The 461,373-nt window shown below is 73.6% G+C and carries 388 protein-coding genes, 1 tRNA gene, 7 pseudogenes and 3 riboswitches (2 of these 399 cut by a window edge); of the genes and pseudogenes, 170 read left to right on the forward strand and 226 right to left on the reverse strand.

Annotation, left to right across the window (positions count from 1 at the left end; translation table 11 throughout):
• Positions 1-495: the 5' portion of a DNA-3-methyladenine glycosylase gene (locus RLT57_RS04885; RefSeq protein WP_311296123.1), read on the reverse strand. It extends 141 nt beyond the left edge of the window; the window shows 495 of its 636 coding nt (coding positions 1-495); its start codon is at positions 493-495; the stop codon falls past the left edge of the window.
• Positions 496-595: 100 nt separating this feature from the next.
• Here RLT57_RS04885 and RLT57_RS04890 point away from each other — a divergent pair, with 100 nt between their 5' ends.
• On the forward strand, positions 596-1,393 hold the full coding sequence (locus RLT57_RS04890; RefSeq protein ID WP_311296124.1) for a sporulation protein: 798 nt from the start codon (positions 596-598) through the stop codon (positions 1,391-1,393).
• Positions 1,394-1,578: 185 nt separating this feature from the next.
• On the opposite strand, the gene RLT57_RS04895 is transcribed toward RLT57_RS04890, so the two are convergent.
• The gene (locus RLT57_RS04895) at positions 1,579-1,797 is read right to left on the reverse strand and encodes a hypothetical protein (RefSeq protein WP_311296125.1); all 219 of its coding nucleotides are present in this window, start codon (positions 1,795-1,797) and stop codon (positions 1,579-1,581) included.
• A gap of 8 nt (positions 1,798-1,805) precedes the next feature.
• Between RLT57_RS04895 and RLT57_RS04900 the strand changes: the two genes are divergently transcribed.
• Together RLT57_RS04900 and RLT57_RS04905 are read left to right on the forward strand one after the other, a co-directional pair.
• Positions 1,806-1,955 carry a helix-turn-helix domain-containing protein gene (locus RLT57_RS04900; protein ID WP_311300576.1) on the forward strand — a complete coding sequence of 50 codons (150 nt, stop codon included), beginning with the start codon at positions 1,806-1,808 and terminating at the stop codon, positions 1,953-1,955.
• A gap of 431 nt (positions 1,956-2,386) precedes the next feature.
• The gene (locus RLT57_RS04905; protein ID WP_311296126.1) at positions 2,387-2,890 is read left to right on the forward strand and encodes an HNH endonuclease; all 504 of its coding nucleotides are present in this window, start codon (positions 2,387-2,389) and stop codon (positions 2,888-2,890) included.
• Positions 2,891-2,936: 46 nt separating this feature from the next.
• On the opposite strand, the gene RLT57_RS04910 is transcribed toward RLT57_RS04905, so the two are convergent.
• The 4 genes from RLT57_RS04910 to RLT57_RS04925 form a co-directional block, all read right to left on the reverse strand.
• Positions 2,937-3,710 (reverse strand): sulfite exporter TauE/SafE family protein, encoded by a 774-nt coding sequence (locus RLT57_RS04910; protein ID WP_311296127.1) that lies wholly within the window; start codon positions 3,708-3,710, stop codon positions 2,937-2,939.
• Positions 3,711-3,875: 165 nt separating this feature from the next.
• A complete protein-coding gene (locus RLT57_RS04915) occupies positions 3,876-4,838 on the reverse strand; it encodes an SPFH domain-containing protein (RefSeq protein WP_311296128.1) in 963 nt (320 codons plus the stop codon).
• A gap of 139 nt (positions 4,839-4,977) precedes the next feature.
• Positions 4,978-5,409, reverse strand: coding sequence for an NfeD family protein (locus RLT57_RS04920; protein ID WP_311300577.1), 432 nt, complete (start codon positions 5,407-5,409; stop codon positions 4,978-4,980).
• A 120-nt stretch (positions 5,410-5,529) separates the two neighbouring features.
• Positions 5,530-6,339, reverse strand: coding sequence for an ABC transporter ATP-binding protein (locus RLT57_RS04925; protein ID WP_311300578.1), 810 nt, complete (start codon positions 6,337-6,339; stop codon positions 5,530-5,532).
• A gap of 105 nt (positions 6,340-6,444) precedes the next feature.
• Between RLT57_RS04925 and RLT57_RS04930 the strand changes: the two genes are divergently transcribed.
• Entirely contained in the window at positions 6,445-7,233 is a 789-nt protein-coding gene (locus tag RLT57_RS04930) for a hypothetical protein (RefSeq protein WP_311296129.1), read from the forward strand.
• Positions 7,234-7,620: 387 nt separating this feature from the next.
• Here the strand turns inward: RLT57_RS04930 and RLT57_RS04935 are convergent, their stop codons facing one another.
• From RLT57_RS04935 to RLT57_RS04945, 3 genes are all read right to left on the reverse strand, one after another.
• Positions 7,621-7,860 (reverse strand): chaplin, encoded by a 240-nt coding sequence (locus RLT57_RS04935; protein WP_311296130.1) that lies wholly within the window; start codon positions 7,858-7,860, stop codon positions 7,621-7,623.
• A 243-nt stretch (positions 7,861-8,103) separates the two neighbouring features.
• Positions 8,104-8,748 (reverse strand): response regulator transcription factor, encoded by a 645-nt coding sequence (locus tag RLT57_RS04940; RefSeq protein WP_311296131.1) that lies wholly within the window; start codon positions 8,746-8,748, stop codon positions 8,104-8,106.
• Positions 8,741-9,838: a GAF domain-containing sensor histidine kinase gene (locus RLT57_RS04945; protein WP_311300579.1), complete on the reverse strand. Its 1,098-nt coding sequence runs from the start codon at positions 9,836-9,838 to the stop codon at positions 8,741-8,743. Before RLT57_RS04945 ends, RLT57_RS04940 begins: the two co-directional genes overlap by 8 nt.
• Positions 9,839-10,342: 504 nt before the next feature.
• On the opposite strand from RLT57_RS04945, the gene RLT57_RS04950 reads away from it, so the two are divergent.
• A complete protein-coding gene (locus RLT57_RS04950) occupies positions 10,343-11,212 on the forward strand; it encodes a transglycosylase SLT domain-containing protein (RefSeq protein ID WP_311296132.1) in 870 nt (289 codons plus the stop codon).
• A gap of 113 nt (positions 11,213-11,325) precedes the next feature.
• Here RLT57_RS04950 and RLT57_RS04955 read toward each other — a convergent pair whose 3' ends face one another.
• On the reverse strand, positions 11,326-13,887 hold the full coding sequence (locus tag RLT57_RS04955) for an FHA domain-containing protein (RefSeq protein ID WP_311296133.1): 2,562 nt from the start codon (positions 13,885-13,887) through the stop codon (positions 11,326-11,328).
• Positions 13,888-14,089: 202 nt separating this feature from the next.
• On the opposite strand from RLT57_RS04955, the gene RLT57_RS04960 reads away from it, so the two are divergent.
• Positions 14,090-15,709 carry a streptophobe family protein gene (locus RLT57_RS04960; protein WP_311296134.1) on the forward strand — a complete coding sequence of 540 codons (1,620 nt, stop codon included), beginning with the start codon at positions 14,090-14,092 and terminating at the stop codon, positions 15,707-15,709.
• Positions 15,710-15,921: 212 nt separating this feature from the next.
• On the forward strand, positions 15,922-17,163 hold the full coding sequence (gene serB, locus RLT57_RS04965; RefSeq protein ID WP_311296135.1) for a phosphoserine phosphatase SerB: 1,242 nt from the start codon (positions 15,922-15,924) through the stop codon (positions 17,161-17,163).
• Positions 17,164-17,181: 18 nt separating this feature from the next.
• On the opposite strand, the gene RLT57_RS04970 is transcribed toward serB, so the two are convergent.
• From RLT57_RS04970 to RLT57_RS04980, 3 genes are all read right to left on the reverse strand, one after another.
• Positions 17,182-17,703 carry a SixA phosphatase family protein gene (locus RLT57_RS04970; RefSeq protein WP_311296136.1) on the reverse strand — a complete coding sequence of 174 codons (522 nt, stop codon included), beginning with the start codon at positions 17,701-17,703 and terminating at the stop codon, positions 17,182-17,184.
• Between the two features lie 98 nt (positions 17,704-17,801).
• The gene (locus RLT57_RS04975) at positions 17,802-18,056 is read right to left on the reverse strand and encodes a hypothetical protein (RefSeq protein WP_311300925.1); all 255 of its coding nucleotides are present in this window, start codon (positions 18,054-18,056) and stop codon (positions 17,802-17,804) included.
• A 179-nt stretch (positions 18,057-18,235) separates the two neighbouring features.
• Positions 18,236-18,358, reverse strand: coding sequence for an SGM_5486 family transporter-associated protein (locus RLT57_RS04980; protein WP_311296137.1), 123 nt, complete (start codon positions 18,356-18,358; stop codon positions 18,236-18,238).
• 187 nt (positions 18,359-18,545) lie between these two features.
• Between RLT57_RS04980 and RLT57_RS04985 the strand changes: the two genes are divergently transcribed.
• Positions 18,546-19,223: a FadR/GntR family transcriptional regulator gene (locus tag RLT57_RS04985; RefSeq protein ID WP_311296138.1), complete on the forward strand. Its 678-nt coding sequence runs from the start codon at positions 18,546-18,548 to the stop codon at positions 19,221-19,223.
• 198 nt (positions 19,224-19,421) lie between these two features.
• On the opposite strand, the gene fabI is transcribed toward RLT57_RS04985, so the two are convergent.
• From fabI to RLT57_RS05000, 3 genes are all read right to left on the reverse strand, one after another.
• Positions 19,422-20,189, reverse strand: a complete 768-nt coding sequence (gene fabI / locus RLT57_RS04990; protein WP_311296139.1) for an enoyl-ACP reductase FabI — start codon at positions 20,187-20,189, stop codon at positions 19,422-19,424.
• A gap of 5 nt (positions 20,190-20,194) precedes the next feature.
• Entirely contained in the window at positions 20,195-20,917 is a 723-nt protein-coding gene (gene fabG, locus RLT57_RS04995) for a 3-oxoacyl-[acyl-carrier-protein] reductase (RefSeq protein ID WP_311296140.1), read from the reverse strand.
• A 121-nt stretch (positions 20,918-21,038) separates the two neighbouring features.
• The gene (locus tag RLT57_RS05000; protein WP_311296141.1) at positions 21,039-21,935 is read right to left on the reverse strand and encodes a lytic polysaccharide monooxygenase auxiliary activity family 9 protein; all 897 of its coding nucleotides are present in this window, start codon (positions 21,933-21,935) and stop codon (positions 21,039-21,041) included.
• A 311-nt stretch (positions 21,936-22,246) separates the two neighbouring features.
• Here RLT57_RS05000 and RLT57_RS05005 point away from each other — a divergent pair, with 311 nt between their 5' ends.
• From RLT57_RS05005 to RLT57_RS05025, 5 genes are all read left to right on the forward strand, one after another.
• Positions 22,247-23,773 carry a TldD/PmbA family protein gene (locus RLT57_RS05005; RefSeq protein ID WP_311296142.1) on the forward strand — a complete coding sequence of 509 codons (1,527 nt, stop codon included), beginning with the start codon at positions 22,247-22,249 and terminating at the stop codon, positions 23,771-23,773.
• 91 nt (positions 23,774-23,864) lie between these two features.
• Complete coding sequence (locus RLT57_RS05010; RefSeq protein WP_311296143.1) at positions 23,865-25,256, forward strand: metallopeptidase TldD-related protein; 1,392 nt, start codon at positions 23,865-23,867, stop codon at positions 25,254-25,256.
• 6 nt (positions 25,257-25,262) lie between these two features.
• Positions 25,263-25,814: an RNA 2'-phosphotransferase gene (locus tag RLT57_RS05015; protein ID WP_311296144.1), complete on the forward strand. Its 552-nt coding sequence runs from the start codon at positions 25,263-25,265 to the stop codon at positions 25,812-25,814.
• 158 nt (positions 25,815-25,972) lie between these two features.
• Entirely contained in the window at positions 25,973-26,350 is a 378-nt protein-coding gene (locus RLT57_RS05020) for a DUF3099 domain-containing protein (protein ID WP_311296145.1), read from the forward strand.
• A gap of 249 nt (positions 26,351-26,599) precedes the next feature.
• Complete coding sequence (locus RLT57_RS05025) at positions 26,600-26,863, forward strand: hypothetical protein (protein WP_311296146.1); 264 nt, start codon at positions 26,600-26,602, stop codon at positions 26,861-26,863.
• Here RLT57_RS05025 and moaA read toward each other — a convergent pair.
• Complete coding sequence (gene moaA / locus RLT57_RS05030) at positions 26,846-27,835, reverse strand: GTP 3',8-cyclase MoaA (RefSeq protein WP_311296147.1); 990 nt, start codon at positions 27,833-27,835, stop codon at positions 26,846-26,848. The two genes, RLT57_RS05025 and moaA, sit on opposite strands and share 18 nt — an antisense overlap.
• Positions 27,836-28,323: 488 nt before the next feature.
• Between moaA and RLT57_RS05035 the strand changes: the two genes are divergently transcribed.
• The 4 genes from RLT57_RS05035 (at position 28,324) to RLT57_RS05050 (ending at position 33,756) form a co-directional block, all read left to right on the forward strand.
• The gene (locus RLT57_RS05035) at positions 28,324-29,850 is read left to right on the forward strand and encodes a S8 family serine peptidase (protein WP_311296148.1); all 1,527 of its coding nucleotides are present in this window, start codon (positions 28,324-28,326) and stop codon (positions 29,848-29,850) included.
• A 325-nt stretch (positions 29,851-30,175) separates the two neighbouring features.
• Positions 30,176-31,219 (forward strand): DEDDh family exonuclease, encoded by a 1,044-nt coding sequence (locus RLT57_RS05040; protein ID WP_311296149.1) that lies wholly within the window; start codon positions 30,176-30,178, stop codon positions 31,217-31,219.
• 78 nt (positions 31,220-31,297) lie between these two features.
• A complete protein-coding gene (locus RLT57_RS05045) occupies positions 31,298-31,549 on the forward strand; it encodes a hypothetical protein (protein ID WP_311296150.1) in 252 nt (83 codons plus the stop codon).
• A 410-nt stretch (positions 31,550-31,959) separates the two neighbouring features.
• Positions 31,960-33,756 carry a glycoside hydrolase family 15 protein gene (locus tag RLT57_RS05050; RefSeq protein WP_311296151.1) on the forward strand — a complete coding sequence of 599 codons (1,797 nt, stop codon included), beginning with the start codon at positions 31,960-31,962 and terminating at the stop codon, positions 33,754-33,756.
• A gap of 141 nt (positions 33,757-33,897) precedes the next feature.
• On the opposite strand, the gene amaP is transcribed toward RLT57_RS05050, so the two are convergent.
• The 5 genes from amaP to RLT57_RS05075 form a co-directional block, all read right to left on the reverse strand.
• Positions 33,898-34,494, reverse strand: a complete 597-nt coding sequence (amaP, locus tag RLT57_RS05055; protein WP_311296152.1) for an alkaline shock response membrane anchor protein AmaP — start codon at positions 34,492-34,494, stop codon at positions 33,898-33,900.
• A gap of 11 nt (positions 34,495-34,505) precedes the next feature.
• Positions 34,506-35,195 carry a DUF6286 domain-containing protein gene (locus RLT57_RS05060; RefSeq protein WP_311296153.1) on the reverse strand — a complete coding sequence of 230 codons (690 nt, stop codon included), beginning with the start codon at positions 35,193-35,195 and terminating at the stop codon, positions 34,506-34,508.
• Positions 35,192-35,566: an Asp23/Gls24 family envelope stress response protein gene (locus RLT57_RS05065; RefSeq protein WP_311296154.1), complete on the reverse strand. Its 375-nt coding sequence runs from the start codon at positions 35,564-35,566 to the stop codon at positions 35,192-35,194. The genes RLT57_RS05060 and RLT57_RS05065 overlap by 4 nt, the downstream gene beginning before the upstream one ends.
• Positions 35,566-35,760 carry a hypothetical protein gene (locus RLT57_RS05070; RefSeq protein WP_311296155.1) on the reverse strand — a complete coding sequence of 65 codons (195 nt, stop codon included), beginning with the start codon at positions 35,758-35,760 and terminating at the stop codon, positions 35,566-35,568. The genes RLT57_RS05065 and RLT57_RS05070 overlap by 1 nt, the downstream gene beginning before the upstream one ends.
• A 69-nt stretch (positions 35,761-35,829) precedes the next feature.
• On the reverse strand, positions 35,830-36,333 hold the full coding sequence (locus RLT57_RS05075) for an Asp23/Gls24 family envelope stress response protein (protein ID WP_311296156.1): 504 nt from the start codon (positions 36,331-36,333) through the stop codon (positions 35,830-35,832).
• A 139-nt stretch (positions 36,334-36,472) separates the two neighbouring features.
• On the opposite strand from RLT57_RS05075, the gene RLT57_RS05080 reads away from it, so the two are divergent.
• Complete coding sequence (locus tag RLT57_RS05080) at positions 36,473-37,216, forward strand: nucleopolyhedrovirus P10 family protein (protein WP_311300580.1); 744 nt, start codon at positions 36,473-36,475, stop codon at positions 37,214-37,216.
• Between the two features lie 27 nt (positions 37,217-37,243).
• Here RLT57_RS05080 and RLT57_RS05085 read toward each other — a convergent pair whose 3' ends face one another.
• From RLT57_RS05085 to RLT57_RS05110, 6 genes are all read right to left on the reverse strand, one after another.
• Positions 37,244-38,035: an enoyl-CoA hydratase/isomerase family protein gene (locus RLT57_RS05085; RefSeq protein WP_311296157.1), complete on the reverse strand. Its 792-nt coding sequence runs from the start codon at positions 38,033-38,035 to the stop codon at positions 37,244-37,246.
• An 83-nt stretch (positions 38,036-38,118) separates the two neighbouring features.
• Positions 38,119-38,340, reverse strand: a complete 222-nt coding sequence (locus RLT57_RS05090; protein WP_177246478.1) for a helix-turn-helix domain-containing protein — start codon at positions 38,338-38,340, stop codon at positions 38,119-38,121.
• A 390-nt stretch (positions 38,341-38,730) separates the two neighbouring features.
• The gene (locus RLT57_RS05095; RefSeq protein WP_311296158.1) at positions 38,731-40,329 is read right to left on the reverse strand and encodes an ABC-F family ATP-binding cassette domain-containing protein; all 1,599 of its coding nucleotides are present in this window, start codon (positions 40,327-40,329) and stop codon (positions 38,731-38,733) included.
• Positions 40,330-40,503: 174 nt separating this feature from the next.
• Complete coding sequence (locus RLT57_RS05100; RefSeq protein ID WP_311296159.1) at positions 40,504-41,883, reverse strand: hypothetical protein; 1,380 nt, start codon at positions 41,881-41,883, stop codon at positions 40,504-40,506.
• A gap of 65 nt (positions 41,884-41,948) precedes the next feature.
• Positions 41,949-43,064 carry an alpha/beta hydrolase gene (locus RLT57_RS05105; RefSeq protein ID WP_311296160.1) on the reverse strand — a complete coding sequence of 372 codons (1,116 nt, stop codon included), beginning with the start codon at positions 43,062-43,064 and terminating at the stop codon, positions 41,949-41,951.
• A gap of 237 nt (positions 43,065-43,301) precedes the next feature.
• Positions 43,302-43,949: a class II aldolase/adducin family protein gene (locus RLT57_RS05110; protein ID WP_399128064.1), complete on the reverse strand. Its 648-nt coding sequence runs from the start codon at positions 43,947-43,949 to the stop codon at positions 43,302-43,304.
• Between the two features lie 272 nt (positions 43,950-44,221).
• A riboswitch (cobalamin riboswitch) is annotated at positions 44,222-44,419 on the forward strand.
• Positions 44,420-44,528: 109 nt separating this feature from the next.
• On the opposite strand from RLT57_RS05110, the gene RLT57_RS05115 reads away from it, so the two are divergent.
• The 13 genes from RLT57_RS05115 to cobC all read left to right on the forward strand — a co-directional run bounded on the left by RLT57_RS05115 (position 44,529) and on the right by cobC (position 62,589).
• A complete protein-coding gene (locus tag RLT57_RS05115; RefSeq protein ID WP_311296162.1) occupies positions 44,529-45,611 on the forward strand; it encodes a cobalamin biosynthesis protein in 1,083 nt (360 codons plus the stop codon).
• The gene (locus tag RLT57_RS05120; RefSeq protein ID WP_311296163.1) at positions 45,608-47,113 is read left to right on the forward strand and encodes a cobyric acid synthase; all 1,506 of its coding nucleotides are present in this window, start codon (positions 45,608-45,610) and stop codon (positions 47,111-47,113) included. The genes RLT57_RS05115 and RLT57_RS05120 overlap by 4 nt, the downstream gene beginning before the upstream one ends.
• On the forward strand, positions 47,110-50,784 hold the full coding sequence (gene cobN / locus RLT57_RS05125; protein WP_311296164.1) for a cobaltochelatase subunit CobN: 3,675 nt from the start codon (positions 47,110-47,112) through the stop codon (positions 50,782-50,784). Before RLT57_RS05120 ends, cobN begins: the two co-directional genes overlap by 4 nt.
• Positions 50,785-50,938: 154 nt before the next feature.
• Positions 50,939-53,074, forward strand: coding sequence for a putative cobaltochelatase (locus RLT57_RS05130; protein ID WP_311296165.1), 2,136 nt, complete (start codon positions 50,939-50,941; stop codon positions 53,072-53,074).
• Positions 53,074-53,679: a cob(I)yrinic acid a,c-diamide adenosyltransferase gene (cobO, locus tag RLT57_RS05135; protein ID WP_311296166.1), complete on the forward strand. Its 606-nt coding sequence runs from the start codon at positions 53,074-53,076 to the stop codon at positions 53,677-53,679. The genes RLT57_RS05130 and cobO overlap by 1 nt, the downstream gene beginning before the upstream one ends.
• Before the next feature lie 7 nt (positions 53,680-53,686).
• Positions 53,687-55,168, forward strand: coding sequence for a cobyrinate a,c-diamide synthase (locus RLT57_RS05140; RefSeq protein ID WP_311296167.1), 1,482 nt, complete (start codon positions 53,687-53,689; stop codon positions 55,166-55,168).
• Positions 55,153-55,893, forward strand: a complete 741-nt coding sequence (cobI, locus tag RLT57_RS05145) for a precorrin-2 C(20)-methyltransferase (RefSeq protein ID WP_311296168.1) — start codon at positions 55,153-55,155, stop codon at positions 55,891-55,893. Before RLT57_RS05140 ends, cobI begins: the two co-directional genes overlap by 16 nt.
• Positions 55,890-56,690: a precorrin-4 C(11)-methyltransferase gene (gene cobM, locus RLT57_RS05150; RefSeq protein WP_311296169.1), complete on the forward strand. Its 801-nt coding sequence runs from the start codon at positions 55,890-55,892 to the stop codon at positions 56,688-56,690. Before cobI ends, cobM begins: the two co-directional genes overlap by 4 nt.
• A gap of 4 nt (positions 56,691-56,694) precedes the next feature.
• Positions 56,695-57,939 (forward strand): precorrin-6y C5,15-methyltransferase (decarboxylating) subunit CbiE, encoded by a 1,245-nt coding sequence (gene cbiE, locus RLT57_RS05155; RefSeq protein ID WP_311300581.1) that lies wholly within the window; start codon positions 56,695-56,697, stop codon positions 57,937-57,939.
• Positions 57,936-60,026, forward strand: coding sequence for a precorrin-3B C(17)-methyltransferase (gene cobJ, locus RLT57_RS05160; RefSeq protein ID WP_311296170.1), 2,091 nt, complete (start codon positions 57,936-57,938; stop codon positions 60,024-60,026). Before cbiE ends, cobJ begins: the two co-directional genes overlap by 4 nt.
• A gap of 25 nt (positions 60,027-60,051) precedes the next feature.
• The gene (locus tag RLT57_RS05165; RefSeq protein WP_311296171.1) at positions 60,052-60,645 is read left to right on the forward strand and encodes a precorrin-8X methylmutase; all 594 of its coding nucleotides are present in this window, start codon (positions 60,052-60,054) and stop codon (positions 60,643-60,645) included.
• The gene (locus tag RLT57_RS05170) at positions 60,642-61,532 is read left to right on the forward strand and encodes a sirohydrochlorin chelatase (RefSeq protein WP_311296172.1); all 891 of its coding nucleotides are present in this window, start codon (positions 60,642-60,644) and stop codon (positions 61,530-61,532) included. Before RLT57_RS05165 ends, RLT57_RS05170 begins: the two co-directional genes overlap by 4 nt.
• A complete protein-coding gene (gene cobC, locus RLT57_RS05175) occupies positions 61,516-62,589 on the forward strand; it encodes an Rv2231c family pyridoxal phosphate-dependent protein CobC (protein ID WP_311296173.1) in 1,074 nt (357 codons plus the stop codon). Before RLT57_RS05170 ends, cobC begins: the two co-directional genes overlap by 17 nt.
• Before the next feature lie 457 nt (positions 62,590-63,046).
• On the opposite strand, the gene RLT57_RS05180 is transcribed toward cobC, so the two are convergent.
• Entirely contained in the window at positions 63,047-64,138 is a 1,092-nt protein-coding gene (locus RLT57_RS05180; RefSeq protein ID WP_311296174.1) for an amidohydrolase family protein, read from the reverse strand.
• Between the two features lie 588 nt (positions 64,139-64,726).
• Positions 64,727-66,256 (reverse strand): aldehyde dehydrogenase (NADP(+)), encoded by a 1,530-nt coding sequence (locus tag RLT57_RS05185; protein ID WP_311296175.1) that lies wholly within the window; start codon positions 66,254-66,256, stop codon positions 64,727-64,729.
• 131 nt (positions 66,257-66,387) lie between these two features.
• Here RLT57_RS05185 and RLT57_RS05190 point away from each other — a divergent pair, with 131 nt between their 5' ends.
• The 4 genes from RLT57_RS05190 (at position 66,388) to RLT57_RS05205 (ending at position 69,836) form a co-directional block, all read left to right on the forward strand.
• On the forward strand, positions 66,388-67,158 hold the full coding sequence (locus RLT57_RS05190) for an IclR family transcriptional regulator (protein ID WP_311296176.1): 771 nt from the start codon (positions 66,388-66,390) through the stop codon (positions 67,156-67,158).
• 97 nt (positions 67,159-67,255) lie between these two features.
• A complete protein-coding gene (locus tag RLT57_RS05195; protein ID WP_311296177.1) occupies positions 67,256-68,059 on the forward strand; it encodes a class I SAM-dependent methyltransferase in 804 nt (267 codons plus the stop codon).
• Positions 68,060-68,238: 179 nt separating this feature from the next.
• Entirely contained in the window at positions 68,239-68,856 is a 618-nt protein-coding gene (locus tag RLT57_RS05200; RefSeq protein ID WP_311300582.1) for a SigE family RNA polymerase sigma factor, read from the forward strand.
• On the forward strand, positions 68,856-69,836 hold the full coding sequence (locus tag RLT57_RS05205) for a hypothetical protein (protein ID WP_311296178.1): 981 nt from the start codon (positions 68,856-68,858) through the stop codon (positions 69,834-69,836). The genes RLT57_RS05200 and RLT57_RS05205 overlap by 1 nt, the downstream gene beginning before the upstream one ends.
• A 286-nt stretch (positions 69,837-70,122) precedes the next feature.
• Here RLT57_RS05205 and RLT57_RS05210 read toward each other — a convergent pair whose 3' ends face one another.
• Together RLT57_RS05210 and RLT57_RS05215 are read right to left on the reverse strand one after the other, a co-directional pair.
• On the reverse strand, positions 70,123-71,325 hold the full coding sequence (locus RLT57_RS05210) for a hypothetical protein (protein ID WP_311296179.1): 1,203 nt from the start codon (positions 71,323-71,325) through the stop codon (positions 70,123-70,125).
• Positions 71,326-71,352: 27 nt separating this feature from the next.
• Entirely contained in the window at positions 71,353-72,303 is a 951-nt protein-coding gene (locus RLT57_RS05215) for a 5-dehydro-4-deoxyglucarate dehydratase (RefSeq protein ID WP_311300583.1), read from the reverse strand.
• A gap of 274 nt (positions 72,304-72,577) precedes the next feature.
• Between RLT57_RS05215 and RLT57_RS05220 the strand changes: the two genes are divergently transcribed.
• Positions 72,578-73,396: an NAD-dependent epimerase/dehydratase family protein gene (locus RLT57_RS05220; protein ID WP_311296180.1), complete on the forward strand. Its 819-nt coding sequence runs from the start codon at positions 72,578-72,580 to the stop codon at positions 73,394-73,396.
• Between the two features lie 24 nt (positions 73,397-73,420).
• Here the strand turns inward: RLT57_RS05220 and RLT57_RS05225 are convergent, their stop codons facing one another.
• From RLT57_RS05225 to RLT57_RS05235, 3 genes are read right to left on the reverse strand one after another with little or no spacing between them, the layout of a single operon-like run.
• Positions 73,421-73,861 (reverse strand): response regulator, encoded by a 441-nt coding sequence (locus RLT57_RS05225; RefSeq protein ID WP_311296181.1) that lies wholly within the window; start codon positions 73,859-73,861, stop codon positions 73,421-73,423.
• A complete protein-coding gene (locus RLT57_RS05230; protein WP_311296182.1) occupies positions 73,858-74,511 on the reverse strand; it encodes a sensor histidine kinase in 654 nt (217 codons plus the stop codon). The genes RLT57_RS05225 and RLT57_RS05230 overlap by 4 nt, the downstream gene beginning before the upstream one ends.
• A gap of 13 nt (positions 74,512-74,524) precedes the next feature.
• Entirely contained in the window at positions 74,525-75,118 is a 594-nt protein-coding gene (locus RLT57_RS05235; protein WP_311296183.1) for a response regulator, read from the reverse strand.
• 235 nt (positions 75,119-75,353) lie between these two features.
• On the opposite strand from RLT57_RS05235, the gene RLT57_RS05240 reads away from it, so the two are divergent.
• The gene (locus RLT57_RS05240; protein ID WP_311296184.1) at positions 75,354-76,568 is read left to right on the forward strand and encodes a TerD family protein; all 1,215 of its coding nucleotides are present in this window, start codon (positions 75,354-75,356) and stop codon (positions 76,566-76,568) included.
• Between the two features lie 315 nt (positions 76,569-76,883).
• A complete protein-coding gene (locus RLT57_RS05245) occupies positions 76,884-77,528 on the forward strand; it encodes an HNH endonuclease family protein (RefSeq protein WP_311296185.1) in 645 nt (214 codons plus the stop codon).
• Between the two features lie 860 nt (positions 77,529-78,388).
• Here the strand turns inward: RLT57_RS05245 and RLT57_RS05250 are convergent.
• From RLT57_RS05250 to RLT57_RS05265, 4 genes are all read right to left on the reverse strand, one after another.
• Positions 78,389-79,876 carry a hypothetical protein gene (locus tag RLT57_RS05250; protein ID WP_311296186.1) on the reverse strand — a complete coding sequence of 496 codons (1,488 nt, stop codon included), beginning with the start codon at positions 79,874-79,876 and terminating at the stop codon, positions 78,389-78,391.
• A gap of 276 nt (positions 79,877-80,152) precedes the next feature.
• Positions 80,153-81,130 (reverse strand): 2,3,4,5-tetrahydropyridine-2,6-dicarboxylate N-succinyltransferase, encoded by a 978-nt coding sequence (gene dapD, locus RLT57_RS05255; RefSeq protein ID WP_311296187.1) that lies wholly within the window; start codon positions 81,128-81,130, stop codon positions 80,153-80,155.
• 465 nt (positions 81,131-81,595) lie between these two features.
• Positions 81,596-83,422, reverse strand: coding sequence for a DUF2264 domain-containing protein (locus RLT57_RS05260; protein ID WP_311296188.1), 1,827 nt, complete (start codon positions 83,420-83,422; stop codon positions 81,596-81,598).
• Positions 83,423-83,636: 214 nt separating this feature from the next.
• Positions 83,637-84,920, reverse strand: coding sequence for an MFS transporter (locus RLT57_RS05265; RefSeq protein WP_311296189.1), 1,284 nt, complete (start codon positions 84,918-84,920; stop codon positions 83,637-83,639).
• 69 nt (positions 84,921-84,989) lie between these two features.
• On the opposite strand from RLT57_RS05265, the gene RLT57_RS05270 reads away from it, so the two are divergent.
• Positions 84,990-85,970 (forward strand): winged helix-turn-helix domain-containing protein, encoded by a 981-nt coding sequence (locus RLT57_RS05270; RefSeq protein WP_311296190.1) that lies wholly within the window; start codon positions 84,990-84,992, stop codon positions 85,968-85,970.
• Between the two features lie 116 nt (positions 85,971-86,086).
• Here RLT57_RS05270 and RLT57_RS05275 read toward each other — a convergent pair whose 3' ends face one another.
• From RLT57_RS05275 to RLT57_RS05315, 9 genes are all read right to left on the reverse strand, one after another.
• Complete coding sequence (locus RLT57_RS05275; RefSeq protein ID WP_311296191.1) at positions 86,087-86,965, reverse strand: FAH family protein; 879 nt, start codon at positions 86,963-86,965, stop codon at positions 86,087-86,089.
• The gene (locus RLT57_RS05280) at positions 86,962-88,137 is read right to left on the reverse strand and encodes an enolase C-terminal domain-like protein (protein ID WP_311296192.1); all 1,176 of its coding nucleotides are present in this window, start codon (positions 88,135-88,137) and stop codon (positions 86,962-86,964) included. The genes RLT57_RS05275 and RLT57_RS05280 overlap by 4 nt, the downstream gene beginning before the upstream one ends.
• Positions 88,130-89,014, reverse strand: coding sequence for an alpha/beta fold hydrolase (locus tag RLT57_RS05285; RefSeq protein ID WP_311296193.1), 885 nt, complete (start codon positions 89,012-89,014; stop codon positions 88,130-88,132). The genes RLT57_RS05280 and RLT57_RS05285 overlap by 8 nt, the downstream gene beginning before the upstream one ends.
• Positions 89,011-90,690 (reverse strand): GH3 family domain-containing protein, encoded by a 1,680-nt coding sequence (locus RLT57_RS05290; RefSeq protein WP_311296194.1) that lies wholly within the window; start codon positions 90,688-90,690, stop codon positions 89,011-89,013. The genes RLT57_RS05285 and RLT57_RS05290 overlap by 4 nt, the downstream gene beginning before the upstream one ends.
• A 184-nt stretch (positions 90,691-90,874) precedes the next feature.
• Positions 90,875-91,987 (reverse strand): LLM class flavin-dependent oxidoreductase, encoded by a 1,113-nt coding sequence (locus tag RLT57_RS05295; RefSeq protein WP_311296195.1) that lies wholly within the window; start codon positions 91,985-91,987, stop codon positions 90,875-90,877.
• A gap of 100 nt (positions 91,988-92,087) precedes the next feature.
• Complete coding sequence (locus RLT57_RS05300) at positions 92,088-93,344, reverse strand: ATP-grasp domain-containing protein (RefSeq protein WP_311296196.1); 1,257 nt, start codon at positions 93,342-93,344, stop codon at positions 92,088-92,090.
• Positions 93,341-94,651: a PLP-dependent aminotransferase family protein gene (locus RLT57_RS05305; protein ID WP_311296197.1), complete on the reverse strand. Its 1,311-nt coding sequence runs from the start codon at positions 94,649-94,651 to the stop codon at positions 93,341-93,343. Before RLT57_RS05305 ends, RLT57_RS05300 begins: the two co-directional genes overlap by 4 nt.
• Before the next feature lies 1 nt (position 94,652).
• Complete coding sequence (locus RLT57_RS05310) at positions 94,653-94,979, reverse strand: YciI family protein (protein WP_311296198.1); 327 nt, start codon at positions 94,977-94,979, stop codon at positions 94,653-94,655.
• Between the two features lie 105 nt (positions 94,980-95,084).
• Complete coding sequence (locus tag RLT57_RS05315; protein WP_311296199.1) at positions 95,085-95,843, reverse strand: SDR family NAD(P)-dependent oxidoreductase; 759 nt, start codon at positions 95,841-95,843, stop codon at positions 95,085-95,087.
• A 729-nt stretch (positions 95,844-96,572) separates the two neighbouring features.
• On the opposite strand from RLT57_RS05315, the gene RLT57_RS05320 reads away from it, so the two are divergent.
• The 6 genes from RLT57_RS05320 to RLT57_RS05345 all read left to right on the forward strand — a co-directional run bounded on the left by RLT57_RS05320 (position 96,573) and on the right by RLT57_RS05345 (position 103,660).
• Positions 96,573-97,859: an MFS transporter gene (locus tag RLT57_RS05320; protein WP_311296200.1), complete on the forward strand. Its 1,287-nt coding sequence runs from the start codon at positions 96,573-96,575 to the stop codon at positions 97,857-97,859.
• 279 nt (positions 97,860-98,138) lie between these two features.
• Entirely contained in the window at positions 98,139-99,353 is a 1,215-nt protein-coding gene (locus tag RLT57_RS05325; RefSeq protein WP_311296201.1) for a fatty acid desaturase, read from the forward strand.
• Positions 99,354-99,413: 60 nt separating this feature from the next.
• Positions 99,414-99,854 carry a cobalamin-dependent protein gene (locus RLT57_RS05330; RefSeq protein ID WP_311296202.1) on the forward strand — a complete coding sequence of 147 codons (441 nt, stop codon included), beginning with the start codon at positions 99,414-99,416 and terminating at the stop codon, positions 99,852-99,854.
• The gene (locus tag RLT57_RS05335) at positions 99,851-101,218 is read left to right on the forward strand and encodes a methylaspartate mutase (RefSeq protein ID WP_311296203.1); all 1,368 of its coding nucleotides are present in this window, start codon (positions 99,851-99,853) and stop codon (positions 101,216-101,218) included. The genes RLT57_RS05330 and RLT57_RS05335 overlap by 4 nt, the downstream gene beginning before the upstream one ends.
• Positions 101,215-102,246: a quinone oxidoreductase family protein gene (locus tag RLT57_RS05340; RefSeq protein ID WP_311296204.1), complete on the forward strand. Its 1,032-nt coding sequence runs from the start codon at positions 101,215-101,217 to the stop codon at positions 102,244-102,246. Before RLT57_RS05335 ends, RLT57_RS05340 begins: the two co-directional genes overlap by 4 nt.
• 166 nt (positions 102,247-102,412) lie before the next feature.
• Entirely contained in the window at positions 102,413-103,660 is a 1,248-nt protein-coding gene (locus RLT57_RS05345; RefSeq protein WP_311296205.1) for an ATP-grasp domain-containing protein, read from the forward strand.
• Positions 103,661-103,782: 122 nt separating this feature from the next.
• Here RLT57_RS05345 and RLT57_RS05350 read toward each other — a convergent pair whose 3' ends face one another.
• From RLT57_RS05350 to RLT57_RS05385, 8 genes are all read right to left on the reverse strand, one after another.
• Positions 103,783-104,121: a metal-sulfur cluster assembly factor gene (locus RLT57_RS05350; protein WP_311296206.1), complete on the reverse strand. Its 339-nt coding sequence runs from the start codon at positions 104,119-104,121 to the stop codon at positions 103,783-103,785.
• Positions 104,118-104,585, reverse strand: a complete 468-nt coding sequence (gene sufU / locus RLT57_RS05355; RefSeq protein WP_311296207.1) for a Fe-S cluster assembly sulfur transfer protein SufU — start codon at positions 104,583-104,585, stop codon at positions 104,118-104,120. Before sufU ends, RLT57_RS05350 begins: the two co-directional genes overlap by 4 nt.
• A gap of 13 nt (positions 104,586-104,598) precedes the next feature.
• Positions 104,599-105,846 (reverse strand): cysteine desulfurase, encoded by a 1,248-nt coding sequence (locus RLT57_RS05360; protein WP_311300584.1) that lies wholly within the window; start codon positions 105,844-105,846, stop codon positions 104,599-104,601.
• A gap of 26 nt (positions 105,847-105,872) precedes the next feature.
• Entirely contained in the window at positions 105,873-106,637 is a 765-nt protein-coding gene (sufC, locus tag RLT57_RS05365) for a Fe-S cluster assembly ATPase SufC (RefSeq protein WP_311296208.1), read from the reverse strand.
• 7 nt (positions 106,638-106,644) lie between these two features.
• Positions 106,645-106,989 carry a non-heme iron oxygenase ferredoxin subunit gene (locus tag RLT57_RS05370; RefSeq protein WP_311296209.1) on the reverse strand — a complete coding sequence of 115 codons (345 nt, stop codon included), beginning with the start codon at positions 106,987-106,989 and terminating at the stop codon, positions 106,645-106,647.
• Entirely contained in the window at positions 106,989-108,167 is a 1,179-nt protein-coding gene (gene sufD / locus RLT57_RS05375) for a Fe-S cluster assembly protein SufD (RefSeq protein ID WP_311296210.1), read from the reverse strand. The genes RLT57_RS05370 and sufD overlap by 1 nt, the downstream gene beginning before the upstream one ends.
• 92 nt (positions 108,168-108,259) lie before the next feature.
• Entirely contained in the window at positions 108,260-109,681 is a 1,422-nt protein-coding gene (gene sufB / locus RLT57_RS05380; RefSeq protein WP_311296211.1) for a Fe-S cluster assembly protein SufB, read from the reverse strand.
• The gene (locus tag RLT57_RS05385) at positions 109,678-110,550 is read right to left on the reverse strand and encodes a helix-turn-helix transcriptional regulator (protein ID WP_311296212.1); all 873 of its coding nucleotides are present in this window, start codon (positions 110,548-110,550) and stop codon (positions 109,678-109,680) included. The genes sufB and RLT57_RS05385 overlap by 4 nt, the downstream gene beginning before the upstream one ends.
• 145 nt (positions 110,551-110,695) lie before the next feature.
• Here RLT57_RS05385 and RLT57_RS05390 point away from each other — a divergent pair, with 145 nt between their 5' ends.
• From RLT57_RS05390 to RLT57_RS05400, 3 genes are all read left to right on the forward strand, one after another.
• On the forward strand, positions 110,696-111,622 hold the full coding sequence (locus tag RLT57_RS05390; RefSeq protein ID WP_311296213.1) for an ABC transporter ATP-binding protein: 927 nt from the start codon (positions 110,696-110,698) through the stop codon (positions 111,620-111,622).
• Positions 111,619-112,404, forward strand: coding sequence for an ABC transporter permease (locus RLT57_RS05395; protein WP_311296214.1), 786 nt, complete (start codon positions 111,619-111,621; stop codon positions 112,402-112,404). Before RLT57_RS05390 ends, RLT57_RS05395 begins: the two co-directional genes overlap by 4 nt.
• A 104-nt stretch (positions 112,405-112,508) precedes the next feature.
• Entirely contained in the window at positions 112,509-113,606 is a 1,098-nt protein-coding gene (locus RLT57_RS05400) for a COX15/CtaA family protein (protein WP_311296215.1), read from the forward strand.
• Between the two features lie 129 nt (positions 113,607-113,735).
• Here RLT57_RS05400 and RLT57_RS05405 read toward each other — a convergent pair whose 3' ends face one another.
• Together RLT57_RS05405 and RLT57_RS05410 are read right to left on the reverse strand one after the other, a co-directional pair.
• Positions 113,736-114,098, reverse strand: a complete 363-nt coding sequence (locus RLT57_RS05405; RefSeq protein WP_311296216.1) for a hypothetical protein — start codon at positions 114,096-114,098, stop codon at positions 113,736-113,738.
• A 219-nt stretch (positions 114,099-114,317) separates the two neighbouring features.
• Entirely contained in the window at positions 114,318-115,268 is a 951-nt protein-coding gene (locus tag RLT57_RS05410) for a heme o synthase (RefSeq protein ID WP_311296217.1), read from the reverse strand.
• Positions 115,269-115,589: 321 nt separating this feature from the next.
• On the opposite strand from RLT57_RS05410, the gene tkt reads away from it, so the two are divergent.
• Genes tkt through pgl form a run of 5 tightly spaced genes read left to right on the forward strand, consistent with a single transcriptional unit; the run spans position 115,590 to position 122,188 of the window.
• Positions 115,590-117,677 (forward strand): transketolase, encoded by a 2,088-nt coding sequence (tkt, locus tag RLT57_RS05415; RefSeq protein WP_311296218.1) that lies wholly within the window; start codon positions 115,590-115,592, stop codon positions 117,675-117,677.
• A 33-nt stretch (positions 117,678-117,710) separates the two neighbouring features.
• Complete coding sequence (gene tal, locus RLT57_RS05420; protein ID WP_311296219.1) at positions 117,711-118,832, forward strand: transaldolase; 1,122 nt, start codon at positions 117,711-117,713, stop codon at positions 118,830-118,832.
• 1 nt (position 118,833) lies between these two features.
• Positions 118,834-120,384 (forward strand): glucose-6-phosphate dehydrogenase, encoded by a 1,551-nt coding sequence (gene zwf, locus RLT57_RS05425; RefSeq protein WP_311296220.1) that lies wholly within the window; start codon positions 118,834-118,836, stop codon positions 120,382-120,384.
• Positions 120,381-121,409, forward strand: a complete 1,029-nt coding sequence (gene opcA, locus RLT57_RS05430) for a glucose-6-phosphate dehydrogenase assembly protein OpcA (protein WP_311296221.1) — start codon at positions 120,381-120,383, stop codon at positions 121,407-121,409. The genes zwf and opcA overlap by 4 nt, the downstream gene beginning before the upstream one ends.
• Before the next feature lie 38 nt (positions 121,410-121,447).
• Positions 121,448-122,188 (forward strand): 6-phosphogluconolactonase, encoded by a 741-nt coding sequence (gene pgl, locus RLT57_RS05435; RefSeq protein ID WP_311300585.1) that lies wholly within the window; start codon positions 121,448-121,450, stop codon positions 122,186-122,188.
• Between the two features lie 118 nt (positions 122,189-122,306).
• On the opposite strand, the gene pgi is transcribed toward pgl, so the two are convergent.
• From pgi to RLT57_RS05450, 3 genes are all read right to left on the reverse strand, one after another.
• On the reverse strand, positions 122,307-123,965 hold the full coding sequence (pgi, locus tag RLT57_RS05440) for a glucose-6-phosphate isomerase (protein WP_311296222.1): 1,659 nt from the start codon (positions 123,963-123,965) through the stop codon (positions 122,307-122,309).
• Positions 123,966-124,091: 126 nt separating this feature from the next.
• Positions 124,092-124,856, reverse strand: a complete 765-nt coding sequence (locus tag RLT57_RS05445; RefSeq protein WP_311296223.1) for an SIS domain-containing protein — start codon at positions 124,854-124,856, stop codon at positions 124,092-124,094.
• Positions 124,857-125,387: 531 nt separating this feature from the next.
• Positions 125,388-126,374, reverse strand: a complete 987-nt coding sequence (locus tag RLT57_RS05450) for an N-acetylglucosamine kinase (RefSeq protein WP_311296224.1) — start codon at positions 126,372-126,374, stop codon at positions 125,388-125,390.
• Between the two features lie 170 nt (positions 126,375-126,544).
• Here RLT57_RS05450 and RLT57_RS05455 point away from each other — a divergent pair, with 170 nt between their 5' ends.
• Positions 126,545-127,414, forward strand: coding sequence for a MurR/RpiR family transcriptional regulator (locus RLT57_RS05455; RefSeq protein WP_311296225.1), 870 nt, complete (start codon positions 126,545-126,547; stop codon positions 127,412-127,414).
• A gap of 142 nt (positions 127,415-127,556) precedes the next feature.
• On the opposite strand, the gene RLT57_RS05460 is transcribed toward RLT57_RS05455, so the two are convergent.
• The 11 genes from RLT57_RS05460 to uvrA all read right to left on the reverse strand — a co-directional run bounded on the left by RLT57_RS05460 (position 127,557) and on the right by uvrA (position 140,989).
• Positions 127,557-127,892, reverse strand: coding sequence for an RNA polymerase-binding protein RbpA (locus RLT57_RS05460; RefSeq protein WP_073497103.1), 336 nt, complete (start codon positions 127,890-127,892; stop codon positions 127,557-127,559).
• A gap of 232 nt (positions 127,893-128,124) precedes the next feature.
• Positions 128,125-128,361, reverse strand: a complete 237-nt coding sequence (gene secG, locus RLT57_RS05465; protein WP_311296226.1) for a preprotein translocase subunit SecG — start codon at positions 128,359-128,361, stop codon at positions 128,125-128,127.
• 113 nt (positions 128,362-128,474) lie between these two features.
• A complete protein-coding gene (tpiA, locus tag RLT57_RS05470; protein ID WP_311296227.1) occupies positions 128,475-129,278 on the reverse strand; it encodes a triose-phosphate isomerase in 804 nt (267 codons plus the stop codon).
• A 4-nt stretch (positions 129,279-129,282) separates the two neighbouring features.
• Positions 129,283-130,497, reverse strand: a complete 1,215-nt coding sequence (locus RLT57_RS05475) for a phosphoglycerate kinase (RefSeq protein WP_311296228.1) — start codon at positions 130,495-130,497, stop codon at positions 129,283-129,285.
• A 130-nt stretch (positions 130,498-130,627) separates the two neighbouring features.
• Positions 130,628-131,632: a type I glyceraldehyde-3-phosphate dehydrogenase gene (gene gap, locus RLT57_RS05480; protein WP_311296229.1), complete on the reverse strand. Its 1,005-nt coding sequence runs from the start codon at positions 131,630-131,632 to the stop codon at positions 130,628-130,630.
• Positions 131,633-131,834: 202 nt separating this feature from the next.
• Positions 131,835-132,812: a DNA-binding protein WhiA gene (gene whiA, locus RLT57_RS05485; protein WP_311296230.1), complete on the reverse strand. Its 978-nt coding sequence runs from the start codon at positions 132,810-132,812 to the stop codon at positions 131,835-131,837.
• Entirely contained in the window at positions 132,803-133,804 is a 1,002-nt protein-coding gene (locus tag RLT57_RS05490) for a gluconeogenesis factor YvcK family protein (protein ID WP_399129765.1), read from the reverse strand. The genes whiA and RLT57_RS05490 overlap by 10 nt, the downstream gene beginning before the upstream one ends.
• A gap of 2 nt (positions 133,805-133,806) precedes the next feature.
• Positions 133,807-134,817 (reverse strand): RNase adapter RapZ, encoded by a 1,011-nt coding sequence (gene rapZ / locus RLT57_RS05495; protein WP_311296232.1) that lies wholly within the window; start codon positions 134,815-134,817, stop codon positions 133,807-133,809.
• Positions 134,814-136,946, reverse strand: coding sequence for an excinuclease ABC subunit UvrC (gene uvrC / locus RLT57_RS05500; RefSeq protein ID WP_311296233.1), 2,133 nt, complete (start codon positions 136,944-136,946; stop codon positions 134,814-134,816). The genes rapZ and uvrC overlap by 4 nt, the downstream gene beginning before the upstream one ends.
• A 164-nt stretch (positions 136,947-137,110) precedes the next feature.
• Positions 137,111-137,539, reverse strand: coding sequence for a Rieske (2Fe-2S) protein (locus RLT57_RS05505; RefSeq protein WP_311300586.1), 429 nt, complete (start codon positions 137,537-137,539; stop codon positions 137,111-137,113).
• A gap of 510 nt (positions 137,540-138,049) precedes the next feature.
• Positions 138,050-140,989, reverse strand: a complete 2,940-nt coding sequence (uvrA, locus tag RLT57_RS05510; RefSeq protein ID WP_311296234.1) for an excinuclease ABC subunit UvrA — start codon at positions 140,987-140,989, stop codon at positions 138,050-138,052.
• Positions 140,990-141,252: 263 nt separating this feature from the next.
• Between uvrA and RLT57_RS05515 the strand changes: the two genes are divergently transcribed.
• Complete coding sequence (locus tag RLT57_RS05515) at positions 141,253-141,909, forward strand: MBL fold metallo-hydrolase (protein ID WP_311296235.1); 657 nt, start codon at positions 141,253-141,255, stop codon at positions 141,907-141,909.
• A gap of 270 nt (positions 141,910-142,179) precedes the next feature.
• Here the strand turns inward: RLT57_RS05515 and RLT57_RS05520 are convergent, their stop codons facing one another.
• From RLT57_RS05520 to uvrB, 5 genes are all read right to left on the reverse strand, one after another.
• Positions 142,180-143,196, reverse strand: a complete 1,017-nt coding sequence (locus RLT57_RS05520) for a cytochrome c oxidase assembly protein (protein WP_311300587.1) — start codon at positions 143,194-143,196, stop codon at positions 142,180-142,182.
• 108 nt (positions 143,197-143,304) lie between these two features.
• A complete protein-coding gene (locus tag RLT57_RS05525; protein WP_311296236.1) occupies positions 143,305-144,288 on the reverse strand; it encodes a TerC family protein in 984 nt (327 codons plus the stop codon).
• 317 nt (positions 144,289-144,605) lie between these two features.
• Positions 144,606-147,068 (reverse strand): TerD family protein, encoded by a 2,463-nt coding sequence (locus tag RLT57_RS05530; protein WP_399129768.1) that lies wholly within the window; start codon positions 147,066-147,068, stop codon positions 144,606-144,608.
• A 105-nt stretch (positions 147,069-147,173) separates the two neighbouring features.
• Positions 147,174-147,752: a TerD family protein gene (locus RLT57_RS05535; protein ID WP_311296238.1), complete on the reverse strand. Its 579-nt coding sequence runs from the start codon at positions 147,750-147,752 to the stop codon at positions 147,174-147,176.
• A gap of 168 nt (positions 147,753-147,920) precedes the next feature.
• Positions 147,921-150,017: an excinuclease ABC subunit UvrB gene (uvrB, locus tag RLT57_RS05540; protein WP_311296239.1), complete on the reverse strand. Its 2,097-nt coding sequence runs from the start codon at positions 150,015-150,017 to the stop codon at positions 147,921-147,923.
• 96 nt (positions 150,018-150,113) lie between these two features.
• Here uvrB and RLT57_RS05545 point away from each other — a divergent pair, with 96 nt between their 5' ends.
• Positions 150,114-150,641 carry a methylated-DNA--[protein]-cysteine S-methyltransferase gene (locus tag RLT57_RS05545; RefSeq protein WP_311296240.1) on the forward strand — a complete coding sequence of 176 codons (528 nt, stop codon included), beginning with the start codon at positions 150,114-150,116 and terminating at the stop codon, positions 150,639-150,641.
• Positions 150,642-150,879: 238 nt separating this feature from the next.
• Here RLT57_RS05545 and RLT57_RS05550 read toward each other — a convergent pair whose 3' ends face one another.
• The 4 genes from RLT57_RS05550 to rpsA form a co-directional block, all read right to left on the reverse strand.
• Positions 150,880-151,245, reverse strand: coding sequence for a tetratricopeptide repeat protein (locus tag RLT57_RS05550; protein ID WP_311296241.1), 366 nt, complete (start codon positions 151,243-151,245; stop codon positions 150,880-150,882).
• Positions 151,246-151,376: 131 nt separating this feature from the next.
• The gene (coaE, locus tag RLT57_RS05555) at positions 151,377-151,970 is read right to left on the reverse strand and encodes a dephospho-CoA kinase (RefSeq protein ID WP_311296242.1); all 594 of its coding nucleotides are present in this window, start codon (positions 151,968-151,970) and stop codon (positions 151,377-151,379) included.
• A gap of 43 nt (positions 151,971-152,013) precedes the next feature.
• Complete coding sequence (locus RLT57_RS05560) at positions 152,014-152,949, reverse strand: PAC2 family protein (protein ID WP_311296243.1); 936 nt, start codon at positions 152,947-152,949, stop codon at positions 152,014-152,016.
• A gap of 334 nt (positions 152,950-153,283) precedes the next feature.
• The gene (gene rpsA, locus RLT57_RS05565; RefSeq protein ID WP_311296244.1) at positions 153,284-154,777 is read right to left on the reverse strand and encodes a 30S ribosomal protein S1; all 1,494 of its coding nucleotides are present in this window, start codon (positions 154,775-154,777) and stop codon (positions 153,284-153,286) included.
• Positions 154,778-155,061: 284 nt separating this feature from the next.
• On the opposite strand from rpsA, the gene RLT57_RS05570 reads away from it, so the two are divergent.
• Complete coding sequence (locus RLT57_RS05570; RefSeq protein WP_311296245.1) at positions 155,062-155,886, forward strand: class I SAM-dependent methyltransferase; 825 nt, start codon at positions 155,062-155,064, stop codon at positions 155,884-155,886.
• Between the two features lie 217 nt (positions 155,887-156,103).
• On the forward strand, positions 156,104-159,001 hold the full coding sequence (locus RLT57_RS05575) for an ATP-dependent RNA helicase (protein WP_399129770.1): 2,898 nt from the start codon (positions 156,104-156,106) through the stop codon (positions 158,999-159,001).
• 40 nt (positions 159,002-159,041) lie between these two features.
• Here RLT57_RS05575 and RLT57_RS05580 read toward each other — a convergent pair whose 3' ends face one another.
• The gene (locus RLT57_RS05580) at positions 159,042-160,364 is read right to left on the reverse strand and encodes a lytic transglycosylase domain-containing protein (RefSeq protein WP_399128087.1); all 1,323 of its coding nucleotides are present in this window, start codon (positions 160,362-160,364) and stop codon (positions 159,042-159,044) included.
• Between the two features lie 339 nt (positions 160,365-160,703).
• On the reverse strand, positions 160,704-163,415 hold the full coding sequence (gene polA / locus RLT57_RS05585) for a DNA polymerase I (RefSeq protein WP_311296248.1): 2,712 nt from the start codon (positions 163,413-163,415) through the stop codon (positions 160,704-160,706).
• Positions 163,416-163,745: 330 nt separating this feature from the next.
• On the opposite strand from polA, the gene RLT57_RS05590 reads away from it, so the two are divergent.
• The 4 genes from RLT57_RS05590 to RLT57_RS05605 all read left to right on the forward strand — a co-directional run bounded on the left by RLT57_RS05590 (position 163,746) and on the right by RLT57_RS05605 (position 169,522).
• Positions 163,746-166,031 carry an FdhF/YdeP family oxidoreductase gene (locus RLT57_RS05590; protein WP_311296249.1) on the forward strand — a complete coding sequence of 762 codons (2,286 nt, stop codon included), beginning with the start codon at positions 163,746-163,748 and terminating at the stop codon, positions 166,029-166,031.
• Between the two features lie 56 nt (positions 166,032-166,087).
• Positions 166,088-166,570: a PaaI family thioesterase gene (locus tag RLT57_RS05595; protein WP_311296250.1), complete on the forward strand. Its 483-nt coding sequence runs from the start codon at positions 166,088-166,090 to the stop codon at positions 166,568-166,570.
• 200 nt (positions 166,571-166,770) lie between these two features.
• Positions 166,771-168,651 carry a serine/threonine-protein kinase gene (locus tag RLT57_RS05600; protein ID WP_311296251.1) on the forward strand — a complete coding sequence of 627 codons (1,881 nt, stop codon included), beginning with the start codon at positions 166,771-166,773 and terminating at the stop codon, positions 168,649-168,651.
• Between the two features lie 58 nt (positions 168,652-168,709).
• On the forward strand, positions 168,710-169,522 hold the full coding sequence (locus tag RLT57_RS05605; protein ID WP_311296252.1) for a hypothetical protein: 813 nt from the start codon (positions 168,710-168,712) through the stop codon (positions 169,520-169,522).
• An 8-nt stretch (positions 169,523-169,530) separates the two neighbouring features.
• Here the strand turns inward: RLT57_RS05605 and RLT57_RS33250 are convergent.
• Both RLT57_RS33250 and RLT57_RS05615 read right to left on the reverse strand, forming a co-directional pair.
• Positions 169,531-169,671: pseudogene (locus RLT57_RS33250) on the reverse strand (helix-turn-helix domain-containing protein); the annotation flags it as partial.
• Positions 169,672-170,143: 472 nt separating this feature from the next.
• Positions 170,144-170,218, reverse strand: a tRNA-Leu gene (locus RLT57_RS05615).
• Between the two features lie 187 nt (positions 170,219-170,405).
• Here RLT57_RS05615 and RLT57_RS05620 point away from each other — a divergent pair.
• Positions 170,406-170,990 (forward strand): ANTAR domain-containing response regulator, encoded by a 585-nt coding sequence (locus tag RLT57_RS05620; RefSeq protein WP_311300588.1) that lies wholly within the window; start codon positions 170,406-170,408, stop codon positions 170,988-170,990.
• Between the two features lie 98 nt (positions 170,991-171,088).
• On the opposite strand, the gene RLT57_RS05625 is transcribed toward RLT57_RS05620, so the two are convergent.
• From RLT57_RS05625 to pyk, 6 genes are all read right to left on the reverse strand, one after another.
• The gene (locus tag RLT57_RS05625) at positions 171,089-171,805 is read right to left on the reverse strand and encodes an ABC transporter ATP-binding protein (protein ID WP_311296253.1); all 717 of its coding nucleotides are present in this window, start codon (positions 171,803-171,805) and stop codon (positions 171,089-171,091) included.
• Positions 171,802-172,737, reverse strand: a complete 936-nt coding sequence (locus RLT57_RS05630; protein WP_311296254.1) for an ABC transporter ATP-binding protein — start codon at positions 172,735-172,737, stop codon at positions 171,802-171,804. Before RLT57_RS05630 ends, RLT57_RS05625 begins: the two co-directional genes overlap by 4 nt.
• Before the next feature lie 7 nt (positions 172,738-172,744).
• Positions 172,745-174,640 carry a branched-chain amino acid ABC transporter permease gene (locus RLT57_RS05635; RefSeq protein WP_311296255.1) on the reverse strand — a complete coding sequence of 632 codons (1,896 nt, stop codon included), beginning with the start codon at positions 174,638-174,640 and terminating at the stop codon, positions 172,745-172,747.
• 5 nt (positions 174,641-174,645) lie between these two features.
• Positions 174,646-175,575 carry a branched-chain amino acid ABC transporter permease gene (locus tag RLT57_RS05640; RefSeq protein WP_311296256.1) on the reverse strand — a complete coding sequence of 310 codons (930 nt, stop codon included), beginning with the start codon at positions 175,573-175,575 and terminating at the stop codon, positions 174,646-174,648.
• Between the two features lie 136 nt (positions 175,576-175,711).
• Positions 175,712-176,962 carry a branched-chain amino acid ABC transporter substrate-binding protein gene (locus tag RLT57_RS05645; protein ID WP_311296257.1) on the reverse strand — a complete coding sequence of 417 codons (1,251 nt, stop codon included), beginning with the start codon at positions 176,960-176,962 and terminating at the stop codon, positions 175,712-175,714.
• A gap of 531 nt (positions 176,963-177,493) precedes the next feature.
• A complete protein-coding gene (pyk, locus tag RLT57_RS05650) occupies positions 177,494-178,930 on the reverse strand; it encodes a pyruvate kinase (RefSeq protein WP_311296258.1) in 1,437 nt (478 codons plus the stop codon).
• 333 nt (positions 178,931-179,263) lie between these two features.
• Here pyk and RLT57_RS05655 point away from each other — a divergent pair, with 333 nt between their 5' ends.
• Positions 179,264-181,087 carry a bifunctional metallophosphatase/5'-nucleotidase gene (locus RLT57_RS05655; RefSeq protein WP_311296259.1) on the forward strand — a complete coding sequence of 608 codons (1,824 nt, stop codon included), beginning with the start codon at positions 179,264-179,266 and terminating at the stop codon, positions 181,085-181,087.
• Here RLT57_RS05655 and RLT57_RS05660 read toward each other — a convergent pair.
• The 3 genes from RLT57_RS05660 to RLT57_RS05670 all read right to left on the reverse strand — a co-directional run bounded on the left by RLT57_RS05660 (position 181,056) and on the right by RLT57_RS05670 (position 184,703).
• Positions 181,056-182,684 carry a lysine N(6)-hydroxylase/L-ornithine N(5)-oxygenase family protein gene (locus tag RLT57_RS05660; protein WP_311296260.1) on the reverse strand — a complete coding sequence of 543 codons (1,629 nt, stop codon included), beginning with the start codon at positions 182,682-182,684 and terminating at the stop codon, positions 181,056-181,058. The two genes, RLT57_RS05655 and RLT57_RS05660, sit on opposite strands and share 32 nt — an antisense overlap.
• The gene (locus RLT57_RS05665; protein ID WP_311296261.1) at positions 182,681-184,066 is read right to left on the reverse strand and encodes a pyridoxal phosphate-dependent decarboxylase family protein; all 1,386 of its coding nucleotides are present in this window, start codon (positions 184,064-184,066) and stop codon (positions 182,681-182,683) included. Before RLT57_RS05665 ends, RLT57_RS05660 begins: the two co-directional genes overlap by 4 nt.
• 145 nt (positions 184,067-184,211) lie before the next feature.
• Positions 184,212-184,703: a MarR family winged helix-turn-helix transcriptional regulator gene (locus tag RLT57_RS05670; RefSeq protein WP_311296262.1), complete on the reverse strand. Its 492-nt coding sequence runs from the start codon at positions 184,701-184,703 to the stop codon at positions 184,212-184,214.
• A gap of 134 nt (positions 184,704-184,837) precedes the next feature.
• On the opposite strand from RLT57_RS05670, the gene RLT57_RS05675 reads away from it, so the two are divergent.
• Positions 184,838-185,317: a nitroreductase family deazaflavin-dependent oxidoreductase gene (locus RLT57_RS05675; RefSeq protein ID WP_311296263.1), complete on the forward strand. Its 480-nt coding sequence runs from the start codon at positions 184,838-184,840 to the stop codon at positions 185,315-185,317.
• A gap of 42 nt (positions 185,318-185,359) precedes the next feature.
• On the opposite strand, the gene RLT57_RS05680 is transcribed toward RLT57_RS05675, so the two are convergent.
• The 17 genes from RLT57_RS05680 to RLT57_RS05755 all read right to left on the reverse strand — a co-directional run bounded on the left by RLT57_RS05680 (position 185,360) and on the right by RLT57_RS05755 (position 207,719).
• Positions 185,360-186,181, reverse strand: a complete 822-nt coding sequence (locus RLT57_RS05680; RefSeq protein ID WP_311296264.1) for an ATP/GTP-binding protein — start codon at positions 186,179-186,181, stop codon at positions 185,360-185,362.
• A gap of 143 nt (positions 186,182-186,324) precedes the next feature.
• Complete coding sequence (locus tag RLT57_RS05685; RefSeq protein ID WP_311296265.1) at positions 186,325-187,347, reverse strand: AvrD family protein; 1,023 nt, start codon at positions 187,345-187,347, stop codon at positions 186,325-186,327.
• 110 nt (positions 187,348-187,457) lie between these two features.
• Positions 187,458-188,054: a hypothetical protein gene (locus RLT57_RS05690; RefSeq protein ID WP_311296266.1), complete on the reverse strand. Its 597-nt coding sequence runs from the start codon at positions 188,052-188,054 to the stop codon at positions 187,458-187,460.
• Positions 188,055-188,515: 461 nt separating this feature from the next.
• Positions 188,516-189,292 (reverse strand): AfsR/SARP family transcriptional regulator, encoded by a 777-nt coding sequence (locus RLT57_RS05695; protein ID WP_311296267.1) that lies wholly within the window; start codon positions 189,290-189,292, stop codon positions 188,516-188,518.
• Positions 189,293-190,101: 809 nt separating this feature from the next.
• Positions 190,102-192,606: an aminopeptidase N gene (gene pepN, locus RLT57_RS05700; protein WP_399128097.1), complete on the reverse strand. Its 2,505-nt coding sequence runs from the start codon at positions 192,604-192,606 to the stop codon at positions 190,102-190,104.
• A gap of 214 nt (positions 192,607-192,820) precedes the next feature.
• Positions 192,821-194,284 carry a glutamate synthase subunit beta gene (locus tag RLT57_RS05705; RefSeq protein ID WP_311296269.1) on the reverse strand — a complete coding sequence of 488 codons (1,464 nt, stop codon included), beginning with the start codon at positions 194,282-194,284 and terminating at the stop codon, positions 192,821-192,823.
• A complete protein-coding gene (gene gltB, locus RLT57_RS05710) occupies positions 194,277-198,824 on the reverse strand; it encodes a glutamate synthase large subunit (RefSeq protein WP_311296270.1) in 4,548 nt (1,515 codons plus the stop codon). The genes RLT57_RS05705 and gltB overlap by 8 nt, the downstream gene beginning before the upstream one ends.
• 297 nt (positions 198,825-199,121) lie before the next feature.
• The gene (locus tag RLT57_RS05715; protein ID WP_311296271.1) at positions 199,122-199,859 is read right to left on the reverse strand and encodes a VIT1/CCC1 transporter family protein; all 738 of its coding nucleotides are present in this window, start codon (positions 199,857-199,859) and stop codon (positions 199,122-199,124) included.
• A gap of 191 nt (positions 199,860-200,050) precedes the next feature.
• A complete protein-coding gene (gene lgt / locus RLT57_RS05720; protein WP_311296272.1) occupies positions 200,051-201,070 on the reverse strand; it encodes a prolipoprotein diacylglyceryl transferase in 1,020 nt (339 codons plus the stop codon).
• 122 nt (positions 201,071-201,192) lie between these two features.
• Positions 201,193-202,008: a DsbA family protein gene (locus RLT57_RS05725; RefSeq protein WP_311296273.1), complete on the reverse strand. Its 816-nt coding sequence runs from the start codon at positions 202,006-202,008 to the stop codon at positions 201,193-201,195.
• A 99-nt stretch (positions 202,009-202,107) separates the two neighbouring features.
• Complete coding sequence (gene trpA / locus RLT57_RS05730; RefSeq protein WP_311296274.1) at positions 202,108-202,926, reverse strand: tryptophan synthase subunit alpha; 819 nt, start codon at positions 202,924-202,926, stop codon at positions 202,108-202,110.
• The gene (gene trpB, locus RLT57_RS05735; RefSeq protein WP_311296275.1) at positions 202,923-204,194 is read right to left on the reverse strand and encodes a tryptophan synthase subunit beta; all 1,272 of its coding nucleotides are present in this window, start codon (positions 204,192-204,194) and stop codon (positions 202,923-202,925) included. Before trpB ends, trpA begins: the two co-directional genes overlap by 4 nt.
• 113 nt (positions 204,195-204,307) lie before the next feature.
• A complete protein-coding gene (gene trpM, locus RLT57_RS33255; protein ID WP_399128101.1) occupies positions 204,308-204,451 on the reverse strand; it encodes a tryptophan biosynthesis modulator TrpM in 144 nt (47 codons plus the stop codon).
• Between the two features lie 389 nt (positions 204,452-204,840).
• Positions 204,841-205,653: an indole-3-glycerol phosphate synthase TrpC gene (gene trpC / locus RLT57_RS05740; RefSeq protein WP_311296276.1), complete on the reverse strand. Its 813-nt coding sequence runs from the start codon at positions 205,651-205,653 to the stop codon at positions 204,841-204,843.
• Between the two features lie 172 nt (positions 205,654-205,825).
• On the reverse strand, positions 205,826-206,332 hold the full coding sequence (locus RLT57_RS05745; protein ID WP_399128103.1) for a DUF2752 domain-containing protein: 507 nt from the start codon (positions 206,330-206,332) through the stop codon (positions 205,826-205,828).
• A 287-nt stretch (positions 206,333-206,619) separates the two neighbouring features.
• The gene (locus RLT57_RS05750) at positions 206,620-206,901 is read right to left on the reverse strand and encodes an HGxxPAAW family protein (protein WP_311296277.1); all 282 of its coding nucleotides are present in this window, start codon (positions 206,899-206,901) and stop codon (positions 206,620-206,622) included.
• 218 nt (positions 206,902-207,119) lie between these two features.
• Complete coding sequence (locus RLT57_RS05755; protein ID WP_311296278.1) at positions 207,120-207,719, reverse strand: TIGR02234 family membrane protein; 600 nt, start codon at positions 207,717-207,719, stop codon at positions 207,120-207,122.
• A 533-nt stretch (positions 207,720-208,252) separates the two neighbouring features.
• Between RLT57_RS05755 and RLT57_RS05760 the strand changes: the two genes are divergently transcribed.
• Positions 208,253-209,479 (forward strand): S53 family peptidase, encoded by a 1,227-nt coding sequence (locus RLT57_RS05760; protein WP_311300590.1) that lies wholly within the window; start codon positions 208,253-208,255, stop codon positions 209,477-209,479.
• Between the two features lie 55 nt (positions 209,480-209,534).
• Here RLT57_RS05760 and RLT57_RS05765 read toward each other — a convergent pair whose 3' ends face one another.
• Complete coding sequence (locus RLT57_RS05765; RefSeq protein ID WP_311296279.1) at positions 209,535-211,037, reverse strand: anthranilate synthase component I; 1,503 nt, start codon at positions 211,035-211,037, stop codon at positions 209,535-209,537.
• 11 nt (positions 211,038-211,048) lie between these two features.
• On the reverse strand, positions 211,049-211,420 hold the full coding sequence (gene hisI, locus RLT57_RS05770; protein WP_311296280.1) for a phosphoribosyl-AMP cyclohydrolase: 372 nt from the start codon (positions 211,418-211,420) through the stop codon (positions 211,049-211,051).
• 125 nt (positions 211,421-211,545) lie between these two features.
• Between hisI and RLT57_RS05775 the strand changes: the two genes are divergently transcribed.
• A complete protein-coding gene (locus RLT57_RS05775) occupies positions 211,546-212,544 on the forward strand; it encodes a hypothetical protein (RefSeq protein WP_311296281.1) in 999 nt (332 codons plus the stop codon).
• Between the two features lie 52 nt (positions 212,545-212,596).
• A complete protein-coding gene (locus RLT57_RS05780) occupies positions 212,597-213,229 on the forward strand; it encodes a TIGR03085 family metal-binding protein (RefSeq protein WP_311296282.1) in 633 nt (210 codons plus the stop codon).
• Between the two features lie 83 nt (positions 213,230-213,312).
• On the opposite strand, the gene hisF is transcribed toward RLT57_RS05780, so the two are convergent.
• The 8 genes and pseudogenes from hisF to hisD all read right to left on the reverse strand — a co-directional run bounded on the left by hisF (position 213,313) and on the right by hisD (position 219,350).
• Complete coding sequence (gene hisF, locus RLT57_RS05785; protein ID WP_311296283.1) at positions 213,313-214,068, reverse strand: imidazole glycerol phosphate synthase subunit HisF; 756 nt, start codon at positions 214,066-214,068, stop codon at positions 213,313-213,315.
• Between the two features lie 158 nt (positions 214,069-214,226).
• A pseudogene (locus tag RLT57_RS05790) lies at positions 214,227-214,625 on the reverse strand (Rid family hydrolase); the annotation flags it as partial.
• Positions 214,622-215,347 carry a bifunctional 1-(5-phosphoribosyl)-5-((5-phosphoribosylamino)methylideneamino)imidazole-4-carboxamide isomerase/phosphoribosylanthranilate isomerase PriA gene (priA, locus tag RLT57_RS05795; RefSeq protein WP_311296284.1) on the reverse strand — a complete coding sequence of 242 codons (726 nt, stop codon included), beginning with the start codon at positions 215,345-215,347 and terminating at the stop codon, positions 214,622-214,624. The pseudogene RLT57_RS05790 and the gene priA, both read right to left, overlap by 4 nt.
• Positions 215,348-215,512: 165 nt before the next feature.
• Complete coding sequence (gene hisH, locus RLT57_RS05800) at positions 215,513-216,148, reverse strand: imidazole glycerol phosphate synthase subunit HisH (RefSeq protein ID WP_311296285.1); 636 nt, start codon at positions 216,146-216,148, stop codon at positions 215,513-215,515.
• Positions 216,149-216,158: 10 nt separating this feature from the next.
• Entirely contained in the window at positions 216,159-216,311 is a 153-nt protein-coding gene (locus RLT57_RS05805) for a hypothetical protein (protein WP_311296286.1), read from the reverse strand.
• Positions 216,308-216,901, reverse strand: a complete 594-nt coding sequence (gene hisB / locus RLT57_RS05810) for an imidazoleglycerol-phosphate dehydratase HisB (protein WP_311296287.1) — start codon at positions 216,899-216,901, stop codon at positions 216,308-216,310. Before hisB ends, RLT57_RS05805 begins: the two co-directional genes overlap by 4 nt.
• Complete coding sequence (locus RLT57_RS05815; protein WP_311296288.1) at positions 216,898-218,043, reverse strand: histidinol-phosphate transaminase; 1,146 nt, start codon at positions 218,041-218,043, stop codon at positions 216,898-216,900. Before RLT57_RS05815 ends, hisB begins: the two co-directional genes overlap by 4 nt.
• Entirely contained in the window at positions 218,040-219,350 is a 1,311-nt protein-coding gene (gene hisD, locus RLT57_RS05820) for a histidinol dehydrogenase (RefSeq protein WP_311296289.1), read from the reverse strand. The genes RLT57_RS05815 and hisD overlap by 4 nt, the downstream gene beginning before the upstream one ends.
• A 299-nt stretch (positions 219,351-219,649) precedes the next feature.
• Between hisD and RLT57_RS05825 the strand changes: the two genes are divergently transcribed.
• From RLT57_RS05825 to ybaK, 3 genes are all read left to right on the forward strand, one after another.
• Positions 219,650-221,230, forward strand: coding sequence for an oxidoreductase (locus tag RLT57_RS05825; RefSeq protein WP_399128109.1), 1,581 nt, complete (start codon positions 219,650-219,652; stop codon positions 221,228-221,230).
• A 72-nt stretch (positions 221,231-221,302) separates the two neighbouring features.
• A complete protein-coding gene (locus tag RLT57_RS05830) occupies positions 221,303-222,019 on the forward strand; it encodes an LON peptidase substrate-binding domain-containing protein (protein ID WP_311296290.1) in 717 nt (238 codons plus the stop codon).
• 12 nt (positions 222,020-222,031) lie between these two features.
• A complete protein-coding gene (gene ybaK, locus RLT57_RS05835; RefSeq protein ID WP_311296291.1) occupies positions 222,032-222,541 on the forward strand; it encodes a Cys-tRNA(Pro) deacylase in 510 nt (169 codons plus the stop codon).
• Here ybaK and RLT57_RS05840 read toward each other — a convergent pair.
• The 4 genes from RLT57_RS05840 to RLT57_RS05855 form a co-directional block, all read right to left on the reverse strand.
• A complete protein-coding gene (locus RLT57_RS05840; protein ID WP_311296292.1) occupies positions 222,504-223,130 on the reverse strand; it encodes an ABC transporter permease in 627 nt (208 codons plus the stop codon). The genes ybaK and RLT57_RS05840 overlap by 38 nt on opposite strands.
• Positions 223,131-223,164: 34 nt before the next feature.
• A complete protein-coding gene (locus tag RLT57_RS05845; protein ID WP_399128112.1) occupies positions 223,165-223,992 on the reverse strand; it encodes an ABC transporter permease in 828 nt (275 codons plus the stop codon).
• 334 nt (positions 223,993-224,326) lie between these two features.
• The gene (locus tag RLT57_RS05850) at positions 224,327-225,367 is read right to left on the reverse strand and encodes an ABC transporter ATP-binding protein (RefSeq protein WP_311296293.1); all 1,041 of its coding nucleotides are present in this window, start codon (positions 225,365-225,367) and stop codon (positions 224,327-224,329) included.
• Positions 225,368-225,724: 357 nt separating this feature from the next.
• Entirely contained in the window at positions 225,725-226,975 is a 1,251-nt protein-coding gene (locus RLT57_RS05855; RefSeq protein ID WP_311296294.1) for an NYN domain-containing protein, read from the reverse strand.
• A 255-nt stretch (positions 226,976-227,230) separates the two neighbouring features.
• On the opposite strand from RLT57_RS05855, the gene RLT57_RS05860 reads away from it, so the two are divergent.
• Positions 227,231-227,404 (forward strand): hypothetical protein, encoded by a 174-nt coding sequence (locus RLT57_RS05860; protein WP_311296295.1) that lies wholly within the window; start codon positions 227,231-227,233, stop codon positions 227,402-227,404.
• Positions 227,405-227,502: 98 nt separating this feature from the next.
• On the opposite strand, the gene dnaE is transcribed toward RLT57_RS05860, so the two are convergent.
• Entirely contained in the window at positions 227,503-231,057 is a 3,555-nt protein-coding gene (dnaE, locus tag RLT57_RS05865; protein WP_311296296.1) for a DNA polymerase III subunit alpha, read from the reverse strand.
• A gap of 228 nt (positions 231,058-231,285) precedes the next feature.
• On the opposite strand from dnaE, the gene RLT57_RS05870 reads away from it, so the two are divergent.
• Together RLT57_RS05870 and RLT57_RS05875 are read left to right on the forward strand one after the other, a co-directional pair.
• On the forward strand, positions 231,286-231,960 hold the full coding sequence (locus tag RLT57_RS05870) for a hypothetical protein (RefSeq protein ID WP_311296297.1): 675 nt from the start codon (positions 231,286-231,288) through the stop codon (positions 231,958-231,960).
• A 52-nt stretch (positions 231,961-232,012) separates the two neighbouring features.
• Positions 232,013-232,807, forward strand: coding sequence for a thioredoxin domain-containing protein (locus tag RLT57_RS05875; RefSeq protein ID WP_311296298.1), 795 nt, complete (start codon positions 232,013-232,015; stop codon positions 232,805-232,807).
• A gap of 45 nt (positions 232,808-232,852) precedes the next feature.
• Here RLT57_RS05875 and RLT57_RS05880 read toward each other — a convergent pair whose 3' ends face one another.
• The gene (locus tag RLT57_RS05880; protein WP_311296299.1) at positions 232,853-233,419 is read right to left on the reverse strand and encodes a dienelactone hydrolase family protein; all 567 of its coding nucleotides are present in this window, start codon (positions 233,417-233,419) and stop codon (positions 232,853-232,855) included.
• A gap of 101 nt (positions 233,420-233,520) precedes the next feature.
• On the opposite strand from RLT57_RS05880, the gene RLT57_RS05885 reads away from it, so the two are divergent.
• The gene (locus RLT57_RS05885) at positions 233,521-234,630 is read left to right on the forward strand and encodes a mechanosensitive ion channel family protein (protein WP_311296300.1); all 1,110 of its coding nucleotides are present in this window, start codon (positions 233,521-233,523) and stop codon (positions 234,628-234,630) included.
• A 109-nt stretch (positions 234,631-234,739) separates the two neighbouring features.
• Here RLT57_RS05885 and RLT57_RS05890 read toward each other — a convergent pair whose 3' ends face one another.
• The 4 genes from RLT57_RS05890 to RLT57_RS05905 form a co-directional block, all read right to left on the reverse strand.
• A complete protein-coding gene (locus RLT57_RS05890) occupies positions 234,740-236,332 on the reverse strand; it encodes a Na+/H+ antiporter (protein WP_311296301.1) in 1,593 nt (530 codons plus the stop codon).
• A 117-nt stretch (positions 236,333-236,449) separates the two neighbouring features.
• Positions 236,450-237,391, reverse strand: coding sequence for an RluA family pseudouridine synthase (locus RLT57_RS05895; RefSeq protein ID WP_311296302.1), 942 nt, complete (start codon positions 237,389-237,391; stop codon positions 236,450-236,452).
• 18 nt (positions 237,392-237,409) lie between these two features.
• Entirely contained in the window at positions 237,410-238,081 is a 672-nt protein-coding gene (lspA, locus tag RLT57_RS05900; RefSeq protein ID WP_311296303.1) for a signal peptidase II, read from the reverse strand.
• Between the two features lie 119 nt (positions 238,082-238,200).
• Positions 238,201-238,671 (reverse strand): TraR/DksA family transcriptional regulator, encoded by a 471-nt coding sequence (locus RLT57_RS05905; protein ID WP_311296304.1) that lies wholly within the window; start codon positions 238,669-238,671, stop codon positions 238,201-238,203.
• Positions 238,672-239,495: 824 nt separating this feature from the next.
• Between RLT57_RS05905 and ileS the strand changes: the two genes are divergently transcribed.
• Positions 239,496-242,642 (forward strand): isoleucine--tRNA ligase, encoded by a 3,147-nt coding sequence (gene ileS, locus RLT57_RS05910; protein ID WP_311296305.1) that lies wholly within the window; start codon positions 239,496-239,498, stop codon positions 242,640-242,642.
• 150 nt (positions 242,643-242,792) lie between these two features.
• Here the strand turns inward: ileS and RLT57_RS05915 are convergent, their stop codons facing one another.
• The 17 genes from RLT57_RS05915 to mraZ form a co-directional block, all read right to left on the reverse strand.
• On the reverse strand, positions 242,793-244,031 hold the full coding sequence (locus RLT57_RS05915) for a DivIVA domain-containing protein (RefSeq protein ID WP_311296306.1): 1,239 nt from the start codon (positions 244,029-244,031) through the stop codon (positions 242,793-242,795).
• Between the two features lie 46 nt (positions 244,032-244,077).
• The gene (locus tag RLT57_RS05920) at positions 244,078-244,368 is read right to left on the reverse strand and encodes a YggT family protein (RefSeq protein ID WP_311296307.1); all 291 of its coding nucleotides are present in this window, start codon (positions 244,366-244,368) and stop codon (positions 244,078-244,080) included.
• A 59-nt stretch (positions 244,369-244,427) separates the two neighbouring features.
• Positions 244,428-245,042: a cell division protein SepF gene (locus RLT57_RS05925; protein ID WP_311300593.1), complete on the reverse strand. Its 615-nt coding sequence runs from the start codon at positions 245,040-245,042 to the stop codon at positions 244,428-244,430.
• A 94-nt stretch (positions 245,043-245,136) separates the two neighbouring features.
• Positions 245,137-245,859, reverse strand: coding sequence for a YggS family pyridoxal phosphate-dependent enzyme (locus RLT57_RS05930; protein ID WP_311296308.1), 723 nt, complete (start codon positions 245,857-245,859; stop codon positions 245,137-245,139).
• The gene (gene pgeF, locus RLT57_RS05935) at positions 245,856-246,593 is read right to left on the reverse strand and encodes a peptidoglycan editing factor PgeF (protein WP_311296309.1); all 738 of its coding nucleotides are present in this window, start codon (positions 246,591-246,593) and stop codon (positions 245,856-245,858) included. The genes RLT57_RS05930 and pgeF overlap by 4 nt, the downstream gene beginning before the upstream one ends.
• A 10-nt stretch (positions 246,594-246,603) precedes the next feature.
• Positions 246,604-247,827, reverse strand: coding sequence for a cell division protein FtsZ (gene ftsZ / locus RLT57_RS05940; protein ID WP_311296310.1), 1,224 nt, complete (start codon positions 247,825-247,827; stop codon positions 246,604-246,606).
• A gap of 260 nt (positions 247,828-248,087) precedes the next feature.
• Positions 248,088-248,909: a cell division protein FtsQ/DivIB gene (locus RLT57_RS05945; protein ID WP_311296311.1), complete on the reverse strand. Its 822-nt coding sequence runs from the start codon at positions 248,907-248,909 to the stop codon at positions 248,088-248,090.
• Between the two features lie 69 nt (positions 248,910-248,978).
• Complete coding sequence (murG, locus tag RLT57_RS05950; RefSeq protein ID WP_311296312.1) at positions 248,979-250,073, reverse strand: undecaprenyldiphospho-muramoylpentapeptide beta-N-acetylglucosaminyltransferase; 1,095 nt, start codon at positions 250,071-250,073, stop codon at positions 248,979-248,981.
• Between the two features lie 6 nt (positions 250,074-250,079).
• Complete coding sequence (gene ftsW / locus RLT57_RS05955; RefSeq protein WP_311296313.1) at positions 250,080-251,618, reverse strand: putative lipid II flippase FtsW; 1,539 nt, start codon at positions 251,616-251,618, stop codon at positions 250,080-250,082.
• A 50-nt stretch (positions 251,619-251,668) separates the two neighbouring features.
• A complete protein-coding gene (gene murD, locus RLT57_RS05960; protein WP_311296314.1) occupies positions 251,669-253,099 on the reverse strand; it encodes a UDP-N-acetylmuramoyl-L-alanine--D-glutamate ligase in 1,431 nt (476 codons plus the stop codon).
• On the reverse strand, positions 253,096-254,160 hold the full coding sequence (gene mraY / locus RLT57_RS05965) for a phospho-N-acetylmuramoyl-pentapeptide-transferase (RefSeq protein WP_311296315.1): 1,065 nt from the start codon (positions 254,158-254,160) through the stop codon (positions 253,096-253,098). Before mraY ends, murD begins: the two co-directional genes overlap by 4 nt.
• Entirely contained in the window at positions 254,157-255,608 is a 1,452-nt protein-coding gene (locus RLT57_RS05970) for a UDP-N-acetylmuramoyl-tripeptide--D-alanyl-D-alanine ligase (RefSeq protein ID WP_311296316.1), read from the reverse strand. The genes mraY and RLT57_RS05970 overlap by 4 nt, the downstream gene beginning before the upstream one ends.
• Positions 255,605-257,290, reverse strand: coding sequence for a UDP-N-acetylmuramoyl-L-alanyl-D-glutamate--2,6-diaminopimelate ligase (locus RLT57_RS05975; RefSeq protein WP_311296317.1), 1,686 nt, complete (start codon positions 257,288-257,290; stop codon positions 255,605-255,607). Before RLT57_RS05975 ends, RLT57_RS05970 begins: the two co-directional genes overlap by 4 nt.
• A gap of 2 nt (positions 257,291-257,292) precedes the next feature.
• Positions 257,293-259,278, reverse strand: a complete 1,986-nt coding sequence (locus tag RLT57_RS05980; protein WP_311296318.1) for a peptidoglycan D,D-transpeptidase FtsI family protein — start codon at positions 259,276-259,278, stop codon at positions 257,293-257,295.
• Positions 259,279-259,333: 55 nt separating this feature from the next.
• On the reverse strand, positions 259,334-260,029 hold the full coding sequence (locus RLT57_RS05985) for a hypothetical protein (protein WP_399128121.1): 696 nt from the start codon (positions 260,027-260,029) through the stop codon (positions 259,334-259,336).
• Entirely contained in the window at positions 260,026-260,994 is a 969-nt protein-coding gene (rsmH, locus tag RLT57_RS05990; protein WP_311296319.1) for a 16S rRNA (cytosine(1402)-N(4))-methyltransferase RsmH, read from the reverse strand. The genes RLT57_RS05985 and rsmH overlap by 4 nt, the downstream gene beginning before the upstream one ends.
• 266 nt (positions 260,995-261,260) lie before the next feature.
• Positions 261,261-261,692: a division/cell wall cluster transcriptional repressor MraZ gene (gene mraZ, locus RLT57_RS05995; protein ID WP_311296320.1), complete on the reverse strand. Its 432-nt coding sequence runs from the start codon at positions 261,690-261,692 to the stop codon at positions 261,261-261,263.
• A 130-nt stretch (positions 261,693-261,822) separates the two neighbouring features.
• Here mraZ and RLT57_RS06000 point away from each other — a divergent pair, with 130 nt between their 5' ends.
• The 4 genes from RLT57_RS06000 to RLT57_RS06015 all read left to right on the forward strand — a co-directional run bounded on the left by RLT57_RS06000 (position 261,823) and on the right by RLT57_RS06015 (position 267,510).
• A complete protein-coding gene (locus RLT57_RS06000; protein WP_311296321.1) occupies positions 261,823-262,389 on the forward strand; it encodes a beta-class carbonic anhydrase in 567 nt (188 codons plus the stop codon).
• A gap of 149 nt (positions 262,390-262,538) precedes the next feature.
• Positions 262,539-263,552: an AAA family ATPase gene (locus RLT57_RS06005; RefSeq protein ID WP_311296322.1), complete on the forward strand. Its 1,014-nt coding sequence runs from the start codon at positions 262,539-262,541 to the stop codon at positions 263,550-263,552.
• 20 nt (positions 263,553-263,572) lie between these two features.
• Positions 263,573-265,018 (forward strand): DUF58 domain-containing protein, encoded by a 1,446-nt coding sequence (locus tag RLT57_RS06010; RefSeq protein ID WP_311300595.1) that lies wholly within the window; start codon positions 263,573-263,575, stop codon positions 265,016-265,018.
• Complete coding sequence (locus RLT57_RS06015) at positions 265,015-267,510, forward strand: transglutaminase TgpA family protein (protein ID WP_311296323.1); 2,496 nt, start codon at positions 265,015-265,017, stop codon at positions 267,508-267,510. The genes RLT57_RS06010 and RLT57_RS06015 overlap by 4 nt, the downstream gene beginning before the upstream one ends.
• 475 nt (positions 267,511-267,985) lie before the next feature.
• On the opposite strand, the gene RLT57_RS06020 is transcribed toward RLT57_RS06015, so the two are convergent.
• The 3 genes from RLT57_RS06020 to RLT57_RS06030 all read right to left on the reverse strand — a co-directional run bounded on the left by RLT57_RS06020 (position 267,986) and on the right by RLT57_RS06030 (position 269,953).
• Positions 267,986-268,399 carry a DUF3040 domain-containing protein gene (locus RLT57_RS06020; RefSeq protein WP_311296324.1) on the reverse strand — a complete coding sequence of 138 codons (414 nt, stop codon included), beginning with the start codon at positions 268,397-268,399 and terminating at the stop codon, positions 267,986-267,988.
• 211 nt (positions 268,400-268,610) lie between these two features.
• The gene (locus tag RLT57_RS06025; protein WP_311296325.1) at positions 268,611-269,381 is read right to left on the reverse strand and encodes a methyltransferase; all 771 of its coding nucleotides are present in this window, start codon (positions 269,379-269,381) and stop codon (positions 268,611-268,613) included.
• An 89-nt stretch (positions 269,382-269,470) separates the two neighbouring features.
• Positions 269,471-269,953, reverse strand: coding sequence for an SAV_6107 family HEPN domain-containing protein (locus RLT57_RS06030; protein WP_399128125.1), 483 nt, complete (start codon positions 269,951-269,953; stop codon positions 269,471-269,473).
• A gap of 167 nt (positions 269,954-270,120) precedes the next feature.
• On the opposite strand from RLT57_RS06030, the gene RLT57_RS06035 reads away from it, so the two are divergent.
• The 4 genes from RLT57_RS06035 (at position 270,121) to RLT57_RS06050 (ending at position 276,028) form a co-directional block, all read left to right on the forward strand.
• Positions 270,121-270,735: a TetR/AcrR family transcriptional regulator gene (locus RLT57_RS06035; RefSeq protein ID WP_399128127.1), complete on the forward strand. Its 615-nt coding sequence runs from the start codon at positions 270,121-270,123 to the stop codon at positions 270,733-270,735.
• A 275-nt stretch (positions 270,736-271,010) separates the two neighbouring features.
• Entirely contained in the window at positions 271,011-271,625 is a 615-nt protein-coding gene (locus RLT57_RS06040; protein WP_311296326.1) for a DUF4126 domain-containing protein, read from the forward strand.
• 28 nt (positions 271,626-271,653) lie between these two features.
• Positions 271,654-273,180 (forward strand): phytoene desaturase family protein, encoded by a 1,527-nt coding sequence (locus tag RLT57_RS06045; RefSeq protein ID WP_311296327.1) that lies wholly within the window; start codon positions 271,654-271,656, stop codon positions 273,178-273,180.
• Between the two features lie 583 nt (positions 273,181-273,763).
• Positions 273,764-276,028, forward strand: a complete 2,265-nt coding sequence (locus RLT57_RS06050; protein ID WP_311296328.1) for a terpene synthase family protein — start codon at positions 273,764-273,766, stop codon at positions 276,026-276,028.
• A 16-nt stretch (positions 276,029-276,044) separates the two neighbouring features.
• On the opposite strand, the gene RLT57_RS06055 is transcribed toward RLT57_RS06050, so the two are convergent.
• The 4 genes and pseudogenes from RLT57_RS06055 to RLT57_RS33260 form a co-directional block, all read right to left on the reverse strand.
• Complete coding sequence (locus RLT57_RS06055) at positions 276,045-277,061, reverse strand: hypothetical protein (protein ID WP_311296329.1); 1,017 nt, start codon at positions 277,059-277,061, stop codon at positions 276,045-276,047.
• A gap of 27 nt (positions 277,062-277,088) precedes the next feature.
• The gene (gene metF / locus RLT57_RS06060) at positions 277,089-278,009 is read right to left on the reverse strand and encodes a methylenetetrahydrofolate reductase [NAD(P)H] (protein ID WP_311296330.1); all 921 of its coding nucleotides are present in this window, start codon (positions 278,007-278,009) and stop codon (positions 277,089-277,091) included.
• A gap of 263 nt (positions 278,010-278,272) precedes the next feature.
• Positions 278,273-278,908 (reverse strand): annotated as a pseudogene (locus RLT57_RS06065) (adenosylhomocysteinase); the annotation flags it as partial.
• Between the two features lie 259 nt (positions 278,909-279,167).
• The gene (locus RLT57_RS33260; RefSeq protein ID WP_399128131.1) at positions 279,168-279,398 is read right to left on the reverse strand and encodes a hypothetical protein; all 231 of its coding nucleotides are present in this window, start codon (positions 279,396-279,398) and stop codon (positions 279,168-279,170) included.
• A 195-nt stretch (positions 279,399-279,593) separates the two neighbouring features.
• On the opposite strand from RLT57_RS33260, the gene RLT57_RS06075 reads away from it, so the two are divergent.
• Together RLT57_RS06075 and RLT57_RS06080 are read left to right on the forward strand one after the other, a co-directional pair.
• Positions 279,594-280,793: a helix-turn-helix domain-containing protein gene (locus RLT57_RS06075; RefSeq protein WP_311296331.1), complete on the forward strand. Its 1,200-nt coding sequence runs from the start codon at positions 279,594-279,596 to the stop codon at positions 280,791-280,793.
• Positions 280,794-280,851: 58 nt separating this feature from the next.
• Positions 280,852-281,766, forward strand: coding sequence for an IS982 family transposase (locus RLT57_RS06080; protein WP_311296332.1), 915 nt, complete (start codon positions 280,852-280,854; stop codon positions 281,764-281,766).
• A 237-nt stretch (positions 281,767-282,003) separates the two neighbouring features.
• Here the strand turns inward: RLT57_RS06080 and thiE are convergent, their stop codons facing one another.
• From thiE to RLT57_RS06095, 3 genes are all read right to left on the reverse strand, one after another.
• Complete coding sequence (gene thiE, locus RLT57_RS06085) at positions 282,004-282,648, reverse strand: thiamine phosphate synthase (RefSeq protein WP_311296333.1); 645 nt, start codon at positions 282,646-282,648, stop codon at positions 282,004-282,006.
• Positions 282,649-282,704: 56 nt separating this feature from the next.
• Positions 282,705-283,079: an Rv2175c family DNA-binding protein gene (locus tag RLT57_RS06090; protein WP_311296334.1), complete on the reverse strand. Its 375-nt coding sequence runs from the start codon at positions 283,077-283,079 to the stop codon at positions 282,705-282,707.
• Positions 283,080-283,254: 175 nt separating this feature from the next.
• On the reverse strand, positions 283,255-284,463 hold the full coding sequence (locus RLT57_RS06095; RefSeq protein WP_311296335.1) for an NAD(P)/FAD-dependent oxidoreductase: 1,209 nt from the start codon (positions 284,461-284,463) through the stop codon (positions 283,255-283,257).
• Positions 284,464-284,937: 474 nt separating this feature from the next.
• Positions 284,938-285,050, forward strand: a riboswitch (TPP riboswitch).
• Between RLT57_RS06095 and thiO the strand changes: the two genes are divergently transcribed.
• The 5 genes from thiO (at position 285,039) to bfr (ending at position 290,181) form a co-directional block, all read left to right on the forward strand.
• Complete coding sequence (gene thiO / locus RLT57_RS06100) at positions 285,039-286,211, forward strand: glycine oxidase ThiO (RefSeq protein WP_311296336.1); 1,173 nt, start codon at positions 285,039-285,041, stop codon at positions 286,209-286,211. It overlaps the preceding riboswitch by 12 nt.
• Positions 286,208-286,414: a sulfur carrier protein ThiS gene (thiS, locus tag RLT57_RS06105; protein WP_311296337.1), complete on the forward strand. Its 207-nt coding sequence runs from the start codon at positions 286,208-286,210 to the stop codon at positions 286,412-286,414. The genes thiO and thiS overlap by 4 nt, the downstream gene beginning before the upstream one ends.
• A 3-nt stretch (positions 286,415-286,417) precedes the next feature.
• Complete coding sequence (locus RLT57_RS06110) at positions 286,418-287,341, forward strand: thiazole synthase (RefSeq protein ID WP_311296338.1); 924 nt, start codon at positions 286,418-286,420, stop codon at positions 287,339-287,341.
• Positions 287,342-287,514: 173 nt separating this feature from the next.
• Positions 287,515-289,491, forward strand: coding sequence for a Stk1 family PASTA domain-containing Ser/Thr kinase (gene pknB, locus RLT57_RS06115; protein WP_311296339.1), 1,977 nt, complete (start codon positions 287,515-287,517; stop codon positions 289,489-289,491).
• Between the two features lie 204 nt (positions 289,492-289,695).
• Positions 289,696-290,181: a bacterioferritin gene (bfr, locus tag RLT57_RS06120; RefSeq protein ID WP_311296340.1), complete on the forward strand. Its 486-nt coding sequence runs from the start codon at positions 289,696-289,698 to the stop codon at positions 290,179-290,181.
• A gap of 66 nt (positions 290,182-290,247) precedes the next feature.
• Here the strand turns inward: bfr and RLT57_RS06125 are convergent, their stop codons facing one another.
• Complete coding sequence (locus RLT57_RS06125) at positions 290,248-290,508, reverse strand: (2Fe-2S)-binding protein (RefSeq protein ID WP_311300599.1); 261 nt, start codon at positions 290,506-290,508, stop codon at positions 290,248-290,250.
• Positions 290,509-290,651: 143 nt separating this feature from the next.
• On the reverse strand, positions 290,652-292,001 hold the full coding sequence (locus RLT57_RS06130) for a class II 3-deoxy-7-phosphoheptulonate synthase (RefSeq protein ID WP_311296341.1): 1,350 nt from the start codon (positions 291,999-292,001) through the stop codon (positions 290,652-290,654).
• A gap of 222 nt (positions 292,002-292,223) precedes the next feature.
• On the opposite strand from RLT57_RS06130, the gene RLT57_RS06135 reads away from it, so the two are divergent.
• A complete protein-coding gene (locus RLT57_RS06135) occupies positions 292,224-295,070 on the forward strand; it encodes an N-acetylmuramoyl-L-alanine amidase (protein ID WP_311296342.1) in 2,847 nt (948 codons plus the stop codon).
• A gap of 196 nt (positions 295,071-295,266) precedes the next feature.
• Positions 295,267-297,189 (forward strand): anthranilate synthase family protein, encoded by a 1,923-nt coding sequence (locus tag RLT57_RS06140; RefSeq protein ID WP_311296343.1) that lies wholly within the window; start codon positions 295,267-295,269, stop codon positions 297,187-297,189.
• Here the strand turns inward: RLT57_RS06140 and RLT57_RS06145 are convergent.
• From RLT57_RS06145 to RLT57_RS06160, 4 genes and pseudogenes are all read right to left on the reverse strand, one after another.
• Entirely contained in the window at positions 297,173-297,868 is a 696-nt protein-coding gene (locus tag RLT57_RS06145) for a uridine kinase family protein (RefSeq protein WP_311296344.1), read from the reverse strand. The genes RLT57_RS06140 and RLT57_RS06145 overlap by 17 nt on opposite strands.
• Before the next feature lie 445 nt (positions 297,869-298,313).
• Positions 298,314-299,036 (reverse strand): response regulator transcription factor, encoded by a 723-nt coding sequence (locus tag RLT57_RS06150; protein WP_311296345.1) that lies wholly within the window; start codon positions 299,034-299,036, stop codon positions 298,314-298,316.
• A gap of 251 nt (positions 299,037-299,287) precedes the next feature.
• Positions 299,288-300,433, reverse strand: a pseudogene (gene macS, locus RLT57_RS06155) (MacS family sensor histidine kinase); the annotation flags it as partial.
• Positions 300,434-300,460: 27 nt separating this feature from the next.
• Entirely contained in the window at positions 300,461-301,240 is a 780-nt protein-coding gene (locus RLT57_RS06160; protein ID WP_311296346.1) for a lysophospholipid acyltransferase family protein, read from the reverse strand.
• Positions 301,241-301,447: 207 nt separating this feature from the next.
• On the opposite strand from RLT57_RS06160, the gene RLT57_RS06165 reads away from it, so the two are divergent.
• Positions 301,448-302,236 carry an alpha/beta hydrolase gene (locus RLT57_RS06165; RefSeq protein ID WP_311296347.1) on the forward strand — a complete coding sequence of 263 codons (789 nt, stop codon included), beginning with the start codon at positions 301,448-301,450 and terminating at the stop codon, positions 302,234-302,236.
• Entirely contained in the window at positions 302,229-302,756 is a 528-nt protein-coding gene (locus tag RLT57_RS06170) for a hypothetical protein (protein ID WP_311296348.1), read from the forward strand. Before RLT57_RS06165 ends, RLT57_RS06170 begins: the two co-directional genes overlap by 8 nt.
• Positions 302,757-303,045: 289 nt before the next feature.
• On the opposite strand, the gene RLT57_RS06175 is transcribed toward RLT57_RS06170, so the two are convergent.
• The 6 genes from RLT57_RS06175 to RLT57_RS06200 form a co-directional block, all read right to left on the reverse strand.
• Complete coding sequence (locus RLT57_RS06175) at positions 303,046-303,798, reverse strand: endonuclease/exonuclease/phosphatase family protein (RefSeq protein WP_311296349.1); 753 nt, start codon at positions 303,796-303,798, stop codon at positions 303,046-303,048.
• A gap of 21 nt (positions 303,799-303,819) precedes the next feature.
• On the reverse strand, positions 303,820-304,761 hold the full coding sequence (locus RLT57_RS06180) for an ROK family glucokinase (RefSeq protein ID WP_311296350.1): 942 nt from the start codon (positions 304,759-304,761) through the stop codon (positions 303,820-303,822).
• A gap of 54 nt (positions 304,762-304,815) precedes the next feature.
• Positions 304,816-305,220, reverse strand: coding sequence for a DUF5304 family protein (locus tag RLT57_RS06185; protein WP_311296351.1), 405 nt, complete (start codon positions 305,218-305,220; stop codon positions 304,816-304,818).
• 110 nt (positions 305,221-305,330) lie between these two features.
• Entirely contained in the window at positions 305,331-306,578 is a 1,248-nt protein-coding gene (locus tag RLT57_RS06190; protein ID WP_311296352.1) for an ArsA family ATPase, read from the reverse strand.
• A gap of 3 nt (positions 306,579-306,581) precedes the next feature.
• A complete protein-coding gene (locus RLT57_RS06195) occupies positions 306,582-307,115 on the reverse strand; it encodes an SRPBCC family protein (RefSeq protein WP_311296353.1) in 534 nt (177 codons plus the stop codon).
• 105 nt (positions 307,116-307,220) lie between these two features.
• Entirely contained in the window at positions 307,221-307,982 is a 762-nt protein-coding gene (locus RLT57_RS06200) for a metallophosphoesterase family protein (protein WP_311296354.1), read from the reverse strand.
• A gap of 253 nt (positions 307,983-308,235) precedes the next feature.
• On the opposite strand from RLT57_RS06200, the gene RLT57_RS06205 reads away from it, so the two are divergent.
• A complete protein-coding gene (locus RLT57_RS06205) occupies positions 308,236-310,032 on the forward strand; it encodes an AMP-dependent synthetase/ligase (RefSeq protein WP_311296355.1) in 1,797 nt (598 codons plus the stop codon).
• Between the two features lie 234 nt (positions 310,033-310,266).
• Here the strand turns inward: RLT57_RS06205 and RLT57_RS06210 are convergent, their stop codons facing one another.
• A complete protein-coding gene (locus tag RLT57_RS06210; protein WP_311296356.1) occupies positions 310,267-311,397 on the reverse strand; it encodes a glycosyltransferase family 4 protein in 1,131 nt (376 codons plus the stop codon).
• A 160-nt stretch (positions 311,398-311,557) separates the two neighbouring features.
• Between RLT57_RS06210 and RLT57_RS06215 the strand changes: the two genes are divergently transcribed.
• Positions 311,558-312,811 (forward strand): glycosyltransferase 87 family protein, encoded by a 1,254-nt coding sequence (locus RLT57_RS06215; protein ID WP_399128141.1) that lies wholly within the window; start codon positions 311,558-311,560, stop codon positions 312,809-312,811.
• On the opposite strand, the gene RLT57_RS06220 is transcribed toward RLT57_RS06215, so the two are convergent.
• The 5 genes from RLT57_RS06220 to RLT57_RS06240 form a co-directional block, all read right to left on the reverse strand.
• Positions 312,798-314,033 carry a M48 family metalloprotease gene (locus RLT57_RS06220; RefSeq protein WP_311296358.1) on the reverse strand — a complete coding sequence of 412 codons (1,236 nt, stop codon included), beginning with the start codon at positions 314,031-314,033 and terminating at the stop codon, positions 312,798-312,800. The genes RLT57_RS06215 and RLT57_RS06220 overlap by 14 nt on opposite strands.
• A 215-nt stretch (positions 314,034-314,248) precedes the next feature.
• On the reverse strand, positions 314,249-315,541 hold the full coding sequence (locus RLT57_RS06225) for a hypothetical protein (protein WP_311296359.1): 1,293 nt from the start codon (positions 315,539-315,541) through the stop codon (positions 314,249-314,251).
• A gap of 30 nt (positions 315,542-315,571) precedes the next feature.
• The gene (locus RLT57_RS06230; RefSeq protein WP_311296360.1) at positions 315,572-316,627 is read right to left on the reverse strand and encodes a C40 family peptidase; all 1,056 of its coding nucleotides are present in this window, start codon (positions 316,625-316,627) and stop codon (positions 315,572-315,574) included.
• 208 nt (positions 316,628-316,835) lie between these two features.
• Positions 316,836-317,867 (reverse strand): C40 family peptidase, encoded by a 1,032-nt coding sequence (locus RLT57_RS06235; RefSeq protein WP_311296361.1) that lies wholly within the window; start codon positions 317,865-317,867, stop codon positions 316,836-316,838.
• A gap of 304 nt (positions 317,868-318,171) precedes the next feature.
• Positions 318,172-319,548: an NYN domain-containing protein gene (locus RLT57_RS06240; protein WP_399129774.1), complete on the reverse strand. Its 1,377-nt coding sequence runs from the start codon at positions 319,546-319,548 to the stop codon at positions 318,172-318,174.
• A gap of 250 nt (positions 319,549-319,798) precedes the next feature.
• Between RLT57_RS06240 and RLT57_RS06245 the strand changes: the two genes are divergently transcribed.
• From RLT57_RS06245 to RLT57_RS06270, 6 genes are all read left to right on the forward strand, one after another.
• Positions 319,799-320,578 (forward strand): rhomboid family intramembrane serine protease, encoded by a 780-nt coding sequence (locus RLT57_RS06245; protein ID WP_311296363.1) that lies wholly within the window; start codon positions 319,799-319,801, stop codon positions 320,576-320,578.
• Positions 320,575-320,856, forward strand: coding sequence for an Lrp/AsnC family transcriptional regulator (locus RLT57_RS06250; protein WP_311296364.1), 282 nt, complete (start codon positions 320,575-320,577; stop codon positions 320,854-320,856). The genes RLT57_RS06245 and RLT57_RS06250 overlap by 4 nt, the downstream gene beginning before the upstream one ends.
• Before the next feature lie 115 nt (positions 320,857-320,971).
• Positions 320,972-321,463, forward strand: a complete 492-nt coding sequence (locus tag RLT57_RS06255) for a hypothetical protein (protein WP_311296365.1) — start codon at positions 320,972-320,974, stop codon at positions 321,461-321,463.
• On the forward strand, positions 321,460-321,855 hold the full coding sequence (locus RLT57_RS06260) for a hypothetical protein (protein WP_311296366.1): 396 nt from the start codon (positions 321,460-321,462) through the stop codon (positions 321,853-321,855). The genes RLT57_RS06255 and RLT57_RS06260 overlap by 4 nt, the downstream gene beginning before the upstream one ends.
• Before the next feature lie 4 nt (positions 321,856-321,859).
• Positions 321,860-322,912 carry an anthranilate phosphoribosyltransferase gene (gene trpD / locus RLT57_RS06265; RefSeq protein WP_311296367.1) on the forward strand — a complete coding sequence of 351 codons (1,053 nt, stop codon included), beginning with the start codon at positions 321,860-321,862 and terminating at the stop codon, positions 322,910-322,912.
• An 83-nt stretch (positions 322,913-322,995) separates the two neighbouring features.
• A riboswitch (SAM riboswitch) is annotated at positions 322,996-323,113 on the forward strand.
• Between the two features lie 13 nt (positions 323,114-323,126).
• Entirely contained in the window at positions 323,127-324,500 is a 1,374-nt protein-coding gene (locus RLT57_RS06270; protein WP_311296368.1) for an aminotransferase class V-fold PLP-dependent enzyme, read from the forward strand.
• Positions 324,501-324,749: 249 nt separating this feature from the next.
• Here the strand turns inward: RLT57_RS06270 and qcrB are convergent, their stop codons facing one another.
• The 4 genes from qcrB to ctaE form a co-directional block, all read right to left on the reverse strand.
• Positions 324,750-326,393: a cytochrome bc1 complex cytochrome b subunit gene (gene qcrB / locus RLT57_RS06275; protein WP_311296369.1), complete on the reverse strand. Its 1,644-nt coding sequence runs from the start codon at positions 326,391-326,393 to the stop codon at positions 324,750-324,752.
• Entirely contained in the window at positions 326,393-327,451 is a 1,059-nt protein-coding gene (qcrA, locus tag RLT57_RS06280; protein WP_311296370.1) for a cytochrome bc1 complex Rieske iron-sulfur subunit, read from the reverse strand. The genes qcrB and qcrA overlap by 1 nt, the downstream gene beginning before the upstream one ends.
• On the reverse strand, positions 327,448-328,257 hold the full coding sequence (qcrC, locus tag RLT57_RS06285; RefSeq protein ID WP_311296371.1) for a cytochrome bc1 complex diheme cytochrome c subunit: 810 nt from the start codon (positions 328,255-328,257) through the stop codon (positions 327,448-327,450). The genes qcrA and qcrC overlap by 4 nt, the downstream gene beginning before the upstream one ends.
• Before the next feature lie 92 nt (positions 328,258-328,349).
• Positions 328,350-328,970, reverse strand: coding sequence for an aa3-type cytochrome oxidase subunit III (ctaE, locus tag RLT57_RS06290; protein WP_311296372.1), 621 nt, complete (start codon positions 328,968-328,970; stop codon positions 328,350-328,352).
• A gap of 235 nt (positions 328,971-329,205) precedes the next feature.
• Here ctaE and RLT57_RS06295 point away from each other — a divergent pair, with 235 nt between their 5' ends.
• On the forward strand, positions 329,206-329,622 hold the full coding sequence (locus RLT57_RS06295; RefSeq protein ID WP_311296373.1) for a hypothetical protein: 417 nt from the start codon (positions 329,206-329,208) through the stop codon (positions 329,620-329,622).
• An 82-nt stretch (positions 329,623-329,704) separates the two neighbouring features.
• Here RLT57_RS06295 and RLT57_RS06300 read toward each other — a convergent pair whose 3' ends face one another.
• The 4 genes from RLT57_RS06300 to ctaC all read right to left on the reverse strand — a co-directional run bounded on the left by RLT57_RS06300 (position 329,705) and on the right by ctaC (position 334,254).
• Positions 329,705-330,997 carry a L,D-transpeptidase gene (locus RLT57_RS06300; protein ID WP_311296374.1) on the reverse strand — a complete coding sequence of 431 codons (1,293 nt, stop codon included), beginning with the start codon at positions 330,995-330,997 and terminating at the stop codon, positions 329,705-329,707.
• 145 nt (positions 330,998-331,142) lie between these two features.
• Complete coding sequence (locus RLT57_RS06305; RefSeq protein ID WP_311296375.1) at positions 331,143-331,541, reverse strand: cytochrome c oxidase subunit 4; 399 nt, start codon at positions 331,539-331,541, stop codon at positions 331,143-331,145.
• On the reverse strand, positions 331,538-333,298 hold the full coding sequence (gene ctaD / locus RLT57_RS06310; protein ID WP_311296376.1) for an aa3-type cytochrome oxidase subunit I: 1,761 nt from the start codon (positions 333,296-333,298) through the stop codon (positions 331,538-331,540). The genes RLT57_RS06305 and ctaD overlap by 4 nt, the downstream gene beginning before the upstream one ends.
• Positions 333,295-334,254 carry an aa3-type cytochrome oxidase subunit II gene (gene ctaC, locus RLT57_RS06315; protein ID WP_311296377.1) on the reverse strand — a complete coding sequence of 320 codons (960 nt, stop codon included), beginning with the start codon at positions 334,252-334,254 and terminating at the stop codon, positions 333,295-333,297. The genes ctaD and ctaC overlap by 4 nt, the downstream gene beginning before the upstream one ends.
• A 250-nt stretch (positions 334,255-334,504) precedes the next feature.
• Between ctaC and RLT57_RS06320 the strand changes: the two genes are divergently transcribed.
• A complete protein-coding gene (locus tag RLT57_RS06320) occupies positions 334,505-335,938 on the forward strand; it encodes a cysteine desulfurase/sulfurtransferase TusA family protein (RefSeq protein WP_311296378.1) in 1,434 nt (477 codons plus the stop codon).
• Positions 335,939-335,960: 22 nt separating this feature from the next.
• Here RLT57_RS06320 and RLT57_RS06325 read toward each other — a convergent pair whose 3' ends face one another.
• Complete coding sequence (locus RLT57_RS06325; RefSeq protein WP_311296379.1) at positions 335,961-336,938, reverse strand: carbohydrate kinase family protein; 978 nt, start codon at positions 336,936-336,938, stop codon at positions 335,961-335,963.
• Positions 336,939-337,100: 162 nt separating this feature from the next.
• On the opposite strand from RLT57_RS06325, the gene RLT57_RS06330 reads away from it, so the two are divergent.
• Both RLT57_RS06330 and RLT57_RS06335 read left to right on the forward strand, forming a co-directional pair.
• Positions 337,101-337,325 carry a hypothetical protein gene (locus RLT57_RS06330; RefSeq protein WP_311296380.1) on the forward strand — a complete coding sequence of 75 codons (225 nt, stop codon included), beginning with the start codon at positions 337,101-337,103 and terminating at the stop codon, positions 337,323-337,325.
• A 118-nt stretch (positions 337,326-337,443) separates the two neighbouring features.
• A complete protein-coding gene (locus tag RLT57_RS06335; RefSeq protein WP_311296381.1) occupies positions 337,444-339,216 on the forward strand; it encodes a hypothetical protein in 1,773 nt (590 codons plus the stop codon).
• 145 nt (positions 339,217-339,361) lie between these two features.
• Here RLT57_RS06335 and RLT57_RS06340 read toward each other — a convergent pair whose 3' ends face one another.
• Positions 339,362-339,718 carry a HesB/IscA family protein gene (locus RLT57_RS06340; RefSeq protein ID WP_311296382.1) on the reverse strand — a complete coding sequence of 119 codons (357 nt, stop codon included), beginning with the start codon at positions 339,716-339,718 and terminating at the stop codon, positions 339,362-339,364.
• 323 nt (positions 339,719-340,041) lie between these two features.
• Here RLT57_RS06340 and nadA point away from each other — a divergent pair, with 323 nt between their 5' ends.
• Positions 340,042-341,214 carry a quinolinate synthase NadA gene (nadA, locus tag RLT57_RS06345; protein ID WP_311296383.1) on the forward strand — a complete coding sequence of 391 codons (1,173 nt, stop codon included), beginning with the start codon at positions 340,042-340,044 and terminating at the stop codon, positions 341,212-341,214.
• A gap of 22 nt (positions 341,215-341,236) precedes the next feature.
• Complete coding sequence (locus RLT57_RS06350) at positions 341,237-342,166, forward strand: GNAT family N-acetyltransferase (RefSeq protein ID WP_311296384.1); 930 nt, start codon at positions 341,237-341,239, stop codon at positions 342,164-342,166.
• Here RLT57_RS06350 and RLT57_RS06355 read toward each other — a convergent pair.
• From RLT57_RS06355 to RLT57_RS06365, 3 genes and pseudogenes are all read right to left on the reverse strand, one after another.
• Positions 342,072-342,927: pseudogene (locus RLT57_RS06355) on the reverse strand (sensor histidine kinase); the annotation flags it as partial. The gene RLT57_RS06350 and the pseudogene RLT57_RS06355 sit on opposite strands and share 95 nt — an antisense overlap.
• 69 nt (positions 342,928-342,996) lie before the next feature.
• Positions 342,997-343,275 (reverse strand): PspA-associated protein PspAA, encoded by a 279-nt coding sequence (pspAA, locus tag RLT57_RS06360; protein ID WP_311296385.1) that lies wholly within the window; start codon positions 343,273-343,275, stop codon positions 342,997-342,999.
• Between the two features lie 29 nt (positions 343,276-343,304).
• Positions 343,305-344,096, reverse strand: coding sequence for a PspA/IM30 family protein (locus tag RLT57_RS06365; RefSeq protein WP_311296386.1), 792 nt, complete (start codon positions 344,094-344,096; stop codon positions 343,305-343,307).
• Positions 344,097-344,291: 195 nt separating this feature from the next.
• Between RLT57_RS06365 and RLT57_RS06370 the strand changes: the two genes are divergently transcribed.
• From RLT57_RS06370 to RLT57_RS06380, 3 genes are all read left to right on the forward strand, one after another.
• On the forward strand, positions 344,292-344,885 hold the full coding sequence (locus tag RLT57_RS06370; protein WP_399128152.1) for a DUF3043 domain-containing protein: 594 nt from the start codon (positions 344,292-344,294) through the stop codon (positions 344,883-344,885).
• Between the two features lie 206 nt (positions 344,886-345,091).
• A complete protein-coding gene (locus RLT57_RS06375; RefSeq protein ID WP_399129776.1) occupies positions 345,092-345,838 on the forward strand; it encodes a class I SAM-dependent methyltransferase in 747 nt (248 codons plus the stop codon).
• Positions 345,839-345,987: 149 nt separating this feature from the next.
• Positions 345,988-347,100: a S1C family serine protease gene (locus tag RLT57_RS06380; RefSeq protein ID WP_311296387.1), complete on the forward strand. Its 1,113-nt coding sequence runs from the start codon at positions 345,988-345,990 to the stop codon at positions 347,098-347,100.
• Between the two features lie 133 nt (positions 347,101-347,233).
• Here the strand turns inward: RLT57_RS06380 and RLT57_RS06385 are convergent, their stop codons facing one another.
• Entirely contained in the window at positions 347,234-347,458 is a 225-nt protein-coding gene (locus RLT57_RS06385) for a hypothetical protein (RefSeq protein ID WP_311296388.1), read from the reverse strand.
• Between the two features lie 477 nt (positions 347,459-347,935).
• Here RLT57_RS06385 and RLT57_RS06390 point away from each other — a divergent pair, with 477 nt between their 5' ends.
• The 13 genes from RLT57_RS06390 (at position 347,936) to RLT57_RS06450 (ending at position 368,117) form a co-directional block, all read left to right on the forward strand.
• A complete protein-coding gene (locus RLT57_RS06390; RefSeq protein WP_311296389.1) occupies positions 347,936-349,129 on the forward strand; it encodes a bifunctional adenosylcobinamide kinase/adenosylcobinamide-phosphate guanylyltransferase in 1,194 nt (397 codons plus the stop codon).
• 435 nt (positions 349,130-349,564) lie between these two features.
• Positions 349,565-350,722, forward strand: a complete 1,158-nt coding sequence (cobT, locus tag RLT57_RS06395) for a nicotinate-nucleotide--dimethylbenzimidazole phosphoribosyltransferase (protein ID WP_311296390.1) — start codon at positions 349,565-349,567, stop codon at positions 350,720-350,722.
• Positions 350,723-351,319: 597 nt separating this feature from the next.
• On the forward strand, positions 351,320-352,126 hold the full coding sequence (locus RLT57_RS06400; protein ID WP_311296391.1) for an adenosylcobinamide-GDP ribazoletransferase: 807 nt from the start codon (positions 351,320-351,322) through the stop codon (positions 352,124-352,126).
• A gap of 200 nt (positions 352,127-352,326) precedes the next feature.
• On the forward strand, positions 352,327-353,835 hold the full coding sequence (locus tag RLT57_RS06405; protein WP_311296392.1) for a leucyl aminopeptidase: 1,509 nt from the start codon (positions 352,327-352,329) through the stop codon (positions 353,833-353,835).
• Positions 353,836-354,061: 226 nt separating this feature from the next.
• Positions 354,062-355,450: a dihydrolipoyl dehydrogenase gene (gene lpdA / locus RLT57_RS06410; protein ID WP_311296393.1), complete on the forward strand. Its 1,389-nt coding sequence runs from the start codon at positions 354,062-354,064 to the stop codon at positions 355,448-355,450.
• A gap of 52 nt (positions 355,451-355,502) precedes the next feature.
• A complete protein-coding gene (gene sucB, locus RLT57_RS06415; protein WP_311296394.1) occupies positions 355,503-357,359 on the forward strand; it encodes a 2-oxoglutarate dehydrogenase, E2 component, dihydrolipoamide succinyltransferase in 1,857 nt (618 codons plus the stop codon).
• Between the two features lie 303 nt (positions 357,360-357,662).
• Positions 357,663-358,277, forward strand: a complete 615-nt coding sequence (locus RLT57_RS06420; protein ID WP_399129778.1) for a GntR family transcriptional regulator — start codon at positions 357,663-357,665, stop codon at positions 358,275-358,277.
• Between the two features lie 458 nt (positions 358,278-358,735).
• Positions 358,736-361,417 (forward strand): pyruvate dehydrogenase (acetyl-transferring), homodimeric type, encoded by a 2,682-nt coding sequence (gene aceE / locus RLT57_RS06425; RefSeq protein WP_311296396.1) that lies wholly within the window; start codon positions 358,736-358,738, stop codon positions 361,415-361,417.
• A gap of 281 nt (positions 361,418-361,698) precedes the next feature.
• A complete protein-coding gene (locus tag RLT57_RS06430) occupies positions 361,699-362,700 on the forward strand; it encodes a GNAT family N-acetyltransferase (RefSeq protein WP_311296397.1) in 1,002 nt (333 codons plus the stop codon).
• 117 nt (positions 362,701-362,817) lie between these two features.
• Positions 362,818-363,330: a DUF4240 domain-containing protein gene (locus RLT57_RS06435; protein ID WP_311300602.1), complete on the forward strand. Its 513-nt coding sequence runs from the start codon at positions 362,818-362,820 to the stop codon at positions 363,328-363,330.
• Positions 363,331-363,590: 260 nt separating this feature from the next.
• On the forward strand, positions 363,591-364,493 hold the full coding sequence (locus RLT57_RS06440) for a TIGR01777 family oxidoreductase (RefSeq protein ID WP_311296398.1): 903 nt from the start codon (positions 363,591-363,593) through the stop codon (positions 364,491-364,493).
• 421 nt (positions 364,494-364,914) lie between these two features.
• Positions 364,915-366,210, forward strand: a complete 1,296-nt coding sequence (locus RLT57_RS06445) for an NAD(P)/FAD-dependent oxidoreductase (protein WP_311296399.1) — start codon at positions 364,915-364,917, stop codon at positions 366,208-366,210.
• A 503-nt stretch (positions 366,211-366,713) separates the two neighbouring features.
• Positions 366,714-368,117: a pyridoxal phosphate-dependent decarboxylase family protein gene (locus RLT57_RS06450; protein ID WP_311296400.1), complete on the forward strand. Its 1,404-nt coding sequence runs from the start codon at positions 366,714-366,716 to the stop codon at positions 368,115-368,117.
• Positions 368,118-368,195: 78 nt separating this feature from the next.
• On the opposite strand, the gene RLT57_RS06455 is transcribed toward RLT57_RS06450, so the two are convergent.
• On the reverse strand, positions 368,196-369,863 hold the full coding sequence (locus tag RLT57_RS06455; protein WP_311296401.1) for a regulator: 1,668 nt from the start codon (positions 369,861-369,863) through the stop codon (positions 368,196-368,198).
• Between the two features lie 361 nt (positions 369,864-370,224).
• Between RLT57_RS06455 and lipB the strand changes: the two genes are divergently transcribed.
• The 4 genes from lipB (at position 370,225) to RLT57_RS06475 (ending at position 373,368) form a co-directional block, all read left to right on the forward strand.
• Entirely contained in the window at positions 370,225-370,998 is a 774-nt protein-coding gene (gene lipB, locus RLT57_RS06460) for a lipoyl(octanoyl) transferase LipB (protein WP_311296402.1), read from the forward strand.
• Between the two features lie 212 nt (positions 370,999-371,210).
• Positions 371,211-372,164, forward strand: a complete 954-nt coding sequence (gene lipA / locus RLT57_RS06465; RefSeq protein WP_311296403.1) for a lipoyl synthase — start codon at positions 371,211-371,213, stop codon at positions 372,162-372,164.
• A 212-nt stretch (positions 372,165-372,376) separates the two neighbouring features.
• Complete coding sequence (locus RLT57_RS06470) at positions 372,377-372,616, forward strand: hypothetical protein (RefSeq protein ID WP_311296404.1); 240 nt, start codon at positions 372,377-372,379, stop codon at positions 372,614-372,616.
• A gap of 74 nt (positions 372,617-372,690) precedes the next feature.
• Positions 372,691-373,368 (forward strand): DUF4191 domain-containing protein, encoded by a 678-nt coding sequence (locus RLT57_RS06475; protein ID WP_311296405.1) that lies wholly within the window; start codon positions 372,691-372,693, stop codon positions 373,366-373,368.
• 279 nt (positions 373,369-373,647) lie between these two features.
• Here RLT57_RS06475 and RLT57_RS06480 read toward each other — a convergent pair whose 3' ends face one another.
• Positions 373,648-374,115 (reverse strand): RDD family protein, encoded by a 468-nt coding sequence (locus RLT57_RS06480; protein WP_311296406.1) that lies wholly within the window; start codon positions 374,113-374,115, stop codon positions 373,648-373,650.
• A 195-nt stretch (positions 374,116-374,310) separates the two neighbouring features.
• Between RLT57_RS06480 and glnA the strand changes: the two genes are divergently transcribed.
• Complete coding sequence (gene glnA, locus RLT57_RS06485; protein WP_311296407.1) at positions 374,311-375,720, forward strand: type I glutamate--ammonia ligase; 1,410 nt, start codon at positions 374,311-374,313, stop codon at positions 375,718-375,720.
• Between the two features lie 30 nt (positions 375,721-375,750).
• On the opposite strand, the gene RLT57_RS06490 is transcribed toward glnA, so the two are convergent.
• Together RLT57_RS06490 and RLT57_RS06495 are read right to left on the reverse strand one after the other, a co-directional pair.
• A complete protein-coding gene (locus RLT57_RS06490) occupies positions 375,751-376,839 on the reverse strand; it encodes a tyrosine-type recombinase/integrase (RefSeq protein ID WP_311296408.1) in 1,089 nt (362 codons plus the stop codon).
• Complete coding sequence (locus tag RLT57_RS06495; protein ID WP_311296409.1) at positions 376,802-377,275, reverse strand: helix-turn-helix domain-containing protein; 474 nt, start codon at positions 377,273-377,275, stop codon at positions 376,802-376,804. Before RLT57_RS06495 ends, RLT57_RS06490 begins: the two co-directional genes overlap by 38 nt.
• Positions 377,276-377,365: 90 nt before the next feature.
• On the opposite strand from RLT57_RS06495, the gene RLT57_RS06500 reads away from it, so the two are divergent.
• From RLT57_RS06500 to RLT57_RS06535, 8 genes are all read left to right on the forward strand, one after another.
• A complete protein-coding gene (locus RLT57_RS06500; protein ID WP_311296410.1) occupies positions 377,366-377,572 on the forward strand; it encodes a helix-turn-helix transcriptional regulator in 207 nt (68 codons plus the stop codon).
• Positions 377,569-377,823 (forward strand): hypothetical protein, encoded by a 255-nt coding sequence (locus tag RLT57_RS06505; protein WP_311296411.1) that lies wholly within the window; start codon positions 377,569-377,571, stop codon positions 377,821-377,823. The genes RLT57_RS06500 and RLT57_RS06505 overlap by 4 nt, the downstream gene beginning before the upstream one ends.
• Positions 377,820-378,683: a bifunctional DNA primase/polymerase gene (locus RLT57_RS06510; protein ID WP_311296412.1), complete on the forward strand. Its 864-nt coding sequence runs from the start codon at positions 377,820-377,822 to the stop codon at positions 378,681-378,683. The genes RLT57_RS06505 and RLT57_RS06510 overlap by 4 nt, the downstream gene beginning before the upstream one ends.
• Positions 378,680-379,987 (forward strand): hypothetical protein, encoded by a 1,308-nt coding sequence (locus RLT57_RS06515; RefSeq protein ID WP_311296413.1) that lies wholly within the window; start codon positions 378,680-378,682, stop codon positions 379,985-379,987. Before RLT57_RS06510 ends, RLT57_RS06515 begins: the two co-directional genes overlap by 4 nt.
• A complete protein-coding gene (locus tag RLT57_RS06520; RefSeq protein WP_311296414.1) occupies positions 379,984-380,250 on the forward strand; it encodes a hypothetical protein in 267 nt (88 codons plus the stop codon). The genes RLT57_RS06515 and RLT57_RS06520 overlap by 4 nt, the downstream gene beginning before the upstream one ends.
• Before the next feature lie 5 nt (positions 380,251-380,255).
• Positions 380,256-380,981, forward strand: coding sequence for a hypothetical protein (locus RLT57_RS06525; protein WP_311296415.1), 726 nt, complete (start codon positions 380,256-380,258; stop codon positions 380,979-380,981).
• A complete protein-coding gene (locus tag RLT57_RS06530) occupies positions 380,978-381,841 on the forward strand; it encodes a hypothetical protein (protein ID WP_311296416.1) in 864 nt (287 codons plus the stop codon). The genes RLT57_RS06525 and RLT57_RS06530 overlap by 4 nt, the downstream gene beginning before the upstream one ends.
• Before the next feature lie 268 nt (positions 381,842-382,109).
• Positions 382,110-382,472: a hypothetical protein gene (locus tag RLT57_RS06535; RefSeq protein ID WP_311296417.1), complete on the forward strand. Its 363-nt coding sequence runs from the start codon at positions 382,110-382,112 to the stop codon at positions 382,470-382,472.
• Positions 382,473-382,791: 319 nt separating this feature from the next.
• Here RLT57_RS06535 and RLT57_RS06540 read toward each other — a convergent pair whose 3' ends face one another.
• Positions 382,792-382,992, reverse strand: coding sequence for a hypothetical protein (locus tag RLT57_RS06540; protein ID WP_311296418.1), 201 nt, complete (start codon positions 382,990-382,992; stop codon positions 382,792-382,794).
• Between the two features lie 154 nt (positions 382,993-383,146).
• Between RLT57_RS06540 and RLT57_RS06545 the strand changes: the two genes are divergently transcribed.
• Positions 383,147-386,677, forward strand: coding sequence for a hypothetical protein (locus tag RLT57_RS06545; protein WP_311296419.1), 3,531 nt, complete (start codon positions 383,147-383,149; stop codon positions 386,675-386,677).
• 14 nt (positions 386,678-386,691) lie between these two features.
• Here RLT57_RS06545 and RLT57_RS06550 read toward each other — a convergent pair whose 3' ends face one another.
• Entirely contained in the window at positions 386,692-386,931 is a 240-nt protein-coding gene (locus tag RLT57_RS06550) for a winged helix-turn-helix domain-containing protein (protein ID WP_311296420.1), read from the reverse strand.
• A gap of 151 nt (positions 386,932-387,082) precedes the next feature.
• Here RLT57_RS06550 and RLT57_RS06555 point away from each other — a divergent pair, with 151 nt between their 5' ends.
• Entirely contained in the window at positions 387,083-387,334 is a 252-nt protein-coding gene (locus RLT57_RS06555; RefSeq protein ID WP_311296421.1) for a hypothetical protein, read from the forward strand.
• Positions 387,335-387,663: 329 nt separating this feature from the next.
• Here RLT57_RS06555 and RLT57_RS06560 read toward each other — a convergent pair whose 3' ends face one another.
• From RLT57_RS06560 to RLT57_RS06585, 6 genes are read right to left on the reverse strand one after another with little or no spacing between them, the layout of a single operon-like run.
• Entirely contained in the window at positions 387,664-388,029 is a 366-nt protein-coding gene (locus tag RLT57_RS06560; protein WP_311296422.1) for a hypothetical protein, read from the reverse strand.
• Positions 388,026-388,481 carry a DUF6907 domain-containing protein gene (locus tag RLT57_RS06565; protein ID WP_311296423.1) on the reverse strand — a complete coding sequence of 152 codons (456 nt, stop codon included), beginning with the start codon at positions 388,479-388,481 and terminating at the stop codon, positions 388,026-388,028. Before RLT57_RS06565 ends, RLT57_RS06560 begins: the two co-directional genes overlap by 4 nt.
• Entirely contained in the window at positions 388,478-389,296 is an 819-nt protein-coding gene (locus RLT57_RS06570) for a hypothetical protein (RefSeq protein WP_311296424.1), read from the reverse strand. The genes RLT57_RS06565 and RLT57_RS06570 overlap by 4 nt, the downstream gene beginning before the upstream one ends.
• Positions 389,293-389,646: a hypothetical protein gene (locus tag RLT57_RS06575; protein ID WP_311296425.1), complete on the reverse strand. Its 354-nt coding sequence runs from the start codon at positions 389,644-389,646 to the stop codon at positions 389,293-389,295. Before RLT57_RS06575 ends, RLT57_RS06570 begins: the two co-directional genes overlap by 4 nt.
• Positions 389,643-389,825, reverse strand: a complete 183-nt coding sequence (locus RLT57_RS06580; protein WP_311296426.1) for a hypothetical protein — start codon at positions 389,823-389,825, stop codon at positions 389,643-389,645. The genes RLT57_RS06575 and RLT57_RS06580 overlap by 4 nt, the downstream gene beginning before the upstream one ends.
• Positions 389,822-390,538: a DUF6907 domain-containing protein gene (locus RLT57_RS06585; protein ID WP_311296427.1), complete on the reverse strand. Its 717-nt coding sequence runs from the start codon at positions 390,536-390,538 to the stop codon at positions 389,822-389,824. Before RLT57_RS06585 ends, RLT57_RS06580 begins: the two co-directional genes overlap by 4 nt.
• A gap of 189 nt (positions 390,539-390,727) precedes the next feature.
• Between RLT57_RS06585 and RLT57_RS06590 the strand changes: the two genes are divergently transcribed.
• Together RLT57_RS06590 and RLT57_RS06595 are read left to right on the forward strand one after the other, a co-directional pair.
• Positions 390,728-390,982, forward strand: a complete 255-nt coding sequence (locus RLT57_RS06590) for a hypothetical protein (RefSeq protein WP_311296428.1) — start codon at positions 390,728-390,730, stop codon at positions 390,980-390,982.
• Between the two features lie 405 nt (positions 390,983-391,387).
• Positions 391,388-392,254 carry an Fpg/Nei family DNA glycosylase gene (locus tag RLT57_RS06595; RefSeq protein ID WP_311296429.1) on the forward strand — a complete coding sequence of 289 codons (867 nt, stop codon included), beginning with the start codon at positions 391,388-391,390 and terminating at the stop codon, positions 392,252-392,254.
• A 283-nt stretch (positions 392,255-392,537) separates the two neighbouring features.
• Here RLT57_RS06595 and RLT57_RS06600 read toward each other — a convergent pair whose 3' ends face one another.
• From RLT57_RS06600 to RLT57_RS06620, 5 genes are all read right to left on the reverse strand, one after another.
• Positions 392,538-392,930, reverse strand: a complete 393-nt coding sequence (locus RLT57_RS06600; protein WP_311296430.1) for a TOBE domain-containing protein — start codon at positions 392,928-392,930, stop codon at positions 392,538-392,540.
• 9 nt (positions 392,931-392,939) lie between these two features.
• Positions 392,940-395,819, reverse strand: a complete 2,880-nt coding sequence (locus tag RLT57_RS06605; protein ID WP_311296431.1) for a molybdopterin-dependent oxidoreductase — start codon at positions 395,817-395,819, stop codon at positions 392,940-392,942.
• A complete protein-coding gene (locus tag RLT57_RS06610) occupies positions 395,816-396,769 on the reverse strand; it encodes an FAD binding domain-containing protein (protein ID WP_311296432.1) in 954 nt (317 codons plus the stop codon). Before RLT57_RS06610 ends, RLT57_RS06605 begins: the two co-directional genes overlap by 4 nt.
• A 285-nt stretch (positions 396,770-397,054) precedes the next feature.
• On the reverse strand, positions 397,055-397,918 hold the full coding sequence (locus RLT57_RS06615) for an NAD-dependent epimerase/dehydratase family protein (RefSeq protein WP_311296433.1): 864 nt from the start codon (positions 397,916-397,918) through the stop codon (positions 397,055-397,057).
• 369 nt (positions 397,919-398,287) lie between these two features.
• Entirely contained in the window at positions 398,288-400,282 is a 1,995-nt protein-coding gene (locus RLT57_RS06620; RefSeq protein ID WP_311296434.1) for a discoidin domain-containing protein, read from the reverse strand.
• A 248-nt stretch (positions 400,283-400,530) separates the two neighbouring features.
• Between RLT57_RS06620 and RLT57_RS06625 the strand changes: the two genes are divergently transcribed.
• On the forward strand, positions 400,531-401,640 hold the full coding sequence (locus tag RLT57_RS06625; RefSeq protein ID WP_311296435.1) for a serine hydrolase: 1,110 nt from the start codon (positions 400,531-400,533) through the stop codon (positions 401,638-401,640).
• Positions 401,641-401,780: 140 nt separating this feature from the next.
• Here RLT57_RS06625 and RLT57_RS06630 read toward each other — a convergent pair whose 3' ends face one another.
• The 3 genes from RLT57_RS06630 to RLT57_RS06640 form a co-directional block, all read right to left on the reverse strand.
• Positions 401,781-402,788 carry an NADPH:quinone reductase gene (locus RLT57_RS06630; RefSeq protein WP_311296436.1) on the reverse strand — a complete coding sequence of 336 codons (1,008 nt, stop codon included), beginning with the start codon at positions 402,786-402,788 and terminating at the stop codon, positions 401,781-401,783.
• Positions 402,789-403,143: 355 nt separating this feature from the next.
• Positions 403,144-404,034, reverse strand: coding sequence for a Gfo/Idh/MocA family protein (locus RLT57_RS06635; protein ID WP_311296437.1), 891 nt, complete (start codon positions 404,032-404,034; stop codon positions 403,144-403,146).
• Positions 404,031-404,405 (reverse strand): 5-carboxymethyl-2-hydroxymuconate Delta-isomerase, encoded by a 375-nt coding sequence (locus RLT57_RS06640; RefSeq protein WP_311296438.1) that lies wholly within the window; start codon positions 404,403-404,405, stop codon positions 404,031-404,033. Before RLT57_RS06640 ends, RLT57_RS06635 begins: the two co-directional genes overlap by 4 nt.
• A 431-nt stretch (positions 404,406-404,836) precedes the next feature.
• Between RLT57_RS06640 and glnII the strand changes: the two genes are divergently transcribed.
• A complete protein-coding gene (glnII, locus tag RLT57_RS06645) occupies positions 404,837-405,856 on the forward strand; it encodes a glutamine synthetase (protein ID WP_311296439.1) in 1,020 nt (339 codons plus the stop codon).
• A 304-nt stretch (positions 405,857-406,160) separates the two neighbouring features.
• Positions 406,161-408,149 (forward strand): hypothetical protein, encoded by a 1,989-nt coding sequence (locus RLT57_RS06650; protein WP_311296440.1) that lies wholly within the window; start codon positions 406,161-406,163, stop codon positions 408,147-408,149.
• 8 nt (positions 408,150-408,157) lie between these two features.
• On the opposite strand, the gene RLT57_RS06655 is transcribed toward RLT57_RS06650, so the two are convergent.
• On the reverse strand, positions 408,158-408,652 hold the full coding sequence (locus RLT57_RS06655; RefSeq protein WP_311296441.1) for a GNAT family N-acetyltransferase: 495 nt from the start codon (positions 408,650-408,652) through the stop codon (positions 408,158-408,160).
• Positions 408,653-408,858: 206 nt separating this feature from the next.
• On the opposite strand from RLT57_RS06655, the gene RLT57_RS06660 reads away from it, so the two are divergent.
• On the forward strand, positions 408,859-409,722 hold the full coding sequence (locus RLT57_RS06660) for a phosphatase PAP2 family protein (protein WP_399128171.1): 864 nt from the start codon (positions 408,859-408,861) through the stop codon (positions 409,720-409,722).
• A gap of 95 nt (positions 409,723-409,817) precedes the next feature.
• On the opposite strand, the gene RLT57_RS06665 is transcribed toward RLT57_RS06660, so the two are convergent.
• A complete protein-coding gene (locus RLT57_RS06665) occupies positions 409,818-413,036 on the reverse strand; it encodes a bifunctional [glutamine synthetase] adenylyltransferase/[glutamine synthetase]-adenylyl-L-tyrosine phosphorylase (protein ID WP_311296443.1) in 3,219 nt (1,072 codons plus the stop codon).
• Between the two features lie 464 nt (positions 413,037-413,500).
• On the opposite strand from RLT57_RS06665, the pseudogene RLT57_RS06670 reads away from it, so the two are divergent.
• A pseudogene (locus RLT57_RS06670) lies at positions 413,501-413,772 on the forward strand (acid phosphatase); the annotation flags it as partial.
• A gap of 368 nt (positions 413,773-414,140) precedes the next feature.
• Here RLT57_RS06670 and RLT57_RS06675 read toward each other — a convergent pair.
• Both RLT57_RS06675 and RLT57_RS06680 read right to left on the reverse strand, forming a co-directional pair.
• On the reverse strand, positions 414,141-415,502 hold the full coding sequence (locus RLT57_RS06675; RefSeq protein WP_311296444.1) for a glutamine synthetase family protein: 1,362 nt from the start codon (positions 415,500-415,502) through the stop codon (positions 414,141-414,143).
• A gap of 370 nt (positions 415,503-415,872) precedes the next feature.
• Positions 415,873-416,943, reverse strand: coding sequence for a hypothetical protein (locus RLT57_RS06680; protein ID WP_311296445.1), 1,071 nt, complete (start codon positions 416,941-416,943; stop codon positions 415,873-415,875).
• Between the two features lie 171 nt (positions 416,944-417,114).
• Here RLT57_RS06680 and RLT57_RS06685 point away from each other — a divergent pair, with 171 nt between their 5' ends.
• The 6 genes from RLT57_RS06685 to RLT57_RS06710 all read left to right on the forward strand — a co-directional run bounded on the left by RLT57_RS06685 (position 417,115) and on the right by RLT57_RS06710 (position 425,982).
• The gene (locus tag RLT57_RS06685) at positions 417,115-418,143 is read left to right on the forward strand and encodes a LacI family DNA-binding transcriptional regulator (RefSeq protein ID WP_311296446.1); all 1,029 of its coding nucleotides are present in this window, start codon (positions 417,115-417,117) and stop codon (positions 418,141-418,143) included.
• A 561-nt stretch (positions 418,144-418,704) separates the two neighbouring features.
• Positions 418,705-420,117: an ABC transporter substrate-binding protein gene (locus RLT57_RS06690; RefSeq protein WP_311296447.1), complete on the forward strand. Its 1,413-nt coding sequence runs from the start codon at positions 418,705-418,707 to the stop codon at positions 420,115-420,117.
• 99 nt (positions 420,118-420,216) lie between these two features.
• Positions 420,217-421,170 carry a carbohydrate ABC transporter permease gene (locus RLT57_RS06695; protein ID WP_311296448.1) on the forward strand — a complete coding sequence of 318 codons (954 nt, stop codon included), beginning with the start codon at positions 420,217-420,219 and terminating at the stop codon, positions 421,168-421,170.
• A 14-nt stretch (positions 421,171-421,184) separates the two neighbouring features.
• The gene (locus RLT57_RS06700; protein ID WP_311296449.1) at positions 421,185-422,078 is read left to right on the forward strand and encodes a carbohydrate ABC transporter permease; all 894 of its coding nucleotides are present in this window, start codon (positions 421,185-421,187) and stop codon (positions 422,076-422,078) included.
• A gap of 85 nt (positions 422,079-422,163) precedes the next feature.
• Complete coding sequence (locus RLT57_RS06705; protein WP_399128176.1) at positions 422,164-423,867, forward strand: glycoside hydrolase family 13 protein; 1,704 nt, start codon at positions 422,164-422,166, stop codon at positions 423,865-423,867.
• 354 nt (positions 423,868-424,221) lie between these two features.
• On the forward strand, positions 424,222-425,982 hold the full coding sequence (locus RLT57_RS06710; RefSeq protein ID WP_311296451.1) for an NAD+ synthase: 1,761 nt from the start codon (positions 424,222-424,224) through the stop codon (positions 425,980-425,982).
• 45 nt (positions 425,983-426,027) lie between these two features.
• Here the strand turns inward: RLT57_RS06710 and RLT57_RS06715 are convergent, their stop codons facing one another.
• From RLT57_RS06715 to RLT57_RS06725, 3 genes are all read right to left on the reverse strand, one after another.
• On the reverse strand, positions 426,028-427,071 hold the full coding sequence (locus RLT57_RS06715; protein ID WP_311296452.1) for an endonuclease/exonuclease/phosphatase family protein: 1,044 nt from the start codon (positions 427,069-427,071) through the stop codon (positions 426,028-426,030).
• Between the two features lie 171 nt (positions 427,072-427,242).
• Positions 427,243-427,884, reverse strand: coding sequence for a TetR/AcrR family transcriptional regulator (locus RLT57_RS06720; RefSeq protein ID WP_311296453.1), 642 nt, complete (start codon positions 427,882-427,884; stop codon positions 427,243-427,245).
• On the reverse strand, positions 427,881-429,473 hold the full coding sequence (locus RLT57_RS06725; protein ID WP_311296454.1) for an MFS transporter: 1,593 nt from the start codon (positions 429,471-429,473) through the stop codon (positions 427,881-427,883). Before RLT57_RS06725 ends, RLT57_RS06720 begins: the two co-directional genes overlap by 4 nt.
• A 162-nt stretch (positions 429,474-429,635) precedes the next feature.
• Here RLT57_RS06725 and panB point away from each other — a divergent pair, with 162 nt between their 5' ends.
• The 5 genes from panB to RLT57_RS06750 all read left to right on the forward strand — a co-directional run bounded on the left by panB (position 429,636) and on the right by RLT57_RS06750 (position 434,278).
• Complete coding sequence (gene panB / locus RLT57_RS06730; protein WP_311296455.1) at positions 429,636-430,514, forward strand: 3-methyl-2-oxobutanoate hydroxymethyltransferase; 879 nt, start codon at positions 429,636-429,638, stop codon at positions 430,512-430,514.
• Positions 430,515-431,029: 515 nt separating this feature from the next.
• Entirely contained in the window at positions 431,030-431,524 is a 495-nt protein-coding gene (locus RLT57_RS06735; RefSeq protein ID WP_399129780.1) for a sigma-70 family RNA polymerase sigma factor, read from the forward strand.
• Positions 431,521-432,255 (forward strand): zf-HC2 domain-containing protein, encoded by a 735-nt coding sequence (locus tag RLT57_RS06740; RefSeq protein ID WP_311296457.1) that lies wholly within the window; start codon positions 431,521-431,523, stop codon positions 432,253-432,255. Before RLT57_RS06735 ends, RLT57_RS06740 begins: the two co-directional genes overlap by 4 nt.
• Positions 432,256-432,347: 92 nt before the next feature.
• The gene (locus RLT57_RS06745) at positions 432,348-433,445 is read left to right on the forward strand and encodes an ATP-binding cassette domain-containing protein (RefSeq protein ID WP_311296458.1); all 1,098 of its coding nucleotides are present in this window, start codon (positions 432,348-432,350) and stop codon (positions 433,443-433,445) included.
• Entirely contained in the window at positions 433,442-434,278 is an 837-nt protein-coding gene (locus tag RLT57_RS06750) for an ABC transporter permease (RefSeq protein ID WP_311296459.1), read from the forward strand. Before RLT57_RS06745 ends, RLT57_RS06750 begins: the two co-directional genes overlap by 4 nt.
• A 58-nt stretch (positions 434,279-434,336) precedes the next feature.
• Here RLT57_RS06750 and RLT57_RS06755 read toward each other — a convergent pair whose 3' ends face one another.
• Positions 434,337-437,951 (reverse strand): AfsR/SARP family transcriptional regulator, encoded by a 3,615-nt coding sequence (locus RLT57_RS06755; RefSeq protein WP_311296460.1) that lies wholly within the window; start codon positions 437,949-437,951, stop codon positions 434,337-434,339.
• A 253-nt stretch (positions 437,952-438,204) separates the two neighbouring features.
• On the opposite strand from RLT57_RS06755, the gene RLT57_RS06760 reads away from it, so the two are divergent.
• Positions 438,205-438,990 carry a site-2 protease family protein gene (locus RLT57_RS06760; protein WP_311296461.1) on the forward strand — a complete coding sequence of 262 codons (786 nt, stop codon included), beginning with the start codon at positions 438,205-438,207 and terminating at the stop codon, positions 438,988-438,990.
• 177 nt (positions 438,991-439,167) lie between these two features.
• Here the strand turns inward: RLT57_RS06760 and RLT57_RS06765 are convergent, their stop codons facing one another.
• Positions 439,168-439,356 carry a hypothetical protein gene (locus tag RLT57_RS06765; RefSeq protein ID WP_311296462.1) on the reverse strand — a complete coding sequence of 63 codons (189 nt, stop codon included), beginning with the start codon at positions 439,354-439,356 and terminating at the stop codon, positions 439,168-439,170.
• Between the two features lie 190 nt (positions 439,357-439,546).
• Positions 439,547-440,284, reverse strand: coding sequence for an NADPH-dependent F420 reductase (gene npdG / locus RLT57_RS06770; RefSeq protein ID WP_311296463.1), 738 nt, complete (start codon positions 440,282-440,284; stop codon positions 439,547-439,549).
• Positions 440,285-440,391: 107 nt separating this feature from the next.
• On the opposite strand from npdG, the gene RLT57_RS06775 reads away from it, so the two are divergent.
• Positions 440,392-441,783 carry an MFS transporter gene (locus RLT57_RS06775; protein WP_311296464.1) on the forward strand — a complete coding sequence of 464 codons (1,392 nt, stop codon included), beginning with the start codon at positions 440,392-440,394 and terminating at the stop codon, positions 441,781-441,783.
• 151 nt (positions 441,784-441,934) lie between these two features.
• Here RLT57_RS06775 and RLT57_RS06780 read toward each other — a convergent pair whose 3' ends face one another.
• Positions 441,935-442,174 carry a hypothetical protein gene (locus RLT57_RS06780; protein WP_311296465.1) on the reverse strand — a complete coding sequence of 80 codons (240 nt, stop codon included), beginning with the start codon at positions 442,172-442,174 and terminating at the stop codon, positions 441,935-441,937.
• Positions 442,175-442,250: 76 nt separating this feature from the next.
• Between RLT57_RS06780 and map the strand changes: the two genes are divergently transcribed.
• Together map and RLT57_RS06790 are read left to right on the forward strand one after the other, a co-directional pair.
• Positions 442,251-443,108 (forward strand): type I methionyl aminopeptidase, encoded by an 858-nt coding sequence (gene map, locus RLT57_RS06785; protein ID WP_311296466.1) that lies wholly within the window; start codon positions 442,251-442,253, stop codon positions 443,106-443,108.
• Positions 443,109-443,194: 86 nt separating this feature from the next.
• Positions 443,195-444,160 carry a hypothetical protein gene (locus tag RLT57_RS06790; protein ID WP_311296467.1) on the forward strand — a complete coding sequence of 322 codons (966 nt, stop codon included), beginning with the start codon at positions 443,195-443,197 and terminating at the stop codon, positions 444,158-444,160.
• Positions 444,161-444,274: 114 nt separating this feature from the next.
• Here the strand turns inward: RLT57_RS06790 and RLT57_RS06795 are convergent, their stop codons facing one another.
• Positions 444,275-445,057 carry a bifunctional DNA primase/polymerase gene (locus RLT57_RS06795; RefSeq protein ID WP_311296468.1) on the reverse strand — a complete coding sequence of 261 codons (783 nt, stop codon included), beginning with the start codon at positions 445,055-445,057 and terminating at the stop codon, positions 444,275-444,277.
• A gap of 251 nt (positions 445,058-445,308) precedes the next feature.
• Here RLT57_RS06795 and RLT57_RS06800 point away from each other — a divergent pair, with 251 nt between their 5' ends.
• On the forward strand, positions 445,309-445,962 hold the full coding sequence (locus RLT57_RS06800; RefSeq protein ID WP_311296469.1) for a heme oxygenase (biliverdin-producing): 654 nt from the start codon (positions 445,309-445,311) through the stop codon (positions 445,960-445,962).
• Between the two features lie 173 nt (positions 445,963-446,135).
• Here the strand turns inward: RLT57_RS06800 and RLT57_RS06805 are convergent, their stop codons facing one another.
• Positions 446,136-447,689: an HtaA domain-containing protein gene (locus RLT57_RS06805; protein WP_311296470.1), complete on the reverse strand. Its 1,554-nt coding sequence runs from the start codon at positions 447,687-447,689 to the stop codon at positions 446,136-446,138.
• Between the two features lie 63 nt (positions 447,690-447,752).
• Positions 447,753-449,237, reverse strand: coding sequence for an HtaA domain-containing protein (locus RLT57_RS06810; RefSeq protein ID WP_311296471.1), 1,485 nt, complete (start codon positions 449,235-449,237; stop codon positions 447,753-447,755).
• Between the two features lie 303 nt (positions 449,238-449,540).
• Here RLT57_RS06810 and RLT57_RS06815 point away from each other — a divergent pair, with 303 nt between their 5' ends.
• The 6 genes from RLT57_RS06815 (at position 449,541) to corA (ending at position 457,508) form a co-directional block, all read left to right on the forward strand.
• A complete protein-coding gene (locus tag RLT57_RS06815) occupies positions 449,541-450,521 on the forward strand; it encodes a heme/hemin ABC transporter substrate-binding protein (protein WP_311300603.1) in 981 nt (326 codons plus the stop codon).
• A gap of 478 nt (positions 450,522-450,999) precedes the next feature.
• Positions 451,000-452,121: a FecCD family ABC transporter permease gene (locus tag RLT57_RS06820; RefSeq protein ID WP_311296472.1), complete on the forward strand. Its 1,122-nt coding sequence runs from the start codon at positions 451,000-451,002 to the stop codon at positions 452,119-452,121.
• A complete protein-coding gene (locus RLT57_RS06825) occupies positions 452,118-452,945 on the forward strand; it encodes a heme ABC transporter ATP-binding protein (protein ID WP_311296473.1) in 828 nt (275 codons plus the stop codon). The genes RLT57_RS06820 and RLT57_RS06825 overlap by 4 nt, the downstream gene beginning before the upstream one ends.
• A 166-nt stretch (positions 452,946-453,111) precedes the next feature.
• Positions 453,112-453,930 carry a dimethylargininase gene (ddaH, locus tag RLT57_RS06830; RefSeq protein WP_399128184.1) on the forward strand — a complete coding sequence of 273 codons (819 nt, stop codon included), beginning with the start codon at positions 453,112-453,114 and terminating at the stop codon, positions 453,928-453,930.
• A gap of 780 nt (positions 453,931-454,710) precedes the next feature.
• Positions 454,711-456,381 carry a phytoene desaturase family protein gene (locus RLT57_RS06835; RefSeq protein ID WP_311300605.1) on the forward strand — a complete coding sequence of 557 codons (1,671 nt, stop codon included), beginning with the start codon at positions 454,711-454,713 and terminating at the stop codon, positions 456,379-456,381.
• A complete protein-coding gene (gene corA / locus RLT57_RS06840; RefSeq protein WP_311296474.1) occupies positions 456,378-457,508 on the forward strand; it encodes a magnesium/cobalt transporter CorA in 1,131 nt (376 codons plus the stop codon). Before RLT57_RS06835 ends, corA begins: the two co-directional genes overlap by 4 nt.
• On the opposite strand, the gene RLT57_RS06845 is transcribed toward corA, so the two are convergent.
• Positions 457,493-458,551, reverse strand: coding sequence for a small ribosomal subunit Rsm22 family protein (locus RLT57_RS06845; protein ID WP_399128187.1), 1,059 nt, complete (start codon positions 458,549-458,551; stop codon positions 457,493-457,495). The two genes, corA and RLT57_RS06845, sit on opposite strands and share 16 nt — an antisense overlap.
• A gap of 358 nt (positions 458,552-458,909) precedes the next feature.
• On the opposite strand from RLT57_RS06845, the gene RLT57_RS06850 reads away from it, so the two are divergent.
• The gene (locus tag RLT57_RS06850; protein WP_311296475.1) at positions 458,910-460,385 is read left to right on the forward strand and encodes a sugar transferase; all 1,476 of its coding nucleotides are present in this window, start codon (positions 458,910-458,912) and stop codon (positions 460,383-460,385) included.
• 439 nt (positions 460,386-460,824) lie between these two features.
• On the opposite strand, the pseudogene RLT57_RS06855 reads toward RLT57_RS06850, so the two are convergent.
• Positions 460,825-461,373: pseudogene (locus RLT57_RS06855) on the reverse strand (glycosyltransferase family 4 protein) (its annotated part continues 699 nt past the right edge of the window); the annotation flags it as partial.

Genomic DNA, 461,373 nt, shown 5'->3' on the forward strand with positions numbered 1-461,373 from the left:
GGTGCCGGTGAGGATGCGGAAGGGGCCGCCGCCGGCGCAGGCGTCGGCGCCGTTGAGTGCGCGGTCCACGGACAGGGCGGTGGCGAGTCGGGCGGGGCCCTGGGCGAGGTCGCTGTCCTTGCGGGAGGTGGGCCGGTGGGCGCGGGCCAGGTCGGCGCCTGCGGTGACCGCCCCGGCCCGCAGCAGCACTCCGGAAGGCCGGCCTTCGGGGCCGCACACCAGGTTCAGGCAGTGCCACATGCCGTAGGTGAAGTAGACGTACGCGTGGCCGGGCGGGCCGAACATCACGGCGTTGCGGTCGGTGCGCCCCCGGTAGGCGTGCGAGCCGGGGTCGTTGGGGCCGTCGTACGCCTCGACCTCGGTCAGGCGCAGCTCGATCGGCCCGTCGGTGGTGGCGCGTACCAGGGTGCGGCCGAGCAGGTCGGGGGCGATCTCCAGGACCGGGCGGTCGAAGAAGGCACGGGCCAGCGGGGTCCTTTCGGGTGAGGTGGGCACGGAGCGGGAGCGTAGTGGAACCACTTAGCGGGCCCTTGCGTTCGTAGAGATCGCGGAGGCCCGGCAGGGCGGCCCGAGCGCGGACCGGAGAGGTGGACGGATGGGGTTCAGAAAGCTGCTGGCGAGCCTGGGGGCCGGCGGGGCGTCGGTGGAGACGGAGCTGGCGCAGGCCGACGCGGTGCCGGGCGGGGTGGTCCAGGGGGAGGTGCGGATCCAGGGCGGCGCGGTCGGGCAGCGGATCGAGGGCCTGGCGGTGGGGCTGCGGGCCCGGGTGGAGGCGGACCGGACGGACGCGGAGGGCAACACCACCGAGTACCACCAGGACATCGAGTTCCATCGGCAGCAGCTCGGCGGGGCGTTCGAACTGTCGGCGGGCGCGGTGCACGTCGTGCCGTTCACGCTGGAGGTGCCGTGGGAGACGCCGGTCACGACGTTCCTCGGCAGGCATCTGACCGGGATGAGCCTGGGGGTGACGACGGAGTTGGCGATCGACCGCGCGGTGGACGCGGGGGACCTGGATCCGCTGAGTGTGCATCCGCTCCCGGCGCAGCAGGCCCTGCTGGACGCGTTCGGGCGGCTGGGGTTCGGGTTCCGGAGCGCGGACCTGGAGAAGGGCGTGATCGTGGACACCCGGCAGCGGCTGCCGTTCTACCAGGAGATCGAGTTCCGTGTGCCGGATCAGTACCGCGGGCTGAGCCAGGTGGAGCTGTCGTTCGTCGCGGACGCCGCCGGGATGGACGTGGTGCTGGAGATGGACAAGAAGCCGGGGCTGTTCAGCGTCGGCAGCGACATGTACCGGTCGTTCACGATGGACCACCACTCGTACGAGCAGACGGACTGGGCGGGCTTTCTGCATCAGTGGCTCGCCGAGGTGGGCGGCAAGCGGAACTGGTTCTAGGGCGCCCTTCAGGAGCGCGGTCGGAGTGGCGGCGGTGCGGTCGGGGACGGGTCGGTGCGGGCGGGGCGCGCCACGCCGCTCCGGGCTCGCGTGCCGGCCGGGCGTACCTGTCCCGGCCGCCCGAACACCGCGTCGTCCGGGCGGCCCCGGGGGCGGGGTCGGTACCGCCCCCGGGGCCGGCGCCGTCAGACGGTGAAGGTGGGTTGTTCGGTGAGGCCCAGGAGGCTGCGGCCGTAGATCTCGCGTCTGAGGTCGGGGTTGACGACGCCGTGGCGGGTGGTGGTCGCCAGGTCGCGCCAGATCCGCTGGAGCGGGTTGGCGCGGGCGAAGGCCCCCGCTCCGTTGACGGACACCAGGCGGTCGACGGCCTCGCGGCTTCGGGTGGCGGCGACCGCGGTGTCCATGCCGGCGCCTGGAGCACGCCCGTAGCGAACTCTCCGCGCCCGGCGGCCCGGACACCGTCGCCGAGGTCGCCGCCCGCTGGCAGTTCGCCGACACCAGCCACTTCCGCCGCGCCTACCGCGCCGCCTACGGACACCCGCCGCGCCAGCCCCGGCGATGACCGCCGGATCCCCCGGCCCGGCCCGCAGAGCGCCGGCCGGCGATCCGCCGGTCCGCCCGCCGAGGACGGTGCGGGTGCCGGTACGCGACGGGCACCGGCCGCGCCGGAGCCGGCCCGCATCCGGCCGGTGCCGGTGCCGGTGCGGGGGCGTGCCGGTCGTGGTCGGCCGCAGGGCCGACCGGGTCGCGGGGCCGCTGATCCGGTGCCGGGCCCGGTCGGTCCGGTGCGCCGCCGGGGCCCCGGCGCGAGTTTCCTCCGGCGTTCGGATGCCGGCCGTCTTCTCCCGGGCCTTCCGCGGGCTTCGCCGGCGAGTCCTCCCCTGCTCATCCGCCGTCCTCCGGCGGGAAATTGCGTTGTCCACCGGGGTGCCCGCGGGCACAGTGGAGCCACGTCGCCCCGCGGGGGCGGATCGGGCCCGGGAGGTGGGCGGGATGCGTGAGACGCTGGTGCTGAACGCGAGCTTCGAGCCGCTGTCGACGGTGTCGCTGCGGCGTGCGGTCGTGCTGGTGATGCAGGACAAGGCGGTCGTGGAGCAGGCGCATCCCGGGCTGCGTGTCCGGGCCTCCGGTATGGAGGTGCCGGTGCCGCAGGTGATCCGGCTGTGCCGGTACGTGCGGGTGCCCTTCCGACAACGGGCGCCGTGGTCGCGGCGGGGTGTGCTGGTCCGTGACCGGCATCGTTGCGCGTACTGCGGGCGGCGGGCGACGACGGTGGACCACGTGCTGCCGAGGTCGCGCGGTGGCGGTGACACCTGGCTGAACACGGTGGCGGCGTGCTCGGAGGACAACCAGCGCAAGGCGGACCGTACGCCGGAGCAGGCGGGGATGCGGCTGCTGGTGCGGCCGTTCGAGCCGACCCCGGCGGCCGCGCTGCTGCTGGCGCTGGGGATCAGGGACCAGGAGGGTCTGCCGGAGTGGCTCGCGCTTCCGGCGTGAGGGCCGGCGGTGCCGGTCGGCCGGGCCCCACGGCCCGGCCCCCGGCTCAGCTGTTCCTGACGACCAGTTGGACGATGGCCGCGACGCCGACGGCGACGATCAGGGCGCGCAGCGCGGCGGGCGGCAGGCGGCGGCCGACGCGTGCGCCGATCAGGCCGCCGAGGGTGGCTCCGGCGGCGACCAGTGCGACGGCCGCCCAGTCCATGTGGGCGACGAAGACGAAGAACAGCGCGGCGACGCCGTTGACCACGGCGGCGAGCACGTTCTTCAGGCCGTTGAGGCGTTGCAGGGGCTCGTCGAGCAGCAGGCCCATCAAGGAGAGGTAGAGCACTCCCTGGGCGGCGCCGAAGTAGCCGCCGTAGGCGCTGGCGAGCAGCATGCCGAGCAGCAGTACGGGGCCGCCGTGGGTGGGGGCGGCGGTCCCGGCGCGGTCGCGGTGGGCCTGGACGGCGCGGGCGAGCCGGGGTTGCAGCACGACCAGCACGAGGGCGAGGGCGATCAGCACCGGCACGATCGCGTCGAAGGCCCCGGACGGCAGGGTGACCAGCAGCACCGCCCCGGTGACGCCGCCGACCAGGCAGACCGCGCCGAGGCGCAGCAGCCGGGAGCGCTGGCCGCCGAGTTCGCGCCGGTAGCCGATGGCTCCGGTGACGGAGCCGGGGACCAGGCCGAGGGCGTTGGAGACGTTGGCGGTGACGGGCGGCAGGCCGACGGCGAGCAGTACGGGGAAGGTGATCAGTGTCCCCGAGCCGACGATGGTGTTGATGGTGCCGGCGCCGATTCCGGCGGCGAACACGGCAAGGGCTTCTGCTGGCGACATCGGACCCTCCATGATCTTCGCGCGTCCGCCCCGCCCGGCCGGGGACCGGGAGGCGCGCGGCGATCATGCCATACGGGCCGCGGACGGGGCCGCGGGTGTCCCGGCCGGGAGCCGCCTGCGCGGGCCGGGCGGGCGGGCCGGGCGGGCCCGCCCGGCACGGGTGCGTCAGTCCTTGTCGAACGTCGGGGACTCGCGGCGCGGGGCGGGCGGGCCGCCGACCGGTCCGGCGGCCGGGCCGCCGGTGTCGCTGCCGGGGGCGCCGGGGATGTTGACTATGCCGCCGAGGCCCTTGAGGGCGTCGTTGAGCTCGCTGGGGATGATCCAGAGCTTGTTGGCGTCACCCGCGGCGATCTTCGGCAGCATCTGGAGGTACTGGTAGGCGAGCAGCTTCTGGTCCGGGTCGCCGGCGTGGATGGACTCGAAGACGGTGCGGATGGCCTGGGCCTCGCCCTCGGCGCGCAGCGCGGCGGCCCTGCTCTCACCTTCGGCGCGCAGGATGGAGGACTGCTTCTCGCCCTCGGCGGTGAGGATCTGGGACTGGCGGATGCCCTCGGCGGTGAGGATAGCGGCGCGCTTGTCGCGGTCGGCGCGCATCTGCTTCTCCATCGAGTCCTGGATGGAGGTGGGCGGCTCGATCGCCTTGAGCTCCACCCGGTTGACGCGGATGCCCCACTTGCCGGTGGCCTCGTCGAGCACTCCGCGCAGCGCCCCGTTGATCTCCTCGCGGGAGGTCAGGGTGCGCTCCAGGTCCATGCCGCCGATGATGTTGCGCAGCGTGGTGACGGTGAGCTGCTCGATCGCCTGGATGTAGCTGGCGACCTCGTAAGTGGCGGCGCGGGCGTCGGTGACCTGGTAGTAGATGACGGTGTCGATGTTGACCACCAGGTTGTCCTGGGTGATCACCGGCTGCGGCGGGAAGGGGACGACCTGCTCGCGCAGGTCGATCCGGTTGCGGATGGTGTCGATGAACGGCACCACGATGTTCAGCCCGGCGCTGAGGGTGCGGGTGTAGCGGCCGAAGCGTTCGACGATGGCGGCGCTGGCCTGCGGAATGACCTGGACCGTCCTGATCAGGGCGATGAAGACGAGCACCACCAGGATGATGAGCACGATGATGATGGGCTGCATGGCCAACTCCCGGCGCCGTTTGTCAGCAAGCTTGGATGCGTACGTCCGACGTAATCTGTGCAATCCGTCATGATCAATTGTCGCAGACCGTCGGTCCGCCGGGGCCGGGTTCGACGAATTCCCGGTCCGCGGCCCGGTGTCACATGACGACCGCGGTGGCCCCGTCGATCTCCACCACGTCCACCTCGGCGCCGGGGTCGAAGACACGGCCGGCTTCCAGGGCGCGGGCCGACCAGACCTCCCCGGCCAGTTTGATCCGGCCGCCGGCGCCGCCGTCGACCCGTTCCAGTACCACGGCCTGCCGGCCGCGCAGGGCGTCGACGCCGCTGCGCTGCTCCGGGCGCTGCCGGTTGCGGTACGCGATCGGCCGTACGAACACCAGGAGGGCGACCGAGACCACCACGAAGGTGACGACCTGGGCGACGATGCCACCGCCGAGTCCCGCGGCGGCCGCACCGGCCACGGCGCCGACGGCGAACATCCCGAATTCGGGCATCGCCGTGATCACCAGTGGGATGCCCAGCCCCACCGCGGCTATCAGCCACCACACCCATGCGTCCACACCGCCAATCCTAGGCGTGCGGACCCCGGTTGCGGCAGTGCACCGGGCAATACCCCGCGCGTGTGCTCCTGTTCGGGGCGCCGGCCCGGGTCTGTCCGTCGGGCGGATCTCCGCGCAGGTCCACCGGCGCTAGGACAGCGGCAGGCCCGCGGCGGTCCAGCGGTCGCCGCGGCGCTCGACGACCAGGGGGAGGCCGAAGCAGAGCGAGAGGTTGCGGGAGGTGAGTTCCAGCTCGATGGGGCCGGCGGTGACGAGCTTGCCCTGCCGGATCATCAGGACGTGGGTGAAGCCGGGCGCGATCTCCTCGACATGGTGGGTGACCATGATCATGGAGGGCGCGATGGGGTCGCGGGCGAGCCGGCCGAGGCGGCGTACCAGGTCCTCGCGACCGCCGAGGTCGAGGCCGGCGGCGGGCTCGTCGAGCAGCAGCAGCTCGGGGTCGGACATCATGGCGCGGGCGATCAGGGTGCGCTTGCGCTCGCCCTCGGAGAGGGTGCCGAACTTGCGGCCGAGGAAGTCGCTCATGCCGAGCCGGTCCAGGAACGCCTTGGCCCGGTCCTCGTCGACCTGCTCGTACCCCTCCTGCCAGGTGGCGGTCATGCCGTACGCGGCGGTGAGCACCGTCTCCAGCACGGTCTGGCGGCGCGGCATCTTCTCCGCCATGGCGGCGCCGGCCATGCCGATCCGGGGCCGCAGCTCGAAGACGTCGACGCCGCCGAGCTTCTCGCCGAGGATCTGGACGGTGCCGCTGGTCGGGAAGAGGTAGCTGGACGCGACATTGAGCAGGGTGGTCTTGCCGGCGCCGTTGGGGCCGAGGATGACCCAGCGCTCGCCCTCGGCGACGGACCACGAGACCTGGTCCACCAGAGCTCGCCCGTCGCGGACCACGGATACGTCCACCAGCTCCAGCACATCGCTCATGAGCGCGTTGTCTCCCATTGCAGTCATCGGCAGTCCGGTGTGCCCACGTCGGCACGGGCCTGAAGGAACCCCCGGGGAAAACTTACGCCACCACCGGTCGGGTCCAGTCCTTAGGCTGGGGGCATGCTCGATGAACCTCGCTCAGGGCGGCTCACCGCGTGGGGAAATGCCCTGCTTGCCGGACTTGCCGCGCCGGATGACGTCGCACAGCGGATCACGGCGGACGACACCGTGCACCGGATCGCCGGGCTGCCCTCGGAGCCCGTACCGGTGGGTCTGACGCTGGGGCTGGGCAGGCTGCGGGCCCTGGGGACGACGGGTCTGCGGCTGGCGCTGCCGGTCGCGGGGCACCCGCTGGGGCTGAGCGGGCCGCCGGAGTTCAACGCGCGGGCGCTGGTGGCCGGTGAGGCGGTGGTCACGGTGGGTACGGCGGCGCTGGGTCTGGTGCCGGAGGTACGGGAGGCGGGGCCGGCGGGCGACCAGCACGTGGAGGTGGTGTGGCGGTGCCTGCCGGTACGCGACGCGCCGCCGGCCGACGTGCCCTCGCTCGGGGAGGCGGAGCGGGAACTGGCCGAGGCGCTGCGGGACGCGACCGAGGCACTGGCGCGGCTGGATGTGGCGGGCGCGGGACCGGCCGCGCAGGCGGCGCTGGAGGCGTACCGGGCGCGGGCGGCGCGGGGGCGGGAGGTGCTGGCGCCGGGGTATCCGCCCCGTGCGGTGCGGGTGCTGGAGCTGGCCCAGCGGGTGGCGGCGCTGGTGGGGATCGCGGCGGACGGTGACGGCGCGGCGGTGAGCGCCTCGCAGATCGCGGCGCGGGCGGAGCTGCTGCGGCCGGTGGAGCGTACAGCGCGCCGGGCGCAGGTGGCGGCGTACAACGCGTACGTGGAGGAGGCCGAGCGCCGCCGGTCCTGACGGGCGCGGCCCCGCGGGTGGTGGTGGCGTCCGGCCGCGCGCCGGAGCGGCGCGGCCCACGGCGGCGGGACCGGGCCGGGACAGGTACGCGGCGGCGGGCGGCTGACGGGCGCGGTGCTCGGTGGCGGCCCACGGTCGTACGCCCGGCACGTCGTACGGCCCCGCGGGCGACGGGTGCGTCGTCGGGCCGCGGGGCCGGGGGGTGCCGCGGAGCCTGTCGGGTGGGTCTGCACGGCGTCGCGGGGTCCGCCCGCACGGCTGCCGCGTTCCCGCCGGTCGACGGCACACCGCGCCGCCTCCCTGCCTCCGCCGTGCAGCCGCGACGCACCGGAGCCCGCTTCTCGACCCGCGCAGCTCCACCCGACAGTCCCTAGCGGGCGGCCGGGGTCACCCGTTCACGGCGTAGTTGCCGAACACCGGGTTGAGCAGGCCGATCACGTCGACGGTGTTGCCGGAGACGTTGACCGGCACGTGCACCGGGACCTGCACCAGGTTGCCGGAGCCGACGCCCGGCGACGTGACGGCCGCGCCGTGCGCGCCGGAGTCGGCGGACGCGACGCCGGCTCCGGCGACGGCCAGGCCGCCTGCCACGAGGGTGATGGCCGCGGCCTTCTTCAGGTTCTTCACTGGGAACTTCCTCCTTGCGGGACGCACCGCGGCGTCCGCCGCGGCACGTCCTGCAGAACGGATCGCCACGGGCGGGGATACGCCGTTCGGGCGACATCCACCCGACCGTATGAATCTCGGACCGCCGTGCGCCGGGCGCGCTCGGGCCGGGCGTACCCGCCCGGTGCACGCCGGTGCCCGCCCCCTGTGCGCGCCGCATCCCGCGCGCACCGGTCCCCGGGTCCGGCCGGTGCCCCGGCCCGCTCAGCCGCCGGCCCCGTTGCGTACCGCCCACAGCGCCGCCTGGGTGCGGTCGGCGAGATCCAGCTTCATGAGGATGTTGGACACGTGGGTCTTCACGGTCTTCTCGGAGAGCACCAGCGCGCGGGCGATCTCCCGGTTGGAGCGGCCGTCGGCGATCAGGCCGAGCACCTCGCGCTCCCGTTCGGTGAGGGTGTTGCCGCGGCCGGTGCCGGTGCCGTGGTGGTCCTGGGCGAGCAGCGCGCCGGCCACTTCCGGCTGGAGCAGCACGTGTCCGGCGTGCACCGAGCGGATCGCGTCGGCCAGGGCGACCGGATCGACGTCCTTGTAGACGTATCCGGCGGCGCCGGCCCGCAGCGCGGGCACCACGGTCCGCTGCTCGGTGAAGCTGGTCACGATCAGCACCCGGGCCGGGTTGCCGGCCTCATGCAGCAGCCGCAGCGCCTCGATGCCGTCGGTGCCGGGCATCTTGACGTCCATCAGGATGACGTCCGGCCGCAGCTCCTCGGCGCGGGCCACGCCCTCGTCGCCGTCGGCGGCCTCGCCGACGACCTCGATGTCGCCCTGCACCTCCAGGAAGGTGCGCAGCCCGCGGCGCACCACCTGGTGGTCGTCGACCAGCAGGACGCGGATCACCTGGTCAGCCACCGGGCACCTCCAACTCGACGACGGTGCCCGCGCCGGGCTCCGAGCGGACGGTCAGCCGGCCGCCGACGCCGTCGGCGCGGTCCCGCATGGAGACCAGGCCGAGGTGGCGGCCGGCCCGGCGGACGGCGGACGGGTCGAAGCCGCGGCCGTCGTCGAGGATCCGCAGCCGGGCCCCCTTGCCGCGGCCGTCGAGCGTGACGGCGACGGTCGCGGCGCGGGCGTGCCGCAGCGCGTTGTGCAGGGCCTCCTGGGCGACCCGTAGCAGGGCCTCCTCCTGGGCGGCGGGCAGCGCGCGGACGCCGGCCGCACGGAAGGTGACGTGCGCGGTGTGCGCCCGGTCCAGGACGCGGACCTCGGTACGCAGGGTGGCGATCAGGCCGTCCTCGTCCAGTCCTGCCGGGCGCAGCTCCACCACCACCGACCGCAGCTCGTCGGCGGCCTCGGCGGCGAGCGCGGCCACCTGCCTGAGCTCGTTCTTGGCGCGGGCCGGGTCGGTGTCGACCAGGGCGGCGGCGGCCTGGGCGGTGAGCCGCAGCGAGAACAGCTTCTGGGAGACCGCGTCGTGCAGCTCGTGGGCGATCCTGGCCCGCTCCCCCACCAGGGTCAGCTCCCGGCTGTGCTCGTAGAGCCGGGCGTTGGTGAGGGCGATGGCGGCGTGGTCGGCGAGGATGCGCAGCAGGTCCTCGTCGTCCTGGGTGAAGCCGCCGCGGGCGGTGCCGGGGCCGGCGGGGCAGGTCTTGTTGGCGAGGAAGACGGCGCCGAGGATCTCGTCCTCGTCCAGGATCGGCATGCCGATGAAGTCCTTCATCTCCGGGTGGGCGGCCGGCCAGCCGGCGAAGCTCTCGAAGGCGCGGACGTCGGTGAGGCGCTGCGGCGCGGCCTCGTGCAGCATCGCGGCCAGTACGCCGTGCTGGCGGGGCAGCGGGCCGATGGCCTTCCACTGCTCCTCGCCGACGCCGTCCACCACGAACTGGGCGAAGCCGCCGTGGTCGTCCGGCACGCCGAGGGCGGCGTACTCGGCGCCGAGCAGGTCGCGGGCCGAGGCGACGATGGTCTGGAGCACCTCGCGCACCTCCAGCCTGCGGTTCATCGCCAGCAGCGCGGCGCTGACCACCTCGATTCCGCCCCTGGGCGTGCGGCTGGACACACACCCACCGTACCGGCGCGGGTGACCGCCGGTACGCGGCCGGCGGACGGACCGTGCTCGTTCGTACGTCCTAGGCCGCGGGGCCGGTGGCGCCCGGTCCCGCGGCGGAGTTCGGAGGCGGGGGTCCGGCGCCACCGGACCCCCGCCGGACCCCCGCCGCACCGCCGCCGCACCGCCGCCGCACCGTCCGTAAAGGTCACATAAAGCGGCACCCCGATCACCACCGGCAATCGACCCGGCGGCGGGGTGTGACCTCACCTATAGGACGTGCGTCACATACTAGGCGGCTTAGTGGATTCGGTCCGCAGCAGGACAACGGAAAAACGGCGCACCGCGATACCGGTCGGCCGCGGCACTACGAATTCAATTCGTAGCGGGGTTCGTTGACCCCCGATTTAGGAGCCTCTAAGAATTCTGAGGTCCCGCAATCGGAAGAGGTAATCCCGCATGCAGCTCCCCACGATCCCGAAGTTCGGCCGACTGTCCAAGAAGCACAAGATCACGGCGGCCGGTGCCGCCGCCGCGGCGGCTGTTGTCCTGACGGTTACCGGTCTCCAGGTGACCGGTGGGTCCGCGTCGGCCGCCGGTGACCCGACCGGGTTCGCCGTCTCCGCCGGCGACCAGGTGAAGAGCCTGGACGCGAAGACCGGTCCGGCGTCCGAGCACACGGCCGCCGACCGGGCGGCCGCGCAGAAGAAGGCCGCCGCCGACCGGGCGGCCGCGAAGAAGGCGGCGGCCCAGGCGGCCGAGGCGAAGAAGCACGCCGCGGCCGCGAAGAAGGCGGCCGCGAAGAGGGCAACCGCCGAGGCCGCCGCGAAGAAGAAGGCGGCGGCCGACGCCGCGGCCAGGAAAAAGGCCGCCGCCGCGGCGGCCGAGCGGGCCCGGGAGCGCGCGGCCGCCAACCGGTCGGAGCAGCGCGCGGCCGTCAAGGCCGCGCCTGCGGCCAAGGCGCCGGTCAGGGCCGCCGTACCCGCGGCTCCCGCCCCGGTCACCTACACCGACGACCTGGACGGCTGGATCAAGCACTCGCTGGCCATCATGCACGAGAAGGGTATTCCGGGCAGCTACGACGGTATTTACCGGAACATCATCCGTGAGTCGAGCGGGAACCCGAACGCGATCAACCTGTGGGACTCCAACGCCGCCGCCGGTATTCCCTCCAAGGGCCTGCTTCAGGTGATCGACCCGACCTTCCAGACGTATCACGTCGACGGTACGTCGTGGAACATCTACGACCCGGTCGCCAACATCACCGCCGCGTGCAACTACGCGTTCCACGTGTACGGCTCGATGGACAACGTGAACTCCGCCTACTGACCTGACCGACAGTCTCCCCGGCTATTCGGGAACGTCCAAGCACGCGCAAGAAAAAGGGCGGTGGGACCGACAGGTCCCACCGCCCTTTCGCATGGCCCGCGTTGCGGTCCGGGCTACTTCCGCATGACTTCCGGCTCGTGCCGGCGCAGCAGCCGCGACACGATGAAGCCGAAGACGACGCCCAGCCCGATCAGCACCGCCATGTCCAGCGTCCAGGCGTGCGCGGTGTGCGCCCACAGCGGGTCGGGGTTGTCGGGGTCCCAGGGCATGACCACGTTGAGGTTCGCCGTGGAGCAGAGCGCGGCGGTCGCCCAGCGGGAGGGCATCAGCCAGGCGAACTGCTCGACGCCCGGCGAGCCGTAGAGCTGGAAGAGCACGCCGGTGAACACCACTTGGATGATGGCGAACATGACCAGCAGCGGCATGGTCTTCTCGGCGGTCTTCACCAGCGAGGAGATGATCAGGCCGAACATCATCGAGGTGAAGCCGAGTCCGATGACCGCCAGCGCCATCTCGATCGCGGGCTGGCCCGGCACGATGACGCCCTCGTCGGGCAGCCGGCGCGGGGTGAAGCCGATCCCGCAGATGACCACGCCCTGCAGCGAGGTGATCAGGCCGAGCACGATGACCTTGGACATCAGATACGCCGAGCGCGACAGGCCGGTGGCCCGCTCCCGCTCGTAGATGACCCGCTCCTTGATCAGCTCGCGGACCGAGTTGGCCGCTCCGGAGAAGCAGGCGCCGACCGCGAGGATCAGCATGACGGTGCCGACGTCCTTGTTGATCCCGTTGTCCTTGGCCGGGCCGGGGCCCATTCCGCTGGCGGCCGGGATGACGATGCTGACCAGGCCGAGCACCGCGGGCAGGATGAACATCAGCGCGATGAAGCCGCGGTCGGAGGCGATCACCGACAGGTAGCGGCGGATCAGGGTGGCCAGCTGCGCGAACCAGCCGGTGGGCTTGGGCGGCCTGGCGGCCTCGTGCGGGATGACCGGGGCGGCCTGCGGGTCGGCGACGTCGAGTTCGGCCGCGTACAGCTGGTAGTGCTGCGAGCCGTGCCAGCGGCCGGACCAGTCGTAGTCGCGGTAGTTCTCGAAGGCGGAGAAGACGTCGGCCCAGGTCTCGTAGCCGAAGAAGGTCAGCGCCTCGTCCGGCGGGCCGAAGTAGGCCACCGAGCCGCCCGGCGCCATCACCAGCAGCTTGTCGCACAGCCCGAGTTCGGCCACCGAGTGGGTGACCACCAGCACGGTGCGGCCGTCGTCGGCCAGGCCGCGGAGCAGCTTCATCACATCGCGGTCCATGCCCGGGTCGAGGCCGGAGGTGGGCTCGTCCAGGAAGATCAGCGACGGTTTGGTGAGCAGTTCCAGGGCGACCGAGACGCGCTTGCGCTGGCCGCCGGACAGCGAGGTGATGCGCTTGTCCGCGTGGACGTCGAGCTTGAGTTCGCCCAGCACCTCGTTGATCCGGGCCTCGCGCTCGGCGGCGGCGGTGTCACCGGGGAAGCGGAGCTTGGCCGCGTACCGCAGGGCCGTCTTGACCTGGAGTTCCTTGTGCAGGATGTCGTCCTGCGGGACCAGGCCGATGCGCTGGCGCAGTTCGGCGAACTGCTTGTAGAGGTCGCGGTTGTCGTACAGCACCGAGCCCTCGTCGGCGGGCCGGTAGCCGGTCAGCGCGCGCAGCAGGGTGGACTTGCCGGAGCCGGACGGGCCGATCACCCCGATCAGCGACTTCTCGGGCACCCCGAAGGAGACGTCCTTGAGGATCTTCTTGGTGGTCCTGCCGTGCGGCACGGTCACCGACAGCCGGCGGGCGGAGAAGGAGACCTCGCCGGTGTCGACGAACTCCTCGAGCCGGTCGCCGACCAGTCGGAAGGTGGAGTGGCCGACGCCGACGATGTCGTTGGGGCCGAGCAGGTGGCGCTGGACCGACTGGCCGTTGACGTAGGTGCCGTTGTGGCTGCCGAGGTCGACGATCTCGTAGCGGCCGTCCGGGTGCGCCCGGAACTCGGCGTGGTAGCGCGAGACCTGAAGGTCGGAGACGACCAGTTCGTTCTCCAGCGCGCGGCCGATCCGCATCACCCGGCCGAGGGCGAGCTGGTGGAACGTCGTCGGGTTGCGGACGTTGAAGCCGGTGCCGCCGCCGGCCGGCGCCTGCAGGTGCGGGTGGGCCTGCGGTGTCGGGGGCTGGGCCGGTCCGCCCCAACCGCCGTGCTGCTGCGGGACCTGGGCGGACGGCGCGTCCCAGCCGCCGGCCGCCGCGGGCTGCTGCCGCGCCGGGGCGGGTGGCTGCCGGTGGAGCTGCTGCGCGGGTCCGGCCGCCGCGCCCGCGACGGCTCCGGCGGCCGCCTGCGGTACGGCGGCCTGCGGCGCCGCCGCGCCGCGGAACTCCAGCCGCGGTCCGTCGGTGGCGTTGCCGAGGTGAACGGCCGAGCCCGGTCCCACCTCCGTCTGCTGGACGCGCTGCCCCTGCGCGAAGGTGCCGTTGGTGCTGCCGAGGTCCTCGATCAGCCAACTCCGCTCGCCGCGGCGGACGGTGGCGTGCCGCCAGGACACCCGCGCGTCGTCGAGGACCACGTCCGCCTGCGGGTCGCGCCCAAGGCTGTACGACCGGGACGCGTCGAGCGTCCAGGTTCTTCCGTTCAATGCGAGTACGAGTTCAGGCACCCCAAGCCCCATGTGTTGTCCCCCGAGAAATCCCCTGTGAAGGGGAGTGTAGGGACAGCGGACAGCGGGAGGAACTCCTGCACGCCCCGGTCTGGTAACAGAAAGCCGTCACTTGTACGGGTTCGGTCCCAGCGCGTTGACGACCCGCGCCGCGCGCCCCGAGAGTTGGGCACACTTGCGGGCGTTGGGGGACGAGGACCTCGGGGGTCTACGGATGAGTGCACGGAGTACGCCCTGGGCCGGAGTGCTGTTCAGCTCTCTGGCCGCGGTGAGTTGGGCGTTCGCGGCGATGGCGGGCGTGGCCGCGCTGGGGCTTCACCTGCTCGGCGCGGACGCGTCGGCCTCGCTGGGGCCGATGACGGCGGCGGTCGTCGCGATGGCGGTCGGCGGGAAGGTGCGGCCGACCGGTGACATCGGCGTGTTCGGGCTGACCGGGTCGCAGACGCAGGCCGCGATCGGCATCACGCCGCTCGGGGTGAGCCTGGTGGGGGCGCTGTTCCTGGTCTGGGTGTTCCTGCGGTCACTGCGCCGGGCGGGGCCGCTCGTCACGCCGGCCGAACTGGCCGCGCGGGTCGCGACGACGGCGGCGCTGTTTCTGGCGCTGGTCGGCGGGCTGGCGTGGGCCGGGCAGGACACGGTGGCCATCGACGCGGGCTCGGTCGGGCCGTCCAGCGGGACCGCCGGCGATCTGCTGGGCGGGCTGCCCGGGATCGGGGACATCGGCGGCGGTCTGACCGACGGGTTGCAGGACATCGTCAAGGCCGACACCTCGGTGAAGTTCCACGTGGAGACCGGGCGGTCGCTGCTCGGGGCGCTGGTGTGGGTGCTGGTGGTGCTGCTGATCGCGCTCCTGGCGTCCCGCCGGACACCGCTGCCGGCCGGGTGGCAGGCGCTGCACCGGGTGGTGCGGCCGGCCGTGTCGGCGATCACCGCGGTGCTGCTGACGGCGGTGCTCGCCGGGTTCGCGGCGGCGGTGTTCGCGGCGGCGACCGGGGATCAGCCGGGTCGGATCATGGGCGCGGCACTGCTGGGTACGCCCAACGGGGTGTGGCTCGCGGTGCCACTGGGGCTGTTCGTACCGTGGAAGGGGACGGCGTCCGGGCCGCTGGCCTCGCTGCTGCCCGACCCGGTGGGGCGCTTCGTGGCCGGGCACGGCGGGGCCACCATCACGCCGGGCGCGCTCGCCGACCTCGACGGCCGGGTGTGGCTGCTGCCGCTCGCCGCCGCGTTGATGATGCTGCTGGCCGGGGCGCTGACCGCGACCCGTACGCCGCCGGAGGCCACCCGGGGCCGCTTCGTGGCCGCGTGCGCGCTACGGCTCGGGGTCGCCACGGCGCTGGCGCTGCCGCTCCTGGTCGGGCTCACCGGCGTCACGGTGAACGCCAACCTGTCCGTGTTCGGCTTCGACGCGGTCGGGGCGGGCATCGACCTGCGGGGCAACGCCACGCTGGCCTTCCTGCTGGGCGCGCTCTGGGGCGCCGCGGCCGGCGCGGCGGGGGCGTTCCTGGCCCTGGCCACCGGTGCGGCCGGCCGCAGGCCGGCCGCCCTCGCGGTCCCGGGCCCCGCGCCGGTCCCCGCGGACACCCCGCCGAGTCCGGCCGGCCCGCCCGGCCCGGCTCCCCGGCCCGCTCCGCCCGCTCCGCCCGGCCCGGTGGCCGACGACGCCGGCCGTACGTATCCGGCCCTCGCCTACCGGCCCGGTCCCTACCAGCCGAGCACGCCCTACCGCCCGGACCAGGGGCCGAACCCCTACCAGGAGCCCCATCCGTACGCCGACCCCTCCCCCGCCAAGGACAAGGAGTGGCCGCCCCCGCCGCCGCGTCCGCCGTCCTGACCCGGCGCCCCCGGGCCGGGCTCCCGGCCTCCCGTGGCGGCCGGCTCCGCCCGGCGCGACGGCACCCGCCCCGCGCCCAGCGCGCGGGCGGGCCGCCTCGGCCCCGGCCGCCGCGCCGCTGGCGGGACGGCCCGGGACAAGGTGGCGGGGGCTGTCCGCAGGGCGGGACGGGTGGTTCGGGTGATCGGTTCGGCGGATACCGTGGACGCACCATGGATGACGCCTCGCAGAGCCCCGCAAGCGTGCCGCCCGCGGCCACGCCGACCCTGCTGGTCAAGATCTTCGGCAGGGACAGACCCGGCATCACCGCCGGGCTTTTCGACACGCTCGCCGGCTACGGCGTGGACGTGGTGGACATCGAGCAGGTCGTGACGCGGGGCCGGATGGTGCTGTGCGCCCTGGTGACCGCGCCGACCGCCCGGGGGGCGGAGGGTGAGCTGCGGGCCACCGTGCACACCTGGGCGGAGACCTCGCGGATGCAGGCCGAGATCATCTCGGGCACCGGCGACAACCGCCCGCGCGGTGAGGGCCGCAGCCATGTGACCGTGCTGGGCAGCCCGCTGACCGCCGAGGCCACGGCGGCCATAACCGCGCTGATCACCGGCGCCGGCGGCAACATCGACCGGATCTTCCGGCTGGCGAAGTACCCGGTGACCGCGGTGGAGTTCGCGGTGTCGGGCGCCGAGCCCGCCCGGCTGCGGTCCGCGCTGTCCCCGGAGGCGTCGGCCCGCGGTGTGGACGTCGCGGTGGTGCCGGCCGGGCTCCAGCGCCGGGCGCAGCGCCTGGTGGTGATGGACGTCGACTCCACACTGATCCAGGACGAGGTGATCGAGCTGTTCGCGGCGCACGCCGGGTGCGAGGCGGAGGTCGCCGAGGTGACGGCCGCGGCGATGCGCGGCGAGATGGACTTCGAGCAGTCGCTGCACGCCCGGGTGGCGCTGCTGGCCGGCCTGGACGTCTCGGTGGTGGACAAGGTCCGCGCCGAGGTGCGGCTGACGCCGGGCGCGCGCACCCTGGTCCGCACCCTCAAGCGTCTCGGCTACCAGGTGGGCATCGTCTCGGGCGGTTTCACCCAGGTCACCGAGGACCTCCAGGAGCGGCTGGGCCTGGACTTCGCCGCCGCCAACACCCTGGAGGTGGCCGACGGGCGGCTCACCGGCCGGGTGACCGGCCCGATCGTGGACCGGGCCGGCAAGGCGCGGCTGCTGCGTGCCTTCGCCGAGCAGGCCGGGGTGCCGCTGAGCCAGACGGTGGCGGTCGGCGACGGCGCCAACGACCTGGACATGCTGAACGCGGCCGGACTCGGCGTCGCCTTCAACGCCAAGCCCCTGGTCCGCCAGGCGGCGGACACCGCGGTGAACGTACCCTTCCTCGACACGGTGCTGTATTTGCTGGGCATCACCCGGGAGGAGATCGAGGCCGCCGACGAGACGGACGGACTCGTCACCGGCTGAGCGGCCGGCGCGCCGCGGCTACGCCTCGTGGGGTGTCCAGAAGCCCGTCAACGTGCCGACCCCGTGCTCCGCGGCCTTCCAGGAGCCGGGGACGGCGAGGACCGCGAAGGCTGCGGTGGGGAATCCGACCCGGTTCATCCGGGCCAGCGCGTCGCCTTCCGCGGCGCCGGCCAGCGCTTCGGCGAGGGCGTGGATGCCGGGGTTGTGGCCGACCAGCAGCAGCGAGCGGACCTCGTCGGGGGTCTCGGCGAGCAGCGCCAGCAGGTCGCCGAGGCTCGCCTCGTAGAGCCGCTCCTCGTACACCGTCCGGGGGCGGTGCGGCATCTCGTGGGCGGCGAGCTTCCACGTCTCGCGGGTGCGGGCGGCGGTGGAGCACAGGGCGAGTTCGGGGCTGATGCCGTCGTCGGTGAAGCGGCGGCCGACGGCCGGGGAGTCCAGTCGGCCGCGGTCGGCCAGCGGTCGCTCGTGGTCCGGGACCGAGGGCCAGTCGGCCTTGGCGTGCCGGAGCAGGACGAGGGTGCGGGGTGAATCGGCGCTCATGCCCTCAGCTTTCCAGAAATCCGGCGGTCAGGCGCGGGATGGGCGGCGGCGATCGCCCCCCCGGCGGGTCCGGCTACCGGTCCGTACGAGGGCGCGGCTCACAGCAGCCGGCTCAGCAGATCGCCGAGGTCGGCGGCGAGCCGGGCGAGGGTGTCGGCGGTGGGCGCCGCGGCCGAGGCGTCGGCCGGGCCCGCGCTGAGCAGGGCCAGCAGCGCGGCGAAGGCCACGGCGGGCAGCGCGACCGCCCACCACGGCAGCCGGGTCTGCACCCGGACGGTGTCGCGGGGGGTGTCGGGGGCGGTGGCGGCCGGGCCGCGCCGCCGGGTGGCGAGGTACGGGAACTGCGTGGTCACGGTGACCGCCTCCGTGGTTGGACCGTCGAACTGCCAGATCGCTGGGTGCAGTTCGACGCTACGGGGGCGGGGTGGGCGGACCCATCCGGCCGTCCACCCACTTCACCCTGACCCTGACCCCCTAGGGACGGTGGGGTTGTCCCCACCCTCCGCTCAGGGGTCCGGCCGGGGCCGGGCGGTCAGCCCATCCGGGCGGCGATGACGGCGACGACCGCGACGATGGCGGGCACCCCCATCATCAGGCCGAAGAGGATCAGCAGGCGCCGCTGGGGCTGCGGGGGGTTCGGTTCGAGGACGGGCATGCGGCCAGTCTGGCACCGGCGGCGGGGTCGGCCGCGGCGGGGTCGCCGTTCGCCCCCCGGCGTCCCGGTCGCGCCCGGCCACTGCACCGCGCGCGGTCCGCGGGACCACCAGAGCGGCCGCCGGCGCGACGGGCGGGCCGGGGCGATGGATTCGCCGTCCCGCACAGCCCCGCCATAGAATGATGGGATGAATCTCGGACCCGTGCCCCGCGCCGCCACTCTCTCCGACCAGGTCATCGTCCGGCTGCGCGCCGAGATCGCCTTAGGCGTGTGGCCGGTGGGCTCGCGCATCCCCACCGAACCCGAGCTGGTCGAACGGCTCGGGGTGGCCCGCAACACCGTCCGCGAGGCGGTCAGGGCGCTCGCCCACAACGGGCTGCTCGACATCCGGCAGGGCTCGGGCACCTACGTGGTGGCCACCAGCGAACTGGCCGCGGTGATGGGGCGGCGGTTCGCCGACGCGGACCCGCTGCACGTCGCGGAACTGCGCGGCTCGCTGGAGGCGACGGCGGCGGCGCTGGCCGCGGAGCGCCGCGGCGAGGCGGACCTCGCACACCTTGAGGAGCTGCTCGCCCGCCGGGAGGCGGCCTGGGGGTCGGGCGACGCGGACGCCTTCGCGGAAGCCGACGCCGCGCTCCACCTCGCGGTGGTCGCGACCTCGCACAACGAGGTGCTCACCGCCCTGTACGCCGACCTCGGGCAGGTGCTGCGCGACTTCCCGCGGGCCGACGCGGGCGCCCGGCTGCGCCCCGCGGACCACCTCGACCACGCCCGCCTGGTCGCCGCGATCCGCGACCGCGACGCCGACCGGGCCGCCGCCGAGGCCCGTGGCCACGCCTTCCCCTGCGGCTTCACCGAGGCCTGACGCCCTTGGCCGCCGGGACGCACCCGACGGCCGGGCGCCCCGCGTCCGCCGGGACACGGGGCGCCGGCACGGCACACGGCACGCCGCCTCGTCCGCGCTCGCGCGCGTACGGCGTGAGACCCGTACGGCGTGAGACCCGTACGGCGTGACCGCTCGGACGAACCAGGGCACTGGTACGGCCCCCGGGGCACGGGCCGGTCAGGCTCCGACGGCGTGCAGCCCGCCGTCCACGTGCACGATCTCGCCGGTGGTCTTCGGGAACCAGTCCGAGAGCAGGGCGACGACGCCGCGGCCGGCCGGCTCGGGATCGGACATGTCCCACTCCAGCGGCGAGCGGTGGTTCCAGACATCGGCGAGTTCGGCGAAGCCGGGGATGGACTTGGCGGCCATCGAACCGATCGGGCCGGCCGAGATGAGGTTGCAGCGCACGTTCTGCTTGCCCAGGTCGCGGGCGATGTAGCGGGACGTGGCCTCCAGCGCGGCCTTGGCCGGGCCCATCCAGTCGTACTGCGGCCAGGCGTACTGCGCGTCGAAGGTGAGGCCGACGACCGAGCCGCCGTTCTCCATGAGGGGCAGGCAGGCCATAGTGAGGGACTTCAGCGAGTACGCCGACACGTGCATCGCGGTCGCGACCGACTCGAAGGGCGTGTTGAGGAAGTTGCCGCCCAGCGCGTCCTGCGGGGCGAAGCCGATGGAGTGCACCACGCCGTCGAGGCCGCCCAGTTCCTCGCGCACCACGTTCTCCAGGCGGGCCAGGTGCCCGGTGTCGGTCACGTCCAGCTCGACCACCTTGACCGGCTTGGGCAGCTTCTTGGCGATCCGCTCGGTGAGGGTCGGCCGCGGGAAGGCGGTCAGGATGATCTCGGCACCCTGCTCCTGAGCCAGCTTGGCGGTGTGGAAGGCGATGGAGGACTCCATCAGCACACCCGTGATGAGGACGCGCTTGCCGTCGAGGATTCCGCTCATGGTGATCAGTGACCCATGCCCAATCCGCCGTCAACGGGGATGACGGCTCCAGTGATGTACGAGGCGTCGTCGGAGGCGAGGAAGCGGACGGCCGCCGCGATCTCCTCCGCCTGCGCGTAGCGGCCGAGCGGCACCTGGGCGACGATCTCGGCGCGCTGCTCGTCGCTGAGCGTCCGGGTCATGTCGGTGTCGACGAAGCCGGGGGCGACGACGTTGAAGGTGATGTTGCGGGAGCCGAGTTCACGGGCGAGGGAGCGGGCGAAGCCGACCAGGCCGGCCTTGGAGGCCGCGTAGTTGGCCTGGCCCGCCTGGCCGGTCAGGCCGATGACCGACGAGATCAGCACGACCCGGCCCTTGCGGGCGCGCAGCATGCCGCGGTTGGCGCGCTTGACGACGCGGAAGGTGCCGGTGAGGTTGGTGTCCAGGACCGTGGTGAAGTCCTCCTCGGTCATCCGGATCAGCAACTGGTCGCGGGTGATCCCGGCGTTGGCGACCAGGATTTCCACCGTGCCGTGGACGGCCTCGATCTCCTTGTACGCCTGCTCCACCTGCTCCGGGTCGGTGATGTCGCACCGCACCGCCAGGACGCCGAGGTCGGTGAGTTCGGCGGGGGGCAGGCCCGAACGGTAGGTGATGGCGACCTTGTCGTCGCCCGCCTCGGCGAACGCCCGCGCGATGGCGAGGCCGATGCCCCGGTTACCTCCGGTGACGAGAACCGAGCGGCTCAACGGATCACCCTTCCCACTAGACGGCCTGTCCAGTGAAAGGTATCGGTACCCGCTGCGTCCCGGGGGATCGGCCCCGACAGGCTGACTCGCGGTCCCCTGTAAGTTTCCTACAGGGGGCGGATCAGCTCCCCGCGCGTGTGCCGGCCCTGCGCCGGCTCCAGAACAGCAGCCCGAGAGCGCCGGAGGCCAGCACCGCGCTGCCGGACAGGGCGGCCTCCAACGTGGCGCCGCCGGCGGAGGAGTCCGCTACGTCGCTGGTCGCGATGGGCTCAGTGCCGCCGTGGCCGTGGTGGCTGACGGTGGACCGGGACTCCCCGGCGGCGATCTGCGCCTCGGTGGGCGCCTTGAACGCCGCCTTCGCCGCCGTGGCCGCGGCGGCGGCCGACTGGCCGAAGACGACATCGGAGCAGCCGTAGAAGGCCTCGGGGCTGTCGCTGCGCTGCCACACCTGGTAGATCAACTGCCGTCCGGTGCGGGCCGGCAGAGTCGCGTTGATCGTGTAGTAGCCGCTGGGCGCCGAGGCGACGGTGGCGTACGTGGCGATCGGCGTGCCGTCCAGGTCCGACCACTTGAGCGGCTTGGTCGCGTCGTAGCCCTGCTTGGTGATGTACAGCGTCATGGTGCCCTTGTGCGGCGCGGTGACGCGGAAGTCGACCGTGGTCGAACCGGCCGTCACGGGGGTGGCGGGCCAGTCGGTGCGGGCCCAGTCCAGGGCGCGGTACTTGTCGCGGTTGGCCGAGCAGAGGTGGCCGTCGGGGATGATCGTCCGGCTCTGCCCGTCGGCGTTGGCGATGTTGACCTCGTTCCAGTCGTACAGCGGCTGGGTGCCGCTGTCGGCGACGAGGTCCTTGCAGACCTGGGACTTGGGGTTCTCCGGGCCTTCGGCGTAGCAGCCGGAGACCCGGCTGACCGGGGAGCTGAGCGCGCCGTGCGCGGCGGCCAGGCCCGGGGTGAGGGTGACGGTCAGCAGGGCGGCGGCGACCGCGCCGGCCGCTGCGGTGGTGTGGCGTACGGACATGTGGGGGGCTCCTGTCGTGCCTGAGGTGGTGCACTGCGGACAAGAGAGGGCGGTTGTCATGAGCATACGGATTGGTCTGGACCAAACTCAAGGGTCGGGACCGGACCGAGGCGGGGGCGGGGCCGGGGCGGGTGGAAGCGGCGGCAAGGCCACCGGAAGCCCTGCGCGCGGAAGGCCGCGCGGCGGACCGCGGTCCGAGCGCCGGAGGGATGCGGCGGGTTGTCCACAGGGCTGCGAAATGTCCGCGCAGGGCCTGCTGGCTACGTGGTTCACTGCCGTTACCTGTCGAACGGTCGAAAGGGAACCCAACCGTGCCTCATGAGGTCGATCAGTCATTCCTGGCGCTGCCGCTGCGGTCGCTCGCGGACGCGGCGCTCGCGCGGGCCCGCGCGCTGGGCGCCGACCACGCGGACTTCCGCCTGGAGCGGATCCGCGACGCCTCGCTGCGGCTGCGGGACGCCCGGCCGACCGGCAGTTCGGACAGCACCACGCTCGGCTACGCGGTCCGGGTGGTGCACGGCGGCGCCTGGGGCTTCGCCTCCGGGGTGGACCTGACGATGGACGCGGCGGCGCGGGTGGCCGGCCAGGCGGTGGCGATGGCCAGGCTCTCCGCGAAGGTCATCGCGGCGGCCGGGTCGGCGGAGCGGGTCGAGCTGGCCGACGAGCCGGTGCACGCCGACCGGGTGTGGGTGTCGTCGTACGAGATCAACCCGTTCGACGTGCCGGACGCCGAGAAGAGCGCGCTGCTCGCCGACTGGAGCAGCCGGCTGCTGGCCGCCGAGGGCGTCTCGCACGCCGACGCCTCCCTGCTGGCGGTGCAGGAGAACAAGTTCTACGCCGACACCGCCGGTACCACCACCACCCAGCAGCGGGTGCGGATCCAACCCCAGCTCACCGCCGTCTCGGTGGACTCGGGCAGCGGCGGCTTCGACTCGATGCGGACACTGGCGCCGCCGGCCGGCCGCGGCTGGGAGTACCTGACCGGCACCGGCTGGGACTGGGACGCCGAACTCGCCGCGATCCCCGGCCTGCTGGCCGAGAAGATGCGCGCGCCCTCCGTCGAGGCGGGCCGGTACGACCTGGTGATCGACCCGTCGAACCTGTGGCTGACCATCCACGAGTCGGTCGGCCACGCCACCGAACTGGACCGCGCGCTGGGGTACGAGGCGGCGTACGCGGGCACCTCCTTCGCCACCTTCGACCAGCTCGGCACCCTGAAGTACGGCTCCCCGCTGATGAACGTGACCGGGGACCGCACCGCGGAACACGGCCTGGCCACCATCGGCTTCGACGACGAGGGCGTCGCCGGCCAGTCCTGGGACCTGGTCAGGGACGGCATCCTGGTCGGCTACCAACTGGACCGCCGGATCGCCCGGCTCACCGGCTTCGACCGCTCCAACGGCTGCGCCTTCGCCGACTCCCCCCGCCACGTCCCCGTCCAGCGCATGGCGAACGTGTCCCTGCGCCCCGCCCCGACCGGCCCCTCCACCGACGAGCTGATCAGCGGTGTGGAACACGGCGTCTACGTGGTCGGCGACCGCTCCTGGTCGATCGACATGCAGCGCTACAACTTCCAGTTCACCGCACAGCGGTTCTACCGGATCGAGCACGGCAGGCTCGCCGGCCAGGTCAGGGACATGGCCTACCAGGCCACCACCACCGACTTCTGGGGCTCCATGGAGGCGCTCGGCGGCCCGCAGACATACCGGCTGGGCGGCGCCTTCAACTGCGGCAAAGCGCAGCCGGGGCAGGTGGCGGCGGTCAGTCACGGGTGTCCGGCGGCGGTGTTCCGGGGCGTGAACGTCCTCAACACCGCGCAGGAAGCGGGGCGGCTGTGAGCGGAGGAGCCGGGGCCGGCGGCACGGGACGTCGGCCGGGCGGCGGGGGACGGGATCGGCGAGTGGAGACGGAAGCGATGGGGGACGAGGGATGAGTGTCACGACCAGGCCGCACGAGATCGTCGAGCGGGCGCTGTCGCTGTCCAAAGCGGACGGCTGCGTGGTGATCGCGGACGAGGGGTCGAGCGCCAATCTGCGCTGGGCGGGCAACGCGCTGACCACCAACGGTGTCACCCGGGGCCGTACGCTCACCGTCATCGCCACGGTGGACGGCGCGCAGGGCACGGCCACCGGGATGGTGTCGCGTTCCGCGGTGACCGCGGACGAGTTGGAGCCGCTGGTGCGGGCGGCGGAGGCGGCGGCCCGCGCGGCGGGACCGGCGGAGGACGCGCAGCCGCTGGTGTCAGGGGTGCCGCGGTCCGCGGGGTTCACCGAGGCGCCGGCCGAGACCTCCTCCGAGGTCTTCGCGGCCTTCGCGCCCGCGCTGGGCGAGGCGTTCGCCACCGCCCGGGCCAGCGGCCGGGAGCTGTACGGGTTCGCGCACCACCGGGTGACCTCGACGTATCTGGGCACGTCCAGCGGGCTGCGGCTGCGCCACGACCAGCCGACCGGCACGCTGGAGGTCAACGCGAAGTCCCCGGACCGTACGAAGTCGGCGTGGGTGGGCGCGTCCACCCGGGACTTCGCCGACGTCGACCCGCTGGCCATGGACGCGGAGCTGGACCGGCGGCTGGAGTGGGCGGCCCGGCGGGTGGAGCTGCCCGCGGGGCGGTACGAGACGCTGCTGCCGCCGACCGCGGTCGCGGATCTGCTGATCTACCAGCTGTGGTCGTCCGGTGCCCGGGACGCCGCGGAGGGCCGCACGGTGTTCAGCCGGCCCGGGGGCGGCACCCGGATCGGTGAGAAGCTGGCCGCGCTGCCGCTGACGCTGCGCAGCGACCCGGCGGAACCGGGCCTGGAGTCGGCGCCGTTCGTGATCACCTACGCCTCGGGCGACGACTCCTCGGTGTTCGACAACGGCCTGCCGCTGGGCCCGGTGGAGTGGGTGCGGGACGGCACCCTCAACCAGCTGGTCGCCACTCGGCACGGTTCCGGCCTGACCGGGGTGCCGGTGGCGCCGGCGGCGGACAACCTGATCCTGGACGGCGGCGGCGGGTCCTCGCTCGCCGAGATGGTCGCCGGGACCGGGCGGGGGCTGCTGCTGACGTGCCTGTGGTACATCCGCGAGGTCGACCCGGCCACGCTGCTGCTCACCGGCCTCACCCGGGACGGCGTCTACCTGGTGGAGAACGGCGAGGTGACCGGCGAGGTCAACAACTTCCGGTTCAACGAGTCACCGGTGGACCTGCTGGGCCGGGCGGTGGAGGCGGGCCGCACCGAGCGGACGCTGCCGCGCGAGTGGAGCGACTGGTTCACCCGGGCCGCGGCGCCGGCGCTGCGGATCCCGGACTTCAACATGAGTTCGGTCAGCCAGGGGGTCTGACGGAGGATGGACGACAAACGCGCGGTCAGGGTGTCGAGGTTCCTGTCCCTGGTGCTGCGGCACCGGCCGGAGTCGGTGGGTGTGGCGCTCGACGAGGGCGGCTGGGTGGACGTGGACGTGCTGATCGCCGCGTGCGCGGCTCGGGGCCGCGGCTTCTCGCGGGCCGAACTCGACCATGTGGTGGCGACCAACAGCAAGAAGAGGTTCGCCTACTCGGAGGACGGCCGGCGGATCAGGGCCAGCCAGGGGCACTCGGTGGCGGTGGAGCTCGGTCTGCCGGCCACCGCGCCGCCGGCCGTCCTCTACCACGGGACGGCGGCGGCCGCTCTGCCGCGGATCCTGCGGGAGGGGTTGCTGCCGATGGCGCGGCAGGACGTGCACCTGTCGGCGGACGCGGCGACGGCGGTGCGGGTGGGGTCGCGGCACGGCCGTCCGGTGGTGCTGGAGGTGGACGCCGCCGGGCTGGCGGCGGCCGGCCACGGGTTCCGGGTGAGCGCCAACGGCGTATGGCTGACCGACGCGGTGCCGGCCGACCGGATACGGCGGCCGCCGGGGTGATCCGGCGCGCTCGGTCCGGCGGGTCGCCGTGTCCGGCCGGGCCGCGCCCCGCCGCGCCCCACCGCACCGCGCGGGTGTTTCACGGCGTACCGTGGTGCGTGGCCGGGGCGGGCGCGTGACCGGCGCGGTCCGGGCGAGCGGGCGGGTGGTGGGACGGCATGCGGAAGCGGGGTGCGTCGGAGGTCTTCCGGATCTCCGGGGCGCGTACCGGGCTCACCGAGGACGTACGCGGCCGGCAGCGCCGTTACATCGTCTCGATGTCGATCCGTACCGTGTCGGTGATCCTGACCGTGGTGCTGTGGGATGTGGCGCGCCCGGTGGCGTGGGTGATGCTGGTGGTGGGTGCCGCGTTGCCCTACGTGGCGGTGGTGGTGGCCAACGCGGGGCGGGAGAACGCACCGGCGGCGCCGGCCGCGTACGTCCCCCAGCCGGTGCGTCCGGTGCTGGAGGCAACGAAAGCGGAACCCGCGGCGGACCGGCCCGCCGGGCCGGTGACGCCCGGGTCCGAGCCCGCAGAGGGGCCCGACGCGGCCTGATGCCGAACCGGCGGGTGGCCTGCGGCGCAGGGGGCCGGTATGGACCTGTGAAAGCGGACTTCGAAGCTCAAGGGAAGCTCAGATCAATCGTGCGGATACCTCTCCACGGCGGGCTGAGCACGTGACATACTGCGTACGCGCTCCGCATCCCCCGTCGGAGCGACGGACCGACGCCGGGCGGCTCCCCCCGTGGCTGCCCGGCGTCGCCTTGTTCGCCGGCGGGCCGCGCGGCCCTGTTTACTGGGCACTGTGAGCGACGAGAAGCCGATCTGCTCGGCCAAGGGCTGCCGGAGCGCGGCGGTCTGGGTGCTGGTGTGGAACAACCCGAAACTGCACACGCCGGACCGGCGCAAAACCTGGGTGGCGTGCGAGGAGCACCGCGAGCACCTGTCCGGCTTCCTGGGGATGCGCGGCTTCCTCAAGGACGTGGTGGCGCTGGCGGAGTGGGAGCGGTCCGCTGAGCCCCCCACCGCCGGGGATCCGGCGGCGGGGGGCTCAGCCGCCGATCGCTGACATCGGCCGGTCGGGTTGGCGGAACGCCGGGTCGTCCAGGCCCGAGCCCGCCTTCTTGCCCCACATGGCGGCCCTCCAGCGTTCGGCGATCTCCGTGTCGCGGGCGCCGGAGCGCAGTGCGGCGCGCAGGTCGGACTCCTCGCGGGCGAACAGGCAGTTGCGCACCTGGCCGTCGGCGGTCAGCCGGGTACGGTCGCAGGCGCGGCAGAAGGGGCGGGTGACCGAGGCGATCACCCCGACCCGGGCCGGGCCGCCGTCGACCAGCCAGCGTTCGGCGGGCGCGGAGGCGCGGGCCGTCGCGCCTTCCGGGGTGAGGTGGAAGCGGGTGCGCAGGCTGGTCAGGATCTCCTCGGCGGTGACCATGCCGGTCCGCTCCCAGCCGTGCTGGGCGTCCAGCGGCATCTGCTCGATGAAGCGCAGTTCGTAGCCGTGCTCGACGGCCCAGGCCAGCAGGTCGGGGGCCTCGTCGTCGTTGAGGCCGCGCATCAGCACGGTGTTGATCTTCACCGGGGCCAGGCCGGCCGCGGCGGCGGCCCGGAGTCCGGCGAGCACGTCGTGGTGGCGGTCGCGCCGGGTCAGGGTGCGGAAGACCTCGGGGCGCAGGGTGTCCAGCGAGACGTTGACCCGGTCCAGACCCGCCTCGCGCAGTGCGGCGGCGGTCCGGCCCAGCCCGATGCCGTTGCTGGTCAGCGAGAGCCTGGGCCGCGGCTCCAGGGCCGCGCAGGCCGCGACGATGCGGGCCAGGCCGGGGCGGAGCAGGGGTTCGCCGCCGGTGAAGCGCACATCGGTGACGCCGAGGTCGGTGACGGCTATCCGGACCATCCGGACGATCTCGTCGTCGGTGAGCAGGTCGGGCCGGTCGAGCCAGCGCAGACCCTCTTCCGGCATGCAGTACGTGCAGCGCAGGTTGCACCGGTCGGTCAGCGAGACCCGCAGGTCGGTCGCCACCCGCCCGTAGGTGTCCAAAAGCACGGTTCCGCCTCCTTCAGGCGCTCGCGCGCCGGCATTCCCTCCAGCCTATGGCCGCCGCCGGCGGGGACGGGGGCCGCGGGTAGCGCCGCGGCGTACCCGCCGGGTCCCGGGGCCGCCCGCCGGGCCGCACGCCGGCCGCCGGGCGCCGCCCACGACCTGCCATGACCTGCCACCACCACCCGCCACCCACCGCCCGCCACCACCCACCACCCACCACCACCCACCACCCGCCACCCGCCACCGCACCGGGCCGCAGGCCGCCGGCCGTCCGCCGGGCGACAGGCCGCACGCGGACCGTCGACCGTCGCACGCCGCACGTCCCATACCCGCCACTGTGGCCGAACCGTGTCGGCCGGTGGGGAATTCCGGGCGTTCTCCGAGGTTCGCCTGCTGCCGGGCCAGCCCGGACGCTAGTTTCGCTGGTCATGCACTCGTCCAAAGGCAACCCCGCCGCCGGACGAGGACACCGGACGAATGGAGACCCCCCCATGCCTCCGCTCCCCCGGCCGCGCCGCCGCGCACTCGCGGCCACCGCCGGCCTGGTACTGACCGCCGCCCTCGCCGTACTGCCGGGCACGGCCTCCGCGCACACCCCCACCGCGCCGGGCCCCCGCGTCGACGGGCCGCTGCTGTCGTACGTGGTGAACACCGGGACCCGCCCCGGCACGCTGAGATCAGTGGAACACGCGATCGGGCGGGCCGGCGGCCAGGTGGTGATCGCCTACGACCGGATCGGTGTGATCGTCGTGCACTCCGCCAACCCGGACTTCGCGGCCACCCTCCGGCACACGCCCGGCGTGCAGAGCGCCGGCGCCACCAGGACCGCCGCGATCGCCCCCGCCACCACCACCCAGCTGGGCACGCCGCAGAAGCTGACCGCCGCCCAGGTCGCCCAGGTTGGCGCGAAGGCCGCGCCCGGCCAGGAGCCGCTGGAGGCCGACCAGTGGGACCTGCGGGCCATCCGCGCCGACCGCGCGGCCGCGGTCGACCCGGGCAGCCGCAAGGTGACCGTCGGCATCATCGACACCGGTGTGGACGACACCCACGAGGACCTGGCGGCCAACTTCTCCGCCGCCCAGTCCGCGAACTGCGTGGGCGGCGTCGCCGACACCTCGCCGGGCGCCTGGCGGCCCTACGACCCGGCGGCCGACTACCACGGCACGCACGTCGCCGGTGAGATCGCCGCCGCCCGCAACGGCATCGGCGTCGCCGGGGTCGCGCCCAACGTGAAGATCGCCGCGATCAAGGTGAGCGAGCCCGGCACCGAGCTGTTCTACCCCGAAAGCGTCGTCTGCGCCTTCGTGTTCGCCGCCGACCACGGCATCGCGGTGACCAACAACAGCTACTACATCGACCCCTGGCTCTACAACTGCCTGAACGACCCCGACCAGCGGGCCATCGTGGACGCGGTCGAGCGCGCCGCCGACTACTCCGCCCGCAAGGGCGTGCTCAACGTCGCCGCCGCGGGCAACAGCGACGACGACCTCGCCTCGCACGCGCTGACCGACGACTCCAGTCCCGACGACGGCACCGCGGTGACCCGGACCGTCGACCCGCACACCTGCTGGGACCTGCCGACCCAGCTCCCCGGGGTCGTCACGGTCGCGGCGACCGGCGTGCAGAACCTCAAGTCGTACTACTCCAGTTACGGGCTGGGCGTAATCGACGTGGCCGCGCCCGGCGGCGACAGCCACCAGATCCCGGCCACCCCGTCCGGCAACGGCCGCATCCTGTCCACCCTGCCCGGCAACACGTACGGCTACCTGCAGGGCACGTCGATGGCCACCCCGCACGTGGTCGCGGTCGCCGCGCTCGTCAAGAGCCACCACCCGCACGCGACCCCGGCCCAGGTGCAGGCGCTGCTCAAGGCCGAGGCGGACAACCCGGGCTGCCCGACCGGGTTCTACGACCCGGACGGCAACGGCGTGCAGGACGCCACCTGCACCGGATCGCGGCGGTTCAACAGCTTCTACGGTGCCGGGATCGTGGACGCGCTGGACGCGGTCACCAAGTGACCGCTGCCAAGTGACCGCCACCGGATGACCGGCGCCGGATGACCCGGCGCCGGATGACCCGGCAGTCGTCGGCGTACCGCCTCCAGGGCCCCACCGGGCGCCGGGGGCGGTACGGCTCCCGGGGCCGGCGCGGGGGGCCGGTGGGCGCCCGCCCCGGGGTCGGGAGAAGGCGCGCGGAGCGGGCGCCGAGGAGCCGCGGGAGCGGTCCCGGCGGCTTCCCCGCCCCCTCGGCCGGCCGCCCACCGGTCCTTCCGGCAGGTCCCCGACCGGCAGTTGGCGGAGCCCGTGCCCGCGCTGTCGGTGGCGGCCCTTATCCTCGGTGACCATGCTGGACGAAACGACCGAGCCGCCCGCCGCCTTCGGCGGCGGGACCTCCCTGCCCGCCCCGTGGCCCGACGGATACCCCGAGGGCTACGCGGTGGTCGACGTGGAGACCACCGGACTCGGCAAGGACGACCGGATCGTCTCCGCGGCCGTCTACCGGCTGGACGCCCGCGGTGAGGTCGAGGACCACTGGTACTCGCCGGTCAACCCGCAGCGCGACCCGGGCCCGGTCTGGATCCACGGGCTGACCGGCGCGATGCTCGCCGACGCGCCGCTCTTCCCGGAGGTCGCCGGTGAGCTGGCCGGGCGGCTGGCCGGGCGGGTGCTGGTGGCGCACAACGCGGTTTTCGACTGGTCGATGCTGGCCAGGGAGTACGCGCGGGCCGGGTCGGCGGCGCCGGTCGAGCACCGGCTGTGCACGATCGTGCTGGCCAAGGCGCTGGGGCTGCCGCTGGCCAACCACAAGCTGGAGTCGCTGGCCGCGCACTACGGGGTGGTGCAGCGGCGCGCCCACCACGCGCTGGACGACGCCCGGGTGCTGGCCGAGGCGTTCCGGCCGAGCCTGCACCTGGCCGCCGCGGCCGGGCTGCCGCTGCCGCTGCACGCCTGCCGGCCGCTGACCGAGTGGGTGGACTCCGCCGCGACCGCCCCGGCGACCGCCGCCGCGCAGCTGCCCGAGCCGCGGTACGGCCGCGTGTACGGGTCGGGGTACCGCACCTGGCGCCCGGCCCGCAGGCGCCCGCCCTGCCCGTACCCCAACCCGGGCCCGCTGGCGCCGGGCGGCCCGCTGATCCAGGGCATGCGGGTCGCCTTCTCGGGGGACACCGGCATAGACCGGGAGCTGCTGGAGGACCGCGCCACCGACGCCGGCCTGCACGTCGCCACCTCGGTCAGCCGCCGTACCAGCCTGCTGGTCACCAACGACCCGGACGCGGCGACCGCCAAGTCGGCGAGGTCCCGGGAGTTCGGGACCCCGGTGATCGACGAGCGCCGGTTCGCCGAGCTCCTCAAGGCGGTCCAGCCCGCCCCCGGGGTCCACGGCTGACGTCCGTCCGGGTGATACCGCCGGCCCGGCCCGCGAGCTGTGTTGCCCTCCGGTGGGGCGGATCGCAGCCTGTGCGTCATGGCACGTTGTGAGGTCTGCGGAAACGACTACGTGATGAGCTTCGAGGTCCACACCCAGGGGGTGGTCCACGTGTTCGACAGCTTCGAGTGCGCCATCCACCGGCTGGCCCCGGTCTGCGAGCACTGCCGGGTCCGTATCGTCGGCCACGGCGTGGAGTCCGGCGGCCACTGGTACTGCGGCGGCCACTGCGCCCGAGCGGAGGGCTCCGCCGGCATCGTGGACAGGCTCGGGTCCTCGACCCCCGCGTGACGCCTACGGCAGGTGGCCCGGACACGGCAGGGCGGCCCCGCCACACCGGTAACGACCCGCGCCCCCGTCGAGGCCCATCGCGTGGTTCCCCGCGCCCCTGACGGGCTGCCGGCCGACCCACAGGCACCCCAACCACCAAAGCCGCGTCCATACCGCCGACGGCAACACACCAGGGGCGCGGGGAACCGCGCGCGCAACCCACCACCGGCCGAAGGGCCGGACACGACAGGAGCGCCGCAGCGGTGGCGGGGGCGTGCCGAGCCCCGGGGTCATCGCCGCTCGGCGCGAAGGTGCCGTCGGGATCGGGGGGAACGTGGCACTGGCGCTCCGATCATCCGGCGTGCACGCTGGGACGTCTGACCACCGGCCGGCCGGCGGGACCGGCCCCGACGAAGGCGGCGAGGCGGAACGTGCCAGGACCCATCGAGGACTACGCGATCATCGGCGATCTGCAGACCGCCGCCCTGGTGGGCCCGGACGGCTCCATCGACTGGCTGTGCCTGCCGCGCTTCGACTCCGCCGCCTGCTTCGCCGCGCTGCTCGGCGACCCGGACAACGGCCGCTGGCGGCTCGCGCCGCGCGGCGCCAAGCGGTGCGCCCGGCGCAGCTACCGCGGCGACACCCTGGTCCTCGACACGTTCTGGCAGACCCCGACCGGCACCGTGAAGGTCACCGACTTCATGCCGCAGCGCGACCACGCGCCCGACCTGATCCGGATCGTGGAGGGGGTGGCCGGCGAGGTCGTGATGCGCGGCGAGCTGGCGCTGCGCTTCGACTACGGCAGCGTGGTGCCGTGGGTGCGCCACACCGACGGCTACCGGGTGGCGGTCGCCGGACCGGACTCGGTGTGGCTGCGCGCCGAGCCCGCCGTGCTGATGTACGGCCGGAACATGCGCACGTACGCCGACTTCACGGTCGCCGCGGGCGAGAAGGTCGCGTTCATACTGACCTGGCACCCCTCGCACGAGAAGCTGCCGCGCCGGGCGGAGGACCCGTACCAGGCGCTCCGGCACTGCCTGGACGACTGGGACGCCTGGTCGGCGCGGTGCGTCTACGAGGGCCCCTGGCGGTCCGCGGTGCTGCGTTCGATGATCACCCTGAAGGCGCTGACCTACGCGCCCACCGGTGCGATCGCCGCCGCCGCGACGACCTCGCTGCCGGAGGAGATCGGCGGGGTGCGCAACTGGGACTACCGCTACTGCTGGCTGCGGGACGCCGCCCTCACGCTGAACGCGCTGATCTCCGGCGGCTTCCTGCAGGAGGCGCACGCATGGCGGGACTGGCTGCTGCGGGCGGTGGCCGGGGACCCGGCGGATCTGCAGATCATGTACGGCATCTCGGGCGAGCGGCGGCTGCCGGAGTACGAGGTGCCGTGGCTGGCGGGCTACGAGGGCTCCGCGCCGGTGCGGGTCGGCAACGCCGCCGCCGGCCAGCTCCAGCTCGACGTGTACGGCGAGGTGCTGGACTGCCTGCACCTGGCCCGGCAGCGCGGCCTGGACGACGTGGCGCACGCCTGGAGCCTGCAGCGGGCCCTGATGGACTTCCTGGAGTCCAAGTGGCGCGAGCCGGACGAGGGCCTGTGGGAGGTACGCGGCGGGCGGCGGCACTTCGTGCACTCCAAGGTGATGGCGTGGGTGGCCGCCGACCGGGCGGTGCGTACCGTCCAGGCGCATCCCCGGCTCAAGGGCGATGTGGACCGGTGGCGTTCGATGCGGGCGCAGGTGCACGCCGAGGTCTGCGAGAAGGGCTACGACCCGGTGCGCAACACCTTCACCCAGTCGTACGGCTCCGCCGAGCTGGACGCGGCGACGCTGCTGATCCCGCAGGTGGGTTTCCTGCCGCCGACCGACCGGCGGGTGCTGGGCACGGTGGCGGCGGTGCGCGAGGAGCTGGACCACGGCGGCTTCGTCCGCCGCTACTCCCCGCGGGCCGGGGCGGTGGACGGGCTGCCGGGCACCGAGGGCGCGTTCCTGGCCTGCTCGTTCTGGCTGGCGGACGCCCTGCATGTCACCGGCCGCGAGGACGAGGCGGTGGAACTGTTCGAGCGGCTGCTGGCGGTGCGCAACGACGTGGGGCTGCTGGCCGAGGAGTGGGACCCGGTGGCGGGCCGTCAGCTCGGCAACTTCCCGCAGGCGTTCAGCCATGTCGGGCTGGTGAACACCGCGCTCACCCTGTCCGGGTCCCGGGGCCGGATCGCGACCAGTTGACCGCCTTCGGGCGAGGCGGTGCGCCGGCGGCCGGCGGACCGGGACCGCGCCCGCGCCGCGTCCGGGCGGCGGGCGGCGGGCGGCGGCGGAAAGGCCGCGGGCGGCGGCGGAAGGCCGGTGGCGGAGAGGCGCCCGAAGGGCTCAGCTGACCCGCCGGGCGCGGTGCCGGACCGCCCGCAGCCGCGCCTCGGCGGGGAGTTCGTCCAGCCCGGCCGAGGCGCGGGCGTGGGCCAGCACCTCCCCGTCCAGGCCGGCGACGACGTCCTGCGGGGTGGCGTGCGGGGCCAGGCCGAGGACGAGCCGGGCGCTGGGGGTGCCGCGCCGCGCGACGAGCGTCGCGCCGGCCCACTCCACGCCGTCGTACGCCTCCGACTCGGCGGTCAGCACGCTCTCCAGCGCCCGGCCTCGGATCTGCGCGCCCTGGCCGTCGCCGCTGTCGACGGCCAGCTGCCGCAGCCGCTTGGTGCGGGCCTGGGCCAGCAGCCACCACAGGGCGACCAGGAAGACCACGCCGAGGGCCGCGATGACCACCGGCCACCACCAGTCGTGCGAGCGGTAGCGGGTCCGGTCGTGGGCCGTGAGCAGGACGTCCTTGGGGCCGGTGAACGGCCACGCGGAGGGCAGCGTGAAGTCCCAGTGGCGTTGCAGGTCCAGGCCGCCGATCAGGACGGCCAGGCCCAGTGCCAGCAGCACCAGGCCGGTGACGGCGAGCAGGACCCGGTTGACCGTGGTGCGCATCGGCCTTCTCCTCACGCCTTCTTCTCGGCGCGCTGGACGCGCAGCCGCAGGTGGGGTGGTCTGGCCAGGCCGAGCTGCCGGACCGCCTGCTCCAGGGCCGCGGACAGGTCCGCCCGTACGTCGTCCAGTTCGCGGAAGTGCGAGGTGGCGCGGGCCCTGATCCGGCGGCGGCCGACGGCCACCTGGGCCCAGCGGACGCCGGAGACCTCCATCGCCCGGTCGCGCAGGACGAGTTCGGCCGCGTGCCGGTCGAGGCCGGCCCGCACGCCGGACGGGCCGCGCCGGGCCATCGGCAGCACCCCGCGCTCACCGGGGGTGAGCGCGAGCGCCAGCAGCCACAGGCCGACCACCGCGCACACCGCGGCTCCGACGATGATCCAGACGTTGTCCAGGTGCCGGGTGGCGAGTTGGTCGGCGAGGGTGTGCCGCCAGCTCATGGCCTTGCGGTCGGCGCGGACCGACGCCACGTCGTAGAGGAACAGTCCGGACAGCGCGAGGACCGCGGCGGCGGTGATCGCGGCGGGGATCCGGCGGCCGGACCAGAAGCGCTTGACGCGGGCCGCGTCGCGCTCGCCGGCGGCGGCCGGGTAGCGGAGGCTGCCGGCGGGTCCGGCCGGCCGGTCCGGGCCGACCGCGGTGCCCGGCGCCCGGCCCGGCCCGCTGTCCGGGCCGGGCTCCGGAGCCGCAGTGGTGTCGCTCACCGCACCCTCCCCTCCTCATTGCGGCGGGCGGTCGCCGAGTGCAGCCGCTCGATCTCGACGGCCACCTCGGGGACCGCCATACCGGTCATCGCCTCGACCCGGCCGGTGACGTGGCGGCGGACCGACGCGCTCACCGAGCCCAGGTCGGCGGGGTAGCCGAGTTCGAGGGTGAGCCGCAGCCGGGCGGTGTTGCGGCGGACCGACACCGTGGCGTGCGGTGCGGCCTCAGGCGGCACCAGTTCCGCGCCGGGCGCGGTGGCGAGCACCTCGGTGGCCGCGTGGGCGGCGATCCTGGCGATCACCCGGTCCGCGATCCGCAGCGACCCGCGGTCCGCCGGCGGCAGCTGCGCGGGAACGGCCGGTGCCGCCATCAGCGCCGCCGCTCGCGGTCACGGTCCCGGGACCGGAAGAACTCTCCCGGTTCGAGGTCGCCGTCGATGAACTTCCCCACCACGAAGCCGACCGCGCCCAGCGCCGCCACCAGCAGGAAGGCCCCGAACCCGCCGAAGTATCCGGCGAAGCCGAGTGCCATTCCGACGACCAGGCCGATCACCGCCATGTTCATCCCGAGCTCTCCGTCCCCTTGTTCCTGCCCGGCCGCACGTGCCGTGCGGCGCCGTCGATGCCGTTCGCGTTACTGGACCCGTGTCTCACGGTCGTCCTCGTCGTCCTCGTCGGGCAGTTTCACGTCGCCGACGGCGACGTTGACCTCGACCACTTCCAGGCCGGTCATCCGCTCCACCGCGGCGATCACGTTCTCCCGCACCGCGCGGGCGACCTCCACGATGGAGACGCCGTACTCGACCACGATGTCGAGGTCCAGCGCGGTCTGCACCTCGCCGACCTCGGCCTTGACCCCGCGGCTCACCGAGGTCCGGCCGCCCGGCACCCGGTCGCGGACCGCGCCGAAGGTACGGGACAGGCCGGTGCCCATGGCGTGCACCCCCACCACGTCCCGGGCGGCGAGCCCGGCGATCTTCTCCACCACGCCGTCGGCGATGGTGGTCCGGCCGCGGGTGGCGGGGTCGCCGAGGGCCTTGCGGCCGGCGGCTCCGACCGCGCTTTTCTCCAGTGTCCGTCCCTCGGCCGGATATGACGATCCGTCCGTCTCCGGCCTGCCGTGCTGTGCGTCCGTCATCGCGAGTCGTCCCTCCGTCTGCGCTGCTCCGTGTCCCACACTAGGTGGACGTGCCCCGAAGTGCGCTCGGGATGCGGCCGAAGGGTACCGCCGGCCCCCAGAAGGGTGGTCGGCCACGGAAGGGTGGCACCTGGTGACCATGGACCGACTGACCCGGACCGTACGGGAGCAGACCGCTCTGGGACGGCTGCTTCCCCTGGGCGGGCCGGGGGACACGGCGTGGATCACCGAGAGCGCCGCTGTGCTGGTGCTGCGGCGGGCGGCCGACGGGCTGCCCGGGGTGCGGCTACGGGAGGCCGGGGTGCACCTTGTCGACTGGGAGGTGGCCGATGTCCCGGCGGCGGCCCCGGTGGGCGCGCTGCCGCATCGGCCGGTACGGGTGGAGGCGGCCTTCGAGGCGGCGGCGGACGAGCCGCTGCCGCTGACCGCCCAGCGGCTGCGGGACACCCTGTGGGACGCGGCGACGGCCGGTCTCGGGCTGGCCGTGACGGCGGTGGACCTGCGGATCACCGGGCTGCTGCCGGACGGGCCGGCGGCGCCGGCGGCGGCCGAGGTGCTCGAAGGGGTCGTCGTGCCGGACCCGGAGGAGGGCCCGGTGTCCGCGCGGTCCGGCCCGGCGGCGGCGGTCGGCGCCGCGGCACTGGCCGTTCCCGGCGTCCAGCGCCTCAGCAGACGGCCGACGGGCCTCGGTCCGGGGGTCAGGGTCCGCGACGTCCCCGCGGACGCTCCGACGGCCCGTCACGTGCAGGTGCGGATCGCCGTCGCGCCCGGCTACGTGGCGCTGGCCGTCGCGCGGGCGGTGGCCGCGGCCGTCACCGCGGCCGCCGGTCCCGGGGCGCCGGGAGCGGTGGCCGCGGCGGTGGTGGTGACGGCGGCGGGCTGACCGCCGCGGGCCGCACGGGGCCGTCGGCTACTCCCCCAGCCCCGCCAGGTCGCGCAGCCGGCGGCCCTGGGCCGCGCGCTCGGCCGCGTACTGCTGGGGCTCGGTGCGGGTCAGGGCGCCGCGCAGCAGGCTCTTGGTCTCGTTGACGGCGTCGCGGGGGGCGGCCAGCAGCGCGGCGGTCAGGTCGGCGACGGCGGCGCCGAGTTCGGCGGCGGGGACGACGAGGTTGGCCAGGCCGGTCCGGCCGGCCTCCTCGGCGTGCACGAAGCGGCCGGTGGCGCACAGCTCAAGGGCGCGGGCGTAGCCGAGGAGTTCCACCAGCGGCTTGGTGCCGGTAAGGTCGGGGACCAGGCCGAGGCTGGGTTCGCGCATCGCGAACTGCGCGTCGTCCGCGCAGATCCGCAGGTCGCAGGCGAGGGCCAGTTGGAAGCCGGCGCCGATGGCATGACCCTGGACAGCGGCGACCGTGATGATGTCGGTGCGCCGCCACCAGGTGAACGCCTCCTGGTACTCGGTGATGACCGCGTCGAGCTCCGCCTCCGAGCCCCGGGCGAGGTCCAGGAACGAGGGCTCGCCGTCGAAGCCCTCGGGCGTGAACGCCTGTCGGTCGAGCCCCGCGGAGAAGGAGATCCCTTCCCCGCGCAGCACCACGATCCGCACCTGGCCGGGCACCAGCCGTCCCGCCTCGGTCAGCGCCCGCCACAGGGCGGGCGACTGCGCGTTGCGCTTGGCCGGATTGCACAAGGTCACGTAAGCGACGGAGTCGTCGACGGTGAGCCGCACCCCGTCGCGTTCGAGCAGGGTGTTGTCTTCGGGCATCGGGAACCTCCGAGCGGACCACGGACATGATTACCGAAGAGTAACCACCGGGGTCCGGCGGACGCGCCCGGCCCCTCCCGGGATCAGGCCGCGGTGGCCTTCTTGCCCCGTGTCGCCCCGCCGCGTCCGCGCAGGGTCACGCCGGACTCGCTGAGCATCCGGTGCACGAATCCATAGGACCGGCCTGTTTCCTCGGCCAGCGCCCGGATGCTCGCACCGGAGTCGTACTTCTTCTTCAGGTCTGCCGCGAGCTTCTCGCGCGCGGCGCCGGTCACCCGGCTGCCCTTCTTCAGAGTCTCGGCCACCCGTGCCTCCTCTAGGGAAGTGCGCTATGGAACTCTCATGATCACCCCTAAGGGCGTTCCTGGCCACCCATTCGACAAGGTCCATCACCCGACATTCGCCCGGTGAATGCCGTGATAGCGCCCGTGGAAGGCGGCCGGCGACCAATTCGTGCCGGGCAAATTCCGGCCGAAGATGGGGCTGTGGGGAATACGGGCAGGTCAGCCGTGGTTCGTAAGGAGTTTGCCGACGTCACACCACTGATCACCGCGCGGCCCGGCCGCCGCCGGGCGTCCAGGACGCCGGTACCAGCCGGGCTCATGCAGATGACGGATCAACGATGGGCCGAATGATCGAACCGGCGTGATCCCCGGGGCGCCGACGCCCCGGGGACCGTCCGGGCGCTCGGGCGCTCAGGCGAGCGCGACCAGGTCGACGTAGTCCTGGCCCCACAGGTCCTCCACGCCGTCCGGCAGCAGGATGATCCGCTCCGGCTGGAGCGCCTCCACCGCGCCCTCGTCGTGCGTCACCAGGACCACCGCGCCGGTGAAGGTGTGCAGCGCGCCGAGGATCTCCTCGCGGCTGGCCGGGTCGAGGTTGTTGGTCGGCTCGTCCAGCAGCAGCACGTTGGCGCTGGAGGACACCAGCGCGGCCAGCGCCAGCCGGGTCTTCTCGCCGCCGGACAGCACACCCGCCGGCTTGTCGACGTCGTCGCCGGAGAACAGGAACGAGCCCAGGATCCTGCGGATCTCGACCAGGTCGGTGTCGGGCGCGGCGGACCGCATGTTCTCCAGCACCGTCCGCTCCGGGTCCAGCGTCTCGTGCTCCTGCGCGTAGTAGCCGAGCTTGAGGCCGTGGCCGGGGGTGACCTCGCCGGTGTCGGCCTTCTCCACCCCGGCCAGCAGCCGCAGCAGCGTGGTCTTGCCGGCGCCGTTGAGCCCCAGGATGACCACGCGGGAGCCGCGGTCGATGGCCAGGTCGACGTCGGTGAAGATCTCCAGCGAGCCGTAGGACTTCGACAGGCCGCTCGCCACCAGCGGGGTCTTGCCGCAGGGCGCGGGGTCCGGGAAGCGCAGCTTGGCGACCTTGTCCGACTGCCGGACCGCCTCCAGGCCCGACAGCAGCTTCTCCGCGCGGCGCGCCATGTTCTGCGCGGCGACCGTCTTCGTGGCCTTGGCGCGCATCTTGTCGGCCTGGGAATTCAGCGCGGCGGCCTTCTTCTCGGCATTCGCCCGCTCCCGCCTGCGGCGCTTCTCGTCGGCTTCCCGCTGCTGCTGGTAAAGCTTCCAGCCCATGTTGTAGACGTCGATCTGGGAGCGGTTGGCGTCGAGGTAGAAGACCTTGTTGACGACCGTCTCGATGAGGTTCACGTCGTGGGAGATGACGATGAAACCGCCGCGGTACGTCTTCAGGTAGTCGCGCAGCCAGGCGATGGAGTCCGCGTCCAGGTGGTTGGTCGGCTCGTCGAGCAGCAGCGTGTCGGCGTCGGAGAACAGGATGCGGGCCAGCTCCACCCGGCGCCGCTGGCCGCCGGACAGGGTGTGCAGCTGCTGGCCGAGCACCCGGTCGGGCAGGCCCAGCGCGGCGGCGATGGTGGCCGCCTCCGCCTCGGCGGCGTACCCGCCCTTGGTGAGGAATTCCGTTTCCAGCCGCGAGTATTTCTTCATCGCGTTTTCCTGGGTGGCGCCTTTTCCGTTGGCCATCCGCTCCTCGTTCTCCCGCATCTTGCGCAGGACGGTGTCGAGGCCGCGGGCGGACAGGATCCGGTCGCTGGCGACGGTCTCCAGGTCGCCGGTGCGCGGGTCCTGCGGAAGGTAGCCGACCTCACCACTGCGGGTGACGGTGCCGGCGGCGGGCTGGCCCTCGCCGGCCAGCACCTTGGTGAGGGTGGTCTTGCCGGCTCCGTTGCGGCCGACCAGGCCGATGCGGTCGCCCTTGGCGACGCGGAAGGAGGCGGACTCGATGAGGACGCGGGCGCCGGCGCGCAGTTCGACGGCGGAGGCAGTGATCACGGAAGAGCTCCTGGACGGGACGGGACGACGGTCAGGGGGCGTCGAGGTCGCACGCCGCGGCTAATCGAGGAGGAAAACTGCCATGCGGCCAGTCTACTGGGGTGTGGCAAGCACGTTCCGCACACCCGGTCGACGGCGCCCTGACGCCCGGTCCGACGCGGAGCGACGGCCGTCTCAGGCCTCCCCGGTGTGCACCTGGAACGCCGCCCGGCGCATCGCCTTGGCCACCGCGGGGTCGGGGTGGGCCGCCGCGAGGGCGACCAGGACCTGCACGGTGCGCGGGTGGCCGGCGTTGCGGACCTCCTCCAGCAGGCCGGGGACCGAGCCCTGCACGGCCGTCTCCAGATGGCTCACCAGCAGGTGGTCCTCACCGTGGTCGGCGACGGCGGCGGCGGTGTCCACCCACAGCCAGGTGGCCTCCTCGCGGGTGAGCAGCCCGGTGGCGTCGTCGGGGTCGCTGCCGTCGAGTTCGGCGAGCCACAGCACCGCGTACGGCCGCAGCACCGGCTCGTCCACCACGGCGCGCACCACGGCCTCGGCCGGGTCGCCGACCACACGCAGCGCCTCGAAGGCCAGGCCGCGCAGCAGGGCGTCGTCGCCGCGGGCGGTGTCCAGCAGTTCGGCGACGGCCGGACCGACCGGGCGGGCCGCCAGCCAGGCGCGGTACTCGGCGCGGGCCGGTCCGGGGGACAGGCCCGCGCAGGCGCGCAGCATCGTCTCGGCGGACTGCTCCATGTGGCCGGCCGGCCCTTGGGCGGCCACGCAGATCTGCTCCAGCTTGACCCAGACCGCCCAGCTGCCCAGCTCGGTCAGTGCCACCTCGTCCGGGCGGCGCGGGTCGCGCGGGCGCAGCGCCCCGACCAGGCCGACGGCGTCCAGCGTCCACTCCAGCAGCGCGGGCAGCGGGTCGTGCGCGCCGTCGGTGGGCGGTTCGTGCCGCTCGGAGCGCAGTTCGGCGACGCGCTGGCGCAGCAGGTCCAGCAGGGTGTCGATCGGCACCGGCCCGTTGGACAGGTGCAGGAAGGACAGCAGCTGCGGCGCGGCCTCGATGACTTCGGCGACCAGCGAGGGGTCGGGGCCCGGCTGCGCCCCGGCGGGGCCGGGCAGGAAGGGGTGGGCCAGCGACCAGGCGTCGAAGAGCGCGACCCAGCCCCGGAGCACCGCCGTGTCGTCGTTGTCCCACGCGCGCAGCCGCCAGCCGGGGCGGGCGGCGCCGCCGTGCAGTTCGATCAGGCCGGCCAGCCGGGCGCGGTCCCACGCGGCACGGATCTGGCCCGGTGTCAGGTCGAGTGCCCGCGCCCCCTCCTTGAGGGTCTCGTCGTCGAGTATCCCGGTCGGGCCCGCGGTGCCGGGACCGGTGCCGGCCCAGCGGGCGAGCCGGACGGCGTCGGCGAGCTCCGCTCGGGCGAGCCGGGCGAGGTCGGGGACCGAGGGCGTGCCCTCGGGCGGGCGCGGAGGTCTGGGCCTGCGCGTCGTGGCGGTCCGGCGGGCGGCGGTGAGCGGCCGGCGGGGGACGATGCGGAGCGGAGTGTCTCGCGGGCTACGGGACGTCACTGGAGCAGTCTCGCCGCTCAGGGCCCGGAATCCCAAACGGGACCGCTCCGTCCCGCAAAGGTCGCTCACATGAGCGGGGTCAGGAAGCGGCGCAGGGTCTCCTCGTAACCGTCGGGGTCGACGTTCCACATGGCGGCGTGCGGGGCGCCGGGGACGGTGTGCAGAGTGACGAGTTCGGGGCGCCGCGCGGCGAGCCACCGGGTGGCGTCCCAGGAGGCGAAGGTGTCGTCGGGCCCGTGGACGAGGAGGGTGGGCACGGTCAGCCGGTCGGGGTCGGCGGCCTCGTCGACCCGGGCCGCGCGCAGTCCGGCGCGGCCCTCGGCGGCGCGCACCGCGAGCGGGGTGAGCACGGCGGGCAGCCGGTGCCGGGCGACCGCGGCCCGTAGCGTCGCGCGCAGGTCGAGCACCGGGGAGTCCAGTACGAGTCCGGCCACCCGGTCGCGTGCGGCCGACTGCTGGAGGGCGCGCAGCGCCATGGTGGCGCCGGTCGACCAGCCGTAGAGGACGATCCGGGCGGCGCCGTGGGCGGCCGCGTGGCGGATCGCCGCGTCCAGGTCGGCCCACTCGGTGTCGCCGAGGTGGCCGAGCCGGTCCGGGGAGGCGGGGGCGCCGGGGTCGTTGCGGTAGGAGGGGACGAGTACGGGGAAGCCGAGGCGGTGCAGGGTGGGCAGCAGGTTCAGGGTGTCCTCGCGGGTGGCGCCGACGCCGTGCACGGCGATCACCCAGGTGTCACGGGCGGCGGGCACGAACCAAGCGGGCAGCGGGCCGAGTTCGCCCGCCACGGCGAGTTCCTCGTACTCCAGTGCCAGCGCGCTGCCCGGATCACCGGTATAGACCTGTGGCGTCACCCGGACGAAGGAGTCGACACCGAGCGCGCCCTTGTCCACCCGCAGCAGCCGGCGGGTGACGGTACGGCTGTCCCCGTCCACCACCCGGCCGACGGTGGCGTGCACGCCGACGCCGGCCAGACCGTACACACCGGGCCGGGCGGACTCCTCGGTGCGGCCGAGCACGACCTGGTCGCGGGTCAGCCCGCGGACCCGGACCAGACCGCCGGGCGCGGGCCCGGCGACCGAGGGCTTGAGGGCGAAGGCGGAACCGTACCGGCCCGCCGCCAGCGCGGCGGTACCGGCACCCACCAGGGCGGTGGCGGCCACGGCGACCGCGATTCGTAGGCGCATCCGTCCCAGTGTGGGCGGTCGGCGGCGGCCCTGCCAGGGGGCGGCGGCAGTCGGGTGACGCGGCCGGATCCGGGGCAGGAGGCCCTGATGGACCGTGTCCGGCGCGGCGGCGCCGGCCGGCCGGGGCAGCGGTCCGGGCAGGGCGCGGATGCGGAGTCGGGGGCCGGGCCGGGGCGGGCGGCGGCGCCGGGGGCACTCGCCGCGGATGCCGGGCGGCTCGACGCCCGTACCGGGGCCTCAGGGCCGGCCGTAGCCCTTGAGCTTCTCCGTGGCCCGGGACATGTCGCGCTGGGAGAGAGTGCGGGGGGAGCCGGTGTCGGTGGCGGACCGGGCCATCAGCCACACCCGGCACATCCACTCCAGCTGCGCGGTGTGGTCGTACGCCTGGTCGAGCGAGTCGCCGTACACCAGCGTGCCGTGGTTGCGCATCAGGCAGCCGGTGCGGTCGCGCAGCGCCCTGAGCACCGCGCGGGCGAGCTCCTCGGTGCCGTAGAGCTCGTAGCGGGCGACATGGATCTGGCCGCCCATCGCACCGGCCGCGTAGTGGATGTTGGGCAGCTTGTCCACCAGCGCGGACACGGCGGTGGCGTAGGGCGCGTGGGTGTGCACGATCGCGCGGGCCGGTGTCTCCCGGTAGACGGCCAGGTGCGTCGGGAGTTCGCTGCTGGGCCGCAGCCCACCGCGCACCTGGTGCCCGTCGAGGTCCACGGCGACCGCGTCGTCGGGGCCGAGGCGGTGGTACGGGACGCCGGTCGGGGTGATCAGCACCAGGTCGCCCACCCGGGCCGACACATTGCCCGAGGTGCCGACGACCAGGCCGTCCGCGACGCTCCGGCGGGCCGTCTCCACCACGTCCGACCAGGCTTGCTCCACCGCGTCCCGCACTGTCGGCCCCCTTGGGTCGTGGCTGTGTCCGCTGCCGCAGAGGCATTATGCGCGGTGGAACGCCGCCACCGGCCATCGCACGCCGCCCCTGGCCGCCCGGCGCCGCCGCCCGGCCCCCTCGCCACCGCCCCGCCCTCCGGTCCGCCGCCGCGGGCGGCCGTCCCGGCAGGCGGCACGATCGCCCCGGTACGTACCCGGGCACTGGGCGGCGCCCGGCGCGGACCGGGGTGTGGACCACACCACATTGCGTCCACGCAGGTCAAGGGCTGTTGACGGGTCCTGACAGGCGTGGTGAACTGCCGGAAGCCATACGGCGGCAGGAGAGGAAGTCCGGTGCGAATCCGGCGCGGTCCCGCCACTGTCACCGGGGAGTGCACTCCCAACCCCGCGTCACGGCCGACTCGTCGGCTGGAAGACCGGGAGTGCGTTGATCCGGGAGCCAGGAGACTCTCACCGCCGGTCACGTCGAACCAGGGCGCGGACCCTGAGTGAGGACTTCTGCCATGCCCGGCACGCGCGTACACCTTCCCGACCGGCCCCTCCGTCCTGTCGCCCCGGATGTGACGGCGGCCTGAACCGATGCGTACCGACCGCGTGTTCGCGTACGGCGCCACGCTCGGTTTCCTCGCCGACCTCGTCGCCGGCGACCCGCGCCGCGGCCATCCGGTCGCCGGGTTCGGGCGGCTGGCGGGAGCACTGGAGCGCCGGATGTGGCGCGACGACCGGGGCAGCGGCGCGGTGTACGCGGCGCTGTGCGCCGGGGGCGCGGTGACCGCCGCCGTGCTCGCCGGGCGCGCGGTGCGGCCGTCCGCGGCGCTGTCGGCCGGGCTGGCAGCGGCGGCCACCTGGTCGGCGCTCGGCGGCACGTCGCTGGCGCGGGAGGCGCGGGCGGTCGGCGCGGCGCTGGAGGCGGGCGATCTGGCCGCCGCGCGGGCCCGGCTGCCGCACCTGTGCGGGCGCGACCCGCAGGCGCTGGACGCGGCCGGGATCGCGCGGGCGGTGGTGGAGTCGGTCGCGGAGAACACCTCGGACGCGGTGGTGGGCGCGCTGGTGTGGGGCGCCCTCGGCGGGGTTCCCGGCGTGGTCGGCTTCCGCGCGGCCAACACCCTGGACGCCATGGTCGGCCACAGGTCCCCCCGCTTCCTGCGCTTCGGCTGGGCCGCCGCCCGGCTCGACGACGTCCTCGGCTACCCCGGCGCCCGCCTCACCGCCTGCCTGGCGGTGCTGGCCAGCGGCCACCCCCGCTCGGCCGCGCGCACCTGGCGCCGCGACGCGGCGGCCCACCCCAGCCCCAACGCGGGCCCCGTGGAAGCGGCCTTCGCCGGCGCGCTGCGGCTGCGCCTGGGCGGCACCCTGTCCTACGCGGGCCGTACCGAGCACCGCCCGCTGCTCGGCGCGCAGTACCCGCCGCCGTCGGCCGCCGACATCCCCCGCGCGATCCGGCTGTCCCGGCGGGTCGGCGCGCTCGCGCTCGCGGTCTCGGTCGCCGCCTCGGCGGCCGGCGTCCGGTCGCCGAGGCGGCGCGGCGCGGGGCGGCCGGGCGCGGTGGCCGCGGGCGGGACGAGAGCGGGCGCGGTGGCCGCGGGCGGGACGGGGGCGGCGGCGGCAGCCGGCAGGGCGGCCGCGGGTCCGCGGCCCGCCGGGCGGCGGGCGGCGCGGTGAAGGGGCTGCTGGTCGCCGGGACGACGAGCGACGCGGGCAAGAGCGTGCTGACCGCGGGGCTGTGCCGGTTCCTGGTGCGCCGCGGGGTGCGGGTCGCCCCGTTCAAGGGGCAGAACATGTCGCTGAACTCCTTCGTGACCAGGGACGGCGCCGAGATCGGCCGGGCGCAGGCGATGCAGGCGCGGGCGGCCCTGGTGGAGCCGACGGCGCTGATGAACCCGGTGCTGCTGAAGCCGGGCAGCGACCGGAGCAGCCAGGTGATCGTGCTGGGCAAGGCGGTCGGCGAGCTGAGCGCCCGCGGCTACCACGGCGGCCGGCAGCGGGAGTTGCTGGACACCGTGATGGGCTGCCTGGAAGAGCTGGGGGCGCGCTACGACGCGGTGATCTGCGAGGGCGCCGGCAGTCCGGCCGAGATCAACCTGCGCCGCACCGACATCGTGAACATGGCCGTGGCCCGCCGGGCGGCCCTGCCGACCCTGGTCGTCGGCGACATCGACCGCGGCGGCGTCTTCGCCTCCTTCTTCGGCACCACCGCCCTGCTCTCCGCCGAGGACCAGGCGCTGATCTGCGGTTACGTCGTGAACAAGTTCCGCGGCGACCCGGCCCTGCTGCAACCGGGGCTGGACATGCTGCGCGGCCTCACCGGCCGCCCGACGCTCGGTGTGCTGCCGTACACCCACGGCCTCGGCATCGACGAGGAGGACGGGCTGCGGGTTTCGCCGCGCGGCGCGGTCCGCGGGACGGCGGTCGGCGCGCCGTACGGCGCCGAGGTACTGCGGGTCGCGGTCGCCGCCGTCCCGCTGCTGTCCAACTTCACCGACGCGGACGCGCTCGCCGCCGAACCGGGCGTCGTCGTCCGGTTCGTGGACCGCCCGGACGAACTGGCGGACGCCGACCTGGTGGTGCTGCCCGGCACCCGCGGCACGGTCCGCGCGCTGGAGTGGCTGCGCGACCGCGGGCTGGCGGACGCCGTCGCGGAGCGGGCCGCGCGGGGCCGCCCGGTGCTGGGGATCTGCGGCGGCTTCCAGATGCTCGCCGAGAGCATCGAGGACGACGTGGAGTCGGGAGCCGGTACGGTCCCGGGCCTCGGGCTGCTGCCGGTCCGGGTGCGGTTCGCCGCCGGCAAGACGCTGGCCCGCCCGGAGGGGACCGGGTACGGCGAGCCGGTGGCGGGCTACGAGATCCACCACGGCGTGGCCGAACTGCTGGGCGGCGGCGAGGAGTTCCCGGGTGGCTGCCGGGCCGGCGCGGTCTGGGGCACCCACTGGCACGGCGCGCTGGAGAGCGACGGCTTCCGCCGGGCGTTCCTGCGGGAGGTGGCAGCGGCGGCCGGGCGCCGGTTCGTGCCCGCGCCGGACACCGTGTTCGAGGCGTTGCGGGAGGCGCAGTTGGACCGGCTCGGCGATCTGGTCGAGGAGCACATGGACACCGCCGCACTGCTGCGGCTCATCGAGGACGGCGCGCCCGCCGGCCTCCCCTTCATCGCACCGGGGGCACCGTGACCACCGTTTTGCTGCTGTCCACCGCCGACACCGACCTGCTGGCCGCCCGCGCGGCCGGCGCCGCCGACACCGGGGCCGGCATCGCCTACCGGATCGGCAACCCGTCCCGGGTGGACCCGGACACCGCGCTGCCCGCGCTGCTGGAGGGCGCCGACCTGGCCGTCGTACGGCTGCTCGGCGGGCGCCGCGCCTGGGAGCGCGGCCTCGACGTGCTCGCCGCGTCGGGGGTGCCGACGGTGCTGCTGGGCGGCGAGTCGGTGCCGGACGCGGAGCTGATGGCGCTGTCGACGGTCCCGGCCGGGGTCGTCGCGCAGGCGCTGCGCTACCTGGTCGAGGGCGGCCCCGGCAACCTCGCCGAACTCGCCCGGTTCCTGTCCGACACCGTGCTGATGAGCGGCGAGGGCTTCGAACCGCCGCACCCCATGCCGGAGTTCGGTGTCCACGGCGTCCCCGGCCGGGACGCCGGCCGGCCGACGGTCGCGGTGCTCTTCTACCGGGCGCACCAGCTGTCGGGGAACACCGGCTTCGTGGACACGCTGTGCGGGGCGATCGAGGCGAAGGGCGCCAACGCGCTCGCGGTGTACTGCGGTTCGCTGCGCGGCGCGGACGCCGGACTGTACGAGCTGCTGGGCCGGGCCGACGCGATCGTGACGACGGTACTGGCCGCGGGCGGCACCGTGGCGTCGCGGGCGAGCGCGGGCGGCGACGACGAGGCGTGGGACATCGGCGCGCTCGCCGACCTGGACGTGCCCGTCGTGCAGGGGCTGTGCCTGACCTCCTCGCGGGCGGCCTGGCAGCAGTCGGACGCCGCGCTGTCCCCGATGGACGCGGCGATGCAGGTGGCGATCCCGGAGTTCGACGGGCGGCTGATCAGCGTGCCGTTCTCCTTCAAGGAGACCGGTGAGGGCGATGTGCCGGTGTACGTGGCCGACCCGGAACGGGCCGCGCGGGTGGCGGGCATCGCGGTGCGGCACGCCGCGCTGAAGCACAAGCCGAACGCGGACAAGAAGCTGGCGCTGGTCTTCACCGCGTACCCGACCAAGCACTCCCGGGTCGGCAACGCGGTCGGCCTCGACACCCCCGCCTCGGCGGTGGGGCTGCTGCACGCGCTGCGCGAGGCGGGCTACGCCACCGGTGAGTTCCCGGGCGACGGCGACGAGCTGATCCACCGGCTGATCGCGGCCGGCGGCCACGACGTGGAGTGGCTCACCGAGGAGCAGCTGGCCAGCGCCCCGGCGCGGGTGCCGCTGGCGGACTACCGGCGCTGGTTCGGCACGCTGGACGAGAGGCTGCGAACCGGGATGCTGGAGCACTGGGGCGAGCCGCCCGGTTCGCTCTACGTGGACGGCGACGACATCGTGCTGGCGTCGCTGCGGTTCGGCAACGTGGTGGTCATGATCCAGCCGCCGCGCGGCTTCGGCGAGAACCCGATCGCGATCTACCACAACCCCGACATGCCGCCCTCGCACCACTACCTGGCCGCGTACCGCTGGCTGGAGCACACCTTCGGCGCGGACGCGATCGTCCACCTCGGCAAGCACGGCACCATGGAGTGGCTGCCGGGCAAGGGCCTCGGCCTGTCCGCGGGCTGCGCGCCGGACGCCGTCCTCGGCGAACTGCCGCTGGTCTACCCGTTCATCGTCAACGACCCCGGCGAGGGCACCCAGGCCAAGCGCCGCGGCCACGCCACCGTCGTGGACCACCTGGTGCCGCCGATGGCCCGCGCCGACTCCTACGGCGACCTGGCCAAACTCGAACAGCTCCTCGACGAGTACGCCCTGGTGAACGACCTCGACCCGGCGAAGGCGCCGGCGATCCGCAGCCGGATCTGGACGCTGGTGCGGGCCGCCGAGCTCCACCACGACCTGCACGTGGAGGACCAGCCCGGGGAGGACGACTTCAACGACTTCGTGCTGCACGTCGACGGCTGGCTGTGCGAGATCAAGGACGTCCAGATCAGGGACGGCCTGCACATCCTCGGCGACGGGCCGGTCGGCGGGCCGCGGGTCAACCTGGTGCTGGCGGTGCTGCGTTCGGCCCAGGTGTGGGGCGGTGTCGGGGCCGCGCTGCCCGGCCTGCGGGCCGCGCTCGCCGAGCACTTCGGGCTGGTGGAGAAGGAGTTGCTGGCCGAGCCGGGCGCGCCGGCCGCCGTCCCGGCCGCGCTGGCCGGCCTCGCGGACGGCCCGGCCCGTACCGCCTCCGACGCCGTGGACCTGCTGGAGCGGCTCGCCCGGCGGCTCGCCGAGGCGATGGAGGCCCGCGGCTGGGCGCCCGGCACGGCCGCGGAGGTGGTGTACGACGCCCTCGGCGGCCGGGACGTGCCGGACGCGGTACGGGTGCTGGAGTTCGCCGCGGCCGAACTCGTACCGCGCCTGGCCCGTACCACCGACGAGATCGCGCACATCCTGCGGGCGCTGCGCGGCGGCTACGTCCCCGCCGGGCCCTCCGGCTCCCCCACCCGCGGCCTGGTCAACGTGCTGCCCACCGGCCGCAACTTCTACTCCGTCGACCCCAAGGCCGTTCCCTCCCGGCTCGCCTGGGACGTGGGGACCGCGCTGGCGGACTCGCTGCTGGCCCGGCACCTGGCCGACACCGGCGCGTACCCGAAGTCCGTCGGCCTGACCGTGTGGGGCACGTCCTGCATGCGCACCCAGGGCGACGACATCGCGGAGATCCTCGCCCTGCTGGGCTGCCGCCCGGTGTGGGACGACGCGTCCCGGCGCGTCACCGGCTTCGAGGTGGTCCCGGCGCGGGAGCTCGGCCGGCCGCGGATCGACGTCACCGTGCGGATCTCCGGCTTCTTCCGGGACGCCTTCCCGCATGTGGTCGCCCTGGTGGACGACGCGGTACGGGCGGTCGCCGAACTCGACGAACCCGCCGACACCAACTACGTACGCGCCCACGCCGACGAGGACACCGCCGCCCACGGCGACCGCCGCCGCGCCACCGCCCGCGTCTTCGGCTCCAAGCCGGGCGCGTACGGGGCGGGCCTGCTGCCGCTGATCGACGCCCGCAACTGGCGCTCCGACGCGGACCTCGCCGAGGTCTACGCGGTCTGGGGCGGCTACGCCTACGGCCGCGGCCTGGACGGGCGGGCGGCGCGCGGCGACATGGAGGCGGCGTTCCGGCGGATCCAGGTGGCGGCGAAGAACGTGGACACCCGCGAGCACGACATCGCCGACGCCGACGACTACTTCCAGTACCACGGCGGCATGGTGGCGATGGTCCGGCACCTCACCGGGACCTCGCCGGAGGCGTACGTCGGCGACAGCGCCCTGACCGACCAGGTCAGGACGCGCACCCTCGGGGAGGAGACGCACCGGGTCTTCCGGGCGCGGGTGGTCAACCCGCGCTGGATGGCGGCGATGCGGCGGCACGGCTACAAGGGCGCCTTCGAGATGGCGGCGACCGTCGACTACCTCTTCGGCTACGACGCCACCGCGGGGGTGGTGGACGACTGGATGTACGAGAGACTCGCCTCCGAGTACGTCTTCGACGCGGCCAACCAGGAGTTTATGAAGCGGTCCAACCCGTGGGCGCTGCGGGGGATCTCCGAGCGGCTGCTGGAGGCGGCGGACCGCGGGCTGTGGGCGGCGCCGGACCCGAAGACGCTGGACCGGCTGCGCGCGACCTATCTCGCCCTCGAGGGTGACCTGGAGGGCGACGCATGAGGCCGGCCGCCGTCGCCGGCGGGTCCCGCGCCGCCGGCCGCGGGACCCCGGCCGGGGTCCCCCGCCCCGGCCGCCGGGCGGAACGTCCGTCCGCCAACCGTCCGTTCACCGGTCGTGGGCCCTGGCGCCGCACGGCGGAAGGCGAGGCCCGACCGTGACTACCGCGTACCCGTTCAGCGCCCTGGTGGGCCAGGAGGAGCTGCGGCTGGCGCTGCTGCTGAACGCCGTGAGCCCCGCGGTGGGCGGCGTGCTGGTCCGCGGCGAGAAGGGCACCGCCAAGTCCACCGCCGTCAGGGCGCTCACCTCGCTGCTGCCGGAGGTGGCCGTCCTGCCGGGGTGCCGGTTCAGCTGCGACCCGGCGGCGCCGGACCCCGACTGCCCGGACGGCCCGCACGACCCGTCGGCGCGGGGCTCGCGGCGGCCGGCGCGGATGGTCGAGCTGCCCGTGGGCGCCTCCGAGGACCGGCTTGTGGGCGCGCTGGACATCGAGAGGGCACTCGCCGAGGGCGTGAAGGCCTTCGAGCCGGGGCTGTTGGCGGCGGCACACCGCGGCATCCTCTACGTGGACGAGGTGAACCTCCTCCACGACCATCTCGTCGACTCCATCCTGGACGCGGCCGCGATGGGCGCCAGTCACGTCGAGCGGGAAGGCGTCTCCGTCCGGCACGCCGCCCGCTTCCTGCTGGTCGGCACGATGAACCCCGAAGAGGGCGAGCTGCGCCCGCAGTTGCTGGACCGGTTCGGGCTGACCGTGGAGGTGGCCGCGTCCAGGGACATCGACGAGCGGGTGGCGGTGGTACGCCGCAGGCTGGCCTACGACGCCGACCCGGCCGGTTTCGCGGTGCGTTGGGCGGACGGGGAGGAGGCGCTGCGGGAACGGATCGCGGCCGCCCGGCGGCTGCTGCCGGACGTGCGGCTCGGCGACGGCGCGCTGCGCCAGATCGCCGCGACCTGCGCCGCGTTCGAGGTGGACGGGATGCGGGCCGACATCGTGATGGCCCGTGCCGCCACCGCACTGGCCGCGTGGGCGGGGCGGACGGTCGTGCTGGCCGAGGACGTCCGGCAGGCCGCGCTGCTGGCACTGCCGCACCGGCGCCGCCGCAACCCCTTCGACGCGCCGGGCCTGGACGAGGACAAGCTGGACGAGACGCTGGAGCGGGAGCGCGGCGCGGGCGGCGGCGACGGGCCGGACCCCGACGGCCCCGACGATCCGGATGATCCGGATGATCCGGACGGCCCGGACGGCCCGGACGGCGGTGGCCGGCCCCCGCAGGACGGCCCGCGCGCCGACGGCGGGCCGGACGGGGCGCGGCCGCCGTCACCGGCGGACGGACCCGGCGCGACAGCGGACCCGGGAGCGGCCGCGGAGCCGGCGGCAGAGGCGGCCGGCAGCGCACCGGCCGCCGGAGCCGGCCCGGACCGCGAGCCGGACGGCGGCCCGCCGCTCGGCGCCGGCGGCGGACCGCGGCCGGCCGCCGCGGCCGGGGAGCCGTACCGGACGACGCCGCTGACCGTGCCCGGCCTGGGCGAGGGCGCGGCGGGCCGCCGGTCGCGGGCCCGCAGCGCGCACGGCAGGACCACCGGGGCGCGACGCCCGCGGGGGGCCCTCGGCAGGCTGCACCTGGCGGCGACGGTACAGGCTGCGGCCCCGCACCAGCGGGCACGCGGGCGCCGGGGCCCCGGCCTGGTGCTGCGGCGGGACGACCTGCGGCAGGCCGTGCGGGAGGGCCGCGAGGGCAACCTGGTGCTGTTCGTGGTGGACGCGTCCGGGTCGATGGCGGCGCGGCAGCGGATGGGCGCGGTGAAGGGCGCGGTGCTGTCGCTGCTGCTGGACGCCTACCAGCGGCGCGACAAGGTCGGGTTGATCACCTTCCGCGGCGGCACGGCGGAGTTGGCGCTGCCGCCGACCTCGTCGGTGGACACCGGCGCGGCGCGGCTGGCGAAGCTGCCGACCGGCGGCCGGACGCCGCTGGCCGCGGGCCTGTTGAAGGCGCACGAGGTGCTGCGGATCGAGCGGCTGCGGGACGCCTCACGGCGCCCGCTGCTGGTCGTGGTGACCGACGGCCGGGCCACCGGCGGACCCGAGCCGGTGGCTCTCGCGGCCCGCGCGGCACGGCTGCTGGCCGCCACCGGAACCGCCGCGGTGGTCGTGGACTGCGAGTCCGGTCCCGTCCGGCTGGGCCTGGCGGCCTCGCTGGCCGCGGAGTTGGGCGGGATCGCGGTCACGTTGAGCGAGCTCCGGGCGGACGCGGTGTCCGCTCTGGTCAAGGACGCGCGGAGGGTGGCCTGATGCCGCAGGGACAGCCGGACTCGGTGCCGGACGACGGTCTGACGACCCGGCAGCGCCGCAACCGGCCGCTGACGATCGTCCACACGGGTGCGGGCAAGGGCAAGTCGACGGCCGCGTTCGGCCTGGCGCTGCGCGCCTGGAACCAGGGCTGGCCGGTCGGGGTGTTCCAGTTCGTCAAGTCGGCGAAGTGGAGGGTGGGCGAGGAGCGGGCGCTGCGGGTGCTGGGCGCCTCCGGCGAGGGCGGCACGGTGGCCTGGCACAAGATGGGTGAGGGCTGGTCCTGGGTGCAGCGGACGCCCGAGCAGGAGGTGGACAGCGAGCAGGCCGCCCGCGAGGGCTGGGAGCAGGTCAAGCGGGATCTGGCCGCCGAGACCTACCGGCTGTACGTGCTGGACGAGTTCGCGTATCCGATGCACTGGGGATGGGTGGACACCGCCGAGGTCGTCGCGGTGCTGCGGGACCGGCCCGGCACCCAGCACGTGGTGGTCACCGGCCGCAACGCGCCCGCCGAACTGCTCGGGGCGGCGGACCTGGTCACCGAGATGGCCAAGGTCAAGCACCCCATGGACGCCGGGCAGAAGGGGCAGCGGGGGATCGAATGGTGAGCGCGGCATGGTGAGTTCCGTCCCGCGGCTGGTCATCGCCGCACCCGCCTCCGGCAGCGGCAAGACCACCGTCGCCACCGGCCTGATGGCGGCCTTCGCGGACCGCGGCCTGGCCGTCTCCCCGCACAAGGTCGGCCCGGACTACATCGACCCCGGCTACCACGCGCTGGCCACCGGCCGTCCCGGCCGCAACCTCGACCCCTACCTCTGCGGCCCGGAGGCGATCGCCCCGCTGTTCCTGCACGGTGCGGCGGGCTGCGCACTGGCCGTCGTGGAAGGGGTGATGGGGCTCTTCGACGGCGCGTCGGGGCACGGCGAGCTGGCCTCCACCGCGCAGGTCGCCAAGCTGCTGCGCGCCCCCGTCGTGCTCGTCGTGGACGCCTCCGCCCAGGCCCGCTCGGTGGCCGCCCTCGTCCACGGCTTCGCCTCCTGGGACCCCGGGGTCCGGCTGGCGGGCGTCGTGCTCAACAAGGTCGGCTCCGCCCGGCACGAGGACGTCCTGCGGTCCGCGCTGGAGGAGACCGGCGTCCCCGTCCTCGGCGCCCTGCACCGCGACGCCGGGCTGCACGTGCCCTCCCGGCACCTCGGCCTGGTCCCGGCGGCCGAACGGTCCGCCGGGGCCCTGGAGTGGGTCCGCGCCGCGGCGGCGCGGGTCGGCGCGGCCTGCGACCTCGACGCGCTGTGGGCCCTGGCCCGCTCGGCCCCGCCGCTGGACGAGCGGCCGTGGGACCCCGTTGCCGCACAGGGGGCGGCGGTTTCCGCGGCGTCCTCCGCGCACGCGCCGGCCGGCCGTACGCCTCCCGCCGGCGCCCCCGCCCGCCCGTTCCCCGCGGCGGCGCAGTCCCCGGCCGCGCGCAACGCCCGCCCCCGGCGGGCCGGGCGCCGCGCCCCCGTGGTCGCCGTCGCGGCCGGCCCGGCGTTCAGCTTCGGCTACCCCGAGCAGGCCGAACTCCTCGCCGCCGCCGGAGCGGAGCTCGCCGTGTTCGACCCGCTCGCCGACGAGGTCCTCCCGGCGGGCACCGCGGGCGTGGTGCTGGGCGGCGGCTTCCCCGAGGCGTACGCCGCCGAACTGTCCGCCAACGCCCGGCTGCGCAAGGAGGTCGCCGCCTTCGCGGGCCCGGTCGCCGCCGAGTGCGCGGGCCTGCTCTACCTGGCCCGGGAGCTGGACGGCGTCCCGATGTGCGGGGTGCTGGACGCCACCGCCGCCATGACCGACCGCCTCACCCTCGGCTACCGCGAGGCCGTCGCGCTGGGCGACAGCGTGCTGGCGGCGGCCGGCACCCGGCTGCGCGGCCACGAGTTCCACCGCACGACGGTGACGCCGGCCGCCGGCCCGCGCCCCGCGTGGGGTCTCACCCGTCCCGGACGCCGTGCCGAGGGCTTCGCGGAGAAGAACGTGCATGCCTCGTATCTGCATGTGCACTGGGCCGCCGAGCCGTCCCTGGCCCGGCGCTTCGTCGAGAGGTGTGCCGGATGGCCATGCGACTGACCGGGGTCGGCGTCGGGCCCGGCGACCCGGAGCTGGTGACGGTGAAGGGTGTCAACGCGCTGCGGGCCGCGGGCGCCGTCGTGGTGCCCGTCATGGACACCGGCGAGCTCGGCCGCGCCGAGGCGACCGTACGCCACTACGTGCCCGAATCCCGGATCGTGCGGGTGGTGTTCGCGCTGAACGAGCGCACCGACCGGGCCCGCCGGGCCGCCGCGTGGGACGCGGCGGGTGCGCGGGTCGCCGAACTGCTGCGCGCGCACGGCACGGTGGCGTTCGCCACGATCGGGGACCCCAACGTGTACTCGACGTTCACCTATCTCGCCGCGACGGTGGGCGGGCTCCTGGGCGGCGGCGGGCAGCTGGCGGTGGCGACGGTGCCGGGCATCACCGCGATGCAGGATTTGGCGGCCCGCAGCGGCGCCGTACTGGCGGAGGGCACCGAGCCGTTGACGCTGGTGCCGGTCACCGCGGGGGCCGACGTGCTCAAGGACGCGCTGGAGGGTCCCGGCACGGTCGTGGCGTACAAGTTCGGCCGGCTGGCGGCGCAGGTCGCGGCGGCGCTGCGGGCGACCGGGCGGATCGAGGGGGCGGTGTGGGGCAGTTCGCTGGGGCTGCCGGCGGAGTCGATCCGTCCGGCGGCCGAGCTGCCGGACGGGCCGCTGCCGTATCTGTCGACGCTGATCGCGCCCGCCCGGCGGGACGGCGGCCGGGGAGGGAAGCTGTGAGCGGCAGGGTGACGGTGGTGGGCGCGGGGCCGGGCGCGGCGGACCTGCTGACGTTCCGGGCGGCGCGGGCCATCGCGGACGCGGACGTGGTGATCTGGGCGGCGAGCCTGGTGCAGGCCGAGGTGCTCCGGCACGCCCGGCGGGACGCGGAGGTGCTGGACTCGGCGGTGATGTCGCTGGAGGACGTGGTCGCGGTCTACCGGCGGGCCCGGGACGAGGACCTGCGGGTGGCCAGGATCCACTCCGGCGATCCCGCGCTGTGGGGCGGTACCCAGGAGCAGGTCGACCGGTGCGCGGCGCTCGGCATCGAGGTGGAGATCGTGCCCGGGGTGTCGTCGTTCTCCGCGGCGGCGGCGCTGGCCGGGCGGGAGCTGACGATCCCGGAGGTCGCCCAGTCGGTGGTCCTGACCCGGCTGGGCGGCGGGAAGACGCCGATGCCGCCCGGCGAGGAGGTGCGGGAGTTCGCCCGGCACGGGACGACGATGGCGGTGTTCCTGTCCGCGGCCCGGTCCGGGCAGCTGGCCGCGGAGCTGCTGGAGGGCGGCTACCCGGCGGACACCCCGGCGCTGATCGCCCATCAGGTGACGTGGCCGGAGGAGCTGCTGCTGCGCTGCACGGTCGGCACGCTCGAAGAGACCGTCAAGGCGCACAAGCTGTGGAAGCACACGCTGTTCCTGGTGGGCCCGGCGCTGTCGGCGTCCGGGACCCGCTCGCACCTGTACCACCCGGGCCACTTCCACGGTTTCCGGCGGGCCGACCCGGCCGCGCGCCGCGAGCTGCGCGGTCCTCGTGGCTGAGCGGGTGATCAGGGTCGTCGGGACGGGGACCGGCGGGCCCCGGCCACCGGTGCGGGTCGGTGACGCCCGGCTGGTGGTGGGCGCGGCCCGGCACCTGGCGGGCGTGGACCTGCCCTCGCGGGTGGGGCGGTTGGTGCTCGGGCCGCTGGCGCCGGCGCTGGACGGGATCGAACGGCACCTGGCGGCGGACGGCGGCCCGGTGCTGGTGCTGGCCTCCGGCGACCCGGGGTTCTTCGGGATCGTCCGGGCGCTGGGCGCGCGGTTCGGCCCGGCGGCGCTGGACGTGCGGCCGTCGTCGCCCTCGGTCGCGGTCGCCTTCGCCCGGCTGGGTCTGAGCTGGGACGACGCGGTGGTGGTGAGCGCGCACGGGCGGGAGCTGCGGACCGCGGTGAACGTGTGCCGCGCGCACCGCAAGGTGGCGGTGCTGACCGGGCCGGGCGCGGGGCCGGCCGAGCTGGGCGCCGCGCTGGAGCGCGGCGGGGTCGCCCGCGAGCTGGTGGTGGCCGTCGCGCTCGGCACGGACGAGGAGGCGGTGGTCCGGCTCCCGCCGGCGGAGGCGGCCGTACGCGACTGGCCCGCGGCGGTGTCGGTGGTGCTGTGCCTGGGCGAGCGGCGGGAGCTGATCGCCGGCCGGGCCCGTACCGTGGCCGGCCCGCGACCCGCGCCCGCCGGGTGGGCGCTGCCCGAGGAGGCGTTCGAGCACCGCGACTCGATGGTCACCAAGGCGGAGGTACGGGCGCTGGTGCTGGCCCGGCTCGGACCGCGCACCGGCGAGTTGGTGTGGGACGTGGGCGCCGGGTCCGGCTCGGTGGGCGTGGAGTGCGCGCGGTTCGGGGCGGCGGTGGTCGCGGTCGAGCGGGATCCGGCGGGGGCGGCCCGGGTACGGGCGAACGCGGCGGCGCACGGGGTGGACGTCGAGGTGGTGTGCGGTACGGCGCCCGAGGCGCTCGGCCGGCTGCCGGAGCCCGACGCGGTCTTCGTCGGCGGCGGCGGGCGGGAGCTGGCCGCGGTGGTGGCGGCCGGCGCACGGCGGGCGCGGCGCTGCGTCGTGGTGACCCTGGCGGCGGTGGACCGGGTGGCCGAGGTCCGGGCGGCGCTGGGCGCCGCCGGGCTGGTGCCGGACGGGGTGCTCCTGCAGTCCTCCCGGCTGGCGCCGCTGCCCGGCGGTGTGGTCCGGCTCGCGGCCGGCAATCCGGTGTTCGTGCTGTGGGGCACGCGTCCCACGGCGGTGGAAGGAGCGGTCGGATGATCGGACTCATCGCGGCGACGGCGGCGGGGCGGCGCGGCAGCGAGCGGCTGGCCGCGGCGTGGCCCGGCCGTACCCGGATCTACGAGGGGGCGGTCGGCGAGGTGCTTCCGCGGGCGTTCGGCGAGTGCGACCGGCTCGTCCTCTTCCTGGCGACCGGCGCGGCCGTCCGGCTGCTCGCGCCGCTGCTGACCACGAAGCGGGCCGACCCCGCGGTGGTCACCGTCGACGAGGCCCACCGGCACGCCGTGGCCCTCCTGGGCGGCCACGCCCGCGGCGCCAACGCGCTGGCCGTGGCGCTCACCCCGCTGCTCGGTACGTCCCCGGTCATCACCACGGCGACGGACTCCGCCGGCACCCCGGCCCTGGACACCCTCCCCTACCCCGCCGAGGGCGCCCTCGCCGCCGTGACCCGGGCGATGCTCGACTCCCGCCCCCCGGTCCACCTCCGCGCGGACGCGACCTGGCCGCTGCCGCCCCTGCCGCTGCCCTCCGAGCCCGATGCCGCCCCGCCCGCCCCGCCCGCCCCGGCGGCGGACAGCGGCGCACGGGAAGCGCCGCAGCCGGGAGACGGTTTTCCCGGGCCCGGCGCGACACCGCCGGTCGCCACCGTCCCGCCTCCCCGCACCGCGGTGGACCGCAACGGGCCGGGGGAGGGATTCGCCGCCACGACGGCGGGAGGTGCCGCCACCCGCACCGCCGGTTTCCGGGCCACCGGCCCCGCGACCCCACCGGAGACCCTCCGCGGAACACCCCCTGACGCCAGCGCCCCACGCCGTACCGGCGCCCCGGACCAGGACGGAGCCGGGCACCGGATCGCCGCCGCGACGGCGGGACGCGGAACCGCGCGGGACGGCCGCGCCGGGACCGACCGCGCCGGGGACCCGCCGGCGGAGGGAACTGGCGGGGCCGCCCCGGCGGCGTACCTGGTGTGGGTGACGGACCGGGTCGTGGACGAGGTCGGGCCGACCGTCTATGTGCGGCCGCCGTCGCTGGTGGTGGGGGTAGGGGCGAGCCGGGGGGTCGGGGAGGCGGAGGTGAGGGCGCTGATCGAGGGGAGCCTGGCGGGGGCGGGCCTCGCGCTCAAGAGCGTGGCCGCGCTGGCGACCGTGGCGGCGAAGGCGCGGGAGGAGGGGATCGTGCGGGCCGCCGCCGGGCTGGAGGTGCCGCTGCTGGTGTACGAGGCCGCCGCGCTGGCCGCGGTGACCGTGCCGCATCCGTCGGCCGCGCCGCTCGCCGCGGTGGGCACCCCGTCCGTGGCGGAGGCCGCGGCGCTGCTCGGCGCGCCCGGCGGCGAACTGGTAGTGGAGAAGCGGAAGTCGGCGATGGCGACGGTGGCCGTGGCCCGCAGGAGGCCGCGCGGCCGGCTGGCCGTGGTCGGTCTCGGACCCGGCGCCCGCGACCTGCTGACGCCGCGCGCGGCCGCCGAGCTGCGCAGGGCCTCCGTAATCGTGGGCCTGGACCAGTACGTCGAGCAGGTCAGGGACCTGCTGCCGCCCGGCGCCCGGGTGCTGGAGTCGGGCCTCGGCGCCGAGGAGGAGCGGGCCCGTACCGCCGTCGCGGCGGCCCGCGCGGGCCACGCGGTCGCGCTGATCGGCAGCGGCGACGCCGGTGTGTACGCGATGGCCTCCCCCGCGCTGGCCGAGGCGGGTGACGACATCGACGTGGTCGGCGTCCCCGGTGTGACCGCCGCGCTGGCCGCCGCCGCGCTGCTGGGCGCCCCGCTCGGCCACGACCACGTCTCGATCAGCCTGTCCGACCTGCACACGCCGTGGGAGGTGATCGAGCGCCGGGTGCTGGCCGCCGCCGTGTCCGACCTGGTGGTGACGTTCTACAACCCGCGCAGCCGCGGCCGCGCCTGGCAGCTTCCCAAGGCGCTGTCGGTGCTGGCCGGGCACCGTGCCCCGGCCACCCCGGTCGGTGTCGTGCGCGCCGCGTCCCGCCCGGACGAGCGGGCCGAGGTCACCACGCTGGCCGAACTCGACGTGACGGCGGTCGACATGGTCACCGTCGTCACCGTCGGCAACACCGCCACCCGCAACGTCGCGGGCCGGATGGTCACGCCCCGCGGCTACCGCTGGCAGTCCTGACGTGCGAACCCCGAGGAGCCGCGCCGTGACCCGTACGGTCCACCCCATCGAGCAGGAGTCGTACCGCATCCTGCGCTCCCGCCTGGACACCTCCGCGCTGCCGCCGCTGCGCCGCGCGGTCGTCGAGCGGGTGATCCACGCCAGCGCCGACCTGGGGTACGCGACCGATCTGGTCGCGGACGAGGCGGAGTTGCGCGAGGCGCACACCGCGCTGCACGAGGGCGCCCCGATCATCGCGGACGCGGAGATGGTGGCCGCGGGCATCACCGCCCGCCGCGCGGTCTGCCGGCTGGCGGACGCGCCGGCCTGCCCGGGGCTGACCCGCAGCGCGCACGCGATCCGGCTGGCGTACGCCGAGATCGGCCCCGGCGCGGTGTGGGTGATCGGCAACGCGCCGACCGCGCTGGAGGAGTTGATCGCGCTGGACGCGGCCCCGGCGCTGGTGGTCGGGCTGCCGGTCGGCTTCGTGGGCGCCGCCGAGAGCAAGGCGCGGCTGCGTGCCTCCGGGCTGCCCGCGGTGAGCAACATCTCGGAGAAGGGCGGCTCCGCGGTCGCCGCCGCGGCCCTCAACGCCCTGCTCTACACCCCGTATCCGCTGCCCGAGGAGAACGCCCAGTGACTGCCCCCGCCCTGCTCCTCGTCGGCCACGGCACCCGGGACGACGCCGGCGCCGACGCGTTCCGCTCGTTCGTCGCCCGGCTCGGGGCGGCGCACCCCGGTCTGCCGGTGGGCGGCGGCTTCATCGAGCTGTCGCCGCCGCCGCTGGCGGACGCGGTACGGGACATGGTGGCCGCCGGCGTACGGGAGTTCGCCGCGGTGCCGCTGGTCCTGGTGTCCGCGGGGCACGCCAAGGGCGACATCCCGGCGGCGCTGGCCCGTGAGCGGCGGCGGCACCAGGGCACCTCGTACGCGTACGGGCGTCCGCTGGGCCCGCATCCGGACCTGCTGGCGGTGCTGGAACGCCGGGTGGACGAGGCGCTCGGGGGCGCGGACCGGGCCGGGACGACCGTGCTGCTGGTGGGCCGCGGGTCAACCGATCCGGACGCGAACGCCGAAGTCCTCAAGACCGCGCGGCTGTTGTGGGAGGGGCGCGGCTACACGGGGGTGGAGACCGCGTTCGTCTCACTGGCCGAGCCGTCGGTGACCGCCGGTTTGGACCGCTGCCTGCGGCTGGGCGCGGAACGGGTGGTGGTCCTGCCGTACTTCCTGTTCCCGGGGGTGCTGCCGGACCGGGTACGGGAGCAGGCGCGGGCGTGGGCGGCGGCGTACCCGGGCGTGGACGTGCGGCACGCGGAGGTGATCGGGCCGGAGCCGGAACTGGCCCGGCTGGTCATGGAGCGCTACCGGGAGGCCCTCCAGGGCGATCTGCGGATGAACTGCGACTCCTGCGTCTACCGGATCGGGCTGCCCGGCTTCGAGGACCGGGTGGGCCGCCCGCAGCAGCCGCACCACCACCCCGACGACCCCTCCCACCCGCACGGCCACCCGCATGCCCACACCGGCTGACCCGGCCGCGCACGGCGGTTACGACCTGCTGTACCACGGCGACGCCGAGGTCGGCGACGGCCTGGTCGACCTGGCCGTCAACGTCCGTACGGGGACGCCGCCGCCGTGGCTGGCCGCCCGGATCGCCGCGTCGCTGACCGGTCTCGCCGACTACCCCGACGGCCGGGCGGCCCGGCACGCGGTCGCCGTCCGGCACGGCAGGCCCGACCGGGAGGTGCTGCTGACGGCGGGCGCCGCCGAGGCGTTCGTGCTGCTCGCCCGCGCCCTGGTACCGCGGCGGGCGGTCGTCGTGCACCCGCAGTTCACCGAGCCGGAGGCGGCGCTGCGGGCGGCCGGGCACGCCGTGGACCGGGTGCTGCTGAGCGCGGCCGACGGCTTCCGGCTGGATCCCGCCGCGGTGCCGCCGGACGCGGACCTGGTCGTGGTCGGCAACCCCACCAACCCGACGTCGGTACTGCATCCGGCGGCGGGCCTGCGGGCGTTGGCGCGGCCCGGCCGGACCCTGGTGGTGGACGAGGCGTTCATGGACGCGGTGCCCGGCGAGCGGGAGTCGCTGGCCGGGCGGCGGGACGTGCCGGGGCTGGTGGTGCTGCGCAGCCTGACCAAGACCTGGGGGCTGGCGGGTCTGCGGATCGGATACGTGCTGGGCGAGCCGGAGGCGGTCGCCGCGTTGGCGGCGGCGCAGCCGCTGTGGGCGGTGTCGACGCCCGCGCTGGCCGCCGCCGCGGCCTGTATGGAGCCGGGGGCGCTGGCCGAGGCGGCGCGGGCGGCCCGTGCGGTCGCCGCCGACCGGGCGTACCTGCTGGACCGGCTGCGGGCCGTCCCGGAGCTCGCGGTCGCGGGCGACCCGCCCGCCGCGCCCTTCGTGCTGCTGCGGCTGCCGGACGCGGCCGGGGTACGGCTGCGGCTGCGCGCCTCTGGCTACGCGGTGCGCCGCGCGGACACCTTTCCCGGCCTCGGCCCGGACTGGCTGCGGATCGCGGTCCGCGACCGCCCCGCCACCGACGGATTCCTGCGCGCCCTGGCCGCCGCCACGACCGGACGCCCGGGGCCCTGAGGCCGGGCGCCCCGCCGGCGCCTGCTGCCCGCCGCCGGTGAGCCGGGGGCGCGGACCGAGGCGGCGTTCGTACGTCAGCGGGACCGCCGCGGTCCGGAGCGCCGCCCCCGGCCGACGTCGGCCCGCGCACGGTCGGCCCGTCCGCGGTTCCGGCCGCGGTTCCGGCCGCGGTTCCGGCCGCGCGGCACAGGCGCCGGGGGCGTCCGGCCTGGCGCGGCGCGGCGCCGGTGGGCGCCCACGGACCGGCCCCGACGGCTCCATGGCGGCCGCGGAGCCGGCGGCGGCCCGCCGACGATGCCCGCGGGCCGATCCGGACAGCGACGCCGGGGCGGGAGCCAGGTGTCTCCGGACACCGGAGGACACCCGCGTGCGCGCCGGATCGCGCGGCGGGTCCGGTGGGCGGCGGGAAACACGGGACGCTCGGGCCGCCGGGTGTCCCGCCGGGGTGGTGTCCCGGTCAGTGCGACAGGATCGCGCCCCGCAGGACGATCCGGCGGGGCGCCGCCAGCACGCGGACGTCCGCCCGCGGGTCCTCGTCGTAGACCACGAAGTCGGCGGGCGCGCCCTCCGCCAGCGCCTCCCGGCCGAGCCAGGCGCGGGCGCCCCAGGTCGCGGCGGACAGCGCGGCGAGCACCGGCAGTCCGGCCTTGACCAGTTCGGCCACCTCCGCCGCGATCAGGCCGTGCGGCAGGCCGCCGCCCGCGTCCGTACCGGCGTAGACGGGGATCCCCGCGTCGTAGGCGTCGCGTACGGTGTCGTACCGGCGCCCGTGCAGCCGCAGGATGTGGTCCGACCAGCGCGGGAACCTGGCCCGTCCGCCGTCCGCGAGCCGCGGGAAGGTCGCGATGTTGACCAGCGTCGGCACGATGGCGACGCCGTGCCCGGCGAAGAGCGGAATAGTGTCGGCGGTCAGGCCGGTGGCGTGCTCGACGCAGTCGACGCCGGCCGCGACCAGGTCGGCGAGCGTCTCCTCGGCGAAGCAGTGCGCGGTGACCCGGGCGCCTTCCTCGTGGGCGGCGGCGATCGCCTCGGCGAGCGCGTCCGCGGGCCAGCAGGCGGCCAGGTCGCCGGTCTCCCGGTCGATCCAGTCGCCGACGAGCTTCACCCAGCCGTCGCCGCGCCGGGCCTCGCGGCGGACGTAGGCGGCCAGGTCGCCCGGTTCGATCTCGTGAGCGTAGCCGCGGATGTAGCGGCGGGGGCGGGCGATGTGCCGGCCGGCGCGGATGATCCGGGGCAGGTCGTCGCGGTCGTCGATCCACCGGGTGTCGCTGGGCGAGCCGGCGTCCCGCAGCAGCAGGGCGCCCACCGCCCGGTCGGTGCGGGCCTGCCGCTCGGAGACGTCCCGATCCACCGCGCCGTGCCGGTCCAGCCCGACGTGGCAGTGCGCGTCGACAAGCCCCGGCAGCACCCACCCGGTCACGGTCCCAGCGGCCTCGGCGGCCGGCCGCCGGTAGCTGATCCGGCCGCCGACCACCCACAGTTCGTCGCGTACGTCCCGCGGCCCGGTCAGGATCCGGCCCCTGATGTGCAGAATTTCGTGATCGGCCATGCACGGCACTGTACGAGGCCCGAGCCCGACCGGAACCGTACGGTCCCGCCGTCCGGCGGAGCACCGCGCCACGTCCCCGCCGCCCCGTCGACTCCGCCACGCCCGCCGGGGTTTTCGAGCCGGGGAAAGCGCGCTGACCACCGTGCCCTGGTGGTGGCCGGGCTGCCGCCCCGTCGACTCCGCGGCGGCCGACGCGGTAGCGGCCGGGGCGAGGCGCCGCGTACCGCCGGGGGCCGGGCCCGGCGCGGTCCCGCCGCCTCAGCCACGGTCGCCCGCGCTCTGAGCGCGGTGCCCGCCGCGCCACGACATGCCCCTCCGCTCCCGGGCCTTGCCGCCGGCGGCTCGGCCGCGGCCGGGACACGGCGAACGGCGAGGGTGCCGCTACCGCCGCAGCCCGAGTCCGCGGCGCGGTCCGGCGCGCCCCCGGCGCGACCTCCGCCGTACCCGCCGGGGGGTCCCCCGCCGGGGAAAGCGTGGACCGACCGCCGCGGCGGCGGTCCGCCCGCCGACCGCTCGCGGCCGGGTCGCGTGGCGGGTCGGGCGCCGTCGGCGCGGCTGGGGCCGCCCGGCCACCGTTCCCGGCGGGACCTACTGGCGGACGCCGTCGACCCGGCGGGGGAGGCCCAAGGGGTTGGCGTCGCGCAGTTCGAGGGGGAGGAGGGCGGGCGGGGTGTCCTGGTAGGCGACCGGGCGGAGCCAGCGGTCGACGGCGGTGGCGCCGACGGAGGTGGCGGTCGAGGTGGTGGCCGGGTAGGGGCCGCCGTGGTGCTGGGCGGGCGCGACAGCCACGCCGGTGGGCCAGCCGTCGACCAGGACCCGGCCGGCTAGGGCGGTGAGCCGGGCGAGCAGGACCGCCGCGGGGCCGTCCTCCTGCGCGGCCTCCGCCGCGCCTAGGTGGGCGGTGGCGGTGAGGTTGCCGGGCAGCCGGTCGAGGACGGCGGCCAGTTCCTCCTGGCCGGTGTACCGGACGACCACCGTCAGCGGCCCGAAGCACTCGTCGAGCAGCAGGTCGTACGCGCCCTCGGCGGCCAGGTCGCACGCCTGGGCCACGACGTACCCGGGCCGTACCGCGAGCCCGTCGGCGTCGCCGGGGCCGACCGGTGCGGTGACGGCGGGCAGCGCGGCGCGGGCGGCGGCGCCGTTGAGGAAGTTGTCGCGCATCCGGGAGTCGAGCAGCACGCCGGGGGCCGCGTCCCGGGTTGCGCCGGTCAGCGCTGCGACCAGCCGGTCGCCGGCCGCGCCGGAGGGGACGAGGACGAGGCCCGGCTTGGTGCAGAACTGGCCGCTGCCGAGGGTGAAGGAGCCGGCCAGCCCGGTCCCGATGCGCTCCGCGCGTTCGGCGGCGGCGGCCTCGGTGACGACGACCGGGTTGAGACTGCCCAGCTCTCCGTAGAAGGGGATCGGGCGGGGGCGGGCGGTGGCCGCGTCAAACAGCGCCCGGCCGCCGGGGATGGAGCCGGTGAAGCCGGCCGCGGCGACCAGCGGGTGCCGGACGAGTTCGACGCCGGCCGTGAACCCGTGCAGCAGGACGACGGTGTCGGCGGGCAGACCGGTCCGGACGGCCGCCCGCCGCAGCAGTTCCGCGGTGAGCGCGGAGGTCGCCGGGTGGTCGGGGTGCGCCTTGACCACCACCGGGCAGCCGGCGGCCAGCGCGCTGGCGGTGTCGCCGCCGGGCACCGAGAAGGCCAGCGGGAAGTTGCTGGCGGCGTAGACCGCGACGACGCCCAGCGGGATCTTGTAGCGGCGCAGGTCGGGGCGCGGGACGGGCCGGGCGGCCGGGTCGGCGTGGTCGATGATCACCTCCAGGTAGCCGCCCTCGTCCACCACCCCGGCGAAGGCCCGCAGCTGGAAGGCGGTACGGGCCAGCTCACCGGTCAGCCGCGGCACCCCCAGCGCGGTCTCCGCGTCGGCGGCGGCGATCACCGCTTCGGCCGACTCCTCCAGCGCCCCGGCGGCGGCGCGCAGCAGCCGGGAGCGTACGCTGCGGTCGGCGAGTGCGGGGAGGGCGGTGGCTGCGGCGCGGACGGCGGCGTCGACCTCCTCGGGCGTGGCCTCGGTGCCGACCTCCTCCCGCCGCTTCCCGGTTCGGGGGTCGACGCTCCAGACTGGTACTGCCACCGGAAGAACCTCCACATTGTCCGCACTGTTCACGATGGTCGTTCTCTATACTGAACAACGTCTTCAGATGTGAATCTACGTCCGGGAGCCTACGTCCGCGCCTCCCGGCCGAACAAGAGGGGTCGCACGCGATGGCTGCTGGCGAGGGAGCCGGTTCCCAGGTCAAGTCCGCGGTTCGCACGGTGGAACTGCTGGAGTTCTTCGCGGGCCGCCCGGGTATGCACAGCCTGGCGGCGGTCCAGGAGTCGGTCGGCTACCCCAAGTCCAGCCTCTACATGCTGCTGCGCACCCTGGTCGAGCTGGGCTGGATCGAGACCGACGCCACCGGCACCCGGTACGGCATAGGCGTGCGCGCGCTGCTGGTCGGCACCTCGTACATCGACGGCGACGAGGTGGTGGCCGCCGCCCGGCCCACCCTGGACCGGCTCTCCGACGACACCAGCGAGACCATCCACCTGGCCCGGCTGGACGGCACCAGCGTGGTCTACCTGGCCACCCGGCAGTCGCAGCACTACCTGCGCCCGTTCACCCGGGTCGGCCGCCGGCTGCCGGCGCACTCCACCTCGCTGGGCAAGGCGCTGCTGGCCACGTACACCGACGAGCAGGTGCGCAAGCTGCTGCCGGCCACGCTGGAACCGCTCACCGACCACACCCACACCGACCGCGAGAAGCTGATCGGGGAGCTGGCGCAGATCCGCGAGCAGGGGTACGCGGTGGACCGCGAGGAGAACACCCTGGGGCTGCGCTGCTTCGGGATCGCGATCCCGTACCGCACGCCGGCGCGGGACGCGGTCAGCTGCTCGGTGCCGGTGGCCCGGCTGACCCCCGGTCACGAGCAGATGATCAAGGACACCCTGTTCGACGCCCGGGACCGGCTGCTGATGGCGACCCGCCGCCTGTAGCAAGTCCGCCGGCCGGTGCCGGCGTGCGGTGCCGGCACCGTGCGGGGGCGCCGCTCGGGGTCGGTGCCGCGTGCGGCCACCGTTTAAGGTCGGTGCCATGACCAGCCATGACACTCCGCAGCCGGAGCAGCCGAACGACCCCGACCTCCGCGCCCGCCGCGCCTCCTCCTTCGGCGCGGTGGCCGCCGCGTACGCCGAGCACCGGCCGGACTACCCGGAGGCGGCGGTGCGCTGGGCGCTGGAGCCGGCGCTCCAGACCCCGGACGAGGTGCTCGACGTACTCGACCTCGGCGCGGGCACCGGCAAGCTCACCGCCTCCCTGGTGGCGCTGGGGCACGAGGTGACGGCGGTGGAGCCGGACGACGGGATGCGCGCCGAACTGGTCCGCGCGCTTCCCGAGGTGACCGCGCTGGCCGGCAGCGCCGAGGACATCCCGCTGCCGGACGCCTCGGTGGACGCGGTGGTGGTGGGGCAGGCGTTCCACTGGTTCGACCAGGAGCGGGCGCTGCCGGAGATCGCCCGGGTGCTGCGGCCGGGCGGCGCGCTGGCGGCGCTGTGGAACACCGACGACACCCGGGTCGGCTGGATCGCCGAGCTCGGCCGGATCGTCGGCAGCCCATTGCCGGTCGTCGACTGGTCGCCACAGCGCACCATCAGGGCCCATCCCGACTATGTCCTGCTGGAGGACGCCGACTTCCCGCACCGGCAGCGGCGCACCGCCGACTCGCTGATCGCCACCGTGGCGACGCACTCGCACATCCTGGTGCTGGAGCCCGCCGAGCGGGCCGAACTACTGGCCAAGGCGCGGGAGTTGCTCGACGCGCAGCCGGAGACCTCGGCGGGCGGGTTCGATCTGCGGCTGGTCACCCGGGTGGTCCGCTGCGAGCGCGCCGCCGACTGACACCGCCGCGCGGCACCGTTCGGCGGCGTGCGCCGGCGGCTCTTGCCACCGGCAAGAGCCCCGTTCGGGCGGGCGCGGCGGCGCCGAATCCGCCGCCTCCGACCTCTGCCCAGCGCCTTTCCCCGCTGCTACGCTCTCGCCGCGCCGTGGCGGGGACGTCCGGGCAGGAAGAGGTGACCGTGGGCACAGCCGTCGATGTCGATGCCGCCGCGTTCCACGAGTTCTTCGAGCGGCACTACGCCGAACTCGCCCGCCTCGCCGCTCTGCTGACCGGCGAGGCGGACGCGGCGGACGATCTCGCGGCGGACGCGCTGGTGGTGCTGTGGCGGCACTGGGACCGGGTGCGCGCCGCCGAGCACCCGGTCGCCTACGCCCGCGGCGTGGTGGCGAACCTCGCCAGGTCCAGGATCCGCAGCGCGGTACGGGAGCGGCGGCGGATCGCGCTGTTCTGGTCGCAGCGCACCGAGCGCGTCGAGGACCCGGACGTGCCGGCCGTGCTGGACCTGCGGGAGGCGCTCCAGCGGCTGCCGTTCGGCAAGCGCGCCTGCGTGGTGCTGCGGCTCGCCTTCGACCTGTCGGAGAAGGACACCGCGGAGGCGCTGGGCATCTCGGTCGGTACCGTGAAGAGCCAGACCTCGCGCGGGGTCGCGGAGTTGGAGCGGCTGCTGGCCCCGGCCGGACCGGATACGGTTCCGGCGACGGGTCGGCCGCGGGCGGCGGGTCCGGACGCGGCTCGGATCCTGGGCGCGCCCGCTCCCCCGGGACGTGCCCGTACACGTACGGGACGGGGAGTGTGATGGCCGAACTGCCGGAGCGGCTGCGGGCGGCGGCCGACGCCCACCGGCCGGACCGGGAACGGATGCTGGCCCGGGTGGAGCGCGCCGTCGGCCCGCCGGGGCGGTCGCCCGGCGCCCGGCTCGGCGAACGGCGGCCCGCGCCCTGGATGCGGATCGCGGCGGTGACGGCGGCGGTCGCCGGGGCGTTCGGGATCGGCGGCCTGGTGATCGGGGCGGCATCCGAGGGCGGCGGCCCCGGGCAGACCGTGGTGACCTCCGGCGGCACTCCCCCGCGCCCGTCCGACGCGGGCGGCGCCCCGGGCCGCGACGCCGCCCGGGGCGAGGCCGCCCGCCGCGACGTCAGGACCGCGCGGCACGGCGAGGGCGCCGACACCGGCACCGGCGCGGGCGCGGATTCGGGCGCCGGGGCCGCTCCGGGCAGGCCGGGCGGCGGCCGGGCGCGGACCGCGCGCACCCCCCGCTCCCCGGCCGCGCCCCCGCCGACGACCCCGGCCGCGCCGCCGGCCACGGCCGGGACGACGGCCACGGCCGGGACGACGGCCGGGAGCCCGTCGGCGCCCGCCGCGACCGCGCCGGTCGCCCCGCTGTTCGCGCCGGTCACCGGGGACCCCGCGGTGACCGCGAGCGCCTCGGCGGGCCCGGCCGGCACCTCGGCGTGGTCGCAGAACGACATCGGCCTGACCGTCCGACGGCCGCTGACCGTGCTCGTCGTCGAACTGCGGGTGGCCAGGACCGCGGGGGTCACCGCCACCGGTTCGTCCACCTCGGTGCCGGGCCGGATCTTCACGTCGGTCCGGGAGGAGGGCGACCGCCTGGTCTACCGGTGGGTGCTCGCCCCGGGCCGGACGCTGGCGCCGGGCACCTACACGTTCACCGGGCGGTTCGCCCACGCGACGGGCGGCCGGCACGGCGGCGGTGACGTGTATCTGGCGGCGGGCGTCGGGGAGGACGGCCCGTTCGCGCTCGACGGCCGTTTCTGAAGCCGCGGTCCGGGCGGCGGCCGGCCGGCCCGTACGAGGACCAGGACCCGCGGCGGCCACCTCACCGGCCCCGGTGCGGAGCCAGGACCCGGTGGGCGGCCGGCCGGAAATATTTCCCGTCACCACGGCAACCTCTCGCGTCCCGGTGGCGACTTGGGTGTGCAGGACTCTCCGGGCCTTGCGGCCGCCCCGGGCCCGAACGGCCGTCGAAGCTCCGGGGCGCGGCGGTACCCCCATGATCGCCGCGCCCCGGGAACCCCCCTCCGCCGCCTCGCCGTTGCGCGGCTCAGCCGGTCCGGGCCAGCGCCGCCAGCCCGTCACGGACCGCGGCGAGATCGGCGTCGGAGGCCAGCCCCGCGTGGTACAGCCGCAGTTCGGTGGCGCCCAGCGCGGCGGCGTGTGCCCCGTCCGCGGCGAGCGCGGCCGGGCTGCCGCCCATGCCGGCGACGACCGTGAGGTTGGCGGCCAGCACCGTGCGCGGACCCCGGTGCGGGACGAGCGGGCCGAGCACCGCCTCACGCGCCCGCGGCCCGCCGGTGCAGGGCAGCACCAGGCCGTCGGTGTGCCGCAGGATGTGGGCCGGGTCGACGCCGGCGTTGGCGCCGCAGTGGTACGGGACCGGGTCGGCGTGCATCAGCACCTGGAAGCCGGGCGGGGCGACGGCGCGGACCGCGGCGACGGTCTGCTCCTGGAGCGAACGGGCGGTACGCAGCCGCCAGTCCAGGGTGAGCGCGGCGAACTCCGCGCCCAGCAGGGCGGCGATGCCGTCCGGGCCCGCCGCCCGTGCCGCCTCGGGCCGGCCGGCCCAGACCGGGTCCAGGGCGCGCCGGACGGCGGCGGCCAGGTCGCCGGGGTCGGCGCCGCGGGCCGCGTAGCCGTCCCGGCAGTGCGGGCAGAAGCACAGCGACATCAGGTACTGGGCCGCGTCGCCGAGCGGGACGCCGGCGGTCTTGTCGTGGGCGTGCAGGTGGGCTAGGCCGTACCAGCCGAGGGACTCCAGTTCGGTGCCGGCCGCCCCGGGGCGTACCGCCGCCTCGGCGGCGAGGTCGACCAGGTAGCGGCGGACCTCGGGCCCGGCCACGCAGGGCGCCCACGGGTAGCGGTCGCCGTAGGCGTTGACCACCGAGGTGTGCGGATGCTCGGCGCCCAGCCGGGAGTTGTGGGCCAGCACCACCCAGGTGTGCACCTCCAGCCCGGCGGCCCGCAGCGCGTCGGCGGCGGCGCCGTGCGCGTCCTCGGCCGCGGCCCAGCTCCCGGCCGGATGGGGGCGCAACGCCCGGTCCCGCCAGCGCTGTTCGCCGGGCGGGTAGAGGACGGCGGCGTACTCGGCGGTGACGACGCGGTGGCGGGGGTGGCGCGGGGTGAGGGCCCGGGTGGAGTGGTAGGCGGCGGCGAGGGTGACCTGCCGGACGCCGAGGCCGGCGACGCGGCCGGCGGCCTCCGGGTCGCCCACGACATCCCACGGGTAGAGGAACACGGAGGTCTTCACGGGGAGCGGTTCGCCTTCTGTCGCGAATCAGTTGGCGCCGGGGCCGGTGCCCAGCAGCGCCAGGCCCCGCTCGATGAGCCCGCCCAGTTCCTCCAGGTGCGCGGGCGACGGCTCCGACAGCGGCGGGCGTACCTCGCCGACGGCCAGGCCGCGCAGCCGTACCCCGGCCTTGACCAGCGAGACCGCGTAGCCGCGGCGCCGGTTGCGCAGCTCGGCCAGCGGCCGGTAGAAGCCGTCGAGCAGCCTGTTGGCGGTGGTGTCGTCGCCGGTGGTGAGCGCGTGATGGAAGGCGAGGGCGATCTCGGGCGAGAAGGCGAAGACCGCCGAGGAGTAGAGCAGGACCCCGATGCCGCGGTAGGCCAGGCCGGTGAGTTCGGCGGTGGGCAGGCCGTTGAAGTAGAGGAACGCGCGTCCGGGCAGGTCGGTGCGGACCGCGCTGATGATGCGCTGCATCAGGTCGAGGTCGCCGACGCCGTCCTTGAGGCCGATGATGTTGGGCACCTTGGCGAGTTCGACGACGGTCTCGGGGGTGAAGACGGCGTTGTCCCGCTGGTAGACGATGACGTCGAGGCAGGTGCCGGCGGCGAGCGCCGTGTAGTGCCGCCGCAGGCCGTCCTGGTCGGCGACGACGAGATAGGGCGGCATGGCGAGCAGTCCGTCGGCGCCCGCCGCCTCGGCGAGCCGGGCGTAGCGCAGGGCGAGCGCGGTGCCGTAGCCGGCTCCGGCGACCACCGGCACCCGGCCGGCCGTTTCCTCGACGGCGGCGGCGACGCAGGCGCCGAACTCCTCGGGGGTGAGCGCGTGGAACTCACCCGTGCCGCAGCAGGCGAAGACCGCGGCCGCCCCGGCGTCGACCCCGGCGCGGACGTGGGCGCGGAAGGCGTCGAGGTCGAGGCCGCCGTCGGGGCCGAAGGCCGTCACGGGGAAGAACAGCAGGCCGTCGAGGCGGTCGGCGAGTGCGGGTGAGGGTGCGGTCATCGGGTCCCCAGTGAGTACGTGTGCGCTCATGTGATTCACGTCCATATTCATGAACGCTGCCACGCTAGGCGAGGCGCCCCGCGGTGGTCAAGCCGACGAGCGGGCCGGTAGGACCGTGACGAGCCTGCCACGCGAGCCCGTGGTACCCGATATGCGTCCACCTACATGAACTTGATTCATGCCTATACTCGCCCGTGTCGTCCGCCCGCGAAAGGCGCCGGCCGGCCGCGCCCCGCGGACCCGGCCGGCGCCGGTGAGACCGAGGAGACCCCGCATGCCCGCCCCCCGTACCGTCCTGCTCACCGGCGCCGCCGGCGGCGTGGGCACCCTGATGCGCGACCTGCTGCCGCCCTACGGCTACGACCTGCGGTTGTTCGACGCCCGGCCGGTCCCCGCCGGCCCCGGCGCCCAGGGGGCGGTCACCGCCGACCTCGCCGACCGGGACGCGCTGCGCGCGGCGGTCCACGGGGTGGACGCGATCCTGCACCTGGCCGGGATCTCCGGGGAATCGACCTTCGAGCGGATCCTGCGCGCCAACATCGAGGGCACCTACCACCTCTACGAGGCCGCCCGTGAGGAGGGGGTGCGCCGGATCGTCTTCGCCTCCAGCAACCACGCGGTGGGCTTCACCCCGCGCCCGCTCGGCGGCGACCCGCTGATCCCGGTGGACACCCCGCGCCGCCCGGACACGTACTACGGCCTGTCCAAGTGCTTCGGCGAGGACCTCGCCCAGCTCTACGCCGACCGGTACGGCATCGACACCGTCTCGGTCCGGATCGGCGCCTGCTTCCCGCGGCCGAGGACGGTGCGGATGCTGTCGGTGTGGCTCAGCCCGGCCGACGGCGCCCGGCTCTTCCACGCCGCGCTCACCGCCGACGTCACCGGGCACACCGTCGTCTACGGAAGCTCGGCCAACACCCGGCTGTGGTGGGACCTCGGTCCCGCCCGGGCGCTGGGCTACCGGCCGCGGGACGACTCCGAGCCGTTCGCCGCGGCCCTCGTGGCCGAGCAGGGCGAACTGGACCCGGCCGACCCGGCGCACGCCAATCTGGGCGGGGCGTTCTGCACCGACCCGCCCGTCCGCCGGCCCTGAGCCGGAGGCTGCCGGGCCGCCGTCTCAGCGGCCCGGCAGCCGTACCACCGAGACGAAGAAGTCGTCGATCTGCCGGACCGCCCTGATGAACTGGCCGAGGTCGACCGGCTTGGTGACGTACGCGTTGGCGTGCAGCTTGTAGCTGCGCACGATGTCCTCCTCGGCGGAGGAGGTGGTGAGCACCACCACCGGGATGGTGGCCAGCTCCGGGTCGCCCTTGATCCGCTCCAGCACCTGGCGGCCGTCGTACTTGGGCAGGTTGAGGTCCAGCAGGATCAGGTCGGGCCGCACCGCGCCGATGTGGGCGCCGCGGCGGTAGAGGAAGTCGAGCGCCTCCTCGCCGTCGCGCACCACGTACAGGGAGTTGCGGATCTTGTTGTCCTCGAACGCCGCCCTGGTCATCAGCTCGTCGCCGGCGTCGTCCTCGACCAGCAGGACCTCGATCGGCTCCACGTCGTCGGTCATTCGGGCTGCGCTCCCTCGGTGCTCGGGGCCGGGTCCGCGGGGGCCGGGCCCGGCAGGGTGAACCGGATCCCGGTACCGCCGGTGTAGGAGGTGTCGACCATGATTCTGCCACCGTGGTGCTCGATGATCTTCCGGCACATGGCCAGGCCGCTCCCGGTCCCCTCGTACCCGTCGCGGCTGTGCAGCCGCCGGAAGACCACGAAGACCTTCTCGTTGAACTCGGCCGGGATGCCGACGCCGTTGTCGGTCACGGTGAAGGCGTACCAGCCGTCCGGCCCGGTACCGCTCCGCACCGTGATGACCGGCGGGCGGTCGGCGGAGCGGAACTTGACCGCGTTGCCGACCAGGTTCTGCCACACCATGGTGAGCAGCGTCGGGTCGCCGGTCGTCGAGGGCAGCTCGGCCGGCCCGGTCGGGGTGACGATCCGGCCCTCGAAGTCACCGCCCGCGGCCCGCAGCGCGTCGTCCCGCAGCCGGTCCGGCGGCCGTCCGACGATCTGCCGCAGCAGCAGGGCCAGGACCAGGGCGGCCGCCAGGAAGCAGGCCGGCATCGCCAGGAACACCATGTCCCGTTCGCCCTCGATGTGCCGCAACTGCTGCTGGCTGCGCACCCGGTCGGCCAGCAGGTGCGAGTCCTCGGCCGCGTACAACTCGCGGATGCGGTCAAGTGCCTTCTTGCCGCCGTCCAGCAGCGCGGCGTCGGAGGCGCGGGGCAGCCCCCGGGCGGGCGTGCCGGACGAGCGGACCCGCGTAGTCCGGGCGCCACCGGGCCGCGGCGTCCTGGAGCGCGGTGAGGTCGGCGGCGGCGCGTTCGGCGACCAGCATCTGCTCCAGCAGCCCGGTGCGGTCGGCGATACCGGTGCCGGCCAGGACGACCACCGGCGCGCCCGGGGCGTCCCGCAGCAGCCGGGTGACCGCGTCGACCCCGAAGGCGTCGGGCAGGTGCAGGTCGAGCAGTACGCCGTCGGGCGCGGGCCCCCCGGTGAGCAGCGCCACCGCCTCCGCGAGGTTGCGGGCGCGCAGCAGCCGGGGGGCGGCGGGGCCGTCGCCGAGGTACTCCTCGGCCAGCAGCGCGTCGCCGTCGTCGTCCTCGACCAGCAGCACCGACTCCGGGCGGCCGTCGCGGCCGGGTACGGCTCTGGCGTCGCCTCCCGCGGGGTCGCGCGACCGCGGCACCCGGATCCGCGCGGCACCCGTCGGCGACCCGGCCTGAGCAGGGGCGCCGAGCCCGCCGCGCGCCGGGCTTGTGTGTGCCAACTCCCTCACCCTCCAGCATGCGGCCGCCCACCGGCAGATGACGTGGGGCCGAGCGTACGTGACGCGTCCTTCCCCGCACCCGCGGCAACCCCGTCGCACCGGCGGTCCGGGCGCGCCGCCGCTCCGCGGGCGCCTCCCGTCGCACCGCACGCCTCTTCGTATGCCTCCTGGACGGGCCGGTATCCCTGCCGGCCTGGTAATGGAACCGCAAAGCGGAGTCGGTCGTTACCGGGGCATGAACGCTATGACGCCTGGCTCGAATGTGCCGCTCGCCGTACCCCGGGTGACTGTGGAAGTCACCGCCGGCGTGCGGCTGGATGTGTCAGGACTGCTGCTGGGTGCCGACGGGAAGGTCCGCTCGGACGACGACTTCGTCTTCTACAACCAGCCGCAGGGCGCCGGGGTGGCCTACCGCCCGGGCGGCGGCTCGGCGCCGGACGCCATCGTGGTGGACACCGCGGCGGTTCCCGCCGGGGTGGACAAGGTGGTGGTCACCGCGAGTCTGGACGGCGGCGGCGCCTTCGCCGGCGTCACCCCGACGGCGGTCGTGCGCGGTGACGACGGCGCCGAGATCGCCTCCTTCGCCCCGGCCGGCCTCGGCCCGGAGACGGCGCTGGTCATCGTCGAGGTCTACCGGCGGGGCGGCGGGTGGAAGGTCCGCGCGATCGGCCAGGGGTACGCCGACGGGCTGGCGGGCATCGCCACCGATTTCGGGGTGCACGTGGACGAGCCGGCCGCCCGCCCGGTCGCCCCGCCCGCCGCCGCCGTACCGCCGGCCTACGCCAAGCCGCCGACCGGTCCCGCCGCCACCCACCTGCCGCCGCCGCCCACCGCCCCGCCCGCCGCGCCGGCGGCGCCCCCCGCCGCCCCCGGGCGGATCAACCTGGACAAGGGCCGGGTCAACCTCCGCAAGAACGAGACGGTCTCGCTGGTCAAGGGCGGCAAGCCGCTGCTGTCCTCGGTCCGGATGGGCCTCGGCTGGGAGCCGGCCTCCGGCGGCCGGAACATCGACCTGGACGCGTCCGTGATCGCCTACGGTCCGCGGCGCAACCCCATCGCCACCTGCTACTTCGGCAAGCTGACGGTGCTGAACGGGGCGATCCGGCACCACGGGGACAACCTGACCGGCCAGGGCGACGGCGACGACGAGGCGATCACCGTGCACCTGGGCGGGCTGCCGCCGGAGGTCACCGGACTGGTCTTCACCGTCAACTCCTTCTCCGGCCAGAAGTTCAACAAGGTCAAGAGCGCCTACTGCCGGCTGCTGGACGACACCACCGGCGAGGAACTGGTCCGCTTCGACCTCACCAACGGCGAGGCGCGCACCGGGGTGCTGATGGCCAAGATGGTCAGGCAGTTCTCGGGCGAGTGGGAGATGACCGCGCTCGGCACGTTCGTGGACGCGCGGACCGCGCGGGCGCTGGAGAAGCCGGGCGCGGGCGCGCTCTGACCGCACGGGCGGGCGGTACGGACAGGCGGACGGGCGCGGGCCGTACGGGCGCGGGCGCGCTCCGACCGCGGAGGTGACCGCGCGCGGCGGCACGGGCGCGGTTCCACCGCCGGTCCCGCCGCCGCCCGTGCGGCGGTCCGCGCCCGCCGCCCGCGGGCCGGGCGGCCCGTGGGGACCCGTGGGTGGACCGATCGCCGAAAATGTCATGGTCACCTAAAATTTACCGCTGCATGTCTATGCGCATAGACCCGTGGCCGGGACGCTGAGAGGGCACCGCTCACCGCCACCGTCCTCTAGCCACGGGAGCGTTCAGCCATGCCCAAAGCCCGTCTCCTGCGCGGCATATGCGCCACCGTCGGATCCGTACTGCTGGCGGCGACCGCGCTGCTGGCCGGCAGCGGCACCGCCCAGGCCGCACTGCCCACCCCGATCGCCGCCTCCACCGCCCGCAGTTACCTTTCCGCGATGACGGCGACCGCCGAGACGCACTCCTCCACCTACGACCGCGACCTGTTCCCGACCTGGATCACCATCTCCGGCACCTGCAACACCCGCGAGTACGTGATCAAGCGCGACGGCGCGAGCGTGGTCACCGACAGCTCCTGCAAGGCGACGTCGGGCAGCTGGACCAGCGCCTACGACGGCGCGACCACCACCAACCCGTCGACCTTCGACATCGACCACCTGGTACCGCTCGCCGAGGCCTGGGCGTCCGGCGCCTGGTCCTGGACCACCCCGCAGCGCCAGTCGTTCGCCAACGACACCACCCGGCCGCAGCTGATCGCGGTGTCCGCGTCCTCCAACCGCTCCAAGGGCGACGACGACCCGGCCGAATGGCTGCCGCGCGCCTCGTACCAGTGCACCTACGCACGCGCCTGGGTGCAGGTGAAGCACTACTACGGGCTGAGCGTGGACAGCGCGGAGAAGTCGGCGCTGACCTCGATACTCAACGCCTGCTGACCACCCGCCGCCCGCCGAAACGTTACGGCCGCCCCGGTGACCTCACCCCCGGGGCGGCCGTAACACGTGCCGGCCCCGCGACCTCAGCGGTCCGCGTCCCCGGGGCACGCGGGGTGTTCCCCCCACGGGCCGGGGGCGGCCCGCCGCACGGCGGGGGTGACGCCGCGCCGGCCGCCGCAGCCGCCGCCGTCCCGCTCCGGACCGGGGCCGCAGCCAGGGCTGGGGCAGCGCCGGGGCCGGGTTGCGCCTTCAGCGCCAGGGTGCGGCGCGAGGGGCCGTAGACCCAGACGGCGCCGTCCTGCCCCGCCGGACTCCGGTCGCGGGCACGGGACGGCCCGGGGTACGCGCCGCCGGCGGCCCACCGCAAGCCGGCCGGCCGGTGGGCGCGGGCGGCCTCGCCGTCCTCGCGCTGCTCGCGGACGGGGACCTGCCCGGCATCGCGGTCCGGCCCGTCGATCCGGTCCACGCCGTACACAATCCCGGTCCGGACCGCGCGGGACAGGTCGGCCACGAAGCGGCCGATCGGCACGGACCGCTCCCTCCGGGGCGCAGGGTCGCGCGGCGGCGCCGGCCGCGAAAGGGAGCTCGACACCCGAGGCGTCGGCCCGCCGCGGGGACTTAGCCCCGCGGCGCGGACACGGCGGGGATGTGGCGCGGGACCTCCCGGATGTATCGCGGCCACGTCCGTGGCCCGGCACCGACTCCCGGTGAACGGTGGCCGTGCGGCAGGCGAGCGGGCGGCAGGCGAGCGGGCGCCGACCGGACCCCGGACCACCGTCGCCCGCCCGCGCTTCCGTCAACTCCCGGCGCCCCTCGGCCGCGCCGGCGGCAGCGCTCGGCCCCCCGTACCGCGCCGCCGGTCAGCCCGCCGTGCCCTCCCGGGAGCGTGCCTTGAAGGCCGCCTTGCGGGCGTCCTTGGCGATCTTGCGGTCCGGGTGGAGACGGCCCATCGCCTCCAGGACGTCGGCGGTGGCGGGGTGGTCGACGCGCCAGGCCGCGTCGAAGAAGCCGTCGTGCCGGGCCACCAGGTCGCGGATCAGGTCGCCGAGCAGCTCCGCGTCCTCATCGGTGGCCAGTTGCGCGGCCAGCGTGTCGATGGTGAGCCAGAACACCATGTCGGCGCCGGGCGCCGGGATGTCGGCGGCGCCGCGCTCGGTCAGCCAGACCCTGGCCAGGCCGCCGAGCCGGGGGTCGTCCAGTACCTCCCGCAGCGCGGGCTCCGCCTCGGCGCCGAGCAGCGCCAGCGTCTGCTGGCAGATCAGCCGCCGGCCGGGCGCGCTCGCGTCGTCACCGCGGCCGGCCGCAAGCAACTCGGTCGCCGCCTCGACGGGTTTGCGGTCGGTCAGCCACAACTCGGCCTCGGCGCGCGCCGCGTGGTCGGGGTAGTCGATGAGCGCGGCCAGCAGGTCGGCGGCGGGCCCGTCGGCCAGGTCCCCGATCACGGGTGCCTGCGCCCCGGCCTCGATCAGCCGCTCCCGCAGCCCGTAGACGCCGAGCGGGGTGAGCCGGACCAGCCCGTAGCGCGAGATCTCCTCCGGGTCCAGGCCGTCGGGGCCCACCTCGGACAGCTCCGGCTCGCCGTCCTCGGCGATCAGCGCCCCGTCCACCGGCCGGTACTCCAGCAGCCCGGCCGGCCCGAGCAGCCGGAACTGCTCGTCGAGCCGCATCATCACCGCGGTGACCTCTTCGAGCACGGCGTCGCTGGGCTGCTCCATCTCGTCCGGTACGACCAGCGAGGCGGCCAGCACGGGCAGCGGTACGGCGCCCGGCTCCGGCTCCGCGGCGTCCATCGCCATCAGCACGTAGAGGTTGGCGAGGGCGGTGTCCAGGAACTCCGCCTCCTCTTCCGGGTCCCAGTCCATCTCGTCCAGCACCGACCGGTCGCCGTCGTCCAGGACGTCCTGAAGGCCCTCGTAGTCCGGCTCGGAGGCGTCGGCGAGCGCGTACTCCGCGGCGGCCAGCCAGAGTTCCAGCAGGTCCTGCGGGTCGCCCGCGGCCACCGCCGCGTACGCCTGCGCGCGGACCGCCCGCCCGGCCGGCTCCCCCGCCGACGCCGCCTCCTGCGCGTCCTCCTCGATCTCCAGCGCGAGCAGCCCGGTGTCCACCGCCACGCCCCACGCCTGGGCGGCCTCGCCGAGTCCCTCCTCCGCGTCGATCCCCAGCTCGGTCGCCGCCGCGGCGAGGTCCGCCTCCAGCAGCTCCCCCATGGCGTCGACCGGCCGCCCGTCCCCGGCCCACCGCACCAGCCGCAGCGCGTGCTCCAGCAGCGGTACGGCCCGCGCCAGCCGGGCCAGTTCGGCCGCGGGCAGCAGCCGCACCGGCGGCAGGACGAGAGGACTTGCGGACATTGGACGGTCTCCCAATTCGGCGTGGAACGAGCGTGGGGCGAGGGGGGCGACGGGGACGGGAAAGCGGCGAAGCGCGTGGCATCAGCGTATTGCCTGCGCCGCCCTGCTCGGCGCCGCGACAAACCGTGCCCGCCGGCCCGCCGGGACCCGCGGGCACGGCCGGTGGGCGGTCGGGCAGGCGGGCGTCGGCGGAGGCCCCGGGGGGTGGCCGGCCGCGGACCGGCGGGGTGGCCGGCCGGCGGCCGGCGAGGTGCCCGGCCGGCGCCGGCGGGGGTGTCAGTTGTGGCTGTGCAGAACGGAGTTGAGGCCGCCCCAGGAACCGGTCCGCTGGAGGACCTCCACCTTGCCGGTGGTGGAGTTGCGGCGGAAGAGGAGGTTGTCGGCGCCGGACAGCTCGACGGCCTTGACGATCGTGCCGTCGGGGAGGGTGACGCGGGTGCCCGCGGTGACGTAGAGGCCGGCCTCGACCACGCAGTCGTCGCCGAGCGCGATGCCCAGGCCGGACTCGGCGCCCAGCAGGCAGCGTTCGCCGACCGCGACGCGCTGGGTGCCGCCGCCGGACAGGGTGCCCATGATGGAGGCGCCGCCGCCCACGTCGGAGCCGTCGCCGATGACGACGCCCTGCGAGATGCGGCCCTCGATCATCGAGGTGCCCAGGGTGCCGGCGTTGTAGTTGCAGAAGCCCTCGTGCATCACGGTGGTGCCGGCGGCGAGGTGGGCACCGAGCCGGACCCGGTCGGCGGCGGCGATCCGGACGCCCGCGGGGGTGACGTAGTCGGTCATCCGGGGGAACTTGTCGATGCCGTTCACCGCCAGGTGCAGGCCCTCGGCGCGGGCCGCCAGCCGGGTCGCTTCGAGGTGCGGCACCGGGACCGGGCCGAGGGAGGTCCAGGCGACGTTGGCCAGCAGGCCGAAAATGCCGTCGAGGTTCTGCTCGTTGGGGCGGACCAGCCGGTGGCTCAGCAGGTGCAGGCGCAGGTAGATGTCGTGGGCGTCCAGCGGCTTGTCGTCGGTCGAGCCGATGGCGGTACGGACCGCGATGACCTCGACCCCGCGGCGCGGGTCGGGACCCAGGGCCTTCGGGGCTGCGGCGCCCAGGGCGTCCGCGGCCTGCTCCGCGGTCAGCCGCACGGTGCCCGCGGGGCCCGGCTCCGAGGTGAGTTCCGGGGCGGGGTACCAGGTGTCGAGTACGGTGCCGTCGTCGGCGAGGGTGGCGAGGCCGATGCCGATGGCGCCGGGGCGGGAGTCAGTCATGGACCCGACGCTAACGGTTGCTCCGGCGTGATCGTTAACCGGCTCACCACGCGGTCGGCGGGGCGGCTTGGGTCCGGCCCGCCCGCGCCCCTCGGCCGGGCCCCGCCCGGACTCCGCGCCCGGCCCGCAGGCCCGGCCGCCGCGCCCTGGCCCCGCGCCAGGGCCCCGCAGTCCCGGCTGCCATACCCTGACCCCGCGCCAGGCCCCCGCGCCAGGACCCGCCCTGCAAGCCCGCCTCCGGCAGGTCCGCCCGCGCCCGCGTACCCACCGGGCGGCGGTCCCGGCCGTCCGGCCGAGGGGCGCGGGCGGGCCCGCCCGCGCCCGCGTGCCCAAAAGGCCCGCCCACCCGCGCCGACCGCCCGCGCCGACCGCCCTGGTCACCCGCTCCGGGGCACCCGCTCCGGGGCACCCTCTCCGGTCACCGCCCCGTCCGCCCGGCGCGGCGAGGCCGCCATACGCGGGCACTCAGTGGCGTGCCCGCGGTGCCGGCTCCTGCCAGGCCGCCGCTTCGGCCGGGCCCGCGCCCAGGACCGCGCAGCGCAGCCAGTGCTCGCCCGGGGGCAGGGTGGCGGTCAGCAGCGGCAGGGCGGTGCGGCGGAAGAGGACGCTGGTGCCCGGGAGGAGGTCCAGGACGCGGCCGGGCCGGGGGGCGGCGGCGGGGCCGGGGCCGGAGCCGGGGAGGTCGCGCAGGCCGCTGAGGTCGCCCGCCGCGGAGACCGCGAGGGCGGCGCCCGGCGACTCCTCCCGGCGGGTCGGGGCACCGTCCCGGTCGGCGGCGAAGCCGGCCTCGGCGGTGTGCAGGGCGCGGCCGGTGCGGATGCGGTGGGTGCGCAGGTGCCAGGGCGGCGCCGCGGTGAGCCAGGTGGTGATCTCGACGTCGGGCCAGGGCCGCCACACACTCCGTACCGTGCCGTCCGCCGCGGCCGTCTCCGGGTCGGCGGGCTCCTCACGGACCCGGAAGTGCGCCGTGTCCTCGCCGACCGCCAGCATCGAGTCGTACGCCCCCTGCTCCAGGCCGCTCTCCCCGGCCGGCAGGCTGAAGCCGAAGCGGGTGGAGTACGCGAACTTGGCGTACTTCGCCGCTCCCCCGCGCACCCACGTGTTGTGCTGCCGCCCGCTGAGCAGCGTCACGTCGCCGCCGGACCGCATCAGCACCGCCCCGGCCGCCGGCTGGGCGAGCACGGCGGGCAGGTCGGGCGCGGCGGCCGGCTCCTCGGCGGTCCAGAAGGGATGGGCCGGCGGCAGCGCCAGCGGCAGGAACGCCTTGAGCGCCCAGTACGGCGACGCCGGCCCGTTGTACTGCTCCGCGACGGCGGGCTGCGGGTAGCCGTAGCCGACGCTCAGCAGCCCGCCGGGCGAGGTCTGCCCGGTACGCGCCCGCCACCAGCGCAGATGGCGCAGCAGCAGCCCCTTGACCTCGCCGTACGGCACCGCGTCCACGCCCGCGTAGGGCAGCGCGCCCCAGAAGGCGCCCTGGGCGAACCGGTAGGTGAGGCTGCGGCCGAAGGGCACGGCGGAGCCGTCGGCGGCGAACCAGTGCCGGAAGCCCACCGCGAACTCCGCGGCGCGCTGCCGGAACCGCTCGGCGCGGGCCGGGTCCGCGGCGCCGGCCAGCGCCGCGTAGATCAGGCCGTAGAAGTGCATGGCCCAGGGGATGTAGTAGTCGCGCTGCTCGGTGGCGCCGTCGCCGTACCAGCCGTCGGCGAGCGCGTAGGTCTCCAGCCGGTCCAGGCGGGCGTGCCGGGCGTCGCGGTCGTGGCCGTAGCCCACCCGGTCCAGGCCGAGGCTGACCATCACGGGGAAGAAGTTCCAGTTGTTGGCCGGGGTACGGGCGTCGACGAAGCCCGCGAGCCAGCGGCCGACGCGGTCCCGTTCCTTGCCGTCGAGCCGGTCCCAGAGGTGTTCGGGGGCCAGGCAGAGGGCGAAGCCGAACGCGGCGGACTCGACGGTCCGCTGGTCGATACCGTCCGGGGTGCCCCAGAACTCGGGGTGCCCGGGGTCGGTGCCGGCCGCGAGGCCGCGGGCCCACACGTCCCAGTGCGCGAAGTGCCCGCCGCCGGCGGCCAGGGGCGCCAGGCCCCACAGCGGGCGGGCGTAGCCCTCCAGGTCCGCGGCGGTGTCGTCGTGGTGGGCGGTGTTCACCCCGAGCCGGATCCGCGCGCCGCCGGGGCTCGCGTACGGCACCAGCGGATCGGTCAGTTCGCGTACGTACGCCTGGAGCGCGTCCCGCGCCACCGGTCCGGCCGGGTCCGCGCCGGGGCCGCCGCCACTGCCGTCCGTACCCCTGGCCATGGGTGGCCGCCTTCCGCTGTCCGACCGGTACGGCGATCACTCTCGCAACACCGCTCGGACAGCGTCAACGCCGCGGGGCGCCGCCGCGGATCACCGGCAGGCGTCGGGCTCTGTGCAGGAGGATGACATCGACACGGTAGCCGCGGGCCGCCGCCCTCGGGGACGGCCGGCGCGGCGGCTCCCTGAAGACGCGGCGGGAGTGGCCGCGGCCGGCTCACACCATCTGCAGGGCGGTCGATTTGGCGCGCGCGGCCAGTGCGGGGCCGATCAGCAGTGCCCAGCCGGCGCCCGCGACGCCGACCGCGGTGACCGTCCACCACAGGGTCGCGGGACCGCTCACCGCGTACAGCGTGGGTCCGACCGCCAGACCGAGGAAGCGGGCCATGCCCCGCGCCCACGTGAGGGCCGCCTGGTAGCGGGCCCTGGCGTCCGCGGGGGCGAGGTCGGCGACCACGGCGGTGGCCAGACCGCCGGAGGACACCTCTCCCACGCTCCACACCACCACGGTGAGCACGTAGCCGGTGGTGGTGTGCGCGACCCCGGTCAGGCCGATGCCGACCGCGATCAGCGTGGCCGAGACCGCCCACACCCGCATCCGGTCGAAGCGCAGCACCCAGGCGTTGGCGAACGGCTGCATGGTGACGACCACCAGCGCGTTGACGACCGCGGCCAGGCCGTAGGTGCTGGCCGGCAGACCGTGGTCGCGGATGGCCATCGGCACGGTGGTCTCGTACTGCCCGTACACGAACTCGTACGTCAGCGCGACGCCCACGAAGGCCAGCAGCAGCCGGTCGCGCAGCACCACGCCGTAGCCGCCGGACGCCCGGGGGCCGTCGTGCGCCGGCCGGGCCCGGTCGTGGGGCAGCGCCACCCAGGCGACGGCGGCGAAGCCCAGGCAGGTCACCGCGTCCACCAGGAACAGCAGCCAGAAGCCCCGGTCGACGAGGAAGCCGCCGAGCGCGCCGGCGCCCGCCGCACCGAGGTTGATCGCCCAGTGGTAGAGGCCGAAGGCCGCCTGACGCCGCTCCGGGCTCGCCGAGTCCACGATGACCGCGGTGACGCCGGGGGTGTGGAAGTTGGCCGCGGCGCCGAGCAGCGCCGCCCCGAGCGCCAGCGTGACGAACCCCGGGGCCAGGTACAGCAGCGCCTGGCTGAGCGCGGTCGCGACCATGCCGCCGAGGATCGCCGGCCGGCGCCCCACCCGGTCCGCGAACCAGCCGCCGAGGATCGGGCCGGCCAGTCCGCCCGCGCCGAGCGCGCCGAGCACGTACGGCGTCCGGCCCTCGCTGATGCCGCGCGAGCCGAGGTAGAACACCAGGAAGGGCACCACCATGGTGCCGACGCGGTTGATCACCGTGCCGCTGAAGACGACCCAGAACGGGCCCGGCAGGCCGCCGAAGTACCGGCCCACGGCGGCCCGCAGCCGTCCGCCGCGCGGCGCGGCGGGCAGTTGGGCCGGTTCGGGCAGCTCCGGGGGTTGCAGTGCGGGTGCGGTCATGGGGGAATGGTGTGGCCGCAGGGCCGGTTGACGGCATTGATTAAGGCACAGCTGAATCCGGGAGCCGACGTGGCGGGATCCTTGCGCTTCTCCTTCTCGGCGAGCGACGTGGCGCGGACCAGGTTCGCGGTCTCCCCGCTGTGGGAGGTGGTGGCCAGCGTCCGCGCGTACCGCACCGCCGCGCCGCGTTCCGTCCACCGCCACTGGCAGGCCGAGGTCGCGCCCCGGCTGGCCGCCGCCGGCCTCGACCGCGGGCTGCTCTTCGACCTGGTGCCGCCCACGGGGTGCACCCCCGACTTCATCACCCCGGCGCCCCGCTCGGACGGCGGCGGCTTCGCGGCGGAACTGCGCGCGGTCGCGGCCACCCCGGTGGCCCAGATCCGCCGCGAGCTGGGCGCGTTCGGGCTGCGCACCGGCCGGCTCGAAGCGATGTACGAGGACCCGGCGGCGGGCCTGGGCCGGCTGCTCGCGGAGACCGCCGCCTACTGGGAGGTGGCGATCGAGCCGTACTGGCCGAAGATGGAGGCGGTGCTGTCCGCCGACGTCTTCCACCAGGCCCGGCGGCTGGCCGCGGCCGGCGCGGAGGCGGTGCTCGGCGATCTGCACCCCAGTGTGCGGTGGACCGGGGGCACGCTCACCTTCACCGAGAAGACGTGCTTCCCGCACATCGAACTGGGCGGCCGGGGCCTGGTGCTGGTGCCGTCGATCTTCGCCTGGTCGACGGTCGCCACCACCGCGGCGACGCCCTTCACCAAGCAGTTGTTCTACCCCAGCCGCGGGTGGGGCTCGGTCTGGGACCGCGACCGCCCGCTGGTTCCGGAGGTGGTGGCCGCGGTGCTCGGCCGTACCCGGGCGCTGCTGCTGGCCGAGCTGAGCAGTCCCGCCTCCACCAGCGAACTCGCCGGGCGCACGGGGCTGTCCGCGGGCGGCGTCAGCCAGCACCTCACCGCGTTGCGGGACGCCGGGATCGTCTCCGCCCACCGCGCGGGCCGCTCGGTGCTGTACATGCGGACGCCGGTCGCGGAGTCGCTGCTGGCGGCGAGTCTCTGACCGGCGTCCGGCGGGAGTCAGGCGGCAGGGGTCCGGCGGCGGGCGAGGGGCGGACGGGCCGGCGGTGTCCGGCCGGTGAGGGGCGGGACACGGTCCGGCGGTGTCCGCCCGCCCGGCTAACCGCGGTCGTGGCACCGCACGGTGTTGGTCAGCGTCACCCCGTGGGTGGTGAACTCGATGCCGACCCGGTCCCGGTCGGCCAGCGCGAAGCCGTCGTGGAAACTGCCGCGGTCCGCCCCGAGGTAGACGTAGTGCACCCGGCCGGGCAGCAGCAGCGCCTGGTAGGAGAAGAGTTCGGCGATCATGTCCCGCAGGCCGTAGTGGAGCGCCTTGACGCCGGTGGTGAACGTGCCCTGCCAGGCCGGCGCGTGGTCCCGTTCGATGGTGGTTTGGCCGTGGACCTCCTGGGGCGGGGCGTCCAGGAAGAGCCATGGGGACAGGGCCGCGTCGCAGAGTTTGGCGTACGACAGGTGCCCGGCGTGCCGCTTGAAGCGGCCGATGTCGGTGAGGTCGTTGCCGAGGCCGTAGCCGATGTACCGGGGGACGCGTTCGTCGTCGACGACGTAGACGAGGACGACCTCCGCCTCCTCGCACAGGGCGAGGGGCTCCGGCGCGGTGCGCAGCGGCTCGCCGGAGACCTTCAGGACGTCGCCGAGTCCCTTGAGGAACCAGTTGGGCTGGGACTGGGTGGTCTCGTCGACCTTGACGTTGTGGGTGGCCATGAAGCCGCTGACCATGGCGTCCCCGAGCGCGTCGGGGAGCAGCGGCGGACGGAGGTCCACCTCCCGGGCCGGCACGGTCACCGGGTCCAGGCCCGCGGTCAGCGCGTCGGTCGGCAGGGCGCCGCCCGGCAGCAGGCCGTCGCCGGCGGCGGCGAGCAGCCGGGCCCGCAGGCCGTCGCCGCCCAGCGGGTACAGCGTGAGGTCGGTGTCGCCGGGCGTGCCGAGGCCGAAGTACCGTTCGCCCCGGTGGACACACTCGTAGAGGGCCGTCATCGCAGGGTTTCCTCCAGGTGGGTGGGATGCCAGTCGCCGTGGGTCCAGGACCGGACGGCCCAGCGTTCCGCGGTGTCGTTCAGCCGCATCCCGAAGCCCGGACCCTCGTGGGGTACGACGGTGTTGGTCGTACGGTCCACGGCCGGGCGCGGTGAGACGATCATCTCGGCGAAGAAGCGGTCGGACTGGCCGGCCTCGACGGTCAGGGCGTCGGGGTTGTGGAAGGCCAGCGTGCGGCCGGCGTTGATCAGCGGACCGGTCTCGGCGACCTGTACGCCGATCTGGAACGCCAGGCCGGCGGCGCGCAGCCGGTCGATCAGCCGGGCGGAGCGCAGCAGTCCGCCGTTCTTGGCGACCCGTACGTTCACCGCGTCGCACGCCTGTGCGGCGATGGCCGCCTCGGCGTCCTGGCCGGTGCACACCGACTCGTCCAGCATCACCCGGATGCCCGAGCGGCGGCGCAGGTCGCGCAGCGCGTCCCAGGACCGCGGCGGCAGCGGCTCCTCGACCTGGTCCACCCCGCAGGCGCGCAGCCGGCGGGCGTAGGGCACGGCCGTCTCGGGGGTCCAGCTCATGTTGGCGTCGACCATGACCGGCACCTGCGACCCGAGCCGCTGGCGGATCACCGTGACCGTGCGCACGTCCCGCTCGATGTCGCCGGACGCCTTGACCTTCACGAAGTGGAAGGGGCCGCGGGTGTCCACGAACTCCTCGGCGCCGATGCTGAGGTCGAGCACCTGGGAAACGGGCAGCACCGGCCGGCCGGGGTCACCCGGGAGGAACCGGCTGGCGGGCATCGACAGGCGGTGCCCGAGCAGGTCGAGGACGGCCGTCTCCAGCAGGCAGACCAGGTTGCCGCCGGCGGACGGCCACCGGTCGGTGCCGAAGACGGCGTCGAAGCCGGTGGCGCGCAGCAGGTCGAGCAGTTCGTCGGGCGGGGTGGCCCGCAGCAGGTCGAAGACCTGGTTCAGCGAAGTCCGGCGCAGCGCCTCGGTGACGCTGCCGGCGGTCTCGCCGGTGACGTACCGCCGCGGCGCGCACTCGCCGATGCCCGTCACGCCGTCGAGCGTGAGGCTGAGGACGAGGCTGTCGCTGGTCGAGCGGCGGGCCGCCGGATGGTCGAAGCCGATCCGCATCGGCTGTTCCACGTGGTAGAGCCGCGCCTCAGACATCGCGGTCCAGCCCCTGCAACAGCGTGTAGGTGGAGGTCCAGTCGACCAGGCTCCGGCTGACCGGGGTGTAGAAGAGGTAGTGCCGGTCGGTGGGGAATTTGATGATCATGCCCTGGCCGGAGACCAGGTCGTTGAAGACCCGGTGGGTCGCGTCGAGGTCGACGATGGGGTCGGTCAGGCCGGAGACGAACGCGGTCGGCACGGCCGGCAGCGGGCGCCGGTCGGGGTCCAGGTAGAGCCGTTCCAGGGCGAGCAGCGTGCCGCGGGAGCGGCGGGTGATCCGGCGTGCGGCGAGGTCGTCGCTGTCGATGAACCGCCGGTACCCGGGGTCGTCGGTGAAGTCCTCGGTCACCAGGCCGGCGTCCCACAGCTCCTCGCTCCGGTCGGCGGCCAGCGCCTCCAGTTCGGCCTCGTCGTAGCGCGCGTGCAGCCGGCCCAGCCAGGTCGAGCAGAAGACGGCGGCGTCGTAGCGGACGGTGAAGTCCGGGTGGTGCATGAGCGCCGCCAGGAAGGAGCCGCCCAGGCAGTGCCCGAACAGGGTCAGCGGCAGGGCGTCGCCGATCAGCTCCCGGACGTGGGTGAGGGCCGTGACGTAGTCGGCGACAACGGTGTCCACGCCGGGCACGGTGTTGCGGGCGCCGCCGCTGATGCCGCTGCCGCGCCGGTCGAGCACGAACAGCGCGATGTCGTTGTCGGCGAACTGCGGGCCGACGTCCCACAGCCAGCCCGCGTGGCTCTGCAGCCCGTGGAAGTAGAACACCGCGCCCTTGGCCGGCTGACGCGGGCGCCAGACGTGCAAAGCCAGGTCGACGCCACCGCCGTCGAGGGTGATGATCTCGCGGCGCACGTTCTGCGGGGGCCTGCGGGTCTCGATCATCGCCCCGCCTCCGCGCCGCTGAGCAGGTCGCCGACGAAGGCGGTGTCCTTCTCGAACGGCTTGTACTTGTACTGGGTGGTGTTGCCCGCCTGCCGGCGGCGCTCGGTGTAGGCCACGATCGCGTCGCGCGGCACGGTGTGCAGCCGCAGCGGGCCCAGCCGGCCGCTGCCGCGCTTGGCGGCGTACTCGATGTTGACGGCCCGCAGCTCGCGGTCCACCGCCTCGGCCAGCCGGCGCTCCACCTCCTCGCCGGGCTCGGGGACTTCGGTGACCACCACGTAGTGGGGCGGCTCGCCCCACTGCGGTCCGCACAGGTAGAGCCCGCCGCCGAGGCCGGCCGCGGTCATGGCCCGCTCGACGGCCTGGCTGACCTGCTCCTCGGTGATCTTCTCGCCGGTGAAGGAGTGGAAGACACCGTCGCGGCGCACGAAGTGCACCCACGGCACGCCGTCCACGATCCGGTCCACCCGGTAGATGTCGCCGCTCCACAGCCGGTAGAGGCCGTTGCCCTGCGTCATGACCAGGTGGTAGTCGCGGCCCGCCGCCACCTCGTCGAACAGTAAGGTGTCGATCCGCTCCCCCGCGTCCAGCCGCTTGCCCAGGTCGACCTCCGCCGGTACGAACTCGAAGAACGCCTGGTTGACGGCGAGCGGCTGGCTGTCCAGGGAGTCGTCCACCGGGATGGTGGTCACCCCTTCGGTGCCGCAGCTCATGAACGGCATCGCGGCGACGCCCGGCAGTACGGCGTCCAGCTTACCCTGGTAGAGCCCGGCGGAGGAGGAGAGCCAGCAGCTGTAGAGGCTGAGCGCGGGCCAGACGTCCACCAGGCTGAAGTCGCCCTTGTCCAGCACCGACTGGAGGTGGCGGGCCGCCGCCGGGTCCGGCTCCCCGTACGGCTTGCCCTCCAGGGCACCGGTGTTCAGGTCGCGGACCAGGTCCGGACCGTGCTCGGCGATCAGGTCGCGCAGCGAGATCAGGGTGCTGGGGTTGATCGCCGAGATGAAGTGCAGCGGCTGACCGACGAGGTGGCGGATGCGGTGGTACATCCGGCCGGCGTGCGAGGAGGGCGCCTCGGTGCCGAACCAGGGGGCGGCCGACCACGGCGGGTTCCAGTCGCGGCTGTTGATCCGCGGATGGCGGTTGCTGATCGCCTGGTACTGGACGCCGAACAGGTGGTCGTCCACCAGTTCGTGGACGGTCTGGGTGTCGAGGGTGGCGTACGGGTGCGCGAGCAGTTCGGGGTGGTGCTCCAGGTACGTCCCCCACATGGCCCGCATCGCCGGCACCCGGTAGGTGAGCAGCCAGTGCAGGGTGTAGGGGACCCGCTTGGGGACGCCCGTGGTGCCGCTGGTCTTCAGCCAGCGCAGGACCGGGCTGCACGAGAGCACGCCGCCCTTGGTCCTGGCCTCCCGGTCCAGCTCCGGGGTGAAGTCGCCGTAGCGCGTCACCGGCAGGACCCGCCGGAAGCCGTCCGGGTCGGCCGTGGCCGCGTCGTAGCCCCGTTCCTTCCAGTGCAGCGAGTCCGCGCTGAGGGCGACGATGTCCTCCAGCACCCGTTGCTGGGCGGCGTGCGGGTCCGCCAGGTCGGCCAGCAGGGTCGCGCGGGCCTGCCGGCACTCGTCCAGGAAGGGGGATCTACGCGCGTCCCAGTGCTCTTGCCAGTGCGAACCGCCCACGGCTTCAACGCCTCCTCAAACTCGTTCTGCCGGTGGTCCCGATGAGTTCCGCGGTGCGTGCGAAGAGTGATCAGGTGGCCGGCTCGCGCGGCCGGCCCGTGTCGGGGGACGGGACCGGGACGGCGGTCCTCCGGCCCCGTTCTCCCGGTCGCGGCACGGGCCGGGTTCGCGCCGTGCGCGCCGCCTACCGGGCGGCGCGGGCGGCGACGGCCCAGTCGACCGCTTCCTGCGGCCTGGCCGCGGACCCGTTGATCTGCGGCGCCACGTAGCGGGCGAGCAGTTCCAGGCTGCGGTCGGTGTTCTCGTAGGAGGTCCAGTCGGGGACGTAGACCAGCAGCGTGCCGAAGCCGCCGGTGGCCTCCTGGATCCGGCGGATCCCGCTGACCACCTCCTCGACCGAGCCGACCAGCGCGCCGCCGGCCTCCACCCGGTCGCGGAGCATGGTCTCCCGCTTGGCGCCGGGAGCCAGCACGTCGCGGCCGCCGGTCTTGGCGAAGTACTCGAACATCCAGCGGTCGTAGCCGTCGCCGACCTCCGCGAACGCCTGCCGGCTGGTCTCGGCGACGTGCACCGGCAGGGCGATCCGCCAGTCCTCGCGCCGGAGGGTCTGGCCGAACTCGTCGGCCGCCTCCTCGGCGTGCTTCCACTGCTGGGCCAGCCCGATGTGCTCCGGGGCGCCCGGGGTGAGCAGCGCGAACGGCAGCGCGAAGGTGGTCATGCTCAGGCCGTACCGGCCGATCAGCCGGGGGCTGCTCACCGAGGTGCCGGAGGTGGCCAGCGCGACCTCGATCGGGCCGGGGCCGAACCGGGGCAGCTGGAGCTTGGCGTCCTTCAGCTCGAACCAGTCGGTCTTCCGGGTGACCCGCTCGTCCCCGTTGACGAGTTCGAGGACGGTCGGCAGCGCCTCGTCGAGCCGCCTGCGCTGCACCTTGCCGTCGAGCCCGAACATGGTCGCGTCGAACGGCACACCGGGGCCCACTCCCAGGATGTAGCGGCCCTGGGTCAGGTGCTGCAGGTGCACCGCGCGGCTGGCCACGTGGAACGGGTGGTGTCCGGAGAGCGGTACGACGCCGTGAGCCAGTTTGATCTGCCGGGTGCGCTGGCTGGCGGCGGCGATCAGCGTCTCCGGTGCGCCGACCAGGCCCCAGCCCAGGCTGTGGTGTTCGCCGAACCACGCCTCGTCGTAGTTGAGGCGGTCGACGTACTCCACCAGGTCGAGGTTGCGGCGGATCGCCAGATGCGGATCCTGCCCGGTCTCGTGGACGGGCGACAGAAAGACGCCGATACGACTGTGCACTGCTTTCCTCCGGACGGGGGCCTTGGGCGCGGCCTCGGGGCCCCTCTTGGGGACGGGCCCGAGGCCGGCCCTGGGGGGTGGGAAGGAGCGGACCGCCGGGTCAGCCGACCCGGTAGACGGCGTCCTTCAGCACGCGGGCCTTCTCGTAGTCGGCGACCAGCTGCTCGTCGTCGGGCGCGGTCAGGTAGATCCGCATCGCGGCCGACAGCAGGTCGGTGGTGGGCCGGATCCGGTCGCCCGGCGCGTACTTGACGCTGGTCAGCAGGACGCTGGGCAGCTCGTTGATCCGGGCGACCACGTCCTGGTCCACGGCGGCGACCGTGCCGTCGAGTTCGGTGGGGGGGTTGTAGCTGTAGCCGGACTGCGCCTTGCGGTAGACCCGGCCGCCGTACTCCCGGGCGAACCGCTCCGGGTCGGTGTAGGCCAGCGCGGACAGCCCGGACTGGTCGTGGCCCAGGCACAGCCGCTGGAAAGCGGGGTTGAGCTGGCCGTTGAAGCGGGTGGCGATCTCCACCAGGACCGGGCCCTCGTCGGTGACGATGACCTCGGCGTGCGACGGGCCCCAGCGTACGTCGAGGGCCGTCAGCACCTCGTTGACGTAGGCGATCAGCGCGGGCACCGGTTCGGCGTCGGCGGGCAGCAGGATGTCCCGGTTGTAGATGTTCTGCCCGGACGGCAGCAGGATCTTGTCGTACTGCCACACGCCGGCGGCGTAGCGGTGTCCGTCGGAGCTGACCGTGTCCACGACGTACTCGGTGCCGCGCGAGTACGACTGGATCAGCGCCTCGGCGTTGTCGAAGCCGAAGATGTCCCGGCCGCCGAGCACGCGTTCGGCTGCGGCCCGCACCTCCTCGGCGTTGGCGCAGATGAACACCCCGTCGGACGCGGCGGAGCTGAGCGGTTTGACCACCACCGGCCAGACGCCGCGGTCCTCGGCCCACTTGACGAGTTCGGCCGCGTCGGAGCTCTTGGTCTGGTCGGCGCAGCGCACCCCGGCCCGGCGCAGCGCCTCGATCATCTGGTACTTGTCGCGGCGGGCCGGCGACAGCGCGGTACCGTTGGACTTGACGCCGAGGGCCTCGCTGACCCGGTCCGCCTGGCGTACCGCGGACTCCTGGCCGGGTACCACGGCGACCAGGTCGTAGCCGCGCAGCCGCTCGATCAGTTCCGCCTCGTCGGTGATGACGAGGTTCTCCGCGTACTCCGCCAGGTTGGGCGCGACCATCGTCGGGATGAGTTCCGGCGTGCTCTGCACGTGGATCACCCGGGTACCGGTGGCGGCGAAGGCGGCGGGGTAGAAGTTGCCGGCCGAGTAGCCGTCGATGACGACGGCGGTGGGGGGTGTGGAGGTGCTCATACCTGTCCTTCAGGGGTGTCGCGCAGGGTGTCCTTGATGAAGCGCGCGAGCCGCGCGACACCTTCGCGGATCGCGTCGGGGGCGAGGTTACTGAACCCGAGCCGGATCTCGCGCTCCCCGCCGCCGTCGAGGTGGAACATGCTCATCGGCGCCCAGCTGACCTTGTAGTCGCGGGCGGACCGCTCCATCTGCGCCAGGTCGGCGACGAACGGCACCCGCAGGGTGAGGAAGAAGCCGCCGCGCGGGGTGTTCCAGCTGACGCCGTGGTCGTCCTCGGGCGGGAAGTGCTCGGCGAGCACGGCCAGGATCGCCCGCAGCCGCTCCTGGTAGACCGCGGCCAGCTCCCGGGTGGGGGTGCGCAGATCGTGGTTGTGCTCGACCAGGTAGCCGCCGACCACCGCCTGCGACAGGCTGGAGGAGCCGACGCTGAACATCGCCTTGGCCTTGGAGAGGGTGGCGGCCAGTGTCCGGGTGACGCCGTCGGCGTCGGTGACCTCCTGGTCGGCGACCAGGTAGCCGAGGCGGGCGCCGGGGAAGGCGGACTTGGCGAAGGAGCCGAGGTAGACCACCCGGCGCTCGGTGTCCAGCGACTTCAAGGTGGGCGACGACTCGCCGTCGCGGGCGAACAGCCCGTAGGGGTTGTCCTCCAGGATCACCAGGTCCTCCTCGGCGGCCACTTCCAGCAGCCGCTTGCGGGCCGCCAGGGGCAGCACCGACCCGGAGGGGTTGGAGAAGTCCGGCACCAGGTACAGGGCGACCGGGCGCCGGCCGCCGGCCCGCACCGCGCGGGCCTGCGCGGCGACCTCTTCCGGGTCGGGCCCGTCGGGGCCCTCGGTGACGCTGTGCACGGGGATGCCGAGCATCCGGGCGGCGCCGCGGATGCCGACGTACGCCGGGGAGACCGCGAGCAGCACGTCGTCCGGTGCGGCGAACAGGCCGCGCAGCGCGACGAGGGCGGCCTCCTGGAAGCCGTGGGTAATCATGATCGCGTCGGGCGCGACGTCGATGCCCTCGTCCTGCTTGAGCATCAGCGCGACGTCGTCCTGGATGAAGCCGTTGACGGCCCCGTACTGGAAGAGCAGCCGCGAGATGCGCTGCTCCGGCAGGCCCTTGTCGCGCAGGTGCTTGATGTAGCGGTCGAGGTAGAAGGTCAGACCGGCCAGGTCGTGGTTTCCGTCGTGCGGCGCGCCCGAGGAGAACGACAGCGCGTCGGGGAAGCGCATCGCGGTCTCGCTGAGGATGCGCATGGAGTCCATGTCGGGGTCGGCGATGCCCGCGAACAGCGTGTCCAGTTCGAACGACAGCATGTCAGTGCGATCCCTCCGCGGTGAGCAGGTCCCCGGGCTCGCTGTGCGCGGCGGCCCAGCTGCCCTTCCCCGGCTCCCACTCCTGGACCCGGGTGCCGGCCACGACCCCGCCCGTGACGTAGGGCTCCTCGGCCAGCAGCTGTTCGAGTTCCGCGCGGGAGCCGACCTCGTAGAGCAGCAGGCCGGCGTTCTCCCCGACGAGCGGGCCGCCGAGCAGCAGCACGCCGCGGTCGGCGAGCCGGTAGAGGTTCTCGGCGTGGGCGGGATGCAGGTGCTGCCGGCCCGCCCGGTCCACGTTGTACTCGAATTCGACGACGAATTTCGCCACACCAAGCTCCTTGTGCGGTGGAGGGGGTCCCTGCGGGGTGGGCTGGAGCGCGCCGGACCGCACGCCCGGCACGGGTGCCGGGCGGTCGGCGCGGCGGCGGGCGGATCACATGTAGAGACCGCCGTTGATGTCGATGACGCTTCCCGTGGAGTAGCCCGCGCCTTCCGAACACAGGTGCAGGACGCTGCCCGCGGCCTCGGCGATCGTGCCGTAGCGCCCCATGGGCAGCCGGCCGAGCACCGCCTTCTTCGACGTCTCGTCGCGGCGTTCGAAGGCGCCGGCGACCCGCTCGGTGGCGATCGGCCCGTGGGCGACGACGTTCACCACCACGCCGCTGCCGGCCAGTTCGTACGCCATCTGCTTGGTCATGCCGATGACGGCCGCCTTGGCACCGACGTAGGCGGCGTTGTTGAAGTGGCTGTACGTACGGCCGCCGGCGGAGGCGAAGTTGACGATGCGGCCATAGCCGTCCCGGGCCATCCGCGGCGCGCACACCTTGATCGCGATCCAGGTACTGACCACGTTCTCCAGGTAGGTCTGGTCGAAGTGCGTCTGTTCGAGGTCCGCGTAGCCGATGACGCGGGTGTCCCCGCCCACGCCGTTGACCAGGATGGACGGTGCGTGCCGCTCGACGATCCCGGTCAGCTGCCGCTCGGCGGCGGGGATGTCGGTGATGTCGCCGACGACCGCCTCGGTCTTGGTGAGCCGGCCCAGTTCGTCGGCGAGGCGGATGACCGAGGATTCGTCCCGGTCGAAGAGGACGAGTGAGTGGCCCTCTTTCGCCAGTCCCCTGGCCACCTCGGTGAGAATTCCACCGGCAGCGCCGATCAGGAGCGCGGTGCGTGCGGTCACTTTGCTGTTCACCTGGCTTTTCTGAGTCGTCGGTGGTCCTGTGCGGACAGGGCCGTTGCGGTGGAAACTCAGCAGATCATCACACCGATCGCGCACATACGTCGGACCAGTCCGCAGCCGAAGAATGGGCCGGACCGGCGATTTTCGGCCACTGTGCATGCAGCAGCCAGCCAGGGATGAGATCAGCCCCAGCGCTTCGTCTCAGACAATCACACCCCTCACTAACTCCTGTCAACGCACCGTGGTGATTGTTCAAGAACCGGCAACATGCCGGGAAGGTGCCAACGGATGCGTGGAGCAGGCTTGCCAAAAGGGTTGCAGGTCGGTAATGCTTGCCTGCGGCTGGGGCTGGAGTGACGCGAGGTAGGTCCCCCGGCACGCTTTCGCACGCCCTTGCGGGTAAACCGCGCAGCAATGTTGCACCGCGCCACCGGAATGCCACACGTCATGCCATCGGGGCCGACCTGACTGAAAGCGCCTCGTGTCCAGCGGCGTCCGGCGCGGCACCGGAGGCCGGAAGTCGACGCAGAACAGGGGTAGGAACGCCATGGATCCAGTCCGGGCCGCGACCGCCCTCGCCGCCTGCCGACCGTCCCACGCACGCCTTGTGCACCGCCCGCCGTCCCTGTGTCATGGTCCCGGTCCGGGAGGACGCACCTCCCACCGGCCGTGAGCGCCGCGACCGGTCGTCGTACCGCGCGGGGCGGCACGGAGTCGGATCGATCACCGGATGGGCGGCCCATGGACACCGAATCCCCCTGGCGGATACCGGATTTCCGCACCCTGTTCACCGCGTCGGCCTTCAGTCAGCTCGGCACCAACATCAGCTATGTCGCGGTGCCGCTGGTGGCCGTGGTCGCGCTGGACGCCGGCCCCGGCCAGGTGGGCGCGCTCGCCGCGCTCAGCACCGTGGCGTTCCTGGTCATCGGCCTGCCGGCCGGCGCGTGGGTGGACCGGCTCAGCCACCGGCGGGTGCTGATCGCCGCGGACCTGAGCCGGGCGCTGCTGTTCGCCAGCGTGCCGCTGGCCTGGGGACTGGACGCGCTCACTTTGCGGCAGCTCTACGCGGTGGTGGTGCTGAACGGCTGCGCCACCGTCTTCTTCGACGTCAGTTCGCAGAGCGTGCTGCCCCGGCTGGTCGGGCCCCAGGAGCTGGTGCGGGCCAACGCCGACCTCAACACCCTGATCTCGGTGGGCAATATCGCCGGTCGCGGCGCGGGCGGCGGTCTCGTCGCGCTGCTGACCGCGCCGGCGGCCGTACTCGTCACCGTCGGTACCTATCTGGCCTCCGCGCTCCGGCTCGTCGGACTGCGGCCCACGCCGGTGCCGGCGCCGCGCGCCGCCTCGGCGCCGCCGCTGCGGGCCCAGATCGGCGAGGGCCTGCGGCACGTCTTCGGCAACAAGGAACTGCGGGCGCTGGCCCTCACCGCCGCCCTCGGGAACCTGGGCTCCGCGGTCATCAACACCATGCTGCCGATCTGGTTCGTCCGGCAGCTCGGCTACAGCGGCGGTGTGCTGGGGCTGTTCTGGGCGTTCGGCGGCGCGGGACTGCTGGTCGGCGCCCGCTGCGCCCGGCCGGTCGCCGCGCGGCTGGGCTACGGCCGCACCCTCGGCATCGCCGGGCTCTGTCTGGCCCCCTCGGGGCTGCTGGTGCCGCTGGTCGGCCACGGGGGCTGGCTGGTCCTGGCCGGCGCGGGCTGGTTCCTGGCCATGTTCAAGGTCGGCATGGACAACGTGCTCGGGGTGAGTCTGCGCCAGCGGATGACCCCGCCGTCGCTGCTCGGCCGGATGAACGCCACCTTCAGGTTCCTGCTGACCGGGGCGCTCGCGGTCGGCGCCGCGGTGTCGGGCACGCTCGGTGAGCTGATCGGCATTCACGCCACCCTGTGGGTGGGCGGGATATTCGTCTCCACCGCCTTTCTGCCGGTCTTCCTGTCCCCGGTACGGGCCCGGTACGAACTGCCGCCGCAGCGCGGGAACGATCTGCCGCCGGCCCCGCGGATCACCGAGGAATTGAGGGAGACCTGATCGTCCGGACCGATTCCGGTACCCCGCACGAGCAGCCGCCCCGTCCTGCCTCCGGGCCCGTACGCAAATGGATTTCACCATGTCCTGGAAAAAGCACCGGATCCGATGTCGAGAACGTACGTATTCCACCGCGCGCCGCTGATCTTCGACGGCGCGCGGAAGATCGATACCGCGCCGGCCACCGATCCGGCTCGTCGGCATCCAGCGGGATCCCGCGAATTCGACGAAGCGAGCGGTATCGGGTGCTCTCCGATCCCGACCTGAGCGAGGAGTGCGAAGATGGCAGCCATTGACAGCAGCTCACGCACAGAAGAGATCGCCGATCTCGCGAATCCCCGCGAGACGATGCGGGCTCTGCCCCGGTTCACGCAATATCCGCTCACCTTCCTCACCGGAAAGCCGCTGGCCGGGCAGTCGCCGCTGCCCTGGTGGACACCGACCTTCCACCTGGTGTCCGCGCTGGTGTCCATGGCCGTGGGTGTCACGGTCAGCTCCGTCGGGCTGGCGCTCGGCGGGGCCCTGGCACTGCTCCTGCTGCCCGGCTGGGCCGTCACCCTGCACGGCATGCGCAATCTGCGGATGATGGTCTTCCACCAGTGCTCGCACCGGAACATGTACCGCAGGCGCCGGCTGGACACGGCGATCGGCCGGGCCACCGCCGCCCTGCTGGTGATCCAGAACTTCGAGCGCTACAGCCGCGAGCACGTCAGCGACCACCACGCCGTCCACCACATGACGCTGCGGGACCCGACCGTCCAGGCGATGCTGATCAGCCTGGAGTTACGTCCGGGCATGACCCGCCGGCGGATGTGGCGGATCATGCTGCGCAAGCTCGTCTCACCGCGGTTCCACCTCAACTTCGCGGTGGCCCGCACCCGTTCGTTCTGGCACGAGTCGGCCCGCGCCGAGCGGGCCGGCGCCGTCACGCTGTACGCCGCCGCCGTGGGCGCCACGGTCGCCACCGGTACCTGGGCGGCGCTGCTGCTCGTCTGGTTCGTACCGCTGTTCCCGCTGTTCCAGGTGAGCAACACGCTGCGGCTGTGCGTGAAGCACACCTTCCCCGATCCGGACCTGAGCGTGCGCCGCGGCAAGGAGTACTTCAACAGCCTCACCAACGCCATATTCATCGGCGAGGCGGCGCCCACCGCCGACCTGCCGCCGCTGCGGCGGCTGGCCGCCTGGTCCCGGTGGGGCGTACGCACACTGCTGGTGCACGTCCCCTCGCGCTATCTGGTGCTCACCGGGGACACCGTGGTCCACGACTTCCACCACCGACACCCCGCGGCCCCCCGCTGGGCGGACTACATCTTCGAGCGGCAGCTGGACGCCGACCGGAGCGGGTCCGGCCCGTCGGCCTACCACCACGCGTGGGGACTGGTGGCCGCGATCAACCTGGTCTTCGACTCGCTGTCCGCCGCCGACCCGGTGGAGTACGACATCGCGCGCCTGCGCGAGGTGAGCAGGCGGGAGCTGTTCGCCGCCTTCGACGACTGATCCGGCGCCCGCCGCCCACCACCGTCACACCGTCCCTTCCACCTGCTCTCGGGGGTCACCATGCGGCACGACAACGACCACGGCACCCGTACCGTCATCCTCGGTGTGGCCGCCAGCGACAGCCACGTCGTGGCCAACCAGCTCATCGCCCTCGGGCTGCGCGCCCAGGGCTGGCACGTCGTCAACCTCGGCGCCTGCACCTCGGTCGCCGAGTTCGCCGCCGCGTACGCGGACCACCCGCGGGCCGAGGCCGTCGTCATCGGCAGCCTCAACGGCCACGCCTACGAGGACCTCCGGGACCTGCCCGCCGTTCGGGCCGACGGCCTGCTGGACTGCCCGGTGGTCCTCGGCGGCAACCTCTCGGTGGGCAGCTACAAGGACTCCGCCGACCTGGAGCGGCTCTACGCGCTCGGCGTCGACGTGATCATGTCCGACCCGGAGGCGCTGCCGGCCACGCTGGACGGGCTGCGGGCGCGTACCACGACCGCCGGCGCCTCATGACGGGCGCCGCGCTGCCCGCCGCCGACCTGCCCTCGTTCGCGGAGTCGGTGGCGTACGTGCGCGCCCTGGGCAAACCGAGCGCCGCCGACGTGCTGCGCGCCGCCGAGGCGGCCGGGCGCGTCGCGCTGCAACCACGCTGCGGTGTCGGCTCGCACGCCCAGATGATGACGCTGCTCCAGGACCTGGAACAGCACGCGAGGCCGGACGTGCTGACCCTCACCATCGACTCGCACACCCGGCTGAAGCGGTTCGACCAGGCGCGCGCCGCGCTGGAGCGCAACCCGGCCGACCTCAACGGCTATCCGCTGGTCACCCACGGGTGGCGCCGCGGACGGGAACTCAACGAGGCGGTGTCGGCGCCGCTGGAGGTACGGCACGGCTCCCCCGACGCGCGGCTGCTGTTCACGACCTCGGTGGCCGCCGGTATCACCTCCTTCGAGGGCGGCGGTATCTCGTACAACCTCCCCTACTCCAAGGCCGTCCCGCTCAGCGAGTCGCTGGCCGCCTGGCGGGAGGTCGACGCGATGTGCGGGGACCTGGCCGGGCGCGGCCTGGTCATCGACCGCGAGCTGTTCGGCACGCTGACCGCCGTGCTCGTACCGCCGTCCGTCTCGCTGGCGGTCAGCGTGCTGGAGGCGGTGGCGGCGGCCCGCGAGGGCGTGCGCTGCGTGTCGGTGGCGTATCCGCAGGGCGGCCACTTCGAGCAGGACGTGGCCGCCCTGCGCGCGATCCCCGCGCTTGCCGCCCGCTATCTGCCCGCCGACGTCGAAGTGCACGCCGTCCTGCACGAGTTCATGGGGGTCTTCCCCAGGGAGCGGTCCAACGCGGAGGACCTCATCCTCTACGGCGCGCTGGTCGCCCGGCTCGGCGGCGCCGCCAAACTGATCACCAAGACCTACCAGGAGGCGTACGGCATCCCCGACACCCGGGCCGGCATCGACGGGCTGCTGCTGGCCTCGCGGGCCAACTCCCCGCTGCTGGGCTTCATCAAGGTCGACGAGGAGCGTGTCGGGTGGGAGCTGGAGTGGATCCTCCGGGAGGTGGCGGAGATCGTGGAGCCGGTGCTCTGCGCCGCCGACCTGTACCAGGAGATCGTGGCCGCCTTCCAGGAGGGCAGGCTGGACATCCCTTTCAGTGCCAGCCGCTACGCCCGCTCGGAGGTCGTCCCGCGCCGGGCGGCCGACGGCGCCATCCGCTACCACGCCGCCGGATCGCTGCCGTTCTCCGCCGGCACCCGCCGCCACAACGAGCGCAGCCTCGCCGCGGACGGCGGCCCGCGCGGCGGCGACCTGCTGAAGGGGCTCACCGCGGACATCAACTATTTTCTGCATGAGTTCGGCGAGAGCCCCGCCGCACCCTCATGAGAGACCGCGAGTCCACCGCCCCGCCGCACGCCGACGGGGCGGGCACGCTCCAGGAGTGGGAGAAGACCATGCAGTCCATCCGCGTCGCCAGGCCCGGCGGAGCAGCCGAACTCCGGTACACCGAGACCGCGACGCCGGTGCCGGCCGAGGGCCAGGTGCTGGTGCGCAACGCCGCCGTCGGCGTCAACTTCACCGATGTCTACTACCGCGACGGCACCTACCCCCTCCAGGCCCCCTTCACCCCGGGCCAGGAGGCGGCCGGCGTGGTCGCGGCCGTCGGCGCCGGGGTGACCGGGTTCGCGCCGGGGGCACCGGTGGCGTACGCCACCCAGCTGGGCGCGTACGCCGAGTACACGCTGGCCGAACAGGACCGGCTGATCCCGCTCCCGGACGGCGTCGATCCGGTGCTGGCCGCGACCGTCACGCTGCAGGGACTGGCCGCGTACTACCTCACCCACCAGACGCACCCGGTCGCCGAGGGCGAGACCGTGGTGGTGCTCGCCGCGGCGGGCGGCCTCGGCTCGCTGCTGGTCCAGCTGGCGGCGGCCCGCGGCGCCACCGTGATCGCCGTCGCCTCCACCGCCGAGAAGGAGAAGACCGCCCGCGCGGCCGGGGCCCGGCACACCCTCGGCTACGACGGCTTCGACGAGGCGGTGCTGGAACTGACCGGCGGGCGTGGGGCGCGGGTGGTGTACGACTCGGTGGGCGCCCCGACCTACCGGGCCAGTCTGCGCAGCCTCGGCCGCCGGGGCCTGCTCGCGCTGTGCGGGGCCTCCGGCGGCGCCGTGGCGTCGGTGGACGTCGAGACCCTGCGCGGGGGCTCGCTCTTCGTGACCCGGCCCGCGATGAAGGACTACCTGTACGACGCCGCGACGCTGCGGACCGCGGGCAGCGCGGTCTTCCGCCACCTGGCGGACGGCGTCCTCAGGCCGCATGTGCACGCGGAGCTGCCGCTGCGGGACGCCGAGCAGGCGCACCGGCTGCTGGAGAGCCGGGCCACGACCGGCAAGCTCCTGCTCATCCCGTGAGCCGGCGGCCCGGCCCGCCCCCGCTCTCACCCCCGTTCCCGCCGCCGTTCCCACCTCCGCCTCCGCCTCCGCCCCGCGACCACCCGCACCACCGTCCCGTCCGCGCAAGCACCCACACCACCGTCCCGTCCGCGCAAGCACCCACACCAGCACCCCAGGAGTCCAGATGGTCGAACCGACCAGCCCCCGTCTTCTCTTCGTCGGCGGCGCCGGGGACGCCGCCCTCGCCGTCGACGTGGTCCGGACGGCCTTAGGCCAGGCCCGCAAGCGCGGCCTGCAGGTCCACCTGACCAACCAGGAGGCCACCCTCGCCGCCACCCCCGCGATCACCGCGCTCGCCGACGCCGCCTCCGCCGTCGACTTCGAGATACCCGGCGCGAGCGCCGACTGGGCCCGCGGCCGGGCCGCGGCCGGCGAGCGCTTCGACATCGTCTTCGGCGTACGGGAGATGGCGCAGGAGGCGGTCGCCGAGGCCGCCGACGCACTGGGCCTGCCCGGCAACCCACCGCAGGCCGTGCACCGGGTCCGAACCAAGGACGAGGCGCGCGCGGCACTGGCCGCCGCGGGCTTCCGCCAGCCGCGGTTCCGGGTGTGTGCGGACGAGGCCGAGGTACGCGACTTCCTCGCCCGGACCACCGGCCCCTGGGTGGTCAAGCCACGGGACGCCATGGGCAGCGAGGGCGTCACCCGGATCGACGGCCCGCAGGAGCTGGCGGCGGCGCTGGAGTTCCTGCCGGAGCGGACCGCCTTCATCGTCGAGGAGTTCGTCACCGGGCCCGAGTACAGCGCGGAGGGCGTCTTCCTCGGCGGTGCCCCGCACGTGCTCGCCGTCACCTCCAAGGAACTGCTGCCGCCGCCCAACTTCTTCGAGATCGAGTACGTCATCCCGGCGATCGTGCCCGAGGAGACCCGCGCCGAGATCGAGCGGCAGGTCGTCGCGGCCCTCGGCGTGCTCGGCCTGCGCTACGGCCAGTTCCACGTCGAACTGTGGTGGACCGAGCGGGGGGTGGTGCTCGGCGAGGTCCATGTCCGCAACGCCGGCGGCTGGATCCACCGGATGCTGGCCCATGTCATCCCCGGCCTGGAGTGGTTCGGCCTGGTGTTCGACGACGTCCTGGGCAACCCCGTGGACACCGCCGCGCTGCAGCCGGTGCGCGGCGCGGCGATCCGCTTCCTCACGCCGCCGCCGGGACGGCTGGTGGCGGTCGAGGGCTGGGAGGAGGTGGCGGCCCATCCGGCCGTCATCCACTGCGAGCTGGCGGTCCGGCCCGGCGACGTCATCGAGCCGCACCGCTCGGTGGAGAACCGGGTCGCGCTGATAGCCGTCGGCGCCGACACCCCGGAGGAGGCCCGGCGGCTGGCCCGCAAGCTGGAGGAGTCGGTGCGCTTCGTCACCGAGGCGGCGCCGCACTGAGCGGCGGGCGGCCACCGCGTGCACGACACGCGGTGGCCGCCCGGGGGCCGGCCCGCAGCGGGGCCGGCGCGAAGTGCGGCGCGGGCCGGCGCGGAGCCGGTCCGGGACGTGCGGGAGCGGGGTCAGACGTTGAAGCCGAGCGCCCGCAGCTGCTCACGGCCGTCGTCGGTGATCTTCTCCGGGCCCCACGGCGGCATCCAGACCCAATTGATCCTGAGGTCGTTGACGATGCCCTCGGTGGCGCTCTTGGCCTGCTCCTCGATGACGTCGGTCAGCGGGCAGGCCGCCGAGGTGAGCGTCATGTCGAGGGTGGCGATGTTGGTGTCGTCGATGTGGATGCCGTAGATGAGGCCGAGGTTGACCACGTCGATGCCCAGTTCGGGGTCGACGACGTCGTACAGCGCCTCGCGGAGTTCCTCTTCGGAGGCCGGCTTCACGGCGACCTCGGTGTTGTCGGTCATACGGTCTCCTTACCTGCGGTCCCGCCGGACAGCGCCTGGGCGGTCGCGTCCTTCCAGGCCATCCAGCTCAGCAGCGCGCACTTGACGCGTGCCGGGTACTTGGAGACGCCGGCGAACGCCACCGCGTCCTCCAGCACCTCCTCCATCGCGTCGTCCGGCTCGATCCGGCCGCGGGACTGCATCAGTTCCAGGAAGGTCTCCTGGATCTTCTGCGCCTCGGACACGTCCTTGCCGACCAGCAGTTCGTTGAGCACCGACGCACTGGCCTGGCTGATGGAACAGCCCTGGCCCTCGTAGGAGATGTCACCGACCACGGTGCCGTCGACCCGCACCCGCAGGGTGATCTCGTCACCGCAGGTGGGATTGACGTGGTGCACCTCGGCCTGGCCGTCGCGCAGGCCACGCCCGTGGGGGTGCTTGTAGTGGTCCAGAATCACGTCCTGGTACATCGAGTCCAGCTTCACAGCAGCACCACCATCAGCCGAAGAAGTTCCGTACCTGCTCCAGGCCCTCGACCAAGGCATCGACCTCGGCCGGGGTGGAGTACAGATAGAACGACGCCCGCGTGGTCGCGGGAATTCCGTAGCGCAGGCAGACCGGGCGGGCGCAGTGGTGCCCGACCCGTACCGCGATGCCCTGCTCGTCCAGTACCTGGCCCACGTCGTGCGGGTGGATGTCGCCGAGCGTGAAGGAGATCGCGGAGCCGCGGTCCTCACCACTGGTCGGACCGATGATCCGCAGGTCCGGGACCTCCAGCAGCCGGCTCAGCGCGTACTCGGTGATCGCGTGCTCGTGCGCGAGGACCTTGTCCATGCCCAGCTCGGTCAGGTAGTCCACGGCGGTGCCCAGGCCGATGGCCTGGGCGATCGGCGGGGTGCCGGCCTCGAACTTGTGCGGCGCGGGCGCGTAGGTGGAGGAGTGCATCGAGACGGTCTCGATCATCTCGCCGCCGCCGAGGAACGGCGGCAGGTCCTCCAGCAGCTCCTGGCGCCCCCACAGCACGCCGATGCCGGTCGGGCCGAGCATCTTGTGGCCGGTGAAGGCCACGAAGTCCGCGCCGAGCGCCTGCACGTCGAACGGCATGTGCGGCACGGCCTGCGAGGCGTCGATCAGCACCAGCGCGCCGACGTCCTGGGCGCGGCGGACGATCGCCTCGACCGGGTTGACGGTGCCGAGGATGTTGGAGACCAGCACGAAGGAGACGATCTTCGTCTTCTCGGTGATGACCTGCTCGATGTCGGACAGGTCGAGCCGGCCGTCGTCGGTGAGGCCGAACCACTTCAGCTTGGCGCCGGTGCGCTGCGAGAGCAGCTGCCACGGCACAATGTTGGAGTGGTGCTCCATCTCGGTGATGACGATCTCGGTGTCGCGGTCCACCCGGTAGGGCTCGTCGGCCCAGCCGAGCATGTTCGCCACCAGGTTCAGCGACTCCGAGGCGTTCTTGGTGAAGATCACCTCGTCGCGGCTGGGCGCGTTGATGAAGGCCGCCACCTTGTCGCGGGCGCCCTCGTACAGCGCGGTGGCCTCCTCGGCGAGGGTGTGCACGCCGCGGTGCACGTTCGCGTTGGAGCGCGTGTAGTAGTGGTTCACCGCGTCCAGCACCTGCTGCGGCTTCTGCGAGGTGGCGGCGTTGTCCAGGTAGACGAGCCGCCGGCCGTCGTGGACCAGCCGGTCCAGCACCGGGAAATCCTTGCGGATCGTCTCGGTGTCGAGGAGACCGGACAGGACCGGACGGCCCGGAGCGGGAGCGGTCACGCGGATACGCCACCCTTCACATAGGACTCGTAGCCCTCTTCCTCCAGCTTGTCGGCGAGCTCGGCGCCACCGGACTCCACGATCCGGCCGGCCGAGAAGACATGCACGAAGTCGGGCTTGATGTAGCGCAGGATGCGCGTGTAGTGGGTGATCAGCAGGGTGCCGACCGCGCCACTGGCACGGACCCGGTTGACGCCTTCGGAGACGATCCGCAGCGCGTCCACGTCGAGGCCGGAGTCGGTCTCGTCCAGGATCGCGATCTTGGGCTTGAGCAGTTCGAGCTGGAGGATCTCGTGGCGCTTCTTCTCACCGCCGGAGAAGCCCTCGTTGACGTTGCGCTCGGCGAAGGCGGCGTCCATGTGGAGCTGTTCCATCGTCTCGCGGACCTCCTTCACCCAGGTCCGCAGCTTGGGGGCCTCGCCGCGGACGGCTGTGGCGGAGGTGCGCAGGAAGTTGGAGACCGACACGCCGGGGATCTCCACCGGGTACTGCATGGCGAGGAAGACGCCGGCGCGGGCCCGCTCGTCGACCGTCATGGCCAGCACGTCCTCGCCGTCGAGGGTGACGCTGCCGCCGGTGACGGTGTACTTGGGGTGCCCGGCCAGCGAGTAGGCCAGGGTGGACTTGCCGGAGCCGTTGGGACCCATGATGGCGTGGGTCTCGCCCTGCTTCACGGTCAGGTCGACGCCCTTCAGGATCTCCTTGGTGGAGTTGTCGGCGTCGACGGTGACGTGCAGGTCGTGGATTTCAAGCGTTGCCATGGGTACCTCAGGACTCCTGGGTGACGGAGACGAGCACGTCGTCCCCAACGATCTTGACGGGGTATACGGGAACCGGCCGGGTGGCGGGCAGTCCGGAGGGGTCGCCGGTGCGCAGGTCGAAGCTGGAGCCGTGCAGCCAGCACTCGATCCGGCAGTCCTCGACCTCGCCCTCGGACAGCGAGACGTTGGCGTGCGAGCAGACGTCGCTGATGGCGAACACCTGGCCCCCGGTGCGGACCACCGAGACGGCCACGCCTCCGAGTTCGACCCGGTGCGGCGCGTCGTCCGCCAGCTCCGCCAGCCCGCAGGCGCGGACGAAGGACGTCCCGGCGCTCTGCTCCGCGGCGGGCATCAGACGGACGCCTTCAGCTCGGTGTCGATCTTCGCCATCAGGCGTTCCTCCAGGTCCGGCAGGCCGATCTGCTGGACCAGCTCGCCGAAGAAGCCGCGGACCACCAGGCGGCGGGCCTCGTCGGCGGGGATGCCGCGGGACTGCAGGTAGAACAGCTGCTCGTCCTCGAAGCGGCCGGTGGCCGAGGCGTGGCCGGCGCCGACGATCTCGCCGGTCTCGATCTCCAGGTTGGGCACCGAGTCGACCCGGGCGCCGTCGGTGAGGACGAGGTTCCGGTTGAGCTCGTAGGTGTCGGTGCCCTCGGCCGCGGCCCTGATCAGCACGTCGCCGATCCACACCGCGTGCGCGCCCTGGCCTTGCAGCGCGCCCTTGTAGGCGACGTTGGAGCGGCAGTGCGGGGTGTCGTGGTCGATGAAGAGCCGGTGCTCCTGGTGCTGGCCCTGGTCGGTGAAGTACAGGCCGAAGAGCTCGGCCTCGCCGCCGGGCCCGCCGTAGACCACTCGGGGGTGGAGCCGTACCAGGTCGCCGCCGAAGGTGACGACCACGGACTTGAACCTGGCGTCGCGGCCGACCAGCGCGGTGTGCTGGGCCACGTGCACCGCGGTGCCGTCCCAGTCCTGCACGGAGACCACGGTGAGCTTGGCGCCGTCCCCGATCAGGTACTCGACGTTGGCGGCGGCGACGGCGTCCCCGGTGTGGTCCAGGACCACCACGGCCTCGCTGAAGGCGCCCACCTCGACGACCTGGTGGCCGTAGAAGGTGCCGCCCTCGCCGTGCACCGCGATCCGGATCGGCTCGGCGAGCACGGTGTCCTTGGCGACGGTGACCACCGACGCCTTCTCGAAGGAGCTGTAGGCCTGGGCGGCCACCCGGTCGACGGGCTTGCCCGCCCTGCCGAGCCGGGGGTCGTCCCGGTCCACGGTCTCCACCGTGACGCCCTCGGGCGCGGTCACCTCGGTCCGCGGGGTGCCGGTGGCCTCGGCGGTGCCGTCGTGCAGACCGCGCAGCCGCTCCAGCGGAGTGAAGCGCCACTCCTCCTCGCGGCCGGTGGGCACCGGGAAGTCGGCCACGTCGTAGGACGCGGCCGGACCGACCCGGGCATCGGTGGGCTGGGCCACCGGCTGCCCCACCGTGATCGCACCGTCGGTGGTGCTGCCCGCAGGGGTGTTCTCAGCCATGGTGTGTCGAACTGCTCGCTTTCTGGATGTACGTCGTCGCGGGTCGTGGGGAGCGTGGCGCGGTGGGGCGGCGCGGTCGGGGGACCGGCGGGTCAGCCCACCGAGCCTTCCATCTGGAGCTCGATCAGCCGGTTGAGCTCCAGCGCGTACTCCATCGGCAGTTCCTTGGCGATCGGCTCGACGAAGCCGCGGACGATCATCGCCATCGCCTCGAACTCGGTCATGCCCCGGCTCATCAGGTAGAAGAGCTGGTCGTCGGAGACCTTGGAGACGGTCGCCTCGTGGCCCATCGACACGTCGTCCTCGCGGACGTCCACGTAGGGGTAGGTGTCGGAGCGGGAGATCGTGTCGACCAGCAGCGCGTCGCACAGCACGTTGGACTTCGCGCCGTGCGAACCCTCGCCGATCTCGATCAGACCGCGGTACGAGGTCCGGCCGCCGCCGCGCGCCACCGACTTGGAGACGATGTTCGACGACGTGTTGGGCGCCATGTGCACCATCTTGGCGCCGGCGTCCTGGTGCTGGCCCTCGCCGGCGAAGGCGATGGACAGCGTCTCGCCCTTGGCGTGCTCGCCCATCAGGTAGACGGCCGGGTACTTCATGGTGACCTTGGAGCCGATGTTGCCGTCGACCCACTCCATGGTCGCGCCCTCGTACGCCACGGCACGCTTGGTGACCAGGTTGTAGACGTTGTTCGACCAGTTCTGGATGGTCGTGTAACGGCAGCGGCCACCCTTCTTGACGATGATCTCGACGACCGCGGAGTGCAGCGAGTCCGACTTGTAGACCGGCGCGGTACAGCCCTCGACGTAGTGGACGTAGGCGTCCTCGTCGACGATGATCAGCGTCCGCTCGAACTGGCCCATGTTCTCGGTGTTGATCCGGAAGTACGCCTGGAGCGGGATCTCCACGTGCACGCCCTTGGGCACGTAGATGAAGGAGCCGCCGGACCACACCGCGGTGTTCAGCGCGGCGAACTTGTTGTCGCCGGCCGGGATGACGGTGCCGAAGTACTCCTGGAACAGCTCCGGGTGCTCGCGCAGCGCGGTGTCGGTGTCCTGGAAGATGACGCCCTGCTCCTCCAGGTCCTCGCGGATCTGGTGGTAGACGACCTCGGACTCGTACTGGGCGGCGACACCGGCGACCAGGCGCTGCTTCTCCGCCTCGGGGATGCCCAGCCGGTCGTAGGTCCTGCGGATGTCCTCGGGCAGGTCCTCCCAGGACTCGGCCTGCTTCTCGGTGGACCGCACGAAGTACTTGATGTTGTCGAAGTCGATGCCGGTCAGGTCGGAGCCCCAGGTCGGCATGGGCTTCCTGCCGAACAGACGCAGGCCCTTCAGCCGCATCCTCAGCATCCACTCCGGCTCGGACTTCTTCGCGGAGATGTCGCGGACGACCTCCTCGGAGAGGCCGCGCTTGGCGGCGGCGCCGGCGGCGTCGGAGTCGGCCCAGCCGTACTCGTACGTGCCGATGCCCTCGAGCTCCGGGTGAGTGGTCTCCGTGGGAGCAGTCATGCGGGGTTCCTCCCGGACGTGCTGGCAGATGCGTGGTCTGAGGGTGCCGGGTCGGCCGGGGCCGGGTCGGCGGGTGCTGAAGGTGCCGAAGAAGGTGCTGCGGGCACCGCGGGTGCCGCGGACGCCGGTGATGCCGGCTGCGGGACCTGCGGGATGAACGTGGTGCACACCCCGTCGCCGTGGGCGATGGTGGCCAGCCGCTGGACGTGGGTCCCGAGCAGGGTGGAGAAGAACTCGGCCTCCGCCTCGCACAGCTGCGGGAACTGCTCGGCGGTGTGGGCCACCGGGCAGTGGTGCTGGCAGAGCTGCTCCCCGGCCGGAGCCGGGGGCCCGCCCGGCCGGGGCTGGGGGGACGGAGCGCTGCGCGCGCTGGCAGCGTACCCGTCCTCGGACAGCGCCTGGGCCAGCGCCTTGGCGCGGTCCTGGGGCGCCGCCGCCGCCACCGCCGCGCGGTACCGCTCGGCCTGGGCGGCGACCCGGGCGCGGGCGAACGCGGAGACCGCGGCCTCCCCGGCCGCGCCGCCGCCGGCCGCCTCGGCGATCCAGCGCAGGGCGTCGGCGGCCAGCTTGTCGTATCCCTGGTCGAAGGCGTCCCGGCCGCAGTCGGTGAGCGCGAAGACCTTGGCCGGGCGGCCGCGGCCGCGGCTGCCGTAGACCCGCTGGTCGCGGGCCTCCACCAGGTCCTCGGCCGCCAGTGCTTCGAGGTGCCGCCGGACGGCGGCCTGGGTCAGTCCGAGCCGCTCGGCGAGGTCGGCCGCGGTGGAAGGTCCGTGGTCCAGGATGGACCGGACGACCCGGGTGCGGGTACGCCGCTCCCCTGTCGTCTGCTCCTCCGCCGCCCCTTGGGCAGCATCACCTACGAATTCCACAACCTCATTGTTGCGTAATTCCGTCGGGAGCAGCAAGCGACACTGATCGCAAAGACGGTGTGCTGCGTCACTTAGGGTTACCTAACCTGAGGCGGATTCCGCCCTGCCGCCACCGCGACGGTAGCCGCTCCCTAGACTCGACCGCATGCGCATCGAGCCCGCGGTCGAGGTGACCGGTCTGGTCAAACGGTACGGGCCCAAGACCGCGGTCGCCGGCCTCGACCTGGCCGTCGCCCGCGGCGGGGTCACCGCGGTGCTCGGTCCGAACGGCGCCGGCAAGACCACCGCCGTCGAGATCTGCGAGGGCTACCGGCGCGCCGACGCCGGCACGGTCCGCGTTCTCGGGCTCGACCCGGCGGCGCAGGGCGGGCGTCTGCGCCCCCGGATCGGGGTGATGCTCCAGTCGGGGGGCGTGTACCCGGGCGCCCGCGCGGAGGAGATGCTGCGGCACACCGCGTCGCTGCACGCCGACCCGGTGGACCCCGCGCTGCTGATCGAACGGCTCGGCCTGGAGTCCTGCGGGCGGACCCCCTACCGCCGGCTCTCCGGCGGCCAGCAGCAGCGGCTCGCGCTGGCCATGGCCGTGGTCGGCCGCCCCGAGCTGGTCTTCCTGGACGAGCCGACCGCCGGCCTGGACCCGCAGGCCCGGCACGCCACCTGGGACCTGGTGCGGGAGCTGCGCGCCGACGGCGTCACGGTCGTCCTCACCACCCATTTCATGGACGAGGCCGAGCAGCTGGCCGACCAGGTGGTGATCATCGACTCCGGCCGGGCGATCGCCGCCGGCACCCCGGAGGAGCTGTGCCGCGGCGGCGCCGAGAACACCCTGCGCTTCTCCGGCCGCCCGGGGCTCGACCTGGCCTCCCTGCTCAAGGCGCTGCCCGCCGACACCGTCGCGGTCGAGCCGTCCCAGGGCAGCTACCGGATCGAGGGCAAGGTCGACCCCCAGCTGCTCGCCACCGTCACCTCCTGGTGCGCCCAGCACGGCGTCATGCCGGACCGTCTCGCGGTGGAGCGCCGCACGCTTGAGGACGTCTTCTTGGAGCTGACCGGCAGGGAGCTACGGCTATGAGTACCGAGACCGCGTACGCCGACGGGGCCTTCGCGCCCAGGCCGGGCGCCGCGCCGCTGGGCCGGATGATCCGGGCGCAGGCACTGCTGGAGACCAGACTGCTGCTGCGCAACGGCGAGCAGCTGCTGCTGACCGTGGTGATCCCGGCGCTGCTGCTGGTGCTCTTCAGCGCGGTCGACATCGTGGACACCGGCCGGGGCAGGTCGGTGGACTTCCTCACCCCGGGCGTCCTCGCGCTGGCCGTGCTGTCCACCGCCTTCACCGGCCAGGCCATCGCCACCGGCTTTGAGCGCCGCTACGGCGTGCTCAAGCGGCTGGCCGCCTCGCCGCTGCCGCGCTGGGCGCTGATGACCGCCAAGACCTGCGCGGTGCTGGTTACCGAGGTCCTCCAGGTCGCGCTGCTGGTCGCGCTCGCCTTCGCGCTGGGCTGGTCCCCGCACGGCGACCCCTTCGCGGTGGTCCTGCTGCTCCTGCTGGGCACCGCCGCCTTCTCCGGGCTGGGGCTGCTGATGGCCGGCACCCTGCGGGCGGAGGCCACGCTGGCCGCTGCAAACCTGGTCTTCCTGCTGCTGCTGGTCGGCGGGGGCGTCCTGGTGCCGATGGACAGGTTCTCCGGCGGTGTCCGGTCGGTCCTCCGGCTGCTGCCGATCTCGGCGCTCTCCGACGGGCTGCGGGACGTCCTCCAGCACGGCGCCGGGACGCCGTGGGCCGACCTGGCGATCCTCGCCGTGTGGGCGGTGCTCGGGCTGGCCGCCGCCGCCCGCTTCTTCCGCTGGGAGTGAGCCGCCGCGGGCGGGCCTGCGGCGGGGGAGCACGCCCGCCCAGGGGAGCCGCCACCGCACACCCTCGTGAAACCGTGCACAAGCGGGCCGCCTACCATGGTGCCGTGCCGAAGCTGCCCGATATCGCGCGAAACCCGCTCGCCTTCGTCGCCGCCCGGTGGACCCCCGCCCCGGCGACGGTCCGCAGAGCAACGCTGTCCGCCCTGGTCATGTCGGTGGTCATCGTGGTCACCGGCGGCGCGGTACGGCTGACCGGCTCGGGCCTGGGCTGCCCCACCGCCCCGCGCTGCGTCGGCGACAGCTGGGTGCCGACCGGGGCGATGGGCGTGCACGGCGCCATCGAGTTCGGCAACCGGATGCTGACGTACGTGCTGTGCGCCGCCGTCGGCTGGGCGATCGTCGCGGTGCGGTCGCAGAAGCCGTACCGGCGCGGCCTGACCCGGCTGGGCTGGGCCCAGTTCTGGTTGGTCGTCGCCAACGCGGTGCTCGGCGCCTTCACCGTGCTCACCGGCCTGAACCCGTACACGGTGTGCGTGCACTTCCTGCTGGCCTTCGCACTGATCGTGATCGCCGTGCTGATGTGGCAGCGGACCGCGGAGGGCGACGCCCCGCCCAGGCCGCTGGTCGGCAAGCCGGTGCGGCAGCTCGGCGCGGTGCTGACCGCCGCGACGGTGGCGCTGATCGCGGCGGGCACCGTGGTCACCGGGGCCGGGCCGCACGCGGGCGACTCCAGCGACGTGCACCGCATCCCGGTCGACTGGAAGTCCGTCGCCCAACTGCACGCCGACCTGGCCTGGGTGGTCGTGGCGCTGACCGTCGCGCTGTGGTTCGTCCTGCGGGCGGTGGACGCCCCCGCCGGGCCGCGGCAGCGGGTACGCGACCTGTTCCTGGTGCTGATGTCGCAGGGGGTCATCGGCTACGTCCAGTACTTCACACACCTGCCCGAGGCGGTCGTCGGCCTGCACATGTTCGGCGCCTGCCTGGTGTGGGTGTCCACGCTGCGGGTCCTGCTGTCCTTCCGGGAACGCCCGCTGACCGGGCCGGGCGACCCGGGGCCGGGGGCGCCGTCGGAGGCGCAGGAGGCGGCGGGGCCGGCGGTCGGGGAGCCGCGGGTCCGGGAAACGGCCGCGGCAGGCGGCCGGGAGGGGGCGCGCGCCGCCCGCACCGGCGAGAGCGGCGACCCGCTGCCCGTCCGCCGCTGACCCCTCCCCCGCGCCGGCCCCCGTTCGCCGGGCCGGTCCGGCGCCGCGGTCCGGCGCGGTCCGACGTGGCGCGGCTGACGCGGCGTGATCCGGCGCGGCGTGACGCGGTTCCCACGGCGCGGGCGGCCGTCAGGTGTTCGCCGGCCCGCCGACCTGGATCCCGGCCATCCGGCTCCATTCGTAACGGCCGGTCCGCATCCTGGCGGCGAAGTCCCCGCCCAGCTCGTCGTGCACGGTGACGCCGGCCCGCGCGGTCGCCGCCTGCGCCAGCGCGTACGTGGGGGCGACCAGGTCCCCCCAGGCGCCGTCCTCGGCGACCAGGACGATGCGCGCGCCGCGCCGGCCGATGTACGCGATGCCGGCCTCCGCGCCGCCGTGCGACCTGGCGAAGGCGCCGATCTGCTTGGCCAGCCGGGCGGCCCGCCGCTCCGCCCGCGCGTCGGCCCGGGAACCGGGCCTGTCTTCCGGAGTGCTCTCAGAGGTGTCTGCCATGCTCCGATGCTACCCACCGGTAATCCACCGGAAGCACCCACCCCGCGCCGGGGCCCGCCGTGTGGATCTCCGCGGACGGCGCGGCGGGGTCCGGCGCGCCGCGGCTGCGAGGCCGGGGGGGGAGGGGAGGGAGGCGGCATGGTGTGTCGCCGACCGGCGGGAACGCGGCAGGCGTGCGTACCGGGGTCCGCGACGCCGCGCAGATCCGCGGGGCAGGCCCTAGCGCAGGAACGGGTCGATCGCGACCGCGACGAACAGCAGGGTCGCGTAGGTGATCGACCAGTGGAACAGCCGCATCTCCTTGAGCTTCGCGCCCGTCACCCCGGCCCTGGCGCGGGCGTGCAGCCCGTGCGCCTCCTTCAGCCAGAGGCCGCCGAGCACCACGGCCACCAGCGGGTAGAACCAGGAGGTCTCGCCGAGCGGCCACCACAGGGCCAGCGAGGTGATCACCATCACCCAGCTGTAGAGCACGATCTGCCGCGCCACCACCTGGTTGCCCGCGACGACCGGCAGCATCGGCACGCCCACCCGCGCGTAGTCCTCCTTGACCTTCATCGACAGCGGCCAGTAGTGCGGCGGCGTCCAGAAGAAGAGGACCAGGAACAGCACGAACGGCGCCCAGCCCAGCTGGTCACGGACCGCTGCCCACCCGATGAAGACCTGAAGGCAGCCGGCCACCCCGCCCCACACGATGTTCTGCGCGGTACGGCGCTTGAGGCCGAGGGTGTAGACGAAGACGTAGTAGAGGATCGCGGTCAGCGACAGGATCGCCGACAGCGGGTTGACCAGCGCCCAGAACCACACGGTGGACACCACCGAGAGCGTGACGCCGAAGACCAGCCCCTCGCGCGGCGAGACCAGCCCGGTCACCAGTGGACGCTGCTCCGTACGGTGCATCAGCGCGTCGATGTCGCGGTCGATGTACATGTTGAGCGCGTTGGCGCCGCCCGCCGACAGGTAGCCGCCGCCCACGGTCGCCAGTACCAGCCACAGGTCGGGCACGCCGCCAGCCGCCAGGAACATCACCGGGACGGTCGTGATGAGCAGCAGCTCGATGATGCGCGGCTTGGTCAGCGCCACGAACCCCATGACCCGCGCCGCGAACGGCCGATGGCCCGGGCCCGCCCCGAGGACCCCTGCGGGTCGGGTTTCGACGGCCGTCACGAACACCCCAAAAAGAGCTCAGTCCAGCAAGTGCCGGCCGCGGGCAGGACACCGCCGGAGCCGGGGAGGGCTTGCGCTTACCACGCCACTCTAGACGCAGGGAATAGCCGACTTTCTCCCGGGGGTCGTCCGTGTTCGCCGCCGTCCGCGGCCCTCCGGCGCTCCGTCGGCGGCGGGTTCGCCGACCGTTCACGACGTTCGGGAGGCGAAGACCGCGGCACCGGGGCAGGATCGAAAAGGTGCACGCCCACGGCGGTAGGCTCGGCGGCGTCGGGTAGGCATCTGTCACCGGCGCTTTCAACATGTGGAGAGGAGCCCTGACCCAGGGTGAGCAAGCAGCCGACCACCACAGACCTTGAGTGGACCGATCTGGACAAGCGGGCCGTTGACACCGCCCGGGTTCTGGCCATGGATTCCGTGCAGAAGGTCGGCAACGGCCATCCCGGAACGGCCATGAGCCTGGCACCCGCAGCATACGTGCTCTTCCAGAAGATCCTGCGGCACGACCCGTCGGACCCCGACTGGGTGGGCCGCGACCGCTTCGTGCTCTCCGCCGGACATTCCAGCCTGACCCTGTACACGCAGCTCTACTTCGCCGGGTACGGCCTGGAGTTGGCGGACCTGGAGGCGTTCCGCACCTGGGGTTCCAGGACCCCCGGGCACCCCGAGCACGGCCTGACCCCCGGTGTGGAGACCACCACGGGACCGCTGGGCCAGGGTGTCGCCAACGCGGTGGGCATGGCGATGGCGTCCCGGTACGAGCGCGGCCTGTTCGACCCGGACGCACCGGCCGGCACCTCGCCCTTCGACCACACCATCTGGGCCATCGCCGGCGACGGCTGCCTCCAGGAGGGCATCTCCGCGGAGGCGTCCTCGCTGGCCGGCCACCAGAAGCTCGGCAACCTGGTGCTGCTGTGGGACGACAACCACATCTCCATCGAGGGCGACACCGAGACCGCCGTCTCCGAGGACACCCTCAAGCGGTACGAGGCGTACGGCTGGCACGTCCAGCGGGTGCAGCCGCTGGAGAACGGCGACCTGGACCCCGAGGCGCTGTACGCGGCGCTGAAGGCGGCGCAGGCCGAGACCGGCCGCCCGTCCTTCATCGCGGCCCGCTCGATCATCGCCTGGCCGGCCCCGCACGCGCAGAACACCGGCGCCGCGCACGGCTCGGCGCTGGGCGAGGAGGAGGTGCGGGCCACCAAGGAGGTGCTCGGCTTCGACCCGGACCGGCACTTCGAGGTGGCCGACGAGGTGATCGCGCACACCCGGGCGGCGCTGGACCGCGGGCGCGCGGCGCGCGCCGCGTGGGAGGAGACGTTCGCCGCCTGGCGCGGCGCCAATCCCGAGCAGGCCGCGACCTACGAGCGGATCGCCGCGGCCGAACTGCCCAAGGGCTGGGAGGACCGGCTGCCGGCCTTCGAGGCGGGCACGTCGCTGGCCACCCGCGCCGCTTCGGGCAAGGTACTGGAGGCGCTCGCCGGGGTCATCCCCGAGCTGTGGGGCGGCTCGGCCGACCTGGCCGGGTCCAACAACACCACGATCGACAAGAACTCCTCGTTCCTGCCCGCGGACAACCCGCTGCCGGGCGCGCAGCCCTACGGCCGCACCATCCACTTCGGCATCCGCGAGCACGCGATGGGCGCCGAGCTGAACGGCATCACCCTGCACGGCAACACCCGTGTCTACGGCGGTACGTTCCTGGTCTTCTCCGACTACATGCGCAACGCGGTGCGGCTGGCCGCGCTGATGCACCTGCCGGTGACGTACGTCTGGACGCACGACTCGATCGGCGTCGGCGAGGACGGCCCGACCCACCAGCCGGTGGAGCACCTGGCCTCGCTGCGCGCCATCCCGGGGCTGAACGTGGTCCGCCCGGCCGACGCCAACGAGACCAGCGTCGCCTGGCGGGAGATCCTGCGGCGCTGGACGAAGGCGCCCGGCGAGGGCCACCCGCACGCCCTGGCGCTGACCCGCCAGGGTGTCCCGACGTACCAGCGCAACGAGGACGCCGGGCGCGGCGGGTACGTGCTGCTGGAGGCCGAGGGCGGCCCGGCACGGGTGATCCTGCTGGGCACCGGCTCCGAGGTCCAGCTGGCGGTCGACGCCCGCGAGCAGCTGCAGGCGGCCGGCGTGCCGACCCGGGTGGTGTCCGTGCCCTGCGTCGAGTGGTTCGACGAGCAGGACCAGGCGTACCGGGACAGCGTGCTGCCGCCGTCGGTGAAGGCGCGGGTCGCGGTCGAGGCCGGGATCGCGCTGACCTGGTACCGCTTCGTGGGCGACGCGGGACGCATCGTCAGCCTGGAGCACTACGGTGCCTCCGCGGACGCCAAGGTGCTGTTCCGCGAGTTCGGCCTCACCGCGGACGCGGTGGCCGCCGCCGCCAGGGAATCTCTCGAAGCCGCAGATCGCTGACGCAGGTATACGACAAGTAGGAGATGCAATCCCATGACAGACGCACTCAAGCGCCTCTCCGACGAAGGCGTCGCGATCTGGCTGGACGACCTGTCGCGCAAGCGCATCACGTCCGGCAACCTGGCCGAACTCATCGACCAGCAGCACGTGGTGGGGGTCACCACCAACCCGACGATCTTCCAGAAGGCGATCTCCCAGGGCGACGGATACGACAGCCAGGTCTCCGACCTGGCCGCCCGGGAGGTCACCGTCGAGGAAGCCATCCGGATGATCACCACCGCCGACGTCCGCGACGCCGCCGACATCCTGCGGCCGGTCTTCGACGCCACCGACGGCCAGGACGGCCGGGTGTCGATCGAGGTCGACCCGCGGCTGGCGCACAACACCAAGGCGACCACCGCCGAGGCCAAGCAGCTGGCCTGGCTGGTGGACCGCCCCAACACGCTGATCAAGATCCCGGCCACCAAGGCGGGCCTGCCCGCGATCACCGAGACCATCGGCCGGGGCATCAGCGTGAACGTCACCCTGATCTTCTCCCTGGAGCGCTACGGCGCGGTCATGGACGCCTATCTGAGCGGCCTGGAGAAGGCCAAGGCAGCCGGCCTGGACCTGTCCGAGATCCACTCCGTCGCGTCGTTCTTCGTGTCCCGGGTGGACACCGAGGTCGACAGGCGGCTGGAGAAGATCGGCTCGCCGGAGGCCAGGGCGCTCAAGGGCAAGGCCGCCGTCGCCAACGCCCGGCTGGCCTACGAGGCCTACGAGACGGTCTTCGGCTCCGACCGCTGGGCCGCCCTGGAGAAGGCCGGCGCCAACAAGCAGCGCCCGCTGTGGGCCTCCACCGGCGTCAAGGACCCGGCGTACCCGGACACCCTGTACGTCACCGAGCTGGTCGCCCCCAACACCGTGAACACCATGCCGGAGGCGACGCTGGACGCCACCGCGGATCACGGTGAGATCACCGGCGACACCGTACGCGCCCACTACGCGCAGGCCAGGGCGGACCTGGACGCGCTGGCGGCGGTCGGCGTGTCGTACGACGACGTGGTGCAGGTGCTCGAGGACGAGGGCGTGCAGAAGTTCGAGCAGGCGTGGAACGAGCTGCTGGACTCCACCAAGGCGGAACTCGAACGGCTCGCCCAGTCCTCGGAGGCATGAGGTGACGACCGAGAGCACGGAGACCCCGGCGCGGCCGGTCAACCCGCTGCGCGACCCGCTCGACCGGCGGCTGCCGCGGATCGCCGGCCCGTCCGGGCTGGTCATCTTCGGCGTCACCGGCGACCTGTCCCGCAAGAAGCTGATGCCGGCGGTGTACGACCTGGCCAACCGCGGCCTGCTGCCGCCGGGCTTCGCGCTGGTCGGCTTCGCCCGCCGCAGCTGGGAGAACGAGGACTTCGCCCAGGAGGTCCACGACGCGGTCAAGGAGCACGCCCGCACCCCCTTCCGCGAGGAGGTGTGGCAGCAGCTGGCCGAGGGCGTCCGCTTCGTACAGGGTGACTTCGACGACGACACCGCGTTCGGGACGCTGAAGTCGACCATCGACGAGCTGGACAAGGCGCGCGGTACCGGCGGCAACTTCGCCTTCTACCTGTCGGTGCCGCCGAAGTTCTTCCCGAACGTGGTGCAGCAGCTGAAAAAGCACGGCCTGTCCGACGGCCGGGCCGACTCCTGGCGGCGTGCCGTCATCGAGAAGCCCTTCGGCCACGACCTGGCGAGCGCGCAGATACTCAACCGGGTCGTGCACGAGGTGTTCCCTCCCAACGAGGTCTTCCGGATCGACCACTACCTGGGCAAGGAGACCGTCCAGAACATCCTGGCGCTCCGCTTCGCCAACACCATGTACGAGCCGATCTGGAACCGCTCGTACGTGGACCACGTGCAGATCACCATGGCCGAGGACATCGGCATCGGCGGCCGGGCCGGGTACTACGACGGCATCGGCGCCGCCCGGGACGTGATCCAGAACCACCTGCTGCAGCTGCTGGCGCTGACCGCGATGGAGGAGCCCGGCTCCTTCCACCCCAAGGCGCTCACCGCGGAGAAGCTGAAGGTGCTCGGCGCGATCGTGCTGCCGGACGACCTCGGCAAGTACACCGTGCGGGCCCAGTACGGGCACGCCTGGCAGGGCGGCGAGGAGGTGCTCGGGTACCTGGAGGAGGACGGCATCGACCCCAAGTCCAAGACCGACACCTACGCGGCCGTGAAACTGGAGATCAACAACCGCCGCTGGGCGGGTGTGCCGTTCTACCTGCGCACCGGAAAACGGCTGGGCCGCCGGGTCACCGAGATCGCGGTGGTCTTCAAGCGGGCCCCGTACCTGCCCTTCGAGTCCGGCGCCACCGAGGAGCTCGGCGAGAACGCGCTGGTCATCCGGGTGCAGCCGGACGAGGGCGTCACCGTGCGGTTCGGCTCCAAGGTGCCCGGCACCTCCACGGAGGTCCGGGACGTCAGCATGGACTTCGCGTACGGCGAGTCCTTCACCGAGTCCAGCCCGGAGGCGTACGAGCGGCTCATCCTCGATGTGCTGCTGGGCGACGCCAACCTCTTCCCGCGCCACCAGGAGGTCGAGCTGTCCTGGACCATCCTGGACCCGATCGAGCGGTACTGGGACAAGCACGGCAGGCCGGCGCAGTACGCGTCCGGCACCTGGGGTCCGGCCGAAGCCGACGAGATGCTCGCACGAGACGGCAGGAGCTGGCGCCGCCCATGAAGATCGATCTGACCGACACGACGTCCTCCCGGATCAACGCCGCGCTGATCCGGGCGCGGCGGGCCATCGGCACCCCGGCCGTCGGGATGGTGCTGACCCTGGTCGTCGTCACCGACGAGGGCAGTGCCTACGACGCGCTGAAGGCGGCCGGCGACGCGTCCCGTGAGCACCCGTCGCGGATCATCGCCGTCATCAAGCGCCCCGGCCGCTCGCCGCGGGACCGGGCCAGCGCGCGACTGGACGCCGAGGTGCTGGTGGGCGCCGACGCGGGCACCGGCGAGACGGTGATCCTGCGGATGCACGGCGAGCTCGCCAGCCACGCCGAGTCGGTGGTGCTGCCGCTGCTGCTGCCGGACGCCCCCGTCGTTTTGTGGTGGCCGGAGGCCGGGCCGCCCAACCCATCGATCGACCCGCTGGGCCGGCTCGGACAGCGCAGGATCACCGACGCCGCCTCGGCCGAGGATCCGGTGGGGGCGATCGGCACCCGCGCGGACACCTACGCGCCGGGCGACACCGACCTGGCCTGGACCCGGATCACCCCGTGGCGTTCGATGCTGGCGGCCGCCCTGGACCAGAAGCACTCCGCGATCACCGCGGCGACCGTCGAGGGCGAGGCGTACAACCCGAGCTCGGAGCTGCTGGCGCTGTGGCTGGCCGACCGGCTCGGGGTCGCGGTGGACCGCAAGGTCACCGACGGGCCGGGCATCACCGCGGTCCGGCTCTACACCGCGGACGGCGACATCTGCCTGGACCGCCCGGACGGACGGCTGGCGCTGCTGGCGGTCCCCGGGCAGCCCGACCGGCATGTGGCGCTCAAGCGGCGGGAGACCTCCGAGCTGCTCGCCGAGGAGCTGCGCCGGCTGGACCCCGACGACATATACCGGACCACGGTGGCCTTCGCGGTCAAGCACCTGATCGGCGACCCGGGCAAGGGCGACCACGTCGAGGCGCCCGCCCCGGCCAAGAAGGCGTCGCCCGCCGAGAAGACGTCCCCCGCCGAGAAGAAGGCGGCGTCGGCCAAGTGAGTACGCCACAGGTGGTCGTCCACCGCGACAAGGAGCTGATGGCGCGCGCCGCGGCGGCCAGGCTGATCACGAAGGTCGTGGACGCCCAGGCCGCGCGGGGCAGCGCGTCGGTGGTGCTCACCGGCGGACGCAACGGCAACGGCCTGCTGGCCGCGCTCGCCGAGTCCCCGGCCCGCGACGCGGTGGACTGGGCCCACCTGGACCTGTGGTGGGGTGACGAGCGGTTCCTGCCCGACGGCGACCCGGAGCGCAACGTCACCCAGGCCCGGGAGGCGCTGCTCGACAAGGTGCCGCTCGATCCCCGGCGGGTGCACGCGATGGCGCCCTCCGACGGCGGGTTCGGCTCCGACGTGGAGGCGGCGGCGGCCGAGTACGCCGCCGAGCTCGCGGCGGCGGCAGCCGCCGAGGACCACGTGCACGTGCCCGCCTTCGACGTGCTGATGCTGGGGGTGGGCCCGGACACCCACGTGGCCTCGCTGTTCCCCGAGCACCCCGCCACCCGTGAGGCGGTCCGCACGGTGGTGGGCGTCCACGGCTCCCCCAAGCCGCCGCCCACCCGGATCTCGCTCACCTTCCCCGCCATCCGCGCGGCCCGCGAGGTCTGGCTGCTCGCGGCGGGCGAGGACAAGGCGGGAGCGGTGGCCCTGGCGCTGTCGGCGCCCGGTGAGATCCAGGCGCCGGCCTCCGGCGCGTACGGCAGGTCCCGGACCCTGTGGCTGCTCGACCGCGCCGCCGCGGCCAAGCTGCCCGCGCAGCTCTATCCGGCGGCCTCGTCGTAACGGCGCCCCGGCCCGGCGCGCGCCGGCCGGGGCCCTCGCAGGTGTGGGGGCGGGGGACCTGGTCCCCCGCCCCCTTCCTTTTCCGCCGTCTTTCCGCCGTCTTTCCGTTGCGGCCGGGTCAGCGCCCCCGCAGCCGGCGGTACTCCGCGACCAGGGCCCTGGTGGACGGGTCGAGGCCCGGCACGTCGGCGCCATCGGTCAGCGCGGGCTCGACCCGCTTGGCGAGGACCTTGCCGAGCTCGACACCCCACTGGTCGAAGGAGTCGATGTTCCACACCGCGCCCTGGACGAACACCTTGTGCTCGTAGAGGGCGATGAGCTGGCCGAGGACCGACGGGGTCAGCTCGGTGGCGAGGATCGTGGTCGTGGGGTGGTTGCCCCGGAAGGTCCGGTGCGGGACGAGTTCCTCCGCGACGCCTTCGGCCCGCACCTCCTCCGGGGTCTTGCCGAAGGCCAGCGCCTGCGTCTGGGCGAAGAAGTTGGCCATCAGCAGGTCGTGCTGCCCGGCCAGCGGCCCGAGGTCGGCGACGGGCCGGGCGAAGCCGATGAAGTCCGCCGGGATCAGCTTCGTGCCCTGGTGCAGCAACTGGTAGTACGCGTGCTGCCCGTTGGTGCCGGGCGTGCCCCACACCACAGGACCGGTCTGCCAGTCCACCGGCCTGCCGTCGCGGTCCACCGACTTGCCGTTGGACTCCATGTCCAGCTGCTGGAGGTAGGCGGTGAAGCGGCTCAGGTAGTGGCTGTACGGCAGGACGGCGTGCGACTGGGCGTCGTGGAAGTTGCCGTACCAGACGCCCAGCAGGCCGAGCAGCAGCGGTACGTTCCGCTCCGGCGGCGCGGTCCTGAAGTGCTCGTCCACCAGGTGGAATCCGGCGAGCATCTCGCGGAACGCCTCGGCGCCGATCGCCACCATCAGCGACAGGCCGATCGCGGAGTCGTAGGAGTAGCGGCCGCCGACCCAGTCCCAGAACTCGAACATGTTCTGGGTGTCGATGCCGAACTCCGCGACCTTCTCCGCGTTGGTGGACAGCGCCACGAAGTGCGCCGCCACCGCCTCCTCGCCGGCGCCCAGCCGTCCGAGCAGCCAGTTCTTGGCGGCGGTGGCGTTGGTGATGGTCTCGATGGTGGTGAACGTCTTGGACGCGATGATGAACAGCGTCTCGGCGGCGTCCAGGTCCCGTACCGCCTCGTGCAGGTCCGCGCCGTCCACGTTGGACACGAAGCGGACGGTGAGGTCGCGGCGGGTGTAGGCGCGCAGCGCCTCGTAGGCCATCGCCGGGCCGAGGTCGGAGCCGCCGATGCCGACGTTGACGATGTTCTTGATCGGCCGACCGGTGTGGCCGGTCCACTCGCCGGAGCGGATCCGGTCGGCGAACACGGTCATCTTGTAAAGCACCGCGTGGACCGCCTGCACGACGTTGTCCCCGTCGAGCGGGATCGACGCGGACTGCGGGGCGCGCAGCGCGGTGTGCAGCACCGCGCGGTTCTCGGTGACGTTGATCCGCTCACCGTTGAACATCGCGTCCCGCAGGTCGAACACACCGGTGGCCGCCGCCAGTTCGCGCAGCAGCCGCAGTGTCTCGTCGTTGACCAGATGCTTGGAGTAGTCCAGGTGGAGATCGCCGACCTGGAGGGTGTAGCGGCTGCTCCGCTCGGGGTCGCCGTCGAACAGGTCCCGCAGATGCGCGTCCGCCAGTTCCTCGCGGTGCTTGGCGAGCGCGTGCCACTCGGGGCGCTGGTCCAGCCGGCGGGGGGTCTGCGCGTTGGTTTCGGACATCAGTCCACTTCTCCTCGTCCTCGCTGCAGGACCAAACTAATTGATGGCGCGGCAGAACGAGATCCGATGGGCCCCGCCCGCACGCGCGTCGCGGGCGAAGGCACCGGACGGCCGGATCGCCCGAGGTCAGAAGCCGTTGCGGTGCAGCCGGCCGGCGTAGCGCGCCTCCAGTACGGCGTTGCGCTCGTGGCCGCCGGGCAGGTTCGCCGAGACGTAGACGGGCACGTCGGCGCCCTTGGCGATGAGCAGCCCGACCGCCTCGGCGACGACCATCTGCACCAGCAGCGCGGAGGTGATGGTCGAGACCCCGCACAGGGCGCCGCCGCCCGGCAGCGGCAGGATCGCGTCGCCGGCCGGGGCGCAGTTGTCGAGTACGGCGTCGGCGAGGTCGGCCAGGCGCTGCCCGCTGGGGTGCAGGGCGGGCACGGCCCGGGTGTGGGTGAGGGAGGTCAGGGCGATCAGCCGGTGGCCGGCCTCCTTGACGTGCAGCGCCATGTCCACGATGGAGTTGTTGACCCCGGAGTTGGAGACGATCAGGAAGAGGTCCTGCGGGCGCGGGTCGGCCAGCTCGTAGAGCCTGCGGGCCAGCCCAGGCGAGCGTTCCAGCAGCGGGTCGTCCAGGACCGCCCGGTCCGCGCCGCCGCGCAGCACCAGGTCGGTCAGCCCGATCCGGTTGGTGGGGATCAGCCCGCCGGCCCGCCCGACCAGTTCGAGCACGGTCGCCTGCGAGTGCCCGGTGCCGAACCCGTGTACCACCCCGTCGGCCGCCACACAGTCCGCAAGCAGCCGCCCGGCGGCGCTCACCGCGTCCTTGTTGGCCCCGACGGCCCGCTCGACCGCCGCCCGGCCCTCGTCGGCGAACGCCGCCGCGCTGATCTGTCCCTCGCTCATGCCGTGGGTCCCTTCGCGGAATCGTGATCTTCGGTTGACCGAGCCGGATTGCTGTCGCCCCGATGAAACAACGAACCAGCCCTACCGTCAACAGCGGTGCGCCCGCGAGCGGCGGTCCGCGGGCCGGCGGGCACCGGCCGGAGCGCGGGTACGCGGGCCTGTCGGACGGTGCGGAGCCCGGCTCGTGTCGCCGGGCGATCCCGCCGGGCGCGGCCGGTGTTCCCGGTGGCGACGGGCCGACCGCTGACGCGGGAGGTGTCGAAGCCGGTGTCCTGCTACGGCTGCGCGCCGGTGGCGGCGTTCCCGGCGCGGGGAGAAGGACCGTCGGCACGGTGCCGGACGGCCCCGCCCGCCGACGGCCGTGCCGGCGGGCTCATCGCGACCCGCGCGGGAGCGGGCACACGGCCCTGGTCCGGCCCGTCCGGACCGCCGCGGGCAGCGCGCGGGCGCACGGGCGCACGGGCGCACGGGCGCACGGGCGCACGGGCGCACGGGGCAGGCTCGCGGTCGTCAGGGCTCGCGGTCGTCGTGCTACAGGAGGGCGCGGGCCAGGGCCGCGGCGCCGGCCGTGCCGTCGGAGACGGGGAAGACGCGGAGGTCCAGGCCGGCCAGCCGGGCGGTGACGCGGGTCCGCAGCGGGCCGGCCGGGCCGAGCAGGCCGCCGGTGGTGACCAGCGGTTCGCCGGGGCGCGGCCCGAGGGACCGTACCGTCGCGGACAGCAGCCCGGCCGCCCGGTCGAGCAGGGCCAGCGCCACCGCGTCCCCCTCGTCCGCCGCCGCCACGACCGCCGGGCTGAGCATCGCCATCCGCGGCGGCGCCTGCTCGTACACCCGGACCACGAGCCCCTCGGCGAGGTCGTGCCGGGCGTCGAAGCCCCACGCCCGGTCCGGCGGCCCGGCCGCGGCTTGCTCCGGGAAGTAGTGCGCCGCCGCCTTCGCCACCAGCGACGTCCAGGGCCCGCGGCCGTCCAGTGCGGCCAGGACCGCGCGTACCGCGTGGTTGCCGAGCCAGAAGCCGCTGCCCTCGTCGCCGAGCAGCCAGCCGTGGCCGTCGGCGACGGCGGCGCGGCGGCGGGCGGTGATCCGCGCGGCGACCGCGCCGGTGCCGGCGATGAGCACCAGGCCGTCGGCGGGGGCGCCGGGGGCCGCGGCCAGGGCGACCTCGGTGTCGCCGCCGACCTCCGCCCTGGCGTCCGTGATGCCGTTGGCGGCCAGCGCGTCCACCAGGCAGGACAGGGCGAGGCCGTGTCCCAGGTCCGGGCCGAGGCCGGCCGCCGCCCCGGCGAAACCGCCGAAGGCCGCCGCCACCCGGGTCCGTGCCGCCGGCGGCACGGCCGCCCCGATCGCGTCGGTCAGGTGCCGGGTCAGCGCCCGCCGCCCCACGCTCAGCGCGTTGCCGGGCCCGCCGGCGCCGCTGCCGAGCGCCGGGCCGCCCGCCGCCGCTTCCAGCCGGGCCCTGGTACGGGTGCCGCCCGCGTCGATGCCGACCACCAGGGGCCGGCTGTAGATTTCACTCATCGCCCCGCATGGTGGTTGACGGATTCACCCCGGCACAAGCCCGACCCGCGCCACCCGGGCCCGCACCGGCCCGTCCGCACCACCCGATCCGCACCGCACCGAACCCGTACCGCCCCGCACCGGCCCCCCGGTCCGCGGCCCCGCACCGCCCGCTGACGAGACGAGCCGTCATGATCACCGCCCTGATCCGCTCCGCGCTCCCCCGGATGTCCGGCTCCCTGCGCAAGGTCGGCGAGTCGGTGCTGGCCGACCCGGTGGCCGCCACCCACGGCTCGGCCGCCGAGCTGGGCCGCCGTACCGGCACCTCCCAGGCCACCGTCACCCGCTTCTGCCGGGCCCTCGGCCTGGACTCGTACCAGCAGCTGCTGATCGAACTCGCCCAGGAGCAGGGCCGCAGCGAGGCCGCCGAGCCGCCGAGCGCCGCGCTGGGGCCGCGGATCGGCCCGGAGGACGACCTGGAACACGTCATCGGCGTGGTCGCGGAAGCCGATCTGCGGGCCTTGCGGCACACCGCCGAGCTGCTGGACCGTACGGCGCTGGAACAGGCCGCGCGAGCTCTCGCCGGGGCCCGCAGGATCGACGTCTACGGCGTCGGCGGGTCCGGCATCGTCGCGCACGAGACGCAGGCCCGGCTCTTCGGCATCGGCTGCGCCGCCCACGCCTGGACCGAGGTGCACGCCGCGGAGACCTCCGCGGCCCTGCTGACACCCTCCGACGCGGTGGTGGCGGTCTCGCACTCGGGCACCACCCGGGAGGTGCTGGAGCCGCTGCGGCTGGCGGCGGACCGCGGCGCGAGCACCGTCGCGCTCACCGGCGACCCGCGCTCGCCGATAGCCCAGGCCGCCGGCGTCACCCTGACGTCATTCTCCGGCGAGACCAGCTTCCGCCGCGGCAACTTCGGCACCCGGCACTCGGTACTGCTCATCGTCGACTGCCTCTACGCCCGCGTGGCGCAGCTCACCTACGAACGGGCGACGGCGTCGATCGCGTTGACGGCGCACATCGGCGACGCGCACGCGGCGGGCCCGCGCCGGCGGTGACACCGGGCCGGCGGTCTTATCCGGGCCGGACGACCCGGGGCCCGGGCTCCTTGGACACGCAGAACCGCCCCTTGTCCTCCGGGCGGGCGCACCTGCGGGGTGCCCGCCCGGAAAGCAAGGGGCGGAGGGATCGGGCCAGGCCCTAGATCTCGCCCCGGAGCTTGGCCAGCGCCTCGGCGAGGATCGCCTCGCCGTCCGCGGCCGAGCGGCGCTCCCGTACGTAGGCCAGGTGCGTCTTGTACGGCTCGGTGCGCGGCGGTGCCGGCGGGTTCTCCTCGTCCTGCCCGGCCGGGAAGCCGCAGCGGGGGCAGTCCCAGGTCTCCGGGATCTGCGCGTCGCTGGCGAAGCTCGGCTGGGTCTCGTGCCCGTTGGAGCACCAGAAGGAGATGCGCAGCCGCGGCGCGGACTCGCCGCGCTCGGCCTCTCCCATCGGCCCCGCTCCGACCCGACTGCCACGGATCGCGTTGCCACTTGCCACGGTCGTAACTCCCTGCGTGATGGTGCTGCGAGGTTCGCCCTGCATTCGGAGACCGATTCACCCGCGCCTGGCGGGAAAGGGCACGGTATCCCAGGACACGGTTCCATGATAAGTCGCGTCCGCGACGGAGTGTCAGCTGTCCCTGAACGGGCCGGAATCGAACGCCCCGCGTGGTTCGCTCATTTCACGCGTTCGCCGTCGCCGGCGGCCGTGAACGCCCCGCGCCGGCCGCTCACTTCTGGTACTTCATCACCAGGCCGAGCGTGACGATGCAGGCGAACCACAGCAGCGCGATCACCACGGTGATCCGGTCGAGGTTGCGCTCGGCCACCGAGGAGCCGCCGACGGAGGACTGCATGCCGCCGCCGAACATGTCCGACAGGCCGCCGCCCTTCCCCTTGTGCATCAGCACAAGCAGCAAAAGCAGCAGGCTGAAGATGATGAGGGCGATGGAGAACCCGATGACCACGGCTGGACCAACTCTCTCGACTACGTGACGGCACTGGATGACTACGGCACGGGGCCGGACGGTACGGTCGTACCGCCGCGGCCCCGTCAGGGTACTTCACAGTTCCCCGGAGTTCACTGGTCCCGGAATCGCACGATCCTGACGAATTCCTCGGCGTCCAGCGCGGCGCCGCCCACCAGGGCGCCGTCCACGTCCGGCTGCGCCATGATCGCGGCCACGTTCCCGGCCTTGACCGAGCCGCCGTACTGGATCCGTACGCCGTCGGCGAGCGCCTGGTCGTACAGCTCGGCGAGACGGCCGCGGACGGCCCCGCAGACTTCCTGGGCGTCCTCGGGGGTGGCGACCTCGCCGGTGCCGATCGCCCAGACCGGCTCGTAGGCGATGACGATGGTCGCCGCCTGCTCGGCCGGGACGTCCTTGAGGGCGCCGTCCAGCTGGGCGAGGGAGTGCGGGACCTGGCGGCCGGCCTTGCGGACGTCCAGGCCCTCGCCGACGCACAGGATCGGGGTGAGCCCGTGCCTGAAGGCTGCCTTGACCTTGGCGTTGGTCACCTGCTCGTCCTCGCCGTGGTACTGGCGGCGCTCGGAGTGGCCCACGGCGACGTAGGAGCACCTGAGCTTGGCCAGCATCGCGCCGGAGATCTCACCGGTGTAGGCGCCGCTGTCGTGCGCGGACAGGTCCTGGGCGCCGTACCTGATCCTGAGCTTGTCGCCGTCGACCAGGGTCTGCACCGAGCGCAGGTCGGTGTACGGCGGCAGGACGGCGACCTCGACCGCGTCGTAGTCCTTGTCGGTGAGGGCGAAGGCGAGCTTCTGGACCTGGGCGATGGCCTCGAGGTGGTTGAGGTTCATCTTCCAGTTGCCCGCCATCAGCGGGGTGCGGGCGGCCTTCTCGGCTTGCGCGGTCTGTTCGGTCATCTGGTCAGCCCTCCAGGGCGGCGAGGCCGGGCAGCGTCTTGCCCTCCAGGTACTCCAGGCTCGCACCGCCTCCGGTGGAAATATGGCCGAAAGCGTCCTCGTCGAAGCCGAGGATGCGGACGGCCGCGGCCGAGTCGCCGCCGCCGACCACGCTGAAGGCGTCGCTGTCGACCAGTGCCTGGGCGACGGCGCGGGTGCCGTCGGCGAAGTCGGGGTGCTCGAAGACGCCCATCGGGCCGTTCCAGAAGATGGTGGCCGCGTCGGCGAGCTTGGCGGCGAACAGCTTGCGGGACTCCGGGCCGATGTCCAGTCCCAGCACGTCGGCCGGGATGGCGTCCACGGCGGCCGCGACCGGGGAGGCCGGGGCCTTGGTCTTGAGGTCGGGGAACTCGGTGGCGCCGAGCACGTCCACCGGCAGCACGAACTCCACGCCCTTGGCCGCGGCCCGCTCCAGGTACTCGGTGACGACCGGGATCTGGTCCTCCTGGAGCAGGCTCCTGCCGACCTCGTGGCCCTGGGCCTTGAGGAAGGTGAAGACCATGCCGCCGCCGACCAGGATGCGGTCGGCCTTGTCCAGCAGGTGGTCGATGACGCCGAGCTTGTCGGAGACCTTGGAGCCGCCGAGCACCACCGCGTAGGGGCGGGCGACGTCCTCGGTGAGCTTCTTGAGCACGTCGACCTCGGTGGCGATCAGGCCGCCGGCCGCGTGCGGCAGCCGGGCCGGAAGGTCGAAGACGGAGGCGTGCTTGCGGTGCACCGCGCCGAATCCGTCGCCGACGTAAGTGTCGGCGAGGGCGGCGAGGGCGTCGGCGAAGGCGCCGCGTTCGGCGTCGTCCTTGGCGGTCTCGCCGGCGTTGAAGCGCAGGTTCTCCAGCAGCGCGACCTGGCCGTCGGCCAGTGCCGCGACGGTGGCGCGGGCGCTGTCGCCGACGGTGTCGGCGGCGAAGGCGACATCGGCGCCGAGCAGTTCGCCGAGCCGGGCGGCCACCGGTGCGAGGGAGAACGCGGGGTCGGGCTCGCCCTTGGGGCGGCCCAGGTGCGAGGCGACGATCACCTTGGCACCGGCGGCGGCGAGCCGGGTGATGGTCGGTACGGCGGCCCGGATCCGGCCGTCGTCGGTGATGGTCTCGCCGTCGAGCGGGACGTTGAGGTCGGCGCGGACGAACACCCGCTTGCCCGCGACCTGCCCCTCGTCGATGAGGTCGTCGATCGTCTTCATCTGTGGGGTCTCCTGTGAGTACGGGTCTGGAAGGCGGCCACGCGAACAGGGCCCGGCCGGCGCGTCGCCGCGCTCGTCCGGACCCTGTCGCTCACATCGCTGTGCGGTGGCTGATGCGGTGGTTACGCGTTCAGAGCTGGCCGCCGACGAAGACCGTGAGGTCCACCAGGCGGTTGGAGTAGCCCCACTCGTTGTCGTACCAGCCGATGACCTTGGCGGTCTTGCCCTGGACCATGGTCAGGGACGAGTCGAACGTGCAGGACGCCGGCCAGTTGACGATGTCCGAGGAGACGATCGGGTCCTCGGTGTACTCCAGCAGGCCCTTGAGCTGACCCTGGGACGCCTTCAGGAACGCGGCGTTGACCTCGTCCTTGGTGACCTCGCGCTCCAGGTCGACCACCAGGTCGGTGACGGAGCCGGTGGGCACGGGCACGCGCATGGCCAGGCCGTCCAGCTTGCCGCGCAGCTCCGGGATGACCAGCGCGGTGGCCTTGGCGGCACCCGTGGTGGTCGGGATGATGTTCTCCGCGGCGGCGCGGGCGCGGCGCAGGTCCTTGTGCGGGAAGTCCAGGATGCGCTGGTCGTTGGTGTACGCGTGGACCGTCGTCATCAGGCCCTTGACGATGCCGAAGTTCTCCAGCAGCACCTTCGCCATCGGCGCCACGCAGTTCGTGGTGCAGGAGGCGTTGGAGATGATGTGGTGGCTGGCGGACTCGTACTTGTCCTGGTTGACGCCCATCACGATCGTGATGTCCTCGTCGGTGGCCGGCGCCGAGATGATGACCTTCTTGGCACCGCCCGCGATGTGCTTGCCGGCGTCCGCGGCCTTGGTGAAGATGCCGGTGGACTCGATCACGATGTCGACGCCCAGCTCGCCCCACTTGATGGCGGCGGGGTCGCGCTCGGCGAGCACCTTGATGGACTTGCCGTCCACGGTGATGGTGTCGGCGGTGCTGGTCACCTCGGCCTTGAGGCGGCCCAGGATGGTGTCGTACTTCAGCAGGTGCGCTGTGGTCGCGGTGTCACCCAGGTCGTTGACAGCCACGATCTCGATGTCCGCGCCCTGCTCCAGGGCGGCGCGGAAGAAGTTACGACCGATGCGGCCAAAGCCGTTGATGCCTACCCGGATCGTCACGAACCGATCTCCTCGCTCATTCGCCGGAGTCCCTCTCCGGCTGCGAAATATGGGATGTCCCCGACCACTGATGAGCCTACCCGGCCCGGCTCCCGGTGGTGACATCGGCAGGCCATCTCACCCGGCGGGGGGGGACGCCCCCGCCGGGGTGCGGCGCACCGGCCGGGCCCCCACCTGCGCCCGGTCGCCGCCGGGCACCGGGTCAGCCCACCATCTCGTCGGTGAGGTTCGCCTCCGTGCCCGGCATACCCATGTCGGACGCGCGCTTGTCGGCCATCGCCAGCAGCCGGCGGATCCGCCCGGCCACCGCGTCCTTCGTGAGCGGCGGCTCGGCCAGCGAGCCCAGCTCCTCCAGCGACGCCTGCTTGTGGTCCATCCGCAGCCGGCCGGCGGCGGCCAGGTGTTCCGGCACCTCCTCGCCGAGGATCTCCAGCGCGCGCTGCACCCGGGCGCCGGCCGCGACCGCGGCCCGCGCCGAGCGGCGCAGGTTGGCGTCGTCGAAGTTGGCCAGCCGGTTGGCGGTCGCCCGCACCTCGCGCCGCATCCGGCGCTCCTCCCAGGCCAGCACCGAGTCGTGCGCGCCGAGCCGGGTCAGCAGCGCGCCGATCGCGTCGCCGTCGCGGACCACCACCCGGTCCACGTTGCGGACCTCGCGGGCCTTGGCCGGGATCTGCAGTCGGCGGGCGGCGCCGACCAGGGCGAGCGCGGCCTCCGGGCCGGGGCAGGTCACCTCCAGCGAGGAGGAGCGGCCCGGTTCGGTCAGCGAGCCGTGCGCCAGGAACGCGCCCCGCCAGGCCGCCTCCGCGTCGCAGGTCGCGCCGGAGACCACCTGCGGGGGCAGGCCGCGGATCGGCCGGCCGCGGCCGTCGACCAGGCCGGTCTGCCGGGCCAGCTGGTCACCGCCCGCCACCACCCGCACCACGTACCGGCTGCCGCGGCGCAGCCCGCCGGGCGCCATCACCACCAGGTCCGAGGTGTGACCGAAGATCTCCAGGATGTCCTTGCGCAACCGCCGGGCGGCGATCCCGGTGTCCAGCTCCGCCTCGATCACGATCCGACCGCTCACCAGGTGCAAGCCGCCCGCGAACCGCAGGATCGACGAGACCTCCGCCTTGCGGCAGCAGGTCCGGGTGACGGGGAGCCGGGAGATCTCGTCCTTCACCGCTGCCGTCATCGCCATGGGCCGATCCTTCCACGCATACGAAAAATCCGGTCATACGCGGCGGCCAACAACTCCGGGTCGTGCCGCGGCCCGTCGGGGGCGGCGACCGGGGCCAGCTCAACCGTACCCCCCAATCGCTCCGCCGCCTCGGCGAGGCTGGCGCGATCAGGTACGGCGGCCTCGTCGGCGAGAACCACGTCGATGGTGAGTTTAGGGGCGTGTCGTCCCAAAACCTCCAAGTGACGCTGCGGAGAAAATCCCTCGGTCTCCCCCGGCTGCGGCGCGAGGTTGAGGGTGAGCACCCGGCGGGCCCTGGTGGTCATCAGCGCGTCGGCCAACTCCGGTACCAGCAGGTGCGGGATGACCGAGGAGAACCACGAACCGGGGCCCAGCACCACCCAGTCCGCGTCCAGCACCGCCTTCACCGCCTCGGGGACGGCCGGCGGGTCGGCGGGCAGCACCTGGACCTCCAGCACCTCGCCGGGGGTGAGCGCGACGGTGGCCTGGCCGCGGACGGTGGAGATCTCGTCCGGGCGGGCCGGGTCGTGGCCGCGGACGATGGCGTGCAGGTCGAGCGGGACCGCGGACATCGGCAGCACCCTGCCGTGCGCGCCGAGGAGCCGGCCGACCCACTCCAGCGCGGCCACCTCGTCGTTGAGCTGCTCCCACAGGGCGACGATCAGCAGATTGCCGACCGCGTGGCCGTGCAGGTCGCCGCCGCTGACGAAGCGGTGCTGGACCACCTTGGCCCAGGTCCGGCCCCATTCGTCGTCGCCACACAGCGCGGCGAGCGCCTTGCGCAGGTCGCCGGGCGGCAGCACGCCCATCTCGGTGCGCAGCCGGCCGCTGGAGCCCCCGTCGTCGGCGACGGTGACCACCGCGGTCAGGTCGCCGGTGATCCGGCGCAGCGCGGCCAGGGAGGCGGCCAGTCCGTGGCCGCCTCCCAGCGCGACCACTTTGGGCGGCACCCCGGAACGGCGGGCCGTCCCCCGGCGCCGCCGACCCGTCATGATCACTCGCGCCCCATGTCCCTGTGCACTGTCACCGTCTCCACTCCGTCCGCCGCCAGCCGCGCCGCCAGCCGTTCCGACATCGCCACGCTGCGGTGCTTGCCGCCCGTACAGCCGACGGCGATCGTCACATAGCGCTTGCCCTCGCGCCGGTAGCCCGCCGCGATGATGTGCAGCAGCTCGGCGTACCGGTCCAGGAACTCCTTGGCGCCGGGCTGGTTGAACACGTACTGGGACACCTCGTCGTTGAGGCCGGTGAAGGGCCGCAGCTCCGGCACCCAGTGCGGGTTGGGCAGGAAGCGGCAGTCCACCACCAGGTCGGCGTCGACCGGCAGCCCGTACTTGTATCCGAACGACATGACGGTCGCCCGTAGTTCCGGTTCCTCGTCGCCGGCGAACCGCGCGTCGAGTTTGGCGCGAAGTTCATGCACGTTGAGGCTGGAGGTGTCGATCACCAGGTCGGCGTCGCCGCGCAGTTCGCGCAGCAGGTCGCGTTCGGCGGCGATGCCGTCCACGATCCGGCCGGGGCCCTGGAGCGGGTGCGGGCGGCGGACCGACTCGAAGCGGCGGACCAGGGCGTCGTCGGATGCTTCGAGGAAGATCACCCGGCGCCTGACGCCGCGGGCGGCGAGGTCGGACAGCGACTCACGGAGGTTGTCGAAGAACTGCCGGCCGCGGACGTCCACCACGACCGCGATACGCGCCACGTTGCCCTGGGAGCGGGCGCCGAGGTCGACCATGGTGGGGATCAGCGCGGGCGGCAGGTTGTCGACCACGAACCAGCCGAGGTCCTCCAGGCACTTGGCCGCGGTGCTGCGGCCGGCCCCGGACATGCCGGAGATGATCACCAGTTCCGGGATGGCCTCCGCGGCCTCGCCCGCCGCGCCGCCGGCCGTGTCCGCGCTGCCCTGCGCGCCGTGCCGCTCGTCGTGCCGCTCACCGTGCCGCGCGCCGTGTCGCTCGTCGTGCCGCTCACCGTGCTTGTCGTGCGGATGCTCGTCCTGCTCGCTCATGTGCTCTTCCCCCGATGGTCGGACGGGACCGGCGCCGGCGGGGCCGGTGTCCCAGCGTCTTCTTCGATGATCTCCCCGGTCGCGGTGTTCACCGCGGGTGCGGCCGGGGCCGCGGCTGCCAGGGCGGCGGCGACCGTCTCCGCCGTGCGGCGGCCGATCCCCGGGACCTCGCAGATCTCCTCGACGGTCGCCGAGCGCAGCCGCTTCAGCGAGCCGAAGTGCTTGAGCAGGGCCTGCCTGCGCGTCTCCCCGAGGCCGGGCACGGTGTCGAGCACCCCGGCCTTCATCGACTTGGAGCGCTTGGTGCGCTGGTAGTTGATGGCGAACCGGTGGGCCTCGTCGCGGACCCGCTGCAGGAGATACAGACCTTCACTCGTACGGGGCAGGATCACCGGGTCGTCCTCGCCCGGCAGCCACACCTCTTCCAGCCGCTTGGCCAGCCCGCAGACCGCGACATCGGCTATCCCCAGCTCGGCCAGTGCCCGGCGGGCGGCGGCGACCTGCGGCTGCCCGCCGTCGACGACGACCAGCTGCGGGGGGTAGGCGAACCTGCGGGGGCGGCCGGTGTCCGGGTCGACCGGACCGCCGGCCGCCTCGCCGGTCCCGCCGGTCCCGGGGATCGCGCCGGGGCTGCCGAGGCCGCCGGCCCCGTCGGGGCCGTTCACACCGTTGACGCCGTCCTGCTCCTGCCACTCACTGGTGCGCTGCTTCTCCTGGAGGTAGCGGCGGAAGCGGCGGGAGATCACCTCGTGCATCGACCGCACGTCGTCCTGGCCGGCGAACGACTTGATCTGGAAGCGGCGGTACTCGCTCTTGCGGGCCAGGCCGTCCTCGAAGACCACCATGGACGCCACCACGTCCTCGCCCTGGAGGTGGCTGATGTCGTAGCACTCGATACGCAGCGGCGCGCTGTCCAGGTCCAGGGCGGCGGCGATCTCCTCCAGCGCCCGGGACCGGGTGGTCAGGTCGGAGGCGCGCCTGGTCTTGTGCAGGGCCAGCGCCTGGGAGGCGTTGCGCTGCACGGTGGCCATCAGGTCCTTCTTGTCGCCGCGCCGCGGCACCCGCAGGCTGACCTGGGAGCCGCGCCGGTCGCTCAGCCAGTCGGTGAGCGGGGCGGCCGGCTCGGGCAGCACCGCAACCAGCACTTCCTTCGGTACGCCGCCGCTGCCGCCGGACTGCTCGGCGTCGCCGCTCTCGTCCCCGTAGAGCTGCTGGACGGCGTGCTCGACCAGCCCCGCGGTGTCGACGGCCTCGACCTTGTCGGTGACCCAGCCGCGCTGGCCGCGCACCCGGCCGCCGCGGACGTGGAAGATCTGCACGGCGGCTTCGAGTTCGTCCTCGGCGACGGCGATCAGGTCGGCGTCGGTGGCGTCGGCGAGCACGACCGCGTTCTTCTCCATGGCGCGGCGCAGCGCCTCCAGGTCGTCGCGCAGCCGGGCCGCCTGCTCGTACTCCATGGCGGTCGCCGCGTCCTTCATCCGCTGCTCCAGCCGGCGCAGATAGGTGCCGGCGTGGCCCGCCATGAAGTCACAGAACTCCTCGGCGAGTTCGCGGTGCTCATCGGGGCTGACCCGGCCGACACAGGGCGCCGAGCACTTGCCGATGTAGCCGAGCAGGCAGGGGCGGCCGATCTGCGCGGAGCGCTTGAACACCCCGGCGGAGCAGGTGCGGACCGGGAAGACCCGCAGCAGCAGGTCGACGGTCTCGCGGATCGCCCACGCATGCGCGTACGGGCCGAAGTAGCGCACGCCCTTGCGCTTGGGGCCGCGCATCACCTGGACCCGGGGGAACTCCTCGTGCATGGTGACGGCCAGCGACGGATAGCTCTTGTCGTCGCGGTACTTGACGTTGAACCGCGGATCGTACTCCTTGATCCAGGAGTACTCCAGCTGGAGCGCCTCGACCTCGGTGGAGACCACCGTCCACTCCACGGAGGCGGCCGTGGTGACCATGGTGGCCGTGCGCTGGTGCAGATTGGTGATGTCCTGGAAGTACGAGGACAGGCGCTGCCGCAGGCTCTTCGCCTTGCCGACGTAGATCACCCGGCGGTGCTCGTCCCGGAACCTGTAGACCCCGGGAGAGTCGGGGATCTGGCCCGGCTTTGGTCGGTAGCTGCTGGGGTCTGCCATGGTTCCCACCCTACTGGCGGCGTGTGACAGGGAAGCGGCCCCACGGCGGCGGCGCCGTGTGACAGGGAAGCGGCCCCACGGCGGCGGCGCCGTCCGCGACCCGCGCCGCCGGTTCCTGCCGCCGCCCGCTCCCGCCCGGCTCCGGGCCGGCCGGGGCCGCCGGTTCAGGCGGCGGGGCCCGCGGTGAGCGTGCCGCCGGTCTCCTTGACGGCGACGGCGGGCAGCGGCCTGGTGGCCGGGCCCTGGACGACAGCGCCGGTCAGCGCGTCGAACCGGCTGCCGTGGCACGGGCAGGAGACCGTGGTGCCGTCCACGGAGTCCACTACGCAGCCCTGGTGGGTGCAGACCGCGCTGAACGCCTTGAAGGTGCCCTGCGCCGGCTGGGAGACCACGACCTTGTCGTCCCGGTAGAGCTTGGCCCCGCCGACCGGGACGTCGGTGGCGGCGCCCAGCTCCACCGGTCCGGCGGGCCTGTCCGCCGAGCCGCCCGCGCCGCCGCACGCGGTCAGTCCCACCCCGGCCGCTCCGACCGCTCCGGCCAGCACGGCGCCCCTCAGCACGGCGCGGCGGCTCGCCGGGACGCCCGCGACCACGGCCGGGGGCGCGGCGGGACCCGTGGCCGGGGGCACGGCCGGAACCGTGCTCGGGGCGGCGGCCGATACGGCGGGCGGTTCGGTGGGCGGTTCGGTGGGCGGTTCGGTGGGCATGGGCGCTCCAGCGGTACGGGCGGTACGAGTGCGGCGTGCGACCCGTACCTTACGTCCCGAGGCTGTCGGCCCCCTTCGCACCCCGCCGCCTTCGCATCCCGGGCTCCCGCGTCCCGCCCCCGGCGGCAGTGCCCCCGGCGGGGGGATCGCCCCGGCGGCGTCCCGGGGGTCCGGAGTGGCCCTCGGGCCGCTCGGGACGGCCCCCGGACCAGGCGCGGCGGCCAGCCCGGGACGGCCCGCCCCAGGCCAGGCACGGCGGCCGACCCGCTTCGACGGCTCCCCCGGACCGGGCGCGGCGGCCGACCCGCTCGGGACGCCTCTCCCGGCCAGGGGTTGCGGGCGGCCCGGCTCGGGAGGACGGCTGCCCCCGGGCCGGGCCCCGCCACCGCCGGGTGCCTACGCCTTGCTGCCGACCGCGCGCTTGCGGGGCGCGGCCTTCTTCGCGGCGGCGGCCCGCTTCCTCGGCGCCGGGACCGCCGCGGCGTCGCTGACCGCGTCCGGGTCGAGGATGTCCCGCAGGAACTTGCCGGTGTGGCTGGCCGGGACCCCGGCGATCTGCTCCGGGGTGCCTTCGGCGACCACCAGACCGCCGCCGTTGCCGCCCTCGGGGCCCATGTCGATCACCCAGTCCGCGGTCTTGATGACGTCCAGGTTGTGCTCGATGACGATCACCGAGTTGCCCTTGTCGACCAGCCCGGACAGCACCTTGATCAGCTTGCTGATGTCCTCGAAGTGCAGACCGGTGGTCGGCTCGTCCAGGACGTAGACGGTCCGGCCGGTGGACCGCTTCTGCAGCTCGGACGCGAGCTTGACACGCTGCGCCTCGCCACCGGACAGCGTCGGGGCCGACTGCCCGAGCCGGACGTACCCGAGGCCGACCTCGTGCAGGGTGCGCAGGTGACGGGCGATGTTCGGCACCGCCTCGAAGAAGTCCAGCGCCTCCTCGATCGGCATGTCCAGCACCTCGGCGATGGACTTGCCCTTGTAGTGCACCTCCAGGGTCTCCCGGTTGTACCGGGCGCCGTGGCACACCTCGCACGGGACGTAGACGTCCGGCAGGAAGTTCATCTCGATCTTGATGGTGCCGTCGCCCGCGCAGTTCTCGCAGCGGCCGCCCTTGACGTTGAAGGAGAAGCGGCCCGGCAGGTAGCCACGGACCTTGGCCTCCGTCGTCTCCGCGAACAGCTTGCGGACGTTGTCGAAGACACCGGTGTACGTGGCCGGGTTGGACCGCGGGGTGCGGCCGATCGGCGACTGGTCGACGTGTACCACCTTGTCTACCAGGTCGTCGCCGTCCACCCGGGTGTGCCGGCCGGGCACGCTGCGGGCGCCGTTCAGCTCGCGGGCCAGGTGGGTGTACAGGATGTCGTTGACCAGGGTGGACTTGCCGGATCCGGACACGCCGGTGACGGCGGTGAGCACACCCAGCGGGAAGGACACGTCGACGTCCCGCAGGTTGTGCTCGCGGGCGCCGTGCACGGTCAGCTGCCGCTCCCGGTCGATGGGCCGCCGCGCCGCGGGGGTGGGGATGGAGCGCTTGCCGGACAGGTACTGACCGGTCAGCGACTCGTCGTTGGCCAGCAGCTCTTCGAGTGAGCCGGAGTGCACCACGTTGCCGCCGTGCTCACCGGCGCCGGGGCCGATGTCCACCACCCAGTCGGCGGTCTTGATGGTGTCCTCGTCGTGCTCGACCACGATCAGGGTGTTGCCGAGGTCGCGCAGCCGTACCAGGGTCTCGATCAGCCGGTGGTTGTCGCGCTGGTGCAGGCCGATGGACGGTTCGTCCAGGACGTAGAGCACGCCGACCAGGCCGGAGCCGATCTGGGTGGCGAGCCGGATCCGCTGGGCCTCGCCGCCGGACAGGGTGCCGGCCGCGCGGTTCAGCGAGAGGTAGTCCAGGCCGACGTCGACCAGGAACCTCAGCCGCTCGTTGACCTCCTTGAGTACCCGTTCGGCAATCGTCCTGTCCCGGTCGTTCAGCTTCATCGCGCCGAGGAACTCGGCGCAGTCGCTGATCGACATCGCCGAGATGTCGGCGATCGACCGGTCCTGCACGGTGACGGCCAGCACGATCGGCTTGAGCCTGCTGCCCTTGCAGGTCGGGCAGGGCACCTCCCGCATGTACCCCTCGAAGCGCTCCCGGCTGGAGTCGCTCTCGGAGTCCTGGTGGCGGCGCTTGACGAACGGGATGGCGCCCTCGAACTGCGCGTTGTAGGCCCGCTCACGCCCGTACCGGGTCTTGTAGGCGATCCGGACCTGCGACTTGTGGCCGTGGAGCAGCGCCTTCCTGGCCCGGGCGGGCAGCCCGGCGAACGGGATGTCGGTACGGAAGCCCAGCTCGGCGGCAAGTCCCTGGACCAGCCGGTCGAAGTAGCTCTTGGTCATGCCGCCGGTCCAGGGCGCGATGGCGCCCTCCTCCAGCGTCTTTTCCTCGTCCGGGACGATCAGCTCCGGGTCGACCTCCATCCGGGAGCCGATGCCGGTGCAGTCCGGGCAGGCGCCGAAGGGCGAGTTGAAGGAGAAGGAGCGCGGCTCCAGCTCCTCGAAGGACAGGTCGTCGTACGGGCAGTAGAGGTGCTCGGAGAACATCCGCTCGCGCTGCGGGTGGTCCTCCGGCAGGTCGACGAAGTCCAGGACGACCATGCCGCCGGACAGGCCGAGCGCGGTCTCCACCGAGTCGGTCAGGCGGCGCTTGGCGGAGTCCTTGACGGTGAGGCGGTCGACGACCACCTCGATGGTGTGCTTCTCCTGCTTCTTGAGCTTGGGCGGGTCGGTGAGCTGGACGGTGACGCCGTCCACCCGGGCCCGGCTGTAGCCCTTGGTCTGGAGATCGCCGAACAGGTCGACGAACTCGCCCTTGCGCTCGCGCGCCAACGGGGCGAGCACCTGGAAACGGCTGCCCTCCTCCAGCTCCAGCACCCGGTCCACGATGGCCTGCGGGGACTGCCGGGCGATGGGCCGCCCGCACTCCGGGCAGTGCGGCTTGCCGATGCGGGCGAAGAGCAGCCGCAGGTAGTCGTAGACCTCGGTGATGGTGCCGACGGTGGAGCGCGGGTTGCGCGAGGTGGACTTCTGGTCGATCGAGACGGCCGGCGAGAGGCCCTCGATGAAGTCGACGTCCGGCTTGTCCATCTGGCCCAGGAACTGCCGGGCGTACGAGGACAGTGACTCCACGTAGCGGCGCTGGCCCTCGGCGAAGATCGTGTCGAAGGCCAGCGAGGACTTGCCGGACCCGGACAGGCCGGTGAAGACGATGAGCGAGTCCCTGGGCAGATCCAGCGAGACGTTCCGCAGATTGTGCTCGCGAGCGCCACGGACGGTGAGTCGATCGGCCACGCCAGTGCGCACCTTTCATAGGAGGGGGGATTGGTCGGCACCCCCCAGTCAGCCTAAACGGGGCGGGCACGGCATTTCTTCCACTGTGCTCGTCGGTGGTGCCGGTCGGTCCTGCGTCGTTCTCGGGCAGTGCCTCCGGGCGGCGACAGCCGCACCGACACCGCCGAGCGTATAGCACGCACATTCGATTGAAGGGCCGGTACCGCCGTCTTCACCCGATCGTGTGGCCGGGGGCGGCGCTCGACAGGCCCTAGGCTGGCGCCATGGCGTACACGGGAGAGGTCACGGTCGGCGGCACGCCCGACGTGCACGAGCTGAAGGACCTGATCATCACCAAGGTGGCGGTCGGTCCCATGAACAACAACGCGTACGTGCTGCGCTGCCGGTCCACCGACGAGCAGCTGCTGATCGACGCGGCGGCCGAGCCGGACGTGCTGCTGGAGGTCATCGGCGCGGACGGTGTCGGCGCGGTCGTCACCACCCATCGGCACGGCGACCACTGGCAGGCCCTGGCCGGCGTGGTGGCCGCGACCGGCGCGCGCACCTACGCCGGACGCGCGGACGCCCCCGGCATCCCCGTCCCCACCGACGTCCTGGTCGACGACGGCGGCACCGTCACGCTGGGCGAGGTCACCCTCACCGCCCGGCACCTGGTCGGCCACACCCCGGGCAGCATCGCGCTGGTCTACGACGACCCGCACGGCCACCCGCACGTCTTCACCGGCGACTGCCTCTTCCCGGGCGGCGTGGGCAACACCCACGACGACCCGGTGGCCTTCGCCACGCTCCTCGACGGTGTCACCGCCAAGCTCTTCGACGTCCTGCCCGACGAGACCTGGGTCTATCCCGGCCACGGCGACGACACCACGCTGGGCGCGGAGCGCCCGCACCTGGCGGAGTGGCGCGAGCGCGGCTGGTGAGCGGCCGGGGCCTGTCGGCAGGATCCCCGCGGGTGAGGCGTGCGGCCGCGGGGCGGAGGAGGGAGGCGACGCGGTGCGCCGCCGAGCGACGGGAACCTGGCGGACGCGTGTGCCGGACCCCGCGACACCGCGGACATCCCGACGACGGGCCTCAGGGCCTGCGGACGGGGTGCGGCGGAGCATGGTTCGAGCCTATGCCCACCCTCTGACAACGCGGCCGGGTCGGGTGGACCGGCCCCGGCCGCCTCGTCGGAGGGCCCCCGGCGGTGGTCAGCCCTCGCCGCGCATCCGCATGCCGACCTCACCCTGGTCGGTCTCCCACCAGGGGCGGGTCATCCCGGGCTCCAGGGGGACGTCGGCGGCGCGAACGGCCTGAGGGGCGCCGACCGCCGGGGCCGCCGGGCCCGGGGCAGCGGCGGCCGGCCGGGCAGCGGCGGCAGCGGCGGCCTCCCGGTCCAGCCTGGCGTCCAGCACCGCCGTCCGCTCCCGCTCGGCCCGCCACCACTCCAGGAAGACCAGCAGCAGGAACGGCAGCGCGACCAGCTCCGCGAGGGTGATCATCAGGCCGCCGCCGAGCTTCTGGTCGTACGGCACGGAGGGCCCCCAGCTGCGGGGATGGGCGGTGTACCAGCGGCCGGCGACCGTGGTGCCGCTGGTCATCACCACGATGCCGGGCACCGAGTCGAAGAGGCCGTCGAAGAACACCAGGGCGGCACGTACCGGATGGCTGCACCAGCTCGGCAGCAGCTCCTGCCGGCTGAGCACGGGCAGGACGAACAGACACCCGGTGAGCAGCAGCTGGAGGTGCATCAGCTGCCGCACCGGCGAATTGCCGAGCGCGGTGGCGAAGTACGGCGTGAAATAGATCGTCAGCTCGGAGACCAGCACCAGCACCGAGCTGACCAGCGGATACGTCAGCGCGCGAGCGGCCTGTGAGCCGAAGACGCGGCGGAGCCGGCCGGTCGGCGAGGCGAGCGCGAGCGGGTCGCCGAGGGCCAGGCCGAGCGGCGCGAACAGGTCGAGCAGGATGTTCTGTACGGCGGCCGGCCAGAACAGCACCCGGTTGTAGACCGCGAGCGCGGACATCGTGGCGACGACCATGGTGCCCAGGCCGAGCACGAAGAAGGCGGCGGTACGCCACAGCGGCCAGCCCTGCCCGGAGCGCAGCCGGCGGCGCACCCCGTACGCGTAGGCCGCCCCGAGCAGCAGGACGGCCGCGAGCGCGAAGCCGTCGAGCTGCCAGGAGTCGAAGAACCGGGGTCCGGTCAGCTCGGGGAGAGCCTGAATGCCCGCCACATCGGCGCCTTTCCACGTGAACCGCGCTCCCCCGCCGTGCGGCGGGGGGACCCCCATCGGGGCCACGCTAGCCCCTGGCGGGGGCCGTCCACGTGCGGGTCAGGCGTTGACCCGCGGCTTCTCGGACTCCTCGGCGGCCACGGCCTGCTTGCGGGAGGCCGTCAGGCTGGTCACCGTCGTCACCCCGAGTACCAGCACGATCACCCCGAGGGAGACCGGGGTGGAGATCTCCGGGACGTGCGCCCCGGCCTCGTGCAGCGCGTGCAGCACCAGTTTCACGCCGATGAACCCGAGGATCACCGACAGCCCGTACGACAGGTGGACCAGCTTCTTCAGCAGCCCGCCGATCAGGAAGTACAGCTGCCGCAGCCCCATCAGCGCGAAGGCGTTGGCGGTGAACACGATGTACGGGTCCTGGGTGAGGCCGAAGATCGCCGGGATCGAGTCGAGCGCGAACAGCACGTCGGTGGTGCCGATGGCGAGCATCACCACCAGCATCGGCGTCATCAGCCGCCTGCCGTTCTCGGTGACGAACAGCCGGGTGTCGTGGTAGCGGTCGGTGGACGGGATCCGCTTCTCGACCGCTTTGAGCAGCCGGTTCTCCTCGAACTCCGACTCCTCCTCATCCGCGCGGGCTTCCTTGATCAGCTTCCACGCGGTCCAGATCAGGAAGGCGCCGAAGATGAAGAACACCCAGGAGAAGCTGGCGATGATGGTGGCGCCGGCCGCGATGAACACCGTCCGCAGCACCAGCGCGATCAGCACGCCGACCAGCAGCACCCGCTGCTGGTACTGCGAGGGCACCGCGAACTTCGCCATGATCAGTACGAAGACGAAGAGGTTGTCGACGCTGAGTGATTTCTCGGTGATGTATCCGGCGAAGAACTCCCCGGCCGGCTGGCCGCCGCTGAAGAGCAGCAGTCCGAGGCCGAAGAGCCCGGCGAGCGCGACCCACACGACCGTCCAGATGCCGGCCTCCCGCACGGACACGTCGTGCGGGTTGCGGCCGACGAGGAAGTCGGTGGCGATCAGGGCACACAGTCCTGCGATGGTGAGCGCCCAGAGGGTGAGGGAAACGTCCACTGATCCTCCGGTGATTCGTCGGTCCTTGAAAGGTACATGAATCACCAAGGAAGAGTAAAATTAGTCCCAAATGTACAAGGCAAAGCTTTCTTATGGTAAAAGGTCGGTCGGATTGCGCCAGCCAGCCGAAAGGGGCGAGCGGCCGGGGCGCGGGCTCGCGGCTGTCGGGTGGATCTGCGCGGGTCGGGGAGCGGGGTCCGGTGCGTGCGCGTGCGCGGCCGAGGAGGGAGGCGGCGCGGTGTGCCGCCGACCGGCGGGAACGCGGCAGGCGTGCGGGCCGGGGCCGCCGACGCCGCGGAAATCCACCCGAAAGATCCCTAGGTCAAGCGGGCGGCCGCCAGGCGGCGCAGGACCTGGGTGAGCACCTGGCTGCCCGGTGGTACGAGGGCCGGCTCGTAGGTCCACGCGTGTCCGACCCAGGGGTCGGCGAGGTGGTCGCTGGGCAGCGGGGTGAGCCGCAGCAGTGAGCGCCACAGCGGGTCGAGCACCGGCCCGTACTGCTCGGCGTCCGCCCGGTCGGCGACCAGCAGCAGGTGCACGCCGGCGGCGGGACCCTCGTCGGCGAGATAGCGCAGCTGGGTGACGGCGCGGTCGTCGAAGCCGTACGGGAACTCGTTGACGACCAGCAGCTGCCCGGCGGTGTCGAAACCGGGCGGCAGCGCGTCGGCCGCACCGCCGCGCATCGCCATCTGCAGCAGGTCGACACGCTCGGTCAGCCGGGCCAGCACCTCGCTCACCCCGGCGGCACCGGCCGCCGGCGCGGGCTCCGCGGCGCCGCTGCCGTACAGCGGCGCGAAGGCCGCGGTGGCCGAGCCGGCCGGGTCCAGGGTGTCCACGGTGAAGCGGCCGGCCGGGTGCGAGGCCAGCAGCCGGGCGGCGATGGCGACCGCGGTCTCCATGGCCGCCCGGTGGTCCTCGGCGCTGTCGACCCACAGACCGCGGTCCAGCGGCAGCCGGGCCAGCAGCGGAATTCGCAGTTCGGGCGCCTCGGGCAGGGTGAGGCTGCCCAGCCGTACGGCCATCGGCGGCTCGGCGGGCACCCGGTAGGCGTGCCACACCGGGTTCTCCCAGCCGGCGAAGGCCGTCGGCAGCGCGGGTTCGACCACCTCGGCCTCGGCGGTGAGCTGGGCGAGGTCCCGCTCCAGCACCGCCCTGGCCTGGTCGACCAGCGCGACCTGCTTGAACTGCGCCTCGTCCCTGGCGGCCTCGGCGGCGGGCCCGCCGCGGGCGGCCGGGTCGGCGAGCAGCCGGTCCAGCTCCTGTTCGTAGCGGGACTGGGCGAAGTCCGCGGCGCTGCGGTAGGCGGCGACGCTACGGGTCAGGTCCTCGAACATCCCCCAGACCTGGTTGTGCAGCCGCTCCTCCATCGTCCAGCCGGCGGCGTCGCCGGCCACCGGGACCGGCGGGGCGCCGCCCTCTCCCGGGCCGGGCACGGGCGGGGCGGGCGGTTCGTACTCCGGCACCGGGGGGACCTGCCCGGGGCGGGCCGGGTACGGCGGCGCCTGGGGCGGAACGGCCTGGGCCGACCCGGCCCGGCCGGACCCGGGCTGCGGCGGCCCGGCGGCAGCGGCGGTACGGCGCCGCGGGTGGCGGTAGTCGATGCCCGTGGCGGTGTCCTCGGCGGCGGACGCGGCGGCGGGGGAATCAGCCGGCACGGTCGGGGCGGTCGGGGCGGTCGGGGCGGTCGGGGCGGTCGGGGCGGTCGGGGCGGTCGGGGCGGTCGGGGCGGTCGGGGCGGTCGGGGCGGTCGGGGCGGTCGGGGCGGTCGGGGCGGTCGGGGCGGTCGGGGCGGTCGGGGCGGTCGGGGCGGTCGGGGCGGTCGGGGCGGTCGGGGCGGTCGGGGCGGTCGGGGCGGTCGGGGCGGTCGGGGCGGTCGGGGCGGTCGGGGCGGTCGGGGCGGTCGGGGCGGTCGGGGCGGTCGGGGCGGTCGGGGCGGTCGGGGCGGTCGGGGCGGTCGGGGCGGTCGGGGCGGTCGGGGCGGTCGGGGCGGTCGGGGCGGTCGGGGCGGTCGGGGCGGTCGGGGCGGTCGGGGCGGTCGGGGCGGTCGGGGCGGTCGGGGCGGTCGGGGCGGTCGGGGCGGTCGGGGCGGTCGGGGCGGTCGGGGCGGTCGGGGCGGTCGGGGCGGTCGGGGCGGCGGGCTGCTCGGGGACGGCGGTCGCGGGCGCTGCCTGCGCCGCGGTCGCGGGCGCCGCGCTCGGGCCGGGCAGCGCGACCGAACGGGACTGCTCCCGCTCGACCGCCGCGTAGATCTCCCCGGCGACCGCGGCCGGCTCCGGCACCCCCTGGTCGAGCAGCAGCGCCGACAGCCCGCCGGCGTAGCCCTGGCCGACCGCGCGGACCTTCCAGCCGCCCTCCCGCCGGTACAGCTCCACCGCCAGCAGGGCCGTCTCGGCGCCGAGCCCGGTGATGGTGAAGCCGGCCGCCGGGGTGCCGTCGGGCGTGGTGACGGACAGGTGCGGGGCGGGGGCGGCGCCGAAGTCGGCGGGCGCCCCCTGGCGTCTGCCGGGCAGCGCCAGCAGGACGTGCACCCGGCACACCGGCTCCGGCATGGCCCCCAGGTCCAGCGCCAGCCGGTGGTCGGCGGCGGCCTGCCGGGGCACCTCGACACCGGGCAGGGTGGGCGTGCCGGGATGGGCGAGCCACCCGGCGTCGCCGACGACCCGGCCCTGCTCGTCCCCGAGGGTGACCGCGGCCACCACCGGGGTGCCCGCCGATACCCGGATCTCCAGCCGGCTGCCGGGCAGCGGGTGGTTCTGCCCGCGGACCAGTTCGGCAGTCATGTCCACCGCCCCCGTTCCCGTTGTTCGTGTTCTCTTGTCCCGGCCGGGGCGTCCGTTCCGACCGGTCGTCTGCTCCGGCCGCCGTCGCCGCGGCCGGGTCGCCCGTTACAGCGCGGGCAGGATGGCCGGAATCAGGTCCTGGAAGGTGCGTCCGTTGGCGGGGACGCCGATCGCGGTCATCGACCAACCGCCCTGGCCGCGCTGCACCTTCGCCATGATCTGCGCGGTGTACGGGCCGCCGCCGGTGAGGGTGTACCGGGCGAGCTCCTGGCCGTTGGTCTCGTCCACCAGCCGGCAGAACGCGTTCTGCACCTCGGCGAAGGTCTGGCCCGTGAAGGAGTTCACCGTGAAGATGATCTGGTCGACGTGCACCGGAACCCGCTGCAGGTCGACCAGGATCGACTCGTCGTCGCCGCCCTGTCCGGCGCCGCCGACCACGTTGTCCCCGGTGTGCCGGACCGAGCCGTCATCGCTGGTGAGGTGCCGGAAGAACACCACGTCGACCGGCTGCTTGTCGGCGAAGAGGACCGCGGAGGCGTCCAGGTCGATCTCCCGGGTCCGGCTGCCGAACAGCCCGCGACGCGGTGCGGCCTGCCAGCCGAGCCCCATCCTGACCGCGGTCAGTGAACCCCCGTCGGCCTTGCTCAGGCTGATCTTCTGCCCCTTGGTCATATTGACCGTCACGCGCTGTCCCCTCTCACCCGTCACGCCGTCGTGTGCGGTACGTGTTCCGCACCCTAACAAGACGCCGCGCGGGGGGTTCCCGGTTCGTCGGCAGCGGATTCCAGCCGGTTCACGGCCGGATCGCGGGGCATACCCCCGGTGCCCCGCGCCCATCCCGCCGAGGCGTCGTCACGCCGTTCCCACCTCGCGCATCTGCCGCAGCTCCTTCTTCAGTTCGCCCAGTTCGTCGCGCAGCCGGGCGGCGACCTCGAACTGCAGCTCGGCCGCGGCGGCGTGCATCTGCTCGGTCAGCTGGGCGATGAGATCGGCGAGTTCCTCGGCGGGCAGCGCGGCGCCGCCTCGCTTGCCTGCGGCCTTGGCGGACAGGCCCGGCACCGGCGCCTTGCCGCGCGAGCGCTGCCGCCCGGAGCCCAGCAGCTCCTCGGTGTCGGCGTCCTCGCGGGCGAAGGAGTCCAGGATGCCGGCGATCTTCTTGCGCAGCGGCTGCGGGTCCACGCCCCGCTCCTCGTTGTACGCGATCTGCTTCGCCCGGCGCCGGTTGGTCTCGTCGATGGCCTTCGCCATCGCCGGGGTGATCCGGTCCGCGTACATGTGCACCTGCCCGGAGACGTTGCGGGCGGCGCGGCCGATGGTCTGGATCAGCGAGGTGCCCGACCGCAGGAAGCCCTCCTTGTCGGCGTCGAGGATGGCCACCAGCGACACCTCGGGCAGGTCCAGGCCCTCCCGCAGCAGGTTGATGCCGACCAGCACGTCGTACTCACCGGCCCGCAGCTCCCGCAGCAGCTCCACCCGGCGCAGCGTGTCGATGTCGCTGTGCAGGTAGCGGACCTGGATGCCGAGCTCCAGCAGGTAGTCGGTGAGGTCCTCGGACATCTTCTTGGTCAGCGTGGTGACCAGGACCCGCTCGTCCTTCTCGGTGCGCAGCCGGATCTCGTGCACCAGGTCGTCGATCTGGCCCTCGGTGGGCTTGACGACCACCTCGGGGTCGACCAGGCCGGTGGGCCGGATGATCTGCTCCACCACGCCCTCGCCGCGGGACAGCTCGTACGTGCCCGGGGTCGCGGACAGGTAGACCGTCTGCCCCACCCGCTCCTGGAACTCCTCCCACTTCAGCGGGCGGTTGTCGAGCGCCGACGGCAGCCGGAAGCCGTGGTCGACCAGGGTCCGCTTGCGCGAGGCGTCGCCCTCGTACATGGCGCCGATCTGCGGCACGGTGACGTGCGACTCGTCGATGACCAGCAGGAAGTCCTCGGGGAAGTAGTCGATCAGGGTGTCGGGCGCGCTGCCGGGCCCGCGGCCGTCGATGTGCCGCGAGTAGTTCTCGATGCCGGCGCAGGTGCCGATCTGCCGCATCATCTCGATGTCGTAGGTGGTGCGCATCCGCAGCCGCTGGGCCTCCAGCAGCTTGCCCTGCCGCTCCAGCAGCGGCAGCTGCGCCTCCAGCTCCTGCTCGATGCCGGCGATGGCCCGCTCCATCCGCTCGGGCCCGGCCACGTAGTGCGAGGCGGGGAAGACGTAGATCTGGCGGTCCTCGGTGATCACCTCGCCGGTCAGCGGGTGGAGGGTGTAGAGCGCCTCGATCTCGTCGCCGAACATCTCGATCCGGACGGCCAGCTCCTCGTAGACCGGGAAGATCTCCACGGTGTCGCCGCGGACCCGGAAGGTGCCGCGGGTGAAGGCCAGGTCGTTGCGGGTGTACTGGATGTCGACGAACCTGCGCAGCAGCTGGTCGCGGTCGATGACGTCCCCGACGTTGAGCCGGACCATGCGGTCGATGTACTCCTGCGGGGTGCCGAGGCCGTAGATGCAGGAGACGGAGGCGACCACGACCACGTCCCGCCGGGTCAGCAGCGAGTTGGTGGCGGAGTGCCGCAGCCGTTCGACCTCCTCGTTGATGGAGGAGTCCTTCTCGATGTAGGTGTCCGTCTGCGGGACGTACGCCTCGGGCTGGTAGTAGTCGTAGTAGGAGACGAAGTACTCGACGGCGTTGTTGGGCAGCAGCTCCCGGAACTCGTTGGCGAGCTGCGCCGCGAGGGTCTTGTTCGGCGCCATTACCAGGGTGGGCCGCTGGAGCCGCTCGATCATCCACGCGGTGGTCGCGGACTTGCCCGTACCGGTCGCGCCGAGCAGCACCACGTCCTGCTCACCCGCGCGGACGCGCTTTTCGAGGTCGTCGATGGCGGTCGGCTGGTCGCCGCTGGGCTGGAAGGGGCTGACGACCTCGAAGGGCGCCACACTGCGTTCGATATCTGATACGGGCCGCATGAGTCAACCGTACGGCCCGCCGCCGACAATCGGCCGGGGACCGCCGCCGGCGCCCCGGCGCGGCCGCTGTCGGACCCGCGTCCTAGCCTTTCGGGTGTGACGGAACTCGCGTGGACGGTGGTGGACGCGCCGATCGGACCGCTGCTGGTGGGCGGGACCGGGCAGGGGCTGGCGCTGGTGTGCTTCCGGGCCGGCGGGGCGGTGGTGGAGCGCGCCCTGGAGTCGGCCGGGCGGCGGCTGGGATGTGTGCCGGTGGCCGACGGGGAGCGGCTGGCACCAATCACCGAGCAGCTCGACGCCTACTTCGCGGGCGCCCTGCGGAACTTCTCGGTGCCGCTGGACTGGTCGCTGGTCACCGGCTTCAACCGGCGGGTGCTGCGGGAGCTGGCGGGCGGCGTCCCGTACGGGGCGGTGGCCAGCTACCAGGATCTCGCCGACCGGGTGGGCGAGCCGGGCGCGGCCCGCGCGGTGGGCGTGGCGATGGCCGCCAACCCGCTGCCGGTGGTCGTGCCGTGCCACCGGGTGATCGAGAGCGGCGGCGGCATAGGCGGCTTCGGCGGCGGCCTGGAGATCAAGCGCTCGCTGCTGGCCCTGGAGGGAGTGCTGCCGGCGCCGCTGTTCTGACCGCGCGGGGCTGTGCCGCCGCACGGGCGACCGGCCACCGCTCGGGCCGGGGTGCGGGCCGACCGCCCGCCGGGGATCCGCCGGATGCCCTCCGCCTCACCCATGGGCAGGGGCGCCGGACCGCCGCCGGCCGGCGGCGGGAGGCACGCCGTCCGCCGGGCGCGGCGGCGCGCCCGGGATCAGCCGGGTCGGCTCCGATCAGCCCGGGGCGGAGCAGGTCAGCCCGGGGCGGAGCAGGTCAGCCCGGGGCGAAGCGGGCGGCGGCCAGGTAGTCCGGGCGCGGGTCGAGCGCGGCGGCCAGCCGGAAGTGCCGCTGCGCCTCGTCGGCGCGGTTGGACCGCTCCAGCGTGCGGGCGAGCGCGAAGTGCGCGAACGCGTTGTCCGGCTCCCGCTCCAGCACGATCTGGAACTCCAGCTCGGCCGGCCGCAGTTGGGCCGCGGCGAAGAAGGCGCGGGCGCGCAGCAGCCGGGCCGCGGTGTTCTCCGGATGGGCGGCGATCACCGGGTCGAGGAGCTTTACGGCGCCGCGTGGATCCCGCGCCGCGAGCAGCTGCTCAGCGGCACGGAAGTCGATGACGTGCGTTTCGGGGGTGTGTTTGGTCAAGGCCGCCTCCCCTGGATCGGGCCACGGTGACGATAGTCGTCCGGTCAGACATACCCAACACGCCCGGCGGCAATCGCATTCCGCCGCCCGCGACAGCCCGGTGACCGGCCCGCCCGCACCGGCCCGCCCGTTCAGAGCAGCGCGCGCAGCCGCTCCCACACCGCGCGGACCTGTGGCTCCAGCGCCTCCAGCGGCCCGTCGTTGTCGATCACCTCGGTCGCCACCGCCAGCCGCTGCTCCCGGCCGGCCTGGGCGGCGATCCGGGCCCGGGCGTCGTGCTCGGTCATGCCGCGCAGCCGGACCAGCCGGTCCAGCTGGGTCGTCGGGTCGACATCCACCACGACCACCTGGTCGTAGCGGGCGGCCAGGCCGTTCTCGGCGAGCAGCGGCACGTCGTGCACCACGATGTCGCCGGGGCCGGCGCTCTGCCGCAGCTCCGCGGAACGGCGGCCGACCAGCGGGTGCACGATCGCGTTGAGCGCCTTGAGGCGCTCGGAGTCGGCGAAGACGATCGCGCCGAGCCCGGCCCGGTCCAAGGTGCCGTCCGGGTTCAGCACCCGCTCCCCGAACTCGGCGACCACCGCGGCCAGCCCTTCGGTGCCCGGCCGCACCACCTCGCGGGCGATGCGGTCGGAGTCGATCAGCACCGCTCCGTACGACGCGAACCGCCGTGCCACCTCGCTTTTGCCGGCGCCGATGCCACCGGTCAGCCCCACTGTCAGCATGGCCGACAGCCTACGGGTGCCGGCCACGCCGACGCCGGGCGGCTCAGCGGCCGTCGTCCTCCCGGTCGGCGAGGAAGCGTTCGAACTCGGCGGCGAGGTCGTCGGCCGAGGGCAGGTCGACGGGCTCGGCGATCAGGTTCTCCCGGCTCTGCGCGCCGGTCACCGCGTCGTACTGGCTCTCCAGACCGCGCACCACCGAGACCAGCTCGCTGTCGCCCTCGGCGACCTGGCGGTCGATCTCCAGCCGGACGGTGTGCGCCTCGTTGCGCAGCGCGTGCGCGATCTCGGGCAGCACCAGGCCGGTGGCGGCGGTGATGGTCTCCAGCACGGCCAGCGCCGCGTCCGGGTACGGGGAGCGGGCCAGGTAGTGCGGTACGTGGGCGGCCACACCGAGGACGTCGCGGCCTGCCTCGGCCAGCCGCAGCTCCAGCAGGGCGGCGGCGCTGCCGGGCACCTGGGCCTCGTCGAACCAGGCACGGTGGCCGGGCATCAGGTCGACCCGGTTGCCGTGCGGGGTCACGCCCACCGGGCGGGTGTGCGGGACGCCCATCGGGATGCCGTGGAAGTTGATGGCGAGCCGCACCCCGAGGCGCTCGACGACCTGCAGCACGGCGGCGGTGAAACGTTCCCACTCCACGTCCGGCTCGGAGCCGACGAGCAGCAGGAAGGGGGTGCCGGTACTGTCCCGGACCAGGTAGAGGTCGATCTCCGGCGGCTCGTACGCGGAGAAGTGGTCCCGCTCGAAGGTCATCAGCGGGCGCCGCGCCCGGTAGTCGACCAGGCGGTCCGCGTCGAAACTGGCGATCAGCTGGTTGTCGAGGCGGTCCAGCAGTTGGCGGGTGACCTGCTCGCCGGTCTCTCCGGCGTCCATGTAGCCCTCGAAGTAGTACAGCAGTACGGGCCCGGTGTCCCCTACCGCTTCGTCGACGGCTTCGGCCCCGCCCGGCACGTACTCGTACAGTCCCTGCGGATCCAACACGGTGCGTCCTCCTCGCTATCTGTCACACCCAACGAACGGAACGGGCTCGCCATTCCCCGTCCGCCGCGCGGCGGGCGGGGTCTTCCCCGGTTTCCGGGCGCCGGATTGCCGGTGCCGGAGCACGGTTGCCGGTGCCGGGGCGGGACCGGGGGGGGGCGGCGGACGGTCGGCGGGCCCGCAGGTCCGTCCGGAACCGTGCGCAACCACCAGAACCACCAGAACCGTCCGCAACCGACCGGTACCGTCCGGAACCGACCGGAGAAGAGGAACCACCGCGGGCCCGCGCCCCTCGTGTGAGGAGCGCGGGCCCGCGGTTACCGCATGGTGTCCTGGGTCAGGACTGGCCGCCCGCGAGCTTCTCGCGGAGAGCGGCGAGGGCCTCGTCGGAGGCGAGGGCGCCGGAGGTGTCCTCGGACTCCGAGGAGTACGAGCCGCCGCCGGAGACCGGGGCGGGCGCGGCGGTGCCGGCTTCGGCCGCCGCCTGCTCGTCGGCCTCGCGGGACTTGATGACCTGCGCCTGGTGCTGCTCGAAGCGGGACTGGGCGGTGGCGTACTGGCCCTCCCACTCCTCGCGCTGCTTCTCGTACCCCTCGAGCCAGTCGTTGGTCTCGGGGTCGAAGCCCTCGGGGTAGATGTAGTTGCCCTGGTCGTCGTAGGACGCGGCCATGCCGTACAGGGTCGGGTCGAACTCGACCGAGGCCGGGTCGGCGCCGAACGACTCGTTGGCCTGCTTGAGCGACAGCGAGATGCGGCGGCGCTCCAGGTCGATGTCGATGACCTTGACGAAGATCTCGTCGTTGACCTGGACGACCTGCTCCGGGATCTCCACGTGGCGCTCGGCCAGCTCGGAGATGTGGACCAGGCCCTCGATGCCCTCGTCCACCCGGACGAACGCGCCGAACGGGACGAGCTTGGTGACCTTGCCGGGGACGACCTGCCCGATCTGGTGGGTCCGGGCGAACTGCTGCCACGGGTCCTCCTGGGTCGCCTTCAGCGACAGCGAGACCCGCTCGCGGTCCATGTCGACGTCCAGCACCTCGACCGTGACCTCCTGGCCGACCTCGACGACCTCGGAGGGGTGGTCGATGTGCTTCCAGGACAGCTCCGAGACGTGCACCAGACCGTCGACACCGCCGAGGTCCACGAACGCGCCGAAGTTGACGATGGAGGAGACGACGCCGGAGCGCACCTGACCCTTCTGCAGGGTGGTGAGGAAGGTCTGCCGGACCTCGCTCTGGGTCTGCTCCAGCCAGGCACGGCGGGACAGGACCACGTTGTTGCGGTTCTTGTCCAGCTCGATGATCTTCGCCTCGAGCTCCTTGCCCACGTAGGGCTGGAGGTCGCGCACCCGGCGCATCTCCACGAGCGAGGCGGGCAGGAAGCCGCGCAGGCCGATGTCGAGGATGAGACCGCCCTTGACGACCTCGATGACGGTACCGGTGACGATGCCGTCCTCTTCCTTGATCTTCTCGATCGTGCCCCACGCGCGTTCGTACTGCGCGCGCTTCTTCGAGAGGATCAGGCGTCCCTCCTTGTCCTCCTTCTGAAGGACCAGCGCCTCGATCTCATCGCCCACGGCGACGACCTCGTTGGGGTCGACATCGTGCTTGATGGAGAGCTCGCGAGAGGGAATGACGCCTTCGGTCTTGTAACCGATGTCGAGCAGGACCTCGTCCCGGTCGACCTTCACGATGACGCCGTCGACGATGTCGCCGTCGTTGAAGTACTTGATCGTCTCGTCGATCGCCGCGAGGAAGGCTTCCTCGTTGCCGATGTCGTTGACCGCCACCTGCGGGGTGGTACGAGGGGCCTCGGTGCTGCTCGTCATTAGGGAAAGGACTCCGGTACGGACAGTAAGTCGTAGGTACTGCTACGCCGGGAACCCTTTTCGCTCCTGCCGAATGCCGGACAGCCGTTGAGGCCCGCGGGGTATGCGACAGTCTCGAGCGCGGCCTGCTAGGTCTGAGGCGCGCAGGCTCGCAGCGCAACTTGTAGCATACGGGGGCAGCCGTGCACGGTCAATGCACGAAGAGCGCACCACGCACGTAACAGACCGAACCGGCGCAAGCCACCCGCCCACAGGTCCCTTCAGAGAGTACGACGACTGCCGCGATGATCCAAGCACCCGAACCCGAAGCTACCCGTCGTATTGCCGGAGGAACGGAGAGCAGCCGGGCCAACCGCCACTGGTGGGACCGCAACGCGGACGACTACCAGCTGGAGCACGGCGACTTCCTGGGCGACGCCCGGTTCGTCTGGGGCCCGGAGGGTCTGGACGAGGCGGACGCCGGGCTGCTGGGCCCGGTCGCGGGGCTCAAGGGCCGGGCGGTGCTGGAGATCGGCGCCGGCGCCGCCCAGTGCTCGCGCTGGCTGGCCGCGCACGGCGCCCACCCGGTCGCCCTCGACCTGTCCCGGCGCCAGTTGCAGCACGCCCGGCGGATCGACGAGGAGGTGCCGGCCGCGGGCGGCCCGCTGCGGCTGGTGCAGGCCGACGCGGGAGCGCTGCCCTTCGCCGACGCCTCCTTCGACCTCGCGTGCTCCGCGTACGGCGCGCTGCCGTTCATCGCGGACACCGCGCGGGTGCAGCGGGAGGTACGGCGGGTGCTGCGGCCCGGCGGGCGCTGGGTCTTCTCCGTCACCCACCCGGTGCGCTGGGCCTTTCCCGACGAGCCGGGCCGGGAGGGGCTGACCGCGGTCGCCTCCTACTTCGACCGCACCCCGTACGTCGAGCAGGACGAGCGGGGCCTGGCCGTCTACGTCGAGCACCACCGCACCCTGGGCGACCGGATACGCGAGATCGCCGCGGCCGGGCTACGGCTGGTGGATCTGGTGGAGCCGGAGTGGCCGGCGTGGAACGACCAGGAATGGGGCGGCTGGTCGCCGCTGCGCGGCGCCCTGCTGCCGGGCACCGCGATCTTCGTCTGCGTGGCGGAGTGAGCCGGCGGACCGGGCCGCGGGGGCTCACCGGTTCGGGGCCCGGCCGGGGCGGCGCCGCGCCGGCCCCGGCGGCGGATCCGGGGGCGGCGGCGGGGTTGGGGGCGGCGCTCCCCTGGGCGCGTCCGCCGCGGGGCGGCGACCGGGAACGGCCGGCCGGCGGCAGCCGCGTGAGGCTCCCGTGAGCGGCGGCGCCGACGGGATCGGCGGGATCGGCGGGATCGGCCGAGCCCTACGTGCCGAGGGCCTGGCGCTGCCGGTCGCCTCGGCAGTGCCCGCGCTGCTGGCCGCACTCGGCTCACCCGGGTGCGCGGTGCTGTCGGCGCCGCCTGGCACCGGCAAGACCACCCTGGTGCCGCTGCTGATCGCCGAAGCCACCGGCGGGCGGGTGCTGGTGGCCGAGCCGCGGCGGATGGCTGCGCGGGCCGCCGCCCGCCGGATGGCGTGGCTGCTGGGCGAACCGGTCGGCGGCACGGTCGGCTTCACCGTGCGCGGCGAGCGCCGGGTGTCGGCCCGCACCACCGTGGAGGTGGTCACCACCGGCGTGCTGCTGCAACGCCTCCAGCGCGACCCCGAGCTGGCCGGGATCGGCACGGTGATCCTGGACGAGTGCCACGAGCGGCACCTGGACGCCGACACCGCGATGGCGTTCCTGCTGGACGTACGGACCCTGCTGCGGCCGGAGCTGCGGCTGGTGGCCGCGTCCGCCACCACCGACACCGCGGCCTGGGCTGCGCTGCTCGGCGGCGCGCCCGTGGTGGCGGCCGAGGGCGTGCTGCACCCGGTGGACGTGCGGTGGGCGCCGCCGCCCCGGCCGGTGCGCCCGCCGCACGGCATGCGGGTCGACCCGGCGCTGCTGGAGCACGTGGCGGCCACCGTACGGCGGGCGCTGCGGGAGCGGGACGGCGACGTGCTGTGCTTCCTGCCAGGTACCGGGGAGATCGCCCGGGTAGCGGGGATGCTGGGCGGCACGGGAGTGGACGTCCTGCAACTGCACGGGCGGGCGCCGGCCGCCGTACAGGACGCGGCGCTCGCGCCCGGGGAGCGGCGGCGGGTGCTGCTGGCGACGTCGGTGGCCGAGTCCAGCCTGACCGTGCCCGGGGTGCGGGCCGTGGTGGACGGCGGGCTGGCCCGCGAGCCGCGGATGGACCACGCCCGCGGGCTCGGCGCGCTCGCCACGGTCAGGGCGTCGCGGGCCGCCGCCGACCAGCGGGCCGGGCGTGCCGGACGCGAGGCGCCCGGCACGGTCTACCGCTGCTGGACCGAGGCCGAGCACCTGCGGCTGCCGGCCAGGCCCGCGCCCGAGATCGCGCTCGCCGACCTCACCGGTTTCGCGCTGCAGACCGCCTGCTGGGGTGACCCGGACGCGGCCGGCCTGGCCCTGCTCGACGCCCCGCCGCCGGGCGCGCTGGCCGGCGCGCGGGCGACCCTGCTCGGCCTCGGCGCCGTCGACGCGGCGGGCCGCGCCACCCCCCGGGGCCGCCGGCTCACCCGGCTCGGCCTGCACCCCCGGCTCGCCCGCGCCCTCCTGGACGCCGCCCCGGCCGCGGGCCCGGCCCGCGCCGCCGACATCACCGCCCTGCTCTCCGAGGAGCTGCCCACCTCCTACGGCCCTGACCTGACCGCGGCCTGGCACACGGCGCGGCGGGCCTCCGACCCCTACGCGGCGCGCTGGCGGGCGGAGGCGCGACGCCTGGAGTCGGCGCTGCGCGCGGACGAGGAGCGGGACGGCGGCGGGCCTGACGGCGGCAGGCACAGCGGCGCCGGCCGCGCCGAGAACGGGCGGCAAGGCGGCGGGCAGGACGGCGACGTTCCCGGCGACGTCCCCGGCGACGTTCCCGGCGACGTCCCCGGCGACGACGGCGGGCGGGGCGACGGGCACCGCGTCGACGCCGAACCGACCAGTGGGCAGCGGACACGCCACGGCGCGCGAACCGTCGACGAGCCCGCGAGGCGCGGTGGCTGCGGTGGCGGCGGTGGCGACGGTGGCGACGAGGGCGGCGGCCCGCGAGACGACCCGGCGACCGGCCGCGACGAACCCGCCGACAGCCGGCGAACCCATCGCGGCGGGCGGACCGGCAACGGACCCGCGGGCCACGCCGGGAGCGGCGGCGGCAGCGCGCCGAACCGCGGTCGGGAGGGCGACGGTCTCACGGATGACGCCGCCGCCGGGCTGGTGGTCGCGTACGCGTTTCCCGAGCGGGTGGCGCGGCGGCGCGGACCGGGGGTGTACCTGATGGTCGGCGGGACCGCCGCCGAGGTCGGGGGCGGTCTCGGCGAGGCGGAGTGGATCGCGGTGGCGGTCGCCGACCGCGGGATCGGGAAGGCGGCGGCGCGGGTACGGGTCGCGGCGGTGATAGACGAGGGGACCGCGCGGGCCGCGGCCGGCGGGCTGCTGGCCGGTTACGAGGAGGTCCGCTGGCGGGACGGCGACGTGGTGGCGCGGCGGGTGGAGCGGCTGGGCGCCGTGGAGCTGGCGGCGGCGCCGCTGCGGCGGCCGGACCCGGCGGCGCTGCGGGCGGCACTCGCCGAGGGGTTGCGCGCGGAGGGCACCGGCCTGCTGCGCTGGTCGCGCGACGCCCAGGGCGTACGGGAGCGCGCGGCGTTCCTGCACCGGGTGCTGGGTGAGCCGTGGCCGGACGTGGCGGAGGACACGCTGCTGGCACGGGCCGAGGAGTGGCTGGGCCCGGAGCTGGCCACCGCCCGCCGCCGGGCCGACCTGGAGCGGGTGGACGCGGGCGCCGCGCTGACCCGGCTACTGCCGTGGGCGAGTGGCGACGCCGCGCGGTTCGACCGGCTCGCCCCGGAGCGGCTGGAGGTGCCCAGCGGTTCCCGGATCCGGCTCGACTACAGCGGTGAGCAGCCCGTACTGGCCGTCAAGCTCCAGGAGCTGTTCGGGCTGCGGGAGACCCCGCGGGTCGCGGGCGTACCGGTGCTGGTGCATCTGCTGTCGCCGGCCGGGCGGCCCGCGGCGGTGACCGCGGACCTGGCGTCCTTCTGGCGTGAGGGCTACCGGGCGGTACGGGCGGAGCTGCGTGGCCGCTACCCCCGGCACCCCTGGCCGGAGGACCCTTCGGCGGCGGCGCCGACCCGGCACACCGCCGTGCGGCGCCGCTGAGGGCGCCGCCCCACCCGCCCGGCCGGCGGCTTCGCGGTCCTCAGACCCCGGCGGTCGCGGCGGGCCCGGTGACCTCGCCCGCAGTACCGCTCGGCGACGGCGTGGGGCCGTCGGTCGGGGTGTCGGTGGCGCACGGGTCGGGGGTCGGAGTGCCGGCGGGCGTCGCGGTGTCGGTGGGCGACGGCGAGACGCTGTCGGTCGGGGTCGGCGTCGCGGTGTCCGTGGGGCACCCGGGCGTCGTCGGGGTGCCGGTCGGCGAGTCGCTCGGCGCGGGCGTCCCGGTCGTCGGCTCGGGCGTCCCGGTCGTCGGCGCGGGCGTCCCGGTCGTCGGCTCGCCCGTGGTGGGGTCGCCGGTCGGCGTGCCGGTGGGGTCGGCGGTCGGCGACGTGCTCGGCGAGGGGGAGACCGAGCCCCCGGCCGGGAGCGACGGCGTCGGCGAGGGGCTGGCGGACGCCGACGGCGACGGCGACGGGCTCGCGGACGGGGCCGGGGTGTTCGGCGGCGGGGTGGCGCCGGGGCCGGGCGCGCCGGAGCGGTCCGGCACCGAGACGGCGCCGCCCGCCAGGAAGTGCTCGTACCAGGCCCTGACCAGGTTCAGGTAGTCCTGCGAATTGTTGTAGCCCAGGATCGCCCGGTCCAGGTCGGCCGGTACGGCCAGGTCGCGGCCGTCGGCGCACAGGTAGTGGGCGGCGGCCAGCGCGGCGTCGTAGACGTTGTTGGGGCTGCTGACCCCGTCGCCGTTACCGTCCGCGCCCCACCGCTCCCAGGTGGAGGGTATGAACTGCATCGGTCCGACCGCCCGGTCGTGCACCGGGTCGCCGTCGAAGGCGCCGCCGTCGGTGTCGCTGATGTTCGCGAAGCCGTTGCCGTCGAGGACCGGACCGAGGATCGGCGCGTACGTGGTGCCGTTGGCGTCGACCGCGCCGCCGCGGGCCTGCCCCGACTCCACCTGGCCGATGGCCGCGAGGAGCTGCCAGGGCAGGTGGCAGCCGGGGTCGCTCTCGGCGAGGGCGGCCTGCGCGCGCTGGTAGGCGTCCAGCACCGTCGTCGGCAGGCTCGTGCCGCCGGGCACCGCCACGATCGCGCCGCCACCGGGCGTACCGGTCGGCGTGGCCGGCGCGAACGGCCCGGTGGGCGTGTTCAGCGGCGGCAGCTCGGTGGTGTACGGCGAGCCGCCGTCGATCTGCGGACCGGCCGGGGGTGTCTCGGCGATCTCCTGCCGGTCCGGTGCCGCGGCGTGCGCGTGGGCCACCGGGAAGAACCCGGGGCCCTGTGACGCGCTGAGCGCGGCCATGGCCGCAGCGGCCACCGCCGTTCCCGCCGCTGTCCTGCGAAGCTTTCGGCCGTACCGCCGCGCCGACATATCGCGGTCCCTCCCACGTACGAGATGCGCGCGCGTCCCGGCGCGACAACTCGATTGACCCTACGGCAACTTCATGTCCCCGACCACAGGCTTCGGGCCATACACAGGGTATGAACCGGCGCAATTGGGCACGGCCCGGCCCTCCTCGGGAGAGCCTTCACCGAGGGGACGCGACACGTTCACACGGGTATCGTGCGATGTCAGCACAAGTGGCGGGCTTGCACCCGGATTTCGGCGGCCGGCCCACCGCCCGGACCGCCCCCCGGCCGTCCCCCTGCGGTCCGCAGCGCCGAGCGCCTCCCGACCGCCGCACGGGACGGCCTCCCGGCCGGCGCCCGCTCAGTGCGCCGCCGACTCCCAGTCCGGGCCGACCCCCACCGACACATCCAGCGGGGCCCGCAGCGGATACGCCCCCGACATCTCGCGGCGCACCAGCTCCTCGACCTGCTCCCGCTCCCCCGGGGCGACTTCGAGCACGATCTCGTCATGCACCTGGAGCAGCATCCGCGACGCCAGCGCCTGCTCGGCGAGCGCCGCGTCCACTCGCAGCATCGCGATCTTCACGATGTCCGCGGCCGAACCCTGGATCGGGGCGTTCAACGCCATCCGCTCGGCCATCTCGCGCCGCTGCCGGTTGTCGCTGGTGAGGTCCGGCAGATAGCGGCGCCGCCCGAGCAGCGTCTCGGTGTACCCGGTGCCCCTGGCCTCCTCCACCACCCGGTGCAGATAGTCCCGCACCCCGCCGAACCGCTCGAAGTAGGTGTCCATCAGCGCCCGCGCCTCGGCCGCCTCGATCCCCAGCTGCTGCGACAGGCCGAACGCCGACAGACCGTATGCCAGCCCGTACGACATCGCCTTGATCTTGCGGCGCATCTCGGCGTCCACCTTGTCCCGCGGCACCGAGAACACCTGCGAGCCGACCGTGGTGTGCAGGTCCTCCCCCGACGCGAACGCGGCCATCAGGCCCTCGTCCTCGGAGAGATGCGCCATCACCCGCAGTTCGATCTGGCTGTAGTCGGCCGTCAGCAGCGACTCGTACCCCTTGCCGACGACGAAGCCGCGCCGGATCGCCCGGCCCTCGTCCGTCCGCACCGGTACGTTCTGCAGGTTCGGGTCCGTCGACGACAGCCGGCCGGTGGCGGCCACCGTCTGACTGAACGAGGTGTGGATACGCCCGTCCGGCGCGACCGTCTTGACCAGGCCCTCCACCGTGACGCGGAGCTTGGCCTGCTCCCGGTGGCGCAGCATGATCACCGGCAACTCGTGCTCGGTCCGCGCGGCCAGCCAGGCCAGCGCGTCCGCGTCGGTGGTGTAACCCGTCTTCGTCTTCTTCGTCCTGGGCAGCGCCAGCTCACCGAACAGCACCTCCTGGAGCTGCTTGGGCGACCCCAGGTTGAACTCGTGCCCGACCGAGGCGTGCGCCTCCGCCACCGCGTGCTGCACCGCCGCGGCGAACTGCTGCTCCAACCCCTCCAGATGCGCCCGGTCGGCGGCGATACCCGTTCGCTCCATCCGGGCCAGCAGCGCCGACGTGGGCAGCTCCACCTCGTGCAGCAGCTCGACGGCGCCCACTTCCGGCAGCCGCCCGCCGAACACCTCACCGAGGTCCAGCACCGTACGCGCCTGCGCCATCAGCGCCTCCGCGGCTGCGGTGTCGCCCTCGTCCTCCTCGCCGAACGCCAACTGGCCGCTGCCGGTGTCCGCCGGGGCCAGCTCACGCCCCAGGTACTCCACCGACAACACGTCGAGCGCGAACGAACGGCGGCCCGGCTTGATCAGATACGCGGCCAGCGCCGTGCACATCGTGATGCCGTCGATCCGCCAGCCGTGCTCGGTGAACACCCGTGTCACGTTCTTCGCGTTGTGCAGCACCTTGGGCCGGTCCGGGTCCGCCAGCCACCCCGCGAACGCCCGCTCGTCGGCCTCGTCCAGTCGCGCCGGATCGAACCAGGCCGCGTCCTGCGCCCCGGCCAGCGCCACCGCCGTGACACTGCCGCTGCCCAGCTCCCAGGTGTCCACGCTGGCCAGACCCAGCGGCGCCCCCGCGTGCGCCTCCAACCAGCCCGGCAGAGCGCCCGGCGCCAGCAGCGTGCCGTCCACGGCGACGCCCTCGGCAATCGCCGCCTCCTCCTGCCGCGCGCCCGGATCCGCGGCGAACAACCGCTCCCGGAAGTTCGGGTTGCGGAACTCCAGCACGTCCAGCACCCCGCCCAGCGCCACCCGGTCGTACGGCTCCCGGGCCAGCTGCTCCGCGGTGGCCGGCAGCTCCACGTCACGGACCATCTCGGTCAGCCGCCGGTTCAGCTTCACCGCGTCCAGATGGGCCCGCAGGTTGTCACCCGCCTTGCCCTTCACCTCGTCCGCCCGCTCGCACAGCTCCGCGAACGACCCGAACTGGATGATCCACTTGGCGGCGGTCTTCTCCCCCACTCCCGGAATCCCGGGCAGATTGTCCGACGGGTCACCGCGCAGCGCCGCGAAATCCGGATACTGCCGTGGGCTCAGGCCGTACTTCTCGACCACCTTCTCCGGGGTGAACCGGGTCAGCTCGGAGACGCCCTTCGTCGGATACAGCACCGTCACATGCTCACTGACCAGCTGGAACGCGTCCCGGTCGCCGGTGACGATCAGCACCTCGTACCCCAGCGCCTCGGCCTGCACGGCAAGCGTGGCGATGACGTCGTCGGCCTCGAAGCCCTCCACCGCGAACCGGGGCACCGACATCGCGTCCAGCAGCTCGCCGATCAGCTCGACCTGGCTGCGGAACTCGTCCGGGGTCTTCGACCGGGTCGCCTTGTACTCGGGGAACTCCTCCGACCGCCAGGTCTTGCGCGAGACGTCGAACGCGACCGCCAGATGCGTCGGGCGCTCGTCACGCAGCGTGTTCGCGAGCATCGACGTGAACCCGTAGACCGCGTTCGTCGGCTGGCCCGTGGCGGTGTTGAAGTTCTCCACGGGCAGCGCGTAGAACGCCCGGTACGCCAGCGAGTGCCCGTCCAGCAGCAGCAGCCGCGGGCGGTCGGTCGTCGTCTTCGTTGCTTTCTCTGCCACGTCACCGATCCTCCCACGCAGCACCGACAATTTTTTGCTGGTGTTTTTTCGCCGCCACCTCGCCTGCGGCCGCCCCCCTTATTGCCGCCTTCTCGCCTCCGGCCGCTTCGATCCGGTGTCGACGGTCCTCGTCGTACGGTCGCTCCTTCGTCGCTCCCTTCTCCTCGTCTCTTTCGACACCGGCGCGGCCTTCGGCTCACCGGCTACCGGTGGCACCGCCGGCAGACGCGGGGGCATCCCCGGCCGTTCGGGGCGCGTGGGGCGGGGGTGGGCCCGGCGGCGGTGGCGGGGCCGGCGGCGGTGGCGGGGGGGAAGTGGCAGGATCGGGGTATGGCGAAGAAGCCGCCGGCAGGCGACCCCGTACAGGACGCACCGCACGTCGGTGCGCCGAAGCACGCCGCCGCGGGGCTGCCCGCGATCGCGCACACCGCGAAGATCGCCGGCGCCCAGATGGGCGCCCGGCGCACCGCGCTCACCCTGCTCAAGGTCAACCAGAAGAACGGCTTCGACTGCCCCGGATGCGCCTGGCCGGAGGGCGACCACCGGCACACGTTCGAGTTCTGCGAGAACGGCGCCAAAGCCGTCGCCGAAGAGGCGACCCTGCGCCGGGTCGGCCCCGACTTCTTCGCCGCCCACCCCGTCGCCGACCTCGCCGACCGCAGCGGCTACTGGCTCGGCCAGCAGGGCCGCATCACCGAACCCGTTTTGCTCGCCGAAGGCGCCACCCACTACCGGCCCATCGGCTGGGACGACGCCTTCGCCCTGATCGCCGACGAACTGACCGCGCTCACCACCCCCGACGAAGCCGTCTTCTACACCTCCGGCCGCACCAGCAACGAAGCCGCCTTCCTCTTCCAGCTCTTCGCCCGCGAGTTCGGCACCAACAACCTCCCCGACTGCTCCAACATGTGCCACGAGTCGTCCGGATCCGCACTCACCGAAACCCTCGGCGTCGGCAAGGGCAGCGTGCTCCTGGACGACCTCCACCAGGCCGAACTGATCATCGTCGCCGGCCAGAACCCCGGCACCAACCACCCCCGGATGCTGTCCGCCCTGGAAAAGGCCAAGCGGGCCGGCGCCCGGATCGTCTCCGTCAACCCGCTGCCCGAAGCCGGTCTGGAACGCTTCCGCAACCCCCAGACCCCGGCCGGCCTCGCCGGACCCGGCACCGTACTCAGCGACCTGCACCTGCCCATCAGGCTCGGCGGCGACCAGGCCCTCTTCCGCGCCCTCAGCCGGCTCCTCATCGAAGCCGACGCCCTCGACCACAACTTCATCACCACCCACACCCACGGCTTCGCCGCCTACCGGGCCGCCGCGCTCGCCACCGACCAGGACGAGGTGACCCGCGCCACCGGCCTCGACCAGGCCGCGATCGACCGGCTGTTCACCCTGGTCCGCGCCGCCAAAAGCACCGTGGTCTGCTGGGCGATGGGCCTCACCCAGCACAAGCACGCCGTCCCCACCATCCGGGAAGTCGTCAACTGCCTGCTGCTCGGCGGCAACATCGGCCGCCCCGGCGCCGGCGTCTGCCCCGTCCGCGGCCACTCCAACGTCCAAGGCGACCGCACCATGGGCATCTTCGAACGACCCGCCCCCGCCTTCCTCGACGCCCTGGAAGAAGAATTCGGCTTCACCCCGCCCCGCACCCACGGCTACGACGTCGTCCGCGCCATCCGCGCCCTGCGGGACGGCGCCGCCAAAGTCTTCTTCGCCATGGGCGGCAACTTCGTCGCCGCCTCCCCCGACACCGCCGTCACCGAAGCGGCCATGCGGCGCGCCCGGCTCACCGTCCACGTCTCCACCAAGCTCAACCGCTCGCACACCGTCACCGGAGCACGGGCCCTGATCCTGCCCACCCTCGGCCGCACCGAGAAGGACCGCCAAGCCCGCGGCGAACAGTTCGTCACCGTCGAGGACTCCATGGGCATGGTCCACGCCTCCCACGGCGGCCTCACCCCCGCCTCACCCCACCTGCTGTCCGAACCCGCCATCGTCTCCCGGCTGGCCCGCGCCGTCCTCGGCGACCACAGCCCCATACCGTGGGCCGACTTCGAACACGACTACGACCTGATCCGCGACCGCATCGCCCGCGTCGTCCCCGGCTTCACCGACTTCAACGCCCGGATACGGCACCCCGGCGGCTTCACCCTCCCGCACGCCCCCCGCGACTCCCGCACCTTCCCCACCGCCACCGGCAAAGCCAACTTCACCGCCGCCCCCCTCGAATACCCCCACCTACCCCAGGGGCGGCTACTGCTCCAGACCCTTCGCTCGCACGACCAGTACAACACCACGATCTACGGCCTGGACGACCGCTACCGCGGCATCAAAGGCGGCCGCCGCGTCATCCTCCTGCACCCCGACGACGCCACCGCCGCCGGACTCGCCGACGGCGACTACACCGACCTCGTCAGCGAATGGACCGACGGCACCGAACGCCGCGCCGACGGCTTCCGCGTCGTCTGCTATCCCACACCCCGCGGCTGCGCCGCCGCCTACTACCCCGAGACCAACGTCCTCGTCCCGCTCGACCACACCGCCGACACCAGCAACACCCCCGCGTCGAAATCCGTGGTCATCCGGCTCGAACACAGGGACCCCGCGCGCACCTGACGGCACACGTCCGGTAGAAACCTGTGCAACGGCCAAGCAGAGAACGGAGCCACGGTATGGGCGAGCAGACCACCACCACGTTCCCCCCGGAAATCCTGGAGCAGTACGCCGACCTCGGCGTGGACCTGCGGTCCCTGTTCTCCGCGGGACACCTCGGCGACCGCATGGGCATCCGCGTCACCGAGGCCGCACCCGACAAGGTGGTCGGCACCATGCCCGTCGAGGGCAACACCCAGCCCTACGGCCTCCTGCACGGCGGCGCCTCCGCCGTCCTCGCCGAAACCCTCGGCTCCATCGGCGCCATGCTCCACGGCGGCCCCACCAAAATCGCCGTCGGCGTCGACCTCAACGCCACCCACCACCGCGGCCTCCGCTCCGGCACCGTCACCGGCACCGCGACCCCCGTCCACCGCGGCCGCTCCTCCGCCACCTACGAGATCGCCATCACCGACGAAGCCGGCAAACGCGTCTGCACCGCCCGCCTCACCTGCATGCTCCGCCCCACCACCGCCACCGGCGCCACCGCCCCCACTCCCTAGAACACCGCCCGACCCGCCCCCTCACCACCGCGACCGACCGCCGCGCGCCGCGCCGCGCCGGTGAATGCCGCGGAACCCCCGGGGCAGTATTGTGCGTCGACATCTGCGAGCGCACGGACGCACCCCGGCGGCCCCCGCCCCACCGACCGACGTACGGGCGAGGGAGCGCCACCGGGGGTTCCTGAGGGGGACAGCACACGATGGACAGCAACGACGGCTCCGGCAGACCCGCGCACGGCGGGCCCGGTGACGGCGCCGAACGCTGGGTGGTACCCGGCTACACCCACGAACGAGACCTCGGCGCCGGCGCCTCCGGCCTCGTGGTACTGGCCCGCCACCAGACGACCGGCACCGCAGTGGCCATCAAATACCTGTCCGGCCCACTCGGCCAGGACCACCGCTTCCGGGAGGCGTTCCGCGACGAGGCCACCCTCCTCGGCGGCCTCGACTCCCCGCACATCGCCCGCTTCTACGAATACGTCGAGGACGGGCCCGACGCCGCCATCGTCATGGAACTCGTCGACGGCATCTCGCTGCACACCCTGCTGAGCCAGGAAGGCGCCACCGACCCCGAACCCGCCCTCACCGTCCTCAAAGGCTCCCTGCTCGGCCTGGCCGCAGCCCACGCCGCAGGCGTCGTCCACCGCGACTACAAGCCCGCCAACATCCTGGTCACCGCCGACGGCGGCTCCAAACTCGTCGACTTCGGCGTCGCCGTCCGCAGCGGCGAAAGCGGCACCGTCGCCGGCACCCCCTCGTACATGGCCCCCGAACAATGGACCGGCGGCCCGGCCACCCCCGCCACCGACGTCTACGCCGCCACCGCCACCTTCTACGAGTGCCTCACCGGTACCAAGCCCTACGCCGGCACCACCATGTTCGAACTGGCCGTCCAGCACACCGAGGCCCCCATACCCGACGAGCAGGTACCCGAACCGGTCCGCCCGCTCATCAGCCGCGGCCTCGCCAAAACCCCGCCCGAACGCCCTCAGAGCGCCGCCGAGTTCGTCGCCGAACTCCAAGCCGTCGCCACCGACGCGTACGGCCCGGACTGGGAGGAGCGCGGACAGCGCAAACTCGCCGCCCTCGTCGCCCTACTGCCCCTGCTGCTGCCCTCCGCCGCGGGCGGCACCGCGGCCACCACCGCCCTGGCCCACACCCGACTCGGCCAAAGCCCCGGCGGCGGCGCCGAAGCCGGCGCCCCGGCGAACCCAGGAGCGGGCGGCGCCGCCGGTACCGGTGTCGGTCTCGGCGCCGGGCCCGCCGCGCCGGCCGGCGCCCTCGGCTCCCTGCCACCCCACAGCGGAAGACGCCGACCACGCCTCGGCCGACACGGCAGACTCCTGGCCGGCGCGGTCACCGTCGTCCTCATCACCGGCGCACTCGCCTTCACCGCGGTCGCGACCGGCGGCAACGGACCCGTCGCCGACGCGTCCTCCACCACCACCCCGACCGCCCTGACCACCCTCACCTCGGGCCAGCCCACCGACCTCACCACCGCCCCCACGACAAGCACCACACCCTCGGCAGCACCGACCGCGTCCGGATCGGCGAGCCCCTCCGCGTCGGCATCGGCCTCCTCCGCCCCGCCCGACGACAGCACAAGCCTCCCCACGACCGGCGCCCCCACAGCGACCACCACAGGACCCGGCACCCCCGCGGCACCGACCACCGGACCGACGAAAAGCGGACCCACCGCCACCACTGCGACCACGAAACCCGCAGCGCCACCGACGACCACCGCCCCGCCGCCCCCGCACGTGACCTCCGTGTCCCTCGGCGGCCTCTCCTGCGACGACAGCGTCGTCAGCGGAACCGTGACCGTCCAGACCAACGGAACCGGCGGCACCCTGACCCTCACCTGGTTCCACGGCCGCAGCGCCACATCGTCGGGAATCCCCGTGGCCACGCAGTCGGTCACCCTCCCGAAGGGCAAGACGTCGTTCAGCCAGAACTACGTGCGCTACTTCGGCAACGACCCCGGCCCGTACTGGGGCCTGTCCGCCGCCACCAGCCCGAGCGCCGCCTCCACCAGCGGCAACCCCGCCACGATCCGCGCCTGCTACCCCGTCATCACCTGATCCGGCGCCCCTCCCCCCGCCACCCCCGCTCACCCGCCCGCCCTCAGGGAAGTCCACCATGCCCAACCCCCGCGACCCGCGCCTGCCCTTCACCGGACAACCCGGCCGCCCCGACGACGCCACCTACCGGCTGGGCGGCCCCGGCACCGGCACCAAACCCGGCCCCGCGACCGGGTACGGCACCGGCCCCACCACGCCCGCGGACACCAGCGAGCCGCCCCTCGGGACCGTACTCGACCCCGACTCATGGTCCAGCGAAGTCCCCCAGCCCACCGCCCCGCCAAAACCCGCGCCCGCAGCCGTACCCGCCCCGGTCACCGGCACCCCGCAGCACCCCACCGCCGGCCTACGCCGCTTCGGCCCCGGCGTACCCGGCACCGCCACCACCACCGGAACCGCCCACACCGCCGCCGTCTGGCACGGCACCGTACAACCCGGCCAACCACTCCTCCCGCCCGGCACGGCCGAACGCCGCCGCCGCGGCCCCCGCTCCTGGCTGCTCGCCCTCGTCGTCCTGCTCGCCGTCCTCGCCTACCTGCTCTGGCAGCACCTGCCCGGCTCGGTCACGGTCGACAGCGTCACCGTCCGCGACAGCGCCGCCACCCAGGGCTGCCACAGCACCGCGAAGATCATCGGCACCCTCCACACCAGCGGCGACGCCGGCACCGTCCGCTACCGCTGGCGCCGCAGCGACGGCACGGTCTCCGACAACCTCACCCAGCACATCGCCAAGGGCCACCGCACCACCGACGTCGTCCTCCTATGGAGCTTCGACGGCCCCGGCTCCCTCACCGCCACCGCCACTCTCGACATCCTCACCCCCGACCACCGCACGGCCTCCACCACCTTCCCCTACCACTGCGCCGCCTGACCGCCCCCTCACCACTTCGGACCCACATGCACGTCCATGAGCGCGACGGACGCCCGGCGGGCGACGGAGATGCCGTACGGCTGCCCACCGCGCCGGGTGACGCGCCACTCGACGCCGGCCTTGTCGAGGGTGTCGCAGTACAACCCGCGACGGCACGTCCCGTTGGGGGGAAGACCGCGCGCATCGCCGTCTCAGCAGCGTCCATCAGGCCGGGCCGGTCGTCAGCGCATGTGGTCATCAGGCTCGGCACGCGGTGACCGGAGTACTGCGAGATGTGGCCGTCGCCGCGGCAGAGGCGGGGCAGGTAGCCGTAGGCGGTGGTGCCGAGGGGAGAGCCGTCGCATCGGGGGCACGGCCGCACTCTGCCGGGACACTCACCACGGTTGGCCCGGTCCGTGTGACCCGGTAGCCGATGGTGCCAGCCGGTACACAGAGCCGGTGCCTACCTCGGCGTTCGGAATGCCTGAGCGCACGAGAGCGACGGCCCGGTAGCGGATCTTGGAGTCGTACACGGCCCGAGCCTGCTTCGCGCTCGGGGGGTCACGCAGAGAACCGCCCGCACATTCACCCTGTGCAGCGACCTTCCCAGGGATAATGCGAACCTTGGATTCACAGGCAAAGTGCCCCAGGTGGGATTCGAACCCACACTTTCGGCTGTTTGAGAGCCGCCTCTCTAACCAGTTGGAGTACTGGGGCCTAACGAAACAAAGGATAGCTTACCCCATCCGCCCCCCAACCCTAGCGGAGCTAGGTAGGCTCTACGTGCAGTCGCCGTCGTGAACCGAGGAGCACCGTGAGCGCGCCCGATGAGTCCGCTACCCCTCAGGATGAGCAGTCGACGCAGGCTGAGCCGCAGGCGCCGCCCGAGGGGCAGGCGTCGCGTGTGCCGTCGGTGACGACGAGGGTCGTGATCGCGGAGGACGAGGCGTTGATCCGGCTGGATCTGAAGGAGATGTTGGAGGAGGAGGGCTACTCCGTCGTCGGTGAGGCCGGTGACGGGGAGTCGGCGGTGAAGCTGGCGGAGGAGCATCGGCCGGATCTGGTGATCCTGGATGTGAAGATGCCGGTGTTGGACGGTATCTCGGCGGCGGAGCGGATCGCCGGGGAGAAGTTGGCGCCGGTGTTGATGCTGACGGCGTTCTCGCAGCGGGAGTTGGTGGAGCGGGCCAGGGACGCCGGGGCGATGGCGTATCTGGTGAAGCCGTTCACCAAGAGCGATCTGGTGCCGGCGATCGAGATGGCGGTGAGTCGTTTCCAGGAGCTGCGTGCGTTGGAGGCGGAGATCGCGGATCTGTCGCTGCGGTTGGAGACGCGGAAGCTGGTGGATCGGGCGAAGAGTGTGTTGCAGACGAAGTACGGGCTGACGGAGCCGGCGGCGTTCCGGTGGATTCAGAAGACGTCGATGGATCGGCGGATGTCGATGCAGGCGGTTGCGCAGGCGGTGATCGACGAGGTCTCGGAGAAGTAGGCGGTACGGGGAAGGGGGCCCGGCGGCGGTTGCCGCCGGGCCCCCTTCTGTGTTGTCCGGCTGTGTGGTGGCCGGGGTGGCCGTGGGGCCGGGGGTGTTCAGTCCTCGCCGAGGTAGGTGCGGCGGACGCCTTCGTCGTGGAGGAGTTCTTGTCCGGTGCCGGAGAGCCTGATGGTGCCGACGTCCATGACGTGGGCCTGGTCGGCGAGGGAGAGCGCCGCTTGGGCGTTCTGTTCGACGAGCAGGATGGTGGTGCCCTGGGTTTTGAGCTCGACGATGGTGGCCATGATCTTCTGCATCATGATGGGTGACAGGCCCATGGAGGGTTCGTCGAGCATGAGCAGTTTGGGCTGGGACATCAGGGCGCGGCCCATGGCGAGCATTTGCTGTTCGCCGCCGGAGAGGGTGCCGGCGGCTTGGCGGCGGCGTTCTCCGAGAATGGGGAAGAGTTCGTAGGCGCGTTCGATGTCCTGGGTGATTCCGCTGGTGTCCTTGCGGAGGTAGGCGCCGAGCTGGAGGTTTTGTTCGATGGTCAGACGGGGGAAGATGTGGCGGCCTTCTGGGGAGTGGGCGAGTCCGAGGGCGACGATCTTGTGCGGGGGGACCCGGGTGAGGACTTTCCCGTCGAAGGTGACGCGGCCGCCGATGGGTTTGAGAAGGCCGCTGAGGGTTCGCAGGGTGGTGGTTTTGCCGGCGCCGTTGGTGCCGATGAGGGTGACGACCTGGCCGGCTTCGACAGAGAAGGAGATGCCTTTGACGGCTTCGATTTTTCCGTAGGCGACGCGGAGGTCCTCTACTTCGAGCAGTGCGGTCATCGGTCGTTCTCCTGCTGCTCGTCGTCGGCCGGGGCCGGCTGGTGTTGCGTGGGCCGGTCTGCCGGTGCCCGGCCGTTGTCGTCGGTGGTGGCGGTGTCCGTGGCGGTGTCGTCGGTGCTGTCGGCGATGGGTTCGCCGAGGTAGGCGGCGATGACGCGGTCGTCGCGTTGGACGACTTCGGAGGTGCCTTCGACGAGGAGTTCGCCTTGGACGAGGACGGCGACGCGGTCGCAGAGGTTGAAGATGAACCGCATGTCGTGCTCGATGACGAGGACGGCGATGCCTTGGTCGCGGATGGCGAAGACGAGTTCTTCGGTGGCCCGGGTTTCCTGGGGGTTCATGCCGGCGGTGGGTTCGTCGAGCAGGAGCAGGCCGGGTTCGCTGGCGAGGGCGCGGGCGATTTCGAGCTTGCGCTGCTCGCCGTAGGGGAGGTTGCGGGCGAGGTGGCCGGCTTTTTCTGCGAGGCCGGTGAACTCCAGGAGTTCCATGGCTCGGGCGCGGGATTTCGCTTCGGCTCGGTGGTAGCCGGGGCCGCGGATGAGGGCGGAGAGCAGTCCTTCGCGGGTGCGGGTGTGGCGGCCGACGAGGACGTTTTCCAGGACGGTCATGTTGGCGAAGAGCCGGATGTTCTGGAAGGTGCGGGCGATGCCGGCTTTGGTGACGAGGTGGGGTTTGGGGGGGAGGACGGCGCCGCGGTAGGTGACGGTGCCTTCGGTGGGGACGTAGAGGCCGGTGAGGCAGTTGAAGAAGGTGGTTTTGCCGGCGCCGTTGGGGCCGATGAGGCCGACGATTTCGCCGCTGTTGACGGTGAGGTCGACGTTGCGGACGGCGGTGAGGCCGCCGAAGCGCATGATGACACCGCTGGCCTGGAGGAGCGGGCCCTCGTCGGGGGTGTGGGCGGGGACGGGTGCGGGGGTGCTGGTTGTGGTCATGGTGGTGTCACGCCCCTGCCTGGCTGGCGGGGACGGTGTCGTCGCCGAGGGGCCGCCTGCTGGGGATGGTGGTGGTGTCGCCGTCGTCGGGTTCGTGGAACTCGAGTTGGCGGCGGCGGTTGGCGATGATGCCTTCGGGGCGGAACCGCATGATGAGGATGAGGGTGACGCCGAAGGCGAAGAGTTCGTAGCGGGAGAGGAAGCCGAGTTTTTCGGGGATGAGGTAGAGCAGTGCGGCGCCGAGGACGGGTCCGCTGACGGTGCCCATGCCGCCGAGGACGACGGCGGCGAGCAGGAAGGCGGAGTTGGGTGGGGCGGCGCCGGAGAACTGGTAGGGGTTGGGGACGACGTTGTAGGTGACGTGGGCGCTGACGGTGCCGGCGAGGCCGGCGAGGGAGGCGCCGAGGGCGAAGGCGATGAGTTTGACGCGGAAGCCGTTGATGCCCATGGCGGTGGCGGCGGTTTCGTCTTCGCGGATGGCGATCCAGGAGCGGCCGATGCGGGAGTCGGCGGCGCGGGTGAAGACGAGGACGACGATGACGGTGATGAGCAGCATCAGCAGGTAGTAGTTGCCGAATCGGCCGAGGGTGATGGAGCCGACGTCGTGGGAGCTGCCGAGGTTGTAGCCGAAGATCGACAGGTCGGGGATCTGGGCGATGCCGTTGGGGCCGCCGGTGAGTTTGGGGCCTGAGACGCCGTCGAGGTTGTTGACGGCGATGCGGAAGATCTCTCCGAAGCCGAGGGTGACGATGGCGAGGTAGTCGCCGCGGAGGCGGAGGGTGGGGGCGCCGATGAGGACGCCGAAGACGAGGGCGGCGGCCATGCCGGTGAGGGCGGCGGCCCAGAAGGGGAACTGGACGCCGGACCAGACGGAGAACTGGGAGCCGGAGACGAGGGCTGCGGCGTAGGCGCCGACGCCGAGGAAGGCGACGTAGCCGAGGTCGAGCAGGCCGGTGAGGCCGACGACGATGTTGAGGCCGAGGGCGACGGTGCCGAAGATGAGGATGTTGACGCCGAGGTTGGCCCAGTGTTCGTTGTTCTGGGCGAAGGGGTAGGCGACGGCGGCGAGGAAGCCCATGGTGGCGGCGAACGGCCGGTGTTCGGCGGTGATGGTGGCGAACTGCCGGGTGAGTCCGGCGGCGCTGAGGGCCCACAGGGTGAGGACGACGAGGATCAGGTAGCCGACGAAGATCTCGGTGTAGCTGGTGGCGAGTCCGTAGGTGAGGACTTTGAGGCCGATCGCGGCGATGGCGATGATGATGGGGTAGGAGGCCCAGGCGGGGAGTTTGGCCGGGTCGGAGACGGGGAGGTCGGCGTGGTGGAGGCGGGCTTCGCGTAGTGCGCGGTAGCCGTTGCGGACAAGGGTTTTGTCGGCGAACCAGCCGAGTTCGTAGAACTCCGCGTCGGGTTTTTCCAGCGGGTGTCGGTGCAGGGGCAGGGCGAGGGTGCCGATGAGCAGGATGAGGGTGGCGGCTGCGGCGACGAAGCCGCCGGGGTCGAGGTTGGCGAAGCCGCCGAGTTTCACCGCGATCGCGATGACGGTGTACCAGGTGGTGGCGGCGGTGCCGAGGGCGAGCAGGAGTACGGCGTTGTTGCTGCGGCTGGGGATGAGCCAGCGCAGACCTTTGACGCCGAAGGCGCCGAGGGCGAGGAGTCCGGTGAGGATGCCGCCGATGAGGGTGAGGACTTGGAGGCCGCCGGGGTAGCCGGTGACGGTGAGGTCGCCGGGGAAGTCGGTGGTGTAGGTCCAGGACAGGAAGGTGGCGGCGATGGTGGCGACGACGCCGGTCAGGGTGATGGCGCGGGCGGCGGTGGGCGGCACCGGTACGAAGGGGGCGGTGCGGCGGTTGCGGCCGGTGGTGGGGGTGGTGGTTTCGGCGGTGGTGAGGGGGATGTCGGTCATCGTGGTCACGCCCTGTCCGCGACGCGTTCGCCGAGCAGGCCCTGGGGCCTGACCAGCAGGACGACGATGAGCAGTACGAAGGCCCAGACGTTGGCCCAGCCGCCGCCACCGAGTTGTTGCATGCCGGGGATGTCGGCGATGTAGGCGGAGGCGCAGGATTCGGCGATGCCGAGGACGAGGCCGCCGAGCATGGCGCCGTAGATGTTGCCGATGCCGCCGAGGACGGCGGCGGTGAAGGCTTTGAGGCCGGCTTGGAAGCCCATGTTGTAGGAGACCTGGCCGTATTTGAGGCCGGAGGCGAGGCCGGCGACGGCGGCGAAGAAGCCGCCGATGGCGAAGGCGATGACGATGATGCGGTTGGTGTCGATGCCCATGAGTTGTGCGGTGTCGGGGTCCTGTGCGGTGGCCTGCATGGCGCGTCCGGTGCGGCTGGTGCGGACGAAGGTGGCGAGGCCGATCATGCAGATGACGGCGGCGGCGATGAGGAAGATGTCGCCGCGCTGGATGTCGATGGAGCCGACGTGGTAGGGGTGGGTTCCCAGTTGGGGGAACGTTTTGGCGTTGTCCGCGCCGGGGTACCAGACGAAGACCGCCTGCTGGAGTGCCAGTGACAGGCCGATGGCGGTGATGAGGGGGGCCAGGCGTGGTGCGTTGCGCAGTGGCCGGTAGGCGAACCGTTCGGCGGCGACGGCGATCAGTACGGAGACGATGGCGCCGCCGATCAGCATCAGGGGCAGTGCGAGCCAGATACTGAAGCCGTCGGGGAGGTTGATCCAGACCGTGAGGGCGCCGAAGGCGCCGGTCATGAAGATCTCGCCGTGGGCGAAGTTGATGAGCTGGACGATGCCGTACACCATCGTGTAGCCGATGGCGATGAGCCCGTACATCGAGCCGATGAACAGCCCGTTGGCCAGCTGTTGCGGCAGGGTGTGCACCGCATGGCCTCCATGTCGCTGGGGAGCAGGGGGGAGTGCAGGGGACGTCGAGCGGGTGGTGCGGACAACCGGGGTAAGCGGGGGCCGCGCGGTCGGAGTGGCCGGCCGCGCGGCCCTGGGTGGTGCTGGGGTGGGGTCAGCCGGTGTAGGTGCCGCTCTTGACGGCGGCCCACTTGCCGTCCTTGACCTGGTAGACGGTGAGCTGCTTGTTGGTGGTGTCGCCGAACTCGTCGAAGGAGACGTGGCCGGCGATGCCGTCGAAGTCGCTGTTCTGGACGGCTTCAACGACCTTGGCGCGGGCGTCGCTGATGGCGGGCAGCTTGCCGCCGTTGGCGTCGACGACGGTCTTCACGGCCTTGATGATGGCGGTGGCGGCGTCGTAGGAGTAGCCGCCGTAGGTGCCGTAGTCGCCGGGGTAGTGCTTGTCCTTGTAGGCCTTGATGAAGTCCTGGGCGGTGGGCAGGGTGGTGACGGGGACGCCGACGGAGGTGGCGTAGTCGCCTTCGGCCGCGGGTCCGGCGGTGGAGATGTAGGTGTCGGAGAACATGCCGTCGCCGCCCATGAGGGGGATCTTGACGCCGGCGGCCTTGAGCTGCTTGGTGATGAGTTCGGCTTCGTCGTACTGGCCGCCGTAGTAGAGCAGGTCGGCCTTGGAGCTCTTGATCTTGGTGACGAGGGTGGAGAAGTCGGTGTCGCCGGTGTTGACGTGGTCGGTGCCGGCGATCTTGCCGCCGAGGTCGGCGAACTTGTCCTTGAAGATGCCTGCGAGGCCGGCGCCGTAGGTCTGCTTGTCGTCGACGACGAAGGCGTCGGCCTTCTTGGCGGTGTTGTAGGCGTAGTCGGCCGCGAAGCCGCCCTGCAGGGCGTCGGTGGTGGCGGTGCGGAAGTAGGTCTTGAAGGGGCGGACCTTCTTGCCGGTGCTCCAGTTGTTGCCCTGGGTCAGGGTGGGGTTGGTGTTGGCGGGGGAGATCTCGACCAAGTTGGCGGTGGCGAAGACCTGCTGCATGGAGCCCGCGACACCGGAGTTCAGCGGGCCGACGGCGCCGATGACGGTGTTGTCCTGGACGAGCGCGGTGGCGTTCTGCTGGCCGCTGGCCGGCAGTGCCTTGTCGTCGAGGGCCTTGACCTTGAAGGTCACGCCGGGGACGAGCTTCTTGGCGTTGGCGTCGTCGACCGCGATCTGCACGCCGTACTGGAGGCCGAGGCCGGTGGCGGAGTTCTGGCCGGTGAGCGGGGCGTCGACGCCGATGACGACCGTGGTGTTGGCGGCGCTGCTGCTGTCCCCGCTGCCCTTCTTGTCGTCGTCGCTACGCGAGCCGCAAGCGGTGAGGGTGAGCGCTCCGGTGGCGAGCACGGAGGTCAGTATCAGCAAGGAACGGTGTTGCACGATCAGTCCTTTCCCCGGGCACGGCCGTCTCTGATGAGAGGCCGAAGTCGAGCGCCGTTACCCGGACTGACTAATCCGGTGGCGCGGTGACTGGCCGTGACTCTAGGCGCGTCAAGGGGAATCAGGCAGCGGTGTGGGGAAGAGTGTGACTGTCTTGTTATGCCAATCCGAAACTCTTGAGGTTCTACTGAGGTTTCAACGGCACAGCTGTCCGGATTCGAGTGCTTTGTACATGTGTCCGGATGGTGAGAACCCGCACTTCCGGTGTGGCGTGGACTGGTCGGGGCAGCTTGCGGGCAGGACACCGGCAAGATCGCCCGGCGGGGAATATCCGGGCGGTTCGAGTGCGGGTGGGGGGTGGTGGATCTTTGAATCCGTATTGCGACCGCGTTACGGAGGGTTAATTCCCGGCGATTGCCCCGTGATTGCCCCCCGGATTGCCCGGCGGTCGCCGAATGGGAATGACAGCGCCCCCGCCGGCGACGCCGGGCGGGGGCACGGGTGGGTCAGGACCAAAATTCGGATACCGCATTACGCCTTGGGTGAGTCGTCCTCGCCGATGTGGTGGACGCGGACCAGGTTGGTGGTGCCGGGCACGCCGGGCGGCGAGCCGGCCGTGATGACCACCACGTCGCCCTTCTTGCAGCGGCCGATCCGCAGCAGCTGCTCGTCCACCTGCTGCACCATCTCGTCGGTGGTCTGCACCATCGGGCCGAGGAAGGTCTCCACCCCCCAGGTCAGGTTGAGCTGGGAGCGGGTGTCGGGCTCGGGGGTGAAGGCGAGCACCGGGATCGGCGAGCGGTAGCGGGACAGCCGCCGGACCGTGTCGCCCGACTGGGTGAAGGCGACCAGGAACCGGGCGCCGAGGAAGTCGCCCATCTCGGCGGCGGCGCGGGCGACGGCGCCGGCCTGGGTGCGGGGCTTGTTGTGGTCGGTGAGCGGCGGCAGGCCGGCCGCGAGGACGTCCTCCTCGGCGGCGGCGACGATCCGGGACATCACCTTGACGGTCTCGATCGGGTACTTGCCGACGCTGGTCTCGCCGGACAGCATCACCGCGTCGGTGCCGTCGATGACGGCGTTGGCGACGTCGCTGGCCTCGGCGCGGGTGGGTCGGGAGTTGTCGATCATCGAGTCGAGCATCTGGGTGGCGACGATGACCGGTTTGGCGTTGCGGCGGGCGAGGGCGACGGCGCGCTTCTGCACCATGGGTACGGCTTCCAGCGGCATCTCGACGCCCAGGTCGCCGCGGGCGACCATGATGCCGTCGAAGGCGTCGACGATGTCCTCCAGGTTGTCGACCGCCTGCGGCTTCTCGACCTTGGCGATGACCGGGACCCGGCGGCCCTCCTCGTCCATGATCCGGTGCACCGGGTCGATGTCGCGGCCGCTGCGGACGAAGGACAGCGCGATCACGTCGGCGCCGATCCGCAGGCCCCAGCGCAGGTCGCGGACGTCCTTGTCGGACAGTGCGGGGACGGAGACCGCGACACCGGGGAGGTTGAGCCCCTTGTGGTCGGAGACCATGCCGCCCTCGATGACCATGGTGTGCACCCGGGGGCCCTCGACGTCGGTGACCTCCAGGGTGACGCGGCCGTCGTCGACCAGGATGCGTTCGCCGCGGGCGACGTCGGCGGTCAGGCCCTTGTAGGTGGTTCCGCAGATCTGCTGGTCGCCCTCGATGTCGTCGATGGTGATGGTGAACTCGTCGCCGCGTTCGAGGAGTACCGGTCCTTCGGCGAAACGGCCGAGCCGGATCTTCGGGCCCTGAAGGTCGACCAGGATGCCCACGCTGCGGCCGCTCTCGTCGGCGGCCTTGCGGACCCGTCGGTAGCGGTCCTCGTGTTCGGCGTACGACCCGTGGCTCAGGTTGAGTCGGGCCACGTCCATACCGGCGTCGACCAGTGCCTTGATCTGGTCGTAGGAGTCGGTGGCGGGTCCCAGGGTGCAGACAATTTTGGCTCGGCGCATGTGTCGAGCGTATGACTTACTCGTTGGTAGGGAACGCGACGCCGGCAACTGCTCAACGACGGCTGGTTTAGCGCTTGTTGACAAGTATCGAAGTGTGCGGGGTGCCGCTCCGATGAGCATTTCGGTCACCCTCGGTGGCCGGAAGCGTGCCTTACCGGGCCGCCGGGGACTCTCCGCGGTCGCCGCGGACCGCTCCCGGGACCGGCCCGGGATCGCCGCAGGGGTCGTCCCGGCCAACGGCCGGTCGCGCCGGGGGCTGTCGCACCGGCCCGCGGTGGGTCAGAATCTACGCGCGTCGTACCCTCTGTCCCACCACCCTCACTGGGAGACCGGATGCCCCTCAACCGCAGGGACTTCATCAACCGCTCGGCCGCCACCGGCGCCGGCGTCGCGCTGGCCGGCGCGGCCGGCGCGGCCCCCGCGCAGGCCGCCGACCAGCGGCACGGCCACCACGGGCACCAGCACGCGCCGAGGACCTTCAGCCTGCGCGTGCTGGGCACCACCGACCTGCACGGTCACGCGCTGAACTGGGACTACTTCACCAACGCCGAATACGACGACGCCACCCACAACGACATCGGCCTGGCCAAGGTCGCCACCCTCGTCGCCGCGGCCCGGCACGAGAAGGGCCACGACCACACCCTGCTGATCGACGCCGGCGACATCATCCAGGGCACCCAGTTGTCGTACTACTACGCCCGGGTGGAGCCGATCACCGGCGCCCGCCGCGGCCCGCGCCACCCGATGGCGCTGGCCATGAACCACATGAAGTACGACGCGGCGGCGCTCGGCAACCACGAGTTCAACTACGGCATCCCGCTGCTGCGCGCCTTCCAGGACCAGTGCGACTTCCCGCTGCTGGCGGCGAACGCCGTCGACGCCAGGACCCTCAAGCCCGCCTTCCCGCCCTACCTGGTCAAGGAGATCCACGTCGAGGGCGCCCCGCCGGTCAAGGTCGGCGTGCTGGGCCTGACCAACCCCGGCATCGCGGTGTGGGACAAGGCCAACGTGCAGGGCAGGATGGCCTTCCCCGGCCTGGTCGAGCAGGCCGGCGTCTACGTGCCCAGGCTGCGCGCGCTGGGCTGCGACGTGGTGATCTGCACCGACCACTCCGGCCTGGACGGCAGCACCTCCTACGGCGACGCGGTGCCGTACCCGGAGAACGCCTCCTCGCTGGTGGCCGCGCAGGTCCCCGGCATCGACGCGATCCTGGTCGGGCACACCCACGTCGAGCGCCCGCAGACCCTGGTGGTCAACGAGCGGACCGGCAAAACGGTGGTGCTGTCCGAGCCGCTGATGTGGGGCATGCGGCTGAGCGTCTTCGACATCGGCCTGGAGCTGGTCCACGGCAGCTGGCAGGTCACCTCGGTCACCGCCGAGGTGCGCAACGCCAACACCGTCGCCGAGGACCCGGTGGTGGCCCGGCTGGTCCGCGACGAGCACCAGAAGGTCGTGGCCTACGTCAACCAGGTCATCGGCACCTGCGCGCAGGCGATGTCGGCGGCCGAGTCGACGTACAAGGACACCCCGATCATCGACTTCCTGAACCTGGTGCAGGCCGACACGGTCAAGGCGGCGCTGGCCGGCACCGCGTACGCGTCGCTGCCGGTGCTGTCCGAGGCGTCGCCGTTCTCCCGGACCGCCGCCATACCGGCCGGGCAGGTGTCGCTGCGGGACGTGGCCGGGCTGTACGTCTACGAGAACACCCTGGACGCCAAGATCCTCACCGGCGCCCAGGTCAAGGACTACCTGGAGTGGTCGGCGCGCTACTTCGCGCAGACCGCGCCGGACGCGCCGGTGGACGTCACGAAGCTCACCAACGCCGCCAACATCCCCGACTACAGCTACGACGTGCTCAGCGGGGTGTCGTACGACATCGACATCGCGCAGCCGGCCGGCTCCCGGATCACCGGCCTGACGTACGCCGGCGCGCCCGTGGACCCGGCCGCGCAGTTCGTGCTGGCGGTCAACAACTACCGCTCCAGCGGCGGCAGCAACTACCCGCACGTGGCGGCCGCCCCGTCGGTGTGGTCCAACTCCGACGAGATCCGCAACACGATCATCGCCTGGGTGCAGGCGCACGGCACGATCGACCCGACGTCGTTCGGCGGCGACGAGTGGCGGCTCACCCGCGCCGGAGTGCCGCTGTTCGGGTAGGGACGTCGCTCGCTGCGGCGCCGTCCAGGCCGAAGGTGGTGAAGGCGGTCCGGTCGGGCAGCGGGTAGTGCTCCTCGCCGGTGAGCAGTGCGGTGAGGTCGTTGAGCACTCCCGCCGCCCGCCAGGCCGCCAGGCCCAGGTCGGGGGCGCCGACGCCGTGGCTGTGGCGGTCGGCGTTCTGTACGTAGACGCGCCCGGTGACGGACCGGTCGAGTTCGATCCGGTGCCGGGCGTCGATCTTCGGCCGCCCGGCCTCGTCCTTGCCCACGTACGGGTCCAGGGGGGCCAGCAGCCGCTCCAGCGGGCGCTCCCGGTAGCCGGTGGCGAGCACCACGGCGCCGGTGACCAGCCGGGCACGGGTGCCCTGGTCGGGGTGCTCCAGGTGGAGTTCGACGCTCTGGGCGCCGATCCGGCCGGCGGCGCGGACCGTGACGCCCGGGGTGAGGACGGCGTCGGGCCAGCCGCCGTCCAGGGTGCGGCGGTAGAACTCGTCGTGGATCGCGCCGATGGTCTCGGCGCCGATGCCCTTGTAGAGCTGCCACTGGCGGGGCATCAGGCGGTCGCGGACCGGTTCGGCCAGGCCGTGGAAGTAGCGGGCGTAGTCGGGGGTGAAGTGCTCCAGGCCGAGCTTGCTGTACTCCATGGGCGCGAAGGCGGTGGTGCGGGTCAGCCAGGTGAGGCGCTCCCGGCCGGCCGGGCGGGCCCGCAGCAGGTCGAGGAAGACCTCGGCGCCGGACTGCCCCGAGCCGATCACGGTGATGTGGTCGGCGGCCAGCAGCCGCTCGCGGTGGTCGAGGTAGTGCGCGGAGTGCACCACCGGCACGGTCGGGGCCTCCTCCAGCGGACGCAGCGGTTCGGGCACGTAGGGGGCGGTGCCGATGCCGAGGACGAGGTGGCGGGCGTGGGTGCGGCCGAGTGCCTCGGCCTCGCCGTGGGCGTCGAGCCGGGTGTGGTCGATCTCGAAGCGGGCGCCGGCGGGGTCCCAGCGCACCGAGTCGACCTGCTGCCCGAAGCGGGTGCTGGGCAGTGCGCCCGCGACCCAGCGGCAGTAGGCGTCGTACTCGGCGCGGTGCACGTGGAAGCGCTCGGCGAAGTAGAACGGGAACAGCCGCTCGCGGGACTTGAGCCAGTTCAGGAACGACCAGCGGCTGGCCGGGTCGGCGAGGGTCACGAGGTCGGCGAGGAAGGGCACCTGGAGGGTGGCGCCGTCCAGGAGCAGCCCGGGATGCCAGTGGAAGGCGGTGCGCTGCTCGTAGAAGACGGCGTTCAGGGCGGGGATGCCGTCGGCGAGCGCGGCCAGGGCCAGGTTGGACGGGCCGATGCCGATGCCGAGCAGGTCGTAGGGTTCGTCGCCGCCGGGCCGCGGGGCGGCGCGGTCGCCGCCCGCGGGGGCGGTCCCGGGTCCGCGGGCGGGTACGGTCGCGGGCGCCGGTGCGGGCGGGCCGCCGCGGGCGGGCGCGGGCCCGGGTGTGCCGGCGGCTGCCGCGGTGGCCGGCGCCTCGGGAGCCGGTCCGGCGGCCTCCGGGACGTCCTCCGGGGCGGGCTCGGGGGCGGGCTCGGGGGCCGGGGCGGGTGTGGGCGGCGTCGGGGCGTTCATCGGGCGGTGGGGCCTTCCGTTGTGAGCTGCAGGAGCGCGTCGAGGTCTTCGGGCCGCAGGTACGGGTTCAGCACGGTCGCCTTGAGCCAGGTCCGGCCGCCGGCGCGGGCCCGGCCGAAGACCGCGCGGCCCTCGTACATCAGGCGGCGGCGCAGCCCGGCGATCTGCTCGTCGTCGGCGTCCCGGGGCCGGAACAGCACCGTGCTGATGGCCGGCCGCCCGTACAGGACCAGTGCGGGGTGCCGGTCGACCTTGTCGGCGAGCTCCCGGGCGCTGTCGCACACCCGGTCCACCAGGGCGGCCATGCCCTCCCGGCCCAGTGCCCGCAGGGTGACCGCGGCCTTGAGGATGTCGGGGCGGCGGGTCGTGCGCAGCGACCGGCCGAGCAGGTCGGGCAGTCCCGCGTCGGTGTCGTCGGCGGCGTTGAGGTAGTCGGCCCGGTGGTTCAGCGGGCGCAGGGCGGCGCCGTCGGGGACGGCGAGCAGTCCGGCGGCGACCGGCTGCCAGCCGAGCTTGTGCAGGTCGAGGGTGACCGAGACGGCGGACTGGAGGCCGTCGAGTTTGCCGGCCTCGCGTTCGCTGAACAGCAGCGGCCCGCCGTAGGCGGCGTCCACGTGCAGTTCCGCGCGGTGGCGGGCGGTGGCCGCGGCGATCTCCGGCAGCGGGTCGATGGCGCCGGTGTCGGTGGTGCCCGCAGTGGCCACGACCAGGGCGCGGACCGGCAGTTCGTCGAGCGCGGCGGCGACCGCGGCCGGGTCGAGCAGGCCGGCGGGGGTGTCGATCACCAGGGGGCTGGGCAGGCCGAGCAGCCAGGCCGCGCGGCGCACGCTGTGGTGGGCGCTGGCGCCGCAGACCACTTGGAGCCGGGGGCCGCCGGCCGCGCGTTCCCTGGCCAGCAGCAGCGCGAGCTGGTTGGACTCGGTGCCGCCGGTGGTGACCAGGGCGTCGGGGGCGGGCAGGTCGGGGTAGGCCAGTGCGGCCAGCGCGGCGGTGACCCGGGTCTCCAGCTCGCCGGCGGCCGGTGCCTGGTCCCAGGAGTCCAGTGAGGGGTTCAGCGCGGACACGGCGAGGTCGGCCGCGGTGGCGACGGCCAGCGGCGGGCAGTGCAGGTGGCCGACGCAGTGCGGTTCCGCGGGGTCGACGGCGCCGGCGGCCAGCAGCCGGACCAGGGTGTACAGGGCCTCCCGTTCGCCGCGGCCGTCGCGGGGCAGCGCCTCGCCCAGGGTCTCCTTGACGCTGGCGGCCACCGCCTCGGGCCCGCCGGCGGGTACCACCCCGCCGCGGCTGCGTGCTCCTTCCGCGAGGGCGCTGAGCACGACCTCGACCAGGGGGCGCAACTCCTGCGCCCCGTGGCGTCCTCCGGCAAGCGCGGGCATCGGCATGGGCGGTCCTCACCATTCGGCGCAATCGTCGTTGAGCTGACTCGCCCTGCTCAACGACGATTGCGCCGAATGGGAACGTACCGGTGCGCCGGCGCCCGGACCGGCCCGTCCGCCCGGCGGTGCGGCCGCGGGCGGCCGGGCGGGGTCAGCGGCGGCCGACCGGCCGGTGCCGGTCGAGGACCTGCTGGGTGAGGGCCCGGTAGTGCGGGACGTCGGCGGGTGCCAGCGGGCGGAGGAACTCCGCCTCCACCTCGTCCATCACCCGGTGGGCGGCCCGCAGCGTCCTGGCGCCCTCGCGCGTCAGGTGCAGTTCGTAGCGGCGGCGGTCCACGGTGCTGCGTTCCCTGCGGACCGAACCGGCGCGTTCCAGTTCGTCGACGATGGCCACGATGGTGGTCGGGTCGATGCCGAACATCCGGGACAGGTCCTGCTGGGAGACCGGCCCACCCTGCTCGATGCCGGCCAGGACGAAGTACGTCCGGCCGTTCAGCGCCAGGGCGGCCAGTCCGGTCTCGGCGGCGCGGAAGACCAGTTCGCCGAGCCGGTAGACCTGGAACGCGGTGCGCTCCGCGAGGTGTCTGCCGGTGTCGGCGCCCGCACCCGTGGTGCCGCCGCCTCGTGCCGCGCTGCCGTCCATGTCCATGACTCCCGCCGATCTTCGGACCTTCAGAATATCGCGGTCACCGACCGACCAGTCATCACCATCCGGCCCATAGATGATCGAATCTCTCATTCTTCGGTGATTCCGACCATAGAGGTACTCTGACATGTATGACACGTATGGACGCGATGCGCGAGCGGGCGCTGGACAGCCGGCCGGCCGTGGCGATCAGCAGGCGGGTCCTGCCGCGCGCGGACGTCCTGCTGCAGCGGCTCAGCCACGGCCGCTGGTCGGCCTCTGCGGCGACCGGTGTGCGGGTGGCGCTGCTGACGACCACGGGCCGCCGCAGCGGTCTGCCCCGGGTGGCGCCGGTCACCTACGTCGAGTACGACGGGGCGTACTTCGTGGTCGGCTCCAACTGGACCCGGGACGTCGACCCCGCCTGGTCGTTCAACCTGACCGCCGACCCGGCTGCCTGGCTGGAGCTGCGCGGCAGGCGGTTCCCCGTCACGGCCCGCGGAATCGTCGGCGCGGAACGCGAGCGCGTGTGGCCGCGCCTGGTCGAACGGTGGCCGCTGTACGGGTCCTCGGCTCGGCGGACGGCCCGGGAGCTGCCCGTGTTCCGGCTCGACCCGGTGGAGCGGGGCTGACCGCGGCGGGCCCGGCTCCGCCGCGGGACGGGGCGCCGGCGGTCAGTACCGCAGCGCGTACCTGATCCGGCGGCGCAGGGAGCGGTCCCGCTCGGCCGCCATCCGGCGCGCGTGCGCGTCGAGCACGGCGGTGGCCGCGCCGACCCGCTCGACGGCCTGCTCGACGGCGTCCGCAACCGGCACCACCACCGGCAGCCGGTGGATCTCCAGGACCCGCCGCAGCCGCTCCTCGACGGTGCCGCCGACCACGTGATACGGGATGCCGAGCTCTTCCAGGGCCTCCACCAGCAGGTCGTCCGACAGCCGCCGGAAGCGCTCGGAGACCGGGCGGTGGCCGTCGTCGACCATGTCGAACTCGACCGGCAGGTGCACGTAGGCGTCGTACAGGCGCTTGGCCCGCTGCTTGACGACGACCCCGTAGGCGTCCATGTACCGCTGGTAGAAGCGCTTGACCGGCAGTCCGGCGACCGCCTTGACACCGCGGACGACGGCGTCGGCGCCCGGGTTGACACCCACCCGCATCCGGGCCTCGCCGTACACCCACTCGTGGACGACCGATCCGTCGGAGATGAAGGAGGGGACCGCGGCCTCGTTGTGGACGCGCTCCTCCAGGCGGCGCAGGCCGAGCAGGATCAGCTCGTCGGCGGACAGCTCCTGGACCGTCTTGCCGGGGATGAGGTCGGCGAGGATCTCCCGTGAGGTGAGGGCGTGGGTGCGCGGTATGCCGGTGGCGATGGACAGCGCCTCCGCGGTCGTCGTCTTGCCGACTCCGTAGGTGCCGGAGACGGCCAGGCGGATCCGCCCGCGGGCGGGGTCCGCGGCGGGCGCCGGGGTCGCGTGCTGCTGCTTCTGCTCGGTGGTCATGGGGCTCCGTCCGTCTGGCGGTGGTGTCGGATACGGGGGGCAGGGGGACGTTGGGGCCGGCCGGGGCCGGTCGGGGTCGGCCGGGGCCGGTCGGGGTCGGCCGGGGTCGGCGGGGGGCAGGAGAGTGCCGGGGTCGCCGGGGGTCACGCGTGGACGGCGTAGGCGACCGACGAGGAGACGGCGATGCCCTGGAACAGCGCGGCGACCTCGTACATCCGCCAGTCCTCCGCGCCCCGGCCGAGCAGCCTGCGGCGCACCGACAGGGAGCAGACGAAGGCGTTGTCGAGCGGCTGGTACGGGGTCTTGGCGGTCATGGCCAGCCGGCGCATCCAGAGCGTGCCGGTCTGCCGGCGCTCGACCCCGTCCATCGCGTACATGACCGCCTGGGCCATCTGGGCGGTGGCGACGATGCCGTCCACCATGGACAGCGACGGCTCGTAGGCGGCGGCGAAGCCCTCGCCGGGTCCCGTGGGGTCGGCGCCGGGGGCCGCCGCGCCGGCGACCGCGGAGCCGCACGCGACCAGGGCGGTGACCCGGCCGGCCGGTCCGTCCACGGCCACCTCGGCCACCCGCTGCGGCCGGCGGGTGAAGGCCCGCCCGTAGTAGCGCGCGTCGGGGTCGCCCAGCAGGTCGTCGGCCGCGGCCCAGGCGGCGGTCCGCCCGTTCGGCGCGGCGATGTCGTGCTCCACCGCCAGCTCGACCCGCATGGCGCCGATCCGTACCTCGAAGGAGGTGACCGCCGCGCACAGCCCCCAGCGGGCGGGCAGGGTGTGCAGGGCGGTGGCGGTCACCGGGATGTCCAGCAGGTCCTCCTGCGGTCTGGCGCCGGCGCGCATGGAGAAGCCGCGCAGCCAGGATCTGCGGCGCTGCTCCGCGGTGAGGCCGAAGGCGTGGGTGAGGTACGCCTCCGCGGTCTGCACGGCCAGGACCAGGGTGTCGATGGTGCTCAGGTGGGGCCTCGGCGCGTCGGCGGCCTCGCGCACCGACCAGTCGGCCGGGTACCGGACCCCGGCCGTCGCGGTGGCGGCGCCGCCCGACGGCGCGGGCCGGACGCTAAGTTCGCCGAGCCGGGATCCGACCCGGCGGTAGCCCTCCCCGAAGAAGCGGGTCGTGGAGGGGCCGAGGCAGTCCTCGATGGAGTGGTGCAGGGTGGGGTGCGGATTCATCGGCTCTCCGTTGCCGGTCGGGACGCGGTGCCGCGGTCGGTGGGCGGTTCCGCGGCCGGTGCGCGGCGCCGCGGCCGGGTCGCTCGGCGCGCCGGCCGCCGGTCCCGCGCTCATGCGAGGAGCGCCAGTTCGGTGTCGCGGATGGGGCGGCCGCCGGTGGCGACCGCGAAGCGGACCGGGCCGGACCGGTCGCCGGCGGGCTCGAACACCAGCGCCGACAGGCGCAGTTCCGGGTTGGCCCGGATCAGCTCCGGGCCGCAGGCGGCGAACGCGCGGCCGCGGGCCCTGATCGGCTCGGGCAGCCAGTCCAGCGGCGGGATATCGATGGCCGCGGGCCCGTCGCCGCCCGGCCGGGCGAGCGCCGCGAGCGGCCCGGGTGCGCGCCGGAGTTCCTCGGGCAGCACCTCGACGGCGCAGGGCAGTTCCTCCAGGACGACCACCAGGGGCCGGCCGGCTCCGATGTGGTCGGCCAGCCCGCGGCGTTCGGCGGGCGAGGGCCACAGCCGGGCCGGGCGCCAGCAGGCAGGGCCGCGCCGCTCCCACAGGATCCGGCGGGGCCCTTCGAGGACGATCAGCGCGGCGCCGACCTCGCGGCACGGGTCGCGTACGGGGTCGGCGGGCCGCCAGTCGGCGGCGGCGGGGGCCCGGCCGGCCGGGGTTCCGTGGGCGCAGGAGTGCCAGGGCATGAACGTATCCCTTTCGGTCACCAGCGGGATTCTCGGTTGCGCTCACCCGAGTGTGCGATGCCCCGATGAGAAGTCGTGTGCAGATCGATCGCAGAACGTCGGCAGTTCGCATGCACCCGGATCGGCGCAGGTGAAAGCGGCCACAGGGCGGGGAAATCCATGGTGGGGCCCGGAACACGCCGACCGGTGGCGGGATCCCGCGGCCGGCGGACCGAAGCGGCGGCGTCCGCTTCGGTCCGCCGCGGCGGCGCCGGCACATTGGCGGGAAAACACCGGCCGCACGGCGCGGACCGCGCCGAGGGCCGCCGGTGGGCGGTTCGGCGCGGTCCTGTGGCCGCTGCGCGCGGCGGGATTCCGGGAATCCCGGAATCCGGTGGAACGTCACGGCGGCGCGGCGGACACGGTGCAGGCGGTGACCGCGGCGCGCGGGACGGGCGACGGTGAGCACGCGGCTCAGGGCGCCCCTGTACCGCGGGAGTTGTTCAGGAGTGGCGGTGCGGGGCCGGGCCCCGGACGGTGGCCTGCGCGGTCAGCGGCCGGCGCGGGCGGGCCGGCGAGGGGCGGCGGCCGGCCGGTTCCCTGCCGCCGGGCTCCTCCCCGTGCAGGGCCCGGCCCGCGCCGAGCAGGGCCGGCGACGGCCTGACGCCGAGGTCGGACGCCAGGTAGCGGCACACCATGTCGTAGTGGCGTGCCGCCTCCATCCGCAGCCCGCACTGGTGGGCCGCGGTGACGAACGCCGCCTGCACCGGCTCGTCGTAGGGCGCGTCCCGGGCGGCCCGCCGCAGCAGGCCGAGCACCGGGGCCGACCGGCCCAGCCGGGCGGCGAGTTCGCCCAGCTCGACGACGCAGCGGCTGCGCATCTGGTCGAGTTCCGCGGTGACCGGGTGGTGCCGCAGTCCGGGCGGGGCGTCGGCGAGCGCCGGTTCGCGCCACAGCTGCGCGGCCTCCACGAGGTCCTCGAAACGCCGCGGGCCGTGCTGGGGCTCCCGCAGGAGCAGGGTCGCCCGAGCCGCGTCGAGCACCGTCCGCCGGGCGTACATCACATAGGCGGTGCCGGTGTACTCGATGCTGACGTCCTCCCCCAGCCCCGCTTCGGCGAGCCAGCCGCGCAGCCGCGACGTGGCCGACCGCAGCGCGGCGCTGCTGGCGCCCGGCGGGCCCCAGACCTGTTCGACGAGCCGCCGGTCGGGCACCGCCCGTCCCAGCTCCAGGACGAGCGAGGCGAGGATCCACCGCGGCTTTCCGCGCGGCAGTGCCAATTGCTCCCCGCTTCGTATTGCTTCCAGCGGGCCCAAGATCTTCAATTCAAGCCGATGTCCGTCCACTGCCGCCCCCGTGTCCGACGCCCTCGTACAAAGGGCGCTCGGATAACCATTCTGACGCCGCGCCGACTCGCCGCGGAACATATGGTCGAGCGTAACCGATCGGCCCGGTCGACGGTCTCGGCCGGTGTTGACGGAGAGTGAAACCAGCCATGGGGGTTCCCGGTCGGCGCGGGGCGCCGCGGTATCCGGCGGACCGCCGACCGGGCGGCCCGGCCCGTCCGCCGGCTGCCGGGGGGCGGCCGGCCGGGAGCGCCGGGCCGCACCCGGCCCGCGCGGCGGGTCGGCGCCCGCCCCGGGGCCGCGGGGCCGGAGAGCCGGGCCGCACCGGGCTGGTCCACACCTGTGACGGTGAGCGGTATGCGCTGACCGTGCCCGGCGGCCGGGCGCCGAACGGCCCGAACCGGCGGCGGAGCCCCGTCGTGGAGCCGCGGGTCGGCGCCGGGCGCTGCGCCTTCCCCGGTCGGCGGCCGGTCCGGCGCGGTGGCCCGGACGGTGGCGGCCGGTCGCGGTCACCGCGCCGTGCCGCGCGGACCCGCCTCGGGCGCCGGGCCGCCGCGTCCCGCCGCCCGCCCCGACCCGCGCCGCCCGGTTCGTCACTCCCCGTCATCACTCCCTTGCCCTGGGCCATTTCCCGGCGAAACGGAAGGCCGGGCGCCGCGAATGCGCCCGGCCTCTTCCCCGTACCGGAAATCCCGCCGGGAACAGCCCGGATTTCTCCGCGGAATGCGCCCCGGCCGGGGAATTCAGCCGCCGAAGGCGGCGCGGACCCGGAGGGAGCGTTCCAGTTCGTCGAGCCGGTCGATCAGCGCGCGGTGGAGTGTCGAGGTCAGCGCCGGGTCGGTGAGGGCCTTGCGGCCGCGTGCGAGCGTCTCGGCGTCGACGGCGGTGTGCGGGAACGCGGGCCGGCCGGCCGCCTCGGCGATGGCGGGCCCGCGCCGGGCGGCCAGCGCGGCGGCGTCCGCCCAGTAGCGGGGGACGAAGTCCTGGAGCTGTGCCTGCTGTTCGGGGTGCCAGAAGCCCTGGGCGGTGGCGGTGAACAGGTAGTTGGACAGCGAGTCGTCGCGGAACAGCGCTTCCCAGGCGGCGGCCTTGGCGTCCGGGTCGGGCAGCGCGGCCCGGCAGCGGGCGGCGCCCTCCAGGCCGCTGGCGCTGGGGTCGCGGACCAGCTCCGCGTCGATGTCGGCCGGACCCGCCGCGCCCAGCACGGCCAGCCGCAGCAGCATCCGCCAGCGCAGTTCGGGGTCGACGGCCACCCCGCCGGGGATGGCGCCGTCGGCGTACCAGCGGCGCAGCTGCTCGGTGTCGGTGTCGGTGATCACCGAGTCGACAAGGGTACGGGTGGCGGTGAGCCGGATCCCGTCGCTTCCGGCGGCCAGCAGCGCCCGGCCGGTGTCGGCCAGCGAGGAGAGCGCCGCGGTGCGCAGTTCGGGCGCGAGGAAGCGGTCGGCGACGACGGTGCGGGCGAAGGTCAGTACGCCCTCGGCCACGAACGGGTCGGTCTCGGCGGGCAGATGGCGTGCGACCAGGGCCAGGTAGTCGGCGGGCGCGCTCCGCGCGTCGCGGACCAGGTCGCGGGCGGCCTTCCAGGTCACCGCCCGGCTCAGCGGGTCCGGCAGCCCGGCGAGGGCCTCGCCGACGGCCTCCCAGGAGTGCTCGTCGAAGCGGATCTTGGTGTACGACAGGTCGCCGTCGTTGAGCAGGATCACGTCCGGGCGCGGCCCGGCCAGGTCGCGTTTGCCGACGGCCGCGGTCGCGGCGAGGTCGAGGGTGATCCGCTCGCGCGGCACCAGCCGTGCCGGGTCGGCGGCGGCCCGGTCGTAGAGCCCGACCTCGACCCGGTGCGGGCGGCCGCCGGTGTGGGTGACCTCCAGCCGCCAGCCGTCGGGAGCCGGCGACGCGGCCGGGGCGAGGGTGTCGATGCCGGTGGTACGCAGCCAGGCGTCGGCCCAGGCGGGCACGTCGCGTCCGGTGGCACCGGCCAGCGAGTCGATGAAGTCGGCGAGGGTGGCGTTGCCGAACCGGTGCCGGGCGAAGTGGTGGTTGATGCCGGCCAGGAAGTCCTCGCGGCCGAGCCAGGTGACCAGCTGCCGCAGCGCGGAGGCACCCTTGGCGTAGGAGATGCCGTCGAAGTTGTTGAGCGCGGAGGCGGTGTCGGGCACCGCCTCGGGGTCGGGCGCCACCGGGTGGGTGGAGGGCCGCTGGTCGGCGTCGGAGCCCCACGGTTTGCGGGACACCGCGAAGTCGGTCCAGGTGCCGGTGAAGCGGGTGGCCTCGGAGACCACCTGGTAGCCCATGTACTCCGCGAAGGACTCGTTCAGCCAGATGTCGTCCCACCAGCGCAGCGTCACCAGGTCGCCGAACCACATGTGGGCCATCTCGTGGGCGATGACGACCGCCCGGAACTGCGCCTCGGTGGGGGTGACCGCCGAGCGGTTGACGAAGGTGTCGCGGAAGGTGACCAGGCCCGGGTTCTCCATCGCGCCGGCGTTGAACTCGGGGACGAACGCCTGGTCGTAGGAGTCGAACGGGTAGGGCTCGTCGAAGATCCGGTGGTAGTGGTCGAAGCAGCGGCGGGTGATGTCGAAGAGCTCGGCGGCGTCGCGGTCCAGGTGCTCGGCCAGCGAGCGGCGGCAGTGCAGGCCGAAGGGGAGCCCGGCGTGCTCGGTGCGCACCGAGTGGTAAGGCCCGGCGGCCACCGCGAGGAAGTACGTGGCCAGCGGCGGGGTGGTGGCGAGCTGCCAGCGGCCGGGCGCGGTACGGGTCGCGACGCCGTTGCCGAGGACGGTCCACGGCTCGGGCGCGGTCACCTCGACGTCGAAGACGGCCTTCAGGTCCGGCTGGTCGAAGGCGGCGGCGACGCGCTGCACGTCGTCCATGAACAACTGGGTGTAGACGTACGCCTCGCCGTCGGCCGGGTCGGTGAAGCGGTGCATGCCCTCGCCGGTGTGGGAGTAGCGCATGTCGGCCTCGACCCGCAGCTCGTGCCCGCCCGCCGCCAGCGCGGTCAGCGGCAGCCGGTTGCCGTCCAGGAGCGCGGGGTCGAGGTCGGCGCCGTCCAGCGTCGCCCGGTGGAGCGCGGCGGGCTTCAGTTCGGCGAAGGTGTCGCAGTCCCGCAGGGCGGTGAAGCGGATCACGGTGGTCGACCCGAAGATCTCCTCTCCCCGGGTCAGGTCGAGGTCGATCGCGTAGTGCTGGACGGTCAGGTCGCGGGCGCGGGTCTCCGCCTCGGCGCGGGTGAGAGCAGGCATACCGTTCATGCTGCCGCACCGCACCGGTCCGGGGATACAGCTTTCCGATCAAAAAGTGATCGTCGCCGGCGGCGGAGCGCAGGTGGGGGCGGGTGGGGGCAGGCGGGGGCAGGCGGGAAGGGCGCAGCGCCCGCCGTGGTGGTCGGGGTGGCGGGCGCTGCGGTGTTGCCGCGTACCGCACGCCGTTGTGCGGGACGGCCGGGGAAAGCGGGGGTCAGACGGTCAGGGGGCGGTCGGTGGGGCGGATCGGGGCGTGGAGGGCGGAGGGCAGGCCGGTCAGGTACGCGTCGACCGCCTTCGCCGCGCTGCGGCCCTCCGCGATGGCCCAGACGATGAGGGACTGGCCGCGGCCCGCGTCGCCGGCCACGAAGACGCCGTCGACGTTGGTGGCGTAGGAGCCGTCGCGGGCGATGTTGCCGCGGGCGTCCAGTTCCAGGCCGAGCTGCTCGATCATGCCGTTGCCCTGGTCGGTGCCGGTGAAGCCCATCGCCAGGGTCACCAGGTCGGCCGGGATGATCCGCTCGGTGCCCTCCTGGGGGACGAAACCGCCGCCCTCGAAGACCACCTCGACCAGGTGCAGCTCGCGCACGTGGCCGTCCTCGTCCCCGGTGAACCGCACCGTGTTGACCGCGTAGACGCGCTCGCCGCCCTCCTCGTGCGCGGAGGTGACCTTGTAGACCATCGGCATCGTCGGCCACGGCTGGTGGGCCGGGCGCTCGTCGGCCGGCCGGGGCATGATCTCCAGCTGGGTGACGGACAGCGCGCCCTGGCGGTGGGCGGTGCCGACGCAGTCCGCGCCGGTGTCGCCGCCGCCGATGACCACCACGTGCTTGCCCTCCGCGGTGATCGGGGGGGCCACGTAGTCGCCCTCCTGCACCTTGTTGGACAGTGGCAGGTACTCCATCGCCTGGTGGATGCCCTTGAGGTCGCGGCCCTCGGCGGGCAGGTCCCGCCAGGTGGTGGCGCCGGCCGCGATGACCACCGCGTCGTACCGGTGGGCGAGCTTGGCCGCGTCCAGGTCGGTGCCGATCTGCACCCCGGTACGGAACTTGGTGCCCTCCGCCCGCATCTGCTCGATGCGCCGGTTGATGTGCCGCTTCTCCATCTTGAACTCGGGGATGCCGTACCGCAGCAGCCCGCCGATCCGGTCGGCGCGCTCGTAGACCGCGACGGTGTGGCCGGCCCGGGTGAGCTGCTGGGCGGCGGCGAGGCCGGCCGGTCCTGAGCCGATGACGGCGACGGTCTTGCCGGAGAGCCGGTCCGGGGGCTGCGGGCGCACGTCGCCGTCGTCCCACGCCTTGTCGATGATGGTGACTTCGACGTTCTTGATGGTGACCGCGGGCTGGTTGATGCCGAGGACGCACGCGGACTCGCACGGCGCCGGGCACAGCCGTCCGGTGAACTCCGGGAAGTTGTTGGTGGCGTGCAGCCGTTCGCTGGCGGCGGTCCAGTCGCCGCGGTAGGCGTAGTCGTTCCACTCGGGGATCAGGTTGCCGAGCGGACAGCCGCTGTGGCAGAACGGGATGCCGCAGTCCATGCAGCGGCCGGCCTGCTCGCTGATGATCGGCAGCAGCCCGCCGGGGACGTAGACCTCGTTCCAGTCCTGCCTGCGCTCCTCCACCGGGCGGGTCGGTGCGTTGACCCGCGGGGTGGTGAGGAAGCCCTTGGGGTCAGCCATTTGCCGCCTCCATCATCTTCGCGGTGGTCTCGGACTCGGAGAGTCCGGCCTGCTCGGCGGCGTTCTTGGCGGCGAGCACTGCCTTGTAGTCCCTCGGCATGACCTTGCCGAAGCGGGTGAGGGCGCTGCCCCAGTCGGCGAGCAGCCGCTCGGCGACGGTGGAGGCGGTCTCCTCGAAGTGGCGGCGCACCACGTCGTGCAGCCACGTGATGTCCTCTGCGGCCAGCGCCTCGACCGCGACCATGCCGGGGTTGACGGCGGCCGGGTCCAGGTCGAGGACGTAGGCGATGCCGCCGGACATGCCGGCGGCGAAGTTCCGCCCGGTGGAGCCGAGGACGACGGCCCGGCCGCCGGTCATGTACTCGCAGCCGTGGTCGCCGACGCCTTCGGCGACGACGGTCGCCCCGGAGTTGCGGACGCAGAACCGCTCGCCGGTCCGGCCGCGCAGGAACAGCTCGCCGCCGGTGGCGCCGTAGGCGATGGTGTTGCCGGCGATGGTGGAGCCTTCGGCGAGGTGGTCGGCGCCGCGGTCGGGGCGGACCACGATCCGGCCGCCGGACAGGCCCTTGCCGACGTAGTCGTTGGCGTCGCCCTCCAGCCGCAGCGTGATGCCGCTGGGCAGGAACGCGCCGAAGGACTGGCCGGCGGAGCCGGTGAAGGTGATGTCGACGGTGCCTTCGGGCAGGCCGGCGCCGCCGTACTTCTTGGTCACCTCGTGGCCGAGCATGGTGCCGACGGTGCGGTTGACGTTGTGGATCGGCACCTGGGCGCGGACCGGGGCGCCGGTCTCCAGGGCGTCGGCGGCGAGCCGGATCAGCTCGTTGTCCAGCGCCCGGTCCAGGCCGTGGTCCTGGCCGGTGATGCGGTGCCGGGCGGCGCCGTCCGGCAGCTGCGGCACGTACAGCAGCGGGGCCAGGTCCAGGCCCTGCGCCTTCCAGTGGTCGACCGCGCGGCCGGCGTCGATCAGCTCGGCGTGGCCGACGGCCTCCTCGAGGGTGTGGAAGCCGAGTTCGGCGAGGAGTTCGCGGACCTCCTCGGCGATGAACTCGAAGAAGTTCACCACGAACTCGGGCTTGCCGTTGAAGCGGTCGCGCAGCACCGGGTTCTGCGTGGCGACGCCGACCGGGCAGGTGTCCAGGTGGCAGACGCGCATCATGACACAGCCGGAGACCACCAGCGGCGCGGTGGCGAAGCCGAACTCCTCGGCGCCGAGCAGCGCGGCGATCACCACGTCGCGGCCGGTCTTGAGCTGGCCGTCGGTCTGTACCACGATCCGGTCCCGCAGGCCGTTGAGCAGCAGCGTCTGCTGGGTCTCGGCCAGGCCGAGCTCCCAGGGGCCGCCGGCGTGCTTGAGGGAGGTCAGCGGGGACGCGCCGGTGCCGCCGTCGTGGCCGGAGATCAGCACCACGTCGGCGTGCGCCTTGGAGACGCCCGCGGCGACGGTGCCGACACCGACCTCGGAGACCAGCTTGACGTGGATGCGCGCCTTGGGGTTGGCGTTCTTCAGGTCGTGGATCAGCTGGGCGAGGTCCTCGATGGAGTAGATGTCGTGGTGCGGCGGCGGTGAGATCAGGCCGACGCCCGCGGTGGAGTGCCGGGTGCCGGCGATCCACGGGTAGACCTTGTGGCCGGGCAGCTGGCCGCCCTCGCCGGGCTTGGCGCCCTGGGCCATCTTGATCTGGATGTCGTCGGCGTTGACCAGGTACTCGCTGGTGACGCCGAACCGGCCGGAGGCGACCTGCTTGATGGCGCTGCGCCGGGCGGGGTCGTAGAGCCGGTCGGCGTCCTCGCCGCCCTCGCCGGTGTTGGACTTGCCGCCGAGCTGGTTCATGGCGATGGCCAGCGTCTCGTGCGCCTCGCGGGAGATCGAGCCGTACGACATGGCACCGGTGGAGAAGCGCTTGACGATCTCGCTGATCGGCTCCACCTCCTCGATCGGGATCGCCGGCCGGTCGCCCTTCAGCCCGAACAGTCCGCGCAGCGTCATCAGCCGCTCGGACTGCTCGTTCACCCGGGAGGTGTACTGCTTGAAGATGTCGTAGCGCCGGGTGCGGGTGGCGTGCTGGAGCCGGAAGACGGTGTCCGGGTCGAACAGGTGCGGCTCGCCCTCGCGGCGCCACTGGTACTCGCCGCCGATCTCCAGCCGGCGGTGGGCGGCGGGGATGCCGGAGACGGGGTACGCCCTGGCGTGCCGGGCGGCGACCTCCTCGGCGATGACGTCGATGCCGGCGCCGCCGATCTTGGTGTCGGTGCCGTGGAAGTAGGTGTCGACGAAGTCGGTGTCCAGGCCGACGGCCTCGAAGACCTGCGCACCGCGGTAGGAGGCGACGGTGGAGATGCCCATCTTGGACATCACCTTCAGTACGCCCTTGCCGAGCGCCTTGATCAGGTGGGCGATGGCGGTCCCGGCGTCGACGCCGGGCAGGAAGGTGCCGGCCCGTACCAGGTCCTCGACGGACTCCATGGCCAGGTAGGGGTTGACGGCGGCGGCGCCGTAGCCGATGAGCAGCGCCACGTGGTGCACCTCGCGTACGTCGCCGGCCTCGATGAGCAGGCCGACCTGGGTGCGCTGCTTGGTGCGGATCAGGTGGTGGTGCACGGTCGAGGTGAGCAGCAGCGACGGGATCGGGGCGTGCTCGGCGTCGGAGTGCCGGTCGGAGAGCACGATCAGCCGGGCGCCGTCCTCCAGCGCGGCGTCGGTCTCCGCGCAGATCTCGGCCAGCCGGGCGGCCAGCGCCTCGCCGCCGCCAGTGACCCGGTACAGGCCGGAGAGGGTGGCGGCCTTCATACCGGGCATGTCGCCGTCGGCGTTGACGTGGATGAGCTTGGCCAGGTCGTCGTTGTCGATCACCGGGAAGGGCAGGGTGATGTTGCGACACGAGGCGGGGCTGGGCTCCAGCAGGTTGCCGGACGGGCCGATGGTGGAGATCAGCGAGGTGATGAGCTCCTCGCGGATGGCGTCCAGCGGCGGGTTGGTGACCTGCGCGAACAGCTGGGTGAAGTAGTCGAAGAGCAGCCGGGGCCGCGCGGACAGCGCGGCGATCGGCGCGTCGGTGCCCATGGAGCCGATCGGCTCGGCGCCGGTCCTGGCCATCGGCGCCAGCAGCACCCGCAGCTCCTCCTCGGTGTAGCCGAAGGTCTGCTGCCGGCGGGTGACGGAGGCGTGGGTGTGCACGATGTGCTCGCGCTCGGGCAGCTCGGTGAGGTCGATCAGACCGCCTTCCAGCCACTCGGCGTACGGGTGCTCGGCGGCGACGGCGGCCTTGATCTCGTCGTCCTCGACGATGCGGTGCGAGACGGTGTCGACCAGGAACATCCGGCCGGGCTGCAGGCGGCCCTTGCGGACGATCCGGCCGGGCTCGATGTCGTGCAGCACACCGGACTCGGAGGCCAGGACGACCAGGCCGTCGTCGGTGACCCAGTAGCGGCCGGGCCGCAGGCCGTTGCGGTCCAGGACCGCGCCCACCACGGAGCCGTCGGTGAAGGTCACGCAGGCCGGCCCGTCCCAGGGCTCCATCAGGGTGGAGTGGTACTGGTAGAAGGCGCGCCGGGCCGGGTCCATCGAGGCGTGGTTCTCCCACGCCTCGGGAATCATCATCAGCACGCTGTGCGGCAGCGACCGGCCGCCGAGGTGCAGCAGTTCCAGTACCTCGTCGAAGGAGGCGGTGTCGGAGGCGCCGGGCGTACAGACCGGGAAGAGCCGCTCCAGGTCGCCCGACCACAGGTCGCTGGCCAGCTGCGACTCGCGGGCCCGCATCCAGTTGCGGTTGCCCTTGACGGTGTTGATCTCGCCGTTGTGGGCGACGAAGCGGTACGGGTGGGCGAGCGGCCAGCTCGGGAAGGTGTTGGTCGAGAAGCGGGAGTGGATCAACGCGATGGCGGTGGCGAACCGCTCGTCGGACAGGTCGGGGAAGAAGGGTTCCAGCTGGCCGGTGGTCAGCATGCCCTTGTAGACGATGGTCCGCGCGGACAGCGACGGGAAGTAGACGTCGGCCTCGCGCTCGGCGCGCTTGCGCAGCGCGAAGGCGGGCCGGTCCAGCTCGATGCCGGCGCGCTGCCCTCGCGCGTCGGAGACGAAGAGCTGCGAGAAGTACGGCATGGTGGAGCGTGAGGTGGCGCCGAGCAGGTCGGGGTCGACCGGGACCTCGCGCCAGCCGAGGACGGTCAGACCCTCTTCGGCGGCAATCCGCTCGATGGCGTCGACGGCCTTGGTACGGTCGTCGTCCTCGTGGGGCAGGAAGGCGAGGCCGACGGCGTAGTGCCCGGCGGCCGGCAGGTCGAATGCGGCGGTGGCCCGCAGGAAGGCGTCCGGGACCTGGAGCAGGATGCCCGCGCCGTCGCCCGAGTCGGGCTCGGCACCGGTCGCACCGCGGTGCTCCAGGTTGCGCAGGACGGTGAGCGCCTGGTCGACGAGCCGGTGGCTCGCCTCGCCGGTGAGGGTGGCCACGAAGCCGACACCACAGGCGTCGTGCTCGTTGCGGGGGTCGTACATCCCCTGCGGGGCGGGGCGCCCGTCCATGAACGCGGAACGCGAACGCATGGCTCTCCCGTCGTCGTCTTTTGGCTGGTTTGCATTGCCTTCACAGGCATGGGCAACAGGGACGACGTTGGCCCTCTGCGATTTCGTGCAGGTTACATGATGACCGAATGTTCGAGAAGCGGATGAGAGCTTCCAGTATGTGGACATACCGGACGGTGGAGGGATCGATTCCGGCCAGCACGAGCTGGCGGGGTGTACGGAGGGTCCTGTCACGCAGCCTGGCGGCTCTGCCGGCGCGTTACCGACTGATGCCCCGTGCGGAGGTCTCCGAAACGAGCGGGAAACACACGGCTCGAATCAGCTGACGGCGCTGCCGATGAGGGTGCCCAGCAGGAAGGTGACCCCGCCCGCCGCGCCGCCCAGGACCAGCTGCCGCAGCCCGCTGTACCACCAGGAGCGGGCGGTGACCCGGGCCACCGCTGCGCCGCAGCCGAAGAGTCCGGCCAGCGCCAGCAGCACCGCGGGCAGCAGGCTGGCGGCGCCCAGCAGGTACGGCAGCACCGGCAGCAGGGCGCCCAGCGCGAAGGACACGAAGGAGGAGGCCGCGGCCACCAGCGGCGAGGGCAGGCCGTCCGGGTCGACACCCAGCTCCTCACGGGCGTGTGCCTCCAGCGCCCGCTCGGGGTCGGCCGACAGCTGCCTTGCCACCTCGCGCGCCAGCGCGGGCTCCACCCCCCGCGACACGTACAGCTCGGCCAGCTCGCGCAGCTCGTCGTCGGGGTGCCGGGTCAGCTCGGTCCGCTCCACGGCCAGCTCGGCCTCGACCAGCTCCCGCTGGGAGGCCACCGAGGTGTACTCGCCCGCCGCCATCGAGAAGGCGCCCGCCGCCAGCCCGGCCAGGCCCGTCACCACGACGGTACGGGTGGACACGTCGCCGCCGGCCACCCCGGTCATCAGCGCGAGGTTGGACACCAGACCGTCCATCGCGCCGAACACGGCGGGCCGCAGCCAGCCGCCGCTGACGTCGCGGTGTTCGTGGTGCGCCGCACGCTCCGCGGTCGGCGCCGCGATCGCTTCGACAGCCGTGGTGGCCATGCGTCATCCCTCCCCCGGGGCGGCCCACCGCCGCCCTGCGGTTCGAATGTACGCACGACCCCAGTTCTCCGCCAGCAAGGGGAGGCTGTCCTGACCTGCGACAACACCGTCGGCAGAGGGCCTTTCGGCCCTCTGTCCGCAGTCCGGAAACAGCCGTTCACCACGCGTTTGGCGCCGTCAGCGGCAGGCCGTCACAGGCCCTTGGACGCGCCTTCGGGCTGGTCGGAGGGCTCCGGTCCGGTGCCGACCGCCGGTTCGAGGCCGGCGTCCTGGCCGGCCTCGGTGTCGGATCGCGCCACGTCGGCGGGCCCGGTGTCGGCCGCACCGGGGCCGGTCGGCCCCTCCTGTCCTTCCGGGTCTGGCCCGGTCGGCCCCACCGCCGCGGTGCCGTCCGGCTCGACGGTCTCCTCCCGGCCGGGGTGGCGGCGGGCGGAGAGCACGAAGTAGAGCACGGCCCCGGCGAAGACGATGACCGCCGTCCAGTCGTTGAGCCGCAGTCCCAGGACGTGGTGGGCGTCGTCCACCCTCAGGGACTCGATCCAGAACCGGCCCACCGTGTACGACGCCACATAGAGCGCGAAGGCGCGCCCGTGGCCGAGGCGGAAGCGGCGGTCGGCCCAGAGCACCAGCAGCGCCACGCCGACGCACCACAGTGACTCGTACAGGAACGTCGGGTGGTACGTGGCGATGTCCGGCGTCGCCTCCGGGCGGTGCGCCGGGTCGATCTTCAGCGCCCACGGCAGATCCGTCGACCGGCCGTAGAGCTCCTGGTTGAACCAGTTCCCCCAGCGTCCGATCGCCTGCGCGAAGGCGATACCGGGCGCGATGGCGTCGGCGTACGCCGGCAGCGCGATACCCCGCCGCCGGCAGCCGATCCACGCGCCCAGCGCGCCGAGCGCGATCGCGCCCCAGATCCCCAGGCCGCCCTGCCAGATCTTGAAGGCGTCGACCCAGTCCTTGCCGTTGGTGAAGTACAGCTCGTAGTCGGTGATCACGTGGTAGAGACGGCCACCGACCAGGCCGAAGGGCACCGCCCACACGGCGATGTCCGCGACCGTCCCCGCCTTGCCGCCGCGGGCGATCCAGCGCCTGCCGCCGAGCCACACGGCGACGAAGACGCCGATGATGATGCAGAACGCGTAGCCGCGCAGCGGGATCGGTCCGAGGTGGACGACGCCGTGCGACGGGCTGGGAATGAATGCGAGGTTCATGGCAATCACCGACGCTACCCTGCCGGGCGGGTGATCCCGCAACCCGCCCGGCTACGTGTGGATAACTTCCGCACCCGCCGAGGGCGCCCCGGGCCCGCCGGGGACCGCCCGCCGGGGACCTCTCAGGACGGGGTGGCGGTGACTTTCCCCGGCTGCTTGCCCTTGTTCGCCGTCCGGACCAGCTGCCGCAGCGAGTCCGGGGTCAGCGCCGGGCTCTGGCTGCCGTAGACGTTCTTGCCGTTGAGCAGCACGGTCGGGGTGGAGTTGAACCCGGAGGAGTTGAAGGCGTCGTTGGACTTCTTCACCCACTTGTCGTGGGTGCCGTTGTTCACACAGGCGGTGAAGGACGGCGTCCTGAGGCCGGGCACCTTGCCGGCCAGCCGGAGCAGGGTGTCCTTGTCGGCGAACGCGTCGTCCTGCTCGTCCGGCTGGTCGGCGTAGAGCACGTCGTGGAAGGCGCGGAACCGGCCCGCGTCCTGCGCGCAGGCCGCGGCGTTCGCGGCGGTCAGCGAGCCGGAGCCGCCGAGGTTGCCGTCGATCAGCGTGACCAGGTGGTATTCGGTCCGCAGCTGCCCGCCGCCCTCCAGGTCGTGCACGGTCGGCGTGAACGACTTCTCGAAGGAGTCGCAGGCCGGGCAGCGGAAGTCCTCGTAGATCGTCAGGGTGGAGGGGGCGTCGGCGGCGCCGACCGGGACCACCAGGCCGTCCTTGCCGACGGTGCCCCGGGGGGTGCTCACCGATCCCGCCGAGTCGGTGCCGCCGCCGCTGTCGCTGCCGGCGACGACCACGCCGATGACGGCGCCGACGGCGAGCACGGCGACCACCGCGCCCGCCACCACCAGGGTCCGCTTGCGCTTGGCCCGGTGCTTGTCCTTCGCCCGCTGTTCCTGGAGCGCCTCGCGGGCGCTGCGCTTTTCCTCACGGTTCCGTTGGCTCACGTCTCTGGCAACGGTGTGGGGAGGCGCACCGCGTCTCCCCACACCGTTTTTCGCCCTCCGGGGTGACAAGAATCCGTCCCCGGGGTGATGCCGTACGGGTCAGCCGCGCCTGCGGACGCCCTCGGCGAGCTCGGCGGCCAGCGCCCGTACGGCGGCGAGCCCGGCGGCGGGGTCGCCCTCGTGGTCCAGCAGCCGCTTGACGAACGCCGAGCCGACGATCACCCCGTCGGCGAAGCCGGCCACCTCGGCGGCCTGCGCCGCGTTGGAGACGCCCAGGCCGACGCAGACCGGCAGGTCGGTGCCGACCCGGGTACGCCGTACCAGGTCGGCGGCCTGGGCGCCGACGCTCTCCCGGGTGCCGGTGACGCCCATCAGGGAGGCGGCGTAGACGAAGCCGGTGCCGGCCGCGGTGATCCTGGCCAGCCGCTCGTCGCGGCTGGAGGGGGCGACGACGAAGACGGTGGCCAGGCCCTGCTGCTCGGCCGCCTTCCGCCATCCCTCGGACTCCTCCACCGGCAGGTCGGGCAGGATGCAGCCCGCGCCGCCCGCCGCGGCCAGCTCGGCGGCGAACCGCTCGGGCCCGTAGCGGTCCACCGGGTTCCAGTACGTCATCACCAGCACCGGCCTGCCGGCCGCGGCGTGCGCCTCCCGCACGGTCCGCAGCACGTCGGCGATCCGGACGCCGTTCTTGAGCGCGATGTCGTCGGCGGTCTGGATGACCGGGCCGTCCAGCACCGGGTCGCTGTGCGGCAGCCCGACCTCGACGATGTCGGCGCCGCCCTCGAAGGCGGCCTTCACCGCCTCGATGCCGCCGTCCACGGTCGGGAAGCCTGCCGGCAGGTAGGCGATGAGCGCGGCCCGGCCGTCGGCCCTGGCGTCGGCGAGGGTCCGCTCCAGCAGACTGATCTTCCCGGTCACTTCGCCGCCACCTCGTGCTCCTCGTCGACGTCCGCCGTCGGCTCGTACAGCCCGAAGTAGCGGGCCGCGGTGTCCATGTCCTTGTCGCCGCGCCCGGAGAGGTTGACCAGGAGCAGGGCCTCCGGGCCCAGCTCGCGGCCGATCTCCAGCGCGCCGGCCAGCGCGTGGGCGCTCTCGATGGCGGGGATGATGCCCTCGGTACGGGACAGCAGCCGCAGCGCCTGCATCGCGGCGTCGTCGGTGACCGCCCGGTACTCGGCGCGGCCGGAGTCCTTGAGGTAGGAGTGCTCGGGGCCGACGCCGGGGTAGTCCAGACCGGCCGAGATCGAGTACGGCTCGGTGATCTGGCCCTCGTCGTCCTGGAGCACGTACGAGCGGGAGCCGTGCAGGATGCCGGGCTCGCCCTGGGTGAGGGTGGCGGCGTGTTCGCCGGTCTCGATGCCGTGCCCGGCCGGTTCGCAGCCGACCAGCCGCACGCCGGTGTCAGGCAGGAAGGCGTGGAAGAGCCCCATGGCGTTGGAGCCGCCGCCGACGCAGGCCACCGCCGCGTCGGGCAGCCGCCCGGTGCGCTCCAGCAGCTGGCGGCGGGCCTCGACGCCGATCACCCGGTGGAAGTCGCGGACCAGCGCGGGGAACGGGTGCGGCCCGGCGACGGTGCCGAACAGGTAGTGGGTGCGGTCGACGTTGGCGACCCAGTCGCGGAACGCCTCGTTGATGGCGTCCTTCAGGGTGCGGCTGCCGGACTTCACCGCGACGACCTCGGCGCCGAGCATCCGCATCCGGGCCACGTTGAGGGCCTGCCGGCGGGTGTCGATCTCGCCCATGTAGATGGTGCAGTCGAGGCCGAACAGCGCGCAGGCGGTGGCGGTGGCGACGCCGTGCTGGCCGGCGCCGGTCTCGGCGATGACCCGGGTCTTGCCCATCCGCCGGGTCAGCAGGGTCTGGCCGAGCACGTTGTTGATCTTGTGCGAGCCGGTGTGGTTCAGATCCTCCCGCTTGAGGAAGACCCGGGCGCCGCCCGCCTGCTCGGCGAACCGCGGCACTTCGGTGAGGGCGCTGGGACGGCCGGCGTAGTTGACCATCAGGTCGTCCAGCTCGGCGGCGAAGGCGGGGTCCGCCTTGGCCTTCTCGTACTCGGCGGCGACCTCGTCCACCGCAGCGACCAGCGCCTCCGGGATGAACTTGCCGCCGAAGGCGCCGAAATAGCCGTCGGCGGTCGGGATGAGGCCGTCCGGGTCGGGGAGGAAGAACGCGGGTTGTACTGACATGGGGTGCCTTTGCCCTTGGCAGGTGAATGGGGGGCGCGCCGGGATACGGCCCTGCGGGCGGTGCGGCGGCGCCTTCGGCCGGGGGTGCTACGCCGTCGGCCGGTGGTCGCGGATCAGCCGCGGCGCCATCGCCTGCCGTTCACCTGACCGGGTTCGCACCCGATCACGTACCGCACCCGCCGCCCGAGCACGCGCCTGGCAGGCGCCCGGCACCCTCGCGGCCGGCACCCGGGCGCGAGTCGCGACGCGATAGCCATACCCCGATCCTACGGTGCCCCGCTGCCCGCCCCACCCCGGCCTGCCTCGCGGTTCCCGGCGCCCCTCAGGAGCTGCCCCTTGCGGCGCATCGCCGACCACCGGCCCATCGCGGCTGAGCGCGCGGTTCCCCGTGCCCCTGCAGGGCGCGTCCTCGGGTTGTCGTACAGGCCGGAGGCGACGGATCCGTCGCTCGCGCCCCCTGCGGGGCGCGTCCCGGGCTCCGGGCCGGGGGAAGGGCCGGTTGGCCGTCGAAGGGCCGGTTGGCCGTCGCGGCGAGGGGCACCCACCAGGGGCGCGGGGAACCGCGCGGGAAACCCACCCCCCGCGGACGGTCCGGGACCGAAGAGCAGCCGCGCGGGCCGGCCGGACCGGTCCGGAGCGGGAGCGACTAAGCGCGGGGGTTGTTGCGCAGCGCCGGATGCGCCCCCGCCGCCACGAGATCGGCGACGGCCGCGCGCGGGTTGCGGCCGGTGACGAGGGACTCGCCGACCAGGACGGCGTCCGCGCCGTCGTTCGCGTAGGCGATCAGGTCGTGCGGGCCGCGGACACCGGACTCGGCGACCTTGACGACGCGGTCGGGGATCCGCGGGGCCACCCGGGCGAACGTGCCGCGGTCGACCTCCAGCGTCTTGAGGTTGCGCGCGTTGACCCCGATGATCCGGGCGCCCGCGTCCACCGCCCGCTCGACCTCCTCCTCGTCGTGCACCTCGACCAGCGGGGTGAGCCCGATGGACTCGGCCCGCTCGACGAGGGACACCAGCGCGGGCTGCTCGAGCGCGGCCACGATCAGCAGCGCCAGGTCGGCGCCGTACGCCCGCGCCTCCCAGAGCTGGTACGCGGTGACGATGAAGTCCTTGCGGAGCACCGGCACGTCCACGGCGGCGCGGACCGCCTCGAGGTCGGCGAGCGACCCGCCGAACCTGCGCTGCTCGGTGAGGACGCTGATCGCCGCGGCGCCGCCCGCCTCGTAGTCGGCGGCCAGGGCCGCCGGGTCCGCGATGGCGGCGAGCGCGCCCTTGGACGGGCTGGACCGCTTGACCTCGCAGATCACGGTGACGCCTTCGCTGCGCAGCGCGGCCACCCCGTCCTTGGCGTCGCGCGCCCGGGCGGCCCGTTCCTTGAGGTCGCCGAGGGAGACCCGGGCCTGCCGCTCGGCGAGGTCGGCTCGGACTCCGTCGATGATCTCGTCGAGCACACTCACGCGAGAACTCCTTTTCCGGCCGGGTCGAGCAGCGAAATGATCAAGCCAGTGGTGGAGACCCCCGGCACTCCCGATGGTATCCGGCGGCGGCCGGAGTACCCGCATCCGGTGGCCCGCACTGCCACCACCTGGACGAACGCCCTCGTGCGGCGGCCCGGCGGGCCGCGTCGGCTCAGGGCGCGAGCGCGGCGCCGAAGGGCAGGTTCCGGACAATGGTGAACGCGGCCAGCAGGGCGAGCGCCAGAACGCGGTGGGCAGGCCGCAGGGCCGGCGCGAAGGGGCGCCCGAGGGCCGCCCGGGTGAACCAGAGCGCCCAGAAGGCCGCGAAAGCCAGGTATCCGGCGACGGCGACGGCGTTGCAGCCCAGCGCGGTGCCGATGTGGCCGTGCGCGACCGCGTAGGCGCTGCGCAGGCCGCCACAGCCGGGGCAGTACAGGCCGGTGTAGTACCGCAGCGGGCAGAGCGGGTAGTGGCCGGGGCTGTTCGGGTCCACGGCGGCGACGTACCCGAACACGCAGGCGGCCCCGCCGAGCAGGGCGAGCGGTACGGCGGTGCGGCGCAGCGGGCCGCGGCGGGTGGCCGCCGGCGGGGCCGGCCGCGGTACCGGCCACGGCGGGCCGGGCGGCCTGGCGGGCGCCGCCCCGGGAAACCGCGGGGTCGGCCGGAAGGGCGGGGTCACGTCGCCGATTGTGCCCGCGGCCGCGCGGCGGCGCAGCGCGTGGCGTGCCCGGTCGTCCCCCGCCCGACCGGATCGGCCGCACCCGGCGCCCGCGCCCCCGACGGGGTTCCGGCCAGGCGACGGCATCCCGGCGTACGGGGAACGGCGGGGCCGCCCCCGAGCGGTGCCGCCCGGCACCGGCGGCACCGCCCCGGCGTCCGGGCGCCCCCAGGGCCCGATCCGCAAGCGGCCGGCCGGCCGGTGGCAGTGTGCGGTGCGGGCGGTGTGGCCGCCGTTCCCACGGAGGGTCAGGCGGCGTTGGCGGGGGTGCGGGACTCGTCCCGCTCGGCCTCGGCCTCGGCGGCCTTCTCGTGGGCGGCGGCGATGTCGCGCGGCATCTTCGCGCCGAAGCCCATGATCTTCATCACGCCGCCCACCACGGCGCCGAGCAGGATGACGCCGAGGCTCACCCAGAAGCCGACCGGCCGCGCCGCCACCATGAAGGCACCCGCGGCGCAGAAGCCGACGAAGGAGATGATCACGCCGGTCCAGGCGGCGGGCGTGTGTCCGTGGTCGTGCGTGGCCGCCATGAGTACTCCCTGATGTTCTCGGTCCCGGTGGAAGGCGTCTTTCCGCCACCCGCTTCGTCCCCCATTGTTGCGCGGCCGTCGGGCGCGCCGCGCACCGGGGGTGGCCCGGCGGAGCGCCGCGGCCCGGCCGGGAAAAGGGTCGGAAAAGGGTCGGGAAAGGACCGGGAAAGGGTTCGGCGGGCGGCGCTCCGGCGGCGGGCGACCGGCGGGCGGCGGCCTCAGCGGGAGGCCGGGGCGGTGGGGTCCTCGCCGCGGTCGAGGGCCTTCCACAGGTCCTCGGGACGGTCCGGGTCGACCGGTACGGGGGCGGCGGCGCGGGGCGCGGCGGGTTTCTTGCCGCCGGCCCGCTCGTAGCGGCCGGACATGGCCGGCCAGCGCGGGCCGTAGCGCAGCGCGAGCAGCCCGGCGATGAGCAGCAGCAGGCCGCCGGCCGCCGCGACCAGCGGCCAGGATGTGGTGGTGACGTGCCCGGCGGTGGCGCGGGTGAGGCCGGTCGCGCCGGCGGCGGCGTTGTCGACGGCGCCGTGGTCGCCGCGCCGGGCCAGGACGCCGGCCACCGCGCCGGCCCCGCTGAGGGTGAGCAGGGCGGCGACGGCGTAGCGGCCGAGCCGGCGTACCGCGAAGACCGCGACGAGGGCGGCGAGCCCGACCAGCGCCAGCGCGCCGGGCAGCGCGGTGGTCTGGCTGCCGGAGGCGTGCACGGCGATACCGCGGCCGGTGAGGGCGGCGGTGCCGCGCGTCCAGGTCTTGCTGACGCCGAGGAGCACCAGGGCCGCGCCGAGCGCGCCGAGCGGCAGGGCGAGAGCGAGGGCGCGCATAGCGGTCCTGCGGTCGGCGGCGCCGACCGCAGGACCGGGGTCCGCGGGATCGTAGGCCGGCGGACCGTCCGCGGCGCCGGAAACCCGTGCGGTGTCCGGGCCGCGCGTGCTCCCCCGCCGCTCGGCGGCGCCCGGCGGCCGCCCGTCCCGGGGCCGGGACGGGACGGGCTGCGGCTTTGGCTCGGCGGCCGTGCGGGGCGGGGGAACGTCGGTCACCCCACCACTATCCCGCGTCGGGCGCCCCGCCCCGGCGCCGGGGCTCGAAGGTCAACCGGAGGTAAAGATTCCGGCATCCCTTCTTGTTGTCGTGTGCTCATCAGATTAGGTTCCCCGAGTCCCATCCACCACTCCAGACAGCAGTGGAACCACAGGTCACACACATCACCTCCACGCATCCCCCCACTCCTCCACTGCTTCTCTCGACCCCCCACGCTCCGGAGGCAGTTGCTTTGCGTTTTCCCTCCATTTCCCGCGTCCACCGCACCTCCGACGGCTCCCTCACCTCCCTCGCCTCCCTCACCCCCCGCAGCGCCATCCCCCACGCCCCCACCGCCCGCCGCACCGCCGTCGCGCTCACCGCCGCGGCCGGTCTGGCCCTGTCCGGGCTCGCCCTCGCCCCCACCGCGGGCGCCCAGACCACCGCGCACCGGCTCACCACCGCCCGCTCCTGCGCGGTCGCCGCCAAACCGGGCCTGATGGCCTGTCAGGCACTGAAGGTGACGGCCGGCGCGCAGACGCTGGCGAGGTCGACCGGCTCGGTCGGCGCCGCGGCGGCCCCGGCCGGCTACGGCCCGGCCGACCTGGTGAGCGCCTACGGTCTCCCGTCCGGCGGCGGTTCCGGCCAGACCGTCGCGATCGTGGACGCCTGGGACGACCCGAACGCCGAGTCGGACCTGGCCGTGTACCGCGCCGCCTTCGGCCTGCCCGAGTGCGGCACCGCCAACGGCTGCTTCCAGAAGGTCGGCCAGGACGGCGGCGGCGCCCCGCTGCCGCTGCCCGACCGCGCCTGGGCCGAGGAGATATCCCTGGACCTGGACATGGTCAGCGCGATCTGCCCGCTGTGCCGCATCCTGCTGGTCGAGGCGTCCTCGTCGGCGATGGACGACCTGGGCGCGTCGGTCAACACCGCGGTGGCCCTGGGCGCGAAGTACGTGTCCAACAGCTACGGCGGCGGCGAGTCGCCCGTGGACGCCTCGTACGACAGCGCGTACTTCGACCACCCCGGCGTCGCGATCACCGTCAGCGCCGGCGACGCGGGCTACGGCATCGAGTACCCGGCCGCCTCGCAGTTCGTCACCGCCATCGGCGGCACCGCGCTGACCAGGGACTCCTCGGCACGCGGCTGGAAGGAGACGGCGTGGGGCGGCAGCGGCTCCGGCTGCACGTCCTACGACCCCAAGCCCGCCTGGCAGCAGGACACCGAGTGCGGCGGCCGGACGATCTCCGACGTGTCCGCCGTCGCCGACCCCTCCACCGGGGTCGCGGTGTACGACACCTACGGCGGCGACCCGGGCTGGGAGGTCTTCGGCGGCACCAGCGTCGCCTCGCCGATCGTCGCCTCGGTCTACGCGCTGGCCGGTACGCCGTCGGCCGGCTCGTACCCGGCGTCCTTCCCGTACGCCCACCGGGACGCGCTCAACGACGTGGCGGACGGCTCCAACGGGACGTGCGCGGGGTCGTACCTGTGCACCGGCCTGCCGGGCTTCGACGGCCCGACCGGCCTCGGCACCCCGATCGGCCTGACCGCCTTCCAGGGCTGACACCCGGCGGAGCGGCGGGGCGGGCCGCCCCCGTCCCCCCGCTCCGGCGCCCGCGCTACGGCTTGCGCATGCCGTTCGCCGTCGCGACCGCCCGCAGCACCGCCGCCGCCTTGTTGCGGCACTCGGCGTCCTCGGCGTCCGGATCGGAGTCCGCGACAACGCCCGCGCCCGCCTGGACGTACGCGGTGCCGTCGCGCAGCAGCGCGGTACGGATCGCGATCGCGGTGTCGGCGTCCCCGGCGAAGTCCAGATAGCCGACGCAGCCGCCGTACAGTCCGCGCCGGAACGGCTCCAGCTCCTCGATGATCTGCATCGCCCGCGGCTTGGGCGCCCCGGACAGGGTGCCGGCCGGGAAGCACGCGGTCAGCACGTCGAAGGCGCTGCGGCCGGCGGCGACCTTCCCGGTGACGGTGGACACGATGTGCATCACGTGCGAGTAGCGCTCCACCGACATGAAGTCGACGACCTCGACCGTGCCGGGCTCGCAGACCCGGCCCAGGTCGTTGCGCCCGAGGTCGACCAGCATCAGGTGCTCGGCCCGCTCCTTGGGGTCGGCGAGCAGTTCCTCGGCGAGCGCGCTGTCGGCCTGCGGGGTGGCGCCGCGCGGCCGGGTGCCGGCGATCGGGTGCAGCAGCGCCCGGCCGCCCTCGACCTTCACCAGCGCCTCCGGGCTGGAGCCCACCACGTCGAAGGCTCCGCCCTCGTCGCCGGGGAAGCGCAGCAGGTACATGTACGGGCTGGGGTTGGTGGCCCGCAGCACCCGGTAGACGTCCAGGGCGCTCGCCGAGCAGGGTGTCTCGAACCGCTGCGAGGGCACCACCTGGAACGCCTCGCCGGCCCGGATCCGCTCCTTGATGTCCACCACCGCCGCCTTGAAGTTGTCGCCGCCCCAGTACGCGGTGTAGCCGAAGTCGGCCGACTCCGGCAGCACGGCGGGTTCGCTCGGCGCGGGCCGGGCCAGGTCCGCCTCCATGACGTCGAGCCGGGCCACCGCGTCCGCGTACGCCTCGTCCACGCCGGTGTCCCGGTCGTTGTGGTTGATCGCGTTGGCGATCAGCAGCACCGAGCCGTCCCAGTGGTCGAACACCGCCAGGTCGGAGGTCAGCAGCATGGTCAGTTCGGGCAGCCGCAGGGTGTCCGCGCCGTGCTCGCCGATGCGCTCCAGCCGGCGCACGATGTCGTAGCCGAGGTAGCCGACCATGCCGCCGGTGAAGGGCGGCATACCGGCCGCCAGGTCGCGCGGGGTGTGCAGCGCCTCGACGGTGGCGCCCAGCGCGGCCAGCGGGTCGCCGTCGACGGGGACGCCGACCGGCGGAGTGCCCAGCCAGTGCGCCCGGCCGTCCCGTACCGTCAGCGTGGCCGAGGAGCGCACGCCGACGAAGGAGTAGCGGGACCACGAGCGGCTGTTCTCCGCGGACTCCAGCAGGAAGGTGCCGACCCGTTCCCCGGCGAGCTTGCGGTACAGACCGACGGGGGTGTCGCCGTCCGCGAGGAGGCGCCGGCTGACCGGGATGACTCGGCGGTCGACCGCGAGTTTGCGGAAGGTTTCCAGGTCCATGGCCGCAGACCTTACTGGCCCGCGGGCGTGCCCGGCGCGGCCGGCAGGACGTCCGCGTCGAAGCAGGTCCGGTCCCCGGTGTGGCAGGCCGCGCCCACCTGGTCGACCCGGACCAGCAACGTGTCCCCGTCGCAGTCCAGGGCGACCGCCTTGACGTGCTGGACGTGGCCGGAGGTGTCGCCCTTGACCCAGTACTCCCGCCGGCTGCGGCTCCAGTACGTGCAGCGGCCGGTGGTCAGCGTGCGGTGCAGCGCCTCGGCGTCCATCCAGCCGAGCATCAGCACCTCGCCGGTGTCGTACTGCTGCGCGATGGCCGGAATCAGCCCCTCGGGAGTGAGCTTGAGGCGGGCGGCGATGGCGGGATCGAGTGAAGTCGCGGGCATGCCGCCATTCTGCCGCCGATCCGCGGCAACGCGAAAAGCCGCATTAAATAGCAAAGGGTACAGGCAAGTTGTCCGTCATCCGGTGTTCGCTCGCTGTTGTCACCCGTATGGGGCATCCTGCCTGCATGGGTTTTCCTCCGCCGCCACCGAATGGTCCGCCGCCGCCTCCCGATCAGGGCGGCGGCTACGGTCCGCCGCAGGGTTACGGCCCGCCCCCTCCCCCGCCGCCGGGTGACAGCGGCTACGGCTACGGCCAGCAGCCGCAAGGCGACCCGGGCTACGGTTACGGCCAGCAGCCGCAGGGCGACCAGGGGTACGGCTACCCCCAGCAGGGCGGCCAGAACTACGGCTATCCGCAGGAGCAGCAGGGCTACGGCTACGGCCCGCCCGCGCAGCCCGGCCCCCCGGCACCGCCCGGGGGCTACGGCGCTCCGCCCGAGTACGGCTACGGCTACCCGCCGCCCGGTCCGGGCGGCTATCCGCCGGGGCCGCCGCCGAACCACACCAAGCGCAACGTGTGGCTCGCGATCGGCGCGGTCGTGGTGATCGGCGCGGTCATCGGCGCCGTCGTGGCGGCCGGCGGCAGCGACGGCGACAACACCGCCGACAACAACAAGCCGCCGACGGTCAGCGGGCTGCCGTCCCTGCCCACGGGGCTGCCCACCGGGCTGCCCTCCGACCTCCCGACGGGCACGCCGACCTTCGACCTGCCCACCGACACGCCGACCTTCGACCTGCCGACCGACCTCGACCCGACGCCGACCGAGAAGCTGGTCCCCTACGTGGCGCTGCCGCCGGGCCAGTGCTTCGACGCGCCGACGCTGACGAAGACGGTGGACAAGGTCACCACCCGCTCCTGCGCCGCGGCGCACGACGCCCAGGTGGTCGCCAACGAGACGCTGAGCGGCTCCTTCGCCAGCGACGAGGAGATCCAGACCAAGGCGCTGGACCTGTGCACCGCGGACGCCAGGAAGCACCTGCCGGCCGACGGCAGGGAGTACTACCCGTACGCGCTGTTCCCGAAGCTGGTCACCTACGAGCTGCAGAACAAGAAGACGGTGACCTGCTCGCTGACCCGCAACGACGGCACCAACGGGGTGAAGCTCTACAGCAGGCTCGGCTGAACCGGGCGGGTGAGGAGCGGACGTACAGCCCAATCAGGACTAACCTGGCGGCATGTCGAGTCATGCACAGCGTGAACGTCTGCTCCTCGCCGACCTGCTGGAGCGATCGGGGCCCGACGCCCCGACGCTGTGCGAGGGTTGGCGGACCCGGGACCTGGCCGCGCACGTGGTGGTGCGCGAGCGGCGCGGCGACGCGGCCGCCGGGATCCTGATCCCCCGGCTCGCGCCCCGGCTGGAGCGGGTCCGCGGCGAGTTCGCGGCCAAGCCCTACGATGAGCTGATCCGGCTGATCAGGACCGGTCCGCCGCGGCTGTCCCCCTTCGCCGTCAAGCAGCTCGACGAGATCTCCAACACCGTCGAGTTCTACGTGCACACCGAGGACGTCCGGCGGGCCGCGCCCGACTGGACACCGCGGGTCGTCGACCCGCTGCTCGCCGAGACCCTCTGGAACCGCCTGGAGCGCGGCGGCCGGCTGCTCGGCCGCCGGGCCCCGGTCGGCCTCGTCCTGCGCCGCCCCGACGGCCAGACCGTGGTGGCCCACAAGGGCTCCCCGGTGGTGACCGTGACCGGGGAGCCGAGCGAGCTGACGCTCTTCGCCTTCGGCCGCCAGTCGGCCGCCAAGGTCACGACCGAGGGCGACCAGGACGCGGTGGCGAAGGCGTACGCGGCCGAGCTCGGCATGTAGGCGCCCCGCCGCCCGGACGGACGTCCCAGGGGGTACGCCGCCCAGACCGGGCTCCGGGCGCCGCCGCGGGCGGCCCGCCGCAATCAGCGGACCGGGTGACCGGCCTCGCGCAGCGCCGCCTTGACCTCGCCGATGCGCAGGTCGCCGAAGTGGAAGACGGAGGCGGCCAGCACCGCGTCGGCCCCCGCGGCCACCGCCGGGGCGAAGTCGCCGGCCTTGCCCGCGCCGCCGGAGGCGATCACCGGGACGGACACGTGCGCGCGCACCGCGGCGATCATCTCGGTGTCGTAGCCGTCCTTGGTGCCGTCGGCGTCCATCGAGTTGAGCAGGATCTCCCCCGCGCCCAGCTCGGCCGCCCGGTGCGCCCACTCCACCGCGTCGACACCGGTACCACGCCGGCCGCCGTGCGTGGTGACCTCGAAGGAGCCGTCGGCGGTGCGGCGGGCGTCCACCGACAGCACCAGCACCTGCCGCCCGAAGCGCTCGGCGATCTCCTGGATCAGCTCGGGCCTGGCGATGGCCGCGGTGTTGACGCCCACCTTGTCCGCGCCGGCCCGCAGCAGCTTGTCGACGTCCTCGGCGCTGCGCACCCCGCCGCCGACGGTCAGCGGGATGAAGACCTGCTCCGCGGTGCGCCGCACCACGTCGTAGGTGGTCTCCCGGTCGCCCGAGGACGCAGTGATGTCCAGGAAGGTGAGCTCGTCGGCGCCCTCGGCGTCGTAGAGCTTGGCCATCTCGACCGGGTCGCCCGCGTCCCGCAGGTTCCGGAAGTTGACGCCCTTGACGACCCGCCCGGCGTCCACGTCCAGGCAGGGGATGACTCGGACCGCGAGGGTCATGCGGCGGCTCCTGGCTCGGGGGCGTGCGGGGGCCGCTGGGCCGGCGCGGCCGCCGGGGACCGTTCGGCCGCCGGGGACCGCGGGGGTTCCTGCGGCCCCGGCCGGTCACCGGCGGGGCGCTCCGCGCCGGAGCCGCCGGCGGCCGGGCCGCCTGCGGCGGCGGACCGGTACGCCTCGATCTCGACCTCGACCAGCACCCGGGAGTCGGAGAACCCGGCCACCACCACCATCGTGGCGGCCGGCCGCACCAGGCCGAACAGCTCCCGGTGGGCCCGGCCCACCTCGTCGACGTCCCTGGCGTGGCTGAGGTACATCCGGGTCCTGATCACGCTCCCGGCGTCCAGGCCGAACGGTTCGAGCGCGGCGAGCGCGCTGCGGAAGGCGCTCAGGGTCTGCTCGTACGGCTCGTCCTCGCCCGGTACGGCGCCGTCCGTCGGGTCGGGCATCATCCCGGCGACGATCACCCGGTCGCCGGCGGCCACCGCGCGGGCCGAGCCGATCGCCTCTTCCCACGCGCTACCGGACTGTTCACGGCGCACACCAGCGTTGCCGGTCATCGTGACACTGCCTCCAGGGCTTCTTCGAGCGTGAACGCCTTCGCGTAGAGCGCCTTTCCGACAATGGCGCCCTCCACACCCGCCGGGACCAGACCGGCGACGGCCCGCAGGTCGGCCAGGCTGGACACCCCGCCGGAGGCGACCACGGGCTTGTCGGTGGCCGCGCACACATCGCGCAGCAGGTCCAGGTTGGGGCCCTGCAGGGTGCCGTCCTTGGCGATGTCGGTGACCACGTAGCGGGCGCAGCCCTCGGCGTCCAGCCTGGCCAGCGTCTCGTACAGGTCGCCGCCGTCACGGGTCCAGCCGCGCCCGCGCAGCGTGGTGCCGCGGACGTCCAGGCCGACCGCGATCCGGTCGCCGTGCTCGGCGATCACCTTCGCCACCCACTGCGGGCTCTCCAGCGCGGCCGTCCCGAGGTTGACCCGGGTGCAGCCGGTGGCCAGGGCCGCGGCGAGGGTGTCGTCGTCCCGGATGCCGCCGGACAGCTCGACCTTGATGTCCATACTGCGGGCCACCTCGCCGATCAGCGCCCGGTTGTCGCCGGTGCCGAAGGCCGCGTCCAGGTCCACCAGGTGCAGCCACTGCGCACCGGCCCGCTGCCAGGCGAGCGCGGCGGCGAGCGGCTCGCCGTACGACGTCTCAGAGCCGGACTCGCCGTGCACGAGGCGGACGGCCTGGCCGTCCCTGACGTCGACGGCGGGGAGGAGTTCGAGCTTGGTCATCGCGATGCGGTCCTCGGTCCTGGCGGAAGGCGGAAAAGGCGGACGAGACGGTTAGGACGAAAACATTCAGGAAGGGCGGGAAAGGCGGGAGGGGCGGAAAGCGGGGGGGAAGGCCGGGCGGCGGGCGGTCCGGGGGCGGGGCCGGGCGGGGGCGCGGGCCGCCGGCTAGAGGGTGCCGAGCCAGTTGGCCAGCAGCTGCGCCCCCGCGTCCCCGGACTTCTCCGGATGGAACTGGGTGGCCCACAGCGGCCCGTTCTCCACCGCGGCCACGAACGGCTCGCCGTGGGTGGTCCAGGCCACCTTGGGGGCGCGGATGGCGCCGTTGTGGGCGTCCAGCCGCCACTCGCGTACGGCGTAGGAGTGCACGAAGTAGAACCGGGCGTCCTCGTCCAGACCGGCGAACTGCCGGGAGTCCTCGGGGGCCCGTACCGTGTTCCAGCCCATGTGCGGGACGACCGGGGCGTTCAGCGGCTCGACGGTGCCGGGCCACTCGTCCAGGCCGTCGCTCTGCACGCCGTGCTCGATGCCCCGGGCGAAGAGGATCTGCATACCGACGCAGATGCCCATCACCGGGCGCCCGCCGGCCAGCCGGCGGCCGACGATCCAGTCGCCGCGTACCGCGGTCAGCCCGGCCATGCAGGCCGCGAAGGCGCCGACACCGGGCACCAGCAGCCCGTCGGCGGCCATCGCCCGGTCGTAGTCGGCGGTGATCTCCACCTCGGCGCCGGCCCTGGCCAGCGCGCGCTCGGCGGACCGGATGTTGCCGAAGCCGTAGTCGAGCACCACGACGCTCTTGGTCATCGCCGCGCCCCTACAGCTGGAGCAGTCCGGCCACGACCGCCATCACCGAGCCGATCGCCAGCAGGGTGATGACGCTCTTGGACTGCTTCTGCTTCCAGAACGAGTAGACCCCGCCGGCCAGGAACAGCCCCAGCAGGATGAAGAGGGAAGACCCCTTGTTCACAGCGCGCCCTTCGTCGACGGCAGGATCCCCGCGGCGCGCGGATCGCGCTCGCTGGCGTAACGCAGCGCCCTGGCCAGCGCCTTGAACTGGCACTCCACGATGTGGTGCGCGTTGCGCCCGTACGGTACGTGGACGTGCAGGGCGATCTGCGCCTGCGCGACGAAGGACTCCAGGATGTGCCGGGTCATCGTCGTGTCGTAGCCGCCGATCATCGGCGCCATGTTCTCCGGCTCGGTGTGCACCAGGTAGGGGCGGCCGGAGAGGTCCACGGTGACCTGGGCGAGGGACTCGTCCAGCGGCACCGTGCAGTTGCCGAAGCGGTAGATGCCGACCTTGTCGCCGAGCGCCTGCTTGAAGGCGGCGCCGAGGGCGAGGGCGGTGTCCTCGATGGTGTGGTGGGTGTCGATGTGCAGGTCGCCCTCGGTCTTCACGCTGAGGTCGAACAGGCCGTGCCGGCCGAGCTGGTCGAGCATGTGGTCGTAGAAGCCGACGCCGGTCGACACCGACACCTGGCCGGTGCCGTCCAGGTCGATCTCGACGACGGTGGACGTCTCCTTGGTGGTGCGTTCCACCCGGCCCAGGCGGGTCATACGGACTCCTCGGTACGGTGTTCGGTGCGCGGCGGCCGGCTCTGCTGTTCCTTGAAAACGGTCCGGGCGGCGTCGAGGAAGGCGTCGTTCTCGGCCGGGGTGCCCGCGGTGACCCGCAGCCGGCCGGGTACGCCGTTGTCGCGGACCAGGACGCCGCGGTCGAGGAGCGCCTGCCAGGCAGCGTGGCTGTCGGCGAACCGGCCGAACTGCACGAAGTTGGCGTCGGACGCGGTGACCTCGTAGCCGATCGCCGTCAGTTCGGCGACCAGCCGGTCCCGCTCGGCCTTGAGCTGCTCGACGTAGCCGAGCAGGGTGTCGGTGTGCTCCAGCGCGGCCAGCGCGGTCGCCTGGGTGATCGAGGACAGGTGGTAGGGCAGCCGGACCAGCTGGACGGCGTCCACCACCGCCGGGTCGGCGGCCAGGTAGCCGAGTCGCAGCCCGGCCGCCCCGAACGCCTTGGACATGGTCCGGGTCAGCACCAGGTTCGGGCGGCCATCGATCAGCGGCAGCAGCGAGGGCCGGTGCGAGAACTCCCCGTACGCCTCGTCGACCACGACCATGGAGGGTCCGGCGGCCATCGCGGCCTCGTGGAGCGCGAGGACGGTCTCGGCGGCGACCGCGGTGCCGGTCGGGTTGTTCGGCGAGCAGACGAACACCACGTCGGGCGCGCGCTCGGCGATCTCCCGGGTGGCGGCGGCCACGTCGATGGTGAAGTCGTCGCCGCGCGGCCCGGAGATCCACCCGGTGCCGGTGCCACGGGAGATCAGCGCGTGCATCGAGTACGAGGGCTCGAAGCCGATGGCGGTGCGGCCGGGGCCGCCGAAGGTCTGCAGCAGCTGCTGGATGACCTCGTTGGAGCCGTTGGCGGCCCACACCTGCTCCACGCCGACCGGGTGGCCCGCGGTCCGGGTCAGGTACCGGGCGAGTCCGGCGCGCAGCTCGACCGCGTCCCGGTCGGGGTAGCGGTTCAGGCCGCGGGCGGCCTCGGCCACGCGCTCGGCGATCCGGGCGACCAGCGGTTCGGGCAGCGGGTAGGGGTTCTCGTTGGTGTTCAGCCGCACCGGTACGTCGAGCTGGGGGGCGCCGTACGGGGACTGGCCGCGCAGCTCGGCGCGGACCGGCAGGTCGTCGACGCGGGTCACCGGTCGGCTCCGAACCTGACGCTGACCGCCGCGCCGTGCGCGGGCAGGTCCTCGGCCTCGGCGAGGGTCACCACGTGGTGGGCGACCTCGGCGAGCGCGGCCCGCGAGTAGTCCACGACGTGGATGCCGCGCAGGAAGGACTGCACGGACAGGCCCGAGGAGTGGCAGGCGCAGCCGCCGGTGGGCAGCACGTGGTTGGAGCCGGCGCAGTAGTCGCCCAGCGAGACCGGGGCGTGGGGGCCGACGAAGACCGCGCCGGCGTTGCGTACCCGGGCGGCGACGGCGGGCGCGTCCTCGGTGTGGATCTCCAGGTGCTCGGCGGCGTAGGCGTCGACCACCTCCAGGCCCTGGGCGAGGCTGTCGACCAGGACGGTCGCGGACTGCCGGCCGGACAGCGCGGCGGCGATCCGGTCCCGGTGCCGGGCGGCGGCGACCTGGACGTCCAGCTCCTTGTCGACCGCGTCGGCCAGCTCGGCGGAGGTGGTGACCAGGACGGCTGCGGCCAGCGGGTCGTGCTCGGCCTGGCTGATCAGGTCGGCGGCGACGAAGGCGGCCTCGGCGGTGGCGTCGGCGAGGATGGCGATCTCGGTCGGCCCGGCCTCGGCGTCGATCCCGACCCGGCCCTTGAGCAGGCGCTTGGCGGCGGCGACGTAGATGTTGCCGGGGCCGGTGACCAGGTCGACCGGGCGGCACTCGTCGGTGCCGTAGGCGAACATGGCGATCGCCTGGGCGCCGCCGGCGGCGTACACCTCGGTCACGCCGAGCAGGGCGCAGGCGGCCAGGATGGTGGGGTGCGGCGACCCGCCGAACTCCTTCTGCGGCGGTGAGGCGACCGCGACGCCGGCGACGCCGGCCTCCTGGGCGGGCACCACGTTCATCACCACGGAGGACGGGTAGACCGCGATACCGCCGGGCACGTACAGCCCGACCCGCCCGACCGGCACCCACCGCTCGGTGACGGTGCCGCCGGGGACGACCTGGGTGGTGACGTCGGTACGCCGCTGCTCGCGGTGCACCAGCCGGGCCCGCCGGACGGACTCCTCCAGGGCGGCCCTGACCGCCGGGTCCAGGCCCGCCAGCGCGTCCCGCAGCGCCGCCTCCGGCACCCGCAGCCGCTCAGGCCGTACGCCGTCGAACCGCTCCCCGTACTCGATGACCGCCTGCGTCCCGCGATGGCGTACGTCCTCGCAGATGGGCCGCACGGTGTCCAGCGCGGCCTCCACGTCGAAGTCGGCGCGAGGCAGCAGGTCGCGGTCGATCCCGCCCTCCGGGAAGGCGGTACCGCGCAGATCGATTCGGGAGATCACGCTGCCAAGTGTAGAGACCCGGTCATGGCGGACGTTCCGCGGTTCCACTCCGTGATACGCGGTGATCCCGCCGCGAGACGCCGCGACCAGCCGCGATCAGCTCCGCGGACACCGCGGGGCGCCGCGGGGACCGGGGGAGGCCGTTGCCGGTCGCGCGGCCCCGCCGGTCCCGCTGCGCTGCTCCGGGTCCGGTCCGGGTCCGGTCCGGGTCCGCCGGGCCGCCCGCGGGCCCCCGGGTCCCCTCCTCCCCCGCCGCCCGCCCCGCTAGCGTGTGCGCCGACACGGGGGAAGGGGTCGAGGTGGCTGAGCCGGCGGAACTCGCGGCGCCGCAGGGGTGGACGCCGGTCGAGCAGCGCATGTGGCGGGCCTTCCGGGCCGGGCGGACCTGCGACCTGCGCCCGCGCGGGGCGGACCGGGAGGAACCGCTGACCGGCCCGCCGTGGCCGGCGTGGCGGACGGTGCGGGCGCAGGCGGTCGCGGAGCTGCTGCTCGACCCGCCACCGCCGGTGCCCGGCCGGGTGGCCGCGCTGAAACTGGCCGGGATGCGGATCAGCGGCCGGCTGACGCTGGCCGGCGGCACGGTCACCCCGTACCTCCAGCTGGACGACTGCCGCTTCGACGAGCAGGTGCTGATGCCGGAGTGCCGGGCCGGCAGCATGCGGATGGTCCGCTGTCTGATACCCCGGCTGGAGGCGGCCCGGCTCCAGGTGAGCGGTGACCTGCACCTGCCGCAGTGCCTGGTGACCGGCGGCATCCGGCTGACCGACGCGCAGATCGGCACCGACCTGCTCATGAACCAGCTGACCGTGCGGCGGGACCGGCACAGCCGGGCGGTGTCCGCCGACGGGCTGTTCGTCGGCCAGGACGTGGACGCCGAGCTGATGGACGTCATCGGGGAGTTCAGCCTGCGCAGCGCCCGGATCGGCGGCCGGCTCAGTCTGCGCGGCACCGTGCTGCGCAACCCCTACGGCCGGTACGCGCTCAACGCCGCCCGGGTCGGCGTCGAGCACACCCTGTACCTCACGGCCGGCTGGAACGCGCTGGACGGTGCCCCCGGCGACACCCGGCCGCCGGTCGGGGCGACGGTCCGGGACTTCGAGTGCGAGGGCGGCCTGCGGCTGGACGACGCGCGGATCGGCAACGCGGTGATCGTCAGCCGGGCGCACTTCCGGCTGGCGGAGGACCAGCAGGTGTCGCTGCGCCGGCTGCAGACCCCGGAGCTGCGGTTCACCCCGGGCGAGCCGCCGCTGGGCCCGGTGTCGCTGGCCGGCGCCCGGGTCGGCAAGCTGGTCGACGCGCGCGACAGCTGGCCGGCCGCCGGGCTGCTGGACCTGACCGGCTTCGGCTACGACGAACTGGCCAGCCGGGACGACTTCCCGCTGCGGGCCAGGATCCGGTGGCTGCACGCGGCCACCCCCGAGTACAGCCCGGGGCCCTACGAGCGGCTGGCCGCCGCGCTGCGCTCGGGCGGTGAGGACGCCGAGGCGCGCGAGGTGCTGCTGGCCAAGCAGCGGCGCCGCCGGGAGTCGCTGCCGCCGGCCGGCCGGGTGTGGGGCTGGCTCCAGGACGTCACGGTCGGGTACGGCTACCGGCCCGGCCGGGCCGCGGTGTGGATGGCGCTGGTGTGGGCGCTGGGCACGGTGTACTTCGCGGCGCGCGGCACCCCGCCGCCCGCCGACAGCGGCGGCTACCGGCCGCACTGGAACCCGGCGCTCTACGCCTTGGACCTGCTGCTGCCGGTGATCGACCTGGGCCAGGACAACGCCTGGCGGGAGGCCGGAATCAGCCAGTGGGTGGCGTCCGGCATGACCCTGCTCGGCTGGATGCTGGCGACGACCGCGGCGGCGGGGGCGTCCCGGCTGCTGCGCCGGGGCACCTGAGGGGATCCGGCGCGGCGCCACCGGGAACAGCGGGTGACGGAGCGGGCCGCCGTGCCCGTACCCTGGCTTGCTGTGACCGATCGCCTTCCGCTCTTCCCGCTCAGCTCGGCGCTCTTCCCCGGCCTGGTGCTGCCGCTGAACGTCTTCGAGGACCGGTACCGCGCCCTTGTCGGCGGCCTGCTGGCGCTGCCCGAGGACACACCCCGGCGGTTCGGGGTGGTGGCGATCAAGAACGGTCACGAAGTGGCACCCACCGGTCAGGAAGGCCGGGTCATCGGGCCGATGACCGGCCTGGGCGACGACCCGATGACCGCGCTGCACGGCTACGGCTGCATCGCGGAGGCGGCCGGTATCGCCGAGCGCGACGACGGCGGGTACGAGCTGGTCGCGACCGGCGTCATGAGGTTCCGGCTGCTGTCGGTGGACACCACCGGCGCGTACCTGACCGGCGAGGTCGAGGAGGTCCCGGACGAGCCGGGCGGCGACGCGGGAGCGCTCACCGCGGAGGTGACGCGGGCCTTCGGCACCTACCAGAAGCGGCTGGCCGGGGCGCGGGAGCGGACGCTGTCGGCGCAGGAGCTCCCCGACGACCCGACCGTGCTGTCCTACCTCATCGCGGCGGCGATGATCGCCGAGGGCCCGGTGAAGCAGCAGCTGCTGGAGGCGCCGGACACCGCGGCCCGGCTGACCGCGGAGCTGCGGCTGCTGCACCGCGAGACCGCGATCATCGAGAAGCTGCCGTCGCTGCCCGCGGCGGAGCTGACCCAGACACCGACCTGCGCGAACTGACGGCGGGACCCGATGGCGAAACCGACGGCGAAGAAGTCCCGGCCGGCCGGCGGCACCCCGGCCACGGCCCTGCTGGAGAAGGCCGGGGTGCCCTTCGGCGTGTACTCCTACGAGCACGACCCGGCCGCCGGGCTGTCGTACGGCGAGGAGGCGGCGCGCGCGCTCGGCGTCGTACCCGAGCGGGTCTTCAAGACGCTGGTGGCCGAGGTCGACGGCGCCCTGACCGTCGCGGTGGTGCCGGTGTCGGCGAGCCTGGACCTGAAGGCGCTGGCCGCGGCCGCGGGCGGCAAGCGGGCCGCGATGGCCGATCCGGCCGCCGCCGAGCGCAGCTCCGGCTACGTGGTCGGCGGGATCTCCCCGCTCGGCCAGCGCCGCCCGCTGCCGACCGTCGTGGACGACTCGGCGCTCGGCTTCGCGACGGTCTTCGTCTCGGCGGGCCGGCGGGGCCTGGAGGTGGAGCTGCCGCCCGCGGAGCTGGTGCGGCTCACTTCGGGGGCAGCGGCCCCCATTGCACGCCGCTAGGCAGCGGCCGGGGTTCCTCGCGCGGGCCGAACGCCGAGGTCACGCACAGGTGCGCCAGCATCGCCGCCGCCGACCAGGCGACCAGGGCGGCCTTGGCCCGCAGCTCCAGGGGACCGTCGAAGACGACCTTCGGCCCGACCTGCTTGGCGTGCGCGACGATGTCGGTGGACGGCCCGAGCCAGACGCCGATCCGCCAGCCCACCACGGACGCCAGCACGCCGCCGACCGCGAGGCCGAGCACGCTCCCCACCCCGCCGTCGCGCCGCCGCCAGAACACCAGCAGCGCGCTCACCGCGCCCAGCGCGGCGGCGATCAGCACGAACGTGCCGTCGCCGCCGATCGCCTCCTCGCCCTCGGTGTCCTTGAGGTAGACCGCCTGGCCGTCGGAGACCATCGGGATCCGCGGCGAGAGCCACAGCCACAGCAGTCCGAGGGCGATCCCGCCGATCGTGACGAGCACCGCGACCAGCACCCCCCTGCCGAGCTCGGCGGCGAACCGCTGCCGGCCGCCCGGTCCGTCACCGGGGCCGGACCCGCCCCCCGGAAAGGGCGGAAACGGCGGCTCTTGCGGCGTCAGGGGTGCGGTCACCAGCCCATCGTGCCAGGTGTCGGCGCGGGGTACGTCACCGGCAGGCGGCCCTGCGGTAGGCCCGGGTCGCGACGAACAGGGAGACCGCGCCGACCGCGGCGCACACCGACAGGTCGGCGCCGACCGCCGCCCAGTCGGTGGCCCCCCCTGCGAAGGTACGGGCGAGCGCCTGCACGCCGTACGTGGACGGCAGCAGGTCGCGCGCCCACGCGACGGGCGCGGGCAGGTGCGAGGCGGGCAGCACCCCCAGCAGCAGCGCGGCGGACATGCCGAGCTGGCCGAGCAGGGTGGCGATCTCCGGCCGGGGCGCGAGCAGCCCGAGGGCCGCGCCCAGCCCGGACAGGGCGGCGCCGGCCAGCGGGACCACCACCAGCAGCACCCACAGGTTGGCGAAGGACAGGTGGAACAGCACGCAGCCGGTGACCGCGGTGACGGCGGTGCCGGGGACGGTGAAGGAGGCGTAGGCCGCCGCCGTCCCGAGGACGACCGAGGCGGGCGGCACGGGCAGGGTCGCGTACGTGTCCAGGCCGCCGGAGGCGCGCAGCTGCCCGAAGTACTGGGCCAGCAGGTTGAGCGCCACGAAGGCCACGACGAGCACGGTGGACCCGGCGACGACGGCCCGCGCCGCCTCCCCGTCCCCGGCGTGGACGACGCCGCGCATCATGACCATGATGCCGACGGACTGGAAGGTGGCGACGAACAGCAGCGGGATCCGGGCGACCCGCGCCCGCGACAGCTGCGCCCGGTACACGGCGCCGAACGCGGCCCCCAGCCCGGCCCGGGGCGCGAGCGGCGCCGCCGCCGGCTCGTCGGCGGGGTCGGCGAGCCGCGGCCCGCCGACCGGCTGCAGGATGACGGTCACAGGGGACCTCCAGCGGTACGTTCGGGCCGGCCGGCGGAGCGGGCGGGGGGCGTGGCACGCGGCCGGTTCCGTGCCGGGGCGGGGCCGGGGACGCGGCCGTGCCCCGGCGGGCGCGACGGGGCCGCCGCCGTGGCCGGGGGCCGGTTCCGTACCGGGGCGGGGCCGGGGACGCGGGTGCGACCCGGCGGGCGCGACGGGGCCGCCGCCGTGGCCGGGGTGCGCTTCGCGGCGGCTCCGGTCGGGGCCGCCGGGCGGCGGGCGCGCGGGCCGGGTGCCGCGGGGCGCCCGGGGCGCTGCCGGGAGGCGGTGGGGCGCCGGGTCGGCGCGGGTCCGTTCACGCCTTGCTCAGCCCCTTCCCCCGGCCGCCCAGGGCCAGGTAGACGTCCTCCAGGCTGGGAACGGCGAGGGTGAAGTCGTCCAGGGCGGCGAACGCGGGGCCGCCGGTGACCTCGGCGACCGCGGTACGGGCCCGGTCCTGCGGCAGGCGCAGCGTCCAGCGGCGGCCGGAGACCTCGGCCAGCGGGTACAGCGCGGCGATGGCGGGCAGGCCGAGCGGCGCCTCGTACCGCCACACCAGTTCCAGCCGTACCTCGTCCGCGACCAGGGCGCGGAGCCCGGCGGGGGTGTCGGAGGCGATGACCCGGCCGCGGTCCAGCACGGCGACCCGGTCCAGCACGGTCTCGGCCTCGATGACGTTGTGGGTGACCAGCAGCACGGTGCTGCCGTACCGGGTGCGGCGGCGGTCGACGGCGGCCCAGACCGCGCGGCGGGCCACCGGGTCCATGCCGGTGGTGGGCTCGTCCAGCACCAGGACCGGCCGGTCGCCGACCAGGGCTGCGGCGAAGCAGGCCAGGCGGCGCTGGCCGCCGGAGAGCCTCTTCAGCGGGCGGCCGGCCAGCGGTCCGAGGCCGAGTTCGTCGAGTACGGCGTCGCGGGCGCCGCGGGCGGCCGACGCGTTCAGGCCGCGCAGCCGGCCGGTGGTCTCGGCGGCCAGCGCCACGGTCAGCTCGTCGAAGGCGGTGGACTCCTGGCCGAGGTAGCCGATGAGCCGGGCGGCGCGGTCGGGGTGGCGGACCAGGTCGTGGCCGAGCAGGCGGATGGTGCCGGCGTCGGGGCGGAGCAGGCCGGTGAGCTGGCGGACCAGCGTGGTCTTGCCGGCGCCGTTGGGGCCGAGGATGCCGAAGATCTCGCCGTGCCGGACGTCGAGGTCGATGCCGTCGTTGGCGCGAACCGCTTCGGCGGCGGCGCCTCGCGCCCCCCGCCGCCGGGCCCCGGAACCGCCCGGGTACGTCCTGATCAGACCCCGCACCGAGCACGCCGCACCGCGGCCTGTGGCAACCGCCGTCGGCGCCGTCCCCTCCGTGCCCGTACTCACGAACACCGAGCGTACGCGCAATCCCCCGCCTCCAGCCGAGCGGGTCTCCCCACACCCCCTCCCCGCGACACCCCCGCCCCCGGCCGACACCCCTCCCGGGGCCGCTCCCGCGCCCGCCGCCGGGCGCACGACCCCGCGGCGCGCGGGGGGCCTGTCCGTCCGCAACCGAAAAAGGCCGGGGCCTGCCCCGGGGACCGGTCCGGCGCCGGTCGGCTGCCCGGCCCGAGCACGTCTCCCGGTGCGGGGAACCGTTTTCGCCGGGTCCGGCCGGGGGCCGGTGGCGGGACGGCGGGGGAAGGGCGGGGGAAGGGCGGGGGAAGGGCCGGGGGCCGCGCCGGAGGCGTCAGGCGTCGGGCGTCAGGTTTCGGAGGCGGCGGGGGTGCGGCCCTCGACCTCGCGCCAGAAGCCCGCGCGGATCGCGTAGCGGTCGTGCTCGTCGATCTGGTCGTCCTTGTGGGCGAGCAGGCCGAAGCGGGCGGCGTAGCGCAGCAGCTCGCCGTCGATGCGGTGCGGGACGCGGGGGTAGTGCGAGGACAGGTGCTGGAGCTGGGCGGTGTCGTTGACGCGGGCGATCCAGCGGCGGGCGAAGACCTGGCCGACCTCGTAGGGGTCGCCGCTGACCGCGGTGATGTCGGCCTCGCGGTCGGCCCAGCGCTGCTCGGCGGAGGTGACCTGCGCGAGGGTGGGCAGCCCGCTGGTGTCGGGCAGGTCCGCGCCGGGGCCGCGGTCGGTCCAGCCCTTGTCGGAGGACCAGCGCAGCGTCGCGTTGGTCGCGGAGTGCGGCGGCGGGGTGGCCGCGTGCGTGGCGCGGCCGAGCCCGGCCAGGTCCTTGGGGGTGGGGACGACACCCTTGCCGGGGGGCACGCCCTGCGCGGTGTCCGGCTCGGGCGCCGAGCCGTTCTTCGCCGCGTGGACCGGGTGCGTTGGGTGCCCGGTGTGCGGGGCGTGCCCGTTGTCCTGCGGCTCGTTCCCCGACTCCGGCAGCGGCGCGGACAGGATCGCGGCGATCTCCGGCCGGATCTCGGGCCGCGGCCCCGGCGGCGGGCAGGCCCCGCTGATGTCGCGGGCCCGGATCGCCGCGGTGATCCACTCCCGGTCCAGCACCCGCCGCTCGTCGGCCTCGGCCACCAGGTCCTCGGACTGGTTGTAGTCGCCGTCGGCGGCCTGGACGGCCCACAGGTGCACCGCGACGCCGTGCTCCTTGGCGGACATCATGCCGGGCAGCAGGTCGCCGTCCCCGGTGACCAGTACGACATCGGAGCAGGCACGGTTGCGGGCCAGCTCCGACAGTTCCGCGTGCATCGCCGCGTCGACGCCCTTCTGGGCCCACCGGCCGTCCGTCCGGGTGAGCGCGCCGAGCCGTACCGTCACCCGGGGCATCACCCGCAGCCTGCGGTGCTCCGGTTGCGGAACCCGGTCGGGTGCCCCGTCGAACCAGTAGATCCGCAGCAGCGGTTGCCCGGTCTCCTCCTCGGCGCGTTTGCGCAGGCCGGCGACCACGGCGGCATGATCCACCAGGATCCGGGAACGCGACGGTTCACCGGCCAGCAGACTCGCCGCTGCGCCCAGCAGATATCCGGCGTCCACCAGGACGACGCAGCGGTCCACCTTGCACCTCTTCCGGTCGCCCCCCGGCACGGAACTTCCCCCGCGGTTCCCCCGAGTCTGCCCGAATGCTCGGACGTTATGACCGTGAACCCGATCTTCGGCGTGGCGGTCCTCACTTTTTCCTGCCGGTTCTCCGGCACACACGGGGCCAATTGTCCGACATGCGCGCTTTGTCGTCCCGTGTGAACCTGATGGCGGCCAACGGCCCACCCGGCCGGTCGGCCTCAACACCCCCCACACCAGGAAGGCACGACCGTGGCGAAGAACAGGAACCAGAACCGCCAGCGTGATCAGCGCGACCGGCGGACCGGCCAGGACATGGACCCGCAGGACACCGCGCGCCCCGCGGCGCCGGCGGACCGGCACGAAATGCCCGCCGCCACGCAGGTCCCGCCGCGCAAGCAGAAGCAGCGGTTCGGCCACAACTGACCGGCCCGCGCCCGCCGGTCGGGCCCGAACAGGCGGATCACGACGCGGGGGCGCCCTTTCCGGGGCGCCCCCGCGCTCGTACCGCCGTCAGCCCGCCGTCAGCCCGCCTGCTGGCCGACTCCCAGGCACGCGGGGCCGAGCAGCGCCTTGAGGTCGCCGAAGAGCGACGGATCGGCGGTCACCCGGTGCCGGTCGAGCCGCAGCACCGTGGTGGACCTGGCCCCCTGCAGCCTGACCCGCACCTCGGTGTTGCCCTTGTGGCTGTCCAGCACCTCGCCGAGCCGGGCCACCAGCGGCGGGGTGACCTTGACCGTCGGGATGGAGATCATCACCGGCGCGTTGGTGCCCACGTCGGTCAGGTCCGGCACCATCAGCTCCATGGCGACCAGCCGCGGGATGTCCTCGCGCTTGTCCAGCCGCCCCTTGACGAAGACCACCGTGTCCTCGACCAGCTGGGTGGAGACCAGCTGGTAGGTGGCGGGGAAGAACATGCAGTCCACCGAGCCCGCCAGGTCCTCCACGGTGGCGATGGCCCAGGCGTTGCCCTGCTTGGTCATCTTCCGCTGCAGGCCGGAGATGATGCCGCCGATGGTGACGATCGCGCCGTCGGCGTAGTCGCCGGCCAGTGCCGCGATCGAGGCGTCGGTCTTGTCGTTGAGGATGTGCTCGATGCCGAACAGCGGGTGGTCGGAGACGTACAGGCCGAGCATCTCCCGCTCCTGGGCGAGCAGGTACGTCTTGTCCCACTCGATGTCGGAGAAGACCACGTCCATCCCGAAGGCCGGGCTGTCGGCGCCGTCGTCCCCGCCCATTCCGCCGAACAGGTCGAACTGCCCCTCGGCCTCCTTGCGTTTGACCTGCACGACGTTGTCGATCATCGTCTCGAAGTGCTCGGTCAGCCCGCGCCGGGTGTGCTTCATCACGTCGAAGGCGCCGGCCTTGATCAGCGACTCCACGGTCCGCTTGTTGCAGACCACCACCTCGACCTTGTCGAGGAAGTCCGGGAAGGAGGTGTAACGCCCCTTGGCCTTGCGGCACTTGACGATGGACTCGACGACGTTGGTACCGACGTTGCGGACCGCGGTGAGGCCGAAGACGACGGTGTCGTCACCGCTCGGGGTGAAGTTGGCGTTGGACTCGTTGACGTCCGGCGGCAGCACCTTGATGCCCATCCGGCGGCACTCGTTGAGATAGAGCGCCATCTTGTCCTTGTCGTCCTTCACCGAGGTGAGCAGGCCCGCCATGTACTCGGCCGGGTAGTTGGCCTTGAGGTACGCGGTCCAGTACGACACCAGGCCGTACGCGGCGGAGTGCGCCTTGTTGAAGGCGTAGCCGGCGAAGGGGACCAGGACGTCCCACACCGCCTGGACGGCCTGGTCGGAGTAGCCGCGCTCGCGCATGCCCGCCTGGAAGGGGATGAACTCCTTGTCCAGCACCTCCTTCTTCTTCTTGCCCATCGCGCGGCGCAGCAGGTCGGCCTGGCCGAGCGAGTAGCCGGCCAGCACCTGCGCGGCCTTCTGCACCTGCTCCTGGTAGACGATCAGGCCGTAGGTGATGTCCAGCACCTCGCGGAGCGGTTCCTCCAGCTCGGCGTGGATCGGGGTGATCTCCTGCTGCTTGTTCTTCCGCAGCGCGTAGTTGATGTGCGAGTTCATGCCCATCGGGCCCGGCCGGTACAGGGCCGAGACGGCGGAGATGTCCTCGAAGTTGTCGGGCTTCATCATCCGCAGCAGGGCCCGCATCGGGCCGCCGTCGAACTGGAAGACGCCCAGCGTGTCGCCGCGGCTGAGCAGGGCGTAGGTGTTGGGGTCGTCCAGCGGCAGGGACAGCAGGTCGATGTCGATGCCCTTGTTGGCCTTGATCGACTTGACCGCGTCGTCCATGATCGTGAGGTTGCGCAGGCCCAGGAAGTCCATCTTGAGCAGGCCGAGCGACTCGCAGCTCGGGTAGTCCCACTGGGTGACGACCGCGCCGTCGTTCTTCGGCGAGAAGATCGGCACGTGGTCGATCAGCGGCTCGGCGGACATGATCACACCGGCCGCGTGCACGCCCATCTGCCGGACCAGGCCCTCGATGCCCTTCGCCGAGTCGATCACCTTGGTGACGTCCGACTCGTTCTCGTACATCGCGCGGACCTCGGCGGCCTCGCTGTAGCGCGGGTGGTTTTTGTCGGTGATGCCGGACAGCGGGATGCCCTTGCCGAGCACGTCGGCGGGCATCGCCTTGGTGATCCGGTCGCCCATCGAGAACGGGTAGCCGAGCACCCGGGCCGAGTCCTTGATCGCGGCCTTGGCCTTGATGGTGCCGTAGGTGGCGATCTGGGCCACCTTGTCGGAGCCGTACTTCTCGGTCACGTAGCGGATGACCTCACCGCGCCGGCGTTCGTCGAAGTCGATGTCGACGTCGGGCATGGACACGCGCTCGGGGTTGAGGAACCGCTCGAAGATCAGGCCGTGCGGCACCGGGTCGAGGTCGGTGATCCGCATCGCGTAGGCGACGATCGAGCCGGCCGCCGAGCCGCGGCCGGGGCCGACCGCGATGCCGTTGTCCTTGGCCCACTTGATGAAGTCGGCGACGACGAGGAAGTAGCCGGGGAACCCCATCTGGATGATGGTGTCCATCTCGTACTCGGCGAGCTTCTGCCGGTCCTCGGGGATGCCGCCGGGGAACCGGAAGGCCATGCCGCGGGCGACCTCCTCGCGGAACCAGGTGATCTCGGTGTAGCCCTCCGGCACGTCGAACCGGGGCATCAGGTTCCGCTCCTGGAACATGCCCGTGGTGTCGATCCGGTCGGCGATCAGCAGCTGGCTGTTGCGGCAGCCCTGCTGCCACGCGTCGGAGGAGTCGATGGCGTACATCTCGGCGGCGGACTTCAGGTAGTAGCCGGAGCCGTCGAACTTGAACCGGCCGGGGTCGGACATGTTGGAGCCGGTCTGGATGCACAGCAGGGTGTCGTGCGCGGACGACTCCTTGGCGTAGGTGTAGTGGGAGTCGTTGGTGACGACGAAGGGCGCGTTCAGCTTCTTGGAGATCTCCATCAGCCCGTCGCGGGCCCGGCGGTCGATGTCGATGCCGTGGTCCATGATCTCGACGAAGAAGTTGTCCTTGCCGAAGATGTCCTGGTATTCCGCCGCCGCCTTGACCGCCTCCTCCATCTGCCCGAGCCGGATCTTGGTGGAGACCTCGCCGGAGGGGCAGCCGGTGGTGCCCATCAGGCCGGCGGCGTACTCGCTGAGCAGTTCGCGGTCCATCCGGGGCTTGCGGAAGTAGCCCTCGAAGGACGCCCGGGACTGGGCCCGGAACAGGTTGTGCAGCCCGACCACGTCCCGGGCCCAGATCGTCATGTGGGTGTAGGCGCCGGCACCGGAGACGTCGTCGTTCTTCTGGTGGGGGGCGCCCCACTTGACGGGCTTGTTGTACCGCCGGGACTCCGGCGCGAGATACGCCTCGATGCCCATCACCGGGGTGACGCCGGCCGCCTTGGCCTGGTGGAAGAAGTCGTAGGCGCCGTGCAGGTTGCCGTGATCGGTGATGGCCACATGGCTCATCCCCATCTCGTTGCACGCCTTGAACATGTCCTTCAGTCTCGCCGCTCCGTCCAGCAGCGAGTACTGGGTGTGGACGTGCAGATGAGTGAAGGGCTGGTCGGTCACGGGCTGCGACACCTCCGGCGCGAGGGGTTGGTCTGACGGCGCTGGCGAGTCTACGACCCGGGTCCGACAGCACGGGTCCGGCTCTCCCGGTCCCCCGGCCGGGTCCCGTCGGCCGGACCCGGGCGCCGGACCCCGGTGACCGGTTCCGCCGCCGGGCGGGCGCGCCGGCCCCATCTGTTACCCGTCCTTTAGGCCACGCCTACGCCCCCGCGTGGCACACTCTGCGCCATGGAGGAGATACGACCGCGGCTGAGGGTGGTTCGCGCCGCCCTTTTCGCCGCGCTGTGCGTGACGCTCTCCTCCACCTCCCACGTCCTGATGGCGCACACGCCGCTGCCGCTGTTCGCGGTGGGCGGGGCGTTCGCCGCGGTGTTCACGCTGGCGTACCTGCTGGGCGGCCGGGAGCGCGGCTTCTGGGCGATCGCCGGGCTGATGGTCCCGGTGGAGCTGGCCGTCGACACCTTGTTCACCTCCGGGCAGCAGGCGTGCTATGGGCCGTCCGGCGGGCCGGTGACCGGCTCCTGGCGGACCCTGCACGAAGCGGTGGTCTGCCACGGCAGCCAGGTCGGCGGCGGCCTGGCGGCCGTACCGGGCGGTCAGGCGGCCCAGCAGATGCCGTCCACGGCGCTGCCGTGGCTGCTGCTGGCCGCGCATGTCTCGGTCGGCCTGCTGGCTTCCTGGTGGCTGCGCAGCGGTGAGACCGCGCTGCTGCGGGTGCTGCGCTCGACGGCCGCCGCGGCCTTCCGGCCGCTGCTGTTCGCGGTCGCCGCCGCCGGCCCCGTCACCGCGCCGCCGCCGGGCCGGCCGCGCCCGGCCGCCCGGTCCGCGGCCGGCGCGCCGTCCGCCCGGCCGCTACTGCACGCCGTCGTACGCCGTGGTCCGCCGGTCCTGGTCGCGCTGTAACCGCACGACGACCGGCAGGGCCCACACGCGCACACCGACGGAGAAACCGGACATGAGCACCAGGAACAGCAAGGCCGCCAAGGACGCCGCCCGCGAGCGGCTGCGGATCCAGCGGGAGAAGGACGCCAAGCGGGCCAAGGTCCGCCGCCAGCTGCTGGTCGGCGGCGGCGTCATCGTGGTCCTGGCGATAGCCGGCGGCGTGGCCGTGGCCGTCAACGCCGCCAGCAAGCCCAGCTACTGGTCGGCCGCCGCCAAGGACAAGCTGGTCAAGCCGGCCAACACCTCGGGCACCAACGGCACCACCGTGATCATCGGCGACAAAAACAACAAGAACACCGTCGAGGAGTTCGAGGACCTGCGCTGCCCGATCTGCGCGGCCTACGAGCAGACGGCCGGTGCCGCGGTGCTCAAGGACGCCGAGGCCGGCAAGTACAAGATCTCGTACACCTTCGGCACCTTCCTGGACGCCGCCAACGGCGGCTCCGGGTCGAAGAAGGCGCTGAGCGCGCTGGGGGCGGCGCTGAACGTCTCCACCGACGCGTTCAACCAGTACCACACCCTGCTCTACTCCAAGTCCGTCCACCCGGACGAGAAGACGGACGAGTTCAACGACGCCGACCACCTGATCGCGCTGGCCCAGAAGGTCCCGGCGCTCAAGGGCAACGCCAAGTTCTCGGACGCGGTCAAGCAGGGCACCTTCGACAAGTGGGCGCTGGCGATGACCGACAAGTTCAACGGCAGCGGGGTCAACGCCACCCCGACCGTCAAGGTCAACGGCAAGGACGTCCAGGTCTCCGGCGTGCCCTCGGACGACGTGGTGAAGGCCATCGCGGCCGACCTCACCTAGCGGCGGACCGGCGGGCACCCGCCCGCGCTTCCTCCGGGACCCGCCCTACAGGTCCCGGAGGAAGTCCAGCGCGACCGCCCAGGTCCGCTCCGCCGCCTGCGCGTCGTAGTCGGGCAGCTCCGGGTCGGTGTAGAGGTGCCCGGCGCCGCGGTAGCGGTGGACCTCCACGTCCGCGCCGGCCCGGCGCATCCGCAGGTACCAGGCGTTCAGCCAGTCCTCGGTCTCGTAGGGGTCGGGATCGGCGACGTGCAGCTGCACCGGGATGTCGGTGGCCGCGTCGTCGGCCATGTCCGACGTCCCGTGCAGGAGCAGCAGCCCGCGGGCCCTGTCGTCCCCCAGCGCCAGGTTCTGCGCGACGGAGCCGCCGAGCGACAGGCCCGCGTAGACCAGCCCCTTCCCGCTGTGCGGGGCCACGGCGGCGACCGCCCGGCGCAGCAGCTCGTCGGAGCCGATCTCGTCCCTGATCCGCAGGCCCTCCTCGGCGAGGTCGGTGGTGCGGCCGTCGTAGAGGTCGGGTACGAGCACCTCGTGGCCGGTCGTCCGCATCCGCTCGGCGGCGGCGTGCACGGCGGGGCGCGGCCCGTACATGGAGTGGAACAGGACGATCGTCACAGTCTGGCTTCCTCAGCGCTCGGGTACGCGACCATGGTGCCAGCACCCCCGCGGGTGCGAAGTGCCCGGGGAGAAGCGTCCTGCTCGGATCGGAGGCGACGATGGACGGCGCGTTGCGCCCGGTACTGGTGGTCTGCGCGGCCGTGGTGTTGTCCCTGATCGCCGGCTGGGCCGTCGACCGGTCCCTGCGCACGGTGGACACCCGGCACCCGGAGACACCGCTGTGGCATCTGCTGCGCCGCTGCGGTGTGCCGCTCCAGGTGGTGATCCTCACCGCGATCCTGCGCGGCGGCTACCGCTCGGCGCACTTCGCCGACGAGCACGCGGCGGCCATCGGCCAGGCCCTGGTGGTGGTGCTGATCGCCGCCTCCGGCTGGCTGGTGGTGCGGATCGCCGCCGCGGTCACCGACTCCTCGTACGCCCGCTACGCGGCCGTCTCGCACGACGTCCCCAAGATCCGCCGGCTGCGCACCCAGCTGACGCTGATCCAGCGGGTGTTCACCGCGGTCGTGACGGTGATCGCGGTGGCCTCGGTGCTGTTCACCTTCCCGGCGCTGCGGACCGTGGGGGCCTCGGTGCTGGCCTCGGCGGGCATCATCGGCATCGTCGCCGGTGTGGCCGCCCAGTCCACGCTGAGCAACCTCTTCGCCGGCCTGCAGATCGCCTTCGGCGACATGGTGCGGATCGGCGACACGGTGGTGGTGGACGGCGAGTGGGGCGTGGTCGAGGAGATCACCCTGACCTTCCTGAGCGTCCGCACCTGGGACGAGCGGCGGATCACCATGCCGGTGTCGTACTTCACCAGCAAGCCGTTCGAGAACTGGTCGCGCGGCGACCCGCGGATGACCGGCACGGTCTTCTTCCACCTGGACCACTCCGCCCCGGTCGACGCGATGCGCAAGCGGCTGCTGGAGGTCCTGGAGCAGGCGACCGAGTGGGACCGCAGGGCGTGGGGGCTGGTGGTGATCGACAGCACGCCGACCACCATCCAGATACGGGCGCTGGTCACCGCCAAGGACGCCGAGGACATCTTCAACCTGCGCTGCATCGTGCGCGAGCAGCTGATCGACTGGCTGCGCTGCGAGCACCCGTACGCGCTGCCGCGGATCAGCACCGCGCCCGCCCCGGGGCGTCCGGGAGCCGGCCAGGACCGGGGGATGACGCCGATGCCGGACTCCAAGGACCTGGGGCCCGGCCCCGGAGCACGCTGAGCCCCTCCCCAGCGCGCCGGCCCCACCAACGCCGGCCCGCCGCCCCCACCGTGCCGCCTTCCCCGCGCCGGCCCCGGGGCCGGGCGTCCCGGGCCGCCCCGCCGCCGCCTCACAGCCCCCGCATCGAGCGCAGGTCCAGGTGCCGCAGCACCCGGTCCACCACCTCGGGGTCGTTGCCGGGCTCGCTGCGCGCGGCCAGCACCTCGTGCCGGGCGGCCGAGAGCATGTCCTCCTGGATACGGCGCAGCGCCTTGAGCCGCTCCAGTCGCCGGGCGTGGCTGCCGCGTCGCTCCTCGTCCACCAGGTCGGGCGAGATGCGGGCGGCCACGTCCAGCGCCCTGCGGTGCAGCATCTCCGACAGCTCCTCGTCGAGCTGCTCGCGGCTCTCGACCTCCTTGAGCCGGGCCCTGGCGGCGGCCATCGCCCGTACCGCCAGGGCGCGTTCCAGGGACTGCTCGGCGTCGGCGTCGCTGCGCACGCCGAGCCGCTTGACCAGCCAGGGCAGGGTGAGCCCCTGCACGACGAGGGTGGCCAGCACCACCGCGAAGGCGATGAACAGCAGTTCCTGGCGGGCCGGGAACCTCCCGTCGTGGTCGGTGGTGAGCGGGATCGCCAGGGCGAGCGCCACCGACGCCACCCCGCGCATCCCCGACCACCACATGACGACGGTCTCCTGCCAGGTCATCGGGATGTCCTCGTCCATGTCCCGCAGCGAGTGCAGCCGTCTGGCGATCCACGAGGCGGGCAGCAGGTACAGCAGCCGCACCCCGACCACGACGGCCACCACCAGCCCGGCGTGCCGCAGCATCTCCACCCGGTAGCCGGCGCCGACGGTGAAGACGTTGTGCAGCTCCAGGCCGATCAGGCCGAAGGCGATGCCGGTGACGAGGGTGTCGACGATCTCCCAGAAGGTGTTGCCCACCAGCCGGGCCTGTACGTCGTCGGCCTCGAAGGCGTGCTCGGCCAGGAACAGCGCGGTGGTGAGCACCGCGAGGACGCCGGAGCCGTGGAACTCCTCGGCGAGCGCGTAGGAGGCGAACGGCACCAGCAGCGACAGGCCGATCTGCAAGGTGGCGTCCCCGACGACGCCCATCAGCTTGTTGGCCGCCCAGCCGAGTGCCAGTCCGACGGCGACCGCGACGACCGCGGACAGCAGCAGTTCCAGGGCCGCGTGCGGCAGCGAGAACTCGCCGGAGACCACCGCCGCGACCGCGACGTGGTAAAGCACGATGGCGGTGACGTCGTTGAACAGCCCCTCGCCCACCAGGGTGGAGATCATCCGGCGGGGCAGCCCGAGCGCGCCGGCCACCGCGGTCGCCGCCACCGGGTCGGGCGGCGCGACCAGGGCGCCGAGCGCCACGGCGGCGGCCACGGTGATCCCGGGCACCACCGCGTCGGCGACGGCCGCGACGGCCGCGGTGGTGACGAAGACCAGGGCCACCGCGAGCAGGAAAATGGCCCGCCTGTTGGCCGCGAACTGCCGCCAGGAGGTGCGCTGCACGGCCGCGTAGAGCAGCGGCGGCAGCAACAGCGGCAGGATCAGGTCCGGGTCGATCTGTACGTTCGGCACCTGCGGGATCAGCGCCAGCACTCCGCCGAGCAGGGTCATCAGGACCGGCGCGGGCAGCTTCACCCGGTCGGCGAGCGGCACCATGACGATGGCCGCGAGCATGATCACGAAAAAGAGGGCGAGCTGATCCACGGCGTCAGTCTGCCGGGTGTTCCGCGTACACGGGCCGTCAATCGCCGAGCGGCCCGGCCGATTCATGGCCAAGGGTGTGCCGGCGGGCGGGGGCGGTCCGGCTGCGTGGCGGACCGCTCACTGACTGTCCGCGCGCACGACCTCCAGCGCGTGCCGCAGGTCGGCCGGGTAGTCGCTCGCGAACTCCACCCACTCACCGTCGGCGGGGTGCTCGAAGCCGAGCCGTACCGCGTGCAGCCACTGCCGGGTCAGCCCGAGCCGCTTGGCCATCGTCGGATCGGCGCCGTAGGTGAGGTCGCCGACGCAGGGGTGGCGGTGGGCGGACATGTGCACCCGGATCTGGTGGGTGCGGCCGGTCTCCAGCTTGATGTCGAGCAGGCTGGCCGAACGGAACGCCTCGATCAGGTCGTAGTGCGTCACCGAGGGTTTGCCGTCGGCGGTGACCGCCCACTTGTAGTCGTGCTGCGGGTGGCGGCCGACCGGGGCGTCGATGGTGCCGCTCATCGGGTCCGGGTGCCCCTGGACCAGGGCGTGGTACCGCTTGTCCACCACCCGGTCCCGGAACTGCGCCTTGAGCAGGGTGTAGGCCCGCTCCGACTTGGCGACCACCATCAGGCCGGAGGTGCCGACGTCGAGGCGGTGCACGACGCCCTGGCGCTCGGCGGCCCCCGAGGTGGAGATCCGGTAGCCGGCCGCCGCCAGGCCGCCGATCACGGTGGTGCCGGTCCAGCCGGGGCTGGGGTGGGCGGCGACCCCGACGGGCTTGAGGACGACCACGACGTCGTCGTCGTCATGGACGATCTCCATGCCCTCCACGGGTTCGGCGACGATCCGCACCGGCTCGGCCGGAGCGGGCATCTCGACCTCCAGCCACGCCCCGCCGCGCACCCGCTCCGACTTGGCCGCGGCGGCGCCGTCGATGGAGACCTTGCCCGAGGCGGCCAGCTCGGCGGCCTTGGTCCGGGAGAAACCGAACATACGGGCGATGGCGGCGTCGACGCGCTCGCCTTCCAGACCTTCGGGTACGGGCAGGGAACGGACTTCGGGAAGCGTACTCACCTGACCGAGTATGGGCCCTCAGTCCTGGTGCTTGGTGCCGTCGGGGTCCACCCCGCGGAACGAGAGCAGCACGATCAGCACGCCGCCGCAGCAGATCGCCGAGTCGGCGAGGTTGAAGACCGCGAAGTGGGCCGGCGCGATGAAGTCCACCACACGGCCCTGGAAGCTGCCGGGAGCGCGGAAGATGCGGTCGGTCAGGTTGCCGAAGGCGCCGCCGAGCAGCAGGCCCAGCGCGACCGCCCAGGGCAGGCTGTACAGCCGCCGGGACAGCCGGACGATGACCGCGATCACACCGACCGCGATCACCGTGAAGACGATCGTCATGCCCTGGCCGAGCCCGAAGGCCGCGCCGGCGTTGCGGATCGCGTCAAAGCGCAGGTAGTGGCCGAAGACGTCGATCGGGTCGTGGTGCTCCAGGCTGTGCACGACCCAGATCTTGGACAGCAGGTCGAGCAGGTAGGCCAGCACCGCGACCCCGATCAGCACGGCGATCCGGCGCCCCCGCACCCCGGCGGCGCCGGGCGCCCGTACGGACGTGCCGGCCGGCGCCCCGGTGTCGGGGCCGGTCCCGGCGTCCGCCGCGGCGTCGGTCTCGGCGCCGGCCTCCGGAGCGGCCGACGAGGGATCGGCGGACCGCGCCGCCCCGTCCGGCGCGTCCGGTGTGGTGATGGTGCGCTCCGCTTCCGTCACGTGAGTTCCTCAGCCGTCGTGAGCCCTGTGCCGCTGCCCGCCAGGGCGAATCCTGACTGCTGACGAGGGTACGGCACCGGCCTGGCGAGGGCCCCCCGGCGGGTGGCGGGCGGGAGCGGTCAGCGGCGCTCCTGCCGCTGCTTGTCGTCCAGGCACAGGGTGGCCCGCGGGAACGCCTGCATCCTGGCCTTGCCGATCGGGTTGCCGCAGACCTCGCACAGGCCGTACGTGCCCTCGTCCAGCCGCTGGAGCGCGTGGTCGGCCTGGGAGAGGGTCTCCCGGGTGTTGTTGGCCAGCGCCAGCTCGTACTCGCGGGTGATGTTCTTGCTGCCGGTGTCGGCCTCGTCCCCGGTGCTGTCCCCGGAGTCGCGCATCAGGCCCGCGACGGCCGCCTCGGAGGAGGCCAGCTCGGCCCGCAGCCGCTCGACCTCCGACAGCAGCTCGGCGCGGGCCTCCGCCACCTCCTCGGGCGTCCACGGGTCCTCGCCGGGGAGCACGGCCAGGATGTCCGGCCCGGCGACGGTACCGGCGGCGGGGATCGGGGACCCCGATGTCGCGGCCGGCTGGGCCACGGTCTTCTTCGCTGCCACCTTGCGGGCTCCTGTCTTCTTCGCGCCGGCGGCCGCAGTGGCCGCCGGTGTCCTGCCCGGCGCCTTCGGTGCCGGTGCCTTCTTCGCGCCCTCGCGGCCCGCGGCCCTCCGGGCCGCGGCGGTCGGGCCCGCGCTCCGGCCGGCCGGGCTCCTCGTCGAACCGCCGGCCGCCTCCTGTCGAAGCAGCGTTCCGTGCCGCCGCGATCTTCCCCGGCGCCGCCCTCCCGGGCGGCGTCTCCTCCGTCGCGCCCCGCGCCGCCTCCTCCGCGGCCGGGAGGGGGCCCCGGCACCCGGGTGATCTTGTTCGCGGGCCGTGCCGGAAACGGTAAGTCGACAATGGCTCCGCGGCAACGGGGGCACGCTGCGCGGCGGCCCGGCCGCCCTCGGGGCGGACAGGTCTCCAAGCGTTGTTCCCAGCTCGCCGCCAGGTATTCCGGCGCACCACCCCGACCGTGCGGAAAGCCGCCATTCGGGTCCAAGCCGGACCGGACGGGCCGTGGACAACCGGTCGGCGGCCTGCTCCGGGGCCCCGTACACTGGGGGCAGCGAGAGGCGTGGATGGGACGAGTAGCGCCGCAGGCAGCCCAGAGCGACCCGGGGACGGTGGGAGCCCGGGGGTGTGCGCGGTGCGAAGATCACCCCGGAGCCGCCGGAAGAAAGCCCTCGGGCGAGTAGAACCGGCGTCGCGACCCCAATGAGGGGGCGGTGCCGTCCGCGAGGACGCCGGGCGCCGCCAAGGAGGGTGGTACCGCGGGAGCGCCTCGTTCTCGTCCCTCCGACGGAAGTACGCGACAAGCGACAAGCGTCCGCCGGAGGAAGTCCCGATGAGCCAGCCGAGCCAGCCGCAGTACCGCCAGGTGCCCGCCCAGGTCGACCTGCCCGCCCTCGAACGCGAGGTGCTGGCCCTGTGGAGCGAGCGCGACACCTTCGCCCGCTCGCTGGCCCGGACCGAGGGCCTGCCCGACTGGGTCTTCTACGAGGGCCCGCCGACCGCCAACGGCATGCCCGGCGCCCACCACATCGAGGCCCGCGTCTTCAAGGACGTCTTCCCGCGCTTCAAGACCATGCAGGGCCACCACGTGACCCGCAAGGCCGGCTGGGACTGCCACGGCCTGCCGGTCGAGCTCGCGGTGGAGAAGGAGCTGGGCTTCACCGGCAGGCAGGACATCGAGAAGTACGGCATCGCCGCGTTCAACGCCAAGTGCCGCGAGTCGGTGACCCGGCACACCGACGCCTTCGCCGAGCTGACCACGCGCATGGGCTACTGGGTGGACCTGGACGACGCCTACCGCACCATGGACCCCGGCTACGTCGAGTCGGTGTGGTGGTCGCTCAAGGTGATCTTCGACAAGGGCCTGCTGGTCCAGGACTACCGGGTGGCGCCCTGGTGTCCCCGGGACCAGACCGGCCTGTCCGACCACGAGCTGGCCCAGGGCTACGAGACGATCGTCGACCCGTCGGTCTACGTCCGCTTCCCGCTGACCTCGGGCCCGCTGGCCGGTCAGGCGGCGCTGCTGGTGTGGACCACCACCCCCTGGACGCTGGTGTCCAACACCGCCGTCGCCGCCCACCCGGACGTGGCGTACGTCGTCGCCACCGACGGCACCGAGCAGCTCGTCGTCGCCGAACCGCTGCTCGGCAAGGCGCTCGGCGAGGGCTGGACGGCGACCGGGCAGCGCTTCACCGGACGCGAGATGGAGCGCTGGACCTACCAGCGGCCGTTCGCCTTCGTCGACGTGCCGGACGCCCACTACGTGCTCAACGCCGAGTACGTGACCACCGAGGACGGCACCGGGCTGGTCCACCAGTCCCCCGCGTTCGGCGAGGAGGACCTCAAGGCGTGCCGGGCGTACGGCCTGCCGGTGGTCAACCCGGTCCGCCCGGACGGCACCTTCGAGCCGGAGGTGCCGCTGGTCGGCGGCGTCTTCTTCAAGAAGGCCGACGAGGCGCTGGTCGCCGAGCTCCGGTCGACCGGCCGGCTCTTCAGGCACGTGCCGTACGAGCACAGCTACCCGCACTGCTGGCGCTGCCACACCGCGCTGCTCTACTACGCGCAGCCGTCGTGGTACATCCGCACCACCGCCGTCAAGGACGCGCTGGTGCGGGAGAACGAGCGCACCAACTGGTACCCGGACAACGTCAAGCACGGCCGGTACGGCGACTGGCTCACCAACAACGTCGACTGGGCGCTGTCCCGCAACCGCTACTGGGGCACCCCGCTGCCGGTCTGGCGCTGCGCGGACGGCCACCTGACCTGCGTCGGCTCGCTCGCCGAGCTCGGCGAGCTGACCGGCACCGACCAGTCCGGCCTCGACCCGCACCGCCCGTACATCGACGAGGTCACCTTCCCCTGCCCGACCTGCGCGCAGACCGCGACCCGGGTGCCCGAGGTGATCGACGCCTGGTACGACTCGGGGTCGATGCCGTTCGCGCAGTGGGGCTACCCGTACCGCAACAAGGACGTCTTCGAGCGGACGTACCCGGCGCAGTTCATCTCCGAGGCGATCGACCAGACCCGCGGCTGGTTCTACACGCTGATGGCCGTCGGCACCCTGGTCTTCGACAGGTCGGCGTACGAGAACGTGGTGTGCCTCGGCCACATCCTCGCCGAGGACGGCCGCAAGATGTCCAAGCACCTGGGGAACATCCTGCAGCCGATCCCGCTGATGGACCAGCACGGGGCCGACGCGGTCCGCTGGTTCATGGCGGCCGGCGGCTCCCCCTGGTCGGCCCGCCGGGTCGGCCACGGCACCATCCAGGAAGTCGTCCGCAAGACCCTGCTGACGTACTGGAACACGGTCGCCTTCCAGGCCCTGTACGCGCGAACCTCCGGCTGGGCGCCGAGCGCGTCCGACCCGGCGGTGGCGGACCGCCCGCTGCTGGACCGCTGGCTGGTCGGCGAGCTCAACGCACTGGTCCGGGACGTCACCGACGCCCTGGAGTCGTACGACACCCAGCGCGCCGGCAAGCTGCTGTCCGCGTTCGTGGACGACCTGTCCAACTGGTACGTACGCCGGTCCCGGCGGCGGTTCTGGCAGGGCGACGCGGCGGCGCTGCGCACCCTGCACGACGTGGTCGAGACGGTCACCCGGCTGATGGCTCCGCTGGTCCCCTTCATCACCGAACGGGTCTGGCAGGACCTGGTGGTCCCGGTGGTCCCGGACGGCCCGGACTCGGTGCACCTGGCGTCCTGGCCGGTGGCGGACCGGGAGCGGATCGACCCGGCGCTGTCGGAGCGGATGCGGTTGGTCCGGCGCCTGGTGGAGCTCGGCCGCGCCACCCGCGCGGAGTCCGGCGTCAAGACCCGCCAGCCGCTGTCCCGCGCGCTCCTCGCCGCGGCCGGCTTCGCCGACCTGGAGGAGGAGCTGCGGACGCAGATCGCGGAGGAGCTCAACGTCTCCGCGCTGGCCTCGCTCTCGGAGGTGGGCGGCTCCCTGGTGGACACCAGCGCGAAGGCCAACTTCCGCGCGCTCGGCCGGCGGTTCGGCAAGGGCGTCCAGGCGGTCGCGGCGGCGGTCGCGGCGGCGGACGCGGCGGCCCTGTCCGCCTCCTTGCGCGAGCACGGTACGGCGACGGTCACCGTCGACGGCCAGGAGGTGGCGCTCTCCCCCGAGGAGGTCATCGTCACCGAGACCCCGCGCGAGGGCTGGTCGGTCGCCTCCGACTCCGGTGCCACGGTCGCCCTGGATCTGGAGATCACCCCGGAGCTGGCGAGGGCCGGGCTCGCCCGCGATGTGATCAGGCTCATCCAGGAGGCCCGCAAGAACAGCGGGCTGGACGTGTCGGACAAGATCTCCGTCCGGGTCGCCGAGGCCACCGCCGAACTCTCGGCGGCCCTGGCCGCGCACGCCGGCCTCATCGCCGACGAGGTCCTGGCGACCGACTTCGCCGAAGCCGCCCCCGACCCCTCCTACGGCCCCGCCTTCACCGACCCGGCCCTCGGCCTCACCTTCCATCTCCGCAGGTCCTGACCCCCCGACCGGACGGTCCGGCGCTGCCGGCCCGTCCGGTCGGCCCGGTCCGTCCGACCCCCTCGGGTCCCTGAGAACGCACAGGGGCCGGGCCCCCGGGGATGCGCATCCCCGGGGGCCCGGCCCTTCGCTCAGCTCAGCGCCTGGCGGTCAGTTGTCGTCCTCGTCGATCAGGAAGCCCCGCATCGGCGTCGGCGCCTGCTGCAGCGGCGCCGGCCCCTGCGGCCGTACCGGTGCCATCGGCTGGGTCATCGCGGGGGACATCTGCTGCTGGCCGCCGTAGGTCGGACCGGGGGTGTGCCCCATGCCCTGGCCGCCTCCGTACGAGGGCCCGGAGCCGTTGTGACCCATCGCGCCCGCGCCGGCCGGGGCCATCCCGTTCATGGAGCCGCCGCCCATCGACCCGTTCATGGACGAAGCGGACGGAAGGGACGGAGCCGACGGCGCGGAGGTCCGCGGCGGGGCGAGTGAGTCGTCCGCCTGGTTCTCCAACTGCCGCAGCTGGGACTCCAAATACGACTTCAGCCTGGTCCGGTACTCCCGCTCGAAGCCGCGCAGGTCCTCGACCTTGCGCTCCAGGGTGGCGCGGGCGGACTCCAGCGAGCCCATCGCCACGCGGTGCTTCTCCTGGGCGTCCCGCTCCAGCGCGTCCGCCTTGGCGCGGGCGTCCCGCTCCAGACCCTCCGCGCGGCTGCGCGCCTCACCGACGATCTTGTTGGCCTCGGACCGCGCCTCGGCGATGGCCTGGTCGGCGGTCTGCTGGGCGAGCGACAGGACGCGGGCGGCGCTGTCGCCGCCGGGGCCCTGCTGCTGCATGGGGTGCTGACCCATCGGACCGGGACCCTGCTGCTGCATGGGGTGCTGGCCCATCGGACCCTGCATCCCCGGCCCCTGCATACCGGGACCCTGCTGCTGCATCGGGTGACCCTGCTGCTGCATGGGGTGCTGGCCCATCGGACCCTGCATCCCCGGCCCCTGCATACCGGGACCCTGCTGCTGCATCGGGTGGCCCTGCTGCTGCATGGGGTGCTGGCCCATCGGGCCCTGACCGCTCGGACCGGCCGGCAACTGCGGCTGGCCGCCAGGCAGCTGGGGCGGGCCCATCTGCTGCTGGGGCATCTGCTGCTGCACCGGCTGGGGTCCAGATATGGCGGCGGGTACCGGCCGGTCCTGCTGCTCCGGTTTGCGCATGCCCTGTTGCTGGTTCTGGGCGGCGGCACGAGTCGCCGCGGCCAGCTTGGCCCGCAGATCCTCGTTCTCGCGGAGCAGCCGGGTCAGCTCCGCCTCCACCTCGTCGAGGAAGGCGTCGACCTCGTCCTCGTCATAGCCCTCTCGGAGGCGGACGGTCGTGAACTGCTTGTTCCGAACGTCCTCGGGGGTCAGCGGCATCTCTTCACCTCAACGTGATCGTCGACATATCGGGAGCCCGCACCGGTCATCCTTGCAAGCCCTTCAATACGTCGAGCAGGATGAGCACGATGATCATCAGTACCAGGAAGGACAAGTCGAGCGCGACGCCCCCGAGACGCAACGGCGGGATGAACCGCCGCAGGAGCTTGAGCGGCGGATCAGTGACAGTGTAGGTGCCCTCCAGGACGACCACCATGGCCTTGCCAGGGTGCCACGAACGAGCGAACTGGAAGACATAATCCATCACCAATCGGAAAAGCAGGACAGCGAAGAAGCACGCAAGCGCGATCCACAGCACTTGGAGTGCGATGTCCATCGCGCTTCCCTCTCCCCTGCTCGTCGGCCGGTCGGCCGGGTCCTGCGCTTGTGTTCGGCTCAGCTCTGGTTGAAGAACCCGCCCTCGGCGATCCGGGCTTTGTCCTCCGCCGTGACGTCGACGTTAGCAGGCGAGAGCAGAAAGACCTTCTGCGTCACCCGCTCGATGCTCCCGTGCAGGCCGAAGACCAGACCGGCGGCGAAGTCGACAAGTCGCTTCGCGTCCGTGTCGTCCATCTCCGTCAAGTTCATGATCACCGGCGTGCCCTCACGGAAGTGTTCCCCGATAGTACGGGCTTCGTTGTAGGTCCGGGGGTGAAGTGTCGTGATCCGGTACGGCTCGCGTTCTGACACGACCTTGGGCATGATCACCGGTGCGTTCTTCTCCAGGCTGTGACGTTCGGGTGTGATGGATGCCACTGGGGCGATCCGCGGTTCGCGGGGGGCCGGCGCGTGGACGAGCCGCGGCGGCTCCTCCTGCGGCGGCTGGTGCTGGACCGGCGCCGGGACGTGCTGGCGCCGGGGCAGCCGCTCCGGTTCGGGGGCGGTTCGGCCGCCGGGCGGCGGTGCCATCTCGGGTTCGAACTCGTCGTCCGGGTCGAAGCCCGGTCCGTCGTATCCGTCGTCCTCCACGAGGCCGAGGTAGACCGCCATCTTGCGCATCGCGCCGGCCATGCTCTGCGTCCTCTCAGCGGGGTTGCGGTCCTCGACCGCCGGTGGGACGGCCGCCACAGCGTATTTATGCTGTGGTCCGACTTGTTTGGTGACGTTACCGGAGCCGCGGACGGACTCCGAGCACCGCCGTACCGACGCGTACATGTGTCGCTCCGGCGGCCACCGCCTGTTCGAGGTCCTGGCTCATCCCTGCCGAGACCATGTTCGCAGCCGGATGAGCCTCGCGCAGGCGGGATGAGATTTCCGTCAACCGATCGAAGGCTGCCCGGGGTTGGCCCGCGTACGGACCGGCCAGCGGTGCGACGGTCATCACGCCGTCGAGCCGCAGTCCGTCCGCCGAGGCGATCGCGTCGGCGAGCGCCCCGACCTCGGTGGGCGCCACCCCGCCGCGCTCCCCCCGCTCCCCGGACCCCGCGTCCAGGGCGACCTGGATGAGGCAGCCGAGTTCGCGGTCGGCGGCGGTGGCCGCGCCGGAGAGCGCGCCGACCAGCCGGAGCCGGTCGACGGAGTGCACGTGGTCAGCGTAACGGACCACGCTGCGGACCTTGTTGGTCTGCAACTGGCCGACGAAATGCCAGCTCAGCGGGAGATCGGCGCACGCGTCGGCCTTGGCCGCGGCCTCCTGGTCGCGGTTCTCCGCCACCTGCCGCACCCCGAGTCCGGCCAGCAGCCGTACGTCGTCGGCCGGGTAGGTCTTGGTGACCGCGATGAGGGTCACCTCCGCCGGGTCGCGCCCGGCGGCGGCGCACGCGATGGCGATGCGCTCCCGGACCCGGGCCAGGTTCCCGGCGAGTTGGGCCTGTCTGCCGTCGTTCACCGTGGTCCGTCCAGCCAGACGTAGCCGGCGAGCCGACCGGTGGTGTGCTCGCGCCGGTAGGAGAAGTGGTCGGCGGACTCCCGGGTGCACACGTCCGGCGCCTCGGTCACCCGTACGCCGCAGCGCGCGAGTTGGGCGCGTACGCCGGCGCTCACGTCGACCGCGGGCGTGCCCCGGCTCGTCTCGGCGTACGCCTCCGGCACGACGGCGGCGACCTGTTCCCGCAGCGCGGCGGGCACTTCGTAGCACTTTCCGCAGACCGAGGGTCCGAGCGCGGCGATGACCCGACCGGGGTCGGCGCCCTGTTCGGCCATGGCCCGCACCGCGGCGGGCACCACCCCGGCGACCAGTCCCGGCCGGCCGGCGTGCGCGGCGGCGGCGATCCCGGCGACGGGGTCGGCGAGCAGCACCGGTACACAGTCGGCGGTGAGCACCGCGAGGGTGAGGTCGGGCCGGGAGGTGACCAGCGCGTCGACCGTCGGCACCGGGCCGTCGCCCCAGGGGGCGTCGACCACGGCGACGTCCCGGCCGTGCACCTGGTTCATCCACACCACCCGGTCGGGGTCGCGGCCGAGCGCCTCGGCCACCCGGGTCCGGTTGGCGCGCACGGCGGCGGGGTCGTCGCCGACCGCGCCGCCGAGGTTGAGACCGTCATAGGGAACGGCGCTCACCCCGCCCCACCTGTCGGTGAAGGCGAAATGCGCGCCGTCCGCTGCTGTGCGATGCCCTATCACTGCCGGGCGGTCACTTCAGGAAGTCCGGGACGTCGAGTTCCTCGGCGGCCGTGTCCTGGTAGGGGCGGGCCGGCGGCACCACGGGCGGGTGCACCGGACCGGACGGGACCTCGCCGACCGGGGTGTTCTCCGGCTCGGACTCGGCCGACGAGGTCGGCAGGGCGCCGATCCCGCTGAACGACGGGGCGGTCCTGGGCGGGTCGATCCGGGCGCCGGCGGCCGGGGTGGCGTCGTCGCGCGCCGGGTAGGGGTTGAGCACCCGGTCACGGGAGCCCTTGGGGGGCGGCTGGCCGCCGTCGAAGCCGGCCGCGATCACGGTGACCCGCACCTCGTCGCCGAGCGCGTCGTCGATGACCGCGCCGAAGATGATGTTGGCCTCGGGGTGCGCGGCCTCGCTGACCAGCTGGGCGGCCTCGTTGATCTCGAACAGGCCGAGGTCGGAGCCGCCGGAGATGGACAGCAGCACACCGCGGGCGCCGTCGATGGACGCCTCCAGCAGCGGGGAGGAGATCGCCATCTCGGCCGCGGCCACCGCCCGGTCGTCGCCCCGGGCCGAGCCGATCCCCATCAGCGCCGAACCGGCCTCGGACATCACCGACTTGACGTCGGCGAAGTCCAGGTTGATCAGACCGGGGGTGGTGATCAGGTCGGTGATGCCCTGCACGCCGGAGAGCAGCACCTGGTCGGCGGAGCGGAACGCGTCGAGCACGCTGACCTGGCGGTCCGAGATGGACAGCAGCCGGTCGTTGGGGATGACGATCAGGGTGTCGACGTTCTCCCTCAGTCCGGCGATGCCGTCCTCGGCCTGGTTGGCGCGGCGACGGCCCTCGAAGGTGAAGGGGCGGGTGACCACTCCGATGGTCAGCGCACCCAGTGAGCGGGCGATGTTGGCGACCACGGGGGCGCCGCCGGTGCCGGTGCCGCCGCCTTCGCCGGCCGTGACGAAGACCATGTCGGCGCCCTTGAGCACCTCTTCGATCTCCTCACGGTGGTCTTCGGCGGCCTTGCGGCCGACATCGGGGTTGGCGCCCGCGCCGAGGCCACGGGTCAGTTCACGGCCGACATCGAGTTTGACGTCGGCGTCGCTCATCAGGAGGGCCTGTGCATCGGTGTTGATCGCGATGAACTCGACGCCCTTGAGACCGACCTCGATCATCCGGTTGATGGCGTTGACACCACCGCCGCCGATGCCGACGACCTTGATGACTGCGAGGTAGTTCTGGGGTGCTGCCACGTCGAAGCCCTCTCGCCTCGATTACGAATCGTGTGGGACGGTCGGTGGCGCGCCGGTTGCCGTGCTGAACCCTAACCGTGAGGTTTAGGGTTACCAGTATGCCTGTCCCACGTGTTCTCTTGGGACAGGACACTAAGTCGACAAGCGGTAGCGGTTCAACGAACACGCCGAACCTACCGTTTTTCTTTTCACCCTATGTGATCACGCCGTCGTTCCTTGAGCCAGGGTCGCACACCTTGCGACATGGTCCCCACCGGCCGTCAACTCCCGGACACCGCAGGGGCCATGGGAGCACTGACGTCGAAGTGCGACGCGTCCGGCTCGGCCTTCATCAGCGCGGTGAGCACCGCGGCCTTTTGTACGCCGTCCACCGCGCTCCCCCACACCACGTCGCGGCCCCGGGTGAGTTCGACGGTGATGCCGTCGTAGGAACGCACCCGGATGGCGGTCGCCTGGCCGCGCAGTGCCGCGGGCAGGTCGGCGGAGACGGTGATCGCCGACCGCAGCAGCCGTGTTGTGCCGAAATGGCGGAGGCTGGCGGACTGCACCGGCGTCAACTGCACCAGCGGCACGCCGGCCGGCGCCCGGTCGACGGTGGCGAAACGCACGCCGTCCCGGTCGACTTCGGTGAACCGGCGGCCGCTGTGCAGCACCGCGGAGGGGGTCCGCTCGGTCACCTTCACCGTGACGGTGTGCGGCCAGGAGCGCGCCACCTCGACCCGGTCGATCCGGGGCAGCGCTGTGAGCAGCCGGTGTCGTACGGCGTCGGTGTCGACCGAGACCAGCGGCCCGCCGAGCGGCACGGCGGCGGCCCGCTCGACCTGATCGGTGGTCAGTTCCCCGGTACCGGTGACCGCCACCCGCTCGGCCCGGAACCACGACGAACCGTAGACCGCCCAGGTGCCGCCGGCCACCAGGACGGTGAGCGCGATCAGGGCGAACAGCACGGCCCGCCGGCCGGACGGCCCGCCGCCGCCCCGCGCGGCCGGCGGCCCGGCCGGCCGCGGACCCCGCTCGGGGGTGCCGGCGGGCGCGGGCGCTGCGGCGCCCCCGTGTCCGGTGTCTGCTCCGGCTCGGGTCATCCCGGTCCTCCCGTCGTTCCTGCCGCGCGGCCGTTCGGCCGGGGCCCGGGGCGGTCGCGGCCCGGGGCCCTATCGTGCCCGGCCGGCGGCCACCGCCTCGTACACCATGCCGACCAGCAGGTCGTCCGCGTCACGGCGGCCGAACTCGGCGGCGGCGCGGGACATGTCGTAGAGCCGGTGCGGATCGGTGAGCACCGGCAGGACGTTGGCGAGCACCCAGTCCGGGGTCAGCTCCGCGTCGTCCACCAGCAGGCCGCCGCCGGCCTTGACCACCGGCTGCGCGTTGAGCCGCTGTTCGCCGTTGCCGATCGGCAGCGGTACGTACGCGGCGGGCAGGCCGACCGCGGACAGTTCGGCGACGGTCATCGCGCCGGCCCGGCACAGCATCATGTCGGCCGCGGCGTAGGCCAGATCCATCCGGTCCAGGTACGGCACCGGGCGGTACGGCGGCATGCCAGGCATATTGTCGGACCGAGGCAGTTCGTTCTTGGGGCCGACCGCGTGCAGGATCTGCACGCCGGACTGCTGGAGCCGGGGCGCGACCGTGGCGATCACCTCGTTGAGCCGCCGGGCGCCCTGGGAGCCGCCGGAGACCAGCAGGGTGGGCAGGTTCTGGTCCAGGCCGAAGGCGTGCCGGGCCTCGGGGCGGGCCGCGGCCCGGTCCAGGACGGCGATGCTGCGGCGCAGCGGGATGCCGATGTACCGGGCGTCGCGCAGCTTGCTGTCCGGGGTGGAGACGGCGACCGCGTGGGCGTACCGGGAGCCGATCTTGTTGGCCAGGCCCGGCCGGGCGTTGGCCTCGTGCACCACGATCGGCACACCGAGCCGCTTGGCCGCCAGATAGCCGGGCAGCGCCACGTAGCCGCCGAAGCCGACCACGCAGTCGGCCTTGGTGCGCTCCAGGATCTGCTCGGCGGCCTTGATGGTGCCGCGCAGCCGGCCGGGCACGGTGATCAGTTCGGGGGTGGGCCTTCGGGGCAGCGGCACGGCGGGGATCAGGGCCAGTTCGTAGCCGCGCTCGGGCACCAGCCTGGTCTCCAGGCCCTTCTCGGTGCCCAGTGCGGTGATCCCCACGGTCGGGTCCTGCCTGCGCAGGGCGTCGGCGAGCGCGAGCGCCGGCTCGATGTGGCCGGCGGTCCCGCCGCCGGCGAGTACGACATGCACCGAAATTCACCGCTCTCCGGACGGCCGCCTTCTGGCGCGCCGTCGCATCGTCCTTCTCACTGCCCTGGTCAACGGGTTGTTGCGGCTCCGCACGGCCAGCGCCGCCCGCGCCGCGGGCTCGTTCCTGGCGAAGCAGATCAGCAGCCCGACCGCGAACATGGTCGGCAGCAGGGCCGACCCCCCGTAGGAGAACAGCGGGAGCGGGACGCCGGCGATCGGCAGCAGGCCGAGCACCGCACCGATGTTGATCACGGCCTGAACGGTGATCCAGGTGGTCACGCCACCCGCTGCGAACCTGACGAAGGGATCCTCCGTACGACCCGCCACACGGATACCCGCGTAGCCTAGTGCCGCGAAGAGGGCGAGCACCGACAATGTGCCCGCCAGGCCCAGCTCCTCCCCGGTCACGGCGAAGATGAAGTCGGTGTGCGGCTCCGGGAGTTCGCCCCATTTCTCCACACTCGCGCCGAGCCCGGAGCCGAACCAGCCGCCGGACGCGAGCGCGTAGATGCCGTGCACGGCCTGCCAGCACTGGTCGTTAGGGCCCGGGGAGCTGGCCCCGATGCAGTGCAGCCGGCCCATCCGGTTGGCGCTGGTGGCCACCGCCAGGGCGCCCAGCGCGGTCGCGGCGGCCAGCACGCCGGTGAACAGCCGGGTCGGGGCACCGGCCAGCCAGAGCAGGCCGAAGAGGACGGCGGTCAGGATCACCGTGGTGCCCATGTCGCCGCCGAGCATGATGAGGCCGAGCAGCAGCACGGCGACCGGCACCAGCGGGACCAGCAGGTGCTTCCACTGGGCCAGCAGGTTTTTGGCGTTCTTGCGGGCCAGCAGGTCCGCGCCCCACATCACCAGCGCGAGCTTGCCGAACTCGCTGGGCTGGAGCTGGAAGGGGCCGCCGACGGACAGCCAGTTGGTGTTGCCGTTGACCGTCTGCCCTATCCCCGGCACCTGCACCAGGGACATCAGGAACACCGAGCCGAGCAGCAGCGGGTACGCCAGCGCCCGGTGCAGCCGGACCGACAGCCGGACGGCGGACCACAGCAGCACCGACCCTATGGCGACCGCGAGCAGCTGCTTGCGGAAGTAGTAGGTGGACGGCAGCCCGTACTGCAACGCGATGATCTGCGAGGCCGAGTAGACCATCACCAGCCCGAGCACGGTGATCAGCGACCCGGCCCCCAGGATGACGTAGTACGCGGTCAGCGGCCGGTCCCACGCCTCCCGGATCCGCGCGGGCAGCCGGGCGGCGCCGCGCAGCGCGCTGGGCCCGGTGCCGCGCGGGGCGGGGCGGGGCGGCCGGGGGGCCGGCCGGCCCGGACGCGGCCGGGGCGCCGCGGCCCGGGCCCGCGGGCCGGCGGTGCGGCGCGGACCCGCCGCGCCCTCGGCGGCGACCGGGCGGCCGCCCGCCGGGTTCCCGGCCCGGGGGCCGGCGGCGTGCGGCGGCCCGGCGGGGGCCGCCGCGCGGCGGCCGGCCGGGGGCGGCTCGGGCCGCCGGCCGGCCGCCCGCCGGTCACCGCCGTGGGCGGTCGGACGATCCGCGCTCATGCGTCCCCTCCATCGGTGCGCTGCGCCGGCGCCCCGCGCGGGAGTGCCGGCTAGTGGGCCTGGGCCGTGGTGCCCGGCAGGGCACGGACCGCCGCGGCGAACAGGTCCCCGCGCTGGTTGTAGTTCGCGAACATGTCCATCGAGGCGCAGGCCGGGGCCAGCAGCACCGTGTCGCCGGGCCGGGCCAGTTCCCGGGCCGCGGCGACGGCGTCGGACATCGCCCCAGTGTCGGTCCGTTCCAGCTCGACCACCGGCACCTGCGGGGCGTGTCGCGCCAGGGCTTCGCGGATCAGCGCGCGGTCGGCGCCGAACAGCACCACCGCGCGCAGCCGGTCGGCGGCGCGGGCGGTGAGTTCGTCGAACGCGGCGCCCTTGGCGAGGCCGCCGGCCAGCCACACGACCGGGTCGTAGGCCGCCAGCGACGCCTGCGCCGCGTGGGTGTTGGTGGCCTTGGAGTCGTCCACCCAGGTCACGCCGTCGACGGTGGCCACCTCGGCGATCCGGTGGGCGTCCGGTCGGAACGCCCGCAGCCCCTCGCGGACCGCGGCCGGCTCCACCCCGAAGGCGCGGGCCAGCGCCGCCGCCGCCAGCGCGTTGGCGATGTTGTGCGGCGCGGACGGCCGTACGTCGCCGGTCTCCGCCAACTCCTGGGCGGTGCCCTGCCGGTCGGCGACGAACGCGCGGTCCACCAGCAGTCCGTCCACCAGGCCCAGTTCCGAGGGGCGCGGGGCGCCCAGGGTGAAGCCGACGGCCCGGCAGCCCTCCTCCACGTCGGCCTCGCGGACCAGCCGCTCGGTCTCCGGGTCGGCGGTGTTGTAGACGCACGCGACCTGGTTGCCCCGGTAGATACGGCCCTTGTCGGCCGCGTAGCCGGCCATCGAGCCGTGCCAGTCCAGGTGGTCGGGCGCGAGGTTGAGCACGGCGGCGGAGTGCGGCCTGATCCCGGGCGCCCAGTGCAGCTGGTAGCTGGAGAGCTCGACGGCGAGCACGTCGTACTCCTGCTCGCCGAGCACCGCGTCCAGCAGCGAGACGCCGATGTTGCCGACGGCCGCGGTGCGCAGGCCCGCCGCGGTGAGGATGGCGGCGAGCATCCGGGTGGTGGTGGTCTTGCCGTTGGTGCCGGTGACCGCGAGCCAGGGCGCGGCGCCGGGGCCGCGCAGCCGCCAGGCGAGTTCGACGTCGCCCCAGACCTCGACGCCGCGTTCGGCGGCGGCGGCGAACAGCGGGCTGTCCGGCCGCCAGCCGGGGCTGGTGACGACCAGGTCCGTACCGCCGGGCAGGGTGGCGCCGTCGCCGAGCCGTACCGCGACGCCGAGTGCCTCCAGCTCGGCCGCCTCGGACCGCGCCCTGTCGTCCGCGGCGCCGTTGACGACGGTGACACGGGCGCCCAGCGCGTGCAGCGCCCTGGCGGCCGGCACCCCGGACACCCCGAGGCCGGCGACGGTGACCGCGGCACCCCTGAGCCCGGCGGCGGCCGTCACGAGGCGGCCACCCAGCCGGCGTAGAAGATGCCGAGCCCGACGGCCATGCACATGCCCTGGATGATCCAGAACCGGACCACGACCAGAACCTCGCTCCAGCCCTTGAGCTCGAAGTGGTGCTGGAGTGGCGCCATCCGGAAGACCCGCTTGCCGGTGAGCCGGAAGGAGCCCACCTGGATGATCACGGACATGGTGATGAGGACGAACAGGCCGCCGAGGATCGCCAGCAGCATCTCGGTGCGCGAGCAGATCGCCAGGCCCGCCAGCGCGCCGCCCAGCGCCAGCGACCCGGTGTCGCCCATGAAGATCTTGGCCGGCGAGGTGTTCCACCACAGGAAGCCGAAGCAGGCGCCCATCAGCGCGGCGGAGACCACCGCCAGGTCGAGCGGGTCGCGCACCTCGTAGCAGGCGCCGTTGGCGCTGACCGGGGCGCCGCACCACTGCCCGTACTGCCATACGCCGATGACCGTGTACGCGGCGAAGACCATCGTGGAGGCGCCGGTGGCCAGGCCGTCCAGGCCGTCGGTGAGGTTCACGCCGTTGGACATCGCCAGGATCATGAACAGCGCCCAGATCACGAAGATCACCGGGCCGATGGACCAGCCGAAGTCGGTGGTGAAGGAGAGCTTGGTGGACGCCGGGGTCTGGCCGCGGGAGTCGTGGAAGTTCAGCGCCAGCACCGCGAAGGCGATGCCGACAATGAGCTGGCCGGCCATCTTGGCCTTGGCCCGCAGGCCGAGGCTGCGCTGCTTGACGATCTTGATGTAGTCGTCCAGGAAGCCCACCAGGCCGAGCCCCGCGGTCAGGAACAGCACCAGCACACCGGACATGGTGGGCTTGTCGCCGGTGATCAGCTTGGTCGCCGCGTAGGCGATCAGGGTGGCCAGGATGAAGGCGATACCACCCATGGTGGGGGTGCCGCGCTTGCTGTGGTGGGCCTTCGGGCCATCGTCCCGGATCATCTGCCCGTAGCCCTTGCGGGCCAGCAGCCGGATCAGCAGCGGAGTGCCGACCAGCGACAGGAAGAGCCCGAGTACCCCGGAGACGAGGATCTGCTTCATCGCGCGGCACCCTCGCCGGCCGTACCACCGAGGCCGCCGCGCGGGGCGGCCCCGATCAGCGCCAAGGCGACGGATTCGAGGCCCACCGACCTCGATGCCTTCACCAGCACGACATCGCCCGGACGCACCTCTGCGCGCAACAGGTCGACCGCCGCCTCCGCGTCGGACACGTGCACCGACTCCTCACCCCACGAACCCTCGTTATAGGCGCCCATTTGCAGCCAGGCGGCTTCGACACCGCCCACGGCCACGAGCTTGCTGACGTTGAGCCGGACGGCCAGCCGCCCCACCGCGTCGTGCTCGGTGAGCGCTTGCTCGCCGAGTTCGGCCATCTTGCCCAGCACCGCCCACGTCCGGCCCCCCCGGGCCCGCGCGGGCCCGCCCATCGCGGCCAGTGCGCGCAGGGCTGCCCTCATGGATTCGGGGTTCGCGTTGTAGGCGTCGTTGACGACCGTCACGCCGTCGGGCCGCTCGGTGACCTCCATCCGCCAGTGCGAGAGCGAGCCGGCCGTGGAGAGCGCGGAGGCGATCTCCCCGACAGGCATGCCGAGTTCACCGGCGACGGCGGCCGCGGCGAGCGCGTTCGACACGTGGTGCTCACCGTACAGGCGCAAGGTCACGTCGGCGCACCCGGAGGGTGTTCGCAGGCTGAAGATCGCCTGCCCCCGGTCGTTGAGCCGGACGTTCTCGGCGCGGACCTCGGCCTGCTCGCTCTCCCCGAAGAGCACCACGCGGGCCCGGGTACGCGTCCGCATCGCGCTGACCAGCGGGTCGTCGGCGTTGAGCACCGCGATGCCGCCGTCGGCGGCGGCGGGCAGCGCCTCGACGAGTTCGCCCTTGGCCTGGGCGATCTGCTCCCGGCCGCCGAACTCGCCGATGTGCGCGGAGCCGACGTTGAGCACCAGGCCGATGCGCGGCGGGGTCAGTCCGGTGAGGTAGCGGATGTGGCCGATGCCGCGGGCGCCCATCTCCAGCACCAGGTGCCGGGTGCCCTGGTCGGCGGTCAGCGCGGTCAGTGGCAGTCCGATCTCGTTGTTGAGCGAGCCGGGCGTCCACACGGTGGGGGCGGCCTTCGCCAGCAGCTGGGCGAGGAGGTCCTTGGTGCTGGTCTTGCCGGCCGAGCCGGTGAGCGCCACCACGGTCGCGCCCAGGTGCTCGATGACGTGCTTGGCGAGCGCGCCGAGGGCGGCCTGTACGTCGTCCACCACGATCGCGGGCACGCCGACCGGGTGGGCGGCCAGTACGGCGACCGCGCCGTCGGCGACGGCCTTGGCGGCGTAGTCGTGGCCGTCCACCCGCTCCCCGGCGAACGCCACGAACAGCGCGCCCGGCACCACCTCGCGGGAGTCCTTCACCACGGGTCCGGTGACCTGGACCGAGCTGTCCGGTATGTCATGCGTGCTCCCGCCGACCGCGCGTGCGACCTCGGCGAGGGTAAGGGGGATCACAGTTGCTTCTGGTCCTTCTCGATCGCGGCGCGCAGCACCTCGCGGTCGTCGAAGGGGCGTACCTCTCCGGCGATGTCCTGGCCCTGCTCATGGCCCTTGCCCGCGACCACCACGATGTCGCCCGGCCGCGCCTGGGCGACGGCGGTGGCGACGGCGGCGGCCCGGTCGGGCTCGACGATGACGTGTCCGCGCTGCTCCGCGGGGACTTCGGCGGCCCCGTTCAGCATCGCGGCGAGGATGCTCAGCGGGTCCTCGGAGCGCGGGTTGTCCGAGGTGAGCACGGCGGTGTCGGCGAGCCGGGCGACGGCCGCGCCCATCGGCCCGCGCTTGCTGCGGTCCCGGTCGCCGCCGCAGCCGAGCACCGCGTGGATCCGGCCGTCGGTGGTGGTGCGCAGCGCGCGCAGCACGGACTCCACGGCGTCGGTCTTGTGCGCGTAGTCCACCACCGCGAGGTACGACTGGCCGGCGTCCACCCGCTCCAGCCGGCCGGGGACGCCGGGGACGCCGGCGATGCCGTCGGCGGCGGCCTGTGGGTCCAGGCCCGCCGCGGCCAGCGCGGTGATCGCGGCCAGCGTGTTGGCGACGTTGAAGGGGCCGGGCAGCGGCGCCACGGCCCGCACCCGCTCGCCCTTGGGGCCGAGGACAATGAAGCGGCTGTCCATCGGCCCGGCGGTGACGTCCTCGGCCCGCCAGTCGGCGTCCAGCCGGCCCTCGGCGGAGAAGGTGACCAGCGGGACGGTGGCCTCGGCGAGCAGCCGCCGGCCGTACGCGTCGTCCAGGTTCACCACGCCGAGGCGGCTGCGGCGCGGGGTGAACAGCTGCGCCTTGGCCTGGAAGTAGTCCTCCATGCCGGAGTGGAACTCCATGTGCTCCGGGCTGAGGTTGTTGAAGACGGCCACGTCGAAGACCGCGCCGTCCACCCGGCCGAGCACCAGGGCGTGGCTGGAGACCTCCATGACGACCGACTCCACGCCGCGTTCGCGCATCACCGCGAACAGCGCCTGCAGGTCGGTGGCCTCCGGGGTGGTGCGCTCACTCTTGACGTGCTCGTCGCCGATCCGGGTCTCCACGGTGCCGATCAGGCCGGTGACGCCGTACCGGGTGGCCCGCAGGCCGCCCTCCAGCAGGTACGAGGTGGTGGTCTTGCCGGAGGTGCCGGTGATGCCGAACCGCAGCAGTGCCTCGCCCGGCTCGTCGTAGACCGCGGCGGCCAGCCCGCCCATGACGGCCCGCGGGTCGTCGACGGTCAGCACCGGCAGTCCGGTGGCGGCGGCGCGGTCGGTGCCCGCCGGGTCGGTCAGTACGGCGGTGGCGCCCGCCGCGGCGGCCTGGGCGGCGAAGTCGGCGCCGTGGAAACGGGCGCCGGGCAGCGCCGCGTAGAGGTCGCCGGGGCGTACGGCCCGCGAGTCGTGGGTGATCCCGGTGATCACCGCCGCGCGGCCGGAGCCGGCCGGCGGGCGGGTACCGAGCCGTCCAGCGAGCTCTGCGAGTGGTTTGGGACGGACGCGCGTCGGGCGCGGCGCGCCCGGTGGCTGGGTGAGGGTGGGTTGATCGGCTGTGGGCACGGCGGTGAGGTTACCGGGCCGGCCGGGGTCCGGGCCAAAAGGCCCCGGGGGGCGGTGGCGCGGGTCGCGCTGGCGGCCGGCGTCCGTTCCGTGCTGGTCAGGGTGGTGGCTGCGCATGATCACGGTCCCTTGGGGGTGACGGCGGGCAGCGGCTGGCCGGGGTCGAACTCGATCGGCAGCTGGGGGGCGGGGTGTCCCGAGGGCGCTACGTCCAGGCTCTTCAGCGCGAAGGTCATCACCTGCTGGAAGACCGGGCCGCAGATCGAGCCGCCGAAGTAACTGCCCCTGGTCGGGTTCTGGATGACACAGGAGACGGTGACCCGGGGGTTGTCGGCGGGCGCGAAGCCCAGGAACGAGGAGGTGTAGCCCTTGTAACGGCCGGTTTTCGGGTCCACCCGGTTGGCCGTACCGGTCTTGCCCGCGACCCGGTAGCCCGCGATCCGGGCGTTGACCCCGGTGCCCTCCTCGCTGCCGACGACCGACTCCAGCATCTCGGAGAGCGTCTTGGCGGTCGCGGCGCTGACGACCCGGGTCCGCTGGGGCGCCGGGGCCGGCACGAAACGGCCGTCGGGGCCGGTGACGCCGCGGACCAGCGACGGCTCGACGCGTACCCCGCCGTTGGCGATGGTGGAGTAGACGGAGGTGGCCTGGAGGGCGTTGACGGACAGGCCCTGGCCGAAGGGGATGGTGTACTGCTGCGAGGCGTTCCAGTCCTGCGGCTCGGCGAGGATGCCGGGGGTCTCGCCGGGAAGGCCGACGCCGGTCGGCACGCCGATGCCGAACTTCCTCAGGTACGCGTACAGCACCCGGTTGGCCTGCGGCTGGGTCGGGCCGAGCTGCCCGCTGGCCAGGATGGTGCCGATGTTGCTGGACTTGGCGAGCACGCCGTTGAGGGTCAGGTACCAGGTGCCGTGGTCGACGTCGTCGTGGAAGACCCGGTCGGCGCGCGGCAGGGTGCCGGGGACGGTGACGCGGGTCGCCGGGGTGGCGGTGCCGGTGTCGAGTATGGCCGCCATGGACATCACCTTGCTGACGCTGCCGGGCTCGTACGCGTCCTGCACCGCCGCGTTGCCGAGGGCGGCGGGGTCGGCGTGGGCGAGGTCGCCGGGGTCGAAGCCGGGGGCGTCGGCCATGGCGAGCACCTGGCCGGTGCGGGAGTCCTGCACGATCACGTAGCCGCGGTCGGCCGCGGACTTCGCCACCTGGGCGGTGATGGCGCTCTGCGCGGCCCACTGGATGTCCCGGTCGAGGGTCAGCTCCACATCGGAGCCGGGCACGGCGGGCTTCTCCTGGCTGCCGGCGGTGGGGACCTGGCGGCCGTTGGACTGGGCGTAGCGGATCGTGCCGTTGGTGCCGGACAGCTGCTTGTCGAACATCGACTCCAGGCCGCCGGCGCCCTGGCCCTCGGCGTTGACGAAGCCGATCACGCCGGCCGCGAGATCGCCTGCCGGGTAGACCCGCTTGGTGTGCGGCTCGCTGAAGACGCCGGCCAGGACGTCGGCGCCGCGGCCGGCGGCGGACTTGGCGGCGAAGGCGGACTTGAGGTCCTTGATCTGGTTCCAGACCTGCGGGGACTGGAGGTGGGCGATCAGCTGGTAGCGGGAGTGCGGGGCGGACAGCTGCCGGGTGATCGTGGCGGCGTCGCCGCCGACGATGGGCGCGAGCAGCTGGGCCGCCTGCTGCGGGGCGTCCTTGACCTTGGTCTGCGCGTAGCTGAAGAGATAGGGGTCGGCGGTGATGTCGAACGCGTCCACGGTGGTGGCCAGGTCGACGCCGGACCGGTCGGTGATCGTGCCACGGTCGGCGACCACCTCGTGCGTCACCCAGCGGTTGACGGCGGCCTTGGCGGAGTACGCGGAGGCGTCCACGGCCTGGACCTGGAGCAGGCGTACCACGAAGACGGCCATCACCAGGGTCAGCGCCACGCCCACCAGGCGCAGCCGGGGCCGGGGCCGGCCGAGCCGGACCGCCTTGGGGCCCGCCGGGTGCCGCGGCCTCGGCGGCCGGGGCGGCCCGCCGGCCCGCCGCGCCGGGGTGCCGGCGGCCGGGCGCGGTCCGGGGCGGCGGCGGGGGGCTTCGTCGCGGGGGCGGCGGGGATCGGTCACCGTGGGGTCCTTCGGGCGCGGGCCTGCCGGAGCTGGCGGTTCACGGGGTCACCTGTCAGGGGGTCGGGGCGGCCGGAGCGGTGGTCCCGGTCGGGTTCGGGAGCGTCGGGAGGGTCGGGAGGGTCGTCGGGAGCGCTGCCGGGGTCGCCGGCGCGGTGCCGGTGGTCGGGGTGGCCGGCGGGGGCGGCGCGGGCGGGGCGGTGGCCTCGTCCGGGGTGCCGCGCACCGTGCCGTCGGGGCCGAGGAAGGCCGGGTTGCCGCCTGGGACCATGCCGAGCTGCTGAGCCCGGCGTTCCAGTTCCTCCGGCGCCGAGTAGCCGTCGACCTCCTGCTGGAGCTGCTGCTGCTCGTCCGTGTACCCCGTGGTCTCCTTCTGCAGCCTGTCGAGCTGGAAGGAGTCCCGGTTGACGGCGGAGTTCAGCAGCAGCAGCGACACCAGGCCCCCGGCGAGCAGCGTCACAACAACGACGACGAACGGCGTGCGCGCCGCGGTTGCGGACGGCCCGCGCAGCCCGCCGAGCCGGCTCAGCCCGCCGCCGAGCGTCGCCCACCGCGCCGCGCCCGGCAGCCGCCCGCCGGCGGCCGGCACCGGCCGGCCGGCCGGGCCGGGGGAGGCCGGCCGTCCCGGGCCGCCGGCCCGCCGGCCGGGGGCGGCGGGGCGCGGCGGGGTGCCCCGGCCGGCGGGGGCGCCGGGGGTGGCGGGGCGCTGCGGGCGGGCCGGCCCGCCCGGGGCGCCGCCGGCCGGGCTCATCGGGTGTCCTCGCGGATCCGCTCGGCGCCGCGCAGCCTCGCCGGGGCGGACCTGCGGTTCTCGGCGATCTCGTCCTCGGTGGGGAGTTCGGCGCCGCGGGTGAGGAGTTTCAAACGCGGCTGGTACTGCTCGGGGACCACCGGCAGGCCGGGCGGCGCGGTGGTGGCCGCACCCGCCGCGAGGACCTGCTTGACCAGGCGGTCCTCCAGGGACTGGTAGGACAGGACCGCGATCCGGCCGCCGACCGAGAGGGCCGCGACCGCCGCGGGCACCGCCCGCTCCAGGACCGCCAGCTCCCCGTTGACCTCGATCCGCAGCGCCTGGAACGTCCGCTTCGCGGGGTTGCCGCCGGTGCGCTTGGCGGCCTGCGGCAGCGCGTCCCGGATCAGCTCCACCAGCCGCGCGCTGGTGGTGAAGGGCTCCCGTTCCCGCTGCCGGACCACCGCGTCCACGATCTTGCGGGCGAACTTCTCCTCGCCGTAGGAGCGCAGGATCCGGACCAGCTCGCCCGGCGGGTAGGTGTTGAGCACCTCGGCCGCGCTGATCCCGGCCGACTGGTCCATCCGCATGTCCAGCGGCGCGTCCTGCGCGTAGGCGAAGCCGCGGTCGGCCTCGTCGAGCTGCATGGACGACACACCGAGGTCGAACAGGACGCCCTGCGCCCTGGGCACGTCCAGCCGGGCCAGCACCTCGGGCAGCTCGTCGTACACGGCGTGCACCAGGGTGGCGCGGTCGCCGAAGGGCGCCAGCCGCTCCGCGGAGAGCTTGAGCGCCTCCTGGTCGCGGTCGATGCCGATCAGCCGCGCCGAGGGGAAGGTGCCCAGCAGCGCCTCGCTGTGGCCGCCGAGCCCGAGCGTGGCGTCCACCACCACGGCGCCCGGCTCGGCGAGCGCGGGCGCCAGCAGGTCGAGGCAGCGCCGCAGCATCACGGGGACGTGCCGCGGGGATGGGGACGGGTTGCTCATACGGGCCCTGGTTTCTGGTGGTGCGGGATGTCCGGCGGTGCGGACTCGGGGGTGCGGCCGGGAGTGTCGCGGACCCGGGCCGCGCGGCCGGGCGGCGCCGGGCGGTGGACGTACGGCCGGGTCCCCGCCCGCGCTCGCGAGGAGCGCTCCCCCGGCACCGGGGAAGTGGTGCCGGCGGAGGCGGACCGGAGAGCGGGAGGAGGCCGGGCCGTACGTACGTCCGCGCGGGACGGTCGCGCGGGCACACACGTGGTGCGGGGCCGCGCTCACAGTAATCCGGGCGGAACCTCCTGTGACAGGGCCGAAAAGGTGTCTTCCTGGGCCGCCAGATAGCCGCCCCAGGCGTCGGCCGCCCAGATCTCCACCCGCGTGTTGGCGCCGATCACCGCGCAGTCGCGGACCAGCCCGGCGTACTCCCGCAGCGGCTGCGGCACCGTCACCCGGCCCTGCCGGTCCGGCACCTCGTCGTGCGCGCCGGCGAACAGCACCCGCAGGTAGTCGCGGGCGGACTTGGAGGTGAGCGGGGCCGCGGACAGCTGCTCGGTGGCCGCCGTGAAGCCGTCGACCGGCCACACGCACAGGCAGCGCTCCTGTCCGCGGGTGATCACCAGCCCGTCGGCCAGCGCGTCACGGAACCGGGCGGGCAGCACCAGGCGGTTCTTGTCGTCCAGCCGAGGGGTGTACGTCCCGAGGAACATGAAGGACCCGGTCCTCCTCCCGCAGACGGCACCACTTCGCGCCACTTTACTCCACCCTGCCCCACGGTCAACGGAACACGGGTCCGGCGCGCCCCACCACGACGGCGGGCCACCCGCTACCGTCAGAGACATGTCGATATCTGCCAGCGGCCTCACCGGCCCCGCCGAGCCCGCCGCGACTCCGTCGGAGACCTCCGGAACCGCTTCCGTCACCGACCGGCTCGTCGCGGCCAACCGCAGCTACGCCGCCGACTTCCACGACCCGGGCATGGGCGCCGCGCCCGTGCTGCAGGTGGCGGTCGTCGCCTGTATGGACGCCCGCATCGACCTGCACAAGGCACTCGGCCTGGAACTGGGCGACTGCCACACCATCCGCAACGCCGGCGGGGTGGTCACCGACGACACCATCCGCTCGCTCACCATCAGTCAGCGCGCGCTCGGCACCCGGTCGGTGGTCCTGATCCACCACACCGGCTGCGGCCTGCAGAGCATCACCGAGGACTTCCGCGGCGACCTGGAGCGCGAGGTGGGCCAGCGGCCCACCTGGGCGGTCGAGGCGTTCACCGACGTCGACCAGGACGTCCGGCAGTCGATGGCCCGGGTGCGCACCTCCCCTTTCCTGGCCCACACCGACGACGTGCGCGGCTTCGTCTTCGACGTCACCACCGGGCTGCTGCGGGAAATCACGAACAAGTAACGGCCGGCGAGTGACGCGGACCGCCGCGTAAGGGAAGAATGCATCGTGCGGCACGTCTCGCCCACAGCGGGCGTTGCCCAGTTCGGGGAGGGCCGGCCCAGGGATGACCGTGCCTTTGCAGTCCCTAGGAACAGGCCGAGGAGCACCGGGTGACGACCATTGACCCACGAGCAAGCCTGAGCGACCTCACCACAACCGCGGACAGAGTGCGCCGCGCGGTGGAGAGCGTGATCGAGGGCAAGCCGGAGGTCGTACGCATCGCACTGACCGTTCTGCTGGCCGAGGGGCATCTGCTGATCGAGGACGTGCCGGGCGTCGGCAAGACCATGTTGTCGAAGGCCCTGGCACGTTCGATCGACTGCTCGGTGCGGCGTATCCAGTTCACGCCCGACCTGCTGCCGTCGGACATCACCGGCGTCAGCGTCTTCGACCAGCAGCGGCGCGACTTCGAGTTCAAACCGGGCGCGATCTTCGCGCAGATCGTGGTGGGCGACGAGATCAACCGCGCCTCGCCCAAGACCCAGTCGGCCCTGCTGGAGTCCATGGAGGAGCGGCAGGTCACCGTCGACGGCACCACCTACGAGCTGCCCAGCCCGTTCATGGTGATCGCCACCCAGAACCCGGTGGAGATGGAAGGCACCTACCCGCTGCCCGAGGCGCAGCGGGACCGCTTCACCGCCCGGGTCTCCATCGGCTACCCGAGCCCGGACTCCGAGCTGAAGATGCTCGAGATGCACGGCGGGGCCTCACCCCTGGACGACCTCCAGCCCGTCGCGCACGCCCGCGAGATCGTCGAACTCATCAAGGCGGTACGGCAGGTGTACGTCTCCGAGCCGGTCCGGCGGTACGCGGTCACGCTGGTCGGCGCCACCCGCAACCACCCCGACCTGCGGCTCGGCGCCTCACCGCGCGCCACCTTGCACCTGGTGCGGGCGGCCCGCGCGTCGGCCGCGCTCGACGGACGGGACTACGTGCTGCCCGACGACGTGCAGACGCTGGCCGCCTCGGTGCTGGCGCACCGGCTGCTGCCCACCGCGCAGGCGCAGTTGAACCGGCGGACCCCGGAGCAGGTGGTGACCGAGATCGTACAGCGGGTACCGGTGCCGGACCCGACGGCGGGCAGCTGGCCGCAGCCGGGCGCCCCGGGCAGCCGGAGTCGGTGATGGCACCTCCGCAGCCGCCCATGCCACCGGCCCCGCCGGCCGCCCCCTCCGCCGTGCCCGCGCCGCACTCGGCCCCCGCCGCGCGCAACGGCCGGCCGGCCGGCGGGTTCCGTACCGCGCTGGGCGGACTCACCACCCGGGGCCGGTCCTTCGTGGCCGCGGGGGTCGCCGCCACGGCGTGCAGTTACGTCCTGGGGCAGTCCGACCTGCTGCGGGTCGGACTGCTGCTCGCGGCGCTGCCGCTGGTGTGCGTCGCGGTCCTGTACCGCACCCGCTACCGGGTCGCCGGCAGCCGCCGGCTGGCGCCCTCCCGGGTGCCGGCGATGTCCGAGGCCCGGGTGCACCTGCGGGTGGACAACGTCTCGCGGGTCCGCACCGGGCTGCTGATGCTCCAGGACCGGGTGCCGTACGTGCTCGGGCCCCGGCCGCGGTTCGTGCTGGACCGGGTGGAGCCCGGCGGGCACCGCGAGGTGTCCTACCGGGTCCGCTCCGACCTGCGTGGCCGCTACCCGCTGGGCCCGCTCCAGCTGCGGCTGACCGACCCGTTCGGCATGTGCGAGCTGACCCGCTCGTTCAGCGCCCACGACACCCTGACCGTGGTGCCCAGCGTGGAGCCGCTGCCCCCGGTGCGGCTGGCCGGCGAGTCGTCCGGGTACGGCGAGAGTCGCGACCGGGCGCTGGCGCTGGCCGGCGACGACGACGTGATCCCGCGCGGCTACCGGCACGGCGACGACCTGCGCCGGGTGCACTGGCGGTCCACCGCCAAGTACGGCGAGCTGATGGTGCGCCGCGAGGAGCAGCCGAACCGGGCCCGCTGCACCGTACTGGTCGACACCCGGGAGCTGGCCTACTTCGGCTCCGGCCCCGACTCGGCCTTCGAGTGGGCGGTCTCCGGTGCCGCCTCGGTCGCCACCCACATGCTGGAGCGCGGCTTCGCGGTGCGGCTGCTGACCGACAGCGGCACCACCGTGCCCGGCCCGGAGGGCGCGGGCGGCTTCCACGGCGACTCCAGCGACATGGCCGGGGTGCTGCTGGACACCCTCGCGGTGGTGGAGCACTCCACCGGCGAGGAGCTGTCGGCGGCGTACGAGGTGCTGCGGTCGGGCACCGAGGGCCTGCTGGTGGCGTTCCTCGGCGATCTGGACCTCAAGGACGCGGCGGGAGTCGGCCGGATGCGGCAGCGGGCCGGCGCCGCGATCGCGTTCGTCCTGGACAGCGACGACTGGCTGGCCCGCGAGCCCGCCGTACGCCCGGACCAGCCGGGCGGCGAGGCGCCGCCCAAGGCCGCGCCCGAGGACCCGGACGGCACCCGGGCCGCGATCCGGGTGCTGCGCGAGACCGGCTGGACGGTGGTGGCCGTACGGGCCGGGGACGCCCTGCCGGACCTGTGGCAGCAGGCGGACCGCTACCGGTCCCAGGAGGAGTCCCAGCAACGGGACCGGCGTGCGGCGGGAGCCAGGCCATGAGCGGACGTGCCCGGCTGACGGTGTGCGCGGCGGCGGCCTCGATGATGGCCGCCTGCTCGCTGCTGCCGCTGGCCAGCCCGAACAGCTGGATTTTCCGCGCGCTGCTGTGCGTGGTGCTCCAGTCCGGGATGGGCGCGGCGGCCCGCCGGGTACCGCTGGCCCGGCCGCTGACCATACTGGCGCAGGCGGTGGTGACCCTGCTGGCGCTGACCGTGATGTTCGCCTCCCACCAGGCACTGGCCGGCGTCCTTCCCGGCCCGACGGCCTTCCGGCAGCTCGGCGGCCTGGTCGGCGACGGCCTGACCGACGTGGGCGACTTCGCCATTCCCGCGCCGGTCACCCCCGGCATCCGCATCCTGCTGGTCGGCGGGGTGCTGGTGGTCGCCCTCGCGGTCGACGCCATAGCGGTCACCTACAACAGCGCCGCCCCGGCCGGGCTGCCGCTGCTGGCGCTGTACTCGGTGGCCGCCGGGCTCGCCGACGGCAGCGCCCAGTGGCTGTACTTCCTGGTCGCGGCGGCCGGCTATCTGCTGCTCCTGCTCGCCGAGGGCCGCGACCGGCTCTCCCGCTGGGGCCGGGTCTTCGGCGGCGCCCCGCCGGCGAACAGCTGGGCCGGCGGCTCCGCCTCACCGGGCGGCGGTACGGCCTCGGCGCCGGTGCGCACCGGGCGCCGGATCGGGGCGGCGGCGCTGGGCATCGCGCTGGTCGCGCCCTTCGTCCTGCCCTCGCTGGGCACCGGCCTGCTGGACACCACCGGGCACGGTTCGGGCACCGGAGGCGGCGGGGGCGGCGGCGCCGGCGCGGTCAACCTGGTGGCGGCCCTGCAGGACAACCTCAACCAGCCCGACGACCACGTGGTGCTGACGTACCGGACCGACTCCACCGACGTGACCGGGATGTACCTGCGGATCGCGGCGCTGGACAAGTTCGACGGCGACGAGTGGTCGCCGTCCGACCGGGACACCGAGGACATCCCGCAGGTGCTGCCGGCCCCGCAGGGCCAGGCGCCGGACGTGAAGTACCGGCCGGTCACCACCGAGGTGAAGGCCGACAACAGCTACCGGCAGGAACTGCTGCCGATGCCGTTCCCGGCGCTGAGCGTGCGGGCGCCGGGCGACTGGCGCTTCCAGCCGGAGGGCCGGATGGTCATCGGTCGGGCCGGCCAGACCGTCTCCGGTGAGCGGTACACGGTGACGAGCATGCAGCTGGAACCGACCGCCGCGCAGCTCGCGGCGGCGCCGCCGGCCACCGGGCGGATCGCCGAGGAGTACACCAGGGTCCCCGGCTCACTGCCGCCGGTGGTCGGGCAGACCGCGAAGTCCGTCACCAAGTCCGCTGCCAACGACTACCAGCGGGCGCTGGCCCTCCAGCGCTACTTCACCTCCGGGCAGTTCGTCTACAACACCGAGGCCAAGGCGGGCACCGGGGTGGACGCCATCGCGCGGTTCCTGCAGACGAAGGAGGGCTTCTGCGTCCACTTCGCCTTCACCATGGCCGCGATGGCGCGCACCCTGCACATACCGGCCAGGGTCGCGATCGGCTTCGCCCCGGGCACGGCGAACTCGGCCGGCACGATGTCGGTGGGCCTCAAAGAGGCACACGCCTGGCCTGAGCTGTACTTCGAGGGCATCGGCTGGACCCGTTTCGAGCCGACGCCGTACCGGGGCTCGGCGCCCGACTACACCCAGGACACCCCGGCCGCGACCGGTGGCGGCGCGACGGACGTGGCGCCGCACGGCGACACCGCGACCCCGGAGCCCGGCACCTCGGCCGCCGCGTCCTGCGCCCCGGAGAACCGGGCGCCGACCGGCGCCTGCGCCGGGGTGGCGGCCCCGGGCGGCGGCACCGGCGGCGGCGGCTTCCGGGTGGGCTGGCTGCTGCTGGCGGCCGTGCTGGTCCTGCTGGCGGTGGGTCTGCTGTCCGCGCCGCGGTTCTGGCGGGCCCGGGTCCGGGCCGGCCGGCTCGGCGGCGCGCCGGCCGTGGCGCCGGGGGCGGCCCTGACCGCCGCCGGCGCGGGGCCGGGCGCGGGCCCCGCGCCACCGTACGGCGGCCGGCCGGGAACCGGGGCGAGCGCGCTGTCCGCCTGGCGTGAGGTGCTGGACACCGGCTGGGACTACGGCGTGCTGCCGGACGACTCGGAGACCCCGCGGAAGGCGGCGGCCCGGCTGGTACGGGAGGGCAGGCTGACCGGCGCCCCGGCGGAGTCGGTGGGGGCGCTGGCGACCGCGGTCGAGCAGGCGCTGTACGCGCCCGCTCCGCGGCCGGCGGCCGGTCTGGCGACGGAGGTCCACCGGGTGCGGGCCGGCCTGCGGCAGTCCGCGGGCCGCGGCACCCGGCTGCGGGCCGCGCTGCTGCCCCGGTCCTCCGTGCGGCTGCTGTGGTCGCTGTCATCCCGCTGGGCGGCGGCCTCCGACCGGCTCACTCTGGCCGGCCACCGCCTCACCGCCCCGCTCCGGCGCCGACTGACCCGAACCGGCCAGGCGCCGTCCTAGAGGCACGGACCCCGGAACACCGCCGGGGCTACGGGCCGCAGGGCACGACCACGCGGCCCCGCAGCGGGCACCGAGCCCCGGAACACCGCCGGGGACCCTCGCTGCGGGGCCACTGCCGGTGCCGTCCGGGCGGCTGCTGCGGTCGCTGCCGCTCGCCGGGCGACACCCGCCGAGCGGCTCAGCCCGGCCGGCCGGCGCCTCACCGCCCGGCTGCGGCCCCGGCGCCGGCCGGCCCGAACCGGCCAGGCCAACCTTCCCGAAGCGCAAAACCGCGCGGGGCGCCGTCGTAGCGGCCCGGACGGGACCGCGGCGCCGGTTCGCCGACCAGGCCCGCCCCCCATCGTCCCGGCCCCCGGGGGCCGGGAGGCGCGGCCCGCGGCCCGGCGGCCGCAGGGCAAGGAGAAGGGCCCGCATCCCCTTGCGGGGTGCGGGCCCTTCCTCGGCTCTGCCGCTGGGCCGCGGGCGCCGCCCGGGGTCACTGACCCTGCTGGTCCCGGCGGCGCTGCCAGCGCTCTTCGATACGGTCCATGACCTTGCCGCGGCGCGGCGGATGCTGGTGGCGGCGACCGCCGAGCCGGCGGCCGGGGTGGGGGTTGGTGGGCAGCTGCTCGGCGGGCCTGCCGAGGCGGCGCCAGCCGGTCACCGCGACCACCGCACAGCCCAGCATCACCAGGAAGCCGACCACGCTGACCCAGGGCTGCTTGGCGACCATGCCGCCCATGAGCAGGCCGATCCCGATCAGGAAGCCCGCCCCCGCCAGGTAGACCCGGCGGTGGGTGTACGTGCGCAGCCCGTTTCCCTCAAGCGCCGACGCGAACTTGGGATCTTCGGCGTACAGCGCTCGCTCCATCTGCTCGAGCATGCGCTGCTCGTGCTCCGAGAGCGGCACGGAGACCTCCTACTCGTCGGTCGCGGGAAACGACCGTTCCGACCCTTTCAGGATAGGCAGGGATCCGCCCCCGTGAAACCCGCCCCACTGCGCCAATCCGACGGGGCTCTCCTTCCCCGTCCACTGCCGCGTCATGCCAGCATACGGTCAGGAATAAGGCCGCGGGCGGCGTGCGGCCCGGCCTTCTGCCGGGTGAATCGGGACGGTCCGGTCAACCGCGCTCGGCGAGCACGTGGAGCTGGGTGGCGACCGAGTGGAAACCGGGCTCCTCGGCCGCGGCCAGTTCGAGCCGCAGCAGTGCCTCCAGCGCGCCCGGCTCGCCGTCCACCAGCACTCCCGGCACCAGGTCGGCGAAGATCCGTACGCCGTGCACCGCCACCGCGCGCAGGCCGGAGCCGCCGACCAGCCGGGTCAGCTCCTCGGAGGTGAAGCGGCGGGGCAGCGAGTCCCCGGCGCCCCATCGACCGTCCGGGTCGGCCAGGGCCTGCTGGGCCTCCGCGAAGTGGCCGGCGAGCGCGCGGGCCAGTACCGCGCCGCCGCGGCCCGCGGCGAGCAGGCTGAGGGAGCCGGCCGGCCGCAGCGCCCCGGCGACGTTCCGCAGCGCCTCGGCGGGGTCGTCCACGTACTCCAGGACGCCGTGGCAGAGCACCATGTCGTGGCCGCCGGCCTCGACGACCTCCAGCAGCCCGTGGGTGTCGCCCTGGACCCCGCGGACCCGGTCGGTGACGCCGGCCTCGGCCGCGCGGCGCTCCAGGGCGAAGAGCGCGTCGGGACTGGGGTCGACGACGGTGACCCGGTGGCCGAGCCGGGCGACCGGCACGGCGAAGTTGCCGGTGCCACCGCCGGTGTCCAGTACGTCGAGCACCGCGCGGTCGGCGGTCTTGGCCCGCCGCTGGAGGCCGTCGCGCAGCACCTCCCAGACCACGGCGGTACGCAGGCCGGCTCGGGGGCCCATCGGGTCCACCCCTCCTTGACGGGACATGACGGGCGGTTCTCCTCGCGTACGACAGGTCTCGGCGGACGCGCACGGGTTGTACGGCCTGCGGCGGACCCCAGCGGACCGGACCAACTCTAGGGCGCGGCGCCCGGCGCGGGCGCGGGTCGCCCCGCCGACCCGGCCGCCGGCGGCGGCCGGAGCAGCAGCATCCGCTCGACCAGCCGCAGGAACATCGCGGCGTCCCGGACCAGGTCGTCGGCGTCCCGCGCGGTGGCCGCGCCGGCTATGCCCGCCTCCGCCCTGGCCCGGCGGGCCGCGCCGGCCGCGAACAGCGCGGCCCACTCGGCGAGTTCGGGCGCGATCTCGGGCAGCACCTCCCAGGCGCTGCGGATCCGGCGCCGCCGCCGGGCGGTCTCCTCGGGCCGGCCGCGGACGGCGAGCACCGCGGCGGCGGTGCGCAGCGCGGCGAGGTGGGCGGTGGCGTAGCGCTCGTGGGGTGCCGGCAGGCCGACGGCCTCCGCCAGGCCGAGGTGCGCCTGGGTGAGCAGGTCGAGGGCGGCGGGCGGCGCGGCGGCGCGGCGCAGTACGGGATGGATGTCGCTGAGCGGAGCTGCCATGACGATCCTCCTTGTCTCCGTACCGACCATGGTGCGGCCGACCACTGACAATCGGCGCCGAGCTGCGCGCATGCCCGCAACAGGGACCCGGCCGCCGCCCGCAGGGCATGCTTGCCCCGGCAATGCCGGGTGCGTGTGCCCGTCTTCGGGCAGGCAGAATCAAGGCCATGACCACCGCACGACGTCAGGCCACGCGGCAGAAGCTCTACCAGGCCGCCGTCACCCTCATCGCCGAGCAGGGCTTCTCCGCCACCACGGTGGACGAGATCGCCGAGCGGGCCGGGGTCGCCAAAGGGACCGTCTACTACAACTTCGCCAGCAAGAACGACCTGTTCGAGGAGCTGCTCCGGCACGGCGTGGGGCTGCTCACCGAGTCGCTGCGGCAGGCGGCCGACGACGTGGCCGGCCACGGCGGCACCCCGGTGGAGGCGCTGGACGCGATGATCCGCGCCGGGCTCGTCTTCATCGTCCGCCACCCGTCCTTCACCCAGCTCTACGTCGCCGAGCTGTGGCGCACCAACCGCACCTGGCAGGAGACGCTGACCCGGGTCCGGCAGGAGGCGGTCGCGGTGGTGGAGAAGGTGCTGGGGGAGGCGGTGGCCGCCGGTGAGCTGAGCGGTGAGACCGATGTGCCGCTGACCGCCTCGGCACTGTTCGGCATGGTGCTGGTCGCGGCGCTCGACTGGCAGGCGTTCCGGCCGGAGCGCAGCATCGACGAGGTGCACGCGGCGCTGTCCCGGCTGCTCCAGGGGCGGGTCGGCGGGGCCGCGGCCCGGCCCTGAGCCGGGGCGCCGCCCGGCCGCCCCCCCCGTCGCGTCCGGTCCCGGCAGGGCAGCGCCGCCCCGTGCCGGCGCTGCCCTGCCGGGCCGTCCGCGTGCCTCCACTGTCCCCGGCCGGCCGGCGGCGGCCATCCGCGCGGATACTCAGGCGGGTACTCAGCCGGGGTGCTCGGCCCGGCGGGTCCGGGCCGGGGCCGCGGGTGCCGGAACCCGGGGTCGCCCGGCCGGCCCGGCGAAGTGCCCGCGGCACCCGGCCGGCCCGCGCTAGAGTCCCGGCCATGTCCGTCCTTCCTCTCGTCTTCACCAGCGGCTGGGCCAGCGGGGTCAACGCCTACGCGGTGGTCCTGCTGCTCGGGGTGATGGGGGCGACCGGGGTGACCGACGAGGTGCCGGCGTCGATGCAGCGGCCCGACGTGCTGGCGGTCGCCGCGGTGCTGTTCCTGTGCGAGGCGGTGGCCGACAAGATCCCGTACCTGGACAGCGCGTGGGACGTCGTGCACACGGTGGTCAGGCCGGTGGCCGGCGGGGTGGTGGCGGCGCTGCTGGCCGGCCACGACGGTTCGCTGACGCAGCTGGCGGCCGGCGCGGTGGGCGGTTCGACGGCGCTGACCAGCCATCTGGTGAAGGCCGGCACGCGGATGGCGATCAACACCTCGCCGGAGCCGTTCAGCAACATCCTGATGAGCCTGGCCGAGGATCTGGGCGCCTCCGGGATCATCGTGTTCGCGCTGTTCCACCCGGTGCCGGCGGCGGTCGTCGCGGCCGTCCTGCTGGCGACCGGCCTCACACTGGTGGTCTTCCTCTTCTCCCGGATCCGCCGCTATCTGCGCCGCCGCCGGGAGCGCCGGGAGGCCCGGCGGGGCCGCGGGCAGGGCACCCCGGCGCCCACCTGAGGACCGGGCCGCCGCTACAGTCCGTGCCATGGCTCGGATTGCGGTGATCGGCGCGGGTATGGGCGCACTGGCGGCGGCGGCGCGGCTGGCCGCCGGCGGCCACCGGGTGGTGGTGCACGAGCGGTCGGCCACCTACGGCGGCGGGGTCGGCCGGCTGGAAGAGGGCGGCTTCGCCTTCGACACCGGCCCCAACCTGCTGCTGCTGCCGGCCGTCTACCGCGATCTGTTCGTGAAGACCGGCCGGGAGGGCCTGGAGGCGGCCGTCGGCCTGGTCCAGGCCGATCCGGCCGCCCGGCACGTCTTCGCCGACGGTACGGACCTGGCGCTGCCGAACGCCTCCAGGTCCGGGGTGATCGAGGCCCTGGACGCGGCGTTCGGCGCGGGCAGCGGCGAGCGCTGGAGCGAGTTGCTGGTCAGGGCCCGGCAGGCGTGGGAGATCACCCGCCGCCCGCTGCTGGAGGAGGCGCTCGGCGACACCTCGGCCCTGGTCCGTGACCCCTACCCGGCGACCGCCCGGCGCGGGCTGTTCCGGCGCGGCGCGCCCTCGCTGGCCCGGGTGGCGGCGGCCGAGCTGGGCGACCCGCGGGCGGCGGCGCTGCTGGAGAGCCACGCCCTGGCCCACGGGCTCGATCCGCGCACGGCGCCGGCGTCCGCGGCCGTACTGCCGTATCTGGAGCAGACGTTCGGGGTCTGGTACGTGCTCGGCGGGATGCGGGCGCTGGCCGACGCGGTGTACGAGCGCTGCCTGGCCCGCGGGGTGGAGTTCCGCTTCGGCTGCGCGGTGACCGGGCTGCTGGAGAAGGACGGCCGGGCCGCCGGGGTCGAACTGGCCGACGGCGGCCGGTCGGAGGCGGACCTGGTGGTGGCGGGGGCGCCGCTGCCGGCGCTCTACCAAGAGCAGGTGCTGCCCTGGGACCGGCAGGACGACTGGCCGGACCTGGGGCCGCACGGCGAACCGGGCCGCTTCACCGTCCACCTGGCGCTGCGCGGCGCCCGCCCGGCCGGGACCGCGCACCGTACGGTCGTGCACGCGGCGGACCGGGAGGCGGCCCTGGAATGGGTCTTCGCGGCCCGTACCGGCGAGCCCGGGGCCGGGGCGGTCACCGTGACCGTGCTGCGGCCCGACGACCCCGCGCTGCGGCCGGACGACGGCCACGAGGCGGTGACGCTGACCGCGACCGTGCCCCGGCACGCGGCCAACGGCGGCGCCGGGGCAGTTGACTGGGACGCGCCGGGGACGGCCGAGCGGTTCGCCGGGCGGCTGGCCGCGGTCGCGGAGGCGGCCGTACCGGGCCTGCGGGAGCGGGAGTTGTGGCGGCGGGTGCGCACACCGGCCGACACCCGGCGGGAGACCGGCGCCCCGGGCGGCTCGGTGCCCGCGCCCGCGCTGGCCGGCGCCGGCGGCGCACTGCTGCGGGCCGCCAACCGCTCCCCCGTGCCGGGCCTGTACTTCGTCGGCGGCTGGACCCACCCGGGCGGCGGCCTGCCGCACGCGGGCATGTCGGGCGCGATCGTCGCCGACCTGATCGCCGGCGGCCCGGGCGGCAGCCGCTGACCGTTCGAACCCCTACCACCGCCGCGGGGCCGCCGCCCATGGACGCCGGGGGACCGCCGGCCGTCCGCGAAGCCGCTCCAGCGCGCCACCTGAGCGCGGCTGCGTACCGGTCGGCGGACGCCCCCCCGGCCGCTCCCCGGACCCCCACCACCTGCCGGCCGGCCCGAGGACAACGCCCCGGGCCACCGGGCGAAGGGCCCCGCCGGCCGGCCGTCGAGCCGCCCGCCGGCCGGTCCCGCTCGCGCGTACGCGTAGCCGCCTACCCGCCGGCCGGGCGCCGCCGGCGGTTCCCCGGACGTGGTCGCCCGCTCCCCGCACAGCCGCACGGCGGCGTGCCACCGGCCCGGCGCCACCGGCCGATCCCCTGCGCGGGGGCGCGCAGCACCGGCCGGGCGCCACCGGCGCACCCGCACCCGCACCCGCACCCGCACCCGCACCCGCACCCGCTTCCAAGATCGTTAATCAGCGCCCGCCCGGATTCAACCGATCGAGCGGAAACGCCCGTTGCGCCCTGACACCGCCCCGGGCCGCCCGCCTAGCGTGGGAACCGGCTGATGATCACCCAGCGGAAGGCCCCACCTCCATGCCGCAGCCCTTCGAACTGCCCCAGTTCTACGTCCCTTACCCGGCACGGCTGAACCCCCACCTGGAGGGTGCCCGGGAGCACTCCAAGGCCTGGGCCCGTGACATGACGATGATCGAGGGGTCCGGCATCTGGGAGGAGTCCGACTTCGACTCCCACGACTACGCCCTGCTGTGCGCCTACACCCATCCCGACGCCTCGGGCCCCGAACTCGACCTGGTGACCGACTGGTACGTATGGGTGTTCTTCTTCGACGACCACTTCCTCGACATCTTCAAGCGCACCCAGGACCTGACCGGCGCCAAGGCGTACCTGGACCGGCTGACCGCCTTCATGCCGGTGGACCCGGGCGCGCCGGTGCCCGAGCCCACCAACCAGGTGGAGGCGGGCCTGGCCGACCTGTGGGCGCGGACCGTGCCCGTGATGTCGCAGGGCTGGCGGCGCCGCTTCCACGAGAGCACCCACCACCTGCTGGAGGAGTCCCTCTGGGAGCTGGACAACATCAGCGCCGGCCGGATCTCCAACCCCGTCGAGTACATCGAGATGCGCCGGAAAGTGGGCGGCGCCCCCTGGTCCGCCAACCTCGTCGAGCACGCGGTGGGCGCCGAGGTGCCCGACGTCATCGCGGCCGAGCGGGCGATGCGGGTGCTGCGCGACACCTTCGCCGACGGCGTGCACCTGCGCAACGACCTGTTCTCGTACCAGCGCGAGACCGAGGACGAGGGCGAGCTGGCCAACGCCGTCCTGGTGCTGGAGCGCTTCCTCGGCCTGGACCCCCAGGCGGCGGCCGACCGGGTCAACGACCTGCTGACCTCCCGGCTGCAGCAGTTCGAGCACACCGCGCTGACCGAGGTGGAACCGCTCTTCCGGCAGTACGGGCTCGGCCCGCGGGAGCGTGCCGACGTCCTCGCGTACGTCAAGGGGCTCCAGGACTGGCAGTCCGGCGGCCACGAATGGCACATGCGCTCCAGCCGCTACATGAACGGGGCGAGCGGCAGGTCCCGTACGGCGGGCGTGCTCGGCGGCCCCACCGGGCTCGGCACCTCGGCGGCACAGATCCTCGGCTCGCTGGCCGGCACCATGCCGCAGCGCCTGCGCGCGTACGGCCATGTCCCGCACCAGCGGGTCGGCGGGGTCCGGCGGGCCGCGATCCCGATGCCGTTCGAGACGACGCTCAGCCCCCACCTGGACGCCGCACGCCGGCACAACATGGCGTGGGGCAAGCGGATGGGCATGCTCGACCCGGAACCGGGCCTCCCGCTGCCGGGCGGGCTGTGGAACGAGGAGAAGCTGGGCGGCTACGACTTCGCGCTGTGCGCGGCCGGCATCCACCCGGACGCCGCCCCGGACCAGCTCGACCTGACCACGGACTGGCTGACCTGGGGCACGTACGGCGACGACTACTACCCGATCGTCTTCGGCCGCGCCGGCGACCTGTCGGCGGCCCGGGTCACCACCGACCGGTTCAAGCTGTTCATGCCGCTGGACGGGGACGGGGACACGGGCACGGTCCCGCCGCCGCTGACCGTGCTGGAGCGCTCGCTGGCCGACCTGTGGCAGCGCACCGCCGGCCCGATGGCCCGCGAGGCGCGCGCGAGGTTCCGCAAGGCGATCGAGGACATGTGCGAGAGCTGGCTGTGGGAGGTGGCCAACCAGAAGGAGAACCGGGTCCCGGACCCGGTGGACTACATCGAGATGCGCCGCCACACCTTCGGCTCCGACCTGACGATGAGCCTGTCCCGGATCGGCCACGGCAACGCGCTGTCCGAGGAGATCTACCGGTCCCGCCCGGTGCGGGCCATGGAGGCGGCGGCGGCCGACTTCGCCTGCCTGACCAACGACGTGTACTCGTACCAGAAGGAGATCGAGTACGAGGGCGAGATCCACAACGCGGTGCTGGTGGTGCAGAACTTCCTGGACTGCGAGCCGCAGCAGGCCATGAACGTGGTCGGGGACCTGATGGCCGCCAGGATGGAGGAGTTCCAGCACATCACCGAGACGCAGCTGCCCGCGCTGTTCGACGAGTTCGGGCTGGACCCGGCCGCCCGCAGGGTACTGGCCGGCTACGCCCAGGAGCTGCGGCACTGGCTGTCCGGCATCCTCACCTGGCACGAGGGCTGCGACCGCTACCGGGAGGAGGCACTGCGCCGCCGCTTCCCGCACCTGGCGTCGGCGCTGCCCGACGGCCTGCCGCCGTGGCGGATCCCGACCGGGCTCGGCACCTCGGCGGCCCGGCTGCCGTCGCTGCTGGCGGCCGGGCGCTGAGCGGACCGGTGTCGGGTCAGTAGCGGTAGGGGTCGTACGGGTCCGCGTACTCGGCGGGCTCCGCGGCGTACCGGGGCTCCCCCTGCCCCTCGTAGGGCGACTGGTGCTGCTGGTGCGGGATGTACGGCTGCTGCTGGGGGTCGTAGCCGTATCCCCCATACGGGTCCGCGGGCTGCCCCTGCGGGTCGGCGGGCTGCTGTTCCCGGTACGCCGGCTCGGTGTGCTGCGGGTGCGGCTGCGGCGTCCAGTCCCCGGTGCCGGTGGCCTGGACGCCATAGCTGTCGTAGCCGCCGTACTCGTCGGTGTAGCCGGTGTAGCCCTCGTACGAGGCCGCCGCGGGCTGCTGCTGCTCCTGGTAGCCGCCCTGGTCGTAGCCGTAGCCCTGGCCGCCGCCCCAACCGGTCTGCTGCTGGTCGTAGCCGCCCTGATAGCCCCCGCCGTAGCCGGCGCCGGCGGGCTGCTGCTCGCCGTTCCAGCTCTCATAGCCCTGGGCGCCGTAGCCCTCGTAGCCGCCGCTGGTGTACGGGTCCGGGGTGTACGAGGACCGGCCGTCGTAGAGCGGGTACTCGCCGCTGTCCTCGTGCATCGGCATCGGCTGGAAGACGGACCTCTCGTCGGCGTCGTCGCCGAACGCGCCCTGGGCGGCGAGCACGTCGGCGTCCTCGCGGGCGCCGGCGCCCGCGTACCCCCCGGCCTCCTCCGCCTCGACCGGGGTGACCTCCAGGACCGGTTCGGCCGGCCGCGCGGCGCCGCCCCTGCGGCGGCGGCTGGAGCCGGGCCGGCCGCCGAGCGCCCAGCCGGTGGAGAAGCCGCGCTTGTAGGACAGGGTGACGAAGGACTGCCCGGCGCCGAAGGCGAGCGCGCCGAGCACGATCACGACCACGTCCCGCAGCGCGACCCCGCCGACCACGCCCATGAACCCCGCGAAGGCGAGCAGCCGCCAGCGCAGCCGGGCCTTGTACTGCAGCAGGACCTCGCCGAGCAGCCACAGCGCGACGATGCCGAACGCGATGTAGAGCACCGAGTAGCCCATGTGCCCACTTCCTCACCTAGGGGGGTGTCACGCCGCCCGCCGGTGCAGCCCGAGGTTCTCGTAGATCTCCAGCGAGGCGGTGGAGTGGTTAAGAGTAATGAAGTGGAGCCCCGGAATGTCCTCGGCCATCAGGCGCCGGCACATCCGGGTGGTGAACTCGATACCGATCGCCCGGACCGCCGCCGGGTCGTCACGCACCGCCAGGATGCGTTCCGCCAGCTCCGGGGGGAAGGGGGCGTTGCCCAGCTGGGCGAAGCGCTCGATCTGCCGGACGTTGGTGACCGGCATCACCTCGGGGATGATCGGGATGTCGCAGCCCGCCGCGTCCACCCGGTCGCGCAGCCTCAGGTAGTCCTCGGCGTCGAAGAACATCTGGGTGATCGCGAAGTCCGCGCCGGCCCGGCATTTGTCGACGAAGTGCCGGGTGTCGGTGGCCGGGTCAGTGGAGCGCGGGTGCATCTCGGTGAACGCGGCCACACCCACGCAGAAGTCGCCGGACTCCTTGATCAGCCGGACCAGGTCGGCGGCGTACTCCAGGCCCTGCGGGTGCCGCACCCACGCGCCCAGCGGGTCGCCGGGCGGGTCTCCCCGGACGGCCAGGATGTTGCGGATGCCGGCGTCGGCGTACTGGCCGATGATGTTGCGCAGCTCGGCCACCGAGTGGTCGACCGCGGTGAGGTGGGCGCAGGGGGTGAGCGTGGTGTCCGACACGATCCGGTCGGTGGCCCGCAGGGTGCCCTCCCGGGAGGAGCCGCCGGCGCCGTAGGTCACCGAGACGAACGTGGGACCGACCGCCTCGATCCGCCGGATGGCGTTCCACAGCGTCCGCTCCCCCTTCTCGCTCCGGGGCGCCGCGAACTCGAAGGAGTACGAGCGCTCGCCGCGGGCGAGGAGCTCTCGGATGGTGAGTGCGCGGTCGGTACGCGTCGAAGAAGTCCCCAGGGCCATGTGAGCAGGCTAGCTCGCACCGGCGACCCTCTGTAACGCCACCGCGTCTCCCGGCTGCCGCGGCTGCCGCCCCACCGGGCCGTCGCACCCTGGAAGGCCGGGCACCCCGGCGCCGGACGGCGCCCGCGCACGGATGCAGGGAGTCGCTCACGCCCGGGTATGGACGGTCCTGTCGGCCCGGATCACGGGGCCAGGTCAGGAGGCGGCTCCGCAGCGGCTCGGCGGTGACAGCGTCGGCGAACAGCCACGAGTAGTCGGTGACCTCTTACGCCCTTGGCGTGCAGCAGCCGGGCAATGGAACTGCCGAGCCTGCCGAACCCGATGACAAGTGCGGGCCGACCGTGCATGATGTCGCCGCACCCGCGCATCAGCGCCTCGGTGGAGAACACCACGGACTGGCCCACCAGGAAGTCCTCGGGGGCCTTCAGCGGTGAGCGGGCGACCGATACGACGGGGCACGGCAGCTTCTCGAACTCTGCGTAGCGCCTGTGGCCGTTTTCGGTGTCCTCGACCACGCCGAGGATGCGGCCGGAGAACCGGTCGCACAGCTCAGCCAGCACCGGGGCGAAGTATCCGCCGACGTCCAGAAGGGCGACGCGCTCACCGCTGGCACAGGATTCGAGATATTTCAGGGCCTGGTCGGCGTCCGCGAACAGGTCGCGGGTCAGCGGGTCGCACCGGGTGAACCGTTCGACCTCACGCCGTGCGGCGGGCGAGATCGACTTGGGCTTGGGCAACACCGCGCGCAGGTCGGAGGCAGAAGCGACGGCGCGAACGAATGCGGGGCGTTCAGGCAGCAGGTGCGTCACGAGTAACGACACCGGGGGCTGCTCGGGGCGGAAATGCGCGGCGATCTTGGCGAAGTAGGCGTCCAGGCGGGCGCGCTCAAACGACTCCATGGATTGCCGCTCATGTCGTCACTCCTTCGTGGCGCCGTCCACGCTCCCGGATCTGCCGGTCGCGGGGCATTTCGTTGTCCGCTCCGCATGAAGTACGCGAAGGGATCGAACGACGCTTTCGACGCTAGACGGCGGCGTGCCCGCCGACTACGAAGTTGCACAGGATTATTCGGTTTGCAGGTATCGACCCCGATACGGACGAAGACGGCTGCCCAACGGTGTGGGTGGACACGGACACGTCGGAACTACTCGTCCAGGGCTACACCGCCGACGCGGAAACGGCTGTCGCCTCGCACGCCCTGTCACCGGCCAGGGCGCCCATCCCTGCCACAGAGACGATCACCCGCATCCCCACGCGTATGGCGCCGCTCATCAGGAAGGCACTCGATGCAGGCACCGTCAGTGCACACATCATTCCGAACAGCGACGACGCCGATTCCACCTGAAAACGTTGCAACCGTGCCGCCTGCGAACAAGCGATGATGCGCACAGGGGGGCGATCCCCGCTCCGGGTTCTGCCACAACGGCCGGGCCCCCGTCCGACCGCGGCCTCTGTGGGCTGTCAGGCCGCCTCCTCCCCTGTGATACCCCGAGTCGAAAGGTCCGGCCGATCCCCGCATCGGGGCGTTCGGCTCCCGGCAGCCGCGGGGGTACATTGCGAGTGTCGGGCGCAACGGGAGCCAGCATGCCTCACACACGCGACACGTCCCCGGACAGCGTCGGGGCTCGCATCCGCGAGTTCCGCTTGATCCGTGACTTCACTCTCGCCGAGCTGGGGCGGCGTGCTCACCTTTCCACCAGCCAGCTTTCCCGTATCGAGAACGGTGACCAGCCGCCCAGCGAATCCCTGCTCTCCTCGGTCGCCCGCGCGCTCGCGGTGAACGTGTCCGTACTGCGGGGCCAGCCCTACATGGAGACGCTTCACCTCGATCGGCTGGACGCGCTGCTCCAGCCGATCGGCACGGCGTTCGACGACTGGGACATGCCGCCGGACGACGGACCGCCGCCGCGTGCGCTCGATGTCCTGGAGGCCGACGTGCGGCGTATCCACGCGCTGCGGGTGAAGGCTGCGTTCACCGAGATCGCCGACCACCTGCCGGGGCTGATCTCCGAACTCGCGCTCGTGACGCAGCTTCATCACGCGGGCCGGGACCATGAGCGGGCGTATGCGGCACAGGCCGAGATCTCCCGCACGGCCGCGATCGTCACCTACCGCCTGGGGTACATGGACCTGTCCCGCCTCGCTCTGGCACGCATGGCGGTTGCCGCGCCGCAGTCCGGGGACCCGCGACAGGTCGCCATCGAAAGGTACGAGCGGGCGCAGATAGTCGCGGACAGTTCCCGCCTCGACCGTGGCGTGTCCTTGATGAAGCACGCGCTGAGAGACCTGGACGACGACGGCGACCGTGCGACCCGGGCCGTCCGGGGCACTCTGCAACTGCGCGCGGCGACGCTCTCCGCGCGACAGGGCGACAAGGCCGGCGCGGCGAACTGGCTCGGTGAGGCGGGGGAACTGGCCGACGAGACCGGGGAGACCCGGGACTACGCGCTGGCGTTCGGTCCGCTCAGCGTCCGGCTGCACGAGATCTCGGCTGCCGCCGACCAGAACGACTACGACGCGGCACTTGATGTTGCCGAGAAGGTGAACCTGCCGGAGGACTACCCTCCCACGCGCGCGGCTCACTTCTGGATCGACCGCGCGCATGCCCAAGCGTGGACGGCACGGCGGAACGAGGCTTTCGCATCCCTGGTGAAGGCACGTGATTACTCTCCGCAGTTGGTCCGCTATCACCACTCGGTGCGCCAAACGGTGGGAACGCTGCTGCGGGCCCGTCAGCGGGCGAGTGCTCCCCTCCGTGAGTTCGCCCAGTGGAGCGGCGGCTAGATGAATGAGTCCAAGGGTTCGCCTGCGGACATGGTGCGAGGGCGCCCATGGTCGGTGTGTGAAGACAAACCTGGACACCCTCGCGACTGCACTCTATGCCCGGATCGATGATGAGTTGAAGGCTTCGCCGGGGCTGGCCCCGTGGCGGCCGAAGGTGGGGATCGCGCCTACGCTCAGCGATGCTGAACTGGTCACTCTGGCGGTGATGTCGGCGCTGCTCGGGTACACCTCCGAGCGGCGGTGGCTGCGCCGCGTCGACCGCGACTTCCGCGGCATGTTCCCCTACGTGCCCCAGCCCTCCGGCTACGGCAAGCGACTGCGTGCCGCATCGTCCCTGCTCACCAGCACCATCCGGATCCTGGCCCGGGACACCTCGCTGTGGACCGACGACGTGTGGGTGGTCGATTCCACACCGGTCGGCTGCGGCTGCTCGCGGGAGACCGCGAAACGGTCGGACCTGGCCGGCTGGGCGGAGTACGGCTACTGCGCGTCGCACTCCCGGTATTTCTGGGGACTGCGCCTGCACCTGGTGTGCACGCTGGGCGGCCTGCCGGTCCTGTTCGCGCTGACCGGCGCGAAGGCCGACGAACGCGAGACCCTGCGCGACATGCTCGACACCGCACCCGACGTGGCCGCCTCCCACCCCGGCCAGACGATCATCGGCGACAAGAACTACTACGGACACGACTTCGAGCACGACCTCACCGAACGTCACCTGCACCTGCTGCGACCGGCCCGCAAGGGCGAACCCGAACGGCCCGGCGCGCACCTGTTCAAACCGTTGCGACAGACCATCGAGTCGATCAACCAGACCCTCAAAGGCCAGCTCGACCTGGAACGGCACGGCGGCAAGAGCCCGGCGGGCGTCACCGCACGAGTCCTGTCCCGCGTCCTCGCGCTGACCGCCGCGATCTGGCTCAACGACAAAACCGGGCAACCCATCAAGCGATCCCTGACCGCCTACGACCACTAACCGTGACCCCAACCCTTGGACTCAATCATCTAGCTGTACTGCCCCGGGAGGCCGGGCGCCCCGGCGCCGGACGGCGCGCACGCAGAGGCGAGGGGAACGGTGCGGACGACCACGACGACGTTATACATGGCCGCCGGCCCGATGATGGGGCACTGACGGTCCGCGCCCGGACTCCGCGGCCGTCGGCCGGTTGGGCGCCCCCGGTCGGTCGCCGCCGCCGGCGCGGGCGTCCCCGGGTCAGGTGGCCCGCAGGGCGCGGGTGAAGGCGGCGGCGGAGGCCGCGGGGTCGGGGGACCGGGTGATCGCGCGGACGACCACGACGCGGCGGGCGCCCGCGGCCAGCACGTCGGGGAGGTTGGTGAGGTCGATGCCGCCGATGGCGAACCAGGGGCGGTCGGTGCCGAGCGCGGCGGCATAGCGGACCAGGCCGAGGCCCGGGGCGGGGCGGCCCGGCTTGGTGGGGGTGGGCCAGACCGGTCCGGTGCAGAAGTAGTCCGCCCCAAGCTCCGCCGCCGCCGCCGCGACCTCGGCCTCGGTGTGGCAGGACCGCCCGATGAGGACCTCGTCGCCGAGCAGCGCCCGCGCCATCGGCACCGGCAGGTCGCCCTGCCCGAGGTGGAGGACGTCCGACCCGGCCGCGTACGCCACGTCCGCCCGGTCGTTGACCGCGAGCAGCCGCCCGTGCCTGCGGCACGCCTCGGCGAGCACCGCGAGCGCCGCCAGCTCGTCACGCGCCTCGATGCCCTTGTCGCGGAGCTGGATGACGTCGACCCCGCCGCCGAGCGCCGCGTCCGCGAAGGCCGCGAGGTCGGCGGGCCCGGAGCGGGCGTCCGTGCACAGGTACAGCCGGGCGTCGGCGAGCTGCCGGCGGGCGGTGGTCATCTGCTCCCCCAAAGGTCGCCCCGGCGGCCTTCCCGCCGCCGGGGCGCGGATCGCGGCTACACGGCGAGCGCCTGCGCGCGGCGCTTCACCTCGGTCCCGCGATTCTCCCGCAGCGCCTGCGCGGGCGTGCCGGGCAGGGTCGGGTCCGGGGTGAAGAGCCACTCCAGGGCTTCCTCGTCCGAGAACCCGTCGTCCTTCAGGACGGTCAGCGTGCCGGACAGGCCCTTGATGATCTTCCCCTCACCGAGGAAGTCGCCGGGCACCATCAGTACCTTGTTCTCACCACGGCGGACCGCGAGGAGTTGCCCCTCCTTGATCAGCGGCCGGATCCGGGTCACTTCGAGGCCGAGACGTTCGGCGACCTCCGGCAGGGTGAGCCAGGAGGGAACGAGAGCGTCAATGTGTGCGTCAACCGACGAGAAAACAGTCACGGCACAAGCCTGCCACCTGCCGCCGACAACCGCTGCGGGACGACGCCGACCGGGGGACCCGCCGGGTGTCGCCGGGGGCGCCGCCCGCGCCGCCCCCGGGGCGTACGCCGGGCTCCCCCCGGGCACGCGCCGGGGCTCCCGCCGATATACCCTCCGGGGGCGCGCGCCGGCCCCCTCAGCGGACCGCCGACCTGAGCGGGACCGCCGGGTCGGCGGCGCGTTCGGGGTCCACCGCGGGAGAGCCGCCGAGCAGCTTGCGGGCCTGGGCCATGTCCCGCGGCCTGCCGACCGCGAGCACCGCCGTCAGCAGCCCGTCCCGCAGCCACAGCACCGACCAGGCAGGACCGGCCGGGTCGCCGCGCGGCACCATCGTGTCGGCGTCGGTGTGGTGGCCCGCGTACTGCACGAACCGGCCGAACTGCTCGGACCAGAAGTACGGCACCGGATCGTACGGCTGGTCCCCGCCGAGCAGGTTCGCGGCGGCGGTACGCGGGCCCTGTACGGCGTTGTCCCAGTGGTGGACCAGCAGCCGGCGGCCGTAGCGGGCCGACGGGAAGGATGCGCAGTCGCCGACGGCGTAGACGTCCTCGACGGAGGTGCGCAGCCGGTCGTCGGCCAGCACCGCGCCGTCCGCGTCCACGGCGACCCCGGAGCCGGCCAGCCAGCCGTTGGCGGGCCGGGCGCCGATCCCCACCACGACGGCCGCGGCGGGCAGCCGGCTGCCGTCGGCCAGCACCACCGCGCCGGGCTCCACGGCGGCCACGCGGGTGCCGGTACGCAGCTCGACGCCCGCTTCCTCGTACCAGCCGCGCATGGGGGCGGTCACGGAGGCGGGCAGCACGGCGGCGAGCGGCCGGTCCGCGGCCTCCACGACGGTGACCTCGCAGCCGGCCTGGCGCGCCGCGGTGGCGAACTCGGCGCCGATCCAGCCGGCCCCGACCACGACGATCCGCTGCCGGGCGGCCAGCACGGGGCGCAGCGCGGCGGCGTCGTCCAGCGTCCGCAGCGAGTGGACCCCGGGCAGCCCGGCGGTCCCGGGCAGCTGGACCGGGTACGCGCCGGTGGCCAGCACCAGCCGGTCGTACGGCACGGTGCCCTGGCCGGTGACGATCTCCTTGCTCCCGGACCGCAGCGACTCCGCCCGCACGCCCGGCCGCAGCTCCACCCCGAGCCCGGCGAAGTCCACGTCGAACCGCACGTCCACGGGGGCGTCGCCGTCGCGGCCCCCCAACAGCACCGTTTTCGACAACGGCGGCCGGTCGTACGGGGGATGCGGCTCGTCCCCCACCAGCGTGACCCCGCCCCGCCACCCCTGCCCCCGCAACTCCACCGCGGTCCGCACCCCGGCCATCCCGGCCCCGACGATCACCACATTCCCAGTCACCCGCCTACCGTATTCCCCACCCACCCCCACCACCCCCGAGAGCCCCCGGGAATCGGACGCCCCACCTCACCCACGACCCGGCGGGCACCGGAACGCCGGGCCAAACCCCGCGCGACAGTGCGGTCCCCCTCACCGACCGGCACACGCCGCCGGTGGCGCCACCCGCAAGGGAACGGCCCGCTCGCGGCAAACCCGCAGGACCGAGCCCGACGGCACCCCGGCAACCCCGCGCGGCAGCGCGAACCCGGCCCGGGAAGACCTCCGCGGACCGGCGCACGCCGGCGGCGGCGCGCCCGAGCAGAGGCCCGCACGGCAGCGCCGACCCCCGGCCCGAAGGGCCGAACCCACCCCCACCCACGACCCGGTGGGCACCGGCGGCGGCGCACCCCCGCGCGATGGCGGTCGGCCCAGCGGGAACCCCGCGCGGGTGGACGGCCCGAGAAAGCCCCCCGACCCCCCGGAGGGATAGGGTGCCGGGAGAAGCGCGGGAGCCCGGACGTACCGGGCTGAGAGGGTGGCTGGGCGGCTGCCGACCGTAAATACCTGATCCGGGTCATGCCGGCGAAGGGAGACGCATGATGCCCACATCCCCGAACGGGGCCCGCGGCCACGACGTGCTGGTGGTCGGCGGCGGGCTGATCGGGCTGGTCACCGCGTGGCGGGCGGCGCAGCGCGGGCTGGCGACGGCGCTGGCCGACCCGCTGCCGGGCGGCGGCGCCGCGCACGCCGCGGCCGGGATGCTGGCCGCCGTGACCGAGCTGCGGTACGGCGAGCAGACCCTGCTCGACCTCAACCTCGCCTCGGCCGCCCGCTACCCGGCCTTCGCCGCCGAACTCACCGACCTCACCGGCCTCGGCACCGGTTACCGCCCCTGCGGCACCCTCGCCGTCGCGCTGGACGCCGACGACCGGGCCGACCTGCGCGACCTGCACGCCTTCCAGACCTCGCTGGGCCTGGAGTCGCAGTGGCTCAGCGGCCGGGACTGCCGCCGCCTGGAACCGCTGCTCGCCCCGGGCGTACGCGGCGGGCTGCGGGTGGACGGCGACCACCAGGTCGACCCGCGCCGGCTGGCCGCCGCGCTGCTGCGGGCCGCCGAACTCGCCGGGGTGACGTTCCTGCGGTCCGCGGTGGCCCGCGTCACCCGTACCTGCGACCGCGTCACCGGCGCCCTGCTGGCGGACGGCACCGAGGTCGCCGCCGAGCGCACGGTGCTGGCCGCGGGCAGCGAGAGCGGCCGGATCGCCGGGCTCCCGGAGGACGTGCTGCCGCCGGTCCGGCCGGTCAAGGGCCAGATCCTGCGGCTGCGGATTCCGGCCGCGCACGCGCCGTTCCTGTCCCGTACGGTACGGGCGGTGGTCCGCGGCAGCCATGTCTATCTGGTGCCGCGCGAGAACGGCGAGCTGGTGCTGGGCGCGACCAGCGAGGAGTTCGGCTGGGACACCACGGTCACCGCCGGCGGCGTCTACGAACTTTTGCGGGACGCGCACGAGTTGGTGCCGGGTATCACCGAACTGCCGCTCACCGAGACGCTCGCCGGCCTGCGTCCGGGCTCCCCGGACAACGCGCCGCTGCTCGGCGCCACCGCCCTGGAGGGCCTGCTGCTGGCCACCGGGCACCACCGCAACGGGGTACTGCTCACCCCGGTGACCGGCGACGTCATGGCCGAGGTGCTGGTCTCCGGTGAACTCCCGGACTACGCGCGGCCGTTCGCGGCGGCCCGGTTCGTACGCGAGGGGCAGCCGGCATGACGATCACCGTGCTGCTCAACGGCGAGGAGCGGCGACTGGCCGCGCCCTGCGGCCTGGACGCCCTGGTGGCCACCCTCACCGCCGCGCGCTCGGGGGTGGCCGCCGCGCTCAACGAGACGGTGGTGCCGCGCACCCGCTGGGCGGCCACGGAGCTGTCCGACGGCGACCGGGTGGAGATCCTGACCGCGGTACAGGGGGGCTGAGCGATGACCGCCGACACCCGGCCGGACGGCGTTCCGGACGCCGCCCCGCGACGGGCGCGACTCCCGCGAGCGGCGGAGGAAAGGGGATCCGCCACGCTCGCGTCCATCACGACCACGTCCACCACGCTCGCGCGGCCCGTCGACCCGCTGCGGATCGGCGACGCGGTGTTCTCCTCGCGGCTGATCATGGGCACCGGCGGAGCGCCCAGTCTGGAGGTGCTGGAGCAGGCGCTGCTGGCGTCGGGCACCGAGCTGACCACGGTGGCGATGCGGCGGCTCGACCCGGCGACGAAGGGCTCCGTGCTGTCCGTACTGGCCCGGCACGGCATCCGGGCGCTGCCGAACACGGCGGGCTGCTACACCGCGGGTGAGGCCGTACTGACCGCGCGGCTGGCGCGGGAGGCGCTCGGCACGGACTGGGTGAAGCTCGAAGTCATCGCGGACGAGCACACGTTGCTGCCCGATCCGGTGGAACTCCTGGAGGCGGCGGAGACGTTGGTGGACGACGGCTTCACGGTGCTGCCCTACACCAGTGACGACCCGGTGCTGGCGCGGAAGCTGGAGGACGTCGGCTGTGCGGCGGTCATGCCGCTCGGGTCGCCGATCGGGTCCGGCCTCGGCATCCGCAATCCGCACAACTTCCAGCTCATCACCGAGCGGGCCGGCGTCCCGGTGATCCTGGACGCGGGCGCGGGCACGGCCTCCGACGCGGCTCAGGCGATGGAGCTCGGCTGCGCGGCGGTGATGCTGGCCTCCGCCGTCACCCGGGCCCGGCACCCCGCCCTGATGGCCGCCGCCATGCGCGACGCGGTCACCGCCGGCCGCCTCGCCCACCGCGCCGGCCGCATCCCCCGCCGTCACCACGCCCTCCCCTCCTCCCCGGCCGCGGGCACGGCGTCCTTCGACCCGGAGGCTCCCGCTTTCTGAGCCGTGCCCGCGGCCGGGCGGCGCCGTCCGCGCCGCGCTCCCGCCGGCCGGCCCGCGGGAGCGCGGCGCGGCGGCCTGCCGGGGTCACGGAACGGTAGCGGTACGCAACGGGCCGGACACAGTGGCGGGCGGGGCCCGGGGGCGGGCGGGGCGGGCTCGTAGAATCGGGCTTCGTGGACACCACCGTGCATGACCCGCTTGTGGGACACCTGCTCGACGGGCGTTACCGGGTCGAGGGCCGTATCGCGGTCGGCGGGATGTCCACGGTCTACCGGGCCGTGGACACCCGCCTGGACCGGGTGCTCGCGCTGAAGGTGATGCACCCCGGGCTGGCGGCGGACACGGAGTTCGTGGAGCGGTTCATCCGGGAGGCGAAGGCGGTCGCACGGCTGGCGCACCCGAACGTGGTGGGGGTCTACGACCAGGGCACCGACGGCACGTATGTGTACCTGGCCATGGAGTACGTGGCCGGCTGCACGCTGCGGGACGTGCTGCGCGGGCGCGGCGCGCTCGCACCGCGCGCGGCGCTGGACGTCCTGGAGCCGGTGCTGGCCGCGCTGGGCGCCGCACACCGGGCGCACCTGGTGCACCGGGACATGAAGCCGGAGAACGTGCTGATAGGGGACGACGGCCGGGTCAAGGTCGCCGACTTCGGCCTGGTCAGGTCGGTGGACACGCAGACCGACGTGACCGGCGCGGGCGCCCTGATGGGCACCGTGTCGTACCTGGCGCCGGAGCAGATCGAGTACGGCACCGTCGACCAGCGCACCGACGTGTACGCCTGCGGTGTGGTTTTCTACGAGATGCTGGCCGGCCGCAAGCCGCGCGGCGGCGGCACCCCGGTGCAGGTGATCTTCCAGCACCTCAAGGAGCCGATGCCGGCCCCCTCCGCGGCCGTCCCGGGCCTGGCGCCCGCGCTGGACGCGCTGGTGGCCAGGGCCTGCGCCCGCGACCCGCGGGAGCGGCCGGCCGACGCGGTGGAGCTGCTCGCCGAGGTGCGGGCGGTGCGGGACGCGCTCACCGCCGAGCAGCTGGACGGGCCGGCGGCCGACACCGTACCGGCGCTGCCGCGCGTCCCGGCCGGTTCCGAGGAGCCGACCGGCGTCGTACCGCTCCCCGCCGCGACCCCGCCCTACGGCACCGCCGCGGACGACCTCCCCGGCGCCACCCCGCCCTACGGCACCGCCGCGGACGCCGCCGACGGGCTCGACCGGACGAGTCGGCTGGCGATGCCGCTGCCGCAGGAGCCGGGGCCAGGACGGGCACGCCGGCGAGGGGCGGGCAGGCGCGGGCCGCTCGCGGTGGTGCTGGTGCTGCTCGCCCTGCTGGGCGTCGGCGCGGGCTTCTGGTACGTCGGCGACGGCCGGTTCACCGAGGTCCCCGGCGTGCTGGGGCTGCCGCAGGCCACGGCCCGGCAGAAGCTGTCGGCGGCCGGCCTGGACAGCAGCGTGCGGCAGGACTTCTCGCTGACCGTGCCGCGCGGCAGCGTGATCGGCACCGACCCGGCGCCGGGCCGGCGGGTGCGGAGCAACGGCACGGTGACCCTGACCGTCTCCAAGGGCCCCGGGCAGGTGCGGGTGCCCACCGTACGGGGCCGTTCGCTCACCGCGGCCCGGCAGGAGCTCAAGGCCGCGGGGCTGGCCCCCGGCACCGTCACCCGTGCGTTCAGCGACGACGTGCCCGGCGGCCAGGTGATCTCCACCGACCCGGCGGGCGGCCGGGACCTCGCTCCCGGCACCCCGGTGGCCCTCAGGGTCTCGCGCGGTGCGCCGGTGGACCTGCCGGACGTGGTCGGCGACCCGGTGACCGACGCCCGGGAGCAGTTGGAGGACGCCGGGCTGAAAGTGGTGCTCGCCCAGGACGAGGTCTACTCCGACGAGGCGGACAAGGACACCGTGGCCCGGGTCTCCCCGTCGGACGGCCTCGGCACCGGGGACACCGTGACGATCACCGTCTCCAAGGGCCGGCAGGAGTTCGACGTGCCCGACGTGAAGGGCAGGAGCGAGACCGACGCCAAGCGGATCCTGTCGGCGGCGGGCTTCGGCACCCGGGTGATCCCCATCTTCTTCGGCGACACCGTCTTCAGCCAGTCCCCGGGCGGCGGCAGCCGGGCCGCCAAGGGCGCCACCATCACGCTGTGGGTGCGCTGAGCCGGGCCGGCCACCCGGTCCGGCCGTGGCCGGGAGCGGCCGGTCCGGTCTGGTCCGGCCGGTCCGGCCTGGTCCGGCTCGTCCTTTCCCGCGCCGTCCGGGGCCGGGCGGGTGGTGGCGGTAAGCCCGCGCTTACTGGATCACGCCCGGCGGCGGTGCAAGGATGCGGGCGACAGCCGAGCCAACCGGAAGGACGGCGTTGCCATGCAGGGCGACCCCGAGGTCATCGAGTTCCTCAACGAACAGCTGACCGCCGAACTGACCGCGATCAACCAGTACTTCCTGCACGCGAAGATGCAGGAGAACTTCGGCTGGCTCAAGCTCGCGAAATACACCCGCTCGGAGTCGTTCGACGAGATGCGGCACGCGGAGCTGATCACCGACCGGATCCTGCTGCTGGAGGGGCTGCCGAACTACCAGCGGCTGTTCCATGTCCGGGTCGGCCAGACGGTCACCGAGATGTTCCAGGCCGACAAGCAGGTGGAGGTCGAGGCGATCGACCGGCTGCGGCGCGGGATCGAGCTGATGCGGGCCAAGAGCGACATCACCTCGGCCAACATCTTCGAGTCGATCCTGGCCGACGAGGAGCACCACATCGACTACCTGGACACACAGCTGGACCTGATCGAGAAGCTGGGCGAGCCGCTGTACATCGCCCAGCAGATCGAGCAGCCCAGCAGCGTCGACTGACCGGCCGGCCGACGGCCGCGGCCGTCGGCCTGTCCCCTCGTCGCCTGTCGGACGTCTGCGGGCGGCTCAGGCCGCCCGTACGTCTCCGGCCTCGGCCATGGCGGCGGGGACGACGGGGACGGCGGGCCGCACCACGGCGGGCGCGGCGGCCGGGGTGGCCGCGCGGCCGGCGCCGCGGCCGAGTACGGCCTGGATGCGCTTGACGCAGGAGCCGCAGTCGGTGCCGGCCTTGCAGGCGGAGGCGATCTGCCGCGGGGTGCGGCGGCCGTCGTCGGCGTGCTGCCTGACCTGCTGTTCGGTGATGCCGAAGCAGGAGCAGATGTACACGCCGGTCACCGCCCGTCCAGACCCGGAGGAACTGAGGTCAGGCTTACCTTACCTAAGACCCGGGGTGGAGAAAAGCGGCGAGGGGCACGGATCGGTGTGATCCGCGCCCCTCGCCGCGCCGCCGGGCCGGGCGGGCGCCGCCGCTACTGCCCCCGGTACATCTCCGCCACCAGGAACGCCAGGTCCAGCGACTGGCTGCGGTTCAGCCGCGGATCGCAGGCCGTCTCGTAGCGCTGGTGCAGGTCGTCCACGAAGATCTCGTCGCCGCCGCCCACGCACTCGGTCACGTCGTCGCCGGTCAGCTCGACGTGGATGCCGCCGGGGTGGGTGCCCAGGCCGTGGTGGACCTCGAAGAAGCCCTTCACCTCGTCCAGGACGTCGTCGAAGCGCCGGGTCTTGTGGCCGGAGGCCGCCTCGAAGGTGTTGCCGTGCATGGGGTCGCAGACCCAGGCCACCTCCGCGCCGGAGGCGGTGACCTTCTCCACCAGCGTCGGCAGCTTGTCCCGGACCTTGTCCGCGCCCATCCGCACCACGAAGGTCAGCCGGCCGGGCTCCCGGTCCGGGTCGAGGCGGTCGATGTAGCTGAGCGCCTCCTCCGGGGTGGTGCCGGGGCCGAGCTTCACACCGATCGGGTTGCGGATCCGCGCGGCGAACTCGATGTGCGCCCCGTCCAGCTGCCGGGTGCGCTCGCCGATCCACACCATGTGCGCGGAGACGTCGTAGAGGCTGCCGGTCCGCGAGTCGGTACGGGTCAGCGCCGACTCGTAGTCCAGCAGCAGCGCCTCGTGGGAGGCGTAGAACTCCACGGTCTTGAACTCGGCGGGGTCGATGCCGCACGCCGACATGAAGTTCAGCGCGTTGTCGATCTCGCGGGCCAGCGCCTCGTAGCGCTGTCCGGACGGCGAGGACTTGACGAAGTCCTGGTTCCAGGCGTGCACCTGGCGCAGGTCGGCGTACCCGCCGGTGGTGAAGGCCCGCACCAGGTTCAGGGTGGAGGCCGACGCGTGGTACATCCGCTTGAGCCGCTCCGGGTCCGGAACACGGGCCTGGGGGGTGAACGAGAAGCCGTTCACCGAGTCGCCGCGGTAGGTCGGCAGCGTCACCCCGTCGCGGGTCTCGGTCGGCTTGGAACGCGGCTTGCTGTACTGGCCGGCGATCCGTCCGACCTTGACCACCGGCACCGAGGCGGCGTACGTGAGCACCGCCCCCATCTGCAGCAGCGTCTTGACCTTGCTGCGGATCTGGTCGGCGCTGACCGCGTCGAACGCCTCGGCGCAGTCCCCGCCCTGGAGCAGGAACGCCTCGCCCCTGGCCACCGCGCCCATGCGGGTGCGCAGCTGGTCGCACTCGCCGGCGAACACGAGCGGCGGATACGAGGCGAGGTCGGCGATCACATCGCGCAGAGCCTCGGGGTCGGGCCACTCGGGCTGCTGCGCCGCGGGAAGGGAGTGCCAGGTGTTGCCACCGGCGTGGAGTTCTGCGTTCACGGTCACCCCCCCAGATTACGGGGTCGGGCAACCGGGCTCCCCGCTCGCCCATTGGATGAGACACGCCGTCCGGCTGAATCCCGGCGCCCCTGTCCCGCAAGGGCCGTGCCCTCCGGCTGCAACCACTGGGGCGGCTGCTAGCGTCTGCGACTCGGGACGGTATCCGTCGGAGACGACCGCCCAACGTCGGGCGTACTCAACGCGCCCTGGAGCCGGGGGGCACGCAGGTTGCCACGCGCCAGACACCGCAGAAGGACATCGCTGATCACGTACGGAGCCGCCGCGGCGGTGCTGGCCACCGTGGCCGCGTACGGCACGATCGCGATCGCGTCGCCGTCGGGGGGAACCGGCGCACAGGCCACCGACACCCACGCGCTGCAGAACGACTTCGCCGACGCCGCACGGGAGTTCGGCGTCCCGCAGAACGTGCTGATGGCGGTCTCGTACCGGCAGACCCTGTGGAACGCCCACGGCGGGAAGCCGAGCACCACCGGGAACTACAACGTGATGGGCCTCACCCAGGTCGATCCCGGTGACGTGGCCGGGCAGAGCGGCGCCGAGGTCACCGACGAGCTGAACCAGAGCGGCGACCCGGCCAGGACGAGGAGGTTCCACCCCGACGCGGCCCTGCTGAAGAACGTCGGCGCGGTCGACACCTCCGACCCGCGGCTGCACACCCTGGACTCGGCGGCGAAGCTGATCGGCCAGTCCGCGGGCAGGCTGCGCACCGACAGCAGGCAGAGCGTCAGGGGCGCGGCGGCGCTGCTCGCCCGGTACGAGAGGACCGCGGTGGGCTCGCTGCCCGCCGACGCCGGCCACTGGTACCCGGCGGTCGCCCGCTACAGCCAGTCGCCGGACCGACAGGGCGCCCAGCTCTTCGCCGACCGGGTCTTCGACACGGTCAGGAGCGGCCGGAGCGCGACCACCGAGGACGGCCAGCAGGTCTCCCTGCCCGCCTCGCCCGGCGTGGTCCCGGTCAAGCTCTCCAAGACCCCGCTGGCGGCGGCCGTCACCACCGCACCCGCGGTCAGGGCCGACGCCGTGCCCGCCGCGACCCCGACCCCGGAGTGCCCGGCGTCGCTGCACTGCACCTTCGAACCGGCCGCGTTCGCCCAGAACGGCTCGGACAAGGCCGACTACGGCAACTACGACGTGACCGACCGGCCCGCCGACGGCCAGAAGATCACCACGATCGTCATCCACGACACCGAGGGCAGCTACGCCGGGTCCATCGCCAGCTTCCAGGACCCGACCGCGTACTCCAGCACGCACTACATCATCCGCGCGTCCGACGGCCTGGTCACCCAGATGATCCCGACCAAGGACACCGCCTGGCACGCGGGCAACAAGTCGGTCAACATGCACTCGATCGGCGTGGAGCACGAGGGCTACGCGATCAAGTCCGGCAGCTGGTACTCCGAGCCGCAGTACGAGTCCTCCGCGCAGCTGGTGCGCTACCTGTCCGCGCTGTACGGGATCCCGCGCGACCGCGAGCACATCATCGGCCACGACGACGTGCCCGGTCCGCTGGACTCCTACGTCGGCGGCATGCACTGGGACCCGGGACCGTACTGGGACTGGAACCACTACATGTCGCTGCTGCTGGCGCCCGACGGCGCGGGCGGCGCCGGGGCGCCGCTGCGCACCGGCCAGGTGATCCGGGTGGTGCCGCCGTACACCACGGCCAACCAGCCGGCCATCACCTACGGCGGTGTGGCGCAGGCCGCGCACCCGGCGAACTTCGTCTACCTCTACTCCTCGCCGGCCACCTCCGCGGCGCCGCTCGGCGACCCGTACCTGCACGGCGGCACGGCCGGCACCACCGACGGCCCGGACTGGGGCGACAAGGCCGTCGCGGGCGGGACGTTCGTGGTCGCGCAGATGTCCGGCGACTGGACGGCGATCTGGTACGGCGGCCAGAAGGGCTGGTTCTACAACCCGGGCGGCCAGTACTCCTCGGTCGTCGGCACCGGTCCCAGCACCGTGGTCACGCCCGCCGCGGGCCGCACCACCGTCCCGGTCTACGGCCGCGCCTACCCGGAGTCCGCCGCGTACGCGGGCACCCAGGTGCCGGTGCAGACCGACAACGACAAGGCGCTGACCAAGTACGCGATCGCCGCCGGCCAGGCGTACGTGCCCGCCGGGCCGGCGGTCAGCGGCGACTACTTCCTGGCGCAGAACTTCGACAACAGCGCGCCCGGCGACCACACCCTGGTCACCGGCACCACGCAGTTCTACCCGATCCGCTTCAACCACCGGCTCGCGTACGTCAAGGCCGCCGATGTCGCGCAGCTCGACTCGACGGCGCCGCTGGCCCCCGCCTCCCGCTACGACGTGCTGGCCCGGGACTCCGCGGGCACGCTGTGGCAGTACCAGGGCTCCAGCAACCCGAGCAAGCCGTTCCAGACCCGCTACAAGGTGGGCAGCGGCTGGACCGTGTACAACGCGGCGACCGCGCTGTCGCCGCTGCGCGCGGACGGCACCGGCGACGTGGTGGCGCGGGACTCCGCCGGCACGCTCTGGTACTACAAGGGCACCGGCGACATCAACGCCCCACTCGCGTCCCGGGTCAAGATCAGCACCGGCTGGAGCGCGTACTCGCAGATCACCGGCGTCGGCGACATCACCGGCGACGGCAGGCCGGACCTGATCGCCCGCGACAGCAAGGGCAACCTGTGGCTGTTCAAGGGCACCGGCACCAGCACCGTGCTGGCGGCCCGGACATCCATCGGCAGCGGCTGGAACTCCTACAACCTGATCTCCGGTCTGGCCGACGTCACCGGCGACGGCAAGGCGGACCTGATCGCCCGCGACACCGGCGGCGTCCTGTGGCTGTTCAAGGGCACCGGCAGCGCCACCGCCCCGTTCTCGGCGCGGGCCAAGCTCGGCGGCGGCAGCGCGTACAACGCCGTCCTGGGCACCGGTGACCTCAACACCGACGCCAAGGCGGACATGCTGACCCGGGACACCGACGGCAAGCTGTGGCTCTTCAAGGGAACGGGCAACGCCGCCTCGCCCTTCGCCGCCAAGGTCCAGGTCGGTACCGGCTGGGGCATGTACGGGATGCTCGTCTGACGCGTCATACGGTAGGGTCGGGCACATGATCGCGCCGATGGACCAGACGCTCAACCAGAGCTGGTGGTGGACCGCTTCCCGGGCGGCCCACTGAACATCGCGCGAACCGATCACTCCGCGAAGGCCGCCCCCCTGGGGCGGCCTTCGGCGTTTCCCGGCCCGGCCGCCCCAGGGAACCCCCTGGAAGGAACCCACCGTGCCCACCGCCACCCCCGCCCAGCTGACGGCCCGCCTGCTGGCCCCCGGCTGCCCGCCGTTCGCCCTGCTGCGCCGCGCGACCCCCGGCCGCCCGGACGACACCGTCGAGGTGCTGCTCGGCCCGGTCGAGGAGGCCGCCCGTCTCGGCGACATCCCGCTGCCCGCCGGCCCGCCCGGCGCCCCGGTGACCGACGCGCTCGCCCTGGTCCCGTTCCGGCAGATCCGCGAACGCGGCTTCGACGTCCGCGACGACGGCACCCCGCTGCTGGTCCTGCGGCCCGAGGAGAGCTACGAACTCCCGCTCGCCGCACTGCTCCCGGCGCTGCCCGACCGGCGGGTGCGGGTCGAGGACGGCGCCTTCGACGTGGACGACGACGCCTACGCGGACATCGTGGCGCGGGTCGTGGCGGACGAGATCGGCAGCGGCGAGGGCGCGAACTTCGTGATCCGCCGCACCTTCCGCGGCTCGGTCCCGGACTTCGGGCCGGACGCGGCGCTGGCCCTGTTCGGCCGGCTGCTGCGCGGCGAGCGCGGCGCGTACTGGACGTACGTCGTGCACACCCCGCAGCGCACCCTGGTCGGCGCCAGCCCCGAGGCGCACGTGCGCGTGTCGGGCGGGACGGTGGTGATGAACCCGATCAGCGGCACCTACCGCCACCCCGAGCAGGGGCCGTCCGCCGAGTCGCTGCTGGAGTTCCTGCGCGACCCGAAGGAGGCGGAGGAGCTGACGATGGTGGTGGACGAGGAGCTGAAGATGATGGCCGGCGTGTGCGACCTGGGCGGAGTGGTGGTCGGGCCGCGGCTGAAGGAGATGGCCCACCTCGCGCACACCGAGTACGAGCTGCGCGGCCGGTCCACCAGGGACGTCCGCGAGGTGCTGCGGGAGACGATGTTCGCCGCGACCGTCACCGGCTCGCCGGTGCAGAACGCCTGCCGGGTCATCGGGCGCCACGAGGCCGGGGGCCGCGGCTACTACGCGGGCGCGCTGGCGCTGATCGGCCGGGACGCGGGCGGCGCGCAGACCCTGGACTCGCCGATCCTGATCCGTACCGCGGACATCTCGCCCGCCGGCGACCTCGCGGTGGCCGTCGGCGCGACCCTGGTGCGCCGCTCCGACCCCCGCTCCGAGGTCGCCGAGACGCACGCCAAGGCGGCCGGGGTACTGACCGCCCTCGGAGTCAGGCGGGCGCCGGCGCCCGCCGGGAGCGCGCCCCGGCCCCGGCTGGCCGACGACATCCGGGTCCGGGCCGCCCTGGACGCCCGCCGGGCCGGCCTGGCGCCCTTCTGGCTGCGGATGCAGACCCGGCCGCCCGAGGGGCCGCTGTCCGGGCACGCCCTGGTGGTGGACGGCGAGGACACCTTCACCGCGATGCTGGCGCACGTGCTGCGCTCCAGCGGGCTCACGGTGACGGTACGCCGCTTCGACGAGCCCGGCCTGCGCGCGGCGGCGCTGGCGCACCCCGGCCCGGTGGTGCTCGGTCCCGGGCCGGGCGACCCCGCGGACGCCGCCGACCCCAGGATGCGCTTCCTGCGGGCCCTGGCCGGCGACCTGGTGGCCGGCCACCGGCACGGACTGCTCGGCGTCTGCCTCGGCCACGAGCTGCTGGCCGCCGAACTCGGCCTCGACCTGGTCCGCAAGGACGAGCCCTTCCAGGGCGCCCAGCAGTCCATCGACTTCTTCGGCCGCCCCGAGACGGTCGGCTTCTACAACTCCTTCACCGCCCGCTGCGACGACGCGGCCGCGGAGGAGCTCGCCATGCACCGCGTCGCGCTGAGCCGGGACCCGCGCACCGGGGACGTCCACGCGCTGCGCGGGCCGGGCTTCGCGGGCGTGCAGTTCCACCCGGAGTCGGTGCTGACCCTGAACGGCACGGCCCTGGCGGCGGAACTGCTCGCGGGGGTGCTCAGCCCGACGGGGTGAGCGCCTGCGACGCCAGGGCCTGCGGGGTGAGCGCCTGCGGGGTGAGCGCCTGCGACGCGCGGGACGGTGCCGCCAGGGCCTGCGGGGCCAGCGCGCCGGCCAGTACCGGGCCGACCAGCCCCAGCACCGCGGTGATCATCGCGTACTCGTCGGCGGTGCCGTCGACCACCAGGTCGGCCAGCGAGCGGGAGGGAGCGACATGGGCGGCGTGCCGCTCCCGCCCGCTGAGCAGGTAGTTGCGCAGCGACAGGGCCGGGTCCTGCCGCTGCACCTCGATCTTCCGCAGGATCTTGCGGGCCAGCCGGATGTCGTCCGGGGTGTCCACGTAGACCCGCCAGGTCGCGCGGTCGGTGACCGCGGGCAGGGTCAGCGCGAACAGGCCCTCGACGACGACCAGCCGGAACGCGCCGTTCGCCGCCGCGTCGACCGCGGTCGCCACCGCGCCCTCGTCGATGGAGCCGGGATGGTTCCAGTCCAGCGTCTCGGCACCGGTCGCGCTCAGCGTCCGCACCCCGCGCACCGGATCGTGCGCGGGGACGTAGAAGTCGTCCAGGTGGATCAGTCCGACGCTCTCGGGGTGGTGCAGCGCCAACGCCTCGGCAAGGGTGGACTTGCCGGATGCGGTGCCGCCTGCGACCGCCAGTACGGGCGCGCCGCGCCCGCTCGCCACACCCGTCATACCGGGCGCTCCTTCAACTTACTCAAAAGGGGTAAACGAAGCGGCCGGACCGGTCGTGGTGCGGAAGGAGCGCCGTCCGCCCGGAGGGCGGGACCCGCGGCGTCCGGGGGTCCCCCCGGATCACGGAGCGGTGGGGGCACCCCCAGCGGTAGCGGGGGGAGGTCGCCCTCGTAGCGGGCTGCTCGGACGACCCCGACAACGCAGCGAGCGCGTGCCAGGCGTCGCGGGGCTGGCGGGACTTCCCTACCACGGCCTGGCCGGGTGCAGGGAGAATAGGGCTCGGAGATCGTCCGCTGCAAGGCATCTCGGTCAAGGCACCGTCAAGGGAACAGCCGGCGGCCCGCGGGACAACGGCGGGGGCCGGCCGGCGGGGGCGCCTGGCCGCCTTCGCCGCAGGTGGGCGGGGACGGACAGGCGGCTTCCGCTCCGCCGACGGTGACGCGGGTCACATATCGCCCTCGGGGCCGGACGCCGTACCGCCGTCGAGCCCGCGTTCGATCGCGTAGCGGACCAGTTCCACACGGTTGTGCAGCTGGAGCTTGCCGAGGGTGTTCTGCACGTGGTTCTGCACGGTCCGGTGCGAGATGACCAGCCGCTGGGCGATCTGCTTGTAGCTCAGGCCCTTGGCGACCAGCCGCAGCACCTCGGTCTCCCGCTCGGTCAGCCGGGGCGCGGCGGGCCCGTCGGCCGCGGCGAGCGGCGGCGCCGCGGCCAGCCTGCGGTACTCGCCGAGTACGAGTCCGGCCAGCCCGGGGGTGAACACCGGGTCGCCGACGGCCGTCCTGCGGACCGCCTCCACCAGTTCCTCGCGTCCCGCCGACTTGAGCAGGTAGCCGGTCGCGCCGGACTTCACCGCCTCCAGGACGTCGGCGTGCTCGCCGCTGGCGGACAGCACCAGCACCCGGACGGCGGCGTCGTGGGCCACCACCTCCTTGCAGACCCGCACCCCGGAGGCGCCGGGCAGGTTGAGGTCGAGGACCAGCACCTGGGGGCGGGCGGCGCGGGCCCGGCGGATCGCCTCGGGCCCGTCGCCCGCGGTGGCCACCACCCGCAGTCCGGCCTCGGTGAGGTCGCGGGCGACCGCGTCACGCCACATCGGATGGTCGTCCACGACCATCACCGTCACCGGCTGGTCGTCGCCTGCCTCCCCGGCGGTGCCGACCGTCATCGCGTACTGCCCCCTCTCACATCGCTGAACACTTCGCCGAGCCCTTCGCCCCGGCCGCCGGCCGGCCCCTCGACACGAGCGCCGGACGGTTCACCGGCAAGCCCACCGGTCCGCACGCCGTCACGCTCGCCGGCAGGCACCCCGGTCCGGGCGCCGGTCGGCTCACCGGCGGAAGCACCCGCCCGCACCCCGGCTTTCGCGCCAGCCGAAGCGCCGGTTCCCGGGCCCGTACGCTTCCGGCCGGACTCCGCGGGCCGGCGGGGCAGCCGGAGTTCCACCTCGGTGCCCTGGCCGGGTACGGAGAGCAGGTCTGCGGTGCCGCCGAGGTCGCGCAGCCGGCCGCGGATGGACTGGGCGACGCCGAGCCGCCCCTCGCGCTCGGCGGCGGCGAGCCGGCCGTCGGGGACGCCGGGGCCGTCGTCCCGCACGGTGACGAGCACCGCGTCCGGTTCGTCCTCGACCAGGATCCACGCGCGGGCCCCCTCGCCGGCGTGCCGGGCCACGTTGTCGAGCGCGGCGGCGGCAGCGGCGGCCAGTTCGGCGGCGGCGGCCGGGTCGAGCAGGACGGGGGTGCCGGGCGCGGACAGCGTCACCCGGTCCGAGGCGTACGGGGCGAGCAGCGCCCGCAGGTCCCGCGGCGCCGCGGCCCGCGCCGGGTCGCCGTCCGCCGTGCCGGGCGGGTGGGCCGGCTGGGCGCTGATCAGGGCGCGCAGCGCGGCCTGCTGCTCGCCGGCCAGCCGGCCGAGTTCGGCGGCCTCTCCGCCGGCCCGGTCACCGCGGTGCTGGACCATGGCGAGTACCTGGAGCACGCCGTCGTGGATGTCGCGGGCCAGCCGTTCGCGTTCCCGGGTGGCGGCCTCGATCTGCAGCGCGCGGGCCAGGGTCCGCTCGCTGGCCCTGGCGACCTCGACCACGTAGCCGATGGCGATGCTCGCGATCCACACCAGCACCAGGTTGTGCAGGGTGTCGCGGCTGGGGGCGCCGCGTTCGGCCAGGTCGGCGGCGGCGACCAGGGAGGAGGCCAGGGCGGCCCATCGCCAGCCGCCCTTGATCGCGAAGGCCAGCACCGAGCCCGCGGTCCATATCGACGGCAGGGTGAAGGCGCCGGACTGGATCCGGGCGGGGTGGTCCACCAGTCCGGTGAGCAGGATGCCGGTGAGCGCGATGGCGAGGTCGACGGCGAGGAAGCCCGGGGTGCAGCGCTCGGCGTTCCTGACCCGGCCGAGGGTGGCCAGCGTCCAGCCGGTGAGCACCGCCATGTAGACGCCGCCGGGCAGCGGATGGCGCAGCCCGGCGTAGGCGTGGACGTACAGCGCGACGGCGTACCCGCAGGTCAGCACCCGGTATCCGGTCAGGGCGCGCCACAGCGGCTGTTCCACGGACATGCTCGTGGCCATGGCGGCCCCTCCCCCGTGTGCTGGCCGTCAGGTGCCCGACGGCTCCTGTGTCCTGGCGGCGCCGTCCGCCGTCCCGACCGCCGCCGCCTCCGTAACCGCGGCTTCGGCCGCCGCCTTCGCGGCTTCGGCGATCTGGCGTTTGGCGGCGGTGGCGTAGATGTCGACGTATTCCTGCCCGGAGAGCTTCATGATCTCGTACATCACCTCGTCGGTGACGGAGCGGAGGATGAATCGGTCGTTCTCCATGCCGCGGTAGCGGCTGAAGTCCAGCGGTTTGCCGATCCGGATGCCGGGCCGGATGGACAGCTTGGGCATCACCTGGCCGACCGGCTGCACCTTCTCGGTGTCGATCATCGCGACCGGGATCACCGGGGCGCCGCTGGCCAGCGCGACCCGGGCCAGCCCGCCGGGCTTGCCGCGGTAGAGGCGGCCGTCGGGCGAGCGGGTGCCCTCGGGGTAGATGCCGAACAGCTCGCCGCGGGCCAGTACCGCCACCCCGCTGTTGATGGCGGCCTCGCCGGCGCCGCGGGCGCCCGAGCGGTCCACCGGCAGCTGGCCGACGCCCTTGAAGAAGGCGGCGGTCAGCTTGCCCTTCAGTCCCGGCGAGGTGAAGTACTCCGCCTTGGCGATGAAGGTGACCGGGCGGTCCAGCATCGAGGGCAGGAAGAAGGAGTCGGAGAAGGACAGGTGATTGCTCGCCAGGATGGCCGGGCCCTCGCTGGGGATGTTCTCCATGCCCTCCACCCAGGGCCGGAAGACGGCCTTGATGGGTTTGCCGAGAACGATCTTCATCACGCCGTAGAACAACCGATCCTCCTGTGATCCGACGCACTGACCTTAGCGCCACCGGCGCGCGGCCGGACCGCATCCCCGCGCGTCCGCCGGGCGCGGCCCACGGGTGGCCGCGCGGCCCGGCAGATCCGATGGGGCTTACCGCTGGGTATCGGGGCCGCGTACGCTTGACCCCCGACCTTGCGTATACCCGCGTACGCGCGTGCGAACAGGAGACCAACGGTGCCGCTCATGTCCGGAGCCGAACCGTACCGTCATGAAGGCGGCGAGACCGGCGTCCTGCTCTGCCACGGTTTCACCGGCTCTCCGCAGTCCCTGCGGCCGTGGGGCGAGTACCTGGCCGCCCGCGGGCTCTCCGTCTCGGCGCCGCTGCTCCCCGGGCACGGCACCCGCTGGCAGGACATGCAGCTCACCGGCTGGCAGGACTGGTACGCCGAGGTGGACCGGGAGCTGCTGTCACTGGCCGGGCGCTGCTCGCGGGTCTTCGTCGGCGGCCTGTCGATGGGCGGGGCGCTGGCGCTGCGGCTGGCCCAGAAGCACGGCACGGCGATCAGCGGGCTGGCGCTGGTCAATCCGTCGGTCAAGGCGGACAGTGTGCAGCTGAAGGCGGTGCCGGTGCTCCGGCACTTCGTGCCGTCGGTGGCGGGCATCGCCAGCGACATCGCGCTCGGCGACGGCGGCGGCGAGCTGGGCTACGACCGTACGCCGCTGCACGCGGTGCACTCGCTGAGCAGGTTCTGGGGAATCGTACGGGCCGGGCTGCCGCAGGTGACCCAGCCATTGCTGCTTCTGCACAGCCGGGTGGACCATGTGGTGCACCCGTCCAACTCGGCGGTGGTGCTCGGCAGGGTGTCGTCGACGGACGTCACCGAGCGGGTACTGGAGCGCAGTTACCACGTGGCGACGCTCGACCACGACGCCGAGCGGATCTTCGCGGAGTCGTACGACTTCGTGACGCGGCTGTCCGCTCCGGCGGGTGGCACGGCCAAGGAGAGGGCGGCCGGTGGCTGACCGCGAGGACGAGGGGACGGCTCCGCAGGAGGAGCCGGCCCGCCCGCCGCTGGACGAGGAGGCGGCGTGGGCGGCACTGGTCGCCGGCTACGACGCGGAGCCGGTGCCCGGTACCGTGCCGTCCTGGCCCGAGGCGGAGAACGTCCGGGAGAACCCGGGGCCCGAGCCACCGATGAACAAGGTGCTGCCGCCGCCCGACCGCAGCATCGTCATCCACCCGGTCATCTCCGGGCCCCGGCACTACGAGCTGGTCGACGACGAGGACGACGAGGACGCGCACTTCGTGCCGCCGGAGCCGCCGCCGCTGCCCGAGGCGGACGTCACCACCAAGTTCGCCTGGATCGCGGTCATCGGCGGCCCGCTGCTGCTGCTCGCCTTCATCCTCTTCCAGCTCGACCTGACCTGGTGGGCCGTGCTCATCGGCCTCGGCGGCTTCATCGGCGGTTTCGCGACCCTGGTCACGCGGATGCGCACCGGCGAGGACGACGAGGACCTGCCGGGCGGCGGCGCGGTGGTCTGACCCCCGTCGCCCCGGCTTCCCGGCTCTCGGCCGCCGCCCCCGTGCCGCCCGGCGCGGGGGCGGCGGCCGTCCGCGGACCAGCGGGCCGGGAGGGTCGGGCCGGGACGGTCAGGTCCAGCCGGTCGGTCAGGCCGGGGGGTCGGCCGGGGGGGTCGGCCGGGGGGGTCGGCCGGGGGCGGACCGGCCGGTGGGCGGCCGGCCGGTGGGCGGCCGGCCGGTCGGGGCGGCGCGCCCTCAGGTCCGCCGGGCCGGGCACCGGGGTCGGGACGCGGGGATCAGGACACCGGGATCAGGACACCGGGATGCGCAGCGCCGCCAGTACGGGGAGGTGGTCGCTGGCGGCCAGCAGGTCGTGGCGGGTGATGCCGGGAAGCGCGTGCGGGACGCCGCAGCCGAGGATGTCGACGCCGTGGGAGGCGAACAGCGCGTCGATGCGCTGGTAGGGCCGCTCCGCGGAGGAGGTGAACTCACCGCCCCACGGCTTCGCCGCCCACGCGTCGTTGAGCCGGCCGGCGATCCGGCCGAAGGCCGGGCCGTCGGGGCGCTCGTTGAGGTCGCCGCCGGCGATCGCGTACGGCTCGCCGAGGCCGCTGATCCGGTCGGTCAGCAGGCCGGACTGCTCGTAGCGCTCGGCCGCGTTGAGGCTCAGGTGCGCGCTGAGCACGGACAGCCGGGCCCCGCCGATCCGCAGCACCGCGGTGGCGAACCCGCGCTGGTGCAGCCCCGGGGTGTGCGGCAGCAGGACGTCCTCGGTGCGCTCCACGTGCGCCCGCAGCGACGACAGGATCATCGGACCGGCCGCGGTCGCCCCGCCGGTCACGTACACCAGGTCGGTGGCGCCGGCGAGCCGGGCCGCGGCCTTGCGCCAGCGGAAGAACCGCGGCGCCTCCTGGACGAGGACGAGATCGGGGGCGCAGGCGCGGATCACCCGGGCCAGCGCCACCGTATCGTCCCGCATGGAGCGGATGTTGTAACTGAGCACGCGGACCACCGCCGAGCCGTCCTGCTCGGTCACCGAACTCGGCAGATCCTCCACGGTCACCCCGTCCGCTCCATCCGTCCCTCAGCCCTGGCGAGCCAGGTCAGCCGCTCCGACCAGCCCCGCCTTGCCGCCGAGTCGCGCGGCCAGCACCTGGGCGTGCGGACGCCATTCCCCGCCGATCAGCCAGCGCCGGAACGACTTGCGGATCGGGTCGAGGACCAGTTCGCCCTCGTCCGACACCCCGCCGCCGACGATGAACGCCGAGGGGTCGAACAGGGAGGCCAGGTCGGCCAGTCCGGCACCGGCCCAGCGGGCCAGTTCGCGGAAGGAGTCGACGGCCACCGGGTCGCCCTGCCGGGCGGCGGCGCTGACGTGCCGGCCTTCGATGCCTTCCGGGGTGCCGTCGCCGAGCGCCAGCAGCACCTGCGCGTTCTCCGGGGTGGCGTTGGCCCGTTGCTGCGCGTAGCGGACCAGCGCGCGCCCGGAGGCGTACTGCTCCCAGCAGCCCTGGCTGCCGCAGCCGCACAGCAGCCCGTCCGGGACCACCCGGATGTGTCCGAACTCCGCGGCGACGCCGAACCGGCCGCGCCGCAGTTTGTTGCCGATGATGATGCCGCCGCCCAGACCCGTCCCGAGAGTGATGCAGATCACATCGGAATGGCCCTGTCCGGCGCCGAACCGATACTCGCCCCAGGCCGCCGCGTTGGCGTCGTTCTCCACGACGACGGGGAGCTCGACGCGCTGTTCGACCTTGTCCTTGAGTGCCTCATGCCGCCAGTTGATGTTGGGGGCGAAGAGGACGGTGGCGCGCTTGTCGTCGACGTAACCGGCGGCGCCGATGCCGACGGCCTCGATCTGGTGACCGGTGCTGACCTGGCGTACCGCCTCCACGATCGCGTCGACGACGCCCTCGGGAGTCGACGGAGTAGGCACCTTGACCGTCTCGAGAATCGAGCCTTCCTCGTCGACCACTCCGGCCGCGATTTTGGTGCCGCCGATGTCGACGCCGATGGTGAGTCCCATGTGTCCCTCAGTTTTCGGTCGATCCCCGCTAAGAGAACCGTACCGGAGAGGGGGTCAATCGAGGTCTATGTGTTCAGCGGTTGAACGCTTGCCCTCGTCGCCCGCGGTCCAGCGGGACTCCGCGCGGGTCACTGCCGACCGGTATGCGGCCAGCAGTTCGCTTCCGGCGGCGCTCAGATGATCGAAGACGTCGGGGTTGCGCTCGACGATGGGTTCGACAACAGAACGCACCTGGGAGATGACGCCCTGGGCGGCGAGCTGTACGGCAGGGTTGCGGAGGGTGGCCAGCCGGTCCGTGACGGCCTCACTGACCGCCTCGGCGAGCCGGCGCAGCTCGTCCCCGGCACTGCCCGGTTCCTGGCCCGCTCGGGCCCGCCGGCGGGCGTGCTCTGCGGCGATGTCCTCCGCGCTGGCCTTGGCCCACGCGTCGGCGTCGGGACGGTCCGTGGCTTCGCTCATGATCGGCTCTCCAAGGCTCCAAGGGGTGCGGTCCGGGCTGCCGCGGCTCGCGCCGCCGCTGTGTGTCGATCCCTCTTCGACGGTACCCGAACCGCCCGCGGCAGCGGCGGTCAGCGCGGCCAGAGGTCCGGATCGGGCGTGAAGCGGACCCGCAGCTCACCCTCGCGCAGCGCCGCGCCCGCCACCGCGCAGCGGCGCAGCGCCGACGGCAGCGGCACGATCCGCCGGAACCCGCCGGCGTCCACGACCAGTTCGTCGCCGCGGCGTACCAGATCCAGGCCGTCGCGATCGGCGCCGGGCACCGGCAGGGACCAGACGAACTGCCCCTCGTCGGCCAGCCGCTCGTCGACGGTCCAGGGCTCGGCCCGCGGCCTGCCGCCCGCGGGCACGGGCACGGCGACCTCCGCCGGGTCCCGCGGCTCGCGGCCCAGGTGCGGCAGCCCGGTCAGCGGTACGCCGTCGGCGGCGCACTGCTCGGCGAGCGCCCTGAGGTGGTCCTGCTGCCAGGCCGACAGCCCGGCGAGGAACGGGTCGGCGCCACCGGCCGGCAGCAGCCGGTTGGCGGTGACGGCGGCGAGCCGGTGGCCGTACAGGGCCAGGCCGGTCCTGGCGGTGCGCAGCGCCCGCCCGGCGGCCGGGCCGGGTTCGAGCACGACGGCCACCGCGGTGTCCGGGTGGTCGATCACCGCCTGTACGGTGCCCAGTTCGCGGTCGGCGCGGGAAGCGGCCTCGTACGCCCACTCGGCGGGCATCGGCACCCCGGCGAGCTGGGCCAGCACCGGCCGCAGCGCGCGGGCCGCCTGCCGGTCGCCGGGGAGCAACCGCCGCAGGTAGCGGCGCAGTTGCTCGGGCAGGGCGAGCAGCGCGACGGCCTCGCGGACCGGCGGCAGGTCGACCACCACCAGCTGCCACGGCGACTCCCGGCCGGTCACCCCGGTGCGCCGCAGCGCCCGCAGCAGGGCGAGCGCGTCGGCGCCCGGCAGCGCGGTCAGTTCCTCGGGGTCCAGCGGCGCCGCCCCGAGCATGCCGAGCAGGCTGCCGATCCGGTCCTGGAGGTCGAGCATGCCGTTGCGGAAGGAGGCGGCGGGGTCGACCACGGCCAGGTGCAGCCCGTCGGCACCGGGCACCGGGCGGGCGCCGGCGACACCGGCCGGGTCGCGGCGCGGGCGGCCGGAGCCCTTCGCGCCGGGGCCCGGGTCGCCGGCCCCCGGCAGCAGGGCTTCGACGGCGGCCGGGTCGGCGGTCACCAGCAGCGTACGGCCGCCCGAGCGCGCGGCCACGGCGGCGGTCGCCGCCGCGACGGTGGTGCGGCCGGCGCCGGGGGCGCCGGTGACCAGAAGTGTGCGTACCGAGGCCACCCGTCAGGCCGGCTCGCCGGTCTTGCCGGCCGGGTCGCCGGCTTCCCCGGCGGTGTCGGCGGACCGGGCGGACTCCCCGGCCCCGGCGTAGGCGTCCGGGCCGGACTCGACCCGCTTCTTCAGGCCGGCCAGCGCCCGGTCGATGATGACCTTCTCCGCCTTGCGCTTGATCATGCCCAGCATCGGGATCTTGACGTCCACGGTGAGCTGGTAGGTGACCTCGGTGCGGGCGCCGCCGTCGAGCGGGGCGAGCGCGTAGGAGCCGTCGAGGGCGCGCAGCATCTGGGACCTGACCAGCGACCAGTGGACCTCGCTGTCGCCGATCCAGCGGTAGGCGAGGGTGTGGTCGTCCTTGATCGCGCCGGCGTCGAGCAGCAGGCGCACCTGCTCGGCGCGGCCGGCGCCGTCGCGGGCGAGCACCTCCGCCTCCTTGACCTCGCCGGTCCATTCCGGGTAGCGGTCGAAGTCGGCGATGACGCCCATGACGGCGTCCGGCGCCGCTTCGATCGTGATGCTCGATCTGGTGTGTTCCGCCATCGCCGTGGCCCTCCGATGTGGTGCTGCTGGCTGCTGGTGCAGGCTATCGCGCCCGGGGGCCGCGCCCGGCACCGCGCGGGCCGCCGGGTCAGCGGCGGACCCGGGTCACCAGTCCATCACCCAGGGCGTGCGGGTGTGGTTGAAGTGGCCGACGTTGACGCACTCGGTGCGGCCTATCCGGGTCCTGCGCAGCAGCGGCTGGTGGACGTGGCCGAACACCGCGTACCGGGGCTGGGTCTCGCGGATCGCGTCCAGCAGCGCCTGGCTGCCGCGCTCGAACCGGCGGGCGACCGTGTCGTAGCACAGTTCGGGGACGGCGGGCGGGATGTGCGAGCAGAGCACGTCGACCGGGCCGAGGGCGGCGACCTTGGCCGCGTAGTCGGCCTCCTCGACCTCGTACGGGGTGCGCATCGGGGTGCGCAGACCGCCGCCGACGAAGCCGAAGACGCGGTCGCCGATGCGCGCGGTGGCGCCGTCGAGGACGGTGACGCCGGGCCGCGCGAACTGCTCCCACAGCGCGGGCACGTCGACGTTGCCGTAGGTGGCGTAGGTGGGGGTGGGGAAGGCGGCGAACAGCTCGCCGTACTGCCTGCGGACCGCGCCCTCGATGACCGCGCCGCGGTCGAGTCCGGCCCACAGCGACCGGTCCAGGGCGCGGGCCTCGTCGAAGCGGCGGGCGGTGCGCAGTTCCACCATCCGGTCGGCGTTGTCGACGCCGAACAGGTCGGGGAAGATGCCGCGCGAGTGGTCCGCGTAGTCCAGGAAGAGCAGCAGGTCGCCAAGGCAGACCAGGGCGTCGGCGCCTTCTCCGGCCCGAGCCAGCGCCTCGCTCGCGCCGTGGACGTCGCTCACCACATGCACCCGCATGGGATCACTTTATAGCGGTCGCCCCGCGCGGCGGCGGGTACGGCGGGCGGCCCGCCCGCGCACGGCCCCCGGGTCCGCGCCTCGTCCGCGCTGCGTACGCTCCGCCCCGGCGGTTCCGGTGCTTCCGTCCGCCGTGTGATGCTGAAAACATCTGTTGTGGGCCCCTATCGCCGGGGCCTTACCGATGGGTAACGTCCAGGCCGTCCCTACCTTCCCTCCGGGTGCGCCGTGGCACCGATGAGGAGCAGCCGCCTTGCGTGAGTTCAGCCTTCCGGCACTTTACGAGGTCCCCGCGGACGGCAACCTGACGGATCTGATCCGCCGCAACGCCGCGCAGTTCCCGGACATCCCGGTCATCGCACGCCAGGACGCCGCGGGCCGCTGGCAGGACGTGACCGCCACCCGCTTCCTCGCCGAGGTGCGGTCCGCCGCCCGGGGCCTGATCGCCTCGGGCGTGCAGCCGGGCGACCGGGTGGCCCTGATGTCCAGGACCCGTTACGAGTGGACGCTGCTGGACTTCGCGGTGTGGAGCGCGGGCGCGGTCGGCGTGCCGGTGTACGAAACCTCCTCGGCGTCCCAGGTGGAGTGGATCCTCGGTGACTCGGGCGCGGTCGCGGTGGTGGTGGAGTCCGCCGCGCACGAGGACACGGTGGAGTCGGTACGGGTCCGGCTGCCGCGGCTCAAGCACGTGTGGCGGATCGAAGCCGGCGCGGTGGACGCGCTGCGGGCGGCGGGCACGGACATCTCCGACGCGGTACTGGACGAGCGGTCCGGCTTCGCCGCCGCCGACTCACCGGCCACCATCGTCTACACCTCGGGCACCACCGGCCGGCCCAAGGGCTGCGTGCTCACCCACCGCAGCTTCTTCGCGGAGTGCGGCAACGTGGTGGAGCGGCTGCGCCCGCTGTTCGGCGCCCGCGACAACTCGGTGCTGCTCTTCCTGCCGCTGGCCCATGTCTTCGGCCGGCTGGTGGAGGTGGCCTCGGTGATGGCGCCGATCCGGCTGGGCCACGTGTCCGACGTCAGGAACCTGACGGACGACCTCCAGTCGTTCCGGCCGACGATGGTCCTCGGGGTGCCGCGGGTCTTCGAGAAGGTCTACAACACGGCGCGGGCCACCGCCCAGGCCGCCGGCAAGGGCCGGATCTTCGACCGGGCGGCGAGCGCGGCCATCGCGTACAGCAGGGCGCTGGACGCTCCGCGGGGTCCTTCGGCGCGGCTGCGGCTGGAGCACCGGGTGTTCGACCGGCTGGTCTACCGGAGGCTCCGCGCGGTGCTCGGCGGCCGGGCCACCCACGCGATCTCCGGGGGCGCGCCGCTGGGTGAGCGGCTCGGCCACTTCTACCGGGGCGTCGGCTTCACGGTGCTGGAGGGCTACGGCCTGACCGAGTCGTGCGCGGCCACCGCGTTCAACCCGTGGGACCGTACGAAGATCGGTACGGTCGGGCAGCCGCTGCCCGGCTCGACGGTACGGATCGCCGACGACGGCGAGGTGCTGCTCTACGGGGAGCACCTGTTCTCCGGCTACTGGAACAACGACGCGGCGACGGCGGAGGCGAAGGCGCACGGATGGTTCCATACCGGGGATCTCGGGGCGCTGGACGAGGACGGGTATCTGACCATCACCGGCCGCAAGAAGGAGATCATCGTGACGGCCGGCGGCAAGAACATCGCGCCCGCGGTGATCGAGGACCGCATCCGCGCGGAGGCGCTGGTCGCCGAGTGCATGGTGGTCGGTGACGGGCGGCCGTTCGCGGGCGCGCTGATCACCCTCGACGAGGAGTTCCTGCCGCTGTGGGCCGAACGGCACGGCAAGGCCGGCCGGACCGTGGCGGAACTGGCCGACGACCCGGACCTGCTGGCGGCCGTCCAGCACGCGGTCGACGAGGGCAACGCGGTCGTCTCCCGGGCGGAGTCGGTGCGGAGGTTCCGCGTGCTGCGGACGCAGTTCACGGAGGAGTCGGGGCATGTGACGCCGTCGCTGAAGCTGAAGCGGGGCGTTGTCCTGCGGGACTTCGCCGCGGAGGTGGACGCGCTGTACGCGCGCTAGCAGTGCCCTCCCTTCCCCCCCGCCCGGCCCCTTGCGGACCGCTGCCAAACCTCCGGCCGGCAGGAGCTCCTCGCGCGGCTCCGCTCGGGCGCCCCGCCCAGGGCCTCCGCCCGCACAGCCCCCTCCGGCCGGCCACCGGACCCCGGCCGGAGGAGCTCCTCGCGCAGTTCCCCGCACCCCTGACCGACCCGCGGACGGCCCCCACCGGTCAGCCGGCAAAGCCTCCCGCGGGGGTCAGAGGAGGGACTCGAGGTGGGTGGCGAGGAGGTCGCGGCGCCAGGAGCGGGTGATCCACCGGCGGCCGGCGGTACCCATGCGGAGGCGGAGGGCGGGGTCGCGGAGGAGAGTGAGGACGCGGTCGGCGGTGCGGTCGGGTGAGCCGCCGGGGACGACCCAGCCGGTCTCGCCGTCGAGGACCGCGTCGGGGGCGCCGCCGGAGTCGCCGGCGACGACGGGGAGGCCGGTCGCGGACGCTTCCAGGTAGACGATGCCGAGCCCTTCGACGTCGAGGCCGCCGCGGCGGGTGCGGCAGGGCATGGCGAAGACGTCGCCGGCGCCGTAGTGGGCGGGGAGTTCGGACCACGGGACGGCGCCGGTGAAGCGGACCGCGGCGGCCACCCCGGTGCGTTCGGCGAGCCGTTCCAGCTCGGCGCGGTACGGGCCGTCGCCGACGATCAGCAGCACCGTGTCCGGGACCTCCCGCAGGATCCGGGGCAGTGCCAGGATCAGCGTGTCCTGCCCCTTGCGCGGCACCAGCCGCGACACGCACACCACCACCGGCCGGTCGGCGAGCCCGAGGCCGGCCCGCAGCGCAGCGCCGCCCGAGTCCGGGTGGAAGGTCTGCTCGTCGACGCCGGGCGCCAGCCGGACCATCCGGCCGGCCGCCGCCGGGGTCAGCGCGGCGGCGATCCGTGAGCGGGTGTACTCCCCCAGGTAGGTGAGCGCGTCGGTGCCCTCGCCGATCCTGCGCAGCAGCCGGCGGCTGCCGGGCAGCTGCGCCCACGCCGCCTCGTGGCCGTGGGTGGTGCCGACCAGCCGCCGCGCGCCGGCCTTCCGCAGCGCCGGCGCCATCAGGCCGAGCGGTGCGGCGGCGCCGAACCAGACCGAGGCGCAGCCGTGTTCGCGCAGCAGCGCGGCGGCCCTGCGGGTCACCCGCGGGGTGGGCAGCAGCATCGCGGTGCGGTCCCGGACCACCGGGAACGGCTGCTCCGCGTCGAAGCGGGCGACCTCCGTGCCGTCCTTCCAGGTGGAGGCGTACACCACGACCTTTGCGGGGTCGAGGCGCAGCGCCATGCTGTGCACGAACGACTGGATGCCGCCGGGGCGGGGCGGGAAGTCGTTGGTGACGATCAGGGTCTTGTCCATCGCCGCCGACAGTACCCCGCGGCCGGCTCCGGCCGTCTTCCGCCGCTTCCCCCCGCCGCGCACCCGGCCTTCCCCCGCGCCCGCCGCGCCGCACCCGCCGTCACCCGGCCGGCGGCACCGCCCGCCTCCGCCGAGCGGTCCGCCGTCGGCGGACAGCATGATGCATAGTGTGAAAAGCACACATAACGGTCACCTGGGCCGGGCGGTCGCCCTGTGGGCCCTCACCCGTGCCGCGCTGCTGCTGTTCGTCTTCCAGGTGGCGCGCTTCCCCGGCCAGGTGATCCTGCACGACGTCTCGGACGTGTACGAGGGCTGGTATCCGGTGCTGCGCGCCGGCGCCTTCCCGGCGCACGACGTGACCTGGCAGTACCCGCCGGGCGCGGCGGCGGTGATGGTGGCGCCGGGCGCGGTGCCGTTCCTCGGCTACCCGCAGGCGTTCTTCTGCCTGGCGCTGCTGGCGGACGCCGTGGTGACCGGCGCGCTGCTGGGGGACGCGCGGCGGTCCGGCCGCACGGCGGGAGTGTGGGCGTGGGTCGTCGGGGTGGCGCTGGGCGGCCCGATCGTCTACGCCCGCTACGACGTGATGGTGACCGCGGTGGGCGTCCTCGCGCTGCTGCTGCTCCGGCGGCGGCCGGCCGTCGCGGGGGTGCTGGCGGGGGTGGGCGCGCTGCTGAAGGTGTGGCCGGTGCTGCTGCTGATCGGGGTGCCGCGGGGGCGGCCCGCGCGGCGTGCGTGGCTGTCGGCGGGGGCCACGGTGGCGGCGGGCGCGGCGCTGTTCGCGGCGACCATGCCGGGCGCGTTCTCCTTCCTGGCCTCCCAGCGCGACCGCGGCACGGAGGTGGAGTCGCTGGGCGCGATGGTCTTCCACGTCGGGCGGCACTTCGGCTGGCGGGGCCGGTCCGAGATGCACTACGGCTCGGTGGAGTTCCTCGGCCCGTACGTCCGCCTGGTGAGCGCGGCGGCGCTGGGCCTGAGCGTGCTGGCGTTCTGCTGGCTGGTGTGGTGGCGGCTGCGGGCCCGGACGTACCGGCCCTCGACGCCGTACGACGCGGCGTTCGCCGCGCTGCTGCTGTTCACCACGACCTCCCGGGTGATCAGCCCGCAGTACATGGTGTGGCTGGTGGGCGCCGGGGCGCTGTGCGTGACGCTGGGCGGGACGGTGCAGCGGCTGCCGGTCCTGCTGACGCTGGCGGCGACGTTCTGCACCACGCTGGAGTTCCCGGTCTTCTTCAGCCAGGTGACCGCCGGCGACGTCTGGGGGGTGCTGCTGCTGGGACTGCGCAACGGGCTGCTGGTGGCGGCCTCGCTGATCGCCTGCCGGCGCCTGTGGACGGCGACCGTGCCGGCGCGCGGCGCGCGGACGCGGGACCGGACCCCGGCCGCGGACGCCGCGCCGGTCCTCACGCCCCCTTGACCGCCGGGCGCCAGGCGCGGGCCGTCGCGATCCGGGCGGCGGCCGTCGGGTGGGTGCCGAGCAGCAGGTGCAGCGGGCGCGGCGGGTTCGGGTCGCCGACGTTGGTGACCGTCAGCCGCCGCTGCATGGCGACGAACTCGGCCGGGGAGCCGGTGAGGTCCAGGGCGTGCACATCGGCGCGGTGCTCGACCCGGCGGGACAGCGCGCGGCCGAAGGGGGACAGCAGGGCGCTCCCGGTGGCGGCCGCCGCGGCCAGCAGCCACGCCGAGCGCGGGTCGGCGAAGTCCGCGACGCCCGCGAGGTCCAGCAGCGGGGACCAGGTCACGACCACGGCCAGCGCGCACACACCGAGCGCCGCGCCCAGCGCCCCGAGGGCGGTGCCGCGCGGCACGTCGCGGTGGACGACGTGGCCGAGTTCGTGGGCGACGACCAGTTCCACCTCCCGGGGCTCCGCGGTGGTCAGCAGCGTGTCGTAGGCGACGATCCGGCGGGTGCGGCCGAAACCGGAGACGTACGCGTTGAGGGCGGTGGTCCGCCGGGAGGCGTCGGCGACCAGCACGTCCCGGACCCGGACCCCGTCCCGTTCGGCGAGCGCCAGCAGCGCGTCCCGCAGCGGACCGGCAGCCATGGGCGTGAAGGTGTTGAAGAGCGGCTCGAAGACGAGCGGGGCGATGTACGACAGGGCGACGGTGACCACGGCCGCGCCGAGCGCCGCCCACGCCCACCACCAGCGGGTCACGCCGGCCGCCGCGTACACCGCGAAGAGCGCGGCGAGCGTCAGCGGCAGCGACACCAGCAGGCCGCGCGCCTGGTCCACCGCCCAGCCGCCCCAGCCCTGGGTGACCAGCCCGAACCGGGCCCGCGCGATACGCCCGCGGGCCGCGAACGGCAGCGTGAGCAGCTGCGGCAGCAGCACCAGTGTCACCCCGGCGCCCAGCACCCGTACCCCCCACGCGTCCCCGAAGGCCCCGACCAGCCGCGCGCCCCCGGACGTCAGCCCGAGCCCCAGCAGCAGCCCCGCCGACGCCAGCCATCCCCCCGCCGCTGCCGGCAGCACCGCCCGCCGCAGCGCCCGCCCGCGAGCGACCTCCTCCACCGTGAAGTCCCCCTCCCCGCCGGCACGGCCGGCGTCCGCCGGTCCTTCGCCGTCCGCCGAGCTCGCGGCCCGGCCCGGGGTGGTCTGCGACAGGGCCCGCGCGCGGGCGACCCCCTCAGCCGTCAACTCCCCCTCCCCACGGTCGGGACCCGTCGCCGCCGGGTCCTCGGCGTCCGCCGAGCCCGCGGACCGCCCCGGGGCACTACCCGCAGGGACCCGGCCGCCGGCGACCCCCGCGGCCGTGAAGTCCTCCTGTCCGGCCACAGGTTCCGCGTCCGCCGGGTCCCCGGCCGGAAGCGGCCGTGCGGGCCGGTCCGGGCGGGGCCCCGCGGGGGGCTCGCTCATGTCAGCTCCTGTCGTACGTAGGTGCGCCAGCGGGCGGTGAAGGCGGCGCGGTCCAGGCCCAGCGCGGCGTCCAGGCGGGTGTCGAGGGTGCCGCCCTCGGCCACCGCGCGGTAGAAGGCGGTGAGGGTGCCGGGCGACCACTGGTCGGCGATCAGCCGGCAGGCCAGCCAGCCGCCCTCGTACGCCTGCGGCAGGTCCGCCGCCGTGGAGCGGAAGTCCGCGCCCGAGGGCAGCGCGGCCGGCACCCGGCCGGCACGGACGTCGGCGGCCAGTTCCGGGGCGACCTCGGGGGCGGTCCGGCCGGAGTCGCGGTAGGCGACCCAGTCGGCGATGCCCTCCGACAGCCACAGCGGGGTGTGCGCGGTGGTGGCCAGCCGGGTGGCGACATGGGTGGTCTCGTGGGTGAGCACAACCTGCCGGCCGAAGGCGGACAGCCCGGCGAACGCCTCGGGGTTGACGATCACCCGGTCCGCGGGAGCCTGCGCGTTGGCGCCCTGCTCGCCGGTGGTGACGGCCGCGATGTCCCGGTAGCCGTCGGCGCTCGCGCCGAGCAGCTCGGCCAGCTGGTCCAGCGTCGCGGGCGCCTCGACCACCACCTTCCCGGGCCAGCCGCTCCCCCACGCGTGCGTCACCCGCGGCACCGCTTTGTCCGCGTCGGCGGCGTAGCCGCGCAGCGCCGCCGGGTCCCCGAGCCCCAGCACCAGGCTGTGCGCGCCGCGCACCACCCGTACCGGCCCCTGGTCCCACAGCTGGACGGCCGTCCGGTGGCCGCTCGGCGCGCCGTCGTCGTCCCCGGCGACGTACCACCGCCCGGCGCGCTGGGAGAGCGTCAGATACGCCGTGGAGACCACCGGCTCGGTGTCGTAGCCGCGGAGCCGGTAGCCGAGCCGGACCTCGACGGCGGTGCGCCGGGTGCCGTCGGCCGCGGGCGGCAGCCGGAAGGCGTCCTCCCGGACCAGGGTGTACGACCAGGCGGCGAGCGGTACGGCCGCCAGGTCGGCGAAGACCGCGGTCTGCCGGGCCCGGAACCGCTGGGCCCGCGGGTCGATCCCGGCGAGGAAGGCGGCCTTGTCGTGGTGGAGTACGGCCGCGGCCCGCCGCTCCAGCAGCTGCCGGGCCGCCGCGTCGCCGACCGGCCGCGCGGACCCGGGGTGCCGGCCGGGGGCGCAGCCGGTCAGCAGCGCCGCCAGTACGGCCAGCGCCGTCAGCGCCGCCGGGGCCGTCAGGACAGGGGCCGCCGCCCGGCGCCGGGCGGCGGCCCGGGAGCTGGGTGCGGTCAGCGCGGGCACGCGCCCGATCGTACGGCCGCCGCGCCCGGCTCAGCCCGTCGGGCGGGTGACGGCGGTGACCGGCATCATGCCGACCGGGTCGTAGCGGACCCGGGCGCCGGGGTAGGGGGCGTGGATGACCTGCCCGCCGCCCACGTACATCCCGACGTGGCTGGCGTCGCCGCGGTAGATCACCAGGTCGCCGGGGCGGGCCTGGTCCAGCGGCACCCGCGGGCCGGAGTTCAGCTGTTCCTGGGAGGTGCGCGGCAGCGCCACGCCGGCCTGCCGGTAGAGGTAGACCATCAGGCCGGAGCAGTCGAAGGCGTTGGGCCCGGTGGCGCCCCAGACGTAGGGCGCGCCGAGCGTCCGCCGGGCGGCGGCGACGGCCATGGCGGCGCGGCCGGAGGAGGCGGGCAGGTCCTGGATCCGGGGCAGCCACCGGTCCCGGGAGGCGCGCCCGCCGGCGTCCGGGGCGAACGCGGCGCGCTGGACGGCGGGCAGCGCGTTGACGATCCGCTGGGCGGCGGCCAGCGACCGCTGGACGGCCTTCTTGCGGTCCCGCAGCGCGGCCCCGGCCTGCCGCAGCTCGGCGAGCTTGTCCGCGGCCTGGGCGCGTTGCCGGACCAGCACCCGTTCCGCGTTCTGGAGCTCCCGCAGCCGCCCGGCCTGCTGGGCGGCCAGCCGGTCCAGCGCGGTGGCGCGGTCGAGGTAGTCGCCGGGGCGGTCGGAGAGCAGCAGCGCCAGTGAGGGGTCGAGGGCGCCGTCCCGGTACTGGGCGGCGGCCAGCGCGCCGACTTCGTCCCGCAGTTCGTTGACCCGCTGCCGGCCCTTGGCGGCCCGGTCCTGGAGCGCGCCCAGCTCGTCGCGCAGGCGCTTGGCGTGCTCCTGCGCCGCGTCGTACTTCTGGGTGGCCTGTTCGGCCCGCTGGTAGAGGGTGTCGAGCCGGTCCGCCCGGGAGGCGTGGTCCGGGCCGGCGCCCGAGGGGTCGGCGGCGGCGAGCTGCGCGGCGCCGGACAGTGCCGCGGTGGCCGCCGCCGCGGAGAGCACGGTGACGCGGGTGGTGCGGACGGCCAGGCCCGGCTGCGGAAAGCGTCGATGGGAAGCCACAGCGGCAGACAGTAGCCACCCGGTGGCGGGGAGTACAAAGGACCCGCCGACCGGGCATATCAACGCCCGGCGCCGCGCCGCAGGTCACCGGCCCCGGGCCGGAGGCCCGGCGGAACGTTCATCACCCGATCGCCGTACCGGGCGTACCGGGCCCGACGGCGTCGCGGGACACGGTCGGCAGTCCGTCCGGTGGCCGCGGCCGGCCGGGTCAGATGCGGACGCCGAACTGGAACGGCATGTTGCCGATCGACTCGTACCGCACCACCGCGCCCGGCTTCGGCGCGTGCAGCACCAGGCCGTTGCCCGCGTAGAGCCCGACGTGGTGGTAGTCGCCGTAGAAGATCACCAGGTCGCCGACGCCGAGCTGGGACTGGGAGTAGATCCGGGTGCCGGCGTTGGCCTGCCCCTCGGAGGTCCGGGGTATCGAGACGCCGGCCTGCGCGTAGGCATAGGAGGTGAGGCCGGAGCAGTCGAAGGAGCCGGGGCCGTTGGCGCCGTAGACGTACGGCTTGCCGAGCTCGTTCTGGGCGGCGGCGAAGGCGGCGGCGGCCCGCGCGCTGGCGGCCTTGGCGTCACCGAGGCTGACCCGGGAGCTGGCCCGGCTGGCGGCGACGGCGTCCTGCCGCTGCATCTCCGCGCGCTGCTGCGCGGTGAGCGAGTTGAGCACCTGCTGCGCCTGGCCGAGCTTCTCCTTGGCCTGGTTCTTGCGCTTGGCCAACTCGGTGCGGGTGCTCTGCAGTTCGGCCAGCTTGCTGGTGGCCTCGGCCCGGGACTGGTCCAGTGACCGCTTGGCGTCCTGGAGCTGTTCGAGGGCGCCGGCCTGGAGCGAGCTGAGCTGGTCCAGCGTGCTGGCCTGCTGGAGGTAGGTGTCCGGGTTGCCGGACAGGAAGAGCTGGATCGTCGGGTCGATTCCGCCGTTCCGGTACTGGGAGGCGGCGATGGCGCCGAGACCGTCCCTGAGCTGGTTCAGGTGCTGCTGCTGCCGCGCCACCTGGTCCTGAAGGCTTGAGGCTTCCTTCTGGAGGGTATGCAGCTCTTCGTTGGCGGCGTCGTACTTCTCGGTGGCCTGCTCGGCCTGCGTGTAGAGCGCGTCCACCTTGGCCTTCGCCTCACTGACCGAGGACTTGGCGGGGGCGGCGTTCGCGGCCTGCGCGGAGAGGGCGACCGCGGCTGCGGCGGTCGCGGTGAGCACGGTCACGCGCGTGCGGGTTGCCGGCTTGGGACGACGGTGGGACGCCACGAAGGCGAGCTCCTTCTTCCTTCAGCCGCCTACCGGTCCAGCTGGCGGGCGGTCCCCGAGCGCCATCCGGGTTGGATGATCGACTGCGCGGAGGTTCGAGCCCTGACCCTAGTGACCTTCCTGTGATCGGTTCAAATCTTTGTAGGCAAAATCTCGATCGCTTCGCACATTCTTTACGAGCGGCGTACGCGCGGTGAGGGCCGCACGACGCTGGGTTGGCCGGTCCGCTCGTCGGTGCCGCCCGCCGCCCGGACGAGCGGGACCCTTGCCGAACAGGGCCGTTGCCCGCACTCCGGCCGAACGGTCAGACGCGGGCGAGGCGTTTGAGGAGCAGGACGGAAGCGACCGGGCGGGCGCCCGCCTTGGCGACGCCGTCGGCGACCTCGCGGTCCGCGGAGACCACCACGACCGGGCGGCCCGGCGGCTCGGCCCGCACCAGCCGGCGGATCAACTCGTCCGCGGTCTCACCGGCCTTGCTGAACAGCACCCGCACCCCGCGCGGCGGCGCGAGCAGCACCGGCATGTCCAGGTCGGCGCCGTCGAAGACACAGGTGACCTCGGCGCCGCTCTGCGCGGCAAGCGCAGCGAGACCGCCGAGCAGCCGCAGCCGCTGCCTGTCCAACGGCATCGCCGGATAACCGGTCTTGGTGACGTTGTAGCCGTCCACCACCAGGTGCGCCTGCGGCAACGCCAGCAACTGGTCCAGGAGTTGGGGATCGGTCTCGGACAGCGCGCGGGTGGCGACGTCCCGGGCGCTGAACTGCCCCGGCACCACCGCGTCCACGGTGTCGGCCGGCCGCACCCCGATGGTGTCCCGCGGCGGCAGCGCGAGTTCCCGCCGCAGGCCCGCGGCGGCGTCCAGCACGGTGTCCAGCAGCAGCCGCAGCCGTACGTCCTCCACGCTGCGGCCCTCACGGACCGCCCGGCGCCCGGCCTCCGCCACCGCCTCGGCCTCGGTGAGCCGGGTCCGCAGCCGCCGGGCCTCGCTCTCCGCCGCGGCCCGCTCCCGGTCCGCGGCGGCCCGGAAGTCGTCCAGCTCGGCCTGGAGCCGGCGCTGCGCCGCCTCGGCCCGCTTGACGTCGCTGTGCGCGGCGCGCAGCTTGCGGTGCAGCGCGTCGCTCTCCTTGCGGACCGTGTCCAGCTCGGCGCGGGCTCTGGCGGCCTCGGTCCTGGCCAGCTCGCGCAGCGCCTCGGTCTCCGCCCGCAGCCGGGCCAGCTCGCGCAGCGCCTCCTCGTCGGCGCGCTCGGCGTCGGCCCGCTGCGCCTCCTCGCCCGCGGTCGCGACCAGCTTGGCCCAGCCCGCCGGGCGCAGCAGATACGCGGCGGCGGCCACGTCCAGCGGATCGGCGGCCGGTGGCGGCGTACCGCCGTCCAGGGCCTCGGTCAGCTCCGGCTGTGCCTCGCGCAGCCTGCCGGCGACCTTGCGGCGGAAACCGGCGTCCGACTCCAGCGCGGCGGCCAGCGCGGTGGCCGCGTACTTCACACGTCTGGAGGGGGTGAAGCGGGCGTAGGGGCGCAGTGACACCGGGAGGTCGGCGAAGACGAAGCCGCCGAAGGCGTCGGCCGCGATGGCGACAACGCGGTGCCGTACCCCTTCGGGCAGCGGTCGGTCCAGCGCGGGCTCGCCCGCGCCGTCGCCGCTCGCCTCGGCGTCGGGAACGCCACCGCTACCGTCCACCAGTCACTCCCGTCCGGTTCCTCGGCGCCCTCCCGGCCCCCTTCGATCCCTCCGGCCGCCGCCTGCTCCCCACCATTGTCCCCGCCGCGGGGGTCAATCCGCTCGGTACCTCGTGAATGGCTCGGTGACGGCCGCCTGGGGTGTACCGGCGCGGGCTACGGCGCGTGTTCCGGTCACCCTACGGCCTCGGCGGTCCGCAGCGCTGCGGCGAGGCACCCTTTGTCCGGTACGACCGCTACGTCATCATCGGTCCATGGTGATCCCGGTGTACGACCAGAACCCGGTCCGCCGCCCGCCGGTCGTGACGTACACGCTGATCGGAGTGTGCACCGCGGTCTTCCTGCTGGGCCCGCTGTCCGGGTTCACCCCCGCGTACGGCGGCGGGCAGCGGCTGCTGTGCGGCCAGTCGCTGTACTTCGCGCGCTGGGGAGTCGTTCCCGCCGAACTGTTCCACGGCACGCTGCCGCCGGTCCGGCTGGTACTGCCGGGCGGCTGCCCGGTCCCGCCCGCCTACGGGAAGGTGCCGTTCCTCTCCGTCCTCACCGCGCTGTTCCTGCACGGCGGCTGGGTGCACCTGGTCGGCAACATGCTCTTCCTGTGGGTCTTCGGCGACAACGTGGAGAACCGCATGGGCCGGGTCCGCTTCGCCCTCTTCTATCTCGCGGCCGGCTACCTGGCCACGTACGGCTTCGCCCTCGCCCACCCCGGCGACACCCAGAGCCTGGTCGGGGCGTCGGGCGCGATCTCGGGGGCGCTGGGGGCCTACCTCTACCTGTATCCCCGGGCCCGGGTGACGAGCCTGTTCCCCTTCCTCTTCTTCGTCCCGCTGCGGTTCCCCGCCTGGATGGTGCTGGGCTTCTGGTTCGTGCTCCAGTGGCTGGCCGCCCAGACCGCCCGGGGCGGCCCCGGAGTCGCCTATCTCGCCCACGTCGTGGGCTTCGCCTTCGGCTTCCTGTTCGCCTGGGTGTGCTATCGGCCCCGGCGTAAGGTGAGCCTCGTCATCAGGCCGACCCGAGGAGACATCCAGCCGTGATCACCGCGATCGTGCTCATCAAGACGTCCGTCGACCGGATCCCGGAGATCGCGGAGTCCATCGCGGCGCTGGACAACGTCAGCGAGGTCTACTCGGTGACCGGCACCTACGACCTGGTGGCCCTGGTCCGGGTCAGCCACCACGACGACCTCGCGGACATCATCCCCGGCCGCATCTCCAAGGTGCCGGGGGTGCTGGTGACCGACACGCATGTGGCGTTCCGCACGTATTCGCAGCACGACCTGGAGGCGGCGTTCGCGATCGGCCTCGACGCGTAGCTCCTCCGGCCCTTGGGGGTGGCGGTCGCCGCCGACGGTGGGGGGCGCGGGGTGGCTCGGGGGACCCGGGGCCTGTCCTCAGGCGCCGGACGGGCTCAGGGGGGTGGGCGGGGGCGTGGCGGTGCCGTCCGTGGTGGGGCGCGCTGGGCGCGGTTGGGCGCTCCGCCGACGGGGCACGGGAACCCTACGAAGCTCAGGGGGACGGGGGTCCCTTCAGGGGGGCGGGGAATCCGCGCGGCCGGCCCGCACCGGCCGGGAGGTCCGGCAGCGGGCCGCGAGGGGTGGGGAGCCGGGGTGGCTGCCGCTGGCACTGGAGCAGGCGGGCGCGTATCTGCATCAGACCGGCACCGGCCTGGGCACCTACCGCAGGCTGCTCGGCCGGGTCCTGGACACAGCACCCGACGGCATCGACCCGCAGCGCACCATCGCCCGCATCTGGGACCACACCATCACCGCCATCGGAGCCCGTGACCCGCTGGCCGTCACCCTCCTGCACATCATCGCCTGGCTGGCCCCGGACGCCATCCCCCGCACCCTCCTCGCCCCCTCGCAGACGGCCCGATCGCACTCGGCGACGCCCTCGGCGTCCTGCACGCCTACAACATGATCTCCTTCACCCCCGACGGCCAGCACCTCACCGTCCACCGCCTCCTCCAGACCGTCCTGCGCACCCGCACCGAAGACCGGGCCGAGGGCCGGGGCGGGCCCGGTTCCGACGGGACCGGACCCGCGGGCCGCCAGGAAGCCGAACACCTCCTCCACACCACCCTCCCCGACGGCCAGGACACCCCGCCGGCCCCACCCCGGGAACAGCTCCTCCCCCACATCACCGCCCTGCTCGAATCCACCCCGCCCGACGGCACTCCCTCGCCGCAGGCCGCCGCCTGCTGCTTCGGCCCGCCCCCCGGCCCCGAGCGCCAACCGCGGCGCCACGGGCGGACCCCCGGCGACAGGTTGCCGCACGGGCCGCGGCGCGGCCGCCCCGCGCCGATAGGGTGACCGCATGAGCACTGAGAACCCCGCCGGAGGCGCCCGCTCGTGGCCCGACGTGCTGACCGCACTGCTGGCCGGCCGCGACCTGAGCGAAGACGACACCGCCTGGGCGATGGACCGCATCATGCGCGGTGAGGCCACCGACGTGCAGATCGCCGGGTTCGCCGTCGCGCTGCGCGCCAAAGGCGAGACCGTGGAGGAGATCTCCGGCCTGGTGCGCACGATGTACGAGCACGCCAGGACCATCGAGGTGCCCGGCCCGAGCGTGGACATCGTCGGTACCGGCGGAGACCGGGCCAGGACGGTCAACATCTCCACCATGTCCGCGATAGTGGTGGCCGGGACCGGCGCGAAGGTCGTCAAGCACGGCAGCCGGGCGGCCTCCTCGGCGAGCGGTGCCTCCGACGTCCTCGGCAAGCTCGGCGTCAATCTCGAACTGACCCCGGAGCGCGTGGTGGAGGTCGCCGCCGAGGCCGGCATCACTTTCTGCTTCGCGGTGCGCTTTCACCCGGCGCTGCGCCATGTGGCCACCGCCCGCGCCGAGTTGGGGGTGGCCACCACCTTCAACTTCCTCGGCCCGCTGACCAACCCGGCCCGGGTACGGGCCCAGGCCACCGGGGTCGCCGACGCGCGGATGGCGCCGATCCTCGCCGGGGTGCTCGCCGAGCGCGGCTCCTCCGCGCTGGTGTTCCGCGGCGACGACGGCCTGGACGAGCTGACCACCACCGCCACCTCCCAGGTCTGGGTGGTCCGCGACGGCAAGGTCGGGCAGACCTCCTTCGACCCGCGCGACGTGGGCATCGAACTGGTGCCGGTGGAGGCGCTGCGCGGCGCCGACGCGGCGTACAACGCCGAGGTGGCGCGGCGGCTGCTGGCCGGCGAGACCGGTCCGGTACGGGACGCGGTGCTGCTCAACTCGGCCGCCGCCCTGGTGGCGCTGCACCCGGGCGACGGACCGCTGGAGCAGCAGATCGCGGCCGGTATCGAGCAGGCGGCGCGGTCCGTGGACTCCGGGGCCGCCGCCGCCGTGCTGGACCGCTGGGTCGCGGCCAGCAACGCGTAGCTTTTCGTCTCATCAAAGGGGACGCCGTCCGCGTCGTGGACGGCGTCTTGCGCGTCCGCCGGCTTCTGGCACAATGTCCTCCAGGTCACGAGTGACAGCGTCAAGGCCCCGGCTCGCTGTCCGGCAACCCTCCGTCCGTGGTGGGGTGCCCCGGGTGAGGACCAGGCTGTGAGCAAGCAAGGCTCGCAGCAAGCCGGACTTGGGGAGCTCTGTCATGACGGTATACAGCCCTGCGACCGCTACCGACTGTGAGACCACGTCACCGCTGCCGGTCCTCGGACGCGACGTCCGGGTGCCGCTGGTGACGGGCGGCGAGGTCACGTACGCGGCCCTGGACTACGCGGCCAGCGCGCCGGCCCTCCAGCGGGTGTGGGACGACGTGGCCGCGTACGCGCCCTACTACGGCAGCGTGCACCGCGGCGCCGGGTACCTCTCGCAGCTGTCCACCGACCTGTTCGAGCAGAGCCGCGCGACGGTCGCGCGGTTCCTCGGCTGTCGCCCGGACGACGAGGTGGTCTTCACCCGGTCCACCACCGACTCGCTCAACCTGCTCGCGGCCGTACTGCCGGCCGGAACCCAGGTCTACGTCTTCGACACCGAGCACCACGCCTCCCTGCTGCCCTGGCAGCGCGGCGAGGACGCGCACGTCACCTGGCTGTCCGCCCCCCGCACCCCCGAACAGGCCGTCGCCGCCCTCGACGTGGCACTGCACGGCGCCCCCAAGGGCCCCAAGCTGGTCTGCGTCACCGGCGCGTCCAACGTGACCGGGGAGCTGTGGCCGGTACGGAAGCTGGCCGCCGCCGCGCACCGGCACGGCGCCCGGATCGTCCTGGACGCGGCGCAGCTGGTCCCGCACCAGGCGGTGGACATCACCGCGCTCGACGTGGACTGGGTGGCCTTCTCCGGGCACAAGCTGTACGCGCCCTTCGGCTCCGGCGTGCTCGCCGGCCGGCCCGACTGGCTGCGCGACGCCGAGCCGTACCTGGCCGGCGGCGGCGCCACCCGCAAGGTCGCCCGCCGGGTCGACGGACAGCTCGACGTCGAGTGGCACACCGCGGTGGCCGCCCGCCACGAAGCGGGATCGCCCAACGTGATCGGCGCCTACGCCATCGCGTCGGCGTGCCGCGCCCTCACCGAGGCCGGCTACGACCGGCTGGTCACCCGCGAGCGGCAGCTGCTGGCCCGGCTGCGCGAGGGGCTGGCCACGGTGCCCGAGGTGCGGGTGCTGTCCCTCTTCGGTGAGGACTCCGCCCGGGTCGGCGTGCTCTCCTTCGTCGTCCAGGGCTGGAACAGCTCGCACTTCGCCGCGGCCCTGTCCGCGGAGCACGGCATCGGGGTCCGCGACGGCCTCTTCTGCGCCCACCCGCTGGTCCGTACGCTCCTGGACAGCGAGCCCGACGAGCCCGGCGAATGCGGCGCGCCCGACGCCGCCCCCGGCGAACGCTCCCTCAACGCCATCCGCGTCAGCTTCGGCGCCGGCACCCCCGACGAACACATCGACCGCTTCCTCGACGCGGTCACCACCCTCGTCAAGGACGGCGCCCGCTGGTCCTACCGCACCGAGAACGGCCGTTGCGTCCCGGCGTAGCCCTGCGCCCCGCGTCCCCGCCCGTCACCAAGACCGGCCCCGCCATACGCCGCCCCGGCCCCCGCTTCGGGAGCCGGGGCGTTCCGGCGGGGTGCGGCGACGGGCGGCCACCCGCGCGGCCCGGCCGGCGGGCGACGGGTGACGGCCGTGGAAAACGGCAGCCGTAAACGGCCCCGGGCCGTCCCCCGCGCCCCCGGGAAGGGGTGCGGGGGACGGCCCGGGGCCGTTCGGCGACCGTACGGCGCGCGGCTAGTGGTGACCGTGTCCGCTGGTGATCTCCTCGTACTCCTCGGCCGTCGGCTTCGGGATCTGGCTGTGCTCGCCGTAGAAGTTGCGGGAGAGCCGGGCCTGGACCTTGGCGATCGGGCCGACCTTGCGTTCGACGCCGTTCTCGTCGACCTCGGGGCCGGGGTCGATCGGCCTGGGCTGGACGTGGGCGGTGAGGACGTGCAGCTGCTGCTGCGACAGCGGCTCGTGCACCTCGATGAACTCACCGTGCGGCAGCCGCTTGATGATGCCGGTCTCCCGGCCGTGCAGCACCTTGTCGCGGTCGCGGCGCTGGAGTCCGAGGCAGATCCGCTTGGTGACCCAGTACGCCAGCACCGGCAGGACGAAGAAGCCGATCCGGACGAACCAGGTGATCACGTTGATCGACAGGTGGAAGTGCGTGGCGAACAGGTCGTTGCCGCCGCCGATCAGCAGCGTGAAGTACAGCGTCAGCCAGGCCACGCCGAAGCCGGTGCGCACCGGGCGGTTGCGCGGCCGGTCCAGCAGGTGGTGCTCCCGCTTGTCGCCGGTCACCCAGGACTCGATGAACGGATAGACGGCGATGGCCACCATGACCAGCGGGAAGATCATCAGCGGGATGAAGACGCCGAGCACCAGGGTGTGGCCCCAGCCCCTGATCTCCCAGCCGGGCATCACCCGGATCAGGCCCTCGGAGAAGCCCATATACCAGTCGGGCTGGGCGCCGGTGGACACCTGGTCCGGCCGGTAGGGGCCCATGGTCCAGATCGGGTTGATGGTGGCGACCGCGGCGACGGCCGCGATGACGCCGAAGACCAGGAAGAAGAAGCCGCCCGCCTTGGCCATGTAGATCGGCATCAGCGGGGCGCCGACGACGTTCTTCTCGGTCTTGCCCGCGCCCGGGAACTGGGTGTGCTTGTGGAAGAAGACCAGGATCAGGTGGGCGACCAGCAGGCCGGCCATGAGTCCCGGCAGCAGCAGGATGTGCACGGAGTAGAACCGCGACACGAAGTCGTGGCCGGGGAACTCGCCGCCGAACAGGAACATCGACAGATACGTGCCGACGATCGGCGTGGACAGCACCGCGCCTTCCATGAACCGCACGCCGGTGCCGGACAGCAGGTCGTCGGGGAGCGAGTAGCCGGTGAAGCCGGTGAACATGCCCAGGAACAGCAGCGTCCAGCCGAACAGCCAGTTGACCTCGCGCGGCCGGCGGAACGCGCCGGTGAAGAACACCCGCATCATGTGCACGATCATCGCGGCGATGAAGATCAGCGCGGCCCAGTGGTGGATCTGCCGGATCAGCAGACCGCCGCGGACCTCGAAGCTGATGTGCATGGTGGAGGCGTACGCCTCGGACATCCGCACGCCCTGGAGCGGCGCGTACGGGCCGTGGTAGACGACCTCGTTCATGCTGGGGTGGAAGAACAGCGTCAGATAGACACCCGTGAGGATGAGGATCGTGAAGCTGTAGAGGCAGACCTCGCCCAGCATGAAGGACCAGTGGTCTGGGAAGACCTTGCGCAGGTTGGACTTGGCCAGCTTGTACAGGCCGAGCCGTCCGTCGGTCCACTCCGCGACGCGCTCGCCGGGGTTGGTCGGCCGGCGCCGGGCCGGGGATTCGGTCGTGGTGCCTGTGGTACTCATCAGCGCTCCCAGAAAGCCGGGCCGACGGGCGCCTCGAAGTCACCGAGCGCGATGAGGTTGCCCTCACCGTTGACGCTGATCCGAAGCTGCGGCAGCGGGTGTCCCGCGGGGCCGAAGAGCACCCGGGCACCGTCGGACAGGTCGAACGTCGACTGGTGGCACGGGCACAGCACGTGGTGCGTCTGCTGCTCGTACAGGCTGATCGGGCAGCCGACGTGGGTGCAGATCTTGGAGAAGGCCACGATGCCCTCGTGGCCCCAGTCGCGCTCGCGCCTGTCCTTGATGTCCTCCGGCTTGAGCCGGACGATCATCAGGGCCGCCTTGGCGATCTGCTGCTGGAAGTCGTCCGCGGACTCCTCCAGGCCCTGGGGCTGCGCGAAGGTCAGCGAGCCGACCACCACGTCCTCGGGCCGCAGCGGCTGGTCGGTGTTGGAGTTGATCAGCACCTTGCCCTTGGCCCACAGCGTGTGCTGGAGCTTGTCCTCCGGCAGCGGGCCCAGGTCGCGGAGGATGACCACGGCGGTCAGCGGGAACAGCGTCAGCGCGCCGAACATCGTGGTGCGGATCAGCTTGCGGCGGCCGAAGCCGCTCTCCTTGGCGCCGGTGATCCACTGCTGCCGGACGTTCTCCCGCAGCTCGTCGTCGGCGTCCACCCGGTGCCGCTCGTCGGCGACCTCCTCGTCCGACATCAGGGTGCGGGCCCAGTGGACGGCGCCTGCCCCGATGCTGAACAGGGCCACCGCGAGCGTCAGGCCGAGCGAGAAGTTCAGCGCGCTGACGTGCCCGAAGGGCCAGACGTAGACGATCTTGTCGACCGGGAAGACCACGAAGCAGGCGATGAACCCGGTGGTGCCGAGCATCGACAGGGTGAACAGGCCGGCCACCACCCGCTCGGAGTGCCGGGCCGCCTTGTCGTCGATGTCCTGGCGGCGGTGCTCGTGGGGCGGCAGCCCGGGGTTGGCGAACGGGTCGGGTTTGACCACTGCGCCGCCCGCGTGGGCGCCGTGTTCGCTCGGCAGGTTCTCTGACACGGTGTTGTGGCGTCCAGTCTCGCTCATGACTTCTTGGCCTTGGTCGTCCGGGCGGCGACCCAGGTGGCGATGCCGATCAGCGTGCCGAGGCCGAAGACCCACCCGAAGAGGCCCTCGGAGACCGGGCCGATGCTGCCCAGCGTGAACCCGCCGGGGTTGGGGCTGTCCGCGCTGTCGACCGCCTTGAGGTAGGCGATGATGTCGGCCTTGGTGTCCTGCGGCATCGTGCTGTCGGGGAACGACGGCATGTTCTGCGGGCCGGTCTGCATCGCCTCGTAGATGTGCTTGGGGTCGACTCCCTTGAGGCTCGGCGCGAACTTGCCGCTCGTCAGCGCTCCGCCCTTGCCCACGAAGTTGTGGCACTGGGAGCAGTTGGTGCGGAACAGTTCGCCGCCCTTGGCGCTGTCGGCGCCCGAGGGGCTGTACTGGTCCTTGGTGGGAACGGCCGGGCCGGGGCCGAACGAGGCGACGTACGCGGCCAGCTGGTCGATCTGCGCCTGGGTGTAGATGACCGGGTGCTTCTCGATCTGGGCGCCGGGCTGCTGGGCCGGCATGCGGCCGGTGCCGACCTGGAAGTCCACCGCCGCCGCGCCGACGCCGACCAGGCTCGGGCCGTCGGAACCGCCCTGCCCCGAGGTGCCGTGGCAGCTGGCGCAGCCGACGGAGTACAGCTTCTTGCCCTGCTCGATGGCCAGGGACTGAGCCGAGTCGTCGGCGTGCGCCTGGGGCGCCGGAGCGAGCGCGGCGTAGAGCCCCCCGGTGGCCGCGAGCGCGAAGGATAGGACGACAAGCGCTGCCAGCGGATGGCGCCGTCGTGCGGAGAGCTTTTTCACGGATTACCCCGAGTGTCAGGATCTCTTGTCGATGCTTGGCTGCTTGGCTGTCTCTTCCTGGGCCACCCGGTCGGACCGGGACCCGGGACCGGCTACTTGATCAGGTAGATCGTGGCGAAGAGGCCGATCCAGACCACATCGACGAAGTGCCAGTAGTAGGACACGACGATGGCAGCGGTGGCCTGCTGATGGGTGAACCGCTTGGCCGCGTACGTCCGGCCCAGTACCAGCAGGAACGCGATCAGACCGCCCGTCACGTGCAGCCCGTGGAAGCCCGTGGTCAGGTAGAACACCGAGCCGTAGGGGTCCGAGCTGAGCGAGATCCCGTCCTTCTTGACCAGGTTGGTGTACTCGAAGATCTGTCCGCCGATGAACACCGCGCCCATGACGAAGGTCACGATGAACCAGGAGCGGAGCTTCTTCACGTCGCCGCGCTCGGCGGCGAAGACGCCCATCTGGCAGGTGAAGGAGGAAAGCACCAGGATCGTGGTGTTCGTCGCGGAGAACGGCACGTTCAGCGCGTGCGCGTGTTCCTTCCAGAACACCTCGCCCGTGACCGACCGGAGCGTGAAGTACATCGCGAAGAGGGCCGCGAAGAACATCAGCTCGGAACTCAGCCAGATGATGGTCCCGACGCTGGTGAGGTTCGGCCGGTTGACCGACGGGTGCGCGTGCCCGGCTTCTACTGCTGTTGCTGTCGCCACGTCCGACATTATGTCGGTCCCTTGTCCGGCCCTGACCCCGGGGGGTCCCCTTCGGTGTGTCAAGGCTGCGGCCGGACTCGTACGGCCTAGTGGCGGGGTCCCTCGAACGAGGGATGACGGTCGGTCGGGACCGTTCTCCGGGATCTTCGCGGGGTACGGACCCTGCTCGCGGGGGCACCTTCGGGAGTAGCATCCGAGGCACGTGAGAACGCGCCCACCGGCTTGCCGACGAGGAGGAACCAGGATGCAGGCGACCGCCACCGTGCTGGTCTACAGCGACGACGCGAACACCCGGGAGCAGGTCCGGCTCGCCGTCGGCCGCCGGCCTGCCGCGGACCTGCCGCCGGTGGAGTACGTGGAGTGCGCGACACTCCCCGCGGTCCTGGAGCAGTTGGAGCTCGGCGGCATCGACCTGTGCGTGCTGGACGGCGAGGCGAACCCGGCCGGCGGGATGGGTGTGTGCCGGCAGATCAAGGACGAGGTCTTCCGCTGCCCGCCGGTGCTGGTGCTGATCGGCCGCCCGCAGGACGCGTGGCTGGCCACCTGGAGCCGGGCGGACGCCGCGGTGACCCACCCGGTCGACCCGGTCGCCCTCAGCGACACCCTGGCGATCCTGCTGCGCCGCCGGGTCGCTCCGGTGACGACCGTCGCGACCCTGTAGTCCGGTAGGCCGCGGTCCGGTAGGCCGCGGTCGGTCCGGTGGTCCGGTCGACGCGGCGCGCCGGTCCGGCGCCGCGGGCGGATCAGGCGGTCTCGGGCTGTAGCCGGGCCGGCGCGGAGGCGGGCGTCTTCACGGCGTCGGTCTTCGCCCCGGCGGGCGCCGCGCCCAGGGCGCTGCCCTTCTGCCACTGGTCCCAGCTGAGGTTCCAGTCGCCGAAGCCGTTGTCGAAGGGCGTCATGGTGGGGCCCTTGCTGTTGATCACGTCGACGACGTCGCCCTGCCGCACGTGGTCGAAGAACCAGTGCGCGTTGTCCGTGCTCATGCCGGTGCAGCCGTGGCTGACGTTGGCGAGCCCCTGGGAGCCCTCGGACCAGGGCGCGGCGTGCACGTACTCACCGCTCCAGGTCACCCGGGTGGCCCAGTAGACGGGCAGGTCGTAGGAGTCGGAGCTGCCGGCGGCTATGCCGATGCTCTGACTGGTCATCCGGACGAACGACTCCTTGCCCAGCACCACCTTGAAGCCGTTGCGGGTGTCGAAGCCGGGCTTGCCGGTGGTGACCGGGAGGGTCTTCACCACCTTGCCGTTCTCCTTGAACGTCATCTGGTCGGTGGCGGCGTTGGTGATCGCCTCGACCCGGTGGCCGGTGTGCAGGGTCAGCGGCTTGTCGGCGCCGCCGTACAGGCCACTCTGGACCCGTACCCCGCTGAGGTTGCTGGTGGCCTGGATCGTGGCGTCGGCCGGCCAGTAGGTGCGCGGCCGGTAGTGCAGGGTGCGGTCGTCGACCCAGTACCAGGAGCCGGCCGTGGCCCGGGGGGTCGAGCCGACGTGCAGGTTGGCCTCGACCGCGGCGCGGGCCGCCCGGTCCTTGACCGGCCGGCTCAGCTCGGCGGTGACGGGCTGTCCGACCCCGTACGTACCGGCGTCCGGTCCGAAGGAGACGTGCAGTCCGGCGTCTGCGGGGGTGGTGTCGAAGCCGACGACCTTGCGGCCGGGGTGGCCGTCGGAGTCCTCGGTGCTGACCCGCACGGTGTAGTGGGCGCCTGCCGCGAGCGATCCGGTGGACTGCCAGCGCAGTCCGTCGGCGCTGAGTTCGCCGCGTACGGCCCGGCCCGCGGCGTCGGTGGCGGTCACGTCGGTGATCCGGCTGCCGTCGTCCTTGACGGAGACCTTCAGCGGCTTGTTCGGGTCGGCCTTGCCGCTGCCGGCGGCGCCGAACACCACCCGGGCCGCGGCGTCGTAGGGGGGTGCGGCCAGCGGGTTCCCGTCGCCGTCGCAGGCGGTGAGCCCCACCGCCAGGGGCGCTATGAGGAGCGCGCAGCTCAGGGCTGTGCGGCGGCGCCATGGGTGGTGGCTCGTGTGAAGGTGGTGGCTCATGCGATCACGCTATGAACGCCACCGGGATTCCGCGCGGCGAGCGCGTACAAAAGGGTGTGCCGCCACGGCGTGTCGGCGGCGGGCTGCGGAAAAGCGGGCGCGGGCACCTGTACGGTGCCCGCGCCCGCCAGGCGGTGACCGCGTGTTACTGGGTGCGGTCCTCGCCCCGGTAGTACTCGAAGGCCCAGCCCCAGACGCCGATCAGGATGATGGGCAGCGAGAAGAACAGCAGCCACCAGCCGAAGACGATGCCGAGGAAGGCCAGCGCGCCGCCGGTCGCCAGTGAGAGCGGCTGCCAGCTGTGCGGGCTGAAGAAGCCCACCTCACCGGCTTCGTCGGAGACGTCGGCGTCCTCCCGGTCCTGTGCTCCGGCGTCCGCCCGGCGGGCGGTGAAGGACAGGTAGAAACCGATCATCAGGCTCAGCGCGAACGCCAGGAACAGCGCGGTGGTGCCGGCCGGCTCCTTGGACCAGAAGCCGTAGACGATGGCCGAGGCCAGAATGAAGACGGCCAGGCCGAGGAACATCTTGCCCTGGATCCTCACTTGCCCTCCTCCGTGCCCTGGGTGGTGCCGGGCGTGCTCCCGCTGCCGGCCAGCGAGCGGTCCGGGGTGTGCGCGAGCAGTTCGGCCGCCGCGATCTCCGGGTGGTGCAGGTCGAACGCCGGGGACTCGGAGCGGATCCGCGGCAGGGTGAGGAAGTTGTGCCGCGGCGGCGGGCAGGAGGTCGCCCACTCCAGCGAACGGCCGTAGCCCCACGGGTCGTCGACCTCGACCTTCTTGCCGTACTTGGCCGTCTTCCACACGTTGTAGAGGAACGGCAGGATCGACAGGCCGAGCAGGAAGGAGCTGATGGTCGAGACGGTGTTCAAGGTGGTGAAGCCGTCGGCGGCCAGGTAGTCGGCGTACCGGCGGGGCATGCCCTCCGCGCCCAGCCAGTGCTGGACCAGGAAGGTGCCGTGGAAGCCGAAGAACAGCGTCCAGAAGGTGATCTTGCCGAGCCGTTCGTCCAGCATCTTGCCGGTCATCTTCGGCCACCAGAAGTGGAAGCCTGCGAACATCGCGAACACCACGGTGCCGAACACCACGTAGTGGAAGTGCGCGACGACGAAGTACGAGTCGGAGACGTGGAAGTCCAGCGGTGGCGCGGCCAGGATGACACCGGTCAGACCGCCGAAGGTGAAGGTGATCAGGAAGCCGATCGCCCAGAGCATCGGTGTCTCGAAACTCAGTGACCCCTTCCACATGGTGCCGATCCAGTTGAAGAACTTCACCCCGGTCGGTACCGCGATCAGGAAGGTCATGAAGGAGAAGAACGGCAGCAGCACCCCGCCGGTGACGTACATGTGGTGCGCCCACACGGTCACGGACAGGCCGGCGATGGAGATGGTCGCCGCGACCAGGCCGATGTAGCCGAACATCGGCTTGCGGCTGAAGACCGGGATGACCTCCGAGATGATGCCGAAGAACGGCAGCGCGATGATGTACACCTCGGGATGGCCGAAGAACCAGAAGAGGTGCTGCCACAGCAGCGCGCCGCCGTTGGCGGAGTCGAACACGTGGGCGCCGAATTTTCGGTCCGCCTCCAGCGCCAGCAGCGCGGCGGCCAGCACCGGGAAGGCGAGCAGCACCAGGACGGCGGTCAGCAGCACGTTCCAGCAGAAGATCGGCATCCGGAACATCGTCATGCCGGGGGCGCGCATGCAGATGATCGTGGTGATGAAGTTGACCGCGCCGAGGATGGTGCCGAAGCCGGACAGCGCCAGGCCCATGATCCACATGTCGCCGCCGACGCCGGGCGAGTGCACCGCGTCGGACAGCGGGGAGTACGCGAACCAGCCGAAGTCGGCAGCGCCCTGCGGGGTGACGAAGCCGCCGACCGCGATCAGCGAGCCGAACAGGTAGAGCCAGTAGGCGAACATGTTCAGCCGGGGGAACGCCACGTCGGGCGCGCCGATCTGGAGCGGCATGATCCAGTTGGTGAAGCCGGCGAACAGCGGTGTCGCGAACATCAGCAGCATCACGGTGCCGTGCATCGTGAACGCCTGGTTGAACTGCTCGTTCGACAGGAACTGGTTCCCCGGCCTGGCCAGTTCGGCGCGCATCATCAGCGCCAGCACGCCGCCGATGAGGAAGAAGACGAACGACGTGATCAGGTACAGGCTGCCGATGGTCTTGTGGTCGGTGGTGGTCAGCCACGTGACCACCACGGAACCGGGCCGCCGCGGCTTGACCGGGAGTTGGTCGGCGTAGGAGTCGTCCTCGGCGGGGGCCGCCCCCACCGGTTCGTTGAGAATGCTCATGTGGTCTTGGGCTCCGAGTTCTTCGCGTTGCCCGTGGTGGCAATGCCCGCCGGGATGTAACCGGTCTGGCCGCTCGCCGCCAGGTCCTTGAGGTGCTGCTGGTACTGGGCCGGCGTCACGACCTTGACGTTGAAGAGCATCCGGGAGTGGTCCTCACCGCACAGCTCGGCGCACTTGCCCTCGAAGGTGCCGAGCTTGTTCGGCGTGACCTGGAAGACGTTGGTGTGACCGGGGATGACGTCCATCTTCATCAGGAACGGGATGATCCAGAACGAGTGGATGACGTCACGCGAGGTGAGCACGAAGCGCACCGACTGGCCCTCGGGCAGCCAGAGCGTCGGGCCGGGGTTGCCGGTGTCCGCATTCTTGCTGGCCGGGGTGCCGACGTCGTAGACGCCCTCGGCGCCGGGCGGCAGGTCCAGCTTGTTCGCCGGGATCGTGGCCAGCTCCTTCGGCACCCCGGCGGGGGTCGCCGGGTCGCCGTCCACGTCCTCCACGTAGTTGAAGCCCCAGCTCCACTGGAAGCCCACCACGTTGACCACGTGCTGGGGCTTCTTGGAGGTGTCCAGCAGCTTGGACTCGTCACGGGCGGTGAAGTAGAACAGCACCGCGATCACGATGATCGGGACGATGGTGTAGAGCGCCTCGAGAGGCATGTTGTAGCGGGTCTGCGGAGGGACCTCGATCTTGGTCCGGCTGCGCCGGTGGAAGATCACGCTCCACAGGATCAGTCCCCAGACGAGCACGCCCGTCACCAGTGCGGCGGCCCATGAGCCCTGCCAGAGGGCAAGGATCCGGGGAGCCTGTTCCGTGGCCGGGCTGGGCATGCCGAGCCGGGGGTAGTCCTTGTAGGAGCAACCGGAGGCGGTCGCAAGGACCAGGCCCGCGGCCAGCGCCTGCGGCAGCCATCGCCGCATCGGGCGCCGCGACGAGCGGTCGGAGCCGTTGGGACTCACGTAGCGCCTTCCCGAGAGTCTCGGCCGCGCGTTACGAGTGTTCCGGCCGTCTGCTGGTCGGTCGGCCCGCGCGCGGGCAGATGAGGTGTGGATTCTTATGCGGACCAAACCCTACTGGACGCTATTTGGGGTCGCGCGGGGAGGGGGTCCAACGCGCCGGGGCTCACCCGGAAGGTGCGGAAGGCCGTGCTTTGCCGGTCAAGTGGCCCGGTGACGGGGTCGGGACGGCCCCGGGTTGTAGCGTTCCGGCATGCCCTATTTCGACATGGCTTCGGCGGCTCCGCTGCATCCGGTGGCACGTCAGGCGCTGCTCGCGGCGCTGGAGGAGGGGTGGGCGGATCCGGCCCGGCTGTACCGGGAGGGACGGCGGGCCCGGCTGCTGCTGGACGCGGCACGGGAGGCCGTGGCGGCGGAGGTGGGCTGCCGCCCCGACGAGGTGGCATTCACTCCTTCGGGGACACGCGCGCTGCACTCCGCGGTCGCGGGGGCCGCCGCGGGGCGCCGCCGGATCGGCCGCCGCGTGGTGGTGTCGGCGGTGGAGCACTCGGCGGTACTGCACGCGGCCGAGCCGTACGAGAGCGCGCACGTGGGGGTGGACCGCGCCGGGCGGGTGGATCCGGCGGCGTTCGCGGCGGCGCTGCGGGCGGACACCGCGCTGGCCTGTCTGCAGTCCGCGAACCACGAGGTGGGGACGGTCCAGCCGGTCGCCGAAGTGGCCGACGCCTGCCGGGCGGTGGGGGTGCCGCTGCTGGTGGACGCGGCGCAGTCGCTGGCCTGGGGGCCGGTGCCGGGCGGCTGGTCGCTGCTGGCGGGCAGCGCGCACAAGTGGGGCGGCCCGCCCGGGGTGGGACTGCTGGTGGTGCGCAAGGGCACCCGGTACGCGCCCCAGGAGCCCGCCGACGAGCGGGAGTCGGGCCGCGCGCCGGGCTTCGGCAACCTGCCGGCGGTCGTGGCGGCGGCGGCCTCGCTGCGCGCGGTGCGGGAGGAGGCGGCGCGAACGGCGGTACGGCTGTCCGCGCTGGTGGACCGGATCAGGAGCCGGGTGCCGCAGCTCGTGCCCGATGTCGAGGTGGTGGGGCACGACCGGCTGCGGCTGCCGCACCTGGTCACCTTCTCCTGCCTGTACGTGGACGGCGAGGCGCTGCTGACCGGGCTGGACCGGGCGGGCTTCTCGGTGTCGTCGGGTTCGTCGTGCACGTCGAGCACCCTGACGCCGAGTCATGTGCTCAAGGCGATGGGGGTGCTCTCGGAGGGCAATGTGCGGGTGTCGCTGCCGCCCGGTACCGAGGAGGCGGACGTCGAGCGGTTCCTCGCGGTGCTGCCGGGGGTGGTCGCGGAGGTCCGCGGCCGGCTCGGGGCACCGGTCGGCAGCGGGCCGGTGGAAGCAGGGCCGGTGGGAGCGGTGCCGGCTGAGGCACGGGCGGCCGGGCAGGGGGCGGCGGCCGGCGCCGGGCCGGCCGACGGGCTGGTGGTGGACTCGCTCGGCAGGCTCTGCCCGATCCCCGTCATCGACCTGGCCCGGGTGATCGGGCGGGTGCCGGTCGGCGGCCTGGTCACCGTACTGGCCGACGACGAGGCGGCCCGGCTGGACATCCCGGCGTGGTGCGCGATGCGCGAGCAGGAGTACGTGGGGGAGCACCCGGCCGTACGCGGCACCGCGTACGTGGTGCGGCGCCGCGTCTGACCGGGTGCGGCATCCGGCGGGGTCAGCCGCGCAGGTGCGTGCGGACCTCGTCGGCGGCCTCCTGGCCGTACGCCTTGGTGAAGCGCTCCATGAAGTGGCCGCGGCGCAGCTCGTACTCCTGGGTGCCCAGGGTCTCGATGACCAGGGTCGCCACCATGCAGCCGATCTGCGCGGCGCGCTCCAGACCGACGCCCCACGCCAGGCCGGACAGGAAGCCGGCCCGGAAGCCGTCGCCGACGCCGGTCGGGTCGACCTTGGCCTCCTCCTCGGCGCAGCCGACCTCGATGGCGGACTCCCCCTTGCGTTCGATGCGCACACCGCTCGCGCCCAGCGTGGTGACCCGGGTGCCCACCCGGGTCAGGATCTCCTCGGCGCTCCAGCCGGTCTTGGCCTCGATCAGGCCCCTCTCGTACTCGTTGTTGAACAGGTACGCGGCCCCGTCGACCAGCAGCCGGATGTCCTCGCCGTCCATCCGGGCGATCTGCTGGGAGAAGTCGGCGGCGAAGGGGATGCCGCGGGAGCGGCACTCGTCGGTGTGCCGGACCATCGCCTCCGGGTCGTCGGCGCCGATGGACACCAGGTCCAGGCCGCCGACCCGGTCGGCGACCGCCTGGAGTTCGATCTGCCGGGCCTCGCTCATGGCGCCGGTGTAGAAGGAGCCGATCTGGTTGTGGTCGCGGTCGGTGGTGCAGATGAAGCGGGCGGTGTGCAGCACATCGGAGATGCGCACCGAGCCGGTGTCCACGCCGTGCCGCTCCAGCCAGACCCGGTACTCGCCGAAGTCGCTGCCGGCCGCGCCGACCAGGATGGGCTTGGTGCCGAGCTGGCCCATCCCGAAGCAGATGTTGGCCGCGACCCCGCCGCGCCGCACGTCGAGCGCGTCGACGAGGAACGACAGCGACACCGTGTGCAGCTGGTCGGCGACGAACTGGTCGGCGAAGCGGCCGGGGAAGGTCATCAGATGGTCGGTGGCGATGGATCCGGTGACGGCGATACGCACGGCGGGGGCTCCTGAAGGCGGGGGATTGCTGGCAGGGTGGGGGAATGCGGGGGGACGCAGGGGAAGAAGTTCGGCGGGATTTCCCGGCGACTTCCTAGGACACGGCGAAACTACCTGATAGTAGGGCTTTCTCCTTCGGTAACGCGTGCCTAGGGTCGAGTGATGAGAACTGTGCCATCGGCCGTACTCCCCCCGACTTCCTCCTCCTGGCCCGGCGAACCGGACTCGCTGGAGCAGTTGATCGGCGACTGCCGGCGGCTGGCGGCCCGCTGGCAGACTGCCGCCGCGCCGGCGCGGGCGGTGGCCGCCCCGGCCGGTCCGCACGGCGTCACGGTGCCGGCCGCCACCGCGCACTTCGTCGCCGGCATGTCCGAGTACGGCGGCTGACCCGCCGGCCGCCACCCGGCACCGCGCCGGTCCGCGGGTAATCCTTTCAGGGGAACCGGATCGCGGCGTGCCGCGTCCCATCGGCGTCTGGCGGTACCAGGAGCCGAAGGAGCACGCGGTGAGCACCGAACGGGACGACAACAGCGTCGAACACCGTGACGAGGGCGTCGCCGGTACGGCACACCGGCCCGACGCGGAGACCGGACACCCCCGCAGGCCGCGGCTGGTGGTGGGCGCGGTCGCGCTCGCCGTGCTGCTGGCCGGTGCCGGCGGCGCGTACTGGGCCGCGCGGTCCGGCGGCGGGGACAGGGGCGGGGCCGCGCACGGCAGGCCGGCGCCGCTGCGGCTGGACCCGGTGGGCCCTGTCCCGGTGACGGGCTCCGACGGCCCGGGGTCGGGCGGGGCGGTGTTCCAGCTGACCGGCAGCCTGCCGAAGGGCCCGGGGTCGGCCCCGGTGTACCGGGCGGACGCCGAGGTGACCCGGGCGCAGGCACAGCGCCTGGCCGGACTGCTCGGCATGACCGGCCCGGCGGTGTTGCGCGGCGGGGCCTGGGAGGTGGGCGGCGCGCCGGGCGGTTCGGCGCTGACGGTGGGCCGGTCCGCGCCGGGCAACTGGACGTACTCCGGCTACGGGCCGGCCGCGGTGCCGGGCCAACTGCTGGACGGGTCGGGGCCGGCGGCGGGCAGTGTACCGGGGTCGGGACCGGCCGGCGGCGGCCCGGGGAGCGCGGCGAGCGGCACCCCCGGCCCGGGACCGGCCGCGGGGAACGCCTCCTCCACCGCCGTTCCGGGCGCGGGCGGCTCCCCCGACGCGGGGAACGCCGCGAGCGGCACATCCGGCCCGGGACCGGCCGCGGGCGGCACCGCCGCCTCGGGACCCGCGGACCCGGCGCCCGGAACGGGCGGCCCGTCGGCCCCGGTGTCGGCCCGGCGGGCCCAGGAGGCGGCGGCTCCGCTGCTGGCCGGGCTGGGACTGTCCGGCGCACGGATCGACGCCTCTCCCACCGTGGGTGACCGGCGGACGGTGACGGTGGACCCGGTGGTGGGCGGCCTGCCCACCCACGGCTGGAGTACCCGTGTGGAGGTGGGGCCGGACGGGCGGCTGGTCCAGGCGTCCGGACGGCTGTCGGCGCTCACCAAGGGCGACACCTACCCGGTGGTCTCCGCGAAGACCGCCTTCGAGCAGCTGGGCGGCGCCATGGACGCGCCCGACCACGGCGTCGCGAACTGCATGGTCCCGCTGGTGCCCAGGGTGCCGGCCACGCCGACCGTGCCGGGCGAGGACAAGAAGCTGCCGCGCAGCCTGCCGCACACGCTGCCGTGCGTCGCGGGCAACGGCCATCCCACGCAGGTGCGCGGGGCCGTCTTCGGGCTCTGGCAGCAGTTCGTGTCCGGCGCGGAGGCGCTGGTGCCGGCGTGGCTGTTCGACGTCGCGCCCGCCGGGGTGACCGGGACCGCGGTGGTGGCCGAACAGGCCGTGGATCCCGCGTACGTCCAGGGCGGCGGCAGCGCCACGGCGCCGGCCGCGCCCGGCGGGCCCGTCGACCCCGGCGGGCCGATGCTGCCGGGCGGCCCGACCGCGACCGCCGTACCCGCGCAGCCGGCCGACCCCCGGACGAGCGCCGAGATCGTGCGGCTGACCGGGTATCAGACCGACGGCGGCTCGCTGGCGGTGTCCTTCGTCGGCGGGGTGTGCAGCACGTACCACGCGAAGGCGGAGGAGGCCGGCGACCAGGTACGGGTGAGTGTGACGGCGGTGCCGATCGGCAAGCCGCACACGGCGTGTCCGGCGATGGCCCGCACCTACGTCCAGAAGGTGCAGTTGAAGCAGCCGCTGGCGGGCAGGACCGTAGTGGACACCTCGAACGGGCAGCCGGTCAGGGGACAGTGACCGACTGCCGTACAAAAAGCGGCGGCACCCGGTGGGGGTGCCGCCGCTTTGTCGTGTCCCGCGGGCCCGCGGCCGACGCCGTCAGTGCCGGCGGCCCGCCGACGCCGTCAGTGCCGGGCGGTGCTCGGCCGCCCGGCGTCCGGCCTCAGTGGAACGAGTCGCCGCAGGCGCAGGAACCCGTGGCGTTCGGGTTGTCGATCGTGAAGCCCTGCTTCTCGATGGTGTCCACGAAGTCGATGGAGGCGCCGCCCAGGTAGGGGGCGCTCATCCGGTCCGTGACGACCTTGACGCCGCCGAAGTCCTTGACGACGTCGCCGTCGAGCGAGCGCTCGTCGAAGAAGAGCTGGTAGCGCAGGCCCGAGCAGCCGCCGGGCTGAACCGCGACCCGGAGCGCCAGGTCGTCGCGGCCTTCCTGCTCAAGCAGGCCCTTCACCTTGGCGGCGGCGGCGCCGGACAGGAGGATGCCGTCGCTCGTGGTGGTGGTCTCGTCCTGAACCGTCATGTGCTTCTCTCCCGGGTTGTACGGACTGCTGGCGTATCGGCTAACCGGTGCCCTCGCGGAATCATTCCCCGTGCCGCGCGTCCGATCCGACGCTTTACGCCTCCATGCTCGCACAACCCCGCCGGGCCCCGCCCGCCGCTCGGCCCGCATCGCGCCCGCATCGGGCCCCGCTGCACGGGGAACCTCCACGGCGAAGACGGGGGATGCGTCACAGTGACGAAACTGCCATCGTCAATCTGACACAAACGGGCTATGATAGATAGCGTCAAGTAGACGAAAAGGTCTGCGTCGCGAAGAGTCGCACAGAAAGGGCGTACGGGCCCGTGACCACCACAGAAACGCTGGACGTCCAGCCCACGCCGCTCGCGCTGCTCCTGCTCGGCCGCGAGTCCGACCCCCGCAGCGAGCGCGGGGTGGACTGCCCCGGGGACCTGCCGGCGCCGTCGGACCCGGACCTGGTGGAGCGCGCCCGAGCCGCCAAGGCCCGCCTCGGCGGCAAGGTCTTCATCCTCGGCCACCACTACCAGCGCGACGAGGTCATCGAGTTCGCCGACGTCACCGGCGACTCCTTCAAGCTCGCGCGGGACGCGGCGGCCCGGCCGGAGGCGGAGTACATCGTCTTCTGCGGGGTGCACTTCATGGCCGAGTCCGCCGACATCCTCACCTCCGAGCGGCAGCGGGTGATCCTGCCGGACCTGGCGGCCGGCTGCTCGATGGCCGACATGGCCAGCGCGGAGCAGGTCGCCGAGTGCTGGGACGTACTCGCCGACGCCGGGGTCGCCGACGTGACGGTCCCGGTCGCGTACATGAACTCCTCGGCGGACATCAAGGCGTTCACCGGACGGCACGGCGGCACCATATGCACCTCCTCCAACGCCGAACGCGCCCTGGAGTGGGCCTTCGGCCACGGCGAGAAGGTGCTCTTCCTGCCCGACCAGCACCTCGGGCGCAACACCGCGGTCCGCGACCTCGGCATGTCCCTGGACGACTGCGTCGTCTACAACCCGCACAAGCCGGGCGGCGGCCTGACCGCCGAGCAGCTGCGGGCGGCCAGGATGATCCTGTGGCGCGGCCACTGCTCGGTGCACGGCCGCTTCTCGGCGGAGTCGGTGGCCGACGTCCGGGCCCGTATCCCCGGGGTCAACGTGCTGGTGCACCCCGAGTGCCGGCACGAGGTCGTCACGGCCGCCGACCACGTCGGCTCGACCGAGTACATCATCAGGAAGCTGGACGAGGCGCCCGCCGGCTCGGCGTGGGCGATCGGCACCGAGCTGAACCTGGTACGGCGACTGGCGAAGGCGCACCCGGACCAGCGGATCGTCTTCCTGGACCGGACCGTCTGCTTCTGCTCCACCATGAACCGGATCGACCTGCCGCACCTGGTGTGGACGCTGGAGTCGCTGGCCGACGGCAAGCTGGTGAACCGGATCCAGGTGGACGCCGAGACCGAGCACTTCGCCAAGCTGGCGCTGGAGCAGATGCTGGCCCTGCCGTGACGCGTGGCGCGATGATGGTCGGGTGATCCTTCGACCGGTCCGTGACGACGAGGAGGACGCCGAGGTCGTGCGCGAGATCTCGGCGGCGGCCTTCGGGGCACCGCGCGCGCTGTACGCCGCCGGCTCCGCGCCCCGGTTCCGGGCCGGCCCCGGGTCGGTGGCGGGCGCCCCGGGGGCGGGCGGCCGCTGGCCGGCCGGGCGGATCGCCCGCCACCACGGGCGGACCCGGCACCTGGCCCGTACCGACCCCGGCGGCTGCTGGCTGATCGAGGACCAGGAGGCCGGACCGGTCGGGGCGGTGCTGTCCTACCGGCGGGAGGGCACGTGGGCGCTGTCGCTGCTCGCCGTGGTGCCGGGCGCGCAGGGCAAGGGCGTCGGCAAGGCGCTGCTGGCCCGGGCGCTGGTGCACGGCAGGGCGTGCCTGCGCGGAGTGGTCTGCCTGCCGGACAACCCGGTGGCCGCCCGCACCCTGCGCCGGGCCGGGTTCCATCTGCACCCGGCGCTGCGGCTGTCCGGCCCGCCCGACCCCGACCGGCTGACACCGCCGGACGGGCCGGTGCACATGGGGACCGAGCGGCACCGCGACCTGCTGGACTCCGTGGACCGGCGTACCCGGGGCGGGGCGCACGGCGCCGACCACGAGGAACTCCTGCGGCACTACCGGCTGTTCGTGGTCGACGACCTGGCCGGCAGCGGCTACTGCTACACCCGCGACGGCCGGGTGGAACTCCTCGCCGCCACCTCCCGCCGACTGGCCACCCGGCTCCTGACCGCCGCCCTGCTGGCGACCCCGCCGGGCGAACCGACCCGCGTCGACCACGTCCTGGCGGAAGCGCAATGGGCGGTGGACGTCGGCGTCACCGCCGGCCTGGAGATCGCCAGTTCCGGCTTCGTCGCCCTGCGCGGCATGCGGCCCCCGGACCTGGCCCTCCTCTCCCGAGCCCTGCCCTAGCGCTGCGCGCGCTGGCCCGTTCGTGCATGCCGAGCAGGCCGTGGCCGCCGACGGCGGCCGCCGGCAGCGGGGCACCCTGGCGCGAGCGGGCCGGCCGCGGCCCGGCCGCCGGAACGGGAACGGCGGCACCCGCGCCGGAACCCACCGCACCGTCGTCGTCCACCAGCACCTCCAGCGCCCGCGCCGCGGCTGGTCCGCACCACCGCGCCCGCCGCGGGCCCCACGTGCTTCTGCACGTGGGTGAGCGACTCCTGGATCACCCGGTACGTGGTCAGGTCGACGCTGGCGGGCAGCGGGGCCCGCGGGTGCCCGGCGTCGCCGCCGCACTCCACGGTGACGCGCAGCCCGGCCCGCCGGAAGCCGTCGAGGAGCTGGTCGAGCACGCCGAGCCCGGGGGCGGGTTCCATGGGCGCCTCGGGTTCGCCGGACTGCCGCAGCAGCCCCACGGTGGCGCGCAGTTCGTCCAGCGCCGAGCGGCTGGCCTCCCGGACGTGGGCCAGCGCCTGCTTGGCCTGGTCGGGACGGCTGTCCATGACGTGCGCCGCGACCCCGGCCTGGACGTTGACCAGCGCGATGTGGCGGGCCACCACGTCGTGCAGCTCGCGGGCGATCCGCATCCGCTCCTCGGCGACCCGGCGCCTGGCCTCCTCCTCGCGGGACCGCTCGGCGCGTGCCGCGCGCTCCTCGACGGCGGCGACGTACGCGCGGCGGCTGCGTACCGCGTCACCGGCCGCGGCGGCCATCCCGGTCCAGGCGAATACGGCACGGTAGGCAACGGTAACCGCTCGTCCCGTACCGCGCGGCGGGACCGCCGGTACGGGGTACGGCGGTCAGCCGGGGATCAGGCCGTCGTCGCTGAGCATCTCGCGGACCTCTTCCAGGCTCGCGTCCGGCGACGGGAGGATCAGGTCCGACGGCTCGAGCGCGTCGTCGGGCAGCGGCTCCCCGAGGCGGCGCACGCCGTCGAGGAGGGCGCCCAGGGTGCGGTGGAAGCCCTCCTCGTCGCCGGTGCGGACCTCGGCGAGCAACTGGTCGTCCAGCTTGTTGAGCTCGGTGACGTTGGCGTCGTCCAGCGTCACCTGGCCCTCCCCCATGATCCTGACGATCATGACGGCCTCCTCCTCGGCCCCGTGGCCGGTCAGTGCTTGTCGAACCGCGGGGTGTCCTGCGGCCGTCCCTGCGCCGCCTGACCGCCGGTGCCGCCCTCGATCGCCTGCTGAGGGGTGCCGCCGGCCAGCTCGGCCTTCATCCGCTGGAGCTCCAGCTCGACGTCGCTGCCGCCGGACAGGCGGTCCAGCTCGGCCTGGATGTCGTCCTTGGCGAGTCCGCTGGGGTCGTCCAGGGCGCCGGAGGCCAGCAGCTCGTCCAGGGCGCCGGCGCGGGCCCGCAGCTGCTCGGTCTTGTCCTCGGCACGCTGGATCGCCATGCCGACGTCGCCCATCTCCTCCGAGATGCCGGAGAACGCCTCGCCGATCTGGGTCTGTGCCTGGGCCGCGGTGTAGGTGGCCTTGATGGTCTCCTTCTTGGTGCGGAAGGCGTCCACCTTGGCCTGCAGGCGCTGGGAGGCGAGGGTGAGCTTCTCCTCCTCGCCCTGGAGCGTGGTGTGCTGCGTCTCCAGGTCGGCGACCTGCTGCTGGAGGGCGGCCCGGCGGGACAGCGCCTCGCGGGCCAGGTCCTCCCGGCCGAGCGCCAGCGCCTTGCGGCCCTGGTCCTCGTAGGTGGCCGACTTGCGCTGCAACTCGGTGAGCTGGAGTTCGAGCCGCTTGCGGGACGTGGCGACGTCCGCGACGCCGCGCCGCACCTTCTGGAGCAGCTCAAGCTGCTTCTGGTAGGAGTAGTCGAGCGTCTCGCGCGGGTCCTCGGCCCGGTCCAGCGCCTTGTTGGCCTTAGCGCGGAAGATCAGTCCCATCCGCTTCATGACACCGCTCATGGGCCTCGCGCGCCCCCTTCTCGGCAACTTCTCCGGACACCTGTACAGACCCAAGCCTACGGGCCTTGGTTCCATTACCGCACTGTTCCGGCCGGGAAGTGGTCATCCGCAAGGACGATCACGGTTCGGCCACCTCCGGCCCGGGGAGTAGGCGGGGGCTGGGGTGCACCGCGCGGAGCACGTAACCTTGGCGTCGTGTTCCGACGCCGTTCTCAAGATGAGCAGTCCTCCACCACCGGCACCGCCGTGCTTGAGGACAATGTCCGCGACCCGCAAGCTCCCAAGGGCCGCCCCACTCCCAAGCGCAGCGAGGCGCAGACCCAGCGGCGCAAGGCGGTGACGACCCCGACCGACCGCAAGGCCGCCACCCGGCAGGCCCGCGACGCCCGCCGGACCGACATGGCCAAGCAGCGCGAGGCGCTGGCGGGCGGTGACGAGCGGTACCTGCCCGCCCGCGACCGGGGCCCGGTGCGCAAGTTCACCCGGGACTTCGTGGACGCGCGGATGCGGGTCGCCGAGTTCTTCCTGCCGATCGCGGTGCTGATCCTGGTGCTCAGCGTGGTGCGGATCGGTTCGCTGCAGAACCTGTCGCTGCTGCTGTGGCTGGTGGTGATCGTGGCGATCGTGGTGGACTCGGTGGTGACGGGCGTGCGGCTGCGCGGCCTGCTGCGCAAGCGGTTCCCCGACAAGAACGTCAAGGGCTCGGTCGCCTACGGTCTGATGCGGACGCTCCAGATGCGCCGGCTGCGGTTGCCGAAGCCGCAGGTCCAGCGCGGCACCAAGCTCTGAACGGCGGTTTCACCGGCGGGAGCCCGCCGGGTGCCGGTGGCGGCCCCGCCTGGCCGCCCGCCAGGGTGCCGGGCCTGGTTCCCGGGGCCCGCACACCGCCGGTCCCGGCGCTGCCGCCCGCGGGCGGCTTCCCCGACGGCGGCCCCGGTCCCCTCCCCGGACCGGGTGGGGTGAGCGGACCGGGCGGGCTCGACGGGCTCGACGGCCTGCGGAACACCGTCCGGCAGGAGCTGGTCGCCCGCCAGCTGGACGAGCAGCTGGCCGCGCACTTCCCGCAGCCCGCCGGCGCCCACGCCCGGCGGCGGCTGCGGGTGCTCGACATCGGTCCGGGTCCGGGGACGCAGGCGCTGCGGCTGGCCAGGGCGGGCCACCTGGTGACCGGTCTTGAGGCCGATCCGGCGATGCTGGCGGCGCTGCGGACGGCGGTGGCCGCCGAGTCCCCGGACGTACGCGACCGTTTCGCGGTCATCCAGGGCGACGGCCGGGAGACCGGGCGGCACTTCGGCCCGGCCTGCTTCGACGTGGTGCTGTGCCACGGGGTGCTGTCGCGGGTGGCCGACCCGGAGCCGATCCTCGCCGCGCTGGCCCGCGTACTGACGCCCGGCGGGCTGCTGTCGCTGCTGGTGGACAACGGGGACGCGCCCGCCCTGCGCGCCGGGCTGCTCGGGGACTGGGCCGCGGTGCTGGACGCCCTCGCCTCCGACGGGTACCCGGGCCACGGCCGGCGGGCCGACCGGCGGGGCCCGCTGACCGCGGCCCTGGCCGGGATCGGGGTGGCGCTGCGGGGCTGGTACGGCGTGCGGGTCTTCACCGACGCGGCGTGCGACCTGGTACGGGTGCCGCGGGACGCCCGGGAGCTGGGCCTGCTGCTGGCGGCGGAGGAACGCGCCGGGCGGACGGATCCGTACCGGGCGGTGGCGGCGCTGTTGCATTTGTGCGGCGTGCGCGACTGAACGCCCCGACGGGCATCTGACGGCCGGGGCCCGGGGATCGTCCCGGGCGGCCGGGGACCGCGATCGGCGGGGCCGGGCCGCCACTTGCCGGGGACCCGGTTGGCGGTCCGGACCGGGCCCGGCCGGTCGGCAAAAGTGACAATGCGGACATGAGTCGATCGCATCCGTCCCGTACCCGCTTCTCCCTGGCCGGCGCCGCGGCCCTGTGTGCCGTCGTGCTGGCGGCCACCGGTTGCAGCTCGGACCCCGACTCCGGCGCCGTCGGTTCGGCGACCGACACCCGCGCCCCGGGGGCGCCCGCCGCGGCCGCCTCCTCCGGCGGCGACGGCCTGCAGTCCGCGTACCAGAACGCGGTCAGCAACGTCCTGCCGTCGGTCGTGCAGATCACCACGAGCTCCGACCTGGGCTCGGGCGTGGTCTTCGACGACAAGGGCGACATCGTCACCAACGCGCACGTGGTCGGCAAGGCCACGACGTTCCGGGTGTCGCTGGCGACCGGCGGCAAAACCCTGGACGCGACGCTGGTGTCGGCGTTCCCGGCGAACGACCTCGCGGTGATCCGGCTGGCGTCCCCGCCCGACGACCTCAAGCCGGCGGTGTTCGCCGACTCGGGCGAGGTGGCCGTCGGACAGATCGTGCTGGCCATGGGCAACCCCCTGGGACTGTCCAGCAGCGTCACCCAGGGCATCGTCTCGGCAACCGGCCGCACGGTCAGCGAGAGCCAGGGCGATTCCGGCGACGGCACCGGCGCGACCATCCCCGACATGGTGCAGACGTCGGCGGCGATCAACCCCGGCAACAGCGGCGGCGCGCTGGTGAACCTGGACAACCAGGTGATCGGCATCCCGACGCTGGCGGCCACCGACCCGCAGCTGGGCAGCGGCGCGGCGCCCGGCATCGGCTTCGCGATCCCCTCGTCGACGGTCAAGCGGATCGCCGGCCAGATCATCGACAACGGCAAGGTCACCGACTCCGGGCGGGCCGCGCTCGGGGTGACCGTGCGGGGTGTGGTGGACCGGGACTTCCAGCCGGCCGGCGCGGCGATCGTGTCCGTCACCCGGAACGGCGCCGCGGCGAAGGCGGGCCTGCGGCCCGGGGATGTCATCACCAAGCTGGGCAACGCCCGGATCACCACGGTCCAGTCCCTGACGGACGCGCTGGCGGCGCTGAAGCCGGGCCGGAAGGTCAGGGTCGAGTACGGGCGGGACGGCACGGGGAAGGCGACGGAGGTGACGCTGGGGTCGCTGCAGGGGGCGGCGTAGCGGGGCGGGGCGCGCGGCCGGGACGTGGGCGCGGGCGCGGGATTCCGCGGGGCGCGTCACCGCGGGAGCGGGGCGGGGTGCGGCGGGCCCGGTCCCGCGGGGGGGACCGGCGGGCCCGCCGCGCGCCCGGGTGTCAGGTCTCGTCGGTGGTGGCGGCCTCGGCGTGCAGGCTCATCGGGCCGTAGACACGGCTCTCGCCGTCGAAGAGGACGACCTGGTCGGCGCCGCCCTCCAGCAGCTCCTTCCAGATCTCGCCGATCCAGGACTCGGCATCGCCCTGGGTGGTGAACTCCTCCGGCTGCACCGCGGGCGGCACCTCGGTGCCGTCGGCCTTCTCGAACCGCCACGTCCACGCCATGTGCTTCTCCCTCGGTCCGGGGGTCAGGGCTGCTGCCGTCTGCCGTGGCAGCGTATCGGGCGCGGCCCCGCCCGTAAGGACCGTCTCCACCACGGCGTGCCCGCGCACGGAAGCGCGACAGCAACCCACGCGGGGGCGGCCGAAGGAGGCCCCGGGGGCCGCGCCCCCTCAGGGGTGCGGGGAACCGGCGCGGCCAGCCCCCACCGGCCGCGGGCCCGGCCTTGAGCCGCAAGGGGTGACGCGGCGGCCCGCCAGGAAGACGCCGAGGGGCACGCGCCCCCTCAGGGGCGCGGGGAACGGCGCGACGTGCCCACCACCCGCCGGTGATCCCGCGCCCCCACCGCAAGGGGCCGTGCGGCGGCCCGGCCAAGAAGACGCCAAAGGACACCCGTGCACCGGGCCGCAGGCCCGACCGGCACGGGCCCGGCGCGCGGCCCCCCGCGCGCCGGGCCCGCGGGGACGCGAGACGATCGTGCGGTGGAACTGACTCTGCTCGGCACCGGCGCCCCCGAGGGACTTCCGCTGCCCGGTTGCCCCTGCGCGGCCTGCGCGCTCGCCGTCGGCCCGGGGGCGCGGGCCGCGACCTCGGTGGTGGTGGACGGTGTCCTGCTGCTCGACCTGACCCCGGGGGTGGCGCTGGCCGCGGCCCGCGCCGGGCAGCCGCTCGGCGGCCTGCGGCAGGTACTGCTGTCGCACCCGCACGACGGGCCGCCGGTGGAGATCCCGCCGGGCCTGCCCGCACCGGTCCGGGTGCCGGACGGGCGGCGGCTGCCGCTGCTGACCGGACACCGGGTGGAGGCGGTCGCGGTGGACGCGCCGGGTACGGGGTACGCGGTGGAGTCCGCGCAGGGCCTGCGGCTGCTGTATCTGCCGCCGGGGTGCGCACCGGCCGGGCTGACCGAACGGGACCCGGAACCGTACGACCTGGTGCTGCTCGACGTGGTCGGGCGGCCGGACGCGCTGGCGCGGCTGCGGGCGGCCGGCGCGGTCACCCGTACGACGGACGTGGTCGCGGTCCACCTCGGCCACGACGCGCCGCCCGGAGCCGAGCTGACCCGCCGGCTCGCCGCGGCCGGGGCCCGCGCGGTGCCCGACGGTACGACGCTGGTGGTCGGCGACTACCAGTCGGTGCCGGACGTGCCGCGGCGCACGCTGGTGCTGGGCGGGGCGCGCTCCGGCAAGTCCCTGGAGGCGGAGCGGCGGCTGTCGGCCTTCCCGGGGGTGGTGTACGTGGCCACCGGCGGGACGCGCGAGGACGACCGGGACTGGGCGCTGCGCGTGGCCGGACACCGTGAGCGGCGGCCTCCCGGCTGGCACACGCTGGAGACCTGCGAGCTGGTCCCGCTCCTCGCCGACGGCCAGGGCCCGCCGCTGCTCATCGACTGCTTCTCGCTCTGGCTGACCCACACCATGGACGCGGCCGGGGCCTGGGCCGACGGCGCCCCCCTCGACGCCGTGCACGCCCGCACCGCGCAACTCGTCCACGCCTGGCGCACCACCGGCCGCACCGTCGTCGCCGTCTCCGCCGAGGTCGGCTCCGGCGTAGTGCCCCCCACCCCCGCGGGCCGCCGCTTCCGCGACGAACTCGGCCGCCTCAACGCCGCGCTGGCCGCCGAGTCCGAACACGTCCTGCTCCTCACCGCCGGCCTCGCCACCCCCCTGCGCCCCTGACCCGACCGCGCCGACCCCCGGCCCGGGGAACGGACCGGAGGGCCTCCCCCAGCAGGCGGGGTCCGGGCCCCGCCTGCACCCGACACCGGACCCCGCCGCGCCCCGACCCCAGCCCGTCCCCTCATCGCGCCAGCCCGACGCGCCGGGCGCAACCCCGACGCGCCCCCGCCCGACGCCCCTCCTCCGGCCCACCCCGACACCTCGCGCCGAGGAGGGGACCGGGGAGCCTCCCCCACAGGGGTCCGGCGACTCACCCGCCCCCGCCTCGACCACCCTCCCCAAATCGCGCCGGCACGACGTCCACAGGCGCGACCCGGCGCGCCGATCCCCCGCCCGACGCCCCTCCCCCGCCAGGCGGGGTCCGGGCCGGCCCCGGTGCAGGGGGCAGCGGGTACCGGGAAGGCCGCCCCGGCCAGGGGCCGGTACTGTTCGGGGGTGAGCGGGATCAAGATGGATGACTTCGGGGATCTGGTGGAGCGGCCGGACGCCGGGGTGCGGCGCGAGTCGCGCGAGCGCTGGCGGCGGCTGGTGAAGCCGGCGGGCGGGCTCGGGAAGGCCGCCGAGCTGGCGGACTGGCTGGCGGCGGTGCAGGGGCAGGTGCCCGCGCGGCCGATCGAGCGGGCCCGGGTCGTGGTGTTCGCCGCGGACCACGGGGTCGCCGCGCTGGAGGTCTCGGCCCGCCCCGCGGGGACCGCGAGCGCACTCGTCCGCGCCGCGCTCGACGGCGCCGCTCCGGTGAGCGTGCTGGCCCGGTTGTACGGCGCCGGGTTGCGGATCGTGGACATGGCACTGGACTGCGACCCGGCCGAGCTGCCCGCCGAGGTGACCGCGCACCGGGTGCGCCGTGGCTCCGGCCGGCTGGACGTCGAGGACGCGCTGACCCCCGACGAGGCCGAGCGGGCCTTCCGCACCGGTATGGCGCTGGCCGACGAGGAGGCGGACTCGGGCACGGACCTGGTCCTGCTCGGTGACCTCAGCGTCGGCGGCACCACCCCCGCCGCCGTCCTGATCGCCGCGCTCTGCGGCACCGACGCCTCCGTGGTCACCGGCCGCGGCTCCGGCATCGACGACCTGACGTGGATGCGCAAGTGTGCCGCGATCCGGGACGGGCTGCGCCGGGCCCGTCCGGTTTTGGGCGACCAACTCGCCCTGCTGGCCGCGGTCGGCGGCGCCGACTTCGCCGCGATCACCGGCTTCCTGCTCCAGGCAGCCGTCCGCAAGCTGCCGGTCGTACTCGACGGCGTGGTGAGCGCCGCCTGCGCCCTGGTCGCCCAGCGCGTCGCCTTCCGGGCGCCGGACTGGTGGCTCGCGGGGCACGCCAGCGGCGAGGCGGGCCAGGAGAAGGCGCTGGACCGGATCTCGCTGGAGCCGCTGGTGAGCCAGGGCGTCTCCTCCGGCGGTGGTACGGGCGCGCTGCTCGCCCTCCCGCTGCTCCAGGCCGCGGCCGCCCTCTCGGCCGAACTGCCGGACGAGCCGGACGAGCCGGATGAACCGGATGAACCGGATGAACCGGAGAAGCCGCGGGACAGGGAGCCGGCCGAGCCCGAAGAGGCCGTCGCAACCGTGGACCCCGTCGAGTCGGCGCGGCCGTAAGACCCCGCGGCGTCCGAGGATCCCGTGGCGTCCGCCGGCGCGACCGCCCCCGAGGTCCCGGCGGCCCCTGTCAGCCCCGCCGGCCCCGCGGACCCGGTCACCGCCGAAGCTGCCGCCGCCAGCCGCGGCCCCGGCAGCCGACCGGACCGCTGAGACCGCGGCTGGCGGCGGCTGCGCTCCCGCGGCCCACGGACGCCCCGCCCACCGGCGACGCCGCCCATTGCCCGCCGCCCGCAGACCGGCCGCCCCGCAGAGGCCGCGACCACGCCCACCGAGGACGGACCACCGCCGGACGCCACCGCCGGCCAGCACGCCCGGCAGCGCCGCCGCCCCGCCGACCGCCACCCGCAGACACCGCGACCGCGCCCACCGAGGACGGGCCACCACCGAACACCGCGCGCGGACCCGTACGAGCCCGGCCGGGCCCATCGCGGACCCCGGCCAGCCGCAGCGGCCTGCCACCCGCCCGCAGACACCGCGACCACGCCCACCGAGGACGGACCACCGCCGGACGCCACGCGCGGACCCGTACGAGCCCGGCCGGGCCCATCGCGGACCCCGGGCCACCGCGGCGGACTGCCGCGATAGCCTCGCGCGGTGACCGAACCCGCCGCGAACGGCCCCGGACCCGCCTCCGCGGGCGACGCCCTGCGGTTCGCGTTCGGGACGCTCAGCGTGCTGCCGGTGCGGCTGCGGCAGTGGGACCGGGCGGCGGCTCGCGGCGGGATGGCGGCGGCGCCGTTGGTGGGCGTGACGGTCGGCGCCGCGGCGGCGGTGGCGGGCGGAATGCTGGCCGCGCTGGGCGGGAGTGCGCCGCTGGCGGCCGTGGCGGCGGTGGCCGTACCCGCCGTCCTGACCCGGGGACTCCACCTGGACGGTCTCGCCGACACCGCCGACGGGCTGGGCAGCGCCAAGTCCGCGCCGGACGCGCTGCGGATCATGAAACAGTCGGACATCGGACCGTTCGGCGTCCTCACCCTCGTCCTCGTCCTGCTCGCCCAGACCGCGGCGCTGACGGCCTGTTACGGTCACGGCCGGCTGTACGGCGGCGCGGCGGCCGTGCTGGCGGGCGCGGCGGGGCGTACCGCCATGACGCTCGCCTGCCGGCGGGGGGTGCCGGCGGCGCGGTCGGAGGGGCTCGGCGCGGCGGTCGCGGGCGCGGTCCGGCCGCGTACCGCCTGGGCCGTCGCCGTGCTGTGCGGGGCGGCCGCGGCCGCGGCGGCCGTGCCGTTCGGCGGGCTCACCGGGCTGCGGGCCGCGGTCGCCTGGGCCGGCGGGCTGCTGGCCGCCGAGGCCCTGCTGCGGCGGTGTCGCCGGCGCCTGGGGGGCGTCACCGGCGACGTCTTCGGCGCGCTGTGCGAAACGGCCGTCACGGCCGCCCTGGCGGTGCTCGCGCTGCGCTGACGCCCGGTCGGGTGTCCGACTCCGACCCGCCTATCGGCCCTTCGGCCGCGGCGTAATGACCGGGCGTAGGCTCGGATGACGCCTGCCGCCCCACGTACTGTCCTCGGCCCCGCTGATGTGGCCCCATACGATGCGGGAGGCCGGGCCGGGCCACCCACCGGCCGTTGACAGGACCTCGACCGAATAGGACTCCCTCCACCGTGACTGTACTGACACTCAGCACCTCCTCCGCCGCGTCGCTGCGCGCGGACGCCGTCGTCGTCGGCGTGGCCAAGGGTCCCAAGGGCCCGCGACTGGCGCCGGGGGCCGAAACGGTGGACTCCGCGTTCGACGGCAGACTCGCCGCCACGCTGGAGACCCTGGGTGCCGCGGGCGCCGAGGGCGAGGTGACCAAGCTGCCGGCCCCGGCCGGTGTGAAGGCCCCGGTCGTGGTGGCGGTCGGACTCGGCGAGGCCCCCGAGGACGGTGCCGGGTACGACGCCGAGGCGCTGCGGCGGGCCGCGGGGGTCGCGGCCCGCACGCTGGCCGGGGCGAAGAAGGCGGCGTTCGCGCTGCCGGCGGCGGAGGCCGCCGACGTCGAGGCGATCGGCACCGGGGCGCTGCTGGGCGCGTACGCCTTCACCGCCTACCAGGCGAAGGACGGCGGCAAGGGCCCGCTGGGCGAGGTGGCGATCACCGGCGCCAAGCCGCGCGACAAGGGGCACAAGGCCGCGGCCGAGCGGGCCGCGGCCGTGGGCGTCGAGGTCAACCGGGCGCGGGACCTGATCAACACCCCCTCCAACGACCTGGACCCGACCGCGTTCGCCGCCGAGGTGGTCGCGGCCGGCAGGGAGTTCGGCCTCAAGGTCGAGGTGCTGGACGAGAAGGCGCTGGCCAAGGGCGGGTACGGCGGCATCATCGGCGTCGGCAAGGGCTCGGCGACCCCGCCCCGGCTGGTCCGGGTGGCGTACACCCACACCGCGGCCACCCGCACGCTCGCCTTCGTCGGTAAGGGCATCACGTACGACTCAGGCGGCATCTCGCTCAAGCCGGCCGGCCACAACGAGACCATGAAGTGCGACATGAGCGGCGCCGCCGCGGTGTTCGCCGCGATCGTGGCCACCGCCAGGCTCGGCCTGGCGGTCAACGTCACCGGCTGGCTGGCGCTGGCCGAGAACATGCCCAGCGGCCGGGCGACCCGCCCCGGCGACGTGCTGCGGATGTACAGCGGCAAGACCGTCGAGGTGCTGAACACCGACGCCGAGGGCCGGCTGGTGCTGGCCGACGCGCTGGCCCGCGCGTCGGAGGAGGCGCCGGACGCGATCGTGGACGTGGCGACGCTGACCGGCGCGATGGTGCTGGCACTGGGCGAGGGCCGGTTCGGCATCATGTCCAACGACGACGGCTTCCGCAGCGCCGTGCACACCGCGGCGCTGGCCGAGGGCGAGGACTCCTGGCCGATGCCGCTGCCCGCGGCGCTGCGCAAGACCTTCGACTCCCCCACCGCGGACATCGCCAACATGGGAGCGCGGATGGGCGGCGGCCTGATCGCCGGGCTGTTCCTGAAGGAGTTCGTCGGCGAGGGCATCACCTGGGCCCACCTGGACATCGCCGGCCCGGCGTTCCACGAGGGCGCGCCCTTCGGCTACACCCCCAAGGGCGGCACCGGCAGCGCGGTGCGCACCCTGGTCGGGCTGGCCCGGCGGACCGCCGAGGGCGAGCTGCTCTGATCGGATGAGAGCCGGGTGAGATCGGTCACGTACGGCCCCGGGTGACATGCCCGGGGCCGTACGCCGTGTTCGGACAGCCGGGGCCGGTGGCCCGTCTGCCCCCGAGAAGTGCGAAGATGTTGTCTCGGCACGACAGGGCCCCCCTTTGAGACAAAGCGGCCGAACCCAAGCCGCCGCCCGGTCATGGTGGACCGGCTCCGGCGAACCCATGCATGGAGGACGTGACGTGGCGAACGACGCCAGCACTGTTTACGACCTAGTGATCCTCGGCGGTGGCAGCGGGGGCTACGCAGCCGCTCTGCGTGCCGCGCAGCTGGGACTTGACGTCGCCCTGATCGAGAAGAACAAGCTCGGGGGCACCTGTCTGCACCAGGGATGCATTCCCACCAAGGCGCTGCTGCACGCCGGTGAGATCGCGGACCAGGCTCGCGAGAGCGAGCAGTTCGGTGTACGCACCACTTTCGAGGGCATCGACATCGCGGCCGTCCACAAGTACAAGGACGACGTGATCGCGGGCCTCTACAAGGGCCTGCAGGGCCTGGTCGCCTCGCGCAAGGTGACCTACATCGAGGGCGAGGGCCGGCTGTCGTCGCCGACCTCGGTCGATGTGAACGGCCAGCGGGTCGAGGGCCGCCACGTGCTGCTCGCGACCGGTTCCGTACCGCGCTCGCTGCCGGGCCTGGCGATCGACGGCGACCGGATCATCTCCTCCGACCACGCCCTGGTGCTCGACCGGGTGCCGAAGTCGGCGATCATCCTGGGCGGCGGCGTGATCGGCGTCGAGTTCGCCTCCGCGTGGAAGTCCTTCGGTACGGACGTGACCATCGTCGAGGGCCTGCCGCACCTGGTGCCGGTCGAGGACGAGAACAGCTCCAAGCTGCTGGAGCGGGCCTTCCGCAAGCGCGGCATCAAGTTCAACCTCGGCACCTTCTTCCAGGGCGCCGAGTACACCGCGGACGGCGTGAAGGTGACGCTCGCCGACGGCAAGACCTTCGAGGCGGAGGTGCTGCTGGTCGCGATCGGCCGCGGCCCGGTCTCGCAGAACCTGGGGTACGAGGAGCAGGGCGTCGCGCTCGACCGCGGCTATGTCCTGGTCGACGAGTACATGCGCACCAACGTGCCGACCGTCTCCGCGGTCGGCGACCTGGTGCCGACCCTGCAGCTGGCGCACGTCGGCTTCGCCGAGGGCATCCTGGTCGCCGAGCGGCTGGCCGGCCTCAAGGCCGTGCCGATCGACTACGACGGTGTGCCGCGGGTGACGTACTGCCACCCCGAGGTCGCCTCGATGGGCATCTCCGAGGCCAAGGCCAAGGAGCTGTACGGCGCCGACAAGGTCGTCACCCTCAAGTACAACCTGGCGGGCAACGGCAAGAGCAAGATCCTCAAGACCTCCGGCGAGGTCAAGCTGGTCCAGGTGCGCGACGGTGCCGTCGTCGGTATCCACATGGTCGGCGACCGGATGGGCGAGCAGGTCGGCGAGGCCCAGCTCATCTACAACTGGGAGGCGCTGCCCGCCGAGGTCGCGCAGCTCATCCACGCGCACCCGACGCAGAGCGAGGCGCTCGGCGAGGCCCACCTGGCCCTCGCGGGCAAGCCGCTGCACTCGCACGACTGACCCTCATCCACGCCACCCCATTCGCACAGATCCGTGAGGAGCAACCGCAACCATGGCGGTTTCCGTAACCCTGCCGGCGCTCGGTGAGAGCGTGACCGAGGGCACCGTCACCCGCTGGCTGAAGGCCGAGGGTGAACACGTCGAGGCCGACGAGCCGCTGCTCGAGGTCTCGACCGACAAGGTCGACACCGAGATCCCCTCCCCCGCGTCCGGTGTGCTCGCGTCGATCAAGGTCGCCGAGGACGAGACGGTCGAGGTCGGCTCCGAGCTGGCCGTCATCGACGACGGCAGCGGCGGCGCCCCCGCCGCCGCTCCGGCCCCGGCCGCCGAACCGCAGCCCCAGGCCCAGCCGCCGGCGCAGCCCCAGGCCGCCGCGCCCGCCCCGGCGCCCGAGACCACCCCGTCCACCGATGTCCAGGCCCCCGCCCCGGCGCCGACCGCGGAGGCCGCCAAGGGCGGCAGCGGCGCCTCGGGCACCGACGTGACGCTGCCGGCGCTCGGTGAGAGCGTCACCGAGGGCACCGTCACCCGCTGGCTGAAGCAGGTCGGCGAGAGCGTGGAGGCCGACGAGCCGCTGCTGGAGGTGTCCACCGACAAGGTGGACACCGAGATCCCGTCCCCGGTCGGCGGCACCCTGCTGGAGATCCTGGTCCAGGAGGACGAGTCGGCCGAGGTCGGCGCACGGCTGGCCGTGATCGGCGTGGCCGGTGCCGCCCCGGCGGCGCCCGCTCCCGCGGCTCCCGCGGCACCCGCACCCGCCGCACCCGCACCCGCCGCACCTGCTCCGGCACCCGCGCCCGCCGCCGCGGCGCCCGCCCCGCAGGCCCCGACCCCGCCCGCCCCGCCCGCCCCGCAGGCCCCGACCCCCCCGGCGCCGCAGCCGCAGGCCGCTCCGGCACCCGCCCCGGCCCCGTCGGCACCCGCCCCGGCGCCCGCGCAGGCCGCGGCCCCGGCCGCCGTCAACGGCTACGCCGAGGACGGCGCCTACGTCACGCCGCTGGTCCGCAAGCTCGCCGCCGAGAACGGCGTCTCGCTCGGCTCGGTGCGCGGCACCGGCGTCGGCGGCCGGATCCGCAAGCAGGACGTGCTCGCCGCGGCCGAGGCCGCGGCAGCCGCCGCCAAGGCCGCCGCCACCCCGGCCGCGGCCGCGCCCGCCGCCGCGCCCAAGGCCGCTCCCGCGGTGTCCCCGCTGCGCGGCCAGACCGTCAAGATGACCCGGATGCGCAAGGTCATCGGCGACAACATGATGAAGGCCCTGCACTCGCAGGCGCAGCTGACCAGCGTGCTCGAGGTGGACATCACCCGGATCATGCGGCTGCGCAACCAGGCGAAGGCGGACTTCGCGGCCCGTGAGGGCGTGAAGCTGTCGCCGATGCCGTTCTTCGTCAAGGCCGCCGCCCAGGCGCTCAAGGCGCACCCGGTGATCAACGCCCGGATCAACGAGGGCGAGGGCACCATCACCTACTTCGACTCCGAGAACATCGGGATCGCGGTGGACTCCGAGAAGGGCCTGATGACCCCGGTCATCAAGGGTGCCGGCGACCTGAACATCGCCGGTATCGCCAAGAAGACCGCCGAGCTGGCGGCCAACGTCCGGGCGAGCAAGATCACCCCGGACGACCTGGCGGGCGCCACCTTCACCATCAGCAACACCGGCTCGCGCGGCGCGCTGTTCGACACGGTCATCGTGCCGCCGAACCAGGCCGCCATCCTGGGCATCGGCGCGACCGTGAAGCGCCCGGTGGTCGTGGAGACCCTCGACGGCACGGTCATCGCCGTCCGGGACATGACGTACCTGTCGCTCTCCTACGACCACCGGCTGGTGGACGGCGCCGACGCGGCGCGCTACCTGTCCGCGGTGAAGGAGATCCTGGAAGCCGGTGAGTTCGAGGTCGAGCTCGGCCTGTAGCCGCCCGGCACGGCCGCTGTACGGCGTCCGGCGCCCCCTTCCCGCCAGCTCGGGAAGGGGGCGCCGTCGTATCCCCCGGCGGCCCTCCTGAGGGCCGCCGGGGCCTTCGGGCGGCGGCCCGGACCGGCCGGTCCGGGGCCCGGTCCCAGCGCCGGTCCGGGGCCCGGTCCAGCGCCGCGCACGGCCCGGACCCGCCCTGGGTCGAGGCACCCTTGCGGCCTCGTCGTATCGTCTATGTCAAGCGAACCGGAAGGAGTGCACCCCGTGGCCGCTGGTTCCGCTCGGCAGGACGAGGTCCCGCACGTGGTCGTGCACAGTCTGCGCGAACAGATCCGCGAGCACATTCTCGAAGGCATCGTCAGTGGGCGGTGGAAGCCGGGCGAGCGGATCGTGGAGCGCCGGATCGCGGTGGAGCTGGCGGTCAGCCAGACGCCGGTGCGCGAGGCGCTGCGCGAGCTGGAGACGCTGCGGCTGATCGAGTCGGCACCGAACAAGGGGGTGCGGGTGCGCGCCCTGACGGCGGCCGACCTCAAGGAGAGCTATCCGGTGCGGGCCGGCCTGGAGCAGGTGGCGGCGGAGCTGGCGGCCGGGCCGCTGGCCGCGGACCCGTCGGCGCTGGAGCGCGAGGTCGCCGCGCTGCGGGCGGCGGACGCCGCGCTGGACGACGAGGCGCAGTCCCGGCACACCGTGGCCTTCCACCACGAGCTGGTACGGGCGGCGGGCAACGCGGTGCTGCTGCACGCGTGGGAGTCGCTGGGCATCGAGGTGTGGACGACCCTGTCCATCCGCTGGCTGAGCCCGGCGCCGCGCGCGTACGCCGCAGAGCACCAGGAGATCGTGGACGCCTTCGTCCGCGGCGACCCGGACATCCGCGGCCTGATCAGGTCCCACGTCCTCAGCTGCGCCCCGCAGGTCTGAGGCCGCGCCCGCAGGTCTGAGGCCGCGCCCGCGGGTCCGGGCCCGGACCGCCGCGCCCCCGGTCCCCGGGCCCTGAGCCCTGAGCCCGGCGGCTCTCGGCCGCCCGCACCGCCGCCGAGCACCCCGCCGCGCCACCCCCGCGCCCACGCCCCCGCCCACCCCCGCGCCTACCGCCACCCCGAGCCCGGCGGCCTCCGACAGGCCCGTGCCGAGCCCCCCCGGCAGCTCGCCAAGGCTCGGCAGACCCGCAGCGCCGGGCCCCGCTCTCCACCGTCCGGAGCGGCTGACACTGGGTGCCCCGGCGATTGACACCCCGTGCCGCCTGCGATGTTTCCTACTGGGAACCATTGATCGATCATCGATCGGCGGCGTATCGTGGCGTACGGAGGGCGAGCCCTGTCATGCCGACTCATCGACTCGCACTCCACTCCCTCCCTTCGTTCGGAAGGCGGCACCCCGTGCCCGACGACGACGTACGCCGAACCCGGCTGAGTCAGCTCGACCAGATACCGGACCGCGACCCGGAAGAGACCGCCGAATGGCGCGCCTCGCTCGCGGCCGTCACCGAGGCCGCCGGCCCGCACCGGGCCGCCTACCTGATGCGCCGCACCCTGGAGTCCGCCGGCGAGGGTGTCGCGCTGCCGCCGCTCCTGGAGACGGAGTACGTCAACACCATCCCCACCGCCGCCGAGCCCGCCTATCCGGGCGACGAGGCACTGGAAGCCCGGATCACCGCCTGGAACCGCTGGAACGCCGCCGCCATGGTGACCCGCGGCAGCCGCCAGGGCCTGGGCGGCCACATCGCCACCTTCGCCTCGGCCGCATGGCTGTACGAGACCGGCTTCCAGCACTTCTTCCGCGGCAAGGAGGGTGACGGCTCCGGCGACCAGCTCTACCTGCAGGGCCACGCCTCCCCCGGTATCTACGCCCGCGCCTTCCTCGACGGCCGCCTCTCCGAGGCGCAGCTCGACCGCTTCCGGCAGGAGGCGAACGGCGACGGCCTGCCCTCGTACCCGCACCCGCGGCGGCTGCCGTGGCTGTGGGAGTTCCCGACCGTCTCCATGGGCCTCGGCCCGCTGTCGGCGATCTACCAGGCCCGCTTCAACCGTTACCTGGAGCACCGCGGCATCAAGGACACCTCGCGCTCCCGGGTGTGGGCGTTCCTCGGCGACGGCGAGATGGACGAGCCGGAGTCGACCGCCGCCCTGGCACTGGCCGGCCGCGAGGGCCTGGACAACCTGACCTTCGTCATCAACTGCAACCTCCAGCGGCTCGACGGCCCGGTGCGCCCCAACTTCAAGATCGTGCAGGAGCTGGAGGCCCAGTTCCTGGCGGCCGGCTGGCACGTGGTGAAGGCGCTGTGGGGCGTGGCCTGGGACGAGGTCATCGCCCAGGACCTGGACGGCGCGCTGCTCAGGCGGCTGCGGAACACCCCGGACGCGCAGTTCCAGACGTACGCCACCCGTGACGCGGCCTATGTGCGCGAGCACTTCTTCGGCGCGGACCCCTCGCTGCGGGCGATCGGCGCCCGGCTGTCGGACGCCAAGCTGCTGGAGCTGTTCCGGACCTCCCGCGCCGGGCACGAGCCGCGCAAGGTGTACGCGGCCTACCGGGCGGCCGTGGAGCACAAGGGCGCCCCGACGGTGATCCTGGCGCAGACGGTGAAGGGCTACACGCTCGGCGCCGGCTTCGAGTCGCGCAACGCCAACCACCAGATGAAGAAGCTCACCGGCGCGCAGTTCCGCACCATGCGCGACCTGCTGGAGCTGCCCATCCCGGACAGCGCGCTGGACGCGGCCGTGGTGCCGTACTGGCACCCCGGTGAGAACTCCCCCGAGATGCGCTACCTGCGGGAGCGGCGCGCCGCGCTCGGCGGCCCGGCGCCGGCCCGCAAGGTGGTGGCCAAACCGCTGCCGCAGCCCGCCGCCAAGCCGTTCACCGCGCTGGAGAAGGGCTCGGGCGGCCAGGAGATCGCCACCACGATGGCGTTCGTCCGGCTCATCAAGGACCTGATGCGGGAGAAGGAGACCGGCCGCCGCTGGGTGCCGATCGTGCCCGACGAGGCCCGCACCTTCGGCATGGAGTCGCTGTTCCCGTCGGCGGGCCTGTACTCGCCCATGGGCCAGACATACGACCCGGTGGACCGCGACCAGCTGCTGTACTACAAGGAGGCGAAGGACGGCCAGATCCTCAACGAGGGGATCAGCGAGGCCGGTTCGCTCGCCGACTTCACCGCCGCGGCCACGTCGTACGCCACCCACGGCGAGCCGATGATCCCGTTCTACATCTTCTACTCGATGTTCGGCTGGCAGCGGACCGCCGACCAGTTCTGGGCGCTCGCCGACCAGCTGGGCCGCGGCTTCGTGATCGGCGCGACCGCGGGCCGCACCACGATGACCGGCGAGGGCCTGCAGCACGCCGACGGCCACTCGCACCTGATCGCCTCCACCAACCCGGCGGCGCTCTCCTACGACCCGGCGTTCGCGTACGAGGTCGCGGTGATCGTCCGCGAGGGCCTGCGGCGGATGTACGGTCCAAACTCCGAGGACGTCTTCTACTACCTGACGGTCTACAACGAGCCGAAGATCCAGCCGGCCATGCCCGAGGGCGTCGAGGAGGGCATCCTCAAGGGCCTGTACCGCTACCGGACGGCCGAGGGCACGGTGGAGACCCCGGCCGACGCGCCGCGGGCGCAGCTGCTGGCGTCCGGCACCGCCATCCACTGGGCGCTGGACGCGCAGCGGCTGCTCGCCGAGGACTGGGGGGTGGCGGCCGACGTGTGGTCCGCGCCGTCCTGGACCGAACTGCGGCGCGAGGCGCTGGAGTGCGACGCGGCCCGGCTGCGCGGCGAGGACCGGGTGCCGTACGTGACCCGGGCGCTGGAGGGCGCGCCGGGTCCGGTGGTGGCCTTCAGCGACTGGATGCGGGCGGTGCCGGACCAGATCGCGCCGTGGGTGGAGCAGGACTGGACGTCGGTGGGCACCGACGGTTTCGGCCTGTCGGACACCCGGGACGCGGCCCGCCGCCACTTCGGGGTGGACCCGCAGTCGCTGGTGGTGCAGACGCTCGCGGCGCTGGCCCGCCGCGGCGACGTCAAGCCCGCCACGGTCAAGGAGGCCGCGGCGCGCTACGGGCTGTAGCCCCCCGCCCGCCATCCGCCCCTGCGGTGGATGGCGCAGCGCGGGCACGCAGGGCGACGTACGGTGTCCCACCCGGTCGTCGTACGCCGCCCTGCGTATCGCCGGGCCTGCGCGGCACCGGGTGCCGCGTCCGGACGCCCGGAGCGCGTACGGGACACCGGTACCGGGGTCCTGTGTGACACCTGAGGCAGCGGGGCAGGGCGTGATCCGGCCGGTCACGCGGAATCTGACGTACCGAAAGGGATTGCGGGCGTCTGGCGCCACCGGCTACCGTCCCCCCGATGGCTGCCAACCCAAGCCCGCTGACGGCTCCCACCGCCGAGGACTTCCGCGCCTGGCACCGGGTGCACGCCGCCGCGCTCGCGCACGACCGCCCCGGTGAGCCCGTTCCTTCCGAGGACGCCCTGCGGGCCCACCTGACCACGGGGAGCAGCGCGTTCCGGCAGGTGCTGTGGCTGGTCCGCGGCGGCGGCTCCGGCGTGGAGCCGCTGGCGGTCGCGACCCAGCGGCTGTTCACCGCGCCCGGCCGCAGGCACCTGGCCGAGGTGGACCTGACGGTCCATCCGGCGCACCGGCGGATGGGCACCGGCTCACGGCTGCTGGCCACCGTCACCGAGGCGGCGGCCGGCGCCGGCTGCCGCACCGTGGTCATCGAGGCGGGGGCCGGCACCTCCGGCGAGAGCTTCCTGCGGACCCGCGGCTTCCTGGCGGCGGCCCGGCTGACCTGGCTGCGGCTGCTGCTCGACGACGTACCGGAGGCCGTCCGCAAGCTGCCGGAACTGCCGCATGCGGGCTACCGGTTGACGTCCTGGGAGGGCGTGGTGCCGGAGTCGCTGGCGGCGAGCCTGGCGCACGCCAAACAGGCCGTGGCCGACACACCGGTGGGCACGCTGGACTGCGGGCCCGCCGAGTGGGACGAGGACCGGGTGTGCGAGGCGGCCCAGGTCGTCGCCCGGCGGGGTGAACGGCTGCTGACCGTGGCCGCGCTCGCCGAGGCCGACGGTTCGGTGGCCGGCTACACCGAACTCGTCCTCCCCGCTGACGCGTCCGGTATCGCCCGGCAGTACGAGACCGCGGCGCTGCCGGCCCACCGCGGCCACGGCCTCGGCCTGTGGATGAAGGCCGAGATGCTGCGGCTGGCAAGGGCGGAGCACCCGGAGATCACCGAGATCAAGACCGACAACGCGGACGACAACCGGCACATGCTGGCCCTGAACTCGGCGCTCGGCTTCCGGCCGCTGCGGCGCACGGTGCTGTACCAGCTCAGGCTCCGGGTACGCTGACGGGTCCCGGCGGCTGCGCGGGGCGGCCCGGTGATCCGGGGCGGAACGTAACGACACGGGTGTAACCGGGGCGCCCCGCGTGCGTGCCGGCGGGGCAACCGGGAAGCTGGACGCGTGATGGACGAGACGGAGTTCTGGGAGATCGTCGACAGTACCCGGGAGGCCGCCGACGGCGACCCGGAGGAGCACGCCGACCTGCTCGTCGAGCGGCTGGCGCAGCTCGACCCGGACGCCGTGCTGGACTTCGCCCGGCACTTCGAGATCCGCTTCGGCCGTGCCTTCCGCTGGGACCTGTGGGGCGCCGCCGACATCATGCTGGGCGGCGCGGACGACGAGTCCTTCGACTACTTCCGCTGCTGGCTGATCGCCCAGGGCCGCCATGTCTTCGAAGGCGCCCTGGCCGCGCCCGACGACCTCGCCGACCTGGCCGCGGACTTCGACCCGGAGGCGGACGGCGACGCGGAGGACGTGGGGTACGCGGCGGACGAGGCGTACGAGCAGCTGACCGCGATGCGGCTGCCCGACCTGGGGCTGCCGGAGCCGGACGTGCCCGAGGGCGAGCCGATCGACATGGACGACGAAAAGGTGATGGCGGAGCACTACCCGCGGCTGTGGGCGCGCTTCAGCTGAGGGGTGCGCCGGTCGAGGGCGCGGATCGGCCGGCGGCCGCGCGCCGGCCGGGGGGCGGATCGGCCGGCGGGCACGCTTCGAGGCGCGGATCCGGCCAGGATCGAGCGCCCGGGGCAGCGGGTCCGGTACCGCTCGGCGGGCGGCCGGGCGGCGGCACCGGGTGCCGGGACGGGGTCCCAAGACCGGCCCGCCGGACGATGCGCCTGAACCGGCGCCCGCCCCGGGGCGCCTGACCCCCGGCGCGGGCGCGGCCCGGCACAATGGCCGCTATGCGTATCGCAGTCACCGGCGCCTCAGGACTGATCGGCTCCGCCCTCGTCCGCTCCCTGGCCGCCGACGGGCACGAGGTGGTCCGGCTGGTCCGGCGGGTGCCCGCGGCCGACGGCGAGGTGCGGTGGAATCCCACCGCCGGCACGGTCGACACCGCGGGGCTGAGCGGGTGCGAGGCGATCGTGCACCTGGCGGGCGCGGGCGTCGGCGACCGGCGCTGGACCACGGCCCGCAAGAAGGTGCTGGTGGCCAGCCGGGTCCGGGGCACCGACGCGATCGCCCGCGCCGCGGCCTCGCTCGACACCCCGCCCCGGGTACTGGTCTGCGGCAGCGCCATCGGCTACTACGGCGACACCGGCGACGCCTGGGTGGACGAGGACAGCCCGGCCGGCGAGGGCTTCCTCGCCCGCCTGGTGCAGGACTGGGAGGCCGCCGCGGAACCCGCCCACGCGGCCGGCGTCCGTACCGCGTACGCCCGTACCGGCCTGGTGGTGTCCGGCCGGGGCGGCGCCTGGGGCCGGCTCTTCCCGATCTTCAGGGCCGGACTCGGCGGGCGGCTCGGCAACGGACGGCAGTACTGGAGCTTCATCTCGCTGCGCGACCAGGTCGCCGCCCTGCGGCACCTCGTCGACACCGACGGCCTGTCAGGACCGGTGAACCTGACCGCTCCCGAACCGCTGACCAACCGTGAGGTGACCGCGGCCATGGGCCGCGTCCTGCGCCGCCCGGCGATCGCCGCGGTCCCGGCGCCGGCGCTGCGGATCGCGCTCGGCGAGTTCGCCTCGGACGTGCTGGGCAGCCAGCGGGTCCGGCCCAAACGGCTGCTGGACTCCGGCTTCGTGTTCGCACTGCCGGACATCGACCAGGCGATCCGGGCGGCGCTGGAGGAGTAGCCGGCGGGTGTCACCGCAGGGGTGGCGGGCGGCGGCGACCCGCGGTGCTGGGACGCGGGCGGGCCCCCGCCGTGCGGGCGGCGGCGGAGGCCCGCCCTGGGTGCGGTGGAGGCGGGCGGCCCGCCCTCGGCCCGGTGGCGGTGGCAGCGGTGGCCGAACCGCCGTGCAGGCGGTTTCGCGGTGCGCGAGGCCGTCGGGGAGCGGCCCCCCATGCGCCTCGCGGTGCGCCCCGCACACGCCTCGCATGCGCCTTGCCGTGCGCCGGAAAGGGGCTAGTGGGGCTGGTGATTCCGCATCCTTTGCCGTCCCTTGGGGCATGACCCCTACCAGCGTTCGGCGGGGACCGGGCACGCCCACAAGGCGTCTTCGCCCGTGCCGTCGGCGTGAGCGGGGAACGGACCCATTCTCCCGGAGGGGCATCGTGCTCTCATCAGCACGTCGGCAACACGCGACCACCACCGCGGACGTGATCGTGATCGGCGCGGGACTCGCCGGTCTTTCCGCCGCTCACCATCTGACCCGGGCGGGCCTGGCGGTCACCGTCCTGGAGGCCGCGGAACGGGTCGGCGGCCGGATGGCCACCGACACGGTGGACGGCTTCCGGCTCGACCGCGGGGCGCGGCTGCTCAACACCGCCGCCTTCGAGCCGTCCCGGGCGGCCGGTCTGCGAACGCTGCCGCTGGCCCCCTTCGGGCCGGGCGCGCTGGTCCGGGCCGGCGGGCGCGGCTACCGGGTCGGCGATCCGCGCGGCGCCCGAGCCGCCCTCAGCTCCGCCCGCGCGCCGATCGGTTCGGCGCTCGACAAGGCGCGGCTCGGCACCCTCCTCAACCGGCTGGCCGCCACGCCCGACGCACGGCTGGCGGCCCGCCCGGAGACGACCGCCGCGCAGGCGCTGTCCGCTCACGGCTTCGCACCGCGTACGGTCGACGGCTTCCTGGGGCCGCTGCTGGCCGCGCTGCTGTGCGACCCGGAGCTGACGACGTCCAGCCGGGTCGCGGACGCGGTGCTGCGCGACGTCGCCCGCGGCCGTACCGCCCTGGTGGCGGGCGGCGCCGGGCGGCTGCCCGAGCGGCTGGCGGCCGGGCTGCCGCCGGGCACGGTCCGGTTCGGCACCCGGGCCGCCCGGGTCACGGTCAACGCGGTGCTCACCGAGGACGGCGCCGAACTCCCGTGCCGCGCGGTGGTGGTGGCCACCGACGCGCGCACCGCCGGGGAGCTGCTGCCGGGGCTGCGGGTACCGGCCTTCCGGCAGGTCACCGTCGTCCACCACGCGGCGCCCGCGGAACCCCTCCGCGAGCCGCTGCTGGTGCTGGACGGGGATCGCTTCGGCCCGGTCTCGCACACCTTCCCGGCCGGCGCGATCGACCCGCGCAGGGCCCCCGCCGGGCGGGCGCTGATCACCTCCGTCGTCCTCGGGCCGCCCCCGGACGGCGACGACGACAAGGCGCTGCGCGCCCACCTGGCCGAGCTCTACGACACCGGCACCGACCGCTGGGAGCTGCTGTCGCTGCGCACCGACCTTGAGGCCGTCCCCGCCCTGCCCGTCCCGCACGACCCGCGCCGCCCGGTACGCCTGGTGGCGGGCCTGTACGTCTGCGGCGGCCACCGGGAGGGCGGCACGGTCCAGGGCGCGCTGTCGTCCGGCCACCGTGCGGCGTCCAGCGTGCTGCGGGACATGGGCGTGCGGGCACGACCGAGCGGGGAGGCCGCCGCCTGAACCGGACGCGGTACGAGGTAGGCGGGCTCCCCACGGCCGAGGAGGTTGTGACGGCCCCGTGGCGCGACCCGCCTGCCGGACGCCGCGGGAGCTCGCCCCCCGGACCGCCAGGCGGTGGGGGCGCCCCCAGCGGCGACTGAGGGGCCCTCCCGGCGAGCCTGCCAGGGCGCGTCCTTGACCACGCGGCCCGCGACCGGTCACCGCGCCGCCGACGCCGCCTCGGAGCAGGTCGCCGAGGGCGCGCGGCCCGTGGACCGGAGTGGTTCGCGGGACGCGGCCCGGACGTCCGACGGACCACCCTCGTCAGCACCGCCGGACGGCCGGACAGCCGGACAGCCGCACCGGGCCACCGGGCACCGGACCGCCAGGCCATCGGACCGCCGGACCGCCGGCCGGCCACCGGGCCACCGGGCCACCAGGCCACCGAGCCACCAGGCCACCAGGCCACCGGAAGGCAAGTGGACTGCGACAGGCGCTGGTCCGGGTGCCTAAGGTGCCGTCTCATGGACTCTGTGCTCGCCGGTGATTTGGCCCGGCTGCCCGAACTGCTGGGGGTGACCCGGGAGTACGCGGCCCGGTTCCTTGCCGGTCTCGCCGAACGGCCCGTCGCCCTGACGAGGCGGCGGCCCGCGGATCCCTCGGCGGAGCTGCCCGCCGAAGGGCGCGGGCTCGACGGCGCGCTGGCAGAGTTCGGCGCCCGCTGGGAGGCGGGGCTGTCCGGCAGCGCCGGTCCGCGCTACCTCGGCTTCGTCACCGGCGGCGCTACCCCGGCCGGCCTGGCGGGCGACTGGCTGACGGCGGCGTACGACCAGAACGCCGCGTCCGGCGGCGACTCCTGCGCCGCCGAGCTGGAGCACGAGACGCTGCGCTGGCTGCGGGAGCTGTTCGGGCTGAGTGAGGCGCACAGCGGCGCGTTCGTCAGCGGCGCGACGGCCTCCAACACCGTCGGGCTCGCCATCGCCAGGGAGTGGGTCGGCGAACGGCTCGGGGTGCGGGTAGCGACGGCCGGCGCCGCCGCGCTCGGGCCGGTCGACGTGCTCTCCGGCACCCCGCACTCCAGCATCGGCAAGGCGCTGTCCGTGCTGGGCATCGGCCGCGACCGGCTGCGCGCCGTGCCGACGCTGCCGGACCGGGAGGCGGTGGACGTGGCCGCGCTGGCCCGCGCGCTGGAGGCGCTCGACGGCCGGCCCGCGATCGTGGTGGCCAACGCCGGCACCGTCAACACCGTCGACTTCGACGACCTGCGGGCGGTCGCCGCGCTCCGGGACCGCTTCCCGTTCTGGCTGCACGTGGACGCGGCCTTCGGCGGTTTCGCGGCCCTGTCCTCCGCCCACGCGCACCTCACCGCGGGCCTGGACCTGGCCGACTCGGTCTGCGTCGACCTGCACAAGTGGCTCAACGTGCCGTACGACTCGGCGGTCCAGTTCACCCGCCGCCGCGACCTGCAGACCGCGGTCTTCCACAACGCGTCCCCGTACCTGGGCGCGCCCGACCCCGCCGACCCCGACTTCCTCCACCTCACCCCGGAGAACTCCCGCCGGCTGCGCGCCCTCCCCGCCTGGCTGACCCTGACGGCGTACGGCGCGGCCGGCCACCGCGAGATCGTCGTCCGCAACGCCGCCTGCGCCGCCTCCCTCGCCGCCTCCTTGGACGCCGACCCCGCTTTCGTCCTGCTCGCGCCCGCCCGGCTCAACGTGGTCTGCTTCGCCCTCGCCGGCGATCAGGACCCGGACCGCCTCGCGGCCTTCTCCGCCGCGGTCACCGCCTCCGGCGAGGCCTTCCTCAGCCCCACGGTCCACGCGGGCCGCCCGGCCCTGCGGGCCGCCTTCTCCAACTGGCGCACCACGCGGGCCGACACCGCCCGGGTCCTCGCCGCGCTCGACGCGGCGGTCAAGGGGCTCGGCTGAGGCGCCGAGCTCCCTTACCCGATCACGCCGGCCCCTGCGGGCCGTACCGCTCACGGTGCCGGCGGCGGGGCACACCGGTCACAGGGACAGTCCGGCGACCCTGTCGTGGAAGTTCCGCGCCGCGGCCGTCTCGCGGTACGGGTCGAGCCGGCGCCCGAAGTCGCGGACGTACTCGACCGCGCGCAGCGACCGCATGTCGGCGGCCTGCTTGGCCGCCTCCAGGCCGTGCGCGCAGGCCACGTCCAGTTCGCCCAGGCCGAGGCGGGCGCAGGCCAGCACCGTACGGGCGAAGAGCCGGCTGCGGGCGTGGACGGGGGAGCGTAACTGGAGTGAGCGCTCGGCGTGCTGGGCCGCCGGCCGCCACTGCTGGAGGTCGCGGTGGCAGTGCGCGAACTCGTCGGCGAGCTGGGCCTCGTCGAAGAACCGGGCCCAGCCGGGGGTCTCGTCACCGCCCCGGGCCAGCGACAGGGCGCGTTCGGCGCGGGCTAGGGCGGCCACGCAGGCGCGGGCCTCGCCGACGACGCCGTGGCCGCGGGCCTCCGCCGCGTGCAGCAGGGCCTGGACCGCGGCCGGCGCGCCCGTACCGACGCCCTGCTGGGCGACCCGGGCCAGCTGTACGGCCTCGCGCCCGTGGCCGAGGTAGACCGCCTGCCGGCTCATGGTGACCAGCACATAGCCGCCGTAGACCCGGTCCCCGGCGGCCTGGGCGAGCCGGAGCGCCTGGACGAAGTAGCGCTGGGCGAGCCCGTGCGCGCCGATGTCGTACGACGTCCAGCCGGCGAGCCGGGTGAGGTCGGCGACAGCGGCGAAGAGCCGGCGGCCGAGCGCCTCGCCGTAGCTGCCGCGCAGCATCGGCTCGGCCTCGTGCTCCAGGTAGCGGACGAGGGCCAGGCGGACGTGGCCGCCGCCGTAGGTCTGGTCCAGGCCGCGGAAGAGGTCGCCGACGGCACGGACCGCGGCGATGTCGCCGCCGACGATCCGCTGCCGCGCCGGATCGGGCCGCGGCGCCCGGCCGGCCGCCGGGTCCGGTTCCCGGTCCGGTCCGTGGCCCGGCCCCTCGGCACCGGGCAGCCCCCCGCGCTGGGGCGGCACCCGGGGGAAGCCGGTCCGGCCCGGGTTCCCGGCGGACTCCACCGAGGCGTCGGCCCGCCCGATCAGCCAGTCCCGGCTGGGGACGACCAGACCGGCCGGGGTGAACGCGATCTTCCGCAGCTCCTTCTGGTTGCCGGTGTCCTTGCGCCACAGCCCGCTGACGATGTCCACCGCCTCGGCGGGCGAGGCCGCGTACTCCAGGCCGGCGTAGACCGGGGCGCACGCGTCGAGCCCGAGGTCCTGGGCGGACAGCCGTCGGCCGAGCCGCTGGGTGAACACCTCGGCGATCAGCGCCGGGGTGGTGCCCCGGGGCTGCTGGCCGCGCAGCCACCGGGTGACGGAGGTCTTGTCGTAGCGGAGGTCGAGGCCGTGTTCGGTGCCGAGCTGGTCGACCCGGCGGGCGAGCCCGGCGTTGGAGAAGCCGGCCTCGGCGATGAGCGCGGCGAGGCGGCTGTTCGGCGCGTTGGCGCTGTTCGGCGCGTTCGGACTGTGCGGAGGGTCCGGAGTGGCCGGTCCCTCGGTACCGCCGGGGAGGGCGGCGGCGCGCGGGGCGGCCGCACCGGCCGGAGGGGCGGCGGGGAAGGCGGCGGGAGAGGCGGCGGGAGGGTTCGGTTGGTCGGGAGTTCGCTGCGTGGCACGGTCCGTCATCGGCATTGCGGTCCACTTCCCTGGGAGTCGCGGGATCGGCGCGAATGTAACGGTCAGTGCCGGGAAGTTCACCGTAAGAACGGCATATTCGCCCGAATGGGCGACAACAGACCATCATTCCGGTCCGGGCGTCGGGGATGCGCCGGACACGAGCCGGGGTCGTGGCGGGCACGGCCGGGGTCCCTGGCGGCTACGGCTCGGGCACGCCGCGCGTGCGGGCCGGACCCGATTCCCCGGCCGATTCCCCGGCCGGGACCCGGCCGCCCCCGACCGGCCCGCGGAGTCCCGCGCCCACCGCCGTACAGTGAGGAGAGCGCCTTGTGAGACCCGCAGCCGGCGCCGCCGAGGGGACAGCAGAGGAGTCGTCGTGAGTGAGCTGGACTTCGTTCACCTGGGGTTCGGCGCGGAGGCCGTCGAGTACCAGCAGGCGTGGCAGGAGCAACGGCGGGTGCACGCGGCGCGGTTCGCGGACGAGGTCCCGGACACCTGCCTGCTGCTCGAACACCCGCCGGTCTACACCGCGGGCCGCCGCACCGCCGACAGCGAACGCCCGCTGGACGGCACCCCGGTGGTGGACGTGGACCGCGGCGGCAAGATCACCTGGCACGGCCCCGGCCAGCTCGTCGGCTATCCGATCGTGAAGCTGCCCCGGCCGGTGGACGTGGTCGCCCACGTACGCCGGCTGGAGGAGGCGCTGATCCGTACCGCCGCCGACTTCGGCCTGGAGACCTGCCGGGTGGAGGGCCGCAGCGGGGTGTGGGTGCTGGGCGACCCGGTGGAGTCCCGCCCCGGGCTGACGCTGGACCTCGACCCCCGGCTCGCCGACGAGGAGTTCGACCCGCGGCTGAGCGGCCCGCAGTACGCGCCCTCCAACGCCGGCCAGCGGCGCGAGGACCGCAAGCTCGCCGCGATCGGCATCCGGGTCGCCAAGGGCGTGACGATGCACGGCTTCGCGATCAACTGCGACCCGGACAACACCTGGTTCGACCGGATCGTGCCGTGCGGCATCCGGGACGCGGGCGTCACCTCGCTCTCGGCGGAGCTGGGCCGCCGGGTCCCGGTCGCCGACGTGGTGCCGGTGGTCGAGAAGCACCTGACGCACGTACTGACCACCGCGGTACCGCTTCCCCGGGCGGTGTGAGGGCGCGGGACCGTATCCACCGGCGGGACCCCGCGGGGCTCCTGGCGGACGCCCGGTGGGTTGCGGGGTCCCGCCGGAGGACGGGCGGGGAGCAGGCGGGGAGCAGGCGGGGAATGCACCCACGAGGCTGCTGGTTGCTCCCTGAGGGAGCCGTACGAATCACGGGCGTACGCTGGTGTTCGCCGAAGAATCGAAGTTGTAGGGAGCCGGTCGTGTCCGCAGTCGCACCCGACGGACGCAAAATGCTGCGCCTTGAGGTCCGCAACAGCCAGACCCCCATCGAGCGCAAGCCCGAATGGATCAAGACCCGGGCGAAGATGGGCCCCGAGTACACGCAGATGCAGAAACTCGTCAAGAGCGAGGGGCTGCACACGGTGTGCCAGGAGGCCGGCTGCCCCAACATCTACGAGTGCTGGGAGGACCGCGAGGCGACCTTCCTGATCGGCGGCGACCAGTGCACCCGGCGCTGCGACTTCTGCCAGATCGACACCGGCCGGCCGGCCGCCCTCGACCGCGACGAGCCGCGCCGGGTCGGCGAGTCCGTACTCACCATGGACCTGAACTACGCCACCATCACCGGTGTCGCGCGCGACGACCTGGCGGACGGCGGCTCCTGGCTGTACGCCGAGACGGTCCGGCAGATCCACGCGATGACCGCGGACCGGCCCGGCGGCCGTACCAAGGTCGAGCTGCTGATCCCGGACTTCAACGCGGAGCCCGCCCAGCTGGCCGAGGTCTTCGGATCGCGCCCGCAGGTGCTGGCGCACAACGTCGAGACGGTGCCGCGGATCTTCAAGCGGATCCGTCCCGCCTTCCGCTACGAGCGCTCGCTGGAGGTGATCACCCGGGCCCGCGAGGCCGGTCTGGTCACCAAGTCCAACCTGATCCTGGGCATGGGCGAGGAGCGGGCGGAGATCAGCCAGGCGCTGCGGGACCTGCACGAGGCCGGATGCGAGCTGATCACCATCACCCAGTACCTGCGGCCGTCGGTGCGGCACCACCCGGTGGAGCGGTGGGTGAAGCCCGCGGAGTTCGTGGAGCTGAAGGAGGAGGCCGAGCAGATCGGCTTCGCCGGTGTGATGTCGGGGCCGCTGGTGCGCTCGTCGTACCGGGCCGGGCGGCTCTTCCAGCAGGCGGTGGACCGGCGGGCGCAGGCGGCGGCCTGACCTCCGGCGGGCAGCCGGCCGACGGTCGGTGCGCCGTCGGCCGACGGCGACCTGAGGTTGCTCGTCTGTTGTTGACCGGATTCCGTTCGGAGACCGAGGCTTTTCATACGCGTTTGACCGGGTGGTCACCGGCTGGTAACACGGTGTGGTGACGCTGGATCCGCAGAGAATCCGCAGATAGTCGCATCAGCTGACCTTCCGAAGGGGACGCCATGTCGTCCAGGCCCTTGCGTATCGCCCCGCTCACCGTCCGTGTGACCGCCGGGCGCCCGCACGCGCCCGTGGCCGGGGCGCTGCGGGCCGTGGAGTCCTTCCTGCTCAGCGGCGGCCAGCAGACCGCCCGGCGCAACGCCTGGGCGGCGGTCGTCGCCGACCGGCAGCGCGCCAGGGACCGCCGGGAGGCCGAGCACGAGATGGCCGCCCTCACGGGCGGGGTGCTCGAACCGCGCTGACCGGCCAGCGGGCGACCGGCCGGGCCGGCCGCCCGCGGTGACGGCGTACCGACAGGCCACGTATCCTTTCCCGCATGGCGAGGAAGGAACCATCCGAGAATCCTGGGCGACTGAAGCAGATCGCCCAGACGTACAAGATGACCAGGCAGGCCGACTCCAAGATCGGGCTTGTCCTTGCGGCTGTGGGAATCGTCACCTTCGGTGTCATCCTCGCCATCGGCTTCTTGATCGACCACCCTGTCTACGCCGGCGTCCTGGGCCTCCTGCTGGCCGTGCTCGCCATGGCGGTCGTCTTCGGCCGCCGCGCCGAGACGGCCGCGTTCGGACAGCTCGAAGGCAAGCCGGGTGCGGCGGCGGCCGTCCTGCAGAACGTCCGCGGCTGGACCGTGACCCCGGCGGTCGCCATGAACAAGAACCAGGACGTGGTGCACCGGGCGATCGGCAAGGCGGGCGTCGTCCTGGTCGGCGAGGGCAACCCCAACCGGGTCAAGGGCCTGCTGGCCGCTGAGAAGAAGCGGGTGTCCCGGATCGTCTACGACGTGCCGGTGCACGACTACATCGTCGGCGACGGCACGGGCGAGCTGCCGCTGAAGAAGATCCGCACCACGCTGCTGCGGCTGCCGCGGTCGCTGAGCGGCCCGAAGACCACCGAGGTCAACGACCGGCTGCGGGCGCTCGGCGACATGATGAGCAACATGCCGATCCCCAAGGGCCCGATGCCGCGCGGGATGCGGATGCCGAAGGGGCGCTGAGCGCGTCCCCGTACGGCGGCCGGGTGCATGGCGGAGCCTGCGCCGGGCCGGGAGCCGCGAAGGCCGTGGGGCGGCGTACGGGCCGTACGACACGCGAGGGGTCCGGGTGCCGGTCGGGCGCCCGGACCCGCTGCCGTCCGCTCCACCCCGCCACCCCGCTCTCCCCGCCCTCGCCTCCGCCGCATCGCGCTTCGCGCCGCGGGCCTCGGGGACGAGGACTCCGGCTCGGAGGGGCGGGGGCTTCCGGGTCCGGGAGCGGGGGCTCCGGTGAGCGAGCCGCTAGACGCGGATCTGGACGGCCCCGGCCGCCTTGTCGTGCAGGCCGCGGGTGTCGCGGTCCCAGACGGCGGCCGGGATCACCAGCAGCAGCAGCACCGTACGGATCAGCACCGCGAGCGGCAGCAGCCGGCCGCCGTCCAGCCGGACGACCCGCAGCCCGAACAGCCGCTTGCCCGGCGTACTGCCGATGAGGGACAGGCCCACCACGCTCAACGCGCCGAAGACCAGCAGCGCCCACGGATTGGACGCGTTGTAGTCACGGTGTGCGATCAGGCCGTATGCGATCAGCACGCACAGAATCCAGTCCACGAAGACCGCGGCCAGTCGGCGGCCCACCGGAGCGATCGAACCGGGGCCCTCCTCGGGCAGACCCAGCCGCTCACCGCGGTAGCCGAATTCGACGCCCATCTCTTCGGCTGCCGCGCGGGGCCCCGAGAGCCACGATCCGATTGCTTCCCTGTTGTCCACGGGTCCACGGTAGCCCCCGCGGGAGGGGCCACACCGGGTGGGTGCCGGTCCCTCGGCGTAGCGGTTAACGCCTCAGAAACAAATGGGTCATGCTTGAGAAATGCCCGATCCCTATGGTCAGGGCAGTGTGCGCCACCGCACTGGCCGCACCTCGATCGCCAACCCGACCCGCGGGCCGGGCCTAGGAGGAGTTGGATGTTCCAGAACGCCGACGACGTCAACAAGTTCATCTCGGACGAGGGCGTCAAGTTCGTCGACGTCCGGTTCTGCGACCTGCCCGGTGTGATGCAGCACTTCACGGTCCCGGTGTCGTCGTTCAACCCCGATGACGAGCTCGCCTTCGACGGCTCGTCCATCCGCGGCTTCCAGGCCATCCACGAGTCGGACATGGCGCTGCGCGCCGACCTCTCCACGGCCCGGGTCGACCCGTTCCGCAAGGACAAGACGCTCAACATCAACTTCTTCATCCACGACCCGATCACCGGCGAGCAGTACAGCCGCGACCCGCGGAACGTGGCGAAGAAGGCCGAGGCGTACCTGGCCTCCACCGGCATCGCCGACACCGCGTACTTCGGCCCCGAGGCCGAGTTCTACGTGTTCGACAGCGCGCGCTTCGCCACCCGGGCGAACGAGTCCTTCTACCACATCGACTCCGAGGCCGGCGCCTGGAACACCGGTGCGCTGGAGGACAACCGCGGCTACAAGGTCCGCTACAAGGGCGGGTACTTCCCGACCCCGCCGGTCGACCACTTCGCCGACCTGCGCGCCGAGATCTCCCTGGAGCTGGAGGCGGCCGGCCTCCAGGTCGAGCGTCAGCACCACGAGGTCGGCACCGCCGGCCAGGCGGAGATCAACTACAAGTTCAACACGCTGCTGGCCGCCGCCGACGACCTGATGCTCTTCAAGTACATCGTGAAGAACGTCGCCTGGCGCAACGGCAAGACCGCGACCTTCATGCCCAAGCCGATCTTCGGCGACAACGGCTCCGGCATGCACGTGCACCAGTCGCTGTGGCTGGGCGGCAACCCGCTCTTCTACGACGAGACCGGTTACGCGGGCCTGTCCGACACCGCCCGCTACTACATCGGCGGCATCCTCAAGCACGCGCCCTCGCTGCTGGCCTTCACCAACCCGACGGTGAACTCCTACCACCGCCTGGTCCCCGGCTTCGAAGCCCCGGTCAACCTGGTCTACTCGCAGCGCAACCGCTCCGCCGCGATGCGTATCCCGATCACCGGGTCCAACCCCAAGGCCAAGCGCGTGGAGTTCCGCGCCCCCGACCCGTCCTCCAACCCGTACCTGGCCTTCTCCGCGCTCCTCCTGGCGGGCCTGGACGGCGTCAAGAACAAGATCGAGCCCGCCGAGCCGATCGACAAGGACCTCTACGAGCTCGCCCCGGAAGAGCACGCGAGCGTCCCCCAGGTCCCCACCTCCCTCCCGGCCGTCCTCGCCTCCCTCGAGGCCGACAACGACTACCTCCAGGCCGGCGGCGTCTTCACCGCCGACCTGATCGAGACCTGGATCGACTTCAAGCGCACGAACGAGATCGCCCCGATCCAGCTCCGCCCGCACCCGCACGAGTTCGAGCTGTACTTCGACATCTAAAGATCAACAGTCGGTTGACCTCTAGGTTCGCTACGCGGACCCCTCGTCAGTCCGCGAGGGGTCCGCAAGCTTGTTGATCTTGGACGTCATGAGGCGTTCCACTGCCGCCCTGGTGGACTGGTCGGAGTCGGGCCAGAGGTGACCGTAGGTATCCAACGTCGTCTTCGCGGACGAGTGCCGCAACCGGTGCTGCACCACCTTCACGTCGCTGCCGGCGGCGATCAGGGCAGAGGCGAAGAAGTGCCGCAGATCGTGGAAGCGGAACTCGGCCGGCACCCCCGACACCTTGGCCCGCACCCGGCGGATCTCCCGTTCCACCTTCCATGGGCCCATCTGCTTGCCCTCGTCGTCGGACACGACGAATCCGCGCCCGCCATCGAGTAGGCGTTTGATCTCCCCGACGAACGCATCCGGGATGGGCACCGCGGTCATCGACATCTCGGTCTTGAGGGGTTCGGCCGGATACTGCACGGCCGGGTTGATGAACCTCGTGTCGAGGTCAACGTCCCCTGCCCGCAGCCCGCACGCCTCGGCTACCCGTAGGCCGGCGAACGCGCCGAGCAGGAAGGCCGGGCGGTACTTCACCGACGCGGCCTCGTACATCGCCCAGAACTGCGCCTCGGTGCAGACATAAGGCCGCTGCTTGCCCGCGCCCGGAGAGGTCTCCCGACCGCACGGGTTCGAGGCGAGCTTCTTCCCCCGGACGGCAGCCCGAAGAATCTGGGACAGGCGACTGTGTAGAGCGAAGCGGTACGACTGCGCGACCTTCTCGCGCCTCAGTCGGGCCATCCACCGATTGACGGCCATTTCGTCCACCGCCATCAGCGGTAGCGGCCCAAACTCCGCCCGGATCTGCCCAAGGTGTACCTTCGCCTGCCGCACCGTGGAATCCCGCTTCGCGTAGGACTCCAACCACAGATCACACCACTGATCGACCGTCAGTTTCTGGTCTTTCGGATCAACGTACTGACCCGTCACCAGTGCGGCCGTGACCTCATCGAGCCAGCGCTCTGCGTCGACCTTCCGGGCAAAGTGACGCGCGTGCTCCTTGCCGGCCAAGTCCCGGTAGCGTGCCCGCCACTTACCGTTCGGGCGCTTCTTGATGCTCTTGCTTGCCATGTTCACCGTCTCTCGTAGTGGCCCGCTCAATCGCTTGCAGTTCACGCTCAAGGCCGTCCTGGCGCATGCGGAGCTGCCTCAACTGCTGATTGGCGGAGGCGGATGCTGCCATCAGGCGCACCTCTTCCTGGTACGCCGCGTCGAGTTCGGACCTGACTTCTTCGGCCCGATGCACGAGTTCAGCTTGCCCCAGGCGGACCGGCGCCGGGTTGATAAGCGGGTCAATCTCCAGGTTCAACAGCCCTGCCAGTGCGGCGACTTCGGGAAGCGGCACCGGTCGCTTGCCGCTCTCAATCCGGGTCACTGCCAGCGGGTTTACCTCCTTGCCCAGGACCGCACCGAGCCGTTGCGCCAGGTCCGCCTGTGTCCACCGCCGGTTCTCTCGCGCCCGCCGGACCGCCTTGCCGAATGAGTCCGCAACATCATCAATCTTCACGAGAAGAAGGTACCGACTTCCCAAGCGGATATCAACGGTGCTAGCTTTGACCATCGTTAGGTGAAGATCAAGGCTTCACAGGGAGAAGATGTGAGCGAACAGCTCGCCGAACGCATCAAGAGGTACCTGACATCCGCCCAGGTCGCGGAGCGCTATCAGGCTGGCGAGAGCACCATCCGGTACTGGCGTCAGATCGGCTACGGCCCGACGTACATCAAGGTCGGCCGGCGCGCGCTCTACGACCCCGAAGAACTCGACCGCTGGGATGCACAGCAGGAGCGGGGCGCCGCAGCATGACCCGGAAAAGCGAAAACCCCGAGATGGTCGAATCATCTCGGGGCACGCAGTTGGCTCTCATTGGTGGCGGAACCGAGTCCACAGTACCGCCCGTCGCCCGTCCCCTACCAGTCATCACCACCGGCCAGCTCGAATTCGTGGCCCGCTGCCCCGGCTGCGGCCGGCACCACCGGCACGTCAGCCTCGGCGTCAAGCACGCCCCGTGCGGCGCGACCTACGACCTCCAGTCGAAGCGGGGGCGGGCCGCATGAGCAACTGGCAGCAGGCCCTCGACAACGCCATCAATGCCGCCCGGCTCGGGTTCGGCGTCTTCCCTCTCAGCCGCAACAAGGTCCCGGCGATCCCCTCGCCGCACGACCGCGGCCACAACTGCAAGGGCATGGCCCAGTGCGGTTCACCCGGCCACGGCGTAGGCGACGCCACCACCGTGCCCGCCGATGTCCGATTCCTCTTCGAGCAGGCACCACGCGCAGCCGGATACGGCGTCGCCTGCGACGGCCGCCTCGTCGGCCTCGACCTCGACCGGAAGAACGGCGTCGACGGCATCGCCACCCTCAACCAACTCGCCGAGCGGTACGGGTTCACCATCCCCCGCACGTTGACCGTGTGCACCCCGTCCGGCGGTCTCCACCTGTGGCTGACTGTCCCGGAAGGCACGGTCGTGCCCAACTCAGTCGGACGCCTCGGTCCCGGCATCGACGTGCGCAGCACCCGCGGCTACCTCGTCGGCCCCGGCAGCATGGGCAAGGCCGGCGAGTACCGGTTCCACCCTTCCCTCGGGTACACCGAGCCGCTGCCCTGCCCGCCGGAGCTGCTGAAGCTCATGCTGCCCCCGCCGGCCCCGGCACGGGTGCAGCCGGCCCTGCTCCGTACCCGCGACGCTGCCCTCGACGGGCTGCTGCGGGTCCTGCTCGGAGCCCAGGAGGGCGACCGGAACAGCAAGTTGTACTGGGCCTCCTGCAAGGCGTGGGCGCACGTGGCCGACGGACATCTCAACGCCAGCGACGCCGAGCGTGCCCTGGTTGGCGCGGCTGTCTCGCTCGGTCTGACTGAGGCCGAAGCACAGCGGACCGTGGCGTCCGCCCGACGAACGGCAGGTGCCACCCGATGACGCTCGAACTCGTCCCAGGGGGTCAGGTCTCCATTTCTGGCCAACCTCTGGATACCCCCCTCTCCAAATCTGGCCAGCTTCTCGCCGACATCAACCAGGTGTTCGCCCGCTGGCTCGGCACCGACTACGACCTCGAAGCCCTCGCGGCCGTACTCGCCGTCGCGGCCGGCGAACGCCTCACCGGCGACCCCTGCTGGCTGCTGGTCGTCTCCGGCTCGGGTGCGGCCAAGACCGAGACCGTCATGCCGTTGCAGGGCGCCGGGGCGGTCATCGTCTCCACCATCACCGGCGAGGCCGCACTGATCTCCGGCACCGCCGAGAAGGAGAAGGCCAAGGACGCGCACGGCGGGCTGCTCCGGAAGATCGGAGACCGGGGCATTCTCGTCATCAAGGACTTCACCTCCATCCTGTCCATGAACCGCGACGCCCGCGCCGCCGTACTCGCCGCGCTCCGGGAGATCTACGACGGCCGATGGGACCGGGAGATCGGCCAGGACGGCGGCAAGACCCTTACGTGGAAGGGCCGCCTGGTCGTCGTCGGCGCGGTCACCACCGCATGGGACTCCGCACACGCAGTGGTCTCCACCATGGGTGACCGGTTCGTACTCGTCCGGATCGACTCCAAGACCAAGCAGGGCCGCCGGGCCGCCGGTCTCCAGGCGCTCAAGAACGTCAGCCACGAAGTCGGCATGCGCGAAGACCTGTCCAACGCTGTCGCAGCGCTCATCAAGTCCGTTGACACCGACCAGACGATCGACCTGACCGACGACGACATGATGCAACTGCTCGGCCTCGCCGACATCGTCACCCTGTCCCGTACCGCAGTCGAACGGGACTACCAGGGCAACGTCACCCAGGCCCACGCACCCGAGATGCCCACCCGCTTCACCAAGCAGCTCGCCCAGATCATGCGCGGCGGCATCGCCATCGGCATGGACCGCCTGGCCGCGCTCAACGTGGCGATCCGGTGCGCGCACGACAGCATGCCCCCGCTGCGGATGGCGCTGCTCGCCGACGTGGTCGACAGCCCCTGGTCGCGTACCGCCGATGTCGTCAAGCGCACCCAGCTCCCCAGGAAGACCGTCGACCGGGCGTTGCAGGAGCTCCACCTCCTCGGCCTCCTCAAGGTCGATGAACAGCCCTACGGCGAGGGCACCCGCTGGATCTACGCGGTCGCCGACGACATCGACATCGACGACCTCCGAAAGCTGGCCAGAAATGGAGACCGGGGCCATAAGGGCGCCGCTCCGAGCCTGGCCAGAAATGGAGACCCCACCCCCCAGAGCCCCATGGAGGCGTCATGACGGACATGGCCGAACTCGCGTACCACGTCACCGTTGCCGCGCTCGAAGGCGACCGGGACACCCTCGCCGCCTACCTCGCAACCACCCCCGGACCCATCACCACCGCGGCCGTCGCCGAACTCGCCGTCATGACCATGGCCTCCGTCATCACCGGCGTCCTCACCCCCCAGCAACTCGCCGACATCGTCGAGCAAGTCCGCGGCTTCGCCCGCGAACGGGCCAACTTCAACAAGATCATTGCCGACCTCACCGAAGGGAACTAACCCCCATGTCCTTCTCGATCACCTCCGGCGGCGACGGCAGCGCCATCCGCATGCACCTCGCCCAGCAGGCCGCCCAGCAGCGCCGTACCCAGGCAGCCCAGACCGCCCCAGCCCCGCCGGCCAGCCCCGCCCAGAAGATGCTCACCGAGCACCACGCCAAGGTCGACGAGATCCGCAGCCGGTACGAAACCACCGTGCAGCGCATCCGCGACCACCGCGGACTCACCCCCGAAGCAAAGCGCGGCGGCATCGCCCGCGCCTACGAAGAGACCCAGGCCGCGCTCAGCCAGCTAGCGGCAACAGGCCTCGCCGCCATCGAGAACCACCGGCGGAACCTCGTGGACCGCGCCTGGGGCGGAAAGACCAGCGACCCCCAAGCCGCCATGGCCCAGCGCCAGGCCAACCAGATGGTCAACAGCGTCACCGACCACCACCAGCTCGCTGGCATGCTCCGCCAGGCCCAACAGGACGGCGACCACCAGCTCGCCAAGACCGTCGCCGGCCAGGCATGGTCCAACGGCTACACCGACATCGTCGACCAGTGGAACCACGACGGCGCCCAGAACAGCACCATGCGGCTCCTGATCGAGCACAAGAACATGCCAAAGATCGAGCCCTTCATCTGGGGCGCCGAGCACTCGGTGTACCCGGCCCGAGAGATCGAAGGACTCAGCGCCCACCGCGTCGGCATGGAAGCCCGCGCCGACTACAGCGGAGGCGACGCCGCATGATGCTCACGTTCGAGTACGACACCCACAAGACCATGGACGCCGTCACCGCGGCACGCCGGCGCGGCCTGCCCGTACCCCCGGACATCGACGCCACCCGCGCCCTCCACGACACCGTCACGGCCGCCGCACACATGCCCCGGCCCGACCGGCCCACCGTCGAAGACATCCCCGACACCCCCGAGCAGCTGGCCGCGCTCATCGCCGAGACCGCCCACGCCCACCGCATCGCCGAATCCCACCACCAGGTGGCGTCCCTCTACGCCGAGCCCATCGCCCGCAAGTACAACGCCCTCGTCCGCGCCGCCGTACCCGGCTGGATCGTCAGCCTCCAGCCCGAGTTCGACAAGCACCTCAAAGTCATCCGCCGGGGCGCCGCAAAACTCCCCCCCACCGACGCCCTCATCGAAGAGCGCGTCGACTGGAACGACCCAGCGGTGTCAGCCGCCTGGGAACTGGCCCAAGCCGTCGCGCCCAAGCTCGACCAGATCGTCCACGACCGCCGGACCATGGCCGCAGCAGTCGGTATCGACGGCGGACGCGACTGGGAGTTCTACACCGTCGCAGCCTTCCCCGACACCACACACCCCGACAGCGAGGGGCAGTTGCTCGCCGGCCACTGGCGCACCCAGTACGCGCCGATCATGCAGGAGTGGCAGGCCCTCAGGCAGCGGCCCGTCGCCCGGTGGGTCCACCTCGCACGGGCCGAAGGCATCACCCTCCAGCTCGCCAGGCCAAACGAAGTACGCGAACGCGCAGTCAACGTCGAACGCTGGCGCGAAGCCAACAGGATGATCAGTCCAGCGTCCGGGAACGGCCGCAACGCCGCTCTCCGAGGCGTCCAAGCAGCCCTCAGAGGCTGACCCATGAACGCCAGCGTCAACGGCACCTCAACACGGCTCATGACGACGTGTCCGAGGACCCATGGTGATCGGGTCATCTGCTACCCCACGATCACCAGCGCTGGCCGTGCCACCCGACGGCCGTCCGCCCGCCAGCGGCCGTCGGGTGCACAACCCCATATAGGGGCATTACCCCCCTACCCCACTTTTTGAGACATCGGGGCCGTATAGCACCTGACCGTCTGCTTGCTGATCTTTCTCTGTTTTTCCGTGATCTTGGGAGCGTGACATGGCCGATGGACAGGCCCCGGACGGGCTTGAACAGCGCGGTTCGGAGCTGTGGGAGGCGATCGCCTCCGGCTTTGAGCTGCGCCAGGACGAGCTGCGCGTGCTGGAGGACGCGTGCCGTGAGGCGGACCTGATTGAGCGTCTGCACCAGGCGCATCTGTCGGCGCCGCTGGTGGTGACGGGCAGCATGGGTCAGCCTGTGGCGTCGCCGCTGGTGCAGGAACTGAGAGCGCATCGTGCCTTGCTGGCCCGGCTGCTGGGCACGCTGAAGCTTCCTGACGACGACGAGCGGCAGGCGTCGGACGGGCAGCGCCGCACGGTGCAGGCCCGTAAGGCGGCCATGGTCCGCTGGGGCAACCGATGAGCCGGCGGAAGACCCGGCGACCCGACGAGGAGGATGGTTACCCACCCCCGCTCGATGTGTTCGCTGTAGCGGATTGGTGGGTGGCCGACCCGGACGACCCGATGGGGCTGGGGTATGCCCGGATCATGTGGACGGGGGCCCGTCGTGCCTTCCTGGACGGCGAGGATTGGCAGGCCCACTTGGGGCCGCCTGCCTGGCTGCAGCACAACTGAACGTCTTGCCTTCTTGGGCCCGCGCCATCGAGCTTCCAGGAGGAAGTCATGGCAATCAGCGTGGGGTCCGTCGAAGTCGACGTGATCCCGAATACGTCGGGCATCTATCAGCGGTTGAAGGACGGTCTCGTACCGGCCGCGACGCGGGCCGGCGAGGATGCGGGTCGGGCGGCCGGGCGGGCGTTCGGTCCGGCGATGGCATCGGGGATCGACAACTCCGCGGCGACGGCGATCGGCGAGCGGATCGGCCGGCAGATCGGCTCGCGGATCGCGGCCCAGGTGCGGTCGTCTTTGTCGAGTGGGATCACGACGGGCGGGCAGGCTGCGCGGGCGTCCGCGACCCGGGCGGGTGATGATGCGGGTGGCGCGTTCGGCCGGCTGTTCCGTACCCGTGTGGAGGCTGCGTTCCGGTCTCTGCCGCGTGTGAACGTCGGTGCGGACGCGACGGGGTTTGACGCGGAGATGGACCGCCTGCGAGCCCGTCTGGAGACGCTGAGCAACAAGCGGATCGGCATCGACGTGTCCGCTACTGACGCGCTTGCGGAGCTGGACCGTATCCAGGCCCGGCTGGTGGCTCTTGGCGCCAACCACACGGACGTGAATGTCCGGATCGACACGGCCCGCGCGACGGCCCAGCTCGACTTGCTGCGGGGGGAGATCGCCGCGGTTGACGGGACTGACATCGAGGTCGATGCGGATGTTGACACCGGCCGGGCGGTTCAGGGGTTCAGTAATCTGGTGACGGCGGCGCTGGCGTTCGGTCCGGCGCTCATCCCCGCCTTGCCCGTCATCGCGGCCGGCCTGGGCGGTGTCGCTGCCGCTGGTGTCGCTGCGGCTGTCGGCCTGGGCGGTATCGCCGCGGTGGCGGTGCCCGCGTTCAAGCAGATCAGCAGTGTCCTGGCGTTGCAGAAGGCGGCGCAGGACGCCTCGAACACGTCGGTGAAGTCGGGTACGGGCAACGCCTTGCAGATGGCCGGCGCCCAGCAGGCGCTGGCGTCGGCGGAGCGCAGCGCGGGCCAGCAGATCGCGTCAGCGAACGAGCAGGTGGCCCAGGCGAAGCGTGCCGTCGGTGACGCGGTGGCCCAGGCGGCGCAGAGGCAGCAGCAGGCGGCCCGTGCGGTCGTGACTGCGGAGACGGCGCTCACGCAGTCGCAGAAGGCCGCCACGCAGGCTCAGGCGGACCTGACGGCTGCCCGGCGGACTGCGGTGCAGCAGCTCGCCGATCTCGCGTCCCAGTACGCGAACGCCCAGCTGTCGCAGCGGCAGGCGGACCTCCAGCTGCAGGAGGCCCAGGCCGACCTCAACAAGACCATGGCCGACCCGACGGCGACGCAGTTGCAGCGGGCCGAGGCGAAGCTGGCCTACGACCAGGCGGTGCAGCAGCTCGCCGACCAGACGACCGCGACCGCGCGCCTGAAGGACCAGCAGACGGCCGCAAGCAAGGCCGGTGTCGACGGCAGCGCCGTCGTGGTCCAGGCGCAGCAGCAGGCGGCCCAGGCGCAGCAGGACGTGCTCGACAAGACCACGGCTCTCCACGACGCGCAGGCAGCGCAGGCGCAGACCGAGGTGGACAACGCCCGCTCGGTCTCGGACGCTCAGGCGAAGGTCGCCGACGCGGTGCGGGGGGTGGCCAACGCCCAGGCGGCTGCAGCGGATTCGATCGCGTCCGCGCAGCGGCAGATCCAGTCGGCCCAGCAGTCGGCGGCCGGCGGCGCGTCGGCCGCGGAGCAGGCTCAGGCGAAGTACCGGGCGGAACTGGCGAAGATGACCCCGGCCAGCCGGGCCACTCTGGGCGCCTTCACCAACCTGAAGTCGGTGTTCGGGGCCTGGTCGAAGTCGTTGCAGCCGGCGGTCATGCCGATCTTCACCCGGGCCTTGAACGGACTCGCGAAGGCTCTGCCGGGGCTGACGCCGTTCGTGACGGCCGCCGCGGATGCTGTCGGCGGCCTGGAGGACAAGCTGGGCAGGCAGGTGAAGATGCCCTGGGCGAAGTCGCTGAAGGACGACTTGGGGACGTCGATCGGACCGTCGATCGACCACCTCGGGACGAGCCTGGGCAACATCTTCAAGGGTGCCGGCGGCATCATCGACGCGTTCCTGCCGCACGTGGATGCGGCCGGCGACAAGGTCGACGGGTGGACGGGGAAGTTCGCAAAGTGGGGCACCTCGCTGAAGGGCTCGCCGCAGTTCGAGAGCTTCATCGACTACGTGAAGGTGCAGGGGCCGATCCTCGGCCGGACCATCGGCAACGTCTTCTCCGCGATCACGCGGATCATCACGGCGCTGGCGCCGCTGTCGGGTACGTCGGTGATCCTGATCAACGCGATCACGAAGGTGATCCAGGCGATCCCGATAAGGGTCCTGGAGATTTTGGGCGCGCTGTTCGTGGCGCTGGCCGTGGGCATGAAGGTCGCTGCGATCGCCGAGGGCCTTTTGAATATCGCGCTGGACGCGAACCCGATCGGTCTGGTCATCACCGCGGTCGCCGCACTCGTCGTGATCTTCATCTACGCGTACACGAAGTTCGACTGGTTCCGGAAACTGGTACAGGACGTGTGGAAGGGGCTCGTCACCGGGGCGCTGTTCGCCTTCAACTGGCTGAAGAGGAACTGGCCGCTCGTCCTCGGCATCATCACCGGCCCTGTCGGGATCGCCGTCGTGCTCGTGATCAAGTACTGGCGCCAGATCAGTGACGCCTTCTCCACCGGCTGGCAGTGGCTGAAGGGCCACGTGTTCAGCCCCATCGGGGCGTTCTTCACCCAGACGATTCCCGGCTGGGCCGGCAGCCTGCGGGACAAGGTCATCGGCGCGTTCGACGCCTTGCAGAAGGGCGTCGGCCTGATGTGGGGCAAGATCAAGGACGAGACGAAGAAGCCCGTCAACTTCGTGATCAACCAGGTGTGGAACAAGGGCATCGTCAGCATCTGGGACAAGGTCGGCGGCTGGATTCCTGGCCTGCCCAAGCTGCACACCCTGCCGCAGCTCGCCGCGGGCGGCACCGTCCCGGCACGACCCGGGGTGTTCAGCAAGCCGACCGCGATCGTGGGAGAGGGCCGCTCGCAGTACCCCGAGTACGTCATCCCCACCGACCCCCGCTACCGGGGCCGGGCCCTGGGCCTGCTCCAGCAGGCCGGCACGCAGATGCTCGCGGGCGGCGGCATCATCGGCACCATCACCGGTGTGGCCAAGTCGGTCGGCGGCGCCGTCGTGGGCGGCATCAAGTCCGCCGGGGACTTCCTGAAGGACCCCGTAGGCGGTCTGGTGAAGCTGCTCGGGCCGGTGCTGGACAAGCTCACCCCCGACTTCGGGTCGACCGGCTGGGGCAGGATGGCGGCGAGCCTGCCCACGATGGCCGTGGACGGTCTGAAGAAGCTGGTGGGGCTGGGCGGGGACAGCGCGACCTCGTTCAAGCCGTCCGCCGGAGTGGCCCAGTGGGCGCCGACGATCCTTCAGGCGCTCGCCCTGCTCGGCCAGCCCTCCTCCTGGCTCGGCACCGTCGAGCGGCGCATGAACCAGGAGAGCGGCGGCAACCCGACCGTGGTCAACAAGTGGGATTCCAACTGGCTGGCCGGCCACCCGAGCGTGGGCCTCATGCAGGTGATCGGGGGCACCTTCCGCCGCTTCGCCGGGGCGTACCGGCAGCGCGGCCCCTTCGAGTACGGGGTGTCCACCGACCCGCTCGCGAACACCTTCGCGGGCCTGAACTACGCCCTGCACCAGTACGGCTCCCTGTCGGCCCTGAACCGCGCGGGAGGTTACGACCACGGCGGGTACCTGGCCCCCGGGCTGAACCTGGCCTACAACGGCACCGGCCGGCCTGAGCCCGTTTTCACCACCGCGCAGGCCAACGCCCTGGTCTCCTCGGCAGCGCCGGGACGAACGGCCGCGGCCGGGGGGGACGTGAACGTCTACTACAACGCACCCACCCCGGAGAACCCCTACAAGGCAGCCATGGAGTTCGGCCGCCGGACCCTCGCGGCGGTGAGCATCTGACCCGACGCCCCCGGCTACGCGCCGGCCGGGGGCACGATCACGAACGTGCCCTTGTTGGGGAGCGTGGCGACCAGGCCGCGCTCGCGCAGCTCGGCGACCGCCCGGCGGGCCGTGCCGGGAGCTACGCCGTACTGCTCGCCCATGGCCCGCTCGTTGGGCAGACGCGCACCGGCAGGCAGCCGGCCCGACCGGATCTCCGCCTCAACCTGGTCGGCCACCTCGACGTAGACGTACTGCGGCAGGCCCTCGCTCATGATCGGAACGTAGGGCGGCCCGGCGCTCCCGGCATCTGTAGGTGGCCGTATGGGGCGCCATATGGTGGCCTGTAGCGGTACCGTCTGAACAGCAGAAACCCCCGCGGCCGATGGCACGGCCCGGGGGATTGGACGACCGGAAGGGGTCGACATGGAACACAGTACCGGCGGGCACTGGCGGGACACCGGCGAAGGACTCGTCTCCGTCGAGCTGCCCACCATCGAGCAGCCACCCGCCGACAGGCCCGCCCGGGTGTTCACCGGCGGGGCCGCAGAGAGCCCCCGCAACGCCGCGTACCGGACGTATCTCAGCCACGTGGCTGACTGCCCGCAATGCACCCAGAGCGTGTTCCGGTGCGCCGACGGCGACCGGCTCTGGGACGCGTACACCGCCGCCCGCTGAGACCGGGCCGCCGGTCGGTTCGTGACGACGATGACGACGTCGTTGACGACGGCGGGCCTGAAGGTCTCCACCAGCAACGGTCGTTCGTCGTCACGACGAAGGGGCCCGTCGCCATGACGGGCCCCTCTTGCGTGTGGCCTACAACTAACCCCTTCCGGAAGGGGTTGTAGTTCGTAGGTAGGCGGTAGGTAGCTGGCCTGTAGTTGCCGCGCTGACCTGCGCGGTAGTCGGACTACACCCCTCCCATGGGGCACCCCGGGAAGGGGTCGGGGGAGGGGCTGCCGGAAGCGATTGGAGAGCACCCGGAGAGCGGGTGTGGAGCCGGTGGACTAGGGCCGGTCGGGGGCGCTCTCCACCACCCCGGAAGGGGCACTCTCCAGGGCAGGGGAGGGGAGTCCGCGGGCGGCGGATTCGGCGGCCTCCTCCGCGTCCCACCGGGCCTCGACCTCGGCCATCGTGAGACCGGTCGGGACCACCTCCAGGGTGAGAGTGAAGCGGACCGTTCCGCAGTCCCCTCCCACCGTCTCCTGCATGGCCACGTCGGGGGCTCCGTCGCCTAGCTCGCACAGCCCGTCGAGGAGGCTGTCGCGGGCGTTGTCGAGCAGCACCTCGCGGACGTAGTCGGCCGGCGTCAGGGAGGCCAGCCACTCGTCAAAGAGCCGCTTCCGTTCGATCGGGTCCCAGGTGGTGGTCACGACTCCTCCTCCGTGAGTTCGGCGAGCTGGTCGCGCAGCTCTTGCAGCCGCGCGGTGTAGATCTTCAGGTCCCGGATCAGCTGGTCGGTCTCGGCGACATCGAGCCATGCGCCCTGTCCGGCATTGAGGGTGTCGACGTAGATGAACGGGGTGCCGAACGTGCCGTCGTCCAGGGGCTCGGCGCTCAACTCGGTGTGGAGCACCGGGTAGACGCGGTCTTCCTCGGTGCAGAAGTCGGCGCTGTCCCAGTAGTGGTCGCCGGGGGCGACGAGCTGGAACGACGGACCGGTGTGCCACTCGTGGTCGTAGAAGTGACCGGGCTCCGCGGTGCCGAGCAGCGCACCGGGTACGGGCGTGCCGTGGGTCTGGGTGCAGAACGCGGGGCACTGCATGTCGACCTCGTGGCCGAGAGTGTGCCGGGTGCGGACGAGGCGGTACGGGATGTACGTCATGACACTCCCCCGGTAGCGATCTTCTTGATGCGGCGGCCGTAGGAGTCGGAGGTTCCGAAGCGGCGGCCGATCTCGGTTCCGGTCAGTTCCGGCTCGGCGGCCAGCCACTCCCGGACGGTGCGCACCCGCTCGGGCGGAACCCCGCCGGAACCGGCGGCCGGTTCCGGCTCGGGTTCCGGAACCACGGGCTCAGGTTCCGGCGGTTCCGCTGCCAGTTCCGTTCCTTCCCCGATCGGGGAAAGTTGCTGGTCGCGGCTGGTTCCGGCGAGCAGTTCCGCCACCGGGACGAGCGGGCCGAGGACGGGCGCTTCCCGCAGATCTGCGGGAAGCGTCGAGCCTGTGACCTGCGGTTCCGGAACCCGTTCGAGCACCACCGGTTCCGGTGCCGGCTCCGCCGGAACCTCAACCCGACTCCGACCGGAGCCGGAGTCGGCGGCCCCCTCCACCTGGGGCACCCCCTCCATTTCTGGCCCGGTCGGAGTCGGGTCGGAGTCGGAGATGGCGTGCACCCGAACGAGGACCAGGATCGGCAGCGCCGACACCGCGACCACCACCGGCCACGAAGCGGACAGCAGGCCGGCCGACACCAGATGCGACACCGCGTTCACCGCGAACATCACACCGGCCATCAAGGCCATGTCCTTCCGTACCCGCATCGAGCGAACCGCGTACACGTCCAGCGCCCCCGGCAGGGCGAACGAGACGTAACCCCACCCGGACTCCCTGGCGAGCTTGTACTCGGCCGCCGCGGTGCCCACGATCGCCATCACGAGGGCCGCGTTCCCGAGCAGATCCCACTTCTTCCGCACGGTCACCGCCCGATCGTCTCGTCGTAGCACGGCCCCTGGTACACGCCGTTGACGTACCCGGCCACCAGGTAGCGGGGCTCTTCCTGCGTACCGAGCAGGGGCGCTCCCCGCTCGACGGCTGCGGCGAGCTGGCGGAGCTTCGCGGCGAACTTCAGGGCCTCGGCCCCGTCGCGGGTGCGGAAGAGGTTGTCGCCGTCCTCCGCCTCCCACACGATCAGCTCGGCCGGCTCGGTGGTGCCGACGCTCACCTCGGTGATGAGCGCCGTACCCGGCCCGGCCAGGTCGGCGAGGACCACGTCGCAGATTTCGTCGTCGTGCCAGCTGCCGGAGCAGCCGGGGATACGGCAGTCGCTCATGCCTGGTCTCCCATCGCGCGGTCGAGCATCTTGTCGAACAGCAGCGCCCCGTACCGGTCACCGGTCGCACGGGCCACGATCAACAGGTCCGCCACCCGGGCCGGGGACAGCCGGCGGGCCGTCACCTTGTCCACGGCCGCGTCCTCCGTCGGCCGGCGGACCACCGCCGGGCCGCTCATCGGGCGCCGCCGTTGCGCGCCCAGTCCTCGCGGGCGGCGATCAGCATGGGCCGCACCTCGTTGTCGAGGCGGTCGGCCTGCGCCCGCAGCTTCGCGGCCAGGTCGGCGACACCGTCCGGGTCCAAGGGCGTCAGCCAGTCGTCGCTGCCCTCCAGTGCCTCGATGCGCACCATGGGCACTCGCTCGGCCGGGTCGTCCGAGTACGGCTGGAGCCAGATCCCGCCTTCCAAAATCCCGCACGGGCCGACGTACCGCCCCTTGCCCCCGCCCTGGCTCACGTCGACTTCGATGATCTGTCCGTCGAAGTGCCGGACGTGCGCCAGGTCGGACAGGCGCAACTCCAGGTAGTTCGCCGGAATGTTCTCCTCGCTCGGGTCCTGCGGGTCCCACGGCGGCAGGTAGCCGGTGATGCTGGCCCCGTGCTCCGTAGTGATGGTCCACGTCTTGCCTGCCGGGGGCGCGGTGGGCTCGGCGGCCTCGCCCCGGTGCTGGCCGCACACCAACTTCTGGGCGCCGGACGGCCACCGGGCCCCGGACGGGTCCGGGTACCAGGGGCCGGTGGTGTCGCCGCAGACGTGGCACGCGGGCAGCAGGGGCTCCGTGGCCGGCGCCTGGTCGGCGGTACGGGTGTGCTCGGCGACGGTCTTGCGGACGCGGTCGGCGAAGGCCCGGTAGAAGTCGGTGTCGGGAAGCGTCTGTACGCTCGTACCCATGGTTGATCTCCCTTTGCGGAGGGGTTCGGCCTAGGCCCTGGCCGGTGGGTGAGATCACCGGTTGGGGCCGTCTACTTTGTGGCAGGAACAGACTTGCACGACTGGGCCCGTCACTGCAACAAAGTAGACGAAGATTCTTTTCGTGAGCCGTCTAGTCAGTGGACGCACAGACGTGAGAGCATGCAGCTCATGACAGGAGAGAAGGAAGCCAAGCCCCTCACGGACGCCCAATGGCTCCGCAAGCTAGACAAGGCATCCGCTGCGCACGAGAAGACGCGGAAGGCCCTTGACGAGCTGCTGGCGGATGCCCGACAGGCCGGCCTCCCCCTCACCGCCATCTCGGAGCACACCCCGTACAGCCGGGAGTGGGTACGGCGGATCGCCACGCGGATCGCTTCGGAGCGTGAGCAACAGCAGTCCGCAGACAGTCCGCAGCACCCTTAGCTGCACCCATCGCGACCCATCGCCATCCATCGGTAAAAGATGCTGGTCAACGCACCGCGCCCCTTCCGCCACAGGTGGCAGAAGGGGCGCGAAAGTTCGAGCTGTACTTCGACATCTAGGAAGACCCCAGGTCAGAGCGGGTATCCGCTCCCCTGGACCGTTTTGGGTCGTGGGCCGTACGTCCGTTCTCGGACATACGGCCCACGGCCTTTTCAGCGAACGGCCCCCGGGGCGTTGGCAGGCCATCAATCTCTCCGCATGACGAACACTCGACCGCTCCGGGTCCGGTGGAGGGGCCGTCTTTGTGCGGGTCGCATCGGGCGGGGGCTGGGTGGGGGTGGGGATGGGCGTTGACCTGGGGTGATCGGGCGGCTACCGGGGGCGGGGCGGTGCACACTGGGGGGTATGCCTGAATTGCCGGAGGTCGAAGCGCTGAGAGGGTTCCTGGTGGAGCACGCCGTCGGGCGGCGGGTGGAGCGGGTGTATCCGGTCGCGGTGCACGCGCTGAAGACGTACGAGCCGGCGGTGACCGCGTTCGAGGGACGTACCTTCGACGGGGTGGAGCGGTACGGGAAGTTCCTGGGGCTGCGGGCCGGGGAGCTGTACCTGGTGATGCATCTGGCTCGGGCCGGGTGGGTGCGGTGGAGCGAGAAGCTGGCGGCGGGGCCGCCGCGGCCGGGGAAGGGGCCGCTGGCGCTGCGGGTGCGGCTGACGGAGCCGGCGGACACCGGGTTCGACGTGACGGAGGCCGGCACGCAGAAGCGGCTGGCCGTCCATGTCGTGCGGGATCCGCGGGAGGTGCCCGGGGTGGCGCGGCTGGGGCCGGACCCGTTCGACGAGTCGTTCACGCTCGCGGTCTTCAGCGCGCTGCTGGAAGGTGAGCGGCGGCAGATCAAGGGGGTGCTGCGCGATCAGGGGGTGATCGCCGGGATCGGCAACGCGTACTCGGACGAGATCCTGCACGCGGCCCGTATGTCGCCCTTCAAGCTGGCCGCACGGCTCGGCGGGGAGGAGGTCGCCGGGCTGTACGAGGCGCTCGGGACGACCCTGCGGGAGGCGGTGGAACGCTCCCGGGGGCTGCCGCTGAAGGAGCTCAAGGCCGAAAAGAAGAGCGGGCTGCGGGTGCACGGGCGCAAGGGCGAGCCGTGCCCGGTGTGCGGTGACACGATCCGCGAGGTGTCCTTCAGCGACTCCGCGCTCCAGTACTGCCCTACCTGCCAGACCGGCGGCAAACCGCTCGCGGACCGGCGGATGTCCCGCCTGCTGAAGTAGGCCCGCGGGCGGCCGGACGCGGGCCCACCGGCCGCTGGGCGCGGGCCCGCCACGGCCGTACGGCCCGGGGCGCTGATCCGCTCGCCGCCGGAGGCGAACGCGCCCGCGTCCCGCTCCGGCCGGGACAGCCACTCCAGCCAGAACAGCTGCCGCGGGTCCGTGTGCCGCCGGGGGCGGGGGCCCCGCGACAGCGTGCGGGCGGCCGGGCCGGGATCCGCCCCGGCCGTGCGGGCAGCCGGGAGCCGCGGCGCTCGGCCGTACGGACCGCCGGAGGCGGGGGCGGTCAGGCCCGGTCTATGTGCACGTTCGTCGACTTGACCCGGGCGATCGCCTCGGCGCCCACCTCAAGGCCGAGTTCCTCCACCGCCTCGCGGGTGACGAGCGAGACCACGCGGTGCGGGCCGGCCTGGATCTCGACCTGGGCGGCCACGTCGCCGAGCTTGACGGCGGTGACGATGCCGGGGAAGGCGTTGCGCACCGTGGTGTGCGAACCGTCCGGGTCGGCGTCGGTCTGCGCCAGTTCGACGGAGAACGCCGCCAGGTCCGGGCCGTCGATGAGACGCCTCCCCGACGGGTCGCGGTACGTGGCCACCCGGCCGGCGTCCGCCCAGCGCCGGGCGGTGTCCGGGCTGACGCCCAGCAGGCGCGCGGCCTGCCCGATCGTGTACGACTGCATACGCCCAGCTTAGGGCGTGGAGCGGGCAGCGAGGGCGGTCCAGACCTTGTCGCGCAGCAGGGGAACCTCGGTGAAGCGCACCCCGGTGGCGTCGCGCAGGGCGTTGGCGAAGGCGGGGGCGATGGGGTTGAACGGGCTTTCGCTCATCGACTTGGCGCCCAGGGGGCCGATCGCGTCGGCGGTCTCCATGAAGTGGACCTCGGTACGGGGGATGTCGGCGTACGCGGGGAGGCGGTACTGGCGGAAGGCGGCGGTGGTGACCTCACCACGGTCGTCGAGCAGCACCTGCTCGAAGAGGGTGGCGCCGAGGGCCTGCGCGACGCCGCCCTCGACCTGGCCACGGCACTGGAGCGGGTTCATCACCACGCCCGCGTCGGCGGCGTGGACGCTGCGCAGGACGCGGATCTCACCGGTGCCGGGGTCGACGGCGAGGCGGAACCAGTGGGCGTTGAAGGCGACCGAGCGCGGGGTGCCGCCCCAGTGTCCGTCGGCGGCGGGCTCCACGCCCCGGTCGCGGGCGGCCTCGTACAGCTCCTTCAGCGGTACGGTCCGGCCGTCGCACTCCACCGCGTCGGCGACCAGCCGGCAGCGGCCCGCCGGGACGCCCGCGTACTCCGCGGCGAGGGCGAGCAGCTGTTCGGCGAGCGCTCCGGCGGCCCGCAGGACGGCCTTGCCGGCCACCACGATGCCGGTGGAGGCGAAGGCGCCGGTGTCGTGGCCCACCACGTCGGTGTCGGACTGGCGGACCGCGATCCGGTCGACGGTGGTGCCGAGCGCGCCGGCGGTGAGCTGCCGGTGGACGGTGGTGGTGCCGTTGCCGAACTCGGCGGTGCCGACCGCGACGTCGTAGGTGCCGTCGGGCAGCAGCGAGACGCGGGCGTCGGCGAAGTGGCCGCCGGGCGGCCCGGTGGCGATCATGCACATGGCGGTGCCATGGCCGACCAGCCAGCCGTCGGGGGCGTCGGCCGCGCTGCGGTCGTCGGCGATGGCCTCGCGGATCACCCGTAGGCACTGGTCGAGGCCGTAGCTCGCGATGTACAGGTCGTCGTCCTCACCGGCCGGGCTGATCATCCGCTCGCCGGGGCCGATGATGTTGCGCTCGCGGAAGACCAGCGGGTCGACGCCGAGCCGGCGGGCGAGTTCGTCCATGGCGGACTCGACGGCGAAGGCGACCTGGCCGAGGCCGTAGCCGCGGAAGGCGCCGGCCGGTACGGCGTTGGTGTAGACGGAGTACGCCTCGACCTTCTTGTGCGGGGCGCGGTAGACCGCCACCGACTCGTGGACGCTGTGGTACATCACGGCGGGGCCGTGGTTGCCGTAGGCGCCGGTGTTGGTGACGACCCGGAGCTGGAGCGCGGTCAGCGTGCCGTCGCGCCGGGCGCCCGCCTTGATCCGGACGGTGAACGGGTGCCGGGTGGTCGCCCCGTGGAACTGCTCCGGCCGGGTGAACTCCAACTTCACCGGCCGTCCCAGCCGCAGCGCGGCCAGCACCACGATGTCCTCGGTGAGCATTTCCTGCTTGCCGCCGAAGCCGCCGCCGACCCGGCCGGCGACGACCCGGACGCGCTCCGGCGGCAGGTCGTACAGGGCGCACAGGGCGCGCCGGGTCAGGAAGGGGACCTGGGTGCTGGAGCGGACCACGATCCGCCGGCCGGGATCGCCGGGCCACACCGCGCGGCCCGGTGCCCGCGGCACCGCCCCGGCGGAACCGCCGGGCCCGGCGGAGGTGGCGGACCCGGCGGAGGTGGCGGGTTCAGCGGCCTCGGCGGACGTGCGGGGCTCGGCGGAGGTGCCGGGCTCGAAAGGCTCGAAGTACGCCACCGTGCCGTGTGTCTCCAGGCTGGCGTGCTGGACCCGCTGGGTGCGGAAGGTGTCCTCGTACACCACGTCGGCCTCGGCGAAGCCCTGCTCGACGCTGCCGACTTCGCCGTGCACCTCGCCGACGACGTTGCTCCCGGCGCGGGCGATACGCGCCTCGGGGCCCTTGCCCGGGTGGAGGAGCGGGGCGCCGGGGCGCATCGCCTCCTCCGGGTCGAGGACGTACGGCAGCTGCTCGTATGTGACCGCGATCCGGCGGCAGCCCTCCTCGGCGGCGGCCTCGCTGTCGGCGACGACGGCCGCGACCCGCTGGCCGACGAACCGCACCACGTCGTCCAGCAGCCGGGTGTCGTCGGGGTCGTCGGCGGGGTGTTCGTGCCGGCCCGAGGAGTAGAGGCGCTCGGGGGCGTCGTAGTGGGTGAGGACGAGGTGCACCCCGGGGACCTTCAGGGCTTCGGCGGTGTCGATGGCGGTGATGCGGGCGTGCGGGTGCGGGGAGCGCAGCAGCTTCATGTGCAGCAGCCCCTCGATGTCGACGTCGAAGGTGTAGCGGGCAGTGCCGGTGACGATCTGCGGCCCGGCGGGCGCGCCGAGGCTGCGGCCGACGGCCTGCCCGGCGCCGGCCTCCTCGGTGTGCTGGACGCCGCGGATCGCGTCCTCGATGGCCCGGTAGCCCGTGCAGCGGCACAGGTTGCCCTTCAGCGCCCTCGGCAGGTCGGTGAGCTGGTCGTCGTCCAGAGCGGCGGTCGTCATCAGGAACCCGGCGGTGCAGAAGCCGCACTGGAAGCCCTGGGCGTCGAGAAACCGCTGCTGCACGGGGTGCAGCCGCCCGTCCGCGCGGGCCAGCCCCTCGACCGTGGTGACCGTCCGGCCGTCGGCGCGCACCGCGGGGTAAAGGCAGCTGTGCACCGCGTCGCCGTCGACGTGCACGGTGCAGGCGCCGCAGTCCCCCGCGTCGCAGCCCTTCTTCACGCCGAACCAGCCGCGGTCGCGCAGATACGTCCGCAGCGACTGCCCGGGGCGGGGCTCGACATCGAAGGGCTCGTCGTTGACGCGGATCTCGAAGCTCATCGGACGGTCCCCCCGGTACGGTCGTGGCGGTCGTGCGGGTCGTCGAAGTCCCGGCGGATCTCCTCGGCGAGGCGCGCGGTCATGTGCCGCCGCCATGCGGGCAGCCCGTGGATGTCGTCGTAGTACGCGACCGGTGCGATCTCCCGCTCGACGGCCGCTCGCAGCTCCTCGGCCCCGGGCAGCCGGGCGAACCGCAGCTGGAACGGCCGTACGGTCGAGGCGGTCACGTTCAGCGCGAAGCCGCAGCCCGCGCCCGCGGTGTCCGCGCCCGCGGTGTCCGCGCCGGGGGTGTCCGCGCCCCCGGCGCCGGGTGGCTCGGTACCGGGGGCGTCGGCGCCGACGTTCCCGGAGCCCGCGCCGAGGGTGCCGATCACCAGGACGCCGGACCGGCCGAGGCCGTAGAGCGACGCCTGCCGGAAGCCGGTACGCGCCGCCAGCGCGCGGGCGGGCAGCGTCACCGAGCGGAGCAGCTCGCCGCGGCCGAGGACGGTGCGGCCGGGGCCGGTGACGAAGTCGACCGCAGGGACGGTCCGGGTACGGCCGTCCCTGGCGATCAGCAGGCACTCGCCGTCGAGCGCGGCGGTCAGCGAGATCATCGGGCCGGCGGGCAGCGCGTTGCAGAGGTTGCCGCCGACCGTGGCCATGTTCCAGATCTTCCAGGAGGCGAGGAAGGCGCGGCAGCACTGCTCGAACAGCGGCGCGGCCGTCGCGGCCGAAGCGGCGGCGTACCGGGACAGCTGGGCGATGGTGCAGGTGGCGGCGATCTCCAGGCCGCCGTCCGCGGTCCGCGCCAACGGCTGCCAGCCGGTGCGGCTCAGGTCCACCAGCCGGCGCAGGTGCGGCTGCGGTTCGGAGAACAGATAGGTGCCGCCGCCCAGCCAGGCGTCGCCCTCCCGCCACTCGGTGTGCGAGCGGGCGTCGCACACCTCCACCACCGTGTTGAGATCCACGCTTCCTGCCGTCCTCCCGGGGTCGGGTAAGCCGATTCAAGCGGGGCGTGTCCGCTGAAGTCTATTGGCGCCGAATACGGTCTTCGCCGGGCCCGCGGGGCGGAACGCTGGAGGATCCTCCAGCGGAAACCCGGGAGGCACCTGCCCCCATGACACGGCCGACTGCGCCCGCCCGGGGAAAAGAGGGGCGGCGAACCGGAGCGGGGAGCCGGCACCGGGCAGCAGCGCCCCGCGGCAGGAGGGGCGGGACGGGCCGCGGGCGCGGAGCCGGTCCGGAGGTCAGACTCAGGCGTCGCGGTGGAGGACGTCGCGCCAGGAGAACCGGGGGGTGTAGTCCAGTTCGTTCCGGGCCCGGTCGATGCTCAGCAGCGTCTCGTACGTGCCTATCTCGCGGGTGAGCTCGACCCCGGGGAAGACCTCCGCGAGGAGTTCGGCGGAGGGACGGTTCATGATGGTGTCGGCGGCGGCGATGACGAAGGACGGGGCGCCGGTCATCGGCGCGGACAGGGCCAGCCGGCAGGCCAGTGCGACGTCCCGCGCGTCCACGTATCCCCACAGGTTCCACTTGCGGGAGTGCGGGTCGGACCAGTAGCCCGGGATGTGCCGGTAGTCCTGCTCGACGTGGACGTTGGACAGCCGCAGCGCGACGAAGGGGATGCCGGACCACTCGGCGATGTGCCCGGCTGTGGTCTCGCTCGCGGTCTTGGACAGGGCGTAGGTGGAGGTGGGGTACGGGTAGTGATCCTCGTCGACCGGCGCGTAGCGGGGCGGGGTGTCGAAGGGCAAGCCGAGGGTCGTCTCGCTGGACGCCCAGACCACCCGGGACAGCTTGTTCTGCGCGGCGGCGAGAAAGACGTTGTTGTTCATCGCCAGGTTGGTGTTCAGCGTGTGGGCGGCCGGGAAGAGGCCGGGCGCGGGGATGTTGGCGAGGTGCACCACCGTGTCGGCGTCCCGCAGCGCGTCCACCGTCTGCCCGTAGTCGGTCAGGTCGGCGCAGAGCAGCGGCGCCCCGATGCCGGCCATCCGCTCGCGGTCGCCGGGGCCGGCCGCTATATCCACGGCGAGGACGTCATGGCCGTGCGCCAGCAGGTCGGCGACGACGACACGACCGGTCTTTCCACTTGCCCCGGTGACGGCGACAGTACTCATGCGCGGATTCCATGCCTTTCCTACGCGGCCTGCTGCCCGGGTTCCCGGACGGCTCTCAGCTTGCCACAGCGCCCCCCACCCGGGCTTTCCCACCTGTGGACAACTCCCGGGACCGGAAGGAGTCGGTCCCTTCGGCCCCTGCCCCGTCGTCCCCGGCCGGGAGAGCGTGCCCGGCGCGAAGTCCTGCCCGCACCGTCGCGGCGGCCCCCGCCGAGGGCCCCGCGACCGGCCCGGCCACGCGCGATGCGACGACGACGCGTGAACGCCGCACCGCGCGTGACCGGAGTACTGGGGTGGCGAGCCGTCGCGGCCCCCGAACCACCGAAGCCCGGGGCGACCCCGGACCCACGGCCCCGCGCTCTTCCGGGCTCAGGCGCTGTAGACCTCGAGCTCCGAGAGCTGGCCGGCCGGCCAGCCGGTGTTGGCGGTGAAGGTCAGCCGGACGTAGCGGGCGGCGACCGCGGCCGGCAGGGTGACGGTCACGGTGTTGCCCGTCGCCGGGTCGAACGTGTGATTGGCGGACGGCTGGGCGCCGGGCGGCAGGCTGGTGGCCGTCTGCACGCTGATGGTCTGGGTACGGGCCGCCCACGCGGTGGCCGGCGGCAGTTTGAGCACGAGCCGCTTGACGGTGTACGAGGTGCCGAGGTCGAGCTGGAGCCATTGCGGGAAGGCGTTGTTGGCCGACTCCCAGTAGGTGTTGGCGTTCCCGTCGTTGACGTTGGTGGCGTAGTAGTTCTGGGTCGAGCTGCTCGCCGTGGCCGTCGCGCCCAGTGCGAGGTCGGTGGCCGGCGGCGGGGTGCCCGCGTCGGTGGTGACGGTCACCTGGTTCGACGGCTGGGAGATGTCGCCGGCCGCGTCGAGGGCTTGGACGTCGAAGGTGTAGGCGGTGGCCGGGCTCAGGCCGGTGACGGTGAAGGTGGTGACGTTCCCCGCGGTGCTGCCGACCGGTGTGGTGGAGGAGCCGGTGACCCGCAGGACGCGGTAGCCGGTGACACCCACGTTGTCGGTCGCGGCGGTCCAGGACAGCGTCACGGAGGTGCTGGTGTGGCCGGTGACCTGGAGGTTGCCGGGCGCGCTGGGCGGGGTGGTGTCGCCGCCGCCGGTGGTGGTGACGGGTGGGGTGGGACGGGTGGCGGTCAGCGCGATCCGGCCCTTGAGCATCCGCCCGCCGTCACCGGTCAGCCGCAGATAGTAGTCCGAGGAGCACGCCGTACCGTCCTCGTCCAACGCCGAAAACCCCGAATTCGTCGGCACCCACGCCAACGACTCCGCCGTCTTCGCGATCTGGTTCCCCTCGTTGAACTCGTCGAACATCGAGATATAAACCCCCTGCACCCCCGCCCGCACCATGTTGTAGAACTGCCGCCACATGAAATCACCGTGCGCACGCTGCCGCAGCGTCACCGCACCCGGCAGCACACACGGCTGATAGTCGATCCCGTGCGCCGCACAGTCCGCCAGATCCGGCACCGTCGCCACACCGTAGAAGTTGTCCGCATCCCCCACGCTCCCGATCCGCCCCACCAACCACGGCGAGATCATGTCGAACGCGTGATACACGTCAAGAAACCCCGCCCGCGAATCCCGATCCCCCGTACGCCACCACGTCGGCACCCCTCCGATCACATAACACCCCTGCGCCTTGAACCAGTTCACCACGTCCAGACACGGCCCCGGCCCCCACGGCCGCTTGTCATCACTGAACCCGAACCCCCAGACACACACCACCGGCTTCCCGTTCTGCACCGCGTAGGCGGGGGACGCCGTGTGGGCCTGCATCTTGTTCGTCCAGTCGGCCTTGATCTCCGACTGCATGTCCGTCCAGTCCGTCACGTCGTACATGACGTAGAAATTCCGCCCGTGCGACTCCGCCGCACTGCGCACCTTCACCGCCATCGCATCCCGCGTCGGACCCTCACCCCCCGTCGGGTTGAACCGCTGCAACGCCGCCGTGTCGATACCGTTCTGCTGCAACCACAGGAAATGCGTGTCCACCGTCTGCTGGTCGTACGACGAGAACAACGTCGCCGGCTGCCCGTTCCCCAGACTCGCGTACCCCGTGTGATATGTCCGCGCGTAGTCCCGCACGTCCGGCCACGCCACAATCCCCGTGTTCGACGGCGACGGCGCCTGACCCGCGTTCGCCGACCAATGCCACCACGCATTGATCGGCGCACCGTCACCGACCGCCGCGAACCACCCCTGATACCCCACCGACACCTTCCCCACCACATCCCCCGGACCACTCACCGCCGCAACACCCCCCACAGCAGACGCAGGTACAGCCACACCCAACGCAGCCAACCCCACAGCGGCCGACCCACCGGCCGCCGTGCCCAAGAACGAACGACGTGACACACCCATCTGGACTCTCCTGCGGTCGGCGTCAACTCCCGCTGTCGCGCGGCTGATTGGGGATCGGCAGCGGTTCGGAAGTCTGGTGCGGGGGAGCGTAACGACGGGGTTATGTTCGCGCAATAGATCGAACGTAAGGCGAAATAATTGACAGAAGTCGCGCAAGAAGTACCCAGATGGCAGCGTCGAGCGGGATTCACACGATTGGAACCGGGATCTCAGCCGTTCCCAAGGTTTCGTTCATACGGTGCTCTCCCATGAGTCAGGTTCGGTCGCCGGAGGACGGCGAGGACGGAATAGGCCCACTGGGGGGCGTGGGCGGGAGCGGGGACCGCTGGTGGTCCCGGCAGATGGTCGTATCAGTGGCCGCGCTGGCCGTGATGGCCACGTTGACGCTGGCCACGGTCGTGCGGACGCCCACCGGCGGCGCGGGCTCCCCGCCGGTCGCGCAGACACCGGGGGCGGTCGTCTCCACCCCGGCGCCCAGCCCGTCCGGTCCGGCGGCCGTCGCGTCCGGGTCGGCGCCGGCCCCCTCGGCGTCCCCCCCGCGGACGCCCGCCGCCACGGCCGCCACCGCCACCGCCACCGCCACCGCCACCGCCACACCCTCCCCCACCCCGACCGTCAGCGCCCGCCAGGCACTCTCCCGAGCTGTCGGGAGAGTGGCCGGCAGCCGCACCGGGAACCTGTCGGTGGGCGTCGCCGATCTGGACGGCACGGCGAGCGCCACGTACGACAGCGACAGCGGGGACCCCGCGTACGACACCGCCAGCATCGTCAAGGTCGACATCCTCGCCACCCTGCTGCTGCGGCATCAGCACGCGGGGACGTCCCTGACCGCCGGGCAGCGGAATCTGGCCACCTCGATGATCGAGGTGAGCGACAACAGCGCGGCCGATGCGCTGTGGGAGACCATCGGCGGCGCCTCCGGGCTCGCCGCGGGCAACGCGACCCTCGGACTGCGCCACACCACCGGCGGCCAGGGCGATCTGTGGGGCCTCACCCAGACCACCGCGGCCGACCAACTGACCCTGCTGCGGGCGATCTTCGGCGGCGCCGGGTCACCGCTGTCGGCAGCCTCCCGGAGCTTCGTGAAGTCGCTGATGACCTCGATATCCCCCGGTCAGCGCTGGGGTGTCTCGGCCGCCGACTCCGACGACGCGGGCTACGCCCTGAAGAACGGCTGGCTCCAGCGCAGCGCGACCGGCCGGTGGGACATCAACAGCGTCGGCATGGTGGTCCACGGGGGCCACCGGCTGCTGATCTGCGTGCTGTCCTCCGGTCAGCACTCCGAGGGCGGGGGCATCGCCCTGGCGGAGGCGGCGGCCGTCGCGGCGGCCGAGTCGTTCACCGCCGCCGCGGTGTGATCCGGCCATGATCGGCCGGAGCGGCCCGCGGTCGGCGGCCCGCACCCCATGGTCGATGGTCCGCGACCGGCAGCGGACCGCGCCCGGGGCCGTGCCCGGGGCCAGGACGCGGCCCCGGACCCGGACGGTTCCGGCGGCCCCTACTCCGTCACGTCGATCAGCACCTTGCCGACCGCGCCCGCCGCCACCGCCGCGTGCGCGTCGCCCGTGCGCTCCAGCGGGAAGTGGTGCAGCGGCAGCCCGGCGTCCTCGCCGACCCGGATCGCGCCGTCGGCGACCGCCGCCGTCACCGCCGCCACCGCGTGGTCCTTCGCGGCGCGCGGCACCGTGTAGACCAGAACGCCCTGCCAGCGGATGTTGTGGGTCATCGACGGGCGGATCGGCACGGTGAACGCGCTGGTGTCGGTGGCGTAGAAGGCGACCACCGCGTCGGGCGCGACCACCGCGACGTCGAGTTCGGCGTTGGCGGCCGGGGCGACCTCGGCCACGATGTGCACGCCGTCCGGGGCGATCCGGCGGATCTCGGCGGCGGCGTCCTCCTCGCGGTAGTTGACGACGTGGTGCGCGCCGGCCGCCTTGGCGAGGCCGGCCTTCTCGGCGCCGCTGACCGTGGTGATGACGGTGGCGCCGGCCCAACGGGCCAGCTGGATCGTCGCGTTGCCCACCGCGCCGGCGCCGCCCGCGACGAGCACCGTACGGCCGTCGAGGGCGCCGACGGCGAGCCGCTGCGGGCCGCCGTCGGCCACGGTGAGCACGCGGTGGGCGGTGAGGACCGGGATGCCAAGGCTCGCGCCGAGGTCGAAGGAGGCGTGCTCGGGCAGGGCGACGGCCTGGCGGGAGGGCAGCGTCACATACTCCTGGGCGGTGCCGTCGGCCCGTTGGTACGCGGCCTCCCAGAGCCAGACGCGCTCGCCGATCCGGCTTTCCGGCACGCCGGAGCCGACCGCGTCGACCACTCCGGCGCCGTCCTGGTTCGGCACCTGCTCGCCGTCGGGCGCGGTGTGCTGCCGCGCTTTCCAGTCGGTCGGGTTGACGCCGGACACCCGCACCCGGACCCGCACCTCGCCATGGCCCGGCTCGGGCAGCGGGCGCTCACTGAGGGTGAGCACGTCGGGGCTGCCAATGGTCGTGTAGGTGATCGCCTTCATGATCCGTACAAGTCACCGGCCGACGGCTTTCTTCCCCGGTCCGCGGCCCGCTCCTCCGTTCGGGGCGCCGCGGACCCGGTGCCGCGCGGCGACCGGAACGGACCCGCCGGGCAGGGCGGTGAGCGCGGACGCGAGACGTACCGGCACAGGCGGGGGACGTACGCGCGCGGGCGCCCCGCCGGTCGCCGGACCGGCCGCGCCGGCTCCCGCACGGGCGCGACCCGTTGCCGCGCCCGTGCGCCACGCGGACCGCCACGCGGACCGACACGCGGACCGACACGCGGGCCCTGCCGCTCCGCGGACCCGCCGGCCGCACGCGGGTACGTTGCGGCGGGCCGCCCCGGTGCCGCCGCGGCTATCCCAGTGCCGCCTCCGCCGCCGCCAGGATCTCGGACACCCGGGCCCCGAACCGGGCGTCGCAGGGGTGCGCGGCGACCGGTCCGCCGGCGATCGCGGCGGTGAGCGCGTCGATCGCGCGGCTGAAGGAGGCGGTGGCCGGGCCGCTGACGCCGTCCGGGTAGCCGACGACGCCGTGCGCGCCGCGGAACTCCACGGCCACCCCCGCGCCGGCCGGCGGCGCCGTCAGGGTCAGCACCGCGGTGCTGGAGGCGCCGCTGTCGTGGCGCAGCGTCAGATGCGTGGTGTCGCCGGCGCCGCGGGCCGCGTGCACCTCGGTGACGTCGCCCAGCACCGGCAGCAGTACGGACAGCGCGTGCGGGCCGACGTCCCACAGGCCGCCCTTCTCCCGCCGCCAGGGTGAGTCGGCGTACTGACTGGCGCCGCCGCCGAACACCGCGCCGTACCAGTCGGCGCGGCCGGTGAACCAGTCGCCCGTCGCCGCCTGCTTGTCGATCCACTCGGCGCTGCCCGGGTCGAAGCGCAGCGTGAAGAAGACCACGCAGGCGACCCCGGCCGCCGCCACCGCGTCGGCCACCGCGTGCGCGTCCTCGGCGGTCGCCGCGAGCGGCTTGTCCAGCAGCAGGTGCCGCCCGGACCGGGCCGCCTCGACCGCCAGCGGCGCCTGGAGGGCGGGCGGCAGCGCGATCGCCACCGCGTCCACGTCGGCGGTCAGCGCCTGCGGGTCCCCGTACGCCCGTGCGCCGAACTCGGCCGCGACCTCGGCCGCCGCCTCGGGCCTGCGGCCCCAGACGCCGACCAGCTCCACATCGGGGTGCGCGGCGAGCGCGGGCCCGTGGGTGCGGCGGGCCCAGGGTCCGGTACCGAACAGTCCTACCCGCGTGGTCATGCGGTTACCCGGGGTTCGTCGTGTTTCACGTAGGTCTCGCGGTCCAGGTCGCGCAGCGCCACGGAGAACTGGACCTCCACCGCCGGGGCGGGCGCGGCGTGCCGCCGGAGCAGGGCCAGCACCGCCTCGGCCAGCTCGCGCTTGACCTCGGGGGCGCGCCCGGACAGCAGCGCGACCTCGGCGTGGATCAGCGCGTACCGGGGTGAGCCGTCGGCGAGGTACTCCTCGTCCAGCCGGAGGAACCGGGTCTTGCAGCTGGTGAGCCGCACCCCGAGTGTCGTGGTCAGTGTCTTGTGCAGGTCCTCGGCGAACCCGCGGCGCTCGAAGGTGTCCGCGACGGCGGCGGAGTACTCGACAGTGGTGTGCGGCATGGCGTCCATTCTGCCCGGCCGCCGCGGGCCGCCCGCCACGGGTCCGGGCGACCGGATCCGCGCCCCGGTCCGACGACCGGTCCGCGCCCCGGTCCGACGGCCGGTCCGCGTCACCGGTCCCGCGCCGCCGGTCCCCGCGGCCCCCTCGTGCCGCCCGCGGCCGTCCCGCCGGCGTACCCGGCCGGTGTCCCCGCGGACGTCCCGCCGGCGTCCCCGGCGGGGACCGCGCCGGTGTCCGGGGAGGCACGGTGGCCGCAAGTGACGGCTGATCCGAATTCGCTGGTCATCAGGCCCGACCGGAGGGCGCGTTCACACGTGGTTAACCGATGGGCAACAGACGGGAAAAGGCATTTTGCGACGCTGCAACCGGCCCGATCAGCGTCGCTCGTCGGCCAGCACCCGCGCTCTCGTTCGTTAAGGATGGCGTCAACGTGACCTACAAGGCTGAGTACATCTGGATAGACGGCACCGAGCCGACCGCGAAGCTGCGATCGAAGACGAAGATCCTCGCGGACGGCGCCGAGCTCTCCATCTGGGGCTTCGACGGCTCCAGCACCAACCAGGCCGAGGGCCACGCCTCGGACCGCGTACTCAAGCCGGTCGCCACGTACAAGGACCCGTTCCGCGGCGAGAACGACGTGCTGGTGCTGTGCGAGGTCTTCAACATCGACGGTACTCCGCACGAGTCCAACACCCGTGCGGCGCTGCGCGAGGTCGCCGAGAAGTTCGCCTCGCAGGAGTCGCTGTTCGGCATCGAGCAGGAGTACACCTTCTTCAAGGGGTCCCGCCCGCTGGGCTTCCCCGAGGGCGGCTTCCCGGCCCCGCAGGGCGGCTACTACTGCGGTGTCGGCGCGGACGAGATCTTCGGCCGTGAGATCGTCGAGGCGCACCTCGACAACTGCCTGACCGCGGGCCTCGGCATCTCCGGCATCAATGCCGAGGTGATGCCCGGCCAGTGGGAGTTCCAGGTCGGCCCGCTGGGCCCGCTGGACGTCTCCGACCAGCTGTGGGTGGCCCGTTGGCTGCTCTACCGCACCGCCGAGGACTTCGGTGTCTCCGCCACCCTGGACGCCAAGCCGGCCAAGGGCGACTGGAACGGCGCGGGCGCGCACACCAACTTCTCCACCAAGGCGATGCGCGAGAACTACGCGGCGATCATCGAGGCCGCGGAGTCGCTGGGCCGCGACGACAAGCCGCTGGAGCACATCAAGAACTACGGTTCCGGTGTCGAGAGCCGCCTCACCGGCGCGCACGAGACCGCCCCGTGGAACGAGTACAGCTACGGCGTCTCCAACCGCGGCGCGTCGGTCCGTATCCCGTGGCAGGTCGAGGTGGACCAGAAGGGCTACATCGAGGACCGCCGCCCGAACGCGAACATGGACCCGTACGTCGTGACCCGCCTGGTCGTCGACACCTGCGGCAGCGCGCTGGAGAAGGCCGGACTGGTCTGATCCGGCGGCCGGCCGCGGCCGGCGCGGTTCCGGTTTTCGCACGACGAGGGCGCTCACCGGCGGGTGAGCGCCCTTTAGCGCGTCCGCGCCCTGTTGTCGTACGCCTCGTACGTCCGCTGCGTACGCCGCGCCCCGCGCGTCCGCGCCCCTTCACGCCACGGCCCCCCACCGCGCTCCCCTACGGCCGTGCCCGGAGCCGCCACACCCGCGACCACCACACCCGGGGCCGCGCCGCCACGCGCCCCGGCCGGCCGCTCGGCCCGGCCGCGGGTGACCATCGGCGGAGCCGCTCGTTTGACCCGGCGTGAACACGCCCTCCCGCCTGGCCGATTCCGCGCCCGGGGCCGCCGACCGCGGCCCGCGGCCCGCGACGGCGGAGGAGGCCGAGGACGGGGCCGCCGAGCACTGTCCGCGGCTGGTGCGGCTCGCCCACCTGACGCTGCCGGCCGGGCCCGGCAGGCACCGCAGGGCGCTGGTGGCGCGCCGGCTGGCCCGGCGCGTACTGCCACTGCCCCGGTCCGGCCCGCCGGCGGCCGCCGGCGGGGCGTACGCGGCGTACGGGCTGCTGTGCCGCGAAGTCCTGCGCGGGGCGCTGGGGTTCGGCCGGCGCGGCCGGTGGCGTACGGCGCTGGACAGCGTGCTGCTGCCGCGTGTGGCGGGTCCGCTGCCGTCTCCCCGGACGCCGCGCGACGGGGAGCCCGCCTCGGAGCGGCCCCGGTCGGCGCCCTCGCCGAAGGCCCGGCCCGCCTCCGCGCCGCGGACCGCGAAGGGCCAGGACGGTCCGGCGGCCCGCGCGCTGCCGGAGCAGGCGGGCGCGGCCGGTCCGTACGGCGCGCCGCGCCGGGCCACCACGCCCACCACGCCCACCACGCCCACCACGCCCACCACGCCCAAGCGTCGGCACCCGCCGGCCGCGGCCGGGTTCGGCGGCGGTCCGGCCCACGCGCGGCCCACCGGGCCGCCGCGCCGGGGGCAGCGGGTGCGGACCGGGCTCGGGGCGGCCGCCCTGCTGGCGGCCGGCGGGCTGCTGGCGTCGGTGTGGACCGGCGGGCCCGCCCCCGACGCCTCTTCGGCCGGCGGTGATCCGTCCGCGGCGGACGCGCGGCACGCCCTCGATCCGGCCGCGCTCGTCCGCGCCGCCCCGGACGCCTGGGCCGCGACCACCCGGATGGACTTCACCGCCTGGCCGGCGCGCGGCGGCCGTACCGCCGACGAGACGCTGCTCGGGCGGGCGCTGGCGGTCTGGGCGCGGCCCGGCGCCGCGGTGCAGGTCACCTCGGCCCCCGGCACGCCCCGCACCGCGCCCGCCCAGCCGCCCCAGCTGCTTTTCGCCGGGGACGTGGACAACGCGACCGTCGTGCTCTTCCACGACGGACTGCGGCTGGTCCGCTACGCCCGGCCGCGTGGCGGAGGCGGCCGGGCCGCGCTGGACTTCGCCCAGGTCCAGGGGGCCGGCCTCACCACCGCCGGCGCGGTCGCGCTGACCCGGGAGGACGGCAACGCCCGCTATCTGACCGCCCCTTGGATCGCCGGCGCGCAGACCCGCGACCTGATGCGGCCGGACCGGCCCGGCACCCGGCTGCGCCGCTCGGCCGACGGGGTGACCGACCCGGTGCGGACGCCGGCGGCGGGACCGGGCGGGTGCGGTACGTCCTGGCCGGCGCTCCGGCTGCGGGCCGCCGCCGAGATCGCCGCGGACCGCCCTTTCCTGCTCACCGACCTCGGCGGCCTCTCCCCCGTACACCTCACCTACACCCCGCCGCCGGGCCCCGGCGCCCCCGCCGGGCCGCCCCTGGAGGCCACCGGCCCGCGGGCGCTGACGAGTTGGGCGCACGGCGCGTGCCGGCTCGGGGTGCTGCGCGGCCAGGCCGTCCGGTCGGTCGACGCGTGGGAGTTCGCCCGTACCGCGCTGCCCGAAGGCGGCGGCGAGGCGTCGTGGGTGTGCGACCGGGCGGACACCTGGCGCGGTCCGGGCCTGGCGACCGTGCGGTTCGTGCCGCCGGGCGCGGCCGCGACGGCTCCGGGCGCCCTCGCCGGGCAGCAGAGCGACGGTCACGCGTGCAGCCGCTTCGGGCCGGACGTGATGGCCGGTGTGATGTGGCAGTCGGCCGCCGGGCACTGGTACCTGCTGGCCGCGGGCAGCCGTGACGTGACGCGGATCAGCGCCTCGCACGGTCTGGACGCGACCGCGGCAGGGGCCTTCCTCGCCGTCCGCGCCCCGCGCGGCATCCGGCCCGCGCTCACCGCCCGGCTGGGCACCGGCGGCACGCTGTCCCCGCTGGCCGGCGGATGACGGCGCCGCTACGCGGTGACGGCCGCCTGCACAGGCAGCAGCATCGCCACATGGTCGCCCTTGCGGGTGCCTTCCTGCCAGCCCTGGCTGACGTAGAAGGCGCGGGCCCTGGCGTTGGGCGCGAAGACCTCAAGCCGCGCGGTGGTCAGCCTGGCGGCCTGCCACACCGCGACGCACGCCCGGTGCAGCGCGGTGCCGGTCCCGGTCCGCCACACCTCGGGGTCGATGTGGAAGTGGAACAGCTTGTCCCCCTCGAAGCGTGCGCCGAGCACCGCGAAGCCCACCACGTGGTCGCCGCGCACCGCGCACAGCACGGTCCGCTCCCGTGAGGTGATCGCCTCCCGCGTCCCCACCCGCTGCCGCTCCAGCTCGTCCGGCCCGCTGTACGCCTCCGCCGACAGGTGTCCCTCGTAGTACGTCGCCCTGGCCCGGGCGTGGACGTCGCATATGGCGTCCAGGTCCTCGATGACGGCCGGCCGGATGGTGACGTACGGAGTGTTCATGGGTACATGGACGCCCGGCCGCGGCGATCGGTTCCCGCCGGACGCCCGGAAGTGACGCGTCTCACCGGCGCCCGGCGGCGGGCCCGGCGTGCGGGCGGACGGTCTTCCCGGCCGCCGCGCAACACGCCTTTCAGGCGTTTTGTACGGCTGTGTACGGGATTCCTCTGGCAGACTGGCCTGCCATGGGGGAACGGACCGCGAGGACGATGAGGGGCCGCTCGGGCGGCCCGGCGGACCCCACCGGCTCGACGGCCGAAGGCGGCGCGCTCGGCGGGGCCACCGCGGTGGCCCCCAGGACCTCGCGCAGCCGGCTGCTGACGTACGTCCGCACCCCGCGCCGCCCCCGGCTGTGGTTCGAGATCCTGCTCATCGGCTTCAGCTACTGGCTGTACTCGCAGATCAGGAACGCGGTCCCGCAGGAGCGGACGGTCGCGCTGCGGCACGCCCGTTCGGTGTGGACCTTCGAGCGGGACATCGGACTGGGCGTCGAGCACGCGGTCAACCACGGTGTGGACGCGGTGACCTGGCTGATCGTCGGGATGAACTACTACTACGCCACGCTGCACTTCGCCGTCACCGTCGGCGTCCTGGTGTGGCTCTACGTACGGCATCCCGCGCGGTTCCGCCCGGCCCGCTCGGTGCTGTTCCTCACCACCTGGCTGGCCCTGGTCGGCTTCTGGCTGTACCCGCTGGCGCCGCCGCGGCTGCTGCCGGGCGCCGGCTTCATCGACACCGTGCGGGTGCACGCCACCTGGGGCTCGGTGTCCCAGGGTGACCTGTCGCAGGTCTCCAACCAGTACGCGGCCATGCCGTCGATGCACATCGGCTGGTCGCTGTGGTGCGGCATCACGCTGGTGGCGCTGGCCCGGCACCTGTGGGTCAGGATCGCCGGCGCGCTGTACCCGGTGGTGACGCTGGTCGTGATCGTCTCCACCGGCAACCACTTCTGGATGGACGCGGTGGGCGGCGCGGTCTGCCTGGCCGTCGGCTTCACCGCGATGCGCCTGCTCTACGGGCGGTGGGTGTACCGGCTGGCCCGCCACCCCGAACCGGCCGCCGCGCGCTCCTAGCGTGCCGTACCGGCCGCCCGCGCGGCGCGGCTCCCGTCACCGGCCGCGTCACCGGCCGCTCCGCCGCCGCCCGTCGTACGGACGCCGCCGGCCGCTCAGCCCTCGTACGCGTAGAACAGCCGCTCGACCACCGCACGGGCCCGCCGGGTGCGGCGGCGGTAGTCGTCCAGCATGTCGCCGGCGTGGCCGGGCGGGTGGCCGAGGTAGCGGGCGACCGCGGCCAGTTCGCGGCTGTCGCCGGGGAACGCGTCACCGGGCCGGCCGCGTACCAGCATCACCGCGTTGCGCACCCGGGTGGCCAGCACCCACGCCTCGTCCAGGACGGCGGCGTCGACCGGGTCGATCAGGCCCTCGTCGCGGGCCGCGACCAGTGCCTGCCGGGTGCCGGTGGTGCGCAGCGACGGCAGCCGGTAAGCGTGCCGGAGCTGGAGCAGCTGCACGGTCCACTCCACGTCGGACAGCCCGCCGCGGCCCAGTTTGGCGTGGGTGGTCCGGTCGGCGCCGCGCGGGATCCGCTCGGACTCCATCCGCGCCTTCAGCCGCCGTATCTCCCGTACCGCCTCGTCGCCCAGGCCGCCGCTCGGGTAGCGCAGCGGGTCGATCAGCTCGACGAAGCGCTCGCCGAGGTCGCGGTCGCCGGCCACCGGGGTGGCCCGCAGCAGTGCCTGGCTCTCCCACACCAGCGACCACCGCTGGTAGTAGGCGGCGTACGAGGCCAGGCTGCGGACCAGCGGTCCGCTCTTGCCCTCGGGGCGCAGGTCGGCGTCGACCAGCAGCGGCGGGTCGGGGGTGGGGATCTGGAGCAGCCGGCGCAGCTCGTCGGCGACCGCGAGTGCGGCGCGGGCCGCCTCGGCCATGTCGGCGCCCTCGTACGGCTCGTGGACGAACAGCACGTCGGCGTCGGAGCCGTAGCCCATCTCCCGGCCGCCGAACCGGCCCATGCCGATGACCGCGAACCGGGTGGGCAGCGGGCGGGTGTCGTTGCCGGTGGCGGAGTAGACCGCGGTACGCAGCGCGCCGGCCAGGGTCGCCGAGGTGAGGCCGAAGATCGCGGTGCCCACCCGGTCGACCAGCGCGGCGGCGTCCAGCACGCGGGCGCCGTCCACCGACCGGGCGACCGGCGCGCTGGTCTCGGAGGGGTCGTCGCCGTAGGTGTCGATCAGGTCGGCGGCGGCGGTGCGGAACAGCTCGCGGCGGCGTACCCCGCGGACCACGGTGATCGCCTGCTCGGCGGTCTCCGCGCGGCCCACCGCGGCCGTCAGCTCCTGGTCGAGGGCGGCGTGGTCGCGCGGCGCCAGACCGCCGGCCGAGCCGAGCAGCGCCACCGCCTCGGGGGCGCGCATGAGCAGGTCGGGGGCGAACCGGCCGGAGGACAGCACCCGGGCCAGCCGCTGCGCCGCGGCGCCCTCGTCCCGCAGCAGCCGCAGGTACCAGGGGGTGGTGCCGAGCGCGTCGGAGACCTTGCGGAAGCCGAGCAGGCCGGCGTCGGGGTCGGCGGAGTCCGCGAACCAGCCGAGCAGTACCGGCAGCAGGGTGCGCTGGATGGCGGCCTTGCGGCTGACCCCGCTGGCCAGCGCCTCCAGGTGGCGGACGGCGGCGGCCGGGTCGGCGTAGCCCAGGGCCTGGAGCCGCTGCCGGGCCGCGTCGGCGCTGAGCCGGGTGTCGTCGCTGCCGAGCTGGGCGACGGCGTCCAGCAGCGGCCGGTAGAAGAGCTTCTCGTGCAGCCGCCGTACCTCCATGGCGTGCCGCTTCCACTCCCGGTTCAGCTCGGCGACCGGATCCGCGCGCAGGCCGAGCGAGCGGCCGAGGCGGCGCAGGTCGCTCTGGCGGTCGGGGACGAGGTGGGTGCGGCGCATCCTGTGCAGCTGGATGCGGTGCTCCATCAGGCGCAGGAAGCGGTAGGCGGCGTCCAGGGAGGCGGCGTCGGCACGGCCCACGTAGCCGCCGGCGGCGAGTTCGGCGAGCGCCGTCAGGGTGGTGCCGCTGCGCAGCGAGGCGTCGGTGCGGCCGTGCACCAGCTGGAGCAGCTGCACGGCGAACTCCACGTCCCGCAGGCCGCCGGGCCCGAGCTTCAGCTCGCGGTCGACCTGGGCGGCGGGGATGTTGTCCACGACGCGGCGGCGCATCTGCTGGACGTCGGCGACGAAGTGCTCGCGCTCGGCGGCCTGCCAGACCATCGGGCCGACGGCGGCCAGGTACGCGGCGCCGAGGTCGGCGTCGCCGGCCACCGGCCGGGCCTTGAGCAGGGCCTGGAACTCCCAGGTCTTGGCCCAGCGCCGGTAGTACGCGAGGTGGCTGGACAGGGTACGCACCAGGGGGCCGTTCTTGCCCTCGGGGCGGAGGTTGGCGTCGACCGGCCAGATGGTGCCCTCGGCGGTGGTGTCGGAGCAGATCCGCATCATGCGGGCGGCCAGCCGGGTGGCGGCCCGCACGGCCCCGCTCTCGTCCCGGGGCGCCTCGCCATCACGGCGGACGCCGTTGGCCGCACCGGGGGCGGGGACACAGGTGAGGGCGGGGTCCGGGTCGGCGACGCGGTCGGGAACGGGTTCGGGGGTGAGGACAGGGTCGGGATCGGAGTCGGCGGCAGGGTCGGGACCGTGATCGGGGTCGGCGGCGGGACCGGGGTCGGGACCGGGGTCGGCCGGCTGCTCGGCCACGAAGATGACGTCCACGTCGGAGACGTAGTTCAGCTCCCGGCCGCCGCACTTGCCCATGGCGATCACCGCGAGCCGGCACGCGGCGGCGTCCGCCGGCTGCTCGGCGGCGGCGATGGCGAGGGCGGCACGCAGCGTGGCGGTGGCCAGGTCGGCGAGTTCCGCGGCGGTACGGACCAGGTCGCTGGTGCCGCACACGTCCCGGGCGGCGATCCCGAGAAGGCAGCGCCGGTAGGCGGCGCGGAGCCTGTCGGGGTCGTCGGCCCCCGCCAGCCCGTGCTCGAAGTCGGCGACGCCGGGGTGCAGATCGGTGGACTCGTAGGTGACCAGGGCGTGCCAGTCCGCGGGGTGCCGGGCCAGGTGGTCGCCGAGCGCCTCCGATGCGCCCAGCACGCCGAGCAGCCGGTCCCGCAGCGGCTTGCCCGTGACCAGGGTGTCCAGCAGCGTCCGCCGCTCCCCCGCCTCCAGCGCCTCGGCCAGCCGTACCAGCCCGCGCAGCGCCTGGTCCGGGTCCGCGGTGCCCCCGAGCGCCTCCAGCAGCACCGGGTCCCCCCGGACCTCGCTCAGCGCGTCGGCCGCCAGCAGCCGCTCGGCACCGCCCGCGTCGGTGAACCCATGCCGCAGCAGCCGGCTGAACGTACTGCTCCGGCGCCCCTGCATCAGCCCTCCCGGCGGTCCGGCGGTAGATCACCACCACCGTCGAGCGTAGCCCTCCGGGCGCCACCCCCGAAGCACCCTCCACCGAATGCGGGCGTCGCGGTCCGCCGCGCCCAGGTGCCGGCGGGCGCCGGTGGGCCCGCCGAGGCGCCGCGACGGCGCGATCCCCCGCGGCGCGGAGCGGCGGTGACGAACCCGCAGCCGCCGAGGGCACCCCGGAGCCCCCCCCACCCCCACGGCAGCGGCAGCGGCACGGGGCCCGGAGGCCGGCCGGACCGGCGGAGGGAGCAGGAGGGCACCGCGTTCCCGGGCCACCCCGGTGGAGCGTTCGCGCGGCGTTCACCCGGGGCCGCCTCACCCCGTACCCGAAGCGACCTTGCGTTTGGCATATCCACCGCACGACGTAAGGTCCCCCCTCCGCACCGGAGGTAGCCGTGCCCCGCCGCACCCGTATCCGTAGCACCGTGATGTCCGCCGCCGGCCTGGTCGCCGCCTCCGCCGGCCTGTGGACCGGGCTCGGCGGCGACGGGCACGCGGCCGGCGCCGTGCCGACGCCCGACCACACCCTGGTGGCCGTCCTGGAGAACCACGCCTGCGACCAGGTCATCGGCAGCTCCGGCGCCCGTACCTCAGCTCCCTTGCCACCGGCGGCGCCGACCTGACCCAGAGCCACGCCATCACCCGCCCGAGCCAGCCGAACCACTACGCCCTGTTTCCCGGCTCCACGCAGGGCGTCACCTCGGTCACCCTTGTCAGGCAGAGGACCGGTTCGCCGGGAGCGAGGGTCAAAGCGCGGGGGGCGCTCCGTGTCGTCGGGCATCCTCGCGTGGACCTTCTCGTGGACGCGGCGGGCAACGCGGCCCATAGCCGATCGGCGGCCGCGTGCCCCGGGGGTGCGCGCACAGTGGTGACGGCCGGGCGCGGCGGGGTGTGGAGCGCGGGCGCGGGTACGAGGGCGCCGGGTCGGCGCCGGACGGCCTGCGGGCGGCCCGAGGAGGGTGGGTCCGGGAGCGGTGGGCCCCGGAGGGGTGAACGCCTCCGGGCCGGCGGTGCACTGCCGCCGGCCCGGTCCGGCCCGCACAGCCGTGAAGGGGGTCTGACCGGGCCCTACAGGTTCGGCAGGTTCTTGCGGAGCTCGAAGGCCGTGACCTCGGAGCGGTACTCCTCCCACTCCTGCTTCTTGTTGCGGAGGAAGAAGTCGTAGACGTGTTCGCCCAGGGTCTCGGCGACGAGTTCGCTGCGCTGCATGAGGTCGATGGCCTCGCCGAGGTTCTGCGGGAGGGGTTCGATGCCGAGGGCGCGGCGTTCGGCGTCGGTGAGGGCCCAGACGTCGTCGTCGGCGCCGGGGGGGAGTTCGTAGCCGTCCTGGATGCCCTTCATGCCGGCGGCCAGCAGGACGGCGTAGGCGAGATAGGGGTTGGCGCCGGAGTCGAGGGAGCGGACCTCGACGCGGGTGGAGCCGGTCTTGCCGGGCTTGTACATGGGGACCCGGATGAGGGCCGAGCGGTTGTTGTGGCCCCAGCAGATGTACGAGGGGGCCTCGCCGCCGGCGCCCGCGGTGCGCTGCGAGCCACCCCAGATCCGCTTGTAGGAGTTGACCCACTGGTTGGTGACCGCGGAGATCTCCCCGGCGTGCCGGAGCAGGCCGGCGATGAAGGAGCGGCCGACCTTGGAGAGCTGGTACTCGGAGCCGGACTCGTAGAAGGCGTTGCGGTCGCCCTCGAAGAGCGACAGGTGGGAGTGCATGCCCGAGCCGGGGAACTCCGAGAACGGCTTCGGCATGAAGGTGGCGTGCACGCCCTGCTCCAGCGCGACCTGCTTCATCACCAGCCGGAAGGTCATGATGTTGTCGGCGGTGGAGAGCGCGTCGGCGTACCGGAGGTCGATCTCCTGCTGGCCGGGGGCGCCTTCGTGGTGGGAGAACTCCACCGAGATGCCCATCGACTCCAGCATGGTGATCGCGGTGCGCCGGAAGTCCATGCCGACGTTCTGCGGGGTGTGGTCGAAGTAGCCGGAGTTGTCCGCCGGCGTCGGCCGGCCGCCGTCCAGCGGCTTGTCCTTCAGCAGGTAGAACTCGATCTCGGGGTGGGTGTAGAAGGTGAAGCCGAGATCGGAGGTCTTGGCCAGCGCGCGCTTGAGGACGTAGCGCGGGTCGGCGTAGGACGGGGAGCCGTCGGGCATCAGGATGTCGCAGAACATCCGGGCGGTGCCGGGGGCCTCGGCGCGCCAGGGCAGCACCTGGAAGGTTCCCGGGTCGGGCTTGGCGATCATGTCGGATTCGTACACCCGGGCGAAGCCCTCGATGGCGGAGCCGTCGAAGCCGATGCCCTCGTCGAACGCCTGCTCAAGCTCGGCGGGGGCCACCGCGACGGACTTCAGATAGCCGAGTACGTCGGTGAACCACAGCCGAACGAAGCGGATGTCCCGCTCTTCCAGGGTGCGGAGCACAAACTCCTGCTGCTTGTCCATACCATCCATCCTTGCCGGTCAGGCGGTCCCCGGCGCGGGCGGCAACGGGGATCAGGAGCATTGCACCACACGGTTTCGGGTGCGTTGCAGGTACCACTCACTCCCCATACTGCACGTCGCCGGGGCTGAGCCGAAGACGGCGAGGGCGGCGGTCTCCGCGGCGCCCACGTGCCGGACGGCGGCCACCCGTGAGGGGAACCGCCGTCCGAGGCAAAACGAGGGGAACCGAGGAGAAACGATGTGCGGGGGTGTCCAGCGGAGAAGGACGCAGTGGAGCGGGGCGGAACAGAAGGGAATCCCCGGTGCTACGAGGGATAGACCACGAAGTCCGAGATCTGCCCGGCGGGCCATCCGGTGTTGCCGGTGATGGTCAGCCGCACGTAGCGCTGCGAAATCGCCGGGAAGGTGATCTGCACGTCGTTACCCGTGCTCGGGTTGAAGGTGTGGCCGGGCGACCCTGTGCCAGGTTGCCACTGGCCGGCGTGGTCGGAGGCGTCGTCGTGCCGCCGGTGCCGCCGCCCGTGGTGCCGCCGGACGAGCCGGAGCCCGGCTGCGGCCAGGCGCCGCAGTTGCCCCAGGTGCCGTCCCAACCGCTGTTGCCGGTGCCCTTGTTGATGGTGAAGGCGGGCAGGCCGGCCGGGCAGGGGCAGTTGTAGACGCCGGTCGCGCCGGTGCTGATGGCCGTCACGTGGCTGAAGCTCGCCGACCCGGGGGTCTCGGCCTGGACCACCACGGTGCCGGTGCCGGACGCGGTCGCGCCGCTGACCGTGACGCCGCCGACCGTGACGCCGCCGACGGTGTAGCCGTGGCCGCCGCCCGAGACGAACTCGAAGTCGCCGTACGGGCTGTCGACGAGCTTGGTGTTGCTGATCTGGATGCTGTTGTCGATGGCGTAGTCGTAGGAGTCGACCCGCAGCGCGCCCGTCGGTTTCCCGCCGGCGTCGGCGCCGGCGGTGACCACCGAGACCGAGTTCGCGGGCTGCGCCGCGGCGGCCGCGACCTGCTCGAAGTCGGCGACGTCGATGGTGGCGGAACCGGTGTCGCCGATGTCCAGCTGAAACTTGACCTTCGCCCCCGCGGCCGGGTTCTGGCCGAGTTGTATACGGGAGTCGTCGAAGAAATGGTGTGTTTTCGACCCGGCGGTCCAGCCGGGGCCCCCGTACGAGTACTGGGCGGTGACCGGCAGCTTCTGGCCGATCTTGGCGCCGTTGACGTAGACGGACGCGGTGCCGGAGGCACCGCGCGGCAGGTTGTAGGCCACGTCGACGGCGTTGGCCGCCTTGGCAGGCGTGAACTCGGCGTACTGCCCCTGGCCGCCGAGGGTGACCGCGCGACGGCCCGACGCCTCGGAGGCGACCGTGGACTGCTTGTAGTCAGGGCCGATGACCGACCCGTTGGTGGCCGTGGCGAGCCAGACCGTTGAGCGACGGCTGGTGTCCATGGGGCGTGGGGTGTCCCTTCCGGCGTGTGTCGCTTGAGCTGCCAGGTACCCTACGGATGACGAACATGGCACAGCAATATCTCGATCGGATTTCGCAAAAATTTGACGACTTGCAGAGATCTCGCAAAATGACTGCAAGAAACTTGCGTCTCCTGTACTAGAATCGACGCCATGACACGACGACTTGCCGAGGTGGCAAAGAAGGTCGGGGTGAGCGAGGCCACCGTCAGCCGAGTGCTGAACGGGAAGCCTGGAGTCTCCGACGCGACACGGGCCGCCGTCCTTACCGCCCTTGACGTGCTCGGATACGAACGGCCCACCCAGCTGCGCGGGGAACGCGCCCGGCTGGTCGGCATGGTCATGCCCGAGCTGCAGAACCCGATCTTCCCCGCTTTCGCAGAGGTCGTCGGGGGTGCGCTGGCCCAGCAGGGATTCACTCCGGTGCTGTGCACCCAGACCGCCGGCGGCGTCTCGGAGGCCGACTACGTGGAGCTGCTGCTGCAGCAGCACGTGTCGGGGGTGGTCTTCTTCGGCGGTCTCTACGCCCAGGCCGAGTCCCCGCACGACCACTACGCGCGGCTGGCCGAGCGCAACCTGCCGACCGTACTGATGAACGCCGCCATCGACCATCTGGACTTCCCGCGGGTCTCCTGCGACGACGCGGTGGCGGTGGAGCAGGCGATGAACCACCTGATGTCGCTCGGCCACCAGCGGATCGCGCTGGTGCTCGGCCCGCCCGACCACGTACCGTCACGGCGCAAGCTGGCCGCCGCCCGCCGGGTGGACCCCTCGGTCACCGTCGAGCACGCGCTGTTCACCCTGGAAGGCGGGCAGGCGGCCGCCAGCCGGCTGCTGACCCGCGGCATCACCGCCTTCATCTGCGCCTCGGACCTGCTGGCGCTGGGCTGCATCCGGGCCGCCCGGCGGCGCCGGCTGTCGGTGCCGGAGGACGTGTCGGTGATCGGTTACGACGACTCGTCGCTGATGAACTGCACCGAGCCGCCGCTGACCACCGTCCGGCAGCCGATCGAGGCGATGGGCCGGGCCGCGGTGGACCTGCTGGCCGGGGAGATCAGCGGCGCCAAGGTCGACCACGACGAGCTGTTCTTCGAGCCGGAGCTGGTCGTCCGCGGTTCCACCGGACCGGCGCCGCACACCACCCGCATCCCGCACCCGGAGAGCCGGGCGGCGACCGCCTGACCCTACCGCGCGACCCGCCCGGGGCGCCGCCGCCCACCTGTCCGGCGACCGCCCCGGGACACCGCGCACCGCCTCCGCACCACCTGCGCGCCACCCCGCCGCACCACCGTCCCGCGACCGTCGGGGCACCTCCGCGAGTCGGCCCCGCGACCACCCGGGACGCCGCCGCACGTCCGCTCGGCGACCGCTTCGGGGGTCGCGCAAGTCATGCACAGCCGCGGCACCCGCGGCTGACACCCGCGCAGCGTGCACGCCGGGGCAGGGAAGGGTTCCCTGCCCCGGCTTCGTCGCTCCAGGGGCCCACAGGGGCCGCTGAGGGCCGTAACTAGCCCACGACGGGCCGTGGTGCGTGATGACCGTTACGCCGCTCAGCGTCGTGACCAAGTCGTGTCTTTGCGAAATTCGCGCGACATCTTGCGGACATCTATCGGGTTAAGTACGTTGAGCCAACCCGGGACGGCGGCGCAGACCTGCGCCGGACATCATGGGCACCATGTGCCACGGGGGTCCCAGATCGCAGTCCAACGACGCGCAGTGGTTCAGGGGAAGGGTAAGAAGAGGATGAGTAAAAACGCCTACCGCAGACTGGTGGCATTCGCACTGGTCGCCGGTATCGGCTTGACCGGCGCCGCTTGTTCCAGCGACAACGACAACAGCGGCGGCGGGAGCAAGCCGAGCGCATCGGCCGGCTCGAGCGCCGGCACCCCCTTGGACCCGAAGACCAAGGTGACCATCAGCGTCGACTGCGAGCCGCCGACCACCAAGCCGGCCGAGCGCAAGGAATGGATCGACGACGTCGCCGAGTTCAACAAGACGTACCCGAACGTCACGGTGAACAGCAAGGACGCCTTCCCCTGCGAGGACCCGGCGAAGTTCACCGCCCAGCTCCAGGCCGGCAGTGAGACCGACGCGTTCTACACGTACATGACCGACCTCCAGCAGGTGCTGGACGCCGGCCAGGCCGCCGACATCAGCGACTACGTCAACGCCAAGACCATCCCGGCCCTGAACGACATCGACCCCGGCGTGCTCAACGTCCTCAAGGACGGCGGCAAGCTCTACGGTCTGCCCACCTCGAACTACCAGATGGGTCTGATCTACAACCGGAAGATCTTCCAGGAGGCCGGGCTCGATCCCAACAAGCCGCCGACCACCTGGGACGAGATCCGCACCGACGCGAAGACCATCCAGGACAAGCTGGGCGGCAAGGGCATCAACGGCTTCATGGAGAACGCCGGCGGCAACCAGGGCGGTTGGCACCTGGTGTCGGAGATGTTCGGTGTCGGCAGCAAGGCCGTGAACGACGACGGCAGCAAGGCCGCGTTCAACAACGACCAGACCAAGTCGATCCTCACCACGCTGCAGCAGATGCGCTGGACCGACAAGAGCCTGCCCGCCACCCCGGGTCTGCAGTGGGGTGACGTCCAGAAGGCGATGGGCACCGGCAAGATCGGCATGTACGTCGGCGCCCCCGACGACGTGACGCTGGTCGTCCAGCAGTACAAGGCCGACTACAAGGACCTGGGCATGGCGCCGATCCCCGGCGGCCAGACCTCGCTCTTCGGCGGCAACGACTACATGTTCAAGAAGAGCGCCTCGCCGGACCAGATCAAGGCCGGCATCGCCTGGATCAACTTCAAGTACCTGACGCTCGGCAAGGGCCAGTTCGACTACGCCCGCAGCAAGGCGGACGGTCTGCCCGTGGGCCTGCCGGAGCCGTTCTTCTTCACCGGCGCCTCCAAGGACCAGGACAACACCCTGAAGGCCGCCAGTGCCACCATCCCGGTCGACAACTTCAAGACCTACGTCGACGCGCAGGTGCCGGTGCTCCCCGAGCCGCCGAACGCGCAGAAGATCTACACCGTGCTCGACACCGTGATGTCCGGCGTGCTGACCAACAAGAGCGCCGACATCGACAAGCTGCTCTCCACCGCGGAGACGCAGGTCAACTCGCTGCTGGCGGCCAGCCAGTAACAGCTCAGCCCAGCGGGGGCCGGTCGGCGACCGGCCCCCGCTCCGGCGGCATCGGGCCTAGCCCTGCCAGGCATCCACATTCAGTCGCGAGGAGCACCCATGGCGGCGACGACCGTCCCCGAGAAACTGACCAAGCGCCACGCCGGGCGCCCCTCCGGTCCCGCCGGCGGTGTGGGCCACGACGGCTTGAGCCGCAAAGTCCGGCAGAATCTGCAGGCCCATGGGTTCCTCATCGGCGCGGTCCTCTGCTTCCTGATGTTCTCGTGGTATCCGATGATCCGCGAGTTCATCATGAGCTTCCAGGAGACCAGGCGCGGCGAGACGACGTGGGTGGGCTGGAAGAACCTCGACCGCGTCTACCACGACCCGTACTTCTGGACCGCCTGGAAGAACACCGCGGAGTTCACCGGCATGGCGCTGGTGATCGGCTTCGCGGTGCCGTTCGTGATAGCCATCGTGCTCAACGAGCTCAAGCACGCGCAGGCGTACCTGCGCATTCTGGTCTATCTCCCGGTGATGCTCCCGCCGGTGGCCGGGGTGCTGCTGTTCAAGTACTTCTACAACCCGGACTACGGGCTGTTCAACCACGTCCTGAAGACGCTCCATCTGCCGACATCGCAGTTCCTGGACTCCTCCAGCACCGCGATGATCTCGGTGGTCGTCGCGGCCACCTGGATGAACCTCGGCAGCGCCACCCTGATCTACCTGGCCGCGCTGCAGAACATCCCCGGCGAGCTGTACGAGGCCGCCGACCTGGACGGCGCCGGGCTGCTGAGCAAGATCTGGCACGTCACCATCCCGCAGACCCGCATGGTGCTCTCGCTCATGCTGCTGCTCCAGATCGTGGCGACCATGCAGGAGTTCACCAACGTCTTCCTGCTGACCGGCGGAAACGGACCGGAGAACTCCACGATGACGGTGGTGTACATGGTCTACCAGTACGCCTTCCGCTACAACAACTTCGGAAGCGCCGCGGCGCTGGGCCTCTTTCTGCTGCTGGTACTCGCCGTGTTCTCGGGCGTGTACACACGGCTTAGCCGGAACAGCGACTAGGACGGACAAGGATCATGGCAGCGTCGTTCACCCCGCAGAACCGGACCCTTATCTCCTCGGCCGCGCTCAGCCGCCGCAAGGGCAAAATCGCCTACTGGACCGTGCTCACCCTGGTCGTCGTGGTCTTCACGCTGGTCTTCGTCGGCCCGCTGTACTGGATGGTCACCGGCGGTTTCAAGTCGGCCCAGGAAGTGGTGGCGAACCCGCCCACCTTCTTCCCCAAGCACCCCAAGGCCGGCAATTACCACACCGCGTGGAGCCAGTTGAAGATCGCCCGACTGCTCTTCAACACCCTGTACTACGCATTCGGCGCGCTCGCCTTCCAGCTGGTCTTCGACGTGGCGGCGGCGTACTCGATCTCCAAGCTCCGCCCGGTGCTGGGCAAGCTGATCCTGGGCATGATGCTGGCCACGCTGATGATCCCGTCGGCCGTGCTGATCGTGCCGCAGTACATGACGGTCCTGGACCTGCCGGTGCTGCACTTCAACCTGATCGGCTCGCCGTGGGCGATCTGGCTGCCGACGGTGGCCAACGGCTTCAACATCTTCCTGCTCAAGCGGTTCTTCGACTCCATCCCGCAGGACCTGATGCACGCCGCCGCGATCGACGGCGCGGGCCCGATCAGGACCCTGTGGTCGATCGTGCTGCCCATGTCCCGGCCCATTCTCGGCGTCGTGTCGATCTTCGCCGTGGTGAACGTCTGGAAGGACTTCCTCTGGCCGATGCTGGTGGAGCCCGACCCCAAGCAGCAGCCGATCAACATCGGTATCAACTCCCTGTCGCAGGGCGTCCCGGAGAACGTGCTCATCGCCGCGCTCGCCATCTCCGCGGTGCCCACTCTGGTGATCTTCCTGCTCTTCCAGCGCAACATCATGTCCGGCCTGACCGCCGGCAGCCTCAAGGGCTGACCGTGCCGCCGCACCGGCACCCGGTTGTCCGAACCAGACGAGTCTGACGAACGCACCACCCATCAGCACTCCGCCGCCGGCCCTCATGCCAACATCCCCGCCATCAGGGGTCGGCGGCGGAGTCCCACCTGCCCGAAAGGACGTTGACGTGGCAGACACCCCTCAGCCCGAGGCCGACGAGAACTGGTGGCGCGGCGCGGTCATCTACCAGGTCTATCCGCGGAGCTTCGCCGACAGCAACGGCGACGGGACCGGTGATCTCGCCGGCGTGCGTTCCCGGCTGCCGTACCTGGCCGAGCTGGGCGTCGACGCCCTGTGGTTCAACCCCTGGTACCCCTCGCCGATGGCCGACGGCGGCTACGACGTGGCCGACTACCGCGACATCGACCCGGTGTTCGGCACCCTGGCCGAGGCCGAGAAGCTGATCTCCGAGGCCGTCGCCCTGGGCATCAGGACCATCATCGACATCGTGCCCAACCACATCTCCGCCGCGCACCCGTGGTTCCGCGAGGCGCTGGCCGCCGGGCCCGGCAGCGCGGCCAGGGAGCGGTTCTGGTTCCGTCCGGGCCGCGGTGAGCACGGCGAGCTGCCGCCCAACAACTGGCCCTCGCAGTTCGGCGGTCCGGCCTGGACCCGCACCACCGAGCCGGACGGCACCCCGGGCGACTGGTTCCTCAACCTGTTCGACTCCGAGCAGCCGGACCTCAACTGGAACCACCCGGAGGTGCGGGCCGAGCACGAGGACATCCTGCGGTTCTGGTTCGACCGCGGCGCCGGCGGCGTACGCATCGACTCGGCGGCCATGGTCACCAAGGACCCGCTGCTGCCCGACCTGACCGACGACCCGGCCGCCCCGCACCCGTACATCGACCGGGACGACCTGCACGAGATCTACCGGGGCTGGCGGCGGATCGCGGACGCCTACGACAACACCCGGATCCTGGTCGGCGAGGTGTGGCTGCCGGACGCGGAGCGGTTCGCGCTGTACCTGCGGCCCGACGAGATGCACACCGCGTTCAACTTCGACTTCCTGGCCTGCCCGTGGGAGGCGGCCCGGCTGCGTACCTCCATCAACACCACGCTGGCCGCGCACGAGCCGGTGAACGCGCCCGCGACCTGGGTGCTGTGCAACCACGACGTGACCCGTACGGTGACCCGCTACGGGCGGGCCGACACCCGGTTCGACTTCGCCACCAAGGCGTTCGGCATCCCCACCGACCTGGAGCTGGGCACCCGCCGGGCGCGGGCGGCGGCGCTGCTGACGCTGGCGCTGCCCGGCTCGGTCTACGTCTACCAGGGCGAGGAGCTGGCGCTGCCGGAGGTGGAGGACATCCCCACCGAGAAGCTCCAGGACCCGATGTACCTGCGCTCCGGTGGCACCGACCCGGGGCGCGACGGCTGCCGGGTGCCGATCCCGTGGTCCGGGGCGAGTTCGCCGTTCGGCTTCAGCCCGGACGGTTCGGCCGAGCCGTGGCTTCCGCAGCCGGCCGACTGGGCGGCGCGGACCGCCGAGATCCAGTCCGCCGACCCGGCGTCGATGCTGTCGCTCTACCGGGCGGCGCTGCGGCTGCGCCGGGCGGAGCCGGGGCTGGGCGACGGGCCGCTCGGCTGGCTGGAGTCGGCGCCCGAGGTGCTGGCGTTCCGGCGCGGTGAGAACTTCGTCTGCCTGCTGAACCTCGGTACGGAGCCGGCGGAGCTGCCGGACCACGAGGAGCTGCTGCTCACCAGCGGGCCGCTGGCCGAGGACGGCCGCGTGCCGGCCGACACGGCGGTGTGGCTGCGGGGCTGACCCCCGCGCCCCCCGAGGGGCGCGGGGAACCGCGCGACCGGCCCCGGCACCGCCGCGGCCGGGAGCGCTCCCGCCCCGCCCCCGGGGGCCCCGGCGGCCCCAGGGGCGCGGGGAACCGCGCGCCCGGCAGGCCACCGGCCGGTGGTCCGGCACCCCGCAGCAACCCACCACGCGGACGGAACCCCAGAGGAAGCAGGCGGCACGTGCCCCGAAAGGGGCGCGGGGAACCGCGCGCCCGGCCACGACGCACCCGCACCCGGGAGCGCGCCCGCGCCCGCACCCATCCCCCGGTGCGCGGTGCGCGGTGCGCAGTGCGCCTAGAGCTCGCGTCGAGGTGACGATTACACTGACCCCGTGCCTCAACTTCGCCTCGCTCTGAATCAGATCGACTCCACGGTCGGCGACATCGCCAAGAACGCGGACGCGGTCCTGCGCTGGTCCCGGCACGCCGCCGGGCAGGGGGCCCACCTGGTGGCCTTTCCCGAGATGATGCTCACCGGCTATCCCGTGGAGGACCTGGCCCTGCGGTCGTCCTTCGTGGAGGCGAGCCGGTCCGCGCTGGTGGACCTGGCCCGGCGGCTGGCGGGCGAGGGCCTGGGTGAGCTGCCCGTGGTCGTCGGGTACCTCGGCCGCAGCGAGGACGCCCAGCCACGGTTCGGCCAGCCGCCGGGCGCCCCGCAGAACTGCGCCGCGGTCCTGCACCGCGGCGAGGTCGCGCTGCGCTTCGCCAAGCACCACCTGCCGAACTACGGCGTCTTCGACGAGTTCCGCTACTTCGTGCCGGGCGACACCATGCCGGTGATCCGGGTGCGCGGCGTGGACGTCGCGCTGGCGATCTGCGAGGACCTGTGGCAGGACGGTGGCCGGGTGCCGGGCGCCCGCGCCGCGGGGGCCGGGCTGCTGCTGTCGATCAACGCCTCCCCGTACGAGCGGGACAAGGACGACACCCGACTGGACCTGGTCCGCCGGCGGGCCCGGGAGGCGGGCAGCGCCCTGGCGTACCTGGCGATGGTGGGCGGCCAGGACGAGCTGGTCTTCGACGGCGACACGATCGTCGTCGGCCAGGACGGCGGGGTGATCGCCCGCTCCCCGCAGTTCGCCGAGGAGTGCCTGATCCTCGACCTGGAGCTGCCGGCCGCGCCCGCCGAGGTGCCCGCCGGCCGGGTCGCCGACGGTCTGGAGATCCGGCACGTCACGCTCTCCGCCGAGCCGGTGGCCCCGTACGAGCCCGTGTTCACCGGTGGTGAGGCCGAGCGGCTGGGCGACGACGCCGAGGTCTACGCGGCCCTGGTGACGGGCCTGCGCGCGTACGCGGTGAAGAACGGTTTCCGCTCGGTGCTGATCGGGCTGTCCGGCGGCATCGACTCGGCACTGGTGGCGGCCATCGCCTGCGACGCGCTGGGCGCGTCCAACGTGTACGGCGTGTCGATGCCGTCGGCGTACTCCTCGGACCACTCCCGGGGCGACGCGGCGGAGCTGGCCCGCAGGACCGGTCTCAACTTCCGTACCGTGTCGATCGCGCCGATGTTCGACGCGTACATGGAGTCGCTGAAGCTGACCGGGCTCGCCGAGGAGAACCTCCAGTCGCGGCTGCGCGGGGCGACGCTGATGGGCATCTCCAACCAGGAGGGCCAGATCGTGCTCGCGCCGGGCAACAAGAGCGAGCTGGCGGTGGGGTACTCGACGCTGTACGGCGACTCGGTGGGCGCGTACGGCCCGATCAAGGACGTCTACAAGACGACGGTCTTCCGGCTGGCCCGCTGGCGTAACGCGGCGGCCGAGGCGAAGGGCGAGACGCCGCCGATCCCGGAGAACTCGATCAGCAAGCCGCCGAGCGCGGAGCTGCGCCCCGGGCAGGTCGACACCGACTCGCTGCCGGACTACGACGTGCTGGACCGGGTGCTGGAGCTGTACGTGGACCGGGACCAGGGCCGGGAGGCGATCGTCGCGGCGGGTTTCGCGTCGGAACTGGTCACCCGGGTGCTGAAGCTGACCGACACCGCGGAGTACAAGCGGCGGCAGTACCCGCCGGGCACCAAGATCTCCCCCAAGGGCTTCGGCAAGGACCGCCGGCTGCCCATCACCAACCGGTGGCGCGAGGGCGGGGACGCGTAGGGCCGCGGGGACCCCGCGCCGCCGCGGAGGTCCGGACGGCGGGCCTCAGGGCAGTTGGAGGCGGGCGGCGACCGGCAGGTGGTCGCTGCCCGTCTTCGGCAGGGTCCAGGAGGAGCGCGGCTCGATGCCCTTGACCATGATCTGGTCGATCCGCGCCATCGGGAAGGCGGCCGGCCAGCTGAAGCCCGTGCCGTCGCCCGCCGCGCCCTGGGTGGAGCGCATCTGCGAGGTGACCGAGGCCAGCGCCCGGTCGTTCATGGTGCCGTTGAGGTCGCCGAGCAGCACCACGCTGTGCAGGCGCTCGGCCGCTATCGCCTGGCCGAGCGCGTCCGCGGCGCTGTCCCGCTGGCCGGCGGTGAAGCCGGCGTTGAACTTCACCCGCACCGACGGCAGATGGGCCACGTAGACGGCCACCGGCCCGTGCGGGGTGTCGACCGAGGCGCGCATCGCCCGCACCCAGCCCATCCTGATGTCCACCGGGCGCACCCCGCTCAGCGGGTACCTGCTCCACAGCCCGACGGTGCCCTGCACCGCGTGGTACGGGTACGCCGCCGCCAGATCCTCCGCGTAGCGCGGCTCCTCGCTCTCGGCCAGCTCCTCCAGGGCCACGATGTCGGCGCCGGCCGTGACGACGTCCCGCGCGGTGCCGTCGGGGTCGGGGTTCTCGGCGTTGACGTTGTGGGTGAGCACGGTGAGGTCGCCGCCGGTGCCCGCCTTGTCGGTGATCAGGCCGCCGAAGAGGTTCAGCCAGACCACCGCCGGGATCAGCAGCGCGATCAGCGCCGTCGCCGAGCGCCGCACCAGCGCGACCGCGAGCAGGACCGGCAGCAGCAGGCCCAGCCACGGCAGGAACGTCTCCAGCAGGCTGCCGAGGTTGCCGATCCGGTTGGGCACGTCGGAGTGGAGGAACAGCACCGCCGCCAGCGCCACGGCGACCAGGGCGGTGAGGATGCCGCGCCGCCACGTGCCGGCCGGCTGCCACCAGCGGACGAACCGGGCGGCGGGCCGCGCGCGCGGCCCGGAGGCGGTCGGGTGCGGCGTGCTGTCGCCGTCCTGGTTCACGTCCGTGCCGCTCTGCGCCTGGGTCATGAGGATCCTCACTGCCTTGCCGGGTGCTCTGCCGACCTTAGGGGATCGGTATGTGAAGCGACGGGCTGCGGGGTCCTGTGGGTTCCGTGGCGTGGCGTGTTACGGGCCCGCCGTGACACCTTCCGCGCATATCGGGGCAACCGGCGGCCACCGAGCGCCGGGTGGGCGTGGTCACCTGGTCCCGCGCGGGCGCATCCCCTCCAACAGGGTGTCGACGATTCGCTCGGCGAGGTCGGGATTCAGCGGCGCCTCCGGGCGCAGGGTGGCCCTGGCCAGCACCGGGCCGACCACCATGTCGGCCAGCAGGTCCAGGTCGGCGCCCAGTTCGGGGCGGATCTCGCCGATGGCGATGCCCCACTCCAGCAGGTCGATCAGCATCCGGCGGCGGGCGCCCACCACGGTGTCGTGGTAGCGCCGCCACAGCTCCGGGTTGCCCTGTGCCTGGGTCACCATCGTGCGCAGCAGCGCCGACTCGCGCTTGGCGAGGCTGCGCCGCCGCAGGAACTCAAGAGCCGTGATCAGGTCGTCCCGCAGCACTCCGCTGCTCTCCAGCCGGGGCGGCGGGCCGTCCACGGTGGCGAGCACGTCGAGCAGCAGGGCGTCCTTGCCCGGCCAGCGGCGGTAGACGCTCGCCTTGCCGACGCCGGCCTCGCGGGCGATGCCCTCCATGGACAGCTCGCCGAGGGTGGCGCCCTCGGCGATCAGCCGCAGCACGGTCTCGATGACCGTGTGGTCGACCGCCGCGTTGCGCGGGCGCCCGCGCCGCGCGGCGGTCGGCTCCGGGGGGCCGTCGGCCGGACCGGCCGCACTCACTGCTCCACCTCCGCCAACTCCCGTTCCGGTGAGCCGCCGGGCGCGTCGGCGGGGCGAACGGACGTGGCGGGCAGGAACACCGCGGCGATGACCGCGCCGAAGAGCGCGACCCCGGCGGAGGCGGCGGCGGTGATGTGCATCGCGTGCAGGAAGGCGTCGTCGGCGGGCTGGACGAGCACCTGGCCCCTGGCACCGAGCCGGTCGGCGAAGCCGAGGGTGGCCTCGATGGACTCCGCGGCCGAGGCGCGGGCCGACGGCGGCAGCGAACCGAGGTGGTCCTGCACGCCGTCGCGGTACACCGTCGACATCAGCGAGCCGAGGACGGCCACCCCGAGCGCGCCGCCGACCTGGCGGAAGGTGTTGTTGACCGCGGAGCCGGAGCCGGCCTTCTCGCGCGGCAGCGAGGACATGATCATCACGGTGGCGGGCGGCATGACGTGGGCCATGGCGGTGCCCATCAGGAAGAACAGCACCTCCAGCACCCAGATCGGGGTGGACCTGCCGAGCAGCAGGAAGCCGAGGAAGGAGATCCCGGTCAGGGCCATGCCGCCGGCGCAGACCGCGCGGGCGCCTATCCGGTCGACCAGGAGCCGGGCGCGCGGTGCGAAGACCATCTGGGCGGCGGCCAGCGGGAGCAGCAGCAGACCGGACTGCAGGGCGCTGTAGCCGCGCACCGACTGGGTGTAGAAGACGACGAAGAAGGTGACGCCCATCAGCGAGAAGAACACCAGCCCTATGGCGGCGACCGAGGCGGAGAACTGCCGCTTCGTGAAGTACCGGACGTCGAGCGCCGGGTGCTCGGCGCGCGACTCGTACCAGACGAAGCCGGCGAGCACCGCCACGCCGGCCACCGAGGTCGCCCACACCTCGGGGCGGGTGAAGTCGCCGTACTGGCCGCCCTTGATGATGCCGTAGATCAGCAGCACCAGGCCGGCGATGGACAGCAGCACGCCCACCGGGTCGAGCCGGCCGGGGCGGGGGTCCCTGGAGTCGGGCACCAGCAGGAACATCGCGATCAGGCCGATCACCACGATGGGCACGTTGACCAGGAAGACCGAGCCCCACCAGAAGTGCTGGAGCAGCAGGCCGCCGGTGATCGGGCCGACCGCGATGGCCAGGCCCACCACCCCGGACCAGATGCCGATGGCCCGCGGCTGCTCCTCCCGCTCGAAGACGTTCATGATGATCGCCAGGGTGGCGGGCATGATGAACGCGCCGCCGAAGCCCATCACCCCGCGGAAGGCGATCAGTTCGCCGGCCGACCCGGACATCGCGGAGGCCGCGGAGCCGGCCCCGAACACCAGCATGCCGAAGAGCAGCACCTTCTTGCGGCCCAGCCGGTCGCCGAGCAGCCCGGCGGTGAACAGCAGCCCGGCGAAGACCAGGGTGTAGGAGTTGATCGACCATTCCAACTGGCTCTGGGAGGCCCCGAGCCCGGTCGGCGACGGTTGGGCGATGGTCTTCATCGCCACGTTGAGGATGGAGTTGTCCAGCACCACGACGAGGAGGCTGAGCAACAGCACGGTCAGGATCGCCCAGCGGCGGCGGTGGACCGCCTCCGGCACGGTGGTAGTCGTCAGTTCGGCCATGGTGTCCAGCGTAGGGGCGATTTACGATACGGTCCCGTCTCGTATCGTAAAAACCAGGCAAAACCCGGCGGGCCCTTTCCGGGGCGGGCCGGGCGTGTCAGCATGGAAGGGATCCGGGGACGCCGTGAGGGTGCCTCGAGATGACATGAAGGAGCCGTCGCCATGACGCAACTTCCGGCTGGCCACTCGCCCGCCGACAATCCGCGGACCGACCACCCCAAGGCGCTGTACGGAGGCACCGGCACCCGCCGGATCACCGTGCGCGACCTCGCCGGCGCCAAGGAGCGCGGCGAGAAGTGGCCCATGCTCACCGCCTACGACGCGATGACCGCCTCCGTCTTCGACGCGGCCGGCATCCCGGTCCTGCTGGTCGGCGACTCGATGGGCAACGCGCACCTGGGGTACGAGTCGACCGTGCCGGTCACCATGGACCACATGACGATGCTGTCCGCGGCGGTCGTCCGCGGCACCCACCGGGCGCTCGTCGTCGCCGACCTGACGTTCGGCTCGTACCAGGAGGGCCCGGTGCAGGCGCTGCGCAGCGCCACCCGGCTGGTCAAGGAGGCCGGCGTCGGCGCGGTCAAACTGGAGGGCGGCGAGCGGTCGCTGCCGCAGACCGAGATCCTGGTCGAGGCGGGCATCCCGGTGATGGCCCACATGGGCCTGACGCCGCAGTCCTTCAACACCCTCGGCTACCGGGTGCAGGGCCGCGGCGACGAGGCGGCCGACCGGCTGATCCGCGACGCCAAGGCGGCGCAGGCCGCGGGCGCCTTCGCGCTGGTCCTGGAGCTGGTGCCGGCCGAGGTGGCCGCGGAGATCACCCGCTCCTTGCAGATCCCGGTGATCGGCATCGGCGCGGGGCCCGGCACCGACGCGCAGGTCCTGGTGTGGACCGACATGGTCGGCCTGACCGAGGGCCGGGTGCCGCGCTTCACCAAGCAGTACGCGGACCTGCGGCGGACCCTGGGCGACGCGGCACGGGCGTTCGCCGGCGACGTCGTCGGCGGCACCTTCCCGGCCGAGGAGCACACCTTCCACTGAGCCGCGGGGCCGGCTGAGCCGCGGCCCCACCGGCCGGCCCCCTCCCGAGGTGCCCGGGTCCCTCCCCCCTGGGGCCCGGGCACCGCTCTGCGCCGAATCGCCGGTTTTCCCGACCTGTGCCCCGAGGTTTTGAGACAACCGCCGATTGGGCGCGTATGTCCCGGTGAGCGCCGCCGCGGCGGCGGACCTCGCACCCACCGGGAAGTCCTCATGCCCCTTTCCCCTCGCGGCCGGCCGGCCGCCGGCGCCGTGCCCGCCGCCCCGACCCGTGCCCCGGTCCCCGCCCCCGCCTCCGCTCCGGCCCCGGCGGCCACACCCCCCACGACCTCGACGTCCGCCCCCGGCAGCGCCCCCGGCGGCGGGCCCGGCGGCGGGGCGTACAGCGGGGCGTACGGCCGCTGATGTCCGGGACCGCTACAGGCGAACTCGACCGGCGGCCCCCGGTAGGGCAGGATGCCGCCGTGGACGGACCCCCCGGACCGCCGGAACCGCAGGACGCGGTGCCGGAGGAAGACATGATGCGGGCGCTGTACCGCGAACATGCGAGTGCTCTGTTCGCGTACGTGCTCCGGCTCGTCGCGGGCGACCGTTTCCTCGCCGAGGACATCGTCCAGGAGACGCTGCTGCGGGCCTGGAAGAACGCCGCCACGTTCGACCCGGCGGCCCGCAGTCTGCGGCCCTGGCTGGTGACGGTGGCCCGGCGGCTGGTGATCGACGGGTACCGCAGCCGCCAGGCACGCCCCCAGGAGACCTCCCCCGACGCCCTGGAGCTGCTTCCGGCCCGGGACGAGCTGGAGCGGTCGCTGCGGCTGATGACCATCTCCGACGCCCTGCAGGACCTGTCGGCCGCGCACCGGGAAGCGCTCGTCGAGACCTACTTCCGCGGCCGTACCGTCAACGAGGCGGCCGAGGAACTCGGGCTGCCCGCCGGCACCGTACGGTCCCGGGTTTTCTACGCACTGCGCGCACTGCGGAACGCGCTGGAGGAGAGAGGGGTGACCACTTCGTGAACCCGCATGTCGATGTGGGCGCCTATCTGCTCGGGGCGCTGGACGACGCGGAGATGACCGCCTTCGAGGAGCACCTCGCCGGGTGCGACGAGTGCGGTGCCCGACTGGACGAGCTGACGGGCGTGGTCCCGGTGCTCGACGAGCTGCGCGGGGACGGCGGCGCCGCCGCCGGCTACGGGGACCCGCCCGGCGACGCGCTGCTGGAGAAGCTGCTGCGGCAGGTCGCCGAGGAGCGCCGGCGGGCCGGGCGCCGCCGGCTGGTGGCGGTGGCCGTCGCCGCGGTGCTGGTGGTCGGCGGTCCGACGGTCGCGGTGCTGGCCACCGGCAGCGGCGGCGGCCGCGGCGCCCCCGTCGCGACCGCGACCTTCGCCCCCGACCAGCGCTCGGCAAGCAACCCGGTCACCGGCGCGTCCGCGGTCGTCGGGATCACCGACAAGAAGTGGGGCACCGCGGTCGACCTGCGGCTGAAGGGCGTGTACGGCCCGTTCATCTGCAGCCTGATCGCGGTCGGCCGGGACGGCAGCAACCAGACGGTCGCCACCTGGTCCGTCCCGCACGGCGGCTACGGCACCGGCGCCCATCCCAGGCCGCTCACCGTGCACGGCGCGGCCGGGCTGCGGGTGGCGCAGATCAGCCGCTTCGACGTGCGGACCTCCGACGGGAAGCTGCTGGTGTCGGTGCCGAACGGCGAGCAGCCGCCCGCCGACCGGCCCCGGCAGTCCGCCGGCTGACACCGCGCCGACAACGTGCCGACAGGGGCCGCCCGGTCCGCTGTCGGCGGGATGTCGGCGCGCTGTCAGCGGGGACCGGCATCGTGGGGGCCATGACGACGCGACTGACAGACAACGGTGGGACCGCCGCCGTCGAGGTGCGCGGTCTGGTCAAGCACTACGGCGAGACCAAGGCCCTCGACGGGGTGGATCTGGAGGTACGCCAGGGCACCGTGCTCGGTGTGCTCGGCCCGAACGGGGCCGGCAAGACCACGCTGGTTCGGGTCCTGTCCACGCTGGTCCGGCCGGACGCGGGCACCGCCCGGGTGGCCGGCTACGACGTGCTCAAGCAGCCCCGGCAGCTGCGCCGGGTGATCGGCCTGACCGGGCAGTACGCCTCGGTGGACGAGAAGCTGTCCGGCCGGGAGAACCTCTACATGATCGGCCGGCTGCTGGACCTGTCCCGCGGCGCGGCGCGGGCCCGCGCGGACGAGCTGCTGGAGCGGTTCTCGCTGGCCGAGGCCGCCAGGCGCCCGGCGATGCAGTACTCCGGCGGGATGCGCCGCCGGCTGGACCTGGCGGCGAGCATGATCGGCCGGCCCGCGGTGCTCTACCTGGACGAGCCGACCACCGGCCTGGACCCCCGTACCCGCAACGAGGTGTGGGAGGAGGTGCGGCGGATGGTCGCCGAGGGCGCGACCGTCCTGCTCACCACCCAGTACATGGAGGAGGCCGAGCAGCTCGCCGACGAACTGACGGTGATCGACCGCGGCAAGGTGATCGCGGGCGGCCGGGTGGCGGACCTGAAGGCGAAGGTCGGCGGGCGCACCCTGCGGATCCGGCCGTCCGATCCGGGCCGGCTGGCCGCGATGGCCGCCGCGATCGGCGCCGCCGGGCTCGACGGGGTGGCCGGCGTGCACCCCGACCCGGCCGACGGCGTGGTGAACGTGCCGATCCTCAGCGACGAGCAGCTGACCGCCGTGGTCGCCCTGCTGGGCGCGCAGGGCTTCGGCATCGCCGGCATCGGCACCCATCTGCCCAGTCTGGACGAGGTGTTCCTGGCGATAACCGGCCAGAAGACGAACCTCGGCGAGGGTGCGGACGCCCCCGGGACCGGGGGCCCCGGCCAGGACCGGGACCGGCCCGGCGACCCGGGCGGCGCCGCGGGCCAGGGCCCGGCCAAGGACGAAGAAGTGGAGGTCGCGGTATGAGCGCGGCTACGGCTCAGGTCACCGCGACCGGCCAGCGGATCGCGGTGGCCGGCGAGGGCAGGATCGGCCTGCGGGCCAACCTGCGGCACATCGGCGCCCTCGCGCGCCGCAACATGCTCCAGATCAAGCAGGACCCGGAGTCGATGTTCGACGCCCTCCTGATGCCGGTGATCTTCACCCTGCTGTTCGTGTACGTCTTCGGCGGCGCGGTCTCCGGCAAGGGCCACCAGCACGCGTACGTGAACTACGTGGTGCCCGGCCTGATGGCGATGATGGGCATGAGCATCGCGCAGGCGGTCGGCACCGGAATCAACGACGACTTCAAGAAGGGGGTCATGGACCGGTTCCGGACGATGCCGATCGCCCGGTCCTCGGTCCTGATAGCCAAGATCGTGGTCGAGGTCGGCCGGATGCTGATCGCCACCGCGATTTTGCTCGGCATGGGCTTCGCGCTCGGGCTGACCATCGAGACGGACGTACCGCACCTGCTGGCGGCGGTCGCGCTGTCGACGGTGTTCGGCGCCTCACTGATGTGGATCTTCATCCTGCTGGGGCTGACCATGAAGTCGCCCCAGGCGGTGCAGGGAGTGGCCATGCTCGTGCTGATGCCGTTGCAGTTCGGCAGCTCGATCTTCGCCAAACCGACCACGATGCCGGGCTGGCTGGAGAACTTCACCAAGGTCAACCCGCTGTCCAACCTCGCCGACGCCGCCCGGGCACTGGTCAACGGCGGACCGGTGGCGCACTCGGTGTGGATGACGCTGGCCTGGGCGGTCGGCATCACGGTGGTGACGGCGCCGCTGGCGGTGGCCCGGTTCCGGAAGAAGACCTGACGCCGGCCGGACGGGCTCCGGACGGCCCCGGACGGGCCGGACCGCAAGGGGAGTCCGGTCACTCCACGTCGCGCATCAGGGCGACGGCCTCCGCCACCGGGAGGCCGCCGCCCTCGGCGTACGCGGCTTCGTAGGCCGGGTCGCCCATCGCGGCGCGCAACTGCACCTTCTCGCTCTCCAGTTCGCGCAGCTCGGCGGGCGCGATGGCCGAGGGCCGCAGCCGGTCGTGGGCGCCGATCAGCAGGGCCGCCCGGCGCAGCCTGCGCAGGCCGCGCTCGCCGCCCTCGGACCCGGACCCGGCGAGGGTGCGCAGCATGTGGGCGGCGGCCGGGCTGAGCAGCATGGCCAGCCGTGGGGTGATCACGTTGGCCAGCGGGTGCTCGGCCAGCTCCTCGATTCCCCCGGTGAGCAGCCGCATGCCCTCCTCCGGCTGTCCGGCCTTGCCGAGCAGCGACCCCTTGATGCCGCGGAGCATGCCGCTGACGAAGCCGGGCACGCCGTTGCCGCCGGTCTCGTTGTTGCGCAGCGACTCCTCGATCAGCTCCAGCGCCTCGGCGACGTCAGCGCGCCGGCTGAGCGCGCCGGCCAGCAGGATCCTGCCGAAGAAGGCGGCGCCGTCGCTGCTCGCGCCGAACCGCTCGGCGTCCTCGATGCCCTCGCGCAGGAGCCGTTCGCCCTCCTCCTCCTGGCCCTCGTTGAACAGGGCGTCGCCCATCCGGACGATGAGCACCGGAACATGCTGGTGGGAACCGATCCGGCGGGCCAGCTCGATGCCCCGCCGGCAGCACTCGACCGCCCGCCGCCAGTCGCCGGCGTTGTTGGCGGTTTCGGCCTCCGCGGAGAGCGTCTCGGCCATCCCCCACTCGTCGCCCAGCCGCTCGAACAGCCGCCGGCTCTCGCCGATGTCCGCGACCGCGGCGTCCAGCTGGTCGATGATGTCGTTGTTGACCTTGGCCCGCAGTTGCAGGATGAACGCCAGCTCCCAGGTCCTGCCGTGCCGGCGGCAGGCGTCGACGGTCTCGTCCATCAGGTCCCGCAACCGCCCGAAGTCGCCGGAGAAGAAGGCGCCGTAGGGGCGCAGGATACCGGGGAAGCGGGCGGACTGCGGCAGGTGCGGCGGGTAGGTGTCGATCAGGGCGGTACCGATCCGGCTCAGCTCGGGTACCGTCCACCACTCGACGTCGCCCTCGTGCGAGGACATGTCGATGATCCGGACGTGGCGGCGGGCCTCCAGCAGGCGTTCACCCGCCAGCGGCGGCGGGTCGTCCAGCGGGCCGCGCTCCAGCGGCTCCAGGCCCGGCGGGGCGGCGAACGGGTCGGGGCCCATCGCGGTCACCGCGGCGGGCCAGTAGCGGCGCTCCGAGGCGTAGTTGCGGACCTCCCAGAACCAGTTGCAGCCCAGCACCAGCAGCAGGGCCTCCTGCTCGTCCCCGGCGGCCACCGCCCGCCGCAGGGCGGCCCGCAGGTTCTCGTGCTCGACCTCCAGCCGCTCGAACCAGTGCAGTTGGGCCGACCCGCGCAGCAACGGGTCGGCGGTGCGGGCGAACTCGCGGAAGTACGCGATGTGCCGCCGCTCGACCGCGGCCCGCTCCCCGGCCCCGTCCAGCCGCTCGGCGGCGTACTCGTGGATGGTCTCCAGCATCCGGTACCGGGAGCCGTCGGCGGCGAGGTCGGCCAGGACGAGGGACTTGTCCACCAGGGAGGCGAGCAGCGCGGCGGCGTCGGCGGCGTCGATCCGCTCGGCGGCGGGGACGGCGGGGACGGGCGGGCGGCCGGGGGCGTCGCCGAGCGGGCGGCCCGGTGTCGGGCCCGGCGTGCCGATGGGGATGCCGCCGCGGATGCCGCCGGGGATGCCGCCGGGCGGGCGGCCCGGTGTCCGGCCGGGGGCGCCGCCGGGAGCGCCGCCGGGAGCGCCGGCGGCGGGCGCGTGGCGCGGCCTCGCGGCGGGCCGCGCGGGGTCCGCCCGGCCGTCCGGGTCCGCGCAGATCGCCTCGGCGGCCTCCAGGGTCCAGCCGCCGCGGAAGACCGCCAGGCGGCGCAGCAGGACGCGTTCGGCCGGGTCCAGCAGGTCCCAGGACCAGTCCACGACGGCGCGCAGGGTCTGCTGGCGGGGCAGCAGCGTACGGCTGCCGCCGGTGAGCAGCCGGAAGCGGTCGTCCAGGCGGTCGGCGAGCTGGCGCGGCGACATGCCGCGCAGCCGGGCGGCGGCCAGCTCGATGGCCAGCGGCAGCCCGTCCAGCCGGCGGCACAGCTCCGCGCAGGCCGCCGGGTCGTCGTCGACGGAGAAGCCGGGCCGGGCGGCGGCCCCCCGGTCGGCCAGCAGCCGCAGCGCGGGCGGATCCGGCAGCGGGTCCAGCGGCCGTACCAACTCCCCCGGTACGCCCAGCGGTTCCCGGCTGGTGGCGAGGACGGTGACGCCCGGACAGTTGGCCAGCAGCAGTTCGGTGAGGTTCGCCGCCGCGTCGATGACGTGCTCGCAGTTGTCCAGCACCAGCAGCAGGTTGCGGCCCGCGCAGTAGTCGGTGAGCTGCCGCGCCGGGTCCTTGGGCTTGGTGTCGACGGCTATCGCGGCCTCCGCGGCGCTGCCGGCGTGCAGCAGCGTGTCGCGCAGGCCGAGCGAGCTGATCACCGCCTCCGGCAGCGTCCGCGGGTCACTGACCGGGGCCAGCTCCGCGTACCAGACCCCGTCCGCCCACCGCCCGGCGATCCGGTCGCCCGCCTCCTGCGACAGCCGGGTCTTGCCGGTGCCACCGGGGCCGGTGATCGTCACCAGCCGGGCCCGTCCCAGGTCCCCCTCCACCGCGGCGAGATCGCTCTCCCGGCCGACGAAACTGGTCAGCCGGGCGCGGGCGTTGCCGGCGGGGCGGCCGGCCGCGGGCCGGGTCCCGTCCGGGCCGGCCGGTGGCTCGGCGCCCGCGCCGACCGCGCCGACCGCCGCGGGCGCCGGCAGCGGCGCCGGGTTGAGCAGTTCGGCGTGCAGCGCGCGCAGCTCCGCGCTGGGGTCGGCGCCGAGCCGGTCGGCCAGCTCGCGGCGGACCGCCTCGTACCCGGCGAGCGCGTCGGCGATGCGGCCCACGGCCCGCAGCGCGCGGATGTGCAGGGCCTGGAGGGGTTCGTCGAGCGGGTGGGCGGCGGCGAGCCCGGCCAGCTCGGGCAGGATCCGGCCGGCCCGGCCGAGGGCGAGTTCCGCGGCGAGCCGGTGCCGCTGCACGTCGAGCCGGAGCGCCTCGGTGCGGACGGCGGCCGGACCGCGGTCCGGCAGGTCGGCCAGCGCGGGCCCGCGCCACAGCGCGAGCGCGTCGCCGAGCAGCCCCACCGCCTTGACCGGGTCGCCGTCGCCCAGCGCCCTGGCGCCCTCCTCGGCGAGCCGCTCGAAGCGGTACAGGTCGACCTGGTCCTTGGTGGCCTCCAGCCGGTAGCCGCCCGCCACCGAGCCGACCGCCGCGTGCCCGACGGCCCGCCGCAGCCGGGCGACCAGCGCCTGCAGCGCGCCGGTCCCGCCGGCCGGCGGGTCGCCGTCCCACACCTCGGCGATCAGCGTGTCCGCGCCGACCACCCGGCCGGGGCGCAGCGCGAGCGCCGTCAGCAGCGCCCGCAGCCGCCCGCCCGCGAGCATGGCGGGCGTACCGTCGTCGCGGAAGGCCTGGGTGGTGCCGAGGATCGCATAGCGCACGGCCCCATTCTTACGGAGTACGCCGCGCGGTGGTGCACACCCGGCGCCGCGCCGGGCCGCCACCGGCCGTTCGCCCGGCCGCCGGAGGACGTGCGCCCCCGGACGCCGCGCCGGCCGGCCGGCGGCGGAACCCCGGCCGCTCACGGTGCGTTTTCCAGGCACTGCCCGTGCCGCCCGAACCGTGGATGGCATGATCGGGCCGCCAGTCGCCCGCCCCGCCGCCCACCCGATGCCCCAGCAGGAGCCCCTTTCCATGAGCGTCATCCAGATGCGCCGTACGCACAGCGGCGGCGATCGCCGTGTCAGCCCGGTCTTCCTCGGTATCGCCGCGGTGATGGTGGTCTCCGGCTGGGCCGTATGGTCCGGGTTCGCCTCCGACCGTGGCTTCGCGGTGTTCCTGTTCGTGGTCTCCGGCTGGGTCGTCTCGCTGTGCCTGCACGAGTACGCGCACGCCCGCACCGCCCTGCACAGCGGCGACACCTCCATCACGGAGAAGGGCTATCTGACCCTGAACCCGCTGAAGTACACGCACGCCCTGCTGTCGATCGTGCTGCCGGTGCTGTTCCTGCTGATGGGCGGCATCGGCCTGCCCGGCGGCGCGGTCTTCATCGAGCGCGGCCGGATTCGCGGCCGGATCCGGCACAGCCTGGTCTCGGCGGCGGGGCCGCTGGTCAACGCGCTCTTCGCGGTCCTGCTGATGCTGCCGTTCGCCCTGGGCACGGCCGGCGGCTGGCCGCTGGAGTTCCAGTACGCGCTGGCGTTCCTGGCCATGCTCCAGGTGACCGCGGCGCTGCTGAACTTCCTGCCGGTCCCGGGCCTGGACGGCTACGGGGTGATCGAGCCGTGGCTGTCGTACGAGGTCAAGCGGCAGGTGGCGCCGTTCGCGCCGTTCGGGCTGCTGGCGGTGTTCGGGGTGCTGTACATCCACTCGGTGAACACGAGGTTCTTCGAGCTGATCTACACGATCGTCGGCTGGTTCGGCGTGGACCGGTACTCGGTGGCCAACGGCGACTTCCTGTTCCGGTTCTGGCAGCGCTGACCGCTTCCGATTGCGGCAGCGCCGACCGCTTCCGACAGCGCCCGCCGGCGCGCCCCGGCCGTACGGCCCCGTCCAGGCGGCCCGTCGCGGCTACCGGTCCGCCCCCGCCGCGCGCGCTACGCTGCCGGTCCGTCTCCCGGTCGGCCTCTCCCGGCCGCCGGGCCCGGGTCCCGCCGCTCAGCGCGCCCGCACGGCGGCCGCCGCCTCCGCCTTCGCCTTGCGCCGGTAGTACCACCACATGTTGCTGGTGAGCCCGGCGAGCAGCACCCAGACGATGCCCAGCAGGCTGCCGTTGACGAAGGACACCACCGCGGCGGCGACCGCCAGCAGGCAGATGACGAGGGCGTAGACGGAGAGGCGGGGCATGGGCGGGGTAACTCCTGTCCGGACGCGTACGGCGTGTCGTGGTCGTCCGGCCATTGTCCCCCATGCCCCGCGCGGGTCCGCCGCCCGCCGGGCCCGGCCCGCGGGTCCGCCGCCCGCGTGCGGCAGCCGCGCGTGCCGGTCCGCCGGACGCCCGGGACAGCCGCCCGCGCCCGCGCCGCCGGCCCCGGTCTCAGACGTCCGTGACCCGCAGCCCGGCGTGTGCCTTGTACCGGCGGTTGACCGAGATCAGGTTGGCCACCAGCGACTCCACCTGGTGGGCGTTGCGCAGCCGCCCGGCGAAGATCCCGCGCATGCCGGGGATACGGGCGGCCAGCGCCTGCACGATGTCGGTGTCCGCGCGGGACTCGCCGAGCACCATGACGTCGGTGTCGATCTCGTCCACGTCCGGGTTCTGCAGCAGCACCGCCGACAGGTGGTGGAAGGCGGCGGTCACCCGGGACTCCGGCAGCAGGGCCGCGGCCTGCTGGGCGGCGCTGCCCTCCTCGACGGTGAGCGGGTAGGCGCCCTGCTTGTCGAAGCCGAGCGGGTTCACGCAGTCGACCACCAGCTTCCCGGTCAGCTCCGCGCGCAGCGACTCCAGGATCTCGGCGTGCCCGTCCCAGGGCACCGCGACGATCACGATGTCGCTGCGGCGCGCGCACTCGGCGTTGTCGGCGCCCTGGACGCCGTGGCCGAGCTCGGCGGCGGCCTTCTGCGCGCGTTCCGCGGCCCGGGAGCCGATGACCACCTGCTGGCCGGCTCTGGCCAGCCGGTAGGCCAGACCGCGGCCCTGGTCGCCGGTGCCGCCGAGCACGCCCACCACGAGGCCCGACACGTCGGGCAGCTCCCAGGGGTCCTTCGCGGGGGCCTTGGCGGGGGCCGGCTTGCCGTCAGAAGCGTTGTCGTCAGCGTTCGTCGCACTCGTCATACGGGCGATCCTGCCAGGTCGTACCGGCCGCCGGGGAACAGCCCCGGCGGGCCGGCCGCGGAAAACGCCTTGCCGGGTCCGGCGCCGGGAGGGAAGCATGCGGCCACGTGACCGACGACGCGCCCGCTCCCCCGCCGTCCCGCCTGCGGGGCCTGCTGCCCGACCTGGCACCGTGGCGGACCTCCCGCGACTTCCGGCTGATGTGGCTGGCCGGGGTGATCACCACCTTCGGCAGCTATCTGACCATCGTGGCCCTCCCGGTCCAGGTCAAGGACCTCACCGGGTCGGCGGCGGCGGTGGGCGCGATCGGCGCGGTGCAGCTGGTGCCGCTGGTCGTCTTCGGGCTGTACGGCGGCGCGCTCGCCGACGCGATGGACCGCAAGCTGCTGATCAACGTCACCGAGGCGGCGCAGGGCCTGCTGGCCGCCGCCCTGCTGGCCAACACGCTGCTGCCGCATCCCCTGCTGTGGCTGCTGTACGTGACGGCCGCGCTGTCCAGCGCGCTGACCGGGCTCCAGCGGCCGGCGCTGGACGCGATCGTGCAGCGGATCGTGCCCCGCGGACAGCTCGCCGCGGCGGCCTCGCTGAACGCGCTGCGCTGGCAGGTGGGGGCCATCGCCGGGCCGTCCGCCGCCGGCCTGGTGATCGCCTGGGCCGGCCTGAGCTGGGCGTACGCCACCGACACGGTGACCTTCGCGGTCTCGGTCTGCCTGGGCCTGGGGCTGCGCCGCTCCCCGGCCGCGCACGACGCCGAGCGGCCGTCGCTGCGCGGCATCGCGGAGGGCGCGCGCTACGCCTGGGGCCGCAAGGAGCTGCTGGGCACCTACGCGATCGACCTGGCCGCGATGTTCTTCGCCTACCCGGTGGCGATCTTCCCGTTCCTCGCCGACGACCTGCACGCGCCCTGGTCGCTGGGCCTGATGTACGCCGCCGGGTCGGTGGGCTCCCTGCTGGTCAGCCTGACCAGCGGCTGGGCGGCGCGGGTGCACCGGCACGGCCGGATGGTGGTGCTGGCGGCGGCCGGCTGGGGCGGCGCGATGGCGCTGGCCGGGTGGGCGGGCGGGATCTGGCTGGTGCTGCTGTGCCTGGCGGCGGCCGGCGGGTTCGACATGGTCAGCGGGATCGGGCGGTCCACGATGTGGAACCAGACCATCCCGGACGAGTTGCGGGGCCGGCTGGCCGGGATCGAGCTGCTGTCGTACTCGGTCGGCCCGCAGCTGGGCCAGGTCCGCTCCGGCGGGGTCGCCGCGGTCAGCTCGGCGCGGGTCTCGGTCTGGTCCGGCGGCCTGGCCTGCGTCGCCGCGGTGGGCATGCTGGCGGCGGCGCTGCCGGCGCTGATGCGGTACGACGGGCGCGGCGCGGCGGGCGCCGTCCGGCCCGGCGCGGAGCAGGACCAGAAGCCCGGCACCGGGCCGGGCCCGGAGACCGGCGGGGGGCCGGGTACGCGGCCGGAGGCGGAACCGGGCCCGGAGCCACGGAACAGCCTGCGGGCCGGCTGACCGGCCACCCGCCGCCGCGGACGGGCGCCAGCGGGTCCGGGGCGGTTCAGGCCCGGACCGGCGCCGCGGGTCCGGGTGGGCCCAGGCCCGTACCCGCTCCCGCCGGCTCGGCCGTCCGGCGGGTCGGCCCCCGCCGGCCGACCGACGGCGGCTACTGCGCCGGGCGGCCGGGGGCCTCGTCGTCCTTGTCGTGCCAGCGCGGGTCGGTGTCCCACTCCAGGTTCCGCTCCGCCGCCGCGTCCATCGCCCGCTGCGCCTCCGCGCGGGTCGGGTACGGGCCGAAGCGGTCCTTGGCCGGGCAGTCCGGGCCCTCCTCCACCGTCTTGTGTTCGAGGCAGTAGAACCACTCGCCCGGCTTGCCGGCCGGCTTGCGGGCCTTGAACAGGGCCATGGTCGTCCTCCGGGGGTGATCGGGCGGGTGTCCCTGCCGCCAGCCTGCCCCGAGGAGCGCCGATACACTCGTCGGCATGTCTGGTCCCTCGCTGCTCGTCCCCGGGAAGCTGTCACCCACCCGGCCGGTCCCCGCCTCGATTCCGCGCCCCGAGTACGTGGGCAGGCCCGGCCCCGCGCCGTACACGGGACCGGAGGTGCAGGACGAGGAGACCGTGGCGCGGATGCGGATCGCCTCGCGGATCGCCGCCCAGGCGATGGAGGAGGCGGCGAAGGCCGTCGCACCCGGGGTGACCACGGACGAGCTGGACCGGATCGCGCACGAGTTCATGGTCGACCACCAGGCGTACCCGTCGGACCTGGGCTACCGCGGGTTCCCCAAGTCGCTGTGCACCTCGCTGAACGAGGTGATCTGCCACGGCATCCCGGACTCGACCGTGCTGCGCGACGGCGACATCGTCAACCTGGACGTGACCGCGTACATCCACGGGGTGCACGGCGACTGCAACGCCACCTACCTCGTCGGCGACGTGGCCGAGGAGTCACGGCTGCTGGTGGAGCGCACCCGGGAGTCGCTGGACCGGGCGATCAGGGCGGTACGCCCCGGGCGGCAGATCAACGTCATCGGCCGGGTGATCGAGTCATACGCCAAGCGCTTCGGCTACGGGGTGGTACGGGACTTCACCGGGCACGGCATCAACACCTCGTTCCACTCCGGGCTGATCATCCCGCACTACGACGACCCGCGGGCGACCACCGTGATGCGGCCCGGCATGACCTTCACCATCGAGCCGATGCTGACCCTGGGCACCCACGAGTACGAGGTGTGGGAGGACGGCTGGACGGTCGTCACCAAGGACCGCAGGCGGACCGCCCAGTTCGAGCACACCCTGGTGGTCACCGCGGACGGCGCCGAGGTCCTGACGCTGCCCTGATCGGATTCGCCCGATAGGGTGACGGCGTTTCGCCGTGGCTCAAGACGGGACTCAAGGGGGGCCGACGCGCCATGATCCGCCGCGCCATGATCCGCCGCAGACCGCGCCTGGGGGCAGCGGTGCTCGCGCTGACCGTACCGCTGGCCGGCTGCGTGACCGTGCACGGCGAGCGGGCGGACATCCCGTCGGTCGGCCGGGCCGAGGCGGCCCGGGTACTGGCCCGCTTCGCCGCGGTCGACAACGCGGCCGACAAGGCGTACGACCCGACGCTGATCCCCGGGATCCAGTCGGGGCCGCTGGGCGCGATCGACGAGGCGGGCCTGCGGGCGAAGCGCGCCAACCATCCGGACGGCGACCCCGCGTACCGCCCGCTGGTCTTCTCCGACACCAGGTACCTGATCCCCCGCCAGGTCGGCTGGCCGAAGTTCTTCGTGGCGGACACCGCGGTGAACCGGGGGACCGGCGCGCGCTGGCTGCTGGTGTTCCGGCGGGCGGCGGCCGGCCGGCCCTGGCGGGCGGACTTCCTGGCGGTGCCGCCCGGCGGCCGGATACCGGACCTGGCCACCGACGCCCGCGGATACGCCGTCGCGGTACCGGCCGCCGGCACCGGTCTGCTGGTGCAGCCGGGACAGGTGGCGACCGCGTACACCGCGTACCTCCAGCAGGGCGCCGGCTCGCTCTTCGCCGACGGCGCGCAGACCACGCGGCTGCGCACCGCCCGCGCCGGCCGCGCGCGGACCGCGAACTCGGTGACGCAGTACGCCGACCAGCCGGCCCGGGGCGGCGACTTCGACCCGGTGGCGCTGCGGACGGGGGACGGCGGCGCGCTGGTCTTCTTCGGCACCCGGCACCAGTCGCGGGCGACGTACCGCGCCGACCACCCGCTGGCCGTCGACCCGGACGTCGCAGCGCTGATGACCGGCACCCCGCACACCTCGGTGACGCTGTCCAACGTGGGCCAGCAGCTGGTCCTGGTGCCCAAGGGCGGCGGTACGGCCAAGGTGGTGTTCCTCAGCCGGATCGTGGGGCTGGTCGCCGCGCGGGGCGAGTGAGCGCGAGGCGGACGGGCGGCGCGCCGCGGGCGGGGCGCCGCGGGCGGGTGAGGGCCGTTCAGGTGGCGGCCGGGCGAGGGCGGGAGCCGGGCGGGGTGTGGGCCGGGCGGGCGCTCAGCGGCCCCAGGCGACGGTTTCGGTCTCCGACTCATAGCCGAACTGCGCGCACGCGTCGCTGAGGATGTCCAGCACCGGCAGCGGGTCGGGCAGCGGCAGGTCGGGGCCGTGGCCGTCCAGCCAGCTCAGCACTCCGCCCGAGGGCAGCCGGGCCGGGGGCAGCAGGACGTAGCTGCCGCGGCAGTGCCAGCGGATGCCGGGGTGCTCGTCGGCGGTCTCCGGGTGGCAGTCCAGCTCGCAGGGCCACCACTCGTCCTCGTCCACGGCGATGCGGGTGGCGGTGAAGAACAGCAGCCGGTCGTCGCCCTGCGAGGCGACCGGGCCGAGGGTGGCGGCGTCGGCGGTGAGCCGCTCCAGGGCGAGCCGGCCGGCCTCGTCGGGGACGTCGAGCACGTCGTGGTTGATGCCGGTGGCGGTGATGAAATTGGCCAGTGGCTGCGTACGCAGCCACTGGCCGACCCGCTCCGGTTCGGTGCTGGCCTGGGTCTGCCAGGCCAGCGAGACGGGATGCAGTCCCGGGATGGGACAGCCGATCCGGTCGCACGAACAGCCGTAGCCGTCGGGGTACGCGGCGGGGGCGACCGGGAGGCCGGCCGCGGCGGCGGCGGTGATCAGCTCGTCGCGGTGCGCGGTGGCCAGTGCCTGGCGGGCGTCACGGGCGCGGGAGCCGCGGGACTCCCTGGCGGGGCGGGCGGAGCCTTCGGCGTAGCGGTGGGCAGAACCTGACGCACTGTCCGTACGGCCGCGCAGCCAGCCGGACAACCTGTTCTTGCCTGCCATCGAGCTCCTTCCCTCGCCCGGCCCGTCCCCGGCCCGGCCCCCGGTCCTAGGCGGTACACGGTACGCGGGCGGCGGGGTCAACTTCTCTCCCGGCCGGAATGAACACCCGCCGGGGGTGGAACTCTTCCCGTGACACCTTCCCGACATGTTGTCGGGAAAGTGCCCGGAAACCATTGACTTAGGTATACCTAAGTTGCCAGGATCGAACGGGTGGCACCGGCCGGTCCACCCCTGCGACCCGGGAGGTCACCTTGACGCCGCCGCCTTTCTCCACGGTCATCCGTACCGCGAGCCACGACCAGCACACCGAGGCGGAGAACTCCACCTTCATGAGCGACCTGCTCGGCGGGCGGCTCGGCGTGGAGGCGTACGCCCGCTACACCGAGCAGCTCTGGTTCGTCTACCGCGCGCTGGAGGACGGCGCCGGACTGCTGGCCGGTGATCCCGTGGCGGGCCCCTTCGTGCGCCCCGAGCTCTTCCGGCTCGACGCGCTCGAACGCGACCTGGGCCACCTGCTGGCCCCCGGCTGGCAGTCCCGTGCGGTCGCGCTGCCGGCCACCGAGCGGTACGCGGCGCGGGTGGCCGAACTGGCCCGCACCTGGCCGGCGGGCTACGTCGCCCACCACTACACCCGCTACCTCGGCGACCTCTCCGGCGGCCAGGTCATCCGCGGCATCGCCGAGAAGACCTGGGGCTTCCAGCGCAAGGGCGACGGCGTCCGCTTCTACGTCTTCGACGCGATCCCCAACCCGGCGGCCTTCAAGCGGGAGTACCGCGAACTGCTGGACGCGCTTCCGCTGGACGAGTTGGAGCGGCAGCGGGTGGTCGACGAATGCCGGAACGCCTTCGCTTTGAACACGTCCGTGTTCGCGGCCCTGGGCGCCGCCTTCCCCCTCACCGCCTGACCCGGCCCCGGGGCCCCTTCCGTGCGCCGCAGCCCCGGCGGGCGAGCCGGCGGGGCGCGGGAGGGGCTTCGTGCGCCGTGCGTAACCGTCCGGCCGGGGTCGGACCGCGCGCTGCGCGCGCCCCGGCGGCTGCCCCACCCCTGCGGGGTGGGGCAGCCGCCGGGGTGCCGGGGTCAGGGGTTGGTGCGGCGGCGGCGGGTTGCGGTGATGGTGGCGGCGGCGCCGGTGAGGACGAGGGCGCCGGCGGCGGCGAGGAGGGGGGTGACGGGGGTGTCGGAGCCGGTCGACGCGAGGGCGGCGCCGTCACCGCCGCTGTCACCGGTACCACCCACCGTGCCCGCTCCGGCGCTGCCGCCGCTGCCGGCGCCGCCACCGGTCGCCGAACCCGCGGGAGTCGTCGCCGGCGCCGACGGCAGCCCCGCGTCGGACGCGAGGGAGACCGCGACCGTGACCGGGTCCAGCGCGTCCCCGGCCTTGTAGAAGCCGCTGAACACCTTCGCCCCGTCGGCGGTCAGCACCGCCTTCGCCGCCGAGACGGTGACGACCTTGCCCGCCGCCTTCGGCGCGACCCCCGTCAGCTCGGCCACCGCGATGTCGTCGTACTCCGTGGCCTTGCCGGAGCCGAGGTCCTTGCTGCTGACGTCGGCGGTCAGCGTGCCGCCCGCCCCCTTCGTGCTCACCCGCAGATCACTGAGCTTCAGGTCCAGCGCGTACGCGCCCTGCTGAAGGTGTCCCAGGAAGCGGACCGCGCCGGAGAAGGACGCGTTGAGGACCTTCCCGTCGGCGTCCCACGTACCCGTGCCCTTGGGGAAGCGGTAGCCCGCCGCGTTGCCGACCGCGCCGCCCGTCAACTCGACCTTGCCCGCGGCGACCGGACCGGTGACGTAGGAGCGGAAGGACTCCTTGACGCCCCAGTCGAGGTTGCCGTCCACCACGGCCGCGGGTCCGCCGGACGCCGGTGTGGTCGGCTCGCCGGTGGGCGCCGTGGTCGCCGGCTCCCCGGTCGGCGTGGAGGTGGGCGACGCGGTCGGGTCGGTCGGCGGCGTGCTCGTCGGGGTGCCGGTCGTCGGGCCGGTGGTCGTCGGCGGCACGGTGGTCGGCGGGGTCGTCGGGGCCGCGCCCGGCGTCACCGCCAGATCGGCCGGGTCCAGCACCGTACCCGCCTGGTACATGCCGTTGAACGCCTGCGCGCCCTGCGCGGTCAGCGTCAGCGGGATCCCGTCGAAGGTCATCGCCCCGCCCGCGCCGCTGCCCGGCCGTACCGCCGACAGGTCGAGCGCGGCGAACGGCACGTCGTCGGCGGTGCTGCCGGCGGACGTGACGTCGGCGGTGAGCGTGCCGGCCGTACCGCTGGTGCTGACCTTGAGGTCCGCCAGCTTGATGTCGAAGCCGTGCAGTGTGGACGCGAACTCCACGCTGCCCGCGAAAGCGACGCTCACCGCGTGCGTGCTGGTGTCGTACGTGCCCTCGCCGCCGCTGAAGCGGAACGTGCCGTCCGCGTTGGTGCTCGCGCCGGCCGCGGCGGTGATGGTGCCGGCCGCCGGACCGGTGACGTAGGAGCGGAAGGACTGCTTGACGCCCCAGTCGAACGTGCCGCCGGTCAGCGGTATGGAGGACGGCGCGTCGGCCGCGGCGGCGAGCGCGGGCAGACCGAGGGCGACGGCCCCGCCCGTGGCGGCGACAGCGACGGCGGCGGCGAGCGCGCGGGATCCGAAACGGGTGTCCATGAAAGCTCTTCTCCTCAACAGGTGGTACGGGACAGTGAGTTGTTGGGGGGGTGACGGCGTACGTCAGTCGGTGGGGGTACGCCGCCTGCGCCGTACGACGACGGCGGCGGTGATGAGGCCGGCCGCCGCGAGGACGGCGATCGCGCCCGCGGTCAGCGCCCCGGCCGGGGTGCCGGAACCGGCCGAGGCGGCCCGGGGCGGTTCGGTGGGGCGGGCGGACGGCGCGGCCGGGGCCGTGGTCCGCGCCGCGGGGGTGTCCTCCGGGCCGGTCGGGCCCGAACCGATGTCGGGCAGCGCGGGCAGCGCCGCCTTCCGGTCCAGGGCCACCGAGAGGTTCAGCGGGTCCATCGGCGTACCGGCCGTGTAGAGGCCGTCGAACAGCTCGGCGCCCTGGGCGGTCAGCTCGGTGGGCGCGCCTTCGATGGAGATCAGGCCGTTGCCGGGGGTGAGCACGGCCGGTGCGGTGAAGGTGGCCAGCGGCCGCCCGTCGGCGTAGAGCGTGCCCTTGCCGCCGCCGACGGTGACCCGGACCGCGCGGATCGTCAGGTCGAGCCCGTACGTCCCGTCGGCCCCGCGCATACCGAGGAACCGCACGCTGCCGCCGAAGTGGGCGTCCAGCGTGTGCTTTTCCGCGGTGTACGTGCCCCGGCCGGCGCCGAACCGGAAGAGGGTGCCGCCGTCCCTGGCGCCGTCCGCCAGCACCCAGCGGCCCTTGGCGATGTCACCGGTCACGTACTCGCGGAAGGTGCGGCGCACCCCCCAGTCGACGGCCGCGTCGACGACCGTGCCGGGCGCGGTGTGCCGGGTCGGCGGGGAGGAGGGCGAGGACGACGAGGACGGGGGTGTGGTCTTGGACGGAGCGGGCGTACCGGTCGTCGCGGGCGGGTCGTGCAGGTCCACCGACACGCTGACCGGGTCCAGCCGGGTCCCGGCGGTGTAGTACCCGGCGAACGAGCGGGCGCCCTGTGCGGTGAGGGTGGCGGGAACACCGCTGAGGACGAGCCGGGGGCCGGTCACGCCGGCCGTGCTCAGCCCGCCCAGCGACAGCGCGGCCAGCGGTACTTGGTAGTCGGTGGTGACCTTGCCGGTGTCCTTGTCCCGGCCGCGCATGTCGGCGTAGAGGGTGCCGGTGTGTCCCGAGATCCGGATCGTGGGCCGGGAGACGGTCAGGTCGAGCTGGTACGTCCCGTCGTCCTCCCGGTGCCCGACGAAGTGCACGCCGCCCTGGAAGGCGGCGGTCAGCGCGCCGCTCCCCGGCTGGTACGCGCCCTGCGCGGACGGGAACCTGAACTGGTCGCTGCCGATCGTGCCGGCGCTGCCGGTCAGACTCCAACTCCCCCGCGCGATGGGCCCGGTGACATAGCTCTGGAACGACGCCTTGATCCCCCAGTCCAGCCGGCCGCCTTCGACGGTCCGGCCGGCCGCGGCGTGCGCGGCGCCGGCGGGCAGGAGTGCGAGGCCCGCCACCGCGGTCAGCACCGCGGCCACGGCGGCGCCCACCCGGCTACGGGCACGGCGGGCGCGCTGGGCGCGACGGGACAACGACATGGGACCCCTCCAGGGTGGCTCAGTCAGGTAAGGCTAACCTAAGGTATCTGAGCAGCGGCGGGAACCTCCGCCGGCGAATCCCCCGGCGGGGTTCACGGGCACGACAGGGCGGGTGGGGCAGTGAACGACCAGCGAGCACAGCGGAGTCCGGTGGGACGGACGGCCGCGGCGCGGGACGCGCGGCGACCGCGGGACCGGGACCAGGACCGGGCTCGGGACCGGACGCGCGGCGCGGCGCCCGGCAGGGCGCCCGGCAGGGCGCCCGGCAGGGCGCCCTGCCGGACACGGCGCACCGCGGGGGCGCTGTCGGCCGCCGCTCTCGTCCTCCTGCTCGCCGCGTGCGGTGGCGGCGGCGGTGGCCGCGGCGGGGCCGACGGCACGCCGACTGCCGTGCCCGCGCCCGTCGACACGATCGAGCCGCTCACCGGGACCGCGCCGCCCGTGCTGCCGGCGACCGTCGACTCCGCCGACGGACGGCGGGTGACGGTGGCCAGCGACGACCGGATCGTGCCGCTCACCGGCGGCCTCTCCGAGATCGTCTTCACCCTCGGGCTCGGCGAGCACGTGGTGGCCCGCGACATCACCGCGACCTTCCCGCAGGCCGCGCGGCTGCCGCTCGTCACCCGGGCGCACGACGTGTCGGCGGAGGGCGTGCTCTCGCTGCACCCCAGCGTCGTGCTCGCCGAGTCCACCACCGGCCCCGCCGAGGCGATCCAGCAGATCCGGCAGGCGGGCGTACCGCTGGTGATCCTGCCGCCGGCCACCTCGTTGGAGGAAGTCGGCCCGCGGATCGACGCGGTGGCCGCCGCGCTCGGCGTGCGGCCGGCCGGCGACCGGCTGCGGGAGCGGACCGCGCAGCGGATCGACGCCGTACGGCAGGCGGTCCCGGCCGGTACGCGGAAACCGCGGGTCGCCTTCCTCTACCTGCGCGGCACCGCCTCCGTCTACCTGATCGGCGGGCGCGGCTCCGGCGCGGACTCGCTGATCAACGCGGCGGGCGGGGTCGACGCGGGGGTGGCGTCGGGCCTGGACAAGGACTTCACCCCGATCACCAGCGAGGCGCTGGTCAAGGCGGCGCCCGATGTGATCCTGGTGATGACCAAGGGACTTGAGTCCGTCGGCGGCGTCCCGGGGCTGGAGAAGGTGCCGGGCGTCGCCCAGACCCCGGCCGGCCTCGACCGCCGGGTGGTCGCCGTCGACGACGGCACGCTGCTCAACTTCGGCCCGCGCACGGACGCGGTGCTGCGCCAACTCGCCGCCGGCTTCCACCCGAAGGCGAGGTGAGCGCCGCGTGACACCCGACCCGGAGGCCCCCGCGGGCGCGGACCGACCGACCGCGGACGAGCCGACACCGCCCCGGCGCCTGGAAGGTCCACCCACCCAGGGCCGGCCGGCCCCGCACCTGCCCACGGCGGCCCACCCCGCCACGACCCCGTCCGCTGCACGCGTACCCGCCGCAACCCGACCGGACGCGGGCCGACCGGACGCCGCCCCGGCGACACCGCCCCGGCCCGAGCACGATCCACCCGCCCAAGGCCGACCGGCCACGGGCCTGCCCACCGCGGCCCGCCCCGGCATGGCCTTGTCCACCACAGACGCACCCACCGCAAGCCGACCGGACGCCGCCCAACCGGCCGGGGGCCGTCCCGGCGCGGGTCATACCGTCGCCGCCCAGCCGGCCGCGGGACATACCGCCGCCGGCCTGCCCGCCGCTGAGCGCCCCGGCGTTCCGCGGACCGGTCCGCGCGCCGCCGGCGACACGGTGCGCCAGGCCGCCGGGACGGCCCGGCGGTCCGGGCCGCCGAAGAGCGCCGGCCCGGACCCGCGCGCCGCCGCGCCCCCCGCGGCCGGCGGCAGGCCGCGCCGCGCCGCCGTACTCACCGCCGCTCTGGCCCTCGCGCTGGTCGCGCTCGGCGTCGCCTCCGCCGGGATCGGCGCGTACGACATACCGGCCGGCGACGTACTCGCCTCCGTCGCGCACCGCGCCGGGGTCGGGGGCCACCCGCTGGACCGGGTGGCCGAGTCCGTGCTGTGGGACGTACGGCTGCCCCGGGTCGTCCTGGCGCTGCTGGTGGGCGCCTCGCTGGGGTGCGCGGGAGCGCTGATGCAGGGGGTGTTCGGCAATCCACTGGCCGAGCCCGGGGTGATCGGGATCTCGTCCGGGGCGGCCGTCGGGGCGGCCGGTTCGATCACGCTCGGCGTGTCCTTCGCGGGCAACTGGACGGTGACGGTGTGCGCGTTCGGCGCCGGGCTGGTGACGGTGTTCGTGGTGTACGGGCTGTCGCGGTCCGGCGGCCGTACGGAAGTGGTCACCCTGGTGCTCACCGGCATCGCGGTGAACGCCTTCGCGGGCGCCGCGATCGGGCTGTTCGTGTTCTACGCGGACAACGCGCAGCTGACGCAGATCACCTTCTGGCAGCTCGGTTCGCTGGCGCAGGCGACCTGGCCGAAGGTGCTGGCCGTGCTGCCGTGCGCGGTCGCCGGGCTGCTGATCGCGCCCTTCTTCTCCCGCCGGCTGGACCTGCTGGCGCTCGGTGAGCGGCAGGCCCGGCACCTGGGGGTGGACGTGGAGCGGATGCGGATCACGCTGATCCTGGTGGTGGCGTTGCTGACGGCCGCCGCGGTGGCGGTCGCGGGCATCGTCTCCTTCGTCGGGCTGGTCGTGCCGCACCTGCTGCGGATGGCGGCCGGCCCCGGGCACCGGTTCCTGGTGCCGGGCAGCGCGCTCGGCGGAGCGCTGGTGCTGGTGGCGGCCGATCTGGCCGCCCGGACCCTCGCCGCTCCCGCGGAGCTGCCGCTGGGCGTACTGACCGCGCTGGTCGGCAGCCCGTTCTTCTTCTGGCTGCTGCGCCGGACCCGCGGCCGGCAGGGGGGCTGGGCGTGAGGCGGCCGGGGACCCGCCGGGGCCGGCCCGTCCCGCCCGCGGCGCCCGCGCCCGGCGACGTCCTGGCGTACGCCCGGGACCTGCGGGTACGGCTCGGGGAGCGGCCGGTGCTGGACGGCGTGGAACTGACCGTTCGGGCCGGCGAGGTGCTGGCCCTGGTCGGGCCGAACGGCGCGGGCAAGTCGACGCTGCTGGGGGCGCTGGCCGGGGACGTACCCGCCGCGTCCGGCGAGCTGACCGTCGGCGGGGCGCCGCCGGCCGCGTGGTCGCCGGGGCAGCTGGCGCTGCGCCGGGCGGTGCTGCCGCAGTCGTCGCCGCTGGCGTTCCCGTTCACCGCCGAGGAGGTGGTACGGATGGGGCGGGCGCCCTGGGCGGGGACGGCGCTGGCCGACGAGGACGATCCGGCGGTGGCGGAGGCGATGGCGGCGACCGAGGTCACCGGCTTCGCGGTACGGCCCTACCCCGCGCTGTCCGGGGGTGAGCGGGCCCGGGTCGCGCTGGCCAGGGTGCTGGCGCAGCGGGCGCCGCTGCTGCTGCTCGACGAGCCCACCGCGGCGCTCGACCTGCACCACCAGGAGCTCGTGCTGCGGGTCTGCCGGGCGCAGGCGGCACTCGGCCGGGCGGTGGTGATCGTGCTGCACGACCTGGGTCTGGCCGCCGCGCACGCCCACCGCGTCGCGGTCCTGTCGGCCGGCCGCGTCGCCGCCGACGGCCCGCCCGCGGCGGTGCTCACCGCGGACCTGCTGACGGCGGTCTACCGGCACCCCGTGGAGATCCTCCCGCATCCGCGTACGGGCCACCCCCTGATCCTCCCGGAGCGGTGAGGCCGCGGGGGCCCGCCGGGGGGCCGGGGGCCGCGCCGGGCGGGTGCGGGCCTGTGGCGGCGGAGCGGGGGCGGCCGGAGAATGCAGGTACGTCCCTGCCCGGGGCCGACCGCCGCCGGGGGACGGTCCGTGCGAACCAGGCACTCACACCCCCGAGGAGCCCCCATTGCGCATCGCCACACCCCGCCGGTACCTGATGTGCCCGCCGGCGCACTTCCGCGTGACGTACTCGATCAATCCGTGGATGGACCCGACCAAACCGGTGGACGCGGCGCTCGCGCTGTTCCAGTGGGAGGACCTGCGGGACCGGTACCGGGCGCTCGGCCACACCGTGGAGGTGCTGGAGCCGCTGCCGGGGCTGCCGGACATGGTGTTCGCGGCGAACGGCGCGACGGTGGTGGACGGCCGGGTGCTGGGCGCGCGCTTCGCCAACCCCGAGCGGACCGCGGAGGCGCCCGCGCACCTGGCGTGGTTCCGGGCGCACGGCTTCACCGGGGTGCGGGAGCCGGAGCACGTCAACGAGGCGGAGGGGGACTTCGCGGTCACCGCGTCCTGGCTGCTGGCCGGGCGGGGCTTCCGCAGCAGTCCGCTCGCCCACGCCGAGGCGCAGGAGTTCTTCGGGCGGCCGGTGATCGGTCTGGAGCTGACCGACCCGCGCTTCTACCATCTGGACACCGCGCTGGCCGTCCTGGACGACGCGCGCGACGAGATCATGTACTACCCCGGCGCCTTCTCCCCCGGCAGCCGCGCGGTCCTCGCCCGGCTCTTCCCCGACGCGCTCCTCGCCACGGCCGAGGACGCCGCCGCCCTCGGCCTCAACGCGGTCAGCGACGCCCGCCACGTCCTCCTCCCGCGCGCCGCCACGGGCCTCCACGAGCCGTTGCGCTCCCGCGGCTTCGAGCCGGTCCCGGTCGATCTGTCCGAACTTCACAAGGCGGGCGGCAGCGTCAAATGCTGCACCCAGGAACTCCGCCCACCCACCTGACCGTCCCTCCCCCACCTGCCCGGCCGTCCCGCCGGATCCTCGGCCGCCCGGTCCCCGCGGCCCCCGGACCATGCCGTCCGGTGCCGCGCGCCCCGTTCTCGGCGGGGCGCCCTCGCCGGCCGACGGCTGACCGGCCGGGGGCGCGGGGAACCGCGCGCCTGAAGCTTCCCCCTGATCGTGGACACCCGGAGACCGGGACCTGAGGTTCCAGAGGAAGTGGCACCGGGTGGGAAGCGAGTACACGAGGCGGTGCACCGGGGAGTTCGAACGGGACGCCATCGCGCTCGTCGACTCCCCGGGCAGAACGGTCACCGCCGTCGCGCGGGAACTCGGCATCAGCTCCGAGGCCCCGCGCGGCCGGTACCGCCGGGCCGAGGCCGACCAGGCCGAGGCGCCCCGGACGAGCTGGCCAGCGCGGAGCGTGAGGAACCGCGCCGGCTGCGCAGGGAGGCCGCGAACAGCAGCAGACGGTCGGGATCCTGAGAAAAGCGACGGCCTTCTTCGTGAAGGAAAGCGACCGGTGACCACGTCGTACCGGTTGATCCATGCGGAGAAAACGAACTACCCGATCGTGTTGCTGTGCCGGGTGCTGCACGGAGCAGCGCCCTCGCGCCGGCGGCGACCCGCGCCCCCGCCGTGGGCGGCCGGGCGGTTCCCCGCGCCCCCTGGAAACCCGCCTCCCGGCGCGACGGCCCCCGCCCCGGGAGGGGCACCGTTGTCGGCGGGGGCAGGCCCGGGGCGGGGGTGCGGCAGGAGGCTTAGAGTGCGGGCATGGGTGGAATGCCGCAGCACGCGGGGTATGACGTCGTGATCGTGGGCGGGGGGCACAACGGGCTGGTGGCCGCCGCGCATCTGGGGCGGGCCGGGCGGCGGGTGCTGGTGCTGGAGCGGCTGGACCGGACCGGTGGGGCCGCGGTGTCGGCGCGGGCGTTCGGCGGGGTGGACGCGCGGCTGTCGCGGTACTCGTACCTGGTGAGCCTGCTGCCCCGGAAGATCGTGGACGACCTGGGGCTGCGGTTCGCGGTGCGGCGCCGGCGCATCTCCTCGTACAGCCCGCGGGGCGGGAGCGGGCTGCTGGTGGACTCCGGGGACGCCGGCCGGACCCGGGAACAGTTCGTCCGGCTCACCGGCTCGGACCGGGACTTCGAGGCGTGGCAGCGCTTCTACGGCATGACCCGGCACGTCGCGGAACGGGTCTTCCCGACACTGACCGGCCCGCTGCCGACCCGGGCCGAACTGGAGCGCCGGATCGACGACCCGGCTGCCTGGGAGGCGCTGTTCGAGCGGCCGATCGGCGAGACCGTGGAGCGGGAGTTCACCGACGACCTGGTCCGCGGCGTGGTCCTCACCGACGCGCTGATCGGCACCTTCACGCACGCCCACGACCCGTCACTGCGGCAGAACCGCTGCTTCCTCTACCACGTGATCGGCGGCGGCACCGGCGACTGGGACGTGCCGGTCGGCGGGATGGGCGCCTTCACCGACGCGCTGGCGGACGCGGCCCGCGCGGCCGGTGTCGAAATCGTCACCGGGGCCGAGGTGACCGCGATCGCGACCGACGGGGTACGGGCGGAGGTGGCGTACGGCGAGGGCCGTACCGTCGGCGCCCGGCACGTGCTGGTCAACGCGTCCCCGTACGCGCTGGCCGGGCTGCTCGGCGGGCGGCCGCCGGCCCGCCCGGAGGGCGCCCAGCTGAAGGTCAACATGCTGCTGCGGCGGCTGCCGAGGCTGCGGGACGGGGGTGTGGACCCCCGGGAGGCGTTCGCCGGCACCTTCCACGTCGCCGAGTCGTACCGGCAGTTGCAGACCGCGTACGAGCAGGCCGCCGCGGGCCGGCTGCCGGACGCGCCGCCGTCGGAGATCTACTGCCACAGCCTGACCGACCCGTCGGTCCTCTCCCCCGAGCTGGCCGCGCAGGGCACGCACACCCTGACGCTGTTCGGGCTGCACACGCCCGCCCGGCTCTTCGCACAGGACCCGGAGGGCGCCAAGGCCGCGCTGCTGAAGGCGACGCTGGCGCAGCTGGACGCGGTGCTGGCCGAGCCGATCGCGGACTGCCTTGCGCTGGACGCGGACGGGCGGCCGTGCCTGGAGGCGAAGTCCCCGGTGGACCTGGAGCGCGAGGTGGGCCTGCCCGGCGGCCACATCTTCCACCGCGACCTCAGCTGGCCGTACGCGGCGCGGTCGGGACCGGACACGGACGGCGGCGCGCCGGACGGCGCCCGGCCCGACGGCGGCGCCGCGGCCGGCACCGCACCCGGTACGGCCGCCGACGCCTCGGCCGGTTCCGCGGCCGGTGGCGGGAATGAAGTGATCGGCGCCACCGGTCGCTGGGGAGTCGGCACGGGGTATGCGAACGTCTACCTCTGCGGCGCGGGCGCGGTCCGCGGCGGCGGAGTCAGCGGTGTCCCGGGGCACAACGCGGCGATGGCGGTACTGGAGAAGGCATGATGACCCACAGACCCAGGATCATTCACCACAGGGACGGCACCCGCCGCTCGATCGGCCGTCAGTGGCTGCGCGGCGGCAGCAAGTGGCACACCCTCACCGCGGGCGACCTGCCCGGACAGCGCCGGGGCACCGCCGACGTGGTGGTGGACTGCGCGGTGTACGAGGACGGCTGCCGGGTGGCGTCGATCCCGCCGCAGGAGGCGCTGGCGGAGGCCAGGAAGCGGCCGGGCGGCTTCGCCTGGATCGGGCTGCACCAGCCGGAGTACGAGCACCTCGCCGAGATCGCCGAGGTGTTCGGGCTGCATCCGCTGGCGGTGGAGGACGCGGTGCGGGCGCATCAGCGGCCGAAGCTGGAGCGGTACGGCGACACGCTGTTCCTGGTGCTGAAGACGATTGTCTTCGTCGAGCACGAGAAGCTCACCGCGACCAGCGAGGTGGTCGACACCGGTGAGCTGATGATCTTCCTGGGCGCCGACTTCGTGGTGGTGGTACGGCACGGCAGCGCGCCCGGCCTGACCCGGGTCCGGCGGGCCCTGGAGAGCCGCCCGGAGATGCTCGGGCACGGCCCGGCCGCGGTGCTGCACGCGATCACCGACCAGGTGGTGGACGACTACCTCGACGTCGTCGACGAGGTGGAACGCGACGTGGACGAGCTGGAGTCCGACGTGTTCTCCGCCAACCACGACGACGACGCGGAGCGGATCTACCAGCTCAAGCGGGAGCTGATCGAGTTCAAGCGGGCGGTGCACCCGATGGCCCGCCCGCTCCAGCGGCTGAGCGAGGAGAGCGACGCGCTGATCGGTGCCGAGATCGGCCGCTACTTCCGCGACGTGGCGGACCACCTGGCGCACGTCCGGGAGCGGCTGACCGGCTACGGCGAGCTGGTGGACGGCCTGCTGGCGGCCAATCTCAGCCAATTGGCGGTGCAGCAGAACGTGGACATGCGGCGGATCAGCGCGGCGGCGGCGATCCTGGCCATCCCCACCATGATCGCCGGGTTCTACGGCATGAACTTCGAGCACATGCCGGAGCTGCGCTGGACCTTCGGCTACCCGCTGATGCTCGGGGTCACGGCGACCCTGTCGGCGCTGTGCTACCGGGCCTTCCGCCGCTACGGCTGGCTCTGAGGCGCTGGCTCCGGCCGCTGGCCGCCGTCCGGCGCGGTCGCGGGCGGCGGCCAGGGGTCGCCCCAGTCGGTGTCCCTGGCCACGCGGTAGTCGGCGCCGTGCCGTTTGGTGACGGTGGCGCGGGTCAGGGCGCCGTCGCGGGTGCACAGGTCGAGCAGGACCTGGCCCTTGCGGATCTGCGGGTGGCGTACGACGCGGTTCGCGGCGGGGACGGCGGGGACGGCGGCGGGGCGGACCGCGGCCACGTAGGAGAACTTCTCGTCCTCGTAGGGCAGCGTGCCGCCCTTGATCCGCCGGTGCAGCGAGGTGCGCGGCACGCGGGCGGCGAAGTGGCACCAGTCGGTACCGGTGACCGGGCAGGCCGCGTCGTGCGGGCAGGGCGCGAGGACGGTCAGGCCGGCCGCGACGAGCCGGGCGCGGGCCTCGACGATCCGGGCGTAGCCGTCGGGGGTACCGGGTTCGGCGATCACCAGCGCGCCGCGGGTGGCGGCGGCAGCGGCGTCGACCAGTGCGCCGCGGTCGGCCGCGGTGAGCTCGCCGACCACGTACGAGACGGTGACCAGGTCGGCGGCCGGCAGCCGGGGGGTGCCGCCGAGCGGTGCCCTGGTCCACGCGGCGTCGCGTACGGCGGGCAGTTCGGCGAGCCGGGCGAGGTCCCGGCCGAGGTCGAGGGCGGCCTGCGACCAGTCCAGGACGGTGCTGGTGTGCGGTGCCGGCGCGTCGGCCCAGGTCCCGGCCACCGCCCAGGTGGCCGCGCCGGTGCCGCCGCCCAGGTCCAGATGGGTGGCGGGCGTCCACGCGCCGGCCTGCTCCCGCAGCGCCTCCAGCGCGGCCCGGACGGCGGCGTAGGTGGCGGGCATCCGGTACGCGGCGTAGGCGGCGGCGTCGGCCGCGTCCCGCAGGACGGGCGCGGCGGTCGGGGTCGTACCCCGGTAGTTCTCGATCAGTCGCTCGACCTGGGGCCAGGCCCGGCTGGGCACGGTGGCCCGCAGCCGGTCGGTGAGCGCGTCGCGCAGGTCGTCGGGGAGAGGCACGGTGGGCACAAGCCCCAACTGTAAGGGGCGGCCACACCAGCCTCCTCACTCGTGCGGCCGCTTCCGCCGGAAGGGCCATACTTGCGTGAACTCGGTCATAACTTGGTCTCGAATCCGTGCAATATGCAGCGCGCGACCACCCGTTTGGCCTACCGTTCGCAGGTGTCAGGGCGCGACCAGCGCTTGGGGAAGTGCTGGGCCGCCCAGTTCAGTCGCGATGTGCCATGGGGGGTCCATGCGGCGTGTCGGAACAAACCCGGTCATACCGGGCGCGTCCACATCGGTGGAAAGCGAGCCCAGACCCGGGCGGAGTCCCACTCCGCCTCCCTTCGAGACCAGGGCATCGGGGACCACCGATGCCCTTGGTGTGCCCGGCGACTACCGCAGGCGCCGGCGGCACGGCAAGCACAGTGTGCGCGGCGCGCACAGCACGTACCGCGACAAGGCGGCCTGGTACCGGCCGCTCGCCCTCGCGGTGGACGTCCTCGGGATCGGCGTCCCCGCTTTTCTGGTCCTGCGCCACACCGGCCAGCCGCACCCGCTCGGGTGCGCCCTGGTCGCCGCGTCCCTGTGGACGGCCGTCCGCGCGGCACGGCGCCGGTACGCGGCCGACGTACTGGGGGAGACCCGCGGCGTCCTCGCGGCGCTCTCCGACTGGGTGGTGCTGCTCGGGGCGCTGGCCATGGTCCGCACCGCCTGCGGTGAGATCGTCGCACCGCTGCTGGCCGTCGCCGGCGTGGCCTCCGGGCCGCTGCTGACGATGGTCGCCAGCAACCTGACCCAGCGCCACCTCATCTCGGAGCGCCGCTCCGCGCAGGCGGTCCGCAGGGTCCTGGTCATCGGTGAACCGAGCACCGCCGACCACGTGGTGGGACACCTGGCGGGCCGCACCGACCACGCGTACGTGGTGGTCGGGGTGGTTCCGGTGGGCAACGCCCGGCTGGAGTGCGGGGCTCCGGTCACCGCGCGGCTCGGCTCGGTCGACCCGCAGAACATCACCGCGGACGCGGCCACCGTACTGGCCGCCGCCCGCGAGCACCACGCCGAACTGGTCCTGGTCTCGCCCGGCCCGCGGCTGTCCGCGGACCGGCTGCGCCGGCTGTGCTGGGCGCTGCACGACGCGAAAGTGCCGGTGGCGATCCTGCCGGGCCTGATCGACGTGGCGGTGCGCCGGGTGCAGCTGGACGCGCCCGGCGGGCTGGCCGTGCTGCACGTCGCCCCGCCGCTGAACCGCGGCTTCCAGGTGGGGCTGAAGGCCGTGGTGGACCGGGTGGGCGCGGCCTTCGGGCTGCTCGCGCTGGCCCCGCTGTTCGGCGTGGTGGCGCTGGCCATCCGGTGCACCTCGCCGGGGCCGGTGTTCTACAAGCAGACCCGGTACGGGCAGAACTGCACGCCGTTCATGATGTACAAGTTCCGCACGATGGTCGCCGACGCGGACGCCCGCAAGGCGGATCTGGAGCGCACGGGCGCCAACGAGAACGACGGCCTGATGTTCAAGATGCGCCGCGACCCCCGGGTGACCCGGGTCGGCGGGGCGCTGCGCCGCTACTCGCTCGACGAACTCCCGCAGCTGGTCAACGTGCTGCGGGGCGAGATGTCGCTCGTCGGTCCGCGTCCGCCGCTGCCCGACGAGGTGGCGCGCTACGACAAGGTCGAGGTGCGGCGGCTCGCCGTCAAGCCCGGCATCACCGGGCTGTGGCAGGTCAGCGGACGCAGTGACCTGTCGTGGGACGAGACCGTCACGCTGGACCTGCGGTACGTCGACAACTGGTCGTTCACCACGGACGTCGACGTGATGGCCCGCACCCTGCGGGCCGTCGTCGACGGACGCGGCGCGTACTGACGGGGGCGCCGGCCCCACCCGAACGGCCCGGCGCCGGGTGCCCTCCAGGGCCCGGCGCCGGGCCGCTCCCCGTCGGGGACCGTCACGGACCGTCCGGCCGCGCCTCCCCGGCCTCCCCGGCCTCCTTCGGCGGCACCCCCGGCTCCGGCGGCACCTGCGCGTCGCCTGGCGGTGCGGCGGGCGGCGGCGGAAGGGCGGTCGATGGCGTGTCGCGGGACGGTACGGAAACGGGTGGCGCGGAAGCGGACGGTACGTCGACGGGGGCCGTGGCGGCCGAGGACACCGGAGGAGCGGCTGGCCGCGCGTCGCCGCTTACGGAAACGGGCGGCGGCGGTACGGCGACCGGTGGCGCGGCAGGCTGCGGCGGTACGGCAGTCGGCGGCGCGTCGCCGGGCCGTACGGCGGCCGGGGCCGGGGCGGCTGACGGCCGGGCGAGCGGGGGGCCCGCGGGGCGGGGCGGGGGCAGGGCCTCGGCCAGCAGCGCGTCGATCCGGCTCAGCCCGGCCTCGCGGGTGAGGTGGGCGTCGGCGTAGGCGGGACCGGAGGCGGACAGGGCGGCGGCGCGGGCCGGGTCGGCGGTCAGGGCGCCCACGGCGGCGAGCAGCGCCCGCGGGTCCTCCGGCAGCACCAGCACGCCGGCGCCCGAGCGCCGCAGCTCCTGGGCGGTCGCGCCCTGCGGCGGGACCGCGGCGACGACCGGGCGGCCCGCGGCCAGGTAGGCGGCGAGCTCCGGCGGCACACCGGTGCCGCCGGCCGACGCCCGCTGCGCGACCAGCAGCACGTCGGCGGCGGCCAGTACGTCCGGGTACTGCGTGTCGTCCGGCGTCGGCGGGAAGTCGAGGTTGGGCAGGCCGCCAGCCACCGCCCGAAGCTCCTCGCGGCGTTCGCCCTCGCCCATCAGCACCACCCGCAGTCCCGGGTCGAGCCGGGCCGCCGCGACCAGCACGTCGAGGTCCTGCCCGGCGCCGAGCGCCCCGGAGTAGAGCAC

It is taken from the genome of Streptomyces sp. ITFR-21, from assembly GCF_031844685.1.
GTDB lineage: Bacteria > Actinomycetota > Actinomycetes > Streptomycetales > Streptomycetaceae > Actinacidiphila.

What these genes read in the sequence shown, in the direction of transcription:
- RLT57_RS04890 (WP_311296124.1), top strand. Translation starts at nt 596, where the DNA reads ATGGGGTTCAGAAAGCTGCTGGCGAGCCTGGGGGCCGGCGGGGCGTCG.
- RLT57_RS04895 (WP_311296125.1), bottom strand. Translation starts at nt 1,797, where the DNA reads ATGGACACCGCGGTCGCCGCCACCCGAAGCCGCGAGGCCGTCGACCGC.
- RLT57_RS04905 (WP_311296126.1), top strand. Translation starts at nt 2,387, where the DNA reads ATGCGTGAGACGCTGGTGCTGAACGCGAGCTTCGAGCCGCTGTCGACG.
- RLT57_RS04910 (WP_311296127.1), bottom strand. Translation starts at nt 3,710, where the DNA reads ATGTCGCCAGCAGAAGCCCTTGCCGTGTTCGCCGCCGGAATCGGCGCC.
- RLT57_RS04915 (WP_311296128.1), bottom strand. Translation starts at nt 4,838, where the DNA reads ATGCAGCCCATCATCATCGTGCTCATCATCCTGGTGGTGCTCGTCTTC.
- RLT57_RS04925 (WP_311300578.1), bottom strand. Translation starts at nt 6,339, where the DNA reads ATGGGAGACAACGCGCTCATGAGCGATGTGCTGGAGCTGGTGGACGTA.
- RLT57_RS04930 (WP_311296129.1), top strand. Translation starts at nt 6,445, where the DNA reads ATGCTCGATGAACCTCGCTCAGGGCGGCTCACCGCGTGGGGAAATGCC.
- RLT57_RS04945 (WP_311300579.1), bottom strand. Translation starts at nt 9,838, where the DNA reads ATGAACCGCAGGCTGGAGGTGCGCGAGGTGCTCCAGACCATCGTCGCC.
- RLT57_RS04950 (WP_311296132.1), top strand. Translation starts at nt 10,343, where the DNA reads ATGCAGCTCCCCACGATCCCGAAGTTCGGCCGACTGTCCAAGAAGCAC.
- RLT57_RS04955 (WP_311296133.1), bottom strand. Translation starts at nt 13,887, where the DNA reads ATGGGGCTTGGGGTGCCTGAACTCGTACTCGCATTGAACGGAAGAACC.
- RLT57_RS04960 (WP_311296134.1), top strand. Translation starts at nt 14,090, where the DNA reads ATGAGTGCACGGAGTACGCCCTGGGCCGGAGTGCTGTTCAGCTCTCTG.
- serB (WP_311296135.1), top strand. Translation starts at nt 15,922, where the DNA reads ATGGATGACGCCTCGCAGAGCCCCGCAAGCGTGCCGCCCGCGGCCACG.
- RLT57_RS04970 (WP_311296136.1), bottom strand. Translation starts at nt 17,703, where the DNA reads ATGAGCGCCGATTCACCCCGCACCCTCGTCCTGCTCCGGCACGCCAAG.
- RLT57_RS04980 (WP_311296137.1), bottom strand. Translation starts at nt 18,358, where the DNA reads ATGCCCGTCCTCGAACCGAACCCCCCGCAGCCCCAGCGGCGCCTGCTG.
- RLT57_RS04985 (WP_311296138.1), top strand. Translation starts at nt 18,546, where the DNA reads ATGAATCTCGGACCCGTGCCCCGCGCCGCCACTCTCTCCGACCAGGTC.
- fabI (WP_311296139.1), bottom strand. Translation starts at nt 20,189, where the DNA reads ATGAGCGGAATCCTCGACGGCAAGCGCGTCCTCATCACGGGTGTGCTG.
- RLT57_RS05000 (WP_311296141.1), bottom strand. Translation starts at nt 21,935, where the DNA reads ATGTCCGTACGCCACACCACCGCAGCGGCCGGCGCGGTCGCCGCCGCC.
- RLT57_RS05010 (WP_311296143.1), top strand. Translation starts at nt 23,865, where the DNA reads ATGAGTGTCACGACCAGGCCGCACGAGATCGTCGAGCGGGCGCTGTCG.
- RLT57_RS05015 (WP_311296144.1), top strand. Translation starts at nt 25,263, where the DNA reads ATGGACGACAAACGCGCGGTCAGGGTGTCGAGGTTCCTGTCCCTGGTG.
- RLT57_RS05020 (WP_311296145.1), top strand. Translation starts at nt 25,973, where the DNA reads ATGCGGAAGCGGGGTGCGTCGGAGGTCTTCCGGATCTCCGGGGCGCGT.
- RLT57_RS05035 (WP_311296148.1), top strand. Translation starts at nt 28,324, where the DNA reads ATGCCTCCGCTCCCCCGGCCGCGCCGCCGCGCACTCGCGGCCACCGCC.
- RLT57_RS05040 (WP_311296149.1), top strand. Translation starts at nt 30,176, where the DNA reads ATGCTGGACGAAACGACCGAGCCGCCCGCCGCCTTCGGCGGCGGGACC.
- RLT57_RS05045 (WP_311296150.1), top strand. Translation starts at nt 31,298, where the DNA reads ATGGCACGTTGTGAGGTCTGCGGAAACGACTACGTGATGAGCTTCGAG.
- amaP (WP_311296152.1), bottom strand. Translation starts at nt 34,494, where the DNA reads ATGCGCACCACGGTCAACCGGGTCCTGCTCGCCGTCACCGGCCTGGTG.
- RLT57_RS05065 (WP_311296154.1), bottom strand. Translation starts at nt 35,566, where the DNA reads ATGGCGGCACCGGCCGTTCCCGCGCAGCTGCCGCCGGCGGACCGCGGG.
- RLT57_RS05070 (WP_311296155.1), bottom strand. Translation starts at nt 35,760, where the DNA reads ATGAACATGGCGGTGATCGGCCTGGTCGTCGGAATGGCACTCGGCTTC.
- RLT57_RS05075 (WP_311296156.1), bottom strand. Translation starts at nt 36,333, where the DNA reads ATGACGGACGCACAGCACGGCAGGCCGGAGACGGACGGATCGTCATAT.
- RLT57_RS05080 (WP_311300580.1), top strand. Translation starts at nt 36,473, where the DNA reads ATGGACCGACTGACCCGGACCGTACGGGAGCAGACCGCTCTGGGACGG.
- RLT57_RS05085 (WP_311296157.1), bottom strand. Translation starts at nt 38,035, where the DNA reads ATGCCCGAAGACAACACCCTGCTCGAACGCGACGGGGTGCGGCTCACC.
- RLT57_RS05105 (WP_311296160.1), bottom strand. Translation starts at nt 43,064, where the DNA reads ATGCGCCTACGAATCGCGGTCGCCGTGGCCGCCACCGCCCTGGTGGGT.
- RLT57_RS05115 (WP_311296162.1), top strand. Translation starts at nt 44,529, where the DNA reads ATGCGTACCGACCGCGTGTTCGCGTACGGCGCCACGCTCGGTTTCCTC.
- cobO (WP_311296166.1), top strand. Translation starts at nt 53,074, where the DNA reads ATGCCGCAGGGACAGCCGGACTCGGTGCCGGACGACGGTCTGACGACC.
- RLT57_RS05140 (WP_311296167.1), top strand. Translation starts at nt 53,687, where the DNA reads ATGGTGAGTTCCGTCCCGCGGCTGGTCATCGCCGCACCCGCCTCCGGC.
- cobI (WP_311296168.1), top strand. Translation starts at nt 55,153, where the DNA reads ATGGCCATGCGACTGACCGGGGTCGGCGTCGGGCCCGGCGACCCGGAG.
- cobJ (WP_311296170.1), top strand. Translation starts at nt 57,936, where the DNA reads ATGATCGGACTCATCGCGGCGACGGCGGCGGGGCGGCGCGGCAGCGAG.
- cobC (WP_311296173.1), top strand. Translation starts at nt 61,516, where the DNA reads ATGCCCACACCGGCTGACCCGGCCGCGCACGGCGGTTACGACCTGCTG.
- RLT57_RS05180 (WP_311296174.1), bottom strand. Translation starts at nt 64,138, where the DNA reads ATGGCCGATCACGAAATTCTGCACATCAGGGGCCGGATCCTGACCGGG.
- RLT57_RS05190 (WP_311296176.1), top strand. Translation starts at nt 66,388, where the DNA reads ATGGCTGCTGGCGAGGGAGCCGGTTCCCAGGTCAAGTCCGCGGTTCGC.
- RLT57_RS05195 (WP_311296177.1), top strand. Translation starts at nt 67,256, where the DNA reads ATGACCAGCCATGACACTCCGCAGCCGGAGCAGCCGAACGACCCCGAC.
- RLT57_RS05205 (WP_311296178.1), top strand. Translation starts at nt 68,856, where the DNA reads ATGGCCGAACTGCCGGAGCGGCTGCGGGCGGCGGCCGACGCCCACCGG.
- RLT57_RS05215 (WP_311300583.1), bottom strand. Translation starts at nt 72,303, where the DNA reads ATGACCGCACCCTCACCCGCACTCGCCGACCGCCTCGACGGCCTGCTG.
- RLT57_RS05220 (WP_311296180.1), top strand. Translation starts at nt 72,578, where the DNA reads ATGCCCGCCCCCCGTACCGTCCTGCTCACCGGCGCCGCCGGCGGCGTG.
- RLT57_RS05225 (WP_311296181.1), bottom strand. Translation starts at nt 73,861, where the DNA reads ATGACCGACGACGTGGAGCCGATCGAGGTCCTGCTGGTCGAGGACGAC.
- RLT57_RS05240 (WP_311296184.1), top strand. Translation starts at nt 75,354, where the DNA reads ATGAACGCTATGACGCCTGGCTCGAATGTGCCGCTCGCCGTACCCCGG.
- RLT57_RS05245 (WP_311296185.1), top strand. Translation starts at nt 76,884, where the DNA reads ATGCCCAAAGCCCGTCTCCTGCGCGGCATATGCGCCACCGTCGGATCC.
- RLT57_RS05250 (WP_311296186.1), bottom strand. Translation starts at nt 79,876, where the DNA reads ATGTCCGCAAGTCCTCTCGTCCTGCCGCCGGTGCGGCTGCTGCCCGCG.
- dapD (WP_311296187.1), bottom strand. Translation starts at nt 81,130, where the DNA reads ATGACTGACTCCCGCCCCGGCGCCATCGGCATCGGCCTCGCCACCCTC.
- RLT57_RS05260 (WP_311296188.1), bottom strand. Translation starts at nt 83,422, where the DNA reads ATGGCCAGGGGTACGGACGGCAGTGGCGGCGGCCCCGGCGCGGACCCG.
- RLT57_RS05265 (WP_311296189.1), bottom strand. Translation starts at nt 84,920, where the DNA reads ATGACCGCACCCGCACTGCAACCCCCGGAGCTGCCCGAACCGGCCCAA.
- RLT57_RS05275 (WP_311296191.1), bottom strand. Translation starts at nt 86,965, where the DNA reads ATGACGGCCCTCTACGAGTGTGTCCACCGGGGCGAACGGTACTTCGGC.
- RLT57_RS05280 (WP_311296192.1), bottom strand. Translation starts at nt 88,137, where the DNA reads ATGTCTGAGGCGCGGCTCTACCACGTGGAACAGCCGATGCGGATCGGC.
- RLT57_RS05285 (WP_311296193.1), bottom strand. Translation starts at nt 89,014, where the DNA reads ATGATCGAGACCCGCAGGCCCCCGCAGAACGTGCGCCGCGAGATCATC.
- RLT57_RS05300 (WP_311296196.1), bottom strand. Translation starts at nt 93,344, where the DNA reads ATGAGCACCTCCACACCCCCCACCGCCGTCGTCATCGACGGCTACTCG.
- RLT57_RS05305 (WP_311296197.1), bottom strand. Translation starts at nt 94,651, where the DNA reads ATGCTGTCGTTCGAACTGGACACGCTGTTCGCGGGCATCGCCGACCCC.
- RLT57_RS05320 (WP_311296200.1), top strand. Translation starts at nt 96,573, where the DNA reads ATGGACACCGAATCCCCCTGGCGGATACCGGATTTCCGCACCCTGTTC.
- RLT57_RS05325 (WP_311296201.1), top strand. Translation starts at nt 98,139, where the DNA reads ATGGCAGCCATTGACAGCAGCTCACGCACAGAAGAGATCGCCGATCTC.
- RLT57_RS05330 (WP_311296202.1), top strand. Translation starts at nt 99,414, where the DNA reads ATGCGGCACGACAACGACCACGGCACCCGTACCGTCATCCTCGGTGTG.
- RLT57_RS05335 (WP_311296203.1), top strand. Translation starts at nt 99,851, where the DNA reads ATGACGGGCGCCGCGCTGCCCGCCGCCGACCTGCCCTCGTTCGCGGAG.
- RLT57_RS05340 (WP_311296204.1), top strand. Translation starts at nt 101,215, where the DNA reads ATGAGAGACCGCGAGTCCACCGCCCCGCCGCACGCCGACGGGGCGGGC.
- RLT57_RS05345 (WP_311296205.1), top strand. Translation starts at nt 102,413, where the DNA reads ATGGTCGAACCGACCAGCCCCCGTCTTCTCTTCGTCGGCGGCGCCGGG.
- RLT57_RS05350 (WP_311296206.1), bottom strand. Translation starts at nt 104,121, where the DNA reads ATGACCGACAACACCGAGGTCGCCGTGAAGCCGGCCTCCGAAGAGGAA.
- sufC (WP_311296208.1), bottom strand. Translation starts at nt 106,637, where the DNA reads ATGGCAACGCTTGAAATCCACGACCTGCACGTCACCGTCGACGCCGAC.
- RLT57_RS05370 (WP_311296209.1), bottom strand. Translation starts at nt 106,989, where the DNA reads ATGCCCGCCGCGGAGCAGAGCGCCGGGACGTCCTTCGTCCGCGCCTGC.
- sufD (WP_311296210.1), bottom strand. Translation starts at nt 108,167, where the DNA reads ATGGCTGAGAACACCCCTGCGGGCAGCACCACCGACGGTGCGATCACG.
- sufB (WP_311296211.1), bottom strand. Translation starts at nt 109,681, where the DNA reads ATGACTGCTCCCACGGAGACCACTCACCCGGAGCTCGAGGGCATCGGC.
- RLT57_RS05390 (WP_311296213.1), top strand. Translation starts at nt 110,696, where the DNA reads ATGCGCATCGAGCCCGCGGTCGAGGTGACCGGTCTGGTCAAACGGTAC.
- RLT57_RS05395 (WP_311296214.1), top strand. Translation starts at nt 111,619, where the DNA reads ATGAGTACCGAGACCGCGTACGCCGACGGGGCCTTCGCGCCCAGGCCG.
- RLT57_RS05405 (WP_311296216.1), bottom strand. Translation starts at nt 114,098, where the DNA reads ATGGCAGACACCTCTGAGAGCACTCCGGAAGACAGGCCCGGTTCCCGG.
- tal (WP_311296219.1), top strand. Translation starts at nt 117,711, where the DNA reads ATGACAGACGCACTCAAGCGCCTCTCCGACGAAGGCGTCGCGATCTGG.
- opcA (WP_311296221.1), top strand. Translation starts at nt 120,381, where the DNA reads ATGAAGATCGATCTGACCGACACGACGTCCTCCCGGATCAACGCCGCG.
- pgl (WP_311300585.1), top strand. Translation starts at nt 121,448, where the DNA reads ATGGCGCGCGCCGCGGCGGCCAGGCTGATCACGAAGGTCGTGGACGCC.
- pgi (WP_311296222.1), bottom strand. Translation starts at nt 123,965, where the DNA reads ATGTCCGAAACCAACGCGCAGACCCCCCGCCGGCTGGACCAGCGCCCC.
- RLT57_RS05445 (WP_311296223.1), bottom strand. Translation starts at nt 124,856, where the DNA reads ATGAGCGAGGGACAGATCAGCGCGGCGGCGTTCGCCGACGAGGGCCGG.
- RLT57_RS05450 (WP_311296224.1), bottom strand. Translation starts at nt 126,374, where the DNA reads ATGAGTGAAATCTACAGCCGGCCCCTGGTGGTCGGCATCGACGCGGGC.
- RLT57_RS05455 (WP_311296225.1), top strand. Translation starts at nt 126,545, where the DNA reads ATGATCACCGCCCTGATCCGCTCCGCGCTCCCCCGGATGTCCGGCTCC.
- tpiA (WP_311296227.1), bottom strand. Translation starts at nt 129,278, where the DNA reads ATGACCGAACAGACCGCGCAAGCCGAGAAGGCCGCCCGCACCCCGCTG.
- RLT57_RS05475 (WP_311296228.1), bottom strand. Translation starts at nt 130,497, where the DNA reads ATGAAGACGATCGACGACCTCATCGACGAGGGGCAGGTCGCGGGCAAG.
- whiA (WP_311296230.1), bottom strand. Translation starts at nt 132,812, where the DNA reads ATGGCGATGACGGCAGCGGTGAAGGACGAGATCTCCCGGCTCCCCGTC.
- RLT57_RS05490 (WP_399129765.1), bottom strand. Translation starts at nt 133,804, where the DNA reads ATGACGGGTCGGCGGCGCCGGGGGACGGCCCGCCGTTCCGGGGTGCCG.
- rapZ (WP_311296232.1), bottom strand. Translation starts at nt 134,817, where the DNA reads ATGAGCGAGCAGGACGAGCATCCGCACGACAAGCACGGTGAGCGGCAC.
- uvrC (WP_311296233.1), bottom strand. Translation starts at nt 136,946, where the DNA reads ATGGCAGACCCCAGCAGCTACCGACCAAAGCCGGGCCAGATCCCCGAC.
- RLT57_RS05515 (WP_311296235.1), top strand. Translation starts at nt 141,253, where the DNA reads ATGGCGTACACGGGAGAGGTCACGGTCGGCGGCACGCCCGACGTGCAC.
- RLT57_RS05530 (WP_399129768.1), bottom strand. Translation starts at nt 147,068, where the DNA reads ATGACTGCCGAACTGGTCCGCGGGCAGAACCACCCGCTGCCCGGCAGC.
- uvrB (WP_311296239.1), bottom strand. Translation starts at nt 150,017, where the DNA reads ATGCGGCCCGTATCAGATATCGAACGCAGTGTGGCGCCCTTCGAGGTC.
- coaE (WP_311296242.1), bottom strand. Translation starts at nt 151,970, where the DNA reads ATGCTGACAGTGGGGCTGACCGGTGGCATCGGCGCCGGCAAAAGCGAG.
- rpsA (WP_311296244.1), bottom strand. Translation starts at nt 154,777, where the DNA reads ATGACGAGCAGCACCGAGGCCCCTCGTACCACCCCGCAGGTGGCGGTC.
- RLT57_RS05570 (WP_311296245.1), top strand. Translation starts at nt 155,062, where the DNA reads ATGATCCAAGCACCCGAACCCGAAGCTACCCGTCGTATTGCCGGAGGA.
- RLT57_RS05580 (WP_399128087.1), bottom strand. Translation starts at nt 160,364, where the DNA reads ATGTCGGCGCGGCGGTACGGCCGAAAGCTTCGCAGGACAGCGGCGGGA.
- RLT57_RS05590 (WP_311296249.1), top strand. Translation starts at nt 163,746, where the DNA reads ATGGCGAAGAAGCCGCCGGCAGGCGACCCCGTACAGGACGCACCGCAC.
- RLT57_RS05595 (WP_311296250.1), top strand. Translation starts at nt 166,088, where the DNA reads ATGGGCGAGCAGACCACCACCACGTTCCCCCCGGAAATCCTGGAGCAG.
- RLT57_RS05600 (WP_311296251.1), top strand. Translation starts at nt 166,771, where the DNA reads ATGGACAGCAACGACGGCTCCGGCAGACCCGCGCACGGCGGGCCCGGT.
- RLT57_RS05605 (WP_311296252.1), top strand. Translation starts at nt 168,710, where the DNA reads ATGCCCAACCCCCGCGACCCGCGCCTGCCCTTCACCGGACAACCCGGC.
- RLT57_RS05625 (WP_311296253.1), bottom strand. Translation starts at nt 171,805, where the DNA reads ATGACCGCACTGCTCGAAGTAGAGGACCTCCGCGTCGCCTACGGAAAA.
- RLT57_RS05630 (WP_311296254.1), bottom strand. Translation starts at nt 172,737, where the DNA reads ATGACCACAACCAGCACCCCCGCACCCGTCCCCGCCCACACCCCCGAC.
- RLT57_RS05635 (WP_311296255.1), bottom strand. Translation starts at nt 174,640, where the DNA reads ATGACCGACATCCCCCTCACCACCGCCGAAACCACCACCCCCACCACC.
- pyk (WP_311296258.1), bottom strand. Translation starts at nt 178,930, where the DNA reads ATGCGCCGAGCCAAAATTGTCTGCACCCTGGGACCCGCCACCGACTCC.
- RLT57_RS05655 (WP_311296259.1), top strand. Translation starts at nt 179,264, where the DNA reads ATGCCCCTCAACCGCAGGGACTTCATCAACCGCTCGGCCGCCACCGGC.
- RLT57_RS05660 (WP_311296260.1), bottom strand. Translation starts at nt 182,684, where the DNA reads ATGAACGCCCCGACGCCGCCCACACCCGCCCCGGCCCCCGAGCCCGCC.
- RLT57_RS05665 (WP_311296261.1), bottom strand. Translation starts at nt 184,066, where the DNA reads ATGCCGATGCCCGCGCTTGCCGGAGGACGCCACGGGGCGCAGGAGTTG.
- RLT57_RS05670 (WP_311296262.1), bottom strand. Translation starts at nt 184,703, where the DNA reads ATGGACGGCAGCGCGGCACGAGGCGGCGGCACCACGGGTGCGGGCGCC.
- RLT57_RS05675 (WP_311296263.1), top strand. Translation starts at nt 184,838, where the DNA reads ATGACACGTATGGACGCGATGCGCGAGCGGGCGCTGGACAGCCGGCCG.
- RLT57_RS05680 (WP_311296264.1), bottom strand. Translation starts at nt 186,181, where the DNA reads ATGACCACCGAGCAGAAGCAGCAGCACGCGACCCCGGCGCCCGCCGCG.
- RLT57_RS05685 (WP_311296265.1), bottom strand. Translation starts at nt 187,347, where the DNA reads ATGAATCCGCACCCCACCCTGCACCACTCCATCGAGGACTGCCTCGGC.
- pepN (WP_399128097.1), bottom strand. Translation starts at nt 192,606, where the DNA reads ATGCCTGCTCTCACCCGCGCCGAGGCGGAGACCCGCGCCCGCGACCTG.
- RLT57_RS05705 (WP_311296269.1), bottom strand. Translation starts at nt 194,284, where the DNA reads ATGGCTGACCCCAAGGGCTTCCTCACCACCCCGCGGGTCAACGCACCG.
- gltB (WP_311296270.1), bottom strand. Translation starts at nt 198,824, where the DNA reads ATGCGTTCGCGTTCCGCGTTCATGGACGGGCGCCCCGCCCCGCAGGGG.
- RLT57_RS05715 (WP_311296271.1), bottom strand. Translation starts at nt 199,859, where the DNA reads ATGGCCACCACGGCTGTCGAAGCGATCGCGGCGCCGACCGCGGAGCGT.
- lgt (WP_311296272.1), bottom strand. Translation starts at nt 201,070, where the DNA reads ATGAACCTCGCATTCATTCCCAGCCCGTCGCACGGCGTCGTCCACCTC.
- trpB (WP_311296275.1), bottom strand. Translation starts at nt 204,194, where the DNA reads ATGTCAGTACAACCCGCGTTCTTCCTCCCCGACCCGGACGGCCTCATC.
- trpM (WP_399128101.1), bottom strand. Translation starts at nt 204,451, where the DNA reads ATGGCTATCGCGTCGCGACTCGCGCCCGGGTGCCGGCCGCGAGGGTGC.
- RLT57_RS05750 (WP_311296277.1), bottom strand. Translation starts at nt 206,901, where the DNA reads ATGGCGGCCACGCACGACCACGGACACACGCCCGCCGCCTGGACCGGC.
- RLT57_RS05755 (WP_311296278.1), bottom strand. Translation starts at nt 207,719, where the DNA reads ATGCGCGCCCTCGCTCTCGCCCTGCCGCTCGGCGCGCTCGGCGCGGCC.
- RLT57_RS05765 (WP_311296279.1), bottom strand. Translation starts at nt 211,037, where the DNA reads ATGGACCTGGAAACCTTCCGCAAACTCGCGGTCGACCGCCGAGTCATC.
- hisI (WP_311296280.1), bottom strand. Translation starts at nt 211,420, where the DNA reads ATGCCCGCGACTTCACTCGATCCCGCCATCGCCGCCCGCCTCAAGCTC.
- RLT57_RS05775 (WP_311296281.1), top strand. Translation starts at nt 211,546, where the DNA reads ATGGGTTTTCCTCCGCCGCCACCGAATGGTCCGCCGCCGCCTCCCGAT.
- RLT57_RS05780 (WP_311296282.1), top strand. Translation starts at nt 212,597, where the DNA reads ATGTCGAGTCATGCACAGCGTGAACGTCTGCTCCTCGCCGACCTGCTG.
- hisF (WP_311296283.1), bottom strand. Translation starts at nt 214,068, where the DNA reads ATGACCCTCGCGGTCCGAGTCATCCCCTGCCTGGACGTGGACGCCGGG.
- priA (WP_311296284.1), bottom strand. Translation starts at nt 215,347, where the DNA reads ATGACCAAGCTCGAACTCCTCCCCGCCGTCGACGTCAGGGACGGCCAG.
- hisH (WP_311296285.1), bottom strand. Translation starts at nt 216,148, where the DNA reads ATGACCAAGAGCGTCGTGGTGCTCGACTACGGCTTCGGCAACATCCGG.
- hisB (WP_311296287.1), bottom strand. Translation starts at nt 216,901, where the DNA reads ATGACCCGCCTGGGCCGGGTGGAACGCACCACCAAGGAGACGTCCACC.
- ybaK (WP_311296291.1), top strand. Translation starts at nt 222,032, where the DNA reads ATGGCGAAACCGACGGCGAAGAAGTCCCGGCCGGCCGGCGGCACCCCG.
- RLT57_RS05870 (WP_311296297.1), top strand. Translation starts at nt 231,286, where the DNA reads ATGGAGGAGATACGACCGCGGCTGAGGGTGGTTCGCGCCGCCCTTTTC.
- RLT57_RS05875 (WP_311296298.1), top strand. Translation starts at nt 232,013, where the DNA reads ATGAGCACCAGGAACAGCAAGGCCGCCAAGGACGCCGCCCGCGAGCGG.
- RLT57_RS05885 (WP_311296300.1), top strand. Translation starts at nt 233,521, where the DNA reads ATGGACGGCGCGTTGCGCCCGGTACTGGTGGTCTGCGCGGCCGTGGTG.
- ileS (WP_311296305.1), top strand. Translation starts at nt 239,496, where the DNA reads ATGAGCCAGCCGAGCCAGCCGCAGTACCGCCAGGTGCCCGCCCAGGTC.
- RLT57_RS05915 (WP_311296306.1), bottom strand. Translation starts at nt 244,031, where the DNA reads ATGCCGCTGACCCCCGAGGACGTTCGGAACAAGCAGTTCACGACCGTC.
- RLT57_RS05920 (WP_311296307.1), bottom strand. Translation starts at nt 244,368, where the DNA reads ATGGACATCGCACTCCAAGTGCTGTGGATCGCGCTTGCGTGCTTCTTC.
- RLT57_RS05925 (WP_311300593.1), bottom strand. Translation starts at nt 245,042, where the DNA reads ATGGCCGGCGCGATGCGCAAGATGGCGGTCTACCTCGGCCTCGTGGAG.
- RLT57_RS05945 (WP_311296311.1), bottom strand. Translation starts at nt 248,909, where the DNA reads ATGACCCGAGCCGGAGCAGACACCGGACACGGGGGCGCCGCAGCGCCC.
- ftsW (WP_311296313.1), bottom strand. Translation starts at nt 251,618, where the DNA reads ATGAGCGCGGATCGTCCGACCGCCCACGGCGGTGACCGGCGGGCGGCC.
- mraY (WP_311296315.1), bottom strand. Translation starts at nt 254,160, where the DNA reads ATGAAGCAGATCCTCGTCTCCGGGGTACTCGGGCTCTTCCTGTCGCTG.
- RLT57_RS05975 (WP_311296317.1), bottom strand. Translation starts at nt 257,290, where the DNA reads ATGCGCAGCCACCACCCTGACCAGCACGGAACGGACGCCGGCCGCCAG.
- RLT57_RS05985 (WP_399128121.1), bottom strand. Translation starts at nt 260,029, where the DNA reads ATGAGCCCGGCCGGCGGCGCCCCGGGCGGGCCGGCCCGCCCGCAGCGC.
- rsmH (WP_311296319.1), bottom strand. Translation starts at nt 260,994, where the DNA reads ATGAGCAACCCGTCCCCATCCCCGCGGCACGTCCCCGTGATGCTGCGG.
- mraZ (WP_311296320.1), bottom strand. Translation starts at nt 261,692, where the DNA reads ATGTTCCTCGGGACGTACACCCCTCGGCTGGACGACAAGAACCGCCTG.
- RLT57_RS06000 (WP_311296321.1), top strand. Translation starts at nt 261,823, where the DNA reads ATGTCGATATCTGCCAGCGGCCTCACCGGCCCCGCCGAGCCCGCCGCG.
- RLT57_RS06010 (WP_311300595.1), top strand. Translation starts at nt 263,573, where the DNA reads ATGCCACCGGCCCCGCCGGCCGCCCCCTCCGCCGTGCCCGCGCCGCAC.
- RLT57_RS06015 (WP_311296323.1), top strand. Translation starts at nt 265,015, where the DNA reads ATGAGCGGACGTGCCCGGCTGACGGTGTGCGCGGCGGCGGCCTCGATG.
- RLT57_RS06025 (WP_311296325.1), bottom strand. Translation starts at nt 269,381, where the DNA reads ATGTCCCGTCAAGGAGGGGTGGACCCGATGGGCCCCCGAGCCGGCCTG.
- RLT57_RS06030 (WP_399128125.1), bottom strand. Translation starts at nt 269,953, where the DNA reads ATGGCAGCTCCGCTCAGCGACATCCATCCCGTACTGCGCCGCGCCGCC.
- RLT57_RS06035 (WP_399128127.1), top strand. Translation starts at nt 270,121, where the DNA reads ATGACCACCGCACGACGTCAGGCCACGCGGCAGAAGCTCTACCAGGCC.
- RLT57_RS06040 (WP_311296326.1), top strand. Translation starts at nt 271,011, where the DNA reads ATGTCCGTCCTTCCTCTCGTCTTCACCAGCGGCTGGGCCAGCGGGGTC.
- RLT57_RS06045 (WP_311296327.1), top strand. Translation starts at nt 271,654, where the DNA reads ATGGCTCGGATTGCGGTGATCGGCGCGGGTATGGGCGCACTGGCGGCG.
- RLT57_RS06050 (WP_311296328.1), top strand. Translation starts at nt 273,764, where the DNA reads ATGCCGCAGCCCTTCGAACTGCCCCAGTTCTACGTCCCTTACCCGGCA.
- RLT57_RS06055 (WP_311296329.1), bottom strand. Translation starts at nt 277,061, where the DNA reads ATGGGCTACTCGGTGCTCTACATCGCGTTCGGCATCGTCGCGCTGTGG.
- metF (WP_311296330.1), bottom strand. Translation starts at nt 278,009, where the DNA reads ATGGCCCTGGGGACTTCTTCGACGCGTACCGACCGCGCACTCACCATC.
- RLT57_RS06075 (WP_311296331.1), top strand. Translation starts at nt 279,594, where the DNA reads ATGCCTCACACACGCGACACGTCCCCGGACAGCGTCGGGGCTCGCATC.
- thiE (WP_311296333.1), bottom strand. Translation starts at nt 282,648, where the DNA reads ATGACCACCGCCCGCCGGCAGCTCGCCGACGCCCGGCTGTACCTGTGC.
- thiO (WP_311296336.1), top strand. Translation starts at nt 285,039, where the DNA reads ATGATGCCCACATCCCCGAACGGGGCCCGCGGCCACGACGTGCTGGTG.
- thiS (WP_311296337.1), top strand. Translation starts at nt 286,208, where the DNA reads ATGACGATCACCGTGCTGCTCAACGGCGAGGAGCGGCGACTGGCCGCG.
- RLT57_RS06110 (WP_311296338.1), top strand. Translation starts at nt 286,418, where the DNA reads ATGACCGCCGACACCCGGCCGGACGGCGTTCCGGACGCCGCCCCGCGA.
- bfr (WP_311296340.1), top strand. Translation starts at nt 289,696, where the DNA reads ATGCAGGGCGACCCCGAGGTCATCGAGTTCCTCAACGAACAGCTGACC.
- RLT57_RS06145 (WP_311296344.1), bottom strand. Translation starts at nt 297,868, where the DNA reads ATGACGGGTGTGGCGAGCGGGCGCGGCGCGCCCGTACTGGCGGTCGCA.
- RLT57_RS06150 (WP_311296345.1), bottom strand. Translation starts at nt 299,036, where the DNA reads ATGACGGTCGGCACCGCCGGGGAGGCAGGCGACGACCAGCCGGTGACG.
- RLT57_RS06180 (WP_311296350.1), bottom strand. Translation starts at nt 304,761, where the DNA reads ATGGGACTCACCATCGGCGTCGACATCGGCGGCACCAAAATCGCGGCC.
- RLT57_RS06185 (WP_311296351.1), bottom strand. Translation starts at nt 305,220, where the DNA reads ATGAGCGAAGCCACGGACCGTCCCGACGCCGACGCGTGGGCCAAGGCC.
- RLT57_RS06195 (WP_311296353.1), bottom strand. Translation starts at nt 307,115, where the DNA reads ATGGCGGAACACACCAGATCGAGCATCACGATCGAAGCGGCGCCGGAC.
- RLT57_RS06200 (WP_311296354.1), bottom strand. Translation starts at nt 307,982, where the DNA reads ATGCGGGTGCATGTGGTGAGCGACGTCCACGGCGCGAGCGAGGCGCTG.
- RLT57_RS06210 (WP_311296356.1), bottom strand. Translation starts at nt 311,397, where the DNA reads ATGGACAAGACCCTGATCGTCACCAACGACTTCCCGCCCCGCCCCGGC.
- RLT57_RS06215 (WP_399128141.1), top strand. Translation starts at nt 311,558, where the DNA reads ATGCATAGTGTGAAAAGCACACATAACGGTCACCTGGGCCGGGCGGTC.
- RLT57_RS06245 (WP_311296363.1), top strand. Translation starts at nt 319,799, where the DNA reads ATGGTGATCCCGGTGTACGACCAGAACCCGGTCCGCCGCCCGCCGGTC.
- RLT57_RS06260 (WP_311296366.1), top strand. Translation starts at nt 321,460, where the DNA reads ATGATCTCCTTCACCCCCGACGGCCAGCACCTCACCGTCCACCGCCTC.
- trpD (WP_311296367.1), top strand. Translation starts at nt 321,860, where the DNA reads ATGAGCACTGAGAACCCCGCCGGAGGCGCCCGCTCGTGGCCCGACGTG.
- RLT57_RS06270 (WP_311296368.1), top strand. Translation starts at nt 323,127, where the DNA reads ATGACGGTATACAGCCCTGCGACCGCTACCGACTGTGAGACCACGTCA.
- qcrB (WP_311296369.1), bottom strand. Translation starts at nt 326,393, where the DNA reads ATGAGTACCACAGGCACCACGACCGAATCCCCGGCCCGGCGCCGGCCG.
- qcrA (WP_311296370.1), bottom strand. Translation starts at nt 327,451, where the DNA reads ATGAGCGAGACTGGACGCCACAACACCGTGTCAGAGAACCTGCCGAGC.
- ctaE (WP_311296372.1), bottom strand. Translation starts at nt 328,970, where the DNA reads ATGTCGGACGTGGCGACAGCAACAGCAGTAGAAGCCGGGCACGCGCAC.
- RLT57_RS06295 (WP_311296373.1), top strand. Translation starts at nt 329,206, where the DNA reads ATGCAGGCGACCGCCACCGTGCTGGTCTACAGCGACGACGCGAACACC.
- RLT57_RS06300 (WP_311296374.1), bottom strand. Translation starts at nt 330,997, where the DNA reads ATGAGCCACCACCTTCACACGAGCCACCACCCATGGCGCCGCCGCACA.
- ctaD (WP_311296376.1), bottom strand. Translation starts at nt 333,298, where the DNA reads ATGAGCATTCTCAACGAACCGGTGGGGGCGGCCCCCGCCGAGGACGAC.
- RLT57_RS06320 (WP_311296378.1), top strand. Translation starts at nt 334,505, where the DNA reads ATGCCCTATTTCGACATGGCTTCGGCGGCTCCGCTGCATCCGGTGGCA.
- RLT57_RS06330 (WP_311296380.1), top strand. Translation starts at nt 337,101, where the DNA reads ATGAGAACTGTGCCATCGGCCGTACTCCCCCCGACTTCCTCCTCCTGG.
- RLT57_RS06340 (WP_311296382.1), bottom strand. Translation starts at nt 339,718, where the DNA reads ATGACGGTTCAGGACGAGACCACCACCACGAGCGACGGCATCCTCCTG.
- pspAA (WP_311296385.1), bottom strand. Translation starts at nt 343,275, where the DNA reads ATGATCGTCAGGATCATGGGGGAGGGCCAGGTGACGCTGGACGACGCC.
- RLT57_RS06365 (WP_311296386.1), bottom strand. Translation starts at nt 344,096, where the DNA reads ATGAGCGGTGTCATGAAGCGGATGGGACTGATCTTCCGCGCTAAGGCC.
- RLT57_RS06380 (WP_311296387.1), top strand. Translation starts at nt 345,988, where the DNA reads ATGAGTCGATCGCATCCGTCCCGTACCCGCTTCTCCCTGGCCGGCGCC.
- RLT57_RS06385 (WP_311296388.1), bottom strand. Translation starts at nt 347,458, where the DNA reads ATGGCGTGGACGTGGCGGTTCGAGAAGGCCGACGGCACCGAGGTGCCG.
- sucB (WP_311296394.1), top strand. Translation starts at nt 355,503, where the DNA reads ATGGCGGTTTCCGTAACCCTGCCGGCGCTCGGTGAGAGCGTGACCGAG.
- RLT57_RS06430 (WP_311296397.1), top strand. Translation starts at nt 361,699, where the DNA reads ATGGCTGCCAACCCAAGCCCGCTGACGGCTCCCACCGCCGAGGACTTC.
- RLT57_RS06435 (WP_311300602.1), top strand. Translation starts at nt 362,818, where the DNA reads ATGGACGAGACGGAGTTCTGGGAGATCGTCGACAGTACCCGGGAGGCC.
- RLT57_RS06440 (WP_311296398.1), top strand. Translation starts at nt 363,591, where the DNA reads ATGGCCGCTATGCGTATCGCAGTCACCGGCGCCTCAGGACTGATCGGC.
- RLT57_RS06450 (WP_311296400.1), top strand. Translation starts at nt 366,714, where the DNA reads ATGGACTCTGTGCTCGCCGGTGATTTGGCCCGGCTGCCCGAACTGCTG.
- RLT57_RS06455 (WP_311296401.1), bottom strand. Translation starts at nt 369,863, where the DNA reads ATGCCGATGACGGACCGTGCCACGCAGCGAACTCCCGACCAACCGAAC.
- RLT57_RS06470 (WP_311296404.1), top strand. Translation starts at nt 372,377, where the DNA reads ATGTCGTCCAGGCCCTTGCGTATCGCCCCGCTCACCGTCCGTGTGACC.
- RLT57_RS06475 (WP_311296405.1), top strand. Translation starts at nt 372,691, where the DNA reads ATGGCGAGGAAGGAACCATCCGAGAATCCTGGGCGACTGAAGCAGATC.
- glnA (WP_311296407.1), top strand. Translation starts at nt 374,311, where the DNA reads ATGTTCCAGAACGCCGACGACGTCAACAAGTTCATCTCGGACGAGGGC.
- RLT57_RS06490 (WP_311296408.1), bottom strand. Translation starts at nt 376,839, where the DNA reads ATGGCAAGCAAGAGCATCAAGAAGCGCCCGAACGGTAAGTGGCGGGCA.
- RLT57_RS06505 (WP_311296411.1), top strand. Translation starts at nt 377,569, where the DNA reads ATGACCCGGAAAAGCGAAAACCCCGAGATGGTCGAATCATCTCGGGGC.
- RLT57_RS06510 (WP_311296412.1), top strand. Translation starts at nt 377,820, where the DNA reads ATGAGCAACTGGCAGCAGGCCCTCGACAACGCCATCAATGCCGCCCGG.
- RLT57_RS06515 (WP_311296413.1), top strand. Translation starts at nt 378,680, where the DNA reads ATGACGCTCGAACTCGTCCCAGGGGGTCAGGTCTCCATTTCTGGCCAA.
- RLT57_RS06520 (WP_311296414.1), top strand. Translation starts at nt 379,984, where the DNA reads ATGACGGACATGGCCGAACTCGCGTACCACGTCACCGTTGCCGCGCTC.
- RLT57_RS06525 (WP_311296415.1), top strand. Translation starts at nt 380,256, where the DNA reads ATGTCCTTCTCGATCACCTCCGGCGGCGACGGCAGCGCCATCCGCATG.
- RLT57_RS06530 (WP_311296416.1), top strand. Translation starts at nt 380,978, where the DNA reads ATGATGCTCACGTTCGAGTACGACACCCACAAGACCATGGACGCCGTC.
- RLT57_RS06535 (WP_311296417.1), top strand. Translation starts at nt 382,110, where the DNA reads ATGGCCGATGGACAGGCCCCGGACGGGCTTGAACAGCGCGGTTCGGAG.
- RLT57_RS06545 (WP_311296419.1), top strand. Translation starts at nt 383,147, where the DNA reads ATGGACCGCCTGCGAGCCCGTCTGGAGACGCTGAGCAACAAGCGGATC.
- RLT57_RS06550 (WP_311296420.1), bottom strand. Translation starts at nt 386,931, where the DNA reads ATGAGCGAGGGCCTGCCGCAGTACGTCTACGTCGAGGTGGCCGACCAG.
- RLT57_RS06555 (WP_311296421.1), top strand. Translation starts at nt 387,083, where the DNA reads ATGGAACACAGTACCGGCGGGCACTGGCGGGACACCGGCGAAGGACTC.
- RLT57_RS06565 (WP_311296423.1), bottom strand. Translation starts at nt 388,481, where the DNA reads ATGACGTACATCCCGTACCGCCTCGTCCGCACCCGGCACACTCTCGGC.
- RLT57_RS06575 (WP_311296425.1), bottom strand. Translation starts at nt 389,646, where the DNA reads ATGAGCGACTGCCGTATCCCCGGCTGCTCCGGCAGCTGGCACGACGAC.
- RLT57_RS06580 (WP_311296426.1), bottom strand. Translation starts at nt 389,825, where the DNA reads ATGAGCGGCCCGGCGGTGGTCCGCCGGCCGACGGAGGACGCGGCCGTG.
- RLT57_RS06585 (WP_311296427.1), bottom strand. Translation starts at nt 390,538, where the DNA reads ATGGGTACGAGCGTACAGACGCTTCCCGACACCGACTTCTACCGGGCC.
- RLT57_RS06590 (WP_311296428.1), top strand. Translation starts at nt 390,728, where the DNA reads ATGACAGGAGAGAAGGAAGCCAAGCCCCTCACGGACGCCCAATGGCTC.
- RLT57_RS06595 (WP_311296429.1), top strand. Translation starts at nt 391,388, where the DNA reads ATGCCTGAATTGCCGGAGGTCGAAGCGCTGAGAGGGTTCCTGGTGGAG.
- RLT57_RS06600 (WP_311296430.1), bottom strand. Translation starts at nt 392,930, where the DNA reads ATGCAGTCGTACACGATCGGGCAGGCCGCGCGCCTGCTGGGCGTCAGC.
- RLT57_RS06605 (WP_311296431.1), bottom strand. Translation starts at nt 395,819, where the DNA reads ATGAGCTTCGAGATCCGCGTCAACGACGAGCCCTTCGATGTCGAGCCC.
- RLT57_RS06615 (WP_311296433.1), bottom strand. Translation starts at nt 397,918, where the DNA reads ATGAGTACTGTCGCCGTCACCGGGGCAAGTGGAAAGACCGGTCGTGTC.
- RLT57_RS06620 (WP_311296434.1), bottom strand. Translation starts at nt 400,282, where the DNA reads ATGGGTGTGTCACGTCGTTCGTTCTTGGGCACGGCGGCCGGTGGGTCG.
- RLT57_RS06625 (WP_311296435.1), top strand. Translation starts at nt 400,531, where the DNA reads ATGAGTCAGGTTCGGTCGCCGGAGGACGGCGAGGACGGAATAGGCCCA.
- RLT57_RS06630 (WP_311296436.1), bottom strand. Translation starts at nt 402,788, where the DNA reads ATGAAGGCGATCACCTACACGACCATTGGCAGCCCCGACGTGCTCACC.
- RLT57_RS06635 (WP_311296437.1), bottom strand. Translation starts at nt 404,034, where the DNA reads ATGACCACGCGGGTAGGACTGTTCGGTACCGGACCCTGGGCCCGCCGC.
- RLT57_RS06640 (WP_311296438.1), bottom strand. Translation starts at nt 404,405, where the DNA reads ATGCCGCACACCACTGTCGAGTACTCCGCCGCCGTCGCGGACACCTTC.
- RLT57_RS06655 (WP_311296441.1), bottom strand. Translation starts at nt 408,652, where the DNA reads ATGAACACTCCGTACGTCACCATCCGGCCGGCCGTCATCGAGGACCTG.
- RLT57_RS06660 (WP_399128171.1), top strand. Translation starts at nt 408,859, where the DNA reads ATGAGGGGCCGCTCGGGCGGCCCGGCGGACCCCACCGGCTCGACGGCC.
- RLT57_RS06665 (WP_311296443.1), bottom strand. Translation starts at nt 413,036, where the DNA reads ATGCAGGGGCGCCGGAGCAGTACGTTCAGCCGGCTGCTGCGGCATGGG.
- RLT57_RS06675 (WP_311296444.1), bottom strand. Translation starts at nt 415,502, where the DNA reads ATGGACAAGCAGCAGGAGTTTGTGCTCCGCACCCTGGAAGAGCGGGAC.
- RLT57_RS06680 (WP_311296445.1), bottom strand. Translation starts at nt 416,943, where the DNA reads ATGGACACCAGCCGTCGCTCAACGGTCTGGCTCGCCACGGCCACCAAC.
- RLT57_RS06685 (WP_311296446.1), top strand. Translation starts at nt 417,115, where the DNA reads ATGACACGACGACTTGCCGAGGTGGCAAAGAAGGTCGGGGTGAGCGAG.
- RLT57_RS06690 (WP_311296447.1), top strand. Translation starts at nt 418,705, where the DNA reads ATGAGTAAAAACGCCTACCGCAGACTGGTGGCATTCGCACTGGTCGCC.
- RLT57_RS06695 (WP_311296448.1), top strand. Translation starts at nt 420,217, where the DNA reads ATGGCGGCGACGACCGTCCCCGAGAAACTGACCAAGCGCCACGCCGGG.
- RLT57_RS06700 (WP_311296449.1), top strand. Translation starts at nt 421,185, where the DNA reads ATGGCAGCGTCGTTCACCCCGCAGAACCGGACCCTTATCTCCTCGGCC.
- RLT57_RS06705 (WP_399128176.1), top strand. Translation starts at nt 422,164, where the DNA reads ATGCCAACATCCCCGCCATCAGGGGTCGGCGGCGGAGTCCCACCTGCC.
- RLT57_RS06715 (WP_311296452.1), bottom strand. Translation starts at nt 427,071, where the DNA reads ATGACCCAGGCGCAGAGCGGCACGGACGTGAACCAGGACGGCGACAGC.
- RLT57_RS06725 (WP_311296454.1), bottom strand. Translation starts at nt 429,473, where the DNA reads ATGGCCGAACTGACGACTACCACCGTGCCGGAGGCGGTCCACCGCCGC.
- panB (WP_311296455.1), top strand. Translation starts at nt 429,636, where the DNA reads ATGACGCAACTTCCGGCTGGCCACTCGCCCGCCGACAATCCGCGGACC.
- RLT57_RS06735 (WP_399129780.1), top strand. Translation starts at nt 431,030, where the DNA reads ATGATGCGGGCGCTGTACCGCGAACATGCGAGTGCTCTGTTCGCGTAC.
- RLT57_RS06745 (WP_311296458.1), top strand. Translation starts at nt 432,348, where the DNA reads ATGACGACGCGACTGACAGACAACGGTGGGACCGCCGCCGTCGAGGTG.
- RLT57_RS06750 (WP_311296459.1), top strand. Translation starts at nt 433,442, where the DNA reads ATGAGCGCGGCTACGGCTCAGGTCACCGCGACCGGCCAGCGGATCGCG.
- RLT57_RS06760 (WP_311296461.1), top strand. Translation starts at nt 438,205, where the DNA reads ATGAGCGTCATCCAGATGCGCCGTACGCACAGCGGCGGCGATCGCCGT.
- RLT57_RS06765 (WP_311296462.1), bottom strand. Translation starts at nt 439,356, where the DNA reads ATGCCCCGCCTCTCCGTCTACGCCCTCGTCATCTGCCTGCTGGCGGTC.
- npdG (WP_311296463.1), bottom strand. Translation starts at nt 440,284, where the DNA reads ATGACGAGTGCGACGAACGCTGACGACAACGCTTCTGACGGCAAGCCG.
- RLT57_RS06780 (WP_311296465.1), bottom strand. Translation starts at nt 442,174, where the DNA reads ATGGCCCTGTTCAAGGCCCGCAAGCCGGCCGGCAAGCCGGGCGAGTGG.
- map (WP_311296466.1), top strand. Translation starts at nt 442,251, where the DNA reads ATGTCTGGTCCCTCGCTGCTCGTCCCCGGGAAGCTGTCACCCACCCGG.
- RLT57_RS06790 (WP_311296467.1), top strand. Translation starts at nt 443,195, where the DNA reads ATGATCCGCCGCAGACCGCGCCTGGGGGCAGCGGTGCTCGCGCTGACC.
- RLT57_RS06795 (WP_311296468.1), bottom strand. Translation starts at nt 445,057, where the DNA reads ATGGCAGGCAAGAACAGGTTGTCCGGCTGGCTGCGCGGCCGTACGGAC.
- RLT57_RS06805 (WP_311296470.1), bottom strand. Translation starts at nt 447,689, where the DNA reads ATGGACACCCGTTTCGGATCCCGCGCGCTCGCCGCCGCCGTCGCTGTC.
- RLT57_RS06810 (WP_311296471.1), bottom strand. Translation starts at nt 449,237, where the DNA reads ATGTCGTTGTCCCGTCGCGCCCAGCGCGCCCGCCGTGCCCGTAGCCGG.
- RLT57_RS06835 (WP_311300605.1), top strand. Translation starts at nt 454,711, where the DNA reads ATGCCGCAGCACGCGGGGTATGACGTCGTGATCGTGGGCGGGGGGCAC.
- corA (WP_311296474.1), top strand. Translation starts at nt 456,378, where the DNA reads ATGATGACCCACAGACCCAGGATCATTCACCACAGGGACGGCACCCGC.